The organism is Rhodococcus globerulus NBRC 14531 (assembly GCF_001894805.1).
GTDB classification, from domain to species: domain Bacteria; phylum Actinomycetota; class Actinomycetes; order Mycobacteriales; family Mycobacteriaceae; genus Rhodococcus_F; species Rhodococcus_F globerula.
Genome location: NZ_BCWX01000003.1, coordinates 288,358 through 749,730, shown reverse-complemented (window position 1 = coordinate 749,730; position 461,373 = coordinate 288,358). Strand labels below are relative to the sequence as shown.

General features: G+C 61.9%; 450 protein-coding genes, 6 tRNA genes, 6 pseudogenes and 3 riboswitches (1 of these 465 only partly in view). Of the genes and pseudogenes, 217 read left to right on the top strand and 245 right to left on the bottom strand.

The genetic code is table 11. The features are described 5' to 3' along the window. Window positions 1-24 precede the first annotated feature (24 nt). Window positions 25-993: a helix-turn-helix transcriptional regulator gene (locus RG2_RS18815; protein WP_033234265.1), complete on the top strand. Its 969-nt coding sequence runs from the start codon at window positions 25-27 to the stop codon at window positions 991-993. Between the two features lie 98 nt (window positions 994-1,091). Here the strand turns inward: RG2_RS18815 and RG2_RS18810 are convergent, their stop codons facing one another. Beyond that, complete coding sequence (locus RG2_RS18810; RefSeq protein WP_033234264.1) at window positions 1,092-1,295, bottom strand: cold-shock protein; 204 nt, start codon at window positions 1,293-1,295, stop codon at window positions 1,092-1,094. Window positions 1,296-1,608: 313 nt separating this feature from the next. On the opposite strand from RG2_RS18810, the gene RG2_RS18805 reads away from it, so the two are divergent. The 3 genes from RG2_RS18805 to RG2_RS18800 are packed head-to-tail and all read left to right on the top strand — an operon-like array spanning window position 1,609 to window position 4,225. Further along, the gene (locus RG2_RS18805; protein ID WP_033234263.1) at window positions 1,609-1,818 is read left to right on the top strand and encodes a heavy-metal-associated domain-containing protein; all 210 of its coding nucleotides are present in this window, start codon (window positions 1,609-1,611) and stop codon (window positions 1,816-1,818) included. A 5-nt stretch (window positions 1,819-1,823) separates the two neighbouring features. Further along, on the top strand, window positions 1,824-1,991 hold the full coding sequence (locus RG2_RS31870; RefSeq protein WP_155276682.1) for a hypothetical protein: 168 nt from the start codon (window positions 1,824-1,826) through the stop codon (window positions 1,989-1,991). Then, window positions 1,988-4,225 carry a heavy metal translocating P-type ATPase gene (locus tag RG2_RS18800; protein WP_033234262.1) on the top strand — a complete coding sequence of 746 codons (2,238 nt, stop codon included), beginning with the start codon at window positions 1,988-1,990 and terminating at the stop codon, window positions 4,223-4,225. Before RG2_RS31870 ends, RG2_RS18800 begins: the two co-directional genes overlap by 4 nt. 60 nt (window positions 4,226-4,285) lie before the next feature. On the opposite strand, the gene rsmA is transcribed toward RG2_RS18800, so the two are convergent. From rsmA to RG2_RS18785, 3 genes are read right to left on the bottom strand one after another with little or no spacing between them, the layout of a single operon-like run. Next, window positions 4,286-5,182 (bottom strand): 16S rRNA (adenine(1518)-N(6)/adenine(1519)-N(6))-dimethyltransferase RsmA, encoded by an 897-nt coding sequence (gene rsmA, locus RG2_RS18795; protein WP_033234261.1) that lies wholly within the window; start codon window positions 5,180-5,182, stop codon window positions 4,286-4,288. A gap of 10 nt (window positions 5,183-5,192) precedes the next feature. Continuing rightward, complete coding sequence (locus tag RG2_RS18790; RefSeq protein ID WP_033234260.1) at window positions 5,193-6,320, bottom strand: resuscitation-promoting factor; 1,128 nt, start codon at window positions 6,318-6,320, stop codon at window positions 5,193-5,195. A 35-nt stretch (window positions 6,321-6,355) separates the two neighbouring features. Next, the gene (locus RG2_RS18785) at window positions 6,356-7,480 is read right to left on the bottom strand and encodes a resuscitation-promoting factor (protein ID WP_033234259.1); all 1,125 of its coding nucleotides are present in this window, start codon (window positions 7,478-7,480) and stop codon (window positions 6,356-6,358) included. A gap of 236 nt (window positions 7,481-7,716) precedes the next feature. Between RG2_RS18785 and RG2_RS18780 the strand changes: the two genes are divergently transcribed. Both RG2_RS18780 and RG2_RS18775 read left to right on the top strand, forming a co-directional pair. After that, complete coding sequence (locus RG2_RS18780) at window positions 7,717-9,165, top strand: amino acid ABC transporter substrate-binding protein/permease (RefSeq protein WP_051730475.1); 1,449 nt, start codon at window positions 7,717-7,719, stop codon at window positions 9,163-9,165. Further along, on the top strand, window positions 9,162-9,929 hold the full coding sequence (locus RG2_RS18775; RefSeq protein WP_080711718.1) for an amino acid ABC transporter ATP-binding protein: 768 nt from the start codon (window positions 9,162-9,164) through the stop codon (window positions 9,927-9,929). The genes RG2_RS18780 and RG2_RS18775 overlap by 4 nt, the downstream gene beginning before the upstream one ends. 36 nt (window positions 9,930-9,965) lie before the next feature. On the opposite strand, the gene RG2_RS18770 is transcribed toward RG2_RS18775, so the two are convergent. The 3 genes from RG2_RS18770 to RG2_RS18760 all read right to left on the bottom strand — a co-directional run bounded on the left by RG2_RS18770 (window position 9,966) and on the right by RG2_RS18760 (window position 11,577). After that, a complete protein-coding gene (locus RG2_RS18770) occupies window positions 9,966-10,391 on the bottom strand; it encodes a DUF6578 domain-containing protein (RefSeq protein WP_033234258.1) in 426 nt (141 codons plus the stop codon). Then, on the bottom strand, window positions 10,388-10,672 hold the full coding sequence (locus tag RG2_RS18765; protein ID WP_033234257.1) for a hypothetical protein: 285 nt from the start codon (window positions 10,670-10,672) through the stop codon (window positions 10,388-10,390). The genes RG2_RS18770 and RG2_RS18765 overlap by 4 nt, the downstream gene beginning before the upstream one ends. Before the next feature lie 77 nt (window positions 10,673-10,749). Then, window positions 10,750-11,577: a TatD family hydrolase gene (locus tag RG2_RS18760; protein ID WP_033234256.1), complete on the bottom strand. Its 828-nt coding sequence runs from the start codon at window positions 11,575-11,577 to the stop codon at window positions 10,750-10,752. A gap of 21 nt (window positions 11,578-11,598) precedes the next feature. On the opposite strand from RG2_RS18760, the gene metG reads away from it, so the two are divergent. Together metG and RG2_RS18750 are read left to right on the top strand one after the other, a co-directional pair. Beyond that, entirely contained in the window at window positions 11,599-13,197 is a 1,599-nt protein-coding gene (gene metG, locus RG2_RS18755; RefSeq protein ID WP_033234255.1) for a methionine--tRNA ligase, read from the top strand. A gap of 151 nt (window positions 13,198-13,348) precedes the next feature. Then, a complete protein-coding gene (locus RG2_RS18750; protein WP_106939841.1) occupies window positions 13,349-14,518 on the top strand; it encodes a DUF2786 domain-containing protein in 1,170 nt (389 codons plus the stop codon). Window positions 14,519-14,525: 7 nt separating this feature from the next. Here RG2_RS18750 and rsmI read toward each other — a convergent pair whose 3' ends face one another. After that, on the bottom strand, window positions 14,526-15,356 hold the full coding sequence (gene rsmI, locus RG2_RS18745) for a 16S rRNA (cytidine(1402)-2'-O)-methyltransferase (RefSeq protein WP_033234253.1): 831 nt from the start codon (window positions 15,354-15,356) through the stop codon (window positions 14,526-14,528). Window positions 15,357-15,379: 23 nt separating this feature from the next. On the opposite strand from rsmI, the gene RG2_RS18740 reads away from it, so the two are divergent. Continuing rightward, the gene (locus RG2_RS18740) at window positions 15,380-16,939 is read left to right on the top strand and encodes a dolichyl-phosphate-mannose--protein mannosyltransferase (protein ID WP_033234252.1); all 1,560 of its coding nucleotides are present in this window, start codon (window positions 15,380-15,382) and stop codon (window positions 16,937-16,939) included. A gap of 1 nt (window position 16,940) precedes the next feature. Here RG2_RS18740 and RG2_RS18735 read toward each other — a convergent pair whose 3' ends face one another. The 4 genes from RG2_RS18735 to RG2_RS18720 all read right to left on the bottom strand — a co-directional run bounded on the left by RG2_RS18735 (window position 16,941) and on the right by RG2_RS18720 (window position 20,190). Continuing rightward, the gene (locus RG2_RS18735; RefSeq protein WP_033234251.1) at window positions 16,941-18,581 is read right to left on the bottom strand and encodes a BCCT family transporter; all 1,641 of its coding nucleotides are present in this window, start codon (window positions 18,579-18,581) and stop codon (window positions 16,941-16,943) included. A gap of 84 nt (window positions 18,582-18,665) precedes the next feature. After that, window positions 18,666-19,097, bottom strand: a complete 432-nt coding sequence (locus RG2_RS18730) for a DoxX family protein (RefSeq protein ID WP_033234250.1) — start codon at window positions 19,095-19,097, stop codon at window positions 18,666-18,668. A gap of 47 nt (window positions 19,098-19,144) precedes the next feature. Further along, window positions 19,145-19,507, bottom strand: coding sequence for a GntR family transcriptional regulator (locus RG2_RS18725; RefSeq protein ID WP_033234249.1), 363 nt, complete (start codon window positions 19,505-19,507; stop codon window positions 19,145-19,147). Then, complete coding sequence (locus RG2_RS18720) at window positions 19,507-20,190, bottom strand: SDR family oxidoreductase (RefSeq protein WP_033234400.1); 684 nt, start codon at window positions 20,188-20,190, stop codon at window positions 19,507-19,509. Before RG2_RS18720 ends, RG2_RS18725 begins: the two co-directional genes overlap by 1 nt. Window positions 20,191-20,285: 95 nt before the next feature. Here RG2_RS18720 and arsC point away from each other — a divergent pair, with 95 nt between their 5' ends. Continuing rightward, window positions 20,286-20,639 (top strand): arsenate reductase (glutaredoxin), encoded by a 354-nt coding sequence (gene arsC, locus RG2_RS18715; protein WP_033234248.1) that lies wholly within the window; start codon window positions 20,286-20,288, stop codon window positions 20,637-20,639. A 3-nt stretch (window positions 20,640-20,642) separates the two neighbouring features. Here arsC and arcA read toward each other — a convergent pair whose 3' ends face one another. After that, window positions 20,643-21,860 (bottom strand): arginine deiminase, encoded by a 1,218-nt coding sequence (gene arcA, locus RG2_RS18710; protein WP_033234247.1) that lies wholly within the window; start codon window positions 21,858-21,860, stop codon window positions 20,643-20,645. Between the two features lie 61 nt (window positions 21,861-21,921). Here arcA and RG2_RS18705 point away from each other — a divergent pair, with 61 nt between their 5' ends. Continuing rightward, complete coding sequence (locus tag RG2_RS18705; protein WP_045069243.1) at window positions 21,922-22,407, top strand: heme-binding beta-barrel domain-containing protein; 486 nt, start codon at window positions 21,922-21,924, stop codon at window positions 22,405-22,407. A 7-nt stretch (window positions 22,408-22,414) separates the two neighbouring features. Here the strand turns inward: RG2_RS18705 and RG2_RS18700 are convergent, their stop codons facing one another. The 3 genes from RG2_RS18700 to RG2_RS31865 form a co-directional block, all read right to left on the bottom strand. After that, on the bottom strand, window positions 22,415-22,906 hold the full coding sequence (locus tag RG2_RS18700; RefSeq protein WP_033234246.1) for a DUF2505 domain-containing protein: 492 nt from the start codon (window positions 22,904-22,906) through the stop codon (window positions 22,415-22,417). Window positions 22,907-22,958: 52 nt separating this feature from the next. After that, window positions 22,959-23,807 carry an SDR family oxidoreductase gene (locus RG2_RS18695; RefSeq protein WP_033234245.1) on the bottom strand — a complete coding sequence of 283 codons (849 nt, stop codon included), beginning with the start codon at window positions 23,805-23,807 and terminating at the stop codon, window positions 22,959-22,961. Between the two features lie 117 nt (window positions 23,808-23,924). Continuing rightward, window positions 23,925-24,080 carry a hypothetical protein gene (locus RG2_RS31865; protein WP_165826315.1) on the bottom strand — a complete coding sequence of 52 codons (156 nt, stop codon included), beginning with the start codon at window positions 24,078-24,080 and terminating at the stop codon, window positions 23,925-23,927. Between the two features lie 501 nt (window positions 24,081-24,581). Between RG2_RS31865 and RG2_RS18690 the strand changes: the two genes are divergently transcribed. Further along, a complete protein-coding gene (locus tag RG2_RS18690; protein WP_033234244.1) occupies window positions 24,582-24,998 on the top strand; it encodes a helix-turn-helix domain-containing protein in 417 nt (138 codons plus the stop codon). Window positions 24,999-25,047: 49 nt separating this feature from the next. On the opposite strand, the gene RG2_RS18685 is transcribed toward RG2_RS18690, so the two are convergent. The 3 genes from RG2_RS18685 to RG2_RS18675 are packed head-to-tail and all read right to left on the bottom strand — an operon-like array spanning window position 25,048 to window position 27,324. Then, a complete protein-coding gene (locus RG2_RS18685) occupies window positions 25,048-26,061 on the bottom strand; it encodes a hypothetical protein (protein WP_033234243.1) in 1,014 nt (337 codons plus the stop codon). Further along, window positions 26,058-26,519: an ImmA/IrrE family metallo-endopeptidase gene (locus RG2_RS18680; RefSeq protein ID WP_045069236.1), complete on the bottom strand. Its 462-nt coding sequence runs from the start codon at window positions 26,517-26,519 to the stop codon at window positions 26,058-26,060. The genes RG2_RS18685 and RG2_RS18680 overlap by 4 nt, the downstream gene beginning before the upstream one ends. A gap of 46 nt (window positions 26,520-26,565) precedes the next feature. Beyond that, window positions 26,566-27,324, bottom strand: a complete 759-nt coding sequence (locus tag RG2_RS18675; RefSeq protein ID WP_133637973.1) for a hypothetical protein — start codon at window positions 27,322-27,324, stop codon at window positions 26,566-26,568. A 51-nt stretch (window positions 27,325-27,375) separates the two neighbouring features. Between RG2_RS18675 and RG2_RS31555 the strand changes: the two genes are divergently transcribed. Beyond that, window positions 27,376-27,693: a hypothetical protein gene (locus tag RG2_RS31555; RefSeq protein WP_155276681.1), complete on the top strand. Its 318-nt coding sequence runs from the start codon at window positions 27,376-27,378 to the stop codon at window positions 27,691-27,693. A 318-nt stretch (window positions 27,694-28,011) separates the two neighbouring features. On the opposite strand, the gene RG2_RS18670 is transcribed toward RG2_RS31555, so the two are convergent. From RG2_RS18670 to RG2_RS18650, 5 genes are all read right to left on the bottom strand, one after another. Then, window positions 28,012-28,087 (bottom strand) — tRNA-Ala (locus tag RG2_RS18670). Window positions 28,088-28,176: 89 nt separating this feature from the next. Then, complete coding sequence (gene sepX, locus RG2_RS18665; RefSeq protein WP_033234241.1) at window positions 28,177-28,914, bottom strand: divisome protein SepX/GlpR; 738 nt, start codon at window positions 28,912-28,914, stop codon at window positions 28,177-28,179. Between the two features lie 243 nt (window positions 28,915-29,157). Beyond that, entirely contained in the window at window positions 29,158-29,793 is a 636-nt protein-coding gene (locus RG2_RS18660; RefSeq protein ID WP_033234240.1) for a GNAT family N-acetyltransferase, read from the bottom strand. A gap of 57 nt (window positions 29,794-29,850) precedes the next feature. Then, window positions 29,851-31,110, bottom strand: a complete 1,260-nt coding sequence (gene glp, locus RG2_RS18655) for a molybdotransferase-like divisome protein Glp (RefSeq protein ID WP_033234239.1) — start codon at window positions 31,108-31,110, stop codon at window positions 29,851-29,853. A 125-nt stretch (window positions 31,111-31,235) separates the two neighbouring features. Further along, window positions 31,236-32,147: a UTP--glucose-1-phosphate uridylyltransferase gene (locus tag RG2_RS18650; protein ID WP_033234238.1), complete on the bottom strand. Its 912-nt coding sequence runs from the start codon at window positions 32,145-32,147 to the stop codon at window positions 31,236-31,238. Between the two features lie 59 nt (window positions 32,148-32,206). Here RG2_RS18650 and RG2_RS18645 point away from each other — a divergent pair, with 59 nt between their 5' ends. From RG2_RS18645 to mscL, 4 genes are all read left to right on the top strand, one after another. Beyond that, entirely contained in the window at window positions 32,207-32,782 is a 576-nt protein-coding gene (locus tag RG2_RS18645; protein ID WP_033234237.1) for a 5-formyltetrahydrofolate cyclo-ligase, read from the top strand. 158 nt (window positions 32,783-32,940) lie between these two features. Continuing rightward, window positions 32,941-33,249 carry an FmdB family zinc ribbon protein gene (locus RG2_RS18640; protein ID WP_033234236.1) on the top strand — a complete coding sequence of 103 codons (309 nt, stop codon included), beginning with the start codon at window positions 32,941-32,943 and terminating at the stop codon, window positions 33,247-33,249. A gap of 91 nt (window positions 33,250-33,340) precedes the next feature. Then, complete coding sequence (locus RG2_RS18635) at window positions 33,341-34,084, top strand: SAF domain-containing protein (protein ID WP_033234235.1); 744 nt, start codon at window positions 33,341-33,343, stop codon at window positions 34,082-34,084. A 97-nt stretch (window positions 34,085-34,181) separates the two neighbouring features. After that, window positions 34,182-34,604 (top strand): large conductance mechanosensitive channel protein MscL, encoded by a 423-nt coding sequence (mscL, locus tag RG2_RS18630; RefSeq protein ID WP_033234234.1) that lies wholly within the window; start codon window positions 34,182-34,184, stop codon window positions 34,602-34,604. Between the two features lie 63 nt (window positions 34,605-34,667). Here mscL and RG2_RS31860 read toward each other — a convergent pair whose 3' ends face one another. The 9 genes from RG2_RS31860 to mrf form a co-directional block, all read right to left on the bottom strand. Then, window positions 34,668-34,841, bottom strand: a complete 174-nt coding sequence (locus tag RG2_RS31860; RefSeq protein WP_165826316.1) for a hypothetical protein — start codon at window positions 34,839-34,841, stop codon at window positions 34,668-34,670. A gap of 7 nt (window positions 34,842-34,848) precedes the next feature. Then, a complete protein-coding gene (locus RG2_RS18625) occupies window positions 34,849-35,346 on the bottom strand; it encodes a MogA/MoaB family molybdenum cofactor biosynthesis protein (RefSeq protein ID WP_179300869.1) in 498 nt (165 codons plus the stop codon). Between the two features lie 80 nt (window positions 35,347-35,426). After that, window positions 35,427-36,905 (bottom strand): S1C family serine protease, encoded by a 1,479-nt coding sequence (locus RG2_RS18620; RefSeq protein WP_072782610.1) that lies wholly within the window; start codon window positions 36,903-36,905, stop codon window positions 35,427-35,429. 191 nt (window positions 36,906-37,096) lie between these two features. Beyond that, complete coding sequence (locus RG2_RS18615; RefSeq protein ID WP_202025801.1) at window positions 37,097-38,476, bottom strand: HAMP domain-containing sensor histidine kinase; 1,380 nt, start codon at window positions 38,474-38,476, stop codon at window positions 37,097-37,099. A 68-nt stretch (window positions 38,477-38,544) separates the two neighbouring features. Beyond that, a complete protein-coding gene (locus RG2_RS18610; RefSeq protein ID WP_033234232.1) occupies window positions 38,545-39,231 on the bottom strand; it encodes a response regulator transcription factor in 687 nt (228 codons plus the stop codon). A gap of 71 nt (window positions 39,232-39,302) precedes the next feature. Beyond that, a complete protein-coding gene (locus tag RG2_RS18605) occupies window positions 39,303-39,914 on the bottom strand; it encodes a trimeric intracellular cation channel family protein (protein WP_033234231.1) in 612 nt (203 codons plus the stop codon). Window positions 39,915-39,932: 18 nt separating this feature from the next. After that, a complete protein-coding gene (gene rpmF / locus RG2_RS18600; RefSeq protein WP_033234230.1) occupies window positions 39,933-40,106 on the bottom strand; it encodes a 50S ribosomal protein L32 in 174 nt (57 codons plus the stop codon). Then, window positions 40,106-40,360 carry a type B 50S ribosomal protein L31 gene (locus RG2_RS18595; protein ID WP_033234229.1) on the bottom strand — a complete coding sequence of 85 codons (255 nt, stop codon included), beginning with the start codon at window positions 40,358-40,360 and terminating at the stop codon, window positions 40,106-40,108. The genes rpmF and RG2_RS18595 overlap by 1 nt, the downstream gene beginning before the upstream one ends. Next, window positions 40,357-41,625: a ribosome hibernation factor-recruiting GTPase MRF gene (gene mrf, locus RG2_RS18590; protein WP_230590132.1), complete on the bottom strand. Its 1,269-nt coding sequence runs from the start codon at window positions 41,623-41,625 to the stop codon at window positions 40,357-40,359. The genes RG2_RS18595 and mrf overlap by 4 nt, the downstream gene beginning before the upstream one ends. Before the next feature lie 105 nt (window positions 41,626-41,730). On the opposite strand from mrf, the gene rpmB reads away from it, so the two are divergent. The 7 genes from rpmB (at window position 41,731) to RG2_RS18555 (ending at window position 45,762) form a co-directional block, all read left to right on the top strand. Then, window positions 41,731-41,967, top strand: coding sequence for a 50S ribosomal protein L28 (gene rpmB, locus RG2_RS18585; protein ID WP_033234228.1), 237 nt, complete (start codon window positions 41,731-41,733; stop codon window positions 41,965-41,967). 4 nt (window positions 41,968-41,971) lie between these two features. Then, window positions 41,972-42,136 carry a 50S ribosomal protein L33 gene (rpmG, locus tag RG2_RS18580; protein WP_003946358.1) on the top strand — a complete coding sequence of 55 codons (165 nt, stop codon included), beginning with the start codon at window positions 41,972-41,974 and terminating at the stop codon, window positions 42,134-42,136. 2 nt (window positions 42,137-42,138) lie between these two features. Beyond that, window positions 42,139-42,444 (top strand): 30S ribosomal protein S14, encoded by a 306-nt coding sequence (rpsN, locus tag RG2_RS18575; RefSeq protein ID WP_033234227.1) that lies wholly within the window; start codon window positions 42,139-42,141, stop codon window positions 42,442-42,444. Between the two features lie 9 nt (window positions 42,445-42,453). Then, the gene (rpsR, locus tag RG2_RS18570; RefSeq protein WP_003946414.1) at window positions 42,454-42,711 is read left to right on the top strand and encodes a 30S ribosomal protein S18; all 258 of its coding nucleotides are present in this window, start codon (window positions 42,454-42,456) and stop codon (window positions 42,709-42,711) included. Between the two features lie 110 nt (window positions 42,712-42,821). Continuing rightward, window positions 42,822-43,757: an AEC family transporter gene (locus tag RG2_RS18565; protein WP_033234226.1), complete on the top strand. Its 936-nt coding sequence runs from the start codon at window positions 42,822-42,824 to the stop codon at window positions 43,755-43,757. A 19-nt stretch (window positions 43,758-43,776) separates the two neighbouring features. Beyond that, on the top strand, window positions 43,777-44,241 hold the full coding sequence (locus RG2_RS18560; RefSeq protein ID WP_033234225.1) for a hypothetical protein: 465 nt from the start codon (window positions 43,777-43,779) through the stop codon (window positions 44,239-44,241). A 159-nt stretch (window positions 44,242-44,400) separates the two neighbouring features. Then, entirely contained in the window at window positions 44,401-45,762 is a 1,362-nt protein-coding gene (locus RG2_RS18555; protein ID WP_033234224.1) for a flavin monoamine oxidase family protein, read from the top strand. Between the two features lie 33 nt (window positions 45,763-45,795). Here RG2_RS18555 and RG2_RS18550 read toward each other — a convergent pair whose 3' ends face one another. After that, window positions 45,796-47,313 carry a PucR family transcriptional regulator gene (locus RG2_RS18550; RefSeq protein ID WP_033234223.1) on the bottom strand — a complete coding sequence of 506 codons (1,518 nt, stop codon included), beginning with the start codon at window positions 47,311-47,313 and terminating at the stop codon, window positions 45,796-45,798. A 169-nt stretch (window positions 47,314-47,482) separates the two neighbouring features. Between RG2_RS18550 and RG2_RS18545 the strand changes: the two genes are divergently transcribed. The 3 genes from RG2_RS18545 (at window position 47,483) to RG2_RS18535 (ending at window position 51,454) form a co-directional block, all read left to right on the top strand. Beyond that, window positions 47,483-48,913 (top strand): gamma-aminobutyraldehyde dehydrogenase, encoded by a 1,431-nt coding sequence (locus RG2_RS18545; protein WP_033234394.1) that lies wholly within the window; start codon window positions 47,483-47,485, stop codon window positions 48,911-48,913. 91 nt (window positions 48,914-49,004) lie between these two features. Beyond that, a complete protein-coding gene (locus RG2_RS18540) occupies window positions 49,005-49,904 on the top strand; it encodes a universal stress protein (protein WP_033234222.1) in 900 nt (299 codons plus the stop codon). Continuing rightward, a complete protein-coding gene (locus RG2_RS18535) occupies window positions 49,901-51,454 on the top strand; it encodes an APC family permease (protein WP_033234221.1) in 1,554 nt (517 codons plus the stop codon). The genes RG2_RS18540 and RG2_RS18535 overlap by 4 nt, the downstream gene beginning before the upstream one ends. Here the strand turns inward: RG2_RS18535 and RG2_RS18530 are convergent. Next, window positions 51,441-52,052 (bottom strand): TetR/AcrR family transcriptional regulator C-terminal domain-containing protein, encoded by a 612-nt coding sequence (locus RG2_RS18530; protein WP_033234220.1) that lies wholly within the window; start codon window positions 52,050-52,052, stop codon window positions 51,441-51,443. The genes RG2_RS18535 and RG2_RS18530 overlap by 14 nt on opposite strands. Before the next feature lie 151 nt (window positions 52,053-52,203). Between RG2_RS18530 and RG2_RS18525 the strand changes: the two genes are divergently transcribed. Further along, window positions 52,204-53,151, top strand: a complete 948-nt coding sequence (locus RG2_RS18525) for a nitrilase-related carbon-nitrogen hydrolase (RefSeq protein ID WP_033234219.1) — start codon at window positions 52,204-52,206, stop codon at window positions 53,149-53,151. Then, complete coding sequence (locus RG2_RS18520; protein WP_033234218.1) at window positions 53,148-54,173, top strand: agmatine deiminase family protein; 1,026 nt, start codon at window positions 53,148-53,150, stop codon at window positions 54,171-54,173. Before RG2_RS18525 ends, RG2_RS18520 begins: the two co-directional genes overlap by 4 nt. Here RG2_RS18520 and RG2_RS18515 read toward each other — a convergent pair. Genes RG2_RS18515 through RG2_RS18505 form a run of 3 tightly spaced genes read right to left on the bottom strand, consistent with a single transcriptional unit; the run spans window position 54,170 to window position 57,952 of the window. Then, window positions 54,170-56,107, bottom strand: coding sequence for a vWA domain-containing protein (locus RG2_RS18515; RefSeq protein WP_033234217.1), 1,938 nt, complete (start codon window positions 56,105-56,107; stop codon window positions 54,170-54,172). The two genes, RG2_RS18520 and RG2_RS18515, sit on opposite strands and share 4 nt — an antisense overlap. A 10-nt stretch (window positions 56,108-56,117) precedes the next feature. Further along, window positions 56,118-57,494 carry an ATP-binding protein gene (locus RG2_RS18510; RefSeq protein ID WP_092806774.1) on the bottom strand — a complete coding sequence of 459 codons (1,377 nt, stop codon included), beginning with the start codon at window positions 57,492-57,494 and terminating at the stop codon, window positions 56,118-56,120. A gap of 53 nt (window positions 57,495-57,547) precedes the next feature. Beyond that, window positions 57,548-57,952, bottom strand: a complete 405-nt coding sequence (locus RG2_RS18505) for a VOC family protein (RefSeq protein WP_033234216.1) — start codon at window positions 57,950-57,952, stop codon at window positions 57,548-57,550. Between the two features lie 74 nt (window positions 57,953-58,026). Here RG2_RS18505 and RG2_RS18500 point away from each other — a divergent pair, with 74 nt between their 5' ends. The 3 genes from RG2_RS18500 to RG2_RS18490 all read left to right on the top strand — a co-directional run bounded on the left by RG2_RS18500 (window position 58,027) and on the right by RG2_RS18490 (window position 60,313). Continuing rightward, window positions 58,027-58,599 (top strand): DUF4126 domain-containing protein, encoded by a 573-nt coding sequence (locus RG2_RS18500; protein ID WP_033234215.1) that lies wholly within the window; start codon window positions 58,027-58,029, stop codon window positions 58,597-58,599. 27 nt (window positions 58,600-58,626) lie between these two features. Continuing rightward, window positions 58,627-59,595, top strand: coding sequence for an alpha/beta hydrolase (locus tag RG2_RS18495; protein WP_033234214.1), 969 nt, complete (start codon window positions 58,627-58,629; stop codon window positions 59,593-59,595). A 496-nt stretch (window positions 59,596-60,091) separates the two neighbouring features. Then, window positions 60,092-60,313: a hypothetical protein gene (locus RG2_RS18490; RefSeq protein WP_033234213.1), complete on the top strand. Its 222-nt coding sequence runs from the start codon at window positions 60,092-60,094 to the stop codon at window positions 60,311-60,313. Between the two features lie 85 nt (window positions 60,314-60,398). Here the strand turns inward: RG2_RS18490 and purH are convergent, their stop codons facing one another. The 4 genes from purH to RG2_RS18470 all read right to left on the bottom strand — a co-directional run bounded on the left by purH (window position 60,399) and on the right by RG2_RS18470 (window position 65,222). Next, window positions 60,399-61,958: a bifunctional phosphoribosylaminoimidazolecarboxamide formyltransferase/IMP cyclohydrolase gene (purH, locus tag RG2_RS18485; RefSeq protein ID WP_033234212.1), complete on the bottom strand. Its 1,560-nt coding sequence runs from the start codon at window positions 61,956-61,958 to the stop codon at window positions 60,399-60,401. Beyond that, on the bottom strand, window positions 61,951-62,592 hold the full coding sequence (purN, locus tag RG2_RS18480) for a phosphoribosylglycinamide formyltransferase (RefSeq protein WP_051730473.1): 642 nt from the start codon (window positions 62,590-62,592) through the stop codon (window positions 61,951-61,953). The genes purH and purN overlap by 8 nt, the downstream gene beginning before the upstream one ends. A gap of 57 nt (window positions 62,593-62,649) precedes the next feature. Continuing rightward, window positions 62,650-64,173 (bottom strand): cell division protein PerM, encoded by a 1,524-nt coding sequence (locus RG2_RS18475; RefSeq protein WP_033234392.1) that lies wholly within the window; start codon window positions 64,171-64,173, stop codon window positions 62,650-62,652. Window positions 64,174-64,244: 71 nt separating this feature from the next. Beyond that, window positions 64,245-65,222, bottom strand: coding sequence for a DUF5336 domain-containing protein (locus RG2_RS18470; protein WP_033234210.1), 978 nt, complete (start codon window positions 65,220-65,222; stop codon window positions 64,245-64,247). Between the two features lie 86 nt (window positions 65,223-65,308). Here RG2_RS18470 and RG2_RS18465 point away from each other — a divergent pair, with 86 nt between their 5' ends. Beyond that, the gene (locus tag RG2_RS18465; protein ID WP_033234209.1) at window positions 65,309-65,932 is read left to right on the top strand and encodes an IMPACT family protein; all 624 of its coding nucleotides are present in this window, start codon (window positions 65,309-65,311) and stop codon (window positions 65,930-65,932) included. Between the two features lie 140 nt (window positions 65,933-66,072). Here RG2_RS18465 and sucD read toward each other — a convergent pair whose 3' ends face one another. The 3 genes from sucD to RG2_RS31550 form a co-directional block, all read right to left on the bottom strand. Beyond that, window positions 66,073-66,975: a succinate--CoA ligase subunit alpha gene (gene sucD, locus RG2_RS18460; protein ID WP_033234208.1), complete on the bottom strand. Its 903-nt coding sequence runs from the start codon at window positions 66,973-66,975 to the stop codon at window positions 66,073-66,075. A 15-nt stretch (window positions 66,976-66,990) separates the two neighbouring features. Then, window positions 66,991-68,160: an ADP-forming succinate--CoA ligase subunit beta gene (gene sucC / locus RG2_RS18455; protein WP_033234207.1), complete on the bottom strand. Its 1,170-nt coding sequence runs from the start codon at window positions 68,158-68,160 to the stop codon at window positions 66,991-66,993. Between the two features lie 191 nt (window positions 68,161-68,351). After that, window positions 68,352-70,238, bottom strand: a complete 1,887-nt coding sequence (locus RG2_RS31550) for a hypothetical protein (protein ID WP_230590131.1) — start codon at window positions 70,236-70,238, stop codon at window positions 68,352-68,354. A 233-nt stretch (window positions 70,239-70,471) separates the two neighbouring features. On the opposite strand from RG2_RS31550, the gene RG2_RS18445 reads away from it, so the two are divergent. Further along, the gene (locus tag RG2_RS18445; protein ID WP_033234205.1) at window positions 70,472-71,509 is read left to right on the top strand and encodes a M23 family metallopeptidase; all 1,038 of its coding nucleotides are present in this window, start codon (window positions 70,472-70,474) and stop codon (window positions 71,507-71,509) included. 76 nt (window positions 71,510-71,585) lie between these two features. Here the strand turns inward: RG2_RS18445 and pcrA are convergent, their stop codons facing one another. Beyond that, window positions 71,586-74,180 carry a DNA helicase PcrA gene (gene pcrA / locus RG2_RS18440; protein WP_230590130.1) on the bottom strand — a complete coding sequence of 865 codons (2,595 nt, stop codon included), beginning with the start codon at window positions 74,178-74,180 and terminating at the stop codon, window positions 71,586-71,588. Between the two features lie 315 nt (window positions 74,181-74,495). Between pcrA and RG2_RS18435 the strand changes: the two genes are divergently transcribed. Next, entirely contained in the window at window positions 74,496-74,804 is a 309-nt protein-coding gene (locus tag RG2_RS18435; protein WP_033234204.1) for a chorismate mutase, read from the top strand. Between the two features lie 109 nt (window positions 74,805-74,913). After that, window positions 74,914-76,569 carry a glucose-6-phosphate isomerase gene (pgi, locus tag RG2_RS18430; protein WP_172935700.1) on the top strand — a complete coding sequence of 552 codons (1,656 nt, stop codon included), beginning with the start codon at window positions 74,914-74,916 and terminating at the stop codon, window positions 76,567-76,569. 17 nt (window positions 76,570-76,586) lie between these two features. Here pgi and RG2_RS18425 read toward each other — a convergent pair whose 3' ends face one another. Beyond that, window positions 76,587-77,399, bottom strand: coding sequence for an FAD:protein FMN transferase (locus tag RG2_RS18425; RefSeq protein WP_033234202.1), 813 nt, complete (start codon window positions 77,397-77,399; stop codon window positions 76,587-76,589). Window positions 77,400-77,506: 107 nt separating this feature from the next. On the opposite strand from RG2_RS18425, the gene RG2_RS18420 reads away from it, so the two are divergent. The 3 genes from RG2_RS18420 to RG2_RS18410 all read left to right on the top strand — a co-directional run bounded on the left by RG2_RS18420 (window position 77,507) and on the right by RG2_RS18410 (window position 80,294). Next, window positions 77,507-78,775 carry a hypothetical protein gene (locus RG2_RS18420; protein WP_230590129.1) on the top strand — a complete coding sequence of 423 codons (1,269 nt, stop codon included), beginning with the start codon at window positions 77,507-77,509 and terminating at the stop codon, window positions 78,773-78,775. 381 nt (window positions 78,776-79,156) lie between these two features. Then, window positions 79,157-79,600 carry a helix-turn-helix domain-containing protein gene (locus tag RG2_RS18415; RefSeq protein WP_033234389.1) on the top strand — a complete coding sequence of 148 codons (444 nt, stop codon included), beginning with the start codon at window positions 79,157-79,159 and terminating at the stop codon, window positions 79,598-79,600. 190 nt (window positions 79,601-79,790) lie between these two features. After that, window positions 79,791-80,294: a COG4315 family predicted lipoprotein gene (locus tag RG2_RS18410; protein WP_033234201.1), complete on the top strand. Its 504-nt coding sequence runs from the start codon at window positions 79,791-79,793 to the stop codon at window positions 80,292-80,294. Window positions 80,295-80,315: 21 nt separating this feature from the next. On the opposite strand, the gene RG2_RS18405 is transcribed toward RG2_RS18410, so the two are convergent. Beyond that, window positions 80,316-81,638: an NAD(P)/FAD-dependent oxidoreductase gene (locus RG2_RS18405; protein WP_033234200.1), complete on the bottom strand. Its 1,323-nt coding sequence runs from the start codon at window positions 81,636-81,638 to the stop codon at window positions 80,316-80,318. After that, on the bottom strand, window positions 81,638-82,390 hold the full coding sequence (locus RG2_RS18400; protein WP_033234388.1) for an SDR family oxidoreductase: 753 nt from the start codon (window positions 82,388-82,390) through the stop codon (window positions 81,638-81,640). Before RG2_RS18400 ends, RG2_RS18405 begins: the two co-directional genes overlap by 1 nt. Before the next feature lie 97 nt (window positions 82,391-82,487). On the opposite strand from RG2_RS18400, the gene RG2_RS18395 reads away from it, so the two are divergent. The 6 genes from RG2_RS18395 (at window position 82,488) to RG2_RS18370 (ending at window position 90,035) form a co-directional block, all read left to right on the top strand. After that, window positions 82,488-83,897 (top strand): dihydrolipoyl dehydrogenase family protein, encoded by a 1,410-nt coding sequence (locus RG2_RS18395; protein ID WP_033234199.1) that lies wholly within the window; start codon window positions 82,488-82,490, stop codon window positions 83,895-83,897. Between the two features lie 31 nt (window positions 83,898-83,928). Continuing rightward, window positions 83,929-85,473, top strand: coding sequence for a carboxylesterase/lipase family protein (locus RG2_RS18390; RefSeq protein ID WP_033234198.1), 1,545 nt, complete (start codon window positions 83,929-83,931; stop codon window positions 85,471-85,473). Beyond that, entirely contained in the window at window positions 85,470-86,954 is a 1,485-nt protein-coding gene (locus tag RG2_RS18385; protein WP_033234197.1) for a carboxylesterase/lipase family protein, read from the top strand. The genes RG2_RS18390 and RG2_RS18385 overlap by 4 nt, the downstream gene beginning before the upstream one ends. A gap of 43 nt (window positions 86,955-86,997) precedes the next feature. After that, the gene (locus RG2_RS18380) at window positions 86,998-87,888 is read left to right on the top strand and encodes an SDR family oxidoreductase (protein ID WP_051730472.1); all 891 of its coding nucleotides are present in this window, start codon (window positions 86,998-87,000) and stop codon (window positions 87,886-87,888) included. Beyond that, on the top strand, window positions 87,888-89,633 hold the full coding sequence (locus RG2_RS18375) for a DEAD/DEAH box helicase family protein (RefSeq protein WP_033234196.1): 1,746 nt from the start codon (window positions 87,888-87,890) through the stop codon (window positions 89,631-89,633). Before RG2_RS18380 ends, RG2_RS18375 begins: the two co-directional genes overlap by 1 nt. A 63-nt stretch (window positions 89,634-89,696) precedes the next feature. Further along, the gene (locus RG2_RS18370) at window positions 89,697-90,035 is read left to right on the top strand and encodes a YciI family protein (protein ID WP_033234195.1); all 339 of its coding nucleotides are present in this window, start codon (window positions 89,697-89,699) and stop codon (window positions 90,033-90,035) included. Here RG2_RS18370 and RG2_RS18365 read toward each other — a convergent pair. Next, a complete protein-coding gene (locus RG2_RS18365; RefSeq protein ID WP_051730471.1) occupies window positions 90,032-91,270 on the bottom strand; it encodes an MFS transporter in 1,239 nt (412 codons plus the stop codon). The two genes, RG2_RS18370 and RG2_RS18365, sit on opposite strands and share 4 nt — an antisense overlap. 82 nt (window positions 91,271-91,352) lie before the next feature. On the opposite strand from RG2_RS18365, the pseudogene RG2_RS32725 reads away from it, so the two are divergent. Next, window positions 91,353-92,227 (top strand): annotated as a pseudogene (locus RG2_RS32725) (LysR family transcriptional regulator). Here RG2_RS32725 and RG2_RS18355 read toward each other — a convergent pair. The 4 genes from RG2_RS18355 to cobF form a co-directional block, all read right to left on the bottom strand. Continuing rightward, on the bottom strand, window positions 92,220-93,086 hold the full coding sequence (locus RG2_RS18355; protein ID WP_033234194.1) for an Fpg/Nei family DNA glycosylase: 867 nt from the start codon (window positions 93,084-93,086) through the stop codon (window positions 92,220-92,222). The pseudogene RG2_RS32725 and the gene RG2_RS18355 overlap by 8 nt on opposite strands. 31 nt (window positions 93,087-93,117) lie before the next feature. Further along, window positions 93,118-94,293: a GGDEF domain-containing protein gene (locus RG2_RS18350; protein WP_033234193.1), complete on the bottom strand. Its 1,176-nt coding sequence runs from the start codon at window positions 94,291-94,293 to the stop codon at window positions 93,118-93,120. A 44-nt stretch (window positions 94,294-94,337) separates the two neighbouring features. After that, complete coding sequence (locus RG2_RS18345; RefSeq protein ID WP_051730470.1) at window positions 94,338-95,504, bottom strand: GGDEF domain-containing protein; 1,167 nt, start codon at window positions 95,502-95,504, stop codon at window positions 94,338-94,340. Window positions 95,505-95,581: 77 nt separating this feature from the next. After that, window positions 95,582-96,322 (bottom strand): precorrin-6A synthase (deacetylating), encoded by a 741-nt coding sequence (gene cobF / locus RG2_RS18340; protein ID WP_033234191.1) that lies wholly within the window; start codon window positions 96,320-96,322, stop codon window positions 95,582-95,584. Between the two features lie 37 nt (window positions 96,323-96,359). Between cobF and RG2_RS18335 the strand changes: the two genes are divergently transcribed. The 5 genes and pseudogenes from RG2_RS18335 (at window position 96,360) to RG2_RS18315 (ending at window position 100,493) form a co-directional block, all read left to right on the top strand. Then, window positions 96,360-97,160: a thymidylate synthase gene (locus tag RG2_RS18335; protein ID WP_033234190.1), complete on the top strand. Its 801-nt coding sequence runs from the start codon at window positions 96,360-96,362 to the stop codon at window positions 97,158-97,160. A 2-nt stretch (window positions 97,161-97,162) separates the two neighbouring features. Beyond that, window positions 97,163-97,654: a dihydrofolate reductase gene (locus RG2_RS18330; RefSeq protein ID WP_033234189.1), complete on the top strand. Its 492-nt coding sequence runs from the start codon at window positions 97,163-97,165 to the stop codon at window positions 97,652-97,654. Between the two features lie 86 nt (window positions 97,655-97,740). Further along, the gene (locus tag RG2_RS18325; RefSeq protein WP_033234188.1) at window positions 97,741-98,073 is read left to right on the top strand and encodes a cupin domain-containing protein; all 333 of its coding nucleotides are present in this window, start codon (window positions 97,741-97,743) and stop codon (window positions 98,071-98,073) included. Window positions 98,074-98,103: 30 nt separating this feature from the next. Then, the gene (locus RG2_RS18320) at window positions 98,104-98,799 is read left to right on the top strand and encodes an SRPBCC family protein (RefSeq protein WP_033234385.1); all 696 of its coding nucleotides are present in this window, start codon (window positions 98,104-98,106) and stop codon (window positions 98,797-98,799) included. A 27-nt stretch (window positions 98,800-98,826) separates the two neighbouring features. Then, window positions 98,827-100,493: pseudogene (locus RG2_RS18315) on the top strand (sensor histidine kinase). A 1-nt stretch (window position 100,494) separates the two neighbouring features. Here RG2_RS18315 and RG2_RS18310 read toward each other — a convergent pair. From RG2_RS18310 to cycA, 7 genes are all read right to left on the bottom strand, one after another. After that, window positions 100,495-101,127 (bottom strand): response regulator, encoded by a 633-nt coding sequence (locus RG2_RS18310; protein WP_033234187.1) that lies wholly within the window; start codon window positions 101,125-101,127, stop codon window positions 100,495-100,497. A 75-nt stretch (window positions 101,128-101,202) separates the two neighbouring features. Continuing rightward, a complete protein-coding gene (locus tag RG2_RS18305; RefSeq protein WP_033234186.1) occupies window positions 101,203-102,096 on the bottom strand; it encodes a universal stress protein in 894 nt (297 codons plus the stop codon). A gap of 168 nt (window positions 102,097-102,264) precedes the next feature. Then, window positions 102,265-103,305 (bottom strand): LLM class F420-dependent oxidoreductase, encoded by a 1,041-nt coding sequence (locus tag RG2_RS18300; protein ID WP_033234185.1) that lies wholly within the window; start codon window positions 103,303-103,305, stop codon window positions 102,265-102,267. Window positions 103,306-103,456: 151 nt separating this feature from the next. After that, window positions 103,457-104,350 (bottom strand): universal stress protein, encoded by an 894-nt coding sequence (locus RG2_RS18295; RefSeq protein ID WP_033234184.1) that lies wholly within the window; start codon window positions 104,348-104,350, stop codon window positions 103,457-103,459. A 144-nt stretch (window positions 104,351-104,494) separates the two neighbouring features. Then, the gene (locus tag RG2_RS18290) at window positions 104,495-106,000 is read right to left on the bottom strand and encodes a glutamate-cysteine ligase family protein (protein WP_033234183.1); all 1,506 of its coding nucleotides are present in this window, start codon (window positions 105,998-106,000) and stop codon (window positions 104,495-104,497) included. Window positions 106,001-106,151: 151 nt separating this feature from the next. Then, window positions 106,152-106,940 carry a M23 family metallopeptidase gene (locus RG2_RS18285; protein ID WP_033234182.1) on the bottom strand — a complete coding sequence of 263 codons (789 nt, stop codon included), beginning with the start codon at window positions 106,938-106,940 and terminating at the stop codon, window positions 106,152-106,154. Between the two features lie 122 nt (window positions 106,941-107,062). After that, window positions 107,063-108,526, bottom strand: coding sequence for a D-serine/D-alanine/glycine transporter (gene cycA, locus RG2_RS18280; RefSeq protein ID WP_033234181.1), 1,464 nt, complete (start codon window positions 108,524-108,526; stop codon window positions 107,063-107,065). A 144-nt stretch (window positions 108,527-108,670) separates the two neighbouring features. On the opposite strand from cycA, the gene RG2_RS18275 reads away from it, so the two are divergent. After that, window positions 108,671-109,387 (top strand): HAD family hydrolase, encoded by a 717-nt coding sequence (locus RG2_RS18275; RefSeq protein WP_033234180.1) that lies wholly within the window; start codon window positions 108,671-108,673, stop codon window positions 109,385-109,387. 6 nt (window positions 109,388-109,393) lie between these two features. On the opposite strand, the gene RG2_RS18270 is transcribed toward RG2_RS18275, so the two are convergent. From RG2_RS18270 to RG2_RS18255, 4 genes are all read right to left on the bottom strand, one after another. Further along, window positions 109,394-110,872 (bottom strand): FGGY-family carbohydrate kinase, encoded by a 1,479-nt coding sequence (locus RG2_RS18270; protein ID WP_033234179.1) that lies wholly within the window; start codon window positions 110,870-110,872, stop codon window positions 109,394-109,396. Window positions 110,873-110,897: 25 nt separating this feature from the next. Further along, the gene (gene xylB, locus RG2_RS18265; RefSeq protein WP_033234178.1) at window positions 110,898-112,295 is read right to left on the bottom strand and encodes a xylulokinase; all 1,398 of its coding nucleotides are present in this window, start codon (window positions 112,293-112,295) and stop codon (window positions 110,898-110,900) included. A 23-nt stretch (window positions 112,296-112,318) separates the two neighbouring features. Then, complete coding sequence (locus RG2_RS18260; protein WP_033234177.1) at window positions 112,319-112,636, bottom strand: WhiB family transcriptional regulator; 318 nt, start codon at window positions 112,634-112,636, stop codon at window positions 112,319-112,321. Between the two features lie 63 nt (window positions 112,637-112,699). After that, window positions 112,700-112,942: a DUF3263 domain-containing protein gene (locus tag RG2_RS18255; protein ID WP_033234176.1), complete on the bottom strand. Its 243-nt coding sequence runs from the start codon at window positions 112,940-112,942 to the stop codon at window positions 112,700-112,702. 194 nt (window positions 112,943-113,136) lie between these two features. On the opposite strand from RG2_RS18255, the gene RG2_RS18250 reads away from it, so the two are divergent. The 4 genes from RG2_RS18250 to RG2_RS18235 all read left to right on the top strand — a co-directional run bounded on the left by RG2_RS18250 (window position 113,137) and on the right by RG2_RS18235 (window position 116,921). Continuing rightward, window positions 113,137-114,321 carry an ROK family protein gene (locus tag RG2_RS18250; RefSeq protein ID WP_033234175.1) on the top strand — a complete coding sequence of 395 codons (1,185 nt, stop codon included), beginning with the start codon at window positions 113,137-113,139 and terminating at the stop codon, window positions 114,319-114,321. A 197-nt stretch (window positions 114,322-114,518) separates the two neighbouring features. Further along, window positions 114,519-114,591, top strand: a tRNA-Arg gene (locus tag RG2_RS18245). 354 nt (window positions 114,592-114,945) lie between these two features. Next, window positions 114,946-115,761 (top strand): CPBP family intramembrane glutamic endopeptidase, encoded by an 816-nt coding sequence (locus RG2_RS18240; protein WP_230590125.1) that lies wholly within the window; start codon window positions 114,946-114,948, stop codon window positions 115,759-115,761. A gap of 197 nt (window positions 115,762-115,958) precedes the next feature. Continuing rightward, on the top strand, window positions 115,959-116,921 hold the full coding sequence (locus RG2_RS18235) for a formylglycine-generating enzyme family protein (protein WP_033234174.1): 963 nt from the start codon (window positions 115,959-115,961) through the stop codon (window positions 116,919-116,921). 1 nt (window position 116,922) lies between these two features. Here the strand turns inward: RG2_RS18235 and RG2_RS18230 are convergent, their stop codons facing one another. Both RG2_RS18230 and RG2_RS18225 read right to left on the bottom strand, forming a co-directional pair. Then, window positions 116,923-117,840 carry a TauD/TfdA dioxygenase family protein gene (locus RG2_RS18230; RefSeq protein WP_033234173.1) on the bottom strand — a complete coding sequence of 306 codons (918 nt, stop codon included), beginning with the start codon at window positions 117,838-117,840 and terminating at the stop codon, window positions 116,923-116,925. Between the two features lie 20 nt (window positions 117,841-117,860). Next, window positions 117,861-118,538 (bottom strand): TetR family transcriptional regulator, encoded by a 678-nt coding sequence (locus tag RG2_RS18225; protein ID WP_033234383.1) that lies wholly within the window; start codon window positions 118,536-118,538, stop codon window positions 117,861-117,863. Between the two features lie 204 nt (window positions 118,539-118,742). Here RG2_RS18225 and RG2_RS18220 point away from each other — a divergent pair, with 204 nt between their 5' ends. Further along, window positions 118,743-121,079: an arylsulfatase gene (locus RG2_RS18220; protein ID WP_033234172.1), complete on the top strand. Its 2,337-nt coding sequence runs from the start codon at window positions 118,743-118,745 to the stop codon at window positions 121,077-121,079. A 63-nt stretch (window positions 121,080-121,142) separates the two neighbouring features. On the opposite strand, the gene RG2_RS18215 is transcribed toward RG2_RS18220, so the two are convergent. From RG2_RS18215 to RG2_RS18200, 4 genes are all read right to left on the bottom strand, one after another. Next, complete coding sequence (locus RG2_RS18215) at window positions 121,143-122,600, bottom strand: DUF4153 domain-containing protein (protein ID WP_033234171.1); 1,458 nt, start codon at window positions 122,598-122,600, stop codon at window positions 121,143-121,145. A 74-nt stretch (window positions 122,601-122,674) separates the two neighbouring features. Beyond that, on the bottom strand, window positions 122,675-123,670 hold the full coding sequence (locus RG2_RS18210; protein WP_033234382.1) for a HAMP domain-containing sensor histidine kinase: 996 nt from the start codon (window positions 123,668-123,670) through the stop codon (window positions 122,675-122,677). Further along, window positions 123,667-124,344 carry a response regulator transcription factor gene (locus RG2_RS18205; RefSeq protein WP_033234170.1) on the bottom strand — a complete coding sequence of 226 codons (678 nt, stop codon included), beginning with the start codon at window positions 124,342-124,344 and terminating at the stop codon, window positions 123,667-123,669. Before RG2_RS18205 ends, RG2_RS18210 begins: the two co-directional genes overlap by 4 nt. Before the next feature lie 63 nt (window positions 124,345-124,407). Continuing rightward, on the bottom strand, window positions 124,408-124,932 hold the full coding sequence (locus RG2_RS18200) for an NlpC/P60 family protein (protein ID WP_033234169.1): 525 nt from the start codon (window positions 124,930-124,932) through the stop codon (window positions 124,408-124,410). A gap of 265 nt (window positions 124,933-125,197) precedes the next feature. Between RG2_RS18200 and RG2_RS18195 the strand changes: the two genes are divergently transcribed. Further along, window positions 125,198-126,277, top strand: coding sequence for a serine hydrolase domain-containing protein (locus RG2_RS18195; protein ID WP_033234168.1), 1,080 nt, complete (start codon window positions 125,198-125,200; stop codon window positions 126,275-126,277). A 173-nt stretch (window positions 126,278-126,450) separates the two neighbouring features. Continuing rightward, on the top strand, window positions 126,451-126,870 hold the full coding sequence (locus RG2_RS18190; protein WP_230590124.1) for a hypothetical protein: 420 nt from the start codon (window positions 126,451-126,453) through the stop codon (window positions 126,868-126,870). Here the strand turns inward: RG2_RS18190 and RG2_RS18185 are convergent. Further along, complete coding sequence (locus tag RG2_RS18185) at window positions 126,861-127,172, bottom strand: MerR family transcriptional regulator (protein WP_033234167.1); 312 nt, start codon at window positions 127,170-127,172, stop codon at window positions 126,861-126,863. The two genes, RG2_RS18190 and RG2_RS18185, sit on opposite strands and share 10 nt — an antisense overlap. A 367-nt stretch (window positions 127,173-127,539) precedes the next feature. Between RG2_RS18185 and RG2_RS31855 the strand changes: the two genes are divergently transcribed. The 5 genes from RG2_RS31855 to RG2_RS31850 all read left to right on the top strand — a co-directional run bounded on the left by RG2_RS31855 (window position 127,540) and on the right by RG2_RS31850 (window position 129,286). Then, window positions 127,540-127,683: a hypothetical protein gene (locus RG2_RS31855; RefSeq protein WP_165826319.1), complete on the top strand. Its 144-nt coding sequence runs from the start codon at window positions 127,540-127,542 to the stop codon at window positions 127,681-127,683. A gap of 85 nt (window positions 127,684-127,768) precedes the next feature. Continuing rightward, on the top strand, window positions 127,769-128,314 hold the full coding sequence (locus RG2_RS18180) for a Dps family protein (protein WP_033234166.1): 546 nt from the start codon (window positions 127,769-127,771) through the stop codon (window positions 128,312-128,314). 208 nt (window positions 128,315-128,522) lie between these two features. Next, on the top strand, window positions 128,523-128,786 hold the full coding sequence (locus RG2_RS18175; RefSeq protein ID WP_045069132.1) for a GlsB/YeaQ/YmgE family stress response membrane protein: 264 nt from the start codon (window positions 128,523-128,525) through the stop codon (window positions 128,784-128,786). Between the two features lie 57 nt (window positions 128,787-128,843). Next, window positions 128,844-129,041 (top strand): CsbD family protein, encoded by a 198-nt coding sequence (locus tag RG2_RS18170; RefSeq protein WP_033234164.1) that lies wholly within the window; start codon window positions 128,844-128,846, stop codon window positions 129,039-129,041. An 89-nt stretch (window positions 129,042-129,130) separates the two neighbouring features. Further along, complete coding sequence (locus RG2_RS31850; protein ID WP_092806704.1) at window positions 129,131-129,286, top strand: DUF6131 family protein; 156 nt, start codon at window positions 129,131-129,133, stop codon at window positions 129,284-129,286. A gap of 95 nt (window positions 129,287-129,381) precedes the next feature. Here the strand turns inward: RG2_RS31850 and RG2_RS18165 are convergent, their stop codons facing one another. Next, the gene (locus RG2_RS18165; protein ID WP_033234163.1) at window positions 129,382-129,603 is read right to left on the bottom strand and encodes a CDGSH iron-sulfur domain-containing protein; all 222 of its coding nucleotides are present in this window, start codon (window positions 129,601-129,603) and stop codon (window positions 129,382-129,384) included. Between RG2_RS18165 and RG2_RS18160 the strand changes: the two genes are divergently transcribed. From RG2_RS18160 to RG2_RS18145, 4 genes are all read left to right on the top strand, one after another. After that, window positions 129,604-130,686 (top strand): iron-containing redox enzyme family protein, encoded by a 1,083-nt coding sequence (locus tag RG2_RS18160; RefSeq protein WP_033234162.1) that lies wholly within the window; start codon window positions 129,604-129,606, stop codon window positions 130,684-130,686. It abuts the gene before it with no gap. Between the two features lie 131 nt (window positions 130,687-130,817). Further along, entirely contained in the window at window positions 130,818-131,000 is a 183-nt protein-coding gene (locus RG2_RS18155) for a hypothetical protein (protein WP_033234380.1), read from the top strand. 63 nt (window positions 131,001-131,063) lie between these two features. Next, window positions 131,064-131,357 (top strand): hypothetical protein, encoded by a 294-nt coding sequence (locus RG2_RS18150; protein WP_033234161.1) that lies wholly within the window; start codon window positions 131,064-131,066, stop codon window positions 131,355-131,357. Window positions 131,358-131,431: 74 nt separating this feature from the next. Next, window positions 131,432-131,893 (top strand): flavin reductase, encoded by a 462-nt coding sequence (locus tag RG2_RS18145; RefSeq protein ID WP_033234379.1) that lies wholly within the window; start codon window positions 131,432-131,434, stop codon window positions 131,891-131,893. Between the two features lie 9 nt (window positions 131,894-131,902). On the opposite strand, the gene RG2_RS18140 is transcribed toward RG2_RS18145, so the two are convergent. Beyond that, window positions 131,903-134,173: an ATP-dependent DNA ligase gene (locus RG2_RS18140; RefSeq protein WP_033234160.1), complete on the bottom strand. Its 2,271-nt coding sequence runs from the start codon at window positions 134,171-134,173 to the stop codon at window positions 131,903-131,905. Window positions 134,174-134,289: 116 nt separating this feature from the next. Between RG2_RS18140 and RG2_RS18135 the strand changes: the two genes are divergently transcribed. Beyond that, entirely contained in the window at window positions 134,290-134,562 is a 273-nt protein-coding gene (locus RG2_RS18135) for a WhiB family transcriptional regulator (protein ID WP_051730469.1), read from the top strand. Between the two features lie 67 nt (window positions 134,563-134,629). Next, the gene (locus tag RG2_RS18130; RefSeq protein ID WP_033234159.1) at window positions 134,630-135,538 is read left to right on the top strand and encodes an ABC transporter substrate-binding protein; all 909 of its coding nucleotides are present in this window, start codon (window positions 134,630-134,632) and stop codon (window positions 135,536-135,538) included. 6 nt (window positions 135,539-135,544) lie between these two features. Here RG2_RS18130 and RG2_RS18125 read toward each other — a convergent pair whose 3' ends face one another. From RG2_RS18125 to RG2_RS18060, 14 genes are all read right to left on the bottom strand, one after another. After that, window positions 135,545-137,140, bottom strand: a complete 1,596-nt coding sequence (locus tag RG2_RS18125; RefSeq protein ID WP_230590123.1) for a substrate-binding domain-containing protein — start codon at window positions 137,138-137,140, stop codon at window positions 135,545-135,547. A gap of 166 nt (window positions 137,141-137,306) precedes the next feature. Then, the gene (locus RG2_RS18120) at window positions 137,307-137,738 is read right to left on the bottom strand and encodes a type II toxin-antitoxin system Rv0910 family toxin (protein ID WP_033234157.1); all 432 of its coding nucleotides are present in this window, start codon (window positions 137,736-137,738) and stop codon (window positions 137,307-137,309) included. A 70-nt stretch (window positions 137,739-137,808) separates the two neighbouring features. Further along, complete coding sequence (locus RG2_RS18115) at window positions 137,809-139,446, bottom strand: monocarboxylic acid transporter (protein WP_033234156.1); 1,638 nt, start codon at window positions 139,444-139,446, stop codon at window positions 137,809-137,811. Beyond that, a complete protein-coding gene (locus tag RG2_RS18110; RefSeq protein WP_033234155.1) occupies window positions 139,443-139,805 on the bottom strand; it encodes a DUF485 domain-containing protein in 363 nt (120 codons plus the stop codon). The genes RG2_RS18115 and RG2_RS18110 overlap by 4 nt, the downstream gene beginning before the upstream one ends. Before the next feature lie 150 nt (window positions 139,806-139,955). Continuing rightward, window positions 139,956-141,707, bottom strand: coding sequence for a sodium/solute symporter (locus RG2_RS18105; RefSeq protein ID WP_033234154.1), 1,752 nt, complete (start codon window positions 141,705-141,707; stop codon window positions 139,956-139,958). Window positions 141,708-141,718: 11 nt separating this feature from the next. Then, entirely contained in the window at window positions 141,719-142,090 is a 372-nt protein-coding gene (locus tag RG2_RS18100) for a hypothetical protein (RefSeq protein WP_033234377.1), read from the bottom strand. Further along, complete coding sequence (locus tag RG2_RS18095; RefSeq protein ID WP_033234153.1) at window positions 142,087-142,878, bottom strand: LytR/AlgR family response regulator transcription factor; 792 nt, start codon at window positions 142,876-142,878, stop codon at window positions 142,087-142,089. Before RG2_RS18095 ends, RG2_RS18100 begins: the two co-directional genes overlap by 4 nt. Window positions 142,879-142,929: 51 nt before the next feature. Then, entirely contained in the window at window positions 142,930-144,147 is a 1,218-nt protein-coding gene (locus RG2_RS18090) for a sensor histidine kinase (RefSeq protein WP_033234152.1), read from the bottom strand. Further along, window positions 144,148-145,362: a lipase family protein gene (locus RG2_RS18085; protein ID WP_033234151.1), complete on the bottom strand. Its 1,215-nt coding sequence runs from the start codon at window positions 145,360-145,362 to the stop codon at window positions 144,148-144,150. Next, window positions 145,359-147,020, bottom strand: a complete 1,662-nt coding sequence (locus RG2_RS18080) for a Na+/H+ antiporter (protein ID WP_033234150.1) — start codon at window positions 147,018-147,020, stop codon at window positions 145,359-145,361. Before RG2_RS18080 ends, RG2_RS18085 begins: the two co-directional genes overlap by 4 nt. Window positions 147,021-147,114: 94 nt before the next feature. Next, entirely contained in the window at window positions 147,115-147,306 is a 192-nt protein-coding gene (locus tag RG2_RS18075) for an antitoxin (RefSeq protein WP_033234149.1), read from the bottom strand. 115 nt (window positions 147,307-147,421) lie between these two features. Further along, on the bottom strand, window positions 147,422-149,920 hold the full coding sequence (locus RG2_RS18070) for an HAD-IC family P-type ATPase (RefSeq protein WP_033234148.1): 2,499 nt from the start codon (window positions 149,918-149,920) through the stop codon (window positions 147,422-147,424). Window positions 149,921-149,988: 68 nt separating this feature from the next. Then, on the bottom strand, window positions 149,989-151,104 hold the full coding sequence (locus RG2_RS18065) for an MBL fold metallo-hydrolase (protein WP_033234147.1): 1,116 nt from the start codon (window positions 151,102-151,104) through the stop codon (window positions 149,989-149,991). A 17-nt stretch (window positions 151,105-151,121) separates the two neighbouring features. Beyond that, window positions 151,122-151,853, bottom strand: a complete 732-nt coding sequence (locus tag RG2_RS18060) for an enoyl-CoA hydratase (protein WP_033234146.1) — start codon at window positions 151,851-151,853, stop codon at window positions 151,122-151,124. A gap of 115 nt (window positions 151,854-151,968) precedes the next feature. Here RG2_RS18060 and RG2_RS18055 point away from each other — a divergent pair, with 115 nt between their 5' ends. The 6 genes from RG2_RS18055 (at window position 151,969) to RG2_RS18030 (ending at window position 158,321) form a co-directional block, all read left to right on the top strand. Continuing rightward, window positions 151,969-153,075, top strand: a complete 1,107-nt coding sequence (locus RG2_RS18055; protein WP_033234376.1) for an NAD(P)-binding domain-containing protein — start codon at window positions 151,969-151,971, stop codon at window positions 153,073-153,075. A 222-nt stretch (window positions 153,076-153,297) separates the two neighbouring features. Continuing rightward, window positions 153,298-156,135, top strand: a complete 2,838-nt coding sequence (locus RG2_RS18050; RefSeq protein WP_033234145.1) for an ATP-binding protein — start codon at window positions 153,298-153,300, stop codon at window positions 156,133-156,135. After that, entirely contained in the window at window positions 156,132-156,548 is a 417-nt protein-coding gene (locus RG2_RS18045; protein ID WP_033234144.1) for a roadblock/LC7 domain-containing protein, read from the top strand. The genes RG2_RS18050 and RG2_RS18045 overlap by 4 nt, the downstream gene beginning before the upstream one ends. Window positions 156,549-156,553: 5 nt before the next feature. Further along, window positions 156,554-156,925 carry a DUF742 domain-containing protein gene (locus RG2_RS18040; RefSeq protein WP_033234143.1) on the top strand — a complete coding sequence of 124 codons (372 nt, stop codon included), beginning with the start codon at window positions 156,554-156,556 and terminating at the stop codon, window positions 156,923-156,925. Continuing rightward, window positions 156,906-157,493 carry a GTP-binding protein gene (locus tag RG2_RS18035; RefSeq protein WP_033234142.1) on the top strand — a complete coding sequence of 196 codons (588 nt, stop codon included), beginning with the start codon at window positions 156,906-156,908 and terminating at the stop codon, window positions 157,491-157,493. Before RG2_RS18040 ends, RG2_RS18035 begins: the two co-directional genes overlap by 20 nt. Window positions 157,494-157,526: 33 nt before the next feature. After that, entirely contained in the window at window positions 157,527-158,321 is a 795-nt protein-coding gene (locus RG2_RS18030) for an MHYT domain-containing protein (RefSeq protein WP_033234141.1), read from the top strand. A 17-nt stretch (window positions 158,322-158,338) separates the two neighbouring features. Here RG2_RS18030 and RG2_RS18025 read toward each other — a convergent pair whose 3' ends face one another. Both RG2_RS18025 and RG2_RS18020 read right to left on the bottom strand, forming a co-directional pair. Further along, window positions 158,339-158,728, bottom strand: a complete 390-nt coding sequence (locus tag RG2_RS18025; RefSeq protein WP_371851324.1) for a DUF5313 family protein — start codon at window positions 158,726-158,728, stop codon at window positions 158,339-158,341. A 20-nt stretch (window positions 158,729-158,748) separates the two neighbouring features. Beyond that, window positions 158,749-159,213 (bottom strand): MarR family winged helix-turn-helix transcriptional regulator, encoded by a 465-nt coding sequence (locus tag RG2_RS18020; protein WP_033234140.1) that lies wholly within the window; start codon window positions 159,211-159,213, stop codon window positions 158,749-158,751. Window positions 159,214-159,319: 106 nt separating this feature from the next. Between RG2_RS18020 and RG2_RS18015 the strand changes: the two genes are divergently transcribed. After that, window positions 159,320-160,471 (top strand): NADH:flavin oxidoreductase, encoded by a 1,152-nt coding sequence (locus RG2_RS18015; protein WP_051730468.1) that lies wholly within the window; start codon window positions 159,320-159,322, stop codon window positions 160,469-160,471. A 69-nt stretch (window positions 160,472-160,540) separates the two neighbouring features. Here RG2_RS18015 and RG2_RS18010 read toward each other — a convergent pair whose 3' ends face one another. Beyond that, window positions 160,541-161,389, bottom strand: a complete 849-nt coding sequence (locus tag RG2_RS18010; protein WP_033234139.1) for an aldo/keto reductase — start codon at window positions 161,387-161,389, stop codon at window positions 160,541-160,543. 118 nt (window positions 161,390-161,507) lie between these two features. Here RG2_RS18010 and RG2_RS18005 point away from each other — a divergent pair, with 118 nt between their 5' ends. From RG2_RS18005 to RG2_RS17995, 3 genes are all read left to right on the top strand, one after another. Next, a complete protein-coding gene (locus tag RG2_RS18005; RefSeq protein WP_033234138.1) occupies window positions 161,508-162,104 on the top strand; it encodes a class I SAM-dependent methyltransferase in 597 nt (198 codons plus the stop codon). Window positions 162,105-162,135: 31 nt separating this feature from the next. Continuing rightward, the gene (locus tag RG2_RS18000) at window positions 162,136-163,767 is read left to right on the top strand and encodes an ABC-F family ATP-binding cassette domain-containing protein (protein ID WP_033234137.1); all 1,632 of its coding nucleotides are present in this window, start codon (window positions 162,136-162,138) and stop codon (window positions 163,765-163,767) included. Window positions 163,768-163,899: 132 nt separating this feature from the next. Further along, the gene (locus RG2_RS17995; RefSeq protein ID WP_033234136.1) at window positions 163,900-164,739 is read left to right on the top strand and encodes an aldo/keto reductase; all 840 of its coding nucleotides are present in this window, start codon (window positions 163,900-163,902) and stop codon (window positions 164,737-164,739) included. Window positions 164,740-164,752: 13 nt separating this feature from the next. On the opposite strand, the gene RG2_RS17990 is transcribed toward RG2_RS17995, so the two are convergent. Genes RG2_RS17990 through RG2_RS17980 form a run of 3 tightly spaced genes read right to left on the bottom strand, consistent with a single transcriptional unit; the run spans window position 164,753 to window position 166,194 of the window. Then, entirely contained in the window at window positions 164,753-165,328 is a 576-nt protein-coding gene (locus tag RG2_RS17990; RefSeq protein WP_033234135.1) for a TetR/AcrR family transcriptional regulator, read from the bottom strand. After that, complete coding sequence (locus tag RG2_RS17985; protein WP_033234134.1) at window positions 165,329-165,742, bottom strand: VOC family protein; 414 nt, start codon at window positions 165,740-165,742, stop codon at window positions 165,329-165,331. 32 nt (window positions 165,743-165,774) lie between these two features. Further along, window positions 165,775-166,194, bottom strand: coding sequence for a hypothetical protein (locus RG2_RS17980; RefSeq protein ID WP_033234133.1), 420 nt, complete (start codon window positions 166,192-166,194; stop codon window positions 165,775-165,777). Window positions 166,195-166,286: 92 nt separating this feature from the next. Here RG2_RS17980 and RG2_RS17975 point away from each other — a divergent pair, with 92 nt between their 5' ends. From RG2_RS17975 to RG2_RS17940, 8 genes are all read left to right on the top strand, one after another. Next, window positions 166,287-166,598: a helix-turn-helix transcriptional regulator gene (locus tag RG2_RS17975; protein WP_033234132.1), complete on the top strand. Its 312-nt coding sequence runs from the start codon at window positions 166,287-166,289 to the stop codon at window positions 166,596-166,598. Continuing rightward, the gene (locus RG2_RS17970) at window positions 166,591-167,127 is read left to right on the top strand and encodes a hypothetical protein (RefSeq protein ID WP_033234373.1); all 537 of its coding nucleotides are present in this window, start codon (window positions 166,591-166,593) and stop codon (window positions 167,125-167,127) included. Before RG2_RS17975 ends, RG2_RS17970 begins: the two co-directional genes overlap by 8 nt. Before the next feature lie 35 nt (window positions 167,128-167,162). Continuing rightward, entirely contained in the window at window positions 167,163-168,059 is an 897-nt protein-coding gene (locus tag RG2_RS17965) for an ABC transporter ATP-binding protein (RefSeq protein ID WP_033234131.1), read from the top strand. Next, complete coding sequence (locus tag RG2_RS17960; RefSeq protein WP_033234130.1) at window positions 168,056-169,249, top strand: ABC transporter permease; 1,194 nt, start codon at window positions 168,056-168,058, stop codon at window positions 169,247-169,249. Before RG2_RS17965 ends, RG2_RS17960 begins: the two co-directional genes overlap by 4 nt. Before the next feature lie 75 nt (window positions 169,250-169,324). After that, window positions 169,325-170,812: an acetyl-coenzyme A carboxylase carboxyl transferase subunits beta/alpha gene (locus tag RG2_RS17955; RefSeq protein ID WP_033234129.1), complete on the top strand. Its 1,488-nt coding sequence runs from the start codon at window positions 169,325-169,327 to the stop codon at window positions 170,810-170,812. Further along, complete coding sequence (locus RG2_RS17950) at window positions 170,809-171,873, top strand: hypothetical protein (RefSeq protein WP_045069085.1); 1,065 nt, start codon at window positions 170,809-170,811, stop codon at window positions 171,871-171,873. The genes RG2_RS17955 and RG2_RS17950 overlap by 4 nt, the downstream gene beginning before the upstream one ends. A 127-nt stretch (window positions 171,874-172,000) precedes the next feature. Then, on the top strand, window positions 172,001-173,917 hold the full coding sequence (locus RG2_RS17945) for a propionyl-CoA synthetase (RefSeq protein ID WP_033234128.1): 1,917 nt from the start codon (window positions 172,001-172,003) through the stop codon (window positions 173,915-173,917). Between the two features lie 92 nt (window positions 173,918-174,009). Continuing rightward, window positions 174,010-174,855, top strand: a complete 846-nt coding sequence (locus RG2_RS17940) for a mycofactocin-coupled SDR family oxidoreductase (protein WP_033234127.1) — start codon at window positions 174,010-174,012, stop codon at window positions 174,853-174,855. A 323-nt stretch (window positions 174,856-175,178) separates the two neighbouring features. Here the strand turns inward: RG2_RS17940 and RG2_RS17935 are convergent, their stop codons facing one another. Further along, window positions 175,179-175,565, bottom strand: a complete 387-nt coding sequence (locus RG2_RS17935; protein WP_033234126.1) for a DUF1304 domain-containing protein — start codon at window positions 175,563-175,565, stop codon at window positions 175,179-175,181. Window positions 175,566-175,650: 85 nt separating this feature from the next. Here RG2_RS17935 and RG2_RS17930 point away from each other — a divergent pair, with 85 nt between their 5' ends. Continuing rightward, window positions 175,651-176,232: a TetR/AcrR family transcriptional regulator gene (locus RG2_RS17930; RefSeq protein WP_033234125.1), complete on the top strand. Its 582-nt coding sequence runs from the start codon at window positions 175,651-175,653 to the stop codon at window positions 176,230-176,232. A 29-nt stretch (window positions 176,233-176,261) separates the two neighbouring features. On the opposite strand, the gene RG2_RS17925 is transcribed toward RG2_RS17930, so the two are convergent. Continuing rightward, entirely contained in the window at window positions 176,262-176,849 is a 588-nt protein-coding gene (locus RG2_RS17925; RefSeq protein WP_033234124.1) for a TetR/AcrR family transcriptional regulator, read from the bottom strand. Between the two features lie 105 nt (window positions 176,850-176,954). On the opposite strand from RG2_RS17925, the gene RG2_RS17920 reads away from it, so the two are divergent. After that, complete coding sequence (locus tag RG2_RS17920; RefSeq protein WP_033234123.1) at window positions 176,955-178,193, top strand: MFS transporter; 1,239 nt, start codon at window positions 176,955-176,957, stop codon at window positions 178,191-178,193. A 44-nt stretch (window positions 178,194-178,237) separates the two neighbouring features. On the opposite strand, the gene RG2_RS17915 is transcribed toward RG2_RS17920, so the two are convergent. Together RG2_RS17915 and RG2_RS17910 are read right to left on the bottom strand one after the other, a co-directional pair. Further along, a complete protein-coding gene (locus RG2_RS17915; RefSeq protein ID WP_033234371.1) occupies window positions 178,238-179,587 on the bottom strand; it encodes a cryptochrome/photolyase family protein in 1,350 nt (449 codons plus the stop codon). 10 nt (window positions 179,588-179,597) lie between these two features. After that, window positions 179,598-180,185, bottom strand: a complete 588-nt coding sequence (locus RG2_RS17910) for a TetR/AcrR family transcriptional regulator (protein WP_033234370.1) — start codon at window positions 180,183-180,185, stop codon at window positions 179,598-179,600. Window positions 180,186-180,261: 76 nt separating this feature from the next. On the opposite strand from RG2_RS17910, the gene RG2_RS17905 reads away from it, so the two are divergent. Beyond that, the gene (locus RG2_RS17905; RefSeq protein ID WP_033234122.1) at window positions 180,262-180,639 is read left to right on the top strand and encodes a DUF952 domain-containing protein; all 378 of its coding nucleotides are present in this window, start codon (window positions 180,262-180,264) and stop codon (window positions 180,637-180,639) included. On the opposite strand, the gene RG2_RS17900 is transcribed toward RG2_RS17905, so the two are convergent. Next, a complete protein-coding gene (locus RG2_RS17900; protein ID WP_033234369.1) occupies window positions 180,636-181,631 on the bottom strand; it encodes a hypothetical protein in 996 nt (331 codons plus the stop codon). The two genes, RG2_RS17905 and RG2_RS17900, sit on opposite strands and share 4 nt — an antisense overlap. Window positions 181,632-181,720: 89 nt before the next feature. On the opposite strand from RG2_RS17900, the gene RG2_RS17895 reads away from it, so the two are divergent. From RG2_RS17895 to mgrA, 4 genes and pseudogenes are all read left to right on the top strand, one after another. Then, window positions 181,721-182,296 (top strand): TetR/AcrR family transcriptional regulator, encoded by a 576-nt coding sequence (locus tag RG2_RS17895; RefSeq protein WP_033234121.1) that lies wholly within the window; start codon window positions 181,721-181,723, stop codon window positions 182,294-182,296. Between the two features lie 37 nt (window positions 182,297-182,333). Continuing rightward, entirely contained in the window at window positions 182,334-183,038 is a 705-nt protein-coding gene (locus RG2_RS17890) for a response regulator transcription factor (protein ID WP_033234120.1), read from the top strand. Next, the gene (locus RG2_RS17885) at window positions 183,035-184,378 is read left to right on the top strand and encodes a sensor histidine kinase (RefSeq protein ID WP_033234119.1); all 1,344 of its coding nucleotides are present in this window, start codon (window positions 183,035-183,037) and stop codon (window positions 184,376-184,378) included. Before RG2_RS17890 ends, RG2_RS17885 begins: the two co-directional genes overlap by 4 nt. A gap of 16 nt (window positions 184,379-184,394) precedes the next feature. After that, window positions 184,395-185,425 (top strand): annotated as a pseudogene (gene mgrA, locus RG2_RS17880) (L-glyceraldehyde 3-phosphate reductase). A gap of 10 nt (window positions 185,426-185,435) precedes the next feature. Here mgrA and ppk2 read toward each other — a convergent pair. Further along, entirely contained in the window at window positions 185,436-186,404 is a 969-nt protein-coding gene (ppk2, locus tag RG2_RS17875) for a polyphosphate kinase 2 (RefSeq protein WP_162487757.1), read from the bottom strand. A 225-nt stretch (window positions 186,405-186,629) separates the two neighbouring features. On the opposite strand from ppk2, the gene RG2_RS17870 reads away from it, so the two are divergent. Then, window positions 186,630-189,062 carry a lysylphosphatidylglycerol synthase transmembrane domain-containing protein gene (locus RG2_RS17870; protein ID WP_033234118.1) on the top strand — a complete coding sequence of 811 codons (2,433 nt, stop codon included), beginning with the start codon at window positions 186,630-186,632 and terminating at the stop codon, window positions 189,060-189,062. 9 nt (window positions 189,063-189,071) lie between these two features. On the opposite strand, the gene RG2_RS17865 is transcribed toward RG2_RS17870, so the two are convergent. From RG2_RS17865 to RG2_RS17855, 3 genes are all read right to left on the bottom strand, one after another. After that, window positions 189,072-189,350, bottom strand: coding sequence for a Rossmann-fold NAD(P)-binding domain-containing protein (locus RG2_RS17865; protein WP_033234117.1), 279 nt, complete (start codon window positions 189,348-189,350; stop codon window positions 189,072-189,074). Between the two features lies 1 nt (window position 189,351). Continuing rightward, window positions 189,352-190,518: an LLM class flavin-dependent oxidoreductase gene (locus RG2_RS17860; protein WP_033234116.1), complete on the bottom strand. Its 1,167-nt coding sequence runs from the start codon at window positions 190,516-190,518 to the stop codon at window positions 189,352-189,354. 94 nt (window positions 190,519-190,612) lie between these two features. Then, window positions 190,613-191,383 carry a response regulator transcription factor gene (locus RG2_RS17855; protein WP_230590122.1) on the bottom strand — a complete coding sequence of 257 codons (771 nt, stop codon included), beginning with the start codon at window positions 191,381-191,383 and terminating at the stop codon, window positions 190,613-190,615. Between the two features lie 124 nt (window positions 191,384-191,507). Here RG2_RS17855 and RG2_RS17850 point away from each other — a divergent pair, with 124 nt between their 5' ends. After that, complete coding sequence (locus RG2_RS17850) at window positions 191,508-192,719, top strand: low temperature requirement protein A (RefSeq protein ID WP_033234114.1); 1,212 nt, start codon at window positions 191,508-191,510, stop codon at window positions 192,717-192,719. Between the two features lie 34 nt (window positions 192,720-192,753). Here the strand turns inward: RG2_RS17850 and RG2_RS17845 are convergent, their stop codons facing one another. The 3 genes from RG2_RS17845 to RG2_RS17835 form a co-directional block, all read right to left on the bottom strand. Continuing rightward, on the bottom strand, window positions 192,754-194,463 hold the full coding sequence (locus tag RG2_RS17845; protein WP_033234113.1) for a glycerol-3-phosphate dehydrogenase/oxidase: 1,710 nt from the start codon (window positions 194,461-194,463) through the stop codon (window positions 192,754-192,756). 48 nt (window positions 194,464-194,511) lie between these two features. Continuing rightward, the gene (gene glpK, locus RG2_RS17840) at window positions 194,512-196,020 is read right to left on the bottom strand and encodes a glycerol kinase GlpK (RefSeq protein WP_033234112.1); all 1,509 of its coding nucleotides are present in this window, start codon (window positions 196,018-196,020) and stop codon (window positions 194,512-194,514) included. Between the two features lie 63 nt (window positions 196,021-196,083). Further along, complete coding sequence (locus RG2_RS17835) at window positions 196,084-196,914, bottom strand: MIP/aquaporin family protein (protein ID WP_033234111.1); 831 nt, start codon at window positions 196,912-196,914, stop codon at window positions 196,084-196,086. Between the two features lie 238 nt (window positions 196,915-197,152). On the opposite strand from RG2_RS17835, the pseudogene RG2_RS32720 reads away from it, so the two are divergent. Beyond that, window positions 197,153-197,599, top strand: a pseudogene (locus RG2_RS32720) (sugar-binding domain-containing protein); the annotation flags it as partial. 4 nt (window positions 197,600-197,603) lie between these two features. Next, complete coding sequence (locus tag RG2_RS32340; RefSeq protein ID WP_230590121.1) at window positions 197,604-198,140, top strand: sugar-binding domain-containing protein; 537 nt, start codon at window positions 197,604-197,606, stop codon at window positions 198,138-198,140. Here RG2_RS32340 and RG2_RS17825 read toward each other — a convergent pair. Next, window positions 198,075-198,878, bottom strand: a complete 804-nt coding sequence (locus tag RG2_RS17825) for a TetR/AcrR family transcriptional regulator (RefSeq protein ID WP_033234110.1) — start codon at window positions 198,876-198,878, stop codon at window positions 198,075-198,077. The genes RG2_RS32340 and RG2_RS17825 overlap by 66 nt on opposite strands. 94 nt (window positions 198,879-198,972) lie before the next feature. Here RG2_RS17825 and RG2_RS17820 point away from each other — a divergent pair, with 94 nt between their 5' ends. Both RG2_RS17820 and RG2_RS17815 read left to right on the top strand, forming a co-directional pair. Beyond that, window positions 198,973-199,926, top strand: a complete 954-nt coding sequence (locus RG2_RS17820; RefSeq protein WP_033234109.1) for an ATP-binding cassette domain-containing protein — start codon at window positions 198,973-198,975, stop codon at window positions 199,924-199,926. Continuing rightward, window positions 199,923-200,684: an ABC transporter permease gene (locus RG2_RS17815; protein ID WP_033234108.1), complete on the top strand. Its 762-nt coding sequence runs from the start codon at window positions 199,923-199,925 to the stop codon at window positions 200,682-200,684. Before RG2_RS17820 ends, RG2_RS17815 begins: the two co-directional genes overlap by 4 nt. Window positions 200,685-200,739: 55 nt before the next feature. Here RG2_RS17815 and RG2_RS17810 read toward each other — a convergent pair whose 3' ends face one another. From RG2_RS17810 to pdxH, 5 genes are all read right to left on the bottom strand, one after another. Beyond that, complete coding sequence (locus tag RG2_RS17810) at window positions 200,740-201,102, bottom strand: FKBP-type peptidyl-prolyl cis-trans isomerase (protein WP_003940440.1); 363 nt, start codon at window positions 201,100-201,102, stop codon at window positions 200,740-200,742. A gap of 37 nt (window positions 201,103-201,139) precedes the next feature. Then, window positions 201,140-202,438, bottom strand: coding sequence for a citrate synthase (locus RG2_RS17805; protein ID WP_033234107.1), 1,299 nt, complete (start codon window positions 202,436-202,438; stop codon window positions 201,140-201,142). A 427-nt stretch (window positions 202,439-202,865) separates the two neighbouring features. Continuing rightward, the gene (locus tag RG2_RS17800) at window positions 202,866-203,813 is read right to left on the bottom strand and encodes an aldose 1-epimerase family protein (RefSeq protein ID WP_033234106.1); all 948 of its coding nucleotides are present in this window, start codon (window positions 203,811-203,813) and stop codon (window positions 202,866-202,868) included. A 40-nt stretch (window positions 203,814-203,853) separates the two neighbouring features. Then, on the bottom strand, window positions 203,854-205,119 hold the full coding sequence (locus RG2_RS17795; RefSeq protein WP_033234105.1) for an MFS transporter: 1,266 nt from the start codon (window positions 205,117-205,119) through the stop codon (window positions 203,854-203,856). Continuing rightward, window positions 205,116-205,829, bottom strand: coding sequence for a pyridoxamine 5'-phosphate oxidase (pdxH, locus tag RG2_RS17790; protein ID WP_033234367.1), 714 nt, complete (start codon window positions 205,827-205,829; stop codon window positions 205,116-205,118). Before pdxH ends, RG2_RS17795 begins: the two co-directional genes overlap by 4 nt. A 245-nt stretch (window positions 205,830-206,074) precedes the next feature. Between pdxH and RG2_RS17785 the strand changes: the two genes are divergently transcribed. Further along, window positions 206,075-207,202 (top strand): citrate synthase 2, encoded by a 1,128-nt coding sequence (locus RG2_RS17785; RefSeq protein WP_033234104.1) that lies wholly within the window; start codon window positions 206,075-206,077, stop codon window positions 207,200-207,202. 77 nt (window positions 207,203-207,279) lie between these two features. Here the strand turns inward: RG2_RS17785 and RG2_RS17780 are convergent, their stop codons facing one another. Continuing rightward, window positions 207,280-208,257, bottom strand: coding sequence for an iron-siderophore ABC transporter substrate-binding protein (locus RG2_RS17780; protein WP_033234103.1), 978 nt, complete (start codon window positions 208,255-208,257; stop codon window positions 207,280-207,282). A gap of 192 nt (window positions 208,258-208,449) precedes the next feature. Here RG2_RS17780 and serC point away from each other — a divergent pair, with 192 nt between their 5' ends. The 3 genes from serC (at window position 208,450) to RG2_RS17765 (ending at window position 211,825) form a co-directional block, all read left to right on the top strand. After that, window positions 208,450-209,577 (top strand): phosphoserine transaminase, encoded by a 1,128-nt coding sequence (gene serC / locus RG2_RS17775; RefSeq protein ID WP_033234102.1) that lies wholly within the window; start codon window positions 208,450-208,452, stop codon window positions 209,575-209,577. Between the two features lie 190 nt (window positions 209,578-209,767). Continuing rightward, on the top strand, window positions 209,768-210,742 hold the full coding sequence (gene sepH / locus RG2_RS17770) for a septation protein SepH (protein WP_033234101.1): 975 nt from the start codon (window positions 209,768-209,770) through the stop codon (window positions 210,740-210,742). A gap of 90 nt (window positions 210,743-210,832) precedes the next feature. After that, the gene (locus tag RG2_RS17765) at window positions 210,833-211,825 is read left to right on the top strand and encodes a DUF6928 family protein (RefSeq protein WP_072782607.1); all 993 of its coding nucleotides are present in this window, start codon (window positions 210,833-210,835) and stop codon (window positions 211,823-211,825) included. A gap of 3 nt (window positions 211,826-211,828) precedes the next feature. On the opposite strand, the gene RG2_RS17760 is transcribed toward RG2_RS17765, so the two are convergent. Genes RG2_RS17760 through RG2_RS17750 form a run of 3 tightly spaced genes read right to left on the bottom strand, consistent with a single transcriptional unit; the run spans window position 211,829 to window position 213,529 of the window. Continuing rightward, on the bottom strand, window positions 211,829-212,083 hold the full coding sequence (locus RG2_RS17760; RefSeq protein WP_033234100.1) for a DUF2537 domain-containing protein: 255 nt from the start codon (window positions 212,081-212,083) through the stop codon (window positions 211,829-211,831). Next, window positions 212,083-212,889 carry a TrmH family RNA methyltransferase gene (locus RG2_RS17755; RefSeq protein WP_033234365.1) on the bottom strand — a complete coding sequence of 269 codons (807 nt, stop codon included), beginning with the start codon at window positions 212,887-212,889 and terminating at the stop codon, window positions 212,083-212,085. The genes RG2_RS17760 and RG2_RS17755 overlap by 1 nt, the downstream gene beginning before the upstream one ends. Before the next feature lie 31 nt (window positions 212,890-212,920). Then, window positions 212,921-213,529 (bottom strand): TetR/AcrR family transcriptional regulator, encoded by a 609-nt coding sequence (locus RG2_RS17750; protein WP_033234099.1) that lies wholly within the window; start codon window positions 213,527-213,529, stop codon window positions 212,921-212,923. A 67-nt stretch (window positions 213,530-213,596) separates the two neighbouring features. Between RG2_RS17750 and RG2_RS17745 the strand changes: the two genes are divergently transcribed. Then, a complete protein-coding gene (locus tag RG2_RS17745; protein ID WP_033234098.1) occupies window positions 213,597-214,145 on the top strand; it encodes a hypothetical protein in 549 nt (182 codons plus the stop codon). Here RG2_RS17745 and RG2_RS17740 read toward each other — a convergent pair. The 3 genes from RG2_RS17740 to RG2_RS17730 form a co-directional block, all read right to left on the bottom strand. After that, window positions 214,129-215,436, bottom strand: coding sequence for an MFS transporter (locus RG2_RS17740; protein ID WP_033234364.1), 1,308 nt, complete (start codon window positions 215,434-215,436; stop codon window positions 214,129-214,131). The two genes, RG2_RS17745 and RG2_RS17740, sit on opposite strands and share 17 nt — an antisense overlap. Before the next feature lie 90 nt (window positions 215,437-215,526). After that, window positions 215,527-215,958, bottom strand: coding sequence for an Rv0880 family HTH-type transcriptional regulator (locus tag RG2_RS17735; RefSeq protein WP_033234097.1), 432 nt, complete (start codon window positions 215,956-215,958; stop codon window positions 215,527-215,529). Window positions 215,959-216,021: 63 nt separating this feature from the next. Beyond that, window positions 216,022-217,476 (bottom strand): NCS2 family permease, encoded by a 1,455-nt coding sequence (locus RG2_RS17730; RefSeq protein ID WP_033234096.1) that lies wholly within the window; start codon window positions 217,474-217,476, stop codon window positions 216,022-216,024. Between the two features lie 115 nt (window positions 217,477-217,591). Here RG2_RS17730 and RG2_RS17725 point away from each other — a divergent pair, with 115 nt between their 5' ends. Next, window positions 217,592-217,846, top strand: coding sequence for a DUF2530 domain-containing protein (locus tag RG2_RS17725; protein ID WP_033234095.1), 255 nt, complete (start codon window positions 217,592-217,594; stop codon window positions 217,844-217,846). A 7-nt stretch (window positions 217,847-217,853) separates the two neighbouring features. On the opposite strand, the gene RG2_RS17720 is transcribed toward RG2_RS17725, so the two are convergent. The 3 genes from RG2_RS17720 to RG2_RS17710 all read right to left on the bottom strand — a co-directional run bounded on the left by RG2_RS17720 (window position 217,854) and on the right by RG2_RS17710 (window position 221,972). Further along, entirely contained in the window at window positions 217,854-218,408 is a 555-nt protein-coding gene (locus RG2_RS17720; RefSeq protein WP_033234094.1) for a phosphatase PAP2 family protein, read from the bottom strand. Between the two features lie 10 nt (window positions 218,409-218,418). After that, the gene (locus RG2_RS17715) at window positions 218,419-221,091 is read right to left on the bottom strand and encodes a sacsin N-terminal ATP-binding-like domain-containing protein (RefSeq protein WP_033234093.1); all 2,673 of its coding nucleotides are present in this window, start codon (window positions 221,089-221,091) and stop codon (window positions 218,419-218,421) included. Window positions 221,092-221,159: 68 nt separating this feature from the next. Then, a complete protein-coding gene (locus RG2_RS17710; protein ID WP_033234092.1) occupies window positions 221,160-221,972 on the bottom strand; it encodes a DUF3027 domain-containing protein in 813 nt (270 codons plus the stop codon). Between the two features lie 38 nt (window positions 221,973-222,010). On the opposite strand from RG2_RS17710, the gene RG2_RS17705 reads away from it, so the two are divergent. From RG2_RS17705 to RG2_RS17695, 3 genes are all read left to right on the top strand, one after another. Then, entirely contained in the window at window positions 222,011-222,847 is an 837-nt protein-coding gene (locus tag RG2_RS17705) for a glutaminyl-peptide cyclotransferase (RefSeq protein ID WP_051730467.1), read from the top strand. A 71-nt stretch (window positions 222,848-222,918) separates the two neighbouring features. After that, window positions 222,919-224,595 (top strand): MFS transporter, encoded by a 1,677-nt coding sequence (locus tag RG2_RS17700; protein ID WP_174557370.1) that lies wholly within the window; start codon window positions 222,919-222,921, stop codon window positions 224,593-224,595. A 2-nt stretch (window positions 224,596-224,597) separates the two neighbouring features. Then, window positions 224,598-225,083 (top strand): DUF2771 domain-containing protein, encoded by a 486-nt coding sequence (locus RG2_RS17695; protein ID WP_033234362.1) that lies wholly within the window; start codon window positions 224,598-224,600, stop codon window positions 225,081-225,083. A gap of 67 nt (window positions 225,084-225,150) precedes the next feature. On the opposite strand, the gene RG2_RS17690 is transcribed toward RG2_RS17695, so the two are convergent. Next, window positions 225,151-225,564, bottom strand: coding sequence for a cold-shock protein (locus tag RG2_RS17690; protein WP_165826321.1), 414 nt, complete (start codon window positions 225,562-225,564; stop codon window positions 225,151-225,153). 234 nt (window positions 225,565-225,798) lie between these two features. Between RG2_RS17690 and RG2_RS17685 the strand changes: the two genes are divergently transcribed. From RG2_RS17685 to RG2_RS17675, 3 genes are all read left to right on the top strand, one after another. Next, entirely contained in the window at window positions 225,799-226,026 is a 228-nt protein-coding gene (locus tag RG2_RS17685; RefSeq protein WP_033234089.1) for a membrane protein, read from the top strand. 33 nt (window positions 226,027-226,059) lie between these two features. Then, the gene (locus RG2_RS17680; protein WP_033234088.1) at window positions 226,060-226,449 is read left to right on the top strand and encodes a YccF domain-containing protein; all 390 of its coding nucleotides are present in this window, start codon (window positions 226,060-226,062) and stop codon (window positions 226,447-226,449) included. Between the two features lie 254 nt (window positions 226,450-226,703). After that, a riboswitch (cyclic di-AMP (ydaO/yuaA leader) is annotated at window positions 226,704-226,923 on the top strand. An 8-nt stretch (window positions 226,924-226,931) separates the two neighbouring features. Beyond that, a complete protein-coding gene (locus RG2_RS17675; RefSeq protein ID WP_033234087.1) occupies window positions 226,932-227,492 on the top strand; it encodes a transglycosylase family protein in 561 nt (186 codons plus the stop codon). An 88-nt stretch (window positions 227,493-227,580) separates the two neighbouring features. On the opposite strand, the gene RG2_RS17670 is transcribed toward RG2_RS17675, so the two are convergent. After that, entirely contained in the window at window positions 227,581-227,769 is a 189-nt protein-coding gene (locus tag RG2_RS17670) for a hypothetical protein (protein ID WP_033234086.1), read from the bottom strand. 60 nt (window positions 227,770-227,829) lie between these two features. Between RG2_RS17670 and RG2_RS17665 the strand changes: the two genes are divergently transcribed. The 6 genes from RG2_RS17665 to RG2_RS17645 all read left to right on the top strand — a co-directional run bounded on the left by RG2_RS17665 (window position 227,830) and on the right by RG2_RS17645 (window position 235,574). Further along, window positions 227,830-230,154, top strand: a complete 2,325-nt coding sequence (locus RG2_RS17665) for a helicase-associated domain-containing protein (RefSeq protein ID WP_033234085.1) — start codon at window positions 227,830-227,832, stop codon at window positions 230,152-230,154. An 87-nt stretch (window positions 230,155-230,241) separates the two neighbouring features. Next, window positions 230,242-230,367 (top strand): hypothetical protein, encoded by a 126-nt coding sequence (locus RG2_RS32335; protein WP_254922770.1) that lies wholly within the window; start codon window positions 230,242-230,244, stop codon window positions 230,365-230,367. A 234-nt stretch (window positions 230,368-230,601) separates the two neighbouring features. Beyond that, window positions 230,602-230,766, top strand: coding sequence for a hypothetical protein (locus RG2_RS31845; protein ID WP_165826323.1), 165 nt, complete (start codon window positions 230,602-230,604; stop codon window positions 230,764-230,766). Between the two features lie 216 nt (window positions 230,767-230,982). Then, window positions 230,983-232,641: a DNA repair helicase XPB gene (locus RG2_RS17655; protein ID WP_033234083.1), complete on the top strand. Its 1,659-nt coding sequence runs from the start codon at window positions 230,983-230,985 to the stop codon at window positions 232,639-232,641. A 100-nt stretch (window positions 232,642-232,741) separates the two neighbouring features. Further along, on the top strand, window positions 232,742-234,829 hold the full coding sequence (locus tag RG2_RS17650) for a peptidase (RefSeq protein WP_033234361.1): 2,088 nt from the start codon (window positions 232,742-232,744) through the stop codon (window positions 234,827-234,829). Between the two features lie 82 nt (window positions 234,830-234,911). Further along, the gene (locus RG2_RS17645; protein WP_033234082.1) at window positions 234,912-235,574 is read left to right on the top strand and encodes a DUF3239 domain-containing protein; all 663 of its coding nucleotides are present in this window, start codon (window positions 234,912-234,914) and stop codon (window positions 235,572-235,574) included. Between the two features lie 23 nt (window positions 235,575-235,597). On the opposite strand, the gene RG2_RS17640 is transcribed toward RG2_RS17645, so the two are convergent. The 7 genes from RG2_RS17640 to RG2_RS17610 form a co-directional block, all read right to left on the bottom strand. Then, on the bottom strand, window positions 235,598-236,584 hold the full coding sequence (locus RG2_RS17640; RefSeq protein ID WP_033234360.1) for an LLM class F420-dependent oxidoreductase: 987 nt from the start codon (window positions 236,582-236,584) through the stop codon (window positions 235,598-235,600). A gap of 9 nt (window positions 236,585-236,593) precedes the next feature. After that, a complete protein-coding gene (locus RG2_RS17635) occupies window positions 236,594-237,829 on the bottom strand; it encodes an MFS transporter (RefSeq protein ID WP_033234081.1) in 1,236 nt (411 codons plus the stop codon). After that, window positions 237,826-239,172 (bottom strand): LLM class flavin-dependent oxidoreductase, encoded by a 1,347-nt coding sequence (locus tag RG2_RS17630; RefSeq protein WP_033234080.1) that lies wholly within the window; start codon window positions 239,170-239,172, stop codon window positions 237,826-237,828. The genes RG2_RS17635 and RG2_RS17630 overlap by 4 nt, the downstream gene beginning before the upstream one ends. 32 nt (window positions 239,173-239,204) lie before the next feature. Next, the gene (locus tag RG2_RS17625) at window positions 239,205-240,083 is read right to left on the bottom strand and encodes an ABC transporter permease (protein ID WP_033234079.1); all 879 of its coding nucleotides are present in this window, start codon (window positions 240,081-240,083) and stop codon (window positions 239,205-239,207) included. After that, window positions 240,076-240,897: an ABC transporter ATP-binding protein gene (locus RG2_RS17620; RefSeq protein WP_033234078.1), complete on the bottom strand. Its 822-nt coding sequence runs from the start codon at window positions 240,895-240,897 to the stop codon at window positions 240,076-240,078. Before RG2_RS17620 ends, RG2_RS17625 begins: the two co-directional genes overlap by 8 nt. Continuing rightward, complete coding sequence (locus RG2_RS17615) at window positions 240,894-241,973, bottom strand: ABC transporter substrate-binding protein (RefSeq protein ID WP_033234077.1); 1,080 nt, start codon at window positions 241,971-241,973, stop codon at window positions 240,894-240,896. The genes RG2_RS17620 and RG2_RS17615 overlap by 4 nt, the downstream gene beginning before the upstream one ends. Window positions 241,974-242,380: 407 nt before the next feature. Continuing rightward, on the bottom strand, window positions 242,381-242,590 hold the full coding sequence (locus RG2_RS17610; protein WP_133637975.1) for a hypothetical protein: 210 nt from the start codon (window positions 242,588-242,590) through the stop codon (window positions 242,381-242,383). A 308-nt stretch (window positions 242,591-242,898) separates the two neighbouring features. Between RG2_RS17610 and RG2_RS17605 the strand changes: the two genes are divergently transcribed. Next, the gene (locus RG2_RS17605; RefSeq protein WP_080711725.1) at window positions 242,899-244,086 is read left to right on the top strand and encodes an AI-2E family transporter; all 1,188 of its coding nucleotides are present in this window, start codon (window positions 242,899-242,901) and stop codon (window positions 244,084-244,086) included. A 145-nt stretch (window positions 244,087-244,231) separates the two neighbouring features. Continuing rightward, a complete protein-coding gene (locus RG2_RS17600; protein ID WP_033234075.1) occupies window positions 244,232-244,720 on the top strand; it encodes a DUF1269 domain-containing protein in 489 nt (162 codons plus the stop codon). A 19-nt stretch (window positions 244,721-244,739) separates the two neighbouring features. Here RG2_RS17600 and RG2_RS17595 read toward each other — a convergent pair whose 3' ends face one another. The 6 genes from RG2_RS17595 to RG2_RS17570 all read right to left on the bottom strand — a co-directional run bounded on the left by RG2_RS17595 (window position 244,740) and on the right by RG2_RS17570 (window position 250,217). After that, on the bottom strand, window positions 244,740-246,419 hold the full coding sequence (locus tag RG2_RS17595; protein ID WP_033234074.1) for an FUSC family protein: 1,680 nt from the start codon (window positions 246,417-246,419) through the stop codon (window positions 244,740-244,742). A 34-nt stretch (window positions 246,420-246,453) separates the two neighbouring features. Further along, window positions 246,454-247,527 (bottom strand): sulfate/molybdate ABC transporter ATP-binding protein, encoded by a 1,074-nt coding sequence (locus tag RG2_RS17590; RefSeq protein ID WP_072782596.1) that lies wholly within the window; start codon window positions 247,525-247,527, stop codon window positions 246,454-246,456. Continuing rightward, window positions 247,524-248,330, bottom strand: coding sequence for an ABC transporter permease (locus RG2_RS17585; RefSeq protein WP_033234073.1), 807 nt, complete (start codon window positions 248,328-248,330; stop codon window positions 247,524-247,526). The genes RG2_RS17590 and RG2_RS17585 overlap by 4 nt, the downstream gene beginning before the upstream one ends. Then, window positions 248,330-249,136 carry a molybdate ABC transporter substrate-binding protein gene (modA, locus tag RG2_RS17580; RefSeq protein ID WP_033234072.1) on the bottom strand — a complete coding sequence of 269 codons (807 nt, stop codon included), beginning with the start codon at window positions 249,134-249,136 and terminating at the stop codon, window positions 248,330-248,332. The genes RG2_RS17585 and modA overlap by 1 nt, the downstream gene beginning before the upstream one ends. Continuing rightward, on the bottom strand, window positions 249,133-249,546 hold the full coding sequence (locus RG2_RS17575) for a TOBE domain-containing protein (protein WP_033234071.1): 414 nt from the start codon (window positions 249,544-249,546) through the stop codon (window positions 249,133-249,135). Before RG2_RS17575 ends, modA begins: the two co-directional genes overlap by 4 nt. 92 nt (window positions 249,547-249,638) lie before the next feature. After that, window positions 249,639-250,217, bottom strand: coding sequence for a carboxymuconolactone decarboxylase family protein (locus RG2_RS17570; protein WP_033234070.1), 579 nt, complete (start codon window positions 250,215-250,217; stop codon window positions 249,639-249,641). Between the two features lie 133 nt (window positions 250,218-250,350). Between RG2_RS17570 and RG2_RS17565 the strand changes: the two genes are divergently transcribed. Then, window positions 250,351-251,541, top strand: coding sequence for a pyridoxal phosphate-dependent aminotransferase (locus tag RG2_RS17565; RefSeq protein WP_033234069.1), 1,191 nt, complete (start codon window positions 250,351-250,353; stop codon window positions 251,539-251,541). Further along, entirely contained in the window at window positions 251,538-252,548 is a 1,011-nt protein-coding gene (locus RG2_RS17560) for an AraC family transcriptional regulator (protein WP_033234068.1), read from the top strand. Before RG2_RS17565 ends, RG2_RS17560 begins: the two co-directional genes overlap by 4 nt. Here the strand turns inward: RG2_RS17560 and RG2_RS17555 are convergent. Both RG2_RS17555 and RG2_RS17550 read right to left on the bottom strand, forming a co-directional pair. Next, a complete protein-coding gene (locus tag RG2_RS17555) occupies window positions 252,545-252,970 on the bottom strand; it encodes a VOC family protein (protein WP_033234067.1) in 426 nt (141 codons plus the stop codon). The two genes, RG2_RS17560 and RG2_RS17555, sit on opposite strands and share 4 nt — an antisense overlap. A gap of 34 nt (window positions 252,971-253,004) precedes the next feature. After that, window positions 253,005-253,445 (bottom strand): Lrp/AsnC family transcriptional regulator, encoded by a 441-nt coding sequence (locus tag RG2_RS17550; RefSeq protein ID WP_033234066.1) that lies wholly within the window; start codon window positions 253,443-253,445, stop codon window positions 253,005-253,007. A 76-nt stretch (window positions 253,446-253,521) separates the two neighbouring features. On the opposite strand from RG2_RS17550, the gene RG2_RS17545 reads away from it, so the two are divergent. The 4 genes from RG2_RS17545 (at window position 253,522) to RG2_RS17530 (ending at window position 256,688) form a co-directional block, all read left to right on the top strand. After that, window positions 253,522-254,262 carry an AzlC family ABC transporter permease gene (locus RG2_RS17545; RefSeq protein ID WP_033234358.1) on the top strand — a complete coding sequence of 247 codons (741 nt, stop codon included), beginning with the start codon at window positions 253,522-253,524 and terminating at the stop codon, window positions 254,260-254,262. Beyond that, entirely contained in the window at window positions 254,255-254,584 is a 330-nt protein-coding gene (locus RG2_RS17540; RefSeq protein ID WP_033234065.1) for a branched-chain amino acid transporter permease, read from the top strand. Before RG2_RS17545 ends, RG2_RS17540 begins: the two co-directional genes overlap by 8 nt. A gap of 153 nt (window positions 254,585-254,737) precedes the next feature. Further along, entirely contained in the window at window positions 254,738-255,868 is a 1,131-nt protein-coding gene (gene nicT / locus RG2_RS17535; protein ID WP_033234064.1) for a Nickel transporter NicT, read from the top strand. Window positions 255,869-256,055: 187 nt separating this feature from the next. Beyond that, the gene (locus RG2_RS17530) at window positions 256,056-256,688 is read left to right on the top strand and encodes an alpha-ketoglutarate-dependent dioxygenase AlkB (protein WP_033234063.1); all 633 of its coding nucleotides are present in this window, start codon (window positions 256,056-256,058) and stop codon (window positions 256,686-256,688) included. A 4-nt stretch (window positions 256,689-256,692) separates the two neighbouring features. Here RG2_RS17530 and RG2_RS17525 read toward each other — a convergent pair whose 3' ends face one another. Together RG2_RS17525 and RG2_RS17520 are read right to left on the bottom strand one after the other, a co-directional pair. Next, window positions 256,693-257,355, bottom strand: a complete 663-nt coding sequence (locus tag RG2_RS17525) for a CoA transferase subunit B (RefSeq protein ID WP_033234062.1) — start codon at window positions 257,353-257,355, stop codon at window positions 256,693-256,695. Then, window positions 257,352-258,098 carry a CoA transferase subunit A gene (locus tag RG2_RS17520; protein WP_033234061.1) on the bottom strand — a complete coding sequence of 249 codons (747 nt, stop codon included), beginning with the start codon at window positions 258,096-258,098 and terminating at the stop codon, window positions 257,352-257,354. Before RG2_RS17520 ends, RG2_RS17525 begins: the two co-directional genes overlap by 4 nt. Before the next feature lie 165 nt (window positions 258,099-258,263). Here RG2_RS17520 and pcaH point away from each other — a divergent pair, with 165 nt between their 5' ends. From pcaH to RG2_RS17490, 6 genes are read left to right on the top strand one after another with little or no spacing between them, the layout of a single operon-like run. After that, window positions 258,264-258,983, top strand: a complete 720-nt coding sequence (gene pcaH / locus RG2_RS17515; protein ID WP_033234060.1) for a protocatechuate 3,4-dioxygenase subunit beta — start codon at window positions 258,264-258,266, stop codon at window positions 258,981-258,983. Then, complete coding sequence (gene pcaG, locus RG2_RS17510) at window positions 258,976-259,647, top strand: protocatechuate 3,4-dioxygenase subunit alpha (protein ID WP_033234059.1); 672 nt, start codon at window positions 258,976-258,978, stop codon at window positions 259,645-259,647. The genes pcaH and pcaG overlap by 8 nt, the downstream gene beginning before the upstream one ends. A gap of 12 nt (window positions 259,648-259,659) precedes the next feature. Further along, a complete protein-coding gene (gene pcaB, locus RG2_RS17505; RefSeq protein ID WP_033234058.1) occupies window positions 259,660-260,988 on the top strand; it encodes a 3-carboxy-cis,cis-muconate cycloisomerase in 1,329 nt (442 codons plus the stop codon). Next, a complete protein-coding gene (gene pcaDC / locus RG2_RS17500) occupies window positions 260,985-262,166 on the top strand; it encodes a bifunctional 3-oxoadipate enol-lactonase/4-carboxymuconolactone decarboxylase PcaDC (protein WP_033234057.1) in 1,182 nt (393 codons plus the stop codon). The genes pcaB and pcaDC overlap by 4 nt, the downstream gene beginning before the upstream one ends. Continuing rightward, on the top strand, window positions 262,163-262,987 hold the full coding sequence (locus RG2_RS17495) for an IclR family transcriptional regulator domain-containing protein (protein ID WP_033234056.1): 825 nt from the start codon (window positions 262,163-262,165) through the stop codon (window positions 262,985-262,987). Before pcaDC ends, RG2_RS17495 begins: the two co-directional genes overlap by 4 nt. Window positions 262,988-263,012: 25 nt before the next feature. Further along, a complete protein-coding gene (locus RG2_RS17490; RefSeq protein ID WP_033234055.1) occupies window positions 263,013-264,224 on the top strand; it encodes an acetyl-CoA C-acetyltransferase in 1,212 nt (403 codons plus the stop codon). Window positions 264,225-264,238: 14 nt separating this feature from the next. On the opposite strand, the gene RG2_RS17485 is transcribed toward RG2_RS17490, so the two are convergent. The 4 genes from RG2_RS17485 to RG2_RS17470 all read right to left on the bottom strand — a co-directional run bounded on the left by RG2_RS17485 (window position 264,239) and on the right by RG2_RS17470 (window position 268,375). Then, a complete protein-coding gene (locus RG2_RS17485; protein ID WP_033234054.1) occupies window positions 264,239-265,063 on the bottom strand; it encodes a crotonase/enoyl-CoA hydratase family protein in 825 nt (274 codons plus the stop codon). Window positions 265,064-265,277: 214 nt separating this feature from the next. Next, window positions 265,278-266,648: an HNH endonuclease signature motif containing protein gene (locus RG2_RS17480; protein ID WP_033234053.1), complete on the bottom strand. Its 1,371-nt coding sequence runs from the start codon at window positions 266,646-266,648 to the stop codon at window positions 265,278-265,280. A 138-nt stretch (window positions 266,649-266,786) separates the two neighbouring features. Beyond that, window positions 266,787-267,638, bottom strand: coding sequence for a hypothetical protein (locus tag RG2_RS17475; RefSeq protein ID WP_033234052.1), 852 nt, complete (start codon window positions 267,636-267,638; stop codon window positions 266,787-266,789). A 44-nt stretch (window positions 267,639-267,682) separates the two neighbouring features. Next, window positions 267,683-268,375 carry an SDR family NAD(P)-dependent oxidoreductase gene (locus RG2_RS17470; RefSeq protein WP_033234051.1) on the bottom strand — a complete coding sequence of 231 codons (693 nt, stop codon included), beginning with the start codon at window positions 268,373-268,375 and terminating at the stop codon, window positions 267,683-267,685. A 150-nt stretch (window positions 268,376-268,525) separates the two neighbouring features. On the opposite strand from RG2_RS17470, the gene RG2_RS17465 reads away from it, so the two are divergent. The 8 genes from RG2_RS17465 to RG2_RS17430 all read left to right on the top strand — a co-directional run bounded on the left by RG2_RS17465 (window position 268,526) and on the right by RG2_RS17430 (window position 278,344). Continuing rightward, window positions 268,526-269,428 carry a LysR family transcriptional regulator gene (locus tag RG2_RS17465; RefSeq protein ID WP_033234050.1) on the top strand — a complete coding sequence of 301 codons (903 nt, stop codon included), beginning with the start codon at window positions 268,526-268,528 and terminating at the stop codon, window positions 269,426-269,428. A 154-nt stretch (window positions 269,429-269,582) separates the two neighbouring features. Beyond that, entirely contained in the window at window positions 269,583-270,959 is a 1,377-nt protein-coding gene (locus RG2_RS17460; RefSeq protein ID WP_033234049.1) for an MFS transporter, read from the top strand. Window positions 270,960-271,026: 67 nt separating this feature from the next. Beyond that, window positions 271,027-271,908 carry a shikimate dehydrogenase gene (locus RG2_RS17455; protein WP_033234048.1) on the top strand — a complete coding sequence of 294 codons (882 nt, stop codon included), beginning with the start codon at window positions 271,027-271,029 and terminating at the stop codon, window positions 271,906-271,908. Window positions 271,909-271,952: 44 nt separating this feature from the next. Further along, window positions 271,953-273,905 carry an oxidoreductase gene (locus tag RG2_RS17450; protein ID WP_033234357.1) on the top strand — a complete coding sequence of 651 codons (1,953 nt, stop codon included), beginning with the start codon at window positions 271,953-271,955 and terminating at the stop codon, window positions 273,903-273,905. Next, window positions 273,902-274,726 carry an aldo/keto reductase gene (locus tag RG2_RS17445; RefSeq protein ID WP_033234047.1) on the top strand — a complete coding sequence of 275 codons (825 nt, stop codon included), beginning with the start codon at window positions 273,902-273,904 and terminating at the stop codon, window positions 274,724-274,726. Before RG2_RS17450 ends, RG2_RS17445 begins: the two co-directional genes overlap by 4 nt. Then, window positions 274,726-275,820 (top strand): Gfo/Idh/MocA family protein, encoded by a 1,095-nt coding sequence (locus RG2_RS17440; RefSeq protein WP_033234046.1) that lies wholly within the window; start codon window positions 274,726-274,728, stop codon window positions 275,818-275,820. The genes RG2_RS17445 and RG2_RS17440 overlap by 1 nt, the downstream gene beginning before the upstream one ends. Continuing rightward, window positions 275,817-277,544 carry an FAD-dependent oxidoreductase gene (locus RG2_RS17435; RefSeq protein WP_033234045.1) on the top strand — a complete coding sequence of 576 codons (1,728 nt, stop codon included), beginning with the start codon at window positions 275,817-275,819 and terminating at the stop codon, window positions 277,542-277,544. Before RG2_RS17440 ends, RG2_RS17435 begins: the two co-directional genes overlap by 4 nt. Beyond that, the gene (locus RG2_RS17430; RefSeq protein WP_033234044.1) at window positions 277,541-278,344 is read left to right on the top strand and encodes a sugar phosphate isomerase/epimerase family protein; all 804 of its coding nucleotides are present in this window, start codon (window positions 277,541-277,543) and stop codon (window positions 278,342-278,344) included. Before RG2_RS17435 ends, RG2_RS17430 begins: the two co-directional genes overlap by 4 nt. Before the next feature lie 54 nt (window positions 278,345-278,398). Here RG2_RS17430 and RG2_RS17425 read toward each other — a convergent pair whose 3' ends face one another. Continuing rightward, a complete protein-coding gene (locus RG2_RS17425; protein ID WP_033234043.1) occupies window positions 278,399-279,487 on the bottom strand; it encodes a 3-deoxy-7-phosphoheptulonate synthase in 1,089 nt (362 codons plus the stop codon). Window positions 279,488-279,721: 234 nt separating this feature from the next. Then, window positions 279,722-279,854: riboswitch (cobalamin riboswitch) on the top strand. A 42-nt stretch (window positions 279,855-279,896) separates the two neighbouring features. On the opposite strand from RG2_RS17425, the gene RG2_RS17420 reads away from it, so the two are divergent. Genes RG2_RS17420 through RG2_RS17410 form a run of 3 tightly spaced genes read left to right on the top strand, consistent with a single transcriptional unit; the run spans window position 279,897 to window position 282,774 of the window. After that, the gene (locus tag RG2_RS17420; RefSeq protein ID WP_033234042.1) at window positions 279,897-280,943 is read left to right on the top strand and encodes an ABC transporter substrate-binding protein; all 1,047 of its coding nucleotides are present in this window, start codon (window positions 279,897-279,899) and stop codon (window positions 280,941-280,943) included. Then, entirely contained in the window at window positions 280,940-281,980 is a 1,041-nt protein-coding gene (locus RG2_RS17415; protein ID WP_033234041.1) for a FecCD family ABC transporter permease, read from the top strand. The genes RG2_RS17420 and RG2_RS17415 overlap by 4 nt, the downstream gene beginning before the upstream one ends. Further along, entirely contained in the window at window positions 281,977-282,774 is a 798-nt protein-coding gene (locus RG2_RS17410) for an ABC transporter ATP-binding protein (protein WP_033234040.1), read from the top strand. Before RG2_RS17415 ends, RG2_RS17410 begins: the two co-directional genes overlap by 4 nt. On the opposite strand, the gene RG2_RS17405 is transcribed toward RG2_RS17410, so the two are convergent. From RG2_RS17405 to RG2_RS17385, 5 genes are all read right to left on the bottom strand, one after another. Continuing rightward, window positions 282,722-283,837: a DNA alkylation repair protein gene (locus RG2_RS17405; RefSeq protein ID WP_033234039.1), complete on the bottom strand. Its 1,116-nt coding sequence runs from the start codon at window positions 283,835-283,837 to the stop codon at window positions 282,722-282,724. The genes RG2_RS17410 and RG2_RS17405 overlap by 53 nt on opposite strands. Before the next feature lie 104 nt (window positions 283,838-283,941). Continuing rightward, on the bottom strand, window positions 283,942-284,925 hold the full coding sequence (locus RG2_RS17400; RefSeq protein ID WP_033234038.1) for an adenosine deaminase family protein: 984 nt from the start codon (window positions 284,923-284,925) through the stop codon (window positions 283,942-283,944). Next, a complete protein-coding gene (locus RG2_RS17395) occupies window positions 284,922-285,974 on the bottom strand; it encodes an isopenicillin N synthase family dioxygenase (protein ID WP_033234037.1) in 1,053 nt (350 codons plus the stop codon). The genes RG2_RS17400 and RG2_RS17395 overlap by 4 nt, the downstream gene beginning before the upstream one ends. Window positions 285,975-286,015: 41 nt before the next feature. Beyond that, the gene (locus RG2_RS17390; RefSeq protein ID WP_033234036.1) at window positions 286,016-286,978 is read right to left on the bottom strand and encodes an isopenicillin N synthase family dioxygenase; all 963 of its coding nucleotides are present in this window, start codon (window positions 286,976-286,978) and stop codon (window positions 286,016-286,018) included. Beyond that, window positions 286,975-288,417 carry a purine-cytosine permease family protein gene (locus RG2_RS17385; RefSeq protein ID WP_033234035.1) on the bottom strand — a complete coding sequence of 481 codons (1,443 nt, stop codon included), beginning with the start codon at window positions 288,415-288,417 and terminating at the stop codon, window positions 286,975-286,977. The genes RG2_RS17390 and RG2_RS17385 overlap by 4 nt, the downstream gene beginning before the upstream one ends. A 105-nt stretch (window positions 288,418-288,522) precedes the next feature. Between RG2_RS17385 and RG2_RS17380 the strand changes: the two genes are divergently transcribed. Beyond that, on the top strand, window positions 288,523-289,140 hold the full coding sequence (locus RG2_RS17380) for a helix-turn-helix domain-containing protein (RefSeq protein WP_033234034.1): 618 nt from the start codon (window positions 288,523-288,525) through the stop codon (window positions 289,138-289,140). Window positions 289,141-289,330: 190 nt separating this feature from the next. Here the strand turns inward: RG2_RS17380 and RG2_RS17375 are convergent, their stop codons facing one another. Next, window positions 289,331-290,419 carry an FAD-dependent monooxygenase gene (locus RG2_RS17375; RefSeq protein WP_033234033.1) on the bottom strand — a complete coding sequence of 363 codons (1,089 nt, stop codon included), beginning with the start codon at window positions 290,417-290,419 and terminating at the stop codon, window positions 289,331-289,333. Between the two features lie 47 nt (window positions 290,420-290,466). Next, a complete protein-coding gene (locus tag RG2_RS17370) occupies window positions 290,467-291,012 on the bottom strand; it encodes a CGNR zinc finger domain-containing protein (RefSeq protein ID WP_033234032.1) in 546 nt (181 codons plus the stop codon). 68 nt (window positions 291,013-291,080) lie between these two features. Between RG2_RS17370 and RG2_RS17365 the strand changes: the two genes are divergently transcribed. The 13 genes from RG2_RS17365 to RG2_RS17305 all read left to right on the top strand — a co-directional run bounded on the left by RG2_RS17365 (window position 291,081) and on the right by RG2_RS17305 (window position 304,965). Next, window positions 291,081-292,028, top strand: a complete 948-nt coding sequence (locus RG2_RS17365; protein WP_033234031.1) for an EamA family transporter — start codon at window positions 291,081-291,083, stop codon at window positions 292,026-292,028. A gap of 45 nt (window positions 292,029-292,073) precedes the next feature. Beyond that, the gene (locus RG2_RS17360; RefSeq protein ID WP_033234030.1) at window positions 292,074-293,012 is read left to right on the top strand and encodes an ABC transporter ATP-binding protein; all 939 of its coding nucleotides are present in this window, start codon (window positions 292,074-292,076) and stop codon (window positions 293,010-293,012) included. Next, window positions 293,012-293,785: an ABC transporter permease gene (locus tag RG2_RS17355; RefSeq protein WP_033234029.1), complete on the top strand. Its 774-nt coding sequence runs from the start codon at window positions 293,012-293,014 to the stop codon at window positions 293,783-293,785. Before RG2_RS17360 ends, RG2_RS17355 begins: the two co-directional genes overlap by 1 nt. 36 nt (window positions 293,786-293,821) lie before the next feature. Next, a complete protein-coding gene (locus RG2_RS17350; RefSeq protein ID WP_072782648.1) occupies window positions 293,822-294,910 on the top strand; it encodes a sensor histidine kinase in 1,089 nt (362 codons plus the stop codon). Next, on the top strand, window positions 294,907-295,515 hold the full coding sequence (locus RG2_RS17345; protein WP_033234027.1) for a response regulator transcription factor: 609 nt from the start codon (window positions 294,907-294,909) through the stop codon (window positions 295,513-295,515). Before RG2_RS17350 ends, RG2_RS17345 begins: the two co-directional genes overlap by 4 nt. Before the next feature lie 216 nt (window positions 295,516-295,731). Then, complete coding sequence (locus RG2_RS17340) at window positions 295,732-296,166, top strand: helix-turn-helix domain-containing protein (RefSeq protein ID WP_033234026.1); 435 nt, start codon at window positions 295,732-295,734, stop codon at window positions 296,164-296,166. 108 nt (window positions 296,167-296,274) lie between these two features. Further along, a riboswitch (cobalamin riboswitch) is annotated at window positions 296,275-296,483 on the top strand. A 136-nt stretch (window positions 296,484-296,619) separates the two neighbouring features. Continuing rightward, window positions 296,620-298,884, top strand: coding sequence for a 5-methyltetrahydropteroyltriglutamate--homocysteine S-methyltransferase (gene metE, locus RG2_RS17335; RefSeq protein ID WP_033234356.1), 2,265 nt, complete (start codon window positions 296,620-296,622; stop codon window positions 298,882-298,884). Between the two features lie 125 nt (window positions 298,885-299,009). Continuing rightward, the gene (locus RG2_RS17330) at window positions 299,010-299,561 is read left to right on the top strand and encodes a MarR family winged helix-turn-helix transcriptional regulator (RefSeq protein ID WP_033234025.1); all 552 of its coding nucleotides are present in this window, start codon (window positions 299,010-299,012) and stop codon (window positions 299,559-299,561) included. Window positions 299,562-299,672: 111 nt separating this feature from the next. Continuing rightward, window positions 299,673-300,872 (top strand): homogentisate 1,2-dioxygenase, encoded by a 1,200-nt coding sequence (locus tag RG2_RS17325; protein WP_033234024.1) that lies wholly within the window; start codon window positions 299,673-299,675, stop codon window positions 300,870-300,872. Beyond that, window positions 300,869-301,729 carry a hypothetical protein gene (locus RG2_RS17320; RefSeq protein WP_033234023.1) on the top strand — a complete coding sequence of 287 codons (861 nt, stop codon included), beginning with the start codon at window positions 300,869-300,871 and terminating at the stop codon, window positions 301,727-301,729. The genes RG2_RS17325 and RG2_RS17320 overlap by 4 nt, the downstream gene beginning before the upstream one ends. A 2-nt stretch (window positions 301,730-301,731) precedes the next feature. Further along, complete coding sequence (gene fahA, locus RG2_RS17315) at window positions 301,732-302,916, top strand: fumarylacetoacetase (RefSeq protein WP_033234022.1); 1,185 nt, start codon at window positions 301,732-301,734, stop codon at window positions 302,914-302,916. 221 nt (window positions 302,917-303,137) lie between these two features. Continuing rightward, the gene (locus RG2_RS17310; RefSeq protein ID WP_230590120.1) at window positions 303,138-303,941 is read left to right on the top strand and encodes a methyltransferase domain-containing protein; all 804 of its coding nucleotides are present in this window, start codon (window positions 303,138-303,140) and stop codon (window positions 303,939-303,941) included. Then, window positions 303,928-304,965: a polysaccharide deacetylase family protein gene (locus RG2_RS17305; protein ID WP_230590119.1), complete on the top strand. Its 1,038-nt coding sequence runs from the start codon at window positions 303,928-303,930 to the stop codon at window positions 304,963-304,965. Before RG2_RS17310 ends, RG2_RS17305 begins: the two co-directional genes overlap by 14 nt. Window positions 304,966-304,990: 25 nt before the next feature. Here the strand turns inward: RG2_RS17305 and RG2_RS17300 are convergent, their stop codons facing one another. The 4 genes from RG2_RS17300 to prpD form a co-directional block, all read right to left on the bottom strand. Continuing rightward, the gene (locus RG2_RS17300; protein WP_033234354.1) at window positions 304,991-308,377 is read right to left on the bottom strand and encodes a pyruvate carboxylase; all 3,387 of its coding nucleotides are present in this window, start codon (window positions 308,375-308,377) and stop codon (window positions 304,991-304,993) included. Window positions 308,378-308,527: 150 nt separating this feature from the next. Next, window positions 308,528-309,649 carry a bifunctional 2-methylcitrate synthase/citrate synthase gene (locus tag RG2_RS17295; RefSeq protein ID WP_033234020.1) on the bottom strand — a complete coding sequence of 374 codons (1,122 nt, stop codon included), beginning with the start codon at window positions 309,647-309,649 and terminating at the stop codon, window positions 308,528-308,530. Next, on the bottom strand, window positions 309,646-310,563 hold the full coding sequence (gene prpB / locus RG2_RS17290) for a methylisocitrate lyase (protein ID WP_033234019.1): 918 nt from the start codon (window positions 310,561-310,563) through the stop codon (window positions 309,646-309,648). The genes RG2_RS17295 and prpB overlap by 4 nt, the downstream gene beginning before the upstream one ends. After that, window positions 310,563-312,065: a 2-methylcitrate dehydratase PrpD gene (gene prpD / locus RG2_RS17285; protein WP_033234018.1), complete on the bottom strand. Its 1,503-nt coding sequence runs from the start codon at window positions 312,063-312,065 to the stop codon at window positions 310,563-310,565. The genes prpB and prpD overlap by 1 nt, the downstream gene beginning before the upstream one ends. A 167-nt stretch (window positions 312,066-312,232) precedes the next feature. On the opposite strand from prpD, the gene RG2_RS17280 reads away from it, so the two are divergent. The 3 genes from RG2_RS17280 to RG2_RS32330 all read left to right on the top strand — a co-directional run bounded on the left by RG2_RS17280 (window position 312,233) and on the right by RG2_RS32330 (window position 315,613). Then, the gene (locus tag RG2_RS17280; protein ID WP_033234353.1) at window positions 312,233-313,654 is read left to right on the top strand and encodes a short-chain fatty acyl-CoA regulator family protein; all 1,422 of its coding nucleotides are present in this window, start codon (window positions 312,233-312,235) and stop codon (window positions 313,652-313,654) included. A gap of 178 nt (window positions 313,655-313,832) precedes the next feature. Beyond that, window positions 313,833-315,137 carry an FAD/NAD(P)-binding protein gene (locus tag RG2_RS17275; RefSeq protein WP_230590118.1) on the top strand — a complete coding sequence of 435 codons (1,305 nt, stop codon included), beginning with the start codon at window positions 313,833-313,835 and terminating at the stop codon, window positions 315,135-315,137. Next, the gene (locus RG2_RS32330) at window positions 315,137-315,613 is read left to right on the top strand and encodes a hypothetical protein (RefSeq protein WP_230590117.1); all 477 of its coding nucleotides are present in this window, start codon (window positions 315,137-315,139) and stop codon (window positions 315,611-315,613) included. The genes RG2_RS17275 and RG2_RS32330 overlap by 1 nt, the downstream gene beginning before the upstream one ends. Here RG2_RS32330 and RG2_RS17270 read toward each other — a convergent pair. The 3 genes from RG2_RS17270 to RG2_RS17260 form a co-directional block, all read right to left on the bottom strand. Beyond that, the gene (locus RG2_RS17270) at window positions 315,610-318,036 is read right to left on the bottom strand and encodes an ATP-dependent Clp protease ATP-binding subunit (RefSeq protein ID WP_033234017.1); all 2,427 of its coding nucleotides are present in this window, start codon (window positions 318,034-318,036) and stop codon (window positions 315,610-315,612) included. The two genes, RG2_RS32330 and RG2_RS17270, sit on opposite strands and share 4 nt — an antisense overlap. Before the next feature lie 212 nt (window positions 318,037-318,248). Beyond that, window positions 318,249-319,073, bottom strand: coding sequence for a transglutaminase domain-containing protein (locus RG2_RS17265; protein WP_106939826.1), 825 nt, complete (start codon window positions 319,071-319,073; stop codon window positions 318,249-318,251). Between the two features lie 10 nt (window positions 319,074-319,083). Continuing rightward, on the bottom strand, window positions 319,084-319,695 hold the full coding sequence (locus tag RG2_RS17260; RefSeq protein ID WP_033234016.1) for a TMEM175 family protein: 612 nt from the start codon (window positions 319,693-319,695) through the stop codon (window positions 319,084-319,086). 258 nt (window positions 319,696-319,953) lie between these two features. Here RG2_RS17260 and RG2_RS17255 point away from each other — a divergent pair, with 258 nt between their 5' ends. After that, window positions 319,954-321,591 (top strand): amidohydrolase, encoded by a 1,638-nt coding sequence (locus RG2_RS17255; protein ID WP_033234015.1) that lies wholly within the window; start codon window positions 319,954-319,956, stop codon window positions 321,589-321,591. A 14-nt stretch (window positions 321,592-321,605) separates the two neighbouring features. Here the strand turns inward: RG2_RS17255 and RG2_RS17250 are convergent, their stop codons facing one another. The 3 genes and pseudogenes from RG2_RS17250 to RG2_RS17240 all read right to left on the bottom strand — a co-directional run bounded on the left by RG2_RS17250 (window position 321,606) and on the right by RG2_RS17240 (window position 326,550). After that, on the bottom strand, window positions 321,606-322,178 hold the full coding sequence (locus RG2_RS17250; RefSeq protein ID WP_051730465.1) for a hypothetical protein: 573 nt from the start codon (window positions 322,176-322,178) through the stop codon (window positions 321,606-321,608). Then, window positions 322,175-322,978: pseudogene (locus tag RG2_RS17245) on the bottom strand (MerR family transcriptional regulator). Before RG2_RS17245 ends, RG2_RS17250 begins: the two are co-directional and overlap by 4 nt. Window positions 322,979-323,094: 116 nt before the next feature. After that, on the bottom strand, window positions 323,095-326,550 hold the full coding sequence (locus RG2_RS17240; RefSeq protein WP_033234350.1) for an indolepyruvate ferredoxin oxidoreductase family protein: 3,456 nt from the start codon (window positions 326,548-326,550) through the stop codon (window positions 323,095-323,097). A gap of 267 nt (window positions 326,551-326,817) precedes the next feature. Here RG2_RS17240 and RG2_RS17235 point away from each other — a divergent pair, with 267 nt between their 5' ends. After that, window positions 326,818-327,573, top strand: coding sequence for a MerR family transcriptional regulator (locus RG2_RS17235; protein WP_033234014.1), 756 nt, complete (start codon window positions 326,818-326,820; stop codon window positions 327,571-327,573). Here the strand turns inward: RG2_RS17235 and RG2_RS17230 are convergent. Next, window positions 327,565-330,210 (bottom strand): helix-turn-helix transcriptional regulator, encoded by a 2,646-nt coding sequence (locus RG2_RS17230; protein ID WP_051730464.1) that lies wholly within the window; start codon window positions 330,208-330,210, stop codon window positions 327,565-327,567. The two genes, RG2_RS17235 and RG2_RS17230, sit on opposite strands and share 9 nt — an antisense overlap. A 242-nt stretch (window positions 330,211-330,452) precedes the next feature. Between RG2_RS17230 and RG2_RS17225 the strand changes: the two genes are divergently transcribed. After that, window positions 330,453-331,472 carry a helix-turn-helix domain-containing protein gene (locus RG2_RS17225; protein WP_033234013.1) on the top strand — a complete coding sequence of 340 codons (1,020 nt, stop codon included), beginning with the start codon at window positions 330,453-330,455 and terminating at the stop codon, window positions 331,470-331,472. Here the strand turns inward: RG2_RS17225 and sthA are convergent. After that, window positions 331,456-332,868, bottom strand: coding sequence for a Si-specific NAD(P)(+) transhydrogenase (sthA, locus tag RG2_RS17220; protein ID WP_033234012.1), 1,413 nt, complete (start codon window positions 332,866-332,868; stop codon window positions 331,456-331,458). The two genes, RG2_RS17225 and sthA, sit on opposite strands and share 17 nt — an antisense overlap. Window positions 332,869-333,002: 134 nt before the next feature. Between sthA and RG2_RS17215 the strand changes: the two genes are divergently transcribed. Genes RG2_RS17215 through RG2_RS17205 form a run of 3 tightly spaced genes read left to right on the top strand, consistent with a single transcriptional unit; the run spans window position 333,003 to window position 334,893 of the window. Then, complete coding sequence (locus RG2_RS17215) at window positions 333,003-333,461, top strand: MarR family winged helix-turn-helix transcriptional regulator (protein ID WP_033234011.1); 459 nt, start codon at window positions 333,003-333,005, stop codon at window positions 333,459-333,461. After that, window positions 333,458-333,883, top strand: coding sequence for an organic hydroperoxide resistance protein (locus RG2_RS17210; protein ID WP_033234010.1), 426 nt, complete (start codon window positions 333,458-333,460; stop codon window positions 333,881-333,883). The genes RG2_RS17215 and RG2_RS17210 overlap by 4 nt, the downstream gene beginning before the upstream one ends. Then, complete coding sequence (locus tag RG2_RS17205) at window positions 333,883-334,893, top strand: NADP-dependent oxidoreductase (protein WP_033234009.1); 1,011 nt, start codon at window positions 333,883-333,885, stop codon at window positions 334,891-334,893. Before RG2_RS17210 ends, RG2_RS17205 begins: the two co-directional genes overlap by 1 nt. Window positions 334,894-334,981: 88 nt before the next feature. Here RG2_RS17205 and RG2_RS17200 read toward each other — a convergent pair whose 3' ends face one another. The 5 genes from RG2_RS17200 to RG2_RS17180 form a co-directional block, all read right to left on the bottom strand. Next, entirely contained in the window at window positions 334,982-335,857 is an 876-nt protein-coding gene (locus RG2_RS17200) for an oxidoreductase (RefSeq protein ID WP_033234008.1), read from the bottom strand. 49 nt (window positions 335,858-335,906) lie between these two features. Beyond that, the gene (gene yidC / locus RG2_RS17195; protein ID WP_033234007.1) at window positions 335,907-336,839 is read right to left on the bottom strand and encodes a membrane protein insertase YidC; all 933 of its coding nucleotides are present in this window, start codon (window positions 336,837-336,839) and stop codon (window positions 335,907-335,909) included. A 115-nt stretch (window positions 336,840-336,954) separates the two neighbouring features. Continuing rightward, a complete protein-coding gene (locus RG2_RS17190) occupies window positions 336,955-337,254 on the bottom strand; it encodes a DUF6412 domain-containing protein (protein WP_033234006.1) in 300 nt (99 codons plus the stop codon). Window positions 337,255-337,282: 28 nt separating this feature from the next. Then, on the bottom strand, window positions 337,283-338,131 hold the full coding sequence (locus RG2_RS17185) for an alpha/beta fold hydrolase (protein WP_033234348.1): 849 nt from the start codon (window positions 338,129-338,131) through the stop codon (window positions 337,283-337,285). Between the two features lie 168 nt (window positions 338,132-338,299). Beyond that, on the bottom strand, window positions 338,300-340,654 hold the full coding sequence (locus RG2_RS17180; protein WP_033234347.1) for an ATP-binding protein: 2,355 nt from the start codon (window positions 340,652-340,654) through the stop codon (window positions 338,300-338,302). Window positions 340,655-340,834: 180 nt separating this feature from the next. Between RG2_RS17180 and RG2_RS17175 the strand changes: the two genes are divergently transcribed. From RG2_RS17175 to RG2_RS17165, 3 genes are all read left to right on the top strand, one after another. Beyond that, window positions 340,835-341,560, top strand: coding sequence for a GntR family transcriptional regulator (locus RG2_RS17175; RefSeq protein ID WP_033234005.1), 726 nt, complete (start codon window positions 340,835-340,837; stop codon window positions 341,558-341,560). Window positions 341,561-341,665: 105 nt separating this feature from the next. Beyond that, window positions 341,666-343,237: an NCS1 family nucleobase:cation symporter-1 gene (locus RG2_RS17170; RefSeq protein ID WP_033234004.1), complete on the top strand. Its 1,572-nt coding sequence runs from the start codon at window positions 341,666-341,668 to the stop codon at window positions 343,235-343,237. 5 nt (window positions 343,238-343,242) lie between these two features. Beyond that, window positions 343,243-343,971, top strand: coding sequence for an aspartate/glutamate racemase family protein (locus RG2_RS17165; protein WP_033234003.1), 729 nt, complete (start codon window positions 343,243-343,245; stop codon window positions 343,969-343,971). 18 nt (window positions 343,972-343,989) lie between these two features. On the opposite strand, the gene puuE is transcribed toward RG2_RS17165, so the two are convergent. The 3 genes from puuE to RG2_RS17150 are packed head-to-tail and all read right to left on the bottom strand — an operon-like array spanning window position 343,990 to window position 347,156. Then, window positions 343,990-344,904 carry an allantoinase PuuE gene (puuE, locus tag RG2_RS17160; RefSeq protein WP_033234002.1) on the bottom strand — a complete coding sequence of 305 codons (915 nt, stop codon included), beginning with the start codon at window positions 344,902-344,904 and terminating at the stop codon, window positions 343,990-343,992. A 16-nt stretch (window positions 344,905-344,920) separates the two neighbouring features. Continuing rightward, window positions 344,921-345,907, bottom strand: coding sequence for an allantoicase (gene alc, locus RG2_RS17155; RefSeq protein WP_033234001.1), 987 nt, complete (start codon window positions 345,905-345,907; stop codon window positions 344,921-344,923). Between the two features lie 4 nt (window positions 345,908-345,911). Continuing rightward, entirely contained in the window at window positions 345,912-347,156 is a 1,245-nt protein-coding gene (locus RG2_RS17150) for a DUF6986 family protein (RefSeq protein ID WP_033234000.1), read from the bottom strand. A gap of 197 nt (window positions 347,157-347,353) precedes the next feature. Between RG2_RS17150 and RG2_RS17145 the strand changes: the two genes are divergently transcribed. The 3 genes from RG2_RS17145 (at window position 347,354) to RG2_RS17135 (ending at window position 350,805) form a co-directional block, all read left to right on the top strand. Continuing rightward, a complete protein-coding gene (locus RG2_RS17145; RefSeq protein ID WP_033234346.1) occupies window positions 347,354-348,253 on the top strand; it encodes a pseudouridine synthase in 900 nt (299 codons plus the stop codon). Window positions 348,254-348,329: 76 nt separating this feature from the next. Then, entirely contained in the window at window positions 348,330-349,865 is a 1,536-nt protein-coding gene (locus RG2_RS17140; RefSeq protein ID WP_033233999.1) for a CYTH and CHAD domain-containing protein, read from the top strand. Between the two features lie 49 nt (window positions 349,866-349,914). Beyond that, a complete protein-coding gene (locus RG2_RS17135; protein WP_033233998.1) occupies window positions 349,915-350,805 on the top strand; it encodes a universal stress protein in 891 nt (296 codons plus the stop codon). A gap of 48 nt (window positions 350,806-350,853) precedes the next feature. Here RG2_RS17135 and RG2_RS17130 read toward each other — a convergent pair whose 3' ends face one another. Beyond that, window positions 350,854-351,591, bottom strand: coding sequence for a VIT1/CCC1 transporter family protein (locus RG2_RS17130; protein ID WP_051730461.1), 738 nt, complete (start codon window positions 351,589-351,591; stop codon window positions 350,854-350,856). Window positions 351,592-351,714: 123 nt separating this feature from the next. Here RG2_RS17130 and RG2_RS17125 point away from each other — a divergent pair, with 123 nt between their 5' ends. Further along, window positions 351,715-352,473: an SDR family NAD(P)-dependent oxidoreductase gene (locus tag RG2_RS17125; RefSeq protein WP_033233997.1), complete on the top strand. Its 759-nt coding sequence runs from the start codon at window positions 351,715-351,717 to the stop codon at window positions 352,471-352,473. Window positions 352,474-352,477: 4 nt separating this feature from the next. On the opposite strand, the gene RG2_RS17120 is transcribed toward RG2_RS17125, so the two are convergent. The 9 genes from RG2_RS17120 to RG2_RS17080 all read right to left on the bottom strand — a co-directional run bounded on the left by RG2_RS17120 (window position 352,478) and on the right by RG2_RS17080 (window position 360,966). Continuing rightward, a complete protein-coding gene (locus tag RG2_RS17120) occupies window positions 352,478-353,110 on the bottom strand; it encodes a TetR family transcriptional regulator (protein ID WP_033233996.1) in 633 nt (210 codons plus the stop codon). A 75-nt stretch (window positions 353,111-353,185) separates the two neighbouring features. Then, window positions 353,186-354,604, bottom strand: a complete 1,419-nt coding sequence (gene ftsW / locus RG2_RS17115; RefSeq protein ID WP_033233995.1) for a putative lipid II flippase FtsW — start codon at window positions 354,602-354,604, stop codon at window positions 353,186-353,188. A gap of 158 nt (window positions 354,605-354,762) precedes the next feature. After that, complete coding sequence (locus RG2_RS17110) at window positions 354,763-356,133, bottom strand: uracil-xanthine permease family protein (RefSeq protein WP_080711707.1); 1,371 nt, start codon at window positions 356,131-356,133, stop codon at window positions 354,763-354,765. Between the two features lie 64 nt (window positions 356,134-356,197). Then, complete coding sequence (locus RG2_RS17105) at window positions 356,198-357,562, bottom strand: 8-oxoguanine deaminase (RefSeq protein WP_033233994.1); 1,365 nt, start codon at window positions 357,560-357,562, stop codon at window positions 356,198-356,200. Between the two features lie 320 nt (window positions 357,563-357,882). Continuing rightward, a complete protein-coding gene (locus RG2_RS17100; protein WP_230590113.1) occupies window positions 357,883-359,637 on the bottom strand; it encodes an ABC transporter substrate-binding protein in 1,755 nt (584 codons plus the stop codon). A 133-nt stretch (window positions 359,638-359,770) separates the two neighbouring features. Then, a tRNA-Phe gene (locus RG2_RS17095) sits at window positions 359,771-359,847 on the bottom strand. A 70-nt stretch (window positions 359,848-359,917) separates the two neighbouring features. Further along, a tRNA-Asp gene (locus RG2_RS17090) sits at window positions 359,918-359,991 on the bottom strand. A gap of 135 nt (window positions 359,992-360,126) precedes the next feature. After that, window positions 360,127-360,199 (bottom strand) — tRNA-Glu (locus tag RG2_RS17085). Between the two features lie 113 nt (window positions 360,200-360,312). Continuing rightward, on the bottom strand, window positions 360,313-360,966 hold the full coding sequence (locus RG2_RS17080) for a TetR family transcriptional regulator (RefSeq protein WP_033233992.1): 654 nt from the start codon (window positions 360,964-360,966) through the stop codon (window positions 360,313-360,315). A gap of 432 nt (window positions 360,967-361,398) precedes the next feature. Here RG2_RS17080 and RG2_RS17075 point away from each other — a divergent pair, with 432 nt between their 5' ends. The 4 genes from RG2_RS17075 (at window position 361,399) to RG2_RS17060 (ending at window position 364,158) form a co-directional block, all read left to right on the top strand. After that, window positions 361,399-361,845, top strand: a complete 447-nt coding sequence (locus tag RG2_RS17075) for a MarR family winged helix-turn-helix transcriptional regulator (RefSeq protein ID WP_033233991.1) — start codon at window positions 361,399-361,401, stop codon at window positions 361,843-361,845. Between the two features lie 137 nt (window positions 361,846-361,982). Next, a tRNA-Lys gene (locus RG2_RS17070) sits at window positions 361,983-362,058 on the top strand. Window positions 362,059-362,293: 235 nt separating this feature from the next. Then, complete coding sequence (locus RG2_RS17065) at window positions 362,294-362,965, top strand: hypothetical protein (protein ID WP_033233990.1); 672 nt, start codon at window positions 362,294-362,296, stop codon at window positions 362,963-362,965. Further along, window positions 362,962-364,158, top strand: a complete 1,197-nt coding sequence (locus RG2_RS17060; RefSeq protein WP_371851323.1) for a PrsW family intramembrane metalloprotease — start codon at window positions 362,962-362,964, stop codon at window positions 364,156-364,158. Before RG2_RS17065 ends, RG2_RS17060 begins: the two co-directional genes overlap by 4 nt. Before the next feature lie 11 nt (window positions 364,159-364,169). On the opposite strand, the gene RG2_RS17055 is transcribed toward RG2_RS17060, so the two are convergent. Further along, a complete protein-coding gene (locus RG2_RS17055) occupies window positions 364,170-364,742 on the bottom strand; it encodes a TetR/AcrR family transcriptional regulator (protein WP_033233988.1) in 573 nt (190 codons plus the stop codon). Between the two features lie 116 nt (window positions 364,743-364,858). Here RG2_RS17055 and RG2_RS17050 point away from each other — a divergent pair, with 116 nt between their 5' ends. Both RG2_RS17050 and RG2_RS17045 read left to right on the top strand, forming a co-directional pair. Beyond that, complete coding sequence (locus RG2_RS17050) at window positions 364,859-365,332, top strand: DUF4334 domain-containing protein (protein WP_033233987.1); 474 nt, start codon at window positions 364,859-364,861, stop codon at window positions 365,330-365,332. A gap of 20 nt (window positions 365,333-365,352) precedes the next feature. Continuing rightward, window positions 365,353-366,450 carry an NAD(P)-dependent alcohol dehydrogenase gene (locus RG2_RS17045; protein WP_033234343.1) on the top strand — a complete coding sequence of 366 codons (1,098 nt, stop codon included), beginning with the start codon at window positions 365,353-365,355 and terminating at the stop codon, window positions 366,448-366,450. A 1-nt stretch (window position 366,451) separates the two neighbouring features. Here the strand turns inward: RG2_RS17045 and RG2_RS17040 are convergent, their stop codons facing one another. Both RG2_RS17040 and RG2_RS17035 read right to left on the bottom strand, forming a co-directional pair. Next, window positions 366,452-367,036: a hypothetical protein gene (locus RG2_RS17040; RefSeq protein ID WP_033233986.1), complete on the bottom strand. Its 585-nt coding sequence runs from the start codon at window positions 367,034-367,036 to the stop codon at window positions 366,452-366,454. 32 nt (window positions 367,037-367,068) lie between these two features. Beyond that, entirely contained in the window at window positions 367,069-367,461 is a 393-nt protein-coding gene (locus tag RG2_RS17035; protein ID WP_033234342.1) for an MmcQ/YjbR family DNA-binding protein, read from the bottom strand. 120 nt (window positions 367,462-367,581) lie between these two features. Between RG2_RS17035 and RG2_RS17030 the strand changes: the two genes are divergently transcribed. Next, the gene (locus tag RG2_RS17030) at window positions 367,582-368,028 is read left to right on the top strand and encodes a hypothetical protein (protein ID WP_033233985.1); all 447 of its coding nucleotides are present in this window, start codon (window positions 367,582-367,584) and stop codon (window positions 368,026-368,028) included. 100 nt (window positions 368,029-368,128) lie between these two features. Then, window positions 368,129-368,710 carry a DUF937 domain-containing protein gene (locus RG2_RS17025; RefSeq protein WP_033233984.1) on the top strand — a complete coding sequence of 194 codons (582 nt, stop codon included), beginning with the start codon at window positions 368,129-368,131 and terminating at the stop codon, window positions 368,708-368,710. A gap of 45 nt (window positions 368,711-368,755) precedes the next feature. On the opposite strand, the gene RG2_RS17020 is transcribed toward RG2_RS17025, so the two are convergent. After that, the gene (locus RG2_RS17020) at window positions 368,756-369,991 is read right to left on the bottom strand and encodes an MFS transporter (RefSeq protein WP_165826325.1); all 1,236 of its coding nucleotides are present in this window, start codon (window positions 369,989-369,991) and stop codon (window positions 368,756-368,758) included. 103 nt (window positions 369,992-370,094) lie between these two features. On the opposite strand from RG2_RS17020, the gene RG2_RS17015 reads away from it, so the two are divergent. The 5 genes from RG2_RS17015 (at window position 370,095) to phoU (ending at window position 376,393) form a co-directional block, all read left to right on the top strand. Beyond that, window positions 370,095-370,970: a LysR family transcriptional regulator gene (locus tag RG2_RS17015; protein WP_033233983.1), complete on the top strand. Its 876-nt coding sequence runs from the start codon at window positions 370,095-370,097 to the stop codon at window positions 370,968-370,970. Window positions 370,971-371,185: 215 nt separating this feature from the next. Beyond that, window positions 371,186-372,145: an acyl-ACP desaturase gene (locus tag RG2_RS17005; protein ID WP_033233981.1), complete on the top strand. Its 960-nt coding sequence runs from the start codon at window positions 371,186-371,188 to the stop codon at window positions 372,143-372,145. An 81-nt stretch (window positions 372,146-372,226) separates the two neighbouring features. After that, window positions 372,227-373,369, top strand: a complete 1,143-nt coding sequence (dusB, locus tag RG2_RS17000; protein WP_033233980.1) for a tRNA dihydrouridine synthase DusB — start codon at window positions 372,227-372,229, stop codon at window positions 373,367-373,369. A gap of 157 nt (window positions 373,370-373,526) precedes the next feature. Beyond that, on the top strand, window positions 373,527-375,548 hold the full coding sequence (locus RG2_RS16995; protein WP_033233979.1) for an LCP family protein: 2,022 nt from the start codon (window positions 373,527-373,529) through the stop codon (window positions 375,546-375,548). Window positions 375,549-375,697: 149 nt separating this feature from the next. Further along, window positions 375,698-376,393 (top strand): phosphate signaling complex protein PhoU, encoded by a 696-nt coding sequence (gene phoU, locus RG2_RS16990; protein ID WP_033233978.1) that lies wholly within the window; start codon window positions 375,698-375,700, stop codon window positions 376,391-376,393. Window positions 376,394-376,457: 64 nt separating this feature from the next. Here the strand turns inward: phoU and RG2_RS16985 are convergent, their stop codons facing one another. From RG2_RS16985 to RG2_RS16970, 4 genes are all read right to left on the bottom strand, one after another. Then, window positions 376,458-377,204 carry an SDR family oxidoreductase gene (locus RG2_RS16985; protein WP_033233977.1) on the bottom strand — a complete coding sequence of 249 codons (747 nt, stop codon included), beginning with the start codon at window positions 377,202-377,204 and terminating at the stop codon, window positions 376,458-376,460. Window positions 377,205-377,284: 80 nt separating this feature from the next. Then, on the bottom strand, window positions 377,285-378,286 hold the full coding sequence (gene add, locus RG2_RS16980) for an adenosine deaminase (protein WP_033233976.1): 1,002 nt from the start codon (window positions 378,284-378,286) through the stop codon (window positions 377,285-377,287). Between the two features lie 3 nt (window positions 378,287-378,289). Then, complete coding sequence (locus RG2_RS16975) at window positions 378,290-379,351, bottom strand: isopenicillin N synthase family dioxygenase (RefSeq protein ID WP_033233975.1); 1,062 nt, start codon at window positions 379,349-379,351, stop codon at window positions 378,290-378,292. A gap of 109 nt (window positions 379,352-379,460) precedes the next feature. After that, window positions 379,461-380,045, bottom strand: coding sequence for a helix-turn-helix domain-containing protein (locus RG2_RS16970; protein ID WP_033233974.1), 585 nt, complete (start codon window positions 380,043-380,045; stop codon window positions 379,461-379,463). 126 nt (window positions 380,046-380,171) lie between these two features. Between RG2_RS16970 and RG2_RS16965 the strand changes: the two genes are divergently transcribed. The 3 genes from RG2_RS16965 to RG2_RS16955 are packed head-to-tail and all read left to right on the top strand — an operon-like array spanning window position 380,172 to window position 383,975. Continuing rightward, window positions 380,172-381,632, top strand: coding sequence for a purine-cytosine permease family protein (locus tag RG2_RS16965; RefSeq protein ID WP_230590111.1), 1,461 nt, complete (start codon window positions 380,172-380,174; stop codon window positions 381,630-381,632). After that, a complete protein-coding gene (locus RG2_RS16960; protein WP_033233973.1) occupies window positions 381,629-382,573 on the top strand; it encodes an isopenicillin N synthase family dioxygenase in 945 nt (314 codons plus the stop codon). The genes RG2_RS16965 and RG2_RS16960 overlap by 4 nt, the downstream gene beginning before the upstream one ends. A gap of 19 nt (window positions 382,574-382,592) precedes the next feature. Continuing rightward, a complete protein-coding gene (locus RG2_RS16955) occupies window positions 382,593-383,975 on the top strand; it encodes a guanine deaminase (protein ID WP_033234339.1) in 1,383 nt (460 codons plus the stop codon). Here RG2_RS16955 and RG2_RS16950 read toward each other — a convergent pair. The 12 genes from RG2_RS16950 to RG2_RS16895 all read right to left on the bottom strand — a co-directional run bounded on the left by RG2_RS16950 (window position 383,972) and on the right by RG2_RS16895 (window position 394,858). Beyond that, entirely contained in the window at window positions 383,972-384,712 is a 741-nt protein-coding gene (locus RG2_RS16950) for an urease accessory protein UreD (RefSeq protein ID WP_045068830.1), read from the bottom strand. The two genes, RG2_RS16955 and RG2_RS16950, sit on opposite strands and share 4 nt — an antisense overlap. Beyond that, entirely contained in the window at window positions 384,712-385,476 is a 765-nt protein-coding gene (gene ureG / locus RG2_RS16945; RefSeq protein WP_033233972.1) for an urease accessory protein UreG, read from the bottom strand. Before ureG ends, RG2_RS16950 begins: the two co-directional genes overlap by 1 nt. Then, the gene (locus RG2_RS16940) at window positions 385,469-386,146 is read right to left on the bottom strand and encodes an urease accessory protein UreF (protein ID WP_230590110.1); all 678 of its coding nucleotides are present in this window, start codon (window positions 386,144-386,146) and stop codon (window positions 385,469-385,471) included. Before RG2_RS16940 ends, ureG begins: the two co-directional genes overlap by 8 nt. Before the next feature lie 18 nt (window positions 386,147-386,164). Then, window positions 386,165-387,874 (bottom strand): urease subunit alpha, encoded by a 1,710-nt coding sequence (locus tag RG2_RS16935; RefSeq protein ID WP_033233971.1) that lies wholly within the window; start codon window positions 387,872-387,874, stop codon window positions 386,165-386,167. Beyond that, window positions 387,874-388,356 carry an urease subunit beta gene (gene ureB, locus RG2_RS32625; RefSeq protein WP_045068827.1) on the bottom strand — a complete coding sequence of 161 codons (483 nt, stop codon included), beginning with the start codon at window positions 388,354-388,356 and terminating at the stop codon, window positions 387,874-387,876. The genes RG2_RS16935 and ureB overlap by 1 nt, the downstream gene beginning before the upstream one ends. Beyond that, window positions 388,353-388,655 (bottom strand): urease subunit gamma, encoded by a 303-nt coding sequence (locus tag RG2_RS16925; RefSeq protein WP_033233970.1) that lies wholly within the window; start codon window positions 388,653-388,655, stop codon window positions 388,353-388,355. Before RG2_RS16925 ends, ureB begins: the two co-directional genes overlap by 4 nt. Before the next feature lie 338 nt (window positions 388,656-388,993). Continuing rightward, on the bottom strand, window positions 388,994-389,770 hold the full coding sequence (pstB, locus tag RG2_RS16920) for a phosphate ABC transporter ATP-binding protein PstB (protein WP_033233969.1): 777 nt from the start codon (window positions 389,768-389,770) through the stop codon (window positions 388,994-388,996). A gap of 58 nt (window positions 389,771-389,828) precedes the next feature. Continuing rightward, a complete protein-coding gene (pstA, locus tag RG2_RS16915; RefSeq protein ID WP_033233968.1) occupies window positions 389,829-390,737 on the bottom strand; it encodes a phosphate ABC transporter permease PstA in 909 nt (302 codons plus the stop codon). Window positions 390,738-390,740: 3 nt separating this feature from the next. Then, window positions 390,741-391,832, bottom strand: coding sequence for a phosphate ABC transporter permease subunit PstC (gene pstC / locus RG2_RS16910; protein ID WP_033233967.1), 1,092 nt, complete (start codon window positions 391,830-391,832; stop codon window positions 390,741-390,743). A 67-nt stretch (window positions 391,833-391,899) separates the two neighbouring features. Further along, complete coding sequence (gene pstS, locus RG2_RS16905) at window positions 391,900-393,018, bottom strand: phosphate ABC transporter substrate-binding protein PstS (protein ID WP_033233966.1); 1,119 nt, start codon at window positions 393,016-393,018, stop codon at window positions 391,900-391,902. A 189-nt stretch (window positions 393,019-393,207) separates the two neighbouring features. Then, complete coding sequence (gene mshD, locus RG2_RS16900; RefSeq protein ID WP_033233965.1) at window positions 393,208-394,107, bottom strand: mycothiol synthase; 900 nt, start codon at window positions 394,105-394,107, stop codon at window positions 393,208-393,210. 1 nt (window position 394,108) lies between these two features. Beyond that, window positions 394,109-394,858, bottom strand: coding sequence for a winged helix-turn-helix transcriptional regulator (locus tag RG2_RS16895; protein ID WP_033233964.1), 750 nt, complete (start codon window positions 394,856-394,858; stop codon window positions 394,109-394,111). Window positions 394,859-395,000: 142 nt separating this feature from the next. Here RG2_RS16895 and RG2_RS16890 point away from each other — a divergent pair, with 142 nt between their 5' ends. From RG2_RS16890 to RG2_RS16865, 7 genes are all read left to right on the top strand, one after another. Further along, a complete protein-coding gene (locus tag RG2_RS16890) occupies window positions 395,001-395,780 on the top strand; it encodes an LmeA family phospholipid-binding protein (RefSeq protein ID WP_033233963.1) in 780 nt (259 codons plus the stop codon). Next, on the top strand, window positions 395,777-396,250 hold the full coding sequence (locus RG2_RS16885; protein WP_033233962.1) for a thioredoxin family protein: 474 nt from the start codon (window positions 395,777-395,779) through the stop codon (window positions 396,248-396,250). Before RG2_RS16890 ends, RG2_RS16885 begins: the two co-directional genes overlap by 4 nt. Window positions 396,251-396,260: 10 nt before the next feature. Continuing rightward, window positions 396,261-396,347, top strand: coding sequence for a putative leader peptide (locus RG2_RS32715; RefSeq protein ID WP_353805918.1), 87 nt, complete (start codon window positions 396,261-396,263; stop codon window positions 396,345-396,347). Window positions 396,348-396,501: 154 nt separating this feature from the next. Beyond that, window positions 396,502-396,972 (top strand): DUF4395 domain-containing protein, encoded by a 471-nt coding sequence (locus RG2_RS16880; RefSeq protein ID WP_033233961.1) that lies wholly within the window; start codon window positions 396,502-396,504, stop codon window positions 396,970-396,972. Between the two features lie 78 nt (window positions 396,973-397,050). After that, window positions 397,051-397,884, top strand: coding sequence for a sulfurtransferase (locus tag RG2_RS16875; RefSeq protein WP_033233960.1), 834 nt, complete (start codon window positions 397,051-397,053; stop codon window positions 397,882-397,884). A 3-nt stretch (window positions 397,885-397,887) separates the two neighbouring features. Then, complete coding sequence (locus RG2_RS16870; protein ID WP_033233959.1) at window positions 397,888-398,193, top strand: DUF1416 domain-containing protein; 306 nt, start codon at window positions 397,888-397,890, stop codon at window positions 398,191-398,193. Between the two features lie 277 nt (window positions 398,194-398,470). Then, window positions 398,471-399,112: a heme-binding beta-barrel domain-containing protein gene (locus tag RG2_RS16865; protein ID WP_172935982.1), complete on the top strand. Its 642-nt coding sequence runs from the start codon at window positions 398,471-398,473 to the stop codon at window positions 399,110-399,112. A gap of 233 nt (window positions 399,113-399,345) precedes the next feature. Here RG2_RS16865 and cydC read toward each other — a convergent pair whose 3' ends face one another. The 5 genes from cydC to RG2_RS16840 all read right to left on the bottom strand — a co-directional run bounded on the left by cydC (window position 399,346) and on the right by RG2_RS16840 (window position 406,325). After that, complete coding sequence (cydC, locus tag RG2_RS16860; RefSeq protein WP_033233957.1) at window positions 399,346-401,034, bottom strand: thiol reductant ABC exporter subunit CydC; 1,689 nt, start codon at window positions 401,032-401,034, stop codon at window positions 399,346-399,348. Next, window positions 401,024-402,712, bottom strand: a complete 1,689-nt coding sequence (gene cydD, locus RG2_RS16855; RefSeq protein WP_051730459.1) for a thiol reductant ABC exporter subunit CydD — start codon at window positions 402,710-402,712, stop codon at window positions 401,024-401,026. The genes cydC and cydD overlap by 11 nt, the downstream gene beginning before the upstream one ends. Before the next feature lie 42 nt (window positions 402,713-402,754). Further along, entirely contained in the window at window positions 402,755-403,798 is a 1,044-nt protein-coding gene (cydB, locus tag RG2_RS16850) for a cytochrome d ubiquinol oxidase subunit II (protein ID WP_033233956.1), read from the bottom strand. A gap of 9 nt (window positions 403,799-403,807) precedes the next feature. Continuing rightward, entirely contained in the window at window positions 403,808-405,307 is a 1,500-nt protein-coding gene (locus RG2_RS16845; protein WP_033233955.1) for a cytochrome ubiquinol oxidase subunit I, read from the bottom strand. Between the two features lie 172 nt (window positions 405,308-405,479). After that, window positions 405,480-406,325, bottom strand: coding sequence for an aminodeoxychorismate lyase (locus RG2_RS16840; protein WP_033233954.1), 846 nt, complete (start codon window positions 406,323-406,325; stop codon window positions 405,480-405,482). 116 nt (window positions 406,326-406,441) lie between these two features. Between RG2_RS16840 and ygfZ the strand changes: the two genes are divergently transcribed. The 4 genes from ygfZ (at window position 406,442) to RG2_RS16820 (ending at window position 409,570) form a co-directional block, all read left to right on the top strand. After that, window positions 406,442-407,527 (top strand): CAF17-like 4Fe-4S cluster assembly/insertion protein YgfZ, encoded by a 1,086-nt coding sequence (gene ygfZ / locus RG2_RS16835; RefSeq protein ID WP_116538810.1) that lies wholly within the window; start codon window positions 406,442-406,444, stop codon window positions 407,525-407,527. Beyond that, window positions 407,524-408,192 carry an MOSC domain-containing protein gene (locus RG2_RS16830; protein WP_033233952.1) on the top strand — a complete coding sequence of 223 codons (669 nt, stop codon included), beginning with the start codon at window positions 407,524-407,526 and terminating at the stop codon, window positions 408,190-408,192. Before ygfZ ends, RG2_RS16830 begins: the two co-directional genes overlap by 4 nt. Further along, window positions 408,189-409,142, top strand: a complete 954-nt coding sequence (locus tag RG2_RS16825) for an asparaginase (protein WP_033233951.1) — start codon at window positions 408,189-408,191, stop codon at window positions 409,140-409,142. Before RG2_RS16830 ends, RG2_RS16825 begins: the two co-directional genes overlap by 4 nt. Before the next feature lie 224 nt (window positions 409,143-409,366). Continuing rightward, window positions 409,367-409,570, top strand: coding sequence for a DUF3073 domain-containing protein (locus RG2_RS16820; protein ID WP_033233950.1), 204 nt, complete (start codon window positions 409,367-409,369; stop codon window positions 409,568-409,570). 148 nt (window positions 409,571-409,718) lie between these two features. On the opposite strand, the gene purM is transcribed toward RG2_RS16820, so the two are convergent. From purM to purL, 9 genes are all read right to left on the bottom strand, one after another. Then, window positions 409,719-410,798, bottom strand: coding sequence for a phosphoribosylformylglycinamidine cyclo-ligase (gene purM, locus RG2_RS16815; RefSeq protein WP_033233949.1), 1,080 nt, complete (start codon window positions 410,796-410,798; stop codon window positions 409,719-409,721). Window positions 410,799-410,991: 193 nt separating this feature from the next. Next, the gene (locus RG2_RS16810) at window positions 410,992-411,738 is read right to left on the bottom strand and encodes an AIM24 family protein (protein ID WP_033233948.1); all 747 of its coding nucleotides are present in this window, start codon (window positions 411,736-411,738) and stop codon (window positions 410,992-410,994) included. 12 nt (window positions 411,739-411,750) lie between these two features. Then, entirely contained in the window at window positions 411,751-412,428 is a 678-nt protein-coding gene (locus RG2_RS16805; protein ID WP_033233947.1) for an AIM24 family protein, read from the bottom strand. Between the two features lie 3 nt (window positions 412,429-412,431). Continuing rightward, window positions 412,432-413,040 carry an AIM24 family protein gene (locus RG2_RS16800; protein ID WP_033234334.1) on the bottom strand — a complete coding sequence of 203 codons (609 nt, stop codon included), beginning with the start codon at window positions 413,038-413,040 and terminating at the stop codon, window positions 412,432-412,434. Between the two features lie 116 nt (window positions 413,041-413,156). After that, window positions 413,157-414,734 carry an amidophosphoribosyltransferase gene (gene purF / locus RG2_RS16795; RefSeq protein WP_033233946.1) on the bottom strand — a complete coding sequence of 526 codons (1,578 nt, stop codon included), beginning with the start codon at window positions 414,732-414,734 and terminating at the stop codon, window positions 413,157-413,159. A gap of 386 nt (window positions 414,735-415,120) precedes the next feature. Then, on the bottom strand, window positions 415,121-415,507 hold the full coding sequence (locus tag RG2_RS16790; protein WP_033233945.1) for a sterol carrier family protein: 387 nt from the start codon (window positions 415,505-415,507) through the stop codon (window positions 415,121-415,123). Beyond that, complete coding sequence (locus RG2_RS16785; RefSeq protein WP_033233944.1) at window positions 415,507-416,163, bottom strand: CPBP family intramembrane glutamic endopeptidase; 657 nt, start codon at window positions 416,161-416,163, stop codon at window positions 415,507-415,509. Before RG2_RS16785 ends, RG2_RS16790 begins: the two co-directional genes overlap by 1 nt. Further along, the gene (locus tag RG2_RS16780) at window positions 416,160-417,944 is read right to left on the bottom strand and encodes an alpha/beta hydrolase (protein ID WP_033233943.1); all 1,785 of its coding nucleotides are present in this window, start codon (window positions 417,942-417,944) and stop codon (window positions 416,160-416,162) included. Before RG2_RS16780 ends, RG2_RS16785 begins: the two co-directional genes overlap by 4 nt. 3 nt (window positions 417,945-417,947) lie before the next feature. Next, on the bottom strand, window positions 417,948-420,227 hold the full coding sequence (gene purL / locus RG2_RS16775; RefSeq protein WP_033233942.1) for a phosphoribosylformylglycinamidine synthase subunit PurL: 2,280 nt from the start codon (window positions 420,225-420,227) through the stop codon (window positions 417,948-417,950). A gap of 252 nt (window positions 420,228-420,479) precedes the next feature. On the opposite strand from purL, the gene RG2_RS16770 reads away from it, so the two are divergent. Then, window positions 420,480-421,469, top strand: coding sequence for a Dyp-type peroxidase (locus tag RG2_RS16770; RefSeq protein WP_045069719.1), 990 nt, complete (start codon window positions 420,480-420,482; stop codon window positions 421,467-421,469). On the opposite strand, the gene RG2_RS16765 is transcribed toward RG2_RS16770, so the two are convergent. From RG2_RS16765 to RG2_RS16750, 4 genes are read right to left on the bottom strand one after another with little or no spacing between them, the layout of a single operon-like run. Next, window positions 421,453-422,745 (bottom strand): M18 family aminopeptidase, encoded by a 1,293-nt coding sequence (locus RG2_RS16765; protein ID WP_033234332.1) that lies wholly within the window; start codon window positions 422,743-422,745, stop codon window positions 421,453-421,455. The two genes, RG2_RS16770 and RG2_RS16765, sit on opposite strands and share 17 nt — an antisense overlap. Window positions 422,746-422,774: 29 nt before the next feature. Then, window positions 422,775-423,128 (bottom strand): VOC family protein, encoded by a 354-nt coding sequence (locus tag RG2_RS16760; protein WP_033233941.1) that lies wholly within the window; start codon window positions 423,126-423,128, stop codon window positions 422,775-422,777. 44 nt (window positions 423,129-423,172) lie between these two features. Then, window positions 423,173-424,384 carry an MFS transporter gene (locus RG2_RS16755; RefSeq protein ID WP_051730458.1) on the bottom strand — a complete coding sequence of 404 codons (1,212 nt, stop codon included), beginning with the start codon at window positions 424,382-424,384 and terminating at the stop codon, window positions 423,173-423,175. A 10-nt stretch (window positions 424,385-424,394) separates the two neighbouring features. Continuing rightward, window positions 424,395-425,741 (bottom strand): NAD(P)-binding domain-containing protein, encoded by a 1,347-nt coding sequence (locus RG2_RS16750; protein WP_033234330.1) that lies wholly within the window; start codon window positions 425,739-425,741, stop codon window positions 424,395-424,397. A 99-nt stretch (window positions 425,742-425,840) separates the two neighbouring features. Here RG2_RS16750 and RG2_RS16745 point away from each other — a divergent pair, with 99 nt between their 5' ends. The 4 genes from RG2_RS16745 to RG2_RS16730 all read left to right on the top strand — a co-directional run bounded on the left by RG2_RS16745 (window position 425,841) and on the right by RG2_RS16730 (window position 428,716). Beyond that, window positions 425,841-426,725 carry a helix-turn-helix domain-containing GNAT family N-acetyltransferase gene (locus RG2_RS16745; protein ID WP_033234329.1) on the top strand — a complete coding sequence of 295 codons (885 nt, stop codon included), beginning with the start codon at window positions 425,841-425,843 and terminating at the stop codon, window positions 426,723-426,725. 67 nt (window positions 426,726-426,792) lie between these two features. Then, complete coding sequence (locus tag RG2_RS16740) at window positions 426,793-427,170, top strand: ArsR/SmtB family transcription factor (protein ID WP_033233940.1); 378 nt, start codon at window positions 426,793-426,795, stop codon at window positions 427,168-427,170. After that, the gene (gene arsB / locus RG2_RS16735; protein ID WP_033233939.1) at window positions 427,167-428,276 is read left to right on the top strand and encodes an ACR3 family arsenite efflux transporter; all 1,110 of its coding nucleotides are present in this window, start codon (window positions 427,167-427,169) and stop codon (window positions 428,274-428,276) included. Before RG2_RS16740 ends, arsB begins: the two co-directional genes overlap by 4 nt. A gap of 29 nt (window positions 428,277-428,305) precedes the next feature. Further along, window positions 428,306-428,716, top strand: coding sequence for an arsenate reductase ArsC (locus RG2_RS16730; RefSeq protein ID WP_033233938.1), 411 nt, complete (start codon window positions 428,306-428,308; stop codon window positions 428,714-428,716). 10 nt (window positions 428,717-428,726) lie between these two features. Here RG2_RS16730 and RG2_RS16725 read toward each other — a convergent pair whose 3' ends face one another. Further along, entirely contained in the window at window positions 428,727-429,164 is a 438-nt protein-coding gene (locus RG2_RS16725) for a hypothetical protein (protein ID WP_033233937.1), read from the bottom strand. A 305-nt stretch (window positions 429,165-429,469) separates the two neighbouring features. Between RG2_RS16725 and RG2_RS16720 the strand changes: the two genes are divergently transcribed. Continuing rightward, window positions 429,470-429,760 carry a YiaA/YiaB family inner membrane protein gene (locus tag RG2_RS16720; protein ID WP_033233936.1) on the top strand — a complete coding sequence of 97 codons (291 nt, stop codon included), beginning with the start codon at window positions 429,470-429,472 and terminating at the stop codon, window positions 429,758-429,760. On the opposite strand, the pseudogene RG2_RS16715 reads toward RG2_RS16720, so the two are convergent. From RG2_RS16715 to RG2_RS16705, 3 genes and pseudogenes are all read right to left on the bottom strand, one after another. After that, window positions 429,744-430,112, bottom strand: a pseudogene (locus tag RG2_RS16715) (heavy metal translocating P-type ATPase); the annotation flags it as partial. The gene RG2_RS16720 and the pseudogene RG2_RS16715 sit on opposite strands and share 17 nt — an antisense overlap. A 203-nt stretch (window positions 430,113-430,315) precedes the next feature. Next, window positions 430,316-430,417, bottom strand: coding sequence for a hypothetical protein (locus RG2_RS32840; RefSeq protein ID WP_503826452.1), 102 nt, complete (start codon window positions 430,415-430,417; stop codon window positions 430,316-430,318). Between the two features lie 59 nt (window positions 430,418-430,476). Next, the gene (locus tag RG2_RS16705; protein WP_116102232.1) at window positions 430,477-431,118 is read right to left on the bottom strand and encodes a DUF305 domain-containing protein; all 642 of its coding nucleotides are present in this window, start codon (window positions 431,116-431,118) and stop codon (window positions 430,477-430,479) included. A gap of 210 nt (window positions 431,119-431,328) precedes the next feature. Between RG2_RS16705 and RG2_RS16700 the strand changes: the two genes are divergently transcribed. Continuing rightward, window positions 431,329-432,048 carry a response regulator transcription factor gene (locus tag RG2_RS16700; protein WP_033233934.1) on the top strand — a complete coding sequence of 240 codons (720 nt, stop codon included), beginning with the start codon at window positions 431,329-431,331 and terminating at the stop codon, window positions 432,046-432,048. Then, window positions 432,045-433,133: a sensor histidine kinase gene (locus tag RG2_RS16695; RefSeq protein ID WP_033233933.1), complete on the top strand. Its 1,089-nt coding sequence runs from the start codon at window positions 432,045-432,047 to the stop codon at window positions 433,131-433,133. Before RG2_RS16700 ends, RG2_RS16695 begins: the two co-directional genes overlap by 4 nt. 56 nt (window positions 433,134-433,189) lie before the next feature. Here the strand turns inward: RG2_RS16695 and purQ are convergent, their stop codons facing one another. After that, complete coding sequence (gene purQ / locus RG2_RS16690; RefSeq protein WP_033233932.1) at window positions 433,190-433,867, bottom strand: phosphoribosylformylglycinamidine synthase subunit PurQ; 678 nt, start codon at window positions 433,865-433,867, stop codon at window positions 433,190-433,192. Continuing rightward, window positions 433,864-434,103 (bottom strand): phosphoribosylformylglycinamidine synthase subunit PurS, encoded by a 240-nt coding sequence (gene purS / locus RG2_RS16685; protein ID WP_003945817.1) that lies wholly within the window; start codon window positions 434,101-434,103, stop codon window positions 433,864-433,866. The genes purQ and purS overlap by 4 nt, the downstream gene beginning before the upstream one ends. Window positions 434,104-434,242: 139 nt before the next feature. Here purS and RG2_RS16680 point away from each other — a divergent pair, with 139 nt between their 5' ends. After that, on the top strand, window positions 434,243-434,890 hold the full coding sequence (locus RG2_RS16680) for an MBL fold metallo-hydrolase (RefSeq protein ID WP_033233931.1): 648 nt from the start codon (window positions 434,243-434,245) through the stop codon (window positions 434,888-434,890). A 26-nt stretch (window positions 434,891-434,916) separates the two neighbouring features. Here RG2_RS16680 and RG2_RS16675 read toward each other — a convergent pair whose 3' ends face one another. The 4 genes from RG2_RS16675 to RG2_RS32315 form a co-directional block, all read right to left on the bottom strand. Beyond that, a complete protein-coding gene (locus RG2_RS16675; RefSeq protein WP_033233930.1) occupies window positions 434,917-436,284 on the bottom strand; it encodes an Ig-like domain-containing protein in 1,368 nt (455 codons plus the stop codon). 229 nt (window positions 436,285-436,513) lie between these two features. Then, window positions 436,514-437,218, bottom strand: coding sequence for a DUF2334 domain-containing protein (locus tag RG2_RS16670; RefSeq protein WP_033233929.1), 705 nt, complete (start codon window positions 437,216-437,218; stop codon window positions 436,514-436,516). A gap of 70 nt (window positions 437,219-437,288) precedes the next feature. Beyond that, window positions 437,289-437,786 (bottom strand): glutathione peroxidase, encoded by a 498-nt coding sequence (locus RG2_RS16665; protein ID WP_033234327.1) that lies wholly within the window; start codon window positions 437,784-437,786, stop codon window positions 437,289-437,291. 10 nt (window positions 437,787-437,796) lie between these two features. After that, window positions 437,797-437,928 carry a hypothetical protein gene (locus RG2_RS32315; RefSeq protein WP_255285226.1) on the bottom strand — a complete coding sequence of 44 codons (132 nt, stop codon included), beginning with the start codon at window positions 437,926-437,928 and terminating at the stop codon, window positions 437,797-437,799. Between the two features lie 141 nt (window positions 437,929-438,069). Between RG2_RS32315 and RG2_RS16660 the strand changes: the two genes are divergently transcribed. After that, window positions 438,070-438,942, top strand: coding sequence for a pentapeptide repeat-containing protein (locus RG2_RS16660; protein ID WP_051730457.1), 873 nt, complete (start codon window positions 438,070-438,072; stop codon window positions 438,940-438,942). Between the two features lie 191 nt (window positions 438,943-439,133). On the opposite strand, the gene RG2_RS16655 is transcribed toward RG2_RS16660, so the two are convergent. Beyond that, on the bottom strand, window positions 439,134-439,673 hold the full coding sequence (locus tag RG2_RS16655; RefSeq protein WP_230590109.1) for a hypothetical protein: 540 nt from the start codon (window positions 439,671-439,673) through the stop codon (window positions 439,134-439,136). A gap of 273 nt (window positions 439,674-439,946) precedes the next feature. Next, the gene (locus tag RG2_RS16650) at window positions 439,947-441,359 is read right to left on the bottom strand and encodes a cation:dicarboxylate symporter family transporter (protein WP_033233928.1); all 1,413 of its coding nucleotides are present in this window, start codon (window positions 441,357-441,359) and stop codon (window positions 439,947-439,949) included. 117 nt (window positions 441,360-441,476) lie between these two features. On the opposite strand from RG2_RS16650, the gene RG2_RS16645 reads away from it, so the two are divergent. Next, window positions 441,477-443,057: an ATP-binding protein gene (locus RG2_RS16645; protein ID WP_072782594.1), complete on the top strand. Its 1,581-nt coding sequence runs from the start codon at window positions 441,477-441,479 to the stop codon at window positions 443,055-443,057. Continuing rightward, the gene (locus tag RG2_RS16640; RefSeq protein WP_033233926.1) at window positions 443,054-443,743 is read left to right on the top strand and encodes a response regulator; all 690 of its coding nucleotides are present in this window, start codon (window positions 443,054-443,056) and stop codon (window positions 443,741-443,743) included. Before RG2_RS16645 ends, RG2_RS16640 begins: the two co-directional genes overlap by 4 nt. Here the strand turns inward: RG2_RS16640 and RG2_RS16635 are convergent. Together RG2_RS16635 and RG2_RS16630 are read right to left on the bottom strand one after the other, a co-directional pair. Next, window positions 443,740-445,857, bottom strand: coding sequence for a S9 family peptidase (locus RG2_RS16635; protein WP_033233925.1), 2,118 nt, complete (start codon window positions 445,855-445,857; stop codon window positions 443,740-443,742). The genes RG2_RS16640 and RG2_RS16635 overlap by 4 nt on opposite strands. Then, window positions 445,854-446,747 carry a phosphoribosylaminoimidazolesuccinocarboxamide synthase gene (locus RG2_RS16630; protein WP_033233924.1) on the bottom strand — a complete coding sequence of 298 codons (894 nt, stop codon included), beginning with the start codon at window positions 446,745-446,747 and terminating at the stop codon, window positions 445,854-445,856. The genes RG2_RS16635 and RG2_RS16630 overlap by 4 nt, the downstream gene beginning before the upstream one ends. 294 nt (window positions 446,748-447,041) lie before the next feature. On the opposite strand from RG2_RS16630, the gene RG2_RS16625 reads away from it, so the two are divergent. Next, window positions 447,042-447,959 carry a tyrosine-protein phosphatase gene (locus RG2_RS16625; RefSeq protein ID WP_033233923.1) on the top strand — a complete coding sequence of 306 codons (918 nt, stop codon included), beginning with the start codon at window positions 447,042-447,044 and terminating at the stop codon, window positions 447,957-447,959. Between the two features lie 55 nt (window positions 447,960-448,014). Here the strand turns inward: RG2_RS16625 and RG2_RS16620 are convergent, their stop codons facing one another. From RG2_RS16620 to RG2_RS16600, 5 genes are all read right to left on the bottom strand, one after another. Further along, on the bottom strand, window positions 448,015-448,674 hold the full coding sequence (locus RG2_RS16620; protein ID WP_033233922.1) for a response regulator transcription factor: 660 nt from the start codon (window positions 448,672-448,674) through the stop codon (window positions 448,015-448,017). Between the two features lie 296 nt (window positions 448,675-448,970). Then, window positions 448,971-449,387 (bottom strand): HIT family protein, encoded by a 417-nt coding sequence (locus RG2_RS16615; RefSeq protein ID WP_033233921.1) that lies wholly within the window; start codon window positions 449,385-449,387, stop codon window positions 448,971-448,973. Between the two features lie 65 nt (window positions 449,388-449,452). After that, window positions 449,453-450,874 (bottom strand): adenylosuccinate lyase, encoded by a 1,422-nt coding sequence (gene purB / locus RG2_RS16610; protein WP_033233920.1) that lies wholly within the window; start codon window positions 450,872-450,874, stop codon window positions 449,453-449,455. 40 nt (window positions 450,875-450,914) lie between these two features. Further along, entirely contained in the window at window positions 450,915-451,520 is a 606-nt protein-coding gene (locus tag RG2_RS16605; RefSeq protein ID WP_033233919.1) for a TetR/AcrR family transcriptional regulator, read from the bottom strand. A gap of 64 nt (window positions 451,521-451,584) precedes the next feature. Further along, window positions 451,585-452,745, bottom strand: coding sequence for a pyridoxal phosphate-dependent aminotransferase (locus RG2_RS16600; RefSeq protein WP_033233918.1), 1,161 nt, complete (start codon window positions 452,743-452,745; stop codon window positions 451,585-451,587). Window positions 452,746-452,838: 93 nt separating this feature from the next. On the opposite strand from RG2_RS16600, the gene RG2_RS16595 reads away from it, so the two are divergent. Further along, window positions 452,839-453,381 carry a putative immunity protein gene (locus RG2_RS16595; RefSeq protein ID WP_033233917.1) on the top strand — a complete coding sequence of 181 codons (543 nt, stop codon included), beginning with the start codon at window positions 452,839-452,841 and terminating at the stop codon, window positions 453,379-453,381. A gap of 55 nt (window positions 453,382-453,436) precedes the next feature. On the opposite strand, the gene RG2_RS16590 is transcribed toward RG2_RS16595, so the two are convergent. Then, window positions 453,437-453,961, bottom strand: coding sequence for a hypothetical protein (locus RG2_RS16590; RefSeq protein ID WP_033233916.1), 525 nt, complete (start codon window positions 453,959-453,961; stop codon window positions 453,437-453,439). Window positions 453,962-454,073: 112 nt separating this feature from the next. Here RG2_RS16590 and RG2_RS16585 point away from each other — a divergent pair, with 112 nt between their 5' ends. After that, entirely contained in the window at window positions 454,074-455,459 is a 1,386-nt protein-coding gene (locus tag RG2_RS16585) for a sensor histidine kinase (protein WP_033233915.1), read from the top strand. A 3-nt stretch (window positions 455,460-455,462) separates the two neighbouring features. On the opposite strand, the gene RG2_RS16580 is transcribed toward RG2_RS16585, so the two are convergent. Next, a complete protein-coding gene (locus tag RG2_RS16580) occupies window positions 455,463-456,140 on the bottom strand; it encodes a response regulator transcription factor (RefSeq protein ID WP_033234324.1) in 678 nt (225 codons plus the stop codon). A gap of 106 nt (window positions 456,141-456,246) precedes the next feature. On the opposite strand from RG2_RS16580, the gene RG2_RS16575 reads away from it, so the two are divergent. After that, complete coding sequence (locus RG2_RS16575) at window positions 456,247-457,080, top strand: phosphatase PAP2 family protein (protein WP_072782646.1); 834 nt, start codon at window positions 456,247-456,249, stop codon at window positions 457,078-457,080. Between the two features lie 223 nt (window positions 457,081-457,303). On the opposite strand, the gene RG2_RS16570 is transcribed toward RG2_RS16575, so the two are convergent. The 3 genes from RG2_RS16570 to RG2_RS16560 form a co-directional block, all read right to left on the bottom strand. Further along, window positions 457,304-458,914, bottom strand: a complete 1,611-nt coding sequence (locus tag RG2_RS16570; protein WP_033233914.1) for an ABC transporter substrate-binding protein — start codon at window positions 458,912-458,914, stop codon at window positions 457,304-457,306. Window positions 458,915-458,991: 77 nt separating this feature from the next. After that, window positions 458,992-460,038: a zinc-binding dehydrogenase gene (locus tag RG2_RS16565; RefSeq protein ID WP_033233913.1), complete on the bottom strand. Its 1,047-nt coding sequence runs from the start codon at window positions 460,036-460,038 to the stop codon at window positions 458,992-458,994. Window positions 460,039-460,073: 35 nt separating this feature from the next. Beyond that, on the bottom strand, window positions 460,074-461,373 hold the 3' portion of the coding sequence (locus tag RG2_RS16560) for an aldehyde dehydrogenase family protein (RefSeq protein WP_051730454.1). The gene runs 161 nt beyond the window's last position; only the last 1,300 of its 1,461 coding nucleotides appear in the window; the start codon falls outside the window, past its right edge; its stop codon occupies window positions 460,074-460,076.

The following is a 461,373-nucleotide window of genomic DNA, read 5'->3' as shown; positions in this document are numbered from 1 at the left end:
TCAATCTCTGCGACACTGAATTTCATGAAGGAGACATCAGCTCGTCTACTGCGGTTGCTGTCGCTACTCCAGACCCGTCGAGACTGGTCCGGCGCCGAACTCGCAGACAAGCTTGCAATCACACCGCGCACCGTTCGCCGCGACGTCGACCGCCTACGCGACCTCGGATATCCGGTGGACGCGACGGTGGGTGTCGGTGGTGGATACCGTCTCGGCGCCGGGGCCGAGATGCCTCCCCTTCAACTCGACGACGAAGAAGTACTTGCGGTGGCGTTGTCATTACAGTCCGGCGCCACCGGCTCGGTGGTCGGCATCGGCGAGGCCTCGATGCGTGCTCTTGCCAAGCTCCGCCAGATCATGCCGCCCCGGCTGCGCTACCGCTTGGAATCGCTGCAGATCGATGTGGTGCCGCGTGAACCGGCCACAAGCGCAGTGGACGCGTCCGTCCTGTCCGCCATCGCATCGGTGTGCCACAACCACGAGCGACTTCGGTTCGACTACGCCACCCATGACGGCACGCAGAGCCGCCGCGAAGTGGAGCCGTACCGCCTCGTGCGGTCGGGCGTGCGGTGGTACCTGGTGGCGTGGGATCTCTCACGGGAAGACTGGCGGTCATTTCGCGTCGACCGAATGGAACCCAAAATTCCTACCGGACCACGTTTTTCGCCTCGAGAGCTACCTCAGGGCGGGGCAGCGGAGTTCGTGTCCCGAGGAGTCGCCCGCGCCTTTTCGTCCACGCGCGCAACAGTTCTGCTCCATGCGCCCATCGAACAGATCGCGCCGATGGTCAGCGATCAGTGGGGATCAGTGGAATCCGACGGCGAAAATCGCTGCGTCATAGCACTTTCCGGAAATTCACTGCGCTCCGTCGCACAATGGCTGCGGGCCTTCGAGGTGGACTTCACAGTGCTGAATCCACCCGAACTACGCGCGGAATGTCGAATAATCGCCGAGGAGCAGGCTGTGATCACCGCCCGCTATCGTAATGCCTGACAACACTTTTCATTCGGATACAACAAAACCCCAACCCAAAAAGAGTTGAGGTTTTGTCGAGTACGTCATGCGCCGGTTGCCCGGCTCACATGGACGTCTTAGACGACGGTAACGCCGGTGGCCTGCGGGCCCTTGTTGCCCTGACCGATCTCGAACGCAACACGCTGGTTCTCCTCGAGCGTGCGGAAGCCGCCGCTCTGGATCTCGGAGTAGTGAACGAAGACGTCAGCGCTGCCGTCTTCGGGAGCAATGAAGCCGAACCCCTTCTCGGAGTTGAACCACTTCACGATGCCCTCTGCCATGTAAATCTCCTCTAACACAGTGTCTACAGGCTGTCACTGCGACCGCCCGGGTCACTTACTACGACCGTTCTGAGACAAATCCGTGGAGGATGTCCAAACGCTCGCAACTTAACCATTTGCGAGCGTGGAAACACAAACACAAACACTTACGACCAACACAAGTAGATCATAGATCCTCGACTTTGTCTCGCTCGAGTGTCAGATCACAGTCCAGCCCATTGACAGGCATACCCCCTGGGGGTACCTTGAATCTCGAAGCGATACCTACACGGGGTATCCGTACAATAGAGCCAGTCAACCGAAGGGATCTCCCATGACCACCGCCGAATACACCGTTTCCGGAATGACCTGCGGACACTGCGTCGGATCCGTCAAGGAAGAGATCGGCAACATCGCCGGAGTGACCGCCGTCGACGTCGATCTGGCCAGCGGCCGCGTCAGCGTCACGAGTGACGCCCCCGTATCCGCAACCGACATCGCCGCGGCAGTCGACGAAGCCGGCTACGCCGTCGTAGACAGCTGACGGCCATGCGCACATCGGCAACACTTGCCGCCTACGCCGGAGGCCTGGTCGTCGTATTCGGCGCCGCCTTCGGTGTGGGGGCGGCAGTCGGAAACCCTGTCGAGAGCCCGAGCCACGCGCCGGCGTCCAGCACATCGAACACGCCTGCACCCCATGAGGAAGGTCACCGATGAGTACACCCACCACCGTCGGTAGCGTCGAACTCGCCATCACGGGAATGACCTGCGCGTCGTGCGCCGCTCGAATCGAGAAGAAACTCAACAAGATCGACGGCGTCAGTGCCACGGTCAACTACGCCACGGAGAAGGCCAAGGTCTCGTACCCCGACACCGTCGGGGTAGATGAACTGCTCGCCACCGTAGAAAATGCGGGCTACTCGGCAGCGCTACCCACGCCGCCTGCCACCACCGCCGACGCAGACGTGGAGACCCCACAGGATCGTGACCTCCGCGAACTGCGCACCCGGCTGATCGTCTCGACCCTACTCTCGGTTCCCGTCATCGCGATGGCGATGATCCCCGCACTTCAGTTCACGAACTGGCAGTGGCTCTCTCTCACACTGGCGGCCCCTGTCATCGTCTGGGCGGCTCTGCCTTTCCATCGCGCCGCCTGGATCAACCTCCGGCACGGCGCAGCCACGATGGACACCCTCATCTCCATCGGCACCATTGCCGCGTTCCTGTGGTCGCTGTACGCGCTGTTCTTCGGCACAGCCGGCGAAGCCGGGATGAAACACGCGTTTTCGCTCACCGTCGACCGAATGGACGGCACCGCCAACATTTATCTCGAGGTCGCCGCAGGTGTGATCACCTTCGTGTTGGCCGGACGCTACTTCGAGCACAAGTCCAAGCGCACCTCGGGTGCGGCGCTGCGTGCACTCATGGAACTCGGCGCAAAAGACGTTGCAGTCCTGCGAGACGGTGCCGAGGTCAGAATCCCGGCCGAAGATCTTGTCACCGGCGACGTCTTCATCGTCCGCCCAGGTGAGAAGATCGCCACCGACGGAGTCATCACCGAAGGCCGCTCCGCCGTAGACCTGAGCATGCTGACCGGCGAATCGGTGCCCGAGGAGGTAGGCGTCGGCGACAGCGTTGTCGGAGCCACCGTTAACGTAGGCGGCACCCTGTCCGTCCGGGCCACCCGAGTCGGCAGCGACACGCAACTCGCCCAAATGGCAGCACTTGTCGAAGACGCACAGAACGGTAAGGCTGACGTTCAGCGTCTCGCCGATCGCATTGCGGGCATCTTTGTTCCGATTGTCATCGCGATTGCCGTTGCCACACTGGGTTACTGGCTCGGTAGCGGAAACGGAATCGAGATGGCGTTCACCGCGGCCGTCGCCGTCCTGATCATCGCCTGCCCCTGTGCACTCGGATTGGCAACACCCACCGCACTGTTGGTCGGCACCGGTCGAGGCGCCCAGATGGGAATCCTGATCAAGGGCCCCGAAGTGCTGGAATCGACTCGCGCAGTGGACACCATCGTCCTCGACAAGACCGGCACCGTCACCACCGGCCAGATGACTCTGCTCGACACCATCGCAGCCGACGGAACGAGTATCGATGACGTCTTGCGTTTGGCGGGCGCTCTCGAACATCGCTCCGAGCACCCGATTGCTGCGGCAATTGCCAAGGGTGCCAAGGAAACAGTGGGCGAACTTCCCGCGGTCTCCGACTTCGTGAACGCCGCCGGACGAGGCGTTCAGGGAATGGTCGACGGCCACGCTGTAGTAGCCGGCCGTGAGGCATTGCTCGAAGACTGGGCTATGACGTTGCCCGAGAACCTGCGGGCTGCAAAGATCGAAGCAGAAAAGGCGGGCCGCACCGCCATCGCAGTCGGCTGGGACGGAGCGGCACGCGGCGTCCTCGTGATAGCCGACGCCGTCAAGGACACCAGCGCCGAGGCGATAGCGCAGTTGAAGGCACTCGGCCTCGAACCGATCCTACTGACAGGCGACAACAAGACCGTCGCCCGGACCGTCGCAGACCAGGTGGGCATCAGCACCGTATTTGCCGAGGTCATGCCAGCCGACAAGGTCGACGCCGTCAAGAAACTGCAGGCGGAGGGACGCGTCGTGGCCATGGTCGGCGACGGCGTCAACGACGCGGCGGCTTTGGCTCAGGCCGATCTCGGTCTGGCGATGGGTACCGGCACCGATGTCGCAATCGAAGCCAGCGACATCACACTGGTTCGCGGTGACCTTCGCTCGGCAGCGGATGCAATCAGATTGTCTCGCAAGACACTGAAAACAATCAAGGGCAACCTGTTCTGGGCCTTTGCCTACAACACGGCAGCTATCCCCCTCGCGGCGGCGGGACTGCTGAACCCGATGCTGGCCGGTGCCGCGATGGCATTCAGCAGCGTGTTCGTGGTGAGCAACAGCCTGAGGCTGCGCCGGTTCAAGTAAGGGGCCTTCGGCCCCTGTGCGCCTTTTTGGTAGCGATGGCTATCAGAAAGGCGCACAGGGTTATTCGACTCCTGCCAAACGCACAAACGCCGCTGCGTCGAGCATCTCGCCACGCGTCTGCGGCTCGATTCCGGCAGCAAGGAGCCTGCGCTCCGCTTCAGCCGGCGAACCCGCCCAACCACTGAGTGCTGCTCGCAAGGTCTTGCGACGCTGAGCAAAAGCTGCGTCGATCGCGGCAAAAACACGCTTGCGGTGCTGCTCGTCCATCGGCCACGGCGGCTCGGCGTAACGGTCGATCCGTACCAGACCGGACTCCACCTTGGGCGCCGGCCAGAACACATTGCGACCCACGGCGCCGGCACGGCGGACCTCACCGAAGAAATTGGCCTTGACGCTCGGGACGCCGTAGATCTTGCTTCCCGGATCAGCAGCCAAACGATCAGCGACCTCGGCTTGCACCATCACCAGCGCGGTACGCAGGCTCGGCAGCGACGCGAACAGGTGCAACAGCACCGGCACCGCCACGTTGTACGGAAGGTTCGCGACCAGAGCCGTCGGCTCCCCCGGGATCTGCGACGGCAACACGCGCATGGCGTCGGCCTCCACCACCGTCAGACGATCTGCCAGTTCAGGAGCGCGCTCGGACACCGTCTTGGGCAGACGAGCCGCCAGATTCGGATCGATCTCCACCGCGATGACACGGTCCACGACGTCCATCAAGGCCATGGTCAGTGAGCCGAGACCTGGTCCGACCTCGAGAACCACGTCGTCACGGGTGACGCCGGCGGTAGTGACGATGCGTCGCACGGTGTTGGCGTCGTGAACGAAGTTCTGCCCCAACTGCTTTGTGGGGCGCACACCGAATTCCTCGGCAAGAGCGCGCACCTCGGCCGGGCCGAGCAGCGCTGCCTGCCCGCGAGGGGTGGCGATGGGTTGGTTCGATTCGGCGTCTGACACAGGTAAGAACTTAACCCAGTCCGAGACGACCCGAGCACGACGGCCATGCGCCCCAGCCCTGGGTACGCTGGGTCTGCGTGGCAATGGCGATCTGCTCCTCGCGGGTCGCGAGGTCGGCGCGGGCAGCGTACTTGAGCCCGCCCTGTCGTTCCCAGGTGTTCTGGTCGAACTGCACGCCGCCGTAGAAACCGTTGCCGGTGTTGATAGCCCAGTTGCCGGTGGCCTCACACTGAGCGAGCGCATCCCACGTGCTGCCGTTCTCGACCGGCGGCACCTCGGTGCCCGGCTTGGTACCGACGCGGACAACCTTGGGTTGCGCGGGTGTGGTGATCGTCTCGGCAACAGGCGTGCGACCGGTTTCGACACCGTTGACCAGATTGACCGCAAATGTGACGTCACGAACGCCGGGCACTCCCGGGTTCTCGACGATCGTTCGGCTCTGATTCATGGTCGGATCCTCGATGCGCTGATCCGGCGGATCGAGCGGCAAGGTCTCCACTCGGCTTTCGGTGATATTGCGCGTCACCGTGATCTCGAGGCCTTCGGTGAGCGGCGCATCTGCTGCGGGAACAACGGTGTCCGCAGCTGCGAGCGGAGTTCCGTTGGCGGTCAAGAACTCACCGACAGTGGGAGCTGCGAGCCGGACATCCGTCGTCGCATGTGCTCCGTCAGTCAGCTTTGCGACAACAGGCGTGAGGACATCGAGCGCTGCGCCGTCCAACGGAAGACGCTGCGAACGTGAAGCCGAAACATGAACATCTGCAGCAACATCGAGTTGCTTCAAGGCATCTTCGACTGTGAGAGCTGTTGTCCACACGGACTTCTGCTGACCGTCGACCGTCAAGGTGATCTCGCGCGCCCGACGCAGCACGACGGTGTCACCGTCGGACACGGACGCGTCCGATGCCGGTGCAACAGCGTCCTTGTCACCGATCGAATAGCCCGCATCTTCGAGAATGCCGTCGACGTTGCTCGCCATGGTGCTCAGGCGAATCTGCTCACCGTCGACATCGAGAGTGATGGTCTTGTGGTTGACCACAGCCAGAATTCCACCGGCCACCAGCGTGAGAAGCAACGCGGCGATCATCGAATACAACAGCGGTGATCGCGTCGAGTTGAGCTTCGCAAGCGGTGACATAGGTTCCTGACTTCTGGTCCGGGGTCAGTGCGCGGCTAGCGCAGACCCAATTTGCTTGTGCACGAAGGCCATGCGCCCCAGCCCTGACCGGCGCGAACCTTCTCGCCGATCGCGATCTGCTGCTCACGGGTTGCGAGGTCGGCACGCGATGCGTACTCGCCACCGCCGAATGCCTGCCAGGTGCTCTGGGTGAATTGCAATCCGCCGTAGAAACCATTGCCGGTGTTGATCGCCCAGTTGCCGGTGGCCTCACACTGCGCAATCGCATCCCAGGTCGCCGCATTGGAAATTGCCGGTACCGCAGGCTCTTTGATGCCGACCTTCACTACCGCGGCAACAGGTTCCTTGACCACGGTCGCAGAAAGCTCAGTACGCGCTGCCTCGACACCATTGACGGTCTTGACCTCGATGGTCGCCGTGCGCTCACCGGGAACTCCCGGGTTTTCGACGACGGTCGAGTCCTTCTCGAGCGACGGATCGTCGATCTTGTTCTCCGGCGCGGGAATCGGCTGGTTCTCGACACGGGTGTCGGTGCGCGACCGGGTAATTTCGACGGTGAGCCCGTCAGTGACAGGAGTCTCGGCGGGCGGAACAACGGTATCGGCCTGCTCGAGCGGAGCATTGCGTGCGGCCAGAAGATCACCGACAGTAGCGGCGGCAAGCTTGATTTCCGTAGCGGGCGCACCGCCGTCCGCAACGTTGACAACCTTGGGGCTGATCACGTCGAGTTCCGTGCGTTCGAGCGGCAAACGATGCGAGCGTGACGCCGATACGGCAAAGTCGTCGGCCACGTCGAACTGCTTCAACGCTTCGTCCACGGTCAGCGCGGTGGTCCACACCGTCTGCTGCTTGCCGTCGACGGTCAAGTCCAGCTCACGTGCGCGTCGCAGAACGACAGTGTCACCGTCGGCCAGGGAGGCGTCGGAACTGGGCGCAAGTGCGTCCTTCGGATCCACCTCGTATCCGGCCTTGTCCAAAGCGCCACCGACGCTGCTCGACATGGTGGACAGCGAGATCATCTCGCCGTCGACGTCGAGCGTGATCGTCTTGTGCTGAACCACCACGAGCAGCCCACCGACAACAAGCGTCAGGAGCAGCGCCGCCACCATCGAATAGAGAAGTGGTGACTTCGTGGAGTTGATCTTGGCAAAAGGCGACACAGGAAATCCCAAGGCAGACGACGTTCGATCACAATACGGTAACGGCCACACACCGCTTCGGCAACCAAACGGTCACGAATTGCGACTTTTGTCACGGAATAAACACGGCGTGTCGCAGGTCGGTAACTTTTTACCTCAGTTAACGGTGTACCGATTCAGCGCGGCGCGCAGTATGTTCTCGTCTGGTCATAAGCAGTCCGGCGATCCCGGGCGTGACATACGAAAGCTGGGCGAGAGTGCGAAGAAAAGTCGACAAACCCCGTAACCCGAGGTGGCCGATCCTGGCCATCCTTCTGGCGCTCATCGCAGCGCTGTTCGCTCCAGGCATCGCGTCGGCGCAGCCGGGCCGGACGTACATCATCGCCACCGACGTCACGTTCGCCCCGTTCGAATTCGAGGACGAAAACGGCAATCTCACCGGCATCGACATGGAACTGATCCGGGCCATCGCCGAGGATCAGGGATTCAACGTCGAGATCAAGCAATTGGGATTCGACGCAGCTCTGCAAGCAGTCCAGGCCGGCCAGGCAGACGGCGTCATCGCCGGCATGTCGATCACCGACGCCCGCAAGCAGGTCTTCGACTTCTCCGACCCGTACTTCGAGTCGGGCGTGCAGATGGCAGTGCTCGAATCGAACAACGACGTCAAGTCCTACGAGGACCTGAAGGGCAAACGCGTCGCCGTCAAGAACGGCACCGAAGGCGCCACGTTCGCCGAATCCATCAAGGATCAATACGGATTCACGACTGTCTACTTCGCCGACTCCGCCAGCATGTACGACGAGGTCCGCACGGGTAACTCCGTCGCCGTGTTCGACGACTACCCCGTGCTGGCCTACGGCATCACCCAGGGCAACGGACTCAAAACCGTGACCGAGAAGGAAGCCGGCGCAAGCTACGGCTTTGCCGTCAACAAGGGCCAGAACGCCGAACTGCTCGAGATGTTCAACGCCGGACTTGCGAACCTGCAGGACAGCGGCGAGTACGACGAGATCCTCTCGCAGTTCCTCGGCCAGGACGCCACCTCGTCCGACAACTCCATCATCGGGCTGATCAAGAGCACATACCCACAACTGCTCAAAGGTCTGTGGCTGACCATCGTTCTGTCGGTCGTCTCGATCGCGATCGCTCTTGTCCTGGGTGCGATCTTCGGACTCTGCCGCGTATCGACAAACATCGTCGTCCGCGGAATCGGTACCGCCTACGTCGATATCTTCCGTGGCACGCCGCTTCTGGTGCAAGCGTTCTTCATCTACTTCGGCATCCCGGCCGCTCTGCACTTCCAGATGTCGGCATTCACCGCCGGTGTCATCACGCTCTCGCTCAACGCCGGCGCCTACATGGCCGAGATCGTGCGCGGCGGAATCCTGGCCGTCGACAAGGGCCAGATGGAGGCATCACGCAGCCTCGGCATCAGCTACATGAAGACAATGCGGAAAGTCATCATGCCGCAGGCAATTCGCACGATGATCCCGTCGTACATCAACCAGTTCGTCATCACCCTCAAGGACACGTCGATCCTGTCGGTCATCGGACTGGCTGAGCTCACTCAGACCGGGCGCATCATCATCGCGCGCAACTTCCAGTCCTTCAACATGTGGCTGATCATCGGCGCCATGTACTTCATCATCATCATGGCGCTCACCAAGTTCTCGAACCGCCTCGAAAAGAGGATCAACAAGTGACCGAAACAGCCGTCAACATGAGCAAGCCAGACACCGAAATCAAGATCGAAGTCAAGGGACTGAAAAAGTCGTTCGGCGACAACGAGGTCCTCAAAGGCCTCGACGTCGACATCAAGAACGGCGAAGTGGTGTGCGTCATCGGGCCGTCCGGATCGGGCAAGTCCACCTTCCTACGCTGCCTCAACCGCCTCGAGGACATCACCGCAGGCACCGTGCGCGTCGACCAGTTCGACCTGACGGACAAGAACGTCGATATCGACAAAGTGCGCCAACACATCGGCATGGTGTTCCAGCACTTCAATCTCTTCCCCCACATGACCGTCATCGAAAACGTGATGCTCGCTCCGATCCAGACGGGCCGTTCCACAAAGGAACAGGCACGTGAGATCGCGGCGAAACTGCTAGGTCAGGTCGGTCTCGCCGAGAAGGCCGACGCCAAGCCCGCGAGTCTGTCCGGCGGTCAGAAGCAGCGTGTTGCCATCGCCCGCGCACTCGCCATGAGCCCGGACATCATGCTCTTCGACGAGGCCACCAGCGCCCTCGACCCCGAAATGGTGGGCGAGGTTCTGCAGGTGTTGCGCGACCTCGCGAAGCAGGGCATGACCATGGTCGTCGTGACCCACGAAATGGGATTCGCGCGCGAGGTATCCGATCGCGTCATCTTCATGGCCGACGGCTACATCGTCGAGGAAGGGAAGCCGGAAAACCTGTTCGGCAATCCGCAGCAGAAGCGCACCCAGGATTTCCTGGGGAAGGTGCTTTAGGGGCTCCGCCCCTGTGCGCCTTTCTGGTAGCGCCGACTACCGGAAAGGCGCACAGGGGGCGGCCAACTCGACGACCACACCGGTCTCGATCCGGTTCTGCGGACCGACGTCGAAATCACCGAACCTCCGGAACCACCGAGGACTCGCATCGACCCGTCGATAGGTCTCACTGCCTGCGACGGGCAACCACACGCGTGGACTTCCGACTTCCTCGTACGTCGTCGTGACCACAAGGATCCCGAGGACTACACCTGCGGTCCTAACTCCTGACGCCGGCATCCCGCCGTGAACCCAACCGTCGAACCTGCCGGTGTCGGCGCGCGGAGTCAGCGTCCACGAACACTCGTCTCCGACAACCGGATATGGCCCGCAACATTCGATTTCACCCATGTCGATGTGAACGGTGAGGATCTCGACCGAGGATTCCACCGGCGTCGGCTCGGTGTAGCTGTGCGCCCTCACGCCCTCGCAGGAACAGCCAACTCAACGACGACGGCCGTCTCCATCCATCCGCGACTACCACTAACCAGCGACGGCATTCCCCGAAAGTGGCTCGGGACTTTCTCGACGCGAACGTGATCGATGCTCCCCGGCATTACCCCGTCGAACCACAACGAGTCACGCATCGGGCGCAAAGCCCACGGAGATCCTTCGCCGACAACCGGCAGCGGCGCACAACACTCGAATTCCCACGCTTCGATGCGGACTGTGACGGTGTCGCCGGGATAGATGTAGTCATTCATCTGAATACTCCGCGCAGTGGACGGGCCGGGACACGACGGTCCCGGGCGCGGAGTTACCTGTCAGCTCAGAATAGCGCTCAGAGCTTGTAGACCCGCTCCGCTGTCGCAGTCGACGCCGCTGCCAGAGCCTCCGGATCCTCGCCGCGGATATCGGCCAATGCGCGCACGGTGTACGGGAGGCAGTACGACTCGTTAGGAGCGCCACGGAACGGATGGGGCGTCAGGAACGGCGCATCCGTTTCGACGATCAGCTGATCCGACGGCACCAATAGCGCAGCCTCACGGAGAGCCTTCGCATTCTTGAAACTCACGGTTCCCGAAAAACTGAGCACGTACCCGGCGTCGATGCATGCCCGCGCCATCTCCGAATCCGAGGAGAAGCAGTGGAACACCACTGTCTCCGGCGCGCCTTCCTCGTTCAGCACGCGCAGCAAGTCCTGGTCGGCTTCGCGGTTGTGAATCATCAGCGTCTTGCCCAACCGCTTCGCCAGATCGATGTGCCACCGGAAACCGTCGACCTGCTCCTCGATGGTGGCGCACCCATCGAGCTTGCCGGGCCAGTAAAGGTCGAGGCCCGTCTCCCCCACGGCGACGACCCGCGGATCCGACGCCAACCGCTCGATCTCGGCGCGAGTATCGGCGTCGAGAACGTTCGCCCTGGTCGGGTGGATTGCGACGGCGGCGTACACGCGGGAATCCCAGTTCGCAGCGTCGACGGCAAAGCGGGCGGCGTCGAGGTCGTCGGCCACCGTGACGACCCGCCCGACGCCGACGGCCTCGGCTCGGTCGACTATTTCGGCCACACTCGCAGCGTCATGCGCGCCACACGCGTCGAGGTGCGTATGGGCGTCGATCAGAGGCGACAAGGGCTCAGGGGCATCGGGGGCGGGACGGTCTTTGCTCACGCCCGATAGAGTAAGCGCACCATGACTGTGCCTGCCTCACCCTCCCAGACCCCGCGCCCGGACTCCGCCGCCCCGGAAGGCGCGGAACGATCGCCGTTCTACATCACGACAGCGATCGCGTATCCCAACGGTGCTCCGCACATCGGCCACGCGTACGAGTACATCTCTTCGGACGCGCTCGCCCGCTTCAAGCGGTTGGACGGACATGAAGTGTTCTTCATGACCGGTACCGACGAGCACGGTCTGAAGATGCAGCAGACTGCGATCAAAGAGGGCATCGACGTTCGGGAACTCGCGGCTCGGAACTCCGACGTGTTCCAGAACCTCGACAAGGTCCTGAACATCTCGTACGACCGGTTCATCCGCACCACGGACGCTGATCACCAGGTCGCCAGCAAGGCGATCTGGGAGAAGATGGCCGCATCCGGCGACATCTACCTCGACACGTACTCGGGTTGGTACTCGGTTCGGGACGAGGCCTTCTACACCGAAGCCGAGACCACGCTTCTGGAGGACGGCACCCGCCAGTCCACCGAGACCGGCACCCCGGTGGAGTGGACCGAGGAGTCCAACTACACGTTCCGCCTCTCGGCGTACGAGGAGCGTTTGCTCGCGCTGTACGAAGAGCACCCCGAGTTCATCGCCCCCACGACACGCCGTAACGAGATCGTCAGCTTCGTCAAGAGCGGCCTCAAGGACATCTCGATCTCGCGCACCACGTTCGACTGGGGCGTCAAGGTTCCGGGCGACCCGGACCACGTCATGTACGTCTGGGTAGACGCCCTCACCAACTACCTGACGGGCGTCGGATACCCGAACGCCGACTCGGAGGAGTTCAAGAAGTTCTGGCCCGCAAGCCTGCACATCATCGGCAAGGACATCACGCGGTTCCACACCGTCTACTGGCCGGCGTTCCTCATGTCCGCGGGCATCGAGCTGCCGGAGCGGGTCTTCGTTCACGGCTTCTTGTACAACAAGGGCGAGAAGATGTCGAAGTCGGTCGGCAACGTCGTCGACCCCATCGCCATGGTCGATCAGTACGGCCTCGACGCAGTCCGCTTCTTCCTGCTCCGTGAGATCTCGTACGGCCAGGACGGCAGCTACAGCCACGAAGCGATCGTGACTCGCATGAATGCTGATCTCTCGAACGAACTCGGCAATCTCGCGCAACGTTCGCTGACGATGGTCGCGAAGAACTGCGACGCCCAGGTACCCACCCCCGGTGAGTTCACCGAGGACGACCTGGCGATGCTGGCGTCGGCGGACGCCTTGCTCACCAAGTGCCGCAGCGAGTTCGACGTGCAGGCTCTACACCTCGCGCTGGAAGCCATCTGGGGCGTGCTCGGCGAGACCAACCGGTACTTCTCCAAGCAAGAACCGTGGGTCCTGCGCAAGACCGATCCGGCACGTATGGCAACCGTCCTCTACGTGACGATCGAAGTGGTCCGTATCGTCGGCATTCTCGTTCAGCCGGTCATGCCCGACGCGGCGTCGCGGATCCTCGATCTGCTTGGGCAGAGCGAAGAGAGCCGTCAATTCACCGACATCGCGGTACGCATCGACGCGAACCGTAAACTGCCTGCTCCGGCACCCGTTTTCCCTCGTTTCGTCGACGAGTGACGTAGCCGTGTGACGCCTTTCGTGGGGTCCGCCGCATCTGGCCTGAGCCAGTTGTGTCGGACCCCACGTGCACACTGCGTCCATGACACCCGATAGAACATACTTTCGAGCCGCTGCCTCCTCGCAGACGCTGCCATGGAACGGAACCCGCGTGTCCTCTCACGAAGTCAGTCCTCAATCTGTCGCAGCTGCCGAGGCCTTGATCACCGAACTTGCCGGCGTCTACGAACGAGGGTGGCAACCTGCCGATCTTGTTCACCTTGCCCGTCGCAGCAAAGATCCCTCGAACGCCGATCTTGTTGCCACCGCCGTCCTACTCGACGCCGCCCGAACCAGGGCCGCCGACCGCGCACCCCTCGAATGGGTTGGGCAACTTGCGTCTATTCGGGAGCAGTTCCCCAATGCCGATCGCATCGCGTCACGAATCACTCTGGACGAGGACGTTTTTCGATCCCTCGCGGCCGGACTCCTGTTCGAAGATCCCTATTTCCTCGTCTCCCAAATTGCCGAGGTAGCGCTGCACTGGACGCGACTCGCGCCGTGGAATCTGTTGCTCGCGCCGCCGTCTACCTGGCCGCCGCAGCGCACCGACACGAGTTACGCGGGCACTGGCGCTGAAGTTGACGCCAAGGTACTCAAGCGAATTCGTGGATTACTCGCCAAAGCCGAGGCCACCAACTTCGCCGAAGAAGCCGAATCATTCACCGAGAAGGCGCAGGAGTTGATGACGCGGTACGCCATCGATGCGGCACTTCTGCACAATCGCACCGGCATCACCGATACCGCCGTCAACGGGCGTCGCATCCACCTCGACAACCCCTACGTGAAAGAGAAAGTCCATCTCCTCACTGCAATCGGTGATTCCAACCGCGTGCGCGCCGTGTGGTTCAGCGAGGTGTCCATCGCGACCGTCATCGGCACGCCCGTCGATCTCCAACAGGTCGACATGCTCTTCACGTCGCTACTCGTGCAGGCAACCCGCGCAATGCAATTCGCCGACACCAGCAATCGCGGCGGCTCCAGAACCACGTCGTTCCGCAAGGGCTTCCTCACCGGGTTTGCCAATCGAATCGGTCAACGTCTCCGCGACGCCGGCACCAAAGCCACCGCAGAAGCCGCCGACGCCGCGTCGATGGATGTGGCCGATCTCCTGCCGATTCTCGCTACCACGTCGGCTGCCGTCGACACCGAATTCGATCGGTTGTTCCCGCGAACCCGCAAAGCTCGCGGACGGTCCGTCGACGCCGAAGGGTGGCACGCCGGCCAAGCGGCTGCCGACGACGCCAACCTCCGGCCGGGAGCACCGGCAGTGCGCCGTTAGCCCAGCGCTAGTCCTTACGAGCAGCCAGCACCGTTTCGTACAGTTCGCGCTTCGACACACCGGGGGTGGCGACGAGGGCGCACGCGTCTTTCAGACGTGCTCCGCCCTCGACCAGGCGTTCCACTTCCTCGACCAGATCGGCCGGATCGGAGGCCACCAGAACAGCACCTTCGAGCACTACTGTGATTTCGCCGCGCACACCTTCGGCAGCCCACGCGGCGAGTTCGCCGAGAGTTCCGCGCTTCACCTCTTCGTAGGTCTTGGTCAACTCGCGGCAAACGGCAGCGCGCCGGTCCGGGCCGAGCACCTCGACGGCGTCGGCCAGGCAATCGGCCAGGCGATGCGGCGCCTCGAAGAACACACACGCGCGCTGCTCGGTGAGCAGTCCCGCGAACCAGGTCTTGCGTTGTCCACCCTTGCGCGGCGGGAAACCGTCGAAGCAGAAGCGCTCGACGGGCAGCCCTGACAGCGCGAGGGCAGTAGTCACTGCGGACGGGCCAGGCAGGCAGGTGACCTTCAAGTTCTCAGCCACACATGCAGCAACAAGGCGGTATCCGGGATCACTGACCGACGGCATACCGGCGTCGGTCACCAGGAGGACGGTTTTGCCGCCGGCAACGTCGGCGACCAGCGCGGGAAGTCGCGCAATCTCCACCTGATCGTAGAAACTGACCACCTTTCCGGTGATCGTGACATCAAGTGCCGAGGCCAGCGACTTGGTGCGTCGGGTGTCCTCGGCCGCCACGACGTCGGCGGTTGCGAGAGCGTCGCGCAGACGCGGAGACGCGTCACCGACGTCTCCCATGGGTGTTGCGGCGAGTACCAAGCGACCAGTCATACCTGACAGCCTACGATTGCCGAGTGACTGTGCAGACGGACGAGCGGCCAACGCCCGCCAGTGGCGATCGGGTAGTGCGTAGTCCAGCGCCGCTCGTACCCGCCCCGGACTTCGGCCCCACGGACCGGTTGCGTGGCTGGATCGTCACCGCCGTGATCACCACGATCGCCGCAATCACCCGGTTCACGATGCTCGCCTATCCCACGGACGCCGGCACTCCCGTATTCGACGAGAAGCACTATGCGCCGCAAGGCTGGCAGGTGCTGACAGGCGGCGGGATCGAAGACAACCCCGGTTACGGATTGGTGGTGCACCCGCCGATCGGCAAGCAGATGATCGCAATCGGTGAAGCGATCTTCGGTTACAACGGCTGGGGTTGGCGGTTCTCGTCGGCATTGGTCGGAACCTTGATGGTGCTGCTGATCATTCGGATCGTTCGACGGATGACACGTTCGACGCTCATCGGCGCGATTGCCGGCATTCTGCTGATCGTCGACGGAGTCACGTTCGTCTCGTCCCGCCTGGGCATGCTCGACATTTTTCTCGCATTCTTTGTTCTCGCCGCGCTTGGCTGCCTGATCGTCGACCGTGACCAGGTTCGGCAACGGATGGCCACCGCTTACGCCGAGGGTCGGATCGGCGATTCCGAATGGGGTCCACGGCTCGGGTTCCGGTGGTGGCGATTCGGCGCCGGCATCCTGCTCGGATTGGCCTGCGGCACCAAATGGTCCGGGATGTACTTCATCTTGTTCTTCGGACTCCTCAGCGTCGCGTTCGACCTGTCCGCACGCCGCGCCTACCGTGTGCAGCGGCCATGGTTCGGCACCGCGATCCGCGACATCGGCCCCGCTCTGTACGCGTTGGTCGTCATCCCGATCGGCGTCTACCTGGCCAGCTACTGGGCCTGGTTTGCGAGCGAGACGGGCGTCGATCGCCATGCCGTCGGCAACGAGATCGGCGAGGGCGGAACGTGGAGTTTCATACCGTCGGCGCTGCGTTCCCTCTGGTATTACAGCGGCAACGTGCTCACCTTCCACTCGAGCCTGACGAACTCCGCGGGCAACCACCACCCGTGGGAATCGAAACCCTGGACGTGGCCCATGGGTCTTCGTCCGATGCTCTACTACTACGCCGACGGCGAGCAGGTGACGGGCTGTGGGGCGGCCACCTGCGTCAAGGCGATCATGCTGATCGGCACGCCGGCGATGTGGTGGCTGGCGCTGCCCATGTTGGCGTGGGCGATCTGGAAGACGTTCGTTCGGCGTGACTGGCGCTATGCCGTTGTTCTCACCGGATACGCCGCCGCCTACCTCCCCTGGTTCGCCACGATGGACCGTCAGATGTACTTCTTCTACGGCGTTGCGCTCGCACCGTTCATGGTCATGGGATTTGCGCTGACACTCGGTGACGTACTTGGCAAGGCAACGGATTCCGTCGAGCGACGCACCACAGGATTGCTCGCGGTCAGCCTGTACATCGGGCTGGTTGTCGCGAACTTCGTCTACCTGTGGCCCATCTTGACCGCGATGCCGATCACTCCGGAATCGTGGCAGAACCATCTGTGGTTGCCGAGCTGGAAATAGCTCAGGTATCGCGCCGAACGCGAGTGCCTCGTCGGACTCGTCGGGTTTGGAGAAGCGCTCGTTTCTGTTCTCGGGCAGCGACGATGATCGGGTCGTGTGACAGATCTCGGTAGAGCGAGAAGCACAGGCCGATCATCACGACGACAAATGGCGCGGCCGCGATGATCGTCATCGTCTGCAAGCCCTCGAGCGCTTCGGAACCGCCGGTCCACAGCAATAGCGCCGCGGCGCCACCGGTCAACACACCCCAGAACACCACGACCCACCGACTCGGCTCGAGAGTTCCCCGCTGCGAGAGAGTGCCCATCACCATCGACGCGGCGTCTGCGCCCGAGACGAAGAACACCGCTACGAGCAGCATGACCAGGACGGTCGTAACGCCAGCGAGCGGGAGATTGTCGAGCATCCCGAACAACTGCGCTTCCTCGGAACCCCGGCTCGCGAGATCGATTCCGTCTCGCTCCTCACCGATCCCGGCACCGCCGAAGATCGAGAACCACAACAGGCTCACCGTCGTCGGCACGACAATGACACCAACGATGAACTGACGGATAGTGCGCCCACGACTGATGCGCGCCAAGAACATTCCCACGAACGGTGTCCAGGACACCCACCAGGCCCAGTAGAAGATGGTCCAGGACGACAGCCACTCTCCTGTCTCGGGATTCGACGACGCTCCGGTCCTTGCCGACATCTGGGCGAGGTCCGACGCGTAGGCGCCGATGGTGGTGGGCAGAAGGTTGAGGATCAGAACTGTCGGTCCGAGTACGAACACGAAGAGCGCCAAGATCAACGCGAGCACCATGTTGATGTTCGACAACCACTGAATTCCCTTGGAAACGCCCGAGACTGCCGATGCGACAAAGGCCAAGGTCAACACCGCGACAATGGAAACGAGGAGGAAGACACTCACTTCTTGCATCCACCCGACCACCTGGAATCCCGAGCCGATTTGCAGGGCGCCGAGTCCCAGTGATGCGGCCGTGCCGAAGAGAGTCGCGAAGATGGCAAGAATATCGATGATCTTGCCGATCGGACCTTCAGCCCGACGCCCGAGCAGTGGGATGAAAGCCGAGCTGAAAAGCTGCTTGCGTCCACGCCGATACGATCCGTACGCAATGGCAAGGCCCACAACGGCATACATCGCCCAGGGATGAAGCCCCCAGTGGAACATGGTGGTTGCCATAGCGGTTCCGATACCGCCGTCGGTGCCAGGTGGTGGATTGACGTAGTGCGCCAATGGTTCGGCGACACCGAAGAACATCAGGCCGATTCCCATTCCGGCGCTGAACATCATCGCAATCCAACTGACGGTCCGGAACTCCGGTTTCTCACCGTCCTTGCCGAGTGGAATGTCTCCGAACCGACTGACGGCGAGGTAGATGGAGAACAGCACAAAAGCCGACGCCGCGAGAACGAAGAGCCAGCCGATGTTGACGACGAGCCAGTCGAGAATGCTCCCCGTCACCGAGTTCAGATTGTCGGGGGCAACGAGGCCCCACACGAGAATTGCCAAGACCGCCACTGCCGTTACGGAAAAAACCACGTAATCGGTTCGCACACCTACTCGTGTGAACCCATTCGTCGGTCGGTCCTCGTTGGCACCGGAATTCTGCTCTGAAGGATCAGATTTCGTCACCATAGGACAATACGTTGGTCACTCGCGCGAACAAAAGCAATAGCGAAGGCGGGCCCGACACCTGCCGGACCCGCCCCGAAATACGCCTTACGCTGCGGTTTTCAACCAACCGTTGCCTTTGCCAATCAATCCGTCCACGCTAATACGACCGGCTCCGATCGTGGCGATCAGCAGCGAGCCGACACCGAGCGCAAGTACCAGTTCGTAGCCACCAGCGTCGACAAAAATGCCGTTGCCCGAGTGGACGATGAAGAAGGCGCCCACCATGTCGAGGAACAGCAGCACACCGACAAGCGGAGTCAGGACGCCGGCAATGAGCAGGATTCCGCCGCCGAGTTCGATCGTGGCTGCAAGAATCGCCGACACCTTGGGCAGGGGCGCGCCCATCATTTCGAATGACGCCTGCGTTCCGGCGATCTTGTACGTGAAGAACTTCTGCCAACCGTGGGCGATGAAGATGATGCCAAGGCCGATGCGAGCGATGAGGAGTCCGAGGTCACGGACGATCGACGAATTCATGGTGCAAGCCTGACAGCTTTAAGTTGAAGCGTCAACTTAAGGCTGCGTCACGCGCCTCTCAATGCGGCCTCGACCATAGTCAGTATCTCGTCATCCGAATATCCGAGCGCACGCACATCTTTCACGAAAGCCGTCGCCGCCTGCTCCGCCTGCGCTCGTACCGGATCACTTCCCGACGCAATGAAGGTGCCCTGCTTCCCGCGGGTCTCGATCACCCCCTGCTCGCCGAGCACCCGATACGCTTTTGCGACGGTATTCGCCGCCAAACCCAGGTCCGTTGCCAGCGCCCGAACCGTGGGAATCTTGGCCCCCGCTATCAGCCCCCCGGTCTGCACCTGTTCGATAATCTGTTGGCGTAGTTGGTCGTACGGCGCCACGGAAGAACCGTGGTCGATCACGATACCGGTCATCACAAGGCATCAACCGCGTCGCGAACAAGATCGGAGCCGGACGTCAGAACCAACGTCTTGCCGACACTCGCGGGCGCATCGATCAACGCCTCGATCACCGCCGCTACATCAGCCCTACTGACCGATCCACGCGCAACCGGAGGCTCGGCCAGAGTTACCTCACCGATCGGATCGTCATCGGTGAGAAGCCCCGGACGAATGATCGTCCACTCCAAGCCCGTGCGAGAACGCAGATCGTCCTCGGCGGCCGTCTTGGCTTCGAGGTACGCGGCAAAAACCTCGTCGGTCCCCTCCGCAACCGGTTCGCCGGCGCCCATCGCACTGATCTGGATGAAACGACGAACACCCGCTTTTTCCGCCGCGTCGGCAAGCCGTACCGCTGCCGCCCGATCGACTGTGTCCTTACGCGCAATTCCACTCCCCGGACCGGCTCCCGCCGCAAAAACTGCAACATCGCACCCGGCCAGCACCTTCGCGAGTTCGTCGACGGTGGCCGTTTCCAGGTCGATCACTACGGGAAATGCGCCCAACGTCCGGACCGCACCCTCGTGATCCGGATTGCGGATCAGCGCAACCGGCCGATCACCATGTCCGGCCAGCAAAAATATGAGGTGCTGCGCGATCTTGCCGTGACCTCCGGCAATCGCCACTCGCCGTTCGTCGACACTTCGATGTTCCGTCATCATCCACTCCTCGTACGTCGGTACTTCAGTCCAGCGCACCGGAAGGGGCCGTTTGTTCCCACTTCCCGACCGGGCAGCTGATCACGCCAGGCACAATGACGACCATGGCCTCTGCAACGATCTTCCACAATCAACGGTGCAACACCTCACGAACTGTTCTCGCCCGGCTCCGTGAACACGACATCGAACCGACCGTCGTCATGTACCTCGATACACCGCCTACCCGTTCGGAACTGGAAAAACTCCTCTCCGACGCCGGCCTCACTCCCAGCCAGGCAGTTCGTAAGCGTGAATCGCAGTACAAGGAACTCGGGCTCGCCGACGCATCCGAGTCCAAGATCCTCGACGCCATGATCGAACACCCGATTCTCATCGAACGCCCCTTTGTCGTCACTGACAAGGGCACTGTCCTCGCCCGCCCGGCAGACAAGGTCGAAGAAATCCTCTAGGCATCACAACGGATCGCGGGCGATCGGACAGGACATGCACCGGGGACCACCCCGGCCGGATCCCAGTTCCGACCCCGCGATCCGGAGCACCTCGATCCCCGACGCCTCCAGCCGCGCATTGGTCTCGACATTGCGCTCGTATGCGACCACCACACCGGGTTCAATTGCCAGAGTGTTGTTTCCGTCGTCCCACTGCTCACGTTCGGCAGTCACCGTGTCCAATCCGGTGTCGATGACCCGCAGCTTCCCGATCCCCATCGCGTCGGCGGCAGCCTCGAGGAACGGGTCAGCACCTCGTATGCTCACGCCGTCATCCTCACGCCGAATAGTGAAGGCCGACAATGTGTTCTGAATCGCCGGATACATGACTACGGCATCGGCCTCCACCATCGTGCACACCGTATCGAGATGCATCGACGCGCGGCGCTGCTCGATCGGCACCACCAACACCGTATGCGCCAAATCGTCGTCGAACACACTGCGCGCCAATGCTTCCGCCCCCGCCGGCGACGTCCGCTCACCCACACCGACGGCAATCACGCCCGGAGCGAGTAGCAGCACATCACCACCTTCGACCGGAGCGGTATGCGATTCGTACGCCCGCCGCACCCCCCGAAACCGAGGATGATGCGCATACACCAGATCGGTGATCGACGACTCCCGCGCCCGCGCAGACAACGCCAAGGACGTAATCACCACCCGCGGCCCGATCCAGAACGACGAATCACGCGTGAACAGCAGATTGGGCAGCGGATCGATCACAAAATCCCCGCCGTGGTGCATCCGCCGCACCAGCGACGTCGACGACGCGTCGATCGGGAGTTCGTCGAAAGTCATACCGGCGGTGAGGATGGACGACAACTCCGCCGGCGGCACACTGCGTAGGTACGACGACAGATGCTGCCCCAGCGAGTGCCCGATCTTCCGTGTGTCCACCGCAGCCGAGATTCCTTGAATCCGGGCCGCACCACTGACCGTCAAGGCTTCGGCGAGCAGGTCCGCAAGCAACAGAACCTCGACACCGTGCTCACGCAGCACCGACGCGAACTGATCGTGCTCGTCCTGCGCCCGATCAACCCACGGCAAACCGTCGAAAAGCAGTTGATCGTTGTTTCGCGGGGTGAGCCGCTTCAATTCGTCGCCGGGACGATGCAAGATGACCGAACGCAACCTACCTACCTCGGAGTCGACACCGAGCGAGACGGATCCAGAACCGTTCATGGATAAACAGTATTCCCGTCGGTGCGTAATCTGATGGCCGACACCAGTGAGAGGAACCACCATGACGGCACCACAGCGACCCGAGAACGAACACCGAGGGGTCGAGTTGTTGCGTGGACGCTGGGCCGGCACCGGTAGCGGACACTTTCCGACGATCGACGATTTCGAGTACTCCGAGGAAATCGTCTTCGCTCCGACCCCCAAACCGTTCCTGACGTACAGCTCACGCACACGTGGCTTGCCCGACGGCCGCCCACTTCACATGGAATCTGGATACCTGCGCCCGGTCCCCGGCAACAAGCTCGAGTTGCTGATCACCCAGCCGACCGGTTTTGTGGAGATCCACCGCGGCAGCATCGACGCCGAGGGCACTCTTGCCTTCACACTGTTGACACTTGCGGCGTCACCGGATTCCAAGCCCGTCACCGATGTGCGACGCGTAGTGCGGGTTCACGAAGACACACTGACGTACGACATCTGGATGGCACACGATCAGACACCGCTCACTCATCATCTGCATGCCGAGCTCCAGCGCGTCGACGATTAACGCTCTTTCACGGATTGAGTAGGAACGCTTCGACGGCGTCGTGATCGCGGCGCAACAGATCCTGAGCCATATTCTTCAACAGCCTTTCGATCTGGCCGCCTAGAACCGGAATCTTCACCTCTGCCCAGCCGTCGACGTTCAGCACGGAGCGAGCGTCGCCTGCTTCGGCCAATTCCAGGTCGACCTCGATACGAATAGGCAATCCGTGCGCTCTCCCGGTCACCGATCCGACCGCCCGGCCGTCGGATAGCGGACCCCACCGATCGGCTCGCTCGACACCGAGGCGGTCCGGAACCAGCTTTGCAACCAACCCCGGCAGTGCCGACGATTCGAGCTCGTCGGTTAGCGACACCGCTATCGCTCCGCCTCCGTCTTCGATAACTGCCTTGGAATACAGGTCGCCAAGTCTGATCATCCAATACCGAGTATCTGTCAATGCCGCATGAACCTTCTCGGGCGGAAAGTTGAATTCGATACCAAATCGAAAACTCTTTGACATTTGGTGACCTTGGTCCCTATGCGAGTTGGCACTGGTTCTGAAAGGCAGCTAATTACGAGCGCGGTAACAGCTTGGCGAACTGGTCATTCGCTTTCTGCATAACAAATTCATAGGGCGGAGAGAACTTACGAGCCCACCAATAACCGAACCTGATGTCATTGGATGTATAGACCAGATATCGATTCTTCTCGATACCGGAGACAATGCACTCCGCCACTTTCTCCGGCGAAACCGCACGCTTCTCGAAGCGATGCACCAATGACTTGACTCGCGGGTCGTCCCGATCGATGCCCGCGATGTCGACGGTGCCCACCAATGGAGTCTTCACCCCACCCGGAACAACGAGGCTCACACCGATGCCGTGACGCTTCAGATCGAACCGAAGTACCTCCGAAACGCCTCGTAGCCCGAACTTGCTGGCGCTGTATGCCGCATGCCAGGGCAGAGCCAGCAGGCCGGCGGCCGACGAGACATTGACCAGATGACCGCCCTTTCCGGCGCGGATCATCGGCGGAATGAACGTCTCCATGACATGAATGGGACCCATGAGATTGACGTCCACCATTGATCGCCAGTGACGATGCTCGAGGTTCTCGATTGTTCCCCAGGCCGATATGCCTGCAATGTTCATCACGACATCCATCGATCCGAACTGCTCGGCCACTTCTGCGCCGAATTTGGAAACGGCGTCGTAATCGGAAACATCGAATGCCTCCGCCACACTGACGGTACCGCCGGCCGAGGACACCATTTCGACGGTCTCATCAAGACCGGAACCGTTGATATCCGTGAGAAACAACTCTGCCCCGCCAGCGCCCGCCGCAATCGCTGTAGCTCGACCGATACCGCTACCCGCACCCGTGATCAGGCACTTCTTTCCATCGAGCGACCTTATCGACATGGCTTTACACTCCCCCGCGGTAGCACTGTGGACATGCAGGGAAGTGTACGCACGCAGCATCTACCGGCAGGGGTTATGTCCGCTTCATTCCAAGCCGAAGTTCTCGGCCCAGCTGCGCTACAGGCGTTGCGCCATCTGATCCTGGTAGTCACGCATGGTGCGCTCGATTTCGTCTGCCGCGTCGCGGTCTCCACGCTTGCGCGCATCGAGGGCACGATCCTGGAGCGCGCGAATCGCCCGGCGTAACTCTTCGTCACTCATGATGTGTTTCATGTCACAATCTTGCGCCAACTATCAGGCCATGGCTAGTGGCGAACGTCGTTACGACGAGCCACAGACACCCCGTATCCGACAAACTTCGTGCCACATTTGAGCAAATCGGGGCAAAGGTCCCGACAATACGCACTCCAGAGGTGAACTGGAGTCGACCGAGGCCTGAACTGCGATTATTCACACAGTAAGAACCACCAAAACCGGGTTAACGTATAGCTACTGCAGGCAAAACGGGTAAACGGTTCGTTATGGTGACAATATGCAGCACTGCGGTAGGTCTCTACTGCCCACATAATTGGTCCTATTGCGATATCGAGCGGCCCGAAATTACCCGCGAACTCGACGGAAGCATCCCCCGAGTTCCCATAAATACCGAACTCAACCCTGCACCCAAAGCCCACCGAATGGACTACAGCGAGCTACCAATCGGTTATCCGCGTGATATCGTGGGATTCGCTGAACGAACAATCGCTGATAGAGAGGATTACGGGGCGGTTCACAATGGCTGACTTTGCAGAACGACTGAACAAACTGTTCGACAGTGTCCATCCTCCCGGGCGCAAGCCCCACACCAACGCCGAGGTCGCCTCCGCGTTGATCGAGGACGGCCACCAGATCTCCAAGCCGTACATCTCACAGCTCCGCTCGGGACAACGCACCAACCCGTCGGACGAGACTGTCGCTGCTTTTGCGCGCTTCTTCAAGGTGAAGCCCGACTACTTCTTCAACGACATCTACGCCGCGAAGATCGATCACGACCTCGAACTGCTCGCACAGCTCCAGGGTTACGGTCTGCGTCGACTCTCGAGCCGAGCGTTCGATCTGTCGGAAGAGTCGCAGAACCTTCTCACGACTATGGCCGAAAAGCTCCGTGCAAGCGAAGGACTACCCGAAGTCCCACCAGACGCGTCACGTTGACGCGAGGCTAGGGCTGTCCCTAGACGACACTGAGCAGGTCGATCGACACCTATCGGCCTGCTTTTGTCGTATTCGGCTGGGCTTCGAACTTTTCGTAGTCCCTAGCCAGAACCAAGACCCATCTCCTGGCGGACATACCGTCAGGAGGCGCAATCCAACGGGTATCGAGAACATCTGATTCCAGTGGATTCACAATCCACTCCGTCAATATCTCGGAATGCGTGGCGAGCGACCTCGGCGGCTCCCTTCCACCGACGTCGAACAACCCGGCACCTGCCTGGATGTACATGGCGTCCATGATCTGCGCGATCATGTCCGACGCCTTGAGCACCGTTGTGGTTGCCGCACTGTCGACATCCACAACCTCCGGGAATCGCTTCACCAGCAGACCGTGTATGCCCCCTAAACGCTTCAGGTCCAAGCGCGCTCGAACCCATGTCTCGGTCAACATCCACGTGATGCCCAGCGCGATCAGCAACCCCGCCACCGATACGAATTGCACGCCGGCGCCGGACCAGATCCCCGACTCGAGTGCGTTCGCCCCACGCACCGACTCGACCAGCATGACCACGACAACAATCAGCAGAATCATCGAACCCACGACGATGAGTCCGATTCCGCGGCCCAACGGCGCCCACGCAACGTGCCGCAGTCCGGTCGAGATAACCAACGCCAGCGCGACAACCACAAAGAGCAAAGCCGGCATCGGATAACCGACGCCCACGGAAATCGACACAAGCAAGCCGACCGTATACAACACGATTGCCACGACGCGCATCGCAGAACGCGTCATCACAGGCCACGCAGACACCGCGCCAACCGCGCTTGCTGCCGACAAGAACACCCACAACACGACAACAACCATCGCTGAAAAGTGCTGATCAGGCGCAATTCTGTCCACGATGTCCCACACCCCGGGGACAAGCACCGTAGCCATCAACGCAACACCGAATCCGGCGATAACCATGGCCGTACGCAGCGGCGTGGCAACTCGCGCCACCACGCGCCCAAGCCTTGCACCTGCTGCAATCCACACCACCAAGGCAATTGCCCAAGCGATCATCCGATCGCCTCGTCGTACCGCAGCACCGACAACGGCGTCCCACGACCGCTCATCGTCTTCAACCTCATCAACAGCATCGACGCAAAGGTCTCCGCTTCCCACTCTGCAAGGTCATCCATCGGCACCGGCTCGTTGCGGCGCAGCGATCGCTGGCTGAGCATGTACGCGATCAGATCATCGCTGGCTTCCAACGTCGCCTCCGCGATCTCCGCCCCTTCATGCCGAAACACGATGTGCCCCAACTCATGTGCAAGAGTTCGCTCGACATTGGGTAAGCCCGGTGCCAGAACGATAACGTCATGATCGTCGAACGCGCGCCGTTGACCGCACACACCCGTCGCCAACGGAGTCTGCAGATCGATCTCGATCGGCCGCTCACGCTCGAGCGCCACAGCCTCCACCACCGTCAACAAATTCACCGCCTCCGACGACGCAGCAGCATCACACACCGCGTCCACCGCAGCAAGAACTCGACGATGCGAACGCCTGTTTGTCGGCACTGTCCTACACACCTCTTCCTGATCGGGGTGCCAGGAACTCAGCCCGCGCCGCTGCCAATCGAGCCTTCTGCATCGAAGCGCCCCTGAACGTCAATGCGCCTGCACCCGCCGCAACCAACGTCATTCCCGCGAGGCCACCTACCACCGCAGCAGCATTCTGAATTGGTGGCAATCCTGAGGTGAAGACCACCGGGAAAGCTTGCGGGTCGTCACTTTGTGCCGAAGCCGAGGAATTCGGGCCATCCGTTTGCACCGCAGCAGCGATCGGTGCCGGTGCAGCCAAGATTTGAGGTGCTGCCGGTGTGGCGGCGCCGCCTACGCCGCCGGACGGCCCGGACACCGGCGACCCACTTTCGGCGGACGGGCCCTGAGGATTTTCCGGTCCGGCCGGAGCCGCCGCCACCGAAGTTTCGCTGGACTGTTCTGAACTTGTAGTTGCCTCAGCACTTGTCGACACCTCAGTCGAATTGCTCGGCTCCCCGGGTTCCGTCGAGTCTGTCGTCGTTACGACCGGATCGGTAGTCGTGGTCGTCACTTCCGGATCCGTCGTCGTGGTCGTCACTTCCGGATCCGTGGTCGTCACTTCCGGATCCGTGGTCGTCACTTCCGGATCCGTCGTCGTGGTCGTCACTTCCGGATCCGTGGTCGTGGTCGTCACTTCCGGATCAGTGGTCGTCGTTACGACCGGATCAGTAGTCGTGGTCGGGACCTCTGGTTCAGTCGGGTCCGTCGTCGTCACTTCCGGATCAGTAGTCGTCGTCACAACGGGATCGGTCGTCGTGGTTACGACTGGACTCGTCGTCGTGCAGTGGTGGTGGCAACCACCGCATCCGTTGCCCCAACCATTGCCGTTGCCGTTGTTGCCGCACCCGTTGCCGCACCCGTTGCCCCAACCATTGCCGTTATTGCCGCAGCCGTTATTGCCGTTGCCGTTATTGCCGTTGCCGTTATTGCCGTGTTTATCCAAGGCATCAGCACTGGGAATGTCGGTGGCGTCGGTGACGGTGGTGTCAGCGCTGTCATCGCTGTTTTCACCTGCACCGGGTTGAGCCGAAACGACAGTCGGAAATACAGAAATAGCGAGGAACCCCGCACCCGTCAGGCACAAGACAGCTACAAGCGCCATGACTAGCCGTCGTGGCTGGCTCATCAAATTCCTCCCGACAAAAACGTTCTAGCTGCATGCACAGGCGCAGCGACACAGTGAGATTATCGTCGCGACGTCATGGTCGTTACATGTCCAGAAAATAACTGGCCCCCCAAGGATCATGCCTCAACCGGTTCGAAACCGGGTTCGGTGGGCCCCAACGGCTGTATGAAACTGCACACACCCGCACATTCTTCGCGAGTCGAGGCGATTTGTCGACCGACCGGTCTGTAACAAAACAGGTCCCTCAGCGCTAGCTGAAGGACCTGATCGGTAACTGATTACTGGATGGAGCTGATTACGTGGTGGAGCTGAGGGGAATCGAACCCCTGACCTCTTCGATGCGAACGAAGCGCGCTACCAACTGCGCCACAGCCCCTTGCCACCGCCCGAAAGCGTGTGCTCGGCAACTCTAGCAGGACCGAAGTCCGAGCCTCGAGTTACCCGCCTCCGAAAACGATGGACGTTTTACTGACCCGATGCGCGTCGCATTTCCGACTGCATCGGCACTTCCTCGTAGTGATCGAGGTGGTCGAACGCCGGGTCTCCGTCGTCAACTTCCAGGACTACTGCGCCCGGTCGGCGCAGACGAGAAGGAATCAGGCGCAATTCCTCGTCTGTGTGTGATTCGACGCCCAGACGTGAACGGTTGAGCCGTTCAGTGCGACGGCGGCGAATTTCCTGCTCGATGCGCACTTGCCGGCGCAGATATGCCAAGTAGCCGACGAGACCGGCAAACGACAAGGCACAGAGCCACCACACCAGGGGCGAGACGATCAGCGCGAGTGCACCGGCCATGATCGAGACGAAGGCAAGTCCGAGAAGGGTGCGCTGGCGAAACGTGTAGCGCGCTTCTCGGGCGACGGCATCGGCTTCGGGATCGAATCCACCGCGGCCGCGTCGGACGGGCACGAACTCCCTGACCGGGGCACGGCCACCGCTGTAGTCGCTGTCTTCTGCGTGAGTGTCCATCTGGTCCTCCGCGTCGTAGCTGCTGCGCACTGGTTCTGGTTGCCAGTTCGGATCGCTTCGATGTCCGGCTGCCGGTCCGCGTCGCACAGGATTGCTGTCGCCGCGGTGAAGTACGCGAGTCGCAAGAGCCGCTTCGCTGGTCTGACGGATCCGGGGGCGCTTGTTCACGAGCATGGGCACGAGCACGAACAACCAGACGGCCACGAGCCCGATCCACACGAATGAACTAGGCATGCCGCGACCTCCTCCCGATCACCTACCAGCACCTATGCCAGCCGTTGATGAATCAAGGTTAACGGCCGACCGGCTCGCATCGTTGCCGACGCGCCGAACCCCACCTTACTCATGTGTCACACGCGTACCGAACCGAACTGACCGATCCGCCGGAATTTGTCGGAGGAAAAGTTGAACTCGCAATGACCCGGCCTAGCAATTTTGATGACAATTCGGGCGGTAACTACCTTTTAACTAGGGACTTCATACCCAAGACGCACGACCGGAGCGCACAAGCCGATCCACAACTGTGGTGGGAATCTCTTCAATCGTCATCCCCACAAGCACATGATCGCGCCACTGCCCGTCGACGTCGAGGTACCGGCGTAGGAGTCCCTCTTCACGGAAGCCGACGTTGTGGAGCACGGCGCGCGAGGACGAATTCTCCGGACGAACAGTTGCCTCGACACGATGCAATCCCACCTGCGAGAAGGCATGGTCCAACGTGAGCGCCACCGCAGCTGTCGCCACACCACCACCCGTGACATCCGACGCAACCCAATAACCCACCCAAGCGGAACGCAACGCGCCGCGAACGATGTTGCCGATGGTGATCTGCCCGCAGTAATTGCCGTCCAGCTCGATCACCCACGGAAGTATCCGGCCTTTGCGCGCCTCGGATCGAAGACTTCCGCACAACGACGGCCACACGGTGATGTGATGCCGGGCATCCCACGGCGATTCACCGGTAGGTTCCCACGGCTCGAGATGCTCTCTATCCCGAATGCGCAATCTGCTCCACGCGGACGCGTCGCGCAACCGAATCGGCCGGACGGTGACCACACCGGCAGCCACACGAATCGGGCCCAGCTTCTCGGGCCATCCGGGATGGACTGACATCACACCTCATTCGGTTGGAAAGTCGAAGCGGCGCACCGGAAGTGAGCCAGCCGTGACTCAGCCACGTTGGGCGAGAAATGCGACGTCGACTTCTTCACCGATCTGCACTTCGGTGACATCCCGGTCGACGAGTACCAGGCAATTTGCTTCGGCCAACGTCGCCAACAGGTGGGACGACGCGCCCGCGGCGCCACCGAGAGCCTGGACCAGGTACTCCCCCGTTGCCTCGTCGCGCATCAACTGCCCACGAAGGAATCCTTTACGGTCCGCGATCGACGTAATCGTTCCCACCGTTCGGGCCTTCACGATGCGACGCATCGGCTGGCGACGACCGAGCGCGATCCGGATGAGCGGCCTGACCATGACCTCGAACACCACGAGCGCACTGACCGGATTCGACGGGAGCAGGAAGGTCGGTACCTCGTCACGCCCGAGCTGACCGAACCCTTGAACTGATCCCGGATGCATCGCGACCCGCTCGACCTCGAGCGTTCCCAGTTCGGACAGCGCATCGCGGACCTCGTCGGACGCTCCACCGCCGACAGCTCCCGCGATGACCACGATCTCGGATCGGATCAATTGCCCCTCGACAACCTCTCGCAACCGGCGAGCATCCGATCCGGAAATGCCAACCCGGTTGACGTCGGCTCCGGCGTCACGAGCAGCCGCAGCCAGGGCATACGAATTCACGTCGTAAACCTGGCCGGGTCCCGGAGTTCGGTCGATGTCGACCAGCTCGCCCCCGACGCTGATGACCGATAGCCGCGGACGCGGATGCACCAGAACTTTGTCACGGCCCACTGCCGCGAGAAGTCCGACCTGGGCAGCGCCGATGATGGTTCCCGCCCGAACAGCGACATCGCCCGGTTGCACGTCGTCACCCGCGCGTCGTACGTAATCTCCTGAGCGCACCGGCGCAAAGACTCGCACGCGGGCGCGGCCACCGTCGGTCTGCTCCAGCGGGAGAACCGCATCGGCCAACGTGGGCAGCGGCGCGCCGGTGTCGACGCGCACAGCTTGCCGTGGCTGTAGCCGGATCGGCTGACGCGAACCGGCCGTGACCTCACCGACGACAGGCAGGCTCAAGTCGATCGGCTCGCCGTCCTCGCCACGCAGATCCGTGCCGGCACCCGCAACATCGACGCTACGGACTGCGTATCCGTCGATGGCAGCCTGATCGAACCCTGGCAGGGGCCGCTCGGTGACCACTTCCTCGGCACAGAGCAACCCCTGTGCCTCCGAAATGGCGACACGAACCGGCCGGGGCGCAACTGCAGCGGCTGTGACCCTGGTCTGCTGCTCCTCAACCGACCGCATATGGACTGCGTCCTCCTACTTTGTCGCGAAACTCGTGTTACCCGCAGCCCATGATGCCTTGCCACACGATTGGCCGGTCATCTCGATCCTGCGTCAACTGCTGTGCGGAGATGTCCGAACTATCCCTATCGTTCGAGACGAGCAACCAACCACTCTCGCAACGACGGGCCGTAGTCATCCATGTCCAGTGCGAAGTCAACCGCAGCGCGGAGGTAACCGCCGGGATTTCCGAGGTCGTGTCGAGTACCGCGATGAACGACGACATGCACGGGGTGGCCTTCGGAGATGAGAAGCGCGATGGCGTCGGTCAGCTGCAATTCACCACCGGTTCCGGGCTTGATGCGTCGCAGTGCGTCGAAAATGGCGCGATCGAGCAGGTATCGACCAGCGGCAGCAAACGTGGACGGCGCATCCTCCATAGCCGGCTTCTCGACCATCCCGATGACCTTGAGCACGTCGGGGTTGGTAGCGTCCGGCACGATTTCGACGTCGAAGACGCCGTATGCGCTGACTTTGTCCTTGGGAACTTCGATGGCGCACAAAACCGAACCGCCGCGCTTGGCGCGTACCTTGGCCATGGTTTCGAGCACACCTCTAGGCAACACGAGATCGTCGGGCAGAAGAACCGCGATCGCATCCTCGTCGTCGTCGAGAACAGCCTCGGCGCAACCGACCGCGTGCCCCAAACCGAGTGGCTGATCCTGGATCACGGAGTCGACTTCGAGGAGTCCGGGTGCCTTACGCACCTTGGCCAGTAGAGCGAGCTTTCCACTCGCTTCCAGCTTGCTTTCGAGGACAAGATCCTCGACAAAATGCGCGACAACCCCGTCTTTGCCGGGCGAGGTCACGATGACCAGGCGCTCAGCGCCGGAATCGGCGGCCTCCCCGGCAACCAGTTCGATACCCGGTGTGTCGACGACCGGCAGCAATTCCTTGGGAACGGTCTTGGTGGCCGGCAGGAAGCGGGTACCCAATCCGGCAGCAGGAACCACGGCCGTACGAAAGGCCTTCTTGTTGCTAGCGACCACGTCTGTCATGCCAACACCCTAACGGCAGCTTGTTACCCGATGGTCAGCACGATGCATATCGTGAAGTGGTGGAACCTCGAGAAAAAGAGCAATGGCGACAAACAGTGCTGGCCGGGCGGCGTGCGATATCGGAGCAAACTCGGAGCACCGAATCGTCGGCACTCACGGCACACTCGCTTGATCTGACAATCCCGGGGACGACTGTCTGCGCCTACGTTCCGACCAGGACCGAACCTGGAACCACTGACCTGCTGGACGCGCTGGCAGCCGTCGCAGATCGCGTTCTCCTGCCGATCACCGGCGCACCCGGCCCGCTGTCCTGGGTCGAGTACACAGGTGTCGACGCACTTCGCCCCGCTGCGTACGGGCTACGGGAACCCGTCGGACCGGTACTACCACCGGAAACGATCGCGCTCGCCCACACTGTCTTCGTCCCGGCCCTCGCCGTGGATCGCCGAGGCACTCGGCTGGGACGCGGCGCCGGGTACTACGACCGCACGCTGGGATTGGCGTCGCCGACTGCCAGGCTCGTCGCGGTAGTTCGCGACTCGGAGCTCGTCGAACAGCTCCCCGCAGATCCGCACGACATTCCGATGGGCTGGGCGCTGACCCCGACTGCGGGTTGGACCCGACTGGACCGATGAGGCGGCCGCCACCATTTCTCGCGCAGTGGGAATAGACACGTAATTAGCGCTGTTGGCACTGTCACTTGTAGAGTGCTAAGGGCTGCGGTGTCAGAACTGGCTCGACAGCACTCGCCAGCCCTGATGAAGCACTTAGATCACAATGCGGAGGAAGCCCGGTGCCTACCTACTCATACGCATGTACGGAATGTGACAACCGTTTCGACATCGTCCAGTCGTTCAGCGAAGATTCGCTGACGGTCTGCCCAGCCTGCTCCGGCAAGCTCCGCAAGCTGTTCAACTCGGTGGGCATCGTGTTCAAGGGCAGCGGTTTCTACCGCACCGACAGCCGAGGTGGCTCCAGCACGGCCAGCGAACCCGCCAAGAGCGATTCCGCTCCGGCCGCAAAGTCCGAGTCGTCGACCAAGTCCGAGTCGTCCTCTTCGTCGACCAGCACTCCGGCTCCGGCAAAGGCTGCAGCCAGCTAGTTCGAGCACGACTTTCTCCACAACCGCGAGGTTGTCCACAGGCAGATAACGGTAGGGCCGAAAAGCACGCTTTCGGCCCTACCGTTCGTCTATGCCACCACCATCACCGTCCGGGCTGTTCCGCGCACGATCTCGGAGTCACGGCCGATCCAGACCGCAGAATTTCGGTGAAGTCGACCTCACGCCCAGCGTCGTCGACCGCTTGGTTGCGATTGCAAAGCCCAACCGCGCACGAGGCTCGGCAGTTCGAAAAATCGCCGCACTCACTCTTGCCGTGCTCGGAATAGCGCTGCTGTTTCGCGGCGATCCTGACTCCGATACCGTCCGGGTTGTCACCGCGGCCCGCGATGTCGCTCCCGGACAACTTGTCACCGACGACGACCTCGGAATCAGCGAGTTCTCTGCCGATCACCTTCCCGACGGGACGCTTACCGAGTTCGCCGACGTTGTGGGCAGCACCGTCGCCGGGCCTGTTCGCCGCGGAGAAATCGTCACAGACGTCCGAGTTCTCGGGTCGCGTCTGGCCCGTGAGTCCACGGGAACCGACGACGCGCGAATTGTCCCGGTCCGGCTAGCGGATGCCGCAGTTTCGGACATTGTCCGTAGCGGCGACATTGTCGATGTGCTCACAGTTGAGCCCGACACTCCGAACGAGCAGACAAACGACAACAAACCCACGATTCTTGCGTCGGGCGCCGTTGTTGTCATGGTCACCGCTGCGGAAAGTACACGTAACCAGCAAGAACAGGTGATCATGCTGGCATTGCCCACCGAGGCGGCTACTCGCGTCGCGGCCGCATCACTGGTCAACGCCATCACCGTGACGTTCAAGTAAGCAAACACATTGATGCTTGCTCCTTTAGGATTTTTGCATTCGGCTCTCTCCAGAGAGCCGACACGTTCATCTCACACACAATTCGGGGGACACCGAAATGCTCAAGGGATTCAAAGACTTCCTGCTCCGCGGAAACGTGCTCGACCTGGCCGTTGCAGTGGTCGTGGGCGCAGCGTTCACCGCGATCGTCACGGCCTTCACGTCGAACATCATCAACCCACTCATCGCCGCCATTGGTGGATCCGACGAATTGGGCTGGGGAAAGGAGATCATTGCCGGCAATCCCGAAACTTTCGTCAACATCGGTGCCGTGGTCACCGCGATCATCAACTTCGTCATCATCGCGGCAGTTGTCTACTTCGTGCTGATCGTTCCCGCGAACGCGGCCAAGAAGAAGTTCGTCACCGAACCCGAGGACAAGGAAGCCAGCGAAACCGATCTGCTCATCCAGATCCGCGACATCCTCGCTTCCGGTGTAACCGACCCCGACTCCGGCGCCCACGCCAAGAGCTTCGACTAGCGTCCACCTGACAGATCAGGCCCGCCCCGGACATTCCGGGACGGGCCTGATCTGTCTGATGCGTCAACCGCCGTGATGCGGCGGAACCTGCCTGCGTAACCACTCGTCATCCGACGAACGGGAGGATCCTTGCGGATCACGCTCGTCGGACGTCGTCTCCGGGAACACATCCCCGAAAATGCGCGCCAAAGCCTCTTTGTCGACAGGCTTCTTTTCTGCGCTCTGTTCGTCGGACAACTTCTACTCAGCCCTCGAGGCTGGACAGTTCGGCGATCACATGGCCCGCCAAAGCCGTCAACGTTGCCATGCCGTCACGGATCGCGGGGCGCGTCGACGCCAAATTGGCGACGACGGTGCTGCCCGAGACACCGACCAAGCCGCGGGACAAGCCCGCTTCGAGCGATCCTGCGGACAACCCGGACGCCCGCAGCGCCTCGGCAATTCCCGGGATCTCCCGATCGAGCACCTCAGCCGTCACGTCCGGTGTCACGTCGCGCGGTGACACTCCGGTACCGCCGACCGAGATCACCAAGTCGACACCACCGATCACCGCGGTATTGAGAGCGTTCCGGATTTCCACCTCGTCGGCGGCAACTGCAACCGTCGCGTCGACGTGAAAACCTGCTTCGTTCAGCAGTTCCGTAACCAACGGACCGATGGAGTCGGTGGTATCACCGTGAGCGGTGCGATCGTCGACGATGACAACCAGGGCGCGGCCGGCCGATGTGGCTTCGAGTTCCATGACTCCTACCGTAGTGCCGCGCCCCGAATCAGTTGCGGTCCGGCCGAAGATCGGGGTGATCGTCGGCCGGTCGCCAACTGTCACCGCCCACCTTGCGCCGGGGCGGTTCCCAGCGTGACGTCGACGGTCTTCTGCTGGCCACCGTCGGTGTACGTGATCGACACGGTGTCGCCGGGAGCGTGCGACCGCACTGCCGCGATGAGCGAATCACCGTCTGCGACAACACGATCGTCGACCTTCGTGATGACGGCACCCTTCGGGATTCCGGCCTTGGCTGCCGGACCGTCAGCGGTGACGTCCATAACCGTCGCACCATCCGCGTTGTCCTGCGAGGGCACCGTCACGCCGATCATGGCCTGAGTGGCCTTGCCGGTTTCGATCAACTCGTTGGCAACACGCCTGGCCTGATCGATCGGGATGGCAAAGCCGAGTCCGATCGACCCACCCTGCGTGCCCGACGAGGCTCCCAGTGACGCGATGGCCGTGTTGATACCGATCAACTGTCCGTCCATGTTGACCAGTGCGCCACCCGAGTTACCCGGGTTGATGGCCGCGTCGGTCTGCAGGGCATCGATAACCGTGTTCTGGTTGCCCGACTCGCCGCTGGTGGACACCGGTCGATTGAGCGCCGAGATGATGCCCTCGGTGACCGTTCCGGCCAGCCCCAACGGTGAACCGACTGCAACAACCTGCTGACCGACCACTACCTCGGCCGAATTGCCCAGGTCGATCGGCGTCAGATCATTGCGACCCTCGACCTTGATGACGGCGATATCGGAAACCGGATCGGCACCGACCAGGGTTGCCGATGCCTTGCTTCCGTCGGAGAACGACACACTCAACTGCGCACCGGAGGCGCCGGCAACGTGATTGTTGGTCAGGATGAGACCGTCGGAGGACAGAATCACGCCGGACCCTTCACCGCCGGAGCCCTGAGCTGTGGCCACCTCGATCTGGACCACACTGGGCACGACCTTCTGAGCCACGGCCTGCACCGAACCGGCCGGTGCGTTGGACGTGTTGGTTGCTGTCGGCTTGGCAGCGTTGAGCGAATTGGTGACGGTTCCGCTGCCACCGTTGTTGTCTGCCACAATCGCGCCGACCGCACCGCCGACGCCGCCGCTGACGAGCACCAGTGCAAGCGCGCCGGCTACCAGTGCCATGCGCTTCGACTTCGGCTTGGCCGGTTCGGGATCAGCGTTGGGTCCGCGCAGCGCAGCGGGGATCGGTCCGCCGGGTCCGCCGGGTCCGGCAGCGCCACCTGGTCCGGCGGGGCCGGCCGGGCTCGCTGCACTCTGATAGGGCGACTGCTGCTGGTGAGCAGCCTCATGTGCGCCGTAGTGCTGCCCGAACGACTGCGTGGGCTGCTGCCCGTAGCCCGGCGCCTGATGCTGCTGGGTCGGGTAAGGCTGCTGCTGCGTCGGGTAAGCCTGCGTGGGGTTCTGCTGGGCAGGATTAGGCTGGGCAGGATTCTGCTGGGTCGGGTAAGCCTGCGTCGGCTGGGGCTCGTTGCCTGGCTGCTCGGGCCGGTCAGGCCCAGTGTTACGGTCCTCGGTCATCGGCTCGCTTTCGTCTCGGTGACCACCGTATTGGTTGGTCACAACTCTGTTGACTACAAGACTGCCTTGCGCTGCTGAGAAGCCGCTGAGACTCACCTGTCACTTTGCCCAGAGTTTGCACCGATAATTCTGTGCACCCTGCTCACTTTTCGAAAAGCACTCTCGCTGAACACATTACCCACGGTGTCCAGTTATTCGGCGATCGGACCCGGCTCCCCGGGAAGCACGATCCGAACCAGTGCCCCACCACGATCGGATTCCTCGATCGCAATGGTGCCACCGTGCTTGATCACCACCTGGCGCACTATCGCAAGTCCCAGACCGGATCCCGGCATGGAACGCGCAGCGGTGGACCGGTAGAAACGATCGAACACCAACTCCCGATCTTCCTCCGGAATGCCCGGTCCCGCATCACTGACGGTCAATTCCAACAGTCCTTGACCGACTGGGCGCATCTCGACGCGCACCTGCTCGCCCTTGGGACTCCATTTCGCAGCGTTGTCGAGGACGTTGAGTACGGCACGCGAGAGTCCCGCTTGATCGCCGTAGACGAACCACGGCGTTGTCACGGCCTCGAATTCAATTTCGTTGCGGCGTCGACGCGCACGTTCGAGTGATCGTTCGACGACGTCACTGACATCAACGCGCTCGTACACCGTTTCGGGTGCGTCTTCTCGCGCGAGGTCGACGAGGTCACCGACAAGAGTCGACAGCTCTTCGATCTGTGCAACCACGTCGGCTCGCAGTTCCGCCATGTCCTCGTCCGGAATTTGTGGTGCCCCTGGCCGGCTCGACGCGATCAGCAGCTCCATATTGGTGCGGAGCGACGTCAGCGGTGTGCGCAGTTCGTGACCGGCGTCGGCGACGAGGCGACTCTGTCGTTCCCGGGATTCGGCAAGTGCCCGGAGCATGGTGTTGAAGCTCTCGGTGAGGCGCGCCAGTTCGTCGCTGCCGGATACGGGGATCTGCGTCAGATCGTCGGTTCGGGCAACGCGTTCGGTGGCATCCGTCAACCGGGCGATAGGTCGTAAACCTGTGCGCCCCACCGTCGTACCGGCTACCGCGGCAAGTATGACGCCGCAGCCGCCGACGACAAACAGCACCCAGGCAAGTCGATCGAGTACTGCGACGGTCGGCTCCAACCGCTGCGCGATCACCAACGTGCTTCCGTCGTGGGTTCGTTGCGCCAGCACGCGCTGGCCTTCGACGGTCCGCAGTGACGACTCGGCGGTGCCCCGCGCGACGGCGAGTTCGGGTTCGCCGATCGGCACGTCGGAACCGGGCGGCTGATACGTATCGAGGTTCGAAAAGACGAGGGCCACACTGATATCGGTGGTGTACAGGGTGGCACCGGTGATGTACCGCGGATCGAAACGCACGATGTTGCTGTCGATGAGAACCGATGCGCGAGTGCGTAACTGGTGATCAACGTCGGCGTACAGCGCACGTGAGACCACCGCATAGGCAGCGATGGCCATGACGGCGACGGCTACCGCAACGACGGACGCGGCCAGTAACGTAACTCGCCATCGCAGCGACACCGATCGGGTCAACGGCATGGGCGGGCGCATCCCGGCCGCCGAGCCGTTCGATGTGGGAGAGGTCTTCGGCTCCGCGTTCTTGCCGAAGGGTGCAGCGATCACGGTGGTGTCTCCCGCAGGACGTAGCCGACACCGCGCACGGTGTGAATCAGCCTCGGTTCGCCGTCGGCCTCGGTTTTACGACGAAGGTAGCCGACGTAAACCTCGAGAGCGTTGCCGGAGGTCGGGAAATCGTATCCCCACACCTCCTCGAGAATGCGCCCACGGGTGAGGACGCGACGTGGGTTGGCCATCAGCATTTCGAGAAGCGAGAACTCGGTTCGGGTGAGACTGATGGATCGCTCGCCTCGCCGAACCTCACGGGTCACCGGGTCGAGGGTGAGATCCTCGAAGGTCATCATCTCGGAGTCTGCGTCAGGATCCGGTGCGGTTCGCCGGAGCAGCGCGCGCAATCGGGCCAGCAGTTCTTCGAGTGCAAAAGGCTTGGGAAGGTAGTCGTCGGCACCGGCGTCGAGACCGGCGACGCGTTCGCTGACGGAATCGCGGGCAGTGAGCACCAGGATCGGGAGATCGTCGCCGGCGCTGCGCAGCCGGCGGCACACTTCGAGTCCGTCGAGGCGCGGCATCATGACGTCGAGAACCACGGCGTCCGGCCGGTTCGCGAGGATCTTCTCGAGCGCGTCGAGTCCGTCCACCGCCAGTTCGACCGTGTAGCCGTTGAAGCTGAGCGAGCGCCGGAGCGACTCGCGAACCGCCCGGTCGTCGTCGACCACCAAAATACGCATACCGACAGTTTGGACTGAAGTGCTGAGATAGGGCTGAGAGGGTCCCGTTCGGGAGGTTCGGCGTGTCGCGGTCAGTCTTCAGTGCGGCGTGGTCCCGGCAGGCTCCAATGACGCCACAGCGCAAGCAATCTGAAGACGGCGGCAAACGCGGTGCCGACCACAAGCGCACCGTTCGTGGACAACCCCCACGCCGAGACTGTGACCACCAACGCAGCGCCGAGGAGCGCCGGGACGGCATAGAGGTCCTTGTGGAGCAGCAAGGGCACCTCGTTGACGAGGACGTCTCGGATCACGCCGCCACCGATCGCCGCGGTGGCACCGATCAGCGTGGCAGCCAGTCCGCTGGCGTTGTTCTCGAGGGCGATGACGGTTCCGGTGCTGGCAAACAGGCCCATGCCCAGTGCGTCGAGCGCCAGAATTTCTCGGCGCAGGCGGTTGAGCGGCTCGTGCAGGTAGAACACCGCAAGGGACGTGAGGGCGGCCGTTCCGAAGTACGGCCAGCTACTCAGCGAACTGGGTGGGTGGACGCCGAGTAGGACGTCGCGGACGATACCGCCGCCGATGCCGGTGAATACGCCCACCGAGCACACCCCGAAGATGTCGAGACGCTTGGTGACGCCCACCAGAGCACCGGAAGCGGCAAACGCCACGATGCCCACCAGTTCGAGGATCGACAGCAGCACCGGCCAAGGATCGCACGGTCAGAGCCGCTGAGGGTCGATCACCCCGAGTCGAACTGCTTTGACCAACCGTCGGGGAACCTTGTGGGTGTGACCGAAGGCGGTGACCTCGACCAGATCGGGCGGCGTCGCTTTCCACTGGGACCGTCGACTACGTGTGTTGGAGCGGGACATCTTCCGCTTGGGAACAGCCATCAGCGCGCCGTGCGCTTTCCGTAGCGACGCTCGAACTTCTCGACGCGGCCAGCGGTATCCATGACGCGTTGCGCTCCCGTCCAGAACGGGTGCGAGTCGCTCGTGACGTCGACAACCAGCAGCGGGTAGGTGTTGCCGTCTTCCCATTGGGTGGTTCGGTCACTCGTCACGGTGGAACGGGTGAGGAAGCTCTTGCCGGTGCCGGCGTCCTGGAACACCACGGGGTGGTAGTCGGGGTGCAGTTGCTTTTTCATTCGTTTGCCTCTCGGATCGATTCGGTTTCTGCGTAGGGTGATTGGGATTCGTCGCATGGGTCCTCGTGGAACTCGCCGAACGGGTCGTCCCAGTCGGACCACGATTTTTCGTCGGCCAGTTCCTCGTCGGTGACCAGCGCATGTTGCAGCGTTCGGTCGATCTCGAGGGGGTTGGCGTCGCACACCAGCACCACCATCGAGGTGTCGCGGTCGCCGAAACGGTCGTCCCATTTCAATGCGGCCAGTGCGCGTCGCTCGACCGGCACGCCCTCCAGTTCCTCGGGAGTCATGGCCGCCAGCCACGTGTCTGCGCTCGCAACCCGTAGGCCGCCGCCTGCGGATTCCAGCCAGAGCGCTTCCCCGGGTTGCGTCGCCACCCACACTCGCCCGCGCGAGCACACGACGCCGTCGAGCAGGACGTCGATCGCGTCATGTAGACGTCCGGGGTGGAACGGGCGGTTGGCGGTGAACTCCACGAGCATCACGCTGCTGTCTTCCTCGAGCGGTGGCTGGAAACGCAGCAGCGGTGAGTGAGCGTCGGCAAGTTCGCCGCGTCTGGAATCCTCGGGCACTGCGAGGAGCACCTTCTCGATGTCGCCGCCCGCATCGACGACGGGCGCCCGGGGCGCAAGCCGAGCCAGGACAGCCCGCAGACGCGTGTGTTGCCAACTGTCGATATCCGCCATCCCCTGCACGACAAGTGCGTCGGCGAACTCGACCTGGCCGACAACCACCTGAGCCAGTGTTCGATCGTCGTCGAGGGCTTCGTCACTGAGGGCGTCCGAAAGCCAGCTTTCGGCGTCGATGCACGTCACAACGGCGTCGACGCGAACATCTCGCTCGGCCGGACCGTCCAGTTGGCCGACGACTCCGGCCACCACGACGTGCTCGATCGCCCAGCACAGCGCTTCGGGTTCGAGTTGCGGGTCCAGCAGCACGACGATGCGCGCAACCGAACTGCGAGCGTGTAACCGACGCAGCAGCGGTAGCAAATCCTGGCTGAGCGTGCAGGACACGCAACCGTGCGCGAGTTCGAGGATGGTCTCCCGTTCCGAGACCGTGTTGCCGGCCACTGTCGTTCCGGTCACTGTCGTCCCGGCCACTGTCGTGATTGTCCGTCGCACTACTCCTTCGCGGACGTGACTCAGGTCGTGATGCACCAGCACTGTTCCGGCCCGCAGTAGTGCGCGCGCGGTCGGTGTGGTGGTTTCGCTCATGCCGGCAACCAGGACCAGCGGAGTCCTGCCGTCCAGGATCGTGTTCACAGCGCGCCCTTTCTGGGAATGATTGTCATTACCGAGACTGGACGCTACATTGATCTCACTCCATTGTCGAAAACGATTGTCATCTGCAATTAGAAAGGAACACCCATGTCGTCTCGCTGCCAAGTGACCGGACGTGTGCCGGGATTCGGAAAATCCGTCTCGCACTCCCACAAGCGTTCGAATCGCCGCTGGAATCCGAACATCCAGCGCAAGACGTATGTATTGCCGAGCGAAGGGCGTCGCGTCACCCTCACTCTGTCCACGAAGGGCATCAAGACGATCGACCGCGACGGCATCGAATCCGTCGTCGCCCGAATCCGCGCACGCGGCGAGAAGATCTGAGCTGATGGCCCGCAACGAGATCCGGCCGATCGTGAAACTGAAGTCCACCGCAGGCACCGGCTACACCTACGTGACCCGCAAGAACCGTCGCAACGACCCCGATCGACTCGTGCTGAAGAAGTACGACCCGGTGCTCCGAAAGCATGTCGATTTCCGAGAAGAGAAATAGCCGTGGCCAAGAAGTCGAAGATCGCCAAGAACAACCAACGACGGGTCATCGTCGAGCGATACCGCGAGCAGCGGTCCGCCCTGAAGGAGACGATTCGCTCCCCGAAAAGCTCCCTTGAGGAACGCGCACGGGCCCAAGCGACCCTGCAACGTCTACCACGCGACGCGAGTCCGGTACGATTGCGCAATCGAGACGCTGCGGATGGACGTCCGCGCGGCCACCTGCGGAAGTTCGGGCTATCCCGGATTCGCGTGCGAGAAATGGCGCACCGTGGGGAACTGCCTGGCGTACACAAGTCGAGCTGGTAAGGAAGTCGGATGGCAGTCAAGCGTTCACCGTCGAAGAAGCCACGCCCCGTAGAGGGACGTAAGCCCAAGAAGAACCCGTTGTTCGCAGCGAAGATCACGCATGTCGATTACAAGGACATCAACTTGCTTCGCACGTTCATCTCGGACCGCGGCAAGATCCGTAGCCGCCGCGTCACGGGCCTGACCCCGCAGCAGCAGCGTCAGGTCGCCGTTGCAGTGAAGAACGCACGCGAAATGGCGTTGCTTCCCTTCACCGCCGCACGGTAGTCACACGTAGAAGACCGGAAAGGCCGCGCAGTCACTCGACTGCGCGGCCTTTTTGTTGCCCGGACTAAGATTCCTGAAGTTATTCGGTCCAGCTGAGAGGTGCCCGCAGCGTGTCGGGAGTTATTGCGGGTTTCACCGTTATTTTTGTTGTCATCGCGGTCGGCTTTCTCCTCGGTCGCCTCGGCACGTTGGGCAGCCAAGGCCAATGTGTTCTCGGCCGCCTCGTCTTCTTCGTCGCAACCCCCGCGCTGCTGTTCACGACCCTCGCGTCGTCCGATCTGTCGGTGATCTTCTCGCCTACGTTGGCGGTCGCGTCGGCCACTGCCTTTGCCGTCGGCGCCTTGTACGTAGTGATCGCAAAACTCTGGCTTGGTCGACCGCTTCCCGAACTGACCATCGGCGCGCTGTCCGCGTCGTACGTGAACTCGGCGAACCTCGGTATCCCGATCGCAGTGTTCGTCCTCGGTGACGCAACGTTCGTGGCGCCACTTCTGCTGTTCCAGATTGTCGTGTACTCCCCCATCGCGTTGACGATCCTCGATCTCACGGCATTGCGGGGCGAAGCCGAAAAACTGTCACTGATCGACACTGTCACCGCTCCGTTCAAGAACCCGATCGTGCTCGCAGGTGCGGCGGGCTTGATCGTCGCGTTGATCGGCTGGGTGCCACCGAGACCGCTGATGCAGCCGTTCGAATTGATCGGGGCAACCTCGGTACCCGGCGCCTTGCTTGCCTTCGGCCTGTCCTTGTACGGCGTGCGCGTGCTCGAGAAAGGCTCGAGTCCCCGCCGGGACGTGGCGCTGGCGTCGACGCTCAAGATCGTCGTCCAACCGGTGCTCGCCTATCTGATGGCGCATTACCTGCTCGGCATCGACGGTCATCAATTGTTTGCGATCGTCGTCGTGTCCACCTTGCCGACGGCCCAGAACGTTTTCATCTACGCGAGCCGTTACCGTCGCGGAATGGTGTTGGCCCGAGACAGCGCATTTGTCACCACTTTGGCATCAATTCCGGCAATCGCGCTGGTCACGGCGCTACTCGCATGACCAGGGTTACGGTGGATGCATGCGCGTAATCACCCTCGCCGTTCTGGCCGCCCTGGCATTGGCGGGATGTGCCATCGGCACGAGTACCAATGCCGGCGTCGGGACCCCGAAAGTGCTTGCAGCGCAGGGTGCTGTTCCCGCCGATTGGGCACGAGAATCGCCTGTCCCCACGGAGGTCGACGACACAGATATCGGCACGATGTTCGAGGATCGGCCGGACATCGTCGGCGCCGGGGAGACCATGTTCGAGTCGTGGTCGGAAGTGGACGAGAACACCGTTGCCGTTCATTTCGTGACCGGAACGCCGGAATGTTACGGCGCGTATACAACTCTCGACGAGACGGACGACGCGGTGGTCATCACGCTCCACACCGGTTCTCTGCCCGAAGCTGCGGACAGGATGTGCGTTCTTGTGGCCGTGTTCGGTTCCCTCGATGTGCATTTGAGTAGACCGCTCGGCGATCGCGTCGTGGTCAACGGATAGTCGCACGCCTTTTCGTCACAACTTCTACGGGTTGACACTCCGTTTTGTCAGGTGTGGCGTGGATCTCTTCGCGGCAGACTGTGAGCAGTCACCCGTTCACTGTTCACGCGTCGGCTTCTATTCGACTCGAGCGGTACTCAACCACGAAGGAGCTCGCAAGTGCCTACTCTTCAGAGAGATGTCGCAATCGTCGGCGCCGGCCCCTCCGGCCTGGCAGCCGCAACCGCGCTGCGCAAAGCCGGCTTGTCCGTCGCTGTTCTCGAGGCACGCGACCGCGTCGGCGGCCGCACCTGGACCGACACCGTCGACGGCGCGGTCCTGGAAATCGGCGGCCAGTGGGTCTCCCCCGACCAGACCGCGCTGATCGGGCTTCTCGACGAACTCGGCCTCACGACGTTCGACCGATACCGCGAGGGCGAATCCGTCTACATCTCCACCGCAGGCGAACGCACCCGCTACACCGGCGACTCCTTCCCCACGAACGACACCACCAAAAAAGAGATGGACCGCCTCATCGACGAGATGGACGATCTCGCAGCACAGATCGGCGCGGAGGAGCCGTGGGCTCATCCACTTGCCCGTGACCTCGACACCGTCTCGTTCAAGCAGTGGCTGATCAATCAGTCCGACGACGCCGAAGCTCGCGACAACATCGGGCTTTTCATCGCCGGTGGCATGCTCACCAAGCCTGCCCACGCGTTCTCCGCGCTGCAGGCCGTTCTCATGGCCGCCTCCGCCGGTTCGTTCTCGAACCTGGTGGACGAGGACTTCATTCTCGACAAGCGTGTGGTCGGCGGAATGCAGCAGGTATCCATCCGCATGGCCGCCGCCCTGGGCGACGATGTCTTCCTCAACGCTCCCGTGCGTACCGTGCAGTGGACCGAAGACGGTGCAGTTGTGTTGGCGGACGGTGACGTTCGCGTCGAGGCAAAAAAGGTCATCCTGGCTGTCCCGCCCAATCTCTACTCTCGGATCTCCTACGATCCCCCGCTGCCGCGCCGCCAACACCAGATGCACCAGCACCAGTCCCTTGGTCTGGTCATCAAGGTGCACGCCGTGTACGAGACGCCCTTCTGGCGTGAAGACGGCTTGTCCGGCACCGGTTTCGGCGCGTCCGAGGTCGTTCAGGAGGTGTACGACAACACCAACCACGAGGACACTCGTGGCACCCTGGTCGCCTTCGTCTCCGACGAGAAGGCGGACGCGATGTTCGAGCTTTCCGCCGAAGAGCGTAAGGCCACGATTCTCGGGTCGATCGCCCGCTTCCTCGGCCCGAAGGCAGAAGAGCCGATCGTGTACTACGAATCCGACTGGGGTTCGGAGGAATGGACCCGAGGCGCGTACGCCGCGAGCTTCGATCTCGGTGGTCTGCACCGGTACGGCGCCGATTCACGGACACCGGTCGGCCCGATTCACTTCTCCTGCTCCGACATTGCGGCCGAAGGCTACCAGCACGTGGACGGCGCTGTGCGGATGGGACAACGGACGGCGGCCGACATCGTCTCCCGAGTCAAGGGATAACCCGATCGCAGTCGTGACCGCTCGTTTCAGCGGTCACGACTGCCGGGCAATGATCGCGAGTAGCAACTCCGCTCGCACCCGTGCCACGTCCAGACTGCAGTCGATCAGCGTCTCCACCTTGGCAATTCGGCTGCGCAACGTATGCCGATGAACGCCCATGGCGATAGCCGCTGCTTCCCAATGCCCGTTGGCTTCGAGGAAAGCGCGCAACGACGCCAGCAGTTCGGTGCCGTTGTCGCGGTCGTAGCGATCGAGCGGGGCGATCATCGTTTCCGCCAACGTGTTCAGCACTTCTCGGGTTGAACTGAACGCGAGTAGCACGCTCCCTGTGAGAGCTGCGAATTCCAAAGGCTCCCCACCGGTTTCCGCCGCCGACGCGCAGAGCTGTGATTGCTCGACCGTGTCCGCTAGTGCCAGAACCTCACGTTTGCCACTCAGTCCCACCCGCAACGAACGGCGGTCACCGGTCGACACATCTCGCAGCAGCGCTCGAACGAAGTCGACGTCGTCGGTTCCACGCAGAACAACCGTGACCCGGGCATCGTGGATACGTGAGAAGAGTTGCCGGCCGGCCTTGTTCAGGAACGACGCAATTTCTCCCGCGACGCGCGTCGCAATGTCGGGCGTGTCGGCCAGCACCGTGAGACCACGGATCATGCCGTCCCCGTCTGCCGCTGCCCGAATCTGCTGCCACGCCGGCGCGGGATCGCGATCCTCGGTCAACAGCAGGCCAAGCGCGTGCGAGTTCAGTTGATTCTGCGTTGCCTGCAACCTAGCCGGCTTCTCGAAGTCCAACGCCAGCAACGAGTTTGCGTGACCAAGTAGGATCTGGTCGACGTAGCTCAGTGACGACGCGCTGATCACCGCCAGGTATCCGTGAAGTGTTCGGCCGACGGATATCCGTTGCGCCGCGATGGACGCCCCCGAACTCGCGAGGGTGACGCTGCTGGACGCGCCGCCGCCCAGAGTCCCCCGCAGTTCCTCGATCACGTCGTCGGCCGGCAGTTCGGGGTAACTCTCGAGCACCCGACCGGCCACGTCGAGCAACAGGACGGTCGCCGACGTCGCGATGGCGAGTTCACGCACCGTCGAGGCGGTTCCACCGGCGATAACGGCGCGCGTCATCTTCGGCTGTGCCCGCGATGCCCGCAGAACCGCTTCGTATTCCTGTTCGGCCAACCGGCTCATCACTCGTTTCACCACAGCGGCAAAGGGAGTCGGCAACGGCACCTCGATCAACGGCAGGCCGATTTCGTCAGCGACGGTAACCAGGTCGACCGGCACCTCGGGGTACGAGAGCCCGGTGCCGAATCCGACAGCAGCCACGCCGGCCGCGTCGAGCATGCGGAGATACCGCCCACGTTTCTGCGCAGTCGACGGCAATCTGATGCCGGTCGTGAGGATGAATTCACCTCCGGTCAGCCAACGGAACGGGTCAAGCAGTTCCGTGGCGTGCGCAAACGTGATTTCTCGACCGACGCCTTCTGCCCCGCCTTTGAGTTCCAAAGCAAGGTCTTCCTGCGCCAACATCCACCGCACGGGGATCGTCATGCGCTGGACTGTACAACTCGGCGCGTCGATCCCAAAAGATTTCGACTTTTTGGCAGCTGTCGAAATCTGTGAGTCAGCGCACACTTGCTGACACAGCCCCACACAGTGCGGGTTCGTGGCGCTTCGTCTGGACTGCGAACTCGTTCGACCGCGAGAGGAACCGGTACCGATGTCGATCGTCGTACTCGAGAACTACATCAACGGTGAATTTGTCGCCTCGTCCGCGACGGAAACGCTCGACCTGATCAGCCCGGTGGATGAAAGCATCGTCGGGCGTGCTCCGATCTCGACCAAAGCCGATGTGGACGCCGCCGTTGAAGCCGCACAACGCGCATTCGAGACGTGGGGCAAGACAACGCCGAGTGTCCGTCAGGCCGCGCTTCTCAAGCTCGCCGACGCGATCGAAGCGCACAGCGACGAAATCGTCGCCGCCGAGAGCGCAAATACCGGCCAGGCTCACCAGATGATCGCCGACGAGGAAGTCAAGGTCGGGGCCGATCAGATGCGTTTCTTCGCCGGCGCTGCCCGCCTCCTCGAAGGTAAGGCCGCCGGGGAATACATGGAGGGTTTCACCTCCTACGTCCGTCGTGAGCCCATCGGCGTCGTCGGTCAGGTCACGCCGTGGAACTACCCGTTCATGATGGCGCTGTGGAAGATCGGGCCCGCACTCGCTGCCGGCAACACGATCGTCCTCAAGCCGAGCGACACCACACCGGGCAGCACGCTGGTACTGGCCAAGCTGTCCAAGGGAATCCTGCCGGACGGCGTGTTCAACGTCGTGCTCGGCAACGGCAGTACCGGCGCGACGTTGGTGGAGAATCCGGCCCTCGGTCTTGTCTCCATCACCGGTTCGGTACGTGCAGGCATCGCGGTCGCCGTATCCGCAGCGCAGCAACTCAAGCGCGCCCACCTCGAACTGGGCGGCAAGGCACCGGCCATCGTGTTCGACGACGTCGACATCGAAAAGACCGCAACCGGCATCGCCGAGGCCGCGTTCTTCAACGGCGGCCAGGACTGCACCGCAGCCACCCGCGTGATCGTCCACGAATCCATTCACGATCAGCTTGTCGACGCACTGGTGCGTAACGCCGAAAAGCTGCGCCCCGGCGCGCCTTCCGACCCTGATGCGTTCTACGGTCCGCTCAACAACATCAACCACTTCAACACCGTGAGCGACAAGATCGCGAACCTGCCGGCGTCGGCCACGATCGTGACCGGTGGAAAGCGTTCAGGCGAAACCGGATTCTTCTTCGAGCCGACGATCATCACCGGTGTCGCGCAGTCCGACGACATCGTGCAGGAAGAAACCTTCGGTCCCATCCTCACGGTCCAGAGCTTCTCCGACGAAAAGGAGGCGATCGCCCTCGCCAACGACGTTCGGTTCGGCCTTGCCTCGAGCATCTGGACCAAGGATCACGGTGTCACCCAACGGCTCTCCGCGGCCCTCGACTTCGGAGCGGTGTGGATCAACTGCCACATCCCGCTCGTCGCCGAGATGCCGCACGGCGGCTTCAAGTACTCCGGCTACGGCAAGGATCTCTCCGCCTACGGAGTCGAGGATTACACCCGCCTCAAGCACGTCATGAGTTCGCACGACTGAGTCGCCGCCCCTTCCTGCTGTGCGCCTTTGTTAACCGCCCGCGGTTAACAAAGGCGCACAGCAGATTCCTCCAATCCGGAAAAGAGCCACCATGCGCCTTATCGTCGGATACCTCGCCACACCCAGCGGTAAAGACGGGCTGGTCCTCGGGACGCAGCTCGCGCGCAGTCTCGGCGCGCAACTCGACATCTGCATGGTGCTCCCTCCGGACCGAACCCTCCCGGCCAAGATTCCCTCGGAACCCGGCTACGACGACATCCTCGCCGCCCGCGCGCACGAGTGGCTTGCCGAGGCTCGAGCGTCGGTGCCCGAGGACATCCCGGTCGAAGTACATCTGAGCTTCCACGAGTCGTTTGCTCAGGGACTACTCGACGAAGTGGACCGACTGGGCGCGCTGGCGATTGTGGTGGGTGCGTCCGGCGACGGTCTGCTCGGCCGCCACTCGATAGGTTCGGTGTCCACCGAACTGTTGCACTCGGCCCACGTCCCGGTTGCACTGGCACCGCGCGGAACCCGACACTCGTCGGCGTCGGCGATCCGCGAGATCACGTGTGCACTCGGTACCCGTGTCGGCGCCGATATCGTCTTGAACACGGCTGTGCGCACCAGCGAACAAATGCACGTTCCGCTGCGCCTGGTCTCACTGGTGGCGTTGGACCCGCAGAACGATCTCCGCGATCACCGCGACACTGCCGAGTCGGCGAGAGAGCGCGCGCGAAGTCACGCTCAGGACACACTCGACGTCGCAAGGGCTGCGCTCCCCGAGGATGTTCCGATCGAGGTCATCATCGCCGACGGTTCCACTGTGGAATCGGCAGTGCGTCAACTGGACTGGCAGGACGGCGATCTCGTGATGGTCGGTTCCAGTCGCCTCGCGCAGCCGCGCAAACTTTTTCTGGGCTCCACCGCCGCCAAGATGCTGCGCGTGTTGCCCGTTCCCATGGTCGTAGTGCCCAAGCACGAATTCACCCAGCCGGAGGCACTGTCATGACGAGCAACGAAACTTCGCAGCCACCTGCAGGCAACGAACTGAGTTCCAAAGGTCTCGCCACCGGCAAGATCGGGATGATCTCCGGCGCAGTTCTCGGAATCTCTTCCGTGGCACCGGGTTACACCCTGACCGCCAGTATCGGATTGATCGTCGCCGCCGTCGGCCTCAAGATGCCCGCCATCTTCATCGCCGGCTTCATTCCGATGTTCCTCACCGCGTACGCATATCGCGAACTGAACTCCGATACTCCAGACTGCGGGGCGTCATTCACGTGGTCCACCAAGGCATTCGGCCCGTACGTCGGCTGGATGTGCGGTTGGGGCATGGTGATCGCCACCATCATCGTGCTCTCGAATCTCGCCGCCATTGCCGTCGACTTCTTCTATCTGTTCATCGCACGGGTGGTCGACAATCCGTCGATCGCGGATCTACCGGGTAACAAACTTGTCAATGTCGGCACGACGCTGGTGTTCATCGCCCTGGCCACCTGGATAGCGAGTCGAGGAATCACCACGAGCGAGCGCGTGCAGTTCGCACTCGTCGGCTTCCAGATGGTGCTGCTCGTCGTCTTTGCCGTCGTCGCACTCGTTCACGTCGGTGCCGGAGACGCCCCGGCCGGATTGTCGTTCGACCTCAGCTGGTTCAACCCGTTCAGCGGACTCGCCATCGGCGCTTTTGTCATCGGACTGACCGGATCGATCTTCGCCTTCTGGGGCTGGGACACGTGCCTGACGTTGGGTGAGGAGTCGAAGAACCCCAAGAAGACCCCGGGCCGCGCCGGACTACTGTGTGTTGCAACCATTCTCCTGACCTATCTGCTGGTTGCCGTTGCCGCGATGATGTACGCCGGCGTCGGAGAGGAAGGCCTCGGCCTCGGAAATCCCGAGAATTCGGAGAACGTCTTCGGCGCATTGGCAGACCCCGTACTGGGCGACTGGGGCGGCATGCTCCTCTTCCTTGCCGTCTTCGTATCCTCGGTCGCCAGCCTCCAGACCACGTTCCTCCCGGCCGCACGAACCATGCTCGCGATGGGAGCCTACGGAGCCTTCCCCAAGAAGCTTGCCGAGGTATCCCCGCGGTTCCTGGTGCCGTCTTACGCGACCGTGGTTGCCGGCGTTGTGACGGCGGTGTTCTACACCGTTGTCACGTTCCTCTCCGAAAGCGCTCTCCTCGACACGATCGCTGCGCTGGGCATCATGATCTGCTGGTACTACGGCATCACGGCATTTGCGTGTGTCTGGTACTTCCGCCGGACGGTGTTCGACAGCATGCGCAACTTCGTCTTCCGACTGGCGTTCCCGCTACTGGGTGGCCTGATGCTGCTCGCGGTGTTCGTCATCTCGATCCAAGAGAGCATGGATCCCGAGAATGCGAGTGGCGCTTCGATCGGCGGAATCGGCCTGGTGTTCTTCCTGGGCTTCGGAATCCTGATCCTCGGCGCCGTACTGATGATGGTGATGCGCGTGCGCAACCCGGAGTTCTTCGAGGGCAAGACCCTCAACCGCGACACGGTCGCGTTGCGCGACGAAAGCGATCTCAGCTCGACTTAGGAGACTGGGCAACCAACCCAGCCATCAGCACGCGCAAACCGAATTCGAAGGCGGCATCGGCACGTTCGGGATTTTTCCCGGACGTTGCCAATGCCGCCTTCATCGCGTCGTTCACTTCCGGCCCGGCGGCCCATTGGACCTCGGGCGCTGCCAGATCGAGCGCGGAACCGAGAACAAAACTGTCTACCGTCGTGATCGCGTGGAGCGTCGCCGACGGATCGAACCCACCGTCCGAAAATGCCTGCGCCAGTGCGTTGTACAGACCGAAGGCAACACCGGCTTGCACCGTCTGGGCAGTGAAGAGCGGGATCAAGCGAGGATGCTCGGCATAGCTGCGCCGGTATTCGGACGCCAACGCCGCTACGGTGTCGGTCCACGAACCGTCAACCGATCGGAGGTCGATGCCCGCCATCAATTGAGCTCTCATCAGTTCGACAATTTCGGCCCGCCCGGACACATGGTTGTACAGCGAGGACGGTCGCACCTTCAGTCTTCCCGCGAGTCCCGGCATGGTGAAGTCGCCGGTTTCGTCCACCGATTCGATTGCCGCCTCGGTGATGATTTCGGGCGAGAGCAGTCGTTGCGATGGCCGCGGCATATGTCCTCCTGTAGTGATCCACACCGTTCGGTGCGCCGCAAAAAAAACAATTCCTCGAAAGTCCTTGATCAATCAGCGCTCACCCACCATACTTAACGAATCACATTCGTTTTACGTTGAACGTCGAACATCCGAGTACTGAGGAAACCCCATGCTGACGATCACCGCCCTCACTCCGCCCGAGTCGCCGGCCGCGACAGCGCAGTCCACGTCTGCCCCACTGCGCGTCGGCCTCGTCCAACATCGCTGGCACGAGGACCGCAGCGACCTCCACACCGAACTGAGCGAGGGCATCGCGGCCGCAGCCAAGCTGGGCGCTTCAGTGGTCTTCCTTCCGGAGCTGACGCTCAGCCGCTACCCGGCCTCCACCCCCGCCGGCGACAATCCCGGACGCGAAGCGGAAGACCTACTCACCGGACCCACGCTCGCCTTCGCAGCCAAGGCTGCCGCCGAGAACCAGGTCCTCGTTCATGCGTCGCTGTACGAGCGCAGCGAGGCCGAGGACGGACTGGGCTTCAACACCGCCATCCTCGTCTCGCCCGCCGGTGAACTTCTCGGGAGAACCCGCAAGCTCCACATTCCGGTGACCGCCGGGTACTACGAGGACACGTACTTCCGAGGAGGCCCGGCGCAGGACGCGTACCCCGTTCACGAGGCACTCGGCGCCAAGTTCGGACTCCCGACGTGCTGGGACGAGTGGTTCCCCGAGGTCGCGCGCGCTTACTCACTCGCCGGTGCACAGGTCCTGGTGTACCCCACGGCGATCGGCTCGGAGCCCGATCACCCGAACTTCGACACCCAACCGCTGTGGCAGCAGGTAATCGTCGGAAACGGTATCGCGAACGGCACCTTCATGGTCGTCCCCAACCGGCACGGCAGCGAAGGCCTCATCACCTTCTACGGTTCGTCCTTCATCTCCGACCCATACGGACGCATCCTCGTTCAGGCGCCCCGTGACGAATCAGCTGTGCTGGTAGCCGATCTCGATCTTCAGCAGCGCGAGGACTGGCTTGCACTGTTCCCGTTCCTGGCCACTCGCCGACCCGACACCTACTCGGCCCTGACCGCACCGGTGACCACCGCGGGAGCCAACCGATGACCTGGCGCATGCCCGCGGAAAGTGAACCGCACGAACGTACCTGGATGGCCTACCCCAGCGCCGGATACTCCCTCGGGGACACTGCGGAGCAGCAGCACGAAGCGCGGTCGACGTGGGCTGCAGTTGCCCACGCCGTCGCCGAATTCGAGCCGGTCACCGTCGTCGTCGATCCCACCGAAGTCGAAGAAGCACGAAAGTACCTGTCCGAGAAGATCGATATCGTCGTAGCGCCGCTCAACGACGCCTGGATGCGCGACATCGGGCCGACGTTCGTCTTGTCCGACGAGGGCCGCCTCGGCGGAGTCGACTGGGTGTTCAACGGCTGGGGCGCACAGGATTGGGCGCAGTGGGACAAGGACTCGAAGATCGGCGCGTTTGTCGTCGAACAATCCGGTGCCCAGTTGATCGACTCACCACTCGTCAACGAGGGCGGCGGCATTGCGGTCGACGGCCTCGGCACCGTGTTGGTCACCGAAACCGTCCAACTCGATCCGGGGCGCAATCCCGATCTGACAAAGGCGGACATCGAGGCCGAACTCGCCCGCACCATCGGCGCCAAGCACGTGATCTGGCTGCCGCGCGGCTTGACTCGCGATCAGGAGACCTACGGAACGCGCGGACACGTCGACATCGTCGCTGCCATCTCGTCCCCCGGAGTGGTACTGGTCCACGACCAGCGCAACCCCATGCACCCCGACTACGCCGTCAGCAAGACCATCATCGAGTTGTTCGAACGCTCGACCGATGTCGGCGGACGGCCGTGGAAGGTCATCCGTGTTCCCGCTCCCGAGATCCTGCGCGACGACGAGGGATTCGTCGACTACAGCTACATCAACCACCTCGTGGTCAACCGCGGAGTGATCGCCTGCAGCTTCGACGATCCCGCCGACGCGGAAGCGGTCGAGATTCTTGCAGCCGCCTATCCAGGACGCACCGTCGTCACCGTCGACGCGAGGCCTCTGTTCGAACGCGGCGGCGGCATCCATTGCATCACCCAGCATCAGCCGGCCGAGCAAAACTAGTGACGGCCCCGCATGTAGTCGCTGACCACGGCTGCGCCGAGGCCGTCGACATCAGGAGCTATGACGCGTCCGCCCACCCGGTGCGCCATTCGGTCGACCACCCTGGCCAGACCGGGATCCTCACCGAGCCGGAAGAACGTGACCTTGGCGCCCAGTCTGGCCACCGCGTCGAGTGCGCGAACCGTAAGTCCCAGGGTTCGCGCACTCGGCGGGTAGTCGAACCGTGCTTCTCCGTCCGCTTCGAGATGAGCCGTCGGCTCACCGTCGGTGACGATCAGCACCACCGGCTGCGCGTTGGAATGGCGTCGAAGGTGCCTGGCCGCCAACAAGAGTGCATGGTGGAGGTTGGTTCCCTGATCCCACGCGCCGTCCAGTCCCGCCAACTCCGACGGGTTCAACACATGCGCGTGGCGTCCGAAGGCGATGAGTTGCAGTTCGTCACTGCGGAAGCGGGTACTCACCAGATGATTGAGCGCCAGCGCGGTGCGTTTCATCGGTACCCAGCGATCCTCCATCACCATGGAGAACGACGTGTCCACCAACAACGCGACGGCAGCCTGACTACGCTGCTCCGTTTCGGCAACTTCGACGTCGACGACACTCAGCCGCACCGGCATTCGGCCCGGGTCACGCAGCACAGCGTTGGTGATCGTTCTCGTGACGTCCCAGGGTTCTGTGTCCCCGAATTCCCATTCTCGGGAAGCTCCGGTCGGTTCGCCCATCGAGCCGGCCCGACGCGTATCTCGTTGTCCGTTTCTGGATGACAACTGACCGGCAACGTCGCGCAGTGCCGTCTGTCCGAGTTGGCGCATTGCCTTGGGCGACAAGCGCCATTGACCGTCTGGTGCCCGATCGAAGAAACCCTGTTCCTGCAAGGCTTTTTCGAGGTCGGCCAGGGTGCGAGCGTCAGCTGCGGCTTCGTCACCGAGTTGCCTCGCGAGCAGTTCGGGGTCGATGTCGTCGAGCCCTGCCCCCGCATACTGTTGCGAGAGTTGATCGGCCAACGATTCCAGCTCGGCGATATCGGACAGTGCGCCAGTCCCCTCACCCAAGCCCATTCCGTTGTCCCCGCGGAACTGCTGCGAACCTTCCCAGTCCTCCCCCGGCCGGGCGGCCTGCAGATACTGATCCAGCTTGCCGAGTTCGTCGATCAGGCTCGGATCACCGAAAGCCTGCTGCGCCAAAGCATCCAACTCGTCACGTTGCTCTTGAGACAGCGAGTTTCGTAGGCGCTGCGCGGCAGCGGCGCGTTGCGCGAGGGAGTCGAGAAGTTCCTCGACATTGCGGGGGTTGTCGGGAAAATACTCTCCGTATTTGTCCATGAACTCCGTGAACTGCTCCGGAGTGTCAACCCCACGTGCATGAGCGTCGAGCAGTTGATTCAGATCGGCCAGCATCTGGCGAATCTGCTCACGATCCTCGTCGGTAGCGCCCTCGAGTGCCTGCTTCATTCCCGAAAAACGCTGATCGAGAACCTCGCGTCCGAGAAGATCACGAATCTTCTCGTAGTCGGCTCTCGCCTGCTCGCTGCGCCAGTTGTAATCGGCCAGTTCCTGAACCGCCTGAGCCGTCGACGGCGGCAACTCCTCGATGCGCATTTCGTTGAACCTGGCATCGTCGTCGAGAGCGCGCGCCAACTCCTTGCGCTCTTCGAGCACCGCCTTGTCCAGCAATTTCCGGGCCTCGTCGAGAGTTCCGCCGAGGTTGTTGCGGCGCAGCAGTTCGCGTCGACGCCGATTGGCCTGGGCGGCAAGGTCGTCGAGCCCGCGCATGTCCCGGTTGCCGCGCCGCAAGAGTTCGCGCAGCGCATGGCGAGGCGACGTCCCGGACAGCACGTCGTCACCGATCGCCGCCAACGCATCGCGCAGGTCCACCGGCGGTGCCAGCGGATCGGGGCCGCCGTCGTATGGTCCATAGCGCGGATTGTGAATCATCGCCCGCTCCTTACGAGTACACCGAGCGGCCGCCCGGGCCTTGATCTTTGGAGATCCGGCGCGCGAGGTAGAGCCCTTCGAGCGCCAACTCGGCACCAGCGGCACGCTCACCGTCGGATTGGGCACCAAGACGTTCGGCGATCTCGTCCAGGACCTCGATCTCGGGCAGTTCTTCGAGAAGTGCCTTGGCCGTGACGGATTCACCCGTGACGACGGTATTGCCCATCTCCACGGCGGCAACCAACATTCCCAGGTCGATTCCACCGAGGCGCACCCGAACGGTGTCTGCCGTCGCTCGACGCAACAGGTGCTCGAGCACTTCCAGTTCGCGGCCCTCTTCGCCGGATTCGAACTCCACCTTGCCGCGCAGAACTTCCACGACCGATTCCAGATCTACCGGTCTCGCAACAGCATCCGCCTCACCGAGGACCGCGGCACGTCGTACCGCTGCGGCACTGACGGTCTCGGCGCCGGCCACGGCAAACCGTGCCGACACACCCGAACGCTGGTCGACGGACGTGGATTCACGGAGCAGTCGAGTGAAGCGGGCAAGGATCTCGAGCAGGTAGTCGGGAACCTCCGCTGCGAGATGCGCTTCCTGCTCGATCACAGCGATTTCGTCCATCAACTCGACCGGATAGTGGGTACGAATCTCAGCACCGAAACGGTCTTTGAGCGGGGTGATGATGCGCCCGCGGTTGGTGTAGTCCTCGGGGTTGGCGCTCGCCACCAACAGTACGTCGAGCGGGAGCCGCAACGTGTATCCACGAACCTGGATGTCGCGCTCTTCCATCACGTTGAGAAGCGACACCTGGATACGCTCGGCGAGGTCCGGAAGTTCGTTGATCGCCACAATTCCGCGGTGCGCTCGGGGAACGAGGCCGAAGTGAATGGTCTCGGGGTCACCGAGGCTGCGCCCCTCCGCGACCTTGACCGGATCGACGTCACCGATCAGGTCCGCGACCGAGGTATCAGGGGTCGCAAGTTTCTCGGAGTACCGCTCGCTGCGGTGACGCCACACCACCGGCAGATCGTCGCCCAGTTCCTCGGCTCGACGAATCGAAGCCGGCGTGATCGGCTCGTAGGGATGCTCCCCCAGCTCCGACCCTTCGATGACGGGCGTCCATTCGTCGAGCAGCAAGCTGAGCGTTCGAAGCACTCTTGTCTTGCCCTGCCCACGTTCGCCGAGTAGGACGACGTCGTGGCCGGCGATCAGGGCCCGCTCGAGTTGCGGAGCGACAGTGTCCTCGAACCCGACTATGCCGGGCCAAGGATCGCGGCCGTCCCGCAACGCGGCGAGAAGGTTCTCCCGAATTTCTTCTTTGACACTTCGTTGCACGTGTCCGGCGGCGCGTAGCTCACCGAGGGTCTTGGCGACAGTCACCACACCAAGTTACGAGCATTTGCGCGATTGCGCCGCGCGCCGAGAAAGATTCGAGGTCAGCCCTGCACCTGAGACTGGTCCATCCAGATGATTTCCCAGATGTGGCCGTCGGGATCCTGGAAGCTGCGGGAGTACATGAATCCGTGGTCCTGAGTGGCATTTCCAGCGCTGCCACCTGTTGCCAGAGCCTTGTCGACGATGGTGTCCACTGCCTCGCGAGTCTCCGCCGACAGACCCAACAGCGCTTCCGTCGACGTCGACGTATCGGCAATTTCCTTCGACGTGAAGGTCTTGAAAAATGGCTCTGCCAGCAACATCACGACAATTTCGTCGCTGATGACGATAGACGACGCGTTGTCGTCGGAGAACTGTGGGTTCTTGGCGTACCCGAGCCCCTCGTAGAAGGCTGTGGCCTTGCCCAGGTCTTTGACGGGCAGGTTGAGGAAGAACATGGTCGGCATGAAAGTTCCTTTCCGATGGTCTGGTGTGTGCCTTTATACCCGTACGCGATGAAATCCAGACCTAAACTCCACGCATGGATACCTGGGTCTTACCCGCCATGCTCGGCCTCGGCCTTGCCGCAGCTTCGGGGATGCGAACGTTCCTTCCGCTGCTGATGCTGAGCGCTGCCGTCCATTTCGAGCTGTTCGGGATCACTGTCGGCGAGTCGATGCAGTGGATCGGATCGACCGGCGCTCTGGTGGCGCTGGCGATCGCCGCGGTCGTCGAATTGGGTGCCGACCTCATTCCCTTTGTCGACAACGCGCTATCCGTGGTCGGCAATGTCACCGGTCCCATCGCCGGGGTGATCGCGGCCTGGGCCGCGTTCAGTCACCTTGATCCTGCGGTGGCGGGGATAGCCGCCATCATCGTCGGGGCACCAACGGCACTGACCTTCAGCTCCGCGCAGACCGGCGCGCGAGCGGTCAGTACGGCAACCACCGGTGGGCTCGCCAACCCTGTGCTCTCGGTGGTCGAGGACGTGCTGACGTTCTTCACGTCGTTGATTGCGATGATCCTTCCGCTCCTGATCATTCCGCTGCTCGCCGCGCTCTTGTGGTTCAGTTGGCGGGGCCTGCGCCGCCTCCGCGGTGCGCGTACCGCCTGAACATCCACACCTGGTAGACAGGTCGTCATGTCCGACACCGAGATCACGTTTCAATCCGGCGACGTCACCCTCTTCGGGAGCCTGCGCCTCGCCACGACTCCAGACGTACAAGCACCTGCCGCGCTCATCCTGGCGGGTAGCGGTCCCACCGATCGCAACGGCGACAGCGCACTCCTCGAAGGCGATATCGGTACGCTTCGGTTCATCGCGGATCTCCTTGAAGAACAGGGTATTTCGAGTCTGCGTTACGACAAGATCGGCAGCGGCGAAACCGGCTTGGGACCGTACGAGGTCGACGACATCGCAGATCTCGGTTTCAACACGTACGTCGACGCGGCCTCTTCCGGTCTCGACTTCCTGGCAGCGCAACCCGGCGTCGACGCCGAGCGACTGATCATCATCGGTCACAGCGACGGCGCGGTGGTGGCTCTTGCCGTGGCCACCGGTCACGGCGGTTCCCGCGTCCATGCACTCGCTCTGGTCGAACCGCTGAGCATCAGGCTCCTCGACCTTCTGACCAACCAGATTCACGGGCAACTCGACGCGGTTGTCGGGGCCGGGCAGTTGCCGGTCGAATTGGCTGACGAGCTTCGAGTGGCGCTCGCCGGCGCAGTCGAATCGTTGCGCAGTGACGGCACGGTTCCCGACGATCTTCCCGAACCTCTCCGCAATGCCGGACTGGTGTACGCAAATGCCAAGGCTCTCGCCGAGGAAGATGCACTGGACCCGGTTGCACTGGTGGCGTCGCTTCCAGCCGGCATGCCGGTCCTCACCAGTTGCTCGGCCAAGGACATCCAGATCGTTCCGGCCGAGGTCGCGGCACTCGACGAGGCTCTCGCTCATACCGCGCTCACCTCGGTACGGATGAAGAACGCGAGTTTCGTACTCAAGGATCTCGGTGACGAGCACTCGACGGGCCCCGATTACGTCGCACCCCTGCCGTACTCGAGCGAGTTTGCCGAGCCGTTTGCTGCCTGGGTTCGCTCACTCCGCTGAGCCGCCACCCCGGGCTGCATACAGACCGAACGGCCTTGTTTTTCGATATGAAAGTCCCCTTGCGAATCATCGCGAGGGGACTTTCATTTTTGGTACTGGACCTGCACAAAGAGCAGCTGCGCGACGCAGAACGCCGGGACAAAAGTCACACGGAGTTTACGTTTGTGTTGGTTTTTATTGGTGCAATCCCTGGCAGCGTCCTGTACGGTCATCCATTAACCAGCTACGCCGAACGAGAAAGGCACGGATCAGATGACGCTTCACCCGGACTTTGCATCCGCGCTTTCGTGGCGCAGCTGCACCGCCCCCGTACACATTTTTTCCGCCGGCACATCGGCAGATCGTATGGCCGGTAAGGCGATGAATCACAAGCACATCAGCCACAAGCGCGGTGTCCCCCGAGAATGATCCACCGATTGATCGGATCCGTTTTCGGGCACCCAGGGCAAACGCCTCGGGTGCCTTTTCTTTTACCTTTCACATGCAGGAGAACAACATGAAACTTCGAGTCAACCAACTGTCCACCGCGCCCCCGTATGCCGATCTGCCCTCCGACTTGAGCGGTTACGCCGTCACACTGGACCTGTCGCACTCCGACGCGGCCCACGAAGCGACTCTTGGCGGTTTGATCAGCGAAATTCGCGCCCGCGGCGCTTCCCGCGTCGTGATCACCGGAACTCCGCGTGAACTCCAGGGAACACACACCCACGCTGCCTGACCCGATGCGCAAACCTTGAACGCACGAGAGACAAAAGAAAACGGGCCCCGACATTCACGTCGAGGCCCCCTTCACACGAAGTTGATCAGTGCGCGAAGTGGCGCGCACCTGTCAGGTAGAGAGTGACGCCGGCTTCCTTGGCAGCCTCGATCACCTCGTTGTCACGAACGGAACCGCCGGGCTGAACAACAGCCTTGACGCCTGCGGTCAAGAGAACCTGGAGTCCGTCGGGGAACGGGAAGAACGCGTCGGACGCGGCCACCGAACCGACAACACGATCGCCGGCGCGCTGGACCGCAAGATGCGCAGCATCCACACGGTTGACCTGGCCCATGCCGACGCCAACCGAGGCGCCGCCCTTAGCCAGCAGGATTGCGTTGGACTTCACGGAGCGGCTTGCACGCCAAGCGAATTCCAGATCCTTGAGCGTTTCCGCATCTGCCGCTTCGCCGTTGGCAAGAGTCCAGTTGGCCGGGTTGTCACCATCGGCGTCGAGGACGTCACGCTGCTGCAGCAAGGTGCCACCGGAGATGGGGCGAAGCTCGATGCCGGTAGCGGTCGGTGCGGCAGCTTTGAGAACACGAATGTTCTTCTTACGCTGCAGAACCTCGACTGCTCCGTCTGCATAGGACGGCGCGATGACAACCTCGGTGAAGATGTCGGCGATCTGCTCGGCCAGTTCGACGGTGACCTCACGGTTGGCTGCGATGACGCCACCAAAAGCACTGACCGGGTCGCACGCATGCGCCTTGCGGTGGGCCTCGGCGATATCGGCGCCGACCGCAATGCCACAAGGGTTGGCGTGCTTGATGATTGCGACTGCCGGATCGGCGAAGTCGTAGGCTGCGCGCCAGGCTGCGTCGGAGTCCGTGTAGTTGTTGTACGACATTTCCTTGCCGTGCACCTGCTCGGCCTGAGCCAAACCTGCCGGAGCAGCCGGGTTTTCGTACAGCGCGGCATCCTGATGCGGGTTCTCGCCGTAACGCAGAACGGCGCTGCGGTTCCAGGTGGCACCGACCCAGGCCGGGAACTGCGAGCCGTCTTCGTCTGCAGCAATGGTGCTGGTCATCCAGCTCGCGACAGCCACGTCGTACGACGCGGTGTGCTGAAACGCCTGCGCGGCAAGGACAGTGCGCTCACGCAGCGTGAATCCGCCACCGGCAACAGCCGTCAGAACGTCGGCGTAACGGGCCGGATCAACCACAACAGCAACCGACGGGTGGTTCTTCGCAGCCGCGCGCACCATCGACGGACCGCCGATGTCGATCTGCTCGACGCACTCGTCCGGCGTCGCGCCGGAAGCAACTGTCGCCGTGAACGGGTACAGGTTGACCACAACGAGTTCGAAAGTCGCGATGCCGAGTTCCTCGAGCTGAGCGAGGTGATCCGGCTTGCGGGTGTCGGCCAGAACGCCGGCGTGGACGCGCGGATGCAGCGTCTTCACTCGACCTTCGAGGCATTCGGGGAATCCGGTCAGAGCCTCCACCGGGGTCACGGGGATGCCGGCGTCGGCGATCTTCGACGCGGTCGAGCCGGTCGACACCAACTCGACACCGGCCTCGTGCAGACCCGTTGCCAGCTCGATCAGACCGCTCTTGTCGTAAACACTGACAAGAGCGCGGCGCACAGCCTTGCGTTCACTCACTGGGGATCACGGCCTTTCGTCCATCGGAAACTACTCCGTGTGTAGCGACAGCGGCGATAACGTCCGCCAACAACCGCCGCTCTACAACTTTGATGCGCTCGTGCAAAGACGACTCGGTGTCGCCCGGAAGCACTGCCACAGGTTCTTGGGCCAGAATCGGCCCGGTGTCAACGCCGTCGTCGACCAGATGCACCGTCGATCCGGTGACCTTGACGCCGTACGCCATCGCGTCGGGAACCGCGTGCGCGCCGGGGAAGGCGGGCAGCAACGCGGGGTGGGTGTTGATGATCCGTCCACCGAATTTCGCCAGGAAACTGGGTCCGAGGATCTTCATGAAGCCGGCGCTCACCACCAGATCCGGCTGGTGCTGCGCAACAGCGGAGGTCAGTGCCATGTCCCAGGCGGCGCGGTCGGCAAAATCCTTGATCGATACCTTGAACGCGGGAATCTCCGCGGCTCCGGCATGTTCGGTGGCAGCGCAGTCACGATCGACACCGACGGCAACGATCTGCGCGGGGTAGTTTTCGGTGTACGACGCTTCGATGAGCGACTTCAGGAGGGTTCCCGCTCCGGACGCGAGAACCACGACGCGAGTAGGCGTCGTCTGCTGCAGGTCGTGGGCCGAGGCAGTCAGCGCTCTACTCCTGAGATCTAGAAGATGGTGTGGCCGGATAATCGGCCAGACGACAGCTTAGTCGCTGGGGTCTTTCACCGGTGAGGGCAGGTCGGTCGCAGACTCTTCGGCAGAATCCTCGACGACGGTTACAGCGTCGACCTCGACCTCTGCAGCCTGGCTTTCTTCAGCCGCGAGTTCCGGCGCCTCGATCTCCGCAGACACCGCAGACTCGGCAGGCTCCTCGGTCTCCTCGGTCTCCTCGGTCTCCGACTCTTGCACCGAACCAGTTTCGTCCACCGATTCATCCGTAGAATCCGAGTCCGTGTCCGAGTTCGTGTCATCGCCTTCGGACTCAGCTGTTTCAGCCTGCTGGGCCGGCGGTGCCGTCACCGTGGGCTCCGGTGCAGGAACCGCCCGATGCTGCAACCACGTCGTGATCAGTGCACTGATCGATCCGAACAGCGCCAACCAGCCGAAGGTCAAGAACCCGACGGCCCACCAGGTCACCTCGACGGCACCGAAGTACCCCAGCTCCCCTCCGCTGGCGAGGGCGAGGAGCGCGATCACTGTTCCGCTCATGAACGCGGCGGCAACGGCTGTGAGGATTCCGTCCTGCCCGCCGACGCGGCGTGCGCAGTCTCGTCCCAGATAAATCCCGATCGCGACCGGAACAACGAGGAGTACGGGCCAGAACCCTCCGCCCGTGCCGGCCGGGACGGCTCCGAGAACCGGAAGCGGTGGAAGGTCGCCGCCTATGTTGCCGAACACACTGGTGGACACCTCACCGATATCGGCGCTTGCGCCCGTCATGACGGCGACCGCACCGACAACAAGGTTGGGCAGGTACAGCAGCGACAGCACGGTCAGACCCAGCACGCCGACAAAACCGCCGCCGCGGGCAAGAAGATCCCCGACGGTGGACCAGGAGATGAGCAGCGCACACAGAACGGCAATAGATCCCGCTGCCAGCAGCGCTGTAGTCGTCCAGGCACCGGGGCGAACGGCGGCGGATGCCCACCGCGGAAGCTCAGGTTCGATGATCTGCCAGTGCGCGACAACAACGCCGACCGTCGCGGCTACCAGGTGAATTCCGGCGACCCAACCGAACGCGCTCAACGCATTGGGACTCGACAGCGGGATTGCAGCGGACGCGTCGGCAACAACGACCAGGCAGATCGCGGTCACCGTGAGAGGCCCCGCCACGGCTGCGCCCACCAGTCGCGCTACTGCTATCCGCGTCTCGGCGAGTGTTGCCGCCGACGCACATCGCCGCGCCACCACCCACATCATGAGTGCGGTCGGGAGCAACGGCAGCACACCGAGTTGAACGTCGTCGATGACAACGGGAACTTGATGAATAGCCAGCCACGTCGTTGCGATGGCGCCGAATGTTCCGGTCAGATCGCTACTCGCCGATACCAGCGTCACGACTACGACAGCCGAGATCAGCAGGATCGCCATTCCCGATGACCGGAAGGCCACGGTGAGCAGTGTTCTGGTCTGGTCTGCTTCCGGCGTGGGTGTGCGCAGCGACGTGCGGCCTCGTGTTTGCTGACCGGAGGAAGGGCGTGGTCGTGTTCGATCAGTCAAAGAATTCATCCCCTCGAGGATTTCACCCGACATCGCGGCGCGCACTCAGGCGCGCCGCCCGGGACGAATCCGTAAACCCCTTACTGCTGACGCTCGTCGGGGTTCCGAGAATCGAAAGCTCGAGTCTCGGCCGCGGGGTCTGTGTTCTCGCCGGTTTCGGGGGCTGCGGGAGCTTCGAAGCCGGTGGGCTGGGCTGGGGTGGGCTGGTACGGCCCCGCTTGGTGCTGGGCAGGGGCGGGCTGGGTAGACGGGTACCCGGCCGGAGGCTGCTGCCCGGAGGGGTACTGGGGCGTCGGCTGCGCGTACCCGCCGTACTGCTGGGATTGTTGGCCCGACGTGTCGGTAGTTTCTGCGGGTGTCGCGCCGTAGCCGCTCGCGTATCCCTGCTGCTGCGAACCGGGCTGCGGCGTTTGACCGTACTGCTGTCCGTAGGGCTGGTTCTGGGCCCCGTACTGCTGCGCCTGGCCCTGCTGCGGCTGCCCCGGCTGGCCTTGCTGGTACATCTGCTGCTGCGGCTGGCCGTACTGCTGGTAGCCCTGACCGAAGGCCTGGGGAGCTACCGGCCTGGGCGCGGGGGCCTTGAGGATTCCGATGTCGAAGAGGAACGCGGCCACTGCGACGACGGTCTGCACAAAGCCGAGGACGAGGACGACGATCAATCCCCACCCGAAGCCGATGTCGAGGTAATCCGTCGAACCGAGGCTGAACGCGGTGAACACCAACGAGACATATCCGACCAGGGACAACGCGGCAAATATCCCTGCGTAGCGTTGCTGCGGCAGCAGTGACACCGCAGCCAGAACACCGCCGGCAAAAAGGAATCCGAGTCCGTAGACACTGGTTTCGAAGAAGCTGGACGTGGTGCTCACGTCGGAACCGACACCGGAACTCGTGATCGAGGTGAAGGGAGCGAACCCGAGCAGAAAGTTGACGATTCCCAACGCGGCTACCGCGATGGTCAAGAAGAAACCGATCTTGGCCCCACCGCCTGCGTTCGGGGGCGTCGGCGATCCGTACGAGGATCCTCCGAAATTTGACCCTTGCGGTGTGAACGTCATGGCTTCCCCTCGTGGACGGACGGTTGTCGATTCCAGCCTATGTGCCTTGTCTTCTCACGCCAACACCGACAGGAGACAATGGGCAGATGCCCTTCACTCTTGCTCCCGGCGCGGATCACACTGTCGAGACGGAAGTGAAGCACTCGCGGTTCATCGCCTCCCTCCGCAGAATCGACGACACCGAGGGCGCAAAACAGTTCCTGGCCGAACAGAAATCACTGTATCCGGATGCGCGCCATCATTGTTCGGCATTCGTGGTGGGCTACGACGCATCGTCGCGGTCCGAACGCGCCGACGACGACGGTGAGCCCGGCGGCACAGCCGGGATTCCGATGTTGCAGGTACTCAAGGCGCGTGACCTCGTGGACGTAATCGTGGTCGTGACACGATATTTCGGAGGCATCAAACTGGGCGCAGGCGGTTTGGTACGCGCATATTCCGGTGCGGTGTCGGTTGCGGTGGATTCTGCCACGCTGGTCGGCCGCGAGCGACGAACGTTGCACACCTTGGCAATTCGACATGGGGAGGCCGGACGCGTCGAGGCCGAACTGCGCGCCCGCGGAGTTGTGGTCCTTGGGACCGACTACGGATCGAAAGCTGTTCTGACACTTGCCACTCACGACCCCGAACACCTTGCGTCGACGGTGGCATCGATCACCTCAGGCGCCGGCCAACTCGAAACCGCAGGCAATACGTGGGTCGACGTCTGAGCCGCCCGGCGACAGACATGTCACAGTGACGAACAACGCCCGCAACCAGGAAAACCTGATTGCGGGCGCTGTAGTTCAGACAAACTGTAGTTCAGACAAGCTGCAGTTCAACACGAAGCACTACGCTCCGCGAAACGAACTTAGAGGCTCTGAAGGATCTCGCGTGCGAGAGCAGCGGTGGCGGACGGCGTCTTGCCGACCTTCACGCCGGCAGCTTCGAGAGCTTCCTGCTTGGCCTGAGCCGTTCCCGAGGAACCGGAGACGATGGCGCCTGCGTGGCCCATGGTCTTGCCTTCGGGAGCGGTGAAGCCTGCCACGTAGCCGACAACCGGCTTGGTGACGTGGGCCTTGATGTAATCGGCTGCGCGCTCTTCTGCGTCGCCACCGATTTCACCGATCATCACGATGACCTTGGTGTCGGGATCGTTCTCGAATGCCTCGATGGCATCGATGTGCGTCGTACCGATGACCGGGTCGCCGCCGATGCCGATGGCGGTGGAGAAGCCGAAGTCACGGAGTTCGTACATCATCTGGTAGGTCAGGGTGCCCGACTTGGAGACCAGGCCGATGGGGCCGGTGCCCGCGATGTTGGCGGGCGTGATGCCGACGAGAGCCTCACCCGGGGTGATGATGCCGGGGCAGTTCGGTCCGATGATGCGCGTCTTCTTGCCCTTGGACTCGTTGTACGCCCAAGCGTAAGCGGAGTCCTGGACCGGGATGCCCTCGGTGATGACCACGAGGAGCGGGATCTCCGCGTCGATGGCCTCGACGATGGCGTCCTTCGAGAAGGCCGGGGGAACAAACGCGATGGAAACGTCTGCGCCGGTCTCCTTGATTGCTTCTTCGACCGTCGCGAAGACGGGGAGCTCGACAGCGGAACCGTCAGCAGCAACGTGCGAGACCGTGGTGCCGGCCTTGCGAGCGTTGACGCCGCCGACGACCTGGGTGCCGGCCTTGAGCATCAGAGCGGTGTGCTTGGTGCCCTCGCCGCCGGTGATGCCCTGGACGATGACCTTTGAATCCTTGGTGAGGAAGATTGCCATTGTTCTGTGAGTCCCTTACTTCGCTGCGTGAGCGAGTTCGGCGGCCTTGTCGGCGGCCTCGTCCATGGTTGCGACGACCGTGACCAGCGGGTGGTTGGCCTCGGCGAGGATACGACGACCCTCTTCGACGTTGTTTCCGTCCAGGCGAACGACGAGCGGCTTGTTGGCCTCGTCGCCCAGGGTCTTCAGTGCGCCGACGATGCCGTTGGCAACTGCGTCACAAGCGGTGATGCCGCCGAAGACGTTGACGAACACGCTCTTGACCTGTGCGTCGTTCAGGATGACATCCAGGCCGGCAGCCATGACTGCAGCGGAAGCTCCGCCGCCGATGTCGAGGAAGTTGGCGGGCTTGACGCCACCGTGGTTCTCGCCTGCGTATGCGACGACGTCCAGGGTGGACATGACAAGGCCTGCGCCGTTGCCGATGATTCCGACCTCACCGTCGAGTTTGACGTAGTTGAGGTCGTTTTCCTTGGCCTTGAGCTCGAGGGGATCGGTTGCGTCGCGATCCTCGAATGCCTCGTGGCCGGGCTGACGGAACGCTGCGTTCTCGTCGAGGGTGACCTTGCCGTCGAGGGCGAGGATCTGATCGTCAGGCGTGCGAACGAGGGGGTTGACCTCGACGAGGAGTGCGTCCTCGTTGATGAAGACCTCCCACAGCTTCTGGATCGTGACGGCCGCTGCGTCGAGCACCTCAGCGGGCAGCTTTCCTGCCTCGGCGATGCTGCGCGCGAACGCGAGGTCGACGCCCTTGACTGCGTCGACGGGGATCTTCGCGAGAGCGTCGGGGTTCTCCTCGGCGGTGACCTCGATCTCGACGCCACCCTCTACCGAGCACATGGCCAGGTAGGTGCGGTTGGTGCGGTCGAGCAGGAAGGAGATGCAGTACTCCTCGGCAATGTCACTTGCCTCTGCGACCAGCAGCTTCTTGACAACATGGCCCTTGATGTCCAGGCCGAGGATTGCTTCTGCGTTTGCCACTGCGGCATCCACGTCGGGCGAGTACTTCACGCCACCGGCCTTGCCGCGGCCACCGACCTTGACCTGCGCCTTGATCATTACGGGCTTGCCGATTTCTTCGGCAATCTCGCGTGCTCCTGCGACCGTGTCCGTAACACGCCCAGCCGAAGTCGGCACTCCGTGCTTGGCGAAGAGTTCCTTCGCCTGGTATTCGAAGAGATCCATCTGCTCACCGTCTCGTCTGCGTTGACACCCGCTCGAGGGGTAGGAGCGGGTCTGTTCTGGACTTTAACCAGTTGCTGCGTTCGGTTTGCGCCCGCATACATGCTATGTGGCCCATGTCACGCGACATCGCCAGGTGCGGCAGGCGTCACCGATCGGCGACGCAACTTCGCACCATTTGTCAAGCGCGGGTCTCACCGCCGCTCGGCATGCATCGACAGCGTTGTTCGCGCACTGAAGAAAGCAGCAACGACTAGCAAGAGTAGGCCCGTCGCCGCTGCGATCGCACCCGCCCCCACTGTTGCGTCCGGTATGCGTGAAGTCGTCAGTGGTCCCGCGGCGAGATATATCGACACCGAGACCGCCGATCCGACGAGGAGCGCAACAGCACGCGGTGGCCGGGAACGGGTGGCGACGACGGATGCGAGCAGGACAGACACTCCGACGAGGAGTTGACCCCAGGTGTCGATCCCCCACGCGTCACTGCCCCATGGCCATTGCGTGATCGACGCCGCGGTGTGATTTGCGCCGCGATAGAGCGGCAGAGCGGTGCCGACGAGTGCAAGTACGCCGCCGAGTCCGGCGAGGATACGGACCACGGAGTTCGCCTCGATCTCCACGGATGTGTCGATTTCCTCGCGTTCCGCTGTTCCGGCGAACCACAACGCCAGGCCGGCAGCGGCCGCGAGCGCGGAGGCGACGCCCATCACGTACACACCGGCCCCAAGGTCGACACCCGAAACATCTGTTGCGATGACAGCTGGTTGCACGACAGCCGCAATGCCCATGACGACGGTGGTCCACAGCGTTCCCACGGCCGGCCGAATGGCAACGGCGCGGCCAGGAATCCACAGCCCGAGCGATGCAACGAAGAGAACGATCGCCGCGACGAAGACGATGCGGGTCGCGAGTATCGACGGTTCGGCGAGTCCACCGGGCAAGGACAGAATGGGCAACGACGCGCCAAGTGCGGCCGACACAGCGGCGCCAATTCCGAGCGCCCCGGCGATGCGGTGCATCTTCGTGACGTGAGCCTGCGCTTCGCGGGCCTGCTCGATCATCGCGGCTCGGCGCGCTTTCTTGGAGCCGCCGGACGGCGCCTGATTTTCGGATTTCACCGGCCGCGCTTCTTCTGCCGCTGCAGCCTCGCGCCGCGCCGACAGAATCGGTATCACCGCGCCCACTCCCACGATGACCACCGCCGCGATGGCACCCACGATCGATCCAGCGCCGACACCGATCCGGTCACCGGACGCCAGACCGGCAACAACCCGAGTGCCGCTGACACCCAGCGCGCCGACGCCGGCGCCGACAACACCGCCTGCGCCCACCCACGGCGAAATCGACGTCAGAGCCGATGCCGTGACGATCAAGACGGCCACGGCAACCAACGCGGTTCCGACAGCACTGGCAGCGGGACTGTCCACGAGGGAGCGGGCGAGAAAGATCGGATCCTGCGAATCGAAGGCGGGCGCGAACAGCGACAGCAGGTACGCGCCTGCAGCAAGAATCAATACGGACGTCGGCCAGGCACCGATGCGTCCGCCTACGGATCTGCCGTCGTACTCGGCAGCATGTGCGCTGCCGTATCCGTCACGCTCGGACTCACGATGAATCACCACGAGCCCCAGAATTCCGGCAACAACCAACAGTGCGTGCCCGAGAAGTGCAACGTACGACCCGACACCCGCGGTGATCACTCCGGCGGAAATCGGACGGAAAAGTTCCAAGCGGTTTGCGTCGATCGCGTCGACGAACAACTGCAGATCGAGGATCGCGACCCCGAAGGACAGCGCGCCTGCACCGGCCAAGAGCGCGCCTGAGAGGGCGGGGTGACGACGGGCCACCACAATCGCAGCGGCCGGGATCACGAGCGCGCACAGCGCGGCAAATATCGAGGCGGTCACGATCGAACCGGACGCGCCGGGTCCACTCCCCACGTCGACAATCGGCGCAGCCGACACCGCGACCGCGCCGAGCAGCCCCAGAACTAGGGCCAGGGCGAGCGGCGGCGGGAATGGACGAGCGGTGCGAACATCGCCGGGCGCGTGGACCGACGAGCTTCGGAGTGTTGACGACACCTGCTCGACGGTAGCGCCTGCGCAGGTCGGTGATCTGGTTGTGACACACCCCGATATCAATCGAGATACTTGGTCCGATTTGTCCGAAGCGACATATTGCCTGGTCAGGATGTGAGCCACGTCACAAACTACGACTCGTTTGCTGTATAGGTTGCACGTGTCGCAACCATTTCGTTACCGTTACTCCAGCTAAGTCACAGGCTGATCACGAACCCCAAGGAGCGAACAGGCATATGCGACACAGCCAGTTCACGCCCAGCAGGTTCACAGAATCAGAACCGGACGAGGTCACGCCCTCTTATCCAACGCACTCGGCCCGGCGTTACACCGAGACCAAAAGTTCTGAGATTTCTTCCCTTATGTTCACTCGCTCCGCATCCTCCACGTCGTCAGATTCCGACTCGGTAGACGCCTACCCGGCAGACTTCGAGACCGTCGAGTCCGACGTGAACAGCATCTCGACCTTCACGCCACCGGCATCTGCAGATGTCTCCTCCCCGGCTCGTCGCACCGGCGCTCACCGCATCCCCACCCCGCCCTCCGCACTCAAAGGCCGCGCCGCAGTTCTTGCAGTCGCAGCCGGCGCGGTAGTCGCAGCGGGACAGGCAGTAGTCGACAACGGCTCGGGCAATGCAGTCGGGCACTCGGACGTCGCACTTGCCGACCAGTCCTCCACCATCGGAACCACCGCACAGCCACAGGCAGCCCAGTTCGCGCCCACCGCCGCAGCGTCCTCCACCACGGCAGCCGACGCACCCCAGGTGCTCAACGTCGCCGCCCCGACCGACCTGTCGCAGTTCAGTAACCTCCTCGCCAAGGGCCAGCGTTTCAGCGAAGAGCGCGCAGCCCGCGAAGCCGCTGCCCGACGCCCCCTGTTCGTCCTCCCCGCTGTCGGAACTTTCACCTCGAACTTCGGTAGCCGCTGGGGCACCCTGCATGCCGGTGTCGATATCGCAGCACCCATCGGAACGCCCATCGTCGCAGTCGCCGACGGCACCGTCATCGACTCCGGCCCGGCTTCCGGGTTCGGTATGTGGGTTCGCCTGCAGCACGCCGACGGCACCATCACCGTGTACGGACACATCGACACCTCGGTAGTGACCGTCGGCCAGCAGGTCATGGCCGGCGATCAGATCGCCACCGTCGGCAACCGCGGCTTCTCCACCGGCCCGCACCTGCACTTCGAGGTTCATCTCGCCGGCGAGAACAAGATCGATCCCCTCCCCTGGCTCGCCTCGCGCGGTATCAGCCTGGGTATCGAGCAGGACTGAGCTCACCACAACCGAAACTTTCGGCCCGCACCTTTTCTCTGGTGCGGGCCGAAAGTCTTTCCAGAGCTTCTTGCCCCTACAGCTTCACCATCGGAACACCGCCGATGAGCATCAGACGCACCTTGCCTGCGCTGCCGAAGTCGATGGTGACTGTTGCGGTCGGGCCAGTGCCCTTGGTCTCGAGGACTGTGCCCAGTCCGTACTTGTCGTGACTGACCCGATCGCCGACGGCAAGAACCAGGTTGTTGTTCCGTCCTCGCGCAGCACCGAAACTTGGTGCGGGAGAGTCGTTTCGAGAGGTGTTGCCGTACCCGCGGCCACCTTGATTGCCGTAGCCACCGCCATAACCCTGACCGCCGGCATAGCCCTGACCGCCCCCGTAACCGGGTCGACCGCTTCCGAACCCGCCGCCGGTGCCCGGGTCTTCGCGGCGCCAGTTGATCAGATCCTCGGGAATTTCGCTGATGAACCGTGATGCGGGGTTCTGAATCGGCTGACCCCACGCGGAGCGCATGATCGCACGTGTCAAATACAACCGTTGCCGCGCGCGGGTGATCCCGACGTAGGCGAGGCGTCGTTCCTCGGAGAGTTCTGCCGGATCGCCGAGGGCCCGCATGTGCGGGAATTGACCGTCTTCCCAACCGGTTACGAAGACGACGGGGAATTCGAGGCCCTTGGCGGTGTGCAGTGTCATCATGGTGACAACACCTTCGTCGGAGTCGGGCAGCTGATCTGCGTCGGCCACCAACGACACTCGTTCGAGGAACGCTGCCAGCGAACCTGGATCGGGTTCACCTTCGCGCATCGCTGCGGTTTCTTCGTCGTCCGGGTCGATCAGTCCGGCAGCATTTCGCGCATCAGAACTGAATTCTCTTGCCACACTGACAAGTTCGTTGAGGTTGTCAAGCCTGGCGCCGTCCTGAGGATCACTGCTGGCAGCCAGTTCGCCGCGGTAGCCGCTACGTTCGAGCACGGCCTCGGCCACTTCACCGATATCGCCGAGCTCGGAAGACTCACTGCCGTCGGAAGATTCGGCCGGCAATAAAGTGCGCAGCCCGTCCATCATGTCGAGGAAGGCAACGATCGCCTTCTGCGAACGCGTATTGAGCAGTGCAACCTTGCCTTCCGCCGCATCCCGCAACGCGGCAGCAAAGCTGATGTTGCGATGCTCCGAATGCACTGCGACACAGGCCTCTGCGCGGTCGCCGATTCCGCGGCGCGGTGTGTTGAGGATTCGACGCAAGCTCACCGTGTCGTCCTCGTTGGCGAGTACCCGCAGGTAAGCGACGATGTCGCGAACCTCTTTGCGCTCGTAGAACCTGACGCCGCCCACGATCTTGTACGGCACACCGAGGCGGATGAAGATTTCCTCGAGCGCACGCGACGAGTTGTTGGTGCGGTAGAACACTGCGACGTCCGAGAATTTTGCGTCACCGTTCTCGACCAGTCGGTCGATCTCGGAGGCGACAAAGGATGCTTCGTCGTGCTCGTTGTCCGCAACGTATCCGACGATCAATTCGCCTTCACCGGAATCGGTCCACAACCGCTTCTCGCGTCGCCCCGTGTTCTTGGAGATGACGGCGTTGGCAGCCGAGAGGATGTTCTGCGTCGAACGGTAGTTCTGCTCGAGCAGAATCGTGCGGGCGTCGGGGTAATCGCGTTCGAACTCCACGATGTTGCGGATGGTGGCACCGCGGAACGCGTAGATGGACTGATCGGCGTCGCCCACAACACACAGTTCAGCCGGCGCCACCGCATGGTCGGATTCGCCTGCGCCGCCGACCAATTCACGAACCAGCATGTACTGCGCATGGTTGGTGTCCTGGTATTCGTCGACGAGGACGTGACGGAAGCGCCGACGGTAGTACTCCGTGATCTGCGGGAAGTTCTGAAGCAGAGCCACAGTCTCGCCGATGAGATCGTCGAAATCGAGCGCGTTGGCCGAGCGCAGGCGCTGCTGATAAATCCCGTACACCTTCGCAACCAGGCGGGGCAGTTCCGCGGGATCCTTGTCCGCGGCCGCGACTGCTTCCTCTGGGTCGATCAACTCGTTCTTGAGGTTCGAGATGTGCGTCGCAAGCAATCTGGCCGTGAAACGCTTGGTGTCGAGCTCGAGATCCTTGGAGATCATCGTCAGGAGCCGGCGCGAATCATCCGAGTCGTAGATGGAGAAGTTGGAGTTGAGCCCAGGAAGCAACGCCGCCTGAGCGCGCAGAATGCGAACACAACTCGAGTGGAACGTCGACACCCACATACTGTTGGCCCGCGGCCCGACCAATGCCGCGACGCGCTCACGCATCTCGGCTGCAGCCTTGTTAGTGAACGTGATGGCAAGGATCTGCCCCGGAGTGGCACCACGCTCGGCCAACAGATATGCGATGCGGCGCGTCAGCACTGCGGTTTTGCCCGAGCCTGCGCCGGCAACGATCAGCAGCGGTGAACCGGCATGGACCACGGCTTCGCGCTGCTGCGGGTTGAGACCCTCGAGAAGCTCGTCGGAACCTCGGCCACCCGGCTGGGCAGAATGACCGTGCTGGGCAGAATGACCGTGCTGGGGCCCATCGTGATCGTGCTCGAAGAGACCGCCCTGCGCGTAAAGACTGCCCTGCCCGTCAAGACCGTCTCGCCCGTCAAGACTGCCCTGCTCACCGACTGCTGGATACATGTTCATCGTCTGTCCACGCTACCGGCGTCCACCGACAAGAGTGTGAGTGCGGTGGCGGCACTTGGAACTGAGATGCCGAACATGGCAAACTGGACGCTATGTTGAGCCTGTGCAACACCGCAACCACCTGCGATTGCCGCAGTGTCGGTGCGCGGTGGCACTACTTTACGAGCGCCGGACCGCGGTGCTCGTGAAGTCTTCGAACAGCTCACCTGCCTCTGGTCCGACTCGGATCCGGGGCATTTTTCGTCAGGGCGCTGGATCGGTAACGACCCGAGCTGAGAACACGATCCACGCAGTAGAAAGAGGAGACGAATACATATGAGCACGCAGGCAACGGCACCCGAGGGAAACTCCACTCCGACCGACGTCGACGTTCCGCGCAGCGAAGCTGAGATCAACGAACTTCGTAAGGAGATCGATCGTCTCGACGCCGAGATCCTGGCAGCAATCAAGCGCCGCTCCGAGGTCTCACAGATCATCGGTCGTACCCGGATGGCATCAGGGGGGCCGCGCCTGGTTCACAGTCGTGAGATGAAGGTGCTCGAGCGTTTCAACGAGCTGGGCCAGGAAGGTCACACGCTCGCAATGCTGCTCCTGCGTCTCGGCCGCGGACGCCTGGGACACTAAGCCCCGCAGCTCGCACCGCCCTGCTCGCAGACCGGCTGATCGGAGCAGGCCAGGGTGCCGCCGAGACTCATCCAGAAGTTTCCAGACCGGGCCGTTAAAGTCGATGACTGTGAGCATTGACATCACCGGAACATCAGCCTGGCAGAAACTGCGCGCTCATCACGCCGATTTCCACGCCGTTCACCTTCGGGAACTCTTCGACGAGGATCCGGCTCGCGGAACCGAGTTGACGGTGGACGCCGGTGATCTCCACATCGACTACAGCAAGCACCGTGTCAGTCGTGAGACTCTCGACCTGCTGATCGCGCTGGCTCGAGAGGCCGGCGTCGAGGAGCGTCGCGACGCAATGTTCGCGGGTGATCACATCAACACCTCCGAGGATCGGGCGGTGCTACACACCGCACTGCGCCTCCCTGCTGATGCATCCCTCACTGTCGACGGCCAGGACGTCGTCGCCGATGTTCACGAGGTTCTGACGTCGATGGGCGCCTTTGCCGATCGTGTTCGCAGCGGCGAGTGGACCGGATTCACGGGAAAGCGCATCCGCACCATCGTCAACATCGGTATCGGCGGATCGGATCTCGGGCCGGTCATGGTGTACCGAGCACTGCGGCATTACGCCGACGCGGGCATCAGCCTCCGATTTGTCTCCAACATCGATCCCGTGGATCTGGTGGGGCAGCTGGCCGATCTGGATGCCGAGACCACCTTGTTCATCGTGGCATCAAAGACGTTCTCCACACTCGAGACCCTGACCAACGCAACGGCGGCAAAGCGCTGGCTGTTCGCCGGTCTGGGTAGCGAAGACGTCGCCGCCGTCGCCAAGCATTTTGTCGCGGTGTCCACCGACGCCGAGCGAGTCTCCGCGTTCGGGATCGACACGGTAAACATGTTCGGATTCTGGGATTGGGTGGGTGGCCGCTACTCGGTCGACTCCGCCATCGGCCTCTCCGTCATGTGTGCGGTCGGCCCCGTTCGCTTTGCCGAGTTCCTCGACGGCTTCCACCAGATCGACACGCATTTCCGCACCCGACCGCTGGAGGAGAATGCGCCGGCGATTCTCGGCTTGATCGGCCTCTGGTACTCCAACTTCTTCGGTGCACAGTCCCGCGCCGTGTTGCCGTATTCCAATGACCTGTTGCGCTTTCCGGCCTACCTGCAGCAGCTGACCATGGAGTCGAACGGCAAATCCGTCCGCTCCGACGGCACCCCGGTGACAACCTCGACAGGCGAGATCTTCTGGGGCGAACCAGGAACCAACGGCCAGCACGCCTTCTACCAACTACTCCATCAGGGCACCTGGTTGGTGCCTGCCGATTTCATCGGTTTTGCCGAGTCCACCGACGATCTGCCCACGGCTGACGGCACAGGTTCGATGCACGACCTCCTGATGAGTAACTTCTTTGCGCAGACCAAGGTGTTGGCGTTCGGCAAGAGCGCTGAGGAGATTGCGGCAGAGGGAACACCCCCGGAGTTGGTGCCGCACAAGGTGATGCCGGGTAACCGACCCACCAGCACCATCCTGGCCAAGGAGCTCACACCGTCGGTGGTCGGGCAGTTGATCGCACTCTACGAGCATCAGGTTTTTGTCGAAGGTGCTGTGTGGGGGCTCAATCCGTTCGATCAGTGGGGGGTCGAACTCGGCAAGACCCAAGCTTTGGAACTGGGGCCTGCACTCTCGTCGGCCGAGGCTCCGAGCGATCTCGGCGATTCCTCGACCGACGCCCTGGTGAACTGGTACCGGAAGCAGCGCGGCCGGGCCTGAGCAACTGGCTCGAACGCTCAGGCGGCGTCCGGACCGAACCAATTCTCGGTGGTGTACACACGCCCGGACTGATCCACCAATCGAGCTCGAAGTTCTTGCTGCTCAACCCATTTGATGGCGCCTATCCCCCGCACGAGCGCCGCACGGCTGGCGGCGTACGCCCACACTGCGTCGTCGGCAATCACCGACACCTGCGCCCATTCTGTTGACGGACGATCCTGGTGCGGTTGCCATGAAGGCGGTTCGGCGGCGTGCGCAGTGGCAATCGCCGTCCCGTTGGCCAGTTCGACGTCCTCGCCGCCCGGAACGGGAATCTGCCAACCACCGGCCGGAGCGTGCCCCGCAGTGGCAAGTACGTCGCCGATCCGCACCGCAACACCACATTGCAGCTCTGCCGCAACAGTTTGCGCGGCTCGATCGACGGTGTCCGCCTTTGCCACTCCCGTGATGTCGAACGAAGCTCCCCACGGCGCGTACACGACGTCGCCGTCGAGTTGCACGTCCTCGAATGTAGGGGTCGGGTGGACCGGCGGAATCGAGTCGTCCTCCGAGAAGTTGTCGGCAAGCGGGTTCACCTCACCGGCCGTCATACGGGCCGCCCACAGCGCCGAACGCAACAGTGACGACATTCGCCGGGTCACTTTCACCGGCGTCCCCTGAGCCAGATTGACGGCATGAATTTCGGCGTCGCCGCGCCCGAGATCGCACAGCGCTTCGGTGTCCTCGATGGCGGCAGCGATCAGCGCGTGTGCTGTGGGCAGTGCAGCACCCTCCGTGACATCCACTTCGATAGCGGAATCCCACATAGCCCACTTCTCGACACTGACCATGTCAGCCTGCCCTTCGTACCACGCGGCGTAACAACCAGTATGCGCCGAATCGCGGGTACGCCGCCAGAAACCGCAGGTCCTCTACGTGCCACGCCTACACTGCTGGGGTGGGAGTTCGCTTGAGTGTCGTCGACGAGATGTTTCTGTGGACCCACCGAGGTCTCGGCTTGCCGATCTTGATGCAGGGCGTATGGCGCACCGACAGCATCGTCGATCCGAGTGAGCTCGAGCAGTTGTGTGTACGGGTGGCGTCCGGGCCGCTCGGCCGACGCGTGCGCAGGCCGCGAATTCCGGGCGCCCGGCCCGAATTCATCGCCGACCCGCGTCATTACCCTCTCAGTTTTCGTTCGGTGCCCATCGCCGCCGACTCGGTGATCGAGTGGGCCGACGCTGCGGCCCTCCTCTCGGTTGACCCGGAACGAGGTCCGGGGTGGCGCATCGCCGCGACCTACGATTCAGACGGCGGAACCGTCGTCTCCGTGACGTGTTCCCATGTCCTTGCCGACGCCCGCGGATTGATCGGCGCCCTCAGCGACGCGATGCAGCGGAAACCGTCACCGCCGATCGATCGCACCGGCCACTCGGATATCACCGACGCGCGCTCGACCGTTGGCCGCGTTCTGCGCGGAACCACCCGTGCGGTGGGAGGATTGATCGTCAGTCCGGCGCGCAGAGCCGAACTCCGCGGCTTCACCGCACCGGCCGCCGCCACTCGGCGCTTCCAGCGACACTCGGTAACGTCCGCGGTTCTGGAAATCGACCGGGACCAATGGGATGACGTCGCAACGTCTTCCGGAGGTACCGCCAACAGCTTGTTCCTGGCATGTGTCGGCGAGCTAGCGCGAGCCGAGAACAAAACCGCCGCAGTCACGCTCAGCGTTCCGATGAACGTGCGTACCACTGACCAGGGAGACAATTCCGTCGACAATTCGGTCGCGATGGTCGCGATCCCGTTGACCCCCTCCACCACTCTCGCGCAGATTCGCACATTGTGCCGTGACGCGTTCGAGGCTCCTCCGATGTCGAGTCCGGCAGGCTTCCCGGCCGAACTCCTGCAGGTCGTCCCGGACCGAGTCGCTCATCGACTTGCCGACGGACCTGGTCAGCGAGATGCCTTGTGCTCCAATATCGGTACGGTCGACATCGACCAGTTCGAGGGGCACCGGACTACGGGGCTTGCCCTCCGCGCGGTGCATCCTGGAGCGAGCGCCGCTCAACTGGACAACACATCAACTCGAGTCTCCGGATACCTCAGTCGCAACCACGCCACGTACACCTTGTCGCTGGTGAGCTTCGTATCGGCCGACAATCAGGCGCTGCGCACGCTGGCCTGCAACACGCTCGAAAAATTCGGCATCTTCGCTCGCCCCTGGTAGCGCTCATTTCCCTCCAAGCGAACTCGCCAGTCGAGGCCTTGGCAGAGCCGAAAGGTATGCTCGCACAAGAGACTGGCCGGTAACTTAGCCAAATCAGCTGCATAAGAGCGTAAATCAGTACAAACCGCCCGGAAGGTACTGATTTAATATTCTGATAACGAACGGTCAGTTCGCGTCGCAAATCACACTGTCCACAAACGCTTTCAGAGCCGGAAAACCCAAATATCCCCAGGTAAAAGCACTCTCATTTCTAAACATCCAATTTTGAGTCGTCTACTATGTGACATCTGCTTCGCATAACTATGCAATCGCAGAAATATGCAGCACATTGTGGCGCACACGTCACAAGCGAAGGGAGGAACCGTGGAAATGGGAGGAACCGTGGCAGATTCGTTCCGAGAACGATTGAACGCCCTGTACCCCGTAACACCTCCCCGATTGACCAATGCGCAAGTTGTAGACGCACTTTCCCAACGTGGCTGCCGAATTTCCACACCGTATCTCTCGCAGCTGCGCAGTGGCGTTCGAACCAACCCGTCTGAGCAGGTGGTGCTGGCACTCGCCGACTTCTTCGGAGTCGACGCCGAGTACTTCTTTGCACCTACCCCTCGCCATGATCCGGAACTGATCCCCGATGAGGACCGTTCGGTTGCGGAAGAATTCTATGACAACGAATTACGTTCCCTCACACGTAAAGCCGTAGATCTGTCCCCCGAGTCACAGAGCCTGCTTTCCTCGATTGCCGAGAAGCTCAGGTCCTCCGAAGGCCTGCCATCCGTCCCGCCGGACTGCATTACCTACACTGCGCCACAGCCACGCGCCTGATCACCATTCGACGCGGCAGCGCTGCATCTATACCGAAAGTTGTTGCAGTACAACTGCAACTGGCATCCCCGTGAATGCCGCGACCAACGTCGAACATCCGGTGACAGTATGCGGGAAGATCTACGTTTCCCGTGGCCCCTTCGCGGGTATCCCCCACTGCCAGTAGCGCCCACCTTCGAATGGAGCGATCATGCGCAGACAGTGGTTGTTCGCGATTGTGGCCAGTGCCGCACTTGCCGCGTCCGGCTGTTCGTACGACGCCACCGACTCCGGCACCGATGCGGACAACGTCACCGTGATGCCGACATCGTTGTCGCCGCCGGCCGCAGCCGACGCGGTGCTACTGAAGACTGCCGACTCTCCACTGGGAACAATTGCCGTCGACGGCGAAGGTATGACCGTCTACATCTACGACCCGGACGAGGAGCACCCGACCGGGGATTCGTGCGACGAGAGCTGCCTCCGGCATTGGCCTGCCGTCACGTCTGTCACCGATTCTCCGGTGACCGAGGGGATCAACGCGGCGCTCGGTACCGTACCGGGACCTGACGGTTCGTTCCAGGTGACGGTCAACGGCAAGCCGGTCTACCGATACTTGGACGATGAAGTGCCCGGCGACATGTTGGGGCAGGCCGTCGGTAGTCTGTGGTTCATGATCGACGAATTCGGGAATCCCGTCTTCACCACGGAGTAGTCGGATCCCGCGACAGTTCGCTCAGTTGTACGGTTGCCGTGCGGTTTCCGGGTCGCCGAATGTGATTGCGCGTTCCCGGCGCGTTTTCGACGCAAGGGTGACGCCCCAGTTCAGTGCCGTGCTGACGCGGTTGCGGAAACCCGCGAGGAACGCGATGTGAATGACTCCCCAGGACACCCAGCCGATGAAGCCCGACATCCGGATCGGTCCGGCCTGCAGGAGTGCGTGGCGACGCGAAATGTAGGCGGCAGTACCGAGATCGCGGTACTTGAAGGGCTTTCCGTTCGGTCGACCGTTTTCGACGCGGGCAGCGATCTGCGCCCCCGCGTAGCGTCCACCCTGCATAGCCACTTCGGCGACACCGGGCAACTTGTCCCGGGACATGATGTCGCCGACGACCCAGATGTTCGGGTGGCCTGGCACGGTCAGGTCGGCCTCGACGTCGATGCGGCCGCCGCCGACCTGCTTGACGCCGAGCGCCGTGGCGAGCGCTTCGACAAACGGCACTGCTTCGACACCGGCGGTCCACAAAATGGTGCGGGTCTCGTAGCGCTGCTTCGCTTTTGTCTTCTTGTCGGTGGTCTCGATCTCGGTTTCACCGACGTCGGTGACATGCACGCCGAGATGCGTTTCGACGCCGATCTTCGCGAGCGTGCGCGCGGCAGCCGCGGACAGCGATCTGTTGAACGACGGCAACACTCGATCGTCACCGTGGAAGAGGAGCACTCGCGCCTCGTCCGGGTCGATGGACCTGAATTCGTTGGTGAGCGCGTGCATCGCCAATTCGCGTATCTGCCCCGCGATCTCGACCCCGGTCGGTCCGCCGCCGGCAACGGCGAACGTCAACCACGGACGCCGTTCCTCGGCAGTGGGGAGAGATTCGGCCATTTCGAACGCGGCAATGAGACTGCGGCGGATGGCCAGCGCGTCGTCCAGCGTTTTCATTCCGGGCGCCCATTTGATGAAGTCGTCCTGGCCGTGGTACGACTGCCGCATGCCGGCCGCCACGATCAGATAGTCGTACGGTAGGTCGAATGTCGAACCGTCGAATCTGCTTGCGGTCAGCAGCCGAGCTTCGGCATCGAGGGATTTTGCTTCGCCCAGCACTACATTCGTATTCTTCTGGTCTTCCAGAAGGTGCCGAAGTGGGCTCGCGATCTGGCCTTCGGAGAGGAGTCCGGTTGCACACTGGTAAAGCAACGGCTGAAACACGTGACTGGTTCCGCGATCGATCAGAACTACTTCGACGTCGGCTTTCTTCAACTTCTTGGCTGCGTAGAGGCCGCCGAATCCGCCGCCGACAATGACAACGCGCGGCTTGCCGTTCGACTTGTGGATACTCATCAGACGAACCTCGCCGTCACCGAGTTGGGCAGAAACCGCAGTGCAGCATCGATTCCCTGCCATTTCAGTCCGGGAAGCGCCGCTCGTGTCACTTCTTTTTCGATGGCCGTAACCATCGCATCGACGCCCTCGTCGAGCTCAGCCATCAAGGAAGAATCGTCGCCGGCACTCGCCGACATGTCCGTCTTGATGAAACCTGGCAGCAGGGTGGTCACTCGAATCGGCGTGCGCGCCAGTTCGATACTGAGAGCCTCACCGAGCGCGGCCACCCCGGCTTTGCTCGCTGAATATGCGGCTTTGGTGCCGGGAAGTCCGCGATCTGCACTGATCGAGGACACCAGTACAAGGTGCCCGGCGTTCTGCGTGCGGAATATCTCGAGTGCGGCCTCGCACTGTGACAGTGCGCCTACGAAGTTCGTCTGCGCTGTCGCAAGATTCGCATGCGCCTTACCGGTACCGATCTTGGCGCCCTTACCCAGACCGGCATTGACGATCACCCGATCGAGCCCACCGAGTAGGTCGCGAAGTTCGCCGAACACTCGGACAACGGAATCATGTTCTGTGACATCGAGCCCTGCCACCGCAACTGTGATCCTCGGATGCTCGGCGAGCAGTTGCTTCCGGAGGGCGTCGAGCCGATCGGTTCTCCTGGCGCACAGAGCCAGATCGCGTCCCCGCGCTGCGAACCTTCGTGCCATTTCTTCGCCGAGACCCGAACTTGCGCCGGTGATCAGAATCTTCTGCCGCGTCATGGCTGCCACTGTAACCACCGCAGGGTCACTGCACGGCCCGTCAGTCGACAAACCGGTTACCCTGCACATCACCACCTGATCGGCATACCGTAGAGCGATGACCGAAGAATTCGATGTCATAGTCATCGGCGGCGGACCGGCGGGCGAGAACGCCGCGGCCTACGCAATAGCCGGAAGCACCCGTACCGCTGCCATCGTGGAGCACCAACTAGTCGGTGGTGAATGCTCGTACTGGGCGTGTATGCCGAGTAAGGCGCTACTGAGGCCAGGGCAGGTGCTCGACGACGCGGGCGCGTTGCCAGGTGTATCCGCCGCGCCGCCGGACATCGACGCGATCTTGGCCAGACGTGACTCCTTTACCCACAACCACGACGATTCCTCGCAGGTCGAGTGGGCCGAGTCCGCCGGTATCGACGTGATCAAAGGCCACGGCGTTCTGGACGGCGAGCGGACCGTTGTTGTCGACGGCACGCGCACACTCTTCGCCCGCCAGGCCGTCGTACTTGCCACCGGAACAACCGCGTCGGTCCCGGACACACCCGGACTGCGGGCTGCGCTCCCTTGGACGTCACGCGACGCCACCAATCTCCACGAAGTTCCGCGGCGTGTTGCCGTCATCGGCGGCGGCGTCGTCGCATCGGAGTGCGCAACGTGGTTGTTGTCATTCGGCGCCGAGGTGACGTTGCTGGTACGCGGCAACGCAGTGCTGAAATCTGCCGAACCGTTTGCCGGAGACATGGTTGCGCGTCATCTCACCGCACGGGGAGCCGACGTGCGGTTCGGGACTACCGTCCATTCCGTATCGCGACCCGATGCCCGGGATACTGGTGAAGGGAACATTCACGGTGGGCCGGTCACCATCGACACCTCTTCCGGTGTGATCGAGGTCGACGAACTGATTGTTGCCGCAGGCCGTGCGCCGACGTCGGCGCAGTTGGGGTTGTCGTCCGTCGGTTTGACCGATGGTGCGTACGTTCCGACGGACGATCACCTGTGTGCACAGGGCGAATGGCTTTATGCCGTCGGAGATATCAACGGCCGGTCACCGCTGACCCATATGGGTAAGTACCAGGCCCGAGTGTGCGGCGATGTGATCGCCGCACGAGCAGCGGGACGCGCGCTGGTCGACCCACGGTTCATCGCCTCCGCTGACAGCGGCCGTGTTCCACAGGTGGTATTCACCTCGCCCGAAGCAGCGTGGGTGGGGCGCACCGAAAAGCAGGCCAGGGCAGACGGTATCGACGTCGAGGTCGTGGAGATCGACATTGCCGTCGCAGGATCCTCGCTGCTCCGTGACAATTACGAAGGCCGCGCGAAACTGGTGATCGACCGTGGTGCCGACGTAATCGTCGGGGCAACTTTCGTCGGTCCGGATGTCTCGGAATTGCTCCACGCAGCAACAATTGCCGTCGTCGGTGCGGTCCCGCTCGACACGTTATGGCATGCGGTGCCGTCGTATCCGACGGTCAGCGAAGTATGGCTCAGGTTGTTGGAGGCACGGCGGTAATCGGGGGCAGAAGTTACGTATAGTCGCGACTATGGCGGCAGACGCACCGACGAATCCAGGTCTACTCGTACGCACAGCTGACGGAACATTGCGCGGCACGCGGGTGGGCAAACTCCGTGCGTGGCGAGGCATTCCTTACGCGTGTCCCCCGGTCGGAGCTTTGCGGCTGCAAGCGCCACGACCAGTGCGGCCTTGGCGAGGTGAGCGGAACGCGTCGGCATTCGGCGATGCGTCGGTCCAGAACAAGAAGGGCTTGGCGCTGGCTCCCGGGAAGTATCAACCCAGCAGCGAAGACTGCCTCACACTCAATGTTCTTGCCCCCGAATACCCCAGCCGCGAGCCCCTTCCGGTGATGGTGTTCATCCACGGGGGCGCCAATACCATTGGCACCTCGGCGACGGGCATCTATTCCGGGCGCTCGCTCGTCACCCGCGGCAACATCGTGTACGTATCGATCAATTACCGACTGGGCGCTCTGGGTTTCTTGGATTTCACCGAATTCTCCACTCCTCGGCATCATTTCGACGCCAACCTCGGGCTTCGTGATCAAGTGGCCGCATTGCAATGGGTGCAGCGGAACATTGCAGCATTCGGCGGCGACCCCGATCGAGTGACGGTCTTCGGCGAATCGGCCGGCGGCACTGCCGTCACCACTCTGCTGGCGACGCCGGCGGCCAAAGGATTGTTCGCGGCCGCCATAGCGGAGAGCCCGGCACCGGATCTTGTTGCCAACCAGTCACTCTCACGCGAATGGGGTCGACGGTTCATCGACATTCTGGGCTCCGACGCCACCCCGGACCAGGCTCTGCGTCTTACGTCGGCTCGTGAATTGGGCCGCGCCGGAGCCCGCCTGGGAGCCGAAGCTCTTGCTGCTACACCAGGGCTCCATCCGTTCGGGCCCAGTGTCGACGGAGATTTTCTTCCCCATCCGCCGGCGGAGGCGTGCAGTCGTGGCCTGGCACATCGGGTTCCGCTGATCATCGGCACCAACAAGCGTGAGGGCACGCTCTTCCCGAAGTTCCTCGACGGGCTCCCGACAACTCCCGCGCGAATCGAGAGGATGTTCGCCCTCACCGATCCCGCAGCCGGAAATCGAATCCTTGCAACATATCCGGGATACCCGAGCACTGACACTGCAATCGACATCGGCGGCGACGTGACTTTCTGGCATCCGTCGGTGGAGTTGGCGCAGGCACACGCGCAGTACGCACCCACGTACGCCTACCGCTTCGACTTTGCGCCACCACTGATGCGATGGGTCGGTCTCGACGCCACTCACGGTTTCGAAATGTTTGCGGTATTCGGTATCGGTGACAGCGCCGTCGGCCGTGGCCTCACAGTTCCTGGTGGCAGGCGAGGCCTCAGCGCCGTCACCGAGGCGATGCAGGGACATTGGCTGCACTTCGCACAGCATGCGGCACCTCGAAGTGACTGGCCGAGTTACGCCGCGCAGCGTCACACGATGATCTTCGACGCGATCTCTCGCGTGGACACCGATCCGCGCGCCGAGCAACGACGCGCCTGGTCCGGCTATGCGGGCTACCGCAACTACGCACCGAATCAGGTTTCTTCGTGACCGACAACCTTGACGTAGTACTCGATTCGGGAAAGATCCGGGGCCGCTACCTCGCGACCCGCACCGGTCGACTCCGCACCTGGCGCGGCATTCCCTACGCTGCTTCGCCGATCGGGCCGGCGCGGTTTCTCGCACCGCAACCAGTTGCCGCGTGGGCGGGAACCCGCTCGGCCACCGAGTTCGATTCACCGGCACCACAGCGTAAGAGCACCGAAAACGAGTCGTGTCTGTTCGTGAATGTTCTTGCGCCCGAGTCGGCCCGTGTTACCCCACGTCCCGTGATGGTGTTCATTCACGGCGGCGCGTACAACGGCGGAAATCCGTCAACGCCGATGTACTGGGGAACGTCGTTGGTGGAACGTGGCGATGTCATCTACGTCTCCGTCCAGTACCGCCTCGGCGCGCTCGGCTACCTCGATTTCAGTGAATTCTCCACTGCGGAGCACTCATTCGACTCGAATATCGGGCTACGTGACCAGATTGCGGCACTCGAATGGGTCCAGCGAAACGCCGCGGCGTTCGGCGGTGACCCTGACAACGTCACAATCTTCGGTGAATCCTCCGGCGCAAATGCCGTCACCACTGTGATGACAACACCGTCTACGCGAGGGTTGTTTGCCCGCGCCATCGCTCAAAGCCCGCCGGCAGCTTCGGCATACGGAAAAGAACGCGCGCACGGGTGGGCACGCGAATTCCTCGACATTGCCGGAGCCCCGACCAAGACACCCGCGGCCTGGCTACGAAATGTACCGGTTCGTCGACTCGTCGAGGTCGGCGACGAACTTGTGCGTCGCGGCGCTGACGAGGAACCTGGTACCCGTGCTTTCGCGCCTGTTGTGGGCGACGACGTCCTCCCCGAACATCCGCTGGACGTCTTTGCCGCCGGAAAATCTCATCCCGTGCCACTGATAGTCGGGTCAAATCTCCACGAGGGCAGAATCTTTCCACGTTTCCTCAACATTCTTCCCACCGATCCTGCCCGCATCGAGAAAATGTTCTCGCACGTTTCGGCCGACGTGAAGGCCCGCGCACTCGCCGCCTATCCGACGTATCCGCACCGCTACGCCGCCGCAGACATCGGCGGCGACATCACATTCTGGGAACCGATGGTCCTGTGCGCACAAGGACATTGCGACGTGGCCCCCACGTACAGCTACCGCTACGATTTTGCGCCGCGCATCCTCACCCTGGTCGGACTTGGCGCCACCCACGCCACAGAACTGTTTGCCGTGTTCGGGCGATCGGACGCCCTCACCGGTGCGCTGACCGCGATCGGTGGGCGTCGGTCCCTGGCGACGGTCACCGAAGCGATGCAAGAACATTGGATCAACTTCGCGAGAACCGGTAGCCCGGGTACCGAGTGGCCCGTGTACACGAGCGCCCAGCGGAGAACCATGATTTTCGACCGCATCAGCCGAGTGGAGAGCGATCCACTCGGCGACCGTCGACGAGCCTGGATCGGATACGAGCACCGACGCTGACAACAGGGCAAGATGTACACACACCAAGAACGAAGGGGTTCCCATGTCCGAGCGTTCACGCACCATCGCCGTCACCGGCGCCACTGGCCACATCGGCGGGGAGGTCGCTCGCATCCTCACCGAGTCCGGTATTCCGCTGAGGCTGATCGCGCGTTCGATCAGCCGACTCCCCCAGTTACCCGGTACGGAGAGCGCTGAGGCCACCTTCTCCGATCACGATCGCGCCGCCGCGGCCCTGCACGGCATCGACATCTTGTTCATGGTCTCGGCAGCAGAGAGTGCCGACCGTCTCGATCAGCACCGCACCTTCATCGACGCTGCCGTCTCCGCAGGCGTGCGCCACATCGTCTACACCTCGTACCTCGGCGCAGCACCGGACGCCACCTTCACGTTGGCCCGCGATCACTGGGCCACTGAGCAACATATCCGTTCCACCGCAATGTCTTTCACCTTTCTTCGCGACAGCGCTTACCTCGACTTCCTTCCCGCCATGGCCGGCGCTGACGGTGTCATCCGGGGCCCGGCCGGCAATGGCGCGGTCGGCGCGGTTGCTCGATCGGACATCGCCCGCGTCGCCGCGTCGGTACTGACCGATCCCGACGCGCATGTCGGCCGAACCTACGACCTCACCGGTCGGGAAGCGCTCACCCTCGCCGAGGTGGCAGCGATCATCACCGACGTCACCGGGCGTGAGACGGTTTACCACGAAGAAACCGTCGAGGAGGCCTATGCATCCCGCGCGTCGTACAACGCACCGGACTGGGAAGTTGACGCCTGGGTGTCCACCTACACCGCCATCGCAAACGGAGAACTCGCTGTCATCAGCACTGCGGTGGAAGACATCACCGGACGCCCCCCGTTGACGCTGCGCGAACTCCTCACCAGTGATCTCGGCAATGATCTCAACACTGACGAAACCGGTACCGACGCCTGATGCCACCCCGCAAGCGAACTGCAACAACACGTAAGCCAGCCACCCGAAAGACAGCTACACGAAAGGCGCCCACCCGAAAGACAGCTACAACTCCGGACGTTCCCACCGCAGGCCCGGGTGAACGTGTCTGGCTCCTCGACGTCCCGTTCCGGACTGCGGCGCCGGGCGCACAGTTCGTGAAGAAATGGAAGAGCTATGCCTGGGTGGGCAGCGAACTTCCTACAGAACTACTGTCGTTCAAAGCGCTCCCCTTCTCCTACCAGCAGTGGGTAGAGGACGACATCAATGGCGGCGCCGGAGAACGTCCGACGTCGGCGCCTAAAATACCGAGACCTGTTCAGGTTTCGGGGGCCGCTGCGGTAGTCGACGCCGCCCGCGCCGGCCGACGCGGTTTCTTGTTGGCCGACAACGCAGGTCTGGGCAAGACACTCATTGCGATCATGGCGGCCAAGACAATTGCCGAAGAACGTGGCGAGTCCAGCATCCTGGTCCTCGTCGACCGACCCGCTCAGATCACCATCCCGCATTGGCGGTACTCCATCGCTTCCGTCGGCGACGGCGGATTCCGTTGGCTGATCATGTCTCCCGATCAACTGAAGAAGCTCATTGCCCGCAACGGCCGCCCCAAGTACACATTCGGGGTTGTCATTGCCGACGAAGCCCAGCTGTACAGCAACGACACTCAGCGCACAGCGGCGTTCGAGAAGGTTGCCCGCTTCCCCAACAGTCACGATCAGTCGCCATTTGTCCTGTCGGTGACCGCAACGCCTGGTCACACTCCTGCCGATCAGCGTTATCTCGCACCAGTTTTCGCGCAGCTACACAACGAGCCGTCGGAGTACTGGTCGGACTTAGGCGCCAGGCTACTCGAATCCGGCCTCCCACTGGATAAGTCGTACGGCAAGTGGACGTGGAGCGCCGAAGCCAAGGAATCACCGACTCTACAGGCGAGCGCTCTGGAAACCGTCCGAGGATGGTTGTCGAACAGTAAGCCTCCGTTGATGATTCATCGCCGAACTCCGTGGGGTCCGGTCCCACTCGACGGTATGCCTATCGACCTCACGCCCTCTCAACGCGCGCAGTACGAGACGGAGTGGGCCGAGTACGCGTACGAAATGGGATTGGCACGTAAAAGCTGCAACATTGCTCGCGGCCGCGCGCTGGTTCTGCGATACCGGCAGAAGGCCGGCATGATCCGCGCCGAATCCACCGCTCAGTGGGCGCAGGCTCAGGTCAAGGCAGGAAAGCAGGTGCTGGTGGCCGTCGAATTCGTGTCAACAGCGGGCGATCCGCTGGTCGAGATGATCGAAGACTCGGGGATTTCCGTTGCCAAGATTTTTGGCGCGGTCACCGACAAGGAGCACCAACGCCTTCGCTTCCAACGCGGCGAGGCGCCCGTTGTCGTTTTCAACGTCACGACGTCCATCTCACTGCATGCCAACGAGGCATTGCCGGACGGCACTCACGCGTCACCGCTGCCTCGCACCGGGATCTTCCATCAACCCCGGTACTCCGGTATTGCCGCCGAGCAGACTTTTGGTCGATCACACCGCGACTACCAAACGTGCCCGTGGCTCATCCCTTTTGGCGTCGGCACCAAGGAAGAGGATGTTGCAACAACGATGTTGCGTAATCTTCAGTCGGTAACCGGTTTGAAGGGTGGAGACCAGTCGGGCCTTCGCAGTCTCGCCGAACTCCTCGGCGTTGAATGGCTCGAGCCTGATGTCCTTACTGCCGAGCGCTAGACGCACTCGGTGCCGTTGATGCAACCCTTGATGTCCGCCCCGTCCGCGGGGCACCATCGAGACATGACCAAATACCTCATCTCCTTCCCGAGCGAAGCGCTGGTGCTCACCGACGAGGAGTTCCCGATCGTCTCCGCCGAATCCCACGCTGTGATCGAGGAGGCGAAGGCTGCCGGCGTCTACGTATTCGGCGGCGGAATCGACGGGGAAGTCGATCCCGTGCTGGTATCCGCCGACGGGTCGGTGAGCACCGAGATCTATCCGGGCAGCGAACTCACGGGCGGGTTCACCGTGCTGGAGCTGCCGACGCGCGAGGACGCGGTCGAGTGGGCGAGGAAAATCGCAGTGGCCTGCCGTTGCTCGCAGGAGCTCCGCGAGTTCGGGTACGACCCGGCCAGCTAGAGCCTTCGGCCCTGTGCGCCTTTCTGGTAGTGGGCGCTACCGGAAAGGCGCACAGGGTCATCCAACCGCCGGTCGACCATCCACACCGCTACCGTGGCGACGGAGAATGCCAGGCCGGCGACGCACACGCCGGACCATCCGTACCCCTTCCAGACAACAGATCCCACGGCCGACCCAACGGCAGCGCCGACGAAGTAAGTCGTCATGTAGACGGAATTGACGCGCGACCGCGCCTCCGGGACGAGTGCGTAGATGATGTTCTGGTTGCTGACATGCACTCCTTGCAGCGCAAGATCGGCGAGCAGGAAGGCGATCAGGAACCACACGAGGTGGGTGCCACCCACGGCAAAAGGCAACCAGCACAACAGAAGGACGGCCAGGGCGCCACCGGTGGCAAGTTGGGCCTTGCCACGATCAGCCAACCGCCCGGCGACAGTGGCCATCGACGCTCCCGCCACGCCGAGTAATCCCACCAGGCCGATCTGCGTGTCGTTGTATCCGAATTCGCCGGCCAGGAGAAATGCCATGGTGGTGAAGACCGTGCTGACCGCAGCAAAGGCGAGCCCGCCCATGGCGGCACGAGTACGCAACCGCGGCAGGGTTTTTGCCAGGCTCCCGAGCGAACGCAGGGTCGCGAGGTAGCTCACCTTCGGCCGTGGGCCGGCGTCCGTGGGCAGGGATCGCCACAGCGCAACAGCCATGATCACCATCAACACCGCTGCCACCTTGTACACCGTCGACCATCCGCCCAGCCCGGAGAGCAGTCCGGCAACGCTGCGTGCCAACAGAATTCCGATCAGCAGGCCACTCATGATCGTGCCGACCACCTGGCCGGACCGCTGCGGTTCGGCGAGCGATGCGGCAAACGGAATGAGAACCTGCGCGGCAACCGAAAAGACACCGGCAACAGCGATTCCCACGGCCAGGGTGGCGAAGTTCGGAGCAAATCCACTGACCGCTTGACCGAGTGCTGCCAGAAGCATCAGACCAACCGTCAGCTTGCGTCGGTCGACCATGTCACCTACCGGCACCAGGAGTACCAAACCGAGCGCGTACGACACCTGGGCGATAGTCACCGTGGCAGCCGCCGTTGACGGCGACACATTCAAATGTTCCGCGATGGAATCGAGAAGCGGCTGGTTGAAGTAGTTGCCACCCGCGCACAGACCCGTTGCTGCCGCCATGAGCAGCACTATCGGTAGTCCAAGCCGTGGACGCGTGTCGTGAGAAATCATTGCTCAAGCATGAACCGCCATCCGATTGCAGTCCAATAGATAGATCTGCAGAATCAATCCTCAAAACAGATAGATTGGTGTCATGGAACTTCGGCACATCCGCTACGCACTCGCTGTTGCGGAGGACAGGCACTTCAGTCGAGCGGCGCTTCGACTCCATGTGTCACAGTCGGCGTTGAGCACTCAGATACGGGATCTCGAACGCGAGCTCGGTGTCGAACTCTTCCAAAGAAACAGCCGCAATGTCGGGCTGACCGAATCGGGCGAAGTGTTCGTCTCCCGAGCCCGAGACGTACTCGGTGCCGTGTCGCGACTGGTCAGCGACGTTTCGGGAAGCAACGTCGAGCAGGTTCGACTCACTGTCGGCGTCATTTCCTCAGCGGGCCGCGTCGACGTCGGACAGGCACTGGCAGCTCTGACGCAGCGCCACCCCGGCATCGATGTGACGGTGCGCCCCTACGGCAGCGAGGTAGTGATCGACGGCGTTCGATCGGGGGCTATCGACGTAGGAATTGTCGGCTTGGCGCCTGGGCGACTACCCAAGACGTTCTCGGCCACCCGTTGTGGAGCGAGTCGACTGCCGCGTTTGTGCCGGACGGTCACCCTTTCAGCACACTGCCGTCCATCCGACTCGACGATCTGCGAGACGTCCCGCTCGTGGACTTCGCGTCGGGCAGCGAGGCCCGGGTCCAAACCGATCAGGCATTTGCGGAATCGCGGGTTCCGCGGGGACGCACGTACGAAGCGAATTCCGTCGACCTCATCTGTTCCCTGACAGTCAACGGCCTGGGCGTCGGCTTGCTGCCGGAGTCGATGAGCGCCGAGCATCCCGAATTGGTCTGTGTGCCGATCGCCGATGCGCCGCACCGGGTCGTCCATGCCATTACCGACCCGGCCCACTCATCGTCACTGGCCCGGGAGTTCGTCACACTCCTCTCCGATCAGTTCACTACTTGAGCAGCCGCGACATTCGCCTGTCTGCCAATGGTTTTCCGCCGGTCTGGCAGGTTGCGCAGTACTGGAAGGATCGCTCGGCAAAAGACACTTCGCGCACCACATCACCACACACGGGGCAGGGCAAACCGGTGCGGGCGTGTACCCGCATTCCCGATCGCTTCTCACCCTTCAGCCGTGCCGCGTCCTGTCCAACCGATCGCTCGACGGCATCGGCCAGCACGGTTCGCATGGCGTCGTACAGCGTTGTTATCTGTTCTGCGGTAAGACGAGAAGACGTCGCGAACGGGGAAAGCCGTGCCGTGTGCAGGATTTCGTCGGAGTAGGCATTCCCGACGCCGGCGAGGAGAGACTGGTCGACTATCGCATTCTTGATCCGGGCGGAGGTACCACCAAGTATCTCGGCAAATTCCGCTTCGGTGACGGCCATGGCGTCGGGTCCAAGACGAGCGATCCCCGGCACCTCCTGCGGGTCCGCCACTATCCACACTGCCAGGCGTTTTTTCGTGCCGGCTTCGGTGAGATCGCAAGCAGGAGTGAGCCCCTCCGGCGTGAAGAAATGAACTCGAAGCGCCAACGGACCTTTGCCAGGTTTTTGTGGCGTCGACGACGGATTGTCCTGCCACCGCATCCATCCCGCACGCGACAGATGAGTGATGAGCCAGAGCCCATCGCAGTCCAGCCCAAGATGTTTACCGAATCTGGCTGCGCCCGTCACGTCTCGGCCCTGCAATGCAGCAATCGGCGGATCGAAGGTCTTGAGCACGCTCAATGCGGCAATGTCGATGCGGCCGACTACAGCGCCCACTGCGTGTTCGCGAAGAAATCCCGCCAGCGCTTCTACCTCGGGCAGTTCAGGCATGGCATCACCCTAGCGCCGAACACCGACAAACTCACTGCAGATTTCGCAGTACGACGACGGCGTGTTCCTGTCGTGCTTTTGCTGTGTACATGGCTTGATCCGCGCTTCGGAGGAGTGTTCCGTAGACGGCAATCGCACGATCCGGGGATCCGAACGGACCGGCCGCTGCGACAATTCCGACGCTCAACTCGACAACAGGATGCTCGGGACCGGTGACGGTTATGTTTCGCAGGGACTCTGCGAGACTGTCGATTTCCTGATCGTCGCACCGATCCACGAGAACGAACTCGTCACCGCCAATGCGCGCGATCAACGCAGACGGACCGGCGGACTGTGTCAGTCTCGCGGCAACCTTCTCGATCACAACATCACCGACGTCGTGCCCGTACTCGTCGTTGATCGTCTTGAATCGATTGATATCCACCGCTGCGACAACCAAATTGGTGGAACTCTCGAATGGCCGATGCAACATCAATCCGACCTCGTCGGCCAACCCTCGTCTGTTCAAGAGTCCGCTCAGCGGGTCATGTTGCGCTTTCAAGGCATCGGTTCCGAGAATCGAGAACACGAACTGACACGCAAACGGGATCGCGTAGATGGCCGCGCCGACCAACAGGACCATGGCGATCAACGACGGAACATCGGTGTACTTTTCGATATAGGCGATGCGCGCGACAACTCCGATAACCACGACGGACGCCCACAACAGATGCAGAGTCTGCATGCGCGCGTTGTGGAAGAAGGCGATGTATCCGCCGATCACGGAGAACATCACACTGTGCGCCAATGCTGCTAGCGGATTCGAGTACAGCACCAGCGCTGCGGCAATCCCAATTTCCGAATAAATCACGAACACGTAGGACCAGGATCGCTCCAACCTGCCTCTGGTCGCGAGAATCGCGGCCATCAGCGCCGTCAGGACGATGATCACGAGGTTGGCGGTGCGCTCCCCGTGAGTAGTGGGACCCGCAGGACTGAATCTGGTCAAGAACATCACGACGATTACCAGAAGCAACGAGCTGACAACCAATGTTCTCGATGCGCCGGTCAGCCCTTTGTCTGCGAGATAACGTGTGAAGGACTCGAATTGGTCAGGGCGTCGATACCAGTCGACGAGCAGAGGCGCGACTCGGTGCAACGCGGCAGACGAAAACGGCCGTTCGGTAGCTTTGCTACCCGAATGTCCGTCATCGACCGCTGCACCCACCCGAACAGGATAAGCCTGCACGACCTTCCGCTATCCGACAATCATCACAATTGCGTGTGGGTGACGATGACCCGGTCACCCCCGGACGCCTTTGCCTGATACATCGCAGCGTCAGCGAGTCGGAACAATCCCGCGAGTTCCACTTCCGAGACATAGCTGGACGTCGAAGTCGACGGAATTGCGATTCCGATGCTGGTCGTGACCACCGGAACGTTGTCGGGCAACCGCATGTGCCGACGCAGATTCTCCTCGAGTTCGAGTTCGGCGCGCTTGCCGATCATGTCGACCAACACGAACTCGTCACCGCCGAATCTCGAGAACAGAGCGTGATTACTTCCACATCGACGTAGCCTCACCGCGAACTCGCGAAGGACAATATCGCCCTGTTCGTGTCCGTACGAATCGTTGACAGTCTTGAAATTGTCGACATCGACGATCACCACGACACAAGACAATCCGCGGGAGTTCGCTTCGGTGACCCCCCATTCTTCGACCGACCGCTGTAGTCCGCGCCGGTTCAGCAGGCCGGTCAGCGGATCCACATCCGAACTCTCGGCGTCCGAACCCAGGATCGACAGCACGAACTGGCAGGCAAATGGAATGACCACGATGCTCGTGGCGACAACCAACGACAACGCGATCGCCAACGCCGGATCCTCGTAAACGGCCACCTGACGAGCGACAAGCACCAGAACCACGCCGGACAGAACCATGTGCGCAGCCTGTAGTCGCGCATTGTGAAAATACGCGATATAGCCGCCCACCAAAACGAAGACGATGCATTGGATCAAACCGATAAACGGATCGCGGTTCAGAAATACACCGATCACTACGCCGAGCTCCGCGTACGCGACAAACAGGTACGACCATTTTCGGGTCAGTGCCGGCAGAAGACTGAACAGCACAATCATCGCGACGGTCCCGGCGATGATCGCCGCGTTGATGACACTCGTGACTTGGTTGTGGACGCCCGCTTCGCTGAAACGCAGCAACAACATGGCAACCGCCACCGACACACACGACGCGATCACGATCAGGCGCACCGCCACCTCCAGCCCCTTGGACGCGAGGTATCGGGTGAAACTGTCGAACTGATCCGGCCGTCGAAACCACTGCACCAGAAGAGCGATTGCCGACCGCAGTGCTGACTGATCGCGTTCGCGCGGGGCAGGCAGGATCTCATGCGACCGATCCGCCCCGAACGATGTCATGGGCAAATCATAGGGTGCCGGTCCGCCGACAGTTGCACTTCACCTGGGTAAATACTTACCGCCTGCAGCGCGGCGGTCTAGCGACGAACGAGATACGTATCCATGATCCAGCCGTGCTTCTCACGCAATTCCGCCCGCACACGCACGATGTCGTCTTCTACCTCACGCAGGTTCCCGGCAATCAACACTTCGTCCGGTGTGCCCAGGTACGCGCCCCACCAGATTTCCACGTCATCCCCGGCAACCTCGGTAAACGTGCAGTGCGCGTCAAGCATCACGACGGCGTTGTCGATGCCGTCCGGCAATCCTTCGGCGAGCTTGCGCCCAGTGGTGATGTGTATCGATTCGCCGATGCGGTTGAGCACGATGCGGTGCTGCGCCGCCAAAGACTGCACACTCGTGACACCGGGAATTACCGTGTAGTCGAATGTGACGTTGCCGCGCGCAAGCACTCGTTCGACGATGCGCAAGGTGCTGTCGTAGAGCGACGGGTCACCCCATACCAATATCGCGCCGACTCCGGCTTCGGCCGAAAACTCTTCCTCGAAGATCGACGCTCGACGGTCATGCCAGTCGTCGACAACACCTTCGTAGTCCGAAGGTGTCCGATCTCTCGGGGGATCGGTTATCTCGACGACGCGGTATTCACCGGTCACATGTTCTTCGAGAATCCCGGTTCTCAAGTCGACGAGATCCTGCTTCTCACTCCCCTTACCGATCACAAAGAACGTATCGGCCCTGTTCATGGCCTTGACAGCTTGGATCGTCACTTGGTCGGGGTCACCGGCGCCGACGCCGATCACGAGGAGTTCACGCATTGAACGAGGCTATCGTGCGTGCCCTAGACTGTGTCCCGTGACTGTCTCCACCGCATATGAAGACCTGTTGAAACTCGTGATGGAGACCGGCACCCCCAAAGCCGATCGCACCGGCACCGGCACTCGCAGCATCTTCGGTCACCAGATGCGATTCGATCTTGCCGACGGTTTCCCCCTGGTCACCACCAAGAAGGTGCACCTCAAGTCGATTGTCAACGAACTGTTGTGGTTCTTGCGCGGCGACTCCAACGTGGCGTGGCTACATGAACACGGCGTCTCCATCTGGGACGAGTGGGCCGACGAGAACGGTGAACTGGGCCCGGTCTACGGCGTCCAGTGGCGCAGTTGGCCCACCCCGTCGGGTGAGCACATCGACCAGATCACGCAAACTCTCGAAACCTTGCGATCCAACCCTGATTCGCGTCGGATCATCGTCTCCGCGTGGAACGTCGCCGACATTCCGCAGATGGCGCTCGCACCGTGCCACGCGTTTTTCCAGTTCTACGTCGCCGACGGCAAACTCTCGTGCCAGTTGTATCAGCGCAGTGCCGACATGTTCCTGGGTGTTCCCTTCAACATCGCCAGTTACGCCCTGCTCACACACATGATGGCGCAGCAGGCCGGTCTCGACGTCGGCGAATTCATCTGGACCGGCGGCGACTGCCATATCTACGACAACCACGTCGATCAGGTCACCGAACAACTCAGCCGGACCCCGCTCGACCTTCCGATTCTGAAACTGAACAAGCGCGATTCCATCTTCGATTACACCTTCGAGGATGTCGAATTAGTCGGTTACCAGCACCATCCTGCTATCAAGGCTCCGGTCGCGGTCTGATCATGAATGATCGCGCAGTCACCCTCATCTGGGCTCAGGCGAACAATGGTGTCATCGGTGCAGGCAACACGATTCCGTGGCGACTGCCGGAGGACATGGCCTACTTCAAGCGAGTCACCATGGGGCATCCGGTGATCATGGGCCGGTTGACCTGGGATTCCATTCCACCCAAGTTCCGGCCGTTCAGTGGGCGCCGCAATATCGTTGTCACCCGCGATTCGGAGTGGGCAGCGGACGGAGCCGAAGCCGCACACAGCCTCGACGAGGCGTTGGCATTGCCTGACGGCGACCTCTTTGTTGTCGGCGGAGGGCAAATATATTCGGCTGCACTGCCATTCGCGACGCGTCTCTTGGTGACCGAGATCGATCTCGATATCACCGGCGAGGCCTTTGCTCCCGAGATCGGCCCCGATTGGAACCTCACGTCCGACGAGCCCTGGCACACGTCGGAGAAGACCGGGTTGCGCTTCCGCTGGCTCGAATACACTCGCTGACCACTTCCGCCAATAACGAGGCACCTCACCAGCCTGTCGGTCATACTCGAGAAACCGAGATGATCGCGCTACCCGAGAGGTCTTCGATGGACAAGAAGTCACTGACAGCCCTCGCCCGTCAACAATTGAAACTGGCTGCGTCGGCAACCAGCGGTCGTAGTTCACAAACCGTCTATGGTGGCCACCAACGCAGCCTGCGACAGACCGTGATCGCGCTGAGCGCCGGCAAGAGCCTCGCTGAACACGACAGTCCCGGCGAAGCAACGCTGTTGGTCCTGAGTGGGAAACTCAATCTCGTGTGCGGTAGCGACGAATGGAAAGGGTCGACTGGCGATTTCCTCACCATTCCGGCCCACCGGCACAGTGTCGAAGCGCTCGAGGACGTTGCTTTTCTGCTGACAGTCGCTATGAAGGGCTGACCGACGGTTGATCCCGGTAGCGTGTTCTCCGTGAACGAAACGGTGATCGAAGTGTCCATCGCAGCAGCGCCGTCCGTGCTGTGGCCGGCGCTGCGCGATCCTTCGCTGATTCGGCGCTGGTTCGGGTGGGACTACGACGGACTCGACGACGAAATCACCCAGATCTACGGCACCGCGGTCGCAGACCCTGACGCACACACCCTCGAACTGGGTAACGGTGATCGCTTCGCCTTGATCGACCAGGGCGGCAGAACCATTGTCCGGATGACGCGTCCGCCGCAGGTGCCCGACGACGAATGGTACGAGGACATCACGGAGGGCTGGACCACATTTCTGCACTTCTTGAAGTTCGGCGTCGAACATCACGGATTGGCCGAGCGCAGAACGATTTACCTCGACGGCCCACTGATTCCGGGTGAATCCGCAGCCTCGATCCTCGGAGCCTCGTCCCTTCCTGTGGAAGCCGGCGGGCGTTACACCGCCACGCTTGCTCCCGGCGACTACGCCGACGGCATTGTCGACTTCGTCAGCTCGCTGCAAACAGGAGTGACAATCGAAGACCTTGGTCCCGGACTATTGGTCGTCGCGGCAAAGCCGACGGTTCCGTACCGCGCCCAGCAGGAACTCCAGATCATTCTGGCCACTTACGATCTCAGCGCGGACGAGTTCGACGAGATCGAACATCACTGGAAGCAGTGGTGGGACGGCCGATCTCGCCAAGAGTGACCACACTGGGAGCGATATGCTTCGAGCATGATCGACTCTTCGGGCAACCCGACACGCAATTTCGCCGAAGTACTCGAGCGTCTGGCCGACTCCAAGGCTGACATCCCGACGCTCCACCGACTTCTCGAAGCAGTGCTTGTTGTCGGTTCCGGGCTTGATCTCGATCTCACGCTGCAGCGCATCATTATTGCGGCAACCACTGTATTGGATTGCAACTACGGGGCATTGGGTGTGCGGGCACCGGGCGGTGGGCTGGCCGAATTCGTGTACGAGGGCATCGACGAACCGCTGCGGCAGACGATGGGACACTTCCCAGAAGGCCACGGCGTACTCGGCGTCCTCATGAACGATCCCAAGACTCTGCGTGTTCCACATCTGGGCGCCACCCCGCGTCTGTCGGGTTTCCCGCCAATCATCCGCCGATGGACAGCTTCCTGGGTGCGCCGATCATGATGCGCGGTGAGGTTTTCGGCAGCATCTATCTCACCGAGAAACGTGGTGCGGCAGAGTTCACCGAGGAGGACGAGGTCATCCTCGAAGCACTTGCCATCGCCGCAGGTATCGCAGCCGAGAACGTCAGGCTGTTCGAGCAGTCTCGGACCCGCGAAAGATGGCTCACCGCAATGTCTGCCATCCGGTCACGATTGCTGGCGGGCGATTCGCTCGACGACAGTCTGCAACTGCTCGCCACCCGTGTGCGCGAGTTGACCGGCATCGACGATGTCATCGTGCTGATCTGCGAGAACGGCTACGCGCAGGTACACACCGCGGTCAGCGCCCGGCCGACATCGCGGGGAGTCCGAGTCCCGGCGAGCCTCTATCCATTCGACGTCATTCGGCAGACTCGACGGTTGCACGTATTCACCGAATTGGGCTCGCTGCTCGACTTGGTCCCGACAGCGGGTAGCGCGGTGCTGGCCCCGATGACGGTTGCATCCGGCGTGGTGGGCGCATTACTGCTCACGTCGGATTCCGCCAACACTCACTGGGATTCGGACGAACTCACCCGGATCGAGTCGATGGCCGAATTAGGCTCTGTAGCTATCGAATTCGACGAGAAACAACGTGGACAGCGTCTCCTGTCGGTTCTGGCAGATCGCGACCGCATTGCGCGCGACCTGCATGACAACGTCATTCAGCGTCTGTTTGCCAGCGGCATGAGCCTGCAGAGCACCTTGCCCGATTCCGATCTTCCCGACTCCGCGCGTGCCATCGTCACCCGGTCGCTGGAGCAGTTGGACCAAACCGTCCGCGAAATCCGCACCACCATCTTCGATCTCCAGACACCCGCGACCGCGGACTCGACCAGCCTGCGCCGACGCCTCCTCGACGTAATCGGTGACGCCACAGCACAATCAGCAGTCACCCCGAGCGTTCAGTTCTCGGGAGCGATCGACACACTCGTGAAAGCCGGAATCCACCCCCATGCCGAAGCCGTGCTCCGTGAAGGTTTGAGCAACGTTCTGCGACATGCCCAGGCAGACACGATCACCATCTCCGTGACCGCCGACCTCGAATTTGCCATCACCATCGACGACGACGGCAAAGGTATCCCCGTCGGCGTCCACAAGAGCGGCTTGCACAATCTCGAGCGCCGCGCTGAACATTGTGGTGGCACATGCACAATCGGCAACCGCAGCCCGAACGGCACCCGCCTGGTGTGGCGGGTACCGCTGAGGCGGCGGAAGCCCTGAACTACTTGTTGCGCAGCTCGGTTGCCAGCACGGCAGCCTGAGTCCTGCGCTGCATACCCAGCTTCGAGAGCAAACGGGTCACGTAGTTCTTGACCGTCTTCTCGGCGAGGAACAGCCTCGCGCCGATCTCTCGATTGGTCAGGCCCTCACCGATGAGGTCGAATACCGCGCGTTCCTGATCGGAGAGTTCCGCCAGCGGATCTGCGGTGCGTTCGCTGCGGATTCGCGCCATCAACGCTTCGGTGGCGCGGCTGTCGAGCAGCGATCCACCCAAGCCGACGGTGCGTACCGCCGCAACAAGATCCGTGCCCAGAATCTGCTTCAGCACAAAGCCGGACGCGCCCGCCATGATGGCGTCGAGCAGCGCTTCGTCGTCCGCATACGAGGTCAACATCAGGCACCGCAGGTTCGGCAGCATCGAGCGAAGGTCGCGACACAATTCAACGCCGTTGCCGTCGGCCAGTCGCACGTCCAGAACCGCGACATCGACATTGCTCTTGGGGATAACGGCCATCGCCTCCCCTACCGACGACGCTTCCCCGACCACCTCGAAATCCTCGACGCCGCCGAGCAGATCGAACAGTCCGCGTCGGACGATCTCGTGATCGTCGACCAGGAACACGCGCGTAGTCATCTAAGCCTCTTTCAAGAATCTATTGCCGATCGAAACAACTGTGGTGTCAGTTGACGAGTGTCAGTTCCAGCCGTGTCAGTTCTTGCTGTGGCGCACGATCAACACGGGGCAATCTGCGGTGTGCAGAAGTGCGCGACTCGTCGAGCCCAGAAGCATTCCGGTGAAGCCACCACGTCCGCGGCTACCGACCACCACCAACTGCGCAGTCTCGGCATACTCGCTCAAAACCCGCACCGGGCGATCGCGCGCTACTACACGCTCGACCACAACGTCTGGGTATCGCTCGGTGAATCCGGCCAACTGCTCTGCCAGAACTACTTCTTCGCCGGTCTGGATGCTGCTCCACAACGGGTCGTCCGGAGTGGCGCCCAGTGAAGGCTGCACACTCACGTCGCTCCACACGTTGACGGCGATCAGCGTGGCGCCGCGCGCCGACGCCTGCTCGAATGCATGCTCGATGGCCTCGATGCTGTTTTCGGAGCCGTCGACACCGACAACAACCGGTCCCTGAGTGGGCGGCTGACCGTCCAGTGTCCGCCCGCGCACGACTGCCACGGGCGATTCACCGTGCGAGACAATCGATACCGTCACCGAACCGACGACAAGTCCGGTGAATTCGCCGTGCCCACGCGGACCTACGGCAACCATGTATGCGCGTTTGGACAATTCGATCAATGAATCGGAGACACTGCCGTCGAGTTGTTCGGTGACTACTTCGAGATCACCGTCGACACTCTGGTGGGCCAGGATCTTGGCGCTGTCGAGTCTGGCACGAGCAGTGCGTCGCAGTTCGTCCTTGAAACTCTCGGCCAGATACGGCTCGGAATAATAGAAGGCCGGAATGTGCACCACCGTTGCAATATGCAGCGGACGCCCCAACACAGCGGCGGTGCGTGCGGCCCACACAACGGCCGACGACGCCGCCTCGGAACCGTCCACAGCTACGACAACCGGTTGGATTGCACTCATTTTCGTCCCTTCAGGATCGACTACAGAACTCTATCTGCCTCCACACTATTGCTCCCACACTATTGCCCAAGTGCGATAAATACGTTTTATCCGCTACGGCGGGTCCCGAATCGGACATCTGCTGTGCGCCTTTATTAACCGCGGGGGGTTAATAAAGGCGCACAGCGGTTAATCACAAATGTTCCGGAACTTCTCGATCAGGCCGACACGTCCGGCACGATCAGCCGCCAGCGGGGTGACGTTGAGGGTGGTGACGCCGGATTCTGCAAATGCGGCGACGCGTTCACGGACGTAGCTTTCGGGACCGATCAGCGAGACTGCACGGACGAGGTCATCCGGCACTGCTGCCGCGGCTTCTTCTTTTTTGCCTGCAAGGTAGAGATCTTGGATCTTCTCGGCGGCTTCGGCGTAGCCGTAGCGGACGGCAAGATCGTTGTAGAAATTCTTTCCCTTGGCTCCCATGCCGCCGATGTAGAGGGCGATGCTGGGACGGACCCAGTCGAGCATGTGGTCGACGTCGTCGCCGATGGCCAGCGCCGGGGACGCGTACACCTGCAGTTCGCCGAGGCTGGGGTCGCGCTTCGCCTTGCCCTTGGCGAGGGGCTCTCCCCAGACGCTTGCTGCTTTCTCGGGGTGGTAGAAAATCGGCTCCCACCCTTCCGCGATCTCGGCGGTGAGTTCGACGTTCTTCGGGCCGAGGGAAGCGATGAGGATCGGGATGCGCTCACGAACGGGATGGTTGATGAGCTTGAGCGGCTTGCCCAGTCCGGTTCCCTTCTCGGCGGGTAGCGGCACCTGGTAGTACTTGCCCTGGTACTCAACCTTTTCCCGACGCCATACCTGGCGGCAGATTTCGACGACCTCGCGAGTACGGCCGAGAGGGGCGTCGTACTTGACGCCGTGGAAACCTTCGATCACCTGTGGGCCGGACGCGCCAAGGCCCATGACAAATCGTCCGTTGGAGACGAAGTCGAGGCCGGCGGCAGTCATCGCGGTAAGCGACGGCGTGCGGGTGTAGATCTGGAAGATGCCGGAGGCAAGTTCGATGGTTGTCGTCTTCGCGGCCAGGTATCCGAGTTGGCTGACCGCGTCGAACGAGTAGGCCTCCGGGACAAACGCAATGTCCAGACCGGCCTTTTCGAGGTCACCGACTTCTTCGACAGTCTCGGCGAATCCGCCGCTGTAGTTCAAACCCATTCCGATGCGCACGTTCTAACCCCAATCCTCACGATTGCCATGTGTGCGCCAGGCACACCTCCCCCTGAACACTACGGAACATGAGGCCGTATTCATGTGACTGCCCCGTTCATATTCGGTGACCGAAATGAACGGGGCAGGTTCTCACAGGCGCATCGAGAAATCAGGAATCTTCGGGACGAACCACCATCACCGGGCACTGCGCGGAAGCGATCAGTGTGTTGCTTGTGGATCCAAGGAGCATTCCGCGGAATCCGCCGCGGCCTCGGCTACCGACGACGACAAGCTGCGCCCGAGCCGACCATTCGAGTAGGCGTCCACGCGGATTGTCGAGGTAGATCTCACGGCGAACCACGACGTCAGGGTACTTCTCGGACCATCCGGCAAGATTCTCGCTCAATACCGCATGCTCTTCTTCCTCGAGCGATGCCGGAGCCAGCGCGGCAGCGCGGGGATCTTCGAACGCTGCTGTTCCGAGGTCACTCCAGACGTGGACGGCTACCAGTTCTGCGCCGCGGAACGCCGCTTCCTCGAATGCCGCACCCACAGCCTGCGCGCTCAGCGCACTGCCGTCTACGCCCACGACGACGGGACCATCGGACGGTACGACGCCGTCACGTTCGCGCACAACGATGACGGGACACTTGCCGTGGCTCGCGACACCGACGGCGGTGTTGCCGAGTACCGCGGTGGCGGCTTTTCCGGACGACGATGCTCCCACGACGACCAGACGGGCTTTCGCGGAACTCTCGAGAAGCCACTGCGTCGGGCTACCGATGGCCATCTCGGTGTGAACGGTGACCGTCGGGGCGACCTCGGCGGCAAACTTCTCGGCGTCGCCGAGTACGGCTTTTCCGGCCTCTTCCACCCACTCGTACACGCCACCCGCGTCGATGTACGGGCCGCCGAATCCGTACGGCGCAAAGTCGAGCGCGTGAATGATATCGAGACGCAATTCTCGCTGCGCGGCAATTTTCGCAGCTTCTCGGAGCGCGGTCGACGCGGTGTCCGATCCGTCGATTCCGACGACGACATTGTTGTGTTCGCGTGAACTCATGTGCCCACCTTCCGTAAGAAGTTATCGAGCCACTTCCACTCTAACCATCGCAATTACGACATGGTTTCCGGGTCGAATCCGTCCCTGTTTCGATGACCAAGGTCCCCGAAACTGTTGATGGGGAGTTGAATTAGCGAGCCCGAATCAGTCCCACAAGTGAACTGGATTACCGCTGCGCATGTTTTCGATATATGCCCGCATCATCTCGGCGAGAGCGGCAGTTCGATCGAGTCCTGCGGCCTCACCGGCGACGACGCGTCCCCGCTGCCACGCCGCACCGGTTTGCCGGTTGAGACACCGGCCTTCGATGACGCCGAGGTACTTCTCACGCGCTGCACTCGACAACCCGAAGTCGGCCAAGCCTTCGTCCGCGAGGGGAAGTAGCCGTCGCAGGATCAATTCGTCCGCACCGACCCAGCCCATGCCCGGCCAGTACAGCATTGCGTCCAGCCCGTGCTTGGCGCCGATGTGCAGGTTCTCTTCTGCGGCATGGAAAGACATCTGCGACCACAGTGGGCGATCCGCGTTGACGAGCGCCCGCACTGTTCCGTAGTAGAACGCGGCGTTTGCCATGATGTCGAGTACGGTGGGCCCGGCCGGCAGCACTCGATTCTCGATCCGCAAGTGCGGCTTGCCATCCGAGCAGTCGTACACCGGACGATTCCAGCGGTAGACGGTTCCGTTGTGCATCTGGAGTTCTTTCAACTCCGGAATTCCGCCTGCCGCAAGAACCTCCAGGGGATCCGCATCGGAGACGTCTGGTAGCAGCGCCGGGAAGTATCGCGAATTCTCCTCGAAGAGATCGAGAACCGAATGTATCCAGCGTTCCCCGAACCAGACGCGTGGTCGCACTCCCTGATTCTTGAGTTCGAGTGTTCTGGTGTCCGTGGCCTGTTCGAAGATCGGTATCCGAGATTCATGCCACAGCGCCTTGCCTGCCAGGAATGGCGAGTTGGCGGCCAGCGCCACCTGCGGCCCGGCCAGGCACTGTGCCGCGTTCCAGTGCGGCGCAAACTCTTCGGGAGAAACCCGAAGGTGCAACTGCATCGACGTGCAGGCCGCCTCGGGAACCACCGAATTGGTATCGGCGCGTAGCACTTCCACTGGCCCACCGGAAAGTGCGACACCCTCTACGTCGAGTTCGATGTCTTCACCACGCGCTGCGAAGATCTGCTCGTTGAGTAATTCGTAGCGCGGATTCGCGGTAATCCACTCGCGGTCGAGGTGCTCGAGCTGGAGCGTCGGCAGCATCCCGATCATCACCATCTCGGCGTCGTGCTCATGGATGCGAGCGTCCGCGATCGCGAGTGAACTGCGCAGTTTTTCTTCGAGCTCGAATGTGTTGTCGCCGGTCAGTGGGCCAGGTTCGACATTCATCTCGACGTTGAACTGCCCGAGCTCCGTTTGAAACACCGCATCGTCGTCGATGGCGTCGAGCACTGCAAGGTTGGACATCGCCGGCAGCATGTCGCCGGCTACGAGGTTGAACTCGATCTCCATTCCCAGCAACGGGTCGGGTTTCTCGACTGCGTCCCGGAAGTCGCCGCGATCGAGCATCTGCTTCATGGCGTCGACGCACAATCGCACCTTCTTGCGGAACACCCGCCGGTCGGCCCTCGTGAACATTCGTGCTTGAACTTCTGCGCCCATATCCGATCCCCCTCCTTCGCGATCAACCACCGAAGGTCGTCTTCCGCAAGGCTAACCGGCCGACTCCCGACCACAACCCGAACCGAGCATGAAAAGACTGCAGGGCACCGGAATTAACTCCGATGCCCTGCAGGTCCGCAAAAGATTTTCCCTACGAGTTGTCCACCCAGGTCACTGCCACGCCGCGCGCCTTCAGCCAGATGGCCGGATCAACCTTGGCGCCGTTTTCCGCAACCTCGAAGTGCAGGTGCGGGCCGGTGGACTGGCCGCGGTTACCGACGGTAGCGATCTGCTGGCCGGCGGCTACGCGCTGGCCCACTGCAACCTGGTAGTCGTTGACGTGTCCGTATGTGGTGACTGCGCCGTCGTCGTGCTGGATGCGCACCCAGAGACCGAAGCCCGAGGCCGGACCGGCGTCGATGACCTGACCGGACGCTGCCGCGAGAACCGGAGTTCCGATCGGGGCCGCGATGTCCAGACCGCCGTGGTGCGCGCCCCAACGGTTACCGAACGTGGAGGTGAGCGTTCCGGAAACAGGCTGAACGGTGCCGCTGTTCGACGAAACCGGGTTGAACGAGCCGGTGAACTGCTGCACCTGTGCGTTCACCTGTGCCACGAGGTCGGGAAGTTCGGGAACCTCGATGCCCGCCGCCGGCGGGAGACCAAGATTCGACAGCTCGGCTGGGATCTCGATGCCCTCGGGAAGCAATCCCTGCGGAATCTCGAATCCGGCGATGTTCTGGGTGGCCGGGGCTGCCGCTGCGGTGCCTGCACCCATCTGACCTGCGCCAACGAGCAGTGCGCCCGTGGCTGCAGCTACAACACCAGCCTTGACGCCTGCGCCCGGGCCAGCCGACGGAACGCGGTGACGTCCACTCGCTGCGTCTGGATCGATCTCGAATGCAGCAATGGAATTGTCCGTGCGGTGGTGGTCTCCCACAGTTTTTACCCTGTCAGTCGTCGGCGTGCAGCAGTCCTCGAACGAAGCCCGCTCCTCTGTCTTGCCGACGAATGTAACAGTTTGATCAAGGAAACCGCCACCGTTACACGTTCTTGACCAAACTATTTTTCGTCCGTCTGTCGACTCGCATCCAGTTCTGCCCGGAATGCCTCGTACCGCGCGCGGTGCGCGGGCCGGCGACGAATAATCGCCCACGCGATTCCGAGTGCGACAAACCAGATCGGAGTGACGAGCAGCGCCTGCAGGGTGTCGTCCTTGGTGGTCAGCGCCCACAAGATGAACACGAAGAAAGCCAGCACAACCCAGCACATCACGATGCCGCCTGGCATCTTGAACTTCGACGCCTCGTGCAGATGCGGGCGACGCTTCCGGTACACCAGGTAGCTCGCCAGGATGATCGTCCACACGAACATGAAGAGCAGTGCGGAGATTGTGGTCACAACGGTGAATGCCTCGATCACCGAGTCACCGGAGAACAGCAGGATCAACGACGCGAGCAGGAAGATGCACGAGAACATCAGGGCATTCGCGGGGACCTTGCGCGAGTTCAGCTTGCCGAGGGCCTTCGGTGCGTCGCCCTCCTGAGCCAGGCCGAACACCATGCGTGAGGTCGAGTAGATGCCCGAGTTCGCCGACGATGCCGCCGACGTCAGCACCACGAAGTTGATGACCGACGCCGCGATACCCAAGCCGGCGAGCGTGAACATCGCGACGAACGGACTCTTGTCCGCTTGGATCTCACGCCACGGCGTCACACAGATGATGACGGTCAGTGCGACCACGTAGAACAGCAGCACACGAATCGGGATGGAGTTGATGGCCTTCGGGAGGTTCTTCTCCGGATCCTTGGCCTCGGCCGCCGTCGTACCCACCAGTTCGATACCCACAAACGCAAACACTGCGATCTGGAAGCCCGCGACAAACCCCATGAAGCCGGTCGGGAACATGCCGCCGTCGTTCCAGAGATTGTCGACGCCGGAGGTGGCGCCGTTGGGCGCGGTGAACCCGGAGACGACCATCACGATGCCGACGATGATCAAGCTGACGATGGCGATGATCTTGATCAGCGCGAACCAGAACTCGGTTTCACCGAACGCCTTCACCGTCGGCAGATTGAGAAGGAGCAATGCAGCGATGGTCAGCAGCGCCGGAATCCATGCGGCCAACCCAGGCCACCAGTACTTGAAGTAGCCCGAGATCGCGATCACGTCCGCGATGCCGGTGACTATCCAGCAGAACCAATACGTCCAGCCGGTGAAGAATCCCGCCCACGGCCCCAGGAGATCAGCAGCGAAGTCGGAGAACGACTTGTAGGACATGTTGGAGAGCAGCAACTCCCCCATCGCCCGCATGACGAAGAAGAGCATGAAGCCGATAATCATGTACACGAAGATCACCGACGGCCCGGCCAGCGAGATCGTCTTGCCCGAACCCATGAACAGGCCGGTGCCGATGGCGCCGCCGATCGCGATCAGCTGGATGTGACGATTGGACAGCTGACGCGACAAGTGGGGGTCGTCACCCGCCGATTTGCTTCGGTCAACGTGGTTCACGTGGTCGGACACGGAGAATCCCCCTGGTCATTCGGCGCGGGCCGAGAGCGACGAACACTGCCCTTCGACACGAACTTCGGAAAATGTGCCCTCCCAAAGTACGCGCGCCCCGCCGCATAATGCGCATCGGAAACCCTGCGCCGATAACCTTGGTCGGTGAACACTGACAGCACCGACTCCCGAAACGGGCATATCGCCGCAACATTGTTCGACTTCTCGGGGACGCTCTTCCGGCTCGAGGAAGATTCCGACTGGGCCGAACATTTTGTCGATCACGCCGGCGAGCCGATGGACGTGCACGCTCAAACCGAGCTGATGCGCCGGATGACCGCTCCGGTCGGGCGAACCGTCGAGATGGACGAAGCGGGACTGTACGCGTGGGAGAACCGTGACCGGGATCCGAAGCTGCACCGTCAGGCTTACCTCGACGTGCTGAGCAAGTCCGGCATGCCAGATCTCGGTCGCGCCGAGGCGCTGTACGGGTTGCTCGTGGACCCGGATCGGTGGACTCCGTACCCGGATACCGGTGAGGTACTGAAGTCACTGTCGGAGAAGGGCATTCGCACCGCAGTCTTGAGCAACATCGCCTTCGACATCCGCCCGGCGTTTGTCGACCGCGGCTGGGACGTGTGGGTCGACGAGTTCGTGTTGTCCTTCGAGGTGGGTGCGGTCAAGCCCGAACCTGCCATATTCGAGCACGCACTTGCGCAACTCGACGTGGACGCGGCCCAGACCTTGATGATCGGAGACAGTGATGTCGCCGATGGCGCCGCACGCGATATCGGGTGCCAGTTCGCTCTCGTCGATCCACTGCCGACGTCCGAACGTCCGCATGCGCTACTCGACGCGGTGCGGAAGTTCGGGCTGATCTGAAAGAACTCAGCCGAACTGGGCGAGCGTGTGGATCTGTTCCCGCGTCGATGGATACAGCGTCAACCACGTTTGATACAAATCCTCGTACATCGCCCGGTTGGCTGCGTTCGGCACTACTTCGTGCGACAGAGTCGTCCAATCGGTATCCGGCGCAACAAGTCCGGTCCCGATCGCAGCCAACAGAGCGTCGCCGTAGCTGGCGCCGATGGTCTGAGTCGGAACCAACTGCGTGTGTCCGGTGATGTCGCTGATCGCCTGTGTCCAGACGCGACTCTTGACGCCACCTCCCACCGCGATCGTGCGCCGGACGGGTTCATCTGTGTCACCGAACATTTCGAGTATCTGGCGGATTCCGAAGGCAATACCTTCATAGGTGGCCCGAAACAGATGCCCCCGGCCGTGTCGCAATGACAGTCCGGCAACGACGCCTCTGGCTTTGGGGTCGAACACGGGAGTACGTTCGCCGGCGAAGTACGGCAGGATCAACAGCCCTTCGGCGCCGGCGGGCACGGCCGCGGCCTCGGCGAGCAACTGCTCGAATGGTGCATCGCCGGTGAGCTTGTGAAGCCACTCGATCAGACTTCCGGCAGTGGATGTTCCGGCAGCAAGTGCCAAGGTGTCCTTCTGAACGCCCGCGGTTGTCCACAGTGCCGGATTGCTCTGAAACTTCTCGAGTATCTGAACCAGGAACATCGTTGATCCGTACATCAACATGAGATCACCGGGATGACGGGCGCCCACACTGAATCCCTCGGAGAATGCGTCGACCGTTCCCGCGACAACGGGCGTCCCGACGGGCAGTCCGGTCTGCTCGGACGCATCAGCATGTACCAGTCCGACAACATCACTCGGCCATACCAATCGAGGGCATTCGAGATGGCCGAGAACACGATCCAGCCAATCGGATTTCCAGGTAAAGTCCCGAACCGAATAGAGCGGATCACACTGACTGGCCGTGTGATGATCCTGGATATACTCACCGGTCAGCTTTGCGGCGATGTACGAATTCGACCCGTACCACCGAGTCGCCGCGGCAAAAATCTCCGGTTCATGGATGCGCACCCACTCGATCTTCGGCCCGACGGCCTGACTCGAGAGAAGTTTGCCACCACAATCGAGTATTGCCTTTTCGCCGAATAATTCGGTCAGCGAGGCCACTTCTGCGGATGCTCGACTGTCGATTCCGTACAGAATGGCCGGACGAAGGGGTCGAAGTTCACTGTCGCACAACACAAGTGCCGGGCCAACACCGCTGACACAGACACCTGCAACGTTGGCAGATCTGGGAACTTGTGCCACAAGACGTTTGGAGATCGAACACACCTCGGACCACCACATCTTCTCGGCGTCCACCTCGGCCCACCCGGGCCTGGGCATCGAGATCTGATGGTCGATCTGCTCGGTTGCCAGGACCACGCCGTCCGGGGTGACCAAAACCCCTTTGCTGCTGGCCGTTCCCATGTCCATGCCTACCAACAAGTCCACGAAAGAACCCTAGCTGAGTTGGCCTCTACACACCCTCGGTGAGCTCGCGCAGCGATGCGTAACGTTCCCGAACCTGCGGCGCCGGTGCAGCCTCGAAGCGCCTCTCCTCCGGTTTTGTCCATACCGGTGGACGCTCGCCGCCGAGCAGCGTCCAGGCAGCTTGCCTGCATGCGCCTTCCGCAACATATTCACCAGGATCGGGTATCACAACCGGGACTCCGAGAATTGCCGGCGCAATCTCACAGAGAGCGCGAGACTTCGCTCCGCCTCCTACGAGGAGAACGCGCTTCACCTCGACGCCTTGACGAACCAAATCGTCGACGCCGTCGGCCAAGCCGCACAGGAGCCCTTCGACTGCGGCGCGCGCGAAATGCGCCGGCGTCGAATTTTGGAGCCGAAACCCGTGCATAGCCCCGGTCGCGTCGGGACGGTTGGGGGTTCGTTCACCCTCGAAGTACGGAATCATCACCAGGCCGTCACTCCCGAGCGGGGCGGACAATGCCAAACGAGACAGTTCGTCGTGATCGACGCCGAGAATGGACGCGGTCGCGTCGAGAATCCGGGCGCCGTTGAGTGTGCACACAAGCGGCAGGTGCAGTCCGGTGGCGTCGGCAAAACCGGCAACATTGCCACTCGAATCGTGCGTCGGCGTGGCCGAAACTGCAGACACGACACCGGACGTTCCGATCGAAATGACCACGTCACCGGGAATCGCCCCCAAACCCAGTGCGGCTGCGGCATTGTCACCAGTTCCGGGGCCGATGACCGCGCCGGATCGAGTGATACCGATCTTCTCGTTCGGCGCCGCAACCCGGGGAACCTGTGGTGTTCGATCTCGGAAAGCCAGCGACAGCAGGTCCATCCGGTACTCACGCGTCGCGGCCGCGAAGTACCCCGTTCCACTCGCGTCACCAGCGTCGGTGGCCAGCGCGTCGAGCGAGACGGCGCCGCCCAATTTCCAGGACAGCCAATCGTGTGGAAGACACACTGCTGCAGTACGATCCGCATTGCCGGGTTCGTGATCCGCCAGCCAGCGCAGCTTGCTCGCGGTGATTGCGGCTACCGGCACAACGCCCACGGCGTCGGCCCACGCCTGTGGACCGCCCAGCTCGTCGACAAGTTCGCTCGCAGCCTGCGCGGAACGAGTGTCGTTCCACAGCAACGCCGGTCGCACTACATCGCCGTCGCCGTCCAGACACACCATGCCGTGTTGCTGCGCGCCCACAGACACCGCGGCGACGTCGTTCAGTCCACCCGCAGCAGCAATCGCACTGTCCATGGCCTCCAACCACCGCGCCGGGTCGATCTCGGTGCCTGCAGGATGCGTCGCGCGTCCCTCCCGGACCAATTCACCCGAATCGGCATCACGGACAATGACCTTGCACGACTGAGTCGAGGAATCGATACCGGCTACGAGCGTCACAGCGCGTCCTCTCTGAAGGACCTTCAGCTCGCGACTGCGACCGCGGGCATTCGGTTGCTGCGCTTACGCAGCGATCGCACATATTCTGCGCGTTCGGTCTCCGTCATTCCACCCCAGATGCCGTAAGGCTCGTGAACAGCCAGCGCATGTTCGCGGCACTGCTGAAGAACCGGGCAGCTGGAGCAGATCTTCTTTGCGTTGAGTTCGCGGTTCTCGCGGGCATGCCCACGCTCACCGTCGGGGTGGAAGTACACGGCCGAGTCGTGCCCGCGGCACGCTCCTTGCATCTGCCAGTCCCACACTTCAGTTGTCGGATTCGGCATCGGAAGGTGCTTGTGCATGATGGCGACCTCAATTCTTGATTCTGTGGACTTGATTCAGCAATGAAGAAGGATGTGGGTGGCCTACTGGCCGATCAACTCGACGTCTCGCTGACGCAACCGGTGCGCACACACCGTTGCGAGTTCGCTCGCCACAGGGGGATCCAGTGCGGCGTTGCCGTTGTCGAGGATGTTCTTCAATCTCCGGAAGTACTCGTGGGGCTCCAGACCGAAGGTGACAAAGATGTCCTCGTCCGGTCCGCCGTCGAACTTCTGCCATTTACGCGCGAAGTCGACAATCTCGTTCTGCGTGTCGGTGCGACTCATCGGGTTCTCCCCTAGGTTCGTGCGCCCTCTGACCTCGTACTGCGACCCACCCGAGAACGCGGTGCCCAGTGAGTCAAGACACAGCCTATGCCCACTTCTGCTTTTTCACAATACCTACTTACGTCTCCAAAAGACTAAAGTAATAAATCTTTTGCATCCTGAAGTAACGCTGAGAGAATGCTTGAATAGAAGGTATGACCCGACCGCCCATCACTCCCGCCACAGCCGGCGAGGTGTTCTCGCTGATCCGCGCAGGTTCCGCGACCACACGAAGCGAAATCGGGAAACTCACGGGACTTTCCCGGACCGCGGTGTCTGCCCGGGTAAGCGCGCTGCAGTCGATCGGCCTGATCGCGGACGACGACGAAGGCCCATCGACAGGTGGCCGTCCGCCTGCCACCTTGACGTTCGACAAGTCCGCTGGATTGGTGCTGGTTGTCGCGATCGGCCGCTCGCGTGCGCAATTGGCCGTCACAGACCTGTCCGGCGCCATCCTCACCGCGGAAGACATCGACAAATCGGTGGGCGTCGGGCCCGACGAACTGATGCCTGAGATCGCCGATCACCTGACGTCATTGCTGGCCCGAATCGGCCGCCCGCCTTCCGAAGTCATCGGAGTCGGGCTCAGCATCCCCGGGACGGTCGACGTCGCAGCCGGAGCCAGTCTCGATTCACCGATGATGTCGGGCTGGGACGGTGTTGCCCTTGCTCCCTACCTTGCATCGGTCACAGACGCGCCGTTGTTCGCCGACAACGACGCCAACGTCATGGCACTCGCGGAACTCAGCGAAAGGCGTGAAAGCGCACCGAATCTACTCATGATCAAAGCCTCAACCGGCCTTGGCGCGGGCATCGTTCTCGGCGGTGTACTGCAACGGGGTTCACTCGGCGCCGCCGGCGAGATCGGGCACACCAAAACCGCTGCCGCCAAGGACATCCAATGCCGCTGCGGTGACGTGGGTTGCGTCGAAACCGTCGCCAGCGGTTGGGCTCTCGTGCATGCACTCGAAGCCCAGGGCCGGGACGTCGGCCACGTCCGCGACGTCGTTCGGCTGGCCCTCGACGGCGACGGCGAAGCACGCCGGCTGATCCGTACCAGCGGCCGCCTCATCGGCGACGTGATCTCCGGCGCCGTCAATCTCCTCAACCCGGAAGTGCTTGTCATCGGCGGCGACATGGCCGAAGCCGACGAACTCTTCCTAGCCGGACTTCGAGAATCGGTCTACGGCAACGCAACTGCACTCGCCACACGCTCACTGCACATCGTGTCCGTCAGCCACGGAGCACAATCGGGAATCCTCGGCTGCGCAGTCCTGGTACTCGACAATCTCCTCAGTCCGCGGGAAATCGACCTGAAGATTGCCGACGCCGCCCGCTGAGGTTCAGCGCCGCCCGAGCAGGTCCAATACTTCAGGCACCTGTCGGCTTCGCGCGGTATGGGTTGTGCCGCTACACTGACTACCGCAGCTACGACGCCCAAGGCCCCGCGCCAACCGGTCAAGTAGCGGCACCAGCCCAACCGGCAAGCGAAAACCGCAGTACAACAGGGTTTTCATGCTTTACGGATGAGCTCCCCGCCCTCGTAGCTCAGGGGATAGAGCATTCCTCTCCTAAAGGAAGGGTCGCAGGTTCGAATCCTGCCGAGGGCACATTTATGCCCTTTCATCCAGGTCATAACATGTGCGCGACCTGCAACTCCGCCTAACCCGAGATCTCAACGAGTTGAAACGACGCGAACTGATCATTCGCGATGGATCGAAATTCCGGGCAAACTACGGGATCATTCGAGCGTTCCTCCCTGCGGTCGCCAGAGTGGACGAGTAGTTCGGACTGCACGACAAAAAGCCCCATCCCGCGCCAGAGAGATGGGGCTTTTCGGTCGTGGCAGCCTTACCGGCGCGGCATAACGAGCAATTCTGGGCGGATCAACAAGGGGCGAATCTGGCGTGACCTGCCGAGCGGGTCAGCCCGCGTCAAATCAATCTGCGCTCTAACATTGGGCAGTGGACATACACAAGTACGAGGGTCAGCCTCGCATCTCCGGGCGTCAACTCTCGTACGTCGCCTTCGCAGTGATCGTCATCGCGTACCTGGCAATTATTCAGTTCGGCGGCCGCCTCATCGCGGGTTGGAGCAACGAGGACGACACACTAACCACCCGTGGAGTCATCTTCACGATGGTGATCCCCTTGGGACTCGCCCTCATCTTTACCTACGGCGTCATCGCAGCTCTGGGTTGGTGGCGTCCAGTGCTCAAGGATGACCGACCGGTGAACCGCTGGGTGTGGGTCGTTCCTGCCATCCTGCTCGTCGCGATCCTCGTGGGCATCGACTACAGCGCACTCGCAGAGAAAGGCTGGCTGTTTGTCCTTGTCCTACTAATTGCCACGCAATTCGTCGGCTGGGGCGAAGAAGGAATGTTCCGCGGCATCGGAGTGACCATGCTGCGCAACCACGGACTCCGCGAAGGCCAGGTAGCCCTGTGGTCCAGTCTCATCTTCGGCGCCGTCCACCTCTCCAACGTCTTCGGACACGGCGCTTCCGCTGTCCCACAAGCAATCATTGTCAGCCTCGCTGGATACTTCTTCTACCTCACACGCCGAGTTTCGGGCAGTAACGCCCTGAACTCCGTACTCCACGGACTTTTCGACTTTGCTCTCATCAGCGGCAGCATCATCCTGTTGGACCAAACGTCGTACGTGGGCGCCTTCGCGCCAATCCTGGCCTACCCCATCATCGCCATTGTCCTACTCGTCAAACGGCACAAGATCGAACCTTCACAACCCACCGACAATCAGACGATCGCATCCAGCACCTAGACAGATCCTTCCCTGACGCGGCGCACCGGATCCATACCGATTCGCTCCAGCGCGAGTTGTCCGTCTCCCTCGCCGCCTAAACTGCCTGCATTCAATTTTGAACCCGCGACAGGAAGGGTCGCAGGTTCAAATCCTGACGAGGGCACCAGATGGGATTCTCGTTTCACCCATTCCGGGCCGCATGTCATGCTGAAACCATGACGCCCTCAGCCGCCATGAGTACTCCCCCGAAGAACATGTCTTTGATCCCGGGCGGAACCTTCTGGATGGGTTCCGAGGACTTCTACCCGGAAGAACGCCCCGTTCACCAGGTGAGCGTCGACAGTTTCTGGATGGATACGACGGCCGTCACCGTGGCCGAGTTCCGACGATTCGTCAAAGCAACAGGACATGTCACGACGGCGGAGGTCGCGCCCGATCCGGCCGACTACCCCGATGCCGACCCGGCACTGCTGGTGCCTGGTTCTCTGGTCTTCCACTCACCGCCAGGACCGGTCTCCTTGGACGACTACACCCAGTGGTGGACCTTCACACCCGGCGCGGATTGGCGGCACCCGGAAGGCCCGAGCAGCAATGTCGGTGGTCGCGAGAAACATCCCGTGACACACGTGTCGTACTTCGACGCGCAGGCATATGCCCAGTGGGCCGGCAAGGAACTTCCCACCGAAGCGGAGTGGGAGTACGCGGCGCGCGGTGGCCTCGATCGCAAGGCTTACGTGTGGGGCGACGAGGACTCTCCTGGCGGAAAGCCCGGTGGCAACGTGTGGCAAGGCCAGTTCCCGTGGGAGAACCTGCTCGAAGACGGCTACGAACGCACCGCTCCCGTTGGAAAATTCCGCCCAAACGGCTACGGCCTCCTCGATATGGCCGGCAACGTCTGGGAATGGACAGCGGATCACTACACGTCCGACCACGCCCACAGCACCAAGAATCTGGCACCGGCCACCTCGTGCTGCATCCCTCGCAATCCGCGCGCCGAGCTTGCAACGGAAACCGTTGCGGGAGAATCCTATCCGCTGCGAGTTATCAAAGGTGGGTCACATCTGTGTGCACCCAACTACTGCCTGCGCTACCGGCCGGCCGCGCGGCAGAGCGAGTCCGAAGAGTCCTCGACCTGCCACGTCGGCTTCCGGTGCGTCGTGCGAATTCCGCAGGAGTAGATCAGAAGGGTGCGTCGCCGAGAATCGCGACGCGCTCCATGATCCGTCGATGCGGGAAATAGTCACTGGCCGCGTAGTGCTGCGTTGCCCGGTTATCCCAGAACGCAATGGAATTAGCTGCCCACTTGAAACGGCACTGGAAATCCGGAACCTTGACCTGCGCGAACAGCAGGTTGAGCAGGTCGTTGCCTTCCTGCGGATCCATGTCCGGAATATGCGTGGTGAAGAGGCTGTTCACAAACAGCGTTTTGCGGCCCGTCTCGGGGTGCTTGCGCACCATCGGATGCAGGACCGGCGGGTACTGCTCCTTCATCTTCTCGAGCTTTTCGGGCGACATGCTGCGGCCGAAGGACGGAACGAAGTCGTGGACCGCCTCGCGTCCGTCGATCAGCTCCTTGACCTCGTCAGGAAGGCAATCGAACGCGTTGCCCATGTCGGCCCACAGGGTGTCGCCACCGGCCGGCGGAACATCGATCGCACGCAGGACAGAGCCTAGCGGCGGTGTCTTCGTCCAGGTCACGTCGACGTGCCAGATGTTTTCGGTGCCTGGGCTGTCCTCGCCGCGTTCGAATCGAACCACGGCCGGAACTTCACCCTGTGGGAGCAGTGGGTGAACTTCGAGTTCGCCCCAATTGCTGGCAAAGTCACGGTGATTGAGACTCGAGATGTTCTGGTCGCGGAAGAACACAACCTTCCATTCGAGCAATGCACGACGAACGTCGTCGATCTGCTCGGCCGACGGATCACGCAGATCGATGTTGCTGATCTCAGCGCCGATGAACGGTGTGACCGGGGTGAGAGTGAAACGCTCGTACGGCATCGACTCGACACCTTCGGGATTACGACGCATCCCGCGAGGTCCGAATTCGATTGTGTGATTGCCGATTTGAACTGTACGAGACGACGTGAGTGCAGCCATGAAAATAGCTCCGTTTCGATTTACGTGTTGACTCGCGCGTCAGTGGACTGCGCGATCTTGCTTCGGGTTCGTGTGTGCTCACTCTGCGGAGCCAGCAGTGCCGCCACCATGAGGTCGACCAGATGGTCGACAGTTGTGTCGAAATCCGCCTTCACCACGGGATTTCCCTCTTCACGCCGCTGCTCGAAAACAGCAAGCGCGGCGACGGTCATGTTGGACATCAGGTCGATCCGCTCGACAGCGACACGACGCGAGAGGTGGTTCAGTGCCCGTGTCAGCCGCGAGACAACTTCGTTGTTCGCCTCGCTGACCTCACGGAACTCGACACTTTGTGTATCGACCGAGGGCGAGACCCTGGCGATGAACCGCGCATAGTTCGATCCGTCGGCAGTGGCAAGGAAATCTGCAAGAGGGTAAATGAACGCCTCGACCAAAGCTCGAACCGTATCCGTACGCCCACTCGAGTCGATGTCGTCGAGGTACGTCAGACGCGCAATGTTGATCTGACCCATCCGATACCGGAACACGGCCAGCACCAAGCCGTCCCGACCACCGAAGTGATACTGAACCGCAGAGTTGTTGCGTTGCCCCGCTGCTGCCGCGACATCGCGCATCGACACCTCGTGAATGCCACGTTCGGCAAACATGCGTTCTGCGACGGCGATCATTGCACTCTTGGCATCTGACGAGCTGGGCATGAGATGGAGCATATAAGTCAGTGCCTTAAAACTGCAACCCTAATTGCCGTCCGCCTTTATTAACCGCCGGGGGTTAACAAAGGCGCACAGCGGGGATCGAATCCCACTCAACGAGAACTTGCCATTGAATGCGACATCGGGAGTTACGCTGCAGATTAAGTCATCTACTTAATTCTCGGCCTCGATACAGCCAGGAGCCCGCTTGTGAATCGTCATTCCATCCCGATCATCCCCGAGACGCCGAACGTCGCCGCATCCGTCGACTACCGAGACCAGAAAGTGCCATTCACCCGGCCAGAGCCGATTCGCCCGCCGGCCGGGGCACCCAACGTTCTGCTCGTCATGATCGACGATGTCGGATTCGGCGCCCCCTCCGCTTTTGGTGGCCCGTGCCGTACCCCGACGGCTGAACGCCTGGCAGACACCGGCGTCAAGTACAGCCGATTCCACACGGCCGCACTGTGTTCACCAACCCGAGCTGCCACTCTGACAGGCCGCAATCATCACAGCGTCGGCATGGGTGTCATCTCCGAGATGGCAAACGCCGCACCCGGATACAACGGAACCCGGCCGGCCTCGGCGGCCACCGTTGCTCGCATTTTGCAGGGAAATGGTTACGCTACGGGCGCTTTCGGCAAGATGCACCAGACTCCGACCTGGGAGACCACAGCGGCGGGGCCGTTCGATCGTTGGCCGGTACGCGAAGGGTTCGACAAATTCTACGGCTTTCTGGGCGCCGAGTCCGACCAGTTCACACCGGTTCTCTACGAGGACTTCACGATGGTGGACCTGCCCAAGACACCGCAGGAGGGCTATCACCTCTCCGAGGATCTGGTCGATCACGCAATCGAGTGGGTCGAGGGCGTCAACACCATGGACCCGGACAAGCCGTGGTTCTGCTACCTCCCCTTCGGCGCGTGCCATGCGCCCCTTCAGGTTCCGGACAGTTACCTGAACAAGTACGTCGGCGAATTCGATCACGGGTGGGATCGCCAGCGAGAGATCACTCTCGAAAAGCAGAAGGAACTGGGCGTCGTTGGGCCAGATACCGTCCTGGCTCCGTGGGCACCGGGCGTTCCACACTGGGATGAGCTCGACGATGACCAGAAGAAGGTCTCGGCCCGGCTCATGGAGTTGTACGCCGCGTTCCTCGAGCACACCGACGACGAGGTCGGGCGACTGGTGGATCGCCTGCAGGACATGGACGTTCTGGACAACACCCTCGTCCTCTACATGATGGGTGACAACGGAGCCTCGGCCGAAGGCGGCATGGAGGGTTCGTTCAACTACCTAGCCGGGCTCAACGGCTACAAGACCGCGACCGCAGACGTGCTCGCCCGGTACGACGAACTGGGTACCGAAACCAGCTATCCGCACTACCCGGCTGCCTGGGCACTAGCGCTCGACACCCCGTACCAGTGGGCCAAGCAGGTTGCCTCTCACTACGGCGGAACCCGCAACGGGCTGATCGCGCACTGGCCCAAGGGAATCGAGAATCCCGGCATCCGTGAACAGTGGCACCATTGCGTCGACATCACCCCGACGATCCTCGAAGCTGCCGGCATCCCGGCTCCGACAAGCGTCGACGGTGTAACGCAGAAACCGATGGAGGGTGTAGCGATGAACTACACCTTCGATGATCCAGCGGCCGACGAGCGGCACACCACACAGTATTTCGAGATCTTCGGAAACCGCGGCATCTACGATCACGGTTGGACCGCAGTCACCGCGCACCGTGCCCCGTGGCTGATGGCAACGCACGGACTGGAACTGACGTCGCTGAGCGACGACAAGTGGGAGTTGTACGACACGACGGTCGATTGGTCGCAGGCCCGTGACCTCGCGGACGAACATCCTGAGATCCTCGCGCGACTCAAGGAAAAGTTCCTGGTCGAGGCCGCCAAGTACCAGGTGCTGCCGCTCGACGACCGTACCGTCGGACGGCATTCGACACCGGAATCACGTCCGCCGCATCCCATGATGGGCCGCAAGTCGCTGACGCTGTACCCGCATATGAACGGGCTGGTCGAGAAGGCAGCACCCAACTTCTTCAACCGCTCGTACGCGTTGACCGCCAACCTGGGCAGCGTCGCCGACGGCATGCTGGTCAGCCTCGGTGGCCGGTTCGGCGGATTCGCTCTGTACATCATCGATTCCGTCCCCGTGTACTGCTACAACTTCAGCGGTGGTGGCCGTACCTTCGTGCGCGCCGAGAAGCCCCTGTCCCCCGACGCCAAGGAAGTTTCGGTCAATTTCGACTACGACGGCGGTGGTATCGGCAAAGGCGGTCTCGCGACGGTGCGCGTCGACGGCGAGGTTGTCGCGGAGGGCAGGGTCGACAAGACCACCCGGGCGATCTTCAGCATGAACGAGCAGCTGGATATCGGAATCAACCGTGGCAGCCCGGTTTCCGAGGAATTCGCGGAGAAGGGCACGTTCCGCTACGGCGGCAAACTCAACAGCGTGACCATCGACTTGCTTCCGACGCGTGATGTTGTGTCCGCGCAGGAGCGCGAGAAGATTTCGCTGGCCGTGCACTAGGCCGCAGGGCAATTGTGCAGCCGCAGGGGTAACTACCTCTGCGGCTGCACAATCGGCGCGCGGCTATCCGAACAGGATCTCCCTGGCCTGCTTGCGCGCACTGTTGAACTCCCACCACGAATCTTCGGATCCGCGCAGTTCCTGTTTCAGGTACCACAGCGAATCACTGCGCTGCGGCTCCGGCAGTCGATCAAGTGCAGGAACGGCATCGACCGAAAGCGTGCTCAGATAGTTCACGTCGATGCTCTTCCCCTGCTCGAAGCGCTCGACGTTCTTCTCCGCGATGTACGCATCAGGGTTGAAGAACGCAAAGCCCAGCAAGCCCACAGTGGCCATGGCGAGTACAGCCGTCGGCAGCCACGCGCCCGACATCCGCACTCCCGCGATGATCAGCAAGACAAAGACCAGCCCGAGCAGCAGTTCGACGGCAAAGACACTCACTCGCAGCCTCGTGAATCCGTACTGGTTCTCGTACAACCACATTCGATGAACGGCCGACGCCACAATGACAAGGCTGAACGTGCACAGCGCGCCAAGCAGCCCCCGGGCCAGTGCCCTCGATCGGCGATCATCGCGATCTACACGCCGAACCGCAACCGCGATCACCAACAACGTCAGCACCGTCACCATCATCAGCTGCCAGAATCCTTGACGCGCATAGTCAGCATACGTCAGACCGTCCGTGACCTGGACGTGTTTGTCGCCGCCGAACAGCGTCTTGAGTTGCACCGCAACAAATCCCAAGAACAGCACGTTCAGCATCGCGAGCGGCACCACCCACTCCCACAATGGCAGCGGCGACGCCGGCATGGGAGCAAGCGCGTCGACGTCAGGCGTTCGGCGCCGTAGATACACAGCCGTGAGCGTCCCGAAAGCCACCAATACCCCGATCAACAGGTGAGCAATTGTTTCATCGACTCGAATCGAGGGAGCTGCGCCGTCGAAGAACTTCGCGAATTCCGGATCCGCACTGGCAAAAAGAGATCCGAAGATCAGGAGCATTGCGACGCTGACGGCACCTACGGCCACCACACGAACGGCCGGCACTCGCAGCGCTGCGCCGGGTCTCGCGTTTCTCCGCCGGGCAAAGCGCATCACTCGTAGTGGAGCGCGCCACGGCATGATCGTTCCCAGCGCGATGCCTGTCCACGTCCGGCCACCGATCAACGCCCAGGTGAACACAACCCACGCTGCCACCAGGCACACAAAGACAAGCCATCCCGCACCGCGGACCGCAGCCACACCGAACAGCGCAAGTGCGCCGGCGCAGGCTCCCCATTGAATCGGAGTCAACCGTGGCGGCGTGAGGAGCCCGACAACTACCGTGACACCGACAAACACGATCGCGTAGGCAACCCCGATGGTGTCGACATCGAGGATCAGGGCGGCAAGAACACCCACCACTGCCGATCCGATCAGCATCGGACGCGTCGGAATGGACGTCCGATCTCGACGCCATACGCGTGGCACCAGTAGGGCAGGCGCACTGGGTTTTGGTGCAACAGCAACCGGAGCAGTCATTATCAGACCTACTTTCAGGATCGGCAAATCAGGCGCGGACCCCGTTTGGGGCGCGCCGTCGATAATCGGTTAATTCAGTTCTGCGGCAGTACCACTCGAATACAGCACCCAGCGTGCGCATCAACAACGGCAATGGTGCCGCCATGTAATTCGACGGCCCACTTCGCGATGGCAAGCCCAAGGCCGGTGCCACCGTCCGTGGAACCCCCTCGGATGAATCGGTCGAAGACCTCGGAGCGTGCAGCCGGCTCGATCCCCGGGCCGTCGTCATGGACATCGATCACGACGGCGTGCGCAGTATCTCTGCGCACGCGAATCACGGCATGTACGTCGTTGCCGCCGTGTCGAACTGCGTTGTCCAGCAGGTTGGTCACGACCTGATGCAGGCGATCCGGATCGGCCGAGATACTCAGCGAAGCAGGGCTCACATCGATGACGACACCTCCCCTACGCTGCGACATCAATTCGTCCAGGAACGGCTTCATCTCGAACATCTTGGGATTCAACGGCATTGCACCACCCTCGAGTTTCGAGAGATCAAGCAGATCGTCCACCAAAGCACCGAGACGTTCTGTTTGAGCGAGAGCCGAACGCATCGTCTCCGGATTCGGATCCTGCACACCGTCGACAATGTTCTCGAGCATCGCCTGCAAAGCGGTGATCGGCGTGCGTAACTCATGCGACACGTTGCCGATCAGCTCGCGGCGATACCTGTCGTCGGCACCCAAATCCTCGGCCATTCGATTGAATGCCGTTGCAAGTTCGCCCACTTCGTCGCGCGATGTCGCCCGCACTCGACGGGAATAGTCGCCACGCGCCATAGCCTTGGCCGCTGCCGTCATCTCGCGAAGTGGTGACGTCATTCCGTGTGCGAGCACCTGCGTAACACCCAGGGCAACAAACAATGCCGTCAACAGCGCGAATCGAAACGGTTGTTGCGATGTCAGCCAGAAACCACCGGAAGCGAACAACAATGCGGCGACAACCAACAACCCGACCTTCACCTTGAAGGACCGCATCGGGTCGAGCGGTCGTGGCCACCGCGCAAATAGCCGGTCGACGACGCTCATCGCGGCACGTCCCACGCGTAGCCGACGCCATGAACGGTTCGGATCACCGAGGACCCCAGTTTGCGTCGTAGCGCCTTGACGTGAGAGTCGACGGTGCGACTCCCCGCCCCCTCGCCCCATCCCCAGATCTCCTCGAGCAGCGACTCGCGGGGAATCGCGGCTCTTGGTCGCTCTGCCAGATACACGATCAGATCGAATTCGGTCCGCGTCAGGTGTATTTCTTGCGCGTCGCGGCGCACCCGACGCTCGGTCAGGTCGATCACGACGTCACCGAACTCCAAGAGATCGGATAGCGGCTGCGAGGGACGACCAGCACGCCGGAGCAGCGCCTGTACCCGCGCAACCAGCACCCGCATGCTGAACGGCTTGCTGAGGTAGTCGTCAGCACCGACACCCAAACCGATCACCATGTCGGTTTCGTCGGCGCGCGCCGTGAGCATCAGCACGGGCACAGCTCGTACGGCCTGGATTCGGCGACACACTTCGAGGCCGTCGAATCCAGGCATCATCACGTCGAGAACCACCAGGTCCGGATTGATCTCGGCGCACCGCGCGACAGCACTGGGTCCGTCGAATGCCATCTCCACGTCGAATCCCTCGGCGCGCAGACGCGCGGCAATCGATTCGCAGATGCTGACTTCGTCGTCGACCACGAGCACTTTTCGCTGACTCATGGAACTGACTGTATTAGCCCGACGTGGATGAACCTGGGAGGACTTGTGAAGGTTCTGTGCAGATTAGAACCGTCGAATGTTGTTGATCGGGAGATCAGCCAAGGGGGTCAGACCCGTGGGAACTCCGACGCCGTACGCGTTGAAGACCATTCCGAAGCCCGCGTAGATTCCGACGTGCGTTGCGCCGGGATAGAACGTGATGACGTCGCCGGGAACTAGTGCCCACCGCGGAACCGCTTGTCCCACACGGGCTTGCTCTTGGCTGGTCCGCGGTAGATTCACGCCGGCCTGCCGGAACGCCCATTGCACCAGCCCGGAGCAATCCCACGAGTTCGGTCCGACGCCACCCCATTGGTACGGCTTTCCGGTTTGGGTGGTGGCCGCCGCCAAAGCGATCAAACCTGCGGGACTGGGGATCGGAAGGGCCGCAGATCCGCTGCTGATACTGCCCATACTGCCCAGTGACCCGGTACTGCCGGTACTACCGGCGCTTCCCGGTTCCGCGAAAGCGGGCGCTGCAGTCAGGACCAGAACGCTTCCGGTCAGCAGGGCTGCAACCGTTCCCCTGCGCAGTGTCGACTTCCTCATGCAACCGTCCTTCGTTGAGGTACTGCGGTGCGGCCATCGCACCGAAATAGCGTTGAACTGGTCGGATCTGAAATGAGCATGTGGCCTTCGGATGCTAACGATCATCTCGGGCAATTCGGACAAGAATCGGCAACCCTATGCAGAATGAGGCCCTTTGTCCCCGCCCAGTCCCAGACAGCCCAGTCCTTGGCGCCCGAGAAAGATCAGGGGAAAGATCCGGGATTTCCTGGATTCCCGCGAGCCGAAAGATCCTTAGATTCGACTCATGCGCTCACACGTCTTGGCCACCATTGCCGTAGTTGCGACCTCGATGGCACTTGTCGGATGCGCGACGCTCCAACGGACCGTCGAGGTTCAATCGGATCTGGATTCGCTCACGAAATCGGGCGCAGTCGGCTCGATTGCCACGCTCGACGACAACTCGACCACTACGGTTCTGACCAGCGGTGTCCCTCACCAGACGAATGGCGATTCGATCGGCCCTCGCTACCGAGTCCGGATCGCCGGCGTGACAAAAACATTCACCGCAGCACTCGTGCTGCAACTGGTTGCGCAGGACAAGGTCGGCCTCGATGCACCGGTCCAGCGCTACCTCCCAGGACTTGTGCCGGGCGACACCATCACCGTCCGGCACCTACTGCAACATCGCAGCGGGTTAGCCGAGTTCGCCGGCGAACCCAACGCCGACGAATGGGTGGCTGCGAACGAAAATCGCACGCTCACGCCAGCCGACGCTGTGGCCATCGCTTTGAGCAAGCCCGCGCAGTTCGAGCCCGGATCAGCTTTTCGCTACACCAACACCAACTACATAGTTCTCGGGATGCTCGTAGAAGCTGTGACCGGCCGAAGCTACGCGGACGAGCTGCGCACTCGGATTCTGGAACCACTGGAACTCGAGGACACCTATCTCCCACCACCAGGTGAACGAGACATCCGAGGTGAGCACATGACCGGATATACCGATCTACCCGGCGGGCGCACCGATGTCTCCCGGATCGAACCGTCCATCCCCTGGTCAGCAGGTGCCCTGGTGTCTACCGGCAAGGATCTCAACACCTTCTGGCGGGCCTTGTTGAGCGGCAGAATCGTGCCGGAGAACGAACTCACCGAGATGACCACCCCACACGCCGGTGCCACCGAAGCCGAAGGCCTGGGCTACGGCTTGGGAGTCGGATCCACCGAACTGCCCTGCGGGGTTACCTACATCGGACACAGCGGTGGAATCTACGGCTACTACACACTGTCCGGTGCAACGGAAGATCGCGCATACACCGTGACGCTGACCTCGACGCCGAAGGAACAACCGGACATAGTGGCCATGCTCTCTCACGCACTGTGCCCCTGAACAGCTGCCGGCCGGTCGTTGGGCGCGCCCGATACCGCCGGAATCTGCCGACAGGCGTCTGGGATAGGATGAATTTCAGTTCCGTGCCTGGTATGGGCGTTGAACCGTCTTTATCCTTGCCATGCTGTGCTGCATGGCTACGTCGAACAGATAGGCCGACCATTCCACTCACTGTGAAGTACGCGGAAATTTACAACGATGCGCTGATCGCGCTGGCAGCAGCCACGCAGCGACCGGCGAACATCGTGCATCTGGACGACGCGTACGCCATTCGGGTAGATCTCGAGTACAACCGCTACGTCGTTGCCACAAACACTCCTCACGGTTTGTCGAACGAACCCGGTATCAGTGGAACCTGGTTGGTTCGCTTCTTCCAGGCCGATATCGACGGCGCGCCGGATGAATTGCTCACCGAAGCAACAAACCAGTGGCTCATCGACGCCTTCGATTCCGCCCTCGCGTCCCTCGAAGCCGGCGGAAACAAGATCGTCGCCGATGCAGACTTCGGGGATATCAGCCGCACTGAAGCGACTGACGTCGATAACAACCGCACTGAAGCGACCGACGCCGACTCACGCGGCGATCAGGCCTGACCGTCAGCAGATTCACTCAACTGAGCGATCCTCGCCGCAAGAGTTGAATTTTCGGCCTCGAGCGAGAGAATCAATCTCACTCCGACCAAATTGACGCCGTCGTCGATCAACGCGGTGATGCGACGCAATGTCTCCAGATCTGATTCGCTGTACCGGCGAGTTCCACCACCCGTGCGTGTGGGGGTCAGGAGTCCTCGTCGCTCGTACAGTCTCAACGTCTGCGGCCCGACTCCGGATAACTCCGACATCACCGAGATGCCGTAAACGCCACGCCGTGAGCGCGTGTGTGGCTCTAATGTCACTGCAAGCCTCCTCGACCCAATCGGCGATTCCACGACTTTAGCACTTCCAGGCAACGAATCTGTTCGCGGGAGCATAGATTTCATATCGGCGATCGGGGCCGAAGATTTTTTCAAATTCAGGACTTTCGGCATTTCGCCTGTACAGGGCGGCCATTTCATCACCTGACTGATTCAGACTGGAGTCGATCCGCTCGTTCTGGGGTTGCTAATTATCTGCGTCGGCTGGTATAGATTTTAGTACGTCCTGACGAGAACATGCGTATCAAATTGCAGACAGATTTGGGTGTTGGGAGGCGCAGAACACGGCGCTGACGAGAAGCGGATCGCCCGATTCTCACTACTTACACCCCTAGACCGCAGGAGCAAGATGACGACGATCGACATCCCGTCCGCACCGAGCGGCGAGATCAACTCCGGTAGCTCGACCTTGGCCACGCCGGAACTCAAACTTCGAATCGCCATGATGTTCGGGGATCCGATAACCGAGGACCTGGCCGGAAGCATCAACTGAATCGACAGACACGATCCGAAAGTATTTGTGCCGCAGCAGCACACACCAGTGCACTCAGCTCGGCACACTGACGAGAGGAAGATACATGTCTACATTCACGATCCCGGGACTGAGCACCGACGACGGCGCGCGCGTAGCCGCAGTTCTGCAGGAACGCCTGAGCGCGTACAACGATCTACACCTGACCCTCAAGCACATTCACTGGAATGTCGTAGGCCCTAATTTCATCGGCGTACACGAAATGATCGATCCCCAAGTCGATTTGGTCCGTGGTTACGCGGACGACGTTGCCGAACGCATCGCCGCACTCGGGAACTCCCCGAAGGGAACCGCCGGCGCTATCGAAGCCGACCGCTCGTGGGACGACTATTCAGTCGGACGTGACGACGCTCGCGCACACCTCGCCGCGTTGGACCTCGTGTACACCGGCGTCATCACCGATTCCCGGGCCGCGATCGACTCGGTCGGAAAGATCGATCCCATCACCGAAGACATGTTGATCGGTCAGACAGCGCAGCTGGAAAAGTTCCAATGGTTCGTCCGGGCTCATCTGGAGAACTCAGGCGGAAACCTTGTGCACGAGGGAAGTTCGACGGAACTCGACGCCGCCGACAAGGCCCGTAAAGCCTGAACCGTGACCAAACGCGAACTTCGGATATTCCAACTGCAGCAACGACTGTTGGCCGGATCGATAGTAGTGGGAACACTGCTCGGGGCTGTAGCTATCACTTCCCTCTGACCTCAGTTTTTTTAAAGGTCCAAGATGACCTCAATCGTGGAATCCCCAATCTCGGAATCCCACTGTCACTTGGAATCCAATTGTCACAAGGAGACTCACTGTGCTCGGACTCGGCATCATCGGTTGGATCATCATCGGCGGACTCGCTGGCTGGATCGGCAGCAAGATCATGAAAACCGATGCCTCCATGGGAATCGTGCTGAACATCGTCGTCGGCATTATCGGCGGTCTGATCGGCGGATTCCTTCTCAAATTGTTCGGTGTCGACGTCAACGGTGGTGGCCTGATATTCAGCTTCTTCACGTGTGTACTCGGCGCGGTGATCTTGCTCTTCCTGGTCAAGGCCGTCACCGGCCGACGGTGAATTTCCCAGATCCAGAACGACTCGAATCAATCTCTACCCGAAAGGATCACGATAACCATGGCTGATTTCATCGACAAGGCAAAGCACAAGGCCGAGGAACTCATCGGCGAGGCAAAAGAGAAGGTCGGACACAAGACCGACAACGACGATCTTGCCGCCGAGGGCGCCAAGGATCAGGTCTCAGGCAAGACCAAACAGGTCGGTGACGATATCTCGGATGCTGCAAGCGATATCAAGAACAAGTTCACCAACTGAGCGGATGCACTGGTGCCGCCGCCAGTGAACAGATAGCGGAAGTCCGTAAATCACGGCAACTTCCTACGCATCGGAGATGAGGATTCACCATGATTGTTCTCGGCATTATCTTGGCACTGGTCGGCTACTTCACGTCAATCAGCATTCTGACTACGGTCGGCATCATTTTGGTGGTCGTCGGCGCAGTCTTGTCGCTCCTCGGCGCTACGGGTCGCGCGGTGGGTGGCCGGAAAGTCTGGTATTGATCCACCCCGCTAACCTGCCCGGTGGCGCGTTCGCCGATCACTCCCGATCGGTAAACGCCCCGCCGGGCGTTTGCCGTAAAACCGGGTTCAGCCACTCAGGAACGTCGAACTTTTCTCTTTTTGTGGGTACCGTCGCAGAAGGGAGGTATCGCTGTGCCACCGCAACGACACAGCGCCACCGTTGCACGTTCACGGCTGATCGGGTTGCCGTCGGCGTCGACCAGCGTCGCCGGACCTCGAACCAGTAGTGGCCCGTCTGGGCATACAGTGATCGTGACAGCGGAATCGTCGCCCCCAGGATCGGAATCGGAGTTCATATGTCCTCCACACGGATTGATCTAACACCATCGCAAGCACTGGCAACCGGCACTCGCATGCCGATCCCCTCCGCGCGAGGACAGGTCAGCGAACTGCTGATTGCACTGTTGTCTGGATCCGACGCTAACCCTGCTGCCTTCACCGCCGCCGCTCGGAGTGCGGCCGGAGAGCACGATGGTACATCGATCGTGTTCGACGACGACGCACAACTGTCGCTGACGCTGCTGTACGAACTACACCTTCAGGGACTCGCCGGAGTGTCTGACGAATGGGAATGGAACCTCGATCTTCTCGCAGGACGGGCCGCGCTGGAGTCGTCGTTCGAGGCAGCAGTCCGTTCGATCGTCGCATCCCGAAATCTTGAAGCCCAACCTCTCGACGCCGGGGACGTCGTCTCACAATTATGGGCGATGACCGCGCCGTCGACCGGGCCGAGCATGTCCAAGTTCATGGCGACAGACGCCAGTGCCGAACAGTTCGAAGAGGTACTCATCCACCGTTCGCTCAACCAGCTACGAGAATCCGATGTTCACACGTTGGGAATTCCGCGTCTGGCCGGAGCCCCGAAAGCCGCGCTGGTGGAAGTCCAAGCCGACGAGTACGGCGGCGGGCGATTGGAGAGGATGCACTCCACCCTCTTTGCCAACACCATGCGCGAACTCGGACTGTCGGATCAGTACGCACACTATCTCGACGTCGTTCCGGCAGTGACCCTTGCGAGCCTCAATGTGCTCTCGCTCTTCGGATTTCATCGTCGGCTGCTCGGGGCGTTGATCGGCCATCTGTGCGCAGTGGAAACCACGTCGTCGCTTCCCAGCAAGAACTACAGCGCCGGGCTGCGTCGCCTAGGTTTCAGCTCGCGGGCAACACTGTTCTACGACGAGCATGTAGAAGCCGACTCCGTTCACGAACAGATCGCAGTCCGCGATCTCGCCGGCAAGCTAGCGGAGCAAGACCCCACCATGGGGAGCGACATTCTGTTCGGCGCCGCTTCATGTTTGGCGTTCGACGACCTGCTGGCCGAACACATCACCGGTTGCTGGGACCGGGGTGAGACTTCACTGCGCAGTTCACCCCGGTAAGCGGCCCGGCAACCTCAGAATTTGAACGCTTACATGATATTATCTGTTTCCACGGATGCAGATTAGCTTTTTCTGGTGCGATCGGTAGGTCGCTCCCTCGATTTCCCGTCGAGATGAACCCAGGAGGCATGATGACCGGCAAACAAGAAAACTCAGGCGACGTTTCACCTGATGATGTCGAAACCGTCACAACCGATTCAGGTTCCGAAAATGCGGACAGCGACGTCCAATCCGATCCGTCAGGCGACCAACCCTGGTCCGGCGAAGGCGGCGCAACAACACACGGACCAGCGACCGATCCGCACAACGGGTAGAGCGCAACACAGATATACACACCGAAATGCCTTCGGGGTTGACTTCCGAGAACGGAGAACACAGTGGCTGAAACAAACGGCGACCTACCCGTCGACGACGCACATACCAATCGATCTCACGTAGGCGAAGGGATCGCCGACGGACGGAACTACCCCGGGTACCTTCTCATCGGGCTTGCGCTCGCCACGCTCGGATTAACCTTGGTGGCACTAGGTTACGGGTTTCAGGGATGGGCATTGATCGCCGGCGCAGTGTGCGCTGTGTCCCTCGTTCTCGGCGTAGCCGCCGTCCTTCTCGAGCGACGACGCGTCAAGCGCCTCGAAGGCCATAACCTCACGGATCAGGAAGGTCATTGATCGGCAAACGCCCCAACGGGACTCGAGGAGCACCCGGCAACTCTGACGACAACGGCACAAGCGCATTCGACACACTGGTCGGCGAACTCGACTACCCGATGTTTGTCGTCACCACCGGCGAGGGCAACCAGCGGTCCGGATGTCTGGTCGGCTTTGCATCTCAGGTCAGTATCGCTCCTCCGCGTTTTCTCGTTGGACTGTCGAACAAGAACCACACGTTCCACACAGCATTGACGACGGAATTTCTTGCTGTCCACGTCATCCCGAGGGATCACATCGAATTGGCAACGTTGTTCGGGGGATCCACCGGCGACGATATCGACAAGTTCGCTCGTTGCGCCTGGCATCCTGGCCCCCATGAACTCCCGATACTCGATGAGTCCTCCGCCTGGTTCAGCGGACGCATTGTCGACCGCATCCCTCTCGGAGACCACGTAGGTTTCCTACTGGATCCCGAATCAGGCTCTGCACCTGGCGATCTCGGTACGGTTGTCACCTACACCGACGTCCGCGACCTCGAGCCCGGACACGAATAGCGTTTCCCCCTACGTGTCCCGCCGCACGTCCGTCGGCGACTTGTCCTCCCGCATCCCCCGCCAACTGGGGTGCCGCAGGCGACCACTCGCGGTCCAGTCCATGAATCGCACTTCACCGACCAGTTCAGGGCGGATCCATACCGCTCCCTTACGATCCTCCGTCGGAACATCATCTTCGAACGGGCTTTCCTTCTGCTGCAAGGGTTCCAGTACCGCCAGCAATGTTTCCAGGTCGCGGTCGGTGAAGCCGGTCCCCACCCGGCCGACGTAACTCAACCCGTCTTCACCCGGAATTCCCATGAGAAGTGCGCCTATCCCCCGGGCCCGATTGCCTTGACCCGTGCGCCACCCGCCGATCACTACCTCTTGTGTGCGCCAGTTCTTGACCTTGATCCAACTCGAACCCCTCCGCCCCGGCAGGTACACCGAGGCGCGACGCTTTGCGACGATCCCCTCCCAGCCGGATTCGCGGCTCCCCTCCAGTGCGTCCGCCGGGGTTCCGTCGATCTGGGGTGGCACGGTGAGATCGCCGACCTTCGCGGCCAACGCATTCAGCACAGTCCGACGATCGGTGTACGACTTGCGCAGCAGGGACACTCCGTCGAGATACAGGAGATCGAAAGCCAGAAACTCGGGTTCGCCGCCGCGCTGCAAAGCCCCGAAATCGGTGACACCTTCCGCGTTGTACGACACCACTTCACCGTCGAGAACCACCTCGTGGCCGTCGAGAACCGAAGCAAGTCCAGCCAGCGCGGGATAGTCGCCGGTCTTGTCGTTACCGGCTCGGCTGCGGAGCGACAGTGTGCCCGAATGAAATTCGAGAATCACCCGTATCCCATCCCATTTACCCTCGAATGCCCACTCGTCCTCATCCAGACCCTCGAGCGATCCGGGCGTCGCGAGCATCGGTTCGATCCCTTTCGGAAACTCGATTCCGAAGCTGGATTTCTGATCCTTCATCAGATGCATCAGCCACTGGTCACCTTTGGTCCGAATCAGCGCGAATCTGCCCTGCACTCGGTTCCCGTCCAAGCGCACGATCACCTCGTCGTCACGCCACTTCTCGGTCTCGTACGTGCCGGAATCCCAGATCGTCATCGATCCGCCGCCGTACTCGCCCTTGGGGATCGTGCCGGAGAAGGTGGCGTACTCGAGCGGATGGTCCTCGGTGTGGACAGCCAACCGGTTCTCCCCCGCGGTGGTGGGTACCCCTTTCGGAACTGCCCACGACACCAGCACACCGTCACGTTCGAGCCGAACGTCGTAGTGCAGGCGTCGCGCGTGATGTTCCTGAATCACAAAGGAATTGCCGAGCGCGCCGGGGGAAATCGAATCCGGTACCGGCTCCGGCGTCCGGTCTGCCGCACGCTTGTTTCGATATCGTGTCAACGAATCCTGCTGCACCACGGGAGGATCGAGAGCAGCCAACAAGTCACCGCCGGAATCAACGCGTTCGAGCACCTCGTCGAACAGCAAGTGACGCAACTTCGGGTCGTCGAGTTCGTCCCAACTGCGCGGCGCGGCAACATAAGGCTGGGCACGCCCACGCATCGAGTACGGAGCGATAGTGGTTTTGGCCGCGTTGTTCTGGCTCCAGTCGACAAAAATCTTGCCGGCTCGAACATTTCGCGCCATCGTCGCTGTCACCAGATCCGGATGGATCTTCTCGAGTCCCACCGCGATCTGCTTGGCGACGGTCGACGCACCACTGCCGTCCAGCGGCCGATCAAGCGGCACATAGAGATGAATACCCTTGCTTCCGCTGGTAACGGGATACGCTGTCCAGCCCAGCGTCCCCACAAGATCCCGGATGGAACGGGCCACCTCGGCGCATTCGGCCAACCCGACGCCATCACCCGGGTCGAGATCGAACACCAATCGGGTTGCGGGCCCGCGCTCGGAACCGTCGAATCGCCATTGCGGAACATGTAATTCGAGGGCTGCTTGTTGACCGAGCCAGGCAAGCGAAGCAACTGAATCGAAAATGGGATACGTGACCACTCGGTCGGAATGCTGTAATGACGCGCGGGTCAGCCAATCCGGCGCCGACGATGCAAGGTTCTTCTCGAAAAATGATTGACCGTCCACCCCGTTCGGCCAACGTTTCCGCGTTCCCGGCCTACCGACGACATGGGGAATCATGACTGCGGAAATTCGAGTGTAGTAGTCGATGACTTCGGCTTTGGTGGTTCCACTCTCGGGATAGAGCACCTTCCCGAGATTGGTCACGGGCACGGTTATGCCATCGAGTGTGATCTGGCCCCGATCAGTCGTCGCCATCTCTTCATTGTGCTGCAGCGCCCGTGATCCGGCAGTAGAAATCGCTGCGATCGGAACCCTGTCCTCGCGCAACCCTCACCGGCCACACTGAGGCTCGAGCCGAAAGGACAACCACGATGACAACGCAGCACATGTCGGAACTGTGTGTGGACAACAACTGGCGCATGCTCGCAACCTGCAAGTCCGTTGATCCAGCGGTTTTCTATTCACCCGGCGAGGAACGCGGGCGCAATCGGCTTGCGCGCGAACAAACGGCCAAGCAGGTGTGCTTCCGCTGCCCGGTGATCAACGACTGCCTGAACTTTGCACTGGAGACCGGTGAACCACACGGCGTCTGGGGAGGAACGACACCAACGGAACGCCTCGTTCTCCGTCGCTCAGCAGCCTGAAAATTGGCCGGGTACAAGACCCCGATCACATCGATACCGGACATACAGGCAAGATGGCAACGTGCCTATGCCACGACGTTGCGTTGCCGTAACTGCAATCTTCGCCTCCGCGATCCTCTTGGGTTCATGCTCCACTCAGCCTGAGAGCGCTGCTGCAGTCCCGGAAACCACCACCAGCATTCCCGAGGCCTTCACCAAGCTTCCGTCCACTGCAGCCGTGACGGAATGCGGTCCGGGCAGTGGCACGACCACCAACGACGGCACACTCACCATCGCCACCGGTTCGCCGTCGTACGAGCCCTGGTTTCACGACGGCGATCCGTCGAACGGGCAAGGATTCGAGGGTGCAGTGGCCCGCGCTGTGACCGAGAAACTTGGTTACAACCCCGATCAGGTCACGTTCACGAGCGTCGCATTCAACGACGCGCTGAAGCCTGGCAGCAAAGACTTCGACTTCGCGCTCGACCAGTTCACGATTTCCGGAGATCGCCGCGAGTCCGTCGATTTCAGCTCGCCGTACTACGCGGTGGCGCAGTCGGTCATTGCCTTGCAGAACAACGGCGCTGCACAGGCCACGGATCTGAATTCACTGACGCAGTACCGACTTGGCGCACAGGCCGGGTCGACCAGCCTGCTTGCCATCACCGAGACCATCAGTCCGTCAACCCCGCCGCGCAGTTACGCCAACACCGACGAAGCCAAGGCCGCATTGGCGGCCGGCGAGATCGACGCCCTGGTTGTCGACATTCCCACCGGATTCCACATCACGGAGACCGAACTGCCACAGTCCGTGATCGTCGGACAGTTTCCGCGGCCGAACGCCGTCACCGAGTTCTTCGGTGCCGTCCTCGAGAAGAACAGTCCACTTACCGCGTGTGTGTCGGCCGCAGTCGACTCACTGTATGCCGACGGAACCCTCGAAGCTCTTGCCACCGAATGGATCACCGATACTGCGGACGCAAAGATCCTCGACTAGATCCGATCAGTTGCCACGGCCGCTGATCGCGCCGACAAACACCTTGGGGATATCGGCGGGTGTGGGTGCGAAGTGACTGTTTCCGCCGGTGACTGCTGAAATCTGTTTCAATACTTCGGTATCCGCATCGCCGGTGACGCCGATGGTGATGATCGGTACCGGACGGGCGGCATCGCGCTCGCGTGCAAGAGTGTCGAGCAACTCCTCCCGCGAAATACCGGACGGATCGTCGTTGGCCCCGTCGGTCAGGAGAATGACCGAGTTGATCGACGACGGGTCATACGTGCTCTGGATCTGACGAAATGCCGCCAGAACACTGTCGTACAACCCAGTTCCGCCACCGACAAGTGACGGTAGCTCGTCGACGTGAGACAGAAGTTTGGTCCGATGATCGGTGTCGCCCTCGGGCGCATCCATGCGCCCAACAGGCTCGAGTTCGCGGTAATCGGTGCCGTCGCCGAGGTCGATCGAGAAGGCCCACAGACCCAATTGTGCATTGGCGGGGAACATTCGGATCGCGATGTCGCCGGCCTGCGCCGTAGCGGCCATTCGGGTAACGCCGCCCTCCATGTAGTCCATCGAGCCGGAGACGTCGACAACCGCCAATGCGCGGGAGGGCCGGGACAGAATCTCGTAGCGCGCCAGCGCTGTGGCCACCACAGACGGATCGCTCGGAACCAACGGCGTGATAATCCCGACGCCGCCGCTCGGCAACGGTTCGTTGCCCGCTGCACGAAAACCCAGACCGGACAAGGCTGTGCGGCCGCTAGCAGACGTGAGTGCGTCGGCGAGAACCTGCGCGGCCGGCAGTGCAGTCGACTCTCCGGTCAGCGCCATCGGGTAATTCATGAACACCGTGCCGGACGTCGGCACTGCGGCGGTCAACCGAGCGTCGGGATGAGCGGCCATGTACGCGATGAACGTCTGTTCGGTGGTGACCGCGGTTCCGCTGTCCGCGGCAACCTTTTCTATGCGGATGGTCGAACCGGCTTCCTTCACATTCCCGAGTTGAGCTTGTGCCACGGGAACCAATGCGGCCGAGATGGACGCGGTATCGCCGCCGCGCGCCTGAGTTTCGGCAAACGCGGCAACGATGGGTGCGCTGGACACAGCGCTGGAAAGCGGATCACCGATATGCAGTCCTGGAACTGCCAGGACGTCGAGCCAGCTTGCCGGACTGGTAGTTTCACCGGATTTCGACACCGTGACCACCGGTGTGGACGCTACCGACTCACTGACCTTCGAGACGGAACGACCAGCCGCCCCGGCCTTGTCGAGCCATTCTGACGAATCGGGTATCCAGATCGCCGGACCGGAACCGCCGAGCGCAAGATCCCCGTAGGTTCGAGCCGAGTCCTGGGACACCACGGTGAACGATGCGCAACCGAGCTTTTCCGGATCAATCGTCGCCACTACCGCCTCGACGCCGGTGGCAATGGACGGATCAACTGCTACCACCAGATTGTCGGTCTGTGTGCACTCCGATGTCGCGGCGGTAGGCGTGACCGTCGGAGCATCCTCCCCCAGATTGCTGAAGGTGACGGCAAACGCCGCGGAACCTGCGACGGCAACCACCGACAGCACTCCAACCAGTACTTTCACCGATCGCGGCATAGACGCTGTTGGTACCCCGGACGAGCCGTGACGACCAGACATGTGCGGAATCCTCTCCGGCGGAGCACCAGGTTCATAACAAACCTATGCCCGGTTTATCCCGCCGAAAAGAATCCTAACTCATGTTTGCCGCAAAGTAACTACTTGCGAAAATTCAAGCGTAGATTCGAACGAACTGCGCCAACGACTGCTCGATATCCCCTTTGAGAGCCCGAGCAACGCCGGAACCGATGGGTCCGAAAAGCGGAGCGCCACCGAGTTCGACGGTCAACGCCAACTCCGAACCCGTGCCCTTGGCCTTGACGTCGAGTTCGAGCCCCAGCTTGACCCCACCCTTGCCGTCACCCTTGAGCGACAACGCCGAGGGCACGTCGTACTTCTTGATGGTCCAGCGCACACGATTACGCAGGCCTTTCACCGTGACAACTGAGCTGATCTCGGTTCCCACCCCCAACTGTTCGGGAAGTTCCCCTCGCCAACCGTCATGGACGACAAGCCAATTCTCGTAGCCACTGAGATCTGATGCCTTGTCCCACACTTCCTGCGGCGGAAGGGGGACGTCGATCTTCACTGTGAGTTTTGCCATGGTGGGACAATAGCGCTGTGCGCCTTTCTGGTTACCGGAGGTACCAGAAAGGCGCACGGGGGCTGCGCCCCTAGTGATCGACAGCCTTCTCGACGCCGACGCCGGTGAGGGAACGAACTTCCATCTCGGCCTGCTTGGCCGGATCCTCGGGCTTGTTGCGCCCGATGTAGGTACCGATGATGCCGAGGGCAAATGCCAGCGGGATCGAGACGATGCCGGGGTTGGAGAGCGGGAACCACGCGAAGTCCGAGTTCGGGAGCATCGACGACGGCTTGCCCGAGATGGCCGGGGAGAACACGATCAGCGTCAAGCAGCTGATCAGACCGCCGTAGATGCTGAACAGCGCACCCGTGGTGTTGAACTTCTTCCAGAAGAGCGAGTACAGCAGGGTCGGCAGGTTCGCCGAGGCCGCAACAGCAAAGGCGAGAGCCACCAGGAAGGCGATGTTCTGGCCCATGGCGCCGATACCGAGAACGATGGAGATGACACCGATCACGACAACGGTGATGCGTGAAACCCGAACCTGCTGTTCTTCGGTTGCGTTGCCGCGCTTGATGACACTGGCGTAGATGTCGTGAGCAAACGACGCAGATGCCGTGATCGCGAGACCGGCGACCACCGCGAGGATGGTGGCAAAAGCCACGGCCGAGATGATGCCGAGGAAGATCGTGCCGCCGAGCTCGAAGGCCAGCAGCGGTGCCGCAGAGTTCTCCTTGCCGGGAGCAGCCAGGATCACGTCGGGTCCGACCATCTTGGCTGCGCCGTAGCCGAGCACCAGCGTGAACAGGTAGAAGGCGCCGATCAGTGCGATCGCCCAAGTGACGGAACGGCGAGCTTCCTTGGCGGTGGGGACGGTGTAGAAGCGCATCAGCACGTGCGGCAGGCCTGCAGTGCCGAGCACCAAAGCGATTCCGAGAGAAATGAAGTCGAGCTGCGTCATCCCGGTCAGCCCGTACTTTGCGCCCGGCGCAAGAATGTCGCGACCGGCAACAGCTTCGTTGGAGGAGTTACTGACCACGTTCTGCGCATCCGCGAGGAGCTGGGAGAAGTTACCCCGGACCGCGAAGAGCACGAGCACGAACATGATTCCGGCGCCGGCCACCAGTAGAACGGCCTTGACCATCTGCACGTAGGTGGTGCCCTTCATACCGCCGACCAAGACGTAGACGATCATCAGCACGCCGACGATCGCGACCACGACTGCCTGACCGGTCTTACCTTCGATGTTGAGCAACAGCGCGACAAGTCCACCGGCACCGGCCATCTGGGCCAACAGGTAGAAGAGCGAGACAGCAAGTGTGGAGATCGCCGCGGCCATACGCACCGGGCGCTGTTTGAGGCGGAAGCTCAATACGTCGGCCATCGTGAATCTGCCGGTGTTGCGCAGCAATTCGGCGACCAGAAGCAAGGCCACGAGCCACGCGACGAGGAAGCCGATGGAGTAGAGGAAGCCGTCGTAACCGTAAACGGCGATGGCCCCGGCGATCCCGAGGAAGGAGGCAGCCGAAAGGTAGTCACCGGCGATGGCAAAACCGTTCTGCGGACCGGTGAACTGCCCGCCACCGGTGTAGAAGTCGGATGCCTTCTTCGTGGTGCGGCTGGCGCGAATGACGAGTGTCATCGTGCCGACGACAAACGCGAGGAAGATCGCGATGTTGAAGACGGGGTTTCCCACATCCGTCCCGGACGCGGCGAGTGTGGTGATCACGATACGGGGCCTTCCAGCTCGTCACGGATAGCAGCAGAACGCGGATCGAGTTCGCGGCCGGCGAACTTCACGTACCAGGCAGTGATCGCGAACGTCGTCACGAACTGTCCGAGGCCGAGAATGATGCCGAGGTTGATGTTGCCGATGACCTTGGTCGCCATGAAGTCGTGGGCGTAGGTCGCCAGAAGGACGTACACCGCATACCAGAGCAGAAAGAATGCAGTGATGGGGAAAACGAACTTGCGCAGGCGCGTCCGGAGTTCCTGGAACTCGGGACTTGCTTGCATGTCTATGAATGCCTGGGCATCCGGGGTCCGCCGCTCTTGCGGCGACCCCTCACTGACTTCTGCTGTGGACACTGCCGGCTCCTCGCCTCGCGTGTGAAGTGAACTACGTCCAGACGTTAGTGAGATCGGAGTCACATGAGATGGCTGTGGTGGCGCTCACACGGTGAGCTGTCGAGTCGTGCGCTGAACGGTCGTCCAAGCGCGACCAGCGGCACGCCGAAATCAGGGCTGACGCAGCTCGTCCTCGCGGTCGGAACCCATGTCCAGACGCTCGGGAGCATGCATACGAGTGAAGATCCGCGCTATATCCGCAGGTATCTGCTTGCTCGATGCCTTACTGACAACAACCATCGTGGCGAACGCGAGCGGCACGCTGACGGCGGCCGGAAACGCGAAGATCGCAGCGGGCCACCCGCTCAACACCGTTTCCGACAATCCGCCGAGGATCGCGACCGTTGCTGCCGTCCCGGCTACAAAGCCGCCCACCACCATGCCTGCGCCGGCGCCGACCGCGGTCAATCCGCGCCACCAGACGCCGAGCAGGAGCAACGGGCAGAGCGTCGACGCGGCAACGGCAAATACCAACCCGACGGTGATCGAGAGATCGACCGACACCACGGCAAGTGACATGGCCAGCGGAATCGCACCGGCCAGAAGGGCGGCGATCCGGAAATCGCGTATCCGCCCTCGTAGGACGTCGGTGCTGATCACACCGGCGATGCTCACGAGCAGACCAGACGACGTGGAGAGGAACGCGGCAATCGCGCCCGACGCCACCAGTGCTGCCAGCAACTGCCCGCCCCACCCCGAGAACACCGAACCTGGCAACAGCAGCACTGCAGCGTCGGAGGTTCCGGTGATCAGCAACTGCGGAACGTACAACCGAGCGAACACTCCGAGCAGGACCGGAAAAAAGTAGAAGACGCCAACAAGACCAACGACGGCCAGCGATGTCAGTCGCGCCGTCCGCCCGTCCGGATTGGTGTAGAACCGCACCAGTACGTGCGGCAATCCGAGCGTCCCGAGAAAGGTCGCGAGCATCAGCGAATACACCTGATACGTCGGGTGCGGACCGCCGAATCCCCAACCGGGCGTGATCCAATCCGAATTGTGCGCCGGCGCCCCGGCTACCACCGGAACGGCTGCACCGGCTTCCAGAACCATCGACATTCCCTCGCCGAGGGTGTGCTCACCCGGCTCGAGGACAACACTGCCCGTGGCCGAGCGACCATCCACCGTTCCTCCCTGCACTGTCACCGGTTCGGCCACCTGCACCACAACATCGGTGGTGATGTCCACGGTGGTCTGCTCGCTGACCGTCGGCGGCGCCGGAGCACCTACGTCATGTTCGTCAGCAAAGAAGTAGAAGGCCAGTGCCACAGCCGGAATCGCCACCGCAGACAGTTTGAGCCAGTATTGGAATGCCTGAACGAACGTGATCGATCGCATGCCGCCACCGACGACGTTGGCGATGACGATCACCCCGACCACAACCCCACCGATCCAACTCGGCACGCCGAGAAGGATATTGAGGGTCAGACCGGCCCCTTGGAACTGCGGAATCAGATAGAGAATGCACACCATCGCAACCACGAGCATTGCCAGTTTACGTAAACGCGGTGAACCCAAACGGAATTCAGCGAAGTCCGGAACGGTGTACGCACCCGATCTACGGAGTGGTGCTGCTACGAAAAGCAGTAGCGCCAGATAGCCCGCAGTGAACCCGATCGGGTACCACAACGCGTCCGCCCCGTACTTGGCCACCAGACCGGCAACACCGAGAAAGGACGCAGCAGAAAGGTATTCACCTGAGATCGCCGTGGCATTCCACTGCGGCCCCACCGTGCGGGAGGCAACCAGAAAGTCGGACGTGGTGCGAGAAAGCCGCACTCCGTAGATTCCGATCGCAACCGTCGCCACTGCTGCCGCCACGATGCCCAACACCGTCAACACCGGAATCGATTGCCCACCCACAGCGCCCGCGCTCAGTCGTCCACGAGATTGGTGAAGTCCTGCTCGTTGCGTTCAGCCCGACGCACGAACACCCACCCGGTGATCAGCAGCAAGGGCAACACGGCGCCGCCCATCACCAACCACGGAAGCCTGATCCCCCACACCGAGTAATCCGACAGCGCCGGAAAAAGCATGGTCGACAGCGGTATCGCGCACAATGATCCGGCTACGACCACAGCCAGCCGGATCGCCAGGCCCAACTGAGCACGAACCAGACCCCGGATCATGGCGTCGCCGACCTCGGTCTGTTCCTGCACCTCTACCCGGGTACGCACGATGCGGGCGCCGTGACGCTGCGCCAGCACCACCCGCTGACGCGCAGGCGGATCGGTGTGCCCACTCACCGCGACAACCAACTCTGCTTGGGGGTGCGCACCAACCGATCCTTCAACTCGCGGGTATGCCGACGGCTCACCGGCAACTCCACCGGCGGCTTACCGCTGTGTGGGCGAAGAGTCACCACCAAACCACTCCCGACGGTGCGAATTCCGGTCACCAAGGCAAGGGACACGAGGTACGAACGGTGAACCCTCAGGAAACCCGCATCGGCCCAACGGGATTCGAGGGTAGAAATCGGGATACGCACCAGGTGCGACTTACCTGCCGTATGCAACCGCGCGTAGTCTCCGTCGGCTTCGACCCATTCCACCGCCGAGCGCTGCACCAGTGTCGTGACGCCGCCGAGTTCCACCGGAATCACCTCGTCGCTGGGTGCGGCATCGGCTTGTGCGCCCGCCTGATTACGCCCCGCGCGACTCACGATTCGGCTCACCGCCTGCGCCAGCCGCTCTTCGCGCAGCGGCTTGAGAAGGTAGTCGACCGCACCGAGATCGAAGGCGGCCACTGCCCGATCGTCGTGTGCGGTCACAAAGACAACCGGCGGCGGTGTCGCAAAATTGGAAAGAATCCCGGCCAGTTCCAAACCGTCCAGTCCTGGCATGTTGATGTCGAGAAAAACGCCGTCGATGCCACCGTCACGAAGGATCCGCAGCGCCGTCGTTGCATCCGACGCGGTGTGGACGTGCGCCACCGATTCTTGCGCGCGCAGCAGGAAAGCCAGCTCGTCGAGCGCCGGTTTCTCGTCGTCGACGGCAAGCACGGTCAGTTGGGCACCTATGTCAGTCTCATTCACAGCACACCCATATTCCCACGGTTACCCGCACTGAACCCACAAAGCCGCCGATCACACCCGAATGCCCTGCTTGAACTTGGGCACGCGCATGCTGACCTTGGTTCCGGCTCCCGGCGCGGTCTCCACCACCAGGCCGTAATCGTTGCCGAACGCCGCACGCAGGCGATCGTCGACGTTGGCCAGACCCACGTGCGCGGCCTCCCGGGCGCTGGGGCGGCCGGCCCCGGATTCGATGGCGTCGAGGGAACCGAACCGCAGCATGTCCGGGTCCATACCGACGCCGTCGTCCTCGACGCTGATGACGCAGTCCGGGCCTTCGTCTGCCGCCACGATGCTGATGGTGCCGCCCTCCGGTTTGCCGGAGATACCGTGCCGGACAGCATTCTCCACCAGTGGTTGCAGCGCCAGGAACGGCAGGACCACGTTGAGCACTTCGGGCGCCACCTGCAGTCGCACGTCGAGCGCATCACCGAACCTGGCCCGCTCGAGAGTCAGGTAGCGATCGATATTGCGCAGTTCGTCGGCAAGCAGGGTGAACTCGCCTGCCGAGCGGAACGAGTAGCGCGTGAAATCGGCGAACTCGAGGATCAGCTCACGCGCCCGCGCCGGATCGGTACGAACGAACGACGCCACGGTATTGAGTGCGTTGTAGATGAAATGGGGGCTGATCTGCGCGCGCAGTGCCCGCACTTCCGCTCGGTCGAGACGCGCCCGCGACGCATCGAGATCCGCAAGTTCGATTTGGCTGCACGCGTAGCGCGCGACCTCCGTGATCGCGCCGAGCATGCCGGGCCATGGGTCCTCCGTCGTCACGATCCCCAATACCCCGACAACGCCGCTGTCCTCGATGAGAAGCGGCTGGGCGATCAAGGCCCGCACCGCGTGATCGTCACTGCCCCTCACCAGGTCCGAATGGGTCACGAGTACTCGGCGCTCACCTTCTATCGCCCGCAGTGCCGCATCGTGGAATTGTTCGGCCATCGATTCGTGCGGCCCGTTCCACGCCAGCACAACTCCCGCCGCGTCGGTGATGCCCAAACCTCGAGCGCCGGTCAATTCACGCAAGTGAGGTGCCGCTTCGGCAGCCGATTCACTGTCGAGTCCGCGCCGAAGTGGCCGCGCAGCAAGGGAGGCCGTATGCAGCGCCGTGTGCACCGCTCGTTCGGTGGGTGAGGTGACCTCGCGTCTGGTCCGCATCCAGACCGCCGCCAGAGCCGCGCTGAGAAGGGCAACCACGCAGGCAAACAGGACCGCGACCGTCGGACTCATCTAGGCCCCGCAGGTAGTGGGCGCAGGTACGCCGCTGAAACGATCCTGAATCCATTGAACGGCCCCGGGAACGGCCCGGCCGTCAGCATGCCCCTCCCCCGGCCGCGACACGAACTCGATCACGTCGCCGTCCGAACAAGCCCGGGCCACCGCTGCCTCGGTCCACTCGGGGAGAATCAGGTTGTCGTTTGCCCCGACCACCACATACATCGGGCCGCTCGCTTGCCCACGCGGCAGCGCGATGTCGCTCAGCCAGCCGTGAATTCGATCGGCATCGGCGTCAGTAGCCGGGCGCGTATCGGCCGGCGTCACCTTCCCCACCAACGACAACTTCTCGGGCGCCCTGGCCGTGAGGCACGACGACAGCAGTTCGTAATTCTCCGCAAACGCTCCGTGTACGTAGTCGTCACGCTCGAGATCCGGATGGGACAGCGACAGACCCTCGAGAACGTACGGCAGCAACAATTGTTGGGGCAGTGACAGATTCACATCCGCCCCACTGGTGATGATCGGCGAGATGTCGGCCGCGGGCGAAAGATTTGCCGCACCGACAAATTCGAGCCCGTCCCCGTATTCGCCTGCCTTCTCCGCAGCTGCCCACGACGCCTGACCACCTTGCGAGAGTCCCAACGTGGCCCACCTGTCCGACGTGTCCGGGACTATGTTGCGTGCCGCGCGCACCGCGTCGATCACGTTGTAGGCGGCGGTATCCGGTTGCAGGTACGGGTGCGGATCAGGAGTCCCGAGCCCCTCGAAATCCGAGACGGCAACAACGTAACCCGCGTTCAGCAGCGGCTCCACCAGCCCCATCGCTCCGAGGAGCGTCGGCGACGTTGACGGTGCACAATCGTCCGAGATTCCCGTGGTGCCGTGGCCGACGGAGACGATGGGCCAGCCACCTTCGGGAGGAGTTCCGGGTGGGGTGAATACCGTTCCCGACACCTGTGTTTCGCGACCGTCGACGCCGGATGTGGAGCCGTACAGAATCTTCCGGGCGCTCGCTCCGGCGGCAGCGGTTGCCGCAAACGGTTGGTCCTCGAAGACAACGCCGCGTGCTGCGCTCACCGGGGCGGGCAGAGCCTGCGCGACAGATGTGGTGGACTGCGTCTGCGTTCCCGCTGTCTCCTCGGTTCCTGCAGATCCACAGGCCGAACTCACCACAAGGGCACTCGCCGCGAGCGTCCCCCAGATCACGTGCCGCAGTCGTGCACTCATGCTGTGCCATCCCCTCCGGCCGCCGCGCGAGCGCGGCGGCGCCGTACCCGTTCCTCAGCTGCAGCCTCTTCGAGATCAAGACTCTCCAACACGGTACGCAATACCTCGTCGTCGAGATCGCCGTCGTCCCTCGCGGCAATCAACGCCATGCGCTGTGTACGCAACGACTGATGCCGAAACTTGTCGAACAATGCGCCCGCATTCCACATCGCCGTGTCGCGATCGTTGTTCTCGTCCGTCTCCTGCACTTGGAGTCTGGCCTGCATCGAGCGTCGCACGCGTTCGATGATTGCCTGAAGTTCGGCGCCGGCGACGCCTGGCGGTGGACTGGCCACCACGTCGGCCAGCGCTTTCTCACCGGCTTGACGAGAGATGGTGCGCGCCAACTCCATTTGCTCCTGCGTGCGCAACTGTTCGTAGGGATCGGCAACGTCCAGTCTGCGGATCAGGAACGGCAGTGTGGAACCTTGCAGGAGCAGCGTTCCCACCGCAACGATGAAGGCGATCGCCTGGATGACACCGCGGCCGGGAAACGGTTCACCGGAGGAGAGTGCAAACGGAATACCGCCGGCCGCGGCAAGAGTGACCACGCCGCGCATCCCGGCCCAGGACACGACTACGTTCTGTTTCCACGTCAACTGTTTCTGACGCTGCCCACGGCGCAACGTTATTCCGAATCGCACCCGGGAGTAGCTCAGGAACAACCACAGCGGCCGGATCACGATGACCACCGCCAACACCGCGAGCCCGTACAGGATTACGTTGACCGCCGGAAGACCGTCGTTGACGACATCGTCGATCACGAAGCTCAACTGCAGGCCCATATAGGCGAAGACGAACATCTCGAGTAGCGTGTCGAGGCTCGACCAGACGGACCGTTCCTGCAGCCTCGTCATGATCGAGGCATCCGTCGAATAGTGCCCGATCACCAAGCCCGCGACCACAACCGCGAGAACACCCGACGCATGGAGTTCTTCCGCGGCTAGATACGCGGCAAACGGAAGTACCAGGCCCAAACCCGTTTCGAGCGGCGAATCGTACATCCGAGCGCGCACGAATTTCACGATGAATGCAAGAACCAGGCCGATTGCTACTCCGCCGACCACTTCGTAGGCGAAGAACAGCAACGGCGAATCCGTGGCGATCCGAGTACCTGTCACCGCGGCGACGGCGACGGTGAACAACGTCAACGCAGTAGCGTCGTTGACCAGACCCTCACCGGTGAGAATTGCGATGACGCGCTTGGGCAATCCGAGTTTCTGTCCCACTGCCACGGCGCTGACCGCGTCGGTGGGTGCGATCACCGCGCCGAGCACCAGTGCCGCACCGATCGTGAATTCCGGAACCAGCCATTCGGCGAAGAAGGCGACCACGAAGGCCGTCACGAGGACCATCCCGACACCCAGACGCAAGATCGCCGCGAGGTTGCGTTTGAACGTCGCCACCGAGAATTTCAGCGCAGCCGAATAGAGCAACGGCGGAAGTACTACACCCAGAATGACGTGTGGATCGAGTTCGGGCCGAGGCATTCCCGGGATGAACGACGCGACCGAACCCACAGCTACCAGAACCAGAGGCGCCTGAAGATTTCGGCGGTTCGCCAGCCCTGTCACTGCGATGGCGGCGATGACGACCAGCAGAATCCAGGTGAAGTTCACCCGTTCATTGTGCCCGCCCAGACTGACAAGTCACCCAGCGGACGCACAGGAGCCCACAACCTCGTCGAGGTGTGGGCTCCTGATTGCTGGCGGGCTACTCCTTTTCGGGAACAGCCTTCTTGGCAGCCTCGGCTGCCTTGTCGATCTGATCGCCGTACTTTCCGCCGGTCTTGTTATCGGCGATGTCGGCGACCTTGTCGATTGCGTCGTGAACCTTGTCGGAGTTCTCCGAGGCAAGTTCCTGGCCTTTCTCGACCAGACCCTTGACGTTGTCCAAGAAACCCATTTTGTGTCCTCTCCCGGTGCTCATGCACATCCTGCTGCGGAAAGTAGAACCTCCGCACACACATAGATTCTCACAGGTCGAACGATGTGGCGCCATCAAGGTGGGGGGCTGGAAACTACCTCTGCGCCTCCGCGTGATGGTGTTCCCCGGGCAGATCGTCCGGCGTGGTGAACAGCTTTCGCTTCTCACCGTGCAACCGGGCACTGACCCACCAGGACACCTCCACCAATACGACGCCTACCGCACCGAGAGTGATCGCGAGTGTAGTTGCTGCCACATTGCTCGGATCCAACTTGAAGAACTCACGGGTGAACGGCAACGCGAACAAGATCAGGTAGCCGGCGACTGAACCACCGATCAGCACCAACTTCCACCACACGTACGGTCGCGCAACGACGGCCAGTACCCACAGCGCGATCATGATCAACGTGATCAGAGCAGTGGTGCCTTCCTGCTCAGGTGTCAGATCGTGATTACGGTGCGCGAGCACGTACGCGATGAAGGTGGTGACGCCGATGATGATTCCCGACGGCAAAGCCAGTCGCATCACACGTGGCACGAAGCCGGAACGGGCCCGTTCGTTGTTCGGTGCCAGCGAAAGAATGAACGCGGGGATACCGATCGTGAACCAGGCCGCGATGGTGACGTGGCGCGGCAGGAACGGGTACGACAGCGGTTCGAAGTCGAGCATCTTCGACAGCACACCGGTGATTCCGATCAGGAACGCGAGAACCACCGAGTACACGGTCTTGGTCAGGAACAGGTTGGAGACACGTTCGATATTGCCGATCACTCGACGGCCTTCGGCCACCACGTACGGTAACGTCGCGAACTTGTTGTCCAACAGCACGATCTGAGCGACAGCGCGCGTCGCGGGACTGCCGGATCCCATCGAGACTCCGATGTCGGCGTCCTTGAGGGCCAGGACGTCGTTGACCCCGTCGCCGGTCATCGCGACGGTGTGGCCGCGAGACTGCAAGGCCGCAACCATCTCTCGCTTCTGATCCGGGCGAACGCGTCCGAAGGTGGTTGCGCCGTCAAGTACATCGGCCAGTTTCTCCTGATCGCTCGGAAGCTCACGCGCATCGATCGGTCGATCGCCGCCTTCGAGTCCGAGCGAACCTGCCACTGCACCGACGGACACGGCATTGTCACCGGAGATGACCTTGACGGCTACCCGTTGACTTGCGAAGTACTCCAACGTTTCCTGCGCGTCCGGGCGAACTTTCTGCTCCAGGACAACCAAGGCTTCCGGTGTCACGACGCCCGGAGCGTCGCCGTCGTCGACCGGCAGGTTGCTGCTGCCCAACATGAGAACACGAAGTCCGCTTGAACCGACTTCTTCTGCCAGACGGGCCATCTCCGACGACGGATCGAGCAGCACGTCCGGAGCACCGAGCACCCAGTTGCCGTGGACGCCGTACGACTGCCCGCTCCACTTCTTCGCAGATGAGAACGGTGCCACCGATGTAGCTTCACCCCAGCCTGCGTCGTCGGTCAGGGACTCACGGATCGCCAGAACACTGGCGTTCGGCCGAGGGTCGGACGCAGCCATCGCGGCGAGCGCGGCCTTGATCACCGACTCGTCGGCAGACCCGTCGGCGAGTTTCAACTCCGATAGCCGCATACCGTTCTCGGTCAGGGTTCCCGTCTTGTCTGCACACACGACGTCGACGCGAGCGAGCCCCTCGATCGCGGGCAATTCCTGAACGAGGCACTGCCGCTTGCCCAATCGAATGACGCCGACGGCAAAAGCGATGGACGTCATGAGCACCAGGCCCTCGGGGACCATCGGAACGAGGGCCGCGACCATGCCGTTCAGAGCCGGACCGAGGGACTCACCGCTCGAGAACAGCTGGTTGTAGATGATCAGCGCACCAGCCGGAATCATCAGGTACGTGATGAATTTCAGAATGCGGTCGATGCCGCTCCGCAGTTCCGAATGAACGAGCGTGAACTTACTGGCCTCTTCTGCGAGCTTCGCGGCATATGCGTCGCCGCCGACCTTGGTGGCGCGATACGCGCCGCTGCCTGCGGCGACAAAACCGCCCGAGAGTATCGACTCACCGACGCTCTTGTGTACCGGATCGGCTTCGCCGGTGAGCAACGACTCGTCCACTTCGAGCGCCGACGACGACACCACTTCGCCGTCGACGACAATCTGATCGCCCGAACCCAGTTCGATAATGTCATCGAGCACAACATCTTTGGGGGCCAACGCAACAGCAATACCGTCACGCCGGACCATGGGCTTCGCTTGACTGACGATCGCCAAGGCGTCCAGCGTTTTCTTGGCGCGGATCTCCTGAATGATGCCGATACCGCTGTTCGCGATGATCAACAGTCCGAACATTCCGTCGATCACGGAGCCGGTTGCCAGAACAATCACCAGCAGCACCAGCAGGATCGCGTTGATCCTCGTGAACACATTGCCGCGAACGATGTCCTTGACCGAACGAGACGCCCGATCGGGTACGTCGTTGGTCTGCCCCGACGCGATCCGCGACGCAACTTGATCTGCGGTCAGGCCCCGGACAACGTCGACGGCATCCCCGTCACCGTCCGTCGCGATCGAGGTCGCCGTGCCTTCTGAACCGATGTGCTCGTGAGCCATGGTCAAAGATTACGCACTCGCCGAGACAAAACCGGGTCCGACTCCGATCGCCGCCTCGAGTCGATCGGTTACCCCAGGGGAATCCACCATTTTGTCGGCGGTTGCGCGGACAGCGCATCGATCCGTCCACCCGGCATCGGCACCGCCACCGTCGTGCCGACATCGGCGGCAGCTTCGGTCAACCGGATGATCGGCTCGGACCACGAGTGGAACGCCAGATTGAACGTAGCCCAGTGAATCGGAACAAACACCCCGCGCGTGGGGTCGCCGCAGTTGAGATCCGCGTGGGTCTGAACCGCTTCTTCCGGGTTCATGTGGATATCCGGCCACCGCACGTCGTACGCGCCGACAGGAAGGAGGGTCAGGTCGAAAGGCCCGTACGTGGTGCCGAGTTCCACGAACCGCGGTGTGTATCCGCTGTCCCCTCCGAAGAACACCCGATGCTTCGGCCCGGCAAACACCCACGATGCCCACTGGGTCGCGTTGCGGACCAGACCTCGCCCGGAAAAGTGTCGAGCTTCGGTGCAGGTAAGCACCAGGTCACCGATAGTCGTCGACTCGTCCCAGTCCAATTCGACGATGCGGTTCTCCGGCACCTTCCAATGCCGCAGATGCGCGCCGATCCCGATCGGCACCACAAAGGGCGCCGCCTGGGTGCGGGTCAGAGTCTTGACCGTCTCCATGTCGAGGTGGTCGTAATGATCGTGGGAGATGACAATCGCATCCACGCTCGGGACGTCCGCCAACGCCACCGGAGCGGCATGCATACGCGCGGGACCGACTGTGGCAGAAGGTGATACACGCTCACTCCACACGGGGTCGGCTAGCACCCGGTAGCCATCGACCTCGACGAGGACACTCGAATGCCCGTACCACGTGACAGCTGCTCCCCCGGCCTGAGCCGGTGCGAGCGGCGTCGCCAACGGGATGGGCGCGCGAGGCCGACCCGTCGAACCGCGGGTGAGCAACGACTTTGCCATCCCGGCATCGGTGCCCGGCACGAGCACGCTGCTGGGGTCCGAATTGTGGAACTGACGATTCCGATATCGCGGTGACATCGCCGCATAGGGTTGCACCGCATTGCGCGACGCCCCGATCTGCGTCGGGATTCCCCATGCGGCGCGGGCTATCCATCCTGCTGCCGCGGTGATCGCGGCAGCACCGAGAAGCGTCGTCGTCTTCATTGGGCCCAGACTAGCGACTATTTGCCCTTAAAGACCGGTGCGCGGTTTTCGATGCGGGCGGCGCGGGCTTCCTGCACGTCGTCACTGAGCCACGCGGCGTGCAGTGCGTCGAGTTGCTCGGGCGACTGTTCTTCCATCGTTCCGTCGTCGTTGAGGACCATCTTCATATGACGCAAGGACAGTGGTGCGAGGTTGGCGATGCGGTGCGCCCATTCCTGGGCGTCGTCGAGGGTGCCGATCTTGTTGGCAAGTCCGCGGTTGAATGCTTCTTCGGCGCCGATCTGCTCGATGCCGAGGAGAACGGTGCGAGCGGGGCCACCGCCGACGAGTGACGCCAACCGTCGCATCGTCCATTTGTCGACAGACACACCCAGCGTCGCCGCTGGAATGCCGAACCGCGCAGCCGGGGCGACAACGCGCAGGTCGGAGGCAATGGCCAGCTGCGTGCCTGCACCGATGGCCGGACCGTTGACCGCGGCGATCACCGGGATCGGCGCCGTGTCGATCGAGCGGAGCATCTCGAAAAGTCGGTCGGTGAAGCCTTCCATGTACACGTCACCGGACAGGTCGGCACCGGCGCAGAATGCGGACCCCTGGCCGGTGATCACGATGACGTGAGCGCGATCGGCGACGGCGGCAGTCACTGCGTCCTTGATCGCGATGCAGAGTTCCGCACTGAGCGCGTTGCGACGCTCGTGACGCTGCAATTCGATGGTCACGACATTGCCGTCACGGGAAGTCCCGATCATGTCCGCTCACTTTCTTTTCTGGAAGGCTCGTGCGCAAGGGTTGATCCGAATGCAGTTTGCCGACCACGTAGTTCTCTCACCGCAGAGTTCTGCGCATCAGGAGGTTAGATTACCGATGAGTACGAACGATAGTGACGAGGGACGCAGCGAGAGCGTCGATGTCGACATCGTGGTGATCGGCGCCGGCCAGGCCGGATTGTCCGCGGCGTACTACCTCCGCAAGTTCTCTGTTCTACCCGAATCGGGATTTGTCGTGCTCGATCACGCAGCCGGTCCCGGCGGTGCCTGGCAGTTTCGGTGGCCGAGCCTGACCTTGAGCACCGTCAACGGAGTTCACGATCTCCCGGGTATGTCGTTCGCGGAAACAACGGGAACCGACGCCGAGCAGGTACCGGCGTCGGTTGCGGTACCCCATTACTTCGAGTTGTACGAGAAGCAATTCGAACTGCCCGTCCACCGACCCGTCCATACGCGAGTGGTGTGTCCGAGGCAGGAACGTCTACGGATCGAGACCGACCACGGCGTCTACGCGGCCCGCGGGCTGATCAATGCGACCGGAACCTGGGAGCGCCCGTTCATTCCTTACTACCGTGGTGCCGCGTCGTTCCGTGGGCGCCAATTACACACCAAGGACTACTACTCGGCCAACGAGTTCGCGGGCAAACATGTTGTTGTTGTCGGTGGTGGCATCTCCGCGGTGCAATTGCTCGACGAGATTTCACAGGTAACGACCACCACGTGGGTGACGCGTCGCGAACCGGAGTTCCGCGGCGAACCGTTTTCCCCGGAGATCGGTCGGGATGCCGTCGCCATGGTCGAGGACCGAGTACGACGCGGTTTGCCGCCAGGGTCGGTCGTGTCGGTCACCGGCCTTCCGGTGACGCCTGCCATTCGTGCGGCACGCGAACGTGGTGTGATGACGCGACGACCGATGTTCTCGGAGATCCTTCCGGACGGGGTGCGATGGGCCGACGGCACAACCGTGTATGCCGATGTCATCTTGTGGTGCACTGGGTTTCGGAGTTCGCTCGACCACCTGGCGCCGCTTCGACTGCGTGGGACCGGCGGCGGAATCGAGATGAGCGGTCGCCTCGCAACTCAGGTGGCTTCCGATCCTCGTGTGCATCTGGTTGGCTACGGGCCCTCCTCGTCGACGATCGGCGCGAACCGCGCCGGCCAGGCAGCTGCAGCCGAGTTGACGTCCTTTCTCGAACTTCGCTGATCCAGCTTCCATTTGGCTACGTTTGCCCGATTCGTCCTTTAGCTGATCAGACAGGACATTTTCGGCCCAAGGTCCGGAATCCGGCATACGCCTAGCCTGTCACAGATCGGTCTGTTACCGTTCAGCTAACCTTTCTTCGATTGCGTGCGCTCGAAGGAGTGCGCGCAGTGACCCATCCGGGGGACTGGGCGAGGGGGCAAATATGAAGGGGAAGCGGTCCGCATGAAACACGATGCACACACAGCAACCTCCTGGTGGTCGATCGGCGAGTGGCGCCTCGGTTGGAAGGTCGTCGCGGTCCTTGCCGTTCCGATGCTCATCGCCGTCGTACTCGGCGCCTTCCGGATCCAGGCCGAACTGGCCGAGGCCTCCAGGCTCAGTTCCTCATCCGAACGAGTGCTCGCAGTACCCGCAGCCCTCCACCTCGAGGAAGCTCTGTACGACCTCGCAGTCGCATCCTCTTCCGGCACTGAAACAACGACTGCCACAACGGCAGTGAACGATTCGATGCAGGAACTTGTCACCGCCGGCCGCTCGTTCCAGGCCGACGACGTGCTCAACGACAAAGTCACCCGAGCTTTGGAGGACAGCACATCCATCGTCGACGAAGTGGCAGCGGGCGCAGTTGCACCGGCACGGCTCGTCACACTCGTCAATGAAGTGTCCAGCAACATCTCGAGCGCATTCACCGACGTCATCAATACATCCCAGCGCCCCATTCTGCGTCAGCGCGGCGGCGAGTTCTCGTCCCTGTGGGAAGCACGTCGGGCATTGTCCGATCAGCGCGTTCTGTTCGGCTCCGGCCGCCTCGATCAACAAACACGCACCGCGCTTGCCACCACCACCGGCGTGGAGCTAGCGGCACTCGACAAGGTGCTACCACCAGACGAATCGGACAGCTCACCGACCGCAGTGGCCGTCAACGCGCTGCGTTCGTCCGCACAGAGCCGCATCGCCGAAATCGGCGCCACCTCGTCGTCGTCCCCGCTCAGCAGTCAGGTCGATATCGGACTGCAAACCAGTAGCGACCAGTACGACGAGGTCACCGACGCAGCCGTCGAACAGTTCGGCACCAGCGTGACCGCCGAATCCAACACTGCCCGAACTGCAGCGCTGCGCGACACTGCCCTGGTTCTCGCCGCTGTCCTCGCCGCACTCGTGGTCGCGTTGATCATCAGTCGCTCGTTGGTCGATCCCATCCGACGTCTCCGGTTCGCGGCACTGCAAGCATCACGACGCGGACTGCCCGAGGCCATCGAACGAATCCGCTCCGGCGAAAAGATCAGCGACCTCGAAATCCCCCGTGTACCCGTCCACACTCACGAGGAAATCGGACAGCTTGCCCGCGCAGTCGACGACATGCACGGGCAGGCCATCAGCCTGGCAGGCGAACAGGCAACCCTGCGACGCCAGGTCAACGACATGTTCGAAACGCTGTCACGGCGCAACAAGTCCCTCGTCGAACAGCAACTCGGCCTGATCGAGCAACTCGAGCAGGACGAAGACGACCCGAAGCGCCTCGAAAACCTATTCCGCCTCGACCACATCGCGGCCCGAATGCGACGCAACGGCGAGAACCTTCTCATCCTGTCCGGCACCGAAAGTCGACGCGGTCGAACCGCGCCGATCCAGCTTGCCGACGCTCTGCGCGGCTCCGTCTCCGGAGTCGAGGACTACCTTCGCGTCGGGCTCGGTCAGATTCCGTCCGCCGTCATCAGCGGGCAAGCCAGCGCAGACGTCGTACACATTGTCGCCGAACTCCTCGACAACGCGCTGCGATACTCACCGCCCGAGTCGACCGTGACCATCAACGCGGCCCGCACCAACGACGGTTCCATGCTCGTGGAGGTCGCCGACCTGGGACTGGGAATGTCCACCGCGGATCTTGTCGACGCCAACGGGCGCCTGGCGTCGGGCGGCGAGATGACGCCGGACACTGCCCGGCACATGGGACTGTTCGTCATCAGCCGGATCAGTATGCGACACAACATTTCCGTTCGACTGCGGCCCACCGGCAATGCACCCGACCGCGCCGGCATCACCGCCTCGATCCTCCTGCCAGCGGCACTGCTCGAAGCGCATCCGTCTGACACAGTGACTGCACCGTTCACTAGTCCGGCCCACCAGGGTGCTCCGGCCAGGAATGCTGCCCCCGTCCAGACTCCGCCGCTATCGGCTCAGCCCGTGCGCGCTCCCGAACCCACAGTGGCCGAGACATATTCGATGGGCGCGCAAGCACCCACCACGTCCGCTGCGGGACTTCCGCAGCGTCAGCCTGGTAACACCGTAAGGGCCGTCCTGCCGACGCCCGTCGGCGGCGCTCCCACAACTGTGACCGCGCAACTCGGCGCCAGCGCCCCTGTCGAGTCGATCGGGCTGCCGCGTCGCACACCAGGTGCCAGCGGGGCAGCCGGAATCGGCGATCCCGTCACGGCGGCGCCGACGCCCGAACCGAGTGCATCACCTGCCGAGCATTTCGTCGCTCCGGCGGAAACTGTTGCCCCGGAGCCAATCACCGAACCGGCACCGAGGCACCGACTCAACTCCACCGCCCCGACCAACACCGCGGCGTTCTTCTCCTCTCGAGCGCGCGACGGTTTCCCACCACGTACGGGCGCACGCGCAACGGAACCTTCCGATGCGCCCGTCTCCGCTCCCCCGGCAGCATCACCGATCTACGCCCGCATGGTGTCCGAGTGGCTGGTCGACCCGACAGCGGGGACAGCTTCTGCCACAGGTGAAGTCGCCTGGACAACAGAAGCCGACCAGGGGTGGCTTGCGGCCCGGGCGTCGTTCGAATTGCCTGTCACCAGAATCGCCGACTCCGGTCTACCCATCCGTGATCGTGGTGCGAGGTTGGTTCCCGGCACTGTCGGCGGCACCAATGCACCATTGCGCTCGGGCACTCACCGCCAGAGCACGGATCCGGAGAACGTCAGACGCGGGTGGAGCGACTACCAGTCCGGCGTCAGTCGCGGACGGCGTCGTAGCACCGAGAATACTGTCGGGTCGACCACGCCCAGTGGTGCGAATGTGCGCAACGATGAAGGAGAACAGTGAATTCAGCCGGAGCCCAAGAGACTCCTCGCTCACTCGACTGGTTGGTTTCGGGTTTCGCCCGCGACGTACCGGGAGTGAGCCACGCGATCATCGTCTCGGCCGACGGACTGTTGAGTGCTGCGAGCACCCACCTTCCGCTCGATCGAGCTGACCAATTGGCCGCTGTGACTTCGGGACTCGCCAGCCTCTCCGCCGGTGCGTCACGGTTGTTCGACGGCGGAGCGGTACTGCAATCAGTTGTCGAGATGGAGAACGGTTATCTACTGCTGATGGGCGTCGGCAGCGGCGCCTACCTGGCCGCGCTGGCCGTTGCGGGATGCGATATCGGTCAGATCGGGTACGAAATGGCAACTCTGGTCGACCGAGTCGGCCCGACGATGGACATTGCCGCTCGTTCGGGTCGGGATTCTTGATACTCATGTCCAATCACCCCGAACGCGTTGACCCCGAACCGAGTCTGGTTCGTCCATACGCGCTCACCGAAGGTCGGACTCAGCCGTCCATCGACCTCCCCATCGAAGCGATTGTCGCGACGATGGAGGATGCCGTCGCTGGGCGCCTTGCACCTGAAGACATTCGCACCTCGATCGTCTCCCTCTGCGAGCAGCGGATCTCCATCGCGGAAATCGGTGCACACCTTGGTGTTCCGATCGGGGTGGCCCGAGTCCTGGTGGCGGATCTGATCGTCGCCGGGGCATTGGAAGTACAAGCCACTCTGCGAAGCGATGCGACTGCGGTCGAGCGCCGCGAATTGATCGAAAGGACCCTCAGTGGACTTCGGGCACTCTGACGCATCATCTCGCGTCACCTCGACGAAAATCGTGATCGCCGGCGGCTTCGGTGTCGGAAAGACCACCCTTGTCGGGACGGTCTCCGAGATCGTGCCGCTGCGCACCGAAGCATTGGTGACAGACGCCAGTGACGGCATCGACCATCTCGGCGCGACACCGAACAAAGACACCACAACAGTTGCAATGGATTTCGGCCGCATTACGCTGGCCGACGATTTGGTCCTGTACCTGTTCGGCACACCGGGTCAACGACGGTTCTGGTTCATGTGGGACGACCTCATCACCGGCGCCATCGGAGCGGTCATCCTCGTCGACACACGTCGCCTCGAAGACAGCTTTGCCGCTGTCGACTTCTTCGAAGCACGCGGATTGCCGTTCATCGTGGCAGTCAACCGTTTTGACGGAGCTCCGATCCACGCCGCGAGTGATCTTCGTCAGGCTCTCGCGCTGCCCAACCGCGTCCCGATGATCGAAATCGACGCGCGTAACCGGGAATCTGCGAAGCAGGCCTTGATCACGATCACCGAGTACGCGCTCGAACGTATCGCGGCCGCAGCACTGTACTGACACCTCTGACAACAACAAACCTAAGGAACTGGCATGTCGGATGAAATGCACCATTTCTCGATGGGAATCTGGCTGCTCGGACTGGCGTTCGCCGTTGCAGTCTCGGGATCGGTCATCGGATTGGCATGCACCCGACACGGCGCGGCGGCCACCCACCCGGCAGCTCGCTTGCGCTGGTTGTTCATGGGCGCACTGTCCATCGGCGGTGTCGGTATCTGGTTGATGCACTTCATCGCAATGCTCGGGTTTGCCGTGCCCGGCAGTCCCATTCGCTACAGTCTGACCTGGACGATCATTTCGGCGCTGATGTCCGTGACCGCAGTATTTGTCGGCTTGTTGATCGTCGGCACAGAATTCCGCTGGTCTCGGCTCCTGGCCGCCGGCTTCCTCGTCGGCATCGCGGTCAACATCATGCACTACACGGGTATGCGGGCCTTGCGATTTCAGGGTGAGATCAACTACAACATGTACTTCGTCGCACTGTCACTGGTGATCGCCGTTGTGGCCGGCACCGCCGCGTTGTGGTTCACGATGGTGATGGAATCCACCGTCATGCGATTGATCGCCGGTGTGATCATGGGTGTCGCCGTGGTCGGCATGCACTACACCGGTATGGCAGCGGTGCAGGTTGTCCACGACACGTCCGCCCCCGCACCCGTCGGGCTCGAGGTGTTCGCGTTCCTCTTCCCCGTCTTTGTCATCGGACTTCTTGCGATGGCAGTGCCGATCGTCGCCGTCCTGACGGTGCCTGATCGCGAGATCGCCCGCATGGATTCCGCTGCAGACGATCTGGCATTCGAGGCACGCGAATTCGCAACTAGGGACTGAAGTTCGTACGGCCCCGACTAACTGTGGCCGTACAGCTTGTCGTATGCGGCCTTCTCGGCGTCGTGACGAGTGACCTTTTTCGGGTTTTCCAGATCCGCGGGCAGGCCGTGGCGTTCGAGTCGACGAGACCTGTTCTGCGCCATGTAGGAAACGGAATAGAACAACGCCAGCAATACTCCGAGAAGCACCATGGACGCTCGCAGCGCCCACGGACCCGGGAACAGCATGAAAACCGCAAAAACCGGCAGGAACGGCACCATGCTGCGGACGAGGTGACGTGGCACCGCCCAATCGCCGATCAGATCGTTGCGCACCCATTCCTGCATGGAATCCGGCAACTTGCGACCGAACGAATAGCCAAGCCACTGAAGAGGATTCGGTGACGTGCGCTGTTTTCCTGCGGGCACGGTAGACATATCCTTGCCTTTCATTGGTCTAGTGCTCCAGCACGCAACGCGGCTTCATTGACACGCGTGAGCACCGTGTGAAGTTCTTCGAGTTCAGCTAGTCCCACACCAAGCTTCTCCACCACTGCCGGCGGAATCTTCTCCGCCTCGCTCCGCAAAGCTGCACCAGCTTCGGTGAGATCGACGTCGAGTTGGCGCTCGTCAGCCCGGCTCCGCGTTCGCGTGATCAGCCCGGACGCCTCGAGACGCTTGAGCAGCGGTGACAGCGTCGGCGAATCGAGTTGCAATGCTTGCCCGATTTCCTTGACCGCCATCGGGGCCTTCCCCCACAACGCCAGCATCACGAGATACTGGGGATGCGTGAGGCCCATCGGCTCGAGCAATGGACGGTATACGGACAGCACGGCCCGGTTCGCAACGGCGAGCGCAAAACACACCTGGCGGTCGAGTGCCAGCGGATCGGTGAGCGACTCCTGCGTGGTCATGAGTACACCGTAACAGATTAGTTAGTGCGATAACTAATACTGCACTAACTAATATCGACTGCCATAACCCGGAATAGTCGTCGAGGCCGCCACGTTGAACAGACCTGTGACTCTTTCCCCCACTTCGAACGCCCCCGAGGCCTCCGCGTTGCGCGGCCTCTTCCAGCCCTTCGAGGTGAAATCACTCTCGTTGCGTAACCGCTTTGCCATGGCCCCGATGACCCGCGCGTTCTCGCCCGACGGAATTCCCGGAGCCGACGTAGCCGAGTATTACCGTCGTCGGGCAGCCGGTGGTGTCGGCCTGATCATCACCGAAGGCACGTACATCCCAGACCCCGCCGCCGGCCCGCATACCCGAGTTCCGCGCATCTACGGCGACTCGAGCCTGGACGGCTGGCGCTCGGTTGTCGACGCCGTCCACGCCGAGGGCGGATCCATCATTCCGCAACTCTGGCATCTGGGTGTCGAGCGCGGCGAGAACTCCCGCCTCAATCCCGAGGCCGAGACCGTCAGCCCGTCCGGTTTGGCGCTCGACGGCACGCGCTTGGGACGAGAATTCACCACGTCTGATCTCGAAACACTGAAGCAGGCCTGGGTAGATGCCGCCCTCAACGCACAGAGCACCGGATTCGACGGCCTGGAACTACACGGCGCGCACGGCTACCTACTGGACGAATTCCTTTGGGCTGGAACAAATGTCCGCACAGATACATATGGCGGATCGCTCGAAGCCAGAACTCGCTTCCCGGCTGAGGTTGTCGCTGCCATCCGAGAGGCTGTCGGAAACGAGTTCGCGATCGTCTACCGTTTCTCGCAGTGGAAGTCCGGTCAGTACGACGCTCGGATCGCCCAGAGTCCGGCGGAACTGGGGCGCATCCTCGCTCCGCTGGTCGATGCGGGAGTCGATGTGTTGCACCCGTCGACGAGGCGACACTGGGAGCCGGCGTTCGCCGAACTGGGCGGTGACGACAGCAAACTCGGACTCGCCGGCTGGACGAAGAAGCTGACCGGCCTGCCCACCATCACAGTCGGATCCATCGGGCTCGATTCTGTGTTCACCACGGCCTTCACCGCCGACGCGGCATCCGATGTCACCGGACTGGAGCGTCTCGAAGCTCAGTACGAGGACGGCGAATTCGACATGGTCGCCATCGGGCGCGCACTTCTCGCCGACCCCGAGTGGGTGGAGAAACTCCGCACCGGACGCACCGATGAACACATCGCTTTCACCGCAGAGCACCGCACACATCTGAACTGATCCGACACGGCAACGGCACTCCCACTCGATAGTGGGAGTGCCGTTGCCTTATTGCAGGTATTCGTTGATCTAGCTCCCGAACACCGCCGGGTTCGGACCGATTCGACCGGCCGGATCATCAAGTGATCCAATGGCATTGATCTCGTCCGGCGTCAATGCAAATCCGAAGACGTCGAAGTTCTCCTTGATACGCGACGGTGTCACCGACTTGGGGATCACGACGTTGCCGATCTGCAGATGCCAACGAATGACAACCTGAGCGGCGGTCACGCCATGGGCGTCGGCGATCGCGGTGATGACGGGATCCGTGAGCAGAGTGCCTTGGCCGAGCGGACTCCACGCCTCGGTGGCAATTCCCTTGCCGGTATGGAAGGCGCGAAGTTCGGACTGGTTGAACTTGGGGTGTAATTCGATCTGGTTGAGGACCGGCACCTCACCCGTCTCCCCGATCACCCGTTCGAGGTTGTCGACGGTGAAGTTCGAAACACCGATCGACCGCACCCGACCATCGGCCTTGAGCTTCTGGAATGCCTTGAACGTGTCGACGTAAAGGTCCTGCGACGGCACCGGCCAGTGGATCAGGTAGAGGTCGAGGTAATCGAGGCCGAGTCGCTCGAGGCTCGCGTCGAATGCCGCCAGCGTCGACTCGTATCCCTGATCGTCATTCCACAGTTTGGTAGTGATGTAGAGGTCTTCGCGGTTGATACCGGACTCGGCAATCGCCTGCCCGACACCGGCCTCATTTCCGTAGATCTTGGCGGTGTCGATACTTCGATAACCAGCCTGCAAGGCGGTTGATACGGCGTCTCGAGTTTGGTCGTCCGGCACTTGGAAGACACCGAATCCCAAAGCGGGCATGGCCTTGCCGTCGGCCAACACAATGCTCGGAACAGTGGTCACGTCTTGTGGTTCGGTCATACCCAGTCAACGCGGCAAACCGGTGGAGTGTTCCCGCGCGTGCCCCCTTGTCCTGCCCGAAAACCCCGTCTACCTTGGAAGACACGCCTTGAAATCTCCTCGAGGGAAAGGGACGGCGATGAATCTTCCCTACCATCTCGCCTACAAAGTGGGAGTGACTCCGTGGGAGCACACCCGGCGAGGTTTTGACACCCAACTGTCCGCTCTACTCGACTTTATCCCCGTCCCCGACAACGGGCGCGCCCTCGACATCGGATGCGGAACCGGAAAGCACTCCATCGACATGGCAAAGCGTGGCTGGCAGGTCACCGGAGTCGACAACGAGCAGGAAGCTCTGGACAAAGCACGGATCCGGGCCCGCGAGGCCCACTCGAACATTCGGTTCCTGCATGAGGACGCAACCGATCTGCACATCGCAGTCGACCCGGGTCACATGCTGGTCCTGGACATCGGATGCTTCCACGGCCTGAACGATCACGAGCGCGGTGAATACGCGGAGTCCGTCAATGCCGTCACGGCACCGGAAGCGTCGTTGATCATGTTCGCCTTCAGTCCAGGCCATCGATGGCCGATGCCGCATGGCGTGTCGAAGGACGACGTCGCCCGAGCTTTCGACGGCTGGACCATGGTGTCGAGTGATCCGGCCGATATGGCCGATGCGCCGTTGCCTGCCCGTGCGGCCCATCCGTGCTGGTATCACCTGGTGCGACGCTGACGCTGTGCGCAGCACAGGGGATACTTCACCTGTGACTGCAACACTGCGCATCAGCGGACTCTCAGCTTCCCGGGGAGAACGCACCCTGTTCTCCGATCTCGATCTCACCGTCGCCCCCGGCGACGTCATCGGCCTTGTCGGCGCCAACGGCGCGGGCAAGTCGACGCTCCTGACAGCGCTGGCCGGAACCGGAACCGCTGATGTGGAGGGGTCGATCACCCTCAGCCCACCCGACGCCGCTGTTGGCTACCTGGCGCAGGAACCCGACCGCATCGCAGGTGAGACCGTTCTCGAATTCTTGGGCCGACGCACCGGAGTCACGCACGCCGAAGACGTCATGAATGCCGCTGCGGAAACCCTCGCGGATTCCGCGGAAGACCTGTACTCGCCGGCGCTCGAGCGCTGGCTCACACTCGGCGGCGCAGACCTGGTGGAACGCGCGGAGAAAGTTGTCGACGAACTGGGCCTCGGAGTTCCCCTCGATGCACACATGACGGCACTGTCCGGTGGTCAGGCGGCTCGCGCCGGCCTCGCGTCGCTGCTGCTTTCTCGCTACGACATCCTGCTGCTCGACGAGCCCACCAACGATCTCGATCTGCGTGGCCTCGAGCAACTCGAACGCTTTGTCGCAGAAACGCGAGCGGCCCTGGTTGTGGTGAGCCACGACCGCGAGTTCCTTTCGCGCACCGTCACCGGAATCGTGGAACTTGATCTGGCACAACAGAATATCGCCGTCTACGACGGCGGGTACGAGTCGTACCTTGCTGAGCGTGAGATTGCTCGCCAGCACGCCCGCGAGGCGTTCGAAGAATATGCGGGCACCAGGTCCGAACTCGAAGATCGCGCCCAGATGCAGCGCAACTGGATGGAACACGGCGTACGCAATGCGCGCCGTAAGGCCAAGGACAACGACAAGATCGGCCGCGGATTGCGTACCGAGTCGACGGAAAAGCAAGCGGCCAAAGCCCGTCAGACTCAGCGCCGCATCGAGCGCCTCGACGTGGTGGAGGAGCCTCGCAAGGAATGGGAGTTGCGCATGGAAATCGCGGCCGCTCCCCGATCCGGATCTGTGGTCGCAACCACCAACGGCGCCAAGGTAACCCGCGGCCAGTTCACCTTCGGACCCGTCACGACGCAAATCGATTGGGGTGACCGCATTCTCATCACCGGCGCCAATGGCGCCGGTAAGACCACCCTATTGAATGTCCTGCTCGGCAAACTCACTCCGGACGAGGGAATCGCTTCCCTCGGATCCGGTGTCGCTATCGGCGAAATCGATCAGGCCAGAGGGCTGTTCGAGGGTGATCAGCCGGTGGTCGAGGCTTTCGGTGCCCAGGTTCCGGAGTGGCCCGACGCCGACGTCCGTACTCTCCTCGCCAAATTCGGTCTACGCGGGCATCACGTGCTGCGGTCGGCAGCGTCCCTCTCCCCCGGCGAAAGAACCAGGGCGGCACTGGCTTTGCTCCAGGCCCGCGGGGTCAACCTGCTCGTGCTCGACGAGCCCACCAACCACCTCGACCTGCCGGCGATCGAGCAGCTCGAGCAGGCAATGGAATCCTTCGAGGGCACGTTGCTTCTTGTCACTCACGATCGCCGGATGCTCAGTTCCACTCGCAGCACCCGGAAGTGGCGTATGGACGACGGGCAACTTTTCGAGGAGTAGCAGTCCCGCGCTTGCGCAGACAACACGCGTGTGCAACTATTTATCCGGCGCACGCAATAGTTGCATGCGCGGCATAGGTCGCTGCGGCCCAGAAGGCCGTCACTGCACCTCGAGTCTCGAAAGGCACCCACGATGTTGTCGATACCCGACCGCACACTGACCCACGGAACCACCGGCGAACCGATCACCATTCCGCAACTCGGATACGGCGTGTTCCAAGTTCCGGACGAGCAGACCGAGGATGTCACCGCTACCGCCCTCGACCTGGGATATCGCCACATCGACACCGCGTCGATCTACGGAAACGAAGCCGGCGTCGGCCGCGCAATTGCAGGCTCCGACATCCCCCGACAAGAACTGTTTGTCACCACCAAGTTGTGGAACGACGATCAGGGCCGCGACCGCACGCTGGCAGCGTTCGACACCAGTTTGAGCAAGCTCGGCCTGGACTACGTCGACCTGTACCTGATCCACTGGCCGGCGCCGGGCAAGGGCCTGATCGCGCAGACCTGGGCGGCGTTCGAGGAAATCCTCGCGTCCGGACGTACCCGAGCAATCGGCGTCTCCAACTTCCTCCCCGAGCACCTCGATCTACTGGCAGAGCGCAGTTCGATCACACCCGCCGTCAACCAGATCGAGCTGCACCCCAGGCTGGCACAGCACACATCGCGGAAAGATGCACAAGACCGCGGTATCGAGATCGAGGCGTGGAGCCCGCTCGGCCAGGGCACCATCCTCGATGATCCGACGATCGTCGACATCGCTGCGGCACTGGGCAAATCGCCGGCGCAGGTCATTTTGCGCTGGCACATCGAACAGGGCCACACCGTACTGTCGAAGACAGTGACACCGCAGCGCATGCGCGACAACGCCGATATCTTCGACTTTGCTCTGAGCGCCGATCAGTCGGCAGCAATCGACGCGCTGAACACGGACACTCGAGTCGGTCCAGATCCGCTCGAATTGAACTGAGCCGAAAAAGAAATCACGATTCTTCGCGCGGTGCCAATGTGAGCAGGACCGTATCGACCGCCTGCTCCGCAAGGTGCACGTCCAGGGGTAGATGCCGGAACAGCGCCCGGTAATAGACTGGTGCTGCGAGTGCGTCGAGCACAAAACCCAGGTCGAAGTCCTCACGAATCTCGCCCCGAGCGCGCGCCGATTCCAGCACTGCCGCAGTGGAATTGCGTCGCGGCTCGAAGAAGGACTCACGGAAAGTGCTGGCCAGTTCCGGGTCTGCCGCCAGGTCCGCAACCAGCGCTGGAAGCACGGAGCCGACAACGGTGTCCCGCAGTCCCACAACCACAGTCGTGATGCCGGCGATCAGATCGGCGCGAAGATCGCCGGTATCCGGCGTCGGATGGATACCGATCTGTCCGACAACAACATCGACAACCAGATGCCGCTTGGACGGCCATCGCCGGTAAATCGCGGGCCTGTGAATACCGGCTCTCGATGCGACGGATCCGATCGACAGCTCGGCATAACCCTTCTCTGCCAACAACTCCAAAGCTGCGGTAATGACGGCGTCGTCGATACGGTCGTCACGCGTGCGCACCATTTAGAGCACCGGCCGCGGCATGAGGACCAGGCGCCATCCGTCGGGATCCTCGAAGGTCATGCCGCCGTTCTCGATCCAGTACGGGTTCTCGGACTCGACCGGTTCATGCCCGGCCTCACCCAACCGCTGCACCACCTCGTACATCGCAGACTCTCCGGTGAAGTACAGAACCAGCAGATTGTCGCGGGTGGGCGCCGGACATGGACTGCCATCCTCGTGAGTAGTGAATTCGAGGTGATAACTCGCATCCGGCAGCCCGAGCATGATGCCGTCGTATCCCGCATGCCCGGCAAATCGATACAACTCGGCAAAGCCCACACAATCGCGATAGAAGGCAATTACCTCGGCAAGCCGATCGGTGGGGCGCGCAATGCGCAGTTGAACAACGGGAAGTTCTGCGGGCCAGGACGTCATATTCTAAACGGTACAGTACGTACCGTAACAATCTACAAGCGATCGTTCTCCGGGAACGGCGCGTTGGGCATGAACCGCGGACGAGCAAAGAGCACCGACAAGTTGGTCGGCTGAGACTCCACCGGACGATCCGATCGATAGAGCAACGCCCGCTGCGGCACACTCACCCATTCACAAACGAAGATGTCGCCGATACGCAGTACCGGAACGTGGGAACCGTCCTCGAGGCGAACCGTCACGTCGGCCTGCGGATCGGATTGCCCGTACACCACCCACCACGATTCACCCTCGACGTCGCCGGGCGTGTGCTGCCCGATGCCGACGACGGCACCTTTTTCCATCGGCGCGTGCCAGACCTCGTCCCGGCCTTGCGACCCCACGCTGTAGCTGCCGTCCTCGAGCACCTGAATCACAACGTGGGACTTCTCCAGCACCAATTCATCCGTAGCCATATCGCAAACCCTAATCCGATCGGCACATGCCGGCATGACTTCTGGATGCAGAATCCTTGACAAAACGTTGGGTTTTTACAACACTTTGATGCATGAGCCCAGTCCGGCGGGGAGCCTCGCTCCCCATCTTCAATCGCATCGGTGTACTTCGTGCCGAGCGAAAGATGACTCGGGCGCAGCTGGCACACCTTGTCGATGTAAATCCCCAGACCGTCGGCGCGCTCGAGCGCGGCGACCACTACCCCAGCCTGGATCTCGCGTTCCGCATCTGCGACGTGTTCGACCTCCCGGTGGAAGCGGTGTTCTCCCGCGCGGAGTTCGGCCCCCTGTCCACCGAGGTCTACCGACCGGGCCGGATCACCGAAGGGAGCGAAAAGACCAGTGTCCCAAACGAATCTGATTGAACTAAATCTGATCGACCGCTACCAGGCGCGCCGCACCAGACAGTTCCTGCAGCAAGAGGAAACTTTCCGGCATTGGTTGCCGAAGTGGCGAACCCGTCGGCGCCGACGGGTGCTCGTGACCGCGCTCGGCGTCGTATTCACCGCGATGATCGTCTTGGCAGTCGCTTTTCTTTTCAACACCACGGTGGCTCCCCTGCTCTGGGTGCCGCTTACATTCATATTTCTGCCCCTGTGGACATCTGTGCAAGTGGTCTCAGGGCGTCAGGGCGACGCGCCACGTGATGCGCTGGACGAATGGGAGATCCAGCAGCGCAACAGTGCCCGCTCGATCGCGCTGACCGTAACCCAAACGTTGGTCTTCATTGTCGCGATATTCCTGATTTTCACCTCGACAGTGGGGTGGAATGTAGAGAGACTGGCGTACTCGGGAGGTGGGATGGCAATCACCGCGATGCTGATCGGTGCATGTACACCGGCGATGATCATTGCCTGGACGCAACCCGATCCGGAACCTGGCGACACAGACTGACCGCAGTAGAACATTTCGACCGATGGGAAGGAACCATGCCAGCCACCCTCACGATCGACGGCATTTCGAAACGCTACGGCGACGTCGTTGCGCTCGACAACCTCAGCTTCGAGGTGCATCCAGGGGAGATCTTCGGGTTTGTCGGCAGTAACGGCGCCGGAAAGACGACGACCATGCGCATCGCCCTCGGTGTGCTTGCGGCCGACTCCGGGGAGGTCCGGCTCGGCGGCAAACCTGTCGACCTCGATGTGCGCCGCACCATCGGGTACATGCCGGAAGAACGTGGGCTGTATCCGAAAATGAAGGTGGGCACCCAATTGTCCTACCTCGCAGAATTACACGGCCTGTCCAAGGCTGACGCACGGGCGGCGACAGAGCGCTGGACGGAACGCTTGGACATCGCCGGTCGAGTCAAAGACACCGTCGACTCGTTGTCGCTGGGCAATCAGCAACGTGTGCAACTCGCCGCCGCACTGGTTCACGATCCCGCGGTACTGGTGCTGGACGAACCCTTTTCGGGTTTGGACCCGGTAGCTGTCGACGTCATGAGTGAAGTCCTGGTCGAAAAGGCGCGCACGGGCGTGCCCGTCATATTCTCCAGCCACCAACTCGAACTGGTGGAGCGCCTGTGTGATCGTGTGGGCATCATCAGCCGGGGCAGTATGCGCGAGATCGGAACAGTGAACGAGTTGCGCGGTAAGGGAAATGCCCAGCTCGAAGTGCATGCGCCCGACGCTCCCGCCGGCTGGGCCGATCACCTCATCGGCGTCTCGGCAATCAGCCACGGCGGTGGACGGACGCTCCTGAGCGTCGACGCCACCGCTGACGATCAGCAGATCCTGCACGCTGCTCTGAAAACGGGCCCGGTTCACGAATTCACCCGCCGACGCCCGTCCTTGACCGATCTGTTCCGCGAGGTGGTTGCAGCGTGAGCACACAGTTGAGTGGGGCCCGCGCTGTGGGGTTGGTCGCGCGGCGCGAATTCACCACCCAGATAGCCAAAAAGAGTTTCCTGATCAGCAACATCATCATTCTGATCGCGATTGTCGGTGGCATCATCGGCATCTCGCTGTTCTCCGGCGGTGACGACAGCAAGTCCACGATCGGTGTGGTGGGCGATCAGTCGCTCTCACAGACTCTTGTCACCACCGGCGACGCGATCGGAACTCCGGTCGAGGTGAAGGAATACAGCGACGAGCAAGCCGCCCGCACCGACGTGAAGGACGGAAACCTCGACCTCGCAGTCTTACCGGGCGACGGCGGTAGCGTCACCGTCGTCACGAACAAGGAAATCGACACCAACCTGCGGGTGGTTGTCGAGAGTTCCGTTGCCCAGCAAGCGCAATCGACCGCGCTGACCGAGGCGGGAGTCGATCCGGCGCAGCTTGCCAACGCCACGGCAGCCGCCACGGTCACCGTCGATACTCTCGATCCGCCAGACCCCGAGCAGGGTCAGCGCATCGCGCTGTCCGTTGCAGCGGTGGCCCTGCTGTACATGCAGATCATGTTGTTCGGCACCTACGTGGCAATGGGTGTCGTGGAGGAAAAGTCGAGTCGTGTTGTCGAACTGCTACTTTCGACGCTTCGGCCGTTGCAGTTGCTGTGGGGCAAGGTACTCGGAATCGGTGCGGTCGGACTACTCCAGCTGGCCGCGTACGCGATAGCCGGAGTTGGCACGGGCCTGGCAACCGGGCTTCTGACTGTGACCGGAACCGCGATCGGCGTGCTGATCGGCACCATCGGCTGGTTCATTCTCGGGTTCGCATTCTTTGCCGTTCTCTATGCCGCCGCGGGTTCCATGGTGTCACGGCAGGAAGACGTCAACGCCACAGCCGCACCACTGGTGATACTCATCGTGGCGATGTTCGGTATCGCGTTCTCCACCGTCGGAAATCCGGACGGAACTCTGAGCAACGTTCTCAGTTGGATTCCGCCGTTCTCCGCCATCCTCATGCCGCTACGGATCGCTGCGGGTGTGGCAACGCCATTCCAGATCGTGGGCACCATCGTGCTGATGGTGACTGTGACCGTCATCTTCTCGATGATCGCGGCAAAGATCTACCAGCGCTCCATCCTTCGCATCGGCAAGGTCGTCTCGTGGAAGGAAGCCTTCGGCCGCTGATCCGGTTTCACACTCACGCACTTCGCCCCGTAGGTTCGTCCGCAGCGAAGGTGCTTACCTGATACGGAGGGTGTTGTGCGAATCTCGGCCGAGGAATTACTGGCGCAGGTACTCGATCCAGGGAGCTTCGCCTCCTGGGACGTGGCGCCGCTCGACGTCCATCCCGGCCCGGAGTACGCCGCAGACCTTGCCAAAGCTCGGGAAAAGAGCGGTGCCGACGAGTCGGTAACTACCGGCGTCGGCACCGTTCGTGGGCGTCGGGTCGCGGTAATCGCCTGCGATTTCAGCTTTCTCGCGGGCTCGATCGGCGTCGCCGCAGCGGAACGAATCACGGCGGCCGTCGAACGTGCCACGGCAGAACAACTTCCGCTCCTGGCCTCCCCCACGTCCGGCGGAACCAGGATGCAGGAGGGCACCGTTGCCTTCGTGCAGATGGTCAAGATCGCCGCGGCTGTTGCACTCCACAAGGGGGCACATCTGCCGTATCTGGTTTACCTGCGCAACCCCACCACCGGTGGCGTATTTGCCTCTTGGGGATCGCTTGGTCACATCACCATTGCCGAACCAGGCGCACTGGTGGGCTTTCTCGGACCACGTGTCTACGAGTCGCTGTACGGCGAAAAGTTCCCCGAGGGCATTCAAACGTCGGAGAACTTGTACCGCAACGGCGTCATCGACGGTGTTGTGCCCGTCGAACGTCTACGCCTGCTGGTCAATCGAGCACTGTGTGTTCTCAGCGATCCCCCGGCGCCGTCAGCACCCGAATCCGCAGATGTTCCCGAAATCCCCGACGTTCCGGCCTGGCAGTCGGTGATGCTGTCCCGCCGCGCAGACCGTCCGGGTATCCGGCAACTACTGCGCCATGCTGCCACCGAACAGGTACCGCTCAGTGGCACGGGCCAAGGTGAGACCGACAAGACGATCCTGCTCTCGCTCGCCAGGTTCCGAGGTTACCCCTGCATCCTGCTCGGGCAGGATCGCAGTGGGCAGTCAACCCAGAACACCATGGGGCCTGCGGCCCTGCGTGAGGCGAGACGCGGCATGAAACTGGCGGAAGAACTACAACTTCCCTTGGTTCTCGTGATCGACACGCTCGGAGCATCGCTGTCCAAGGAAGCTGAAGAACGCGGACTGGCTCCCGAAATCGCCCGCTGCATAGCAGATCTCGTGATGCTGAAGACGCCCACGGTTTCGGTGCTTCTCGGTCAGGGCACTGGCGGCGGCGCATTGGCGCTTCTGCCGGCCGATCGGGTGCTGGCCGCACAGAACGGTTGGCTCGCCCCACTGCCACCCGAAGGCGCCAGTGCGATCGTGCATCGCGACATCACCCATGCTCCGCAGATGGCCGCGGCCCAGGGAATCCGATCGTCGGACCTTCTACGTGACGGCATCGTCGACGCCATCATCCCCGAACGCCCCGATGCGGCAGACGAACCCGTCGAGTTCTCCAAACGCGTCGGGGCGGCAATCTCGCACGAACTCGCCCTGCTGGCAACTGAATCCACCGTCGACAGAACCTCTGCGCGGATCTCTCGCTATCGTAATTTGGGGGTACCCCGGTGAATCCGAAGGCGACCGATCCGAGCGTACTGACGCACAGCTACGACCGCGCCGCGCTGGCGCGCTTCGAAGTGTTCCTCTTCGCCTCGATTGCCACGGTGCTCATCACCCGTGCCTACCTCGCTGCCATGGGATATCCCCAGATCGGCGGCGGTGCACTGCATATCGCGCATGTTCTGTGGGGCGGACTACTGATGGCGGTCGCGATCGTCATGACAGCCATCACGGAAGGCAGTCGAATCCGCGACCGCGCATCGCTGATCGGCGGCATCGGATTCGGGTTGTTCATCGACGAGATCGGCAAGTTCGTCACGTCCGACGTCAACTACTTCTACCAACCCGCCATTGCCATCATGTACGTCGTCTTTGTTCTGTTCTACCTGGTAGCGCGTGAAGTGGTGATCCGGCGCGGCATGAACGACCGCCATCGACTGTCCATCGGCGCGCGAGCACTGTCGGATCTTGCTCTCGGACAACTGGATACCGTTCACTACAACCACGCACTGCGCGTTCTCGACGGAGTCCGCGACCCCACGCTTGCCGACTTGGCCGGGTCGATCAGGGCCGGTCTGCACTCACACACCCCCACCGGCGACGGTATCGAATCGCGGATCACGCAGTGGCGCAACTCGGTCTCGGCCCGCCTCGACGCCTTTGTCGGTCATCGAATAGTCCGCCGTGTCGTGCTGGCAATCTTTGTCCTGGACGCACTCAGCGCAGTGATCAGCGTCGTCGTCGCGTTTGTGACCGACGAGGAGATCATCGCGCAGGACATCTCCGATCTTGTGGTTCTGCTGTCGAGTATTACCGCCGGAATCCTGGTCATTCTCGGGGTGTGGTTCCTGTTCCGCGGACGCTACCTACGCGCGTTGCGACTGCTGCGGGCTTCCATCGTCGTCAACCTTCTCGTGACGCAGGTGTTCCTGTTTGCCCAAGATCAGTTCGGCGCCCTCACCGGATTTGTTCTCTCACTGTTCCTGCTCGCCGTACTCCGCGTCACGATTCGACGCGAGGAGGCAGAACTCGCGCCGGCTCCTGACCCCGCGCTCGAAACCCGCCACTGACCGACAAATCGAGCCCGTCCAGCGCAAAGGAACCTTCCCGGCCATCCTCAGCCCCAATCTGTCCCCTACCTGGCCTAAGGTGTTTCCCGTCACAGATGTTCCGAAGTTGAGGAAAGGACCCACATCGATGAGCGAGAGCCAGCCGGCGTCCCACACCACCTATGCCGACGCGTACCGCGAGAGCATGGACCAGCCGGAAAAGTTCTGGCTCGACGCTGCGCAGGCAGTCGACTGGGATGTGGCTCCCACTTCAGCTCTCGACGATTCCGCGGCGCCCGTCTACCGCTGGTTTCCGGGTGCGTCGCTGAACACGAGCTTCAATGCTCTCGATCGCCACGTCCGTGACGGCCGCGGCGATCAGACCGCACTGATCTTCGACTCCGCGATGGTCCCCACCAAGGCCACGTACACGTACTCGGAACTGCTCGAGCAGGTGTCACTGTTTGCCGGTGTGCTTCGCGACCAAGGTGTTGTGGCGGGCGATCGCGTCATCATCTACATGCCGATGATCCCCGAAGCAGCAATTGCGATGCTGGCCTGTGCGCGCATCGGCGCAGTGCACTCGGTGGTGTTCGGCGGTTTTGCCGCGAAGGAACTCGCAACTCGTATCGACGACGCCGGCCCGGTTGTCCTGGTGACCGCGTCTGGTGGCCTCGAGCCGGGCCGCACCATCGAATATCTGCCGATGGTGGAGAAGGCTCTGCAGCTTTCCGCGACACCGGCGCACACCGTCATCGTGAAAAATCGTGAGCAGATTCCGGGTTCGGCGGCCGATTACAAGTCCAGTGGCGCAGCGTGGTTCGACTGGGACGAGCTGATCTCCGACACGACGCCGGCTGCTCCGGTCTCTGTCGCCGCTACCGATCCGCTCTACATCCTCTACACCTCGGGCACCACGGGTAAGCCCAAGGGCGTTGTGCGCGACAACGGCGGACACGCTGTTGCCTTGACCTGGACGATGAAGAATCTCTACAACATCTCCCCTGGCCAGGTGTGGTGGACCGCGTCCGACGTCGGCTGGGTGGTCGGCCACTCGTACATCGTCTACGGCCCGCTTCTCGCGGGAGCCACGACGGTCATGTACGAGGGCAAGCCCGTCGGAACGCCGGATGCCGGCGCGTTCTGGCGCATCATTTCCGAGTACAAGGTCTCGGCGCTGTTCACCGCTCCAACAGCAATCCGCGCTGTCCGCAAAGCCGATCCCGACGCGAAAGAGATTGCCAAGTACGACATCTCGTCGCTCGATACCCTGTTTGCCGCCGGTGAGCGCCTCGACCCCGACACGTACGAATGGGCGACCCGCGTTCTCGACCGGCCGGTCATCGATCACTGGTGGCAGACCGAAACCGGGTGGGCGATCTGCGCAAACCTTCGTGGCCTCGAACCCATGGCGATCAAGGCCGGTTCCCCCACCGTCGCGTGCCCCGGCTATCGCGTCGAAATCGTCGACGGCAAGGGCGAACTCGTCGAGGCGGGCACCGAGGGCAACATCGTGATCGGGCTCCCCCTGCCTCCCGGCACACTCGCCGGACTGTGGCGCGACGACGATCGCTACGTCAAGTCCTATCTCTCCACCTTCGACGGTTACTACCTCACCGGCGATTCCGGCTACATCGACGAGGACAACTACGTATTCGTCCTCGGCCGCAGTGACGACGTGATCAACGTTGCGGGCCATCGCCTCTCGACCGGCAGCATGGAAGCTGTTGTCGCAGGCCATCCCGCAGTCGCGGAATGCGCCGTCATCGGCATCCACGACGAACTCAAGGGACAGCGTCCCAGCGGCTACGTCGTACTCAAGTCCGGCGTCGACATCGATCCAGAGACGCTGCGCAAAGAACTGGTCGCCCGGGTCCGCGATCAGATCGGTGCCGTCGCCACGTTCCGCGACGTAACAGTGGTGGGCGCCCTACCGAAGACTCGTTCCGGCAAGATTCTGCGCAAGACCATGCGCCAGATCGCCGACAACGAGGAGTACACAGTGCCATCCACCATCGAGGACGCGACCGTCCTCGAAGATCTGACGAAACTCCTTCGCGGATAACAAATTTTCCGGTTCCCCTGCCCGGCACCGCCAGAACCCGCAAGATGAACATGTTCTAGGTTTCAGGTAGTCACACGGGCAGGGGAATCAACATGGGCACATTGGACGGACAGGTCGCATTCATCACCGGAGCGGCCCGCGGTCAGGGCCGCGCACACGCCGTGCGCCTCGCGTCCGAGGGCGCAGACATCATCGCGGTGGATCTGTGCTCACCGGTCGCGACAGCCGGATACGACATGGCTACCGAGGCGGACCTGGCTCAGACCGTCAAATTGGTAGAGGCGCAGGGCCGACGCATCTCCGCCTCCGTCGCCGATACCCGTGATCATGACGCGCTCAAAGCAGCGGTCGATGCCGGTGTCGAGAAGTTCGGCCGACTCGACATCGTCATCGCCAATGCCGGTATTGCCGCATCAGCGAAGTTGTCGTGGGATCTGAGCCCGGAAGAATTCCGTGAATTGATGGACATCAACGTCACCGGCGTCTGGTTGACCACAAAGGTCGCAATCCCCCACATCATGAGTGGCAACCGAGGCGGATCAATTGTGCTGATCAGTTCCATGGCGGGCCTGCGGGGCGTGCCGGGCATCGCCCACTACTCGGCGTCCAAACATGCCGTCCGCGGATTGGCGAAGTCATTGGCCAACGAGCTCGGCTGGGCCGACATCCGGGTCAATTCAGTGCACCCGGGCAACGTGCGCACCACGATGATCGACAACGAACCCATGGTTCGAGCATTCCGGCCGGATCTGGAAAACCCGGTTCTCGAGGACACCGCGCCCATCATGTCGAAGCTGAATCTCCTGCCGCATCCGTGGGTGGATCCCGAGGTGATCGCCGACGCGGTGTTCTATCTGGTGGGACCTGCCGGACGCGGAATCACCGGTATCGCGTTGCCCATCGACCTGGGCACGTCGGAAAAGTTCGCCGGCGGGTAGGCGGCTAGGCGGCTAGGCGGCTAGGCACACAAAATTGCCCCTGCCGGATGGGTCTCGAGCACCATCCGGCAGGGGCAATTCTCGGCTTGATCAAGCCTTCGTAGCAACAGAACAAGTAGTCGGCAACCTCATAGGCGCTCCTCGTCTGAAGTAGGAAACTCTTGTGTGGGATGCGCAACAAACCCAAGACCAGGATAGAAGCATTCTCGGAAAAGTGCGCGCCAATCGGCGGTATTTTTTCAGATTCGGACAAACGCGGCAAGCCTCTCACCACCTATTATCGAACCGGATCGGATCTTTTACCCATCCCGACCGTCCCATCCTTACAGCAGGTGGATCACCAACAAGATCACTGCGATAGCCGGGAACAGCATCTGAACGACCGCGGCGCGCGCTTTGTCCGGCGAAGACAGGATCAGGACAAGACCCGCCGCAACCATCGACCCGGTTCCCGCGAGAACAAGCGCGATTCCCACTGACGCCGAACCTGTTGCTGCGACGACGATGCCGATCACCGAGACGATCGCCAGGAAAAGGTTGTAGAAGCCCTGGTTGAACGCCAGCGGCTTTGTTGTCAGCGCTTCTTCCTCCGACTTCACACCGAATGTGGCGCGGGTCTTCGGCGCCGTCCAGAGGATCGATTCGAGGACAAAAATGTAGACGTGCACAACTGCGGCCAGTGCCGCGAAGATGTAGCCGGCGACGTTCATCGGTGGACTCCTGAGTTTCGGCGAATTCTGTATCGTTCGGTCCAATATATACTGGACCGAACGATACAGAAAGGGGTGGCTTTTGATGGCCCGGTCACAGGAGTTCAATTCCACCAGCGCGATTACCGCAGCGTTGGATGTGTTCTGGGCTCGCGGATACGAAGGAACGTCGCTCACCGACCTCGAAACGGCAACCGGCTTGAGTCGGTCGAGCCTCTACAACTCGTTCGGCAACAAGCGCGGCGTATTCGACGCGGCGGTGCAGATGTACCTCGAACACGTCATCCGCCCGCGCCTGCGCGGCCTGACCGACAATCCGACGCCCGACGCGGTTGAGCGCTACCTCACCTCCCTGCGCGGCGCCATCGCAACCATGACACCTGATTCACCCAGACGCGGGTGCCTGCTACTCAACGCAGCAGCGGGCATCGGCGCGCACGACGACGCCGTCGCGGCTGTGATTCGCAGCTACCGGCAAGAACTCTCCGACGCGATCGCCAGTGGGTTACAAGCCTCATTCCCGAGCGCTACGGCCGCCACGCTCGCGGATCGAACCCGAATTCTTCTCTCCTGCACCGTAAGCGCGCTCGTACTGGCGCGGGTTGATACAGCCCAGGCAAGCGCAACCCTGGAATCTGCACGCCGCTTGCTTGTCGAATGGAGTTAGCAGATTCTTCGAAGATCACTCAAACCAGCTCACTCCGTAGCGACCCGCACCTCGAGGGCAAGCGCCTGGTCTACCAATTCCGCGACTCGTTGCGGCGAGACCGGTTCAAGGTCGAACAGAATTCGGTAGATGATCGGCGCCACTACATGATCCACCACCGAATCACCATCCACTGCAACAGCTTCCGGCCAACGCGCGAGTATCACATCGATCTGCGTACGGCAGAAGAAGGCGCACTTGAATTTCTTGGTGCCATCTGGTGCGTGCGTTTGATCGTCGCTCATGAGCACATCTCGCAGCGACGCACGACCGACCGGCGCGGACATCTCCTCGAGGTACTCCTGCGCCCAGACTGTCAGATCTCCTCGGAGTGAACCCGTTTCACGCGGGTCGGCATCCGGGCGCAGTCTCTCGATCGAGACGTCCGCAAAGACTTCGTTGATGTCGCCCCACCGCCGATAGATGGTAGACGGGGTCACACCCGCGTCGGTCGCGATCATCGGCACCGTGATCTCTGCTCGATCGCGCTGTTCCAACAACTTGCGCGCCGACGCGTGCACAGCCTGTTGGATGCGCGCGCTGCGGCCACCGGGGCGCGGACCTGTGGACGGACTCATGAATCAATCCTAACGCAAAGATATTGCATTAGGACATTGCCAGGCGTAGCGTCCCAAACGCAAAGTATTTGCGTTTGAGGTCTTCACCACCCGCACGGGAGCGCTATGACAACGACCGTTTCACCACCGACCGAGAGCACCGCACGCCCGCGCCTGGGTCGGGGAGCAGCTTTCACACTGATCGCCGTCATCATCGCCACGTTCCTGGGCGCGTCCGCGACCCCGACGCCCCTGTACGAGCACTACCAACAGATGTGGGGATTCTCCTCGCTCGCGTCGACGCTCGTCTTCGGCATCTACGCCCTCGCACTGCTCGCCACCCTTCTGACCGCCGGGTCCTTGTCCGATCACATCGGCCGACGTCCGGTCCTGCTCGGAGCGCTTGCACTCGAGGCAGTCTCGCTCGTGTTATTCGCCTCGGCCGACGGCTTGGCGATCCTGCTGATCGCCCGCGTCGTGCAGGGAGTCGCCACCGGCGCAGCAATCAGCGCTTTGGGTTCTGCGTTGATCGACCTCGAACGCACTCCGGGCCGCGGGTCCATCATCAACAGTGTCGCTCCGACAGTCGGCCTTGCCGTCGGCGCGGTGGGTTCGAGCCTCATCAGTGAGCACCTCCCCCGACCAACGAGCACTGTCTACCTGGTTCTCCTCGTACTGGTCGCTCTCGAAATCCTCGGGGTATGGGCCGCGCCGGAAACCTCGGGCGGACGGCCAGGAGCCTGGCAGTCGCTACGCCCCACCCTTGCCGTTCCCCGCCAAGCACGCACGATGATCGCGTTGACCGCACCGTGCCTGATCGCGGTTTGGGCGTTGGGCGGGTTCTACCTCTCACTCGGACCGGCGTTGGCGCGCAACGCACTCGAGGTTCACAGCTCTCTCATCGGAGCCGTCATGGTCGCAACGCTGACGGGATTCGGAGCGGCCGCAGTGCTCACCTTCCGCACACTCGGTGGCCGGACCGTGATGCTGATCGGAACCACAGCACTGGTGCTCGGGGTGGCCGTCACACTCGTCGGCGCTGAAACATCCTCTGCGGTACTGATTCTGGCCGGTACAGCCGTTGCGGGCATCGGCTTCGGAGCGGGGTTCCAGGGAACCATCCTCACTGTCATGCCGCTCGCCGAGAACCACGAACGCGCGGGTCTGTTGTCCACCGTGTACGTCATCGCATACCTGGCCAACAGCCTTCCGGCATTGCTGGCCGGCTATCTGGTCGGCAAGGTGGGCTTGGTCGATACGACGCGGGGTTACGGGGCACTTGTCGTGATTCTCGCGGCCGCCGCGCTGGTCGGACTGTTGATGACCGGAGAACGCAAAGTCTCGAAGCCATCCATTCGCGAGTAGATTTTCTCCCTGCTGATTCTTTCGGCAGCGATCGATCGACGGTTTCACTCCACCTTGATCTCGCCGTAACGCCGCAGGGCTTCTTCACGTTCGAGCGCATGGTCGACGATCGGGTCCGGATAGTCGACCGGGCGCATCGCTTTCAGTGAGTGGACAGCTTTACCAGGAACATCGCGGAGTTCGGGGACCCACCGACGGACGTATGTGCCGTCGGGATCGAACTTCTCGCCCTGGGTAATCGGGTTGAATACCCGGAAGAACGGTGACGCGTCGGTTCCCGACCCCGCTGTCCATTGCCAGCCGTGCTGATTGGACGCCAGATCACCGTCGACGAGGTGTTGCATGAAGAACCGCGCGCCGCGCCACCACGGAATGTGCAAGTCCTTCACCAGAAATGACGCCACGATCATCCGAACCCGATTGTGCATCCAGTTCTCGGCCGCGAGTTGCCGCATGCCCGCATCGACGATCGGAAAACCTGTCTTGCCCTCACACCAGGCAGTGAAGACGGCGTCTGCGTCGGCTCCACCGTCGTGACGTAAGCGGTCGAACTTGTTGTCGTAGTTCTTCCGTGCACTGTCGGGGCGTTGAAACAGGATGTCTGCGTAGAAGTCTCGCCAGGCCAGCTGGCGACGATAAGCCTGAGCGCCGTCGCCGAGTCGCTTGGAAAGATCTGCCAACATGGTTCGCGGATGGATCGTGCCGTACTTGAGCGGAATCGACATCCGGCTGGTGGTGTCGAGATCGGGCCGATTGCGTTCGTCGTCGTACCGGCCAAGATCGTTCTCGCAGTATTCTTTCCACTGCTCGAGCGCACCGGCCTCACCGACGAAATCACTGACGGAGCCGGATGGCACGGGAATCTTCACCCGGCGCGGGCCACCGTCCTTGCCGCTCGGATCGAACCAACGAACGGTCTGCGTATCGGTCGACGCGGGGCCCCGCCAACCGTGTTCCATCCACTGACGGAAGTACGGCGTGAACACCTTGTACGGATCACCGTCGGCCTTGGTGACGCGTCCGGGCGCTACGGCGTACGGAGAACCGGTCGCGATCAACTCCACCTGCTCCGCCACTGCAGCGTCGCGCCGCCGGCCGTACGGTCCGTAGTCGGCACTGATGTGAACTTCTTCGGCGCCAACGGATTCCGCTACACGGGGCACCACGTCCGCCGGATCACCTCGAACAACCATCAATCGTCCGTCGAGTTGCTGATCGAGCGCCGTCAAGTTGGCGAACAGTTGATCCTGGCGGGGTGACCCTGCCGGTCCGAGCAGTTTCTCGTCGAGAACGAACAGCCCCAACACCTCACCGCCGGCATCCGACGCCGCACTCAGGGTAGGAAGGTCACCTACCCGCAGATCGCGTCGAAACCAGACCACAGAGTTGCTCACCCCGTCGAGCCTACCGATCAGATCCCAGAACGCACCGCATCGCCCGAGCAGCAAGTTGCCCAGCTTTCTCGGGTGTCGGTTCGGAGGCGACCCCGAGCAATCGCCGACGGTGTTCCTCACCGAGCAGCAAGGTGTACAGCTGATCCGCGCACAGCGCAGCCTCCTCACCGTGCTGATCCAGCAATATCTTTTCCAGGAAGGCAATCGACTTGGCTGGGCCGGATTCGTAGAAAGCTGCCGCCAGGTCAGGGAACTGCAATGCCTCACCGATCATCATGCGGTGCAGTGCAATCGAATTTTCGCTGTGCAAGGCGACGACGATATCCACTGCTGCTGAGAGAAGGTCGGACTGGCCACTGCCTGCATTCTCGACGTACGAGTGCTGACGTGCGACGGCAGCTGCAAACACCGCAGACTTGTCGCCGAAGTAGCTGTACACGGTGCGCTTGGCGACGCCGGCCGCCGTGGCAATCGCATCGATGGTCGTTCGCGCAAAGCCGACTTCCCGAAACGAGTCGACCGCGACGTCGAGGATTTCGTTACGCCGGTCAGCGCGCTCGGCGTCACTGGTTCTCCCTCGTCGGCGAGGTTGCTCCATCAAGTCCCCCATTACGGTGCCACGCAATTAATGCTACGTTGACGTTTCATTAACTAGAACCTTACAGGAGCACCCCATGACCGGACAACGACTCGTCCACGTCGCAATCGCAGACGATTGGGAAGCGTGCAAGCGCTTCGGTGAATATGAGGTCTCCACTCGCGGAATCAGTTACGACGAGGCGGGATTCATCCGCGCAACCACCCCGGACGCACTCGCTTCGGTGCTCGATCTGGTGTTCGGCGACCTGACCCTGCCGCTGATCGTCGCCGTCATCGACGAGGACGCTCTGACCTCCGCGGGCATCGACGTCGAACGGGAGGCCGGAAAGCCTCGAATTCTCCGACCTCTACCGATGGACGAGGACACCGTGGTCGCCGAACTCGCCGTGGAACGCGTTGACGGGGCCTGGCCGATTCCCGACCTGACCCCGTACGCAACCCACGCCCGCTAGACCAGCACAGCCTCTGGTTCGGCTACCGGCATCGACGACTTCTTCCGGCCGGCGGCAACGCACAGCGCACTCCCCGCAGCAATCCAGCACAACAGCACCAGTAGTGGTGTGCCTGCTCCATTGCCGTCGAAGAAGGCCATCGAGCGGACTGATGCCCCTGCGGCGCCCGGCGGGAGCAGTTGCCCCAACGCACCCCAACCCGCAGGCAACCACGCCGCCGTTGTCGCCATCCCCGAGAGCGGATTGCCGACGAACATCATCGTGACGGCGCCTAACGCGAACCCCTTCATCCCGAGCAGCGATTCGAGCCCCAGAATGGGGAGCGAAATAGCCGAAATACCCACGGTGAGCGTTAGGGCGGTGAGCAGGTAGTTTCCGTCAAGGCTATTGGTGCCGAACTGCAGAATGGCAGTCAGTGCAAAACCAGCGACAACCGCGACGCCGACGGCGCCCAGCACTCGCTTGACGATACTGCGCGGAAACAGTTGCACGAGAACAACAGCAGGCATGATTCCTCCGAACACCAGCGGCAGGGCCAATGCCGTGAGCCCAGCACCAATCGGATCGTCCGCCGTCAGCGGCACAACGTCTTCGACGGGCACCTGTGCCCCCGAAGCCTCCGAGAGGCCGTTGGCCACCCCGGTCAGGGTTTGAGCGATCGGCGTACCGCCGGCGGTCGCGATCAGCACGTGAGGGCCGGTCGCGTCGACGGCGATTCCGCCGACCACGTCTCGATTGCGAATCGCGTCGCGAAGGGAGTCGACATCGGCGAAGTTCTGGGTGTCGAAGGCACCCGGCTTGGTCGCCTCGAGCGAGGCGCTGATCTGCGTGGTTGCCTGGACTGGACCGGTGATGCCCAACTTCAGTTCGTGCGGGCCACTGTTTACCGAGGGCAGCACGAAAGCGAGCAGCATCAGCCCGATCACGGCGGACAAGCCCAACACCACGGCCACCAGCTTCTTGCGATCCCGTGCTTCAGCTTCGACGTTCATGATCACCTTCCCTAAGTGGAAGTTTTTCCTCCACTATTTGTGGAAGATATTCCTCCGGTTATGATGAACTGTCAATACCGGAGGTGAATGTGCGAGCCGATGCACGCGAACGCAGGAACGCAATAGTCGACGCCGCACGAGCGGTGTTCACCGAGCGTGGGCACGACGCCCCCCTCGACGCGGTCGCAGAACTAGCGAAAGTGGGGATAGCCACGCTCTATCGCAATTTTCCGACGCGCGAGGACCTGGTGACCGCGGTCGCCGTCGCGACGCTGACCGACGTCCGAGAGGCTGCGGACATCGCCCTCACAGCGATGCCAACCGATCCGACAAACGCGTGGCACACGTTGGTGGATCGGCTCGTGGAACTGCGCCTGGGTGCGCTCATTCCTGCCCTGGTGGAACATAGTTTCACCGAGTTGGCCCCCGAAGTTCTGGCAGTGCGCGAGGTGACGAAAGCGAAGATGACCGCGACAATCGGCGCCGCTCAGAGCGCCGGACTGGTCCGCGCCGATCTTCAACCCCTCGAATTTGTCATGGCCCTGGCCAAACTGACCCGCCCACAAATCGAACTGTCCGACGAGGCCATGCCGAACCTGGTCCCGAGGTTGGTCGCGGTGTTCATGGCCGGTCTACGACCGGACGGCACCGATTTACCGGTCTGATCCCCAAATCTGACAATCCCGCGGGCACAATAGGGCGGTGACCGACACTCCGCTCATCCTCGTGGTCGACGACGACGCCGACGTCCGCTCTTCCCTCGAACGCGGATTGAGGCTTACGGGATTCACCGTCCTGACGGCGGTCGACGGCGCCGACGCCCTCCGTGTGATCGCGAACAAGCATCCTGACGCGGTGGTTCTCGACATCAACATGCCGGTACTCGACGGCACCGGAGTCGTCACCGCGCTACGCGCTGCAGGCAACGAAATCCCCATCTGTGTGCTGAGTGCCCGAAATTCTGTCGACGACAGGATTGCCGGACTCGAATCCGGAGCCGACGACTACATGGTCAAACCCTTTGTCCTCGCCGAACTGATCGCTCGGATCCGGGCAATGCTGAGGCGGAGCAATGCCCCGGCCAGTGACCGCGGCGAAGGCGCCAACACCTTGCGCGTCGGCAATCTCGACATCGACCTATCCGGACGACGCGTTCGCGTCGACGGCAGTGAGGTCCCGTTGACCAAACGCGAATTCGAGTTGCTCGAAGTGCTCGCACACAATTCCGGCATCGTTCTCACCCGCGAACGCCTCCTCGAACTTGTGTGGGGGTACGACTTCGTCGCGGACACCAACGTCGTTGACGTGTTCATCGGATATCTTCGCCGCAAGTTCGAGTCGGGCGGCTCGCCGCGACTGCTGCACACCGTGCGCGGTGTCGGTTTTGTCCTGCGGGAAAATCCGTGAAGCCTCGGCAATACTCACTCCGAATCCGAGTAGCTGCCGCTGCCGCGTTGGGGGCCACGTTCATCGTCCTCGCACTCGGGGCTGTCGTGGCGTTGGCCATCGCACGAAACAACCTGGCACAGTTGGACCGTCGCCTCGAAACCGCGTCGACGGTACTCGTGGCCAACGCTGCGACGGCCGGCCCGTTCCTCGGAGCGTTCGGGGACGCCGGCGCGTTCTCGGTGACGATCCGCACCGCCACCGACGGAACGGTCATGTCGAGCACACCCACCCGGTTGCCGGAACTGCCGCCGGGTTCGGAAACCGTCGAAGTCGACGGAACCAAGTACCGCGCATACACCTCGAAAGCCGAAGGCATCAACGCTCTTGTCTCACTGGCAGTTCCGTATGCAGAAGCTCGCGACATCACGGTCGAACAGCAACGTCAGGTTGCCTTCTTCGGACTGGGCGCCGTGGCCGCTGCCGCCGCCCTTGGGTGGTTGTTCGGCGGCCCCGCTGTGCGTCCGCTGGTGGAATTGACCCGCCGGATCGCCCGACGCGACCCGGACCTCGCGACGCAGGTTTCCGGCATCCGAGAGGCGGACGAGCTTGCGGCAGCAGCAGAGTCGATGCTCAAGGACGTCGCCAGCGCACAAGCTGCCACGACGTCGGCGTTGGCAACTGCCCGCGACTTTGCCTCCGCTGCCGCACACGAGCTACGCACTCCGCTGACAGCAATGCGCACAGATATCGAAGTGCTGTCCACCCTTGATCTGAACCAGTCTCAGAGACAAGAGATTCTGGTTGATCTCGCCCGCGCTCAAGGCCGGGTGGAATCGACCCTGCGAGACCTCGAGCGACTTGCGAAGGGCGAACTGTCCACGTCCGAGGACTTCAAGGACACCGATCTGATCGAAGTGTGCGATATCGCCGCCGAGGAGGCGATGCGCCTGTATCCGGATCTGCGCGTGAGCGTCGACGCCGCCGATTCGCCTGTGCCGTATCGCATTCACGCACTACCGGGTGGAATTCGTCTGATTCTCGACAATGCCATCACCAATGCCGTGCGGCACGGCCGTGCCACCGAAGTGCGTATCACGCTGAGTTATCGGGCCGCCGCACCCGCCGAGTTCACCATCACCGTCGACGACAACGGGGCAGGTATCCCGGTAGACGAGCGAGAGGCAGTGTTCGGGCGATTCACCCGCGGGTCCACTGCGAGTCAGACCGGTTCCGGGTTGGGGCTTGCACTGGTAGCGCAGCAAGCCTCCATACACGGCGGCAGCACATCGTTCCACGACAGCCCGTTGGGCGGTGCACGACTGCTGATCGAACTCAAGGATCTGTCAACGCACCACTGAATCGAAGGCAGGAACAATGTCCGAACCGTATGTCGCGCAGCCCGATCGCTACAACACCATGCCCTACCGTCGTACCGGCAAGAGCGGGTTGAAGCTTCCCGCCATTTCACTGGGCCTGTGGCACAACTTCGGCGACGACGTCCCCATCGACCGCCAACGGGCCGTGCTACGACGCGCATTCGACCTCGGCATCACCCACTTCGATCTGGCCAACAACTACGGCCCGCCGTACGGCAGTGCCGAAACCAATTTCGGACGGATCTTGCGGGAGGACTTTGCATCCCATCGCGACGAGTTGATTATCTCGTCGAAAGCCGGGTGGGACATGTGGCCGGGCCCTTACGGTTTCGCGGTTCACGCAAGTACCTGCTGGCTTCACTCGACCAGTCGCTGAGCCGCCTCGGTGTCGACTACGTCGACATCTTCTACAGTCACCGCCCCGACGCGGAGACCCCGATCGAGGAGACTGCCGGAGCTCTCGTCAGCGCCGTCCAGCAGGGCAAGGCGTTGTATGCGGGGATCAGTTCGTACTCCCCCGAGCGCACCGGCGTGATCGCCGCACTACTCGAAGCAGCCGGTGTTCCGCTGTTGATCCACCAGCCGAGTTACTCGATGCTGAACCGCTGGATCGAACAGGATCTACTCGCCACTGTCGACGAACTCGGCGTCGGCGTGATTGCGTTCTCCCCCTTGGCCCAGGGAATGCTCACCGACCGCTACCTCGACGGCGTCCCCGAGAATTCACGTGCGGCACAAGGCAAATCACTCGACCCGTCGTGGCTCACCGACGATGCTCTGACCCACATCCGGGCCCTCGACGCCATCGCCCGTGGTCGTGGCCAGTCATTGGCGCAACTCGCGCTCAGCTGGGCGCTCCGCGATTCGCGCGTCACCTCGGTGCTGATCGGAGCATCCAGTGTGCCGCAGCTCGAAGCCAACGTCGGAGCACTCGACAATCTCGAGTTCAGCGCCGACGAACTCGCCTCCATCGATCGACACGCGCGTGAGAGCGGCATCAATCTGTGGGCGGAGGCCAGTTCGATCTGAACAGGCGGACCTAGGCCAGGGTCGGCAACTCGACGTTGACGTGCTCGCCCTCTTCGAAGACGGCTGACGCCGGTCCGACGATCAGGGGATCCGGGATTCCCACAACCCGGTGATCCTTGTTGGGGTATTCGAAGGAGGCGAGCACGTGACGCATCGCCTCGAGCCGAGCGCGTTTCTTGTCGTTGCTCTTGATCACCGTCCACGGAGCGTCGCCGGTGTCCGTGTAGAAGAACATCGCCTCCTTGGCCTGGGTGTAGTCGTCCCACTTGTCCAGGGAGGCAAGGTCAGTGGGTGAAAGCTTCCACTGACGCACCGGGTCGGTTCGACGGGCGGCGAACCGCGCCAACTGCTCCTCACGGCTCACCGAGAACCACAGCTTGTGCAGGTGAATCCCGGAGTTGACGAGCATCCGCTCGAAGTCCGGTGCTTCCCGCATGAATTCGAGATACTGCGTCGGCGTGCAGTACCCCATCACACGTTCGACGCCGGCGCGGTTGTACCACGACCTGTCCATCATCACGATTTCGCCGCCACTCGGAAGATGCGCGACGTACCGCTGGAAATACCACTGTGTGCGCTCGATATCGGTCGGCTTCTCCAGCGCAACGACGCGCGCGCCACGCGGATTGAGATGTTCGGTGAACCGTTTGATGGAACCACCCTTGCCCGCCGCGTCTCGCCCTTCGAAGATGATCAGAATCTTCTGACCGGTCTCCTTGGCCCACAGCTGCAACTTGAGCAATTCGATCTGGAGGCGGCGCTTCTTACGCTCGTACTCCCGCCGCGACATCTTCTTCTCGTACGGGTACCCCTGTTTCCAGGCATCCGCGTATTCGGCAGGCTCCAGCCCCCCGAGTTTGTCCGTCAGGTTCGCAATCTCGTCGATCTCGTGCGCGTAGTCCTCGGTCACGGAGATTCTGGCGCCTTTGACGGACAAGTCTGGAACCCGACCGTCGACACCGTTCGACTCAGGACTCATAAGTGGTGCGCTCCTTACCGTCGAGCATCCGGAATGTGAATTTTACGCTCTGATGTCCGGCCACGTACGATCTCTGCTGCATTTACCGCGAACGCGCGGCAACACGTGCTTGCTCGCGGATGGACAACACGTCGCTGCCTTGCGGCGCACTGACGCCGGCACGGTACTTTGAGTCGAGGTAACCACAACGGCTGCCGATACCTGCATGAGAAGAGTTCTGAGGATATGCGTGTTGACGGACGGGACATCCCGGTAACGGGAAGTCTGCTGCCGCCGCTGCAACGCAGAACCAGCGACATCATGCGCGTCGTATTTGCTGCGGTAGTCCTTGGCGGTGTGATCGCCGGTTCGCTGATCACCCGTAGTCAGTGGGACGCCCTCGAGACCTCCGTGTCCAACATCGTCGGTGTTCTCTCGCCCAGCCTGTCCGACACGGTGTACCTGCTGTACGGCCTCTCTATCCTGGCTCTGCCGTTCGCGATTCTCATCGAACTGATCGTCGGCAGACGCTGGAAACTGTTTGCCGGGTATGCCGCGGCGGCGATGTGCGCGCTGGTGGCGCTGTCATTCACCGGAACCGGGCTCTCCGCCCCGAAATGGCACCTCGACGTGCCCGACCGCCTCGACGCCACCTTCCTGTCCCAGTTCCTCGACGATCCCCGCTGGATCGCGATGCTGGCCGCCGTTCTGACCGTGTCCGGACCGTGGCTGGCAAAGAAGTGGCGACGTGTCTGGTGGACCTTGCTTCTGCTGTTCGCGCCGATCCACCTCGTCGTCAGTGCGATCGTGCCCGCCCGGTCGATGCTCGGATTGGCCGTCGGTTATCTCATCGGTGCCGTCATCGTCCTGCTGGTCGGCACACCCGCTCTCGAAGTTCCGCTCGATTCCGCAGTGCGTGTGCTGTCGAAACGCGGCTACCGGGTCACGGCGTTCCGAGTGGTCAGCCCCTCAGGTCTCGGTCCACTCGTACTGTCCGCAGCCGTCGACGAAGTCCCCGACGACGAACTCTGCGAGGATCTGACCGTCGAACTGTACGGACAGAATCAGCGCAGCAGCGGCGTGATCCGGCAGACTTTCCGCTGGATTTCCCTGCGCAATCGCGAGACTCCGCCGCGTCATGCGTCGCTCCGCCGAGCCGTCGAACATCGTGCGTTGATGGGAATCGCGTTTGCCGACATCGGACTCGCAAGTTCCAAGGCAGTGGCAACCGCACCACTCGATCGTGGCTGGGAAATGTACGCTCGCCCCACTCCCCGTGGGATCCCGCTCACCGTCGCTGCCCGGGATCAGAAAACCGAGGATCTCGACGCGGACGGTCCGTCCACCAAGCTTGTCGACACACTGTGGCAGACACTGCACACGACACACGTCCACCAGATGGCACACGGCGACCTCCGCGCATCCGAGATCCACATCGACGGCGGCGGAGTCCTGTTCGGCGGTTACGCCTACTCCGAATTCGGCGCTACCGACGTGCAGATGCAATCGGACAACGCACAGCTGCTCCTCACCACGGCAGCACTGTTCGGCGTCGAGTCGGCTGTGGACGCGGCTATCCGCACCCAGGGCGCGGAAACAATTCTTGCCGCTTCCGGACGATTGACCGCCTCAGCTATGCCGAACCGAATCCGCAAGGGAATCCCCGATTCCACCCCGCTGATGACCGAGATCCGCGACGAAGTCGGCGCCAAGAACGGCATCGAGAAAGTCGCCCCGGCACAGGTCACACGATTCAGTCGCAATCAGATCATCCAGCTGGTGCTCCTCATCGGCTTGGTCTACGTCGCTTACCCGTTCGTGGTTCAGGTGCCGACATTCCTGTCCGAACTCGAGACCGCCAACTGGTGGTGGGCACTGCTGGGACTCGGAGTCTCAGCACTGACGTATGTCGGTGCCGCCGCAGCGCTGTGGGCCTGCGCGTCGTCGATGGTCAGCTATCGACATCTACTGATCATGCAGGTGGCCAACACGTTTGCGGCCACCACCACGCCGGCCGGTGTCGGCGGCCTGGCACTGAGTGTGCGCTTCCTCCAGAAGGGTGGACTCGGAACCGTCCGAGCCACAGCTGCAGTTGCGTTGCAACAGACGGTTCAAGTAGTGACCCACGTGGGTCTGCTGATCTTCTTCTCCGTCGTGGCCGGCCGAGATGCCAACCTGTCGCACTTCATCCCCGGAACGACAGTGCTGTCCCTCATCGGCGGCATCGCCCTGGGAATTCTGGGCGCATTCATGTTCATCCCCAAACTGCGGCGCTGGCTCAACGAGGATCTCAAGCCACAGATCACCGAGGTTCTCGGCGAACTGAGTCAGCTGGCACGTAACCCCACACGCTTCCTCATCATCGTCGGCGGAAGTGCGGCAACAACTCTCGGCGCAGCATTGGCACTGTGGGCCAGCGTCGAAGCGTTCGGCGGCGGAACAACGTTCATCACCGTCACGATCGTGACCATGATCGGCGGAACGCTTGCATCAGCCGCCCCGACACCCGGCGGCGTCGGCGCCGTCGAGGCCGCCCTCATCGGCGGCCTGACGGCATTCGGACTCCCCGCGAGCATTGCGGTCCCGTCGGTCCTCCTCTACCGCGTGCTGACCTGCTGGCTGCCCGTCTTCTGCGGTTGGCCCATCTTGCGATGGCTACAGAAGAAAGACATGGTCTGAAAGAAGCCGCTACGTGCGAACAACGTGGGCTTGCAAGGCTTTTCCGTCCTCGTCTATCCAGCCCTTACTCTTGGCGTAGTCGATCATCTCCGCCACGCCTGCCGCAGCGTTCTCGATTCGCTTCGTGAGAATGAAAGCGCTTGCACCGCGCGCATAACCGAAATCCCGAGCGCGCAGCACCTCGTCGAGTTCACGCTCGGTCATGTCCGACGGCACCTCGACATGGAAGTCCCGTAGGTTCCCGGCATCCTCGACGCTGACCCGGCCTTCCTCGACCCTGATGTACACGTCAGGCCTTGTCTGCGACCTCTTGGGCGTACTTCTTCGTCATGTGATCCACCGCGTCGAGTTGTGCCTTGGCATGTCCCTCCCGGACGGCCCGTGCATGCTGCGCTGCATCCAACGTGGCCTGCGCCTGCCCCTGGAAATGGGGAAAGACCTCCTGCGCGAACAACTCTGCCGAACGACGCGTGTCCTGCGGATTCGCCCAGTTATGTCCCATCTGCAGCATGCATCCGAATCCACCGGACTGATCCCACAGTCGTTGCACTTGACGCCGAGCCTGCTCCGGCGTGCCGATAACGCCGATTCCCGCCTCGTTGACGAAGTCGATCATCTCGTTCAAACGAGACCCCGAGACCGCCATCTGAGGGAAGGCCGCGACGTGCTGGAAGTAGTCGAACCACTCCTCGATTCCGTACTCCACCTGCTTGCGCGCTTCCGCCTCGGTTTCCGCGATGTGGAACGGCCCCGCCAGAGACCACCTGCGACGGTCCACCGTGGTGCCGTTGGCTTCTGCGCGCTCCTCCATCACGTTCCAATGATGTGCCAGCGCATCGAAACCGTCGGCGGACAGGGTCGCACCGATGGACAGCAAACCCAGACCATGTGTGCCGGCCAGGCGTGGCCCGGTCGGGGAAGCGACTGCGGCAACGGTTATTTCGATACCGTTCTCCGAATACGGGGCAAGTTGCAGCTTCGCGTCGAACAACTCGTGAGTGCGCGTCTTTGCCGATACCGTCTCGCCACGGAGCAGCCGAACGACGATGTCGAGATTCTCCTGCAACAACTCTCGCGTGTCTGTCGGATTGAGTCCGATCATCGCCGAGTCGGTGGGCAACGATCCGGGCCCGACGCCGAAGATCGTGCGACCGTGAGTCAGATGGTCCAACTGCATGATTCGATCAGCTGCCCACAGAGGATTGTGATACGACAGCGACGTCACGCCGGTTCCGAACCGGATTCGCGGTGCCCGCTGCGATGCCGCGGCAATCATGATTTCCGGTGATGCAATGATTTCGCTTCCGGCGGAGTGATGTTCACCGAACCACGCCTCGTCGTAGCCCAACCGGTCGAGATGTTCGACCAGTTCGAGATCGCGCTGCAACGCTGCCGTCGGATTACGTCCGGGGACGTGGAACGGTGCCATGAAATACCCGAAGCGAAGCCTGCTCATGAGTTTCTCCTTGTGCCGTGGTCCAATTCTTGGCCGTGCACACAAAGGCTATCCATCGAGTGACGCCAGTCACAGTGCACGAAAGTGGATAATTTCAGGCCTGCTGGTCGGCCAATTTGTGCTGGTAGACCAACTTCACGAACTCCGCCCGATTGCGCACGTGCAGCACAGCGAGGATCCGGCTGACGTATTTCTTCACCGTGTCGGGACTCAACGACAAGATCACCGCGATCTCGTCGTTGGTATGGCCGTCGGCCAACAGTTCGGCAAGATCACGCTGCCGCCGCGTCAACTTTTCCTGCCAACTCGGACTCGACTGACCGGGCAAGGTCTGACACAACAGTGATAGTTGCCGACCCACTATCCCCAAGCCCGCCACGTCGGTCGCGGACAGATCCTTGCCCTCCGAATCGAAAATCCCGACCAATCCGTGAACGCCATGAGCCAGTTGGAGGTGCATGACCGCTGCGCTGTGCAAACGCTTGCGATAAAGAAAATCGCTGAGGTACGTCGCCGATTCCGATGGCACATCCAATAATTGAGTGTGGGTGATGGCCGGGGATGACATCAATGTCGCCCGAGATTGCGCTGTCGCGAACACGTCATCGGGATACCACCGCGCTTGATACTCGTCGAGAATCGGAGTAATCCGACCCGTGGTCACCGGATTCGGGTCAGCGAATGCCGACGTGAATGTGGGACCGACGAGGAAGGTGGTGTTGGGGCAGCGGTAGTGATCGTGCAACGCGACCATGAGGAGGTTCTTGAGCTGATCGAGCGTTCTCGCGGCCGAACAGTAGTCGAGGATCGCAAAGACACGGTCGTAGTCCGCCGCGGACAGCGCGAGGTTACCGCTACCGTGCACGTCGACCACCTCACCCGAACTATGATCCAGATCACTCAACGGACAGCATAAGCACAACTTCGAGAAAACGGACAAGTTCGCTGCCTACCAGCACGGTTGATGCCGATAACCGATACTGAGCTTTATGTCGGAACTCGGAAATGAACCGGACTCGAAGCAGAAGGCGGTGCTCGAGCGACACGCGTCATGGATCGAATTGTTCTTCGACCTGGTCGTGGTTGCCGGTATCGGTCAGTTGGCTCACCTGCTCCACGGTTCGCCGTCGTGGTCGGATGTCGCGCTCTACGCATTGCTCTATCTCGCGTTCTGGACCGCGTGGGCGACGTTCACGATGTACGGCAACATTGCCGGCGACCGCGTCCGAATCCCGAGCATGCTGATCGCCATGTTCGGACTGGCCGTCATGATGGCGGCCGTGGCCGGCATCCACGACAACCATGCGCTGGCCTTCGCTGTCGCCTACGTGGCCGTACGTCTGCTCGCGAGTCGGGTGTGGCACAACGGCCAGATAGTCGTGGACTGGCCGATCGCCCAGATGTCTCTCGGCGTGATTCCGTGGATCGTCTCGTTCTGGTTCGAGGGCGAAACTCGGTTCTGGCTCTGGACCGCCGGTGTGACCATCGATCTGCTGATCATGTTCATCGTCTCCGGCACCGCGATCATGGCAGACGCGCAGGAAAAGCTCGACCGCATCATCAAGATCCGTGGGTTCAAGGACGATCGGATGCCCGAACTCGAAGCCCTGCACTCCGAACGGGCTCACCTTGCAGAGCGGCTAGGCCTGTACGTCATCATCGTGCTGGGCGAGGGTGTGATCCTCGTGATCTCCGCGGCCTCGAAGCTCACCTGGGACTCAACGGTGGTCAGCCTCGCCGTCGGGTCGTTTGTCCTGCTCTCGGGTATGTGGGCGCTCTCGCTTCTCTACGGTCACGCCGGCGTTCCGCACCTGCAGCCCGAGAAGTTTCCCGCTCGCATCGACATGGCCATGCACTGTTTCACCACCGGCGCAATCGCGGTTCTGGTCGCAGGACTCGGAGCGGCAACCGAACACGGTGCGGAGCATACGCCCGCGAATCTGCGGTGGCTGTTGTGCGGAAGCATCGCAGTCTATTTCGGAATCAGCACGGTGGCGGGGCTGTTTGCGCGGTCGGACCGACGGTGGCTGCTCGGCTGGGCGATCCCCTGCACCGCGATCCCCATCGTCATGGGCGTCGTCGGCACACATATGAGCGCAACGTGGATCATCTGGGTGCTGGTGGCCACCGTCGCCTGGCAGAACGCCTACGAGTACGCGCAGGTACGGCGTTCGCGCCGCTCTGCTGTGCGCCTTTATTAACCCCCGCGCGGTTAATAAAGGCGCACAGCGGAAGTCACCCTACGGTGACGCCCGTGCGAACGTCCGGTGCACCCAGGCGCGCCGCATCAGCCGTCAGATCGTCGGGCTGCTCCTGAGATTCCCGCTCGGCTGCAACGCGCAACCGGTAGTGCTCGATCTCCTCGGCAATGTGCTCGGGGGTCCAACCCAACACCGGCGCAACCAGTTCGGCTACTTCCGCGGCTGCCGCGTCGCCGCGGTCCGTGACCTCGATCGATATACGAGTACGGCGGGTCAGGATGTCGTCGAGATGCTGCGCACCCTCGTGACTCGCGGCGTAGTGAATCTCCGCCTCGAGGTACTCGGGGGCAGAGTCCAAAGGCCGTCCCAGTTCCGGCCTCGCTTCGATGAGTTCGAACAACTCGTCAGCCAAAGTGCCGTAGCGACCCAGCAGGTGTTCGATAGTCGAAACGTGCAGTCCGGTGCGCTCAGCGGTGAGGTGCCGGTTGTTGTACGCGGCAAAGTAACCGTCGGCGCCCACCAACTGAATACGCTCGGTGCACGACTTCGGCACCTTCTGCTCGAGTCCGTGCACCGCGGAATCGACTGCGTCCTTGGCCATCACGCGATAGGTGGTGTACTTGCCACCGGCCACCACCGTCAAACCCCGAACCGGACTCGACACCGCGTGCTCACGGGAGAGAGTGCTGGTCGAATCCGATTCGCCGAACAGCAACGGACGCAGTCCCGCGTACACACCGACGACATCCTCGTGCGTCAGCTCGTCCTGGAGGAGCTTGTTGACATGACCGAGGATGTAGTCGATGTCGCTTCGGCTCGCTGCCGGATGCGCGAGGTCGAGGTTCCAGTCCGTGTCCGTCGTACCGATGATCCAGTGGCTTCCCCACGGGATCACGAACAGCAGGCTCTTCTCGGTCCGCGTGATGATTCCGGTTGACGAGTTGATGCGGTTGCGCGGGACGACCAGGTGAACGCCCTTGGACGCGCGGACCTGGAATTGTCCTCGCCCACCGACCATTTCCTGAATCTCGTCAGTCCACACGCCTGCTGCGTTGATGACCTGGCGAGCCCGGATCTCGAACGCGCGACCGGTTTCCAGGTCCACTGCCTTCACACCGACAACCCGGTCCTCCTCGCGGAGGAAACCGACGACGCGCGTGCTGTTGACGCACAGCGCGCCGTACTCGGCTGCCGTGCGCGCCAGCATCATCGTGTGCCGGGCATCATCTACCTGTCCCTCGTAGAACTTGACCGAACCGCGGATGGCAGAACGCTTTCCGGAAGGGAACGATTCGAGGGTCTTCTTCTTTCCCACATGCTTGTGGTGTGAGGGAACCCCACGGCCTGCGCCCATCACGTCGTAAACGCCGATGCCCAGACCGACGTATGGCCGGTCGATCATCTTCTCGAGCGGGTAGATGAACGGCACCGGCTTCGCAAGGTGCGGACACAGCGAGTTCAGTACCAGGGACCGCTCACGCAGTGCCTCGAACACGAGCGCAAAATTGAACTGCTCGAGGTAGCGCAGTCCGCCGTGGAACAACTTACTGGACCGGCTCGAGGTTCCGGACGCGAAGTCACGTGCCTCCACCAAGCCCACCTTCAGACCTCGAGTTGCGGCGTCGAGTGCACTGCCCGCGCCGACCACGCCACCGCCGATGACCAGGACATCGAGTTCGGTTTCTTCCAACTTCTTCAGCGACTCCGCCCGCGAGGACGGACTCAATGCTTGTGCTGTGCTCATGAAAATGGTTCCTTCACTTGAAAATAGGTAGAAATTGGGGACGCAGGATCAGTCCGCGTCGACCCAGTCCAGGGTCCGTGTGACGGCCTTCTGCCAACCTGCGTACAACCGGTCACGCTCGGCCGAATCCATCGAAGGCGTCCAACTCTTGTCCTTCGCCCAGTTGCTGCGGATATCGTCCTCGCTGTCCCAGTACCCGACTGCGAGACCGGCTGCATACGCTGCGCCCAATGCCGTGGTCTCTGCAACCACCGGACGGATCACCTCGACATCGAGCAGATCGGCCTGGAACTGCATGAGCAGTTCGTTCGCGACCATTCCGCCGTCTACCTTGAGAACCTTCAGATCGACGCCCGAGTCGAGGTTCATCGCATCGATGACCTCACGGCTCTGATACGCGGTCGCTTCGAGCACCGCACGGGCAAGGTGGCCCTTGTTCACGAACCGAGTCAGGCCGACGATGGCGCCGCGGGCATCCGCACGCCAGTGGGGAGCAAAAAGACCCGAGAACGCGGGCACGAAGTACGCTCCGCCGTTGTCGTCCACCGAACGCGCATCCACCTCGATATCTGCTGCACTGCTGATCATTCCGAGGTTGTCCCGCAACCACTGAACCAGCGAACCGGTCACGGCGATCGATCCTTCCAACGCGTAGATCGTCGGTTGGTCACCGATCTTGTAGCAGACCGTCGTCAGCAATCCGTTCTTGCTCATCACCTTTTCGGTGCCGGTGTTGAGGAGCACGAAGTTGCCGGTTCCGTAGGTGTTCTTCGCTTCGCCCGGTGAGAGGCAGGCCTGACCGAAAGTCGCTGCTTGCTGATCGCCGAGAATTCCTGCAATCGGCACTCCGGACAGCGTGCCACGCTCACGAACGAATCCGAAGATCTCGGACGAGCTACGGATCTCGGGAAGCATGGATTCGGGAATACCCATGTCGGCGCAGATCGCCGAATCCCATGCGAGAGTGTCGAGATCCATCAACAGAGTGCGCGACGCGTTGGTGGGGTCGGTGGCGTGCACTCCGCCTTCGACACCACCGGTCATGTTCCACAGCACCCAGGTGTCCATCGTGCCGAAGCACAACTCGCCTGCTTCGGCCTTCTCGCGAGCACCCTCGACATTGTCGAGTATCCATTTGACCTTCGGACCCGAGAAGTACGTTGCGAGCGGCAATCCAGTGACCGTCGTGTACTTTTTGGGTCCGTCATCGCCGGCAAGAGCCGTGCAGATCCGATCGGTACGCGTGTCCTGCCAGACGATTGCGTTGTAGACGGGTTTTCCGGTCGCGCGTTCCCACACCACCGCCGTCTCTCGCTGATTGGTGATTCCGACGGATGCGATATCGGCCGCGGTCAGGTCCGCATTGGCCAACGCGCCCGCGGTGACGTTGCGGACGTTGTCCCAGATCTCGATCGGATCGTGCTCGACCCACCCTGCCTGCGGAAAGATCTGTGTGTGCTCGTGCTGTTCGACGGCAACCACGTGCCCACTGTGATCGAAGATCATGCAACGTGTGGAGGTGGTCCCCTGGTCTATCGCGGCTACGAACTGCGCCATCGTGCTACCCCTTTGGTATCGAGAGAAAGTGCGAGAGATTTACTCAGAGATGTTGATTCGCGATCACGCCGGTATCGACGCCGGCTCCTCGGTCGCTTCCTCCGCCGAGTCGTCGTCAGGGAGGAATCGTCCAACCAGCTTGTCGTAGAGGAACACTCCGATCGGAGCGCCGATCAGAGGTCCCACGATGGGCACCCAGAAATACAAGCTCCCGTACTGATCCCGCCACGCACTTCCGTAGCCGGTGAGATACGACGCCAGTCGCGGGCCGAAGTCGCGCGCCGGGTTGATGGCGTACCCCGCGTTGGTCGCCCAGGCGAATCCGATTCCCACAACGATCAATCCGACGACAAACGGCGCGAGATTCGCAAGCGGCGGAGTTCCCCGAGAATCGGTGACTGCAACGATGAGGAACAACAGGATGGCGGTGCCGATGATCTGATCGATCAGCGCCGAGCCGAGACTGACCGGGAGCGTTCCGTTTCCAGGCATGGTCGAGAAGATCGTCTGAGTGGCGGTCGTGTGTCCGGGATCGATGGCATTGAGCATGTCGTTGTAATTCCACCGGACGATCAACGCGGCGACGAAGGCTCCAGCGGTCTGCGCCAGGGTGTACGGCAGCACCTTGCGCCAGGAGAATCCCCGGAAGATCGCGAAGGCGAACGTGACGGCAGGGTTCAGATGAGCACCCGTCACCCGGCCGGCGACATAGATTCCGAACATGACACCCAGGCCCCAGGCCCACGCGATGCTGTCATGCCCACCGAGCCCTCCGCCGCTCCCGCCGGACACCACCTGCGCCACAACTCCGACGCCGAACAAGATCAAGATCATCGTTCCTGCGAACTCGGCTGCCAACTCGCCGGGGAGCCCTAATCGCTTGGCTTTCTCCATCCCACCCTCACTCAATTGTGATGCATGTCATAGTTTGGATTGCTGCATCCGTAGCCTAAGGCCATTTGCACATTCATGCATAGCCAGTGCACATACGTGCAAACCGGGCATTTCCGCACCGTAATGCGGGTAACAGATACGTTTCAGGGAATTGTCGCGCTGGAGTGCGGCGGCCAGGTGCTACTCCGATAAGATTCGGTTCAGCGCTCGTGCACGAACGTGCAGACAGGACAATGCCATGGAATCCCCGACCTCCGACTTCCCGACCTCCGACCCCGCGGACCCTCGCATCTCCGACGCCGTCCAGGCCGCGCGCCTCTACTACTTCCAAGATCAGACGATGGCCGCCATCGGCCGCGACATGGGTGTATCCAGATCCACGGTCTCGCGACTGATCACCTATGCGCGCACGTCCGGACTCGTCGAGATCAAGATCAGCACCCCACACGGCCAAGCACCCCGCATCGAGCGTGAGTTCTCGGAGCGATACGGGGTACGTGCCCACGTGGTGACAGTCCCGGAACTGGTGGGAGATCTCGAGCGCCTCGAGAAGGTCGCGACTTTTGCCGGCAGGCTACTGGCGTCGTTCTTCGACAGCGACATGGTGATGGGGATCGCCTGGGGAACCACCCTCAGCGAGGTCAGCAAGCACCTCGCCCCCCCAAACGCACCTACACAACTCGTACGTAGTGCAACTCAACGGCGCCGCAAACACTCGCACCACGGGAATCTCGTATGCCAGCGACATCATCAGAACTATCGCCGACGCCTATGGCGCTCTCCCCCAAGGATTTCCGGTCCCCGCTTTTTTCGACTACCCGGAAACCCGGGAGCAGTTGTGGCGCGAACGCAGCATCAAGCGAGTACTGGACATGCAAAAGCGCATGGACCTGGCGGTCTTCAGCATCGGAGTTCCCGGCGGCAACGTGCCGAGTCACGTCTACACCGCCGGATACCTCGAACCCGATGAAGCAGAAGCGCTTCGACGCGACGGCGTGGTCGGCGACATTGCAACCGTCTTCTTCCGGTCCGACGGGAGCTACCGCGGAATCGAACTCAACGAGCGCGCGAGTGGTCCGCGTCTCGACCTTTTCGAGAAAGTCGCCAGACGCGTGTGCATTGTCGCCGGAACGGCAAAGTTGCCCGCGCTGGAAGGCGCACTACGAGGTGGGCTGATCACCGACCTGATCATCGACGACGTCAGTGCCATCGCGCTGGTGTCCTGACCGCTGCACCAGCTTCTCGATTCCGTCGAGCAGAAGGCCAAGCGAGAAACTGAAATCGAAAGCATCGTTACCGGCTGCGTCGCCCTCCGGACTGCCGTCCTCGAAGCCGCCCTCCTCGATTGCAGCGCTGAGGTAGGGAAAGTCCTCACGATTGATGACCCGAGCGATGAGGGCGCCATAAGCGACGTCGTCGTCGGCAGACTGCGCCGAGCGCGAAGCCAGGTCAGCCGAGAAACGAGCGCGGCCGATGACGAACAACGACACATTGGTCACCACCTGGAACTTCGACGCGGCACTCAGGGCGACACCGTCGAGAGCGCCAAGACCCGCGTCGAGCCACGCCATGTTGTTGGGCCCGGTCGGCGGGGCGGTGATGGGCAACTTGAGCCACCACGGCCGACTCAGCATCGTCGCATACTCGTGGGTCGCCCACACTTCAAGCTTGGCGCGCCAGGACACTCCGTCGGGAATTACCGGCGGTGGGCCGATCACTCGATCCGAAATCAGTTCGATCAGTTCGTCTTTGCTCGCTACGTAGCGATAGAGCGACATGGTCGTGAATCCGAGAGACTTGGCCACCCGGCCCATCGACAGCGCAGTGACACCTTCAGCGTCGGCAAGCTCTATCGCGGTGTCGAGAATCTGCTCGAGACTGAGCCCCTTCTTGGGACCTCGCGTTCCGGGCCGATCCAGTCCCCAGGCCAATTCGACCGCCCTCGGTAGCGCGCCGCCATCCATACCGCTCCCACTCTTTGCTCTTGCCCTCATCCTAGAACTGTGTACGCTATAAACGCGAGTTTATGTCATACACAGTTCTCACTTGGAGGTCTCGATGTCAGGAAGAATCCCCGCAATCTCGGTCCGCGGACTTCGCAAGCGCTACGGAGATCAACAGGTTCTGGGCGGACTCGACCTGTCGGTCCCGGCCGGATCGGTGTACGCGCTCCTCGGTGCGAACGGCGCCGGAAAGACAACGGCCGTAAGAATTCTCACCACCCTCATTCCATTCGACGCCGGCGAGGTCACTGTGGCCGGTCATTCGCTTCCCGGCGATCCACAGAACGTTCGCCGACGCATCAGCGTCACCGGGCAGTACGCGGCCGTCGACACACTGTTGACCGGCTCCGAGAACCTGACCCTCCTGGGCGAGCTGAATCACCTGGGCCGGAAGAACTCCCGTCGCCGTGCCGAGGAATTGCTCGACCAGTTCGATTTGACGGACTTCGGCGACAAACGCGCCGGCGACTACTCGGGCGGCATGCTCAGACGACTCGACATCGCAATGAGCCTCGTCGCCCAACCGGACGTCGTCTTTCTCGACGAACCCACCACCGGCCTGGACCCGCGAAGCCGCCACGAAATGTGGTCGATAGTTCGTGGTCTCACGGCTTCAGGTGTCACGATCTTCCTCACCACCCAATACCTCGACGAGGCAGACGAATTGGCCCATACAGTCGGTGTGCTGAGCGGCGGTCGCCTCGTCGCCGAGGGAACACCGGACGAACTCAAACGTCTGGTTCCGGGCGGCCATGTCGCACTGCAATTCGAGAACCTCGCTCAACTCGATCTCGCCGCGGCGTCACTTCCGCAAGCACATTCGAATGCCGAGATTCTGACCCTGCACATCCCTTCCGACGGGACGGTGCCGTCGATCAAAGCCATCCTCGACTCGATTGACGACCCGTCGATCACCGTCGAGAAGTTCTCCGTTCACACTCCGGATCTGGACGACGTGTTCTTCGCACTCACCGGATCGGGCCAACCCGAGATTGCGAGCGTTCGATGACCTCCACTATTGCAATCGATTCCTCGGTGATGCTTCGCCGAAATCTCAAACACGTTCTCCGCAGCCCTGATTCGATGATCACCGCGATAGCCCTGCCGGTCATGCTCATGCTGCTGTTCGTCTACGTCTTCGGCGGCGCTATCAATACCGGCACCGAGTACATCGACTATGTCGTGCCAGGCATCATTCTGCTGTGTGCCGGTTTCGGTGCCTCCACCACCGCCGTCAGCGTCTCGAGCGACATGAAGGACGGGATCATCGACCGTTTCCGGACGCTGGCAATCTCTCCGTCGTCCGTCCTGACCGGGCACGTACTGGCCAGCGTCGTCCGCAACGTCCTGACGACGGCGATCGTGATCGTCGTCGCTCTGATCATGGGATTTCGGCCCACCGGCGATCCGTTGCGCTGGCTCGGCGTCGCCGCCGTGATCGTCGCCTTCGTATTCGCCATGTCGTACCTCTCGACGGCATTGGGACTCTTGGCTCAGAACCCGGAGGCAGCAAGCGGATTCACCTTCGCCATCATGTTCCTGCCTTACGTCAGCACCGCCTTCGTGCCGGCCGAGACCATGCCGTCGTGGCTGCAGGGGTTCGCCCGTCACCAGCCGGTCACCCCGATCATCGAGACGGTGCGCGGACTCCTGATGGGCACGCCGATCGGGAACAGTGCCGTGATCGCGCTCGCGTGGTGTCTGGGCATCGCCGCCGTGGGATTTGTGTGGTCGAACTGGCTTTACCGACGAAAGACGGCGCACTGACCACACAAGAAAGCCCCACACCTGACGGTGCGGGGCTCTCCTGCTGCACAGTGAATTACTTGGCGTCCAGCAGATCGATCACGAAGACCAAGGTCTTGCCGGAAAGCTGGTGTCCTGCACCGGCGGGGCCGTATGCCAGCTCCGGCGGAATGGTGAGCTGGCGACGTCCGCCGACCTTCATGCCCGGGATGCCGTCCTGCCAACCCTTGATCAGGCCACGAAGCGGGAACTGAATGGACTCACCACGGCTCCAGGAAGAGTCGAACTCTTCACCGGACTCGAACTCGACACCGACGTAGTGAACGTCGACGGTGCCACCGGGAACGGCTTCGGCGCCTTCTCCGACAACCAGGTCCTTGATGACCAGATCGGTCGGCGCGGGGCCTTCCTGGAACTCGATTACGGGCTTGCTACTCATAGGTCCTCCTCGTTGAGGCGAAAATTGTGGGCAGGGGCTAGCGGGTGGTTATATCCCGATAGTCACGCTCGGTGTAGCCGGTGTAGATCTGGCGCGGGCGGCCGATCTTCGTAGCCGGATCCTCGTGCATTTCACGCCAGTGCGCAATCCAGCCGGGCAGACGGCCCATGGCGAAGAGCACGGTGAACATGCGGGGCGGGAAGCCCATCGCGCGGTAGATCAGACCCGTGTAGAAGTCGACGTTCGGGTACAGCTTGCGCTCGATGAAGTAGTCGTCCGTGAGGGCGGCCTCTTCGAGCTGCATGGCGATATTGAGCAGTTCGTCGTCGCCGCCGAGCTTGCCGAGGATGTTGTGCGCGGTCTCGCGGACCAGCGCGGCGCGCGGGTCGTAGTTGCGGTAGACGCGGTGCCCGAAGCCCATGAGCTTCACGCCGTCTTCCTTATTCTTGACCTTGCGGACGAACTCGGCTGCGGTGCTGCCGTTTGCCTTGATGTCGTCGAGCATCTCGAGCACGGCCTGGTTGGCGCCGCCGTGCAGCGGGCCCCACAGTGCGTTGATGCCGGCGGACACCGAGGTGAAGAGGTTCGCGTCGGAAGAGCCGACCATGCGCACGGTGGACGTGGAGCAGTTCTGCTCGTGGTCTGCGTGCAGGATGAGCAGCATGTCGAGTGCCTTGGCGATCTCGGGATCACCCTGGTACGGCTCGGCCGGGAAACCGAACGTCATGCGCATGAAGTTCTCGACCAGGTTCAGCGAGTTGTCCGGGTACAGGAACGGCTGTCCGACGGACTTCTTGTATGCGTAGGCCGCGATGGTCGGCAGCTTCGCGAGAAGGCGAATGGTGGAGAGTTCCACCTGTTCCGGATCCTCGGGATCCAGGGAATCCTGGTAGTACGCAGAGAGCGCGTTGACTGCGGAGGAAAGAACCGGCATCGGGTGTGCGTTGCGCGGGAATCCGTCGAAGAACCGCTTGAGGTCTTCGTGCAGAAGAGTGTGGCGACGGATGCGGTCCGTGAAGGACTCGAGCTGTGCATCGGTCGGGAGCTCACCGTAGATCAGCAGGTAGCTGACTTCGATGAAGGTGGACTTACCTGCCAACTGCTCGATGGGGTATCCGCGGTAGCGCAGGATTCCCTTCTCGCCGTCGATGTAGGTAATTGCGGAACTGGTGGATGCGGTGTTCACAAAGCCGGGGTCGAGGGTGGTGTACCCCGTATCGGCCAGCAGCTTTCCCAGTTCGATGCCGTCATTGCCCTCGGTTGCCCTGGCAATGGACATCGTGTGCTCACCACCGGGGTAAGTAAGCGTGGGCTTTGTGTCATTGTCAGCGGGCACGAAGGATCCCTCTCAAGCTCAAACCAACGAGTAACTACATACGATCAACTAGAAACTAGTCGCACCGAACACAACGCGCCCAGGGAGGGTCGCTCCACGGGGGTTTTGCACGTCGATCAGTGTCAGACATATACCCCGAAACTGCAACAGGTTTCAGAGTACCGAAGTACTGTGCTCCAGCTCGCATTTCAGGATTCGCACATGGCGTTGATCTGGACTTTCCTTCTCGCGCAACGCCTCACAGATCCAGCCCCACCGCGCAAAATGTGCCGCCGAATCGAACGGTGTTCGGCAAATCGCGACTATCGAGACTTCGCAGCCGTTTGTTACAGCCTCCCACTATCTGGGATGCGGATCACAGTGCCCAGCGCTCGATCCCAAGATCACAGAACCCGATCCTCCGGATCGAATTGCACGATCCTCCGGATCAAATTGCACGAATCCCCCACAGGCCGGACCACGTTTCGCCCGGGCCGAGAATCAACATGTCGATTCCCGAGTTGAACGCGTCCGGTGGGCATGTCATCGGTTCGAGCGCCAGAGCACGACCGCGGTCGGGATAGCCCTTACCGTTTGCGGGATCCGCGATGAAGGCCTGAATCCACGGAAACTCGCGCGTCGTCCACAGAGCGGTCCCGGTCCCGTCCGGCGCAAGCAATTCGTGCTGTGTGCGACCACTACCGTCCACCACGTCCAATGCACTGAACGGCGTGTCCAGCTGCACACCTTCGAGTGGGCGCGGGGTTCGGAAATCGAAATCCGTGCCCTCGACGGCCTGCGAATACGCGTTCGGCAGCATCCGCTCCGGATCGATCGGCAATCGTGTTCCCGCTGCCAGGTGCAGTGAGCACTCGTCGAGTGGGACATCACCGACGCGGATGAACGGGTGCGTGCCAAGTCCGAAGGGCGACGGAGTGGCGCCCTTGTTGGTCGCGGTGTGGGTGACCGTCAATCCTGTTTCGTCCACTGCGTAGACGATCGACAGCGCAAGCGGATACGGCCAGCCCTTGTGCAGGCCGACGTCCACCGACAGTTCGACGCGATCGAAGGTGTGATCGACGAGGCTCCAATTGCGACGACGCACAAACCCGTGACTGGCGTTGTTCAGGGCCGGTTCGGTGATCTCGAGTTGATGCTCGATACCGTCGAACATGAAGTGCCCGTCCCGAATCCGATTGGGCCATGGCGCCAGGACCAAACCGGCCGACAGCGGCGGCTTCGATCCGAGTTCCCAGGTTTCGGTGAGCGCACGTTTGCCGGACGGCCCCTCGTGATCAAGCAATCGCAAACCTGCTCCGGCTGCCGCGATTTCGGCGCGATAACCCCCACCACGGATCTCGAAGCCGCCCTTGCCCGTGCTGTGCGGTTGCGTCATGGAATCAGTTTCCCCCACAAACCGCCCACATACTAGGACGTCAGACGGCGCGTCCCACCCGGTAAGCGACGAATGTCGGGAACATGATCGCCGACACGACAACGCCGATTACCACCAAAACGCCACCGCCGGCCGCCGCCACCCCCGTTCCGAACAGGAAGGCAGCAGCGCCGTGCACCACGTCGCCGATACGCGGACCGCCCGCGACAACCACGATGAAGACGCCCTGGAGTCGACCACGCATGTCGTCCGTCGCGACCTGCTGGAGCATCGTGCTGCGGAACGCCGCTGAAATCATGTCGACGGCGCCACCGACCGCGAGGAACGCGACCGCCACCCAGAGCAGAAGCACGCTGGATCCGGGACTGGCGTAGTACACGGCCACACCGAAACCGACCATCGACAGTCCCCACAACGCGATGCAGATCAAGACAGCACGCCCCTGGTACTCCACCCGCGGTAGCCAGCCCGAGAACACGCCGCCCAGAACGGCTCCCGCCGACATCGCGGCGAACAACAGTCCGAGGGCAAAGCCACCGGTGACGGGATCACCGAACGATTCGTGCGCGATTTCCGGGAACAGTGCCCGCGACATCCCGAACACCATCGCGATGATGTCGACCACAAACGACGCGAGCAGCACCTTCTGCGTGGCCAGATAGGCAAAGCCGCCAAGGACCTCGCTCAGACCGGCCCGTCGCGACGTGCCTGTCGGCGGAATCGCCGGCAACTTCCACACCGCCCACAGTGTGGCGAGCAGGAAGATCGAGTCGAGCAGGTACAGCAATTGCAGCCCAGCAGTCGGAATGAGCACTCCGGCAAGCATCGGACCAGCGATCGCGCCGAACTGCACAACCGTCATGTTCAGTGAGTTCGCAGCAGGCAGCTGCCTACCCGGTATCAACCTCGGAATGATCGCCGCGCGTGTCGGCTGATTGACCGCAAAAAACGCTTGCTGCACGGAGAACAGCACCAGCACCAGCCACACGTTGTTCACACCGAGCGCCGCCTGGATCCACAGCAGAACCGACGTGACGCCGAGTCCGATCGACGTGATCATCAGCAGCCGTCGCCGATCCATCACGTCGGCGAGGGCACCGCCCCACAACCCGAAAACGATCAACGGGACGAGACCGAAGATTCCGGTCAGACCGACATAGGCCGAACTGCGCGTGATCTCGTACACCTGTTGCGGAACAGCCACAACACTGAGCTGGGCGCCGATAACGGTGACGATGCCGGCGGTCCACAGGCGGCGGTAGTCGAGATTTTCGAGCGGAGTCGTGTCCGCGAGAACGCGCCTCACGGTTGGAGACGAACTGCGGACCACTGACCGTCGACGACGGTGGTGCGGACCCGATTGTGCATACGGTTGGCGCGGCCCTGCCAGAACTCGACGGACTCCGGCCGGATCAGAATCCCGCCCCAGTGCGGCGGCACGGGAATCTCGCCGTCGATGCCGAAGCGTGCGGCCACCTCACGCAGTTGTTCGTCCAAGACGGCGCGTGATTCGACGGGCTGCGACTGATGGGACGCCCACGCTCCGAGCTGCGATCCTCGCGGACGGGTTCGCCAATACTCCTGTGTCACTTGCGGACTCACATGCTCGACTGCACCTCGAACAGTGACCTGGCGGGCCAGGGTCAGCCAGGTGAAATTGGCCGACGCATACGGATGGGCGTCGAGTTGCCTGGCCTTGTCCGAACCGTAATTGGTGAAGAAGAGGACCCCCTCATCGGAGAGCCCCTTGCACAACACGGTCCGCGACGCGGGGTGACCGTCCTCGCCGAGAGTCGAGAGCGTCATCGCATTCGGTTCCGGCGCATCCGCCTCGACGGCATCCAACAGCCACTGACGCATCAGTGGCAACCAACCGTCGGCAACCTGACTTACGTCCAACTCGACGCGCATCCGATCGTGCACGGCCTCCGATTCACTGCCTGGTTGCGGGTACCCCACACGCATCGCAGCGAGTTCACTGTTCACCACCACCGGGTCCTGACGTTCCTTCGACACAGCCCAGAACGCTACTCCCGGGTACCAACCGGCCACCGACTACTCGGGACGCGCTAAAGTTTGCCGTGGCTAGACCCGATCCGAACCGCGAGCCGCACCAGCGACAGCAGCCGAATCGGGACCAGACGATTGCGCAGTACGAAACACGGTGCGTGCTCATCCCTGCGAGCACCGAGGCGCAGTCACGGAAGCTGAGGCAGTGCGACTGAAGACCTGGCGCACTCGAACGAGGAGAGTCCACGAGAATGGCAGCGAGCGCAGCAATACCGGACGATTTTGTGAGCGGACTCGAAGGCGTCGTAGCCTTCACCAGCGACATCGCCGAACCTGACAAGGACGGCGGCGCACTGCGTTACCGCGGCGTCGACATCGAAGACCTGGTCGGCCAGAAGGTGACCTTCGGCAACGTCTGGGCACTGCTCGTCGACGGCCGTTTCGGCCCCGGCCTGCCGCCGGCCGAGCCGTTCCCCCTCCCCATCCACACCGGCGACGTCCGCGTCGACGTCCAGGCCGGACTTGCGATGCTGGCCCCCATCTGGGGTTACGAGCCGCTCCTCGACATCGACGACGACACCGCTCGCGATCAGCTCGCCCGCGCGTCCGTCATGGCCCTGTCTTACGTCGCGCAGTCCGCTCGCGGCATCTACCAGCCGGCAGTTCCGCAGAAGCGCATCGACGAGGCCAAGACCGTCACCGAACGCTTCATGGTCCGCTGGAAGGGTGAGCCCGATCCGGCACACGTCGAGGCAATCGACGCGTACTGGGTTTCGGCAGCCGAGCACGGCATGAATGCGTCCACCTTTACGGCCCGCGTCATCGCCTCCACCGGCGCCGACGTCGCTGCATCGCTCTCCGGCGCCATCGGCGCGATGTCCGGCCCGCTGCACGGCGGCGCACCGGCTCGCGTGCTCCCGATGATCGAAGAGACCGAGAAGACCGGCGACGCCCGCGCACTGGTCAAGGGAATCCTCGACCGCAAGGAAAAGCTGATGGGCTTCGGGCACCGCGTCTACCGTGCCGAAGATCCCCGCGCCCGCGTGCTCCGTGCAACCGCGAAGCGCCTCAACGCTCCCCGCTACGAAGCTGCCGCAGCTCTCGAGCAGGCAGCGCTGGCAGAACTGCGTGAGCGTCGTCCCGATCGCGCGATCGAGACCAACGTCGAGTTCTGGGCCGCCGTCATCCTCGACTTCGCCGAGGTTCCCGCGCACATGATGCCTGCCATGTTCACGTGTGGCCGCACCGCTGGTTGGTGTGCGCACATCCTCGAGCAGAAGCGCCTCGGCAAACTGGTTCGCCCGGCAGCCATCTACACCGGCCCGGCACCACGTACTCCCGAGTCCGTCGAGGGCTGGGATCAGATCAGCCACTCGTAAATTTCTCCGCAGCACAATCAACCGGCCGGGTACCTCTCACGAGGTACCCGGCCGGTTGATTCATGTCGTCAGCGACGTCAGGAAACGCGTTCGGCGATAAGTGGAACCAATTGCTCGAGCGCAAACGGTATGGACAGCACCGAATTCGTCGAAAATGCATCGGAGATATCCGAGTCACTGTCCAGGACTATGAAACGTCCGTCCTTCACGGCCGGAATCTGCTGAAACAGAGCGTTGTTCGTCACGTCCGTGGTCGGCATGTAGATCGGCAACGCAACAACGAAGTCGGCGTCGAGCATGTCCAAGTTCTCCTCCGACACCGGGATGAAGAAGTTCTCGGTTGGCACGGCTTGAACTCGAGGATTGTTCACGAACCCGAGCTCGGTCATGAAATCGACTCGCGAGTCGCCGGTCACGTAGGCGCCCCAACCTTCGGATGTGTAGGCGATGACCGTGACTGTCTTTCCTGCGAACTCCGGATGTGCCGCCTTCGCTTCTGCGTATTGCGCGTCGATCTGGGCGAGCAGATCTTCACCTTTCTCGGGCACACCGAGCGCGGTCGCGACCGATGTGACCTGGTCGTCGAGTGATGTGAGGTAGGCGTCACTTCCGGCCGGCATACCGACTGTCGGCGCGATCTTCGCCAGTGGGTCGTTCCGGCTCTTGTCCCCGGAGCTCTTCGTGTCGAGGATCAGGTCAGGAGCCAGAGCCGCGAGCGCCTCGAAAGACGGTTCCATGGTTCCGATCAGCTCTGGTGAGTCCTTGTACAGCCCCTGTGCCCAGGGTCCGACGCCGTCGCCGCCGAATGCGAGCCAATCGCTGGCACCCACCGGCTGAGCGCCGAGCGCTAGTGCCGTCTCGGCGTCGCCCCAACCGAGCGCCACCACGCGTTCAGGCTGGGATTCGATGGTTACCGCACCGAATTCGGTGTCGATCGTCACCGGGAACGCACCGCCGTCTGCGCCGGATTCGCCAGTGGAATCGGTCGTGTTCGAGGCACACGAAGTCAGAACAATCGCGGTGACGAACAGCAAGGCTATGGAGCGAATTTTCATGAGCGTCCTCGAGTTGTCGAATCGACTGTGGTGGCGATAGTAACCGAGCCGCAACACTGGTGGTGGGGTCTCATTTTGCGGACCCACGACGCGTTTCGACACTCGTCGCAGCACCTCGACCGTCCACTACGACACCGCAGCCGTCTAAACTAACCCGGCAAAGGTTCCTCGACGTTTAGGACGCACTGACCAATGGCTGACGCTACCGCCCCGATCATCCCCGCCGATCTCAAGCCCGCTGACGGACGCTTCGGCTGCGGTCCTTCCAAGGTTCGCCCCGAGCAGCTGCAGTCCCTGGTCGACGTGGGCGCTTCGGTCTTCGGCACCAGCCACCGGCAGAAGCCGGTCAAGAACGTTGTCGCCAGCGTTCGTTCCGGTCTCGCCGACCTGTTCTCCCTCCCCGAGGGATACGAGGTTGTCCTCGGCAACGGCGGAACCACCGCGTTCTGGGATGCCGCTGCATTCGGCCTCATCCGCGAGAAGTCGCTGCACCTGACCAACGGCGAATTCAGCTCCAAGTTCGCTTCGGTCGCCAAGGCCAACCCGTTCATCGGTGACCCGATCGTCGTCTCCGCTGATCCGGGCAGCGCACCGGCACCGGTCTCCGACCCGTCTGTCGACCTCATCGGCTGGGCACACAACGAGACCTCGACCGGTGTTGCGATCCCCGTCTCCCGCCCCGCCGGTTCGGAGAACGCCCTGATCGCCATCGACGCCACCTCGGGCGCCGGCGGACTGCCCGTCAACGTCGCCGATTCGGACATCTACTACTTCGCTCCGCAGAAGTGCTTTGCATCGGACGGTGGGCTGTGGATCGCACTGATGAGCCCGGCCGCCCTCGAGCGTGTCGCAGAGATCAAGGATTCGGGACGCTGGACCCCCGACTTCCTGTCGCTGCCCATCGCCGTGGACAACAGCTCCAAGGATCAGACGTACAACACTCCGGCACTGGCAACCCTGTTGCTCTTCGCCAACCAGATCGAGTGGATGAACAGCAACGGAGGCCTCGACTGGGCCACCGCACGCACCGCCGACTCGTCCTCGCGCCTGTACAACTGGGCCGAGGCCAGCGAGTTCGCAACGCCGTTCGTCGCTGATCCGGCACACCGCTCGCAGGTTGTCGGCACCATCGACTTCAACGACGACGTCGACGCAGCCGAGGTTGCAAAGATCCTGCGCGCCAACGGAATTGTCGACACCGAGCCGTACCGCAAGCTCGGCCGCAACCAGTTGCGCGTCGGCATGTTCCCGGCCATCGACCCCGAAGATGTCACCGCTCTCACCAAGAGCATCGACTGGGTCGTCTCGCAGCTCGGCTGAGCCACGCCTGTAGTTCTCGTATCACGCCGCCGGCCTCGACTCCATCCGCGAGTCGAGGCCGGCGGCGTGATTGCGTTGATATCCGTACGCGAGGGGTCTGCCGGGAGTGTCCTGCCGGGCTGGTCATCACAAATGAATTACAGTTGACTGCGGCGCAAAGTCGCGAGCCGGCGCGATAAGGGAGGTCAATGTGCGAGAGCTTCGAGTGATCGGACTTGAACCCGATGGATCGCACGTGGTGTGCGCCGACGCCGAAACCGGCCAAAAATTTCGACTCCCTGCCGACGACAAACTGCGCGCAGCGTGCCGGGGTGATGTAGCTCGACTCGGCCAGATCGAGATCGAAAACGAAAGCCAGCTCCGCCCCCGCGAAATCCAGGCCCGTATCCGATCCGGCGCTTCCGTCCAACAGGTCGCCAAGGAAGCCGGCATCCCGGTCAGCAAGGTCGAGCGCTACGCATACCCCGTCCTTCTCGAACGCTCCCGAGCAGCAGAAATGGCGCAGGGTGGGCACCCGATCCGTGACAACGGACCCACCGTGCCGACGCTCGCAGAAATCGTGACTCACGCATTCCGTGCCCGCGGCCACACCATCGACGACGCCACGTGGGATGCCTGGCGCGACGAGGACAATCACTGGGTTGCACAGCTGCAATGGCAGGCCGGGCGCAGCACCAACGCCGCACATTGGCGCTATCAGCCGGACGCGCACGGTGGAACCATCGTCGCGCTCGACGACACTGCATTCGACTTGATCGATCCGGATTTCGGCCGCCCATTGCGCGGTCTGGCACCGGTGGTCTACGAGCGACCCGAACTGTCACGGATCGATAACAACTTCGAACCAGACGAAGAAGTCAACCCTGAAGCCGAGACTCACGACGCCGTCACGGTTGTCACCGAAATACCCCCCGTCGCGGAAATCCCGGCTCGGGTAGACACTCCGGCTCGCGTCGAGATTCCGGCTCGCGTGGAGGCTCCGACGGTCGAGGCAGAGGTCGAAGCCGAGCCCGAGCCTCAGATAGAAGAAGAAACCCCGGAACCTGCCGAAGACGTCACGCCCAAGGCAGCGCCGCAACAATCGTCGACCAAGGACAAGCGCGGAAAGCCCGCGCTTCCGTCATGGGACGACGTTCTCCTCGGTGTGCGTAGCAGCGGCCGCTGACGCTCCCGCCCGGAGCGGACCGGAGGCAAGATTACCGGCCGATTCGTCGTATTCTTCTAAGCAGCGAGGGTTCAGGAGAGAGGGCGATCGGTGGCTGCACGTGTATCAACAATTTGGTTTGTCGACAACAATGACGTTCGCGCTGAACTGAGTTTGTACCCGCAGCCCGACCAGGCCGCGGCACTCGCGATCGCGCAGCGACTACACCCCGGCAAAGAGTTCGAGTCTCTCGGCCCACACCCGCTGTCGATCGCTGCGACCGTACAACCCGGCTATCTCTTCATCGGCACCTACGAGAACATCAGCGTCGTCGCCAGCGCAGAGTTGAGCGCGTGCCTTCCGTCGGAACTTCCTGAGTCCTGGCTACTTTCGCCGCACGCGCCGCTCACCTTCCTGGTCAGCTCGTCACCCGACCGCGCGCAAGGGTCCTTTGCCATCTGGGAAAACGGCCAGCTGCGACGCTCGTTCAGCGCACTCCCGATCGACATCGTCGAGAACATCGGCATCCCACAGACTTGGGAGTTGCCCTACTGGTCGGGCAAGCACCCCTTGCGTTATCCCCCAGGCATTTTGCCCGATCCGCAAGCACTGCCGTTCCACCCCCAGCAGTTCGCCGAGGCCGCCAACGCGGAGTGGCTGGGATTCCGATACACGGGTGCGCCGCACGAGGGCGATCTCGACAAGACTCAAATCCTGTTGTGGGGATTCAAGATTCACCAGAAGTCGGAAGCCCCGAAGGCGACGGTGCCGACAACCGAGCAGCCTGAGCAGGCTGAGCAGGCGCAGCAGGCAAAGCCCAAGCCTCCAGCACCAGAGCCAGTTGAGATCCCACAATCAGCTCCGACACCCGTTCCGCCGGCAAAACCGGTTGCTGTTGCGCCCGAACCAGATCCACCGATAACAGAACCGAAGGCAAGGGAACCGAAGCCCCCGACACCCGTCGCAGCTGAGCCCCCTCAACCTGATTTCACCGACGCGCCGGAAGTCCCCCGGGCTCAAATTCCTGAGGCTCCAACTGCTGAGGCTCCAACTCCCGAGCCGAAGAAGCGAAGCCGACTGGCCCGATACTTCGGCTTCCACTGAGATTCAGGCGATCGCGGCTATCCACCCCAACGGAATACCCGCTACCGCACCGTAAACCACCCATCGCCAGATGGGGACGGCCCGCCACCGCCACACGGTGGGAGCCAGGCCCGCCACTGCGATGACGTTGACCGCAACGGCAAGAAACACGTTGACGTGTGCCAGGCCCTGGCTGAACGCGCCTACCGCGGCAGTGGACAGCATTGCGGCAAAAATCGATACCGCGACACCGGTAAACCAGGGAGTTCCGGTCGGCATTACTGCCGGGTCCTGACTCGTTCATAGAAGGCCATTGCGGCGGCGGTGGCGACGTTGAGTGAATCCGTACCCGGCGCCATGGGGATTTTGGCGCGAATATCCGTCGCACGCATGGCATGTTCGGTCAGGCCAGGACCTTCGGCGCCGAGCAACAGGGCTACCTTGTCTCCGGTCATCGCTTCGGCCAGCGTCACGGCCTCCGGATTGGGCGTGAGCGAGATGAGCTGAAAACCGTTGCTGCGCAGCTCTTCCAGGTCGTACGGCCACTTCTCGACATGGGCAAACGGAACTCGCAGTACGTGCCCCATGGACACTCGGACCGAGCGGCGGTACAGCGGATCGGCACAGCCCTTTCCGAAAAGTACGGCGTCGACTCCGAGCCCCGCGGCGTTGCGAAACATCGAGCCGAGGTTTTCGTGATCGTTGACGCCTTCGAGAATGGCAATTGTTCGGGCGTCCTGCAGGATTTCCGAGACAGCCAGCGGCGTCGGCCTGGCAGCCGCGGCAAGCACTCCACGATTGAGATGGAATCCGACCACTTCTGCCATCACCTCCGCACTGGTTCGATAGAAGGGAACATCAACACCGTCGAGGTCCTCGGCAAGTTCCTGCAGTCGGCGATCGACTCCGAGGAGACTGATCGGCTCGAAACGCGAGGTCAGCAGTCGCTGGGTGACAAATACCCCCTCCGCGATGACCAAACCCTTTCCTTCGGGGAGGTCGGGTCGGCGATCGGAGGAGTTGAGATCGCGAAAGTCATCCAACCGGGAATCGGCTGGATCTGAGATATCGATGACGTGAACCACGGCTTCTATGGTGCCGTATCGGATGCCGTCCTCAGTCACTGCTCCCGGCTGCGGTGATCAGCGAATCGAAATGGGCGTCGAGCACTTCGGTGATTGCGGCCGGGTTCACCCTCTCCGGATTGTTGACACCGTGCGCGGCAAGCCCGTCGACCAGCGCGTGCAGGCGCATTGCTTCGCTGTCGATGGAACTGCCGGACCGAAGAAAACCTGAATCACTCAACGCCTCGACGAACTGACGGAAGTGCCCGAACAGGGTTCGATCCGTCCGCTCCCGGACCACCGCCAAGTCCGGTTCTGTTCGCGATGCCGCGGCGAATGCCTCCCAGACCTGCATCTCTTCGCGGCGGTCGGCGTCGAGGGGAACAAATTGTTCGGCAAATTGCCGTATCGCCCGCCTGATGTCGGGATCGAACTCGATGCCTGCGATTCGATTCTCGACGCGGACGGAAACCAATTCCATGGCAAAGAGCAAGAGCTCGGATTGAGTCGCGAAGAAGTGGCGCAGGGAGCCCGTGGACATGCCCGCCTCGTCGGCGACGGTACGGACACTGGCGGCGGCCATTCCGTCGCGTCTGATCACACGCCAGACAGCTTCCGCGATCTGTTCACGGCGCTCTTCGGAACTGGGTCGTTTCACCACTTCACAAAATTAACACAGCTGTGCTAGTTTCCAATTACTAACACAGTCGTACTAGAAACGAGTTCCCATGATCGTCACACTCATCGTTGCCTGCGAGATCATGTTCTGGGTTTTCATCGCCGCAGGATTGACTGCTCGCTACCTGTTCCGGAAACCCGGCGTCGGCGCTGGCCTCTTGATCTGCGCTCCCCTGGTCGACGTCGTACTTCTGGTCGCCACAGCCCTCGATCTGCGCGGCGGCGGGCAGGCAAACGCCAGCCACGGACTGGCGGCCGCCTACATCGGTGTATCCATTGCGTTCGGGCACAGCCTCATCTCGTGGGCCGACGCGCGATTCGCCTACCGATTTGCCGGTGGACCGAAGCCCGTCGCGCCTCCGAAATACGGGACGCCGCGAGCGATCCGAGAGTGGCGTGAATTCGGGAAAGCAGCATTGGCCTGGGCCATCTCGTGCGCCCTGCTCACCGCCGCGATCGTCCTTGTCGGCGACGCCTCTCGCACCGACGCACTGAGCAGTTGGGTCCGCACACTCACCGTGGTTCTCGCAGTGTGGGGCGCAATCGCCCTCAGCTACACCGTTTTTCCGAAGAGAGAAAAGCTCACGGTGCGCGGTTAGCTTCCACCGCTTGCTCGGTCGCATCACAGACGACGGCAGGACGCAGGTCGAACACCGGCAGGCGTCCGCCGTCGTCGGGCATTTTCAATCGCAGTTTGAGGCCTTCGCTGCGCAGGAGATATATCCCGGCCAGGGAGGCGGACACCAGCGAGATCGCGCCACCGATGATCAACGGTGCCCGCGGATCCACGGCGTCGGCCAACCAACCCAGCATCGGACTGCCAAGTGGGGTGCCACCGAGGAAGCTGAGCATGTAGATACCCATCACCCGCCCCCGCATCTCCGACGGCACCGACATCTGCAGGATGTTCATCGCCGACGTCGTGAAGGTCAGCGTCAGTGCGCCGGTGGGAATCAGCATCAACGCCACCAGGGGGTACGTGGGCATCAACCCGACAGCGATTTCGAAGAGACCGAACGCCGCTGCCGCGCTGAGGAACGTTCGCAGGCGCGGAGCGTCCTTGCGTCTGGCTGCATACGCGGCGCCGGCCAAGGTACCCACAGCGAGTGTGGTGGAGAGCAATCCGTAGGCGTCGGCGCCGCGATCGAACGTAGTGCGCGCCATCACCGCGAGGCTGATCGGAAAGTTCAGGCCGAACGTCGAGACCATGAAAACCGACACCATGATGACCCGCAGGTCCTTACGGCCCCACACATATCGGAATCCGTCACGCACCTGTCCCTTGGCGCGCGGCGTCGGTTCCGACGGGATCAATTCCTTCGCATTCATCAGTGCTAATGCGACAAGCACACCACCGAAGGTGGCGACGTTGAGCAGGAAGACCCAACCCGTACCGATCAGATTGATCAGCACCCCGGAAATGGCCGGACCGATAATGCGTGCGGTGTTGAAAGTCATGGAGTTCAACGCAATTGCGTTGGACAGATGCTCTTTACCCACCATTTCGATGGTGAACGACTGGCGTACAGGCGCATCCACCGCCGATACACAGCCAAGGGCAAACGCGATCAGATACACGTGCCACAGAGCAACAAACCCGCCGACGTCCAGGACACCCATCACCAGGGCGCACAACGCGCTCGCCCACTGCGTGAAGATGAGAATGCGCCGCTTGTCGTACCGGTCGGCGAGGACACCGCCCCACACCGAGAGGAACAGCGTCGGTCCGAACTGCAATGCCATGACGATGCCGACTGCCAGTGCATTACCGTCGGACAGCGTCAGAACCAGCCAGTCCTGAGCGATGCGTTGCATCCACGTTCCGACCAGGGACACGATCTGCCCGGACGCCCAGAGACGGTAGTTTCGGTTGCGGAGTGCGGCAAACATGCCGGATTCGGGGTCACGGGGCACTACCCCATCTTGCTCCTGCGATCATTCGCGTGAGCAACTACCTCACCGCGACACCATGGAAAGCGGTTATTCGGAGGCGCTGACGATCTTTGTGATGATCTCGACAGCACCGCGAAGTGTTGCCAGATCTTCGGCGCTCAAGTCGGAAAGTCGCTCGTTCATCCAAGCCTCACGCGCGTGGGTCTCGTCAGCGAGTAGCGCATTACCTGCGTCGGACAAGCTCACGATGATCTGACGACCGTCCGTGGGATGGGGTGAACGCTGCACCAACCCCAGTTCTGCGAGGGACGCCACCACCCTGGTCATCGACGGCGGCTGCACCTTCTCACGCGCCGCGAGTGCACCTGGGGTCATTGGTCCCTCTTGCGAGAGTGTCGCCACAGCCGAGAGCTGTGTCAGGGATACCTGCGCGTCGGCCCGTCGTCCTCGCAGATGCCTGCTCAGACGCACAACCGCCAATGACAGATCACTGGCGAGCGCTCGAGTTTCGGTGGTCACGCGAGAACAATACGTCAACAACTGGCCGGTAGCCGGGTTATCGGTTACCAGCCAGTTGCAGGTTTACGTCAGTGCGTCGGTAATCGGCCCGACAGTGAAGTACGCGACGAACAGTGCCGCGACGATCCACAGCAACGGGTGGATCTTCTTGGCACCGCCGGTAGCAGCGTGCAGAACCACCCAGGAGATGAATCCGACGCCGATGCCGTTGGCGATCGAGTAGGTGAACGGCATCACGATCATCGTCAGGAACGCGGGAAGCGCAACCGAGAACTGCGTGAAGTCGATGTCACGGACCTGACCGATCATCAGTGCGCCGACGATGACGAGGGCCGGCGCTGCGGCCTCGATCGGCACCACCGAATACAGCGGTGTCAGGAACATCGCGACCAGGAACAGTAGACCCGTCACAACGTTTGCCAGGCCGGTCCGAGCGCCTTCCGCGATACCGGACGCCGACTCCACGAACACCGTGTTCGACGACGCAGACGCGCCACCACCGACGATGGCACCGGCGCCTTCCACGACGAGAGCCTTACCCACATTGGGGAGGTTGCCGTCCTTGTCCGTCAATCCGGCTTCCTTGCCGAGTCCCGTCATCGTGCCCATGGCGTCGAAGAAGTTCGCGAGAACGAGTGTGAACACGAGCAGGCTGGCTGCCAGAACACCGATTCGGGTGAACGCGCCGAAGAGACTGAAGTCCCCGACCAGGCTCAGGTCGGGCATGCCACCGAACATGTCGGGGATCGCGGGAACGCTGAGGTTCCAGCCCTTGGGGTTGGTTCCGAGCGACGGTCCGACCTCTGCAACCGCTTCGATGATCGCAGCCAGGATGGTCGTGGCGATGATGCCGATGAGCAGGCCACCACGAACCTTGCGCACCACGAGCACACCCATGATGAGAACACCGAAGATGAAGACCGCAGTCGGCCACGACGCGATGGAACCGTTGATACCGAGCCCGACGGGGACCGTCGTACCTGCGGCGTCGGGGATCCGACGGACGAATCCGGCGTCGACCAGACCGATGAACGCGATGAACATGCCGATACCGGCGGCAATGGCCGATTTGAGTGCATTGGGAATCGCGTTGAACACGGCGGTCCGGAAACCGGTGAGCGCCAACACGACGATGATGATGCCGTCGATGACCACCAGGCCCATGGCTTCCGGCCACGTGACCTGCGGGGCGATCGTGACGGCTAGCAGGCTGTTGATACCGAGGCCGGCCGCGATCGCAAACGGATAGTTCGCGATGATGCCGAACGCGATGCTCATCAGACCGGCAACCAGGGCGGTGACCGCAGCCACCTGGTTGACCGGCAGAATGTTTCCGAGGACGTCGGTCTTTGCGACGGCGTCATCCGCCGAGAAGCTACCGAGGATCAGCGGGTTGAGAACCACGATGTACGCCATCGCGACAAACGAGACAACACCGCCGCGAACCTCCGTGGAGATCGTTGATCCGCGTTCACTGATCTTGAAATACGTATCGAGAATTTTCCCGGGTGCCGCCATCTTTTTCCCATCGCTGTCATAGGTCGCCGGTGTTCTTGCGCCGCCGTGTGCCGGCGTACGAAGGCCGGTCGCATAAGGGAGAGTAGGGCACAGGGGTACGGGTAGCGTTAATTTTGTGAACGAGACGCCCAACACAACAACCGTTATCGACCGTTTGTCCGCACCGGCGCCGGCTCTCGTCGTCGGCACGCTGGCGTGGGTGGTCGTGACAGCCGTGGTCCTCCTCAGCGGTGATCGCTGGTCGGGAGCACTGCCCATCTGTTACGCCGGGATCGGCGTCGGATTCCTCGGCTACAGCCTCTTCTGGCTCCAACGCCGCGCTGCCCGCCGAGGCCGTCGAGGTGCCCAACAGGGCGCCGGACTGCTCTGAGAAGCGATCAGACCGGCTGTGGTTCGCGGCGGCGCTGTCGCGAGCGAGAGGTTCCCAGGATCCACACACCCGCCCAGATGACACCGAACGCCCACCCTGCCAGGACATCCGTCATCCAGTGCGCCGCGAGGTAGACGCGGGAAAACCCGACAGCGACGGTGTACAGCGCGAGCGAAACAAGCATCGTGACTCGAACGAGCGACGGCAACGTCAGCCGAACGATCACAGCAGCCACCACCGTCGCAAGAATTGCCGTCATCATGGCGTGCCCGGACGGGAAAGAGTACGAGTCGATCTCGATCAGGCGCTCCGGAACCGGTGGACGGGTTCGCGTGAAAATACGCTTCAACCCACTCATCACCAGCAGTCCGGTCAGCATGGAGCCCGCCACGAGGAGAGCGTCGATGCGCCGACCGCGCATCAACAAGGTGATCGTCAGGACCGTCGAGATGATCCAGGCGGCCAAGGTTCCACCGCTGTCGGTGATGACATCCACCACATCCACAAGCCACGGCGTCCGTTGGTCGACTGCAGAATCAAGTACCCACTGATCGAACGACACTGTTCCCCCCTCATATCCCCCGCGCAGCTGCCCACACACGCATCACGTGATGGATACCGTCACCGTCCACCCACCACGGCACACTCACCGTGGCCTCCACAGCGCCGGTCAACCGGACGGAGAGTTCGTGATGAATCACTACCTCGCCGCCGGGTACTTCCCGTCCGAGCGCCGCAAACATCAGGACCGCGTGCGGCTGCGCCGCCCATGAGCTTCGCACGCCCGTGCTCACGACCTGACCGCCTACGACAGACGATGCCGTCGCGACATCGAGCAAATCCGCCAGTGCTTCCGCCGTCTCGAAGCTACCCAGAACAATTCGTTGTGTCGGCAATGCCGGACCGAGCCACGGCCGATCGAGAACCAATGCATCACCGGGGTCGACAAGTTCACCGGACAGCCCACGAACGAAGCTCGGCAAGCTCAACTCGTCCAGATCGAGGACGCGCCGCCGCGAAGCGTCGGCCAGCAAGTGGTGGGTTCGGGCGATGACGGCCGGTGCGGGCATGCGCAGTGGATCCGCGAGCCGATCGAGCAACAGCTGAGCCAGTTCCGGATCGTCGACGGTATCGGACGCCAAGACGGAGCTCAGATACTCGCTGCCAGGATGGTCGGCGACATCGAGGAGATCCTCGAACGTGCGATCGTGTGGTGCGCGCAGCAAACCCAGTATCTCGCCGCCCAATTCGGCGTGCGAGCGCAGCCACCACGCCGTGTATCCCCGACGGTCCTCGAGCAGGGTTCTCGTTGCCGGTGACTCCAGCAGCAGGGTCAGCGCATCTGCCCATCGGTTCTCGTCGACCAGGTCGAGGTCACGGACCGCCTCGATGTACTCGGGGTCCTCCCCCAACGTGTCCCACCACTGACCCTCGGAATCGAGATCGTGATCGGGTCCGGACGGCAACTCCTCACGAAAGACGGTGAAACCCCAGCCGACGCCGACGACGCGCAGGGCCTGCTCCCCCACCTGTTCGACAAAGCTCGGCTGCACTGTGCCAAAAGGTGAGTCGTCGACCAGGACAGTCGCCAGTGGTGCGCCGGGCAGGAGCAACTGGTCCGCGGAGCACAGCTCTCCGTCCGAATCCGGTAGCAGCACTTCGCCGATCCATGACGGCGCGGCGCCAGGCGCGACATGCGCGGCGAGCGAAAGAACCGTCGACGCCAATTCCGTTGCTACGGAATCATCTTGGTCGGCAGCATCCTCGATCAGCGCGCGCAACGCCGGGTCGGACAACAGATCCGTCGCCGTCGCGCTCGTTGCGCCCAAACGCGAGAGCAGGGGGTGCGATGCCTGCGGGTGTACAAGCCGGGTCCAGGGCACCGGCGGCACCGAATCGCCGAGTTCGGTACCAAGAACCACCGTTCGCGGACCGGTGACAATTCGTCCGTCCGACAGCGGAACCGGTAGCGTACCAAGCTCTTCCACCGCCAGAGCATCGACGACCAACGGCTCGAGCGCCGCGTACAGCCGGTACCACCACGACGGCTCCTGATCGAGTCCGCTGAGCAGTTCCGCGATGCGTGCCAACCCGATCCGATGTGTCGACACCGCCGCCAAAGCCCGCTCATGGCGAGGTCCGGAAAGTTCGGGAACAACCAATCCGCCGATGACGTCGGTGAGCAATTCCGCCAAATCGTCGGTGAGACCAGGAACAACCGATGCCCGCTGCGGCGCCCGGTCAGGTTCCCCCACAACCGGAAGCCAGGCCTTTTCCTGAAGTACCTTCAGAAGCGCTTCCCGCAGAAGGGAATCCACTTCACTTCGCGCAAAAGCCGGAACGGGCACAAGCGCTGTGCGCTGATCGGCAGGCAACGCACCGACAAAATCCGCATAGCCCTCTGCCAGCGCGGCAATCGACGCGCCTGGCAGTATCCGTCGCCGATCCGGTTGCATTGCAATATCCGCGACGACAAGCGCCGGGACGGACAACTCCTCGTCGGATCGCGTCGGCGCCCGCAGTACGTCTTCAGCGACCGGTGCGACTACTCCGTTTTTCACCGGAACTATCCAGCGGGCCTTGGCGCTCTGGTACTGCCACCACACCTGCGTGCCGATCGAGATTTCGGTCAGTCCGGAGTCCAGTAGACGCTCGGTACGCTCAAAGATTTTGTTGCCCAGCCGAATAGACGTCAAACCCGGTAGCTCGAGGAGCAGATCCACGGCTTCACGTGCCATCCGAGACAACAGGGCGCCGCCGTCGACGTCGTCGCGGAGCGTGAGCACTACCTCGGAATCGGCACCGGCGCGTGGCGACGCCTCCGACGGCCACACCAGACGCAGGGCCGGCACTCCCGACTCCGGAACCTTCAGACCGGCCTTCTCGATCTCGCTTCGAGTTTCCTTGGCGGAGAATCGAATCGAACCCGAAGTCGACCGCAGCTCGAGCTCGTCACTGACCGAACGAACGGCGGAAAATCCGACGCCGTAGCGCCCGACAACACCATCGGTGGAATCGATCTTGCCCGAAGCACGAAGAGCAGTCAGTGCATGAACACCGTCCTCGTCGAGCGGTCGACCGGTATTGGCAACAGTCAGCACCGAACCGTCGAGATCAACCCACAAGGAACCAGGCGCCCCGGCCCGCAGCGCCGCGTCGGCAGCGTTCTGTGCCAGTTCTGTGAGCAACCTGTCGCGGTAACCCGCTGCAGCCAAATCCGATTCAGTGGCCGCGTCCTCGCGCAGACGCGTCGGCGATTCCGCCCACGCGCGCAGCGTGGCGTCGCGGAGCGCGCCGGTCCCGAACGGATCCCCTACTCGGTGGATACCGAACCCGAATCTTCGGTGCCCGCGGCAGACGTGCTCGACATCTCGACGGCTCCGTCGTCGTAGGCGTCGAAAGCCGGAGAGCCGGCGCCGAGCGGAAGGCTGGTGTCGGAATGCGCGCCGCAGCCGTAACTCGCGTGGACGACGCGGCCGTCAGCGGACAGTTCGTTGCCACACACGCCGAACGCGGCGTGCAACGAACCTGCCAGCGGAAGATAGAAGCCGCACAGCCCACAGGTCGACGGCGCTGCCTTCGCCATGTCGGAGTCTGGTCCGAACTCTCCCTCGGACCATCGCGTAGCCGCGTCGAGCCGGCCCTCGAGGCTCATGACCTTCTTGCGTCCTAAACCCAGTTCCAAGGCGACGTCGTCGACCTCCGGGTCGCCGTTGGCGACGTAGCCGGGAACCAGTCGCGGATCCTGCGCCGGCGGAGCCAGCAGGTCGCCTGGCGACAGGTCTCCGGGACGAATCCGCTGATCCCATGGAAGCCACTCGGGCGCAACCAGTGCGTCCGGTCCGGGTAGCAACGCCAGCTCGCTGATGGTGGCGCGAGTATCGTCTGGACCTGCGGCAACAACAACAGCCCACTGCCACCCGCGGTAGCCGGGAAGGTCTGCTGCAAAACGATGGGTAGCGGCGAATTCATCCTCCGACGTGACGCCGAGGTATGCACCGACTCCGCCTTCGCGCAGCTCTACTACAGCTGCTCGGGCAAGATCGACGGCATCGGCCAGTACGGGGCGCGGCACTGCACGCTCAGGAGAAGTAGCAACACTCACTCCTCCAGTTTGCCGCACCACCACAAGTACGCAACGCACAGGGCTGCGATGCTGGACGGATGAGTAGGTCACGCGCCGGTTTCATCAGCATCGCCTCAGCGCTCGCAGTGATCACATCGGGTGTTGCGGGGTGCTCGACAACGGATGAGGGAACGCCCGATTCCGGGGCCGACAACTCACCTCGACAGCTCTCCGCCGAGGTGATCGAGGTCTACGACCACGACGGCGGAGCCTTCACCCAGGGGCTCGAGATCGACGGAGACAGACTGTACGAAAGCACCGGGCGCGTCGGGGAATCGTGGGTGCGCTCGACGCAGTTCGACGGCACCCCGGTCTCCGGTCCCGATATTGCCCGTGCCGAGTTGCCGCCTCCACTGTTCGGTGAGGGCATCACCGTGATCGGTGACGACCTGTGGCAATTGACGTGGAAGAACGGCGTCGCGATTGTCCGCGACAAGGACACTCTCACCGAGCGCGGCCGATTTCCGCTCACCACCGAGGGCTGGGGGATCTGTGCATTCGAGAATCAGTTGGTCACCAGCGACGGCACGTCGACGCTGATGTTCCGCGATCCGGACACATTTGCGGTCACCGATTCGGTGGAGGTCACTCGCGGCGGTCAGCCGGTCGCAGATCTGAACGAACTGGAATGCGCCGACGACGGAACCATCTACGCAAACGTCTGGCAGACCGACACAATCGTTGCGATCGATCCAGCTGACGGGCACGTGAGCGGCGTGATCGATGCATCACCGCTGCGCAGCCGCCTTGATACCAACGGATCCGCCAACCCGGTCGACGTCCTCAACGGAATCGCCCAGATACCCGGAAACGACCGTTTTCTCCTGACCGGAAAGTATTGGCCACAGATCTTCGAAGTTCGATTTGTCGAGTGATTTCCAACTTTCCCCTCGACTCGTCAGGGGTGTGCGTGGTCGCAGATCACGGACTAGGACAGAATTGAGTGGTGACCGGACCGCGCGAACCCTACGACCCCGATACCCGGCGAGTTCCCGACGAATCCGCAGGGCAGACTTTGCATCCCGGTTACGACAATTACCCACCGGCGACGCGGCCGTCGGCGCGTCGTGCGCCGTTACCTCCGCTTCACCCGATCCCCGGCTCCCGTGACGACGCAGGCGATGGCGACGAGGCCAGAAATTCGGGCTCGAAGAGCAGTTCCGACGCGCCCAAAGCCCCGCCGATGCCCCGCAAGCTCACGGTCACGCGAGTGGCCGCGATGCGCAGCCGGGAACTGACGAACAAGGGCATCGCTACGTTCCAGCGCGCCGCAAAAGCCGACGGCGCGGACAAGTCCGGCCTTACCGCGTTGACGTACGCGGTGATGACCAACAACGCGACCGACGCGGCACTCGCGGTGGCCTTGGCAAATACCCTGTTCTTTTCCGCTGCCACGGGCGAGGACAAAACGAAGGTCGCGCTCTATCTCCTGATCACCATCGCTCCGTTTGCGGTTATCGCTCCCCTCATCGGACCGATGCTCGACCGATTGCAGCGGGGCCGCCGAATTGCACTGGCGGCGTCGTTCGGACTTCGTACCGTGCTGGCGCTGATCCTGGTGTTCAACTTCGACAGTTGGATTCTGTATCCGGCTGCCCTCGGCATGATGGTGCTCAGTAAATCGTTCTCGGTACTCAAGAGTGCGGTGACTCCACGTGTACTGCCACCGGAAATAGACCTGGTCAGGGTCAATTCTCGGCTCACCGTGTTCGGGTTGATCGGTGGAACCATCGGTGCGGGCGCTGTGGCCGGCGCACTCGCACTCGCCTTCAAATCGCCGGGTGCCCTCTGGTTCGCCGTGGTCGTGACGGTGTTCGGCGCCTACCTGAGCATGCGCATTCCGTCGTGGGTCGAGGTGACCGAAGGCGAAGTTCCCGCCACCATCACCTATCACCCGGACGAACAACACACAGCAGGCGGTGGACGCGCTTCGGGCATCAAGAGCGCAAAAGTGCGTCAGCCGCTCGGACGCGCGGTCATCATCGGGCTGTGGGGCAACGGCACCATTCGCGTTCTCACCGGCTTCCTCACGTTGTACATAGCGTTTGTCGCCAAATCCAAAACGGACCACGAGCCGTTGCAGCAAGCAATGATGCTCGGCCTGGTCGGCGCTGCCGCAGGGCTGGGCAACTTCGGTGGCAATGCTGCCGGTGCGCGACTCAAACTGGGGCGACCGGCCCTCGTCGTCCTTCGGTGCACCGCGTCGGTGTGGATCATCGCCGTCATCGCGGCTTTGACCGACAACTTGCTGACGGCCGCGCTCGCGACACTCATCGCGTCCGCGGCGAGCGCCTTGGCCAAGGTCTCCCTGGACGCGTCGCTGCAGCACGATCTGCCCGAGGAATCGATCGCTTCCGGTTTCGGTAGATCCGAAACCGTCCTCCAGCTCAGTTGGGTGCTGGGCGGGGCGTTGGGCGTTCTGCTGCCTACTGAATACTGGATCGGGTTCACTGTTGTCTCGGTGTTCTTGACGATCGGTCTGCTGCAGACGTTCCTGAGTTACCGAGGCAGCTCACTTCTGCCCGGGCTCGGTGGCAAGCGGCCTGATCTGGCCGAGCAAGAAGTGACCGAAGTGATCTACACCGGCAAATCCGATCGAGGACAAGGAAGTAATCCGCAGTGATCATGCGCGCAAGAACAAAGAAGATCGTGGCAGCGGTCAGTGTCCTGATGGTGGTGGCGCTGGTTGCCTACGTCTCGGTTCTGGTCGTGATCATCAAGAACATCAACGACGAGCCCGATGGGCTCCCGCAGATCACCGCGTACGCGCACGGTCGCACCATCGAGACTCAGCCTGCCGGGTTCTGCACGATCGACCTGTCACAGTGCGCGCAGATCGGCGATGTGTACGAACTCGACGTGCCCGAGGGATACCCGTTGCAGTTGTCGTTGTCGAAGGAAGTCTCGGACGCCGAGTGGGCGATGCTGGCAGTCTACGAAGACGCCGACGGCAATCAGACCGGTGAGCCTCGCTTCTTCGGGGCCGGTGAATCGTTGGCAGTCACCGTCGAAGCCGAACCCGAGAAGCAACTGGTGGGAGTGGAGATCCACCTTGCTGTCGGCGAAGGTAGCGAGCAGGGGCTACTGATCTGGTCGATCAAGACAGCCTGACCGCTGACATACAAAATGCCCTGCACATCCCGAGAGGAGTGCAGGGCATTTTCTTGTCTCGTACTGATCAGCTGTCGAGCTCACGCGCCACGGCGCGGACAACCTCGGAGATCCGCTGCGCGGTCTTGCGGTCGGGGTACTTGCCGTTGCGCAGGTCAGGCTGAACCTTGGCCTCGAGCAGCGTGATCATGTCTTCGACCATGCCGTGCAGTTCGTCCGGGGTGTGCTTGCGGACAACCGGCTCACGTCGCTGCGCCGATGCGCCGCGCAACGACGGGGCAGGCTCGAGCACCTTCAGGCTCAGCGCCTGCGGACCGCGTCGACCGGCAGCCATCCCGAATTCGACTTTCTGACCTGCTTTCAGACCCTCCACACCTTCGGGAAGGGCAGACGCACGTACATAGACATCCTCCCCCTCCTCCTGCGACAGAAAGCCGAAACCCTTTTCGACGTCGTACCACTTCACCTTGCCGGTTGGCACCGCGTTCACCCGCTCATCACTCGTCTGGGACTGGCGTCCCACTACTTTCGGAAGGCTCGCGTACGAGCCTCGATGGTCCTGCTCGCATCACCCCGGACGAAGTAAACGACTCCGGTCGAAGAATGCAAAAGAACGCGCCCCGAACTTGCTTGACGGGACGCGCAGTCGCCTCACAGTCTACCTGTGACGAACCGGTCTCGGCACCCACGTTTGCTGGGCACTACCCTTGTAGATGTGGACACTCAACCGAACCCGAGCACTTCCGGCACCGGAAACGGCTTGTTTCGAGTCGCGATGGGGTTGTTTTTCATCGGACTCCTCGCACTCGTCGCCATCTTCGCGATCAACATCTTCAGCGACACACCGCCGGGGTTGGCGCTGTACTTGATCTCCTTGGCGTGTCCGGTCGGTTTTCTGCTGGCCATCGTCTACACCTTGAGGGCGGGTCGTCGCGCCCGCTGATCTCCCGTCACCCCAACCGAAAGGTCACCGACCATGAGACTTCTCCTGAACGTAATCTGGCTGGTCTTCGGTGGATTCTGGTTGGCCTTGGGTTACTTCGCGGCAGGCATCATCTGCTGCATTCTGATCATCACGATCCCCTTCGGTATCGCCGCGTTCCGGATCGGCATCTATGCCCTCTGGCCGTTCGGTAAGACCGTCGTCGACAAGCCGACTGCTGGTGTCGGTTCAATGATCGGCAACGTCATCTGGGTGATCATCGCCGGTATCTGGCTGGCGATCGGCCACATTGTCACGGCGGTGGCAATGGCAATCACGATCATCGGCATCCCCTTGGCCGTCGCGAACCTGAAGATGATTCCGATCTCACTGATGCCTTTGGGCAAGGAGATCGTCGACGCCAATCGTGTGAACTACGCATAGCTTCCAATCCCCCACCGATAACGATGTGACCTTCATCACATTACGGGTGGATAACGGAATAGCCACAAGAGAACCTTCGCTGCGGAATCCTTCACTACCTGGGAAGAGTCCCCTGCGCTTTCGCGGCGGGTTTGTATCCCATTCGGCGCGCCGCGTTATCAAATGGTGACATGAGCGGTGAGAGCCGTTACCGTGAATTCCGGCCGGGAAACTCCGGCCACCTCCGGCCCGCCGCGCCAAACCTTGTCCCGCGGGTACCGGAACTTCCCACTTTCGAGCATTCCAGGGACAAGGACGGGGGACCCAAAGTCCTCTGTGAGAGCAGAAATGTTCTCCACCTGACACCGGTTCGACAAGCAACACATTCGAACCTTGGGGTGAAGCCAGACCCTTTCCAGCCAGGAAAGGCGAGGCCGGGCAACCTCTCAGCCCGAACCCGACAGCTGACCTCGCAGGCGCGTGTGGAGAGGAAATTCACGATCATGAGCGGACGCCATCGCAAGCCCACCACCGCAGGCCGCACTGTCGCCAAGGTCGCCGTCACCGGCGCCATCATGGGTGTAGCAGGAATCGCAGCCACAGGTACCGCCAGCGCTGCCCCCGATTCCGACTGGGATCGCCTCGCACAGTGCGAAGCGGGCGGCAACTGGGCCATCAACACCGGCAACGGCTACCAGGGCGGATTGCAGTTCTCCCCCAGCACGTGGAACGCACACGGCGGCGGCGAGTACGCAGCCACCGCAAACAACGCCACTCGCGAGCAGCAGATCGTTGTTGCCGAGCGCGTCCTGGCCAACCAGGGATGGGGCGCTTGGCCGTCCTGCTCCTCGAGCCTCGGCCTGAGCAGCGGCGCAACGCAGCGTTCCGCTCCGGCCACGACGCCGGCCGCACCCGCCGCACCGGCACAGCAGGTCGCTCAGACCGTCGCACATCCGGTCTCCGACGCAATCGATCAGGCCATTGCATTCGCCGAGGCCAACGGCATCGTCGTCGATCCCCAGATCCTTGCAGCAGCAGACACCGCGAAGTCTTTCCTGAAGTAGGACTGCGAACTGCGCGTTCCGCTCGAACGCACCCAGCTACGAAGAAGGCCCGCACCGATTCGGTGCGGGCCTTCTTCGCGTAGTGGATCTAGCGATTGATGACGGTGTACGGATGGATGTAAGGAAGTGACTCCACCGGTAACGGGAAGGTGGTGTCCTCGCCGAACGGTGAAAGTCCACCGGAGCGGGTCGATGACAATTCGGTCACTGCGTGATCTCCGTCTGCAGTTTCCGGCCATCCTGGATCTACATAGTGCTGCTTCGAATTGTTGGCCACGAAGCCATTTTGACAGGACTCCGTTACGCCGTACATACCAGGTCTCTAATCTGATACCTGATGACCGAAATACGTGGCACCCAGGCGGGCACTTCCGGAGCCGACAGTTTGACCGAATGGCTGTCGGCGCGCACTGACGCCGAGCTGACGGAACTACTGCGTTTGCGGCCGGATCTCGCTGTGCCGCCGCCGAGCACGATGGTGGTGCTCAGTGGACGCGCACAGCAACGCGCGTCGGTCGGTAGAGCAGCCGACGAGCTGGACACACTGGACTTCGGACTTCTCGAACTGCTGGCGCTCGCCGGCGCCGAGGAAACCCCCATGACGCGCGCGGAATTGAACGACGCGCTCGCTGCCCGCGCCCTCACCGGCAAGGGCAAGGTCACCAAGAAGGCAGTCGATGCCTCGCTTGCGAAGATGCGGGCCTATGCGCTCATCTGGGGCACGGATCCGATCAGCATCGTCCCCGCTGCCATCGACACCATCCCTTGGCGACTGGGCCGCGCCCTCGAGCCCGCCGAGTCCATGTCGGAAGCCGAGATCACCGCGGCGCTCAATTCGCTCGGCGAACGTGAACGCGGTCTGCTCGAGACGCTGGCCAACTCGAGCCCCATCGGCCGAACCCGCGACGCGGCTCCGGAAACGCCAGCAGATCGTCCTGTGCAGAAACTCTTGGCGGCCGGCCTGCTCCGGTGGTTGGACGAGCAGACGGTGGAGTTGCCGGCGACGGTACGTCAGGTTATCCGCGGCGAACCGGTCTTCGATCCGACAACGCTCACCGCGCCGGTGATCACCGGCGACAAACTCAAACCTGCCGACGTCAATGCGGCGGCCGCGGGCGAAGCCCTCGAGTTGGTTCGCCAGAGCGAAAACGTGATCGCCGTTCTCGGGGCCGCACCTGCCCCGGCGTTGCGCGCCGGTGGACTCGGAGTGCGTGAACTACGACGTATCGCGAAGGCCGCGGACCTCGACGAGAGTCGGCTCAATCTTGTGGTCGAACTCCTCGCCGCCGCCGGATTGATTGCCAGCGGCACCCCCGACCCCGCCCCGGCGTCCGACACCGCGGACGACTACTGGACCCCGACGATAACGGTCGACGGTTGGCTCAACGCGACCACGGCCCGCAAATGGGAGGTCTTGGCGTCGGCGTGGATCGATGTCCCCCGAGTCCCCTGGATGATCGGAATGCGCGATCCGTCCGACAAGCCGATCGCCGCGCTGGCGGAGGAGGGCCGCGCACCGTCTGCACCGAGAGACCGGGCGTCGATTCTCGGACTCTTGGCCGAACTCGACAGTGGGCAGAGCGCCTCGCCCGCCGAGGTGAGCCGTTCACTTGCGTGGCGTCATCCCCGACGGAGCGGCCGGCTTCGGACATTTGCAGTCGAAAACACACTTGCGGAGGCGTCGGCTCTCGGATTGGTGGCGCGGGGCGCACTGAGTTCACCTGGGCGGGCGATGCTGCACGGCGGCGACGCCGAAGCCGAAATGGCGGCGGCGCTGCCGAAGCCGATCGACTACATCCTGGTTCAGGCCGACCTGACGTTGGTCGCACCCGGCCCGCTGGTACCTGACCTGCTCGAGCAGGTGACCTTGGTAGCCGATATCGAATCGGCCGGTGCGGCGTCGATGTACCGCATAAGCGAGAGCAGTATCCGCCGAGCACTTGATGCCGGATTGACGGCGACGGAACTGCAGACGATGTTCAGCACGAAGTCCAAAACTCCGGTACCACAATCGCTTTCGTACCTCATCGACGACGTTGCACGCCGGCACGGCCGGTTGCGGGCGGGCGTGGCCGCGTCGTTCATCCGATGCGAGGACGCATCCCTCTTGGCCGAGGTTCTCGCTTCCCCCGTCGCGGAGCCCTTGGCCTTGCGCGCCCTCGCCCCCACGGTGGCGGTGTCCCAGGCACCGCTGCGGGAAGTTCTGGCCGAACTTCGCGCTGCCGGCTTTGCGCCCGCAGGCGAGGATTCGTCGGGTGCCCTCGTCGATCTGCGCCCGCGCGGGGCTCGAATCCCGAACCGTCGCTTGCGGCACGCCACCCGAACGCCGTCGAGTCCGTCGCCGGAACAGCTCGACGCACTGGTGCGAACAATGCGAGCCGGCGACCGCGCTGCCACACCCGGCCGGGGCGGGGTTCGCGCCGACGGATCGCGGGAAAGCAATGCCGCCGCCATCGCGCTGCTCTCGTCCGCAGCCCGCGAGGGAAAGAGCGTCAACATCGGCTACGTCGACGCTCAGGGGGTGGCCACGCATCGCATCGTCGATCCGGTCAGCGTGGGCGGCGGGCAGTTGGACGCATTCGATCCGGCGAGTGGCGCAGTGCGCCGATTCACCTTGCACCGCATCACCTCCGTCAGCCCTGTCGAGTCCGGAAAAAAGTGATCGGAAAAATGCAACTGGCTTTTTTCTGTAAATGAAGTATGGTCGAGGTCAGTTTGTGATTGCCACTTCGAAAAATGAGGAGCGACAATGGCTGACAAGGCGCCGGGTAAGAACATGAAAAAGCCCGCCCAGTCGATCAAGGAACGCCGCGCAGAAAAGCGTGAAAAAGCAGCGGATTCTTCGGAATTGATTCGCAAGAGAAAGCGGAGCTGACGGAAAATACTTTCGTTCTTCTCTCGAGAAGTTTTCATCATGCAAGCCGAGACCGATGCACTCGACTACCTTCACGAGACGTTCGACCAGTTCAGGTCCAGTAGCAGAGGCACAGATCCACGGTCCCGCGGATATGTTGCCGGGATGACACTGGCCGCGGTCTGCGTCCTCGACGAACACGCTCGTCGACCCGGAATTTTGTTATCGGGTCGTTCGTAAAACAAAGGACCCACCGTGAAAAGAACAATCCATGCGCTTGATCGCATTCAAACCAGACTCGAATCAGAACTTGATTCAACTCCCGGTGACAGCGAAAAGAATATCGGTTATCGCTCCGGAATTTCCGAAGCGATAACTCACGTCATGGAAATGCGAAAGTCTGCGGTGGCGCAGAAATAAAAAGTTTCCGCGTCTCCGAAATACGGGGTCAGGAATAGCCGTCAACTGTGCCACGTTGACGTAGGGGTGCCCAAGTGTGGGCACCCCTGTTTGCGTTGTGTATTGCCCGTCACTTGGCGTATTCACCGCGATGGCAGGACAATGGCAGGGTTGCCGCGACACTGCTGCATTCGCTACACGGCTGCACCATCGCATTCGCTACACCAGGAGGACTTCGTGACCGACGGACCGTTGATCGTCCAATCCGACAAGACGCTGCTGTTGGAGGTCGATCACGAGCGCGCCGGCGATGCCAGACAGGCAATCGCACCCTTTGCCGAGCTCGAACGGGCCCCCGAACACGTCCACACGTATCGCATCACGCCCCTGGCCTTGTGGAATGCCCGTGCCGCCGGACACGACGCCGAGCAGGTAGTCGACGCACTGGTCTCGTTCTCGCGGTTCGCCGTCCCGCAGCCCCTGCTGGTCGACATCGTCGACACCATGGCCAGGTACGGACGCTTGCAGTTGGTCAAGAGTCCGGTTCACGGCCTCATCCTGGTCAGCCTCGACCGCGCAGTGCTCACCGAAGTGATGCGGCACAAGAAGATCTCACCGATGCTCGGCGAGAAGGTCGACGACGACACCGTGATCGTGCACCCGAGTGAGCGCGGTCGCCTCAAGCAGATGCTGCTCAAGATCGGCTGGCCGGCCGAGGATCTCGCCGGTTACGTAGACGGCGAAGCGCACCCGATCGATCTCGCTTTCGAAGAGGGCCATTGGGAACTGCGTGACTACCAGCAGATGGCGGCGGATTCGTTCTGGGCCGGCGGCTCGGGCGTCGTCGTGCTGCCGTGTGGCGCCGGTAAGACGATGGTGGGCGCGGCAGCCATGGCAAAGGCCAAGGCCACCACACTCATCCTCGTCACCAATACCGTTGCCGGTCGTCAGTGGAAGCGTGAGCTCATCGCCCGCACGTCGTTGACCGAGGAAGAAATCGGCGAATATTCCGGTGAGCGCAAGGAAATTCGACCCGTCACGATCGCGACGTATCAGGTGATCACGCGTCGTACCAAGGGTGAGTACAAGCACCTCGAACTATTCGACTCTCGCGACTGGGGCTTGGTGATCTACGACGAGGTTCATCTGCTGCCCGCGCCGGTGTTCCGCATGACTGCCGATCTTCAGTCGCGTCGTCGCCTCGGCCTCACAGCAACATTGGTCCGCGAGGACGGCCGCGAGGGCGACGTATTCTCGCTCATCGGCCCCAAGCGTTACGACGCTCCGTGGAAGGACATCGAGGCGCAGGGTTGGATCGCGCCGGCCGATTGCGTCGAGGTGCGAGTGACGATGACGGACGCCGAACGCATGTCCTACGCGGTGGCGGAACCGGAGGAGCGCTACAAACTGTGCTCGACGGCGCACACCAAAATTGCTGTCGTGAAGTCGATTCTGGCCAAGCATCCGAATTCGCCGACCTTGGTGATCGGTGCGTATCTCGATCAGCTCGACGAACTCGGTGAAGCCCTGAACGCACCGGTGATCAAGGGATCGACCAAGAACAAGGAACGCGAGATCCTGTTCGATCAGTTCCGTAACGGCGAGATCCAGACGCTGGTGGTGAGCAAGGTCGCGAACTTCTCGATCGACCTTCCGGAGGCGTCTGTCGCCGTTCAGGTTTCGGGAACCTTCGGATCGAGGCAGGAAGAAGCTCAGCGACTCGGGCGCCTCCTGCGACCCAAGCACGACGGCGGTCAGGCGCACTTCTATTCGGTGGTTTCCCGCGACACGCTCGATGCCGAGTACGCGGCACACCGTCAGCGGTTCCTCGCAGAACAGGGGTACGCGTATCGAATCACCGACGCGGACGACCTGTTGGGCCCAGCCATCGGTTGAACACATTTCTATAACAAGTTTCACTAATTAGCTGGACGGACGTCCATATCGCGATAGCGTGCTCCCTGTCACACTTGTGCCTATCGGGGAGTCGCGCATGTTGCGCTCGGTTACACGTTCACGCGGTCGTCTCGGCGCCGTCGCTGCGCTTCTGACAGCTTCGCTGCTGTCGGCAATCGGAGTAGTTGCCACCACCGGCGTCAGTTCCGCGACTCCGGTCGCGCCAGGTACAACGGTGTATCAGCTTGCGAACGGCTGCTACGCACTACAGGGTGCCGGCGGTGCGTTCGTGAACCGGGACGGCAGCGGCTACCGCAGCGGCGGAACAACCGTCGACGACGCCGAATCATTCAGGCTCCATGCGGCGCAACTCGGCCGGTTCATGTTCTACGGCACCGACGGATCGATGCTTGCCCATGACGGCGCCGGCGGCGTCGTGGCAACGCCAATCGCGACCCCGTCGACGGACTGGACAGTGATGTCGAGCGGCGAGAAGTTCGTTCTCACCGCCACCACAAACGGTCGAACACTGGTCAGCCACGATTCCACCCTGTCGCTGGCCGAACCCGGCGGCGCACCGGATGCCGCCTCGTTTGCCCTGATCCCCCGCACCGGATGCGCCGATTTCCCGGAAGCCGAAGTGAACGCTACTGGTACGCCGTCGGAGATAGGCCCGGGCGGCGAGGTCACCGGATTCATCGACACGCATGTCCATATGAATGCGTCCGAGTTCATGGGCGGAAATCTGCACTGCGGTAAGCCTTTTGATCCCCAAGGCGTCACTGCCGCGCTGGTCGACTGCCCGGACCATCAACCCAACGGCATGCCGGCGCTACTCGAAAACGTACTCTCCTTCGGCGATCCATTCGCAACCCACGACACCACCGGGTGGCCCACTTTCCCCGATTGGCCGGCTCACGATTCCCTGACTCACGAGCAGACCTACTACACGTGGGTGGAACGCGCGTGGCGCGGCGGTTTGCGCATCTTCACCAACCTTCTTGTTGCCAATCGTGTTCTGTGCGAGCTATATCCGACCAAACGCAATCCGTGCGACGAAATGAAGACGATCCGGATCCAGGCCAAGCAGACACGTGAGATCCAGGATTACGTCGACGCACAGTACGGCGGCCCCGGCCGTGGCTGGTTCCGGATCGTAAGCTCACCGGCCGAAGCCCGGCAGGTGGCGGCCGACGGAAAACTGGCCGTCACGCTGGGTATCGAGGTGTCGGAACCCTTCGGGTGCACACTGCGAAACGATGTGCCGCAGTGCACGACCGAAGACATCGATCGCGGTCTGGACGAACTCTACGATCTGGGTGTCCGGCAGATGATCGTCACGCACAAGTTCGACAATGCCTTAGGTGGCACGCGTTTCGACGGTGGCATCACCGGGGTGGCCGTCAACATCGGTAACTACCTGGGTACCGGTGAGTTCTGGCAGTCCGAACCGTGCACCGGCGTCGCCGAGGACAACGAGCTGCCCACCAAGGTCGACGGCGCCCAGAATCTCCTCGCCGTACTCCCACCCGGCGTGACGCTTCCGGTGTATCCGGCCGGTGCGCAATGTAATTCACGTGGATTGAGTGCTCTCGGTGAGCACACCATCCGCGGGTTGATGGAGCGAGGCATGATCATCGACATCGACCACATGAGCGTCAAGGCAGCGGACGCGACACTCGGTATCCTCGAAACCGCCCAGTACTCCGGCGTTGTGTCGAGCCACAGTTGGAGCGACGAAAGCTTCTACCGGCGGATCTATGCACTCGGTGGTTTTGTTGCGCTGTACGCGGGCACACTCGATGCTTCCGACGGTAAGCACGGCGAGACCGGATTCATCGACCAGTGGCGCGAAGCCCGGGAGATGCGAAGCGAAAACTACTACTTCGGATTCGGCTACGGCGCCGACACCAACGGATTCGGTCCCCAGGCCGCGCCGCGCAGTGATGCCGACGCCAATCCTTTGCAGTACCCGTACACCGCCTTCGACGGCACAGTCATGGACAAGCAGCGTGCCGGTGACCGCGTCTTCGACGTCAACGTCGACGGTGTGGCTCAGTACGGAATGATCCCCGATTGGATTGCGGACATGCGTATTGCCGCGGGGCCGGATGGAGATCAGATTATCGACGACATGAGCCGCGGCGCGGAGGCCTACCTGCAGATGTGGGAGCGCGCGCGGAAGTAGCTACCCTGGTGGAGTGGCTCCTGGAGTTTTCAGGAGCCCTCGACCGAGTACACCCGCCCGCCACCTGCGAAGGAACACACCAGTGGCTGATTTCCAGTTCACCGTCGACAAGGCTCACGCGAAGTCCGTCAACGACACGTTGGCCGATGTCCGTCGTCTGCAGGTTTCTGCCGTGATCTTCGCCCTCATCCTCGCTGCGCTTGCCGCCTGGCTCATCAGCATGGGTGCGGTGTGGTCCACCATCGCCGGCGCTGTTCTCGCTGTCGGTGCGATCAGCTCGCTGGGTGTGGCCGTATGGGCGCCGCGCAAGGTGGGAAGCATCGAAAAGTTGTACAGCGAAAACCCGTTGGTCCCCACGATCGTCTCCGAGATTCACCCTCGCGCCGCGACACTGACCGCGCTGATCGACGTCGCGAAGCCGTCGACGCAAGGACCGCGATACGCGTTGGTCAGCCGAAACGTCCGACTCAACCCTCATTGGAAGGTCGGCGATCGTGTTCCGTCGGTCGCCCTGCGGTCGGACCGCTCCACGCGCAGCAAGGACGACGTCTGGCAGATGGTCAACCCGATGCCCATCGAATGGGGCACCAAGGACGCCCGAGTCCTGGCTCGCGCCACCGCAGCGATCAGTGCAAGTGAGTGGAACTTCCTTCAGAGTCGACTCGCTGACTCGAAGGAAGTTCGCACCCACCCGGAACGCCGCGTCATGATCGAGCCGGCTGACCTGCCCGACAACCTGCGCTAGCGACTGCCGCTGAAGAAACTTCTCTAGCGCAGTGCCGGCAATACCTCACGTTCGAACAACTCGATGCCCGAGGTGTCGTACGCAGCTTCGGGGAAGTAGAAGATCCCGTATTCAAGCCCCTGTGCCTTGAGCGCTGACAGGTTTTCGATGATCTGTTCCGGAGTTCCGACTGCGGGCATACCGCGGAACGCGTCCAGCGACGCTTCGGCAGCAGCTTCGCCCACCAGAGGCGTCAGCCGGTCTTTGACTACCCGAAGCCGCTCGGCCACTTCGGCTTCCGTCGATCCGATGGCAACGTTGTAGTTTGCGGAGCGGACGATGGCGTCGAAGTCGGTGCCCACCGTATCGCAGTGCTTCTTCAATATCTCGGACTTGCGCCCGAATCCTTCGGGTGTTCCGTCGAAGTTGGTGTACTGCGCGTATTTTGCCGCAATCTTCAGGGTGACCTTCTCGCCGCCGCCCGCGATCCACAACGGGATTCCCTTGTCCTGAAGTGGAAGTGGTCGACAGATAGCGCCGTCGACTTGGTAGTACTTGCCATCCAGCGTCGCGCTGCCGGTCGACCACGACTGTCGCATGATCTGGATTCCCTCGTCGAGACGGCCGAGTCGCTCACCGGCAGAAGGGAAACCGTAGCCGTAGGCGCGCCATTCCTGCTCGTACCAGCCGGCGCCGATACCCATTTCGACACGACCGCCACTGATCAGGTCGGTGGTGGCCGCAATTTTTGCGAGATAGGCCGGGTTGCGGTAGCTGATGGCGGTACACATCTGGCCCAACCGGATACTCGACGTCGACGCGGCAAGGGCCGACATGAGGGTCCATGCCTCGTGCGTTGCTTCCTCCGTCGGCGCAGGAACCGTATGAAAGTGGTCGTACACCCACGCCGACTCCCACGGTCCCGCTTCCGCCCGCAACGTGAAGTCACGCATCACCTCCCACTGCTGTGCAGGGTCGATGCCAACCAGGTCCAGGCGCCAGCCTTGAGGAACAAAGAGTCCGAATCGCATCATGCGAGCCTACCCAGACCGTCCGCGATCCGCCTGCGCCGCCACGGACGGCGAATAGCGCGGAATATATCGGTGCATCACTGCTGCGCCGGCAAAGGACGTCGCTCCCAGAACCGCAAAGGCCCAACCGAGTGGAACTGCAGCAGCAAGCACACCAATCGCAAGAGGTCCACCGAACATCCCCGTGTCATGGGTCAGGCGCCAGGCTGCGAGAAACTCGGCCCGCTCGTCGGGTGGAGCGATATCCGCACCCAACGTCATGATGACTCCGTTGCCCAACCCGTTGCCGATGCCCATGACAACGGCAACCGCGGTCAATCCCAATGCTCCTGTCGACAGCGGCAGCAGAAGATACGACACTCCGATCACAGTGAGCGACGGGACCGCCACCAATCTTCTGCCGTAGCGGTCCATGATGTGCCCGGCCGGATACGAGCACAGGAGATCCACTGCCGCGCCCACACCGAAGATCACACTGACCTGGGCAGCGTCCAACCCGAGATGCAATGCCCACAGTGGAAGTACCGCTTCCCTCGACGCCCGAGCGGCGCCCATCAGAAGAGATCCGATGCCCAGTGTCGACAGCGGTGCGCGATGCCGACCGAGAATGTCGGTCAACGTGACGAGTCGGTGTTCGCCGCCGCTCGCATCGACCGTGCGCGGTGGATCGGAAACGCGTGCCATCAGAGCCCCGGCGAGTACAACACCGACCAACTGAACCAGGAATCCGCCGCGGGTGCCCATCATCAGAATCACCCCGGCGCCGATCAGTGGTCCGAGAAAGAATCCCAGACGCCACATCGCCGCGAACGACGACATCGCCCGGGCTCGCAAGCTCAGCGGAACCGTCTCGGCGAGGTAACTCTGCCGAGCCAGGCCCCACACCGCATTTGCCAGTCCGGTCAGCAGGGCTCCGATTCCCAGTACCCAGGGAGTCGCGGCGAACAGGCAGATCACCACTCCTGTTGCACCGAGAGCACTTCCGCCGATGATGGACCGACGCTCGCCGAAACGCGAGACTATCCGGCCGGCCGGTAGATCACCGAGAACAGCGCCCAATCCGCCGAGCGCAACGATCAGTCCCGCAACGGTGATCGACGCCCCGAGGTCCCGGGCGGTCACAGCCATGATCGGCGCCGCCGCGCCCTGGCCGATTCCGAAAATCGCAGCCGGGACAAAAACCGTTGTCACCAACGGCTTCAGCGCGCCTACTCCTGGCTGCGCTCGGGGAACTGTTTCCGTCACGCGCTCACTTCTACGGCCACCGTAGCCCGCGAGCGCTTACCGACCGACTCTGCAAGCCCGTAGTGGCCACGCAACGTGGATTCGGTGTACTCCGTACGGAAAAGCCCCCGGGACTGCAGAATCGGCACAACCCGATCGACAAATATCTCGAGCCCACCCGGCAGGTACGGCGGCATGATATTGAAACCGTCGGCTGCACCTTTGTCGAACCATTCGGTCAGCTCGTCGGCAACCTGCTCCGCCGTCCCGGCAAAGGTGCGGTGTCCCCGCCCACCACCAAGTTTGCCGATCAGCTCACGGACCGTGAGCTTTTCGGTCTCCGCCAAGTCCTTGACCAATTGGTATCGGCTCTTGTTGCCCTGGATGTGATCAAGATCGGGCAACGGCGGAAGAGGTGCGTCGAGCGAGTGTTCCGTGAGGTCGACGCCCACCATGTTCGAGAGTTGACGCAACGAGTACTCCGGCGAGATCAGATCGGTGAACGACTGCTCGAGCGCTTTTGCTTCGTCTTCCGTGTCGGCGATGAAGGGAACGATTCCCGGCAGCACTTTGAGGTCGTCCGGATTGCGGCCGTACCTGATCAATCGGGATTTGAGGTCGGAGTAGAAGTCTTGGCCCTGTTCGAGTGTTCGCTGCGCAGTGAAGACGGCTTCGGCATATCGCGCCGCGAAGTCTTTACCGCTTTCGGGAGATCCAGCTTGTACCAGTAGTGGCCGGCCCTGCGGCGATCGCGGCGAATTGAGCGGCCCGGCCACCAAGAATCGTGGGCCTTCGTGGTCGATGCGGTGCACTCGGTCCGGGTCGGCAAACACGCCGGTCTCCTCGTCCAGGAGGATTGCGCCCTCCTCCCAGCTGTCCCAGAGATCAAGCGTCACATCGACAAACTCTTCGGCCCGCTCGTAACGGTCACTGTGCGCCGGCACTGCACCCAGTCCGAAGTTTGCGGCTTCATCGGCGCCGGCCGACGTCACGATGTTCCACCCGCCGCGGCCACCGCTGATGTGATCGAGCGAAGCGAACTTCCGCGCGAGAGTGTACGGATCGCCGTAACTGGTCGAAGCCGTGGCGATCAGGCCGACCTTGTCTGTCGCTGCCGCTATCGCCGACAGCAAGGTGACCGGCTCGAAAATCGCCTGGGTATTGTGCTTGACGCGCGGACCGACGGCCAAACCGTCGGCAAAGAACACCGAGTCGAGCTTCCCGCGTTCCGCGATGCGGCCCAGATTCTGGAAATGCTTGACATCCAACAAGTTAGCCGCATCAGTATTCGGATGACGCCACGCTGCTTCGTGGTGGCCGACGCCCATGAGAAATGCGTTCAGGTGAAACTGTCGTTCGGACATGATAAAAGAACGTTCCTTCCGATGAGTGAGTATCAGGTGGCGGGACGCCAGCGTGAGAGCCGGCGTTCGATCAGCACCAGGACACCGTTGAGACTAAGACCGAGCAAGGAGATTGCGATGATGCCCGCATACATGTTGGGAATCTGGAAATTCAACTGGGAAGCGGTGATCAGATATCCGAGACCAGCTTTGGCTCCGACCATCTCGGCTGCAATCAGCACGAGGATCGACGACGCGGCAGACATCCGAATCCCGGTGAAGATCGTAGGAACCGCGGCCGGGAGGACAACCTTCTGGAACAGCCTGATCGGGGAAAACCCGAGTGATACAGCGGATTTGACGAGCAAAGGATCAACGCTGCGCACTCCGGAGATCGTATTGAGCAGGATCGGGAAGGTGCAGGCATAGATCACCAGCGCGATCTTCGACTCTTCACCGATTCCGAGTATCAGCACGAATACGGGCAGTAGCGCCAAAGCCGCTGTGTTGCGGAACAGTTCGAGGATCGGATTGAGGAAGTCCGAAACGGGGCGGTACCACGCAATCGCGATACCCAACGGAACCGCGACCACTACTGCCACAAAAAATCCGGTCAAGGCACGAGACAAGCTTGCGGTGACGTGTTCTTGCAGTTGGCCGTTACCGACCAGAGTGAAGAACGCCGACACCACTTCACTGAACGGTGGGAGAAAAACCCTGTCCACCAACCCGAAGCGTGGTGCTAATTCCCAGATTCCGAGTAGCACAGCGATGGCAATCGAAGGCTTTGTGATGCGCCATGCCGTCGATCGCACGTAACGTGCTGCGGCGCCGACCTGATCGGCCGACTTTCGGGTCACAGAGCCGACCCGCCGCTCTGATGTCGGTTCCGGCGCGGTAACCAATTCCGGGATTGCCAGTGCGCTAGACATTCGCGGTCTCCTTCGTCGGATCGAGCTCGTCGGTCCGCGCACGTTCCACTTCACCGTGCAGAAGGGTCCAGATCTGGTGCCGATAATCGCGGAATTGCTCACCGGAGCGCACATCCGCGGCGGACCGGTCGATGTCGATATCGACGATCGTCTTCACCCGGCCAGGCCGGGACGTCAAGACGGCCACGCGTTGCCCGAGGTAGATGGCCTCGTCGATCCCGTGAGTGATGAACAGAATCGTCTTGCCTGTCGCTTTCCAGATCCGGAGCAACTCGCCCTGCAACGATTCCCTCGTCTGTGCGTCCAATGCCGCAAACGGCTCGTCCATCAGCAACACTTCCGGGTCGAAGGCAAGGCTGCGAGCGATGGCGACCCGCTGCTTCATACCGCCGGACAGCTCGTGGGGGTACCGATCGGCGAATCCCTCCAAGCCGACCAACTCGAGGTAATGATCGGCAAGTTCGCGTCGTGTGCTCTTCTTGACACCCTTGGCTTCCAATCCGAACTCGATGTTGTGACGAGCAGTGCGCCACGGCAGCAGAGCATATTGCTGGAAGACAATTCCGCGATCCAGCCCCGGACCGGTGATCTGCTTGCCGTCCAGAAGGATTCGACCTGATGTAGGAGAACTGAGCCCGCCGAGTAGATCGAGCAGAGTGGACTTGCCGCAGCCGCTGGGGCCGACGAGGACAAGAAACTCGCCCGGTGCCACGTCGATGTTGATGCCCTCGACCGCCGTGAATTTTTCACTCGTCCCGCGAATGTCGAATTCCTTGGTGACGTCCTCTAGCCGAAGTTTCGGTTGAGTGCTCATTTTCCGACCTCCAATGCCTGTCCGTCAGCGCCACTTTCGGGTGTGTACGTCCCGTTGGCGTACGGGTTGAATGTGTTGGTATAGATGTCCGCCGGAGTCAGTTTCCCTTCCTCCAATTCACCGTTGCGGGTCAACCAGTCGATCCAGGTACTGATCTCGACGTCCTCAATCACTCCACCGGGTCCGGCGACTCCCGGGCTCTTCCAGTAGCTGATCAGCTTCGTGTCTTCGTTGCGTCCCCGAGAGTTGATGATCGAGGTAAATTTGGCGACTACTTCATCGCGCGAGTGCGTCTGCGTCCAACGAATGGCGCGTGCTGTTCCCTGCACGAAGTCAGCGACTGCATCTTTGTTCTGCGCGATGTAGTCGTCGCGGAATACCAACGTGCCGTAGGTGAACGATCCGAACAGCGATTCGTCCGTGAAAAGCTCACGCAGACCTCCACGTTCGAGAGCCGAATCTCGGAAGACCGATCCGAGGGTTGCGACGTCGATCTGACCCTGGCGTAGTGCCTGTTCCGTGTTGACCGGCGGAACAACGATCAGTTCCACCTGGTTGATCTCGTCCGGCGTAAGACTTTCCCGCGCAAGCCATTCACGGACGACAAACTCGTGGTGCGCCCCGAGGGTGTTCATTCCGACCTTCTTGCCGATCAGGTCCTTTGCCGATGTGATCGGACTACCGTCAAGTACGTAGTACCCATTGAAACTCTGCTTGTCCGAGCCGTAGTAACCGATGACCGAAGTGATCGGAGATCCGGCAGCAGCCAACTTCACGATGGCTCCGTTGAAGGCTCCGCCGAAGTCGGTCTGACCGGTGGCTGCATTCTGGATACTCTGCGGACCACTGGTGGTGTCGCCGATCCAGTCGAGTTGCACGTCGTTGAAATACCCGAGGTCGGCGGCAAGTTCCGGGAACAATACCTGACCTGCACTCCCCTCGTAGCGAAGGACGGTCTTACCGTCGGCGGTCTTGACCACTTCGTCGGAGGAACCTGAGCATGCGACGGCGAGGCCGGCTAGAGAGACAAGTGCGAGGGCCGCGGCGACAGAGCGCGCGAAACGGGGGCGAATCATGAAGGTGCTTCCTGTAGAAGATGATTTGTGCCGTGATCGGCTACATCGGCCCTCGGCTATACCGAAACGTCATGTCCTGCAGAGAGCGCTCGACGGGTGAAGTTCACGCAGCGTCGTACGATGTGCTCTGCGGAGGCAGATGCGGGTGGTTGTCGGTTCAGCGACAACAGCGACAGGACGAGAACACGTGGGACTCCAAACGTGGAGGGCAGTACCTTGGCTGGTAATTCCGTCGAAGGCACTACCTTTGTAGGCAGTGCCGACACCATATGTCGGCGCCCCCTACGTGGGTCAACGATTTATTCACGCCGGATTTAATGTGTGAAGACCACCGAAAAACGGGACATTTAGTCCGCTGTTCGGTCAGCTCGATCGGCACTGCAAGTAGCTATCGGGCTGCATCATTCTCAAACACTGAATCCACCGAGCATTCCGACAGCCGCAAGTGTTGCCAGGGCGGCAACAAAGATCACCGAGTAAAACACGCGGCCGTCGAGGATAAGTGCTGGTTCGCCTAGTTCGTCCCTACGTTCCGTTGAATCATCGTCAAAGTCTGAATAATCGTCAAAGTCTGAATCATCATCAAAGTCTTCGGTGTTCGAGGATTCTTCGCCCACGGTCTCCACCCGAAAATATCGAGATCGTTCTAGATCGCATCACCGATGTCCGCCACGAACGAAAGTGACGTGGCCGCCGCAGATCCGATCGCAAAGCCTTGCCGGACAGCGTGGTTGGCTGGAGATGTCTCTGCACTTGTCATGATGTCTCCTTCTGCGCAACATCGTCGTGCGATCAGTATCGGAAGTATCCGGTCTTCTGGCATCACCCCGAAAGGATGAGCGCTCATCTATTCCGGGTGATGACAGCAAACAACCTCCGGTGCAATTCTTTTCCGGACACCATCGCGATTCGTTCGGAGGAGACCATGACGCAAGAACTCGAATCGGCCGAAGGTGCGCCAGTCCCATCACAGTGGTTGTTGCTGCGCGGCCTCATCGTGTTGCTCGGGCTGACCGGACTGGTTGTCACTGTCGCAGGTACAAAAGCATTCTCCAGTATCCTCGGGCCGGTCTTTCTGGCCCTGATGCTGACCGTCGCCGTTCATCCCGTACCTGATTGGCTGCAGCGGAAGGGATTACCCCGATGGCTTGCGACCCTTACTGCTCTGGTTGCGGTGTACACCATTCTCAACACTCTGGTCTTCTTTCTCATCTATTCCGTCGCGAGATTGGGGACACTGCTCCCTGCATACGAGGAGCAGTTCGATCAACTTCTCACGGACGCCAAAAGCCGGCTCGGCAATCTGGGGATCGGGTCGGATCAGATTCACAACATGCTGTCCTCGGTAGATTCGGGAACTATCACCCGTGTGCTGACAGGGCTTTTGGAAGATACGCTCGGACTGCTGTCGAATCTTGTGTTCCTTGTCGTGTTGCTACTGTTCATGGCGATCGACGGCAGCGGTTACTCGCAGCGGATGCAGGTGCTCGTGAGATCGCGCCCGGACATCGCCGGAGCGTTCATGTCGTTCTCGTCGGGAACACAAAAATATCTTGTCGTATCAACAGTTTTCGGCGCTATTGTCGCCGTACTCGATACTGGGCTTCTGTGGGCGCTCGGGATACCACTCCCCATCCTGTGGGGCGTGCTCTCCTTCATCACGAACTACATCCCGAACATCGGATTTGTCCTCGGCCTCGTCCCACCCGCGCTACTTGCCCTCCTCGACGGCGGTGTCGGTCCGATGCTGACGGTCATCGTTCTCTACAGTGTGGTGAACGTGATCATCCAATCGGTGATCCAACCCAAATTCGTCGGCGACGCAGTCGGACTCTCGGTCACGTTGACATTCCTGTCGCTGGTCTTCTGGTCATGGGTCCTCGGCCCACTGGGCGCAATTCTCGCAATCCCGTTGACATTGATGGCCAAAGCGTTCCTGGTCGATATCGACCCCTCGACCCGATGGGCAGACGTTCTGCTGAATGATTCCGGCCCTACCAGTACCACGACACCACCGGAAACTGCGCAGGCGAAGATAGAAGAGGAGTCGGAATCCATGACGATAAAGACCCCTGTACCCCTACCCATTCCGCTGTCCGAACCTCCCCGCTAGGTCACCGGATCATCCGTGGCGGGTGATGTGTTCGCACGGCGTCCAGATCGAGGATGAACCGGTATCGAGATGCAGAACCCCGCTCACCGGAACCGCATCTCTAACGTCAACTTCGGGGAAAATCTCGGCAGTAAAGGAGAAATGAATGGGTGCCACCTTGACAGTGTGGAAGTTCCCGACACCCTCGGGCGCGGATACTGCAATCACGACGCTCGAGGACCTTCAACGACAGGAACTGATCACGGTTCGCGATGCAGCGCTTGTGTCGTGGCCCGAAGGGGCGAATAAGCCCAAGACTCGCCAGCTCAACAACGTCACCGGTGCCGGCGCACTCGGAGGCGCATTCTGGGGACTGCTATTCGGTTTACTCTTCTTCATCCCGCTACTCGGAGCTGCGCTCGGGGCCGGGATCGGCGCGCTCGCCGGTTCTTTGACGGATGTGGGAATCGACGACGAATTCATAGCCGGCGTCCGCAAGAATGTCACCCCCGGAACATCGGCACTGTTCGTACTGACCTCGGACGCCATCATCGACCGAGTACATGAGGCATTCGACGGTCAGTCCGGTGAACTGGTGTCGACCAACCTCAGCCATGAGCAGGAACAGCAACTACGGAACGTGTTCGCCGAGTAGAGCTGACAGTGAAAGCCGGTCAACTCGATCGGCACGCCGCGTAGCGTCGTTCCCAGTTCTCGAGGTGCGAGCGCGACACCGTGGTGCCGAACGACAACCGGTGCAGCACATCGGATCCAAGGTGATGCAACTCGGTGTGCGCTGCCCACTTCAGTGTCGCCCAGTCCGGTTCGTTGTGCGCTGCATCGATTCCTGCCATGGCGGCGCCGCGAAGTTCGAACTCCAGATCGCGACACAATTCTGCACTCGGCGCACGCTGTGCCACCCGAATGTCGGTGAGCAGCACGCCGAGCAGTCGCGCCACGCGCCCGTCGACCCACTCCAAAGTTCGGCGATGAGCACGGCGGCCCACAGTCCACAGCACGATCAGTGCGACCACAACGCCGACTGCTGTTTCGATCATTCGACTCAGGACCAGATGCTGCACGGTGCCGTGTGCGCCACCGGCGGCACCCAGAAGGATCGCCATCGGCGTGATGAAGATGACGGCGACTCCGTAATTGCGCACCAGGAACAGCTCGATTCCCAACTGCAGCACAGCAAGTACCGCCACCATGGCAAGGCCGGTCGGGCTCCACAGATACACCCCGCCGAGCACCAGTAACCCGAGAACGGTCCCGCCGATCCGGTGAATCCCCCGATAGGTTCCCAGAATTCGATCCGGCCCCTGGTGGAGAACCATCGCGGCTGCGATCACTGCCCAATCCGGTCGGTCGATTCCGAGAAGAACCGTCAGGCTTCCCGCTGCGATGCAGGCCAGAAGTAGCCGGATTGCAGTGATCGTCGCTCGACTGGACGGATTGCAGGCCCGCAGAAATCTGTACCGGATCGTCGGGTCGGGCAAAGGCGGATACACACCTACCTCGTCGATGTCGAAAGCTGCGTCCGCCATCAACTCCGGGTCGTGATCGTCGGCCAGTGCTCGCGCCATCCGCATCTGCGCGCGCTCCAGCTCACGAGTGAGCGGATGATCGGTACCGACAATCTTTCCGCGGTACAGGCATTGCCATGCATCCTGAAGTCGCAGCGCGGCAGCGTGACGGTTCGCTTGATCTGTCGCCGCCACGTATTCGTCGACGGCCGACACGGCCGCGTCGACGGCAGCGTGTTCCACCGCTCTCGGCGCCCACAGTATCCCCGTCATGGATACGAGTAGTGCGCTCGCTCCGCCTACGGCCGTCCACAGAGCAACCTCTGTCGGCGGTTGTCCCGGAGTGGCGATCACCGAACTGATCTCTGTCGTCAACAAGAGGAAGAACGCTCCTGGTGGCCCCAATCGCAACGCGTCAACGGTGAACGCACAGGTCGACACCACGACTGCCATGACCAGAATGACGAGTATCAGGAGAGCCTCGGGGGCGCCTTCGGAAATAGCCCGGTGGATCGGTTCGCCCACCGATGCGCCGATGAAGGAGAGAACCGTCAAGACCAACGCGGCAATGCCGACGACTTTCCACCGGCTCCGGTATGGCCGGCCTTCACCGTAAATCGAGGCGAAGGCTCCCAGCCCGACGAGAAGTGACGCAGAGCCGTATCCGAGAAGCGTCGCGATTGTCGCCGGAATCGCGAGGGCGAGCGCCACCCGAACGGCTCCTGGAAATCGGTTTCCCACCGGCGGCAATCCGAACAACACACTCCGCGCAGGCCGTGGTGCGGGAACAACGGCAGGCTCCCCTGGTGGTGCGTCTTCGGGGTTCACTACCCATCCTTCGAGCCGAATAACGTGTGAGACGTTACTGAGCGTAGATCAGCGTCTCTGTCGCTTTGACAACGAAGGTCACCGTCGCGCCCGGAACGAGATCGAGCTCGGCCGCCGCTGCTGTCGTGATGTCGGCCGAAAGTCCCGGCTGTCCCTCGTCGTCCTCGGCGCGTACCCGAACCGTCGAGCCTCGATTCTCGATCTCGGCAACAGTGACGTCGAACGCGTTGCGAGGGCTTCCGTGCGGCGGATGGAGATACACCGACACAGCACTGGGTTCGAACATCGAAACTGCTGGGCTACCCACTGGCACAGCCACTTCGGCAAGGCCGGCGATGGCGGTACCACCAGGAGTTCGGATCGCGCAGTCCTCGATCATGACGCCACTACGCAGATTGATTCCGGCAATCCTGGCGGCAAACGTACTACGAGGACGCGTCAGCACCGTCCGCACATCTCCACGTTCGACGACGCGTCCACCATCCATAACCACGACGCTATCCGCGAGCGCCAAGGCATCAAGCGCGTCGTGAGTCACCAGAACGGCTGTGCGGTTACCGGTTCGCAGCACTCGTCGCAGCAAGGAACGCAGCGCCGGGGCCGACGATACGTCGAGTGCTGACATCGGTTCGTCGAGGAGCAGTAGTTCAGGCTCAGCCGCCAGTGCCCGCGCCACTGCAACACGTTGTGCCTGGCCCCCGGACAGCTGCGACGGTTTCCGATCCGCCAACTCGCCGGCGTCGACGGCGCCGAGCCAGTGGCGGGCCGCCTGCGCGGATTCACGACGAGACCGCCCGGCACTGCGCGGTGCAAACGCGACGTTGTCCACGGCACTGAGATGAGGAAAGAGCAGTGCGTCCTGAGCGAGCAGGACAGTCCCACGTTTGTGCGGAGACACGCAGACTCCGGCAGCGGTATCGGTCAGCACCCGTCCATTGAGTTCGATTCGCCCACGATTCGGATGATGCAGTCCCGCAACAGCAGCCAGCACCGTCGATTTTCCGGCGCCGTTCGGGCCGAGTATCGCTGTCACCTCACCGGCGGCAACGTCGAACGAGGCGATCACGTCGCGTTCGGGGATTTCGACATCCACGTGCAAGCCGCTCACAGTGATCCTGCCGATCCGCGGCCACGGACGGCGACGACGATGACCACGGCAACAACGACCAGAACCAGCGAAAGTGCCACGGCAGCATCGGGATCACTCTCACGTTGCAGGTAGATCTCCAGCGGCAAGGTGCGTGTGACTCCTTGCAGGCTCCCGGCAAAGGTCAGCGTCGCACCGAACTCCCCCAACGCTCGCGCAAAGGCGAGTACGGCTCCCGAGATCAGACCGGGAATCACCAGCGGCAGGGTGACGCGTCGTAGCACCGTGGTCGGCCTGGCTCCGAGCGTTGATGCCACGGCCTCGTAACGAGTGCCTGCCGTCCGCAGTGCCCCTTCGAGACTGACCACCAGAAACGGCAGCGCGACAAACGTTTGTGCCAGAACAACGGCGGTCGTGGAGAATGCGATCTGAATTCCGAGCACCTCCAACTGCTCCCCGATCAGCCCTTTACGGCCGAACGTGTAGAGCAGCGCGATTCCGCCCACTACCGGAGGCAGGACGAGCGGCAGCAAGATCAGTGACCGCAGTACCGACAGTCCACGGAAACTGCTGCGCGCCAGCACCACAGCCATCGGTACCCCGAAGAGAATGCAGAGCACTGTGCTCATCGCCGCGGTCTTCAGGCTCAGCTTCAGAGCCGCTATCGACGACTCCGAGGTCACGAGTTGCCAGAACTGCGACCATTGCACCGTCTGCAGCATCGCGAGCAACGGAACTATCACGAAGGCCCCGCCGATCACGGCAGGGAGATAAATCCATACCGGCAGCCCGAGCGGAGCACGGACTGCCGGTCTGATTCGCATCACGGAGCGGCAAATCCTGCATTCGTCAGCACAACCAGACCCTTCGGGCCACTCACGAGATCAACGAACTTGGTCGCGGTGGTGAGGTTCTTCGAATCCTTCAGTGCTGCAACCTGGTACAGGTTGACAACGGAAGCGGCCTCGGGGAAGGCGATGGTCTCGACCTTCTCGCCCGCCGACTTCGCGTCTGTTACGTACACGATGCCGGCATCTGCCTGACCTGAGGTGACTTTGTTCAGCACGTCGGTTACCGAGGACTCCTCACTGACCGGCTTCAGGCTTTCACCGCTCGCTTCTTCGACCTTCTTTGTGGCAGCCCCGCAGGGAACCTGGGGAGCACAGATCACCAATTGTGTTCCCTCCTTGGCCAAATCGGCGAACGAGGTGATTCCCTTCGGGTTACCAGGCGGCACCACGATCGTGAGAGTATTGCTCGCAAAGTCGGAGGGCGTACCTGCAACAACTCCAGCGTCGGTGGCCTTCTTCATGTTTGCCGCATCAGCCGACGCAAACACATCCGCGGGAGCGCCCTGGATGATCTGCGCAACCAGATCCGACGAACCAGCGAAACTGAAAGTAACTGTAGTTCCGGGGTTTTCGGCCTCGAATTCCTTGCCGAGTTCGGTAAATGTGTTCTTTAGCGATGCCGCCGCAAAAACGGTGATGTCGCCGGTCACTGTTGCCGAAGTACTGGCAGCCGACGTCGAAGGTGACGAGCTGTCCGAGCTACTGCAACCGCTCACCAGAGCAAGCGAGAGAACACCTGAGGCAACTATTCCGAGCCCTTTTTTCACTGATTTCCTCACTGCGTTTTCAACGTTGACGGGGTTTCCACGATCACGGTTGTGGCTTTGACTACGGCAACCGCGATGCTGCCGACTTCCAATCCCAATTCACGAACGGCGTCGGTGCTCATCAGCGAGACCACGGTGAACGGACCGCACTGCATTTCGACCTGCGCCATCACCGTGTCGGTGACAACCTTGGTCACGAGGCCGGCAAACCGGTTGCGGGCCGACGTCCCGGTACTCAGCGGATCCACGGGAGCGGGAGCCGCGTTGGATCGCGCAAACGCAGCCAGTTCGGCGCCGTCGATCACCTTGCGACCCGAATCGTCGGTTGCCGCGCTCAGCTGCCCGCTGTCGATCCACCGACGCACGGTGTCGTCACTGACACCCAGTAGCCCGGCCGCTTCGCGTATTCGTATGTTGGGCACCTCATGATCGTAGGGCTCGCAGCAGCCCCGAACAAGCCAAAATGTCCGCAAGTGCGTTAAAAATAGATCAATTCATCCGCTCTTGCGGAGTTCTACTCTTGAGACCACGGAACTCGGCAGGAGTCGGTACCGAATCCCTGTTCCGTGATTCCCAACGCGGAATACATTCGCGAGCGCATGTTCTCCAGCCCGATCTGATAGGTCAGCTCCACCACGCCTGCCCTACCGAACCGACTCTCGAGGTCCGCAACCTGCTCGTCGGTAACTCCGTGCTCACCGTGTGGGTCGCCTGTCATCGCGTCCGCGTACGCGATGGCTGCTCGCTCGTCCTCGCTGTAGAGCGGCGAGTCTCGATAATGCTCAATCGCTTTCAAACGCTCGACGTCAAGGCCGTCCAGACGCGCGAGCATCGTGCCGAAGTCGACGCACCACGAACAACCCACGGTAGAGGCGACTCGGTAGACCGCCAACTCCCGGACACTCACCGGCAGAACTTTGGACGCTTTCTGCACTGCCATTTCATGCCCGGCGGCCGCCAGAAACAGCTTCTTGTGGTTCGCGAGCACGGCAAACGGTTCAGGGACCTCGTCGAACTGCCGGGCGGCGAACTTGTACGCCACTTTGATCAGTGGTCCGCCGTCACCGGGCGCCACTGCGGGTATGCGGGGCATGACAACCTCCGTAAGTCTGCGGCACCACAATCGGTGCCACTTACAGAGTGGAACGAACGCGGGGTTCTAAACGTGCTGAACCGAGCCTTGACAGCAATGTGAAGATGCATCTGCCGCCGACTAAGCTGCAAAGATGCCTTCGACGCCCCGCAATCGCACCGTTTCGCGCCTGCAGCCTTTTGCGTCCACGATCTTCGCGGAGATGACGGCACTGGCAACTCTTCACAACGCCGTCAATCTCGGCCAAGGATTTCCCGACACCGACGGACCCGCCGCGATGCTCGACGTCGCGCGCCAAGCCATCGCCGACGGAGTCAACCAGTATCCGCCGGGCCCGGGTATGCCAGTTCTACGCCAGGCCGTTGCCGCCGACCGGATAGTACGGTACGGCTTGGAATTCGATCCTGATTCCGAAGTACTGGTGACCGTCGGAGCCACAGAAGCGATCAGCGCTGCAATTCTGGGTTTGGTCGAACCCGGTGAGGAAGTAGTACTTATCGAGCCGTACTACGACTCGTACGCGGCTTCCGTCGCTCTGGCCGGCGCGATCCGTCGTACCGTTCCGTTGGTCGCGTCGGGTGACAAATTTGTTGTCGACATCGATGCAGTCAAGGCAGCGATTACCCCCAAGACAAAGATGCTGGTGGTCAACAGTCCACACAACCCCACCGGGACGGTGTTCACCGATGACGAATTGCGCGCACTTGCAGAAATTGCGTGCGAACGCGACCTGATCGTGCTGAGCGACGAAGTCTACGAGCACTTGGTGTTCGACGGCCTCACGCATACGCCGATGGCGTCGCTGCCCGGAATGCGTGAACGCACCGTCACAGTGTCCAGCGCCGCAAAAACTTTCAATGTCACCGGCTGGAAGACCGGCTGGGCGATCGGCCCGCGCGAGCTCATCGACGGCGTGCGCGCGGCCAAACAGTTCATGTCCTTTGTTGCCGGCGCGCCGTTCCAGCCGGCTGTCGCCTATGCATTGACCAACGAGCAAGCGTGGGTCGCGGATCTGCGATCGAGTCTGCAGTCCAAGCGAGATGTGCTTGCCGACGCGTTGACCGACGCGGGACTCCACGTGCATTCGGGAGGTGGCACCTACTTTCTGCTCGCGGACATCCGGCCACTGGGCGAATCCGACGCGGGAGATTTCTGCCGCGCGTTACCGGAACGCATCGGAGTCGCAGCCGTCCCCGTCGACGTATTCGCCGACAACCGTGACAGCTGGAAGCACTTGGTGCGGTTTGCATTCTGCAAACAGGACCACGTACTTGCCGAAGCAGCGAGACGCCTCCATCTGCTCCGGGGAGCCGCTCACCCATGAATGCTCGCACCATCCCCACTGCATTTATTCAGCGTTATCTCATGTTCTCGCCGGACAACAATGTGGACTTGTCGGGCGCCTTGCGGGCAGCGGGAATCGATCTCACCACGCTCGCGGACCCACGTGCCCGGCTCACCCCCACTCAAGTAACTACGTTCATCCAAACCACCTGGCAGATCACGAACGACGAATTGTTCGGTCTCGGGCGCGCCCCTGTCCCCCGCGGCACCTTTCGGCTGATCTGCCTGACATTGATTCACTGCCCCGACCTCGGTAGCGCTTTCGCTCGGATGGCAGATGTGATCCGAGCACTGCCGAGTTTGGCCCCATTGACGATAGAAGCGGGTGAGGAGAGCACACGCATCAGTTTCTCCGGTCACCCGCGGGAAGGAATCTCCGAACCCGATATCGCGGCACGCGTGACAACGGACTTCATGCTGATCCTCCTACACCGATTTGCCGCGTGGTTGATCGGCAAGCGGGTCCGGCTTCGGGCCGTCGAGTTCCCGTACTCGGCGCCGGATGCGCGGTTGGCCCAAGACTACGACTACATCTTCGGCGTCCCGGTTACGTTCGATGCGCCCTGCGCCGCTTTGGATTTCGACGATTCTGCGATGCGAGCGCCGATCATCCAGACCGAGGAATCCCTCGAGGAGTACTTGCGCGCGTCGCCTATCCAGCTGATGTCCGAGCGCGATTACGACAGCACCGCGTCAGCCCAGGTACGCCGAGTTGTGGAGTTAGGCGTGAAGGGGCGCACCTCGACAGCGGAAGAGATTGCCGAAATGCTCTCGATCAGCGTGCCGCACTTGCGACGGTTGCTTCGCCGCGAGGGCACGTCACTGAATCAGCTACGCGAAGAGGTGCTCCGCGACGTCGCGATCGCCGGCCTTGGCCGGGGCGAGTCGGTAGACGTCCTGTCGGCTCGCCTCGGGTTCTCCGAGCCCAGCGCGTTCCGCCGCGCGTTCAAACGCTGGACCGGAGATACTCCCAGCTCGTACCGCTAACTGACACAGAATTCGTTGCCCTCCGGGTCGGACATCGTGATCCACACGCTCGGGCCTTGCTGGCCTCGGTGAAGTATCGTCGCGCCGACCGCCTCGAGATGAGCGGCTACGTCCTCACGGTTGTCTCCCACTCTGATATCCAGGTGAAGTCGGTTTTTCACCGTTTTCTTCTCGGGCACCAGCTGAAACAGAACTCGCGGACGCTCCGGATGTTCCGGGTCGCTGATGGCTGCACCTTCCCTCCAGACGAGCACGCCTTCAAAAGTGGTTGTGTCGGATTCTTGCGCGTGCCCAGCTGCGACGAGACCTCTGATGAAATCCTCATCGCTCGGCTCGACAGCCCAGCCGAGTGCGGCCGCCCACCATTTTGCCTGTTCATGTGGTTGCGCGGAGTCCACGGTGACTTGAAATTCGTATCCCATGTTCCGACGTTAACGCCACCTACCGACAAAAATCTCAGTCCACACTCTTGATGGTTTTCATCGTGATGAGCGAGGTCACCCGTGACACAGCGGGGAGGCCACTGAGTTTGGTGGCCATGAATTGTTCGTATGTCGCGAGATCCTTCACCGCGACGCGAATGAAGTAATCGGGGATCCCGAAGAGCCGTCGACATTCGATCACTTCGTCGAAAGCCGCGACGCGTGATTCGAAGTCCTCGATGGTCGCCTGGTCGTTGACGCCGATCTCGGCTGTCACGATCACCTGAAATCCGCGGTCGAGCGCCTCGGGGCTGACGATTGCCCGGTAACCGGTGATGACTCCGTCGGCCTCGAGTTTCTTGACCCGGCGCAGGCACGGCGACGGCGTCAGCCCCACCAGATCCGCCAATTCGGTGTTGGTCAGACTGGAGTCCTGACGGAGGTGGAATAAAATTGCGTCATCCATGGCATCCATGCGGATATTATTGCGCAAAGTCTCAATTCCGCGCATTCTGGGCAATCGTCAACCGCGGACTTTGTACTACATTTCTGTGGTGATCGAATCTTCAACATCAGCGGATGCAACTGCCGTCGATGCCGCGCGCCAGAACCCGGCGTGGCGACGCGCCTTTGCATTGTCATTGCCGGTCGGCATCGGACTCCTGCCACTCGGCATCGCCCTCGGGGTGCTTGTTGTGCAGCAAGGCCTGAACCCTTGGTGGGCACTGGTTTTCACTTCGTTGATCTATGCCGGATCGCTCGAGTTCATTGCCGTCGGCATGGTCGCCGCGATGACTCCCCTGCCTTACGTCGCACTCACCGCGTTGCTGGTCAACTTTCGGCACGTCTTTTATGCGCTGAGCTTCCCACTGAACAAGGTGCAGAATCCGTTTGCACGCTTCTACAGCATGTTCGCTCTCACCGACGAGGCGTATGCCATGTCGGTGACAACCGATCCCAAAGCCCTCTCCGGCCGGGTCATCGTCTTCTCGCAACTGTTCCTGCACGGCTACTGGGTTGGCGGAGCAATTCTCGGAGCTACTGCGGGACAATGGATTCCCGATTCGATCGTCGGAATGGACTTTGCGCTCACAGCCCTGTTCGTCGTCCTGTCGATCGAAGCGATGCGAGCTCAAAGCGGCTACACCGTCCCAGCGGCAGCGGTCACCTGCGCACTGGTGGCCCGCCTCATCGCACCCGAACATGTCCTACCGATCGCCATGGGCGGGTTTGTCACCTTCCTGATCATCCGATACTTCGCCACCTCCCGAAAAGCAGCAGTAGATGCCTGACACCACGTACATCTTCACCGCCGTTGCCATCATGGCCGTCGTCACTTTTGCTTTGCGCGCCATACCCTTTGCCGTCCTGAAGCCACTGCGCTCATCGGCGCTCGTCGCGTACCTCGGCATCTACATGCCGGCGGGAGTGATGCTGATCCTGGTGATGTACTCACTGAAGAACGTCTCCGTCACCGGGCCCTCACACGGATTACCCGAACTGATCGCCGTCTCGGCCACCGCCGCAATCCATCTGTGGCGAAAGAACGCAGTGCTGAGCATCGTCGTCGGGACCGCGATGTACGTCGCATTGATGAACACGATCTTCGCCTGACTTTCCCATCAGGCAGCAAAGCACCTTTACTCCCTGATGGGCAATCTGTAACAAGAACGCCCTTATCTGAACAGTTGAACACTTATACGATTTATCTATGACATTTTTCCGTGTCAGGCCCGCCGACCCTCCACACGAAATCGGTGACGTTCGATGACGACGGATACACACTCGACCGGAAACAAACTCGTCGCAGCGTGGACGAGCCTGGACCGCTCCCAGCGACGCAGCATCATCGGAATGACGGCCACGGTCGTCACGCTCAACGTCGTCGGCTGGGCAGTGCTGCTCGGCCTGGTCGTTCCCGGGCACTACACCGTCGAGGGCAGCGCGTTCGGCGTCGGACTGGGCGTCACCGCCTACACGCTCGGAATGCGACATGCCTTCGACGCCGACCACATCGCCGCCATCGACAACACAACACGCAAGCTTGTTGCCGATGGCAAAAAGCCCATGTCCGTGGGGTTTTGGTTCTCACTCGGCCATTCGACCATCGTATTTGTCATGGTTGCACTGCTCGCGCTGGGCGTACGACGGCTGGCGTCCACCCTCTCTGACGAGAATTCCGACCTGGGGAAATGGGCCGGATTGTTCGGAACCACTGTCTCGGGCACATTCCTGATCCTGATCGGCCTCCTGAACCTTGTGTCCCTCATCGGAATTCACCGGGTCTATACAAAATACAAGGCCGGAACGTTCGACGAAGAACAACTCGAGAAGGAACTCGACAGCCGCGGCGCGTTGAACAAGATTCTGGGGCCGGTCATGAAAACGGTCCGCAAGCCATGGCACATGTATCCAGTCGGATTACTGTTCGGCCTGGGGTTCGACACCGTAACCGAGGTCGGCTTGCTCGTCATCGCCGGCGGCGCAGCTGTGACGGGATTACCGTGGTATTCGATTCTCGTTCTGCCGATTCTGTTCTGCGCCGGGATGTGCCTCTTCGACTCCATCGACGGTTCGTTCATGAATTTTGCCTACGGTTGGGCGTTTGCGCAGCCGGTCCGAAAGATCTACTACAACATGGTGATTACCGGCTTGTCTGTTGCCGTCGCCCTCATCATCGGAGTGCAGGAGATCATCTCGATCTTCACCGAGAAGCTCGAGATTCACACCGGAATCCTGGGCACGATCGGCAGCCTGGACTGGGGCGCGATGGGCTTCATCATCGTGGGGCTGTTTGCGATCACCTGGCTTGTTGCGATTGCCGTATGGAAGCTGGGACGCGTCGAAGAGCGGTGGCAGGCGCAATCTGCCGCGGCGGCGGGGCAAGAAGCGACGTAGGCGTGTTTCGCGAGCAGCCTTCCGGGGTATTGACCGATTGCGGCGGAGATTTCGGAGCGAGGGGTCAGCCGCAACAGGCCTGCCGCCCGGCTGTCACTCGCCGGGAGGTGGGCCGCCTAACTTGATGCGCCGCGAATCCTTCGAAAATTCGAACATATGTTCTAGCTTTGGGTGTAGTCTGATCTTCATGTCCAGCGCCATGCAACAGTCACTGTTCGACAATGTCGACCTAGGTGTTTCCTTGGCTGACCTCGACAAAACCCTGCAACGCCGGAAACTCACCGCGGGCGCATGGGTCGATCACAGGCCGGCCTGGCTCACTAGGTCCGAGGCCGTGTTCGACACCCTCGAACGATCGGTGCCCTGGCGTGCCGAACGGCGGCAGATGTACGACCGCGTGGTCGACGTTCCGCGACTGGTGTGTTTCTACAACGAGAACGAGCCACTACCGGATCCCCTGCTCACCGAGGCGAAGGACGCTCTGAGCAGCCACTATCGCAGCGAACTGGGCGAACCGTTCACCACGTCAGGCCTGTGCTTTTACCGCGACGGCAGCGACAGCGTCGCGTGGCACGGCGACGACACCGGGCGAAGCCGCACCGAGGACACGATGGTAGCCATCCTGTCGCTCGGTGCTGCCCGCCCGCTACTTCTTCGTCCCCGCGGCGGCGGTGAGTCCATCCGCTTCAACCTCGGGCACGGCGACCTGCTGGTCATGGGAGGTTCGTGCCAGCGGACGTGGGAGCACGCTGTACCCAAGAGCGCTCGCGCCCTCGGCCCGCGGATCAGCGTGCAGTTCCGCACTCGCGGAGTCCGCTGAACCGTCAGACGAGCAGTTTTGCTCCGGTGGCGGCAACAACGTCGTCGACGCTCACTCCCGGCGCCGTTTCGACCAGGCGAAGACCGTCGGCGGTCACGTCGATGACCGCCATGTCGGTGATGATCCGCTGCACACAACCCTTGCCGGTGAGCGGAAGGGAGCATTCTTCGACAATCTTGTGCTCACCCTTCTTCGACACGTGCTCCATCATCACGATGACGCGCTTGGCGCCGTGGACCAGGTCCATCGCGCCGCCCATTCCCTTGACCATGTGACCGGGAATCATCCAGTTCGCGAGATCACCGGTGGCGCTGACCTGCATGGCCCCGAGGACAGCAACGTCCACCTGTCCACCGCGAATCATGCCGAACGACGCGGACGAGTCGAAGAACGACGCGCCTGGCAGCACCGTGATGGTTTCCTTACCGGCATTGATCAGTTCGGGATCGAGTTCATCCTCGGTCGGATACGGCCCGACACCCAAAACGCCGTTCTCCGAATGCAATACAACGGTGATGTCGGTGGGCAGATAGTTCGGAACCAGCGTCGGCATGCCGATGCCGAGGTTCACGTACTGGCCGTCTTCGAGTTCGCGAGCGACCCGCGCAGCCATCTCTTCACGGGTGAGTTTGGTGGGAGCTTGGCCCGCCTCGTTTGTCAGTGTCATGCTCGTACCGTCCGATTCTCGATGCCGACCGTCACGGGGCCGACGTGGACAACTCGCTGGACATGGATGCCTGGTGTGTGGATCTCGGCAGGGTCGAGTTCGCCGGGTTCCACGAGGTGTTCCACCTGAGCGATGGTGATCCGACCGGATGTTGCCGCGGCCGGGTTGAAGTTCTGAGTGCTTGCTCGGTAGACGAGATTGCCGTGCCGGTCGCCTTTCCAGGCGTGGACCAGGGCGTAGTCGGCGACGATGCCTCGTTCCATCACGTAGGTGACGCCGTCGAAGTCACGAGTTTCCTTGGGCGGGCTGGCAACTGCGATGCCGCCGCTTCCGTCGTAGCGGAGCGGCAAGCCGCCGTCGGCGACCTGGGTGCCGACACCAGCGGGCGTGAAGAACGCGGGGATACCTGCGCCACCGGCGCGCATGCGCTCAGCGAGGGTGCCCTGCGGAGTGAGCTCCACTTCCAGTTCACCGGCGAGATACTGGCGAGCGAACTCCTTGTTGGAGCCCACGTACGAGCTGACGGTCCGGCGAATCCGCCCCTTCTCGAGGAGCACCCCGAGGCCGAATCCATCAGTGCCGCAGTTGTTACTCACGGTCTCGAGTGACGTTGCGCCTTGCTCGAGCAGAGCGTTGATGAGGATCTCGGGCACTCCGACGAGCCCGAATCCTCCGACAGCGATCGTGACGCCGTCCGGCACGTCCGCGACGGCCTCGGCTGCAGTGGGAATGACTTTGTCCATCATGTCGATCACAGTAGCGCGCGCCGTACGTATTGTGAACCCCTGTGCGGATCACGAACATTTCTCGCCCCCGGCATTGCCTGGGTCACAACAACGAACTAGTCTGTTCGCAGAGCGCATCACCTGTACACATTGCGAACACGTAATCGAACGACGAGGTTCCCTATGCTGCATTTACCGCCGAGGTACCAGCGGCCGACCGGCGTCAACGCCCCGGCTGATTTCGCGGACTACAAGACCACCTCCCTCCGCCACCCCAAGCAACCGCTGAAGCTGCTCCCACAGCGCCTCACGGAATTGACCGGGCCGGTTTTCGGTGAGGACCGCGTCGGCGCTGGTGAAAACGATCTGACCATCGCCAACGGAGGCGAAGCACAAGGACAGCGCATCGTGGTTCACGGCCGTGTCCTCGACGGTGACGGCAAGCCAGTCCCCCACACCCTTCTGGAGGTGTGGCAGGCCAACGCCGGCGGACGCTACCGCCACACGGGTGACAACTGGCCGGCTCCACTCGATCCGTTCTTCAACGGTCTCGGCCGTTGTGTGACGGACGCCGACGGCCACTATTCGTTCACCACCATCAAGCCAGGCGCCTACCCGTGGATGAACCACGACAACGCGTGGCGCCCGGCCCACATTCACTTCTCGCTCTTCGGTACGGCATTCACGCAGCGCCTGGTGACGCAGATGTACTTCCCCGACGACCCGATGTTCTTCCAGGACCCGATCTACAACGCCGTACCTGAAGAAGCGCGTCATCGCATGGTCAGCGTCTTCGACTACACCGCCACAGCACCCAACTGGGCTCTCGGGTTCCGCTTCGACATCGTCCTGCGCGGGCGCAACGCATCCGTATTCGAGAACGAGGAAGACCACGATGACTGACAAAACTGCGAAGCCTGCACCAGCCACATCCCCCGTCGCTTCGCTCGCCCCGACATACCCCGTCGTCCCCGGCGATTTCACCACGGCACCTTTCGGAGTCACGCCGTCGCAGACTGTCGGCCCGTACTGGCATATCGGCCTCCCCTGGGCTGACGGACCCGACGCGGCCCCTTCCGACGCTCCTGACCGAATCACACTCGCCATCACGGTGATCGACGGCAACCGCACACCGGTGGCCGACGCGATGATCGAGACGTGGCAGGCAGATACGCTCGGGCGCTTCAACCATCCCGACGATCCCCGCGGCGCAGTCGAGCTCACCCCGGCAGGCTTCCGTGGGTTCGCCCGCAGCGCAGCAGATCCCACCGGAACTGCCCTGGTCCACACCGTCAAGCCCGGCGCACTGCCCACCGAAACCGAGGTTGACGAAGCTCCCCACGTCAACGTCTCGATTTTTGCCCGCGGCATGCTCGATCGCCTGGTCACTCGGTTGTACTTCCCGGAAGACGCAGACGCGCACGCGACCGATCCGGTGCTGAGTTCGCTGACCGAAACCGAACGCGCCAAGTTGGTTGCAACAAAGGTCGACGGTGGGTACTCCTGGACGGTCTATGTTCAGGACGACAACGCCGACGGCGTCGAGACGCCCTTCTTCGAGCTGTAAAGAGGAGTACACATGTCCACTCGCGGCGCACTGTTCGATCCGGTGTTCGGTGCCACCCTGGTATCCGAGCATCTGTCAGACCAGGCGTGGGTGACCGCGTTGCTCGACGTGGAAGCCGCACTGAGCTGTGCGGCGGCCACGATCGGGTTGGCCGACGGTAACCAGTGCGCCGCTGTGGCGGCTGCTGCCGCAGAGCTGTCCAAACCCGGTGGGCTCGACATCGTCGCACTGGGTCGCGCCTCTGCCTCGGGTGGTAATCCGGTGATCCCGCTCGTGAAGATTCTGCGTGAACGTGTTGCTCAGGACGGTATACCTGGCAATGTTGTTCACCCGGGCGCCACCAGCCAGGACATCATGGATTCCGCACTCATGCTGCTGACGCGCCGCGCAGGCTCTGTTGTACTCGCAGATCTGACCTGGGCTGCCGACTCTGCAGCTCGCCTCGCCCGACTCCATCGCTCGACGCCGATGGTGGCGAGAACCCTGGGGCAACAAGCACTTCCGACCACCTTCGGGCTACTGGCAACAAGCTGGTTCACCGCACTCGACGCCGCTGCCAATCGACTCGAGACCGTGCTGTCGACATTGCCCGTTCAATTCGGCGGTGCCGCAGGCACACTCGCCGCGTCGTATCCGAACGGTCTCGCACTCGCCGACGCTTTTGCCGACGAACTCGGCTTGGCTCGGCAGCTTGTTCCGTGGCATACCGATCGCGTGACCATCGCCGAACTGGCAACCACCCTCGGCATCGTCGCCGGGGCCGTATCCAAACCGGCTACAGACATCACCGTCATGGCATCGACGGAGCTTTCCGAAGTTACCGAGAAAACTCCAGGCGGCTCATCCGCCATGCCGCACAAGCAGAATCCGGTTGCCGCCGTTACCGCCCGTGCGGCGGCGCGGCGTGTTCCCGCACTCGTCGCCACAGCGCTGTCCAACATGGATCACGAGTTCGCGCGGGCGGCCGGTCCGTGGCATGCGGAGTGGGAAACCGTCACAGATCTCCTGCGTCTGGCCGGCGGAGCGGCACATCAATTGTGCGTCAGTCTTGCCGGCTTGCAGGTGCATACCGATTCGATGGCACGCAACCTCGACATCACCGGTGGTTTGATTCTTGCCGAACGGGTCACGAAGGCACTCTCGGCGCACACCGATCGTGCTCGTGACATCGTCACCGCCGCAGCCGCTTCCGGCACGCGCTTGGACCGCGACCCGGCAATCACGGAACACCTGACCGCAGCCGAACTTACCGAACTTCTTGATCCAGCACAGTATCTGGGCCACGCCACCGACCTGGTCGACCGAGCCCTCGCCGCACGCCCCACAGGAGGACCCCGATGAGCGTCGCGCTCAACTTTCACCAGACCGGCAATCCCGATGCTCCCGCAGTTGTGTTCCTCGGCTCGCTCGGATCCGATCTCTCCATGTGGGCGCCGCAGATCCATGCGCTGTCGAACCGCTACCGCGTCATCGCCGTCGATCATCGTGGTCACGGTAAGTCCCCGGTACCCGCCGGCCCGTACACCGTCGCGGACCTTGCCGGAGATGTCATCGCTCTGATCGATTCGCTCGAACTCGAGTCGGTTCACCTGGTCGGACTCTCCCTCGGCGGTGCAGTCAGCCAGTGGATCGCCGCGCACCATCCCACTCGCGTCGACACCCTGACATTGCTGTGCACGTCCTCGCAGTTTGCCCCGGCCCAGCCGTGGATCGATCGAGCGCAGACCGTCCGCACCGACGGCATCGCGTCCATTGCCGCAGCTGTTGTCGGCCGCTGGTTCACACCCGGACTTGCCGAAAGCGATCCGGAACTTGTCGCGCGGCATGTGGCGATGGTCGAGGCAACACCCGACGAGGGATACGCTGCCTGCTGCGAAGCACTCTCCGTCTGGGACGGCCGCGGCGACCTCGCCCGAATCGTGGCGCCGACCCTCCTCATCGCGGGTGAGCAGGACCCGTCGACTCCCCCGGCCACCCTGGCAGCGATTGCCGACGGTATTGCCGACTCCGTGATGCACGTCGTCGATCCCGGAGCGCACCTCGCCAATGTCGAGCAGGCCGGACGCGTCACCAAACTCCTTGCGGCGCATATTTCCTCGCACACACCGGCGGTTGCTCAGCGCAGCGCCGCGGTCGCGGCCGGGATGACCGTCCGGCGCCAGGTTCTCGGTGACGCCCACGTCGATCGGTCCATCGCCGGCGCCACCGAGTTCACCGCGCCGTTCCAGGATTTCATCACTCGCACCGCCTGGGGCGACATTTGGTCGCGTCCCGGACTCGATCACCACACACGCAGGCTGCTGACTCTCGCGATACTCACCGCAGTCGGCAACGAGCACGAACTCGACATGCATATCCGCGCCGCACTGCGCAGCGGAATGGATCCGGATCAACTCGTGGAAGTATTTCTCCATACCGCGGTCTATGCGGGTGTGCCGAACAGCAATCAGGCTTTTGCGCTGGGTAAGCAGGCACTCGCGGACCTCACGCCGAAGCCCGAGGAGAACACGACACCATGAGCGAAACCAACAGCGACCAGTCGCCGGGGCCGTCACCCGACTACGTGCAGTCGCTGGCCCGCGGACTGTCCGTCATCAAGGCGTTTGATGGCGAGCACCCCCGGCGCACGCTCAGTGAAGTCGCCCGGACCACCGATCTCACGCGTGCCACAGCGCGTCGGTTTCTGCTCACTCTGGTGGAGCTCCAATACGTACGTACGGATGGTTCGGTGTTCTGGCTGACTCCACGCGTTCTCGAACTCGGGTACAGCTACCTGTCCAGCCTGTCGCTGCCCGAGCTCGCGGGACCGCATCTGGAGGCGCTGTCTGCCAAGGTCCGGGAATCCACCTCGGTCTCCATCCTCGACGGCGACGACGTCGTGTACGTCGCCCGCGTACCGGTCAGCCGCATCATGACGGTTTCCATCACCATCGGCACTCGCTTTCCGGCGTACGCAACGTCCATGGGGCGAGTGCTGCTCGCCGGTCTGCAAGACGACGCACTCGAGCAGTACCTGTCCCGAGTCTCGTTCACACGTCTCACGGGCAAGACCATCTCGACTCCCGAAGAACTACGGGCCGAACTCGACAAGATTCGCGCCGACGGTTACTCAGTGGTCGATCAGGAGCTCGAAGAGGGGTTGCGATCGCTCGCAGCACCGATTCGCGATGCCAACGGCGCCGTGGTTGCCGCGGTGAATATTTCCACCCAGGCTGCCCGCTACAGCACCGAAGCGGTTCTCGCTGAACTTGTTCCGGCTGCGATAGCCACCGCCGACGCGATTTCCGCCGATCTCGGCCGTACTCAATCCTCGAACAATCACTCGGCTGCTACGCGCTGATCGAGCCCACTCCAAGGAAGAACTTATGCCTGACGTCGTCATCTGCGAACCGCTCCGCACACCGGTAGGCCGCTTCGGCGGTGTCTTCCGCGACATCGCACCGGAAGACCTCGCTTCCACCCTCATCACCGAACTCGTCTCGCGCACCGGAATTTCCGGTTCCGATGTGGACGACGTGATCTTGGGGCAGGCATCCCCGAGCGGTGAGGCCCCGGCCATCGGCCGCATTGCCGCGCTCAATGCCGGACTCGGCATCGATGTCCCCGGCATGCAGGTGGATCGGCGCTGCGGATCCGGTTTGCAGGCGATCATCGCGGCAGTCATGCAGGTTCAGTCCGGCGGCAGCGATCTGGTTCTCGCCGGCGGCGCCGAGTCCATGAGTGCGGCCGAGTTCTACGCCACCGGAATGCGTTGGGGCGTCAAAGGTGAAGCCGTGGCGCTCAGTGATCGTCTGGCCCGCGCCCGTGTCACTGCCGGCGGCCGCGATTTCCCGGTTCCCGGAGGCATGATCGAAACCGCAGAGAACTTGCGGGCAGAGTTCTCCATCAGCCGCGAGGATCAGGACGCATTAGCCGTGCAGTCTCATCAGCGCGCAGTCGCCGCCCAGAAGAATGGCATCTTCGCCCAGGAAATCGTTCCGGTCTCCGTACCCCAGCGCAAGGGCGACGCACTCCTCGTCGACACCGACGAGCATCCGCGCGCCGACACCTCGATGGAATCCCTTGCCCGCCTTCGCCCCATGCGCGGCAAGATCGATCCCGACTCCACAGTCACCGCCGGCAACGCCAGCGGCCAGAACGACGGCGCGGCACTCGCCATCGTCACGACCGCCGAGAAGGCCCAGGCGCTCGGCCTGCGTCCCCTTGCCCGCCTTGCCAGTTGGAGTGTTGCCGGTGTTCCACCCCGCACCATGGGCATCGGCCCCGTTCCGGCGTCCGAGAAGGCACTTGGCCGCCTCGGCCTCACCTTGGCAGACATGGACGTCATCGAACTCAACGAAGCCTTTGCCGCACAGGCACTTGCAGTTCTGCGCACCTGGAAACTCGAAGCCGACGACCCCCGCATCAACCCCAACGGCTCCGGCATCTCGCTCGGTCACCCCGTAGGTGCGACCGGCGGACGAATCCTCGCCACCCTGCTGCGCGAAATGGATCGACGGGAAGCCCGCTACGGCCTCGAAACCATGTGCATAGGCGGCGGCCAGGGACTGGCTGCCGTGTTCGAACGCCTCAGCTGAGAATCGCGCGGCACTTATTGCTGAGTGTCGTTTTGCTGAGTGTCGTTCTCGAACCGTCCGTGCCGTCCCGCCCCGGCAGCAAAGGCCGCCGCTCCGCGCGCACCTTCGGCAGCGACAATCGGACTACCAGCAGCACCTTCCGCTCGCAGCGCTTCCGCGAGCGGAAGGTCGAATGACCGGTACGCCGACACCCGGTCCGCCAGCATGCACAGCTGCGGAAACGCAGTGAGCTGCTGCGCCAGTTCTTGCGCTGCTGCCAAGGAGTCACCCACCGGAACAACACGATTCACCAGCCCGAACGAAAGCGCTTCCTGGGCGTCGACGGGCCGCCCCGTCAGGATCATGTCGAGTGCGCGGCCTTGTCCCACTATGCGTGGCAATCGCACGGTTCCGCCGTCGATCAAGGGCACTCCCCAGCGCCGACAGAAAACACCGAAGACCGAGTTTTCCTCACAGACTCGCAGATCGGCCAGCAAGGACAATTCCAGGCCACCGGCTACCGCATATCCACTGACAGCAGCGATCAGCGGTTTCGAAAGCGCCAGCCGACTCGGACCCATCGGCCCCGTTCCGCCGCCTTCCGGGTCGAGTTCATGCAAGCGCGACGGATCATTCACTGCCGTCAGATCTGCTCCGGCGCAGAATGTTCCACCGGCGCCCCAGAGTATTGCGACGTGCGCAGTATCATCGGCTTCGAAGTCCAGAAATGCGTCACGCAGCTGCGCGGCCATCGGCCCGTCGACGGCATTCTTTCGGTCGGGACGATTCATGACGATGGTAGTGACGCCACCCTCGCGCGCTACATAAACATCGCCGTGTGGGCGATCCGAGTCGGTCACTGTGCTTTCCTCACTATCGGCGGACAGTATCCCTCTGTCCACACTGCCACTGTCCACACTGCCACGCAGGAAAATGAATCGTCAGCCGTTCGCGCGATCAAGAACCCGAGAACCAAGAAACAGATACCCGAACCCGCGCATGCGTGTTGGCTTCGCACCGGCTAGCTGGTGATGCGAAGCTCTCACACGGTATTCACTTCCGGTGGAACCGTTTTCAGTCTCGGTGGACTGGTCCTTGGCGGGTGGTGGAGCGGCGGCGTCGTTGTTTCGGGTCGATCGCGGCTGGTGGGATGAACCAGGGTTTGTGATCGGTGCCCATTTTGATTTCCCAGATTCCGCGGAATCCGCTGGTGCTGTGAATCAACCGGTGGTGGCTACGGCAGAGGAGGGTGAGGTTGTCCATCACCGTCAGTCCGCCGGTTGACCAGGGTTGTATATGGTGCGCGTCGCACCACGCCGGTACGGCATCGCAGTTGGGGAAGGCGCAGCCTTTGTCCCGGGCAATCAGTGCGGTGCGTTGTTCCGGTGTGACGAGGCGTTTGTGCGGCGTTGCATCGAGCGGTGCACCGTTGCCGTCCATCAGGACGGTGGAGAGCATGCAGTCGCACGCAAGCATCCGGGTCAGGCTCACACTGAGCGGTCCCATCCACGGCATGTACCCGACATCAAGATCCTCGACATCAGGCTCGTCGTCATCGAAGGCACTGCCGTAGAACTCGCCATCATCCGATGCGGTTTCGCTGCGCATGGTCGCGCATTCGCGATGCTCGGCAAGATCTTTCGCGGTGATATGCACATTCACATGCGGACGCTGACCACCATCAACACCGGTCATGGCATTGTCGAGGTACCGGCGAATCAGTTCTGTGAAGGCGTCGGCGGTTCGTTTGGCAGCTGATCGCTGATCCGGGGTTCCGTCGGCAGCCGGTTTCGGCATCGACAACCCCGAAAGGGCCGATAACATCATTTCGCCGGTCAACGCGTCGAAATCACCCTTGATCGCGACCCGACCGTTCAACGTCGGCGAAATCCGCAAGACGTTGAGATCGTCGTCCTCACCGGGCGGGGTGTCGTCGGATTCGAAGATCCGCTCCAGAACTGCAATCGCATAGCGGAGTTTGATGGTGGTCGCCTCCACACCGGATGCCGCAGCGAGAAGAGTCTTCATACAGGACGGTAACGCCCTGTCCGGCATTCCTTTTGGTGGAGATTCACAGAACGCGACGATTATTGCCGCATGATCGAGCGAGAGATCGCCGGCCTCGAATTGGACAGTTATATCCGGGAATACCCGCAGTGCGGCACCGAGAGCAGCGATTTTGTTACCGGCTGCGTTCTGCAGCATCGTGTTCGCCGCCAACCAGCGACCAACACCGCGGTAGCACAGCACCTGCTCATCAGGATTGAGCGCCAACTCGTCTACTGCGGCAACCCGAATCGCTTCCAGCCGAAGAATTTCCGCCGATGCACAGACGGCAACGTCCCGAACCTCGGCCGGACGCAACCGCCACAACATGCCACGCACACCCGTCGCGGAACCAGCGACAACATCCCCCACCGAAACAAAATCGTTCACCGTAGTCATCAGAGCATCCCCACCCTTGACTCAAGTATACTCGAACACCTTTTCGATTCAAGGAATATTTCGGGCACATTCGGCCGAATATTGCTTGTAGCCAGGAGTATTGATCAAACGAGAGATGGCACCCTACTCCCCCACCGCCTATCGAGGATCCATCCGATAATGCAACGCCATGGCCCGGGCGCGCCACAGACGCAATTCGTGATCGGTTCGCAGAACACCTTCCGAGTCTTCGAACACGTGGAATCGCTCATGGATCGGAATCCTTGCCGCATAGACCTTTCCATTCTCCACGACAGTGACGTATGCCCCTATGTCCCCGAATTCTCCTTGCCCCGAGGTGAGTAGCAGGGAACCGTCGTCGCAGACTTCGGGGTGCAGGAACACCTGAACATTCCCAGACTCCAGCGGGAACGAGACATGGACACAGGGTTGAGAACTGTTCGGCAGCAACGTGATTCGGTAGTACCCACTGAAGAGATAGTCACCTGACTTTCGCAGTGTCCGCAGCCAGGCCGAACCCGCATGCCTGCCGTCGGCATCCGCTACGCGTGTAATCGAACTGTCGACGCCATACGCAACTGACATCGGGTTTACGGGCAGCGCAAGTTGCTGCACGCGCCGACCGTAGAACCGCTCGACCAGCGACCCCCACGGCGCAAATCCCGGCGCCCATTGTGTCCACGCCTGCATTCGCCACGTCGAGGTTCGCTCGTAGAAATCACGGATGGACGGCGTCAACCGCGACGGATCAAAATCCGGCCCCGCCAATGCATCCATGCGTGGTAGGAGACCCTCGACCGCTGCCCCCACACCAACCGTGCCACCGATACGCAACGCTTCGGTGTGAATCCAACTGTCTTCCACCGGACCGCGCACCGCTGTCGGCGCTTGCAACCACGTATCTTCGGACAGGTCGATTTTGCGGCCGACTACACGCCAGAACACACGCGTCGCGCGATCTGCAACAGGCCACAGACGTTCACCCGCCATCGACGTCCCCCTCGCCTTGGTGCCCGGTCATCTCCACCTGGACACTAGTACGTTGCACGACCTCCGCTGGCGTCGTACACCGCACCGGTCGAGTAACTCACCGCCGTCGAGGACAACCAGCCGATCAGCTCGGCAATTTCGTCCGACTTCCCCATCCGCGACATCGGCGTCAGACTCTGCGACCGAGCGAGAATTGCGGGGTCGGTGCCCGCGTTCATCGGACTTTCGACGGCGGCCGGAGCCACGGCGTTGACCAGGACTCCGGTTGTCGCGATCTCCTTGCCCAGCGACTTTGTCAGAGCAATGACGGCAGCTTTCGACGCGGAGTACGCACTCTGGTTGGGATTACCGTCTTTTGCGGCAATGCTCGCCAGATTCACAATGCGCCCCCAACCTGATGCGGCCATGCCGGGTACAAAGGCGCGGCACATGAGGAAGGTTCCTTCCACGTTGATTCGGAATGTGCGCTGCCAGTCGGCGAGCGAGACATCGACCAGCGGCGCCGACGGACCCACGATGCCGGCACTGTTGATCAAGATGTCGACCTTGCCGATGCGCGCACGCAACTCGCCAACTGCAGCCGGATCGGTCACGTCGAGACGTTCGTCGGCTCCCTCCGCGATGTCAGCGGTAATTGTTCGAACACCGTTGTCGGACAATAGTTTCGAACATGCGGCACCAATTCCGCTGGCACCGCCGGTAATCAGCGCAACTGCACCTTCTGGATAGCTCTGCATCAGTCTCGTCTCCCGGAGATCATGTGCGCTCAGCGCTCAATTTAAGCTACAAATAGATATAATCTGCGTCACACTGTGTACGATTTTCGAATATATGACGTCGGGCAGAGTCGTCAAAATCAACAGTCGACATCAACGAAGGACACATCGATGGAAATTCGCTGGTTGCACGCGTTTGTCGCGGTCGCGGAAGAGCTACATTTCGGCCGCGCGGCGTCACGGCTGCAAATGGCTCAGTCGCCCCTGAGCCAGATGATTCGCAAGCTCGAGAAGAACATCGGCGTGCAACTGTTCGAGCGCAGTACTCGCACCGTCGCGCTCACCTCCGGTGGGCACGCTTTCCTGCCACACGCCTATCGCGTTCTCGAAAACATGGAAACCGCCCGTCAAGCCACCCGCGCGTCCACCGGCGGCGTGTACGGCCGTGTCGCGATCGGATTCACCGGCGTGCTCAACCACCAGGCGTTGCCGCCGTTGACGCGCGCATTGCGCCAGCGGTACCCCGAGGTCGAATTGACCCTCCTGGGCCGCATCATGACCCGAGACGCCGTGACACAACTCGAGAGCGGCGCATTGGACCTGGCGTTTGTCGGGTTGCCGGTGGCGGCGGCGCCGTTGTCCACCCGCCTGATTCGCCGCGAAGCCTTTGGCGTCGTACTGCCGATCGATCACCGGTTGGCCGCCGAGAGCGAAATCGACCTACGCGAATTGGCCGACGACGGATTTGTCACCACACCCATGTCGGCCGGTTCTGCCCTGCAGGAGACGGCAATGCGGGCCTGCATGAATGCGAACTTCCGCCCGCGCGTGGTCCAGGAAATCACCGACCCCTACATGATCCTGATGCTCGTTGCGGCGGGAGTCGGCGTCGCCTTGATGCCGTCTGGCATGGCCGGCATTACCCCTCCCGGCAGCGTCTTCGTTCCCCTCACCGGCGAACCGACGTACATGAACCACGGAATCGCCTGGTCACCGCGTCACATGACTGACGCGCTCGCAGTTGCCCTCGCAACCTCGGAGGAAATCCTCCCCACTCCCGAGATTGAGACGTAATTCGACATTATCTGAGACTCATTTAGTGTTGGACGCGCCATAGTCCTTCATGGCAAGGTCGTCTCAGCCGCCGAAAGGTGAGGGACGTCACCGCAGCGTGACGCATCACGACACGTGCCACCACCGTCGGCCAATCGGGACGAAAGGACTACCCATGGCGCCTCCGCCTACCCCCGCAGTTTCCACGACCGGGACCGACGAAAAGCCGAACTCCAACGCTCGGCGTGCCGCAGTGTCGGGCTTCCTCGGAAGCACCCTCGAGTACTACGACTTCTTCATCTACGGCTCCGCCGCCGCACTGGTGTTTCCCACGATCTTCTTTCCCGGCGGAGGCTCCACCGCCACGCTGCTCTCCATCAGCACCCTGGGCGTGGCCTACGTCGCCCGCCCGCTCGGCGCAGTGCTGTGGGGACACCTCGGTGACCGCTACGGTCGCAAGAACGCACTCCTCGCGTGCCTTCTGCTCATGGGAGTCGCGACCGTCGTCGTCGGCTGCCTGCCGACGTACGAGCAGATCGGCATTGCAGCGCCGATCATCCTCGTCTTACTTCGCCTCCTCCAAGGCCTGTCTGCGGGTGGAGAATCACCCGGCTCCTCAGCACTGACACTCGAACACTCACCGGATCACCGCCGTTCGTTCTTCACGTCGTTCACCATGAGCGGCATCATGTTCGGCATCGTCATCTCGAGCCTGGTATTCATCCCGGTAGCAAGCCTGCCCGACGAAGACCTTTACTCCTGGGGCTGGCGAGTTCCCTTCTGGCTCAGCATCATCGTGACCGTCGTTGCACTCTGGCTGCGACGCGCACTCGACGAGCCTGAGGTATTCGAAGAGCTCAAGGAACAGGACAACACGGCAGGAATTCCCGTCGTCGAGATGTTCCGCTCGCACTGGCGCACCGTGATTCGCATCAGCATGAGTTCGACCTTCGCGATGATCAACACCATCGTCAACGTCTTTGCCCTGGCCTACGCCGTCGAATCCGGCTTCGAACGCTCGACGATGCTCTGGGCAATTGCCACGGCCAACTTCGTTGCGGTACTTACCCAGCCGCTGTTCGGCATTCTGTCCGATCGCTACGGCCGCAAGCCCATCTTCGTCATCGGCGCAATCGGCGCCGGCCTGATGGTCTTCGTTTTCTTCCACTCGATCGGAACCCAAAGCGTTCCCATGGTTTTCGCTTCGGGAATCGTCATGATCGGCATCTTCTACGCGATGCCCAATGGCACCTACCCGGCGTACTTCCCGGAGCAGTTCCCCGCCAAGGTTCGCTACACCGGTATGGCCGTGAGCCTCATGCTCGGACTTCTCGTCGCCGGCTTCACACCGGCAATCGCCCAGGCGATTTCCGCAGGCGACAAGAGCAACTGGACACCGGTCGCGTGGATGTGCCTCGGCTTTGCGGTCGTCTCCGCCATCGCCGCGATGTGCGGTCCGGAAACCTATCGGACGCCGACCGCAGAACTCGGCGAACCGAAATCAGTCACGCTCACGAAGCAAGACCCAGAGCTCACCAGCAACAACGCTTGACCGGACCGGCCCCTCGCGCTGACTTCGCGCCGCGAGGGGCCGTCCCCACTTATGCAGGAGAAATGTCATGCCTACCGAATCCACCCGTCACCGGATCGGCCTTGTCGGCGCGGGAATCACCACCTCACTCTCGCCGGCGCTGCACTCCCACGAAGCGGCAGCACTCGGTCTCGCCGCCTACAGCTACGAACTGATCGACCTCGAGGCAAGGAACGTCTCGGTCGAGAAGACCGGCGAGTTGGTTCGCGCCGCCGTCACCGGTGGTTTCACCGGGCTGAACATCACGCACCCGTGCAAGCAAGTTGTCGTGGACGCCCTCGACGAACTGTCCGACAACGCCCGACTGCTCGGCGCCGTCAACACGGTTGTGGTCGACAACGGCCGTCTGATCGGCCACAACACCGATCACAGTGGATTCCTCACCGCACTTCAACGCGGGCTACCTGACGCCACCTTGGATCGAGTGGTCCTCGCCGGCGCCGGCGGGGCAGGTTCGGCAGTTGCCTACGCGCTGGCGGCAGCCGGTACGACGGATCTCCGCATCGCCGACGTCGACTCAGAACGCGCTGCCGATGTATGTTCACGCGTTGCCTCGGCTTTCCCTGACACGCGCACAACGGCTTTGGCGATTGGTGAGATCGCCGATAACCTGGCGACAAGCGACGGCGTCGTCAATGCGTCTCCGATCGGTATGGTCGGCCATCCCGGAACTCCGTTCGACCCCGCTGCGCTCCACTCCGGCTTGTGGGTCGCGGACATCGTCTATCGGCCGATGCGCACCGAATTACTCGACGCTGCAATCGCTCTCGGGTGCCAGGTGCTCGACGGCGGCCAGATGCTGGTGGCTCAAGCCTCTGACACCTTCACACTTCTGACGGGCATCGAAGCTGACACGGATCGGATGCGCACCCACCTGAGCGACATGCTCTCCGAGATGGCCAGCGCATGAGCACAGTCGAACACTCACTCTCGCAAACTGCTCCAGGAGCACTGATGAACGCAACCCAACCGTTCGCCGAACCCCTCGACATGGGCAGCGTCCGCCTTCGGAACCGATTCGTATCTGCTCCGATGGAACGCAATTACTGCGAAGTCGACGGCACCATGACGGACGAGTACATCGCATATCTCGCTCGCCGCGCCGAAGGTGGTGCGGCACTGATCTTCACCGAGGCGAGCTACGTGCGCGCCGACGGCAAAGGCCGCATCCGGCAGATGGGCGTCGACGTCGACGAGCGCATTCCCGGTATCAAGAAGATGGCCGACGCGATCCACGCTCACGGCGCCCTCGTCGGAGTCGAACTCAACCACGGTGGACGTACGGCGCAAGGTTCTGTCAGCGGGTTTGTTCCTGTTGCCCCGACACCGATTCCGTGTTTGGTTGTCGGCGGCGAGATGCCAGAACAACTCGACGCCGACGACATCGAGCACATCATCGAATGTTTCGGTGAAGCCGCAGCGCGCTGCCAACAGGCGGGCGTCGACGTCATCTCCCTGCACGGTGGCCACGGGTATCTGATCCACCAGTTCCTCTCCCCTGCTTACAATCACCGCGACGACGAGTGGGCCGACCCCACCTTGTTCGTCAACAAGGTCATCGCCTCCGTCCACGAGCATGCTCCGGGAATCACTCTGGGACTTCGATTCTCAGCCTTCGAAGGCATTGACGGCGGACTCGACGCCGAGATGACCCGCTCTCGCATCGACGCCATCGACACCGACCGACTCGATTTCCTCGACGTCTCGGCCGGCAACTACGAAGCGGGACAGTGGATCATCCAGCCCGGTGAATGGTCCCGTGGACTCCTCGCGCCGTACTCCGAGCAGTACCAGCGCGACTTCGACATCCCGGTGGGCGTGGCCGGACGCATCACGTCGCCGGAGATCGCCGCGCAGATCATCGAATCCGGGCAGGCCAACTTCGTCAGCATGGCCCGTACGTTGCACGCCGATCCGGACTTCCCGAATCGCGCTATCGACGGTGGCCGCTACCGCCCGTGCATCGCCTGCAACTACTGCATCGACAGCCTGGCTGCCGGTCCCATTCCCTGCTCCGTCAACCCGTGGGTCGGCCGTGAACTGGATCAGCCTACAAAGCCGGCTGATGCCACCGTGCGGGTCGCCGTCATCGGTGCCGGTCCGTCCGGAATGGCCGCTGCCCGCGACCTGGCACTTGCCGGTCACCGCGTCGACCTGTACGACGAACGACCCAGCCTCGGTGGCGACTTCGCTCTGGCATCGAAGCTGCACGAGTATCCCGAATACGGGCGGATCGTGGACTGGTACCTCGCGGAACTGGTCGAACTCGGGGTGCAGTGCCACACCTCGACCAGAGCTGACGCAGCATTGCTCGCAAACAGTGACTTCGACGCGATCGTCCTTGCTGCCGGTGGGCACGGTCCCGTGACTGACCTCCCCGGCGCGCAGACCCGAACCGTCCGTGACGTTCGCGAGTTCCTGGTTTCCGGAGATCCGGCCCCCGAGGCAATCACCATTTTCGGCGCCGACCGCGAGGCTGCTGCCGTCGCAGACGATCTGCTTCAGAAGGGCACCCAGGTCGTCATGATCGGGCCGCAGGAAACCATCGCACACGACGTCGGCCGACGCGGCAAGATCGTACTGCTGCCGCGACTCGCCGCAAGTGAGAACCTCACGACCTACCTGCGCTCGATCGTCACGAAGGTCGACGCCGATCGGGTCACGATCTCGACAGACGGTGTACTGAGCGAAGTCGACGCCCCCGGCGAGCTGCTGATCTCACAGGGCGTCGAGCCGCGCTCGGAGCTTCTGGCCGAACTACGTTCACTGGCACCACGACTCGGGGTCCATACCGTCGGCGACGCGAGCGGTGACGGCGGATCCATCCATGCCGCACTCGTGACCGCAGCCGACGTTGCCGTCGCCATCACCGCCGCCGCTGCGGCCCGTCAGGAGGTTCACGCATGAGCGCACACACAGCCGCACCGGTGGCAACTGCGTTGCCACCCATCGGACTCGGAACCTGGCCACTGGTCGGTGCCGACGCCACGAAGTCGGTACTCTCCGGAATCGAGGCCGGGTACCGCCTCATCGACACCGCCGCGATCTACGGCAACGAGGACGCCGTCGGCGTAGCGTTGGCGGAGTCTGCTCTACCGCGAGAAGAACTGTTCGTCACCACCAAACTTCGTGGAAACGACCAGGTTTCCGGTGACATCCGCGGAGCGCTCGAGCAGAGCCTGGAACGACTGGGACTGGATCAACTCGATCTGTTCCTGATCCACTGGCCGCTCCCGCGAATCGATCGCTACGTTGCGTCGTTCGAGGCGATGCTGGCCTGCCGCGACGCCGGACTGGTTCGGTACGTGGGTGTGTCGAACTTCCTGGAGCACCACCTGCGCCGCGTCGTCGCCGAAACCGGTGAGGCACCGGCAGTCAACCAGATTCAGATGGACCCGTCGCTCGCGCGAATTCCGGTGCGCCGCGCCAACGACGAACTCGGAATCTTCACGCAGTCGTGGAGCCCGCTCGGCCGCGGCGATGTGCTCGACAACGCCGTGGTCGGGGAGATCGCCGGTCGAATCGGTTGCACCCCAGCTCAAGTGGTCCTCGCTTGGCACGTCGCGCAGGGTGTGGTTCCGGTCGCGCGATCAGCGAACCCGACGCGCCAAGCCGAGAACCTGGCAGCACTCGACGTGACCCTATCCGGCGAGGACATCGAAGCACTGAACAGTCTCGACCGCGGCGAGTCTGCGGCACGGGACGTCGAAGCAGAGGAACACTTCTGATGACATTGAAAGTCGGAATCGTCGGTTGCGGCAAGATCGCCGGCAACCATGCCCGCGCCCTGCAACAAGTACCCGGTGTCGAGGTAATCGGCTGCTGCGATCCCGATCTCGGACGCGCCCGGGAGTTCGCGGCAACGCATGACATTCCCGCAGCCGTGAGTTCAGTGGAGCAACTTCTCGCCCTCGGACTCGACGTCTGCACCGTCTGCACGCCGCACCCGGTACATGAAGAGGTAGTCGTGGCCGCTGCCGAAGCGGGTGTACATGTGTTGTGCGAGAAGCCCATCGCGGTCGATGTTGCTGCCGCCGACCGCATGATCGAGGCCGCCGACCGCGCCGGTATCACCTTCGGCGTCCTCTTCCAACGCCGCTTCTGGCCGGCCGCGCGTCGTATCCGGGACGCCATCGACGACGGCCGGATCGGACTGCCCACGCTCGGCGAGGCGTCGGTGATCCTGCACCGCCCATCGAGTTACTACTCGGCCGACGCGTGGCGCGGACGCTGGGACACCGACGGCGGTGGCGTGCTCATGACGCAGGCCGTGCACCAGATCGACATGCTGGCCTGGTTCATGGGCGAGGCTGTCTCGGTCAGCGGCTTCATCCGCACCCACACCCACGGTGAGCACATCGAGACCGAGGACAGTGCGTCAGCTGTGATCTCCTTTGCCTCGGGCGGCACCGCCACCGTCACCGCGACTACCGGTGCCAATCACAACCTGGGCAACCGCGTCTCGGTGATCGGGCGCACCGGTGCCATCGCCAGCGTCCTCGAGTTCCCTGAAGGGCACGAGGGTGTCAACGAAATCTGGACCGTGCCGGGCGAAGTGGAGTTCCAGTCGCCGTATTCCGCCGACATAGACGCCAATCTCGATGTGGGAGCGGTTAATGCGGCACTCACCGACTTCCACACCTTGCAGGTACAGGACTTCGCCGACGCCGTCCTGACCGGGCGCGAACCCGCCGTCACCGGCCGGGACGCCCGCGCATCACTTGCCATCATCGCCGCAATCTACGAATCGTCTCGAACGGGCAAGGTTGTCGAGCTGACATCGACACCGACCCTCGCAACAACTGCCAAGGAGCAGAAATGAGTAGCAGTACCCCCCTCACCTACGACGTGGTTGTCGTGGGCTCCGGCGCAGGCGGGCTTTCCACCGCAATTGCCGCAGCACATGGCGGCGCGTCGGTACTCGTTGTCGAGAAGGCCGACACCTGCGGCGGCGCAACGGCCTGGTCAGGCGGGTGGATGTGGACCCCGCGCAACATGTTTGCCATCGCCGATGGGGTTGTCGAGGATCGGTCGGCGCCGCGGACATATCTGGAGAACCGACTCGGCGACAACTTCGACGCTGCCAAGGTGGATGCACTCCTCGACGGCGCACCGGAGATGGTCGAGTTCTTCGAACGCAAGACCGCGCTGAAGTTCGTTCCCGGAGCCAAGATCGCCGACATTCACGGCGACACACCGGGAGCCGGCACGGGTCATCGTTCCGTCGGACCGAAACCGGTGAGCTTGCGAAAGCTCGGACCCGACGTCGCGGCGCTGCTACGTCGACAGTTGTACGAGACGTCGTTCCTCGGCATGGGCATCATGGCTGGTCCTGATCTGCAGGCTTTCCTGCACTCGACCCGCTCACCAAAAGCTTTTGTGCACTGTGGTGTTCGCGTGACAAAGCACATGTTCGATCTCGCCACCAAGCGCCGTGGCCAGCAACTCGTCAACGGCAGTGCGCTTGTCGGCATGATGCTTCGCTCAGCGCTCGATCTCGGCGTCGAGATTCGGGTGAAAACGTCGGCAACATCGCTGCAGACTGACGATGACGGTCGCGTTGTCGGTGTCCGCCTCGAAGGCCCCGATGGCGCCTACTCGGTGAGTGCCCGACGTGGTGTCGTCCTTGCCACCGGCGGCTTCGCCCAGGACATCGACCGCCGACGTGAACTGTTCCCCCGTACCCCCACCGGAAACGAGCACTGGTCACTCACTCCGAAGACAACCACCGGCGACGGCATCACCCTCGGCGAATCCGTGGGTGGTCGCCTCGACCGCACTCTTGCCTCCCCCGTCGCGTACTGCCCCGTCTCCATCGTTCGCTACCGCAACGGCAAGGAAGGTGTGTTCCCGCACATCCTCGACCGCGGAAAGCCCGGTGTCATCGGAGTTCTCGCGAACGGTAAGCGTTTTGTCAACGAAGCACTCGGCTACCACGACTACACCCTCGCGATGGTCGAGCAGGTTCCCGAGGGAGACGAGGTGTGCTCGTGGTTGATCGCGGATCAGCAGTATGTGCGCTACCTCCCGCTGGGCATGGCCAAACCCCTGCCGATCCCGATCCAGCCGTACCTGCGCTCGGGATACCTGACACGGGCTCGCACTGTTCGCGAACTGGCGGAGAAGATCGGCGTTGATCCGACGCAGTTGGAAAAGACAATCGAGGCATTCAATGTCGGGGCGGTGGCCGGTGAAGACCCCGAGTTCGGTCGCGGCACAACGCCGTTCAACCGGGGATCCGGCGATACCGCCAACCCCTGGCCGAACCCGTCGCTTGCACCCTTACAGAAGGGTCCGTACTACGCGGTGAAAGTGGTGCCAGGGAGTTTCGGGACCTTCGCCGGACTTGTCACCGACTCGTCGTCGCAGGTTCTCGACGACAACGACCGCCCCATCGAGGGATTGCTCGCCGTCGGCGTCGATCAGGCCAGCGTGATGGGCGGGCACTACCCGTCCGGCGGCATCAACCTCGGCCCGGCTATGACGTTCGGTTATCTGGCAGGTCGGGAACTGGCCGGAGCCAAGACAGTTGGAGCGCACGCATGACACTCTCACTCGGACTGGCAGCCCTCACGGTGCTCGATACCGCACCGATGCAGCACGTCGACTTGGCCGAAAAGCACGGCTTCGACACCATCGGCATCCGCCTGATGCCCGCGGCACCAGGTACGACGGCCTACCCTCTGCACGAGGACAAGCAGTCGTTGGACGAACTGGTGCGTCGACTGGATGATGCACCCGTAGAGGTATTCGACCTCGAAATCATCCGCCTTGCAGCCGACTTCGACCCCGCCGACTATGTTCCGCTTCTCGAAGCGGGTGCACAGCTCGGAGCCAAGGCCGTTCTGGTGGGCGGCGACGATCGCGACCGCGCTCGGCTCACGGACTCCTATGCCCGCCTCGCGGAACTGTGCGCGAACTACGGCATCGTCGCCTCGCTCGAATTCATGCCGTGGACTGCGGTGCCCGATGCGCGCGCTGCCATCGAGATCGTCTCGGCGGCAGACGGTCCGGCTCGTAGTGTCCTGGTCGACGCACTCCACACCGACCGCTCGGCGACCACACTGGAGGATCTTGCGTCCATCCCGCGCGAGTGGCTTCACTACGCCCAGATGTGCGACGGTTCGACCCCCGCTCCCACCGATGACGCAGAACTGATCCGTCACGCCCGCGAAGAGCGTCTGGTGCCCGGCACCGGCGGCATCGCCCTGGCCGACATCTGGTCGACCCTGCCTGCCGGACTGCCGGTCAGCATCGAATTGCCCAACGAACCGCTACGTCAGGCCGTCGGCACCGACGCCTGGCTCGAACGCCTGGTCACGGCCACGCGAGAAGTACTGGCCTAGCGGCCCTGTGCGCCTTTTTGGTAGTCGGCGCTACCAGAAAGGCGCACGGGGGCATCAGCCCCTACGGCTGGCAACGGCCTGCGCCAGACGGTCCAACTGCGCTGCCGTGGTGGACCAGTCGATGCACGCGTCGGTGATGGACTGACCGTAGGTGAGTTCGTCCGCCTTGCCCAAGGTCAGGTCCTGACGACCGGCCTCGATGAAGCTCTCCAACATGACACCCGCGATTCCCTGCTCACCGCCGGCGAGACGAGCTGCGATGTCGTCGAGGACGATGACCTGACGCTCGTGATCCTTGCTGCTGTTGCCGTGGCTCGCGTCGATGACCACACGCTCGGGCAGGTTCGACTTGCGCAGGCGGGCAAGGGTATCCGCGACGGTCTCAGCGTCGTAGTTCGGTCCATCGCTGCCACCGCGCAGGATGACGTGGCAGTCGGGGTTACCAGCCGTACGGATCAAGGCAGCCTGACCGTCGAGGTCGGTGCCGGGGAACACATGGCTCGCTGCCGCAGCGCGGGTACCGTCGACGGCTACCTGCACGTCGCCTTCGGTGGAGTTCTTGATTCCGACGGGCATGGACAGTGCGCTGCACAGCTGGCGATGCACCTGGCTCGCAGCGGTCCGGGCACCGATCGCGCCGTAGCTGACCAGGTCCGCGATGTACTGCGGCATGATCGGGTCGAGGAACTCACAGCCGACGGGCAGACCGAGGCTCGACACGTCGAGCAGCAACTTGCGGCCGATACCAAGACCGGTGTTCACGTCGTAGGTGCCGTCGAGGTGGGGATCGTTGAGCAGGCCCTTCCAACCCAGCGTGGTGCGCGGCTTTTCGAAGTAGACCCGCATGACGATGTGCAGGTCGTCCCGCAGTTCTTCGGCCTTGGCAGCCAACCGGCGGGCGTAGTCCATCGCAGCTTCCGGATCGTGTACCGAGCACGGTCCGACAACAACGATCAAACGGTCGTCGTCACCGTTGAGGATGTTGATCGTGTCGGCACGGCCGGTCCGCACGGTTGCGGCCGCGACCTCGTCGGGTGCGTGCTGAGCTCGGACGGTCGCCGGCGAAACCAGCGGACTGATACTGACAGTGCGCTGATCGTCGAGGCTGTCCGATGTGGCTGTGGTGTCGATGGTGACAGTCATGGGGTTTCGGTTTCCTGTTCTCAGGCCGACCCCAGAGATGAAGTGAACTCCAGCGAGCCGGTCTGTAATCCGGCTCTTGGGTGGAGGTTGTCAGCGCGTGGTTACGCCGGCAGGCCCACCCGGGGCCGGCCTGCTAAACCAGAAATAGACGCGCTGCATGTCGGCCACGATACCTCGAGTGCTGACGAGGTCAATTCCGCCCCTGTGTTTGCGAGGAGAAACCAGCACCTCGTTATGGTTGACGTGGCCGTTCGTGCGGCCACGATCGGCGAGGGAACCTGGTGCAAGTCCAGGGCTGACGCGCAACGGTGACGAACCTTCTCGAGGGATCGAAGTCCGGATACTCGCTGATCGAGCACGGCGAATTCTCGGCTCCGCGATCGAGCCCTGAGCAAGGAGTTCCCTCTTCATGCGTTTTATGCGCTTCACATCAGCAGTTGTTGCCACCTCGGCTCTCGCGTTTGGTCTGGCCGGCTGCGGCGCCTCCGACGACTCCGTCACCGCGAGTGACGCCAGCTCGTCCAACTACCCCCTGACCATCGACAATTGTGGTCGACAAGTCACGATCGACGCACCACCGACACGTGCGGTCTCCCTCAACCAAGGCTCCACCGAGATTCTGCTGTCCCTCGGTCTCGCAGACCGGATGGTCGGCACCGCGACGTGGACCGATCCCGTTCGTGAGAACCTCGCAGCCGACAACAATCGAGTCCCGCGCCTTGCCGACAACAAACCGTCGTTCGAGGTTGTCCTCGACACGGAACCCGATTTCGTATCGGCCTCGTTTGCCTCCACGATTGCCGAGGGCGGCGTCGCGAGCCGAGATCAGTTCGCCGCGCTCGGCGTACCGACGTACCTCTCGCCCACCGACAACGGCTGCGACGGCAAGGTGTCCTCGGCGTCGAATGCGGACGGCGCTCGCACCGAACCGTTGAAGATCGAGACTGTCTACCAGGAAATCCGGGACTTGGCAGCAATTTTCGACGTGCGTGATCGAGGTGAGCAGTTTGTCACCGAACTACAGGATCGATTCGCGAAAGCGTCCGATTCCGTCGATGCGTCCGGGGTCTCACTCGCATTCTGGTTTGCCGACACCATGACTCCGTACATGGCTGGTTGCTGTGGCTCGTCCGGAATTATCACGGAATCTGTTGGCGCGGAGAACATCTTCGCCGATACGACGGACGAATGGCCCCAGGTCAGTTGGGAAACCATCCTCGATCGCAACCCAACGGCCTTGGTGCTCGCGGACCTGAGTCGGCGCAGTATCGACGGTGACGCTCTGGCCAGCAAGATCGCCTTCCTCGAATCCAACCCTGTCACCTCGCGTCTGCAAGCTGTGCAGGACAAGAAGTACATCGTTGTGAACGGCGCCGATCTCAACCCCTCGATCCGCACGATCGACGGTGTCGAGAAGACCGCTACCGCGCTGCGTGACTGGGGCTTGGCCAATTGAGCACGCGCACTGCGCGTCTCGAATCCCGGTCAACTCTGGGAGTGCTGTTCCTGATCGGTTTGGTGGTTCTCGGATTCTCGATCGCGCTGGCGATCACGATCGGCCCGGCTAATCTGTCGGTTCGCGACGTCTACGCCGTAGTGCTCGAGCATTGGGGTGTCGGATCGTCCGGCGTCAGCCGCATCAAGGACGGCATAGTCTGGGAATTGCGGCTTCCCCGAACACTCTTGGCTGCAGTGTGCGGTGCTGGGCTCGCATTGTGCGGCGTCATCATGCAGTCGCTGCTCCGTAATCCACTGGCCGATCCTTTTGTTCTCGGAATTTCGTCCGGGGCTTCGACCGGTGCGGTGATGATCGCGGTGCTCGGCATCGGCGGCGGCGTTATCTCGCTGTCCGCCGGTGCATTTGCCGGGGCCGTCGTCTCGTTCGGCCTGGTGATGCTGCTTGCTGCGGGCGCAGGCGGTGGCACGTCCCGCGTGGTCTTGGCAGGTGTTGCAGGCACACAATTGTTCTCGGCACTCACGTCGTTCATCGTCATTTCCTCCGCCGACGCCGAGCAGACCCGAGGCGTCTTGTTCTGGCTTCTCGGTTCGTTGGCCGGTGCCGGCTGGACGGACGTAGTTCTGTGTGGCGCAGTGGTAGCCGTCGGAATCCTTGTGTGTCTCGCCCAGGCACCGGCGTTGGACGCCTTCACTTTCGGCAACAACGCCGCCGCGACGCTCGGAATCCCGGTGCAGCGCGTTCGGCTGCTCCTTCTCACCATCACCGCGCTGATCACGGCCGCATTGGTCAGCGCTGCCGGGGCGATAGGTTTTGTGGGACTGGTGCTTCCGCATGCGGCCCGGTTTCTGGTCGGTTCGAGACACAGCCGTTTACTCCCTGCCACGGCGCTGATCGGTGCGATTTTCATGGTGTGGGTGGATGCCATCGCGCGTACTGCGTTTGCGCCCCAGGAGATTCCGGTCGGTGTTGTGACGGCCTTGATCGGCGTCCCCGCATTTGCGGTCATCCTGTTCCGCATGAGGAGAAGCGCATGAGCCTCGCAGCACACGACATCGTGTGGCACCGCGGAAAGAACCTGATCCTCGATCGGGTGAGCGTCGCCGCGCAACCGGGTGACACCATCGGGATCCTCGGCCCCAACGGGTCCGGGAAGTCCTCACTCATCAGCATCCTGGCTGGAGTCACGTCTCCTGACTCGGGCGATGTCACGCTGGGCGGCACCAGCATCAGCAACGTTCGCCGACGCACCGTTGCCCGGAAGATCGCGGTGGTCGATCAGCACGCCCACACCGAGGTCGACATCAGCGTGCTCGACGTCGTGAGGCTCGGCCGCATTCCACACCGCACACTGTTCGGTTCCGGCGAGGAAGCCGACGACGACGCAATAGACCAGGCACTCGCCGATACCGGCATGACGTCGATGCGACGACGCTTGTGGCACACGCTGTCCGGCGGGGAACGCCAACGCGCGCAGATCGCCCGCGCACTGGCTCAGCAACCGGACGTGCTGCTGCTCGACGAGCCGACCAACCACCTCGACATCTCACACCAACTCGACATCCTGTCACTGGTGTCGACGCTTCCGGTGACCAGTTACATTGCGCTGCATGACCTCAACGTGGCGGCGATGTTCTGCGACCGTCTTGTGGTGCTCGAACGCGGACGGGTGGTTGCGTCTGGTACACCGACCGAAGTGCTGACCGAGGAACTGGTCGAACAGGTCTACCGAGTCCGGGCAAAAGTCACGATCGACCCCGACGACGGCTATCCCTCGGTCAGTTATCGTCCGCAGCGACTTGGAGCTGAAAAGATCTCAGACCCTGTGTAACTCCGTTGATCTGTAACTCGACGGAATGAGTACCGGCGTAATACCGCCGCGTGCTGATCGGCTTGAAGGAATGCCGCTTGGCTACCTTCGCGCTGGCACCGGGCTCGAGAGAGCGCGTGGTCAGCTTGAACACCTTCGGACTGGTGAGTCCGTTGGCCTTGACGTGATGGACTATGTAGTCGATTGCCACAGTCACGGACTCACCGCCGTTGTTACTCACCGCAAAACCGAATGCGATGTCTCCGCCCAGATCGACAGCGTCGCGATCGATCACAAAGTCCGAAATCACGATATCCGTGGGTGCCGCAAAGCCCAGCAGAGCCAACGCATCGACGTCGCCGGCTTTCACCAGGCTGCGCAGTGCATGGCGAACCACTTTGGGCGTAGCCGCGTCGGGATCACCGAGCCAACGCTTGGCGATCGATACCGCTAATGCAGCGTCCGCGCGACTGAGGTCGTTGAGATGATTGGCGACAGATCTCCGCACGTATTCCGAGTCGTCGCGGTACAGCGCGTCGAGAATCGAGACCGTGGACTCCGGGTGCTCCGTCAATGCCTTCACCCGCCTACCCCAGGGCAGACGCATCCGGGTGCCCTCACTGGCGAGGCGCCGAACATGCTCGTCCTGGTGATCGGTCCATCCGAGAGCGATCTCCAGCGCTCGCGCGGGATTCGCGTCGAGAAAGGTCCGGATCGCAAATTCGCTCGTCAGACGCGAGGTCAGTTCGGCGAGTAGCGCCATACCGTCGTCGAAATCTGCATTTCGGCCACTGCGCGTGGCGATCACTGCAACAGCTTCCGTGACCGGCCAGATCATCCAGCCCGCAAAGGCCTCGTCGCGCAACGCCAGCCGGATTACCTCGGCAAAGCGCGGAAACTCCTCGGGTAGGTCGGACATCATCGCGTCTCGCACCACACGAGTGCGCTCACCGAGACTGAGGCCGTCAAAGCCGGATGAGCTCTCGCGAACAGCGGCCAATCGCGTGCGTCCCGACGCTTGTTCAAGGCACAGGGCAAGATCGGCGACTACGGAGGCTCCGAGCAGTTCATCAGCGGTGGGCATGCGCGAAGGGTACAACCGGGGTCCGACACGACCGTAGCGTCGGCGCCGGTTAGTGCTGTGCGCATCGATCCAGTTACAGACGGTCCCGTGTCGACGTACTCGGATCAGGTCCTGAGTTCGGCAGTCAGGGTACGGCGGTCGGTCTCGTCAAGGAAGGTACCGGCGACCGATGCCAACTGGATGTCGTGAAGGTCGGCGACCGTCAATCCGGCGGCCTCGAGCATGGAGTGCTCGGAGGTGAGTGTTGTTCCGAAGTGTGCGGGCGCGTCGGTGGCCGGTGAGATGCGGAGTCCACGGCGCCACATGTCTGCTGGAGCGCCCGCGACCTCGAGACCCCAGGTCTTCAAGAGTTCGGCCGCGCGAGTGCTGACGGTGAAAGTGACACCGGCATCGAGGCATCGCTGTAGGTCGTCGTCGTTGCTCAGTATTGCGTATCCGTGGTCGATGCGGCTGCAGCCAAGCAGGTCGATGCTGTCCAGGATGCTGTCGGACCCGGCGGTTTCGCCGGCATGACTTGTGGCGCGTAGTCCTGCGCGTCGTATGCGAGCGAATGGCTCGATGAAAGCATCTGCGGGGCCCAGGGTTTCATCGTAGTCCAGGCCGACTCCGACCACGAGGTCGTTGTTGCACTCAATGATGTAATCGACCACTTGGGCGGCTTCGGCGGGTGAGCGGGAGCGGTCGATGGCCGGGATCAGGCGACAGTTGACGCCGGAGGTGGAGTGTTCGATGCCGTCGATGATGCCGGCGAGTTGGGTGCGGTAGGGCACCGCGTCGTCGAGATGGACCATGGGGCTCCAGAAGATTTCGACGTATCGGACGGCCTGCTGAGCCACCGAATGCAAGTACGTGTCGACGGCTTCGGCAAAGTCGCCTGCTGTGCGCAGGAGATGGGCGGTGGCGTCGTAGCCCTTCAGGTAGTCGTCGATGTCGGCGACACTCTGGTAGGCACCCAGCGCCGGCGCAAGCAAGTGGTTCAGTGAGTTCCGCTGCGCAAGAAGGTAAACGAGGCTGATCGGCAGGGCGGCTTCGAGGTGACAGTGCAATTCGATCTTCGGAAGGGTGGCAACGGTGAATGTGCTACTCATGATGTACTGCCAGTGAGGCGAGCGGCCTCCCGGATCGCATGGGGATTCGGTTCCCGCCCCCGGGACCCGCGGAGCTTGGCGGTTATGTGCTCTTTGACCGTCACCGGCTCATATCGCGGTGGATTGCCGGGACCGGTGCAACCCGGCAGGCACGCGATGACCGTCTCGGGGTTGCCGTCGTGGAAGAAGGCCGCCGAGCGTCGCGGCACGAGCCGGCCGTCGACGCGTGGCGGCGCTACCCGGTGCATGGTGGAGATCCAGCGATCGTTGGTCCAGCGGGCCAGCGCATCGCCCAGGTTGACCAACAGTGCCCCGTCGGCGGGCTGTACGGGGTGCCAAACCCGCTGACTGTCAAGTATTTCCAGTCCGGGCACCTGATCTGCCCACAAGACCGTCACGATACCGTAGTCGGTGTGCGCTCCCATGCCCATCTGCTCGGATTCCAAGGTGACGTCGGGGTGGGGCAGTTGATAGTTGTTGATACGCAGTACATCCAGAGAGTGCGTGGTGAACTGCCGAAAGTAGTCGATCGGTAGATGCAGAGCCAGGGCGAAGATGTCGGCCATGGTGTGCGCCACGCGTCGGGCCTCGCCGAACCAAGCGGTAACGGCAGATTCGAAGTCGGTTGTCTCGCTGGGGAAGATGGTGGGCGCGTAGTCGACGGGATCGAGGTCCGGAGAGGCGTGGTCGGCAGGGTCGACGCCGATGTTGAACGCCTCGAAAAGATCTGCGGCGGTGATGATCCCGAGAGAGTTTGCCAACGCCTCGGCTCTCGGTGGGGTGTACCCGCGGTTGATGTGCGGCGGTGTGGAGTATTTGCGTTTGGTGGACTCCGGCAACGCGAAGAATTCGTCGGTGGCCGCGGTGAACCGATCGAGCACTTTCGGTTGGATGCCATGCCCGACCACCTGCATGAATCCGACGGTGGATGCAGCCAGATCGACCTGGCGGGCGATTGATTGCCGATCGATATCGGCCCCGCCTGTGAACGTCGAGATATCGATGATCGGGACCTGGAAGTCGGTTCCGGCGTTGCGGGCAAATGCCATGATGGATGTCGTCCTCGCGTGTTGGGTGGTCTGGGCGTTCGTCAGATGGTGATCGCGGAATACCGGGCGCGAAGGTAGTCCGCAGTCGTGACGGGCTGGTAGGCGTGCGCTCGTCCGATCGGCGGACCGAAAGACTCGATCACCGCATCGTGATTGGCTTCGAAGAAGAAGATCAACGAGATCAACTCCTCGTTGGGGTCGTGCGCGGACGGAGGCAATACCCGGTGCCTGGTCGAGCGCCACCGATCGCCCGTCCAACGAGCCATCAGATCACCGATGTTGATGGTGAAGGCATCATCGACGAACGGTGCATTCACCCAGCTGCCGTCACCGGTATCGACCTGGAGCCCGCCGTAGCCTGCTTGACGGTCGAGTATGGTGATGACCCCGAAATCGGTATGCGGCGCGATCCGGTATTGGCCGTCGATTGCAATCCCGGTCTCGGCCATCGCCGGGTATCGATTGAGGTTGAACGAATGTGGTGCGCGGTCGGTCCGAGAGGTGAACCAGTCGGGATCGAGATTCAGTGCCGAAGCGAAGACGGTCAGCAATTCTGCTGCCAGGGAACGCATCTGCTCGGTGTACGTCGCACACAGCCGCTCGAACTCCGGCACTTCGGTCGGCCAGACATTGGGCGCGAACCATTCGTTATCGACCACGGGATCACCGGTGGAGTAGTCGTCCCAGCCGTTCGTGTAGGTCTCCTTGAGGTCGGCTGGACCCGGAGTCTCTTCGACGAAAGCGTTGGCTTCGGCACCCGAGGGGATCCACCCCCGCCCACCGACGTGGGTCCGGTATCGATGTTTGGTCGCCGGGCCGCTGGTGAAGAACGCCGATCCGGCGGCCCGAATCTGCGCGCGGAGTTCAGGATCGATTCCATGGCCCGAGATCAACAGGAATCCGGACCCTTGCAGGGCCTGGTCGACACGTTCGCTCAGCTTCGCACGCTGCAAGGAGGATCCGGTGCGCCACTGTTCGAGATCGACGAGGGGAATGGTGTTCATGCGCTGAGCCTTTCGGTGACTGTGCTCTCGTTACGGGTTGATGTGCGTGCCAGCGCCCAGTAGGTCAGCGCCCCGACCACCAGGCCGGCTGGCACACTGAGGTCGGCGCCGTCGAATGCCTTGGAGATGGGGCCGGTGAAGACCGTGGTGTTGATGCAGAGCAATGCCGCGATCATGCCGGCGACCTGGGCAGTGACGCCGGCCGGATTGAAGCCGAGAACCCGGCGATACCGGCCGCCGTCATCGGATAGTGACGCTATGTCGTACCGGCCCGAGCGCAGGAAATAGTCGACGACCATGATCGCCGCCCACGGTGCGAACCAGACGATCATGAAGAGCAGGAAGTTCCCAAGCAATGTGTTGAAGTCGCCGGAGAACGTCACGACGATCGCGACGATCGCGCAGACAACGGCATCGACGACGACGGCTTGCCAACGACTGATTCGAATACCCATCGCCTGCAGTGTCATTCCCGAGGAATAGAGGTTGATCGCATTGAGCGCGGTGAGCTGTAGCAGGACCACAAGAAGATAGGGAGTCAGGAACCACGACGGCAGAGCCGACGGTAGTCCGCTGATGGGATCGACGGCGTCTGGGACTGCAGTGGCGACGGCCGCACCCAGCAGCATCAGCAGGGTTTGCGGCAGAGCGCCTCCGATCGCGGTGCCCACCACCAGGCGAACGCGACTGGTTGACTCGGGCAGATATCGGGCATAGTCGGCGGCGTTCGGTGTCCATCCCAGACCGCTTCCTGACGCCGCCACCGCGACACCGGCGAAGAACAAGGCGGTGCCACCGGAGGCCGTGCCCGTCTGGACATCCACGGAGTCGAACACGAGCACAACCAGCACCGCGAACAGCACAGTGAACGGGATCAACAGGATTCGAATCGCCTTCATGATCACCGACAGGCCGAAGATAGGCAGAATGCTCTGCGTAACCGCCAAGCCCAAGATGACGACGACCTCGAGCGGAGTGCCCAAATCGATCCCGGCCTGACCGAGGAGAACCGACGTAGCCAGAAACATCAACACCAGATCGAGTGACTCGTAACCGATCTGCATTATCCAGTTGCAGAATGCAATCGGTCGATTTCCGTTGCGCCCGAAGGGAGCGCGGCTCGCGGCGAACGTGGTGGTGCCGGCAGCCGGCCCGGGCAGCGAACACAAACCGGTGATGATCCATGTCGCGTTACCGATCAGAATCGCTGCGACTGCTTGCCAGAGGTTCAGACCGAGTAATACGAGGAGGGCGCCGAAGACGATGCCGGTGACGTTCATCATCGCGCCGCTCCACATCAGCGCCACCGATCGCACCGAGCCATGGCGTTCACTCGCCGGCACATGGTCGATGCCTCGTTGCTCGATCGTGAATCGCGAAGATCCGGCTTCCGATGGAGACTCACTACTAACGGGTTGATCGGTGGAGTGAACGGACATCTTTAGACTCCATACTGAAGTGGAAGTGACGAAGCGATAGCTGACAACTATCAAAATGGGCCATGAGTATTTCCTGCAGCTATACTGGGTGTTACGGAGTTGTTAATGACGCAGACCACCGACGATGAGACCGAGTTGGCTGTGGCGATCGGTGCCGCGGTGCGGACTCGGCGAGAGGCCGCAGGGCTCTCGATGAGGGCACTGGCCTCTAGCGCCGGCATCAGCCAACCGTTCCTGAGCCATGTGGAGCGCGGGTTGAGCATGCCCTCGATGGTCACGATCTACCGTCTTGCCACAGTCCTTAACGTCGCCCCCGGAGAGCTCATGCCCAGCCCCTTGGGCTCACCGAGCCGAGTAGCGATCGTCCGCGCCGGAAGCGGTAGCCCCGTGCCGGTGTCGAGCAGGCCCGATGCGGCCATCGGCCACGCGTTGTTGTTCGACCGCAACACGAGTTTGGAAGTTACCGAGTACAGACTCGAACCCGAGGTTCACATCTCTGAATGGTTCCAGTCGAGCGGGCTCGCGGCGGTCTACCTGATCAGCGGAAGCCTTGAAGTGGAGGTCGAAGGCGAAGGTTCGTGGCAGCTCGAGGCGGGCGACTTCATACGGCATGATGCCGACCTTCGGCATCGCTGGTTACTCGTCGACAAAAAGCCCGCACATGCACTTCTCATCCTCAACCACGCCGTTGCGCCGGGCACTCAACAACGCTTTGGTGGTTAATTGCCGGTCCGGACACGAGAATTCGCCAAGCCACTGACCATCCAGAAGGCGAACGGCCAAACCAACACGGAGTACACCTACGGGGACGATCCGTCACCGCACAAAGCCCCGTCTGCGACCACGCAGGATCCGGGCAGTTCATCAGCTGCGGCATGAGCAAAGGGCACAACCGGGGTCCGACAATGGTCTTTCACATCATGTGCCGAGTGCTGAAGTTCGATCCCAGACCGCGAAGAAACACCTCGGTGGGAAGAGCTCGCAGTACCAGGTCGCGAGCGAGCGTAGCACCGACGCCGCGAGTGAGGATTGTTCGGGCGGATTGACGCGAACGCTTTTGAAGGCGATGTGTTCTCTTGGTGCGCAGATAGTCGTAGGTCGCCAAGTCATGAGCATGAGCGCTGAGCGCGACAGCATCCTCGAGAGCCTGGCATGCACCTTGACCGAGATGCGGCCCCATCGCGTGCGCGGCATCACCCACGAGCACAACGCTGTCTCGAACAAAAGATGGCAGCGCTGGAAGATCTCTGATGTCGTGGCGAAGAATCCGCTCCGGCACAACTGCAGAGATGAGCTCGGGGACAGGTGACGGCCAGTGAAGAAAATCATCCAACGACGGGTCCGGGGCGCCCTTGGACAGCCGTGCAGCAGCAAAAACGTACAACCGCCCGTTCCCCAGCGGAACGATGCCGAATTCTCCTCCTGCGCCGAGGATCCCACCCACGTCAACACTGCCGAAGTCATCAACGATCCACCTCCACGCGCGAACCCCCAGCGACTGCGGCACCGGATACTCAGGGAACATCGTTCGCCGCGTGAGGCTGTCGATTCCGTCGGCGCCGACGATCAGATCGAACTCTTCGAGGCGATCACCACAACGAATCGCGCCACCCACATCGATCCCTGTGACTGCACCGCCGAATCGTAAGGTCACCGATTCGGGAAGCGCTGTGTGGAGAACATCGACCAGATCGCCGCGGTGCATGGCGACAAAATTGCCGTGCAGCGCACGGAATCTCTCCTCACTCGTCCGCATCAACCACCGACCCTGGCGATTGCGTATTCCGCCCACCCAACCTGGGGCGGCTCTGCTCCGGATCTCATCGCCCACTCCAAGGTGATCGAGTGCGGCAAGTGCGTTCGGCCACAACGTGATTCCGGCGCCCACCTCGGCAAGAACCGGCGCTTGCTCGAACACCGTGACCGACCAGCCCGCATTCGCAAGCGCCAGCGTCGTTGCCAGGCCCCCGATACCGCCTCCGATAATTCCCGCTGTATGCATCGTCGATCCCCTCAGATTCGATTAGCACAGTTGTCCGGATGCACCTGTCAGCCAACGGATTTTCGCGCACGATATGCCGCGACATTAGCCCGGTTCCCACAGTTTCCGGTGTCGCAGTATCGCTTTGATCGGTTGCGCGACAGATCCACGAATACTGCGTCACAATCAGGAGCGGTACACCACTGCAGACGCGAGAACTCCCCAGTGCGGATCAGATCGAGCACACCCATCGCCGCTTCGGCGGCCATCCGATCGACGAGGGGCGCATCGTCCGCCGTGACGTGCAGATGCCACCCGAGATCGTCGTGCCGGGCGAGTCTCGGCTGCGCTCCCGATTCGGCCAGCAGCGTGTTCACCACCGCGACGGCGTCGTCCACTTCGGTCACTTCCCAGAACTGTCGCAGACGTGGACGTAGCGTCCGCACCGCATCGAGTTCGCTCTGCGTGCCGTCGCGTCGCCCGGTCCACTTGTCCGCATCGAGAAATCGAGTCAGTTCTTCCTGATCAGGCAGAAGTTCGCCGCCTCCTCGAGCAGTGTTCACCAACGACGCAGCGAAGACGAGCGCCGATTCCGTGTCATCAGCAAAATTCACTTTGACTCCTGAGCATTGTCAACCTAGTGTCATCATCGTAATCGCTTTTACTCCTGACGGGTGACGACGTGAACTCTCGCAACGGCTTGATCTTCGCTCTACTGTCCGCTGCGACCTTCGGCGTCTCCGGCCCCTTCGCCAAATCTCTCATCGAATCCGGTTGGTCGCCGGGAGGCGCGGTGTTCGCGCGCGTTGCCGGCGGCGCACTCGTGATGATGGTGATTGCACTGGGAACCCAGTGGCGTCGTATGCGGCAAGTGACGGCCCACACGCGAACGGTACTACTGTACGGAGTGTTCGCAATATCCGGAGTGCAGTTGTGTTTCTTCAATGCGGTGCAACATCTTTCGGTCGGCGTGGCGCTCCTTCTCGAGTACCTGGCCCCCATCATCGTCATTGGATGGGTGTGGATCACCAAGGGCGCACGACCGAGCGTGCAGACGCTTCTGGGAGCAGCGATCGCCCTGGTAGGCGCGGCCGTGGTCATCGATGTCTTCGGCTCGGCAGAGATCAGTGCCGTCGGCGTCGCTTGGGGACTGGCAGCAGCTGCCTGTCTCGCAGTGTATTTCGTAATTTCCGAACGGGCCGACGGCGATCTGCACCCTGTTGTGCTCGCAGCGTCCGGGCTGACTGTCAGCGCAGTGCTCATCGGACTACTCGGAGTGATCGGCGCACTCCCCCTTGCATTCTCGTCGTCGAACACCGTCGTGGCAGGCCATTCTGTGGGAGTGTGGCTGCCGATAGTGATTCTGGTCGTCGTCAGTACCGTCATCGCCTACCTCACCGGCATCGCCGCGATCACGTTGCTGGGACCCACAATCGGGTCGCTCGTAGCCCTCACCGAGGTCCTGTGCGCAGTGATCGCAGCCTGGATACTTGTCGGCGAATCCATCACCGTCATCCAAGGCATCGGCGGCGCAGCGATTATCGTCGGCCTGGTACTCGCCCGCCTCGGCCAGCAGCCACCGAAACCCGCGACTGCCAAACCAATGACAAATGTCATGGCCGAAGAATGACGGATCGACGAGGGCTCCCCTGCCGAAAACCGGCAGATTCGAGGTATGACCTCAGCACAGGTACTGCATCCACCCGTTGACGGACGAGCACACGACGCCATTCGATTGACCGGACTTCACAAGCGCTTCGGCGATGTGGGCGCAGTCAACGGCATCGACCTGAGTATTCGCCCCGGTGAAATAGTGGCGTTTCTCGGCCCGAACGGCGCCGGAAAAACCACCACCATCGACTTGATTCTCGGCCTGTCGAAGCCGACATCCGGTGACGTGAGCGTCTTCGGGATGGCGCCGCGCGCAGCGATAGCCCGCGGACTGGTCTCCGCGGTCATGCAGAGCGGCGGACTACTCAAAGAACTGACAGTTGCCGAGACGGTGCAACTGACGGCGAGTCTGTACGCACACCCTCGCCCCGTCGACGAAGTCCTGCGCCGCGCCGGAATCCTCGACATCGCCGGCCGACTCGTCAGCAAGTGCTCCGGCGGGCAACAGCAGCGCCTGAGATTTGCGATGGCCCTCCTGTCGGACCCGAGACTTCTCATCCTCGACGAACCGACCACCGGCATGGATGTCGAAGGGCGCCGGGACTTCTGGTCGGCCATCCGAGCCGACGCGGATCAAGGACGCACCGTTCTGTTTGCGACGCACTACCTCGAAGAAGCCGACGTCTACGCCGACCGCATCATTCTGGTCCGGCAAGGAACAATCGTGGCCGACGGAACCACCGCCGAGGTCAAAGCCATGGCGTCCGGACGAACCCTGCACGCGCGGGTTCCTGGCCTGACCGACGAACTTCTACGCGCGATCCCGCACTCGGATGCCGTCGAACTGCGCGGCGAGGCACTGACGGTGCACTCGGGCAACACCGATGCCGTCGCGCGGTTCCTCCTGAACAACACAGCGGCCCGCGATCTCGAAATCGTCTCGCGCGGACTCGAAGACGCCTTCATCGCACTCACGTCGAACAACTCCGAAGGACAGAAGTGATGACCACTGCAACAGAACGTACCGTCGTACCACTGGGCGGGTTCAACACGACCTTGCTGCGTTTGGAACTGCGTCGCCTGACCCGTAATCGGCGCACGATGCTCTTCACACTTGTCATGCCGGTGGTCTTCTACCTGGTCTTCGGATTGGGGCAAAGCGACGACGCTCATGACATCGGGCATGGCAACGTCGCGGCGTACATCATGATCAGCATGGCGTTGTACGGCGCGATGCTCGCAACCACCAGCGGCGGCGCGATGGTGTCGATCGAGCGAGCATCCGGGTGGAGCAGACAACTTCGGCTGACACCGTTGACTCCGGTCGCCTACATCGCCGTCAAATTGATCATGGCCATGCTGCTCGGTCTCGCGTCGATCCTCGTTGTCTATGTTGTCGGCTCGTTCACCTCTGCCCAGATGGACGGATCATTGTGGTTCACAACGGCATTGATCGCTTGGCTCGGATCGTCGATCTTCGCGGCCTTCGGCCTGTTCATGGGATACCTGCTGCCAAGTGAGAACGTCATGCAACTGCTCGGTCCCGGGCTCGCACTGCTGGCATTCGGCGGCGGCCTGTTTGTTCCGCTCCAGGATGGTTCGGTGTGGGCGACCATCGCTCAATTCACTCCGATGTTCGGCATCAACGCGCTGGCGCACGCGCCGCTGACCGGCAATAGCGTCCACTGGACGTGGATCGTCAATATTCTGGTGTGGTTCGCCGTCTTCACTGCCGGAGCGATCTGGCGGTTCCAACAAGATACGGAGCGTGTGTAGTTGTCGGAGACCACTCGCCCAATCGATTCCGCCGCGATGCCGCGACGGAATCGTTTCGGCATTCTGTTTGCCGCCGTGTGGATGATTTTTCTCGGTGGTCCCCTCATCGAGGGATGGAACCTTCGCGACGAATTACGCGGCTGGGCAGGGATTCTTGCGACGCTTACCTTCGGCGCTCTCTACCTCTACACCTTTGCCCGGGTACAGCAGCGCCGTCTCACCCTCAGCGGGGAACCGACAGTTCGCCGCGCGGTACTCACGTTGGCCGGTCTGACTGCACTCGCTGCTGTGATCATCGTCAGTGTCGGGCCGACCGGTCTCGCAACTGCGCCCTACCTCGCGGTCACGGCCGTCACAATGCTTCCGACCGTGGCCGGCGGCATTCTCACCTTGGCCATTGCCGCTTCGGTGGAAATCGTCAGCGTCAGCGCCGGATGGGGAAACTATTCGGGCCTGTCACTCGGAGTGTGCGCCGCCGCGTTTGCCACGTGGGGCGTCATGTCCCTCATCAGACGCAATATTGCGATGGTCCACGAACGAGAAGAACAGGAACTGCGTGCCGTCATGGAAGAACGCGCTCGAATGGCGCGCGATCTCCATGACATCCTCGGACATTCGCTCACCGTCATCACCGTCAAAGCCGAACTGGCCAACCGATTGTTGGACGTCGACGTCGAGCGAGCTCGCAGTGAACTCGACGATCTCGAACGGCTTTCCCGAGACGCTTTGGCTGATGTGCGCTCGGCCGTGAACGGCTTTCGAACCATCTCACTTCCCGTCGAGATCGCCCGTGCCCGGGAGGCTCTCCGTGCCGCCGGCATCGAAGACCATTCCCCGAACAGTACCGAAATGGTCCCACGCCACTTGCGGGAGTTGTTTGCCTGGACCGTTCGGGAAGGCGTCACCAACGTCGTACGTCACAGCGCCGCAACACAATGCACCATAACCATCGACGAGAAGAGCGTCGAAATTGTCGACGACGGGATCTCCGGTGAGAATACGACGATCGGCAACGGGTTGACCGGACTGCGTGAACGCGCCGCAGCGGCGGGAGCCCGTCTGACCATCAACAGCGCCGCGCACCAGGGCTTTTCACTGCAGGTCCATGAACAGGAGAACACGTGAGCATTCGGCTACTACTTGCCGACGACCAGGCATTGGTTCGCGGCGCCCTGGCGGCGCTCCTCGATCTCGAAACCGATCTGACCGTGGTCGCGGAAGTTGGTCGAGGCGACGAGGTTGTTGCGGCAGCTATGGAACACCGCCCCGACGTTGCGCTACTGGACGTGGAGATGCCGGGGATGGACGGGATCGCTGCGACGTCGGCGTTGCTGGAAGCGCTCCCACAGACACGCGTGCTGATCGTGACAACCTTCGGGCGGCCAGGATTTCTTCGCAAGGCGATGCACGCCGGGGCCACCGGTTTTGTCGTCAAGGACACCCCGGCGCGGCAACTCGCCGACGCGGTGCGACGCGTTCATGCGGGGTTGCGCGTCGTAGATCCCACGCTGGCGGCAGACAGCCTTGTCAGCGGCGAATCTCCGCTGACCGACCGCGAAACCGAAGTACTGCGCGCCGCGAAGGCCGGCGCACCCGTTGCAGCTATCGCCGCCGAGCTATTCCTGTCAGCCGGCACCGTTCGCAATCACCTGTCGTCCGCGATGGGGAAGACCGGTGGTGCAACGCGCGGAGAATCTGCCCGAATCGCCGAATCCAACGGTTGGTTATAAGAAGAGCAGGGTCCCCACATAGAGTCCCGTATCCGGCAATTCCGTCGCAATTAATGCCAATCCCTCTCCCGCCTGCAGTTCTGACCCAAATCTTCACGTATCCTGTTACCTGGTTCCACAGCAACACGTTGCGGAACCAAGTAGCGGAGTACCGACCCACCTATGGTTACCTACCAGTTATCAGATGGTTGAGCGGACAACACAGGGGGAAGGCTCATGGCGCAGAGATTCAGCCAACGATTGAATGCGCTGTTCGAGTCCGCCCCCAATCACGTCACCAACGCCATGGTTGTGCGCAGCATGACCGAAGACGGTTGTCGCATCTCGACTCCCTACTTGTCGCAACTCCGCACGGGCGTCCGAACCAATCCCTCACCCGAAGTTGTCTCCGCCCTCGCCCGATTCTTCGAAGTGACTCCGGACTATTTTTTCAACCCCGACCAGGAAGTGCCATTTCTTGCAAGCGGCGATTCCGACCACATTCTGCTCGCACAGCTTCACAATGATCGCCTACGTAATCTCACGTCCCGGGTCGTCGACCTTTCTCCGGCATCACAGGCCCTGCTTGTCGAAATGGCAGAAAATCTCCGATCATCGGAAAATCTTCCCCGCGTCCCTCCCGACTCCAACTCGTACTCGTGGCGCGCCTAGCCCGTCGACAGAAGGCATACAGGCACTCCTTTTCCTGCTCCGACGCTCGTGGCCCTATGCTGGGCAACGCAGCTGGTTCGCCCGGCGCGGTCATGAGGAGCCCCGAAGACCGTTCCTGGCGTCGAAGCTCCGTCAGCCCAGGCTGACGGAGTGAGAGGGAACCCGGTGAAAATCCGGGACTGTCCCGCAGCGGTAAGCAGGAACGACCGCCGTCTACATGCACTGGGCATCTTGCCTGGGAAGCGACGGCCAGTAGGTTCGATCACCACGATCGAGAGCCCGCGAGTCCGAAGACCTGCCGACTGTGTCGGGCACGCCGTGCCCGACGGTCCACCGCCTCGTGGAATGGGCGCGTAGATCTCGAGAAGTGGTCGCATGTTTGATCGCGGCCTCATGAGGTGTACCCGTCTGCCGGCAGTGGCCATCAGTGCAATGGCAATCTGGAGAAACTCCGTGACAACAACATTCACCGCGACCGTGCTGGGCTCTCCGCGCATCGGTCCTCATCGCGAACTCAAGCGGGCCATCGAAAGCTACTGGGCGGGGCGTATCGACGCCGACGCCTTGGCGCGAGTAGCTCGTGACCTCCGTCGGCAGGGCTTGGCCGACCTTCGTGACCAGGGTCTCGACTCCATCCCGGTCAACACTTTTTCCTTCTACGACCAGATGCTCGACACGGCAGTGCTTCTCGGGGCGTTGCCCGAGCGGGTCGCCTCCGTCGCCGATCCGTTGGACCGCTATTTTGCGGCCGCACGCGGCACCGACACCATCGCCCCGCTCGAGATGACGAAGTGGTTCGATACCAATTACCACTATCTGGTCCCCGAGATTTCACCGTCGACGACTTTCGCGCTCGACGCCTCCAAGGTGCTCGGCGAACTGGCGGAAGCACTCGCCGACGGAATTCCCGCTCGCCCGGTTGTTATCGGACCCGTCACGTTCCTTCTCCTCTCGAAGGCTGTCGGAACCGAAGAACCTCTTCTGACGCGGACCGATGAACTGGTTCCGCTGTACGCGGACCTTCTCGGCAAGCTCGCCGAAGCCGGGGCCACGTGGGTACAGATCGACGAACCGGCGCTCGTCGGCGACCGCACCGACGAGGAGATCGAGGCCGCGCGGTCGCTCTACGAACAGCTTTCGTTGTTGTCGAACCGACCGGCAATTTTGCTGGCGTCGTACTTCGGCTCGTTGGGCGATGCACTGCCCGCCCTGGCGTCCACCGCAGTCGACGGTTTTGCGATCGACCTTGTCGCAGGACATGATTCGATAGGTTCCGTCTCAGACCTCGCCCGAAAATTGGTAGTCGCCGGAGTTGTCGACGGTCGTAACATCTGGCGAACGGACCTGGATTCGGCGCTGTCCACGCTTGGCGGGTTGCTCGGCAGCGTCGAGAGGCTTGCCGTCTCCACGTCGTGCTCACTCCTGCACGTTCCGTACTCACTCTCGCAGGAACCTGATCTCGACAAAGCCCTTCGCTCCTGGCTTGCATTCGGCGCCGAAAAGGTGCGGGAAGTGGCAACACTTGCCACCGCACTGACCCAGGGTCGCGAATCCGTCGAGGACGAATTCGGCCTCGCTCGCGCCGCCGCGTCGACTCGCAGGGACGACAAGCGACTCAACGACGCACGCGTGCGTGGGCGTCTTGACGCCGTGCTGAATTCGGCGACCAACCGCGCACCGGCAGCAGAGCGCCGTAAAGCTCAGGCCGAATTGCTGTCGCTTCCTCCCCTTCCGACCACCACTATCGGTTCGTACCCGCAGACATCCAAGATTCGGGTGGCTCGTGCGGCATTGCGCAAGGGAGAGATCGACGGAGGCGAATACATCTCGCGCATGCGCGCCGAGATCGCGGATGTGGTTGCGCTCCAAGAGAAGTTGAACCTGGACGTGCTCGTGCACGGAGAACCCGAACGCAACGACATGGTCCAGTACTTCGCCGAACAGCTCGAGGGATTCTTCGCGACCGCGAACGGTTGGGTGCAGTCGTACGGAACGCGCTGTGTACGTCCGCCGATCCTTTACGGCGATGTCTCCCGGCCGAAGCCGATGACAGTCGACTGGATCACCTACGCGCAGTCACTGACCGACAAGCCGGTCAAGGGGATGCTCACAGGACCGGTCACGATTCTGGCGTGGTCGTTCGTGCGTGACGATCAGCCACTTGCCGACTCCGCCAATCAGGTTGCACTGGCGATTCGGGACGAAACCGTCGACCTACAGGCTGCCGGCATCGGCATCATCCAGGTAGACGAGCCCGCACTTCGTGAACTGCTCCCGTTGCGAGCCGCCGATCAGTCGGCATACCTGGACTGGTCGGTCGGGTCGTTCCGGCTGGCAACGTCGGGCGTCGCGGATTCCACGGCGATCCACACCCATCTCTGCTACTCGGAGTTCGGTGCCGTGATCGGCGCGATCGCGGGACTGGATGCCGATGTGACCTCGATCGAGGCGGCCCGCTCACACATGGAGGTTTTGGACGACCTCAGCGCCGTCGGGTTCGACCTTGGCGTCGGCCCCGGCGTGTACGACATTCACTCTCCGCGGGTGCCGAGCGTCGACGAGATTGCCGGCTCGCTGCGTGAAGCACTCGAGGCTGTCCCGGTGGAACGGTTGTGGGTCAATCCTGACTGCGGCTTGAAGACACGAGGTCCGGTCGAGGTAGAAGCGTCGCTGCGTAACCTCGTCGAGGCGGCAAAGCTGGTGCGAGCGGAGTTGTAGGGGGCTCCGCCCCCCCTGTGCGCCTTTTTGGTAGTGGGCACTACTGGAAAGGCGCACAGGGGCCGTAGGCCCCTTTTAGTACATTCATATACAAACGTGCCTCTTGATCGCGCTAGAGTGACGCCATGGAAGCCGCAGCAGAAGAAACTCAGGGAACGGCCGGAGAGCTCAATTTTTGGTCGTTCATCGAGTTGGCGAACAAAAGACTGTCCGACGAGCACGGCTTTCGCCACCACCTCGCCACCGAGGTTCTCCTGACACTCAACCGCGCATCCAACGTGGTCACGTATGACCTCGAGTCGTCGATACACCGACCACGCGGCTGGTCGTGGTCATCCTTCCGCCTGATGTTCGTGACCTGGCTGGCCGGGCCGATCGAGCCGAAAGCCGCTGCCGAGCTCACTGGAATGAGTCGGGCGGCCGTGTCGAACCTGTCCAAATCACTGCTGGCCGACGGCCTGATCGATCGTCGCCCTACCGAGAACGACGGCCGTTCGGTGCAGCTCTACCTGACCGAGATGGGCAGAGACGCGATGGTCGAGGCGTTTCGCGAGCAGAACGAGCGCGAACACGCGTGGGTCAGCGTCCTCAGCGAAGCTGAGCAGCGGATTCTTGTGATGCTCCTGGACAAACTGATCAGCAATCGCAGCCAGTTCGACGTGCGCGGACGGAACTAACAACACAACCCGCACCCCCTAAAGGGTTGCACCTGTCACATCATTTTAGTTAATGTGTTTACTATCTGGTCAACGTGAGTCAGACGGAAACAGCACAGAAGGAGGCCGGACATGGCGTTCTACCGACAACTCGGCAATGTCCCCCCGAAGCGTCACACTCAGCACCGTGACGAAGCAGGAAACCTCTACTACGAGGAGTTGATGGGCGAAGAAGGATTCTCCTCCGACTCGTCGCTCCTGTACCACCGTGAGATTCCGTCGGCGATCGTCGACGCCACGCTCTGGGAACTGCGTGACCAGAGCACCACGCCCAATCACCCACTCAAACCGCGGCATCTGAAGCTGCACGACCTGTTCCCGGAAAGTATCTGGGCCGAAACGGATGTGGTGACCGGACGGCGCCTGATCCTCGGCAATGCCGACGTCCGCCTGTCCTACGTCATTGCCGGCGCGGCATCGCCCCTGTACCGCAACGCAATCGGCGACGAGATGGTCTACATCGAATCCGGTGAAGCCACTGTCGAAACGGTATTCGGCGCACTCGAAGCACGCGAAGGCGACTACGTCCTCATCCCGATGTCCACGACGCATCGCTGGATCCCCAAGGGCGACAAGCCACTACGCGCCTACGCGATCGAAGCGAACAGCCACATCGTTCCGCCCAAGCGTTACCTCTCACGATTCGGCCAGTTGCTCGAGAACGCACCGTTCTGCGAGCGCGACCTACACGGACCCACGGCTCCCCTGATCGCCGAAGGTACCGATGTGGAGGTCTTGGTCAAGCACCGGACGTCGGCCGGCATCGTGGGAACCCGCATGGTCTACCCGACGCATCCCTTCGACGTGGTCGGCTGGGACGGTTGCCTGTACCCGTACACGTTCAACATCTCCGACTACGAACCCATCACCGGCCGCGTTCACCAGCCGCCGCCGGCGCATCAGGCATTCGAGGGCAACAACTTCGTGATCTGTAACTTCGTGCCACGCAAGGTCGACTACCATCCACTGTCGATTCCTGTGCCGTACTACCACTCCAATGTCGACTCCGACGAGATCATGTTCTATTGCGGCGGCGACTACGAAGCACGCAAGGGTTCCGGCATCGGCCAGGGTTCCATCTCGGTTCATCCCGGCGGACACGCACACGGCCCGCAGCCAGGAGCGTACGAGCGCAGCATCGGTGCAGAGTTCTTCGACGAGCTGGCCGTCATGGTCGACACGTTCCGGCCGCTCGAACTCGGCGAAGGCGCGTTAGCATGCGAAGACGACAACTACGCCTGGAGTTGGGCCGGACGGGGGCCTGCACAATGACCGTCATCTCCCCACTCCTGCGCGGTCTGTGCGACGACGCCGCCCTCTTCCCACCCGGCAATGCGCCTCTCGCCGAAGCAGTTCCGTCGCATCAGTCGTACCTCGAAGCCGGCTACTCCGCATTGGTCGGCCCCTTCGTCTTTCCCGCACCGCGATTGGACGAACTCTCCGCTCACATCTCTGCCGATCATCCTGTGGCACTGAGCCTCACAGTTCCTGCCGGTCCGGACGCCACTGCGGCAGCGGTGGCGAAGGCCTTGGCCATCCCCGGCGTCGATGTCGTAGCGGTGGAGGTTGGAACACCTTCCGGCGTAGCGGCCGATCATGCTTTCGACGAGCTGGCGCGCATTCACGCCGCGTATCCCTACATCGACATCTTTGTCGAGGTTCCCCGCGACGACCGACGCGACAGCTACATTGCCGCGCTGGAAAAAGCCGGTTACAGCGCGAAGTTCCGCACCGGCGGCGTTCAGGCCGAGGCGTATCCCGACGAGAACGAACTCGCTGACGCCATCATTTCCGTTGTCCGCGCTGGTATTCCGTTCAAGGCCACCGCAGGGCTGCATCATGCCGTACGGAACACAGATCCCGACACGGGTTTCGAGCAGCACGGCTTCCTCAACATCCTGTCGGCAGTCGGCGCTGCGGCGACCGGCGCAGATCGGTCCGATGTAGTTGCAGCACTGGCAGAACGGGACGGAACCGCTATCGCACACAGCGTGTCCGAACTCGATGACCAGGACGTGCGTCGACGCTTCCTCTCGTTCGGCACCTGCAGCATCTCGGACCCACTGACCGAACTCGAAGACCTGGGACTGATCAACCGGTCCGAGAAGACAGAAGGAACACTCGCATGACCATGACGACCATCAACATTCCCGCCGACTCGCTCTTCGGGCTCGACAATCTGCCATACGGTGTGTTCTCCCCCGCAGGCGGCGCTCCGCGTGTCGGCGTTCGAGTGGGTGACTCTGTCATCGACCTTGCAGTGGCACTGGGCGATTCCGTCTTCTCGGAACCGACGTTGAACGCGTTCATGGCACAAGGCCGCGATCGCTGGGTATCCGTGCGCAACCAGATCACCGAACTTGCAACCGGGGAAATCCCCTCCGACGCAGTCTTTTCCATCGACTCCGTCGAGATGCATCTGCCGATCACAGTGGCCGACTACGTCGACTTCTATGCGTCGGAGAATCACGCCACCAACCTCGGCCGTCTCTTCCGCCCGGATTCCGCTCCCCTGATGCCCAACTGGAAGCACCTTCCTGTGGGCTACCACGGGCGTTCGAGCACCGTCGTCGTATCCGGCACAGACATCATTCGTCCCTGTGGCCAGCGCAAGAGCCCTGACCAGGCGAACCCGGATTTCGGACCGTCGCGCCGCCTCGACATCGAGGCCGAGATGGGATTCATCGTCGGAACCCCTTCGAAGATGGGCGATTCCATCACGCCTGACGAATTTGCCGACCACGTCTTCGGCGCCGTTGTCGTGAACGACTGGTCTGCCCGCGACATTCAGGCGTGGGAATACGTCCCGCTCGGCCCCAACCTGGGCAAGAGCTTTGCCACGTCCATCTCCCCGTGGGTCGTCCCGCTTCTCGCTCTCGAAGCTGCCCGCATCGACACTCCCGTCCAGGATCCCGAACCCCTCCCCTACCTGCGCGGCGAGGAAAAGTGGGGACTCGACATCGACCTCGCTGTCGAATGGAACGGTCACGTCGTCTCCCGTCCGCCGTACGCGCAGATGTACTGGTCACCCGCGCAGATGTTGGCCCACACCACCATCAACGGAGCGGTCGCGAGTACCGGCGATCTCTTTGCGTCCGGAACGATCTCGGGCCCCGAGAAGAACCAGCGCGGCGCCTTCATCGAACTGACCTGGGGCGGAAAAGAACCCGTCGCTGTCGGCGACGAGACTCGCACCTTCCTCGAAGACGGAGATGTCATCTCCATCTCGGCCACCGCACCAGCAGCCGGCGATTCACGCATCGGGTTCGGTGAGGTCAGCGCACGTATCCTCCCGGCCACGCAGGCAGATCGATAAGCACAACCACATAGCTCGACTCGACGCCGCACAGGTCCCCGCTATTTCGGTGGGACTCCTGTGCGGCGTCGTCGTCGTTCCGGTCGCACCGAGCTCTTCGTTCGCCCCTGGGAGATTCCAGCGGGACCCCCTGACAGCTGCCGCATCCACCTTAGGTAAGGTTCGCCTAACTCACAGGGAGTACACAGCTGGTTCCCAGGTCTCGGAGGACTGCGCCTGCTGTGCCGACTCCGTTGGCCGACACCGAGAACGGATTGACGATGACGCTTCTCCAGCGCAGTAGGACTTCACTTGCCCGCACGGTTCTGGGCGAGGACAACTACCGCCGTGTGCTCCGAGTAATCAATGATCGGCGACAGAAGCCGCGCGTCGGCAAGGTTCGTTTCGGCGACCTCCGAAGGATCGAGCCGATCTGCCGTGAATACGGTTTCGAGCGTGGACGTCCGATCGATCGCTTCTACATCGAGGGCTTTCTCGACACGAACAGCCACCTGATCACCGGATCCGTGCTGGAGATCGGCGAGCGGACCTACACCGAGGCTTTCGGTGAGGGTGTCACCCGTTCGGACATGCTGCACGTCGCAGACGTGGAAGACGCGACCTACGTCGCCGATCTCACCGACGCACCGAACGTGCCGAGCAACACCTACGACTGCATCATCCTGACCCAGACGCTCCAGATGATCTTCGACACGAACGCCGCAGTGGCGACGCTCCATCGCATTCTCAAGCCCGGCGGCGTGGTGCTGTGCACCGTGCCCGGCATCAGTCAGATCGCCGACCCGGTGTGGAACTCGACCTGGTACTGGTCGTTCACGGAATTGGCCGTGAATCGACTGTTCGACGGCCCCTTCCCCCGCGAGAGCGTCGACGTGCGGGCGTTCGGCAATGTGCTGTCGGCTACAGCGTTCCTGCACGGCATGGCCGACCGCGAACTGAAGAGGCAGGAACTGAACGTCTTCGACCCCGAGTACCCCGTCATCGTGACGGTCGCGGCACGCAAGGGCGACGATGTCGAGGCGTGACGCCCTCGCCCGGATGCTCCGGCTACGCACCCGGAAACAACGGCGCCGCGGCGGCATCCTGATGTACCACTGCATCAGCGAGGAGATCTACGACCCCTGGGCAATCTGCGTCTCCCCGAACGCATTCGACGACCAGATGGCAGTACTCGCCCAGGCGCGTGCCGCCGTCGACCTCGCGAACTTTGCGGGCAGCGATGCCTATACGCGCACCGGTTCCCAGTTGGCCGTGACATTCGACGACGGTTACGTCGACAATCTTGTCGCCGCATTGCCGGTACTCGAACGTTACGAGATTCCGGCGACCATCTTTGTCATCGGAAACTCCGTCGGTCGCACCCGCGAATTCTGGTGGGACGGTTTGCAACGCGCCGTGCCGAGCGGTGAACCACTACCGGATCGGCTGGATTTTCCGTTCGGAAAAGGCCGGCGGACCTTCACGCTGAACGAGGGCCCCGGCGACAGCGCGACGAATGCGCGCTGGCGTGCCGACAGCGGCGAGATCACAACCTCCCGTCAAGCGTTGTTTCGCGCGCTCTGGGACGCAATCGTCGTGCTGGAGCCGACCGAGCAGGACGACGCGATCGATCATGTGCTGGCCTGGGGAGGTCGAATGGCGACGACGCCAACGTCGCGAGTGGCCCTCGACGCGGAACAGTTCGCGCAACTCGCCGATCACCCGCTGATCACCCTCGGCAGTCACACACTCGACCACGTCTCGTTGACAGACCTTCCGGCTGAGCGGCAGCGCACGCAGATCAGCGCCGGACACCGCAAGATCGAGGAGCTGTCCGGCCGTCCGATCACTCGATTCTCGTACCCGTACGGGCGTTTCGACGACACTGCCCGGGCTGCGGTCCGCGAACTCGGCATCGACGTCGCGTGCACCAGCGTGCCCATGCCTGCGATCGGCAGTGACGACCCCTGCGCCTTACCGCGGGTACAGGCCACCGAGATGGACGGCGACCAGTTCACCCGATGGCTGCGCGAAGACTACGGACTTATCCGAGGGCAACTGCTCCAGTAACACGATCGGCCGCAGCCGGAAGTACTTACGGCTCGATCACCACCAGCAAGTCACCACCCTCCACCTGTGCCAACGGGGCAATGGCGAGCCTGCCCACGAAACCGGCGCATGGCACGGTGATCGAGGCCTCCATCTTCATCGCCTCGATCGTGGCAACCGTGTCACCAGCCGAGACCTTCTGCCCCGGTTCGACAGTCAATGTCACCACTCCGGCAAATGGTGCGGGAACGTGCCCAGGAATGCTCCGGTCAGCCTTCTCTGCAGCCGGAACGGTGTCGGCGATGCTCCGGTCTCGCACCGAAACCGGCCTCAGTTGACCGTTGAGGATGCACATCACCGTCCGGAACCCGCGCTCGTCCGGCTCGGAGATCGCTTCGAGTCCGATGATCAATTCCACGCCAGGTTCGAGTTTCACGCGATGTTCCTCGCCGCGGCGCAAACCGTAGAAGAACTGATTTGCGGAAAGCCTCGAGGTGTCACCGTAATGCTCGAGGTGTTCCAGGTAGTCCCGTGTCGGACCGGGGAACAACAACCGATTCAACGTCGACCGGACTTCCCCGGATTCTCCGTCAAGCGCTTTCGTATCCTCGACGGACAGCTTCACCTCGGGCTTTGCCGGACCACGGCCTTCCAATGCCCTGGTACGGAACGGCTCCGGCCAACCGGCCGGCGGAGTACCCAATTCGCCACGCAGAAAGCCGATCACCGATTCGGGGATATCGAACTTCGCAGGATCTGCAGCAAACTCATCGGCGCTCACTCCCGCACCCACCAGGTGAAGAGCCAAGTCGCCGACCACCTTCGATGACGGCGTCACCTTGACGAGACGCCCCAGCATCCGGTCTGCCGCCGCATACTTCGACTCGACATCCTCGAAACGTTCACCTAGACCCAATGCCGTTGCCTGGGTGCGTAGATTGGACAGCTGGCCACCGGGAATCTCGTGTGTGTAGACCCGGCCGGTCGGCGCCGGAACACCGGACTCGAACGGTGAGTACACCTTTCGCAATGACTCCCAGTAGGGTTCCAGGTTGCACACGGCCGCAAGATCAATTCCAGTGTCGTACTCGGAGTGAGCCGCGGCGGCCACGATCGCCGACAACGCCGGCTGACTGGTGGTTCCGGCCATCGGAGCAGAGGCGCCGTCCACCGCGTCGGCGCCGGCCTGCCACGCCGCCAGGTAAGTCGCGAGCTGTCCGCCCGGAGTGTCGTGGGTGTGGACGTGCACCGGAAGGTCGAAGTTGCTCCGCAGTGCGGAAACGAGAGTCGCGGCGGCAGGTGCCCGAAGCAATCCTGCCATGTCCTTGATCGCGAGAACGTGAGCTCCCGCTTCCACGATCTCCTCCGCGAGGCGGAGGTAGTAGTCGAGCGTGTAGAGCTTCTCCGCAGGATTCGACAGGTCACCGGTGTAACTGAGCGCCACCTCCGCGACTGTCGTGCCGGTCTCGCGAACTGCGTCGATGGCCGGTCGCATCTGATCTATGTTGTTGAGAGCGTCGAAGATTCGGAAGATATCGACGCCGGTACGGGCAGCTTCCTCCACGAACGCGGTGGTCACCTTTTCCGGATACGGCGTGTACCCGACGGTGTTACGGCCACGCAGCAACATCTGTAAGCAGATATTCGGAACTGCTTCACGCAACGCCGCGAGCCTCTCCCATGGATCTTCCTTCAAGAAGCGAAGCGCCACATCATAAGTTGCACCACCCCAAGCCTCGATGGACAACAGTTCCGGAGTCATCCGAGACACATGGCCGGCCACCGCGAGGAGACCGCTGGTACGAACCCTGGTCGCGAGAAGTGACTGATGCGCGTCACGGAATGTGGTATCCGTGACGGCCACGGCATTCTGCTGACGCAAGGCAGCAGCAAAACCGGCCGGACCCAACTCCACAAGTCGCTGCTTGGAACCGTCTTTCGGTGTCGTGGTCAGGTCGATTTTCGGGAGTTTGTCGTGCGGATAGCCCTGCGACGGCCGCTTTCCGTTCGGCTGGTTCACCGTCACGTCGGCGAGATAGGTGAGGATCTTCGTTCCCCGGTCTGCCGATACCCGCGACGTGAGAAGCCGGGGACGTTCCTCGATGAACGATGTTGTCACCTCGCCCGCACGGAAGTCCGCGTCGTCTAGAACTGCTTGCAGGAAGGGGATATTGGTGGAAACTCCACGAATGCGGAATTCGGTGACTGCGCGCCTGGCCCGCGAGATGGCTGTGGGGAGATCGCGTCCGCGGCAGGTCAGCTTCACCAACATGGAATCGAAATGGGCGCCGACTTCCGCACCGAGCGTCGTGCCGCCGTCAAGGCGGACCCCGGCACCACCCGGTGTGCGGTAAGCGGTGATGCGCCCGGTGTCCGGCCGAAAGCCGTTTGCCGGGTCCTCGGTAGTGATGCGCAATTGAAGTGCCGCGCCGCGCAGAACGATCGACTCCTGCCGAAGTCCCAGATCGGCGAGGGTCTCACCCGAAGCGATTCGGAGTTGCGCCTGGACCAGATCGACGTCCGTCACTTCTTCGGTGACAGTGTGCTCCACCTGGATTCGCGGGTTCATCTCGATGAACACGTGGTTGCCACGAGTGTCGAGCAGGAACTCGACGGTGCCGGCACACGAGTAGTTGATGGCTTTCGCAAAGGCCACGGCATCGGCACAGATCTTCTCGCGCAGTCCGGCCGGAAGGTTCGGAGCAGGCGCAATTTCTACGACCTTCTGATGGCGTCGTTGCACACTGCAGTCGCGCTCGAACAGGTGGATAAAGTTGCCCTCGCCGTCAGCGAGGATCTGCACTTCGATATGGCGAGGGTCGACCACTGCCTGCTCGAGGAACACGGTGGCGTCGCCGAACGCCGACTCAGCCTCTCGGGCAGCAGCTTCGATCGATTCCCGCAACTGTGAGCGTTCGGCAACGCGGCGCATCCCCCGCCCGCCGCCACCAGCGACTGCTTTCACGAAAATCGGGAACTCCATCGACTCCGCAGCTTTCATCAGCGCGTCGACGTCGGTGGACGGTTCGGAAGACTCGAGAACCGGCAGTCCCGCTGCTCGCGCTGCTGCGATTGCGCGGGCCTTGTTTCCCGTCAACTCCAACACCTCGGCCGACGGCCCCACGAACGTAATACCCGCCTCGGCACATGCTGCCGCAAGTTCGGGGTTCTCCGAAAGAAATCCATAACCTGGATAGACGGCGTCGGCACCCGCCTTCTTCGCTGCGGCAACTACTTCCGGCACTGAGAGATACGCACGAACAGGATGCCCCTTCTCCCCGATCTGATAGCTCTCATCGGCTTTGGACCGGTGGATCGAGTTCCGATCCTCGTGCGGGAACACAGCCACCGTTCCGGCGCCTAGTTCGTAGGCAGCGCGGAACGCGCGAATGGCAATTTCGCCTCGGTTGGCGACAAGCACTTTGGAGAACATGGAGAAGAAAACCTCGCTGTCGAGTGTGGTTCGGTACCGCGAAATGCGCATAGCCCGCACGAAAATGTGCGGGCCATGCGTGGAGAAGCGTCGACGAGGCCAGGAGACGGTGATGCCAGAACCGAACCTCACCGACGCAGTCTGAAGGTGTCAGGCCACGACCGTTCGCTGCGGCACGCCGGAGTACTGGCTCAGCGGCCTGATCAGGGCGTTGGACTGCCCCTGCTCGATAATGTGCGCCGTCCACCCGGTGATTCGACTCATCACGAAGATGGGAGTGAACATCTCGACGTCGAAGCCCATGAGGTAATAAGCGGGACCCGTGGGGAAGTCGAGATTCGGCTTGATTCCGGTGGCGCTGACCATCGTCTTCTCGAGGATGTCGTACATCTGCACCCACTTCTCGCCATCGGTGACCGCAGCGACCTCGATGAGGGCGTCCTTCATGGTCGGAACCCGCGAGTCACCGTTCTTGTAGACACGGTGTCCGAAGCCCATCACCTTGTCCTTGGCGGCCAACTTGGCCGACATCCATGCCTCCGCACGATCAGGATCGTCGATCTCGAGCATGTCGTGCATGACGGCTTCGTTTGCACCGCCATGCAACGAGCCCTTGAGAGCACCGATGGCCGCCGTGACAGCGCTGTAGATATCGGACAGCGTCGAGGTCACGACACGAGCCGCAAACGTCGAGGCGTTAAAGCTGTGCTCTGCGTACAGAATCAGGGATACTTCGAAAGCCTTGACGATTGCCTCGTCCGGTACCGCGCCGAAGCACATGTTGAGGAAGTTCTCGGCAAAACCCAGTTCGGACTGCGGCGGGGTGGGATCCTGGCCACGACGACGACGGAAGTCGGCTGCGACAATCGTCGGCAGAACTGCCGTCATTCGAAGCGCCTTCGCAAGATTCTCTGGCGCCGAATTGTCGTCCTCCGCTGGATCTTCGGCCCCGAGATAGCTGATGGCAGTGCGGACCACGTCCATCGGATGACAGTTGTCCGGCATCTTCGTCAGCAACGAGAGCAATGACCGATCAGCGCGACGGGCCGCACGCTCACGTAGACAAAGCAATTCGAGTTGCTCCGGAGTTGGCAGTTCGCCATACCAGAGCAGGTACGCAACTTCTTCGAAGCTGCAGTTGGCGGCAAGATCCTGCACCGCATAACCGCGATACGTCAACGAATTCGTCTCGGGCACCACCTTGGAGATCGCCGTCGTGTCAACGACAACTCCCGCCAAACCCTTGTAGATCGTCGGAATCTGTTCGGTCATGTCCTACTCCCCTCCAAGCTGAAATTGAAAATGCCACTGTCGAATTCGTTGTAACGTTCGTACTCGAGAAGCTCGTAGAGACGGCTGCGGTGCTGCATCTCACCGAGCAGGCCTTCCTGAGTGCCTTCTGCATGAATCTCGTGAAGTCCCTTTTCGATGGCGAACATCGCCAGCCGGAGGGTGGTCACGGGGTAGATGACGGCGTTGAAGCCGATCTCTTCCAACGTCTTTGCCGAGATGAGATTCGACTTTCCGAACTCGGTCATGTTGGCGAGCAGCGGAACGTCGACTGCCGCGCGAAACTTCTCGAAGTCGGCCTCGGTGGCGAGAGCCTCCGTGAAGATCAGATCGGCGCCGGCATCGGCGTAGGCCTTGGCACGCTCGATCGCGGCATCGATACCGTCGATTCCCGCGGCGTCGGTTCGGGCGCAGATCACGAAGTTCGGATCACGGCGCGCAGACACGGCCGCCCGAATACGCCGCACCATGTCCTCGGTAGGCACGATTGCCTTGCCGTCGAGGTGCCCGCAACGCTTGGGGTTGATCTGATCTTCGAGATGCAGACCGGCAATGCCGTCGTCCTCGAAGATCGTGACCGTGCGGGCCGCACTCATTGGCTCACCGAATCCGGTGTCCGCGTCGATGAGCGTCGGAAGATCGGTGACGCGGGCAATTTGCTTGCTGTGGCCGGCCACCTCGGTGAGCGTGGTCAACCCGATGTCGGGAAGCGCCAGCCCGGCAGAATATGCACCGCCGGAAACGTAGACACCTTCGAACCCGATTTCCTGAATGAGCTTGGCCGTCAACGGATTGATGGCACCAGGTAGTCGCTGAATCTTACCCGACGTCAAGCCTGCCTGGAAAGCGATGCGCTTGTCCGCGGCGGACGTCGAGGCTGCGATGAGGCCCGTCATCAGAAGATCCCCTTGGTGACCTTGGGTGCCCGAGCGAGTACGTCGTCGGAGATCGTGAAGGTGAGCTGGTTCAGCTCACCCGCCTTCAGCTCTGCAGTGCGCTGCGCAGCGTCGAGGAAGCGGTCCTGCTCGCCCGGTTCGATGACGCCCTCGGCGAGGGTGCGGAACTTTGCGATGTACTGATCGCGAGCGAAGGGACGCGCGCCCAACGGATGTGCGTCGGCCACGGCGAGTTCGTCGATGATGACCTCACCGCTCTCGAGAGTGATCTCGGCGCGGGCACCAAATCCCTTCTCGTCCGGATCGATCGAGTGGTAGCGGCGGGTCCATTCGGGGTCTTCACACGTGGAGATCTTGTTCCACAACTCGATCGTGTCCGGGCGCTGTGCACGCTCGGGAGCATAGGAATGCTCGTGATGCCATGTACCGTCTTGCAAGGCCACAGCGAAGATGTACATCACCGAGTGGTCAAGTGTCTCACGCGAAGCAGTGGGATCGAACTTCTGCGGATCACCGGAACCCGTGCCGATCACGACGTGCGTGTGGTGACTGGTGTGCAGGACGATCGACGCGATCTGATCGAGATCGCCTACACGGGAACGCATCCGACGTGCGAGGTCGATCGGAGCCTGGCTCTGGTACTCCGCGGAATGTTCCTTGGTGTAGGAATCGAGGATCGCACGCTTCGACTCACCGGTACCGGGCAGCGGAACGTGGTATTCCTTCTCGGGTCCGCCGAGCATCCACGCAATGACGCCGTCTTCGCCTTCCCAGATCGGCGAGGGGGCACCTTCCCCGCGCATCGCACGGTCAACAGCTTCGACGGCAACCTTGCCGGCCAACGCCGGGGCGTATGCCTTCCAGCTGGAAATTTCGCCCTTGCGGGACTGACGGGTGGCCGTCGTCAGGTGCAGTGCCTGACCGATCGCCTGGTAGACCGTCTCGGTGTCGAGGCCGAGCAGGGTTCCGATACCGGCGGCGGCCGAGGGGCCGAGGTGAGCGACATGGTCGATCTTGTGCTCGTGCAGGCAGATTGCCTTAACCAGGTCGATCTGGATTTCGTATCCCGTTGCAAGTCCGCGGATCAGGTCCTTGCCGTCGCGCCCCGTGTGCTGGGCCACCGCGAGGGTCGGTGGAATGTTGTCACCGGGATGCGAGTACTCAGCGGCGAGGAAGGTGTCGTGGAAGTCGAGTTCACGAACTGCGACGCCATTGGCCCACGCTGCCCATTCCGGTGAGAAGGTGCCACTGACACCGAAGACCGTAGCGCCGGGGGTATAGGGATGAGCCTGTGCCTGCGCACGGGCATTGACGACCGGACGGCGCACCAGGGAGGCCGCGGCGACGGATGCATTGTCGATGATTCTGTTGACGATCATGTCGGCAGTCGCATCGGCAACCTCGACGGAATCTGTCGCAACTTCCGCGATCTTCCACGCCAGATGCTCATCCTTGGGGAACTCTTCGGCCGAGCGGCGAGTGCGTACGAGATGCGTCTTCATGATCCTCTTTCCACGTGTTTCGGTACCTATTTGCACGCTACGCAGCGCGGAGGACCCCACAAAAGGGCTTGCATATGCCGATTTGTGCAACAGCGACCTTGCAAAGTTGCGAACGTTGCGAACTTCGCCTCGGTAGTGTGATCTTTCATCAGTACCGAGGAGATTCGATGAAAAAGATGTATGCGGGTGCCCGTCTACGACGCCTCCGCGACGAACGCAACCTGTCACAGTCCGCACTCGCCAAGGTGCTCGAACTCTCCCCGAGTTACGTCAATCAACTCGAGAACGATCAACGCCCGCTGACCGTCCCGGTTCTGTTGAAACTCAATTCCGAATTCGACCTCGATGTCCAGTTCTTCGCGTCGGACTCCGATGCGCGTCTGGTTGCCGATGTCCACGAAGCTCTCGCCGAGACATCGGAATCCGGTGAGGTATCCCTGGCCGAAGTGGACGAGTTGGTAGCCCGGATGCCGGCCGTCGGACGTACGTTGGTGATGCTGCACAGACGATTGCATGCCGCTACGGAGCAACTCGATCAATTCTCGACACAATTGTCCGGTGATGCAGTACCCGAGACCGCCCTGATGCCCATGCCGTACGAAGAGGTTCGCGACTTCTTCTACGATCGCCGCAATCACATCGCAGCCCTCGACGACGCCGCGGAAAAGCTGTTTGTCGACAACAAATTGACCATCGGAGCACTCGATCTTCAGCTGGCTCGACTGTTGCGCGATCAGCATGGCGTCACAGTCCGCATCCGCACTGACGAGCCGGACAAGTTGGGGCCCAAACGGTTCTACGACGCCGACAAATCAATTCTCACCCTGGCCCGCCGCCTCTCCGCCGGGCAACGCGCATTCCAGATCGCGATGCAGTTGGCCTTCTTCACACAGGAAGAACTCATTGATTCCATTGCGGCAGAAGATGAGTCGCTAACCGCGGAGTCCGCTGCTCTCGCGCGCGTCGGGCTGGCCCACTACTTTGCCGGTGCGCTATTACTCCCCTACAGCGTATTCCTGAACTCCGCCGAGACCTTGCGATACGATATCGAACTTCTGAGCCTGAAGTTCGAAGTCGGGTTCGAGACGATCTGCCATCGCCTGTCCACTCTGCAGCGACACGGCCAGCGAGGTATCCCGTTTTTCTTCGTCCGCACCGACCGCGCCGGAAATATATCGAAGCGTCAGTCCGCCACAGCATTCCACTTCTCACGGGTAGGCGGTAGCTGCCCACTGTGGGTGGTACACGAAGCATTTGCCAGCCCGGGCCGCATCCTGACTCAGGTCGCAACGATGCCGGACGGGCGAACGTATCTGTGGATTGCGCGCACGACTCACAGCGGCGGGTTGGGATATCTTGCCCCCGAGCGTAATTTTGCCATCGGACTTGGTTGCGACATCACCTACGCCGACCGCATGGTCTATTCACGCGGCATCCAGACGGACGACCCGGCCACGATCGTTCCGATCGGAGCAGGATGCAAGGTGTGCGACCGACCGTCGTGCGCTCAACGCGCGTTCCCTCAGTTGGGCCGACCGGTATCGGTGAGCCAGAACAGCAGCAGCCATCTACCCTATCCGCAGGAATGATCGTCACAACAGTTTGATTCACGCTGATCCGATGTCCGAAATTCCTTGCCACATCATCCTTAACGGATAAAAATAGGGCTCACCATCTTCGAGCGATCGAGAGTCCTGGCTCCCTGACGTCGCAGCAACCCCCTCTACCGAGGTGTGGGTGCTTTCTGCCAGGTCCGATGGAGGATTTGTGGACGCCGACCGACCCCGTACGTCTGTGGGCGATGCTGCAGTCATCGTGATCGTCGGCGGCGGCCCGCGCGGTACCGGCGTTCTCGAACGCATCCTCGCGCAAGAAGCGGTAAACGCAGACCCGACGCCACTCGAGATTCACGTGGTCGACCCGTATCCACCTGGCGCCGGACGTATCTGGCGTGGCAGCCAGGCCCCTCTGCTGTGGATGAACTCCACCACCGCCGACGTCACGATGTTCACCGACAGCACCACAATCGTCGACGGTCCGATCGTGCCGGGTCCAACTCTGGCCGAATGGGTCGCCGAGAACACTGAAGAACTTGGTTCATTTCCCGAAATTGCCGACGAGATTCCGACCGTCGCACCAACCTCGTTTGCGTCGAGATCCTTGCAAAGCCGATATTTGCACTGGGTGTTCCAGTCGGCTGTCGACTCTGCACCGCCGCACGTCGTCGTTCGGATTCGTCGCCGATCGGTGATCGAAATCGACGACGTACACGGTTCGCAATTCGTCCGTCTCGACAACGGTGACGTGATAGAAGCAACGATTGTCTTACTGGCCCAGGGGCATCCGGACGCGTTGGCCGCCCCACGGGAGATTCAACTGAGCGACTTCTCCGCCGAGCACGGGTTGACCTACGTCGGTCCCGGATACACCGCAGACCTCGACGCCGATGTCATTGCCGAAGGTGACCCGGTGCTGATCGCGGGCCTCGGGCTGGCGTTCATCGACTGGATGGTGCTCCTGGCAGAGAGTCGCGGTGGTGTCTTCGAACGAGCCGACAACGGCAACCTCGTGTACTCGCCGTCAGGGAGGGAACCACTTCTGTACGCGGGATCACGTCGAGGAGTTCCCTACCACTCCAAGATTTCGTACTCGATTGAAGACGCTCGGCCGCCGCTACCGAGGTTCTTCACCGCAGATCTGGTGCCTGGCGATGGCCCACTGAACTTCCACGAAGATATCTGGCCGTTGGCCTCGAAGGAACTGGCGGGCGCGCACTATTACGAACTGTTTTCTGCACATCCGGAACGGACCGTGGGCACGTGGGAAGAGTTCGACTCCGAATTTGCCTCACTGAGTTGGGGATCGCCGCGCCTGGACGAATTGATCGAGAACGCCGTGCCGAAAGCGGAAGACCGAATCGACCTGGAGAGTTGTTGCGCCGTGGCCGAATTCCGGCGGAATCTGTCGCCAAGGACGTCGAGGGCTGGCTGCATTCCTTCTTCAGCTTCATCGCCAGTGGTCCGCCGCCGGAGCGACTCGAACAACTGCTGGCACTCAATGAAGCAGGCATAGTGCAGTTCCTGGGCCCCGACACCGTTTTCTCCACCGAGATAGATCCGTCGACCGGAGACGGATTGTTTGTCGCGCGCAGCGCGTCCCATACCGACATCGTGGCTACGCGCACCCTCATCGAAGCGCGCTTGCCCGTTGCCTCCATCAGTGCAAGCGGCGACGCACTGCTGCGTTCCCTGCACCGGCGCGGCGAGGCGGTTGAACTACGGGCCACCGTTGACAGCGCAGCAAAGCTGGCCGTGGACGGGACGTCGCGAATCTGCCGCGCCGACAACACAGTCCATCCCCGTCGATTCGCTGTCGGACCTTGGGTTGCCGGCCACAACTGGTCTGCGGCCTTCCCCCGTCCGCGCACCAATGCGGGGTTCTTCCGGCACAACGACGCGCTGGCAGCGGAGATTCTTGGCGCTACACGACTGTGCGCCTTTCCGGTAGCGTCCACTACCGGAAAGGCGCACGGGGGGCGAAGGCCCTAGCTGAACACCAACTCACCCTCGTCAACCGCGACGGTGATGCTGCCGCCCTCTACGAGGAGATCGTCGAGCAGCATGTCGGCGATCTTGTCGTCGACAACCCGCTGGATGGAGCGGCGAAGCGGCCGGGCCCCGAACTCGGGCTGGTGACCGTGCTCGGCAATCCAATCCACGGCGTCAGCTGTGAACTCGATCTCGATACCCTTGGACTGCAACCGCTTACGACTGTCCTCGAGCAGCAGGTCCGTGATCCGGTGCAATTGCTCGGTGTCGAGCTTACGGAAGATCACGATCTCGTCGATACGGTTGAGGAACTCAGGTCGCATCGACTCGCGCAGCCGGGCCATCACACGATCACGCAGCGGCTTCTCAGCCGACTCTGCGTCACCGGTGATGAAGCCGAGTCCACCGGACTTGCTCGAAATGATGTCCGAGCCGAGGTTGCTGGTCATGATCACGACGGTGTTCTTGAAGTCCACCGTGCGACCCTGGCCGTCGGTCAGACGTCCGTCGTCGAGCACTTGGAGCAAGGTGTTGAACACGTCCGGGTGTGCCTTCTCGATCTCGTCGAGCAGGATCACCGAGTACGGGTTACGACGCACCTGTTCCGTGAGCTGTCCGGCCTCGCCGTAGCCGACGTATCCGGGAGGTGCACCGACCAACCTGCTGACCGTGTGCCTCTCGCCGAACTCACTCATGTCGAAGCGCAGCATCTTGTTCTCGTCACCGAAGAGTGTGGCAGCCAAAGCTTTTGCGAGCTCTGTCTTACCGACACCGGTGGGTCCGAGGAACAGGAAGCTACCGACGGGGCGATTCGGGTCGCTCATACCGGTACGGCTGCGACGTACTGCGCGTGCAATTGCGCGCACAGCATCGTCCTGACCGACCACCCGACTGTGCAGTTCCTCTTCCAGCCGACGCAGGCGATCCTTCTCTGCCTGAGTCATCTGGCTGGCCGGGATACCCGTTGCGCGAGCGACGACTTCGGCAATCTGCTCCGCAGTCACGTCCGGTGTTTCCTCCGCAACGGGAGCCTGGGTCCCCGCCTTTTCGAGACGCTGTGTGACATTGTTGATCTCGTCACGCAGCTGCGACGCCTTCTCGTACAACTCGTCGGCGACGGCTTTCTCCTTGTCGCTCTCGAGCTGCTCGAGACGTTGCTGCAGAGCGGCGGTGTCCACGGTGGCCGTCTTCAAACGAAGCCGGGCGCCGGCCTGGTCGATCAAGTCGATTGCCTTGTCCGGCAAGAACCTGTCGCCGATGTAGCGAGCCGACAGTTCCACCGCAGCCGTGATCGCCTCGTCGGTGTAGTGCACCTTGTGGTGATCCTCGTAGCGACTACGCAAGCCACTCAAGATCGCGATAGCGTCCTCGATCGACGGCTCCCCCACCTGAACAGGCTGGAAGCGACGCTCGAGAGCCGGATCCTTCTCGATGTGCTTGCGGTATTCGTCGAGCGTGGTGGCACCGACGATGTGCAATTCACCGCGAGCGAGCTTGGGCTTGAGGATGTTTCCGGCATCCATCGCACCTTCGGCGCCGCCGCCGGCACCTGCAATGGTGTGCATCTCGTCGATGAACACGATCAGCTCGTCCTTGTTGGCGGTGATCTCGTCGATGACCTTGGTGAGGCGTTCCTCGAAGTCACCGCGGTACCGAGTGCCCGAGACCATGCTGGACAGTTCGAGCTGGACAATTCTCTTGCCCACCAACGAGTCCGGTACTTCACCGTCGACGATGCGCTGAGCCAGACCCTCCACGATGGCGGTCTTACCGACACCGGCTTCGCCCACCAGAACAGGGTTGTTCTTGGTGCGACGCGAGAGAATCTCGATGGTCTGTTCGATCTCGTCGGCGCGGCCGATCACCGGATCGACGCCGCCGTTTCGGGCGCGATCGGTGAGGTCCACCCCGAACTTGTCGAGCATCGGAGTGTCGGAGTCACTTTCCTCGGCAGGCGCATTGGGATTCCGAACGGCGTTCTGCAACTTCTCCGGCGTCACACCGGCGGAAGCGAGCAGACGACCGGGAACGTGATCCATGTCGCCGGCCAACGCGATGAAGAGGTGTTCGGGGTCGATGTAGGTCGATCCCAGTGCCCGAGCCAACTGATGTGCCTCGAGTAATGCTGTTTTTACGGCGCTACTGAGCACGGGCGCAGTGAAGCCACCCTGCTCACGACCTTGTGGGAGCCGCTGGTCGATTGCCTCGACCACGGCTTTCGGGTCGGCCCCGGCGCGCTGCATGAGCGTGCGGACCGGGTCCTGCTCCGCCATGACGCGGAGAACGTGCAGTGCATCGAGATCCGAATCACCGCGAGCAGACGCTGCGCGAGCAGCCTCAGCCATGAGTTGCTGGGTGGCCCTGCTCATGAGCCGGGAAAGGTCGATGCGACCGGGACCCTCGGGCCCGAAGAATGCTGGCATTCCGAAGCCTCCTAATAGTAAGTTGAGCGTTCTTGACTCAAGTAACGTGCTCGGAGGCCGATCAATTCCCGCGGGCTTGGATTTCTTTCAACAGCGGAAGCAAACTTGAGATTCCCGCTGGACCGACGACGCCGCAGGGCGATTGTGCGGACGCGCGCTCGATCATCCGCGCGGGCGCACATTCGGCGCGCGGGACCGCTCGCGCGAGATGATTAACAAATCAGACTGTCCGGTACCCGCAAATCCTTGTGGTCGTAAAGTGCCCGCATGGCGATGGGATCGTCGGAAGCGCAGACTCCGGCGATCTCGTCGAGCAGCAGGTCGTACTCCGCACCGGTCTTTCCGTCGTAGGCGTCGGTCATGCGGCCCCACTCGTCCCAAGGCAGGGTTTCGACCTTGTTCACTGCGGCCAGATCCTTCACAGCGTTGCCACGGATCTCGGCCGGCCCCCAGTTCTCGGTTCCGTACACCCCGAATTGGGATGCGTCGATCTCGCCGCGCCGATACGCAACCCATGCCTCGCCGCCGCTGAGGAACTCTGCTGGCTGCAGGTCATGTGCGTGAGGAAGTATGTTCTGCCCCAGGATCTCCGAGTCGATGCGGATCCAACGTCCGCGGTCATCGTCCCGATACTCGGTGATCCAATGGTCGACGCCCTGCCCGGGCTGGAAGTAAGTGGCAAAGCCACAGCGGACACGAGCGGCAATACCGCGGTGACGCAGCAGCGCACAACTCATCACAGCAAAGTGCCGACAGGTTCCGACGACCCGTTTGCCTGGTTCCCGGGCAGTGGTCAACGGAGCTGCATCCAGTGCGAGTAGCCGTTGAAACAGAACGTTTGCCGGTCGGATCTGGTTTTCGTCGAATCTGTCCGCGGACAGATTCAGCGACTGCGCATCGGTGGGTTGGACGACCAGGTAGGGAACTACTCGGCAAATGTCCACGGGATCGACGGCGAGCAGCTCGAGCGACGGCACATCCACCCCGTCGAGTCCGGTTAACGGTCCGGGCATCGTGTAGTCAAGGTCTGGTTCCACGAGGGCGAGCCTAAGCGGGGTTTCTCGTTTGTACTCGATCCCACAGCTTCTCGATCGGCGACGAGAGCAGGAGAAGGAACAACGGGAAATACGACGTCGCCGGAACGAGCACACTGACGAGCAGTGCCACCACCAGTATCAGGAAAGTGACAATCTCGGCCGTGAAATTCGGTTTGGCACCCTCCTCACTCAACGACGGCTTGCGGACCAGACCCCACGCGACCACTGCCAGGAACGCAGCGCTGGCGGCCATCGTCCCGATGTAGAGAGCCCTGGTTCCCAGATCCTGCGACGGCGCCGCCACCAACGCCGTCGGGAAGGGCAAGAACACGATGGTCAGCACCCACAGCCCCAATCCGCGCACAACCACCTTGTCTGCGTCGATCACAAAACGAAGCAGCCGATGCTGCGACCACCACAGCCGGAAGATCACCAGAAAGCTCAGCGCGAAGGAGTAGAACTGTGCAGCGTTCTCGTGCAGTAATTCGGACGTGGTGCCATGGTGGTCGGTGGTTAGTTCGACCAACGGTAGAACGAGCAGCGTGATCGCGATGGCAACGATCGCGTCGATAAAAGTGACGTAGCGCTCGAAGTAGCGGGTTCGTTCGGCAAGCTCAGCCATTGCGGAAGCATATGCCTCACAACAAGAAACAGACCGGCGACGCCAAATTCACGCAAAACACACATTTAACGAATCAAATTCGCTAGACTTAGTGGTCGACGCGCCGCTCCCCATACTCGACGAATCGCCTCCATCAACTTCCTTCTGCTGGTCCCGCTCGCCTTGGTATCTCGCCTGTCCGCGCGCACCGAGGGTGCGTATCGTCACCACAGCGCCGCTGTCACCACCGCCGTCATCGCGTAAGGATCACGAAAAGTCATGAATGAGCGCATCACTCACTACCGCAACGGGAAGATTTTCACTGCCGCCGAGGGCGGCTGGGCCGAATCGCTGGTCGTCAAGGATCAGCAGCTCATTTTCTCGGGAGAGTCCGAGTTCGCGGAAATCCTTGCCCCTGACGCCGAAGTGGTCGATCTCCAAGGCGCCGTTGTACTTCCCGGTTTTGTCGACGCGCATACCCATTTGATCATGATGGGATTCTCACTGCAGAAGCTCGATTTGCTCGACGCCACCAGTATTGCCGATATCCAGACCAGCATCCGCACCTTCTCGGAATCGAACCCCGATGCACCTCGTCTGCTTGGACGCAGTTGGCTGTTCTCGGCACTCGGTGGGCAACACCCGACGCGGGAAATGATCGACGCCGTCGTGCCCGACCGTCCGGTGTACCTCGATGCCAACGATCTACATTCTGTCTGGGTGAACAGCGCGGCGCTACGAGAACTTGGCATCGATGCCGACACGCCCGACCCGATCGGTGGTCGCATCGATCGAGACCCGAGCACCGGAGAAGCAACCGGAATGCTGTACGAGACCGCGGTGATGCTCTACGTGTGGCCGAAGCTGGCTGAACTCGCAACCGACGAGGACCGGGACATTGCCCTGGCGCTCGCGTTCCGCCGTTATCTCGAAGACGGCGTAACCGGCGCAGTGGACATGGCGCTCGGCCCGGACGAATTATCTTGTCTGGAAAGAGCATTGGACGCGGGGAACGGAACGCTGCCGTTGCGGGTCGCTGCACATTGGCTGATGACGCGTGAGGACAACGACGCCGATAACGTCAGGCAAGTTCACGACGTCATCGAGTTGCACGATCGCATCCAAGGTCCGTGGCTCGCCGTCGCGGGCATCAAGATCATCATCGACGGTGTGATCGACAGCTGCACTGCTGCAATGAAAGAGCCGTACTCGGACGGTACCAACGCCGAGCCCATCTGGGACCTGGAGTCATTGATCCCCGTCGTAACCGCCGCTGACGCTGCAGGCCTGCAAATCGCCATGCATGCTATCGGCGACGAGGCGTCCGAGATCGGTTTGACTGCACTCGAATACGCGATAGCCACCAACGGGGATATTCCCCGGCGGCATCGGATGGAACACCTGGAGTCGATCACCCGAGACAACGTCGAGCGCCTTGCCCGACTCGGTGTGGTCGCCTCCATGCAACCAGTTCATGCGGATCCTGCTATTCAAGAAAACTGGCGTGCAATGCTCGGCGACTACCGTGTGAATCGTGCCTACCCGTGGCCCGAATTCACCGAGGCCGGTGCGGTTCTCGCCTTGGGATCGGACGCGCCGACTGCGCCTCACCCACCGCTGCCTAACATGTTCATCGCCACCACTCGCATGTCTGCCATCGACCCGTCACTGCCACCCAACCTCCCGCAGTACGCACTTCCTCTCGCGGAAGCTCTCGCACACGCCACTCGGGACGCGGCCTACTCGTGTCGGTGGGAAAACGTGACCGGCCAACTGGTTCGGGGCAAAGCTGCCGATTTTGTCGTATTGAAACAAGATCCGTTCACAGAAGGTGCCGACTCACTCCTCACCACTGAGATCGCCATGACTGTTGTTGCCGGGTCGGTTCGCTACGCCAATTCCGCGCAAAACCCTTAGTAGCCCAACTGCATTCACAGCACCTTCGACAAAATTCCCACCAGATCGGCGGGTTCGTCGACGTACAGGCTGATCCTGTCGACAAATCCGCTCCGGCGGTATCGCGGGATCAACGCCGGAAGTTCGACGTGGATCGGTTGTCGCAGAACCACATCGACGTTGGTTCCGTCGAGATTCGGCAACGTCAACCGACTGCCTTCTAACTCCGGTGTTGTTGTGTCGAATCGACGCACACATGCCGCCGACGCCATAGACTCTCGGTCGATCGAAACGACAACTGTTCCGGATTGTCGCACCACGAACCGTGTGTCCGTCACGAAATGTGGATGAACCCGATGCAGAGCCAGGTAGCCGAACAGCACCACCAACGACCACACGGATGCCGCTGCAAGAATCACACTGAGCCACATCCATGGCACAAGAATGTGCAGCACCGCCATTTCGATGACGGTGGCAACGCCGAAAGCGACAGGAAGAACCAATGATCCACCGCTGGATCGAACAACGACGGCGCCTTGCTCCACAACTGCGTCACGGCCACGAATCCAGAGCCACAACGCCCCAAGTTTTGTGTTCGAGAATGTCATCGCCCCTCACCTTCGTCGGCTATTCGCGCCACGAGCGCGCGCTGAACCCGCAGTACTACCTCACGTTGCGCCGGGTCCGGAACAACATCGTCGAGCGAGACGGGCATGCCTAGCCCGACGTTGGACTGGGCCCTCAGGTCCGCAATTGTCTGCTCGTCGAATTGGGCCAGGATGCTGCAGGCGAGCTGCTCAATCGCGCTCTCGACCGAAACCGGCTCCTTCCCTTCGATACTCGACCAGTCCGACAGCGACGCGAGGTAACGGGAACGCTTCTCGTCATCCGCGATCACCGACGCATAGGAGTGTAAAAACTGCTCGGGAGCACTTCCCGTCATTGGCAGCACCTCGAGAAGATCTCGTTCACGCTCGAGCGCGCGCTGCACTCCCGGCGAAAACGCGGTATCGACGGCCTCGGTCAGAGCTGACGCAACGTCCGTAGGCAAGGCAGACACAGTGCGGCCGCTCTCGGCGTCCGCGAGCATCGACGTCAGTCCGACATGCCGACGCGCCAGTTTTGCCTGTTCGACTTCCACTGCCCCGATCAACGCTCGGAGATCGGCAACGGTATCGCTCACCCCTTCTCCCGAGGTGTCTGCGGCGAACAACGCCGCTATCGAACCCAACGGAACACCCCGCTCGGCCAACCAGCGAATGCGGACCAACCGTACGACGTCATCCATCGTGTACTCGCGGTACCCGTTTGCCCGCCGGACGGGTTACGCGAGCAATCCGAGCCGATGGTAGTGCCGCACAGTCCTCGGTGTGGTCTGAGCAGCCTCCGCTAGGCGTCCTATTCGCATGAACACAGTGTCAACCATGACGTAGCGTCAAGGTCAAGATTCATTGGCAATATCGCTGGAACACAACTGTGCCCCAGCGACAATGTCGCTGGGGCACAGTCATCCCTCGTACCGAGTTAGCCGTTGACACCCAACTCACGCAGGCGCGCCTTGTACAGTTCGACGTTGCCGAGCTTGACGTCCTCGTAACCACGAACCATGTCCGGGAGAGCCGCGATGTCGACGGCGCGGTCGTAACCTTCGGCGCCCAAGGCGCGGGACAGATCCGCGACGATGGTCTCGTACTGGTCGAGCAGTTCACGCTCGACCTTGCGGACGTGCATGTAGCCGAACGGATCGAGCTTGGTGCCGCGGAGTTTCTTGCCCTTCGCCAGAACCTTCAGCGCGACATGCGACTTCGGCCCGAACCCGATCTTCTTCTTACGACCCATCACCTTGAGGATCGGCGGGTGCAGCTTGTATGTCAGGTTCTCACCCGCAGGCACCTGGGACTTGACCTCGTCGATGAAGGCGGGATCGACCAGCATGCGAGCAACTTCGTACTCGTCCTTGTACGCGGTGAACTTGAACAGGCCACGGGCGACCGCTTCACTGAAGTCGGTGCGTTCGGTGGCGGCCCGCTCTGCGGTCCACACTGCCTGAACCTGATCGATGTACCGCGCAGCGACCTTGACGGACTGGAACTCGATCAACTGCGCAGCACGCAGTTCCACCAGTCGCAGGGTTTCACCAGCCAAGGTTGTCCCGGCGAACATGTGTGCCGGTGCGACGACCGGTGTGCGGACGGACTTGGCAGGCGTCGTGACGGCCTCGAACGCAATCGTGTCGGCAATTGCCGCGCGGCCCCAGCGGAATGCGGCGATATTTGCTTCCACCGCAACACCGTTGATGCCGATCGCCTCTTCGATGGCCTCAGCCGGAAGACGAAGTCCCCCGCTTTGGTAAGCCGCACCGATGAGCAGGAAGTTGGCTGCTGCCGTGTTACCGAACAACTCCTGGGCCGCGGCAAGTGCATCGAACGAACGCAGCGTCCGCGAGACCTTGTCAAGGCGAGCCAAGAGGGAGGACTCCTCCGGGTAGCGAACATCCTTGTCGTAGACCATGTCTCCGGTCGGCGTCTGCGACGTCGAGGCGATGGAGATGGTCGACTCGTGGTTGCCGTAATCGAGGTTCTTGTTGTCGGTCGCGGTCAGCAGGTCGAAGGCAACGATGCAATCCGCACTACCCGGGGTGAGCCGGTTGGACGGCTCGAGCGCTCCGGAACTGAAACGCAAGTGGGAGACAACGGGTCCGGCTTTCTGACTGAGACCGATCTGGTCAAGGCTCTCGACCTCGAGGCCGGCGCGCAGCGCTGCTGTTGCCAGCACCTGGTTGACGGTGACGATGCCGGTACCGCCGATACCCGCGAGGAAAACATTCTGGGTTGTGGTGAGCGGGCCCAGATCAGGATCTGCGACCACTGGCGGGACCGGACGAGCGGCCTTGGGAGCCTTCTTTCCGGGAACCAGTTCGACGGTCACGAACGAAGGGCAATCGCCGTCCATGCAGGTGTAGTCGGTGTTGCACGACGTCTGGTCGATCTTCGTCTTGCGACCGTACTCGGTGTCCACCGGCTGAACAGACAGGCAATTCGACTTCACTCCGCAGTCGCCACAGCCTTCGCACACCGCTTCGTTGATGACGACGCGAGTGTTGCGGGTGGGCAACGTGCCACGCTTGCGCTGACGCCGCGCGTCGGCCGCACAGTGCTGGTCGTAGATCAGGACCGTGACGCCCTTGATCTCGCGAAGTTCCTTCTGAGCTTCGTCGAGACGATCGCGGTGCCAGAGTTTGGTGCCCTTGGCCAGGGCACGCTTGCTGTGCCGGCCCGGATCGTCCGCACAGATGATGATCTGCTTGACGCCCTCGGTGGTCAGCTTGTGGCTGAGTTGAGCAACGGAGAGGGCACCTTCTGCGTCCTGCGCACCGGTCATCGCCACTACCTCGTTGTAGAGCAACTTGTAGGTGATGTTCACGCCTGCAGCGATGCACGCCTGAACAGCCAATTGACCGGAATGGAAGAAGGTGCCGTCGCCGATGTTCTGGAACAGGTGAGGCACGTCGGTGAACGGTGCCTGCCCGATCCACTGGCTGCCCTCGCCGCCCATCTGCGTCAAACCGGTGACAGCGCTGTCCTCACGGCCGGACATGGTGACGAGTGTGTGGCAACCGATTCCGCCGCCGCCGATGGAACCCTCGGGGATTGCGGTGGAACGGTTGTGGGGGCACCCACTGCAGAAGTACGCGGTGCGCTTGGCGGAGAGCACGTTCAGCGACAGCGGAGCCGGGAGGGTGCGCTTGAGCTCGACGTGCGGCTTGAGTACGCGGCGCAACGGGGCGAGCAACCGGCCTGCGGTGAGCTCACCACTCGCGGGCATGAGCAGACGGCCCTGGCCGTCGCGCTTACCGATGATGCGAGGCGCATCATCGATTCCGTAGAGGATCTCTCGAATCTGAGCCTCGATGAATGCCGTCTTGTCCTCGACCACGATGATCTGCTCGAGTCCGGTTGCGAACTCTCGCACCGACTCCCCCACCACCGGGTACGGCATACCGATACGGAGCAGCCGAATTCCCGCACGATGCAGGGCTGCGTCGTCGACACCCAGGTCTGTCAGAGCCTGACGTACGGAGTCGAATGTGGTTCCGGTAGCGGCAATTCCGATCTTGGCACCTGACGGATCAACCTCGATCACATCAAGATTGTTCGCGGCACCGTAGGCCTGCACCAGATCCCACCGGGGTCCGTACAGGTCGGCTTCTGCGATGACGCTGTCCGGCGGCGCCGCCATCTGACGCTGCTTGTAGACAAATGGCTTGCCCTCGAACTGCACCTCGGGCACCACGATGTCGAAGTCGGCGATGCTGCCGTCAACCGTCCACGCGCCGTCCGCTACGTCGGCAACGATCTTCAGGGCCACAACACAACCGGATGCGCGGGACAGCGCCACCGCGTGCATGCCCATCGTGATGATTTCTTCGGCGTTGCGGGGGAACAGAACCGGCACGCCCATTGCTGCGAGGGAGCGCTCACTCACTGCGGGTACGGTCGACGATTTGGATGCAGGATCGTCGCCCACCAGAAGCACGACGCCGCCCCTGGGGTTGACGCCGTACATGTTCGCGTGGCGGATGGTATCGGTAGCGCGGTCGACACCGGGCCCCTTGCCGTACCAGATGCCGGTCACGCCGTCGTGGGTCGCGGTTCCTGCAGGAAGGTCTGTTTGGCTACCCCACACCGCGGTGGCCGCAAGTTCCTCGTTGAAGCCCGGTATGAAGGTGATGTCGTGCTCGGCGAGCACCTTGGGCATCCCGTGGAGCATCTTGTCCACTCCGCCGAGGGGACTGCCCTGGTACCCGGAGACAAAGGTGGCGATCCGCTTGCCTGCGCGGATGTCGCGGACATGCTGTTCGACGAATCCGCGAGCGATTGCCTGAACACCGGTCAGCAACACCGGACCCGATCCCGACCGGTACCGATCGTCGAGGTCATAGGGCTTGGTCTGGGCTACGCCCGACACCAGTTCAGTCATCGTGACCACCGTTCCTGTCTTCAGCACATTTCGTTCTGTTCAGGTGATCGTTATCGAGGTATGAGAAAGCGTCAACAGAGGGCGCTTGAACTATTCAATACGATCATCAAGTGAGCTGGATCACCCTGGTTAGTTCATCGAATCGGTCAGCTGGAGACGCGTTCGTGACGACCGCGGAAATCAGGTGCAAAATTCCCCTTGACCTTGACGTTACGTCAACTTACACAATGGATACAGCGCACCGATAGAGGAAGGGAGTGGAAAACAGTGACCGAATGGTCCATCCAAGAGCTTGCCAAAGCTGCGGGAACCACCAGCAGAACCCTGCGCCACTACGGCGACCTGGGACTACTGAAACCCCATCGAACGGGAGCAGGTGGATACCGCTTCTACGACGACACAGCACTGGTTCGGCTTCAGCGAATCCTGCTGCTGCGTGAACTCGGCCTAGGACTGCCGGTCATAGCGGAGATTCTGGGCGGCGAACGAGACACAACAACCGCCCTGCACACTCACCTCGAACTGCTCGAACAAGAACGCGCCCGGATTTGTCGCCAGATCGATTCGGTGACAACAACATTGAGAAAAACCGAGAAAGGACTACCACTCATGCCTGAAGAAGTATTCGACGGCTTCGACCACGCTCAATACAAAGACGAGGTGATCGAACGGTGGGGTAGCGACGTATACACCAGCAGCGACAAGTGGTGGCGCTCGATGTCCGAGCAGGAGAAGACGTCTCACCTGAACGCGCACAAAGACATCGCCGCGGCGTTCGGCAAAGCCGCAGCAGACGGGCTCGGACCCGAATCCGACACCGTCCAGGCCATCACCCACCGCCAGTTCACCTGGGTCAAAACCGGTTGGCAGGGAAAGACTCCCAGCGCCGACGCATTTATCGGACTGGGACAGATGTACGTCGACGATCCACGATTCCGCGCCAACTACGACGTCCACGGTCCGGGTACGGCAGAGCTGATCCGCGACGCGATGACCGTGTACGCGGAGACCAATCTACGGTGAGAACCGTTGGCGCACCGGTTCTGCGCCGAGCAAGGATAGCCGGTGTGCCGCGGCAACAGCCTCGTCACGCGAATGGACACCGAGCTTTCGGTACAACCGCCGAATGTGACTTTTCATCGTGTTCTGGGTGACAAAGAGCTTCCGGGCGATATCGGCGATGGGCAGTCCGTCCGACAATCCGCGGAGCACTTCTGCCTCACGCCTGCTGAGGACCAGGCGTTCGATTGTCGGGGGATACATCTCTACCGCTTCGGATTCGAGAAAAGCGACAACAGAGCTGCTACGTGATGGTGCGCGCGTTTCGAGATCCTCGATCACTCGTCGCGGAATTGTCGAGAACGCGGAAAGAGCACCGGTGCGCTCGACCAATTCACAAGCCCTGGACCAGGAATCGCCGGCATCCGACCACTCGCCCAAACTGTGATATGCCGCGGTTTCTACCAGTTTCGCCTCGGTATGCACCCTGGGATAGAAATCTGCGCTCCAGTCGATTGCCCGGCATAGTTGCAGGGCTCGCTCAGGGTTCCCCGTCAGAAAGTAGGCACGTGCCGCCGAGACCTGCACTATCGGCAAGTGGTCCCCGAGAACCGCAGCCTCGCCAATTGCCTTGGCGCCTTCACCGGCGGCGAGGAGCAAATCGATGCGCGCGGCGCTCAGCATTGCGGCACCGCTCGAGACGCCACAGTTGACGGGCGGTTCGTTTGCGGCGCCGGCGCGTTGAAGAGTGACCAGCCCCGCGAAAGGATCGCGCCGAGCCAATGCCCACCGCGTCCGGGCATACGCTTCGAAGGCCCACACGTCGCCAGCCGGCGAGATACCGTCGAGAATCTCGATCGCCGCAGCAGCCGCGGAAAGATCCAACGTATCCAACGCAATCAAGAGCCGGGCGATTGCGCCGCCGATATGGGACGGCGGTCCCAGCCACCCGGGAACGTCGGGTTCTACCCCTTCCGCGAGAAGCCATTGCGACGCCTCCGAAAGTCTGCCGCGCAGAACCTCATTGAGCGCCGCATTGCCGGCTGAATGTCGCGCAACAAAACGTGGACCGCTGTGAAGCGCATCCTGGTATGCGATCGCCAATTGTGTGGCTGCGTCGTCGACATTGCCGACAAGTTGAAATGCGACACCCCAGATCAGACGCAGAGCTGGTAGCTGACTTCTGAACTCGTCGATCCGGCCGACATCCAGATAGTCCGCGATATCGACGAGAGTGCGTGCGACGTCGGCTGATCGCCCGTGCTCTCCCGATGCGCGCAACACGATAACTTGAACCGTTCCGCTGTTCAGTTGGGCGAGCACGTCGGTCATCGCAGCGACGTCCGCAAGTTCCGAGGACTCCGTGTTGTAGGTGTCGAGATCCACGGAGGGTGTACGCAACCGGAACTCCAGCATGTCGCGCCCGACCTGCATGGAACGACTTGCCGACATGATCTCTTCCGGCATGGACCACATAGCTTTTCGGAGCAACCCGGAATGCGCTACCAGGAGATCCGCCCAGTGCCGGCTGAGAATGGCAGCGACCTCCGACCAGTCCTGCGCGTCGATTGCGTAGTGGACCGCATCGGCGATATCACCGTGGTCGAGGCAATACCGCGACAGTAGGAGCAACCGCTCCCTGGAAGCACCGCCGGTTTCGTCGTCGATCCTCATCAGCGCTTCACGAACGGCAGGAGGAAAATACCAATTCTCCCGATGCCGGTCGCGGAACAACAAGGCGGACGATTCGAGCCGATTCATCAGCGGGGCAACGTCGACCCCCGGGACCAACAACTGCGCTGTTGCCACGGTAACAGTCCGCGCCGCAGCGATTCGAAGCGTGAAATTCGACAACTCGGTACGCGCAGCCTTCGGAGGCACCTGGCGCTTTGTGTAGCCGTAGAGCGCCAGATCGATGCGCTGCATAATTATCTCGCGGCTACGGGAGCGCTCCGGAAGCCCGCTCACGACATCCACAGCCACCTTCATCAGCGCGGGTACACCCGCCAACCGCCCGCAGATCGAGTGGACAACATCGGCAGGCACGGCAATACCGGCTCCGGAAAACAGTGCCACTGCTTCGTCCGGTGTGTATCGCAAATCGTCTACGGTCAGGCTCTCCTCGATGCGGACGTTGTCCAGGACCTCCACGGATGCTCGATCTTGCAGTGTGACAATTATTTTCAATCCCGGCACGTCGTCGATCAGGGCAGTGAGCCGCTCACCGAGGCCATGCCCCTCGATCAGATCCACCCGGTTGAACACCACCACGAACGGCACCGTCGATGCCGCAAGATACTCGCGCATCTTGCGTTCGGGGTACGCGTGATTATCCGCGAGCCTCGGAACTGCCTCGCAGGAATCCTGAATGACGGTCAGTGCCTTGTCCCAGTAGTCGATGTGATTTGTGGGCGCATCAGGCGCAGGCACCCACACCACCGGCCGATTCGGCAATGGAGCCGGGGCCGACAACCACAACCCGGCGAGTGCGGTTTTACCAAACCCACGGGGAGCGTCGAGAACAGTCAATCCCGACGGCGATTGCATCAGCTTGACGAGTCGAGCACGGGGCGTCGACGACGCGGCCCCCAGCAGCCTGCGGCGCACGGAGACACGACTTCTGGGCTTGCGGTCGATCGGGTCCGACTTCGATCCGGGCACTACGCGAGCCCTACTGCGGGCACGCCCCGAAACCGGGAGGCAAACCCCCGGCCCGAGCAGAAATTCCACACAGATCCGCGCATAGTCTCGACCATAGGCCCATGTCCACCGCAGTGTGAATGCGAAGCGTCTCCATTTCATGCCCGTTTTGTCTCGCATTGTGGCGCCGATCACTTATCTCTGCTATTTTCCGGAAAGCGCCCCTGACCTGGCCTATTTCACATAACATCCCCCGCGTGCCCATGATTGAGCCCCGGATTGACATATCCACGGGATTTGTGGACGCGGCGGACCGTGACGACTACTGGCGAGCAGCGACTCGGCCCTTCTACGTCACCGAACGCGCCGGCCGAGATGTCCCACTTCACGGGACGATCTCGGGTACTGCCACCGGGACGTCACTGATCGGCGAGACCACCGTCAACAGTCAGAACTACGTACGAAACCGTCGACTGATCACGGAAAGCGAACTGGACGATCACTACGTGGTCCAGGCGTGGACCGCCGGCGCGATGGGCGGCGACGCCGACGGTGTCGACTTTCTCGTCCGGACGAACGAGGTCTCGTTTGTCGATTTAGGCAAACCGCTTCGCGCGAGCGTCCGGACACACTCACAGCGCACTGCCCGCACGATCAGTCTGGTTGTGCCGCGTGCACTCGTCGAGGCCTCGTCGCACGGTCGCTCCTTGCACGGCACCGTCCTGACGGGCATGCCCGCGGTAGTTTTCTCGCAGTGCCTGCAGTCGATCTCGGACGCACTCCCACACCTCGACTTCGCTGGCGCGGCGCAGTACGAAAACGTTGTCGAATCGCTGCTGAAAGCCAGTGTGGGGCACGTTGCACCCGAGCAACAACTTCGAGCACCTCCGGAGGATCTTCGAGCGCGCGCCCTGGTGTACATTCTCGATCATCTCGGCGAGAGTTGGCTCAGCCCTACGACAATCTGCGTTGCACTGGCAGTCTCCCGGGCGCAGCTCTACCGTGCGTTCAACGACGACGGTGGGATTGCGCAGGTGATCCGCCGTAAGCGACTAGAACATGCGTACCGCGAACTGACGACACCGGATTCCGCCGACGCGTCCGTCGAAGATATCTCTCGCCGTTGGGGATTCACGTCAAAACCGCACTTCGTACGAGCCTTCGAGGCTTACTACGGCACTACTCCGAGCAGAGTGCGGCTCGAAGGCCGGCGCACGATCGGGAATCCGTCGATCAACCGCCTTCACCGCCACCTGACATCATTGTCTACTGGAACTGCTTGAGGGCCCTGATCTTGTTCATCACGTCGAGGGCAGCAACCTTGTACGCCTCAGACAGCGTCGGGTAGTTGAAGACCGCATCCACAAGGTATTCCACGGTACCGCCGCACCCCATGACCGCCTGTCCGATGTGGACGAGATCTGTTGCTCCCGAACCGAAGATGTGAACCCCGAGCAACTTGAGGTCGTCCGTGGATACCAGAATTTTCAGCATTCCGTATGAGTCGCCGGCGATCTGACCGCGGGCAAGTTCGCGGTAGCGCGACACCCCGACCTCGTACGGCACCGATTCCTCGGTCAAGTCGACCTCGGTTGCGCCGACATATGACACCTCGGGAATCGAGTAGATGCCGATAGGCTGCAAATCCATCAACTTCGCGCCAGGTTCTTCGAACGCGTGATACGCCGCCAGTCGACCCTGATCCATGGAAGTGGCTGCAAGAGCAGGGAATCCGATGACATCGCCGACGGCGTAAATGTGCTCGACCTTGGTGCGGAAATTCTCGTCCACGTAAATTCGGCCGCGGTCGTCGGCCTCGAGTCCGGCATTCTCCAATGCCAGAGGCGCGGTAAGACCTTGACGCCCAGCCGAATACATGACGGTTTCGGCTGGAATCTGCTTGCCGCTACCCAACGTGGTGAGAGTTCCGTTGGCGCCGACGTCGACGGCAGTCACCTCCTCACCGAATCGAAACGTCACCGCCAGATCCCGCAAGTGATACCGAAGCGATTCGATGATCTCAGGGTCGCAGAAGTCCAGCATCGAGGTTCGTTTCTCCACGACGGTGACCTTGGTGCCGAGCGCGGCGAACATCGACGCGTATTCGATTCCGATCACACCAGCGCCGACCACGACCACGGTGCCGGGAATGGACGTCAGATTCAGGATTCCGTCGGAATCGAGAACTCGGTGGCTGTCGAACGAGACGCCCGCCGGACGCGCAGGCAGTGTGCCCGTGGCGATCACGACGAACTTCGCGGTAATCGTCATCTTGTCGCCGCGCGAAGCATCCTCGACGAGGATGGTGTGCGCGTCGACAAATGACCCGACCCCGACCAGCAGTTCGACGCGGTTACGCAAGAGTTGTGATCTCACCACCTCGATCTCCTTGGTGATGACATGCTGCGTTCGAGCCAACAGATCCGCCGGTGTGATGTTTCCCTTCACCCGGTAGCTCGCGCCGTACAGTTCGCGCTGATTCATGCCGGTCAGATAGAGAACCGCCTCCCGCAACGTCTTCGACGGAATGGTGCCGGTATTGACACACACTCCCCCGAGCATGTTCCCCTTCTCGACCATGGCCACTCGTTTACCCAGCTTGGCGGCCGCGATTGCCGCCTTCTGCCCGCCCGGGCCGGAGCCGATGACAACCAGGTCATATTCCGTCGAATCGCTCATCGTTCAGAAGTACCGTCCACACGCGTCGGACAGGTGGCAGGCGTGTCAATACTCCGTGAACGACCGCAGGCGTCCAAGATAGATTTTGCACAGCTAGGTTGCGCACAACTAAACTGTGCGCTACAGTATTTCTTGTGACCAACCCGCTCGCTCTCGAACACCAACTCTGCTTCGCCCTCTACTCGGCGTCGCGAGCAACCACGGCCGCCTACCGAACCATGCTGGAGGACCTGGGAATTACGTATCCCCAGTACCTGGTCCTGCTGACACTGTGGGAACGCGACGGCCGCGGCGTTCGGGATATCTGCGACGCCCTTGATCTCGACACCGGCACTCTCTCGCCGCTCCTCAAGCGACTGGAAAGCCAAGGGCTCATCGAGCGCCGACGCCTGACCAGTGACGAGCGCCGCGTCGAGATTCACCTGACCGAGAGCGGTTTGGCACTGCGCAGCAAGGCAGAAGACATACCCCGCACGCTCGCCGAGGCAACGGGACTTGATCTCGACGAACTGGTGAAACTCCGGGAAGTCCTGGTCCGGCTAGGTAAGCACCTTCAAACATCCAACGCTGTCGACGGAAAGAAGAAGCCATGAACATCGTGTACACCGCAGAAGCACTGGCCACCGGCGAAGGTCGCAACGGCCACGCCCGCACCTCCGACGGACGCCTCGATCTCGGCCTGGCCATCCCGAAGGAAATGGGCGGCAGCGGCGACGGCACCAATCCCGAGCAGCTCTTTGCCGCCGGATATGCGGCGTGCTTCCACTCTGCACTGCAGATGGTCGCCCGAGCGGAGAAAGCCAATGTTGCGGACTCTGCGGTGGGCGCTCGCGTCGGCATCGGCCCGAACGACGCCGGCGGTTTCGGACTTGCTGTGACGCTTGAAGTTTCACTTCCCCATTTGCCCCATGAACAGGCCGTCGAGCTGACGGAGAAGGCGCACCAGGTGTGCCCGTACTCCAACGCAACTCGCGGCAACATCGAGGTCACCCTCGAAGTAAGTAAGGACGATTAATGAGTTCCACCCCCACAATCAGCCGCGAGATCCACCTTGCATCCCGGCCGAACGGTTGGCCGACCCCCGAGAACTTCTCCACAGTCGAGGTCGAGCTTCCCGAACTCGAAGACGGCCAGATCCTGGTGCGCAACATCGCGATCTCGGTCGATCCGTACATGCGTGGACGCATGAACGACGTGAAGTCGTACCTGCCGCCCTTCCAGATCGGCGCGGCTCTCGACGGTGGCGCAGTCGGAGAAGTTATCGCCTCGAAGTCCGCCGATCGCACTGTCGGAGACGTTGTTGTCCACGGCCTCGGGTGGCGCGAGTACGCGATTCTCGACGGGACAGCCGTCACTCCCGCTGATACGTCCATTGCCCCAGCCACGGCCTACCTCGGTGCGCTCGGCATGACGGGCCTCACCGCGTACGCGGGACTGACAGCTGTTGCCGAGTTCAAAGAAGGTGACACCGTATTCGTCTCCGGCGCAGCAGGAGCCGTCGGATCACTGGTCGGCCAGATCGCAAAGCTCCTGGGTGCCAAGCGTGTGATCGGCAGCGCGGGCTCTCCGGCGAAGGTCGCTCGTCTCCTCGAACTCGGCTTCGATGCCGCGTTCGACTACCACGACGGACCGGTCACCGAACTTCTCGCCGCTGCCGCACCCGACGGAATCGACGTCTACTTCGACAACGTCGGCGGTGAACATCTCGAGGCGGCTATCGACGCCATGAATTCTGGCGGCCGAATCGCGATGTGCGGAGCCATCGCTCAGTACAACACCACCGAAAAGCCCACTGCCCCCAGCAACTTGGCGGCAGCGATCGGCAAGCAGCTCACATTGCGCGGATTCCTGGTTGGCGGATACCGCCATCTCGGCCCCGAGTTCCGCACCCACATGGCGGGGTGGCTCGCCGACAACAAGATTGCGTGGGACGAGACCAAAGTCGAAGGTCTCGACAATGCCCCGCAGGCGTTCATCGATCTGATGCGCGGCGCGAACACCGGCAAGATGGTTGTCACGCTGTAACAGTGCAACTGCTGTAACAGTGCAACTGCTGTAACAGTGCAACTGCTGCGATGGCCGCGAATCCCACTGGGGTTCGCGGCCATCGGCGTCACATTCCGAACGACACTCCGGTCAACTTCTCGGAAAGCGTCCACAGGCCCGCTGCGGTCTCGGTATCGTGCGATTTCTTGTTCGAGCCAACCACTTTCGGGTATCCACGCTGCTCGAACGGACCGTCCGGGCCGATATAGCTGCCGCCGAATGCATCAGGAACGGTTGCCGCATACAGCTCCGGCAATGCGCCCATCTCCGCAGACTGCGCGATGATCCGGTTGCCGATGCCCATGAGCTTGTCGAAGACGGACTCGGTGTGGCCCTGCAGGTTTGTCGACGCATACCCCGGATGCGACGCCAATGCCTTGAGCGGCGAACCCGACGCAGCCAGTTTGCGTTGAAGTTCGTACGTGAACAGCAGATTGGCGAGTTTGGACTGCCCGTACGCCAGCCACCGGTTGTATTTGCGATGCTCGAAGTTGAGATCATCGAGATCGACGGTTCCCAGTTGGTGCAGTGCGCTCGACATCGTCACGACACGATCCGTCAGCTTGTCCTTCAGCAAGCCGGTGAGCGCAAAATGCCCCAGATGGTTTGTGCCGATCTGCATTTCGAAACCGTCGACCGTCCGGCGAAACGGTATCGCCATGACACCGGCGTTGTTTACCAGAACGTCGACGGCGTCGGTGGCGTCGGCAAATGCCCGCACCGACGCGAGATCCGCAAGATCGAGTTGCCGTACCACCGCGTTGGAACCGATCTCCGCCGCAATGGGTTCAGCCTTCGATGTGTCGCGGCACGCAAGTACTACGGTTGCGCCCGCTTTGCCCAATGCCCGTGCAACTACCTCCCCCAACCCACTGTTGGCCCCGGTCACCACAAACGTGCGGCCGGTCTGATCGACAACGTCTTCTGCAGTCCACTTGGTCATGAAATCCAGCGTACGTGTGTTACCAGCCGGTAGGGAGTGCTGATTTTCGTCACGATTTCCGTTTTGCCTTGGTCGGCTTGGCACCAGGAAGAGGCGCTGTGGACGCGGAGCCTGGCGGGATCTGAATATCTGCCTCGCGCTGCTCCGCCGCAATCCGGCCGTACACAAAATGCTGTTGCGCGAATGTCCAGCAGTTGTTGCTCACAAAATAGATCAGGATCGCGACCGGCACAAACGCACCGAAGGCAACCACTCCGACCGGAAACACCCACAACGCGAGTTTGTTCATGATCGCCGTTTGCGGGTTGACGGTCCCGGTGTCCACCTGCCTCGCGATAGATGCCCGCGACGTGAAGTGCGTCGCCACCGCGGCAAAGATCATCAGCGGAACTGCGACCAGAACTATGGACAGCCGGGTCACATCGCCAAACGCCTCCAATTGCGCGGCCGGACTCGAAATCATCGCCGACAGCGGCGCCCCGAACAGCTTCGCATCGAGAAACGACTGCACATCCGAGGCACTGAAAAAGTAGTTCGCAGTGTTCGCGTTGTCGGCGATGGACATGGGTTCGGTAGGGCTGAGGAACGGGACGTGGGTAGCCGCTCCCGTCCGATTGAACGACCGCAGAACGTGATACAGGCCGATGAAGACCGGAGCCTGAATAAGCATCGGCAAACATCCGAGCAGCGGGCTGTAGTCGTGTTCTTTCTGGAGCTTTGCCATCTCCGCGGCAAGCTTCTGATTGTCGCCGGCGTACTTCTTCTGCAATGCCTTGATCTGCGGTTGTAATTTCTGCATCACCAACTGCGTGCGGACCTGTTTGACAAACGGTTTGAAAAGAATCGCTCGGAGCGTGAAGACGAGAAACACCACGGACAGTGCCCAGACGACACCGCTGTCGGGTGCTCCCGAAACCAGGGAGAAAACCTTGTGCCAGAACCACAAGATTCCGGATACGGGGTAATAGATGAAATCAAGCATGATGAATGAACCTCACCAAGAGGCACGCTCGAGCAGAATGCGAGCGCGGGGAATGGTCGTGGGCTGAGCTTCGCTGACCGACCTACGACGGGTTTCTCACCCGCGCGGTGCCAGACTACAGACCAATTCCCGGAGCTCGGGGTTGTGGACGACCAGGGGCGTCCGGGCTGCTCTGCCTGCGGAAAGACCCACGCAGACAACGCTCGTCACGGGCCGGCCCACTCGACGAGCGCGCAAACAGTTGCAGAAGTTCGCTGCGGGGCGACGTCGCCAACGCGGCAACAACAAAAACCGCAATCGCGGTTCCCAGAACCGCGGCACTGCCCGATGAACCGAGCGGCGGAGTAGCGAGCATCGCGATGAACGGCAGCAGAAGCAGCAACAACGATCGCGTCGCCGTTCCCTGCCTGTTCATGGATTCGAAGATACACGGTAGTTGGCGGTCAACCGACGAGTTCTGTGGCCGAATCGGAAAGCACGTGCGTCAATAACTGCCCGAACAGTTCGGCGTCGTCGATCAGCCAGTTGTGGTTGCCACGAACTTCGTGAACTCGAGGATCTACGAGGGCGGCACGAATCGCGTCGAAGCTTGCGCGTGGGATCACCTGATCGCCGACGCTCCACAGCATCGACACCGGCATCGCACGTTCTGCCATCGTTTCGAACAGTGCGATGAGATCGGCGTTCCTGGCCAAGTTCGCCGTGCGCCACAACGAACCGGCATTGCGGACCGCATTGGGAACTACCTCGTCCAACAGCAACTGCATAGGTCCACGGGCCGGGAAGGTCGCAATGGCTTCAGCTATCGCCGAGCCGCACCAATTCAACAGCGGTCGCTTACGGATCGGGTACTCGCGCCCGGACGAATGTGACCACGCACCACCACCGACCGAGTTCACCAACACCAGCTGGGAAACCAGGGTCGGGCGATCATGTGCCACCGCTGCCGCCACTCCACCACCGAACGAATGTCCCACAACGGTTACCGGACTGTTCACCCCGATCGCGTCGAGAAATCGACCCACCCACTTCGCGTAGCCGTCAAAAGTGCGATCGCTCGGCTCGAGTTCTGCGCTGCCGCCGAGTCCGGGAAGTGTGGGCGCGATCACGCGAAAACCCCTATTGACCAGCGATGCAAGCGACGAACGATACGCACGCGGCGACAAGCCCCACCCATGCAGAAAAACAACCAACTCGCCGTCCCCGCCTGCCGCGAAGTCCACGCTTCGCGAGTCGACCACGGCTGTGTCCCATTCGATGGACGCATCGGGATCGGCGGTGTTGACGGGCATGATCGGATCCAGTTTCTCGGTCGGAAAGTGCGGTTGGCACTCGGTCGACCTCGACACTGCCGTGCATCCGACGTCTGAGCGACGGCCGAACTACCTGGATCGGTACCTGGATTTGTACCTGCATTTCGGGCACTGCGGTGACGACCTGGTGTTTTGCAGTAGAAGCCCTCACGGCCGATCTAGGGATCGCGCAGCGCCTTGCGATTCCTCTTCGTGTGCGTGAGAAACTGCCCACGCCGCGATCTGCGCCCGGGAATTGAATCCCAGTTTTGTCAGCACGTGCTCCACGTGCCCCTGAGCGGTGCGCACCGAGATGAAGAGGCGCTCTGCGATAGCGCGGTTCGTGAGGCCCTGAGCCACGAGTTCCGCAACTTGCTGCTCGCGGCGTGTGAGTCGAATTGCCTCGCTCGACGATGCAGCCTGGGCACTGCGACGCTCGTCGAGTGCGTATGCGACGGCTTCACCTTCGGTCATCACACTCCCTCTGTGAAACTCCTTGTCGAAAGCACTCTCACCCAGAGCCTTTCGAACACTCTTCATCGCCTTGTCGCGGAAACCCGACAACCTCGAGAGCCCGGTGAGCGGCCGCCCGATCTTCTGCCAGCACATCTCCGCGGCGCCGAGCAGAATCGCTGCATGCTTCCAATCACGTTGCGCTACAGCAGTCCACGCCAACGATTCAACACACCATGCGGCGTTCATCGAAGAATTGTCAGTTCGCAAACTACGTGTCGAATAGTCACTCGCACGCGCGAAGTCACCCCGAAGCCACGCCACGAGTCCGAGAAACCCCAATGCCTGGGCCTGATACGTCACTTCGTGCAGGGGCACGGTGACATCGAGACACTCGTCGTAACACTCCACCGCGCGCTCCAGAGAACCGGCAAGAATATATGCGAGACCGAGGACGCCCAAACCGATCACCACGTACTGCAGATTTTCGTCGAACCGAGACATCGCCAGAGCAGATTCCAACTTCGCTGTAGCAGTGTCGAATTCACCCGCAGACGCATTGACGTACCCGTCCGCCCACGCTGCCAAAGCTCGCGAACGCACGTCTCCCACGACCTCGGCAAGGCGCCAACCTTCGTCGACCAATTCGCGTGCACGCACGTAATCGCCCTGCATCGCGTGCGCCGCTGCGCCTCCGCACAAGACGTCCGCGCGATACATGTCCGTCTCGGCGGCTGTGGCGTCAAGGGTTCGATCAGCCCAGTACCGCAGCGGGCCGATCAGGCCGTCAGCCACCCACAGTTGGTACAAGGCGGCAACTATTCGAGTCGCAGACCGCACCTGTCCTGGCGTCGAAATCGAAAACTCCAGCGCGTCGTCTACATTGCGCTGTTCACGCCTCAACCATGCGATCCATTCGGCCTGCCTGCTGCTGATCCAGTCGGAATCCGCTCGGACAGCAAGATCTTCGAACCAATCGCGATGGCGGCGATGCACGTCGAACTGTTCCCCGGTGGCCTCCAACTTTTCACTCCCGTACTCCCGGAGAAGATCGAGAAGACGGTAGCGAACGACACCGTCGGATTCCTCACGAATGAGGATGGACTTCTCGACCAATCCGGTGACGATATCGAGCACTTCCGTCGAACTCATGTCCTGCCCGCACACACCTTCGGCAGCATCGAGGTCGAACCCACCCGAGAACACGCTCAGCCTTCCCCACAACCGTTGTTCCAGCGGCGAGCACAGGTCATAGCTCCAATCAATCGACAAACGAAGCGTCTGCTGACGACTCGGTGCGCCACGTCCACCCAAGGTGAGGAGACGGTAACGATCCGAGAGCCGATTCATGATCTGCTCCACAGACATACCCCGCAGACGGGCAGCCGCCAACTCGATCGGCAACGGCAATCCGTCCAGATCCTGGCAAATCCGAGCAACGGCATCCTTGTTCTCGTCGGTCAGCACAAAGCCCGGAACGACGGACGCCGCGCGCTCGGTGAACAGCGACACGGATTCGTACTGGGCAAGGCCCTCGAATTCGCGCGACTGTTGCTGTGGCGTCGTGAGCGAGGGAACTCGCATCGTCACCTCACCGCCCATTCCCAGCGATTCTCGACTCGTCGCCAGAATCTTCACCCCGGCGCACCGACGCAGAATCTCACCGGCAAACCGCGCAACAGAATCCACCAGGTGTTCACAGTTGTCGAGCACCAACAGCAGACTCCGGTCCGCGCAGTAGTCGATGATCGCGTGCAGCGGATCCGACGAGACCGGCCGCACACCGAGCCTCACCGCGACGTAGTCGTCGAGTAATTTCGGATCAGTCTGCTCGCCCAGTTCCACCAACCAGACCCCGTCGCGGAATGCTCGCTGCACCGTGCTCGCCAGACGGATGGCAAGTCGTGTCTTACCTACTCCGCCGATACCAGTCAAGGTCAGTAGACGCGATTCCTCGAACAACCTTCTGGCCTCGGATAACTCGCGTCGACGTCCGACAAAACTGCTCAGCTCATGGGGCAGATTCCCGATCACGCGCTGATCGGTCGCGCCCCGCGCCGCGGGTACCATCGACCGTCTCACTTCCTTCTCGAACCTTTTCAACGCTACCCCGTTCGTCCACGTCTGCGCCGTTCGCACAGGGAGAATCATCGGCTCGTTCGATTCGTGGCAGCTACGTAGTTGTCACGCACACGCAACATCGAGTTTCTACTCTGTTTCTACGCATAACAGACGAGAAGGGAGTTCGCCATGGCACCGCGCCGTAGATCAGTGCTGCTGACGCAATTGGTGATCGATACTCCCGGAAGTCCCCAGCAAGCAATCCTCGACGAACTGCGTCGAGTCATTCTTTCCGGATCGGCGCCTCCGGGCACACCCATTCCGCTGGCCGAAGTCGCCGAGCGCTTCGGGGTCAGCCGAATACCCGTCCGGGAGTCACTCAAGACGCTGGTCGGTGAATCGCTGGTCGATCACCGACACCAATTCGGATACACCGTCGCGCAACTGACACCCGCCGAACTGCGTGAAATGTACATAGTCCGCGAGACCTTGGAATCTGCTGCGCTCAGCGTTGCCGTCGAACAAGCAACCAAGGAGGACCACGCTCACGCCGTCGAGGTGAACTCGAGACTCGAAATCGCTCTGCGCTACGACGACTCACACTCGTATCACTGCGAAAGCCGTAACTTCCACTTGGCGCTGACACGGCCGTCGAACATGCATCGCCTTCTACACATGTTCGAGGCGGCCTGGAACATCACCGAACCGGTCCAGCCGATGGTTCACGTTGCCGGCGTCGATCGAACCGTCCTCCATTCCGATCACACCGCGATGCTCGATGCGTTCTTGAGACGCGATACGGAAGCACTGCTGGCCGCATCCGAGATTCACCACAACCGACTCAACTCTGTGATCGCAACACTGCCGACCGACACCGGACTGCTCGCCGAAAAAGATATACCGATCTCGCAATAGTTGTGCAACACAAGCTGGATATCTTTCTCTCAACACAATTTTCACCACTGGCGCTGAGAGCGTGTGCACCTTCCCCTGCCTTCTGCCCGATGCACAGGAGCTGTCATGACCGATATCCTTCCGACCACAACCGCAAGCGCCGCGCCGCCGACCGGACCCGGCCACGGGGACCTCGTCGAGGCCGCCGGGCATCCTGTCGGTAGCGGCTTGATCAAACCCGACTACGACCCGCGATTGACCAACGAGGATCTGGCACCGCTACGTAAGCAGACGTGGACGTCGTACAACATCTTCGCGTTCTGGATGTCCGACGTGCACAGCGTAGGCGGGTATGTCACGGCCGGAAGCCTTTTCGCGCTGGGGCTAGCCAGCTGGCAAGTACTGGTTGCACTACTGGTCGGCATCACCATCGTGTACTTCTTCTGCAACCTTGTCGCCAAACCCAGTCAGGCAACCGGCGTTCCGTATCCCGTGATCTGCCGTAGTGTGTTCGGCGTCCTCGGAGCGAATATCCCGGCGATCATCCGCGGCCTGATTGCTGTGGCCTGGTACGGAATTCAAACGTTTCTCGCCTCAGCGGCCCTCGATGTCGTGCTCATCAAGCTCTTTCCCTCCCTCGCGCCATACGCCGTGGTCGAGGACTACGGATTTGCCGGCCTATCGGCCCTTGGCTGGGGCAGTTTCATGCTCCTGTGGGTACTGCAGGCCTGCGTGTTCTGGCGAGGCATGGAGTCGATCCGCAAGTTCATCGACTTCTGCGGACCGGCCGTGTACGTCGTCATGTTCATGCTGTGCGGCTATCTCATCTACAAAGCCGGTTGGAGCGCAATAGATCTCACTCTCGGTGACGTCAAGTACGACGGCTTCGACGCGGTGCCGGTCATGCTCGGCGCTATCGCTCTCGTGGTCTCGTACTTCTCCGGGCCGATGCTCAACTTCGGTGACTTCTCCCGCTACGGTAAGTCCTTTGCGGCAGTCAAGAAGGGCAACTTTCTGGGCCTACCGGTTAACTTCCTCGTGTTCTCCGTGCTGGTTGTCGTCACCGCCTCGCTGACCCTCCCGGTTTACGGCGAACTGATCACCGATCCCGTTGCCACAGTCGCTCGTATCGACAGCACGTTTGCGATTGTTCTCGGCGCCCTGACCTTCACCATCGCCACCATCGGCATCAACATCGTCGCCAACTTCATTTCACCGGCATTCGACTTCTCCAACGTCAGCCCACAGAAGATCAGCTGGCGGGCCGGCGGAATGATCGCGGCAATCGGATCCATCCTCATCACCCCGTGGAACCTGTACAACAACCCCGACGTCATCCACTACACACTGGAAACCCTGGGAGCGTTTATCGGACCCCTATTCGGAATCCTGATCGCCGACTACTACCTCGTGCGCAAGCAGAAGGTGATCGTGGACGAACTGTTCAGCATGTCGCCCACCGGAACCTACTGGTACAGCAAGGGTTACAACCCGGCAGCCGTCATTGCCACCGTGGTGGGTGCCGTTGTCGCCATGGCCCCGGTGCTCGGCAAGGATCTCACCGGGATGTACACCGCAGCGCAGTACAGCTGGTTCATCGGCTGTGGGCTCGGATTTGCCGTCTACTACCTACTCGCCACCCGCACGTCACTCGCGGTCAAGAACGTCCCCGCTCCCGAACCTGCAGAGGTCAGCTGACCATCATGAAGATCAAGGTGATCAACCCCAACACCACGTGGGCGATGACCGCCAAGATCGAGGAATGTGCCCGGGCCGTCGCAGGCCCGGGCATGTTCGTCGACGCGGTCAGCCCCGCAACGGGTCCGGCGTCCGTCGAAAGTCACTACGACGAGGCACTCAGTGTTCCAGGAATTCTCACCGAAATCGCAACTGGCGAGATCGACGGCGTCGACGGCTACGTCATCGCGTGCTTCGGAGATCCGGGATTGGACGCCGCCCGAGAATTAGCCACCGGCCCAGTTGTTGCGATCGCCGAAGCCGCCATGCATTACGCCAGTTTCCTCGGCCGCGGATTCTCCGTCGTGACCACGTTGGGCCGAACCCGTGGCCGTGCAGCTGATCTGGTGGAACGCTACGGCATGGGTCGACATTGTCTCGGCATTCACTGTTGCGAAATCCCGGTCCTCGACTTGGACTACAATCCGGATTCCCGAAAGGTCATCCTGGAAGCATGTTTCGACGCTCTGGATCGTGATGGCTCGGACGCGATAGTTCTGGGCTGCGCGGGCATGGCAGATCTGTGCCGCTCCCTGTCCGACGAACTCGGGGTGCCCGTAGTCGACGGGGTCACAGCCGCGGTGACGATGGTCCAGTCTCTTGTCACCCTCGGCCTGTCCACAAGTGCGCGGAACGAATTTGCCCGCCCGATCCCGAAGCCGTACACCGGCATACTGGCGCCGTACGAACTCTAGCTGCGCAGGACGCCCTCCCTAAGCGGGGTGGACAGCCTTCCAATGCTCAGCAATATCGATCCGACGCGTGATCCACACCTTCTCATGTGACTGCACGTGGTCGAGGAATCGCTCGAGGGCCGCAGCGCGGGCGGGGCGGCCGACTATGCGGCAGTGCAATCCGACCGACAGCATTTTCGGTGCCCCGGCGGTCCCCTCGGAGTACAGCACGTCGAAGGCGTCACGCAGATGCGCAAAAAACTGATCGCCACTGGGAAAGCCTGCCGGAGAGGCGAACCGCATGTCATTGGTGTCGAGTGTGTACGGAACCACCAGATGCTTCACCGACTCCTCGCCTCGAGGCACGTCGACCCAATACGGCAGGTCGTCGGCGTACGAATCCGAGTCGTAGACAAATCCGCCATGCTCTACAACCAACTCACGGGTGTTCGGTGAATCACGTCCGGTGTACCACCCGAGCGGGGCGGACCCCGTCAGATCCCGAAGGATGTCGACGGCTTCGGCCATATCCGCGCGCTCACGCTCGACGTCCGCCGACTGATATGACAACCACCGCAGTCCGTGGCACGCTATCTCGTGACCGAGTTCACCAAAAGCGCTGACCGCCTCAGGGTTACGCTGCATGGCACGCGCCACCGCAAAAATTGTCAGCGGGAGATTGCGTCGCTCGAAGATCCCGAGAACTCGCCACAATCCGGCGCGAGATCCGTACTCGTACAGCGATTCCATGCTCATGTGGCGGTTCGGAAACGCCTCTGCCGGAGTCATTTCCGACAGAAACGTCTCCGAGACGTCATCACCGTCGAGGACGTTACGCTCGCCGCCCTCCTCGTAGTTGAGCACGAACTGGACCGCAATCCGCGCGTCGCCGGGCCAATGCGGGTGGGGAGGATTCTTGCCGTACCCCACCATGTCACGCGGATAGTTGTTCATGGCAACAACTTTACCGTCATTGCCCGTCGAGCACAGCTCGAGCTGCCGGTGTCAGAGTTCCGAAAACACGCAGCCGAGCGAGCCCGCCGTCCGGGAAGACATCCAACCGTACATCGGTTACCGGGACGTCGCTCTCGATCAGGAAGCGATGACGCGTATCCGGCCGGAACGTGGTGCGCGGCAACAATTCGATCCATTCGCCGCGCGGCGTGCGTCCGGTCAGCGCGCCGGCACCTGGAGCGTTGCCGAGGAAGTACGACGTGTCGATCTCGACAAAACTCAACGAACCTTCGCCGGCGAGTTGCACTTGCACCCAATCGTTTCCGTCGTCGCGGCGGCGCGCAGTCTCCCAGCCGTCACCCATCGATGCTGCTCGACCGGGGAACAGAATGTTCTGCGGTGAGCTGTAGAACATGTTGGAACAGTCGGTTACTCGTCCACCGTTCTCGAGTGCTGCAAGATCGAGCGGCCCGGCATCGAGGAACCGTGGATCCGGGCGTGCTTCACCGTGCACGCGGAAGCGGGCAACGCCGCCGTCCGGGTAGATGGTGAGCTTGACGTGGGTCCAGCGCTGATCCGAGCTCACGTCGAACGGATTCTCCGAGTCACCGGCGACCGCGGAGCGCTCGACAATCGTCTGCCAGTCGGCCGATTGCGCCAACTCTGCCGGATCCGGATACCCGTCGACACTGATCGCTTCCACCGAAATCTCGGGCGGGTAATTGCCCTTGAACCACGCTGTATCAACCACAACGCCGTGGACGACGCCCGGAACACCGAGTCGGACAATCGCTTCGTCGTGGCCGGCGACGCGACGTCGACGGGTTTCCCAACCGTCGTAGACCTGCCCTTTATGGCCGAATGTCGCGGGTTGGTATCCCGCCTTACCCGGTCGGATCAACGCTTCACGCTCGGCAAATGCTTCGTCATTCGCCCAGATCACAGCGCCGCCAAGCGTCCGCAACGCCAAGTCTGGATAAGCGGTGAAATCAGTGGTTGTCATAGATTCAGTTCACTCCTGTGTTGACAGTGGTTCGTCCCACCAAGCTTCGTAGCGAGGCTGTATCGGCAGAGGGCGCAAGAGCAAGAACGCCGGCCTCGGCAAAGGCACCCGCGTCCAGCCCGCGCAGGACAACGGCAGCCAATGCCTGCGCTGTTGCCGGCTCGTCCATCACACTCCCACCCTGACGATCGAGGTAGGCCTGAATTCGCGGCGCTGCGGCGGTCAAGGCTCCGCGGTAGAAGTTTGTCGTCGCGAGCCATCGCGTCACCAGATGCCCGGGATGCATGTCCCAGCCCTGGTAGTAGCCACGCTCGAGCGATCGCATGACAAGCCGATGATGCCGTGTAATGGCGTCGTGAATCATTTCGGGGGTTCCCACCGGGGCAATCTGCGTGGAACCGTCGCACACCCACACCCCGGTCTGAGCGGCTGCGGCGAGCATCACCGCCTTGGCATGATCTGCAACGGGATGCTCGAGCGATTGAAAGCGCGATGCGATTCCGCATGCGGCACTGTAATCGTAAGTACCGTAGTGCAATCCGGTCAGTCGACCCTCACTGCGATGAATAGCCGGCGCAACCGCAATGGTTCCGTCCGCAGCAATCACAGCCTGCGGACTTTCGATCTGCAGCTCGAATCGCAGGGATCCCGTCGCCAACCCGTGGGCCTTCTCCAACTCCTCGCACAACAGCACCGTCGCGGTAACCTGCTCTACCGCACGAAGTTTGGGAACGGTGAATACAAATCCAGCTGGCACTCCACCGGCGGCGTCCAGAACCAATTCGAGAGTGCGAATGGATCGCCGACGCTCACTCGCCGGCATTCCTTTGAACCTGATGCCGCACCAACTCGGACCGTACGGGTCCGCACTGATCGCTGCCAGGGTCCGACCTGCGTTCCGCGCGGCGGCATCCTCTTCCTGGTCCTCGCGTCGCCCGTATCCGTCTTCGAAATCGATCCGTAAGTCCTGGACGGGTGTGCGACCCAACAGAACACGGACATCGTCGAGTGCATTCTCGGTGTCGAGATCGGCAAAAACATCAACATGGGCATCAAGCAGTTCGATTGCCTGCTCACCCCACGACCGCGGAGTATCGACACCTGCGTCGGCAGCACTGACGTACACGGTGTGCACCGGTTGAATCTCGTCGCGGTTGCCGGGGTACTGGCTTGCGAGTCTCGAATCGACGGGGTCGAGCAACTGTGCCAATCTGTCGTGAACAGCTGTGGGAAGGCGAGGCTCGGTCATCGACCAATAGTCGCAGACTGTGGGTTAGCTCGCAGTTTCGTTCAGGTTACGTCGGCACGCTTATCCGTAACATCAACGCCCGAATACGCAGGTCAGCACTGTGCGGTGTTCGACGTCACAAGCTTGATTCTCGATTACCCACGCCCGATCTGTCGTGGATGGCTCGAATACCCGGCCAGAGCGCTACCGTCGAAGATGTGTCTCGATCTCCGCTCCCCGTCCGCGACGGCCTCAACCCCAGCCGCATCCGTCAACCCGACACGGGAACGTGGGAAACCACGCTCGACTATCTACTCGAGCGGTTCCCGCAGGACGCTGTGCGACTGCGGGAGAAAGTTGCCGCCCGCGAGGTTGTTGACGAGAAAGGCGTCGGAATCGACGAAAGAACCGCGTTTGCGCCTCGCCGCTTCGTCTATCTGTACCGCGACCCGCCCGTCGAAGCACGAGTTCCTTTCGAGATCGACATCCTGTACCGCGACGACAACATCCTCGTAGTCGACAAGCCTCATTTTCTGGCCAGCACTCCGCGCGGACGCTACATCGCGGAATCCGCGTTGGTTCGACTTCGCCGAGACCTCGACCTCCCCGAGCTCAGTCCGGCACACCGACTCGATCGCGTAACTGCCGGGCTGCTCCTCTTCACCGTGCACCAGCAGGCCAGGCGCGGCTACCAGACGATGTTCGCCGATCGCCTCGTCTCCAAGGAATACGAAGCAATCGCACGCTACGACGCCGACGTCGCGACGCCTACCGTCGTGCGAAGCCGCATCGTGAAGGAACGCGGAGTACTCAAAGCCCGCGAGATCGACGGCGATCCCAACAGCGAATCGCGTATCGAACTGATCGAAACTCACGGCGAGTTTGCGCGCTATCGACTGATTCCCCATACCGGCAAGACGCACCAACTCCGTCTGCACATGACATCGGTGGGACTACCCATCCACGGCGACAACTTCTACCCGGATTTTTACGATGTTGCTGCAGAAGACTATTCGAACCCACTCCGCCTGCTGTCCCGTGTGCTCGAGTTCGACGACCCCGTCAGCGGCGAAACCCGCCGATTCGAAAGCCGCCTGACGCTCGCATGGCCAACCTGAAAGCGCTCACCCTTCCCTGCGCCCTCGTTACCGACAAGGATGGACGCAGTTACATCGCACCGCACAAGGAGATCAGATGAGCAAGACCGATGCAGTACCTGGAGCTGTCCAGGAAGTCGAGCGCAAGTACGAAGCACCTGCAGAGCAGGAAGTTCCGGCACTGGACAACCTGCCCGGGGTAGCCGGCGCACCGGTCCACGACTCGATCCAACTCTCCGCAACGTACTTCGACACCGCCGACTATCGGTTGCTCGCCGAGAAGATCACGCTGCGCAAACGTGAGGGTGGCGACGACGCCGGCTGGCATATGAAACTTCCTGGCGCCGGTGATGCCCGAACCGAAATCCAACTGCCGCCCGACGACGGAACTGTCGTACCCGAAGCATTGTCAACGCTGGTCCGAGCGATCATTCGTGGCAACGACCTGGTCCCCGTCGCCCTGATCATCACCGACCGCGAGCGCACCAGACTCAACGACGCCGACGACACGCTTCTCGCCGAAGTTGTTTCGGACACCGTAATTGCCTGCAAAGCAGACGGATCCGGAGAGTCCACGTGGCAAGAAGTCGAGGTCGAGCAAGGAGCGGGCGGGCAACCACTGGCCGATGCCATCGAAACCCTGCTGTTCGGCGCCGGCCTCGAGCGCTCGGAAAGCCCGTCCAAGCTGAAACGTGCGCTTGGCACCTCCGTGACACCGCACTCCGCACCCGAAGCCACCACCACGAAGTCACCCACCCCTCGGATACTGCTGCGCAACTACCTGATCGAACAGATCCGCGCACTCACCGACGCGGATCTCGGAACCCGTAGGCGCAGCGAGGAAGCCGTTCACGACTTTCGCGTCGCCGCGCGTCGGATTCGCAGTGCACTGCAGTCGTACGCCGGACAGTCACCGCGGACCGATGCACTTGTCGACGACCTACGGTGGTTGGGCGGCAAGTTCGGTGATGCCCGCGACGTCGAGGTGCAGTGGCAGCGACTGGTCGACCGCCTCGGCGAAATCGACATGCCCGAGCAGGAAGCCGTACGGGCCCGGATCGACGAATACTTCTCTGCCCGAGCAGAAACCGCCCAGGGAATTGCACTCGACACACTGAATTCCGAACGTTATCTGACCTTGCTCGAGAACCTCGACGCGTACGTCGTCGATCTGGAATTCGACGCGATCGGTCGACGCACCGACAAGAAGATCTCCTCCAAGGAACTGGCGAACACCCTGCAGCATCTCTCGCACAAGGTCGGCAAACGAGTCGACAAAGTCGCCGAAGCGACGTCACGCGCGGACCGCGACGAGAAAATCCATCGAGCACGCAAGGGCGCCAAGCGAATGAAGTACGCGATCGAAGTGATGAAGCCGTCGAACAAGCATCGCGCCAAACGAGCGCTCAAGCATTTCAACCACTTCCAGGATGTTCTCGGCGAGCACCAGGATTCTGTTGTCGCCGGTCACCATCTGCTGGAAATGGCGTCGGAGCACGAGCACACCTCACTCACCAGTTTCAGCTTGGGAATGGTGTACCGACGCGAACTCGACATTGCCGACGAGCAAGCCGCACTACTCGAGAAGACATGGAAGGAAGCAGCAAAATCATCAGCAACGCTGTGGCGATGAGACATCATCGGAACAGTTGACGGATCTCGAACCACCTGAGGGAGTAAGCATGGACACACTTGCCGGACACCAGGACATCGTTGTCGGCGTCGACGGTTCCGAGGCATCGATCGGTGCCGCGAAATGGGCCGCAGCCGTTGCTCAGGTGGTCAATGCACGGCTGATCCTGGCACATGCACTGCCGCAGGAAGGCCCGATCTACAGCCCCGCCGCCGTGATGTTGCAGTCGCAGTTCCTCAATCAGATCCGCGAGGACGGCGAAGCAATCATCGCGGCGGCGTCCAGCGCGGTGGCAGAGAAATTCCCTTCGCTGGATATCGAGTCCAACATCGCTCCGGGTCCTCCGACAACACATATCCTCGAATCGGCCGACACAGCTCGGTTGATCGTCATGGGTTCCACCGGAGCCGGCGCTCTGCGCTCACGTCTACTCGGATCGACCGCCCTCAAGGTCGCCAATCATGCAACCTCCCCGGTCACTGTCTGGCGTGGAACCGTCGAGAACCCGGGGCCCGATCAGAGACCCGTCGTGGTCGGTATCGACGGAAGTCCGTTGAGCAAGAAGGCCGTCGAACATGCCTTCTGGTTTGCCGACGAGTTCGAAGCACCCCTCATCGCAGTACACACGTGGCAAGGTGCGTCGACCTTCCGTGAAGGTGGCGCCGGAATCCTCATCGACTGGGAAGCCGTCGAACAAGAGGAGTCCGCATTGTTGGCCGAAAACCTTGCCGGAATGGCCGAGCAGTACCCTGACGTTCCGGTCACTCGAATCAGCGAACCCGGCGCAGCCGCCCCGGTCATGCTGAAATACGCCGACGACGCCCAACTTCTGGTGGTCGGCAGCCACGGCCGAAGCGCAATGGCCGGCGCAGTAATGGGATCGACGAGCCAGAACCTGCTGCACCATGCGCCGTGCCCGGTGATGGTCGCTCGCGCCTGACTGCTGTGCGCCTTTGTCAACCGCCCGCGGTTAACGAAGGCGCACAGCTCAATCGAGCCCGGTACCCACCAACTGGCCGACGCCGTACGTCACGGCCATCGCCAGAGCGCCGCCGAGAACCACCCGCAAGATCGCTCGGGTCTTACGGGCGCCGCCGAGCGTCGCGCTGATCGTGCCGGTCAACGCCAGCGCGACAAGCACCGCGAAAAACGCTATGGGAACCCGGGTTCCCGTTGGCGGCAAGAGAATCGCGATCAACGGAATGGCTGCACCAATGGTGAAGGACACCGCCGACGAGATTGCTGCATGCCAGGGGTTCGTCAGGTCGTTCGGATCAATCTTCAACTCGACTTCGACGTGCGCCGCGAATGCGTCGTGTGCGGTGAGTTCCTCGGCTACCTTGGTGGCGGTCTCGGTGCTCAAACCCTTTGCCTCGTAGTTCGAGACAAGTTCCGCGAACTCCTGCTCGGGCATTTCCAGCAGTTCTCGTTTCTCTTTCTTCAGCAGCGCACGCTCGGTGTCGCGTTGCGCGCTGACAGAGACGTATTCACCGAGAGCCATCGACACCGCTCCGGCGACCAAGCCCGCAAAGCCTGCGGTGAAGATCGCGGAACGTTCGGTTGTCGCGGCTGCGACACCGATCACCAATCCCGCAGTGGACACGATGCCGTCGTTCGCTCCGAGAACCCCGGCGCGAAGCCAGTTCAAACGGTTGTTGAGGCTGGGGATCTGCGGTTCGGATCCGTCACTCGGCACTTCTCCGGCCACCTGCACGCTATCGGACATAACACTGAGATTAGGGTTCCGCTCCCGTCTGCGATAGCAATCTGAGCCTGTCCTACCCGCGCCAACCAAGCACTTGCTAGGTTGAATGCGAAGACCATCAACCGCGGAACCCGGGAGACAACCATGAATGCAGTGCGCACCGTTTTGATCAGCGGCGGAACCGGCGGTATCGGCTCTGCAATCGCCCGCACACTCGCCGCCCGCGGACACGACGTCGCCTTCACCTATCGCAGTAATGCGGATGCCGCCGAACAGCTGTGCACAGAAATCCGATCACTCGGAGTCCGCGCACTTTCCTACCCGATGGATCTCGATAGCGAATCGTCCATTGCCGCGGCGGCGCGGTCCGCGATCGACGACCTCGGATCATTGACAACTCTTGTGCACGCAGCGGGACCACACGTTCCGATGACCCACCTGTCGCGAGTCTCCCCCACCACGTTCGCCGAGCAGTTGAATCAAGAAGCCGCAGCATTCTTTACCCTTGTACACACGGCCTTACCGGCGCTGCGCGCATCGTCGGGATCCGTCGTGGCAGTCACCACAGCAGCAACCGACCGCTTCCCGGTCCGCGACGGGCTCTCGGCTGGCACCAAAGGCGCTGTAGAACAACTGGTCCGCGGCTTTGCCGCCGAAGAAGGGCGCTACGGCGTTCGCTTCAACGCCGTCGGCCCCGGCATGCTGACCGACGGCATGGCCGAAAGACTCATCGCGTCAGCCGATCTCGATCCAGCCGCTCTCGACATCACCATGAGTCGAATTCCGCTGAAGCGATTCGGGTCCGCGACCGACATCGCCGAAGCCGTACATTTCCTCGCGAGCGATGCCGCCGGTTTCATCAGCGGCCAGAAACTCAACGTCGACGGCGGATACTCCGTCTGACGGGCTACCCGCCCAACTTACGAAACACCAAGCGCACGGCAAGTTCCAAGTGCGCCATCACCTGATCGCTGGTCATCCGGCCGGCGACCCAAGACACGAGAGAAGACATCCAGACGTCGTTGATGACCTTCACCGCATCCATCTGCTGCTCGGAAATCTCCTCGACACCGATCGACTTCGCGAACATCTCCGTTACGACGTCACCCAGTGCGTTGAGTTCCGGGGTCGCCGACGCGTCCGCAAACATGTACGCGCGAACCAGCGCCTCGTAACGAGGATGATCGGTCTCGAGGATTTCCGTGTTCTTCCTCAATACGAACAGAATTCGATCCGACGGAGTTTCCCCTGGGATTTCGTAGTCGTGAAACCTGTCGCGCAGACCCTCGAACATCCATACCAACGCCACGACCAGCATGTGATTCTTCGACGGGAAGTACCGATACACCGTCCCGATCGCCACGCCGGCCCGCTCTGCAACCGACCTCATCTGGACCGCGTCATACCCACCCTCGGACGCGGATTCCATTGCAGCGTCGACAATCCGATGGAAACGTGCTCGCTGCGACGGCGTCGTACGACGCCCGATCACCGAGCTTCGTTCCACCACAGACTGATCCAGCTTATCGCCACCTGCCATGCCCACAACCTTCTCCGACGCCGATTTCAGATTCCAATGTAGTCGCCTACCGGGGATCCCGACGCCCGACGGTAATCAGGAAGCGCGCCGGGGACGGGTGCCGCCGCGATACTGACGATCGTCGTCACCGTCACGTCGGACGGAACGTCGTCGATCGGGTTGACTGCTCCGGCGTGGTTCCGGCTGCGCCGGCCGCCTGCGTTCTTGCTGTGGGGATCGGCGCGCTTGCTCTCCTCGACGTTGCTGCTGCGGGCGTTCGCGCACTCGACCCTGCGGCGCCTTCTTCGGCTTCTTGGCTTCACCGAATCGAGGTTTGCCGAACACGAAGGGCACCCAGCCACGGCTTGCGCTTTCGAGCGACGCGACCGCCTCCGGCTCACGGAACGCAGCGTGCGCGATCAGCCCGAACATCAGCAGTGTCGTGATCATCGACGTACCGCCGGCCGAAATGAGCGGCAGCTGCAACCCGGTGACGGGAATGAGCCCGACCACGTACGCGATGTTGATGAAGGCCTGCATCACGATCAACGTCGTCGCAGTTGCCGTCATGACCTTGAGGAAGGGATCTGTGGACCGCTTGGCGATCCTCAGCCCGACAACGAGGACAGCAGCAAAGAGCGCCACCACGATGAGCGCACCGATCAGGCCGAGTTCTTCCCCGATAACCGCGAAGATGAAGTCGTTGTGTGCCTGCGGAAGATAACTCCACTTCGCGTCGGACTGCCCGAGTCCACGACCGAAGATACCGCCGTTCGCCAACGCATATTTTGCCTGAGTGCTCTGAAAATTCAGTCCCTGCGGATCCAGGTCCGGATTGAGATAGGCCTTGATTCGATCCGAGCGGTAGCCGGCAGTAAGCGCTAGGACAAGGAACGCCACCCCGGACCCCACGGTCAACATGACAAACGTTCGCAACCGGAACAGCCCGAACCACAGCACCGACATGAAGATGATGCCGATAGTGATCGTGGTGCCGAGGTCCTTCTCCAACACGACAAGAATCAGGACGAGAAGCGTCGTGCCACCGATGACCGGCAGAGCCCGGTTGACGTCGATACGTGCGTTGAGGAACGACGCCACCGTCGCTGCCGACCAAATTGCAAGGGCCAGCTTCGCAAGTTCCGACGGCTGGAATGAAATTCCAGCGACAACAAACCAGCTACGCGCACCCATTTGTTCCGAACCGATTCCCGGAATAAGGACCAGCACAAGCAGTATCAGGCAGAAGATCAGAAGCCAGGGCGAATATTTGCGCATCAGCTCGGTCGGAACTCGCACGACGGCCACAAACAGGACCAGACCGATGGCGGCAAACATGCACTGCGGCCAGAACCGCGCGTACGACGTACCGGACAGGACATACGATTCGACGCTCGACGACGACAGCACCATCAGCAAACCGAAAGCCACGATCAGGACGACCAAGCCGACGATCATGTGGAAGTCGGACAACGGCCGACTGGTCCACGTCGTGGCGCGGGCGCGGAACTTCATCGACTCGCGGCCAGCTTTATCCGAGGAGCTGCGCGAGTTAGCTGATTCGCTGCTCCCACGACGCTTCCCTTTGCCATCGCTCCGATCGGTCACCACACCAGTATCGTCCCACGACTTCTAACTCGTGGGTAACACTGGTCTCACAGGCCACACCGTTATCACAGTGTGCTCTTACTTTTCCGGTTACCTCGTCGAGCTAGCGCATTCGGAATGACGACAAAGAGACACTCGAGCACGATTGCAACGACGGCGCCGACAACGATGCCCTGAGTCGCTAACTGCACTACGAGTTCCGGCCACACCCCGACAAGCGACCCGGTGAGCGCCGGCACTCCGAGTCCTGCCATCAGCGCGAGCGGGGCAATCAGATTGTGCGTCGAGTTACCACGATCACGAAACGCTGCCTGCGCCCCGGTAATGACGACCGTCGCGGCCGCGGGTAGGAAGAGTCCACCGATGACCGGCGCCGGCGTCGTGACCAGAACTGCCGCGACTTTGGGAAACATCGCGAGTGCGATCATCATCAACGCGGCAACACGGACCACAAATCTGCTTCCGATGCCGGTAATCCGAACGACACCAAGATTCTGGGCGTACGCGGTCGTACCGAACCCGCCGAACAGAGCCGACAACATCGAGCCTCCTGCCTCGCCCGCCACACCCGCGTTGATCTGTCGGGCCGTCAGAGGGAGTCGCGTCAGACGCGCTGTTGCTTCGTAGATCCCTATCGCCTCGACGACGGCCACGAAGAACACGATGCACATGGTCACGGTGATGCCGAGATCAAAGGTCAACGATCCGTACGGCAGTAGCGTCGGGAATCGAAGCCACGGTGCCGCCGACACACCGGAGAAGTCGAGACGCCCCAACGCGAACGCGAGGAGGTTTCCCACGACAAGTGCGATCAGAAAGCAGAATGAGCGAAATTTGCCGGTGAACATTCCGCCAAGAACGACAACAGCGGTGGTCACGGTAGCGATGAGAATCGTCGAGGGCGTAGCAAAGTTCTCGGTGCCTGGCATACCGAAGAATTCCTGGATAGTGAACCCGGCCAACGACAGCCCTACCAGCAGAATGATTGTCCCCGTGACAGCGGAACTCAATACTCTGCGAATCTTCCCGAGAACGCCTGTAGCAGCAGCCAACAGAACAATTGCGGCGCCGATCAACAAACCGGTACCCGCGGCGGCGAGGGAACCCGCCTTCGCATATGCGATCGCCAACGGAGAGAAAGCCGACGACGGCCCCTCCACCACAGGTAGTTTGACCAGCTTGGTGGTCTGCAGGAGCGTTGCAACTCCAGCCGCCAGGAGCGTCGCCGTCAGGAGATTGGTGGACAGAGCAGCTCCGAGACCTGCTGCACTACCGATGAACAGCGGATCGAGCCAGACGTTCGAGACGAGCAACTGCTGCGCGCCTAAAGCGACCTTCCTCGGCAAGGGAATCGATTGTTCGGTATCGATCGTGAGATTCTGATCGGCACCCTCGACTGACAGGTTGCCGTCCGTACTTTCATGTGACAAAGACATGGGTGATCTCGATTCGAGTCAGGTTTCGTGTGGAGGACTGAAAAGTGAAGGAAAAGCTGTCGTTTCAGAGAAGCGACTGCATCCGGCGTGCATGAGTGTCGTGCGTTCGTAAAACGCCGGCCACAGCCGAATCGCACAATTGCCCACCGTCGACCAGGACCTTGCCTGCGACGACCGTCGTACCTGCTCGCGCAGGTCCACACCGAAGCCAGGCTTCGACGGGATCTGTCAGCGCACCCGCCAAAGCCAACGGCTCTGCTTCCCACACAACAAGATCCGCGCAGGCGCCGACGCGCAAGTGGCCGATCTCGTCATCCCACCCCAGGCAGGTGGCACTACCTCGCGTTGCCATGTCCAGGACATCGCGCGCAGTCATCGATGCCGGCCCATTCCTGAACCGACCGAGCAACAACGCAGTTCGCGATTCGAGCCACATCGACCCGTGATCAGTGGACGCCGATCCATCACATCCGAGTCCGACCTGCATACCGATGCCGCGCAACAACGACGCATCGGCACTGCCACCACCGATCATCATGTTGGAACTGGGGCACTGGACCGCGCTGACTCCGGCTGCAGCCAGACGAAGCTGCTCGGATGAACTCGGATAGATGAAATGCGCTACCCACGTACGTGATCCGGCCCATCCTGTTCGTTCGAGATATTCGACCGGAGTACACCCGTATGTCTGAAGGCAATACGCATGCTCGTCCATGTCCTCGGCGAGATGACTGTGCAGGCGGACGTCGTACGCCTCGGCCAGTTCTGCGCTCTCACGCATCAGTTCTTCTGTCACCGAAAATGGTGAGCAGGGAGCTAGAGCTACGCGAGTCAGCGCACCTGGATTAGGATCGTGATACTTCTCGATCAGTCTCACGCTGTCGGCGAGAATCGTATCTTTGTCCTGAACAACAGATTTCGGAGGAAGTCCGCCGTCCACAGTAGAGCGGGTCATCGAACCTCGAGTTGCAAGGAACCTGAATCCGAGTTGGGTGGCCGCCTGAATTTGTGCGTCGATCAACTCTGGTCTCGGATGGACATACATGTGATCCATCGACGTCGTGCAGCCTCCCAGGAGAAGCTCCGCCATCGCCACATAAGTCGACGCGTGTACTGCTTCCGGTTCGAGTTTCGACCAGATGGGATACAGAGTTGTCAGCCACTCGAACAGAGTGCCGTTCACCGCAGGCGCGAAGGACCTCGTGAGGTTCTGATACATGTGGTGGTGTGCGTTGACCAAGCCTGGAGTGACCAAACATCCTGCGGCATTTATCTTCCGATCTGCGCTGGGCTCGGCTGATCCAGTAGGACCGAAGGAATGAACGCGTCCATCCACAACCGCCAACCAGCCGTCTGCCAGTTCGGTATTGCGGTCAATGTACAGATACGCGTGAGTGATCAGAAGATCTACATGAATGTGTGGCGACATCGATTCGCACCGCTCTTCTCTCGGGACGTAGACAGGGCGCAACGAACCGCGCAACAGTTGCGCGGGCCGTCACCCTGTTCCTGCGGCTGCGAACCACAGGATCGTCACCGCGTCAGAACCTGAGCGGGCGGGTCGGCCGCAGATCAGCGTCTGCGACTACACACAGTTTCCAGATCGAATTGGTCGGCGGCATTGCTCTCGTGTAAATCCGGCGTTACTCCTTCACCTACGCAGAAAACCCTGATGCGACACTTGGGGTGCGACACCAAAGAGCCCCGCCCGACTCGCGTCGGACGGGGCTCTCGGTGTGCGCTGGGACGCTACTTCGCGCCCATCCATGCCTGATCGAACAGCATGATGCCGGTTGCAGTCGGAACCACACCGTGCACGTTCTTCTGCCAAGCCCAGAAAGAAGCCAATCCACCGACCGGTGCCGACGGAACCGTCTCGTTCCACAGGGTCTGGATCTTGCTGATCACGGCAAGCGCCGACGCGTTGTCCTTCGCCTGCTGCAGATCAGCGATCAACTGATCCATAGCGGGGTTGGCGTAACCCGCAGTGTTGGACTTCGAGGTGCTGTTGGTGGTCGAGTACAGACCAAGGTCGGGAATCGACTCGTACAGACCGATACCGGCGTGAGCGAGGTCGAAATCGTTCTTGACGTAGACGTTCTGAACGATGTCGCCGGCATTGTTCGCAAGAATCAGGTTCACCTCGAACCCGACGGCCTGAAGCAGAGACTGCACAGCCAAACCGATCGCATGGTCCTTCGGCTCGCTGAGCACGATGTAGTTGAGCGTGCCGTTGTATCCGTCGGCCTTGGCTTGGCTCAGGAGTTCCTTGGCCTTGGCGGGGTCGTACGCGATACCCGGGGTGTCGACGTGCCACTGTGACGTCGTTCCGAACAGCTCCGAACCCGGAAGCCCTTCACCGTTCTCCGCGCGCTGATCGATCAGCTCTGGCTCCAGTGCGTAACCGATAGCCTGGCGGACGCGAACATCCGAACCCGGCCGGCCCTCGCGGTTGTTGATGATCTCAGCACTGCCGGCATTGAGGACATCGATGTAACCGGGGTAGCCGGCGGACTTGGCGGAGTTGATCGCCGACGTCAGACCGCGAATGTAAGCCACGTCCAGCTGACCACTGTTCAGCGATTCGAGATTGGCCTGCGGGCCGTTCAGCGCAACCATGCGAAGCTGCTCGAGCTTGGGAGCACCGCCGTAGTAGGCGGGGTTGGCCTTGAAGATTCGTTCGACGCTCGGGCTGAACACGCCTTCGGTGAACGGTCCGGCGCCAACGGCGGTGAACTTGTCACCCTGTTGTGAGCTGGGGGCGACGATCATTCCATGGCCGAGTGCCAGCATCGAGGGAAAACGCATCCACGGCGTGTTCAGGTTGAATACAACGGTAGCCGCGTCCGAGGCTTCCATCGAAGCGACCGATGCGACCCACAGCTCTGCGCCGTTGCCCTTACCCGCGTTGTACCGATTGATGCTCGCGATGACAGCGTTAGCGTCGAGTGCGGTTCCGTCACTGAACTTCACGCCGTCGCGCAGCTTCAAGGTCCAGGTCTTGCCGTCGTCGTTGGTTTCGAGTGACTTGGCCAACTTCGGTTCGAATTCACCGGTCGCCGTGTCGTAGCTCACCAGAACGTCGTACACCGCCGCCAGGGCTTCGCCGCCGGAACCGCCGCGTGCTGCAACCTTGGTCGGGTCCAGCGACGATGCGAGGACCTGGACACCGTACGTCAGGGTGCCGCCTGCAACCGGCGTGCCCGCATCGCCTTGTTCATTGATCATTCCGGTGACGATCGACGCCGATCCGGTGTCACCGTCGGTAGTGCCGCCGTCGTCGTTGTTGCTTGCACAGCCGGCGAGCAGAATGCCGGCTCCGAACAATGCAACCGCTGTGCGGCTGAATTTCCCGACGCGTCGGGACCTCGAGTGAGTCACGTCGACCATCACTTCCTTCTTGCGCAGAGAAGGAGGTCCGGACTTCGCGAAGAATGCCGGACCGCCCGCGGCCCTGGAATGGGCGCTGCGGCTAATAGTGATGCTCGACAAGTAGTGACGCACGGCACGTTCCCGCTGACCGGTACCGAATTCGACCTAATCCGACCGACCAGTTGAAGAATCGAATCGGGCAATAGAAAAAGCTCCAGCTTCGTCGTTTCGAGAACGAGAATCTGGAGCTTGATTTATCGAGTTGTGGTGGCCAGGGCCGGGATCGAACCGGCGACCTTCCGCTTTTCAGGCGGACGCTCGTACCAACTGAGCTACCTGGCCGGACGGCACCCGAACCGAATGCCTATCGCACTGCATTGCCCTCAGCCGATTGGCTGAGAACAATGCTTTGCGACCCTGACGGGACTCGAACCCGCGACCTCCGCCGTGACAGGGCGGCGCGCTAACCAACTGCGCCACAGGGCCTTGCTTTTTCCTTGCTGTGAAACCGTACTACATCTTCTCGCTGCTCCCAAACCACTGTCCTAGCTGGGTATTTCTGCAACTCAAAGCGTGTCGTGCGGGTCAAACCATACTGCATCGTTTCGCTTTCGCAAAACGTACCCCCTACGGGATTCGAACCCGCGCTACCGCCTTGAAAGGGCGGCGTCCTAGGCCGCTAGACGAAGGGGGCGCGCCGGATCACTCCGAGCAAGTACCCCCTCCGGCATTCCGTTGGGAGCTTGGATAGCTTAGGACACACCACGGGAAAAACTCAAATCGCCAGGTCAGCGAGTAAAAATGACCCTATTCCCGCAGGTAGGACTCGACCGTGGCCCAACCCTCGCGATGAAAATTCTCGATCCAATCCGAGCTGGCCATCCCTTCGAGCACTACTTCGAGCGCTTCCTCGAACCAGAGCGCAAGGTCACCACTCTGCGACGTCAGATCCGCCATGTAGCGCTGACCGGCAAGGCTTGCGGCCAGGACACGCGTGAACTTCTCAGGCTCGACGCCTTCACGCAACAAACCTTCGGCCTTCGCGCGCGTCGCGAACTCGAATGCCGAGCGTCCCCATACCTGACCGGCACCCGACTTCACGTCGGCATAGAACTCCGGCTCGATAATCAGCCTGAACTCCGCCTGCACGATCACGTTGGTTCGAAACAGCGTGGCAATGTCGAGCACGAGGCCATGAAGAAGCTGAAACGGATCAAGGTCCGTCCGTTTCAACCACTGATCGGTGACGTCCGTGAACATCTCCATCGCAGCGGTCAAGATCGCTCTTGCCAACTCTTCTTTCGATTGAAAATGGAAGTACATCGCGCCTTTGGTGGCACGGGAGCCTTCGAGGATCGTATTCACCGACGCTGCGGCGTAACCGCGCTTGGCGAACTCGATTGCAGCCGCTTCGACCAGGGCGGCGCGGGTACGCCGCGCACGCTCTTGTTGACGTGCCATATGCGGTGTTATGCCTCTCGCCGAGTCGATATCCCAAAGGTGCCGCCTGCGACACCCACAATCCCCCGGAAGCTCACAATATCCCCTCCGGATTCGCCACGTAAGCCTTACCGCGACACCCACCAAAAGTACTAGTGGTGTCATTCGATCAGATGACACCGAAAAAGCAAGCACACCCCCGGAACACACCGGGTGGTATCGTTCTGGCCGCTCGGGTGCGGCACAGGGGGTGCGCATCCGAGCTTCTCTGTTTCGAGCCCATGTTCGAACCGATGCCTAAGCACCCATAACACCGAGACTTCGCTGTCAAGCCTAAGAAGATTAAACAACCACAGTTACTATTTGTTCACAATATGTGGACGAAAATCGGACATTGACCGATCAACTACACAGTTAGGTTGCCTAATATTCATGGGCGACCGAGGAGCGGCAATGACCCAGCACGAGATCGACGCTCTAGCGGAGGACCTCGGAGTTTTCGCACGACGCCTGCATAGCGAACGGATTGGGCCCCACCTCAGTGCCACCCACGTCCACGCTCTCGGACATCTCGACCGCCACGGACCCATGACGGCCAAATCCCTCGCGCAACTCGAGCGCGTCACGCCTCAATCGGTCGCCAAAGCGATTGCAACGCTCCAAGCTCGGGGCCTGGTAACCCGGCGATCCGATCCATCCGACGGCCGCGCGCACCTCATCGATCTGACCGACGCCGGCGCGTCCGCACTCCGCGATGATCGACGTCTGAGGAATCGATGGCTTACCGAAGCGATCCACGCCGAGTGCACCGACGCCGAACGTGATCTCCTTTGGATCGCCGGCAGAATCCTGCGACGCGTCGGAAACTCACCTCTCGCACCGCCTGACACGCTTCCATAGCGCTCAGACAGGCTCGGCCACAGCAGCTCTCCGAGGCAATCGCACGTTTGTGAATCTGTCATCAGGATCCCGGAATCACCCATTTGACGGGGGCGGTGTTTTCACCTGCTTCGCGGTCTGGTTAGACTCTGCGCCGCGCCCCTATAGCTCAGTTGGTAGAGCTACGGACTTTTAATCCGCAGGTCGTAGGTTCGAGTCCTACTGGGGGCACCAAACAACAGTCCGGCACCTCTTCGGAGAATGTCGGGCTGTTTTTTGTTTGCCCGCACGACGGAGTGCTGTACTACATTCGCTCGAGATTTTCGGAAACATCCCGTTTGATACTTTTACCTCGTGAGGTCCAACCCCTCGGATTCGCTCTCGACAAGCACCGCAGCCCTGCCCCTCGCAGCGGAAACTGTTGTGCGCGAATGACTCGACGCAAACACCGCAGGGAGCCGGCGCACAGATGTCTGACACCGATACGAGAAATCGGGTAGATCCACAACCCCCGCACTACGAACCCGACGACCGATGGGTTCCAGTAGACCGGCGATGGTTGGGCCTCGACCGTGCCACTCTGATTCCCGCCGCAGTCGTGATCGCGTTTGCACTCGTCATGGCGTTTGTCCTACCCACAATCAACGATTCGGTGTCCTACGACGACGAAGTCGTGGCCGGAGATGTCATGGAACTCGACGGTGGAATAACCTTCGTTCCCGTCCCCGGCTGGGGCATCACCGCAGGAGTTCGCGACACCGATACCCCGATAACCGGCACCTACCCGGATGTCGCGAGGGTGACCAACGGGGCCGTCTCCTTCACCGTCAAAACAGCACCGTTCACCGGCGACGCGCGCGAACTGCTCGAGCAGATCAAGACGACCACCGATGCGCTTGCGTCTGGGGAGTCGTTCAGAGTCAACGGTGAACCCACCGTGATCATCACCGAAAGCGGCCATCGCGGGGTCATGGCTGGGTACTCGAATTCCACCGCTGACGGCGTCATCGCTGCCTTTGTGATCGACGGAGTGGGTGTCAGCGCGATTGCCGTCGGCCCGAGCAACATCGACCCCTCGACCACCGAAGCTATTGCTCGCATGATCGTCAGCATCAGCCAACGACCCGGAGAGGGCTCATGATGACCATGTCCACTGTGCAGTCGACAGGCGATTCGAACGCCACCCGTGTCTCGGCAATCGAAAACTCCGGATGGGGACGGTCGTTCACCTTCTACCAACCGCGCAATGCCGCGTTCTGGGTGTACCTGCTGTTGGTGACCACCGGAGTCTTCCAGTTCTTCTCGATGCTGGCCTCCAGTGCCGGCGCCTACGGCGAGGCCATCGGACTCTCCGTCGTGCTGTTCAGCGCGTACGGTGCGGCGTTCTGGTGGTTCACGCACCACATCGACCGGTATGCACGCCAACCGGCAAAACTGATCGTCGTGGCCTTTCTGTGGGGAAGCTTTGCTGCTACCTGGGGAATGGCCGCGCATGCAAACGACGCCATTCTCGCGTTGTACGCCAAGATGTTCGGGCAAGCCTGGGCGGCCGACTGGGGAGCAGGCCTGGCGGCGCCGTTTACCGAAGAGACCGCCAAGGGTCTGGGACTCGTCCTGTTGATAGCCTTGGCCTCCCGCTTCGTGCGCACCGCGTTTGACGGGTTCATTCTCGGTGCGTTCATCGGACTCGGTTTCCAGCTCTTCGAAGACGTTGTCTACGCCTTGAATTCGGCAGGTTCACAATTCGGTGCCAATCAGATCGACGCCGCGATGACGACCATTGTGATGCGGATGGTTGTCGGAGTTGCCGCACACACGTTGTACAGCGCAATCTTCTGCGCCGGGCTCGTCTACCTTCTCGGCCGACCTGCCGAGCCGCGGCGACTCGGCCGAGGCATCGCACTGATGGCAACGGCGATGCTTCTGCACGGCCTCTGGGACTCTGCCGCCGCTCTTGCACAGGGCAGCGCACTCATGTTCCCACTGCTCTTCGTACTCATCGTCGTCGCACTTGTCTTGGTGTTGCAGGTGTTTCGGTTGACCGTTCCGCGTGAACGTCATTTCTTGCACGACATTCTGGCACCGGAAGCCGAACATGGCGTGATCACCGATGACGAGCTCACAGCAGTATGCGGCAACCACAAGGCCCGCAGGGCCTTCCGCAGATCCGCAGGAACCCGCGCCGATCGCAAACGAAATGGATATGTGCTCGAAGCAACGGCAGATCTCGCCGATGCTCTGGCCTATTCCCGCGGAAACAACACTGACCGAGTCGAATTTGCACGATCCGAAGTAGCCCGGATCAGAAGCGGTCGGCCGTCGATCAAGGCCTGACCTACGCACCGTCAGGAACTGCGAATCAAGCGCCGGACTGCGTCAACGGCAGTCTGCCTTCGCAGCGCCGGCGCTCTCGACGACCCAGGTCTCACGTCACCGCCGCTATGCGGAAGGGCCAGGGTTCTGGCAATTTCGGTGATCACGATCAGCAATTCCGCCGGGTTCCAGCTGGGATCGATATGCCCGTCGGCTTGGCCCTGGCGAATCTCCGCAATTTTCGGGCGCAGCGTGTTGCGTCGAATGTCGTGGTAACTCACAGTTTCGGGCGCTTCGAGATCCGCCCATTCCTGCAACCGGGCATTCTCGGGGTGCGCGAGGTAGTTGTCGAACAGTCGACCGGTGTACGCAGGTAAGTCGTCTCCACGTAAGGCGGTCTCGGCCGTGGTCTCGACGGTCCACTGCGCCATGACCGCGGAGAAAAGATCTTCCTTGCTCGCGAAGTACGCGTACAGGCGGTCTTTGCTCGCTCGCGCGTCCTTGGCGATGCGGTTGATACGAGCGCCCGCAAACCCGTATCGGGCAAATTCTTCCTTGGCGGATGCAAGAATGCGGTCCCTGGTCGCTTCCCCGGCTGAACGCATGCGCACATCCTAGATCGATTCCACCGTTGCCGAACCACCCGGTTCGGCGTAGCGTCCAGAGTTCACGAACAAATTGGTTCGGGAAAAACTCTCAACGCCGTTCCACAAGGAGAACCATGAACCTCGACGACGCCCGTAGCGCTTTCGCAAAGCTCCGCGAGCAGGAAAACGATGTCTCCCCCACAGAACTCGATGAAGTGTGGGCTGCTTTGGAGACCGTCGACGCAGCGGACATCCTCGGCGAATGGAAAGGTGACGACTTCGCTACCGGCCACCGTCTCCACGACAAACTCGTGGCAAGCCGCTGGTTCGGAAAAACCTTCAACTCGGTCGAGGACGCAAAACCACTGATCTGCCGAGACGAGAACGGGAACCTCTACTCTGACATCAAGGGCGGCAACGGAGAAGCGAGCCTCTGGAACATCGAGTTCCGCGACGAAGTCACCGCAACGATGGTCTACGACGGCGCACCGATCTTCGACCATTTCAAGAAGGTCGACGACACAACGCTCATGGGAATCATGAACGGAAAATCGAATCTGGTCCTCGACAACGGCCAGCACTATTACTTCCTCCTCGAGCGAGTGTGATTCGCCCGGAGAAGAATTCGATGTCCACTCGGAAAATGAGCGCCGCGCTCTCGCACGGCCCCGACTCCCCTTTTGCCCTCGAGACCGTCGAGATCGAGGAACCCCGCGCCGACGAGATCCTCGTGCGGATAGTCGCAACAGGTCTGTGCCACACGGATCTGTTCACCAAGTCAGCACTACCGAAAAAACTCGGCCCCTGCGTGTTCGGCCACGAGGGCGCGGGGATCGTCGAGGCCGTCGGCTCGTCGATCACCCATATCTTCGAAGGCGATCACGTGCTGCTGAGCTATCGAAGCTGCGGAGCGTGCCGCCAATGCCGAAGTGGGCATCGGGCGTATTGCGAACGCTCACATCGACTCAACAGCTCAGGTGCGCGCACCGACGGTTCGGCACCTATCACCCAGAACGGCACTCCGATCAGGTCCGCGTTCTTCGGTCAGTCGAGTTTCGCGCAATACGCCATCACCACAGCCGACAACACCGTCGTCGTTGATCCTGCGGTTGATCTGACCGTCGTAGCTCCGCTCGGCTGCGGGTTTCAAACCGGCGGCGGCGCAGTTCTGAATACTCTTCGCCCCGAACCCGACTCGACGTTTGTGGTCTTCGGAGCTGGCAGCGTCGGATTCGCGGCTCTCCTCGCGGCGCGAGCAGTGGGGGTTTCCACGCTGGTTGCCGTCGACCCGGTACCCGAACGTAGGAAGCTGGCCGAAGAGTTCGGCGCAGTTGTTGTCGATCCCGGCTCCGACGACGTTGTGGCAGCGGTGCGCGACGCCACCGACGGCGGATCGACTCATTCCCTCGACACCACCGGAATCGGTGCGGTTGTCAATCAGGGCGTGACATCACTTCGCGGCCGCGGAACACTGGTCGTGGTTGGGCTCGGAGCCCACGACCTCATCGTGAACATGGCCGACATCATGTTGAACGGGAAGACTATTCGAGGATGCGTCGAGGGTGATTCCGACATAGCTACGTTCATTCCCCGGCTTGTCGATCTCTACACCGCCGGACAATTTCCGATCGACCGACTGGTGACGCCCTATGCGTTCGCAGACATCAACAGAGCCGTCACAGATCAGGCAGCTGGAAAAGTAATCAAGCCTGTTCTGTTCTGGTAGGTCACATTTCGGGAGCCGGAGCTTCGCCCTTGCTCTGCGGTTCGTGCTGCTTCAGGTCGCCGCGCATCTTGTCGATTTCTTTGCCACGCTTCTTGTACCTGTAGCCCAGGAACACGATGCCGACGAACAGCGCGACACCGATGATCGCGCCGAGTACCGAGGCGCCGCGGAATCCAGGACCGTCGACGTCGAGGACTCGCTCGCCGGCGTGCGCAGCATTGCTGTTTCCGAGAACGATGCTCAGCGTCAGCAAGTTGGGCAAAGCAAAAATCACACCGAGCACCAAAGCACCGATCTGCATCGGCCGCGCATGTTTCCGTTTCCGCACCTGCCAGATTGCGCGGAAGAAGAGCAGCGGGACCAACGTACACACGAGTCCGAACATCACGCCCCACGCAATGCCGCCACTGAAACTGCCGTCGGCGAGCGACGCAATCCGCTGAGACCACCAGCGTGGGAGGTACGCGGCGAGAATGAAGTAGGTGATGACCAGAACGACGGCCGCCACGCCGATCATGATGGCCTTTTTCGCCCATGGCGGCATGCCGGATGTCGTGGCAGCCGATGGTGCTTGCTGTGTCGTCATGACCAATCCTCGTCTAATCGGCGTACGTGTCGTCACGAATCTATCGGGTTACCGCCCGCAGCATCCCCGTCGAGCACTATTCGAGCCAGCTTTTTCGGCGCAACCAGGGTGTACGAGGTGTAGATCCATTCCTCGAGTTGATCCCAGTACTCTCCCTCGATCCTGCCACTGAGATCGAGAGCAACCCAACCGTGCCGACCCAACCCGTACCCTGCCGCAGTTGCTCGTGATTCGGTCGCGACCACCGCCTCGGCTTCCGGTTTGCTCAGCTTGATCGTGAGCGACGTGGCATCGGCGTTGCAGAACACGAAGTTCTTGCCACGCACTCGAAAGGTGGGATGCCCGTCCCACGCTTCGATGTCGACGCGCTGTGCTTCGGGAAGGCTCAGCGAGATCTCTTCGAGTCGACGCATATTGTCCGCCATGGTGACATTGTGCATGGTCAACTCAGGCCGTCCAGGAAAAGCCTGTCGAAAGCACGCGCGTCGTCGCTAGGCTCGTAACTCGACCGCGTTAGACGTTCACCGATCCTTCGGGAGAGTGATATGCGCACGTTTGTACATGTGGTTCTGCTGATCTGCGGTATCGCCGTGACGGTCGGCTCGTTCATGTCGATATTGGCCGGAGTGAAACCCGCAGATGTCCGTCTCGAAGACTTACGAGATGGCTTTCCAGCCGGCTGGGCTATCGAGCAGATCGCCGATCAGTCCGTACCGTTCTACCGATCCATGATGATTCTTCTTCTCGGGTCCGGCGTGGCGATCTTGATTGCGGCAGTGTTCGGTTCACGCCTCGCGGCGTGGATCGGAGTGATTGTCGGACTCGCCAGTCTTGGCACCTTCTATTACCGCGTCAATGAGCAATTCGACAACATCATCAGGGAAAACTACTCCACGATCCTGACGAATCAGACAGGATTCATTCTGACCGTCGGCGGCCTCGCACTTGCGCTTCTCGTATGTCTGGTCCCCCGAGAAAAAACCCAACGATGACACCTCCGCAACATCCGAGCTACCGACGGTCTCGAACATTCACTAGTGTCTGCATCAACCGGGTGCTGACAAGTAGGACCCCAGAAAAGTAGGGCATCGAATGGCTTCGCTTGACGACCTTCTCTCACAGATCCCGATCGACCAGATCGCGCAGCAACTCGGCGTAGATCAGGCAACCGCGGAAACTGCTGTGAAATCGGCACTTCCCACGCTGGTCAGCGGTCTCGGCGCCAATGCCGACAGCGAGGCCGGCGCGGCGTCGCTCGAAAGCGCGTTGCAGTCGCACGCCAACACCACGATCCTCGACGACGGCATCGACATCAGCAAGGTCGACACCGCTGACGGTCAGAAGATCGTGGCAAACATCTTCGGCAACAACACCGATCAGGTGGCCAGCACGCTGGGTAGCGTCGGCGGCGGAAACGATCTGGTGAAGCAGCTACTCCCGATTCTCGCGCCGATCGTGCTGGCGTACCTCGCCAAGCAGTTCACAGGCGGCGGATCGGCAGCTCAGACGCAGGCTGCCGGGGGCGGCGGCATCGGAGATCTTCTGGGCGGACTTCTCGGCGGCGGAAACTCCAGCGGCGGCATCGGCGGAGCACTCGGCGGTCTCCTCGGCGGCTCCGGTGGCGGCGGCATCGGCGATCTGCTGGGCGGACTCCTCGGCGGCGGCAAGAAGTAGGCGATAACCCCAGTTGCGGCGGCCGAAGTGCCGCCGCAACTGGAATCAGTCAACCCTGGTGGACCGAAACATCCTCAGCGACAATCCCATTGCCACCACAAGCAAACAGGCGACAAAGATGCTGACGCCATTCCAGCCGCCCACCGCAAAGGCTGAACCTGCCAGAACGCCGGCAACGGATGAACCGGCGTAGTAGGCAAACAGGTAGAGCGCCGACGCTTCCGCCCGATGGACTCGGGCAAGTCGGCCGACCCACCCACTGGCTACGGAATGCGCGGCAAAGAACCCTCCGGTGAAGAGCAACATCCCCACCAACGTCAGCGCGAGGTTGTCGGGGACGGTCAACGCGAGACCTAGCGCTGTCACCGATACGGAGCCAAGCAACACCCACCGCTGCCCAACTCTGTCCGCGGCAGCGCCGGCCGCAGTCGATGTCACGGTTCCCGCGAGATAGAACAGAAATACCAGCCCCACCACCGCCTCGGACAGGCCGAAAGGTGCTGCAGCGAGACGAAACCCGAGGAAGTTGTAGACGGAAACAAATGCGCCCATCACAATGAAACCCAGCGCGAAAAGCGTCCGCAGCGCCGAGTTCGCAAGGTGAACGCGCAGATTCGACATTAGCCGTCGCACAGATACCGGTTGTGGCTGGAAGAATTGCGACTCCGGCAGGGTCCTGGTCATGACGATCGCAAAGACCGTCGAGAGCAGTGCGACCGCAAAAAGCGCCCAGTGCCAAGAACTTACGTCGACCACTGCAGCCGGGATCAACCGTCCGATCAATCCGCCGACGGTGGTGCCCGCAACGTAGCGCCCCATCGCTGCGCCTAAATCCTTCGGGTCGATCTCCTCCGCGAGATACGCCATGGCAACCGCCGGAATTCCCGCCAGCGCAGCGCCTTGGAACGCTCGGCCCACCAGCAGAATCTCGATTGTCGGACTCATCGGCAGCAGGAGACCGATCACGCACGACGTGATTGCCGAGAAGATCATGACGCGGGTCCGGCCGAAGCGTTCGGACAATGCACTCGCCGGAATGATCGCCAATGCCACCATGCCCGTCGTCACCGAAACGGACAGGGCCGAAACCGCGGGCGAGACTCCGAAAGAGTGCGAAAACGCAGGCAGCAGTGCCTGAGCCGAGTACATCGACACAAACGTCGTCAATCCCGCTGCAAACAATGCAAGCGTCACCGCGCGGTATCCGGCGGATCCCCGGCGGTACGACGCGATTCCTGCGCCGACTTCTGTTCCTGCGCTGATTTCTACCGACATGCTCATCGACACGACCTCCGGCAAGAATCTTCCGCGCCCATGACAACAAAAGAAAATGCATTAATTTGCTGTTCTACATACCTCCGAGACATATAGGCTTCCACCTGTGATGTTGTCGGACGATCTCGAGTGGTTTGTCGTGCTGGCTGAAACCCAACAGGTCACGGCGACGGCGGATATCACTCACCTGTCGCAGCCCACGCTCTCTCGCAAACTCGCACGGCTCGAACGATCCGTTGGTGTGCCGCTCTTCGACCGACACGGCCGTCGGCTCACACTCAATCGGTACGGCCGCATCCTCTACGAACATGCAACCAGCGCCCTGAACACACTCCATTCCGCGTTGCGCCAGATCGACGCCCTGGCCGGGCCAGACACCGGAACGGTGCGACTCGACTTCCTCCATTCGTTCGGAACCTGGTTGATTCCGCGCATGATTCGGGCATATCGAACCGAACATCCGGGTGTTCGCTTCGAACTCCATCAGGATCGAGCGCAGTTCCTGAGTGATCGCGTTATCACCGGCGACGCCGATTTGGCGCTTGTGTCGCCGCAGCCGGACAACCCTCGACTCGCATGGACTCAGATAGCGCAGCAAAAACTTGCCCTCGCCGTTCCGCTCGGACATCGTTTCGCGGACCTGCCCGAGGTCGATCTGGCCGACGCTGCGGGCGAGCAATTCATCGGAATGCAGCTGGACTTCGGCATGCGGCGAATTCTCGACGAGATGTGTGCCGCGGCCGGATTCACCCCGGATTTCGTCTTCGAGAGCAGTGAGCTGGCAACTGTGGGCGGGTTGGTGTCCGCATCCCTGGGCGTGGCCGTCATGCCGATTCAGGATCCGCCCATCTGGGCCGAGGGAATCGTGTTCGTTCCCCTTGCCGGCGCAACACGCAAGATCGGGCTTATCTGGACCGAGAATCGGGAATTGTCGAGGCCAGCGCGCGATTTCCGTGATTTTGTCCGCGAAAATATGTGGTCCTGAAACTCACACATACAGCCAAACCGGCAGGTATGATCTCGGCAACAAGCGAATGGAACGCATCGGACAATTCAGACTGCGTCCATCTTCCGTCCACGTACGCTGGCTACGACTCGGTAACATTCGCGCAGGGGGATCAGTTCATGTCGATCAGGCCAAACCTACGGTACCGTAGGCTGGAGCGAAGTCGGGCATTCACTCAACACGGAGGCAAATAAATGACGAGGATTCTGACGCAGCTCGAACTGCTGACAGAACTGCAGCCGGTTGCCGAAGAGAACGTCAACCGGCACATCTCCATGGCAAAGGAATGGCACCCGCACGACTACGTCCCGTGGGACGAGGGTCGCAACTTCGCAGCCATGGGCGGCGAAGACTGGAGTCTCGAACAATCCCGGCTCGGCGAGGTCGCCCGAGCTGCGATGATCACCAATCTCCTCACCGAGGACAACCTGCCGTCGTACCACCGCGAGATCGCCGAGAACTTCTCGCAGGACGGAGCCTGGGGCACCTGGGTCGGCCGCTGGACCGCCGAGGAGAATCGCCACGGAATCGTGATGCGCGACTACCTGGTTGTCACGCGCGCCGTCGATCCCGTCGAGCTCGAGCGCTACCGCATGGAACACATGATCACCGGCTACAACCCGCCCATCCCGGACGACGGAGCCGGCGTTCTCCACTCTGTCGCGTACGTCACCTTCCAGGAACTCGCGACTCGCGTCAGCCACCGCAACACCGGCAAGGCCTGCAACGAGCCGATCGCCGACAAGATGCTTCAGCGCATCGCCGCCGACGAGAACCTGCACATGATCTTCTACCGCAACATCTGTGCCGCCGCTCTCGATCTTGCACCTGATCAGACACTGAAGTCCGTGTCGAACATCGTGCAGAATTTCCAGATGCCCGGTGCTGGGATGCCCAACTTCCGTCGCAACGGCGTTTTGATGGCCAAGCACGGAATCTACGATCTCCGTCAGCACCTCGACGAGGTCATCTGGCCCGTTCTGCGCAAGTGGAACATCTTCGAGCGCAACGACTTCAGCGCCGAAGGCGAGAACACTCGCGAAGAACTGGCTGCCTTCCTCGAGACACTTGCCGCCCAGGCGACAAAGTTCGAGGAGCAGCGCGATCGCATGCTCGCCCGCGAAGCCGCCAAGCGTGAACAGCAGGCCTCTTAGTTTCACCAGCTATTCTGTGCCCGGTACCGGATTCGGTACCGGGCACTTTCACTTGTCAGAAATATTTGTTCAGAGGTAGTCATGTCTTCCCTTCGTATCGGTTCACTCGAGCTGCACAGCCCCGTGGTCCTCGCGCCCATGGCCGGCGTCACCAATGTCGCTTTCCGCACGCTCTGTCGTGAACTCGAACTCGAACGTGCAGGCAGCACCTCCGGGCTCTACGTGTGTGAGATGGTCACTGCCCGCGCGCTCGTAGAGCGCCAGCCGGCCACCATGCACATGACCACCTTCGGCCCCACCGAGACTCCGCGGTCCCTGCAGCTCTACACAGTCGACCCGGACACGACCTACGCTGCGGCCAAAATGATCGTCGACGAGAACATGGCCGACCACATCGACATGAACTTCGGCTGCCCAGTGCCGAAAGTCACTCGAAAAGGTGGCGGCTCCGCGCTCCCCTACAAGCGTCGACTGTTCGGACAGATCGTCGCAGCTGCCGTTCGCGCCACCGAGGGCACCGACATTCCTGTCACGGTGAAGATGCGCGTCGGTATCGACGCGGACCATCACACGCACCTCGACGCGGGTCGCATCGCCGCTGCCGAGGGCGCCGCCGCAATTGCCTTGCACGCGCGCACCGCGTCGCAGCGCTACTCCGGGACGGCCGACTGGAACGAGATCGCCCGCCTGAAGGAACACGTTCCCGACGTTCCGATTCTCGGAAACGGCGACATCTTCGACGCGTCCGACGCCGCCCGCATGATGGACGAGACCGGCTGTGACGGCGTTGTCGTCGGACGCGGATGCCTGGGCCGTCCATGGCTGTTTGCAGAGCTCAGCGCGGCTCTCAACGGTCAGCCCATCGCAACGCCTCCGACGCTAGGCGAGGTCACCACGATCATCGCCCGCCACGCCCAGCTCCTCGCCGCACACCACGGCGAGATGAAGGGCTTGCGTGAACTCCGCAAGCACGTGTCCTGGTATCTGCGCGGATTCCCGGTCGGGTCGGACCTGCGCGTGTCGATGGCACTGGTCAGCACCCTGACCGAACTCGACGAACTGCTGGCCCAGCTGGACAGCTCCGTTCCATTCCCGAAGGACGCCGAAGGTCCCCGCGGCCGGCAGGGTTCCCCCGGTCAGGTTGCCCTGCCCGAGGGCTGGCTCGACGATCCCGAGGACGATCTGGTGCCGGTCGGAGCGGACATCATGCATTCGGGCGGATAACGCATTGCTGTGAATTCGGGCAATTCGCCAAGTTTCTGAGTGAATAACTCAGGATCCACCAGTAATATGGCTCCAGCTTCGTCAACAGCAGTTGGACGGCGCACGACAAGAGACGCACTGTCCGTATCGGCAGTCAACGACGAGACAGGTTGCATCGGTGGGTGATGATCACGACTCGGGCCCGCCTTCGCCCGAAAGCCGCGCCCCGTGGGAGCGCCCCCTCGCAGATCAGCGATACCGCAATCGTCGTTCGTCTAAACCCGAACCCACTGGCGCGACACAGTCCGACGCCCCGCCGTCAGAGCGTCGGAGCAGTGAACGCTTCGGCCGATTCGGTCGACGTGACGCACCACCGAGCGACAGCATCTCCGTCGCAGAACTCGTCCAACGAGTCGGCGATACAGCCGGCCAGCGTGTAGTCGAACCGCCGGCCCCGAAAAAGAGCAGCCCGGCAGCGCCACCTGTTGACTCGAGGCCTCCCATCAGGCCCCCCGACAAACCGCTGCCCCCCGAAAAGCCGCTGCCTCCCCCACCGATCGCACCGGCCGCGGCCGAATGGATCAGCAGCGACCCGCCATCCTCCGCTTCTCCGCGTGTCGTCAGCGAAACCGGTGGTAGTCGGCTTGCGCTGAACAAGATTCGACGCCGCCAGCGTATGAAGACGATCAGCCGATCCGCGGTCGCATTTCTTGCCGTGATGTCACTGACCATGACTGGCGTCGTCTGGGGCTACCTTCGCACCACCGAAGGAAAGTTCGAGCAGATCGCTGCGCTCGACACCAACTCCGACGACATCGTCGACGCGGGCGGCCAGCTCGGCGACGAAACCTATCTGATCGTCGGCACCGATACCAGGGCCGGCGCAAGTGGTGAGATCGGCGCCGGCACCGTCGAGGACGCCGAAGGCGCCCGGGCCGACACCGTGATGCTGGTCAACATCCCCGCCGACCGCAGCCGCGTCGTCGCCGTCTCGTTTCCCCGCGACCTCGACGTCGACCGGCCGGTCTGCCAGGGCTGGGACAACAGTTCCGGGACGTACACCAGCGAGTCCTTCCCCGCCGCCTCTGGCGACAAACTCAACGCGACCTACGCCCTGGGTGGCCCGAAGTGTCTGGTCAAGGTCATCCAGAAAATGTCTGGACTCAAGATCGGCCACTTCGTCGGCATGGACTTCGCCGGATTCGAGAGCATGGTCGACACAGTAGGCGGGGTCAACATCTGCACCCCGGTTCCCATCGAAGACGGCATTCTGGGCACTGTCCTCGCAAACAGCGGAAACCAGGTACTCGACGGCCGGACCGCGCTGAACTACGTCCGCGCCAGGCACGTCGAAGCCGAGGGCAACGGCGACTACGGGCGCATCACGCGGCAACAGAAGTTCCTGTCCGCGCTGCTGCGCTCGGCACTGTCCAACAATGTGCTGCTCAATCCCAGCAAGCTCAACGGGTTCATCAACGCATTCACGCAGGACACGTTTGTCGAGAACATCGATACAAAATCCCTGGTCACGCTGGGTCGATCATTGCAGAACGTCGATGCGGGCGCCGTCACCTTCCTGACCGTGCCCACCGACGGCACGAATGACTGGGGCAATGAAATCCCCCGGACCGACGAGATCAAAGCACTGTTCCAGGCAATCATCGACGACGAGCCGCTTCCGGGCGAAGAGCGTGACACAGATACCGACAAGACATCGACCAGCTCAGCGCCCTCCACCGCCACGACGCCGGTGCCCGAGGCAACACTCGTGTCGGCAATGAGTCCGTACAACATCTACATCGACGTTTCGAACGCGTCAGGTGTTTCGGGCCAGGCCGCGACCGCTGCCGACCAACTCGCAGCGTACGGATTCCAGATCTCCACGATCGGGAATTTCAGTGCAGCGACGGGACTGGCCAATGTCCAGGCCTCGGCGACTGTGGTGCGGTATGCGGCCGGTTACGAAGCCGAGGCCGCCACCGTCGCATCCGCAATTCCCGGAGCCGTACTCGTTCTCACCCCGAGCATGGGCGACATGGTCGAACTTGTCATCGGCAGCGATTTTTCCGGCACAGTCGTAGCGCCGGCAGATCCGGGAACGTCGTTGTCCGCAGAACCGTCATCGGTGGACACCAGCGTGTCGACGTCACTGCCCTCCGACATTGCCTCAGTCAACGCCGGAGACACAGCCTGCATCTGACGCTGCAGTGATCATCTCCACCTGACGCTGCGGTGTTCATTTCGCACGACGCTACGGTGATCATTTCGCACGACGCTGCGGTGATCATTCACCTTGCGTTCACCTGTCGCTTGTGACTTGGTCTTTCACTGCACGTAGGCTCTCACCTCATGCGCGTGGCTTACAACGAACAGATGACCGAGCTTGCAGACTTGCTCGGCGAGATGGCAGGACTGGCAGGCACCGCCATGGAGCGAGCCACCCAGTCACTGCTCCAAGCAGACCTGACCCTGGCCGAGCAGGTGATCGGCGAACACGACCGGATCACCGAACTCAGCACACTTTGCGAGGAGCGTGCCTTCGCGCTGCTCGCCTTGCAGGCTCCCGTTGCCGGCGATCTCCGCTCCGTCGTCAGCGGAATCCAGATCGTCGCCGACATCGACCGCATGGGCGCCCTTGCCCTGCATGTCGCCAAGATTGCGCGTCGTCGCCATCCCAACCACGTCCTCCCCGAGGTCGTCAACGGCTACTTCGCCGAGATGGGCCGCATCGCCGTCAGTATCGGTGCCGCGGCAAAGGAAGTCCTCGAGACCCGTGATCCCGAGCGTGCAGCCCGTCTGCGCGAAGAGGATGAGGCGATGGACGACCTGCACCGTCACCTGTTCACGGTCCTCATGGATCGCGACTGGAAGTACGGGGTTGCGGCCGCCGTCGACATCACCTTGCTCGGCCGCTTCTACGAGCGCTTTGCAGACCACGCTGTCGAGGTCGGACGCCGAGTGATCTTCCTCGTTACCGGCAAGCTGCCCGAAGAGCCCGAATCCACCGAAAAGGTCGACAAACTGACCGCCTACCCGGATCTGTAACCACTCCCCGTCACGAGCAGAAGGCGGCCGCGCATGTGCGTGGCCGCCTTTCTGTTATGTCCCTTCAGTGAGAACCCAGCCATTCGTCCAACGTCGGCCCGGCGCTGATCGAGTCCGCTCCCGGCAGGAGAGCACCGCTGCGCATTGCCTTGCCTGCTCCTGGCATGGATACCGGGATCAGCAACTTCCGCGTGCCTCGACGACGCAGTATTTTCCTCGTCATCTCCGGGATCTCGAGGACTTCCGGACCGGCGAGATCAGCAGTGCGACCCGACGGCCCCTTCTCCGCTGCCTGCACCAACGCCTTCGCAACGGTCTTGGCAGCGACGGGCTTCGATCTCATTCGCGGTACGAGGGCCAACGGGCCGAAACCCATGAGCGACACCGTCTTCTCGCCGAACTCGAACCACTGCGTGGATCGCAGAATCGTGAACGGGATGCCCGACGCGCTGACTGCGCGTTCCTGCGCAGCCTTACCCTGGTAGTACCCGAATGCCTTCAATCGCGGATCGTCACAGTTGACGATCGAGAGCACAACATGGTGCTTTACTCCTGCCGCATTCTCTGCTGCGGCAATGTTCTGCGCCGCGGCCTCGAAGAATGCGACGGCCTTCTTTGCACTGTTGGTGACGTGGTCACTGACATCGACAACCGCGTCGACACCCGCGAGAGCTCCGGCCAGCCCGGCACCAGTGCTGATATCGACGCCGGTCGAGCGGGCCGCGATCACCACGTCGTGGCCTGCCGCCTCGGCTTCCGCGACTACGAGCTTGCCCATCAAACCTGTCCCACCGAGCACTGCTATCCGCATGATGTCTCCTCGACGTTCGCCTCTCCTCATCTTGGACGACAACGGCCTCGAGGTGTGAGAGTGTCGCGGGGAGTCTTGCGTCACGCCGTGTGCATCACGTCCTCGATCTCGCGGCGCAGTGCGGCTTTGTCGGAGGCATCCATCCACGATCCGTCCACAGCCGCCACAGCTGCCTGTATCGCTTGTGCGCGGGTCCACCCGAGCGTCTTCCCGGCAAGCACATACTCGTTTCCGATTCCGGTACCGAACATCGGCGGATCGTCGGAATTGATCGAGACGGGAAGTCCAGCACGCAGCATCGCCGCGATCGGTAGCGAGTGCTGTGGCAATCCTGGATGGAACCAGGCACACGACGACCAGCATCCGGCAAAGTGAGTCCCAGCGTCCCGAACGAATTCCACGGCAACGGGATCCGACATGACCGCGTATCCGTGGTCGATCCTCTCGCACCCGAGTAATTCGATCGAGTCGATCACCTGATCTCTTTGATCGATCTCGCCCGCGTGTGCGGTTCGCCGAAGGCCGGCGTTAGCGGCAACCTGGAAGGCATCCACAAAAAGCTCCGGTGGGCCAAGCGCGTCATTGTGGTCGAGACCGATTCCGAGAACTTCATCGCGCCGGTACTCGATCACGGCCTCGACGAGCTCTCGGGCCATGGACGGCGACTGTTCACGGTTGATCGCCGGAATGACTCGGCCGACCACCCCGAAATCCTCTTCGGCGCAGCGCAATCCATCTATTATCCCCTCGAGCATCTCCGGATAGGGCACATGATGGTTGGTCGGGTTGACAAACAGTTCGCGATATCTCAGATTGCCGGTCCTCACTCCCTCTTCCTGTGCCGCATAGGCAATTTCGGCGAAATCCCGGGCAGTTACCATCGACGCGCAGACTGCGCGATAGACCGTCAGGAACTCCGGCAGGTCGGCAAAGGTGTAAAGAAGTTCGGGATCGTATGTAGGAAGTATGATCCCGTTTTTGCAGGCCAACGCAATTGCGGTGGTTGCCGGCACCGCACCTTCGAGGTGGCAATGCAGTTCGACCTTCGGGATCGAGCGCAGGAAGTCGGCGTCTGCACGCATGTCTCAGCCCACTGCTTGACGAAGCCTGGAGGCGTCCTCGGCCGCATCCTGATTCAACTGCAGCCCACGTGATCCCGCCAACTTCTGCGACAGGTGGTCGGCCACCGTGATCGGCTCGTAGCGCACCGGCGACAACACGTCAGCACATCCGGGGAGTACGGATATCACGGCGTCGAAGTTTCCGTCGTGGAAGTACGCCGCCGACCGCCTCCGGTACATCTGTCCATTCTCGTCGATCGGGGCGAGAACTCGATGCATAGTGGACGTCCATCGATTGTTGGTCCATCGAGCCAGAAGGTCACCGAGATTGATCAACAAAGCTCCGGGCGCAGGAATGACGTCGTGCCATTCACCTTGCTGATCGAGGATCTGCAGACCTCGCACCGCATCCGCCCACAGAATTGTCAGGATCCCGTAGTCGGTGTGGGCACCCATGCCCAGTTGCCCCGGTTCGACGGTCATGTCGCCTCGCGGGAGTTGGTAATTGTTCATCCGGAAGATGTCCATCGAATGCGATTGAGAGTCGGCGAAGTAATCCTCGTCCAACCCGAGCGCAACAGCGAACACTCGCGTCATGGTGACTGCAAGATCGCCGGCAGCTGCGAACCATTCACTCATGCCCCGCCGAATGCGCCCCGTCGCGTCGTCGGGCCAGATATTATCGGGGTAATGCTCCGACGGAAGTTGTACGGCGGGAAAGTCACTCACCTGGGTACCGATGTTGAACGCCTCGAAAAGATCATCTGGTGAACACACTCCCAGGCTGTAGCTGAGCCGCTCCGTTTCGCGCGCGGTGTAACCGCGGTTCACAGATCTGTCGGCGGACGTGCATGCAATTTTTCGAGATTCCGGCAACGCGAAGAAATCGTCCATCGCGTCGATCAATCGCTGCAGCGTGCTGTCAGGAATTCCGTGGCCGACGATCTGCATGAACCCGACGTCGCACGCAGCCCGGTCGACAGCTTCTGCGACCTGTCGCCTCGATTGTGGTGTGCCAGACGGGAATGCCGAGATGTCGATCAGCGGCACCTCGAGCGCTCCGTCAACGGATCGTGCTGTATTCACAGTGGGCTCCTCAGTTCGGAAGAATCAGGGAATCGCACACGCCGGAGTCGGCCTACGAATACCGAGACGATAACTCACACTTATGGGGTCTGCAATCTGGGGCTCGCGATCACTTCACCGGCCGCGAGACCATGAGAACCAATTCGACAGGGTGGTCGTCAGTCAACAGCCACCGATGGCGGACCGCCCCCTGATGGTGGATCAGATCCCGTGCACCGAGTCGCCAAACTCCGACTCCGTCGAGTTCCACGTCGAGAGTTCCCGCAACGAGGTAGAGCGCCATCTCCCCTTCCGATTCAAACCACTCCTCAAGGTATTGACCTGGTTCGATGCGATATTCGATCACCTCGAGCGCTCGATCGGACTGAGACATGACAATCCGGCCGACAGCGGCACCCTCCTGCTCGGCGACGGGCAGATACTGCCCTTCGTCGGCCCGGACAACCGTCACCGGTTCAACTGGCAATGTCGGGAGCAGATCACCGGGAACGACACCTAACGCCGCAGCAAGCCGATACACCGTCGACATCGACGGAGCACTGACTCCACGTTCGACCTGACTCAGAAAAGGTTGGCTCACACCGGTTTCGAGAGCCAGCTCGCGCATGGAGAGGCCGGCCTTGTCCCGAAGAGCACGAATTGTTTTGCCGACCAAGAGATTAAGTCGGCCGTCAGCATGTGGATCCGTTAACACTTTGCTTACACAACCTTCGCATTCGGAAACATAGACACTCTATCTTGATTGCTGTCACTTATAACTTGATCGCTCTTGGCACCACCCAGCCCTCACCACTACCCAGTCGCAGCGAGGAGCTTTCCCTTGAGTATCCACCCATCTGTTGCACCAAGCTCGCCGGATATCGGCGGCGGCGTCGGACCCCCTGACGCAGCACCAGCACGGCCCCTCATTGAACAACATGGCATCGACCACATTCCCGAGTCCGAGCGCCACGGTTCGATCCGAGATCTCGCTTTCACCTGGTCCGGTTGCATCCTCAACGTCACGACGTTGACCTATGGCTCACTGCTAGTCGCGTTCGGGTTGAATCTGTGGCAGGCGATCGCCGCAATTCTGATCGGAAACATCACGTGGCTGATCGCGGGATATCTCAGCTTGCCGGGGCCCGCAACCGGAATGACCGCCTTCATGGGAAGCCGAGCCGCCTTCGGGCGCACGGGAAACAGATTCCCCGCAGTATTCAACTGGATCATGCAAGTCGGCTACGAGACCGTGAATCTCAGTTTGATGGTCCTCGCTGCCACAGTTCTCCTCGACAAGATGGGCATCCACACCAGCACAACTACCAAGATCTCTCTCCTGGTCGGACTCTCGCTCCTGCAGAGTCTCCTCCCGATCTTCGGCTATCACGCCATTACCAAGGCCCTCCGGATGCTAGTCATCCCGTTTGTCATCCTGTTTGCGGTGATGGCAGTGCTCACTGTCGGCGGACTGGATGACGCCGCCCCGATCGAGCCTGGCAGCTGGCAGCTGTTCTTGGCCGGTGTTGCGCTGTCTGCGTCCACGGCCGGCCTCGGCTGGACAGGCAACGCCGCCGACTACTCGCGGTACCTTCCTACTGCGATACCCAAGAAGCGCCTCGTTGTCGGTGTTGCTCTCGGCGGTGGGATCCCACAAATCGCCTTGATGATTCTCGGCGCCGCAGTAGCAACGTTGATCCCGTCTGCAAGTGATCCGATCACCGGGCTCCCCGAAGCGTTTGCATCCTGGTTTCTCGTGCCCTACCTCATTGCCGTGCTGCTGCAGATGCTTGCCGTCAACGCTTTCGATCTATACTCGTCCGGAGTAACCTTGCAGGCCATCGGAATTCGGGTGGAACGCTGGCATGCGATCGCCATCGATGCTGTGATCTCGGCACTTCTTGCATCAGCAATTGTCTTCTCCGACTCCTTCAACACCCTCGTCACGGCCTTCCTCCTCTTCATGATCGTGTGGTTCGCGCCGTGGGCGGCGATCTACAGTGTCGATTTCTTCCTCCGCCGCGGACGCTACGACCTCGACTCGCTGTCCGGCAGCAGCGGCGGACTCTACGTTCGGCCCCACGGCATCCACCGACCTGCCGTGATCGCCCAACTCGCCGGCATGGTTGCAGCTGCGCTGTGCATCGACACGAGCATCTTCACCGGCCCGATCGCCTCGGCACTCGGTCATGCAGATCTCAGCGTCCCCGCCGGCCTTCTCGTCGGCGGAATCATCTACTACGTGCTCGCCCGTCACACAATTGCACTCGAAACCTCCCAACAGACAAGGATTTCAGCATGAGCACTCGACTCCCACTCCTCGACCTCACGCCCTGGTACGACGGCAACTCGGAACAGATCGACGCCCTTCTCGCGGAAGTCGACCGATGCCTGCGCGAATCCGGATTCCTGCTCATCACCGGACACCGCGTTCCACCCGAACTTCGATCAGCAACGCGGGAAGCCGCGCGGGAGTTCTTTCACTCCGGCGACACGGTGAAGGAATCCGTTGCGGCAGCATCATATCGAGGATGGGTTCGCAACGGCGACGAGGCCACTGGACTGGCCTCGGGAGAAGATGTCCATCCGGATGTCAAGGAGAGTTACAACATCGGCCGCCACCCCGCAGGCCCGCACGCCCATCTACCGAACAATCTGTGGCCATCGGATCCCTCGTTTCGCACAGCCATGGAAACCTACTATGCCGAGGTCCTCCGACTGGGCGACGATCTTCTGCAGCTGTTCTCACGAACACTCGGACTTCCCGAGAACTACCTCGGCGACATGGCGACCGAACCGCCGAGTCAACTGACCTTGAACTGGTACCCGGCAATCGATCGAATCGGAACACCGGACCCATCGCGTTTTCGGATCGGACCGCATACCGACTACGGCTGCGTGACGATTCTCGATCGCGAACCGGGACGAGCCGGTCTGCAGATCTGCACGCTCGAAGGCGAGTGGGTGGACGCGCCGGTGTACCCCGACGCCTACACGATCAACATCGGCGACCTTCTTGCCCGCTTGACCGGTGACCGGTGGCGCTCCACCCGACACCGCGTACTGCCGCCGGATCCGTCCTCTCCCAGTGAGGAGCTCATCTCCTTGGCGTTCTTCCACGAGTTCGACGATCACGCCGAGATCCAAACACTTGCCAAACCCTACGGAGGGGGAACCGATTATGAGCTTGTCAACGCCGGAGCGTACGTCCAGGAAAAGCTCGACTCCGTCATCCTCGCCTGACACAGCCCTCCAGGTATCGATACTCCATCGTGGACATCTCATACATATCAGCGGATCGCCGAACATCCGCGACGCGGCGGCGCATCTCATGTCCATCGAGGATGGTGTACTCGCAGTCAATGACGCGGGTGTGATCGTCTATTCCGGCTGCTATCAGGATCTTCCGCTGATTGCAGGTAGTCCGCAGGTCCTCGATCATCGTCCGGCGTTCCTGATCCCGGGCTTCGTCGACACTCATATCCATTTCCCACAGACATTTGCCGTCGACTCGTACGGTGGCGGTGAACTGCTGGAATGGCTCGATAATTGCATCTTTCCCGCCGAAACCCGTCTGCAGGACGAGCAATGTGCACACACTGTGGCAGCAGCCTTCTGCCGCAGACGAATTGCCGTCGGCACAACGACAGCCATGGTCTTCGGGTCCCCGTTTCCCGCGGCGCAGGATGCTCTGTTCGAGGAGTCCGTTCGGACCGGACTCCGGACTGTCAGCGGCAGAGGAATACAGACCGTGGGGCCGCCAAGTGCACGCGGCCTCATCACTACCGAGAAGGCAGCGCTGGAGTTGACCAGCGCCGAGATAGATCGGTGGCATGGCGACCAACTCACTCAGGTTGCCGTCGTCCCCCGGTTCGCGCTCTCGGTCACTCCTCGTACCCTCGCCGCACTCGGTGAATTGTACGAGGAGGTTCGCGGTCGTGGGGTCTACTTCCACAGCCACCTCAGCGAGAACAACCGACCGGGCACCGGCGAAGTCGCCATGACACTGGCCACTTTTGGTGTCGAACAGTATCTCGACACCTACGACGGCCGGTTCCTTCCGGGTTCTGCGGTCGGTGGCAGGAGTCTGTTGGGAAGACGCAGCATCCTCGCGCACGCGGTGCACTGCACCGATCGTGAGTTGGACCGACTTGCAGAAACTTCCACGTCGATTTCGCATTGCCCGACGTCTCAGCAGTTTCTTGGTTCAGGCACCATGCCGTGGCGCCGGACCGTCGAGCATGGCGTCACCATTTCGCTGGGTAGCGATATCGGAGCGGGCGACGAATGGCTGATGTCACGAGTTGCAAACGACTGCTTCAAGGTTCACCAGTCCGAACCCGGCACTGCGAGCGTCTCGATCCATCCTGCCGAACTGTTGTTCACGGCAACACTTGCCGGTGCCCGCGCCCTCGACATGGAGAAACTTATCGGCAATCTCGACGCAGGCAAGGACGCCGATTTCCTGGTGATCGACCCTCGTCGTCATCCACCGCTCGACGAGCGACTACGCCACGGACACAACGCAGACGAACCGGAGACAGCAACGGCCCAGATCCTGTTTGCCCTGATGATGGGGCTTCGGGAATCCGCGATCACTGAGGTTTACGTGAAGGGGCGAAATCTGAACGATCAATTGGGCTAGTTCTCCGTGAACCGACTCGCCACGCGTGCACGCCAATCCGAGCTGATGTGGTCCAAGGCCGCAGACACCTCATGCGCCTGGTCTGCAACAGCCCGGGCCAGCATGCCCGGACCGGCCAGGGGGCTCACATGCCCCTCGGCCGCGTCCGAGGTCTTCATCCCCAGCAACATGGTGGTGCCGATAACCCGATGTCCTCCCAGAACACCGGGACGGGAACGATCGGGAACACTTCGCAAGTCCAGAGTTTCCACCAGAAGCGGCGTCCCGTCGACGGTGATGCGCTGATCCGAACGCAGTGCGCCACCGATCTCACCGGTACGGCCGAACACCACCATCTCGTCGAGCAGGGCAACCGCGTCCGGCTGCAGCGAAATGTCAATTCGCCGAGCGACATCCGCGCCGCCGGCTACCACGAAGGGCGCCGCTCGCCATACCAAAGCGCCGCCGGCACCCACCGTCGCCGAAGCCGTCCACGATGCGTGACCGCCGCGGGCGTTGTACGCCACGGTGCCGGACGGCTCGAGCACCTCGAGGAACGCTCCCGGCGCCACGTCGAACTCGATGCGTAGGTTGTCACCGGCCAACAGTGTCGCGCTGTGTCCTACCAGGGCAACGCGCACGTGCAACCCGTGAGCACTCACCAGGCGTGGCGCCAGGAAATCCCCGGAGATCAACTCTTTGGCAACAGCGGTGCCGCCCACTCGCTCGACGACGACCCGCGTAGCTCCCGCAGTCATCAGTGAGCGTGAGAGTGACTGTGCCCGTGACCGTGTCCGTGGTCGTGGTCGTGGTCTTCTTCATCGGCGTGGAAGTGCGGTGCCATCGGTCCCGGGTCCTGGGGCACATGATTGCCCTCGCGGTGAGCCGCGATGACCTTGCGCAGCCACGCGCTGAGCTGATCGATCGTGGCGTGGTCCTTCTGGCTGAGCGCGAGGACGGGCAGTCCGTCGCGTGCTGCTGTTGCATCGGCAACCATTTGAACGGCATCGACGTCGACATACGGAGCCAGGTCGATCTTGTTGACCACCAACAGATCTGCGCGCTCGATTCCGGGTCCACCCTTACGCGCGACATCGCCGCCGCCGGCAACATCGATGCAGAAGATCTGCGCATCGACGAGTGCGGGACTGAACGTCGCAGTGAGGTTGTCGCCGCCGCTCTCCACGATCACCATGTCGAGGGGATGAAATTCGCGCTCGAGGTCTTCCACCGCAATCAGATTGGGTGTCACGTCGTCACGGATCGCCGTGTGCGGGCACGCCCCGGTCTCGACTGCGACGATGCGCTCGATCGGCAGGACGTTTGCGGCGCGCAACAGTCGCGCGTCCTCATCGGTGTAGATGTCGTTGGTGACAACTGCGATCTCGAACTCCGACGCGAGCTCGCGGCAGATTGTAGCGATCAGGGTGCTTTTGCCAGTGCCGACCGGGCCGGCAACACCGAGCCTCAAACCTCTTGCGGCAGTTGCGTTATCGGTGGTTGTGTTCAGATTGTCAAGCACGGAAAATCCTCCTGGATCGAGCGTGGTGTTCGAGTGACCATTGTTCGACCAACGGTCCTGTTGTTGCAGGTATAGCCGAGGCACTCTCGACCGCGACGGCTGCCGCGGCGACGGTCTCGATGGTCGGGGCTGCCCGCAGCAGCCATTCGACCGGTTCTGCCGGATCTACCGGCAGTAGTTTCAGTGCCGCCGACGCGACGGTTTGCGCGTCGTCGTACAGGCATGATCGCGCCGCCGCCAGATCGTCCATGCCGGAGACGGCGGTGAACACTCCCAATGCCAACGGCCGCATCGGATGTCCCGGTAGCGCCATGAGGAGTTGCACCGCGGGGTGCCCCGGCCACAACCGCGACGCCAACCTGGCCAGCCCACGTCCGAGCTGGATGGACGCCTCACGCAGCGGCGCGCTGGGCGTGCGAGCGAGCAGTTCGTTCGAGATGGCCTCGAGTTCGCCTGCACTACCCTCACTTACGGCCCAGCGCCGCGTAATCACCGTTGCAGCGGCTTCGACCAGTCCGACCGTCTCGAGTCGACCTCGAATGAAATCCGGAACCTGACTTTGGTGCAGGCCGGCCGCCAATGCCGGTTCCAGCCCGGACGAGTGCGCGTGCCCACCGGTAGGCAGACGCCCGTCTGCCAGGAGCATCGACGCTATCTCGGCGGACATCATCTCAACTCGCACCGGGCATCAGAACAGCATGTAGCGCTGAGCCATCGGCACTACATCGACGGGATTGGGTTGGATCAGATCACCGTCGACCTTGATGGCAAAGGTCTCCGGATCGACGTCGATGGACGGAAGTGCCGTGTTGTTCGGCATGTCGGCTTTGGTGAGATGACGCGTCGGGCGGATCGCGGTGAGCGTGCGAGTGAGCCCGAGTCGGCCTGCCAGCCCGTCCTCGATTGCCATCGGCGAGACGAAGGTCGTGGACAGGTGTGGAGCCGAACCCGGTGCGGACGCCATCGCGGGGCGCACGAACACCGGCTGAGGCGTCGGAATCGCGGCATTGGGATCTCCCAGCGGCGCAGCGACTATCGCGCCACCCTTGATGACCGCGGCCGGACGCACCCCGAAGAACGCGGGATCCCACAGGACCAGGTCGGCCATTTTTCCGGCCTCGACCGAGCCGATTTCGTGATCGATACCGTGCGCCACTGCGGGGCAGATCGTGTACTTCGCGACGTATCGACGGGCACGCTCGTTGTCGGCGGGCATCGACGAGCCCAGCTTGCCGTGCTGCGCCTTCATCACGTGCGCTACCTGCCAGGTTCGCAGGGTTACCTCACCGATCCGGCCCATGGCCTGAGCGTCGGACGACGTGATGGAGATTGCGCCGATATCGTGCAGGAAATCCTCTGCCGCAATGGTTGTCGGGCGGATACGAGACTCTGCGAACGCAAGATCCTCCGGCACCCGGGGGTTGAGCGCGTGGCACACGATGAGCATGTCGAGATGCTCGGCAACCGTGTTGACGGTGTGCGGCAACGTCGGATTGGTCGATGCCGGAAGAACATTCGCTTCACCGGCCGTCACGATAATGTCGGGAGCATGCCCACCGCCTGCGCCTTCAGCGTGGAATACGTGAATGCCTCGACCGGCGATAGCATCCAAAGTGTGCTGTACGTAGCCGGTTTCGTTGAGGCTGTCGGCATGGAGTGCCACCTGGAGACCGAATTCGTCGGCAGCGCGCAAGGCTGCGTCGATCGCGGCCGGGGTGGAACCCCAGTCCTCGTGCACCTTGAATCCGCCGGCCCCGGCGAGCGCTTCCTGACGAAGCGCCTCGTGGCTGACGGTGCTGCCCTTGCCCAGGAGCAGCACGTTGAGCGGAATGTGGTCGAGCGCGCGGTGCATCATCGTGAGCGACCAGGCGCCGGGCGTGACCGTGGTGGCCTTGGTGGCCTCGGTCGGTCCGGTGCCACCGCCGGCAATTGTTGTCGTGCCGGTGGCGAGCGCTTCCAGCATCTCGATCTCACTGAGAATATGAACGTGCGTATCGATCGCCCCAGCGGTGAGAATCCTTCCCTCCCCGGCGATCACGTCGGTGCTCGGTCCGATGAGCAGCTTGGGATGCACGCCGTTCATGATGTCGGGGTTACCCGACTTCCCGATCGCCACGATGCGGCCGTCACGAATTCCGACGTCTGCCCGGACAATTCCCCAGTGATCGAGAATCACCGCATTGGTGATGACCACGTCGAGTGCGCCCTGATCCCGGGTGGTTGTGCCCTGCCCCATGGATTCACGGATGCTCTTGCCACCGCCGAACACCATTTCGTCGCCGGTTGCGGTGTAGTCATGTTCGATCTCGATCCAGATGTCGGTATCTGCCAACCGGATCTGGTCGCCCGCTGTGGGGCCGAACAGCGACGCGTATCCACGCCGATCCATCGTGCTCACTACGCGGTCACCTCGTCTGTGTCGTCACTCTGCGCTGCTTCGTCTGTCGCCACTGCGCCATCCGTGGCCGCGATGTCACTGATGCGAACATTCACCGACGACGCCCGAAGCGGTTCCTCCACCTCGACGCCCGGTGTCCCGAACGGCAACACCGGTTTGGGTTCGCGCGCATGGGTGGGCAGTTGGTCGCCGGATCCGATCTGCAGGCCGGGAACTCGCTTGAGTCCACCGAGTTCGATCAGCGTCACCGTGCGAGAGACTCCGGGCTCGAAACGCACCGAGGTCCCGGACGGAATATCGAGCCGAAACCCGTCGGCCGCTTTGCGATCGAATGTCAGCGCCGGGTTGGCCGCCGGAAGGTGCAGATGCGATCCGATCTGGATAGGTCGATCGCCGTCGTTGACGACAACAAGCGTGATCCTGTGAGCATCTGCGCCGAACTCGAGCGGTTCGGAAGACACCCGCACTTCGCCGGGAATCATCGGATGGGCTCCGTCACGGTGACCAGCTTGCGACCATCCGGAAAAGTGGCCTCCACCTGGATATTTGCAATCATCTCGGGTACCCCTTCCATGACGTCGTCGCGCGTGAGCACCTGGCGACCGGCGTTCATCAGTTCCGCAACCGTCATACCGTCACGCGCCCGCTCGAGAATCCAACACGAGATCAGCGCCATCGCTTCGGGGTAATTCAGAAGTACCCCGCGCTCGCGTCGATCGCGAGCGACCATGCCCGCAACGCTCAACAGCAGCTTTTCGGTATCTGAAGGGGTGAGGTGCACTGACTAGCCCTTCCGGTTGTGGAACGAAAAATGATCTGGCACTGTGCTGACGACGCAGATTCGACAGCACACTGTTGGGCGAGATTAGCATTGCCCGAAGCGTCGCCAGTATCTACGAGATTCACACTGTCGGCCACTCCGCCGCCCGATGGACGCACTTGCGCTGCTCATCGAATTATTCGCGCGCCCAACGATGCTCAGCGCTGCGGGCCGAAGTGGGAACTATCACCACCACCAAAAAGTTTCACCCCCGTCTCCTGTTGGAAACGGGGGTGAAACATGGTCGTGCAGTGTTTATCCCGAAGCGGTTTATCCCGAAGCGGTTTATCCGAAGCGGTTTATCCGAAGCGGCCCGAGATGTAGTCCTCAGTGGCCTTCTGCGTCGGGTTGGAGAAGATCTTCTCGGTGTCGTCGATCTCGACGAGCTGCCCCGGCTTGCCGGTTGCCTCTAGGTTGAAGAACGCGGTCTGATCACTCACGCGAGCAGCTTGCTGCATGTTGTGCGTGACGATGACGATGGTGAAGTCCTTCTTGAGTTCGGTGATCAAGTCTTCGATCGCCAAAGTCGAGATGGGGTCGAGAGCCGAGCACGGCTCGTCCATGAGCAGGACGTCGGGCGAGACCGCGATGGCCCGCGCGATGCACAGACGCTGCTGCTGGCCGCCTGAGAGTCCTCCACCGGGCTTATCGAGGCGATCCTTGACCTCGTTCCACAGGTTGGCTCCGCGCAGGGACCGCTCGGCGACCTCGTCGAGGCGCTTCTTGTTGCGCTCACCCTGCAACTTCAACCCGGCGACGACGTTGTCCTTGATGGACATGGTCGGGAACGGGTTGGGTCGCTGGAACACCATGCCGATGGTCTTGCGAACGCCCACCGGATCGACGTTGGAGCCGTAGATGTCCTCACCGTCGAGCAACACGGAACCTTCGACGCGCGCACCGGGAATGACCTCGTGCATGCGATTGAGGGACCGGAGCACGGTCGACTTACCGCAACCGGACGGACCGATGAACGCGGTGACGCTCCGGGGTGGGACGGAGAGGCCGACATCGGCAACGGCGTGGAACTTGCCGTAGTAGATGTTGACGTCCTTGAGATCCAGACGCTTGGCCATTACCGGCTCCCTACTGAGTTGTTAACGCTGTCGAGTACAAACATGTTCTGTGGCCGCGTCACTTGCTGCGGACCTGTGAGAAGTGACCGATCAGCTTGGCGACGATGTTGAGAATCGCGATCAGCAGGATCAAAGTCAGGGCGGCACCCCAGATGCGGTTGGTGCCGGCGTCGGTCGGGTTGTTCATCTCGGCGACCATGAGCGAAGGCAGCGTGCCCATTTCGCCGTTGAACAGGTCGAAGTTGATGAACGGTGCATAGCCGACGAGGATCAGCAGCGGCGCGGTCTCACCGAGTACGCGGGCCAGGGCCAGCATGACGCCGGTGATGATGCCGGGAAGTGCCGTCGGCAGAACGATTTTCGAGATGGTCTTCCACTTGGGAACACCGAGTGCGTACGACGCCTCACGCAGGTCCATGGGGACGATGCGAAGCATTTCCTCCGTGGATCGGATGACGACCGGGACCATCAGCAGCACCAGCGCGAGCGAGACGGCAAATGCCGACTTGGGGAATCCGAACGTCGCGATCCACAGTGCGTAGATGAACAGCGCGGCCACGATGGACGGAACACCGCTGAGGATGTCGACCATGAAGGTCGTGAGCTTGCCGAGCTTGGACTTACGGTCCGCGTACTCCACCAGGTAGATGGCAACAAAGATTCCGAGCGGGATCGAGAAGACCGCGCACACAACGCCTTGCATCAAGGTGCCGACCAGTGCGTGATAGACACCGCCACCGGACGCCGACGCTGTCAGGCCGCTCATCGAGTTCGTGAACCAGGTCGCAGACGTCAACGCGGGCAGGCCCTTTGCGATCACCGTGTAGAGCACCCAGACCAACGGAATGAGGGCAACCAGAACGGCGAGGCTGACCAGGATCGTCGCAGTGACGTCCGTGGCCCGACGCTTTGCTCCGACGCCTTGGAAGGTGGGCGCCTTGACCGGGCGGTCCAGAGTGGTGCTCATGGGTCAGTCCTTCTTTCCGGCGATCACGGCGCGGGCAGCAGCGTTGACCACGAAGGTCAGGACGAACAGCACCAGACCGGCTGCGATGTACGCACCCGCTTGGATGTCGTTGTTGAACTCCGCGTAACCGAGGGCAATCTTGGAGGCGATGGTCGATCCGCCGTCGAACAGAGACCAGCCGAATGCCTGCGAGGTGGTGCGCAGGATCAGGTACAGGGCCATGGTCTCACCGAGTGCGCGGCCGAGACCGAGCATCGATCCGCTGATGTAGCCGGACTTACCGAACGGAATGACGGTGGTGCGCACAACTTCCCAGCGCGTCGCACCGAGCGCGAGTGCAGCTTCGATCTGCGAGCGCGGGGTCTGGATGAACACTTCGCGGGTCACCGCCGTGATGACGGGAAGGATCATGACGGCCAGCACGATGCCGGCGGTGAAGATGGTGCCGCCGCCGGTGATGGAACCGCTACCGTCGGCGAAGAGGGGGAACCAACCGAGAGTGTCGTTGAGCCACACGGCAACCGGAGTGATCGCCGGAGCGAACACGAGCAGGCCCCAGAGTCCGTAGACGATGGACGGGACTGCCGCGAGCAGGTCGATCGTGTAGGACAGCGGACGCGTGAGCCACTTAGGCGAGTACGACGTCAGGAAGATCGCGATACCGAGCGCGATCGGCATCGCCAGCACCAGAGCGAACAGCGACACCAGGACCGTGACCTGGAAGAGGTCGAGAACACCGAACGCCATCGCGTTGATGTCCTGCGTGACCCATTCACGGCTGGTCAGGAAGTTGACCTGGTTGCGGCTCAACGCAGGGACGGCGCGCCAGATCAGGAAGGCACCGATCGCCGCGATGACAACGGTGATGAAGATGGCCGAACCCGAAGCCAGCGAACTGAAGATGCGGTCACCCGGTCGGGTCACGGTCTTGCTGCTACCGCCGGCCGGACCGTCGTCCTTCGGTGGCTGCTCGACTTCTGAAGCCTTGATGGAAGTAATCGTGTCCTCCGTGATGCCGTTCGGACCGCCCACCCCGGCTCCGCTGGTTGCGGAGCCGGAGGAACGAGATGCTGATGTGATGGGCGCGTCGCTCATGTGCGCTCACATTCCTTCACGTTTGAATGTAGATCCATGGGCTTGTCCGTACGAGTCCGCGGTCGAATCAGCCGATGGCTGAGATCGACGCGTTCAGACGGTCCTGCACGTTTGCCGGCAGCGGGACGTAACCCTGCTCGGCAAGGTTGGCCTGTCCCTCGTTCGCGGCACTCGTCAGGAACGACTTCACAGCGGCAGACGTATCGGCGTCGTAGCCCTTGGAGCAGACGATGGAGTACGTCGCGAGAACCAGCGGGTAGGCGCCGGCTTCGTTGGTCTTGAAGATCGACGCGAGGTCGAGCGTCAGGTCGCCGGTTGCGTCCGACTTGAACTTCGCGCCGGAGATCGACGCGGCAGCAGTGTCATTGGTCAGTGCAACAGCTTCGGTGCCCGTGTTGATCTCGGCCATCGACAGCTTGTTCTGATCGGCAAACGACTTCTCGACGTAGGTGATGGAGCCCGGTGCCGTCGAAACTGCCTGAGCGACTCCGGCCGAACCCTTGGCGCCCTCACCGACGCCACCGGTGAAGTCAGAACCGGCACCCGAGGTCCAGGCACCGTTCGATGCTGCCTCGAGGTACTTCTGGAAGTTGTCCGTGGTTCCCGAGGAATCGGAGCGGATCACGGGCGTGACCTTCAGATCGGGAAGCTTCGCGTCCGGATTGAGGGCAGCGATGGCCGGATCGTTCCAGTTGGTGATGCCGCCGTTGAAGATCTTGGCAAGAACCTCGGCATTGAGCACGAGGTTGTCGACGCCGTCGAGGTTGAAGGCCACCGCGATCGGACCGAAAACGAGGGGAAGGTTCCAGGCTTCGCCGCCGACGCAACGCTCCTTGGCCTTGTCCGCCTGCTCGTCCTTGATCGCCGAGTCGGAGCCGGCGAAGTCGATCTGGCCGGCGATGAACTGGGTGCGGCCGTCACCCGAACCACTGGGGTTGTAAGCAACGTTGACTGTCTTGCCCTTTTCCTGGCAGACAGCGATGTACGTGGCGACGAACTGATCCATCGCGTTCTTCTGCGCCGATGAACCAGCCGCAGAGATCTTTTCCTTGCCTTCACATGTTGCAGTCGAAGCGGATGTGTCCACACCACTCGACGATGCGTTGTTGTCGCTGCCACATGCTGCCAAGGTCATAGCACCCACGGCCACTACGCCGAGCAGAGCACCACTGCGCTTGAAATTCACCTTCGGTCCTCCGGAAATAGCTACCGCCGGGCCCACGATCAGGCGGCGACATGAGATGCAGCGCATTACTGCATCAGGCAGCGCGGCGCTGCCCATAGAGAAAAGTAGGGGGGCGCGGTGTCCGGCTGGACCACACAAAGTGAACGGAGCATGAACAGACCGGAGATTTATTCGAGTCGCCTGAGAAAGTCAGGAATTTCGGGCATAGGCCATGTCGGTGTGGAACTTTTCGAAGCCCAGTTTCTCGTACGTGTTGAGGGCTGCCGTGTTGTCTCCCTCGACGTACAGGAGAACCGTATCGAGACCCCGCTCACGCAGGTAGTGCATGCCGGCGAGCGTCAGAACCCGACCGAGCCCGCGTCCCTGCGCCGCCGGATCGATACCGACGACGTACACCTCACCGAGCTCCGGTTCGTCGCCCTCGGGCGGATGAACCTTGGTCCAGTGAAACCCCAGAAGCGTGTTCGGATCGGTGTCCGCAAACGCCAGAAACAACCCGGCGGGATCGAACCACCCCTCGGCGGTTCGCTCATCGATCTCCGCTTGCGTCCAGCCACCTTGCTCGGGATGCCACGAGAATGCGGCGTTGTTGACCCGCAAGATCTCGGAATCGTCTTCGCGGCCGCGGTACGTCCTCAGCGAAACACCTTCCGGAACAACAATTTCCGGAAGCTGCGGAGCACCGAGTGGTCTGCGCAACTGGAGGAGTTCACGAACACTGACCAGATCCAGACTCTTGGCGAACTCCACTGCCGCGTCGATGTTTCCGTGCGCCCAGACTCGCGTTCCCGGTCGGCCTTCGTCGAAAACCGAAGCGGCAAGGCCAGTTCCGATACCTTGCCGCCTGTGAGCAGGATCCACGACGAGTTCCGCCATGTCCGGGTGCTCGTCCGAACCGGCTTGCAGTTGGGCGTATCCGACGACGACACCGTCGTCGAGGATCACGAGGTGCCGAGCCTGACCACGGCCGGCAATCGCGTGCCGACCCTGCTCGGAAACCGGCGCCTTGCCGTCGAATTCCGTTGCACGGTCGACAAGTCCCGACACCTGCCGAGCCTGATCCGGCGTCAGCACATCGCTCCAACTCATGTCACAACACCGATCCGTCTGCAGCCTCGTAATCGACATCGTCGTCCTCGAATCGAATCGGCGCCGCAGCCCCGTTCTTGGAACGCGTCGGGCGAACCGCCTTGTATCCGACATTTCGGACTGTACCGATCAAGGATTCGTATTCGGTGCCGAGCTTGGCCCGCAACCGACGCACGTGAACATCCACGGTCCGGGTGCCACCGAAGAAGTCGTAACCCCACACCTCTTGCAACAACTGCGCACGAGTGAACACCCGTCCCGCATGCTGCGCGAGGTACTTGAGCAGTTCGAATTCCTTGTAAGTCAAATCAAGGGGCCGTCCACGCAGTCGTGCCGTGTACGTCCCCTCGTCGATAACCAATTCGCCCAGCGTGATCTTTCCTGACGCTTCGGGACTGGCAACGCCGCCACTGCGGGCGAGCAACAACCGCAATCGGGCGTCCACCTCAGCGGGTCCCGTACCGGGCAGGAGAATGTCGTCCAACCCCCAGTCCGCGTTGACGGCAACAAGCCCGCCCTCGGTCAGGACAGCCACGACCGGCACGGCAGATCCCGTACTTCCCAGCAATCGACACAACCCTCGTGCGGCAGCCAGATCGGTGCGTGCGTCGACCAACGCGATGTCGGCCGAACTTGCCTCGAGCAGCGACGAAACCTCAGTGGGAGCAGGCCTAACCGAGTGCGCCAGCAGCGCCAACGCCGGAAGAACTGCATCCGGGTTGGGGTCGGAGGTGAGGAGAAGCAGCTCCACACGGCCTCCTATCTAGTAGCCCGCGCACCCCGGACAGGGCGACGCTCTGGTAGTTCGACCCTTTTGGTCGGTCCCTACATTAGCGTGCGCGCCGTTGGGACCGTCGCACCGAACCTACGACGGAGTCCGTCACAATGGTGCTGTGCGCAAACTGATCATCGGCATCGTCTTCCTCCTCGGCCTCGGACTGGTCGCCGATTTCGGTGCCGCCGCGTACGCGGAATACCGAGTTTCCCGCGAGCTACGAGCCGGCGCATCACTCGATGCCGACCCCGAAGTCACGTTCAACGGCTTCCCGTTCCTCACGCAAGCGCTGGGCGGCAAGTACGAAGACGTCTACATCCGGGCAACCGGAGTCCAGAGCAACATCGTCGGCGAAGTCACCGTCGAAGCCGATCTGCGAGGAGTCACCGTCCCGTTCTCGGACCTGGTCAACGGCAGGGTGACCGAACTTCCCGTCGACAAGCTCGACGGCAGAATGGGCATCATCGCCACGGACCTCGGCAAGCTCCTCGATATACCTGACCTGCAGGTTTCCTCTCCTCCTGCCGACAAGTCCGACGGTACGGGCGGCAGCGGCGGTACCGGGGCGAGCACCGCGGGCGCGATCGTTCTGAGCGGAACGGTCCCCGTCGGCCCCATCGACACCGCGGTCAGTGTTCAGGCCAACCTCGTGCTCGAGGGAGATCAGGTCAAGATCGTGGCAAGCAATCTCTACTTCGGCCCCGAAGGCGAAGCGAACTTCTCGATCCCGGCGGTTCTCGAGCCGATCGTCCTCGGCATGTTCAGCTACACCATCGATCCACAGTCACTTCCCTTCAATCTGAAGCCGAGCCTCGTCTACGCGGAAGGCGGTCGCATAGTGATCGAAGGCAGCACGGAAAACACAGTCATCAACCTCGCAGATCTGCAGAACCAATGACCGGTATCACAGTTCTACTCATCGCCCTCGTCGCCGTTGTCGCGGTCGGACTGCTCCTCAAATCACGCAGCGGAGCCGTTCGAGCCAGCGGCTCGGGTACCTCCGAAGCCGTCGGCAGCCGCATCGAACTCCTCGCCGCAGCAGGTATAGCGCCCGGCTCCGGACCAGTCGTCCTGCATTTCTCCGCAGACTGGTGTGGTCCGTGCAGCGCCGTCCGCCGCGTCGTCGATCAGGTGGTGACCACAATGGCAAACGCCCCTCATCCACCCGTCGACGTTGAACTCGACATCGACAAGAACCCGGCGCTTGCGCGTGAGATGAGCGTCCTGTCGTTGCCGACCACCTTTATCCTCGACCGAGACCTGGTGGAACGATTCCGAGTGTCCGGGGTGCCGTCCACCGCGGACCTCACAAGCGCGCTCGCGCCCTTCTCAACACCCGGTACCCCAAATTCGCCGTCTGCAGGGTAAACTCCCAACCGTGCAAACCCGCCACGAGCTCATGCTCACCCGACGCCGCGCAGTAGACCTGTGCCGCCTCGGTGGTTGTTGCTGTTCTTGTTGCTGATCACCCAGCGCTCAGCCTTCGCTGAGATTCGAGCCTTTCGCTCACGTGATCACTCTCGCCGATAACGGGCCTTCCAGCCCACATATCTCCGAGCCTGAAGTCTGAGATTCTCGGCCCAGGCAGGCACCATGCAACCAACGCAGGAGCACACCCGATGTCCACCACCACTTCGCAATCCGAGCAGGTCGACGTGCGCGGTCCGCGGTTCGCCGCGTGGATCACCACCGCGATACTTGTTCTGACACTGATCCTTTCAGCATTCTCTCTGCCCGCCGCCACCGCACTGTTGGCACTGCAGGCAATAGTCTTCGCGATCGGCGCCGTCACCGGACCCAAGCGCAGCCCGTACGGACTGATCTTCGGCAAACTCGTCGCCCCTCGCATCTCACCCGTGCGCGAACGTGAACCTGTTGCGCCGTTGCGCTTCGCACAGTTCGTCGGCTTTGTCTTCGCGCTCGCCGGGACCGTCGGATTCCTTGCCGGATCCACCGTCGTCGGCACAGTCGCCACAGGATTTGCCCTGTTCGCTGCTCTTCTGAACGCAGCCTTCGGCATCTGCCTCGGCTGCCAGATCTACCCACTAGTAACGCGATTCCGCACAATCGGAAGAGCAACCACCGCGTGAAAGCGCATCACCGGTAACCCCACCGGACACATACCCCCGCAAGACCATATCGAGCACGACCACATCGAAAGGAACACCATGGCTCGCTCCGACGTCCTAGTCTCCGCCGACTGGGCGCAGCAGAACCTCAACGCCCCCAAGACCGTTTTTGTCGAGGTGGACGAGGACACCAGTGCATACGACGGCGGCCACATCGAAGGTGCAGTCCGGCTCGACTGGCGCAAGGACCTCCAGGACAGCGTCCGCCGTGACTTCCTGAACCAGGAGCAGTTCTCAGACCTCCTCTCGGCCAAGGGAATCGCCAACGACGACGCCGTCGTCCTCTACGGTGGCAACAACAACTGGTTCGCCGCTTACGCCTACTGGTACTTCAAGCTGTACGGCCACAAGGACATCAAGCTCATCGACGGTGGCCGCAAGAAGTGGGAACTCGACGGGCGCGAGCTGTCCAAGGACGAAGTAACCCGTCCCGCAACGCAGTACAAGGCCGAGGCACCCGACTTCTCGATCCGCGCATTCCGCGACGAGGTCATCTCCTCCATCGGCTCCGTCAACCTCGTCGACGTCCGTAGCCCCGACGAGTTCTCCGGCAAGATCCTCGCACCCGCGCACCTTCCGCAGGAGCAGGCTCAGCAGCGTGGCCATGTCCCCACAGCGATCAACATCCCGTGGAGCACCACCGCCAACGAAGACGGCACCTTCAAGTCCGACGACGACCTTGCAAAGCTCTACGCGGACAAGGGCTTCGACGACACCAAGAACACCATTGCCTACTGCCGCATCGGTGAGCGTTCGAGCCACACCTGGTTCGTACTGCAGGAAATCCTCGGCAAGAGCAACGTCAAGAACTACGACGGCAGCTGGGTCGAATACGGCTCACTCGTCGGCGCACCGATCGAATTGGGAGCATAGAACATGTGCGGAGCACCTACTCAGGGTCAGACCCTGCCTGCCGGCGTCGACGTCGAGAAGGAAACCGTCATCACCGGCCGTGTCCTCGCGGCTGACGGCCAGCCCATCGGCGGCGCATTCGTGCGCTTGCTCGACGGCTCCGACGAATTCACCGCCGAGGTCGTCGCGTCCGCTACCGGCGACTTCCGTTTCTTCGCCGCCCCCGGATCCTGGACTGTGCGCGCACTCTCCAGCTCCGGCAACGGCACAAGCGCCGTGAACCCCGAAACATCGGGCGTCCACAACGTGGATGTCACGGTCAGCAAGTAAGTTCCGGACTCACCGGCAAAGGTCCCGCATCCCAGGAGGATGCGGGACCTTTTCTTGTCGTTTGATTTGTCACAGCCTCCCGATTTTTCCGGTAGGTCGAGGCCGTCTAAGATAGGCACGTGGTCATCTTCTTCGAGGTACTTCTCGCACTCGCATCCGTCATGATCGCTTGGTTCTCCGTGTACGTCGTTTACCGTTTGGTCACCGACGAATCGTGAGTCAAGCTCCGGGATCAGGGTCTGACGCGACAGCTGACGATTCCACCGCTTCAGGTGCCATCAGGCGCGGAAGCGGGGATGAGGCAGTCGCGATAGCTGTCGAACGTTCCAAGTCGACAGCTTCACTCAACATTCCCACTCTCCCGGATCTCCCGGTCCCCGAGGACACCGCAAATCTGCGACTCGGCCCGGACATCAATCCCGCCCTTCTCGCCCTGCTGCCGCTTGTCGGCGTCTGGCGCGGCGAAGGCGAAGGGCATGACCCGGAAACGGGCGACTACCCCTTCGGGCAACAAATCGTCATCTCCCACGACGGTGGCCCCTACCTGTGCTGGGAATCCCGATCCTGGGTTCTCGACGCCGAGGGCAACTACACCAAGCCAGACACGCGCGAAAGCGGCTACTGGCGCATGGGCGGCGACGGCATCCCCGGCAGCGTGAACGAGGAAGTAGTCGAACTACTCCTCACCCACAGCTCAGGCGTCGTCGAAATGTACTACGGAACCGCGCTCACCCAGTCCTCGTGGGAGCTCGCGACCGACGTCGTGATCCGCAGCCAGTCCGGTGCACTGTACGGCGGCGCAAAGCGTCTGTACGGCATCGTCGAAGGTGGCGACCTCGCATACGTCGAGGAGCGAATCCTCGCGGACGGCGCGCTCGAACCGCGCTACTCGGCGCGGCTCACCCGCTACATCGGCTAACTGCTGCCCACCGCACGAAGCGACCCCCGAGCCATACCCACGCTTTCGCGTGGGTCCCGGTCGGACTGATCGGGGGCTCGGGGGTCGGGTGGCTGCCCGGGATTCGCCGGCCGCTCCTGCGGTAAGTGAATTCCGTCAGCGATTGCGGCTAGCTGGCAGCCACCTCACGCGTCCGTCTGTACTTCAATTTCAGACCACCTCCTTCCTTGTGTACAGGAGAAAGTACGCCCACTTCACCGCGACGGCAATCTATTTTCCGCCGAAACTTTTCCGACGCATATCACCTGGTCAGCTCCAGTGTGTTCCGGAAGTTGATGGGTGACGACCACGACGGTCCGATGCCGACCCAGCAGAGTGCCGTCTCGTCCGAGCAGTTCACGCAGCACCTCCGCGCCGGCTTCGGCATCCATGTGTTCGGTTGGTTCGTCGAGCAGCAGGATTTGCGCGGGTGAGACGACCGCCCGGGCCAGCAGCAAACGCCGACGCTCGCCGCCTGAGACTGCTCTCATGCCGCCGACGAGAACGGTGTCGAGTCCGTCGGGCAGGTGAGCGAGCCACTCCCCCAGGCCGACGTCACCGAGTACTGTCGCCGCGGCGGTGGGCGTCAGATCGCCGCGCGCTACTCGCAGATTTTCGAGCACGGAGGTCTCGAAGAGATGTGCGTCTTCTGCGAAGAACCCGATGTGTCGGCGAAGATCTTTTGGTTCGATCTCTGAAATCGGAACGCCGCCAACTGAAATTGTCCCCGATACCGGTGGGAGGAGCCCCGCCATCGTCATCAGGGCCGTTGTCTTTCCTGATCCGCTTTGGCCGACCAACGCGATCCGCGCGCCGGGACGCACGTCGAACGTGAGTGGCGCGGTGACGTTGCCTCCAGGCCACCCGGCGCAGAGTCCGTCGACTGTCAGGACATCCGACTCGGGCCACGCGTTGTCGCCCTCTGCGATCTCCTCGTCTGCGCGGTCGAGTACCGCCATGATTCGCGCCGACGCCAACCGGGCTTTGGTCAATGCCACTGCAGCAGTGGGCAGAGCCGCAGTTCCCTCGAACGCCGAGAGCGGGAGCAATACCAGGATGCCCAGTGCCATCGGTGTCATGTCGGTATTCCCGTAGAGCACGATGCCGATGAGCAGCGACGCCAGGACGCTGACTCCCACTGCGAGAGGTGTTGCGGCAGCGGCAAATGCGCTCGGCACCGCAGCGCGGTCGGTAGCATCGACTACGTCGCCTTCGGCCGACACCGCGTCGGACACGGCAGCGTCCAAACGTCCCGCCACTCGAAGCTCGGCAGAATGATCGAGCGCGGTGACCGCTGACGCACTGAATCGCACAGCAGCAGAAGAGCTGTCGGATTCAGCAATTCGAGCAGCGCGGGCCGATAACCAGGGAGCCAGGATTCCGGAGACCGCGAGCGCGATCGCCAAGACCATTGCCGCCGGCACGGAGATGAACATCAAGATGCCCACGGCGGAAACGGCAAGAACAGCCGATACAGCTATGGGGACAAGTGCTTTCACCACCACATCACCAACTGCATCGACGTCGGCTCCGGTACGCGCAAGCAAGTCGCCACGGCGCAGGCCGGCGGCCGCAGCCGGGTTACCCGCTGCAAGACGCGCGTATATCCGGGCCCGCGCGGACGTTGTCCCGCGCAGCGCAACATCGTGCGTCGTGAGACGCTCCAAGTAGCGGAATACACCCCGGGAGATACCCAGAGCACGCACGGCGACAACAGCAACGCTGAGATCCAGTACCGGCGGCATTTCCCAGGCCCTGGTGATCAACCAGGCCGACAGCGCCGCCAACGCCAGAGCACTGCCGAGCGTCGCCACTCCGGCCGCGGCAGCGATGAGTACGCGTCGTGGTTGCAGTTCGAGGAGACCCAGTGCGCGCAGCAACGGATCGCGGTGGTCAGTTCTCATGTGCGTGCACCTCGATGATCTGATCTGCGACGGCAAGCACGCTGGGGCGATGTCCGATGACTATGACGGTGTCGCCGCCCTTCGCTCGCGCTCGCAATGCATCCAGGACCGTAGTTTCCGAATCCGCGTCCAGGTGGGCGGTGGGTTCGTCCAGCACAAGGACGGGCCGATCGGACGACAGCACACGTGTCAGTGCCAGCCGCTGCCGCTGCCCGAGCGAGAGACCGACACCCCCGGCCCCCACCACGGTATCGAGACCTGACGACAGTTCGGCAAGAACTCCGTCGAACCCTGTGGCCACAGAAGAATTGTGCAGCGCATCGGAGTCGATGGGTCCGGTGAGTTCGAGGTTTTCCCGAATGGTTCCCGGCACCATGACCGGATGTTGCGGCAGCCAAGCGATCTGCGCCCACCACGCATTCTCGTCGAGTTGTCGAACGTCCGTTCCGCCGACGCTCACAAAACCACCGCTGGGTTCGATCAACCCGAGCAGGGCCTGCGCCGCGCTCGACTTGCCGGAACCATTTGCTCCGGTGAGCACGGTGATCGCACCGGGTCGCACCACTCCCGAAAGCTCGTACGGCGCAACACCACCACGCGAATTCACGCTCAGCGTGTCGAAAACGATGTCCGTGCCGCGCGCATCAACCACGACTGCGCCGCCGACGGGTGCAGAGGTGTCCGCTTCGATGACACTGAAAGCTTTGTCCGCAGCCGCCATTCCGTCCTCGGCCGCGTGAAATTGCATTCCCACCATCCGCAACGGCAGATACACCTCCGGGGCAAGAATCAACGCAACGACGCCCGGCTCCAGCGACATGTCCCCGTACACGAGCCGCAAGCCGATACTGACTGCGACCAACGCAACACTCAGCGTTGCAAGGAATTCCAACACCATCGACGACAGGAAGGCGACCCGCAGCGCGGACATCGTGGTGCGGCGATGCGAATCGCCCAGTTCCCGAACCCGCTCGGCCGGACCGTCTTGTCGACCGAGCGCTCGCAACGTGGGTAAACCCGAGAGGAGATCGAGCAATTGCGACGACAACGTTGTCATCGCAGCCAGGGTCTTCTCGGACTTACCCTTTGTCAGCAATCCGATCAGGATCATGAAGATCGGAATCAAAGGCAACGTGATCAAGATGATCACTGCCGACGTCATATCTTGCAGGGCAATAACTATCAGCGTGATCGGGGTCAGAGTCACCGACAGGATCAACGACGGTAGATAACCCGTCAGATACGGAGCCAGACCGTCGACACCACGGGTGAGAACCGTAGCGATTTCATCTCGACGTGGGTCGAGATCGCGGGGACTCATCGCCGTCGCCGACGTGAGCACACCCTCCTTGATCTCGGCCACCACACGGGTCGACGCGCGGTGAGCAAACCGCGCTTGCAGCCAGGTTCCCAGTATCCGAATCCCGACAGCGCCTGCGAGGACGCCGAGTTCGGTTGTCCACGAAGAAATATCGACGGTTCGGGTGGTGATGACTCCGGCCAGCACCCGGCCGATCATGAGCGCCGAGACTATGACCATCACGACGTTGATCATCGACAGGGCGACTGTCAGAATCAGATATCCACGCGCAGAGGCGGAATGCCGCCACAGGCGCGGATCGATCGGTCCGCGGCGACGCTCCCGAGTGGTGGGAACGTCGCCTACCTCGATTGTCACTTGAATTCGACCGTCACTTCTTTCGAGGCACTGATGCCGGATTTACCACGTCTTGGCTTTGAACTTCAGCCCGATCGACGGTGGAATCTGCTTGGTGGAGATGCGTTGACGGAATACCCAGTACGTCCAGCCCTGGTAGATGATCACGATCGGCGTCATGAACGCCGCGGCCCATGTCATCACCTTGAGCGTGTACGGACTCGACGACGCGTTCTCGATGGTCAAGCTGTACGCCGGATCCAGCGTCGACGGCATGACATTCGGGAACAGGGAGCCGAACAGCAGCACGACGGTCGCGATGACGGCCACCGTGGTGAGCACGAACGCCCACCCTTCCATTTCAGCGCGGGTCAGGAAGATAACGCCGATCAATGCTGCTGCCGCAGCGGCAACCAGAATCCACGTCCATCCCTTGCCGTATGCAAGCTGGGTCCACAGTACAAATGCGCCGGCCACCGGAACCGCCGGAATCGCGAGTCGGGCAGCAATTTTCACCGCATCTTCGCGAACCTCGTCGGCGCTCTTGAGTGCCAGGAACACTGCGCCGTGCAGCGCGAACACCAGAGCAGTGGTCAGGCCGCCGAGCAATGCGTACGGGTTGAGCAGATCGAAGAATCCTGAAACGACCTGCTTGTCGGCATTGATCTCCACGCCCCGAACGATGTTCGCGAATGCCACGCCCCACAGAACTGCGGGAACCCAGGAGCCGAAAATGATGCCCCAGTCGCAACGCTGACGCCATTTGTCGTCGTCGATCTTGCTTCGCCACTCGATGGCAACGATGCGAACGATCAAGGCCACCAGGATGATCAGCAGCGGTAGGTAGAAGCCGGAGAACAACGTCGCGTACCACTCGGGGAACGCGGCGAACAGCGCACCACCGGCCGTGATGAGCCACACTTCGTTGCCGTCCCAGACCGGACCGATGGTGTTGAGCGCAACGCGTCGACGCGTATCTGCCGGTAGGCCACTGCCTCTGCCGACAATCGGCATGAGCATTCCGACACCGAAATCGAAGCCTTCGAGGACGAAGTAGCCGACGAACAGTACTGCGACGAGCACGAACCATACTTCTTGAAGTCCCATGATCGCCTCCTAGTACGCGAACGACAGTTGTTTGGGCTTGTCCGGATCTTCCGGCTCTTCGTGGTCGGTATCTCCCGGCGGATGCATGTCGTGTTCCAACGGGCCTTCCTTCGCGTATCGCACGATCAGCTTGAACCAGACGACACCCAAAGCGCCGTACAGGAGGGTGAAGGTGATCAACGAGACCCAGACCGTTGCCGACGCGTGGTCCGAAACACCTTGGTCGACAGTGAGTCTGATCATGTCCACGCCGGTCGGGTTGGGATGCACCACCCAGGGCTGGCGGCCCATCTCGGTGAAGATCCAGCCCGCACTGTTGGCGAGGAACGGCATGGGAATCGCGACAAGGCTCAGGATTCCGAACCACTTCTGGTCCGGTACCCGACCCCTGCGGGTTACCCACAGACCGGCAAGTGCCAAGGCTGCGGAACCGGCGGCGAGGCCGATCATCGCGCGGAATGACCAGTACGTGACAAAGAGATTCGGACGGTAGTTGCCGGGGCCGAAGTCCTGCTCGGCCTGCTCCTGCAGCTGGTTGACGCCTTGAAGCTCCACACCGGTGAACTTGCCCTCGGCCAGCCACGGAAGAACGAACGGCACCTTGATTACGTGAGTCACGCTGTCGCAGTTGTTGTGCGTTCCAATGGTCAGGAGTGAGAAATCCGGATCCATCTCGGTCTCACACAGCGACTCTGCCGACGCCATCTTCATGGGTTGTTGTTGGAACATGAGCTTGCCTTGGACGTCGCCGGTGTAGATGACGCCGATACCGGCAATGATGATCACCAGCAACGCGAATCGGGCACCGGGACGGTACATCGTCCTGGCATCGGTTTCGAGCTTTGTCGCCTCCGCTGGGCCGACGGTCTTGGTGCGGCGCATGTTTCGCACCATCCACCAACCACAGATGCCGGCGACAAAGGTTCCCGCAGTCAGGAAGGCACCTGCTACTGCGTGCGGGAATGCGGCAAGCGCGGTGTTGTTGGTCAACAACTCCCAGATGCTGGTCAGCTCAGCACGACCCGTCTCCGGGTTGTACACCGCTCCGACAGGGTGCTGCATGAACGAGTTGGCTGCGATGATGAAGAACGCCGACGCGTTGACGCCGATCGCCACGAGCCAAATACATGCCAGGTGAACAAGTTTGGGTAGCCTGCCCCAACCGAAAATCCACAGCCCGATGAATACGGACTCCATGAAGAAGGCCACAAGACCTTCGAGAGCCAGCGGTGCACCGAAGACGTCGCCGACAAATCGTGAGTACTCACTCCAGTTCATACCGAACTGGAATTCCTGCACGATGCCGGTGGCTACGCCGATGGCAAAGTTGATGAGGAACAGCTTGCCGAAGAACTTGGTGAGTCGGTACCAATGATCTTTTTTGGTCACGACCCACATGGTTTGCATGATCGCGATCATCGGAGCCAATCCGATGGTCAGCGGAACAAAGATGAAGTGGTAGACGGTAGTTATACCGAACTGCCACCTGGAGACGTCCAAAGTATCCATTGGCTACTCCGAGAGTAGGGCCCTGGGACAGGCTTCGGGGTTCGAGACGCGGGCGTTCGCTCGGCCCCTGCGGACACGGTACTGCTGTCCGGTTTGGACCGCAGGACTTTGCTACTACTCAAGGTAGTAGAGACCGTCGAGGATTCCTATTCGCCCAATTCGGCCCCGCTCTCTAGTCGACGGCGCGTTCGACCAACTTCGTGAATTCGGCAGAGACTTTAGGCTCTGGTAAAGCAAAGCCGTCCAGTGTATTGACGCGCGCTGCCAGCGTGACGCTCGAAACCATCCACACACCGTCCGCTGCGATCAAGTCCGCAGGTCGCAGGGTTTCGTAACGACTGTCGAAGCCAGCTCCCTTGGCGACGTCGAACAGAGCACGCTGTGTTGTGCCCATCAAAATGCCCTGAGCGGGCGGCGGTGTGATCAAAGTCCTGTCCCGCACGACCACCACCGTCGAACGCGGCCCTTCCAACACATTGCCCTCCGAACTGACGAAGATCACATCATCGGCCCCCAAAGTGCCGGCGTAGCGCAGTGCAGCCATGTTGGTTGCGTAGGACAACGTCTTCGCTCCCAGCAACTGCCACGGCGCGCGTGCCGACAAATCCACCGAGAATCCGCGTTCGAGCGTGATCACCGACAAACCCGCTTCTCGCACCTGCCGCACCCGATCCGCCACCGGTCCGACCATCACGAAAGCCGTCGGCTTGTCCCCACTCTCACGCCCGCGCGTCAGGACGAGACGCAACGCGCCTTCCTTCTCGCTGCCCCACTCCTCGACGGCCATCTCGATCGCCAGACGCCAGTCGTCGAGTACCGGGGCAGGCAAACCCAATGCCTCGGCGCTGAGAACCAGTCGGCTCAGGTGAGCTTCGACTACCCGCGCTCGGCCACCCCGAACCAATAACGTCTCGAATACCCCGTCGCCCCGCACGACAGCCAAGTCGTCAGCATGGAGAAAGGGTGCGTCAGCATCGAGCACCTCATGGTCGAGAGTTACCAATACGCGATCAGCCATACCCTCAACACTAGCGACGGAAAACACCGCTCACGCCCCGCACTCGACCAACGCGCGGACCACACTCCTAGACTGGTGACGTGGTCGACAACGCTCTTGTGCCCAACAGCCCACTCATGACTGCCCCCGGTGCGGTCGCAGCCCCGGACGGATCGGTCGACATCGGTGTCGCGTGGCATCACGGCGATCCACTCGGTGAGCAACGGACTGCGCAGCGCGACGCGATCGTCGTCGATCGCAGCCACCGATTTGTCATCGCCATTCCCGGCGACGAGCGACTCACCTGGCTGCACACTATTTCGAGCCAGCACGTTGCCGCGCTCCCCGACGGGAAGAGCGCCGAGAATCTCAGCCTCGACATCAACGGCCGCGTCGAGCACCACTTTGTCCAGACGGACCTCGGCGGCGTCACCTGGATCGACACCGAGGCCGATCGAGGCCCCGCACTCCTCGCCTTCCTGAAGAAGATGGTGTTCTGGTCCAAGGCCGAACCCCGCGACGGCAACGAACTTGCCGTTCTCAGCATTCTCGGGCCGAAAGCCGCCTCGGTCCTCGACGCCGTCGGCACGAGTGCGCCCGTCGGCGTGTACGACGCGCATGCCCTGCCAGGCGGCGGCTTCGTCCGTCGGATGCCGTGGCCGACCGAAGACTCCTTCGATCTCCTCGTACCCCGCGAGCACTTGGCAGCCTGGTGGACCAAGCTCACCGACGCCGGCGCCACACCCGCCGGAACCTGGGCCTTCGAGGCCCTTCGTGTGGAAGCCGTCCGCCCCCGAATCGGGCTCGACACCGACGAGAAGACCATCCCGCATGAGGTTCGGTGGATCGGCGGCCCCGACGAACACGGCGCGGTCCACCTCGAGAAGGGCTGCTACCGCGGTCAGGAAACCGTCGCGCGCGTGCACAACCTCGGCAAGCCGCCGCGTCACCTCGTTCTCCTGCACCTCGACGGAAGCGCCGAAGCCCTCCCCGAACCGGGCGACCCCGTCACAGCCGGTGGCCGCGCAGTGGGCCGCGTCGGAACCGTCGTCAATCATCACGAGCTCGGGCCTATCGCGCTCGCACTGGTAAAGCGCAACGTCCCCGCTGGGACCGAATTAGTTGCCGGTCCCAGCGCCGCGTCGATCGATCCGGACTCGATAGTCGACGACAACGCACCTCAGGCCGGACGTGAAGCCGTCAACCGATTGCGCGGGAAGTGACCGGCATCGTGGACGCCGTGTGCGTCGTACATGCCGAACGCGACAGCGGCGTCAAACGCGTGACTCGAACCGCAATCGACAAACGATCCGTCGACGGCCGGGTCCCCTTGGGCCGACTCGGCCTCGGCGGCGACTATGTCTGCGACACCGAATTCCACGGCGGCGCGTATCAAGCCGTCTACGCGTACGACCATGCCGAAGCGCAGCGTTGGTCGACGGAGTTGGGCCGACCTCTCCATCCCGGTTGGTTCGGTGAGAACCTTCGCCTCAGCGGTATCGCCGTGACCGACGCGGTCATCGGCGAACGTTGGCACATCACCGGAGCGGACTCGTCCGATGTGGTGGAACTCGAAGTCACCGGGCCCCGCGTGCCGTGTGGCACCTTCGGACTCTGGTCGGGCGAGAAGGGCTGGGTCAAGCGGTTCACCCAGCGAGCCGATGTCGGCGCGTATCTGCGAGTGAACCGAACGGGCACACTCGCAGCCGGCGATACGGTCACGCGAGTGCACGTCCCCGATCACGGCGTCACGGTTCGACAAGTATTCACAGGCGCAGATCCCGAACATCTGCGGCAACTGTTGAACGGTCACCACGATCTTGCGCCGAACGTCCTCGAGCGGATCAGCACATTCATGGAACGAGCGGAAACACAGGTGCATTCGTGAGCATTGAACTGGTCGAAGTTGTCCGCTCCGGATTCCGCGAGTGTGTACACCGCGGATCGGCCGTCATCCTCGACGCCAACGGCGACCTGGTTGTGGGGGTGGGCGAAATCCACACACCCATCTATCCCCGCTCGGCAAACAAGCCGCTGCAGGCCGTCGCAGCGCTCCGCAACGGCTTCGAACCAAGCAGCCCGGAGGAACTGGCCGTCGCGGCGTCGTCGCATGCCGGTGAAGCCGACCACATCGAACTCGTCGAGGGCCTACTCGAACGTTACGACCTCCGCGTAGATCAATTGCAGTGCCCTGCAGATCTGCCAGGCAACGAACTGGCCCGCGCCGAGCTGATTGCCGCAGGCCAGCTCCCCAGCCCGATCTACATGACCTGTTCGGGCAAGCACTCCGCGATGCTCGCCACGTGCGTGGTGAACGACTGGCCGCTCGAGACGTACATGGAACCGACACATCCCCTGCAACTCGCCATCGCGGAGACGATCTTCGATCTCAGCGGCGAGGAGGAGCAGGAGTTGGGAATCGACGGCTGCGGCCTGCCGATCGTGCCACTCTCGCTCTCGAATCTGGCTCGAGCTTTCGGTCGACTGCCGTCGGCGACGCCTGATTCCCCGGAACGCGCTGTCGCCGACGCCGTGCGAGCCAACCCATTCCTCGTCTCCGGAACCGGGCGCAACGATCAGCGTCTGATGTCCGCGGTGCGCGGCCTGTTCACCAAGACCGGATACGACGGTATCTACGCGGGAGCCCTCCCCGACGGTTCGGCGTTTGCTCTCAAGATCGACGACGGACACGAGCGGGCGCTGCTTCCGTTGGCCGCCGCACTACTCAAGCGGATGAATACCGAATGGACCGAAGAATTGGCCGCTCTGGCGTCGGCTCCGGTGTTCGGCGGGGATGCCCGCGTGGGCACGATTCGAGCGATTCCGGGGAACTTCTGAGTAGTTCCGGGAAAACTTTTGCGCAGTTCTAACAAAGTTCTGAGCAGTTCTGTCAGCATCCTGGCAGCTCGCGGCCATAGTGAGAGCAAACAGACACGGCGACGAGGGCCACGTGGAAGCGGAAGCGACTTTTCCAGGCTAGAGTGTGTGTCAGGAAACTTACACACTCAAACGGGGCCGCCAAATTCCCCAGGCCGCCCCGCGAAAGCGCGAGGGGGTCAGCCATGGGCCGCGGCCGGGCTAAGGCAAAGCAGACCAAGGTTGCACGCGAATTGAAGTACAGCGTACCGACCACGGATTTCGATAGCCTGCAACGAGAGCTCGCAGGTGGATCGACCAACTCGCATCGGAGCAGTGTCCGATCGGACCAGACTTCCGATAGGGAAGGGCATTCGCGAGAGGACGACTACGACGACTGGCGGCGTTGACCGCGCACTGCCATCTGCGCAGACTGTGAAATGAGGAAGAGCTGATCGCTCTTCCTCATTTTTGCGTGCTTCTTCCAGGTGCTCGATCCGCACAAAAAAGCTGCCCCACCGAACTGAATCGGTGGGGCAGCTTTGTGGTCTTACCGGCTTAGAAGCGCGGGTGATCTCCAGCCAGGAACGCACGCTCTGCTGCGGCGTCCGAGGCCTTCTTGATGCTTCCCAGCGTCCAGCAGTCGATGTGGCGTGCGGTGAGCACGGCCAGCGCACGATCGACGTCCTCAGGAGCGACGACGGCAACCATGCCGACACCCATGTTGAAGGTCTGCTCCATCTCGGCGCGCTCGACGCGTCCGCGCTGCGCGATCATCGCGAAGACTGCCGCGGGGCTCCACGTTCCACGATCGAGTTCGGCAACGAGTCCCTTGGGCATGACGCGTCCGAGGTTGTTCGCGAGGCCGCCACCGGTGACGTGGCAGAAGGTGCGGACGTCGGTCTCGGCAGCGAGGGCCAGGCAGTCCTTGGCGTAGATCTTGGTGGGCTCGAGGAGCTCCTCACCGAGGGTGCGGCCGAACTCGTCGACGTGTGCGTTCAGGTTCATGCGGTCGATCTCGAGAAGCACCTTGCGGGCCAGTGAGTAACCGTTGGAGTGCAGACCCGAGGATCCCATGGCGATGACAACGTCGCCGGGACGGACGCGGTCCGGTCCGAGCAGCTTCTCCGCTTCGACGACGCCTACGCCGGTGGCGGAGAGGTCGTAGTCACCATCGGCCATGATGCCGGGGTGCTCGGCGGTCTCGCCGCCCAGCAGCGCGCAGCCGGCCTGGATGCAGCCCTCGGCGATGCCGCCCACGATCTCGGCAACTCGCTCGGGGATCACGCGTCCGACGGCGATGTAGTCCTGAAGGAAGAGCGGCTCGGCGCCACAGACGACGAGGTCGTCGACAACCATCGCGACGAGGTCGAGGCCGACGGTGTCGTGCTTGTCCATCGCCTGAGCGACGGCCAGCTTGGTTCCGACGCCGTCGGTGGAAGCAGCGAGGACAGGCTCCTTGTAGTCACCCTTGAGCGAGAACAATCCGGCGAATCCGCCGAGGCCGCCCATGACCTCGGGGCGGCTGGCCTTCTTGGCCATGGGGGCGAAGAGTTCCACCGCCCGGTCGCCGGCGGCGATATCGACTCCTGCTGCTGCGTAGGAGGCGCCTGCTGTGCGGTGACTGTCCTCGGTCATCGGATTACTACTCCAGCCCTAGTATTTCTCGCGCACGTTTTCTCCGTGCACAGGTATGTGTTGTGTAATCCTCGCGACGTGCCGAGGCGGTCGACTCGAGCGAACAAGACCCTCAGCGCACACAAATACCGACGATTACGCCCTTACGCTACCGGACACAGGCAGCTGACGAGACCTCGCGTACCGTTCGCGCTCAGTTCTGGAGCTGCGAACCGATCGAGGTGTGCAGCGCCCGCAGACTGTTCTGCCCGAGTGCAACAGTCTCCGACTGGATGTGCCGCAGGAGGTGTCCGTCGTTGAGAACCTTCTCGCTCGACTGGATCAGCACCGTTCCGGCGCCGGTGAAATCGAACTGTTTCTCTTCACCCGTATTCGCACCGAACATGGTTCCCCGCACCGAACCGAGGAAGCTCTGCATCCAGTCGGCGTCGAAGTGGTGGGACGGCGACGGGCAGTCAGCCCAGCCGACGAGAGCCTGTGGATCGATCCGCAACGGAGGTTCGGCAAACATGACCGGACCGTTGGACGACGCCAGAAACTTCCCGGTACCGAGCAACGTCAAAAAGCCTGGCACGATTGACTGTTTGAGTTCGAGCCCGTTCTCGAAGGCAAGCAGGTTGGCAGCGCGGATCGTGAGGTTGCCGTCGTCGAGATCGTAGGAATTGATGTTGAATCCCCGGTCGCCCAGAATCAGCTTGCCTTGGCCCTGGGCGATTACCCAGTCGTCCGCGTACAGCGGCGACGAGAATCTGGCCGCCACCATCGCCGACATGCTCGTGCGTCCGAGCGGCTCGAAATTGACCATGCCGTAGTACGCGATCATTGCGCCTTTGGACGTGAACCAGGGCTGCCCGGTCAGCTCGATGCAGAAGGCGTAGTCATTCCCCGGGACGTTGTCGTTCGCAGGCAGAGATGCCGGAGTGTGAATTTCGATACTCATTCGATTTCTCCCTCAGAACTTCTGCTCGGACGCCTGAACCCAGACGGTGCCCATACCGGTCATCTTCAGCTGAATGGACTCCCCCGAGCCCTTGCCGACGGCTTCACGCCAGCCGACGTTGGCGGAGATGTCGACGGTGATCTGCCCGAGGTGGCACACGTACGCCTGTGGGTCCACCACAACTTGGGGATTGTTCGGACCGACCTGCAGAGGAATTGCCCCGCCGTGCGAGAGCACCGCGACGCTTCCCTGCCCGTGCAGTTGTGTCGTGAACAGTCCTTGCCCTGTCATCGCACCGCGGACGGCGCCGCGAACACCACCTTGCGACGTCAAGGCCACGATCGAACTTTGCAGGTAGGCGTCATGCGCTAGAAGACGATCTGCTTCCACGGTGAGCATGGACGAGCCGTCCAGATGGATCACGTCGACGTACAGTCCGGCGTGACCGTAGTGGACCTCGCCCTGTCCTTCTGCCGCCATCATGCGTGCATGTTCGCCCGACATCATCCGGCCGGCCATGCCCGCGATGCCACCCATATTCGGCATCGCACCAGGACCGCCGCCCATGCTGTGCGGGACGAATCTGACGTCGCCGGTGTAGTAGAGCATCGATCCGGTTCGGGCCAGCACGTTCTGCCCTGGAACGAGAGTCGACTTGACGACCTTGCTGTTCACCTTTTCCAACGGCATGGTTCAGCGCTCCTCGGGCTGGATGTAGACGACGCCGGATCCGTCGAAGCGCAGCGAGAACGCCTCACCGCTGCCACCGCCGATCGCGGACCGCCAGGTGACGTCGGTGACGAAGCTCTGATTCAGTTGTCCGCGGTGGGCGACAAAGGCGTCGGGGTCGGCAACAAGCGGGTACTGCGGGCTGACTTCGAGGGCGATGATCGGCCCGCCCTTCGACAGCACGGCCACCAGACCGGTGCCGCTGACAACTGTCGTGAACAATCCCTGGCCGGAGCCGGCGCCGCGGAGGCCGGCAAATTTCACGTCGGTGCGTAGCTGTCCCACGATTGCCAACAGCTGTGATGCTTCTACGTGGAGAGCGTCGTTGTTGAGTTCGATGATCGTGATGTCCTGGGCGTCCACGGCGAAGTAAACGGTGCCTTGACCACTGACTTCCATCAAGGACAGCGACTCTCCGGCTGCCTTCTGTTTGAGCGCAGCGCGGATTCCACCGCCTCCGCCCATTCCGGCGTTCTTGAAGGTGACCGCACCCTCGTACGCCACCATAGATCCGCTGATCGCTTTGATGGTGTCCCCCATCAAGTCCGCGACCAGGACTCGATGCCCATCCATTCTCAGTTGCGCCACGAGGGCACTATGCCAGATAGCCGCGACACTTGACGTGACCGGAAACATAAAAAAATTTGCCGCCCCGACAATCGGGGCGGCAAATTATCCGTTTCGGCGGATTACGGGCGGCTGAGTGCGCTCGCGTTGTCGTTGTCGCGCGTGGCAGCCGAACCGGCCGCACTCTCGAGCATGCCTTCGAGGACGTTCTTACCCATCGACGTCTCCTTCGGGAGCGCAATCGGGTAGGTGCCGTCGAAGCAGGCAGCACAGAGACGGCTTGCGGGCTGCTCGGTAGCCGCGATCATGCCTTCGGTGGAGATGTAGCCGAGGCTGTCCGCTCCGATGGAACGACGCACACCGTCGAGCATCTCCTCGAACGTGGCATCCTGTCCGCCTGCTCCGTTGGCGATCAATTCGGCCGGTGAGGCGAAGTCGATGCCGTAGAAGCATGGCCACTTGACCGGCGGCGAGGCGATGCGGACGTGAATTTCGAGGGCGCCGGCTTCGCGGAGCATCCGGATGAGCGCACGCTGCGTGTTGCCGCGGACGATCGAATCATCCACCACAACAAGCCGTTTGCCGCGGATAACTTCCTTGAGCGGGTTGAGCTTGAGCCTGATGCCGAGCTGACGAATGGTCTGCGACGGCTGGATGAAGGTACGGCCGACGTAGGCGTTCTTCATCAGTCCCTGGCCGTAGGGAATGCCTGAACCCTGTGCGTACCCGACTGCTGCGGGAGTGCCGGACTCGGGAACCGGAATGACCAAGTCACCCTCGGCAGGATGCTCGCTGGCGAGCAGGCGGCCGATTTCGACGCGGGTCGAGTGGACCGAACGGCCACCGATCACGCTGTCGGGACGGGCGAGGTAGACGTATTCGAAGACGCAACCCTTGGGCGTCGGGTTCGCGAAACGGGAGGAGCGGACGCCGTCGGCGTCGATCGCGAGCAGCTCACCGGGTTCGATGTCGCGGACGAACGACGCGCCCACGATGTCGAGGGCTGCGGTCTCGCTGGCAACCACCCAACCGCGATCCAGGCGACCGAGGCAGAGCGGACGAATTCCGTGCGGATCACGCGCTGCGTAGAGCGTGTGCTCGTCCATGAAGGTGAGGCAGAACGCGCCTTCCAGAGTGGGAAGCAGTTCCATGGCGGCCTGCTCGATGGTGCTGTCGCCGGCAGCGTGTGCCAGCAGACCACCGATGAGGTCGGAGTCGGAAGTCGCAGCGTTTGGGCGCTTGTCGTTGACCAGGCCGGCTGCGCGAGTGCGGCTCGCGAGTTCAGCGGTGTTCACCAGGTTGCCGTTGTGGCCGAGGGCGATGCCCGTGCCCGCCGTCGTGGTGCGGAAGATGGGCTGCGCGTTCTCCCACGTCGTGGACCCGGTCGTGGAGTAGCGGCAATGTCCGACGGCGACGTGACCTGGCATCGCTGCGAGGGTCTGCTCGTCGAACACCTGGCTGACCAGGCCGAGATCCTTGAACACCAGCACCTGGGAGCCGTCGGCCACCGCAATGCCGGCAGCTTCCTGACCACGGTGTTGTAGCGCATACAGTCCGTAATACGTGAGCTTCGCCACATCCTCTCCCGGCGCCCAGACGCCGAATACACCGCATTCTTCGCGGGGCTCGTTCTCGTCCTCGTCGGACGGGTTCGTAGCGAGGAGATTTGGACTGTTGACCGACAGATCGGCACGAGTCACGTGGCGCTCCCTTTGTGGGCAGGGGTTGGGGGGCATACACAGTCTACGGCCAATTCTCCTCGTGCCTTGCCCAGGGCAACCTTGCCTTGAATCGGACCGATCAGTCTCTGCAGTCGCCGCGGCGAATTTCAGCGATGGCTCACGGCGCGCCACTCAGTTCGGAGCCCCGCAACCGACTACTCCGTATTCGCCGAAAAAGATATCGCCTGGAAGGATCTCCACTGATGAGCCGACCGTTCTCATTCTCGAATTGAGCGTCGTGATCGCCCGGTCGATCCACCTGCACCATGTCAGGGCGGCATCAGTCGCTCGCGAGAGATTCGGACCCCACTACGACGTCAGCCCCCAACTGAGTGTTTCGTCAGCTAACCGTTCGTAGCTTGATGTCACAATCGCAGTAGCGGCAACCAGTGCGCAATTTCGGGAGCCCGACTGCCGGATGCGTCAACCCGGCCGTCAGCGGCAGCTTCACCGAACTCGAGCAGGCCCGTCACCATCAACAACCATGTACGAGTATCTGTTTCGACGACGTTGGGTGGGGTTCCGCGAGTGTGACGCGGACCTTCGATGCATTGCACCGCGACAAAGGGTGGGACCCGCACCTCGACGCTCGATCCAGGAGCAATCTGTTCGAGAGTGCGCGCACTCATCTTCACTGCCGCACCGAGTTCAGCACGAGAAGGCTTCGGAAGCTCCGGATCTCGAAGCCAAGCTCCGACAGCAAGGATCGCGGCACGAAATTCTGCGGGGTCGACCGCGCGGCGCGGTGGCATCAGTTCACTCCCTGTCCATTGGTGGCGATTCGAACGGCAAGTGCTCCACCGGCATTGGTCGCCAGGTGCAGTAACGCCGGCGCGAGGACGCTGCCACCTCGGCGGTGCAGCCACTCGAACAGCAACGCCGACGCGCCCGTAAAGGCCACTGCGGCAGGGACATTGTCGCCGGCGCCGCGCGCCGGCGCGACGTGCCACAACCCGAAGGTCAGAGCATGCACGGCCTGCGCTGTTGGGCGGTTCAGTTCACGATTCCAGACTGCGGACATAGCGCTGCGGAACAACAATTCTTCGGACAACACCGTACCGAACGGGATATGCAGGATGATCCATTCGAGGAAGTCTTCGCGACCGTCCGCCCGCTCGTCGGCAGCGAGGGTCGCGCGCAACGACGGAACGGCCAAGGCAACGCTGTAACCGGTAAGGACTGCCCCGGCCGCAGCTCCCCCGAACTGCGCACCGCCACGAATACCGGTGTGGGCCAAACCCAATTCCTCACGGCTGTACCCGCGCGCCCGAAGGACTCCGATGGCCGAGCACCCCACCACGGTGTTGACCACTGCCCGCGCGCGGGGTGAAAGTCCGAACGCCGGGAGCACCGCATTGCTCCACGTGATCGCAGCTACCGAGAGCGCAATCGACGCTACTCCCCTCATTTCTCCGGGCCTTGAGACTGCAACGCGGCAACCAGTGACGCCCGCACTCGCTCGGTGTCTGCCGCCGTCCAGCCTTCTGGTTGAGCGACGCTGACCCAGCCGTCGAGCACGGTGGTTCCGTAGTTGTGGCCGTGCCCGTCCGGAACACCCGCAGCATTACCGAGATCTGCAGAGACCTGCCAGAACGTGACGATCGGGAACCATTTCATCGACGGTGACCGGTCGAATCCAGGGATCTCCTTCAACCACGGTGGGCGGTTGAACATGAGGTCGGGCGACCACCACACCACCGGATCCGATGGGTGCTGGATGAACAACACATGGGGGTCCGGCCACACCATTGCTGCGGTCGGAATGTCTTCGGCTCGATCCGCAAACCGGACCCCGGCCAGACCGTCAGCGTAGACGGGAGCCACTTCGGTTGTGCCGGGGTCGCGTCGTTGCACAATCGAACGCCACAGCGACGTGGCGTTTGGCGGGCCCACCCACAAGATTCCGTCAGCGGTCTCGCGGGCGGCTTGAAGAGTGTCGAAAGCTCCAGCGCCGGCCATGACGCCGAGGCTTTCGCCGTAAACCATGAACTTGGGTCTGGTGGCTTCCGGTTCCTGGAGCCATCTTTCGTGAACCCGCTCGATCAAGAGGCGTCCGGCAGCTTGCGCCTTTTCCTGATCTGCGAGGAAAGAGATCCAGCTCGGCAGATACGAGTACTGGCTGGCGACCAGCGCCGTATCGCCGTTTCCGACCAACTCGATCGCTTGCGCAGCGGTGGGATTCACCCAACCGGTACCGGTCGTCGGAATGACAACGAGCACCTTGCGCTGGAAAGCGCCGGTCCGCTCGAGTTCCTTGATGACCAGATCCATGCGCTCATCCGGATCTTCGGCACTTTCCAAGCCCGCATACACGCGGATGGGGTCCGTCGCGGGCTTGCCGTTAGCCGCTTCGAGTTCCTGTGCGTTCAATCCGCGTGAGACGAAGTTCCGTCCCTCGAACCCCAATGTGTCCCAGGGCGCGGCAGATTCGGGGCTGCCCGATTTCATCGGATCCTGTGGTTCTACGACGCCGTCGCGCGTGGTGGAGTTCTGCAGACTGAAAATCGAGTTGGTCGCGGCGTAGATTCCGCGCACCAGTACGCCGTCGACCAACATGAAGAACAGAACCGTCACAACCACAACGCCGACGCCGTTGGCAACCGACCGCGACCAGCGGAAGCGTCGCATCAGCACGCGCGCAATGAGTTTCACCAGATCGTGAAGCAACCGCCACAACGCGATCAGTGAACCACCGATGAGCACGCTCAGGCCGAGAGTGCGAATGTATCCGCTGGTGGTGGTGCCTTCCGCGTCGGTCAGCGCGGCGATTTCGCGCTGCCACCCCGCGGCGTAGACGAGCATGATGATCGAGGCAACGATCGACGCGACCGGAACAAAGATCTTGATCGCGCTCGGCACCGGTTCGGGAAGAGGCCACCAGCGACGGCCACTGAGCAAATACCGCTCCACGGCCCACCCGATTGCCGTTCCGACGCCGTAACCGATGGCCGAGTTGATACCGCCGATCAAACCTTGGAACAGCCAATCACGCGGCAACAGCGAAGGAGTCAGCGACCAGCAGAAGAAGAACGCGGCAAACGCAATGCCGGTGAAGTCGAGTTTGAGGAGCCCCCACGCCCACTCGGTGAAGGGATTGTCGAGCTTCTCGAGAGATGCGGGAACAGCCAGCCGCAGGTGGTGTTCCTGCGGCTGGCTGTCAGAAGAAGTCAGTTCTCCGGAATCGACCATCTATCACCCGAACAGGGCAGGCAGCGTTCCCTCGAAGGCCTCACGGAGCTTGGCCATCGTGACGGAGAAGTGTCCCTGAATCTCCACGGAGTCGCTGCCCTCGTCGACGACGCCGATACGCGTCCACGGCAAGCCGCGAGCGGTGCACATTCCGGTGAAGCGCGTTTCCTCGGTGCGCGGAACCGCCACCAGGACGCGACCCGAGGACTCGGAGAAGAGTGCCACGAACGGGTCGGCATCTTCGGGAAGCAGGATGCGGCATCCGGTTTCGCCGGCCAGTGCTGCTTCGATTACTGCCTGCGCCAGTCCACCTTCGGACAGGTCGTGGGCTGCGGTGACGAGGCCGTCACGCGACGACGCGAGCAGGATGTCGGCGAGAAGCTGCTCACGGGCGAGGTCGACCTTCGGCGGCACGCCACCGAGATGGCCGTGCTCGACCTGCGACCAGATGGAACCGTCGAACTCGTCGTGGGTGTCGCCGAGCAGGATCAGCGTCTCGCCGGGCTCGAGTCCGAGGCCCGTCGGGATACGGCGGTGAACGTCGTCGATCACACCGAGGACGGCAACCACCGGTGTCGGCAGGATCGGCGTGGTGCCGGTCTGGTTGTAGAAGCTGACGTTGCCGCCGGTGACCGGGATTCCGAGTGTGGCGCAACCATCTGCGAGGCCGCGAACGGCCTGCTGGAACTGCCACATGACGCCCGGGTCTTCGGGGGAACCGAAGTTGAGGCAGTTGGAGACGGCCTTGGGCGTTGCGCCCGTGACTGCCACGTTGCGGAATGCCTCTGCGAGAGCGAGCTGCGCACCGGTGTACGGGTCGAGCGCGGTGTAGCGGCCCGAGGCGTCGGTGGACAGCGCGATTCCGCGGCCGGTCTTCTCGTCGATGCGGATGACGCCGCCGTCGGCGTTCTCGGCCAGAACGGTGTTTCCGCGGACGTAGCGGTCGTACTGCTCGGTGATCCACTTGCGGCTGCATAGCGCAGGCGAAGCAATCATCTTCAGCAGGGTGGCTTCGAGTTCTTCATCCGTCTCGGGACGCTTGAGGCCTGCGGTGGTGTTCGCGATCAACGCGTCCTGGGTGGCCGGACGCTCGACGGGACGGTGGTAGACCGGGCCCTCGTGAGCGACGGTGCGCGGGGGAACGTCGACGACGGTCTCGCCGTGCCAGGAGATGGTGAGGTGCTCACCGTCGGTGACCTCGCCGATGTCGGTGGCCAGGACGTCCCACTTCTTGCAGACCTCCATGAACGCGTCGACGTTCTCGGGCGTCACCACGGCGCACATGCGCTCCTGCGATTCGCTGGAGAGAACCTCGGCCGGGGTCATTCCGGTGGCACGCATCGGAACCTTTTCGAGGTTGATGTGCATTCCGCCGTCACCTGCTGCAGCCAGCTCGGAGGTGGCGCAGGACAGTCCGGCGCCGCCGAGGTCCTGGATACCGACAACGAGTCCGGCCTTGTAAAGGTCGAGGCAGCACTCGATGAGCACCTTCTCGGTGAAGGGGTCGCCCACCTGAACCGCAGGGAGCTTCTTACGACCGCCACCGTCACCGTCGAACGTTGCCGACGCGAGAACCGAGACGCCGCCGATGCCGTCGAGACCGGTTCGTGCGCCGAACAGGATGATCTTGTTGCCTGCACCCGAAGCAAAGGCAAGGTGCAGATCCTCGACGCGCATGACGCCGGCAGCGAGGGCGTTGACCAGTGGGTTACCGGCATAGGACTCGTCGAAGACGGTCTCGCCGCCGATGTTGGGGAGGCCGAGGGAGTTTCCGTAACCACCGACACCGCGCACGACACCGTCGACGACGCGACGGGTATCGGGGGCGTCAGCAGCGCCGAAACGCAGCTGATCCATGACGGCGATCGGCCGGGCACCCATTGCCATGATGTCGCGGACGATGCCGCCGACGCCGGTTGCCGCACCCTGGTATGGCTCGACGTAGGACGGGTGGTTGTGGCTCTCGACCTTGAACGTGACTGCCCAACCGTCGCCGATGTCGACGACGCCGGCGTTCTCACCGATACCGGCCAGCATGTTGGCGCGCATCTCGTCGGTGGTGGTCTTGCCGAAGTAGCCGAGGTGGACCTTGGAGGACTTGTACGAGCAGTGCTCGCTCCACATCACCGAGTACATCGCCAGTTCGGCGTCCGTGGGACGGCGACCCAGGATCTCCTTGATGCGGGCATATTCGTCGTCCTTGAGACCTAGCTCCTTGAACGGCTGAGCGGCATCGGGATCAGCCGATGCGTGCGTGACGGTATCGACCTGATGAGCAGACACTGGAGAGGGGTCCCTTCCCTACGGGAGTCAAGAGCGAGCCGGCGCGGAGCGGGACACCACAAATGTGCCCAACGAAAGAACGTGCCGGGAGACAGTCTATCGGGGTGGGCCGACGACTTCCGCAGACGGCGGCACCGACGCGAGCAGTGGGTCTTCGAAGTCGTCCCCGTCACACTCGTTTACGGTTTCGGTAACCGGTCGGTTTTTATTTTCGGTCCGGTGTCGCTTGGTACTCGAACGGAAGGTTTCCCCATGCCACAGGATGTGCGTCAGTCGGACGTCACGGCTCAATCCCAGTCGGTGACGACCCCGCTGACTCCCGCGGCGATTTTCCTGGTTGCGACGGTGAATCCTGGCGGCGAGGACACAACGCGCGCATTGCTCGCCGATGTGGCCGGCCTGCAGCGGTCGGTGGGTCTGCGCGTTCCCGGTTCCGGTTTGGACGTGGTGACCAGCATCGGTTCGGACGTCTGGGATCGTTTGTTCGCCGGTCCACGGCCCGCCTTGCTACGACCGTTCACGGCTCTGCAGGGAGACGTCCATCACGCGCCGTCGACGCCCGGAGATCTGCTCTTCCACATTCGTGCGATGAGCATGGACGCGTGCTTCGAGGTAGCTCGTCAGATCACGAAGCGCCTGCACGGCGCGGCAACTGTCGTCGACGAGATTCACGGTTTCCAGTATTTCGAGAACCGCGACCTCATCGGCTTCGTGGACGGAACCGAGAACCCGTCGGGCCGCGCCGCGATCGCTGCCGTGACCGTCGGCGACGAAGATCCCGATTTCTCGGGCGGCAGTTACGTCCATATCCAGCGATACATCCACAACATGCGTGAGTGGGAAGCGATCACAGTCGACGAACAGGAACGCGTCATCGGCCGCACCAAACTCGAGGACATCGAGATGTCCAAGGACGTCATGCCGGCCAACTCACACGTCGCGCTCAACGCGATCAAGGACGACGACGGCAACTCCCTCGAAATTCTGCGCGCCAACATGCCCTACGGACGCCTCGGTGATGACGAGATCGGCACATTCTTCATCGGGTACTGCGCCACTCCCGCCATCACCGAGCGCATGTTGGAGAACATGTTCCTCGGCTCACCGCGCGGTAACTACGACCGCCTTCTCGACTTCTCGACAGCCGTGACGGGTTCGATGTTCTTCACCCCGACCACGGAATTCTTCGAGAAACTCCCCGCTATGGCCTCTAACTCCTCGGCTTCTAACTCCTTGGTGTAAGAAACGCGCCGAGAGCGTCCGCATACATCGTGATGTCGGCGGCGCCCATCAGCTCGCGAGCCGAGTGCATCGCGAGCTGAGGCGCCCCGACGTCCACGGTGGACAGCCCGGTACGCGATGCGGTGATCGGTCCGATGGTAGAACCGCACGGCAGATCAGCCCGATGCACGTAGCGCTGCAACGGAACTCCCGCTTGGTCGCAGGCAAGTGCGAACTCACCGGCACCGGCAGCGTCCGTCGCGTATCGCAGATTCTGGTTGACCTTGAGCACCGGCCCACCGTTGATCTCGATGCGGTGCGCGGGTTCGTGACGTTCTGGGTAGTTGGGATGCGTCGCGTGCGCCATGTCGCCGGACGCGCACACCGAACCGGCCATTGCCTGAAGGAATTCACCGCGGCCACCGCCGCGGCCCAACACTATTCGTTCGAGGACCGTGTTGAGCAGATCCGAGAACGCACCGCGGTCGGACATGCTGCCTACCTCTTCGTGATCGAAGAGCGCAAGCACCGGGACATGGTTCCCCGGGGATTCGGCGGCGGCTAGAAGTGCTTGTGTCCCGGCATAACACGTGCCCTGGTTGTCGAGCCGCGGCGCACTGACGAGTTCTTTGCCCAGGCCAACGACAGCGCTCGGCGCCAGGTCGTGAGTCATCAACTCCCAACCCAGAACGGATGATTCGGCAACTCCGGCCCGACCGGCGACAAATCCGATGAAGGACTTGGGCTTGTTGCCCACACCCCAGATTCCGTTGACATGCCGCTGCGGATCCAGTGTGACGCCCTTGCGGTCCTCGGACAGATGGATCGCCAATTGCGGGACACGAAGAATCGGGTCGTCGATGCGAACCAGCTTCTGCTCCACCGTGTTTCCCACCCGGACACTCACACGGCCGGAAATACCGAGATCGCGGTCAAGCCACGAGTTCAGCAAAGCTCCGCCATACGGCTCGAGGCCTACCATCTGCCAGCCCGCCGACGTCAGATCCGGATGCTGCTTCACCCGCAAGTTCGGGCTGTCGGTATGACCGCCGACGATGCGGAACGGCGCGGAATCGCTGACTCCGTCGGTACTCCACGCGATCAGTGAACCGCCCCGCACCAGGAAATACCGTCCCGGCTCCGACGGCCACGGCTGGGTCTCCTGCAGTTCCACAAATCCGCTGGCTGTGAGCTGCGACGCCACTGTTGCACACACGTGGAACGGTGACGGCGACGAATCAACGAAACTGCACAGGCCAGTAGCGTCGGCCCCGGTCAGAGAAGGGTGGGAAGTCATGTCCTTCATCATGCCCGACTAGCCACCACTCAGCTGTGGGCGCCGGACACACAGAACTGATTGCCGTCTGGGTCTGTCAGTGTCACCCAGCGGAATCCGTCCATGTTCTCGCGGTGATGCTCAGAGGCGCCGGCCTCGATCAGCCGCGACACTTCAGCGTCGAGATCCTCGCTGGACAGATCGAGGTGGATTCGGTTCTTTCCGGCCGTGGGATCCGGGACTTTCTGGAAGGCAAAATTGGCGGAGGCGCCGGGAACCTCGACGACGTAGAACCATCCGTCGTTCTCCTTTGTGACGCTGCCGCCCAACTGCTCAGCCCACCATCGCGCGAGTGGACCTGGATCAAGGCTGTCGAATGTGATCATTCCCAGAGTCAGTGTCATGGGCCAACGGTAAAGGAAGGCACCGACAATTGAGGAAAATTCTCTCACTCGGGAGAGACCGCAGCGGGAATGCTTGCGGCACCGATCGCGGCGGCAACGACGGCGACCGCTCCGAGAATCAGGTAGGCGTGGGCATAACTCCCGGACCACATCGAGAGCACGCTGCCGGCCCACGGCCCGAGCGCCATGGCAATGACGATCGGCGCCGACATGATTCCGCTCAGACGGCCGTAGTGCTCTCTTCCCCATCGATCGGTAATCGCAGTGGCCTGGATGAGGGTGAAGATTCCGCGGACCAATCCCGCGCCGATTGCCAGACCGATCAATACGGTGGCCACGCCAGTGAGACCTAGCCCGGCGGTGCTCAGTCCGGCGACTGCAATAACGGATACGGTGCGCATACGAACGGTCGTTCGTGCCGCAAACGGCAGATAGAAGAGTCGGCCGACAACCTGGCCGGCGCCGCCCAACCCGAGCGTCAGAGCGGCAAGACCGGGACTGAAACCTCGCTCGATCAACAGCAGCACAAGATTGAACACTCCCGCCGACGCGGCGAACGCCCCGGCTGCGAGAGCAATGGCGAGTGCCAGAAAGGCAGGACTGCGGACGGCGTTTCGGAAATCGCCTGGGTGCGCCCCGGCAAGGCGGACCGGTTCGGGCCACGAACCTCGCAAACCCCAGATATGCCCGGGGATAGTAACTGCAGCCAAAATGAGCGCGAGAACCAAGTACGTTGTGCGCCAATCGAATCGATCGTCAAGAGCAGCGGAAATCGGCGCGAATACCGTGCTGGCCAAACCGGCGGCAAGTGTGAGAATCATCAGCGCTTTGACGTGGCCGTCACCGTACCAACGCGTCAACGCGGCGAATGCCGGTGGATACAGCACCGCCCCCATTGCGACTCCTGCGAGTACCCACCCGGCAAAAAAGACAGGGATCGTAGGTGCTGTCGCAATGGCGACAACCGCAGGGACCGCAAGCACCGAACCCGTGGTCATGACCCAGCGGGGCCCGTGTCGGTCAAGGACTCGCCCGACCGGAATCCCGACTGCGGCAGCAATCAGCTGACTGACGGAAAACGCAGCCACGATCACCGTGATCGACCATCCGGTGTCGCGTGAGATCGACACCGACAGAACAGGAAACGCGTAGTACAGGATTCCCCAACTGGTAATTTCTGTCAGGCACAACGCCGCCAGGACCCGCCGCAGACCCGAAGGAGCGAGGGCAACGGACGGATCCTCGACGGTGGTCATCGGTTGGGTTCTATCCGCAGGAGTTGGCACTACCGGCGCGGCCGGAGAGTGAAATCAGTTGCGGAGCCGGTGTAGCGCAGCAACCACCTTCACTTTCCGCTGTATCGGGTTCGTCGAAAACTCCTGCCCCACCGCAGACTCCGGTTTCCGGGAGAATCAACTCCACCCGGGCAGCAGCTTCGTGATCACCGGCAAGTTCGGCGGCGATGCTGCGAACCTGCTCGTATCCGGTCATGGCCAAGAACGTCGGCGCGCGGCCGTAGCTCTTCATCCCCGCCAGGTACACACCCGGTTCGGGGTGTCGAAGTTCCTTCGCGCCATGGGGATACACCGTGCCGCAGGAGTGGACGTTCGGGTCGATCAGCGGCGCGAGCTGTGTCGGTGCCTGCAATACGGGGTCGAGACCGAGGCGGATTTCCGAGAGCCAGGACAAATCAGGACGGAAGCCGGTCAATGCGACGACATTGTCGACGTTCTCGACCCGGTGACCGCCATCGGAGATCAGCGACACCTGGCCGTCCCCCGCGGATTCGACACTTGCGGTGCGGAATCCGGCGACCACAGTGAGGAGCCCGTCGTCGACGGCCTTCTTCGCGCGCAGTCCGAGCGCACCGCGAGCGGGCAGCTCGTCAGACTCGCCGCCGCCGAACGCGGAACCGACATTCCCCCGCCGGACCACCCAGGTGATTCGGGTGCCCTCCGCTTCAAGTGCTGCCAGGGCGACCATCGCCGTCAGCGCCGAATGACCGCTGCCCGCGATGACGGTGTGCTTTCCTGCGAAACGTGCGCGCACGACCTCGTCGTCGAGATCGGGGACACGGTACGTGATCACATCCCCGGCTGCATTCTCCCCGAGCGCCGGCAAACCTTCCCCGCCAAGAGGATTGGGTTCTCCCCAGGTCCCTGACGCATCGACAACACCTTGAGCGAAGACTCGATCCTCGGTCCCGTCGGTACGACGAATATGAATCGAGAGGGGTTCCGAGTCCCGGCCGTCGTCAACGACCAGGTCGCGGCCGCGCCGGGCAACGCCGACCACCTCGGTGCCAAACTGGACCACATCGCCGAGGGCTTTGGCGAGCGGCTCGAGGTAGAGCCGTCGCCATTGTTGCCCAGTCGGGTAAGTATCGGCGTCGGGCGAGTTCCATCCCTTCTGCTCGAGCAGGCGCCGAGCCGCCGGGTCGACAAGTTCGGACCAACGCGAAAACAGCCGCACGTGATTCCATTCGGATATCGCTGCGCCCGCCACCTCGCCGCGCTCGAACACCAGCGGTGCGAGGCCGCGCTCGCGCAACTGCGCAGCGGCAGCGAGACCGATCGGTCCGGCTCCGATCACCACAACAGGTAGTTCATCCATCACCAACACTCCTTCATCGACAGTCATCAATATTTAATCCGACTATATTGACGAACGTCGATGAATGCAACCATCGACCGTTATCGATATAGTGTGAATATGACATCGCTGCAGACTCCGGCCGTTCGCATCGGCGATTCGGCTCAGGGCCAGATCGGTTCGAACCTGATCGAACAGAGTGACGCCGACACGTATGCACAGTGGTTCGCTTGCCTGGCCGAGCCGATGCGGGTCCGACTCCTGCACCGGGTCGCGAGCGCTTCCGGCGGGATTACCGTCGGCGCACTCGCAGAAGCTCTGGGAATCGGACAACCAACCGTTTCCCACCATCTACGCAAGCTCGCCGACGTGGGATTCGTAGATCTGCGCAAGGATGGAACCAGCACCGTTGTTGCGATGAGTCCGACGTGCTGCGTTGCCTTGCCGCAGCCGGCCGACATCGTCATGGGAGTTCTCGCGCCGCGGCCCTGCTGCCCGACCGATCTGCCCGACGACGTCACCGTGCGGGCGATGGCCGACAAAGACTGGGACGCGGTCCTACGGATCTACGGCGAAGGGATCGACACCCGCAACGCCACCTTCGCCGTCGAGGTTCCTACCCGCGAGCAACTCGATGTGCAGTGGCTGCCAAAACACCGCTGGGTCGCGACCATCGACGATCTCGTCGTGGGATGGGCGACTCTGAGCCAAGCCTCCGGGAGAGACTGCTACCGCGGGGTTGCCGAGAATTCCGTCTATGTAGCCGACGGGATGCGTGGCCGAGGCGTCGGAAAAGCACTGCTACGCAAGCAGGTTATGTCCGCCGACGATGACGGCTTCTGGACCTTGCAGACCTCGATCTTCCCCGAAAACCGCGCTTCGATCTCACTGCATCACTCCGCCGGGTTCCGCACCGTCGGCATCCGCGAGAAGATCGCCCAACTCGACGGCATCTGGCGCGACACCGTTCTTCTCGAACGGAGATCAGCGGCCGAGTCCGCCTGAGGTCTTCGAGCGACGGTTCGGCCATCGCCGAATTGCGCCCTATTTCGACATCTGTCAATATTGACGAATGTCGAATCAAGACGTGCCGGAATCCGACGCGTGCTGCACCCCACTTGTCCGCGAACCGTTGACCGAGGACTGGGCCGGTGACTTGGCCCGGATGTTCAAGGCACTCGGCGACCCCGTGCGACTGCGCCTGTTGAGCCTGGTGGCCAGCCACAAGGGTGGAGAAGCCTGCGTCTGCGACATTTCCGACACGTTCGATCTGTCTCAGCCGACAATCTCGCATCACCTCAAGGTGCTGCGCCAGGCCGGACTGCTCGACTGCGAACGACGTGGCACCTGGGTGTACTACTGGGTTGTTCCTGCTGCACTACGACAGCTTTCAGCGGTTCTCCTGGTCGAAGGATCCGCCGCAGACGAATGCGCCGAGGTCACGGCATGAGCAACGCTGCCACAACCAAGAATCCAGCCGTTGTCGGCAAACTCTCCACTCTCGACCGATTTCTTCCGGCGTGGATCGGTGTCGCGATGGTTGCCGGACTGCTCCTGGGCCGTTGGGTTCCAGGCTTGAACACAGCAATCGAAAAGGTGCAGATCGACGGTATCTCGCTGCCGATCGCGCTGGGCTTGCTGATCATGATGTATCCCGTACTCGCGAAAGTCCGATACGACCGCCTCGACACCGTCACCGGCGACAAGAAACTCCTTGCCGGATCGCTGTTCCTGAACTGGATCCTCGGACCGGCACTGATGTTCGCCCTTGCCTGGCTTTTCCTGCCCGACCTCCCCGAATACCGGACGGGTCTGATCATCGTCGGTCTGGCCCGCTGTATCGCAATGGTCATCATCTGGAACGACCTGGCCTGCGGAGACCGCGAAGCCGCCGCGGTATTGGTAGCCATCAACTCGGTGTTCCAGGTAGTCATGTTCGCCGTGCTCGGCTGGTTCTACCTCTCGGTTCTGCCCGGGTGGCTCGGCCTCGAGCAGACAACGATCGATACGTCACCGTGGCAGATCGCCAAATCCGTGCTGATCTTTCTCGGCATCCCGTTGCTCGCCGGCTTCCTGTCCCGCTTTTTCGGTGAGCGGTCGAAAGGCCGAGACTGGTACGACAACACGTTCATTCCCAAGATCAGCCCGTGGGCGCTCTACGGTCTGCTGTTCACTATCGTTGTCCTGTTTTCGCTGCAAGGCGAGCAGATCACTTCGCAGCCGTGGGACGTCGTCCGCATAGCGCTTCCCCTGCTGGCTTACTTCGCTCTGATGTGGGGCGGAGGCTACATCCTCGGTGCCACAATGGGATTGGGATACAAACGCACCACAACACTCGCGTTCACCGCAGCCGGCAACAACTTCGAATTGGCAATCGCCGTTGCCATCGCCACGTACGGCGCCACGTCCGGCCAAGCACTCGCCGGTGTTGTCGGCCCACTGATCGAGGTACCGGTGCTGGTCGGCTTGGTCTACGTCTCACTCGCTCTACGTAAACGCTTTGCCACCCAGGATATTTCACTCGAATCTGCCGACTCTACAAACGCATCGTCCTAGAGTTGCTTCGTGAAAGGAACCCGAAACTCATGTCCGACAAGCCCAGCGTTCTGTTCGTGTGCGTCCACAATGCCGGCCGGTCACAGATGGCGGCCGGATTCCTGAATCATTTCGCCGCCGATGCCATCGAGGTTCGCTCAGCCGGATCCGCGCCGGCCGAGAGCGTCAATTCCGCTGCGGTCGAAGCGATGGCGGAGCTAGGTATCGATATCTCCGACCAAACTCCGAAGATTCTCACCGCCGATGCAGTGCAGAATTCGGACGTTGTCATCACGATGGGTTGCGGTGATACTTGCCCGGTCTTCCCGGGTACAAGCTACCGAGACTGGGTTCTCGATGATCCGGCTGGAGCGGGCATCGACGCCGTCCGACCTATCCGGGACAAGATCAAGGCCCATGTACAGGCACTTGTCGACGAACTCACGGCCCAACCGGTCTAGCTGCTACTACCTAAACTGCAGTGTGGTTCTCGCTGCGTTCCGACTGCGCCAAGTGAGCACACGCCTGCACCAACAGTGCAAGTGACTCACTGGACAACCCCTCCGCGACACGCATGAATCGCAGCGCCCAGACGTCCGATACCTCGACCTCGTTGCTGCCACCCATCTCGCCCAACCATTCCAGGACGATCTTCCGGGGGTCTTGCCCCAGGAGTTCGCGACCATCGGTCAGCACTCCACCAGCCATCTCCCACTGAGCATCCGAGCAGGACAACACTGCCGCAAGGTGCCCACGAGTGAGTACCGTCCCCGATTCGGCCGCCGATTGGAACAGGACACCAAGGCGATCTGCTAAACCCCCGCCGCCGTATTGCCGATTGTCATTGTCGGACAACCCATTCGAGCTGCCGAGACTGATTGCCTGACGAGACATGGGAACGCCTTCCATGATGCTACCTCCACCGATTTCGCAATAACGGTCTTGCCACAACGGTCATCCATACGCCATCGGATGCCGTAGACATTCAGCCTGTCCACCAGGCTTACCGTTACAGGTTACCCAGATCTGTAAAGAAACGGCAAGTGTTTTGTTACATTCGCCCGAAAACTTCTTTTGTAGTGAACTATCTACATACAACAAAGTGCCGGTTGGTATGTATACAACTATGCCCGGTACCTGCCGGGTAAGTACCGTGAGAACTCGAGTAGGACTACGCATCCAGCCAAGGCGCTCGGACCTGCAGACTTATTGTCATGAGCACACCGACAACACCCTCGAAGAGCACCGCCGCATTTTTTGCACAGGCCGGAATAGCGTTTGCCGTGAGCTTCGTAGGCACCCTCGTGGGCATCGCCTACCTACCGATCGACGCCTGGCAGCGCGGATTCCTCGGCATGTCTCTACTGTTTCTGGTGACCAGCACATTCACCTTGGCAAAGGTGATTCGCGATCAGCAGGAAGCCTCCACCGTCCGGGTTCGTATGGATGAAGCCAGGCTCGACAAACTGATCGCGGAACACGATCCATTCAAAGCTGCGGCGTGAGGACTTTCGACTCCCCCGCGGGGACGGGTGGTTGCCGCAGATCCAACCGTCGAAGCAATTGAGCGTTGACCGCAACCACCACGGTCGATACCGACATCAGGATTGCCCCCACTTCCATGGGCAGCACGAACCCGGCAGGCGCCAGCACACCCGCAGCCAAGGGAACCGAAATTGCGTTGTAACCCGCTGCCCACCACAAGTTCTGAACCATTTTCCGGTAGGTTGCGTGCGACAACTCGATAACCGAGGCTACCGCTCGCGGATCATCGCTCGCCAGAACAACTCCCCCCGACGCGATCGCCACGTCAGTGCCGGCGCCACTGGCGATACCGACATCGGCCTGGGCCAACGCCCCATCACGACGTTGTCCCTCAATACATGCAGCACCGTCGAGCCTTCACCCAACCAGTGATCGCTACCTGAAATCACCTCAGCCACGGATTCCGACCCGCACCATCACCGTGCTGGTGATTGCGTGTCCGCACGCGCTGGGGCTGGCAATCCCGTTGGTAGGGTCGATTGCCACGGAACATGCTGCGCGAGCGGGGATTCTGATTACCGACCGCATGGCGCTCGAGAACATGCGCAGGCCACAGTGCCCGCAACCACCTGATCACCGATTGTGCGCCGCACCGTTTTCGACTCACCGGTGATCATGGACTCGTCCATGTCCTGAACGTATGCCCGAATCAACACCTCGACAATCGCGGGCACCGCTACAAGGCGGCCAGCATCGCTTGCATCTGCACAATCTCGGCCTGCTGAGCAGCGATGATCTCTTCTGCCAGCTTCTCGGCAGTTGGATCCAACCCGGAGTCGAGTTCGGTCTGCGACATGGTGATCGCGCCGGTGTGATGTTCGATCATCATGGTCAGCCACATCTTGTCGAACTCGACACCCTGGGCATCCATCATCGCGGCCATGTCGTCATCCGACATCATGCCCGGCATGTCTGCCATCCCTACCCCGTGACCGGAATGGTCCATGCCGCCTGTGGGGTTGGACGCCGGGTCGGGGCGCCCCCACTGTGTCAGCATTTCCGACATCTGCTGCATTTCCGGGTCCTGAGCAGCTTCGATCTGCGCTGCCAGCGCGATCAATTCAGCGTTATCCGTCCGCCCCTCAACCATTTTTGCCATGTCGAGCGCCTGGGCGTGGTGCGGGTACATCCCCTCCAAGAACTCGATGTCCGCTGCGTTGACTCCCTGCGGGACCGCAGTCTGGGAGGCGGATATCGATGTCTCCGCCGCAGTTGTGGGCGCCGAATCACCGCCGTCCGAACAACCGGCGATCACCAACGCACCTGCTGCCAAGACGGGAACAAACTTCACATAACCACTCTTGAGAGAGAACACCACGACAACACTCCTGAAAATCCGACTTCACACGAAACTTATTACTGTGCAACGGCTTCGGAAATTGAAACCTTCGAAGCGTGCGTCCACCACCCTACCGACGAGAGTGCGCCGAAGCCCGTGATAACCGATCGAAACGGAGTACCTTCATCGAATCTTCACAGTCCACCTGAAGGCGCCGATATCGCCTCGCTGCTGGGCTAACCTGACAACATGAACTCCGAATCCGGACACTCACGCGCCGAGGGAGCCGACCGCGTCCTGGTGGTCGAGGACGAACCGGCACTCGCCAAGGTGGTAGCCAATTACCTTGCACGCGAAGGTTTTCACGTTCGCATCGCGCATGACGGTCCGACCGCCGTCGCGGCTGCCCATGATTTCGAACCTTCGCTTGTCGTTCTGGATCTGATGCTTCCCGGATTCGACGGCATGGAAGTCTGCCGACGAATCCGCAGTTTCTCCGATGCCTACATTCTGATGTTGTCGGCCCGCGGCGACGAGTCCGACAAGGTCGCGGGACTCGCAGCCGGTGCGGACGACTACGTGGTCAAACCCTTCGGACCGCGCGAACTTGTCGCGCGCGTCAAAGCGCTTCTGCGTAGACCCCGGGCGTCGAGCCTGATGTCCGAACCGTTGCCGACGCCGGACGGCCTCGATATCGACCTCATCGCGCGGACCGTGCGCGTCGACGGAGCGCCCGTAGAACTCACCCCCACCGAGTTCGAACTTCTCACTGCCCTGGCGACCAGACCCGACGCCGCCCTGAGCCGAAGCGACATCATCACGGCAGTCTGGGGTTCCTCGTGGTTCGGCGATCAGCACATCGTCGACGTCCACATCCGCGCGCTCCGACGCAAACTCGGCGACGACGCAGCAGATCCCCGTTTCATCCGGACCGTGCGCGGTATGGGTTATGCATTGAGGTCGTCATGAACCGCCTCGGCCTGCGCGGCAGGTTGCTGGTCGCTCAGATTGTCGTTCTACTGGTGTGTTGCGTGACGATCGCTGCGGTCGCTGTCGCAATCGCGGCGCCTCTGTTCCACAATCACCTCGCGATGGCCGGGATCGAAGACGACAACGTCCGCCTGCACACCGAAGAAGCCTTCAGCCAAACAATATTCGTGGCACTGTTGAGCGGCATAGCGGTTGCACTCGTCGGCGCGAGTATCGCTGCGGTGTACGTCGTTCGGCGGATTACCGCACCTATCAGTCGACTCGCGGTCGCGGCGCAGAGCGTCGCCGAAGGCAAGTACGACGTCCACATCGAGCATTCGGATGTCGACTCGGATTTCACGCGCCTGGAAGGCGCATTCTCCGACATGGCCGAGCGACTTGATCATTCCGATCGCGTCCGTAAGCGCCTGTTGGCGGATCTGGCCCACGAATTACGCACTCCGGTATCAACTTTGGCAGCCTACGTGGACGGCCTCGAGGATGGTGTGCTCGAGGCCGATGGCACGTCATGGGCAGTGATGCGCGATCAACTGGAACGACTGCGACGGCTCGCTCATGATCTCTCCGATGTTTCGGCGGCCGACGAGCACGCCCTGGATCTCATTCTCGCAGCCGACGACCTCAGCGATATCGTCTGCAGCACAACAACTGCGGTCGCACCACGGTTCGAGGAACGCGCCGTGACGCTGTCCACGGCAACACCTGCGCACCCGGTGAGAGTTCGCGTCGATCGCCAGCGGATCGAACAAATTCTGTCCAACCTTCTCGAGAATGCATTGCGGCACACGCCAGGCGGGGGAAGCGTCGCCGTAGCCGTCACAGAATCGCCCGACCACATTTCGGTAGCTGTCAGCGACACCGGTGAGGGCATCCCGGAGGATCAACTAGAGTCTGTGTTCGACAGGTTTCATCGCGGCGAGAGTTCCGACGGTTCCGGATTGGGACTCACCATTGCGCGGAGTCTCGCACGCGCCCACGGCGGCTCGTTGACGGCTCAGCCGAATCCGCTCGGCGGCACCATCCTCGAACTTGCACTACCCGGGCAACTCGCATCAGACACATGAAAAACAGCGCCCGCCAACCAGGTGAACTGGTGGGCGGGCGCTGCCGAAAAGATGTATCAGGCGTTGACGATGGAATCCAATGCCGAGTAGAACAAACCGAGTCCGTCGTCACTGGGGCCGGTGAGAGCCTCGGTGGCGTGCTCGGGGTGCGGCATGAGTCCGACGACGCGACCGTTGGCGGAGGAAATACCCGCAATACGACGCTGTGAGCCGTTGGGGTTCTCTTCCGAGTAACGGAATACGACGCGGCCTTCGCCTTCGAGTTCGTCGAGAACATTCTCGGATGCCTGGAAGCGACCTTCACCCGACTTGAGGGGGATGAGGATCTGCGCGCCGGCCTCGTAACGTGAAGACCAGGCCGTGTTGGTGGCTTCGACGGTCAGCCACTCGTCGCGGCAGATGAAGTGCAGACCCTGGTTGCGGGTGAGGGCTCCAGGGAGCAAACCAGCTTCGCAGAGGATCTGGAAGCCGTTGCAGATGCCGAGGACGGGCATGCCGCCCTTGGCTGCTTCGACAACCTTGCCCATGGCCGGAGCGAACCGTGCGATCGCACCACAGCGAAGGTAATCGCCGTAGGAGAATCCACCGGGGACGATGACTGCGTCGACGCCCTTGAGGTCGGCGTCGCCGTGCCACAGTGCCACAGCTTCACCGCCGGCCAAGTTCACCGCGCGAGCTGCGTCGACGTCGTCGAGTGTGCCCGGGAAGGTGATGACTCCGATTCGTGCGCTCATGCCTCGACTCGCCTGACGGTCCAATCCTCGATCACCGTGTTGGCCAGTAGGCCTTCGGCGATCTTCTCGAGCTCGGCATCTTCGACGCTGCCGTCGATTTCCAACTCGAACCGCTTGCCCTGACGGACATCGGATACTCCTGCAAAGCCCAGGCGAGACAGTGCCCCGACAATGGCCTGTCCCTGGGGGTCGAGAATCTCGGCCTTGGGCATGACTTCGACGACGACACGGGCCACGTGCTGCTCCTCGGTACTAGTGCGCGAACCCAGAGTGAAACACCGGGTATCGACGAGTTTACCGGGCGCAGTCTGGAACCTTCGCATCGAGTGAGAGCTGGGGTGACGCCCACCACCTGTAAAAGGCATACTCGAAATCATGCGACTGACACATTTTGGCCATTCCTGTGTACTTGTCGAATTGAACGGTTCGAAAATCCTCTTCGATCCGGGCAATTTCTCGCACGGTTTCGAGGGCGTGACCGGCCTCGACGCCATTCTCGTAACGCATCAGCACCCGGATCACGCGGATCCAGAGCGTCTGCCCGCTCTCGTCGACGCGAATCCCGACGCGGCTTTGTACAGCGATCCGCAAACTGCGGCCAAGCTCGGTGGCCGGTGGAATGCCGTTCGGGCGGGTGAGCACTTCAGCATCGGTGAGGTTCAGGTGACCGGCGCAGGCGGCGAGCACGCGATCATTCATCCCGATCTGCCGATGATCGACAACACTGCTTTCCTACTCGGCGATGCCGTCAATCCGGCACAGTTCATGCACCCGGGTGACTCGTTGGTCGTGCCCGAGCAGTCCGTTGATGTTCTTGCTTTGCCTGCCGCTGCGCCGTGGTTGAAGATCTGGGAAGCCGTCGACTATCTCCGAGCGGTAGCTCCTCGTGTCGCGGTGCCTATTCATCAGGGCATACTCCGCGAGGAGGCATCGGGCATCTTCTACGGTCGTTACTCCGACATGGCCCCCGCCGGCACCGAGTTCCGGGTGCTCGACGAGGAGTCCGACGTCGAGATTGCGTAGCTGGAGTTTTCCGAGGCGAGTTTCTTCTATGCCTTCACCTTGACGATGATCCAGCCGGTGCTTGTCCCACCATTCGCGTCGGTAAGGGTGTAGAGAATCTTGTCGGTGCCCGTCTTCGTTCCGGCTTTGAACACCACCTTGCCGTTTTCGAGCTTCACGGTGCCACCGAGCAGTGACGTTGCCTCGACACCGGTCACGGAGATCGAATCTCCGTTGCTGTCATGATCATTCGCGACTGCGTCGATCGTGGCCGTAGCACCGGATCGAACTTCTGCGGTGTCGAGTGCTGCGTAGGGCGGCAACGCGGTCGCGGTGTACCGGCCCAGGTCATCGAGTCGAGCCGACGCGACCTCGGCGGCATCGACGATGGCAGCAAATTCTGTTCCGTCGAAGCGGGCCAGATCATTGCCGTTCATGATCGTGCGGCCCTCCGCGCTACCTCCGTGGTAGTCATCGGCGTAAAAATTGTGTCCCAGTTCGTGACGGAGTACCCGGGAGAAGTTACCGTCGCCTTCCGCGCCGACGTGCGCGTAGCTGTGATCGGTGAGGAACTTGGAGTAGTAGGCGTTTCCGCCACCGGACTTGCACACTACTGTCGCCTGATCGACGGTGGTGCCGACTTTGTCGGACCACTCGCTCTCGAGAGCATCAAAGTTTTCGCAGGAGGTCTTGTACGGATCACTGGCTGCATCGGCCCGCAGCACGACTTGACCGACGACCGGCCGAATTCCCACGTCCCTCATCCAGATCACTGCAGTTCGCGCGATGGATTCCTCGACGCGATCCAATGCAACTGCAGGACTGCCGTTGCCGTGAGCGGAGTACCACTCCCCGCTCAGATCCAATCCGATGTCGAACTGCTTCATGGTTTTTCCCACTGATGCAGCCGACGCGGGCGCGATAGCAGCGGTTGGCCATGTGGGGGCCGCGTCGATCGGCGCGGAGGTACGGCCCACTACCGACGAGCCGACAAAATCGATAGAGGCGCCTCGATCGAAGATCACCTGTCCACGAAGGGTTCCGGTGGAGTCGACGATGGCGGCAACAACTGCGTCTGGATGACCGTCGATGCTTCCGAGATACGAACGTGGTGCAGGCAACTCCGAATCAACAAGGGCGCCACCGGATTTCTGCACGGCCATACGAAAATCCTTGCCGCGCAGATCTACCTTGTCCAACCGCAACGTCAAGGACGAGCCCTGATCATCGACGGTTGCAACGAGGGCGCCCTGGCCCGATTCGCTCGATCCGCCATCCAGGCTGCCAGTGGACAGCGAACCCAGGTCGACCGGTGCCGCAGTTGCCACAGTGGGTACCAGTGCCGCGCAGGCGAGTGCGCCCACTGCCGCGACAATACGTCGATTAGTCGACTTCGAGAACACTCGTGCGCGCATGGTTGTATCCCAGCCCGATCTACTAGCGGTAAATTAACTGGAAGCACCGTAGCACCGAACCGAGGCGTCGACCACACCCCCGAAGATGATTGTCCACTTTGCCCGCAAATTGTTGAGAGTCCGAAAATACCATCGCTGATCACATAAAAGGTATTGAACGTACATTCCGGCGCGCGGCCGAGAACTCAACTGACCAATCCAGCTACTCAATAGTTGCCATGAAGGCAATCTACGCTGCGCCCAGTTCCGACGCCGATGAGTTCCACCGGTACACATTCGATGTCGCTTCATGGAAGAGCGCAAGGTCGATCGCGTCGAGCATCGCCCGACGCGGCCCTTCGTTCCCCAACTGCTTGGCCGAAATCGACAGTCGGACAAGGCCGCCGCGCTTTGCGCTGCGGCCGGCCCCGAGGATCAGGGCCCGGCACCACCACGGTTCGACTTTGAAACCCTCACCGATTCCGAGCACACGACCTCGCTGCGATGTTCCTCGCGCAAGGTCGTGCACGGCGCCGAGTCCGGCCATCGAGCGAAATCCGGCCTCCGGCAACACCGACATCGCTCCGGTGGAGGCCACCCAGCGGGGCGGAGCGAACACTCTGGTGCGCAATCCTGCCTGCTCCAACACTCGATCTGCTGCCAGCAGACGGAGTTTTGCCTCATGCCTGGACAGCGTCGCGAACTCCGCGCGTCGACGCTTGGTCGCCGCCTGATCGTAGCCGTGCAATACGACGGCATCCCCGTGCTCGCGGCGTTCACGCAACCAGGCAGCGGTGACGGCGTCGTCGGCGAGTCGGTATTTGTCTTTGAGCCTGGGTGCCACGAGGAGGGAAAGCCGCACTCCCCTTGCATCCATCTCGTCTGCGAATCCCGCAGCGAGATAACATGTCTCGTCTCTGATTCCGGACACTGACACGATCAGTTCAGCAGACATACCTCTGATGGTGGCAGCTCCGGGTGAACAACACACTGCCGCCGGATGATCATCCGGCGGCAGGTGGTGGTCAGTTGTGCGGCAGAACCGCTTCGATGGCGGCAATGACCTCGGGAGCGTCCGGCTCGGTGCGCGGACGGAAACGGTTGACGACGGTTCCGTCCGGCGCGATGAGGAACTTTTCGAAGTTCCACTGAATGTCGCCGGCTTCGCCGTCTGCATCGGGAGTCTTGGTGAGTTCTGCGTACAGCGGGTGACGGTTCTCGCCGTTGACCTCGATCTTCTCCATCATCGGGAACGTGACGCCGTAAGTGGTGGAGCAGAAGGATTCGATCTCTTCGGCGGTGCCCGGTTCTTGGCCCATGAACTGGTTGCATGGGATACCGATCACGGTCAGGCCACGATCTGCGTACTCACTCGCCAGCTTCTCGAGCGTCGCGTACTGCGGGGTGAGGCCGCACTTGGACGCGACGTTGACAACGAGCACTGCCCGGCCGCCGTATTCGCCCAGCGAAGTGGGTACGCCGCCGAGGGTGTTGATCACGATGTTCTGTACTGGAGTTGTCATGATGTCCAACTTAGCGACTATCTCGCCCACCGCTACGTCGATGCTCCGAGAATGCGATCGAGGTCGTCCAGAACGGTGAGCCACCGAGCGGTCCGACGCCGGTGATCCAGTACGACATGTCGACCAGGGCACTTCCGGCCACATAAGTCCATTGCCGAAGAGTGACCTAAAGGGGCCACCGCTTCGGGGTGTTTGATGCCCAAATGTCCGTTATGTTCGCGAAGTGGTTGCTTTCTGGTGCCATGCCGCACGGTGCGGGGACCAAATTGTGAAGGCCAAATAGATGACGACTCTTGATTCTCGCTCTGGGTGGACTCGCCTTGGTAGCGCCCGCCTCGCCGCCCTGGTCGGCGGGATCACGCTTGCCGCTTCCATGACGTTCGGTACCGCGGTCGGACCTGCGTCAGCAGAAACCGCCGCCGAATTCCTTGCCAGTCGGTGCGCAAATTACATCGCCAACCCCCAACCCTACGAGGCCGCCAGAAGCCATTGTGATGGGGCGGACCTGTCCGGCGTAGACCTGTCCGGCGTGGACCTGTCCTGGGCGTTCCTGACCGAAGCGAACCTCGCCGACACTGACCTCACCGGCACTGACCTGCACGGCGCCTACATGGCTGACGCGAACCTGGCCAACGCAACCCTGACCGGCGCGAACATGGACTCCGCGTACCTGGGTCAAGCGAACCTGACCGGCGCGAACCTGGCCAACGCGAACCTCACCGACGCTGACCTGACCAGCGCGAACCTCACCGAAGCTGACCTCACCGGCGCGAACCTCACCGAAGCGAACCTGACCCGCGCGAACCTAACCGGCGCGAACCTTACCGGCGCGAACCTGACCGACCTGAACCTGACCGGCTCAGCTCTAGTGCCTGCCGACATCACTGTGGACGTTATGGATGCCGGATGGTCGTACGACGGGGCCTACGTAACATGGGCCACTCCCAGTATGCCCACCGGAGTGGAATTCGGCGCCTGTGACTATCCCTCCGGGACAAAGTTTCCCACCGAGCTCACGGTCGTGAAATGCGACGTCGCCACTTCCTCCAGCGGCAGTTATGGCTACTTCACCGTCTACGTCATCCCCGGACCGAACTGGGGCGAACCACCCGTCACCGGATCCCTTGGCTCTCTGAACTCGTTCTTCGGCAGCTGACCTTCCCGACAGTGCACGCGTCATCAGTGCAGGCTACCCCTCAAAAACATTGTCCTCCAAACCCTTCCGTAGGGGTGGAGGACTACCGTTCGGGTTTCTCTCACCGATCAGTGTCCGAGAAAAGATCGGTTGACGGACACAGCGGCTTCGATGGGAACACAGTCGAGCAATCAACTCAGCCTCCCTCAGAGCTACCGGTCACTGTCCGGCCGGGCAGTACCCACTGTTCCAAGCAGTGCATCGGCGAGGGGGTCTGCCGTGCTGATGCCTGCGGCTACACCCCGAAGCAGAGCGTCGAAATCAGCGGCGACGATGGTGACCTCCTCGAACTCCGGCTCTCCCCCACGGACAACCTGACCGTCCGGTGCGAGCGCCAGGTACTCGTACCCATTGCGTGTCGACAGCAGGACCGGGAGGTGAGTGGACCAGAAGGCGTTGATCGCCGCGCGCTCAGCCGGCCCGGAAGCACCCGCCAGACTCTCATGCCGAAACGCATCCCAGGGAAAGGCCTCATCGCTGATGCCAACTCCGCCTGCATAGTTCTCCGCCGAGAGAAACCACACCTGGTCGTCGGAACTGGCAAGTATGGAGAACGAACTCGCCCACACGATGAGTTGATCACAAGCACCGACCAGCGGTTGCGGAACGGGGGCAGAGGCCGATCGAGTAGGTTCTTCGCGAACCCAACCTGCGATCGACAGCGCGGCGGTTGCGTCGAGGTGAAGGCACATGGCCCCACGGTAGGTCAGGCCGTCTCGCACCATTAGCGCCGGTCGGAAACGTTCGATTCTGGACGGCGGTCTGTGGGAATGAGCCGTGCTCCGCTCCGGCATCGCGATTTAAGCACCCACCGATGTCAGGAAGGCGAATCGACATGACGGAAAGCCTGCCACGAACGAGGAACGAGACCGCCGCACGGTGAGTGCGACGGTCTCGTTCGTCATTCTCCGACCAGGATCACTGATCTGAAGTACGGGTTCCGCTCCAACGGAGGGGTCAAACCTCTAGTGGTGGCTCACGAAGGACTGCTGGGTGCCAGTTGGCGCGGTTTCGAGTTTGTGCTGTTCGGCTTCGTCCTCGTCGTCCAGCATGGTCGCCTCGTTGAACGGAATCTTGCCGTCCAGAACATCGACGACGCGTTCCTTGTCGATGGTCTTCGTCCAGGAGCCGACGAGCAGGGTGGCAACTGCGTTGCCCGAGAAGTTGGTGAGAGCGCGAGCCTCGGACATGAAGCGGTCGATACCGACAATCAGGCCGACGCCGTCGAGTAGTTCGGGACGGTGACTTTGCAGGCCGCCTGCAAGGGTCGCGAGTCCGGCGCCACTGACTCCGGCTGCACCCTTCGACGCGATGATCATGAACACCAGCAGCGAGAGCTGCTCACCGAACGCGAGTGGCTGACCCATCGCGTCGGCGATGAAGATGGAGGCCATGGTCAGGTAGATCGCGGTGCCGTCGAGGTTGAAGGAGTAGCCGGTCGGGACGACGATGCCGACGGTGGAGCGTTCGACGCCCACGTGCTCCATCTTGGCGATCAAACGCGGGAGTGCCGACTCGGAGGACGACGTCGCGAAGATGAGCAGGTATTCGCGGGCCAAGTACTTGACCAGCTTGAAGATGTTGAATCCGGTAACGGCGCGCAGCAGGGTGCCGAGGACACCGAAGATGAAGATCAAGCAGGTCAGGTAGAAGCCGATCATCAGTGTTCCGAGCTGGACCACTGCGTTCAGTCCGGTCTGGCCGACCACGCCGGCGATGGCACCGAAGGCACCGATCGGGGCGAGCCACAGGATCATGGTCAGGATCTTGAAGACCAGCTTCTGCAGGTGACCGATGCCCTTGAGGATCGGTTCACCGGACTTGCCGAGCGACTGGATCGCGAAGCCGACGAGCAGGGCGACAAACAGTGTCTGCAGCACGCTGCCCGCGGTCAGGGACGACAGCAACGACGTCGGGATGATCGACGCGACGAAGTCCCACGTTCCACCGGCACTGTGCGCTGCCGTGGTGAGCTTCTCGACGGACGCCGGGTTCGGCTCGATGTTCAGGCCGCTGCCCGGGTTGAGGAGATTACCGACACCCAGGCCGATCGCCAGGGCAACAGTGGACATACCGATGAAGTAGGCGAGCGCCAATCCGCCGACCTTGCCCACCTTGGCTGCTGCGCGCACCGAGCCGATGCCGAGCACAATGGTGCAGAAAATGACCGGGCTGATCATCATCTTGATCAAGCTGACGAACAACGTGCCCAACACGGCGACCGACTTGCCGAATTCGGGCGCGAGCCAACCGACGAGAATGCCTCCGATGACGGCGACGATGACGCTCATGTAGAGCCAATGCGTCTTGTCGCGCTTTGCCGGAGTGCCCTTCGGCTGGGGTGAATCGTTTACTGTCCCTGTTGCCGTGACGCTCATGGGGATGTCCTTTGATGGAAATCAGTGAAGTGATGGGGATCACTCGAGTTCGTGGAGAATTCTTGTTGGAAATGTGTAGGGCGTGAAGTTTGTGTTCATAACGTTCAGGAGTAACCGATGGTCCAACGACGCAGTCGCCGACGCATGAGCGTCGCCCGGCAGATCCTGCTGCTGCAGCTTGCACTGTTGTCGCTGGTCATCGGCGCGGGAGCGGCACTGGCTGTAGTGGACGAGCGAGGTGACAGCGACGACGCCATTAGTCGGCAGGTGAGCTCGATCGCCGAGACACTGGCCTTGACGGACTCCACCGCGCAGGCGCTCTCCAGCGACGACCCGACCGCGATTCTGCAACCGCAGACCGAGAAAATTCGCATGGCCACCGGCGTCGACTTCATCGTGGTGATGGCGCCCGATCGCACCCGGTACACCCATACCAGTCCCGAACTGATCGGCGAATTGTTCACCGGCAACATCGACCGGGCGCTGGCAGGTGAGACGTTCACCGAGACGTACGCAGGTTCGTTGGGTCCGTCGATTCGCGCGGTCACACCGGTGTACGACGCGAGTGGGACGCTTGTCGGTTTGGTGGCTGTCGGCGTCACCCGAGAGGAGATCAGCAAGCAATTCGCCCAGAGCATTCCGACCATCCTGACAATTGCTGCCGCGGGATTGATTGCAGCTGTTTTGAGTTCGTTGTTGGTAAGTAGGCGAATCAGACGTCAGACCCTGGGTCTGGCACCCGACGAACTGCTCACGATGTACGAGCATCACGACGCCGTTCTCCACAGCATCGGTGAGGGACTGGTGGTCATCGGTCGGGGACGGGGCGGGACGGCTCAGGTGGACATAGTCAACGACGAAGCGCGTCGCCTTCTCGATCTACCGGAAGGCCGAGTCGATCTGTCCTCGATTCCGGCCACGTTGCGGGATGTGGACGCAAGTTCGGCCACTGATCAGGTCCATCTCACCGATCAACGAATACTCGTGGTCAATCAGCACCCGGTTGAGTGGGAGGGCAAGCGAATTGGCACAGTTCTGACTATTCGCTATCACACCGAATTGCAGAATGTTCTCGGCGAACTCGATTCGGTTCGCGATTTTGCAGAATCGCTGCGCTCGCAGGCCCACGAGAGCGCCAACCGCCTGCACACCATCATCACGATGGTGGAGCTCGGAAAATACGACGAGGCGGTTTCCTTTGCCACCAACGAATTACGGCTGTCTCAGCAGTTGATCGATCGTCTCGTCAATGCCGTTCAGGAACCGGCTCTGGCCGCTCTGTTGCTCGGAAAACTCAGTGAGGCGACCGAACGCGGAGTGGAGTTGACCGTCACCGAGGACACCGCACTCGGTGCTCTCACGCCGCTCACGTCCCGTGAGTTGGTCACACTGGTCGGCAATCTGGTGGACAATGCCATTGACGCCTCGCGGACCAGCGAGCAGCCGTGGGTGGAAGTGACGGTCATGGAAGAGGATTCGACAATGGTGGTTGCGGTGGCCGACAGTGGGCCAGGCATGACGCCCGATGCGCTCGAAAGGGCCAAGGAGCGTGGATATTCCACCAAATCCGGATCCCGCGGCATCGGCCTCGCGTTGGTTTCGCAGATCGTGAAACGCCACGGCGGCACCTTCGTGAGCGAGCCTGGGCTGGGTTCCATGCTGGTCGTGCGCATCCCGCTACGGCAGGCACAGCAGTGATCCGGGTACTCGTGGTGGACGACGAACCACTGATCGCGCAGGCGCACCGATCCTATGTGGAGCGAGTGCCGGGGTTTGTCGTGCACGGTGTGGTTCACAGCGGTCAGGCCACTCTGCGAGCGGTCACGGAAGCGCACGCCGCCGGTGAGTCCATCGATCTGGTGCTCCTCGACATCGGCCTACCGGACGCAAGCGGACTCGATGTTGCATCGGCGCTCGGTGGGTTGCGTCCGAGCCCCGACATCATTGCGGTGACCTCCGCGCGCGACCTCGATGTGGTGCGAACCGCCGTTGCCCGCGGAATTGTTCTCTACCTGCTCAAACCGTTCACTTTTGCGGCATTCCGCGACAAGCTCGAACGGTATGTGGAGTACCGCGCAGCGCTGCCCGCCGGCGAATCCGCAGCGAGTCAATACGACATCGATCGCGCGATGGCCGCACTACGCACCTCCGACGATCGGGCCGCGTCGGCGAAGGGCTTTGCTTCCCAGACGCTCGGACTCGTATCGGCGTGCGTTCGGGATACCGACACTCCGCTCACCGCAGCAGAAGTTGCCGCTTCCGTCGGCGTATCCCGGGTGACAGCGTGGCGCTACCTCGAAAAACTGGCAGACGACGGTCTGCTCACCCGGGAAACCGAATACGGACGTGCTGGGCGCCCCCAGGTCCGTTACCGCAGAAGCTAGTTCGCCGCCCCGACGGTGTCGAGAACCCACGCGAACTCGAAGGCAACTTCCTTCCACTTCTCGTAACGACCGCTGACACCACCGTGTCCTGCGCTCATCTCGGTCTTGAGAAGTAGTGGAGCGTCGCCGGTCTTGGTGGCACGCAGTTTCGCGACCCACTTCGCCGGTTCGACGTACAGCACTCGGGTGTCGTTGATACTGGTGATGGCCAGAATCGCCGGGTAGTCCTTGGCTTCCACGTTCTCGTATGGACTGTACGAGTGCATGTACTCGTAGACAGCCTTGTTGTGCAAAGGATTTCCCCACTCGTCCCACTCGATGACCGTCAGCGGCAGCGACGGGTCGAGGATGGACGTCAGCGGATCCACAAACGGCACATTCGCAAGAATGCCGGCAAAGAGTTCCGGTGCGAGGTTGGCTACAGCACCCATGAGTAGGCCACCCGCGCTACCACCGTCGGCAACCATACGATCGGCGGCGGTGACGCCGGTATCGATCAAATGCCGTGCACAGGAGACGAAGTCGGTAAACGTGTTTTTCTTGGTAAGAGTCTTGCCGTTCTCGTACCAATGCCGGCCCATCTCACCGCCGCCGCGTACATGCGCGACAACAAACACAACACCGCGATCGAGTAGCGACAACCGCGCAACCGAGAACGACGGGTCGATGCTGGCCTCGTAGGAACCGTAGCCGTACAACAGCAACGGCGCCGGACCTTCGGGGGCGCCGGCCTTGCGAACGATCGAGAGCGGAATGCGGGTACCGTCCTCGGCCACTGCCCAATCACGTCGCTGCACGTAGTTCTTCGCGTCGAAATCGCCGAGCACGGGCTGCGACTTCCGCAGCGCCAGTTCACCGCTGGCGACGTAGTAGTCGTACACCTGACCGGGAGTGATGAAAGACGTGAAGCCCAACCGGATGGTGGGCTGCGCCCATTCCGGATTCGATCCCATTCCGATACTGAAGAGCTCTTCGTCGAAATCGATCTCGTGACGCTCGCCGTAGCCGTCAGCTGTCAACGGCCACACGGCAACTCGGGTCAACGCCTCGCGGCGGTAACTCAGCACGATGTGGCCGGCAAAAGCCTCGGCTTCTTCCAGCCGCACGTCGTCGCTGTGCGCGATCAACGTCGTCATGTTCGTCGGATCCGATACCGGAGCCTCCACCAGCACGAAGTTCTCGGCCTTCACACCGTCCACTACGTCGTTGTGGAGGATGAGGAAGCGGTCTTCTCCCCCGATCACGGCATGCTCCGCGCCGTATTCGACGCCTTCACGACGCGGAATGATCACACGGAAGTCACCTTCCGGGTTGGCCGATTCGAGGATCCAGCCCTCGCTGGTCACCTTGGAACCGACCCAGATCACCAGGTACTTCTCGCTGCGCGTCGAACCGACCGACACCCAGTACCGCTCATCCGGTTCGTGGAACACCGAAACATCTTGGCTCTGCGGCGTTCCCAGCTTGTGGCGCCACACGGTGTCCGGACGCCAGGATTCGTCGACAGTCATGTAGAAGACATGGCTGTGATCAAGTGCCCAGGTTGCGCCGGGAGCGGTGTCGGGAATCTCGTCACCGAGGATTTCCCCGGTCTCGAGGTTCTTGAACCGCAGCGTGTACCGCTCGTCACCGACGACGTCCACGGAGTACGCCAGCAGGGTGCCGTCCTCGCTGATGGAAAACGCGCCGAGAGAGAAGAAGTCGTGCCCTTCTGCCTCGAGGTTGCCGTCCATGAGGATCTGTTCGCCGTCCAGTTCAACCCCGGGGGTCAAGTTGGGCGGCGTCCAGTCACCGTCGTCGGCGATCGGGCAACGGCAGTGAACGTTGTACGACTTACCTTCGACGCTACGGGCGTAGTACCACCACTTACCCATCCGGGTGGGTACCGACATATCCGTTTCCTGGGTGCGCGATTTGATCTCCTGGAAGATCTTCTCGCGCAACGGCTCCAGATGCGCCGTCTGCTCCTCGGTATACGCATTCTCGGCTTCGAGATACGCCACTACCTCGGCGTTGTCCTTGTCCCGCAGCCACTCGTACTCGTCGACGAACGTGTGTCCGTGATGGGTGCGTTCGGTGGGAACCTTCTTCGCGACCGGCGGGACGAGGCTCATGCGCTGGGACCGACCCAATCTGCGAAGGACAATCCGGAAATACGTTCGTACGCTTCGATGTAGCGCGCACGGGTCGCGTCGACAATCTCCTGCGGCAAAGCCGGCGGCGGGGTATCGGACGCCCGATCCCATCCGGATTCGGGGCCGGTCAGCCAGTCGCGAACGAACTGCTTGTCGAAGCTCGGCTGAACCTTGCCAGGCTCGAAGCCTTCGAGTGGCCAGTACCGCGAGGAATCAGGTGTCAGCACCTCGTCGGCCAGCACGAGATTGCCGCCCCCGTCGAGACCGAACTCGAGCTTGGTGTCGGCGAGGATGATTCCGCGATCAGCGGCAAAATTGGATGCTCGCGCATACACGTCGAGGGTGTCCTCACGAAGCTGAATCGCGAGCGTCTGACCGACCTTCTCCACTACCTGATCAAAGCTGATGTTCTCGTCGTGATCTCCGAGAGCAGCCTTGGACGCCGGGGTGAAGATCGGATCGGGCAAGCGTGACGCTTCCACGAGGCCCTCCGGAAGGTTGACGCCGCACACCGCGCCGGTCTTCTGGTAATCGACCAGACCGGAACCCGTGAGGAATCCTCGGACCACACATTCGACGGGAATCATGTCGAGCGAGCGCACAACCAGCGCACGCCCGAGAACCTCTTCGGGGATGCGGTCGTCGTCCGGCTCACCTGCGAGGTGATTGTTGCCGCCGAGGACGTTGAAGAAGAACACGCTCATCGCGGTGAGGACGCGGCCTTTGTCCGGAATCGGCGTGCTGAGCACGTGATCGTAGGCCGAGATCCGATCACTCGCGACCAGCAGCAAGTGCTCGTCGTCGATCGTGTAAAGGTCACGGACCTTGCCACCGGCCAGATGAGTGTAGGAATCAAGTGTAGGACGCACGCTTATCACCCTATCGGGCGTTCGCAGTTCGTACAGAACCCTGGTAGCCAGGACGGGTACAGAGACTCCCCGTCCGGGGAGCCGTCTGCCCTGCTTAACCGGATAATGCAGCTAGCCAGGCCCGGTGCGCGAGAGGCCGCCGTCACAGTTGATGAACTGCCAGTTTGCAGACAACCCCGCCGAAGCAGATCTCCCATTGGGTGGGAGGCCCATCGAATTTGCGGGTTTCGCGGGTCCACACTCGATTCAGAGCCTCTCGCGAATTCAGATTCCCTCTCCACGAAGGACTTTCACATGTCACGAACTTCACGCAACACCGGCGTCCGTGCCGTCGCAGCACTGGCGATCTCGAGCAGTCTCCTGATCGGCGGCGCTGCACTTGCCCAGGCTGCTCCCCAGCCGCCCGTCGGCTCGCTCGACTTCGGCTCTTTGGATTTCGGCAGCTCACAGCAGGTTGCCGATGCTCCGCGCCTGGTGGGTATCGACAACTTCCGCGACGTCGCCGGGACCGGATCCGGGTACTCGGGCTCCTTCGGCCAACACGTCAACAAGGGTGTTCTCTACCGGGCCAATGCCATCACACCGAAGGGCGCCGACATGGCTGCCTTGGAGTCACTCGGATTGACCAAGGTCTACGACCTGCGCACCGCAGCCGAAATCGCCGACAAGCCGGATGTTCTGCCTGCCGGGGTCGCTTACGAGAACATCCCGGTCCTGGCCGGCGACATCTACCAGATGGCATTCCAGATCAAGTCGCCCGAAGAAGCCCGGTCGTTGATGCAGGATGCAAACCGCGCGTTCGTCACGGGCACCGCAGAACGGGCCGGATTCACTCAACTGCTCACGTCGCTCGCGGAAACCGATGGGCCACAGGTCTTTCACTGCACCGCCGGTAAGGACCGCACCGGCTGGGCCTCGATGTTGCTTCTGAGCATCGCCGGCGTCGACCGCGCCACGATCATGAGTGATTACATGCTGACCAACGAGTACTCGACCGAAAGCATCAAGGCGACACTCGCGTACATCTCCAGCGTGGCTGGTCCGGCAGTGGCAACCAATATGGAGCCTCTCCTCGGAGTCGAGGCCGGTTACATCGAAGCCGGACTCGATCAAGTGGAATCCTCTTACGGAACCATCGATCGCTACCTGACCGAGGGCCTCGGGCTCAGTCGGTCGACTATCGCAACGCTGAAGGCAAAGCTGCTCGGATAAGTGCACTCTCACGTGGTGTTCGTCGCCGCTTTGCGGAGGCGGGCACCACGTGCTCTTATCGAACCCGTGAATCTCTCACCATATTGTTCCGATACGCCCAGATGACAATCTGCACCCGCGTGCGGACATCGAGTTTCCGGCAGATATTGCCGATATGCGATTTCACCGTGCTCAGTTCGAGTTTCATCGCGTCGGCCACCTCACCGTTACCCAACCCACTCGAAAGTAGCTGGACCACTTCCATTTCCCGAACGCTCAATCCGTGGTCGGGAAATTCGACTGGGGCAGACGGTTTACGACGCGCGAATTCGGCGACCATTCTGCGGGTGAGCTTCGGCGACAATACCGAGCCACCGTCTGCAGCGGCAATGACCGCGTCCACCAAATCGTCCGGGTCGGTGTCTTTGAGCAGGAACCCGACCGCGCCTAGGTCGAGCGCACCAAAAACGTACTCGTCGAGGTCGAACGTCGTTACGACGATAATGCGAGTTTTCGGGAATTCCTTCAGAACCTCGAAAGTCGCAGTCAGCCCGTCACCGTGCGGCATGCGGATATCCATGAGAACCACGTCCGGTTGAAGCAATCGGACTTGCTGAAGTGCTTCGAATCCCGATGCCGCATGGCCGACGACCTCGATGCGAGGGTGATCGGTGAGGAAAAGCTCGAACCCTTGACGGACAACCTGCTGATCGTCGGCGATGAGAACTGTAATCACGCGATCATCCTCCAGCTCGGTGGTATTTAAACCACGTTATCGATCTCGATGATGACAGACGCACAGTTACACCGATTTGCCGGATTGCCCGTTTACGTTCGATAACCGCGGTATATTTCGGCCTCACCGGACCAGAGTGATATCTCCCAGTTTCCGACTTCGATCGAAATAGGGTTCCAGCGGACCGTAGAAGCGGAAATACGAGAACCATGATGTGCATCAACGGCGATACCACCAGCAGTCGGCCCCACGGTAGCTCGATAACCAAAGTCCCCGAAGCACCCACGTCGGGTGAACTACTGGATCAGGGCGTCTCGGATGACAGCAGCCGTACTGTCGAGAACTGACCTGGTGGGTGTGCGCGGAATTGCACGAAGCCCGAAACCGTCGCCCCGATTGCGCGGAATGACGTGCAGATGAACATGGAAAACTTCCTGCCCTGCAACGGCTCCGTCAGAGAGATGCAGGTTCACCCCGTCGACGGGCAGATGTCCGGTACGCATCGCTGTGGCGATCTTTTGCGCGACTGCAAATATCCTGGCACCTTCGTCGAAATCGAGGGTCGACAATCCGCTGGCATGACGCTTCGGCACCACCAGCAGATGCCCCGACGTGAACGGCCGAATATCCATGAAGGCAAGTACATTCGCGTCGTCGTAGACAACACTTGCCTCGGCTTCGCCGGCGATGATGGAGCAGAAGATGCAGTTCATGGTCTTCGACCCTGTGCGCCTTTTCGGCAGTGGCCACTACCAAAAAGGCGCACGGGGGGTAGCCCCTACAGAATCGGCGACGGCGCGTATGCCGCAGCTTCAGGATTGGCGTCGACAAGCTTCTGTACCTCGGCCACTACGGCGTCGACCTGAGCCGACGCGGCACCGATGAAGGCCGCCTTGTCCGCGAGTGCCTCGTCGAGGGCAGCGCGATCCAGGGGAAGTCGGTCGTCCGCAGCCAGGCGATCGAGCAGATCGGGTTCCTTGCCCTCTTCACGCATCGCGAGTGCCACGGCGACAGCATTTTCCTTGATGGCTTCGTGCGCGGTCTCACGTCCGACACCGGCGCGAACTGCTGCCATGAGTACACGCGTCGTTGCGAGGAACGGCAGGTAGCGGGTCAGTTCCTTCTCGATGACGGCCGGGTACGCGCCCATTTCGGCGAGCACGGTCAGGAACGTCTCGAACATGCCGTCGATGGCAAAGAATGCGTCGGGCAATGCGACTCGGCGAATGACGGAGCAGAAGACGTCGCCTTCGTTCCACTGAGCGCCCGCCATCTCGGCAGCCATGGACCCGTAGCCGCGCAGGATGACCTGTAGGCCGTTGACGCGCTCGCACGAGCGGGTGTTCATCTTGTGCGGCATCGCGGAGCTGCCGACCTGGCCCGGCTGGAAGCCTTCGGTCACCAGTTCGTGGCCGGCCATCAAACGGATGGTGTGAGCGAACGACGACGGCGCTGCGCCCACCTGAACGAGCGCGGAGATGACGTCGTGATCGAGCGAGCGCGGGTAGATCTGGCCGACGCTGGTGAGAACGTTGGTGAACCCGAGGTGCTCGGCAACCTTCGTCTCGAGCTGCTCGAGCTTCGCCGCATCACCGTCCAGAAGGTCGAGCATGTCCTGAGCCGTACCCATCGGGCCCTTGATTCCGCGCAGCGGGTAACGGTCGATCAGCTCACGCAGACGGGTCAAACCGACCAGCAGTTCGTCGGCTGCGGAAGCAAAACGCTTGCCCAATGTCGTCGCCTGAGCTGCGACGTTGTGCGAGCGTCCGGCCATCACGATGGACGAGTACTCGGCAGCGCGCTCACCCAGACGGGCGGCGACGGCGATGCCGTGGCTGTAGACATGCTCGAGTGAGCGGACGATCTGCAACTGCTCGACGTTCTCGGTGAGGTCGCGGCTGGTCATGCCCTTGTGAACCTGCTCGTGACCGGCAAGAGCGTTGAACTCCTCGATACGTGCCTTCACGTCGTGGCGGGTGACGCGCTCACGATCCGCGATGGACGCAAGATCGACGTTGTCGATGACTCGCTCGTAATCGGCAATAGCGTCGGCCGGAATGTCGATGCCCAGCTCAGCCTGTGCCCGCAACACCGCCACCCACAACTGTCGTTCGAGCACAATCTTGTGCTCGGGAGACCACAGAGCTGCAAGCTCCGGGCTGGCGTAACGGTTGGCAAGGACATTCGGGATGCGGCTCACGAGGCCTCAGTCTAACGGTGCGTGAACAGTGCTGTTACCCCTACGCAGGTGGGGCCATCACGTCGATGGATTCGAGGAGCATTCCGCGCGCCAATCCACGTGGATCGGGGTCGTACTCCCCCAGGGCCGAGATCATGGCGCCGTCGACCATCGCAACAAGGCGTCGCAACTGCCCTTCCGAGCTGGTGCGACCCGACCGTGCCAACGCCTCGGTGAGCGCCTCGTCCAGTTGCGCGCGCAATCGCAACTGGACTTCACGCAGTGCCGGGTGGCGGGCGCACGCCACAAATCTCTCGTACCGCGCGATCAATCGTTCTCGGCTCTCCGGCCGCTTCTCGTCTTCGCCGAGCAGAACCTCCACCAGCAGGTCGACGGTGGACTCCGGGCCCCGGCGACGCTGAGTCACCGCCGCAACACGGGCCCGAACCGCATCCATGTCGGCATTACCGTTCAACTCGACGGCACACGCAATGAGATCGTCGAGCGAGTCGAAGTAATAGGTTGTCGAGGCCAGCGGAAGACCGGCCCTGGTAGCGACCGCGCGATGACGAACCGCGTCGAATCCACCTTCCAGCAAAAGTTCAGCAGCAGACGCCACCAACGCTTGGCGGCGTTTTGCTCCCTTGGGTGTTGCGGCTCCCGACACGTTTCCATCGTGCCAGTTTCAGCAGTGTCGGCACCGGAAAACAGCCCGAACGTCCTGTTGATTGTTACGTGAGCCACGTTTCGAGGCGTCGCAGCGCCTCTTCGATATCCGCAGTGGCACCGGCAAACGAGAGGCGAACCATCCGATCTCCGTGCACCGTGTCGAAGTCGATTCCCGGCGCAAGCGCGACTCCGGTATCTGTCAGCAACCGCGAGCACCAGGCAGTTGCGCCCTCGTCGCCGCACAGATGTCCGATATCGGCGTACACGTAGAAAGCGCCGTCCGCAGGAGCAAGTTCGGTGATGCCGAGTTTCGGCAGGCCTGTCAGCAGAAGTTCACGGTTGAGCGCGTACCGCTCGACGTGGCCGTCCAGCTCGATCTTCGCTTCCGCCGAGAACGCTTCGATTGCGGCGTACTGCGAAATTGCGGGCGGGCACACGGTCATGTTCGACGCCAGTCTCTGTAGCGGGCGACGCAGGTAAGTGGGCACCAGCATCCAGCCGAGACGCCACCCGGTCATGGAGAAGTACTTGGACACCGAGCCGATGACCACGGATTCGCGGGACGTTTCCCAGGCACTCGACGTCTGCTGGTCTCCGTAGCCGATGCCGTGATAGATCTCGTCGGAAATCAGCAATGTTCCGTTCTTGTCGCACCACTTCGCCAGCGCGGCAAGCTCTTCGGGTGCGATGACGGTACCCGTCGGGTTGGCGGGGCTGGCAACGATCAGTCCGGCCGGCGGCGTCGGCAGCGCGTCGAGCATCTCAACGGTCGGCTGGTACCTGGTAGCTGGGCCACAATCGAGTTCCACGACGTTACATCCCAGCGCCGCAAGCGTATTGCGGTAGGCCGGGTAGCCTGGACGCGCCACGACGACGGTATCGCCCTCGTCGAACGCCGCCAGGAACAGCAAGGTGAATGCACCCGAAGATCCGGTGGTGACAACGACGTCATCGGCGTCGACGGTGATTCCCGAACTCTGCGCGTGGTACCGGGCGATGGCCTCACGAAGCGGAAGAATGCCGAACGTCTCGGTGTATCCCAACAGTTCTGTGCCGAGGATCTCGCGCGTTGCGGCCAGCACCGGGGTGGGCGCGGGCGTCGACGGCTGGCCGGCCGCCAGCGTCAGGACGTCACCATGAGTCCGCTGACGTTCGGTGGCGGCTTTCCACACGTCCATGACGTGGAAAGTCTGGATGTTCGATCGACGAGATTCTGAGCGCACACCTCGACGGTAGTCGGTACAGGCAATCGGGTGTCAGCGGGTTCTCGATCAGTAGCATTACGGTCCGGAAAGCCACCTGAGAGAATCGAAGCGATGACACAGGCACACAGCGACTTCCCATTGACGGCAGACGAGTTACGCACAGTCGCAAGCTTCGCCGCCGAAAGCGCTCAGCAGCTACTGCCCTATTTCGAGGCCGAAGCACCCGACGACCCACGCCCGCGAGCTGCACTCGACGCCGCACGGGCTTTCGCCGACGGAGCGCCGAGAACGATCTTGCAGCGCGTCGCCGCCCTCGATGCACACCGGGCTGCACAGGAGATCACGAGCGAGGCCGGGCAGCTCGCGGCACGGGCCTGCGGTGACGCCGCAGCTGCTGCCTACCTGCACCCCATCGCGAGAGCGACGCAAGTCGGCCACATCTTGCGAGCGGCGGCGTGTGCCGCCCGAGTAGCCGAACTCGAGGCGGGCGGCGATGAAGCCGCCGCAGCACAGTCCATAAAGTCGACCTGCGATCGCGCGACCTCTGTGCTGGTCGACGTCCTCGGGCGATACCCGACTGCCCCGATAGGGAAGAACAGGCTTGCCCAACTCATGAGCACGCTCGACAGCTCCCTACGCCGCCTCGAAACCTAGCGACGAATCACTCTCTCCTAAAACCTTTTTCGATTCAATCACGCTAATTTCCGAGTTATGCGGAAAACCACGCAATCGTGCCATCCCACTGATCTGTCGGTACAGCAAGAGGCTGCTCACCCACCCGCTCCAGCGAGACATGCAACGACTCCCCAGTTCGCCAAGCAAGGATCTCGTAAGTTCCACCCGGAACGTGTACCTGAGTGGTGCGCTCCGGATGCTCGACGACGGCGCTGTCCGCGAACTGGGCCGCCATCGTCAGATCCGTGAACGACGGAACAAAAAGCACTCCATCGGTAACATCGATCCGGGCAGATGCGCCGTCGTCGGGAACACGTTTCGGGTGACCGAGCCTGACATTCACCGCTGTGCCATCGGCCTCCGGGCCCACGAATACAACAAATGCCGACGCGAGCCGACGCGCGGCCGCAAAATGCTCCAACAGTTGCGGCAGGCTCCAGTCCTCGTCCACAAAACCCTCGTAGGTCGAAGCGTTCACCAACGCGAAGAAGCCGTCTTCGTCCACCTGAATCTCACCGACCACACGAAGGTCTTGCGAACCACTTGGCACGTTTCCCATTGCAATCCCCCGACTATCGGACACCAACGACACCACACGATAAGTGATCCTCAGTTGAAAGGATGCTGAGAAGGATCTTGCATACTTCCTTCCCTGGGCGAGACTGGACGGCATGAACTTCGCGTCGTCGATTCTCCATCCCTCACAGTGGAGTGTTCGTATCCGCTCGACTGTGGCGTCGACGCTGGTCATAGCGTTCTGCCTGGTAGCAGCGGGGTGCGCGCTCATACTTCTTCTCGCACACTCGCTTCAACTGTCGGCGCAGGACACCGCGGACACTCGCGCCACTCAACTCGTACAGGAACTCACAGCGGAAAGCGCAGCCGATCTCGATCCGTCCTTGCTCTCGACGGACAGCCAGGTCGGGATCGTTCAGATCGTCGGTCCGGATCATCGAGTTCTGGTGCAGTCCCCCGGTACCGGAAACCAACTACTTTCCCAAAAGACGCTCGAACCCGGAGACGCTGCGTCGCTCGGTCGCGTCGAAGTGGACGACAACGGCGACTACTGGCTTATCGGCCGCGGCGTCGCGACACCTACCGGGCCTGTCACCGTCTTTGTCGGGGCGGACCGAGAACCCGTCGAATCCGTAGTGACCGCTGTGGCAATACTTTTGGCGGTGGTGGGACCGTTTGTTCTCGGGTTGGCCGCTTTCGCGACGTACCGCCTCGTGGGTTCAGCACTTGCCCCCGTGGAACGTATTCGATCCAGGGTGGCGTCGATCTCGAGCGGAAGCCGCGGCGAACGAGTGCCAGTTCCGTCGGGAAACGACGAGATTGCCCGCCTCGCAAGGACAATGAACGACATGTTGGCCCGCCTCGACGAAGGCGCACAAGCACAGCAACGGTTTGTCAGCGACGCCTCCCACGAACTTCGAAGCCCGTTGTCCACCATCACAACTGCTCTCGAACTTGCACATCGACGCCCCGAACTACTCGACGATGCCTTGATCGAAGATGCATTGCTGCCCGAGGCCCGTCGAATGCGCCAACTCATCGACGACCTTCTGACACTTGCCCGTTCCGACGAGAGCAACGCCGAACACCCATGGGCCGTAGTCGATGTCGATTTGGATGACATCCTTCTCACCGAAAAGACCCGAATCGCCGGGATCTCGAGCCTCACAGTGACAGTGGAGATTGCGCCGGTTCGAGTCAGCGGTGACCCACGTTCGCTGACCCGGTTGGTGCGCAACCTCGTCGACAATGCCATCAGACATGCTGGGTCGCAGGTGTGGCTGCACTGCTTCCACAGCAAGGACGGCGCACACATCGTGATCGAGGACGACGGACCGGGCATACCCGAGGCCGAACGTCTGCGAATATTCGACCGGTTCGTCAGGCTCGATTCCCCGCGCTCGCGGCAGGGTGGCGGCACCGGCCTGGGATTGGCCATCGCGTCGGATATCACCGCCGCGCATGGTGGAACTATCACAATGAGTGAAAGGTTCGGTGGTGGAAGTAGATTCGAGATTGTGATCCCGAAGACCGAAGACTGACCTTCAGTCCGATTCGCTCACAAATCGGTACCCGACACCTCGCACCGTCTCGATACTGTGTTTCCCGAACGGTACGTCAACCTTCTTACGCAAGTATCCGATGTAGACCTCGACGATGTTTTCGTCGCCTTCGTAATTGATATCCCAGACGGATCTGACGATCTCGCGCTTCGTCACGACAACTCCGCTGTTCCGCATCAGGAATTCGAGAACGCTGTACTCGCGTGGTGTGAGCGTCAATTCGGTTGCACCCCGGCTCACTTGGTGGCGAGCTGGATCGAGCGCAAGGTCGCCAACGGTCAGTACCGTCGGGCGTTGTGGAGCACCGCGCCGTACCAGAGCGCGCAGGCGCGCGAGAAGCACGACAAAGGAAAAAGGTTTGACCAGGTAGTCGTCGGCACCGAGGTCGAATGCGTCGGCCAGGTCGTATTCCCCGTCTTTCGCCGACAACATGAGGATCGGAGTCCAGACCGCACGCGCGCGCAGGTCACGCACAATGTCGTAACCGTGTTTCCCGGGGAGCATGATGTCGAGAACTATCACGTCGAACTCGTTGCTACACGCAGTGACAAACCCGTCGTCACCATTGTGTTCGACAGTGGTCACAAAGCCTTCGGCCACTAGCCCCCGCCGAATCGTCTCAGCCAGGCGCACCTCGTCCTCGACCACCAGCACTCGCACCACAGGCTCCATTTCCGTCGATACCGAAACCAGTAGACCAGATCCCGCACTGTTACCGAATGTGCATTCAGCGTTTCTTCAGCATCGTCTCGGCAGACTTCGGGCTATGCCTGCAACTGTCTCGGCCGTGCGAACCGCGGTCACCGAAGTGCTGACCGAAAGCTCCAGCGCAGAAATTGCTGTGACTGCTGTCGTCTTGGCTTCCGCTCTGTTCGCTTTCGGTTCGATCTACCAGGCGTCGACGCTGCGATCGAGCGTCATTCGCGCAACCGGATTGATCGTCGCTCTGGTAACCCTCTCCGTTGCCGTGATGCACAACGGGTGGTTGTCCCGATTCGACGGCCCTGTGACGGAATGGATGATCGCGCATCGAAGCCACGGACTCAACCAGATTGCAGTGGCCGTGACCGATCTCGGAAGTCCAGTTGCGACAGCAATTCTCGGGATCGGAGCCGGCGCCGTTCTTTCGTGGCAGGCCCGCTCGGTGATTCCCGGGATCGTCGTAGTCGGCACCGTCGGTTCGGCCGCGGTGGCGAGCACCGTGATGAAGGCCGTAGTCGCTCGCGAGCGACCCCCGACAGCTTCTCAGGTTCTCCTCGAGACCGATCATTCCTTTCCCTCCGGACATGTAACGGGCACTGGGGCATTGATCGGCATCGTTGTTCTACTTGTTGCGATGCAGCACACACCTTCAGTCAAACGGCTGTTGATGCTCGTGGCTGTCGTTGTCACTCTTGTCGTGGCGCTCACTCGGTTGTACCTGGGCGTGCACTGGCTCACCGATGTTGTTGCCGGCGCAGCTCTCGCGACTTTCGCCGTCACGATCGGCGGCGCGGCGTTCCGGTATCTCGACAACCGATCACGCCCGAAACACGACGCCCTCACACCGTCGACTTCGGCGGACCCGAGAATTGCTGCTGCGGAATATCGCACGTTGTGAACACGGCATGAAGAATCATGTCGACGATGTGCCACCAGCAGGTTCAGGCACCGCCCCAGAGGCTTGGACCCGATGCAACACCGGGTCCAAGCTCTTGCCGCTCAGGTTCCTATTCGGATAATCCCAATCAGGAACCAGTTCATTTCTTGCGGTGTGTCTTTCAGGCGTTCCCTGTCCGGGGGCAACCGACGGACTGCGGGTAAAGGGTGAAGTGGCGGCATGCTCACGACCCGGAATCGGCAGCGAGCCAGGCGTTCCCGAAGAGCATGATTCCGTCCGCGCTCGGCGTGATCTCGTGCACGTTCTTTCTCCACGTGACGAGGACCTTACCGGCACCGATAGTGGCCAAGGGCGCCGTGTCGTTGACGAGGGTTTGGACCTTCTCGAGAACGGCGAGTCGGTCGGCGTCGTTGGGCGCAGTCTGCAGTTGGGCGAGCAGCTGGTCCATCTCCGCGTTCTTGTAGCCGAGTACGTTCGACGGGGACTCGCTGTGGAAATTGCCGTACATTCTCACGAACGGCGACTCCTCGAGAACACTGAATCCCCCGTGAGCGACATCGAAGTCGTGGTCGGCATACAGTCTCTTGACCAGGTCGGTAATGCTTGGGCTGTAAGAGATTTCGACGGTGAACCCGACGGCCTGCAACATGGACTGGTAGGCGAGGGCATTTCGCTGGGTCTCGGCACTGTTCGATCCGACGTAAGTGAGCTTGCCGTCGTAGCCGTCGGCTTTGGCCTCGGCGAGGTATTTCTTCGCGGCTTCGGGATCGTAGCCGGCAGCTGCAACCGTGCCGTGCCACTGGGACCACGACTGGAACATGTCGCTACCGGGCATGCCGTAGCCGTCCTCGGCCCGCTCGTTGTAGACGGCGGGGTTGATCGCGGCAACGATCGCCTTGCGCACTCGCTCGTCGGATGCTGCGCGGCCCTCTCGCTGGTTGATCAGACCGATGGTTCCCAGACTGACGGTGTGGATGTAGCCGATGTCGCCGGCAGCCAGTGCGTTGTGGACGGCCTCTGATCGTCGAACGTACGCTGCGTCGATGCCGCCACTGTGGAGCGCTTCGAGTTTGGCTTGTTCGCCCTGGATAACCGGGAAGCGCAACTTCGCCAGGCGAGGTTGTCCGTTCCAGTAAGTCGAACTCGCCGCGAGAACCAATTCTTCCTGGGATGCAAACTTTTCCACGGTGAACGGCCCTGCACCGACAGGGGTGAACGTCCCGGTCGCCATGGACGAGGGCGCGACGATCATGCCCGGTCCGGTGGTGAACATGATCGGGAACTCGTTCCAGGGCTGCTTCAGGGTGAAGACCACCGTCGCCGGGTCCGGTGATGTCATGTCTGCGACGGAAGCCTTCCATACCTGTGTCTGCAGACCGTTCTTCTCCAGGTAGCGATTGATGCTCCATTGCACCGCGTCCGCATCGAGAGGGGTACCGTCGCTGAATTTCGCATCGGGTCGCAGCTTCAATGTCCAGACGGTGTTGTCGCCATTCACTGCCAGAGACTGCGCCAACTGGGGCTTGTATTCCTTGGCGTCCGTGTCGTAGCGAATCAACAGGTCGTAGATGGCGGCCATCTCACTACCTCCGGTTGCCCCGCTGTCCTGGCGGTTGACCGGGTCCAGGCTGCTGATTCCGGAGAGCGTGGCATAGGACAGCGTGCCACCGGAGGTAGGTTCGCCGCCGTCTGGTTGTTCGCCGACCAGGCCGGACGTCACACCGGACGCATCGGTCGCCGAATCAGTGGTAGCGGCACATCCGGAAAGCAGCACCACGGTAGCTGCCAACGCAGTGAACATGGTGCCTGCACGTGCAAGAGACGGTCGTCTCATCTTTTTCTAACCTTCTTTTCGAAAGTCGCGGAGCGACAGGGAATTTGGCGGTGATGACACCTGGTTCTGAACGCCCGTCACATCGTGACTATTGCGCGGCCGAGAACTCTGCCGGCTGCGAGGTCACTGACAGCTCGGTCGATGTCCTCGAGGATGTAGCGGTTGGTGACGAGCGTGTTGAGATCGAGCAGTCCTTCAGTGTGCCAGTCGAGGAACGTCCCGATGTCGTCTTGGCCGCAGCCGCCTGCGGTGGTTCCGACAAGTTGCTTCTGACCGCCGATGAGACCGGCGAGGTTGAGTTCGGTGAGGCCCTTGGGGAGTCCGACGAGGACTACCGTGCCACCTCGCCGACCGCCGACTCGACCGGCGCGCACACTGTCGAGGGCTTGCACGGTGGTGGAGGTGAGCCCGACGCAGTCCACGGCGATGTCGACCCCTCCCGTCAGTTCGACGATAGCTGCGGCGGGGTTGTCCGTCACCGAAGCATCGATGGTGTCGGTGGCTCCGAATTGTTTGGCGAAGGCGAGCTTTTCGGCATCGAGATCGACTGCAACGATGCGTGACGCGCCACGGATCGATGCAGCGGCGACGGCGGACAGGCCGACTCCACCGGCGCCGAACACCGCGACCGTGTTGCCGGGTTCGACGGGGGCAGCATTGCAGAGGGCGCCCGCACCGGTGACAACCGCACAGCCGACAACCGAGACGACGTCCTCACGCGATTCGGGAGGTAACGGCATTACATACAGTTCGTCGACCAGTGCGTGTTCGGCCCAGGTGTAGACGTTGGGTGAGTAAGCTGTGCGTCCGTCGGGAAGATCGATCGAAGCGCGGGTGGGAATGCGGTCGTCGGTGCGGGGCACCCACGTGATCATCGCGGCCTCGCCGGCCGCGATGTGGGTGACGGCGGATCCGGTGGCGAGGACGGTGCCGTACCCCTCATGTCCGAACAACATCGGTTCGGCGTGATCGGCGTGCATCCAGAACAGCTGGCTTTGGCACACGCCGGTGGCATGGATCTGCACGAGAACGTCATGCGGGCCGGGGTCGGGCAGCGTCACCTCGCGTAGAGCGAGGGGGCCGTCGGTCGCGTCTTGGACGATGATGCGGGTGTTCATTGGCATGAGTGGTCTCCAAAGTTGGGGTGGGAGGGATGACGTCAGATTCCCGGCCACGGCCCGGGCAGGGGGGTATTGGCGGTACGAAGCGTGACGCGTTTTGTTCGGGTGCAGCCAGAGACCGCATCATCGCCATAGGCGCCACCGAGACCGCTCTGTTTGAAACCGCCGAACGGCAGCCCCGAGTCCAGCATGAGATTCGAATTACCGTGCACGACACCGGCTTCGATTCCCTCGCTCATCCGGATCATCCGACCCAGGTCGCGGGTCCACACATAGGACGAGAGCCCGAATTCTGTGGCGTTCGCGAGTTCGAGTGCCTGCGCCTCGGTCTCGAAGGTCAGCACGCTGAGCACCGGACCGAAGATCTCTTGGCTCGCGACTGTCATCGCAGGGTCGACTTGGTCGATCAGCGTCGGGGCGATGTAGAACCCACGTTGCTGTGTTGTCACCCGGTCGCCGCCGAGCACGATCCGCGCTCCTTCGCTGCGCGCGGTGTCAAGGAATCCGAGGATCTTTTCGTGCTGACCGCTGCTGACGACGGGGCCGACCTGTGTTTGCGGATCGAGTGGATCACCGACACGCACCTTGCTCATACGCGCGGCCACTTCTGCCACGAAATCCTTCGCGATAGAAGCATGGACGAGGAGCCGACTGCCGGCGGCGCACACCTGGCCTGCGTTGTTCAAGATGCCGAGGACCGTTGCGCGAGCAGCCGAGTCGAGGTCTGCGTCGTCGAATACGATGATCGGCGATTTTCCGCCCATCTCGAGGGTGAGCTTTTTGAATGTATCGGCGGCCGCGCGGGCGATGTGCTGTCCGGTCGGGACGGACCCTGTGAACGAAATCCCGGCCACGTCCGGGTGCGAGCACAGGGCGCCGCCGGTGGCGCCGCCTCCGACGACCACCTGGAGAACGCCGGTCGGTATGCCCGCCTGTACGGCAAGTTCGGCCAACCGGATCGCTGAGCGCGGGGAGAGCTCTGACGGCTTGACAATGACGGAGTTACCGCAGGCAAGAGGTGGACAGGCCCGCGCCATGAACGAATGAGCCGGCGCGTTCCACGGCAGCACCACCACATAGGTACCGAGGGCCTCGAGCCGCGTGTAGGAGAACTGGCCGGGCACATCGCCGAACTGCTGACCGACAAGCTTGTCTGCCTTGCCTGCCCAGTACCGGGCGTGGCGGGCGCCACGGCGGGCCTGAGCACGTGCATCGGAGAGCACTTTGCCGGTGTCCTCGGTATCGAGCCGTCCGAGCTCGGCGCAGTCGTCCTCGACCAGTTGGGCCCAGCGCCACAACAGCTCGCTGCGCTGTTCACCGGCCATCGCAGCCCACACC

Excerpts from the sequence above, each read along its gene's own strand:
- RG2_RS18470 (WP_033234210.1), bottom strand. The coding sequence starts at position 65,222 with ATGACGTTCACACCGCAAGGGTCAAATTTCGGAGGATCCTCGTACGGA.
- RG2_RS16755 (WP_051730458.1), bottom strand. The coding sequence starts at position 424,384 with ATGACCACCGTCGAGGATCCGTCCGTTGCCCTCGCTCCTTCGGGTCTG.
- RG2_RS17975 (WP_033234132.1), top strand. The coding sequence starts at position 166,287 with ATGAGCCCAGTCCGGCGGGGAGCCTCGCTCCCCATCTTCAATCGCATC.
- RG2_RS17470 (WP_033234051.1), bottom strand. The coding sequence starts at position 268,375 with ATGCAGAGCTATCCAGAAGGTGCAGTTGCGCTGATTACCGGCGGTGCC.
- RG2_RS17375 (WP_033234033.1), bottom strand. The coding sequence starts at position 290,419 with ATGCATACAGCGGGAATTATCGGAGGCGGTATCGGGGGCCTGGCAACG.
- RG2_RS17035 (WP_033234342.1), bottom strand. The coding sequence starts at position 367,461 with ATGGCGGACAATATGCGTCGACTCGAAGAGATCTCGCTGAGCCTTCCC.
- RG2_RS16820 (WP_033233950.1), top strand. The coding sequence starts at position 409,367 with ATGGGCCGCGGCCGGGCTAAGGCAAAGCAGACCAAGGTTGCACGCGAA.
- pstA (WP_033233968.1), bottom strand. The coding sequence starts at position 390,737 with ATGAGCACCACTCTGGACCGCCCGGTCAAGGCGCCCACCTTCCAAGGC.
- RG2_RS17260 (WP_033234016.1), bottom strand. The coding sequence starts at position 319,695 with ATGGCTGAGCTTGCCGAACGAACCCGCTACTTCGAGCGCTACGTCACT.
- prpB (WP_033234019.1), bottom strand. The coding sequence starts at position 310,563 with ATGACGGGCCTCATCGCAGCCTCGACGTCCGCCGCGGACAAGCGCATC.
- pcaDC (WP_033234057.1), top strand. The coding sequence starts at position 260,985 with ATGAGCGTCGCGCTCAACTTTCACCAGACCGGCAATCCCGATGCTCCC.
- fahA (WP_033234022.1), top strand. The coding sequence starts at position 301,732 with ATGACGACCATCAACATTCCCGCCGACTCGCTCTTCGGGCTCGACAAT.
- RG2_RS18155 (WP_033234380.1), top strand. The coding sequence starts at position 130,818 with ATGACCGGCAAACAAGAAAACTCAGGCGACGTTTCACCTGATGATGTC.
- RG2_RS16670 (WP_033233929.1), bottom strand. The coding sequence starts at position 437,218 with ATGTCTGCTGAACTGATCGTGTCAGTGTCCGGAATCAGAGACGAGACA.
- rpmB (WP_033234228.1), top strand. The coding sequence starts at position 41,731 with ATGTCGTCTCGCTGCCAAGTGACCGGACGTGTGCCGGGATTCGGAAAA.
- RG2_RS18525 (WP_033234219.1), top strand. The coding sequence starts at position 52,204 with ATGCTGACGATCACCGCCCTCACTCCGCCCGAGTCGCCGGCCGCGACA.
- sepX (WP_033234241.1), bottom strand. The coding sequence starts at position 28,914 with ATGCCTAGTTCATTCGTGTGGATCGGGCTCGTGGCCGTCTGGTTGTTC.
- RG2_RS18535 (WP_033234221.1), top strand. The coding sequence starts at position 49,901 with ATGACGAGCAACGAAACTTCGCAGCCACCTGCAGGCAACGAACTGAGT.
- RG2_RS17935 (WP_033234126.1), bottom strand. The coding sequence starts at position 175,565 with ATGAACGTCGCCGGCTACATCTTCGCGGCACTGGCCGCAGTTGTGCAC.
- RG2_RS17565 (WP_033234069.1), top strand. The coding sequence starts at position 250,351 with ATGCCTTCGACGCCCCGCAATCGCACCGTTTCGCGCCTGCAGCCTTTT.
- RG2_RS18250 (WP_033234175.1), top strand. The coding sequence starts at position 113,137 with ATGACCCGACCGCCCATCACTCCCGCCACAGCCGGCGAGGTGTTCTCG.
- RG2_RS18530 (WP_033234220.1), bottom strand. The coding sequence starts at position 52,052 with ATGCCGCGGCCATCGCAACGACTGCTCTCGCCCGAAATCATCACCGAG.
- RG2_RS17990 (WP_033234135.1), bottom strand. The coding sequence starts at position 165,328 with ATGGTGCGCACGCGTGACGACCGTATCGACGACGCCGTCATTACCGCA.
- RG2_RS18030 (WP_033234141.1), top strand. The coding sequence starts at position 157,527 with ATGTCGGATGAAATGCACCATTTCTCGATGGGAATCTGGCTGCTCGGA.
- RG2_RS17620 (WP_033234078.1), bottom strand. The coding sequence starts at position 240,897 with ATGAGCACTCAACCGAAACTTCGGCTAGAGGACGTCACCAAGGAATTC.
- RG2_RS17705 (WP_051730467.1), top strand. The coding sequence starts at position 222,011 with ATGAGTAGGTCACGCGCCGGTTTCATCAGCATCGCCTCAGCGCTCGCA.
- RG2_RS17150 (WP_033234000.1), bottom strand. The coding sequence starts at position 347,156 with ATGACCGAGCCTCGCCTTCCCACAGCTGTTCACGACAGATTGGCACAG.
- RG2_RS18070 (WP_033234148.1), bottom strand. The coding sequence starts at position 149,920 with ATGGCTCACGAGCACATCGGTTCAGAAGGCACGGCGACCTCGATCGCG.
- RG2_RS18445 (WP_033234205.1), top strand. The coding sequence starts at position 70,472 with ATGCGACACAGCCAGTTCACGCCCAGCAGGTTCACAGAATCAGAACCG.
- RG2_RS16725 (WP_033233937.1), bottom strand. The coding sequence starts at position 429,164 with ATGGAAGGCGTTCCCATGTCTCGTCAGGCAATCAGTCTCGGCAGCTCG.
- RG2_RS17760 (WP_033234100.1), bottom strand. The coding sequence starts at position 212,083 with ATGCCGACCGGAACTCCCTGGTTTACCGGTGTCGCGGTATCGATTTTT.
- RG2_RS16585 (WP_033233915.1), top strand. The coding sequence starts at position 454,074 with ATGAACTTCGCGTCGTCGATTCTCCATCCCTCACAGTGGAGTGTTCGT.
- RG2_RS16785 (WP_033233944.1), bottom strand. The coding sequence starts at position 416,163 with ATGAGGGGAGTAGCGTCGATTGCGCTCTCGGTAGCTGCGATCACGTGG.
- RG2_RS17045 (WP_033234343.1), top strand. The coding sequence starts at position 365,353 with ATGTCCACTCGGAAAATGAGCGCCGCGCTCTCGCACGGCCCCGACTCC.
- pstC (WP_033233967.1), bottom strand. The coding sequence starts at position 391,832 with ATGAGCGACGCGCCCATCACATCAGCATCTCGTTCCTCCGGCTCCGCA.
- RG2_RS18065 (WP_033234147.1), bottom strand. The coding sequence starts at position 151,104 with ATGAAGACGACGACGCTTCTCGGTGCTGCCGCGATCACCGCGGCAGCA.
- mscL (WP_033234234.1), top strand. The coding sequence starts at position 34,182 with ATGCTCAAGGGATTCAAAGACTTCCTGCTCCGCGGAAACGTGCTCGAC.
- RG2_RS17465 (WP_033234050.1), top strand. The coding sequence starts at position 268,526 with ATGGAAATTCGCTGGTTGCACGCGTTTGTCGCGGTCGCGGAAGAGCTA.
- RG2_RS16760 (WP_033233941.1), bottom strand. The coding sequence starts at position 423,128 with ATGACACTGACTCTGGGAATGATCACATTCGACAGCCTTGATCCAGGT.
- RG2_RS17385 (WP_033234035.1), bottom strand. The coding sequence starts at position 288,417 with ATGTCCGTTCACTCCACCGATCAACCCGTTAGTAGTGAGTCTCCATCG.
- RG2_RS17460 (WP_033234049.1), top strand. The coding sequence starts at position 269,583 with ATGGCGCCTCCGCCTACCCCCGCAGTTTCCACGACCGGGACCGACGAA.
- RG2_RS17630 (WP_033234080.1), bottom strand. The coding sequence starts at position 239,172 with ATGTCCGAACGACAGTTTCACCTGAACGCATTTCTCATGGGCGTCGGC.
- RG2_RS17835 (WP_033234111.1), bottom strand. The coding sequence starts at position 196,914 with ATGGAGAAAGCCAAGCGATTAGGGCTCCCCGGCGAGTTGGCAGCCGAG.
- sthA (WP_033234012.1), bottom strand. The coding sequence starts at position 332,868 with ATGAGCGATTCGACGGAATATGACCTGGTTGTCATCGGCTCCGGCCCG.
- RG2_RS17480 (WP_033234053.1), bottom strand. The coding sequence starts at position 266,648 with ATGACTACGGTGAACGATTTTGTTTCGGTGGGGGATGTTGTCGCTGGT.
- RG2_RS17430 (WP_033234044.1), top strand. The coding sequence starts at position 277,541 with ATGACACTCTCACTCGGACTGGCAGCCCTCACGGTGCTCGATACCGCA.
- RG2_RS17325 (WP_033234024.1), top strand. The coding sequence starts at position 299,673 with ATGGCGTTCTACCGACAACTCGGCAATGTCCCCCCGAAGCGTCACACT.
- dusB (WP_033233980.1), top strand. The coding sequence starts at position 372,227 with ATGTCTTCCCTTCGTATCGGTTCACTCGAGCTGCACAGCCCCGTGGTC.
- RG2_RS16800 (WP_033234334.1), bottom strand. The coding sequence starts at position 413,040 with ATGGATGGGCATCGAGTCCTGGTCGCGGACTTGATGGGGGACACCATC.
- RG2_RS16840 (WP_033233954.1), bottom strand. The coding sequence starts at position 406,325 with ATGGCTGATCGCGTATTGGTAACTCTCGACCATGAGGTGCTCGATGCT.
- ygfZ (WP_116538810.1), top strand. The coding sequence starts at position 406,442 with ATGACTGCCCCCGGTGCGGTCGCAGCCCCGGACGGATCGGTCGACATC.
- RG2_RS17295 (WP_033234020.1), bottom strand. The coding sequence starts at position 309,649 with ATGACCGAACAGATTCCGACGATCTACAAGGGTTTGGCGGGAGTTGTC.
- RG2_RS17945 (WP_033234128.1), top strand. The coding sequence starts at position 172,001 with ATGAGCGAGAGCCAGCCGGCGTCCCACACCACCTATGCCGACGCGTAC.
- RG2_RS17180 (WP_033234347.1), bottom strand. The coding sequence starts at position 340,654 with ATGGTACCCGCGGCGCGGGGCGCGACCGATCAGCGCGTGATCGGGAAT.
- RG2_RS16950 (WP_045068830.1), bottom strand. The coding sequence starts at position 384,712 with ATGACTGCGGGAGCTACGCGGGTCGTCGTCGAGCGAGTGGGCGGCACC.
- RG2_RS18695 (WP_033234245.1), bottom strand. The coding sequence starts at position 23,807 with ATGTCGATAAGGTCGCTCGATGGAAAGAAGTGCCTGATCACGGGTGCG.
- RG2_RS18495 (WP_033234214.1), top strand. The coding sequence starts at position 58,627 with ATGTCCGACACCGAGATCACGTTTCAATCCGGCGACGTCACCCTCTTC.
- RG2_RS18650 (WP_033234238.1), bottom strand. The coding sequence starts at position 32,147 with ATGACAGACGTGGTCGCTAGCAACAAGAAGGCCTTTCGTACGGCCGTG.
- RG2_RS17585 (WP_033234073.1), bottom strand. The coding sequence starts at position 248,330 with ATGCGAATCAGACCGGCAGTCCGTGCTCCGCTCGGGCTGCCGGTATGG.
- cydB (WP_033233956.1), bottom strand. The coding sequence starts at position 403,798 with ATGGGACTTCAAGAAGTATGGTTCGTGCTCGTCGCAGTACTGTTCGTC.
- RG2_RS16750 (WP_033234330.1), bottom strand. The coding sequence starts at position 425,741 with ATGGATGAACTACCTGTTGTGGTGATCGGAGCCGGACCGATCGGTCTC.
- RG2_RS16655 (WP_230590109.1), bottom strand. The coding sequence starts at position 439,673 with ATGTGCCTTCACCTCGACGCAACCGCCGCGCTGTCGATCGCAGGTTGG.
- RG2_RS18165 (WP_033234163.1), bottom strand. The coding sequence starts at position 129,603 with ATGAACTCCGATTCCGATCCTGGGGGCGACGATTCCGCTGTCACGATC.
- RG2_RS17930 (WP_033234125.1), top strand. The coding sequence starts at position 175,651 with ATGGCCCGGTCACAGGAGTTCAATTCCACCAGCGCGATTACCGCAGCG.
- RG2_RS17015 (WP_033233983.1), top strand. The coding sequence starts at position 370,095 with ATGTTGTCGGACGATCTCGAGTGGTTTGTCGTGCTGGCTGAAACCCAA.
- RG2_RS17050 (WP_033233987.1), top strand. The coding sequence starts at position 364,859 with ATGAACCTCGACGACGCCCGTAGCGCTTTCGCAAAGCTCCGCGAGCAG.
- RG2_RS17130 (WP_051730461.1), bottom strand. The coding sequence starts at position 351,591 with ATGTCCGATAGCGTGCAGGTGGCCGGAGAAGTGCCGAGTGACGGATCC.
- RG2_RS18625 (WP_179300869.1), bottom strand. The coding sequence starts at position 35,346 with ATGGAACTCGAAGCCACATCGGCCGGCCGCGCCCTGGTTGTCATCGTC.
- RG2_RS18055 (WP_033234376.1), top strand. The coding sequence starts at position 151,969 with ATGAGTACGAACGATAGTGACGAGGGACGCAGCGAGAGCGTCGATGTC.
- purM (WP_033233949.1), bottom strand. The coding sequence starts at position 410,798 with ATGACCGAGGACAGTCACCGCACAGCAGGCGCCTCCTACGCAGCAGCA.
- RG2_RS17200 (WP_033234008.1), bottom strand. The coding sequence starts at position 335,857 with ATGACCAAGTGGACTGCAGAAGACGTTGTCGATCAGACCGGCCGCACG.
- RG2_RS18235 (WP_033234174.1), top strand. The coding sequence starts at position 115,959 with ATGACGCCCTCAGCCGCCATGAGTACTCCCCCGAAGAACATGTCTTTG.
- RG2_RS17030 (WP_033233985.1), top strand. The coding sequence starts at position 367,582 with ATGCGCACGTTTGTACATGTGGTTCTGCTGATCTGCGGTATCGCCGTG.
- RG2_RS18345 (WP_051730470.1), bottom strand. The coding sequence starts at position 95,504 with ATGACATCGTTCGGGGCGGATCGGTCGCATGAGATCCTGCCTGCCCCG.
- RG2_RS17985 (WP_033234134.1), bottom strand. The coding sequence starts at position 165,742 with ATGACGTCCTGGCCCGCAGAACTTCCCGTTGTTCAACTGCGCATTGCG.
- RG2_RS16695 (WP_033233933.1), top strand. The coding sequence starts at position 432,045 with ATGAACCGCCTCGGCCTGCGCGGCAGGTTGCTGGTCGCTCAGATTGTC.
- RG2_RS18475 (WP_033234392.1), bottom strand. The coding sequence starts at position 64,173 with ATGAATTCTTTGACTGATCGAACACGACCACGCCCTTCCTCCGGTCAG.
- RG2_RS17110 (WP_080711707.1), bottom strand. The coding sequence starts at position 356,133 with ATGTCTTTGTCACATGAAAGTACGGACGGCAACCTGTCAGTCGAGGGT.
- ppk2 (WP_162487757.1), bottom strand. The coding sequence starts at position 186,404 with ATGAGTCCTGAGTCGAACGGTGTCGACGGTCGGGTTCCAGACTTGTCC.
- RG2_RS16885 (WP_033233962.1), top strand. The coding sequence starts at position 395,777 with ATGACCGGTATCACAGTTCTACTCATCGCCCTCGTCGCCGTTGTCGCG.
- RG2_RS17360 (WP_033234030.1), top strand. The coding sequence starts at position 292,074 with ATGACCTCAGCACAGGTACTGCATCCACCCGTTGACGGACGAGCACAC.
- RG2_RS17600 (WP_033234075.1), top strand. The coding sequence starts at position 244,232 with ATGGGTGCCACCTTGACAGTGTGGAAGTTCCCGACACCCTCGGGCGCG.
- RG2_RS18170 (WP_033234164.1), top strand. The coding sequence starts at position 128,844 with ATGGCTGATTTCATCGACAAGGCAAAGCACAAGGCCGAGGAACTCATC.
- RG2_RS17815 (WP_033234108.1), top strand. The coding sequence starts at position 199,923 with ATGACCTCCACTATTGCAATCGATTCCTCGGTGATGCTTCGCCGAAAT.
- RG2_RS18370 (WP_033234195.1), top strand. The coding sequence starts at position 89,697 with ATGACCAAATACCTCATCTCCTTCCCGAGCGAAGCGCTGGTGCTCACC.
- RG2_RS17250 (WP_051730465.1), bottom strand. The coding sequence starts at position 322,178 with ATGACATTCTCGAACACAAAACTTGGGGCGTTGTGGCTCTGGATTCGT.
- prpD (WP_033234018.1), bottom strand. The coding sequence starts at position 312,065 with ATGAAGACGCATCTCGTACGCACTCGCCGCTCGGCCGAAGAGTTCCCC.
- RG2_RS16740 (WP_033233940.1), top strand. The coding sequence starts at position 426,793 with ATGTCGAATCAAGACGTGCCGGAATCCGACGCGTGCTGCACCCCACTT.
- RG2_RS18635 (WP_033234235.1), top strand. The coding sequence starts at position 33,341 with ATGCCACCACCATCACCGTCCGGGCTGTTCCGCGCACGATCTCGGAGT.
- RG2_RS16665 (WP_033234327.1), bottom strand. The coding sequence starts at position 437,786 with ATGACAACTCCAGTACAGAACATCGTGATCAACACCCTCGGCGGCGTA.
- RG2_RS18305 (WP_033234186.1), bottom strand. The coding sequence starts at position 102,096 with ATGAGTGCAATCCAACCGGTTGTCGTAGCTGTGGACGGTTCCGAGGCG.
- RG2_RS16790 (WP_033233945.1), bottom strand. The coding sequence starts at position 415,507 with ATGCCACCGCGCCGCGCGGTCGACCCCGCAGAATTTCGTGCCGCGATC.
- RG2_RS16570 (WP_033233914.1), bottom strand. The coding sequence starts at position 458,914 with ATGAGACGACCGTCTCTTGCACGTGCAGGCACCATGTTCACTGCGTTG.
- RG2_RS18180 (WP_033234166.1), top strand. The coding sequence starts at position 127,769 with ATGTCTACATTCACGATCCCGGGACTGAGCACCGACGACGGCGCGCGC.
- RG2_RS17420 (WP_033234042.1), top strand. The coding sequence starts at position 279,897 with ATGCGTTTTATGCGCTTCACATCAGCAGTTGTTGCCACCTCGGCTCTC.
- RG2_RS17185 (WP_033234348.1), bottom strand. The coding sequence starts at position 338,131 with ATGCCCGTCAACACCGCCGATCCCGATGCGTCCATCGAATGGGACACA.
- ftsW (WP_033233995.1), bottom strand. The coding sequence starts at position 354,604 with ATGAAGTTCCGCGCCCGCGCCACGACGTGGACCAGTCGGCCGTTGTCC.
- RG2_RS17440 (WP_033234046.1), top strand. The coding sequence starts at position 274,726 with ATGACATTGAAAGTCGGAATCGTCGGTTGCGGCAAGATCGCCGGCAAC.
- RG2_RS17570 (WP_033234070.1), bottom strand. The coding sequence starts at position 250,217 with ATGCCCCGCATACCCGCAGTGGCGCCCGGTGACGGCGGACCACTGATC.
- RG2_RS18085 (WP_033234151.1), bottom strand. The coding sequence starts at position 145,362 with ATGAGTGCACGACTGCGGCACGTGATCTGGGGGACGCTCGCGGCGAGT.
- RG2_RS18700 (WP_033234246.1), bottom strand. The coding sequence starts at position 22,906 with ATGTCAAAGAGTTTTCGATTTGGTATCGAATTCAACTTTCCGCCCGAG.
- RG2_RS18310 (WP_033234187.1), bottom strand. The coding sequence starts at position 101,127 with ATGACTACGCGCGTGTTCCTGGTCGACGATCACGAGATCGTCCGACGC.
- RG2_RS17860 (WP_033234116.1), bottom strand. The coding sequence starts at position 190,518 with ATGAGCAGGCTTCGCTTCGGGTATTTCATGGCACCGTTCCACGTCCCC.
- RG2_RS17270 (WP_033234017.1), bottom strand. The coding sequence starts at position 318,036 with ATGCCAGCATTCTTCGGGCCCGAGGGTCCCGGTCGCATCGACCTTTCC.
- RG2_RS17445 (WP_033234047.1), top strand. The coding sequence starts at position 273,902 with ATGAGCGCACACACAGCCGCACCGGTGGCAACTGCGTTGCCACCCATC.
- RG2_RS17300 (WP_033234354.1), bottom strand. The coding sequence starts at position 308,377 with ATGTTCTCCAAAGTGCTTGTCGCCAACCGAGGCGAAATTGCCATTCGC.
- RG2_RS16590 (WP_033233916.1), bottom strand. The coding sequence starts at position 453,961 with ATGGGAAACGTGCCAAGTGGTTCGCAAGACCTTCGTGTGGTCGGTGAG.
- RG2_RS16880 (WP_033233961.1), top strand. The coding sequence starts at position 396,502 with ATGTCCACCACCACTTCGCAATCCGAGCAGGTCGACGTGCGCGGTCCG.
- RG2_RS17410 (WP_033234040.1), top strand. The coding sequence starts at position 281,977 with ATGAGCCTCGCAGCACACGACATCGTGTGGCACCGCGGAAAGAACCTG.
- puuE (WP_033234002.1), bottom strand. The coding sequence starts at position 344,904 with ATGAACAACTATCCGCGTGACATGGTGGGGTACGGCAAGAATCCTCCC.
- RG2_RS17210 (WP_033234010.1), top strand. The coding sequence starts at position 333,458 with ATGAACATCGTGTACACCGCAGAAGCACTGGCCACCGGCGAAGGTCGC.
- RG2_RS18225 (WP_033234383.1), bottom strand. The coding sequence starts at position 118,538 with ATGCCCAGCTCGTCAGATGCCAAGAGTGCAATGATCGCCGTCGCAGAA.
- cydC (WP_033233957.1), bottom strand. The coding sequence starts at position 401,034 with ATGAGAACTGACCACCGCGATCCGTTGCTGCGCGCACTGGGTCTCCTC.
- RG2_RS18620 (WP_072782610.1), bottom strand. The coding sequence starts at position 36,905 with ATGACCGAGGACCGTAACACTGGGCCTGACCGGCCCGAGCAGCCAGGC.
- RG2_RS16575 (WP_072782646.1), top strand. The coding sequence starts at position 456,247 with ATGCCTGCAACTGTCTCGGCCGTGCGAACCGCGGTCACCGAAGTGCTG.
- RG2_RS17255 (WP_033234015.1), top strand. The coding sequence starts at position 319,954 with ATGAATGAGCGCATCACTCACTACCGCAACGGGAAGATTTTCACTGCC.
- RG2_RS16675 (WP_033233930.1), bottom strand. The coding sequence starts at position 436,284 with ATGCGCGCACGAGTGTTCTCGAAGTCGACTAATCGACGTATTGTCGCG.
- RG2_RS18020 (WP_033234140.1), bottom strand. The coding sequence starts at position 159,213 with ATGACCACGCAGGAGTCGCTCACCGATCCGCTGGCACTCGACCGCCAG.
- RG2_RS17730 (WP_033234096.1), bottom strand. The coding sequence starts at position 217,476 with ATGGCGGCACCCGGGAAAATTCTCGATACGTATTTCAAGATCAGTGAA.
- RG2_RS18410 (WP_033234201.1), top strand. The coding sequence starts at position 79,791 with ATGCGCAGACAGTGGTTGTTCGCGATTGTGGCCAGTGCCGCACTTGCC.
- RG2_RS18090 (WP_033234152.1), bottom strand. The coding sequence starts at position 144,147 with ATGAGTCCGACGGTCGCGGTCCTGTTTGCCTGCGTGGTTGCCCTTCTC.
- RG2_RS18520 (WP_033234218.1), top strand. The coding sequence starts at position 53,148 with ATGACCTGGCGCATGCCCGCGGAAAGTGAACCGCACGAACGTACCTGG.
- RG2_RS17495 (WP_033234056.1), top strand. The coding sequence starts at position 262,163 with ATGAGCGAAACCAACAGCGACCAGTCGCCGGGGCCGTCACCCGACTAC.
- rsmI (WP_033234253.1), bottom strand. The coding sequence starts at position 15,356 with ATGACTGGTCGCTTGGTACTCGCCGCAACACCCATGGGAGACGTCGGT.
- RG2_RS16660 (WP_051730457.1), top strand. The coding sequence starts at position 438,070 with ATGACGACTCTTGATTCTCGCTCTGGGTGGACTCGCCTTGGTAGCGCC.
- RG2_RS18210 (WP_033234382.1), bottom strand. The coding sequence starts at position 123,670 with ATGAGCGTCGTCGACCGGCTATTTGCGCGGTGGCCACGACCGCTCGAC.
- RG2_RS31850 (WP_092806704.1), top strand. The coding sequence starts at position 129,131 with ATGATTGTTCTCGGCATTATCTTGGCACTGGTCGGCTACTTCACGTCA.
- RG2_RS17355 (WP_033234029.1), top strand. The coding sequence starts at position 293,012 with ATGACCACTGCAACAGAACGTACCGTCGTACCACTGGGCGGGTTCAAC.
- RG2_RS17870 (WP_033234118.1), top strand. The coding sequence starts at position 186,630 with ATGCGTGTTGACGGACGGGACATCCCGGTAACGGGAAGTCTGCTGCCG.
- RG2_RS18805 (WP_033234263.1), top strand. The coding sequence starts at position 1,609 with ATGACCACCGCCGAATACACCGTTTCCGGAATGACCTGCGGACACTGC.
- phoU (WP_033233978.1), top strand. The coding sequence starts at position 375,698 with ATGCGCGTGGCTTACAACGAACAGATGACCGAGCTTGCAGACTTGCTC.
- glpK (WP_033234112.1), bottom strand. The coding sequence starts at position 196,020 with ATGGCGCAGTTCGTAGCCGCGATAGACCAGGGGACCACCTCCACACGT.
- RG2_RS17920 (WP_033234123.1), top strand. The coding sequence starts at position 176,955 with ATGACAACGACCGTTTCACCACCGACCGAGAGCACCGCACGCCCGCGC.
- RG2_RS17135 (WP_033233998.1), top strand. The coding sequence starts at position 349,915 with ATGGACACACTTGCCGGACACCAGGACATCGTTGTCGGCGTCGACGGT.
- RG2_RS17390 (WP_033234036.1), bottom strand. The coding sequence starts at position 286,978 with ATGAACACCATTCCCCTCGTCGATCTCGAACAGTGGCGCACCGGATCC.
- RG2_RS17925 (WP_033234124.1), bottom strand. The coding sequence starts at position 176,849 with ATGAGTCCGTCCACAGGTCCGCGCCCCGGTGGCCGCAGCGCGCGCATC.
- RG2_RS18545 (WP_033234394.1), top strand. The coding sequence starts at position 47,483 with ATGTCGATCGTCGTACTCGAGAACTACATCAACGGTGAATTTGTCGCC.
- RG2_RS18690 (WP_033234244.1), top strand. The coding sequence starts at position 24,582 with ATGGCTGACTTTGCAGAACGACTGAACAAACTGTTCGACAGTGTCCAT.
- RG2_RS17020 (WP_165826325.1), bottom strand. The coding sequence starts at position 369,991 with ATGAGCATGTCGGTAGAAATCAGCGCAGGAACAGAAGTCGGCGCAGGA.
- RG2_RS17555 (WP_033234067.1), bottom strand. The coding sequence starts at position 252,970 with ATGGGATACGAATTTCAAGTCACCGTGGACTCCGCGCAACCACATGAA.
- sucD (WP_033234208.1), bottom strand. The coding sequence starts at position 66,975 with ATGGCAATCTTCCTCACCAAGGATTCAAAGGTCATCGTCCAGGGCATC.
- RG2_RS16625 (WP_033233923.1), top strand. The coding sequence starts at position 447,042 with ATGTCACGAACTTCACGCAACACCGGCGTCCGTGCCGTCGCAGCACTG.
- arsC (WP_033234248.1), top strand. The coding sequence starts at position 20,286 with ATGACGACCATGGCCTCTGCAACGATCTTCCACAATCAACGGTGCAAC.
- RG2_RS18260 (WP_033234177.1), bottom strand. The coding sequence starts at position 112,636 with ATGCACAAGCACCTTCCGATGCCGAATCCGACAACTGAAGTGTGGGAC.
- RG2_RS18120 (WP_033234157.1), bottom strand. The coding sequence starts at position 137,738 with ATGGCAAAACTCACAGTGAAGATCGACGTCCCCCTTCCGCCGCAGGAA.
- RG2_RS18050 (WP_033234145.1), top strand. The coding sequence starts at position 153,298 with ATGAAACACGATGCACACACAGCAACCTCCTGGTGGTCGATCGGCGAG.
- RG2_RS16720 (WP_033233936.1), top strand. The coding sequence starts at position 429,470 with ATGAGCACACCGACAACACCCTCGAAGAGCACCGCCGCATTTTTTGCA.
- RG2_RS18375 (WP_033234196.1), top strand. The coding sequence starts at position 87,888 with ATGCCACCCCGCAAGCGAACTGCAACAACACGTAAGCCAGCCACCCGA.
- RG2_RS18005 (WP_033234138.1), top strand. The coding sequence starts at position 161,508 with ATGAATCTTCCCTACCATCTCGCCTACAAAGTGGGAGTGACTCCGTGG.
- RG2_RS17105 (WP_033233994.1), bottom strand. The coding sequence starts at position 357,562 with ATGTCGCCACACATTCATGTAGATCTTCTGATCACTCACGCGTATCTG.
- RG2_RS17280 (WP_033234353.1), top strand. The coding sequence starts at position 312,233 with ATGAAAAAGATGTATGCGGGTGCCCGTCTACGACGCCTCCGCGACGAA.
- purQ (WP_033233932.1), bottom strand. The coding sequence starts at position 433,867 with ATGAGCGCACGAATCGGAGTCATCACCTTCCCGGGCACACTCGACGAC.
- RG2_RS17175 (WP_033234005.1), top strand. The coding sequence starts at position 340,835 with ATGGCACCGCGCCGTAGATCAGTGCTGCTGACGCAATTGGTGATCGAT.
- RG2_RS17165 (WP_033234003.1), top strand. The coding sequence starts at position 343,243 with ATGAAGATCAAGGTGATCAACCCCAACACCACGTGGGCGATGACCGCC.
- RG2_RS18135 (WP_051730469.1), top strand. The coding sequence starts at position 134,290 with ATGACAACGCAGCACATGTCGGAACTGTGTGTGGACAACAACTGGCGC.
- RG2_RS18290 (WP_033234183.1), bottom strand. The coding sequence starts at position 106,000 with ATGGGCGCAGAAGTTCAAGCACGAATGTTCACGAGGGCCGACCGGCGG.
- RG2_RS18205 (WP_033234170.1), bottom strand. The coding sequence starts at position 124,344 with ATGAGTCAGCGAAAAGTGCTCGTGGTCGACGACGAAGTCAGCATCTGC.
- RG2_RS18725 (WP_033234249.1), bottom strand. The coding sequence starts at position 19,507 with ATGACCGGTATCGTGATCGACCACGGTTCTTCCGTGGCGCCGTACGAC.
- RG2_RS16940 (WP_230590110.1), bottom strand. The coding sequence starts at position 386,146 with ATGATGTCCGCCGAGATAGCGTCGATGCTCCTGGCAGACGGGCGTCTG.
- rpsR (WP_003946414.1), top strand. The coding sequence starts at position 42,454 with ATGGCAGTCAAGCGTTCACCGTCGAAGAAGCCACGCCCCGTAGAGGGA.
- RG2_RS17550 (WP_033234066.1), bottom strand. The coding sequence starts at position 253,445 with ATGGATGCCATGGATGACGCAATTTTATTCCACCTCCGTCAGGACTCC.
- RG2_RS16780 (WP_033233943.1), bottom strand. The coding sequence starts at position 417,944 with ATGGTCGATTCCGGAGAACTGACTTCTTCTGACAGCCAGCCGCAGGAA.
- RG2_RS18230 (WP_033234173.1), bottom strand. The coding sequence starts at position 117,840 with ATGGCTGCACTCACGTCGTCTCGTACAGTTCAAATCGGCAATCACACA.
- RG2_RS17540 (WP_033234065.1), top strand. The coding sequence starts at position 254,255 with ATGCCTGACACCACGTACATCTTCACCGCCGTTGCCATCATGGCCGTC.
- RG2_RS18765 (WP_033234257.1), bottom strand. The coding sequence starts at position 10,672 with ATGAATGACTACATCTATCCCGGCGACACCGTCACAGTCCGCATCGAA.
- RG2_RS17395 (WP_033234037.1), bottom strand. The coding sequence starts at position 285,974 with ATGGCATTTGCCCGCAACGCCGGAACCGACTTCCAGGTCCCGATCATC.
- RG2_RS18255 (WP_033234176.1), bottom strand. The coding sequence starts at position 112,942 with ATGAGTCGCACCGACACGCAGAACGAGATTGTCGACTTCGCGCGTAAA.
- RG2_RS16645 (WP_072782594.1), top strand. The coding sequence starts at position 441,477 with ATGGTCCAACGACGCAGTCGCCGACGCATGAGCGTCGCCCGGCAGATC.
- RG2_RS18355 (WP_033234194.1), bottom strand. The coding sequence starts at position 93,086 with ATGCCTGAACTGCCCGAGGTAGAAGCGCTGGCGGGATTTCTTCGCGAA.
- RG2_RS17810 (WP_003940440.1), bottom strand. The coding sequence starts at position 201,102 with ATGAGTAGCAAGCCCGTAATCGAGTTCCAGGAAGGCCCCGCGCCGACC.
- RG2_RS18550 (WP_033234223.1), bottom strand. The coding sequence starts at position 47,313 with ATGACGATCCCCGTGCGGTGGATGTTGGCGCAGGAAGACCTTGCTTTG.
- RG2_RS16730 (WP_033233938.1), top strand. The coding sequence starts at position 428,306 with ATGTCCGACAAGCCCAGCGTTCTGTTCGTGTGCGTCCACAATGCCGGC.
- RG2_RS17025 (WP_033233984.1), top strand. The coding sequence starts at position 368,129 with ATGGCTTCGCTTGACGACCTTCTCTCACAGATCCCGATCGACCAGATC.
- pcaB (WP_033234058.1), top strand. The coding sequence starts at position 259,660 with ATGTCCACTCGCGGCGCACTGTTCGATCCGGTGTTCGGTGCCACCCTG.
- RG2_RS32840 (WP_503826452.1), bottom strand. The coding sequence starts at position 430,417 with ATGATCACCGGTGAGTCGAAAACGGTGCGGCGCACAATCGGTGATCAG.
- RG2_RS17435 (WP_033234045.1), top strand. The coding sequence starts at position 275,817 with ATGAGTAGCAGTACCCCCCTCACCTACGACGTGGTTGTCGTGGGCTCC.
- RG2_RS18790 (WP_033234260.1), bottom strand. The coding sequence starts at position 6,320 with ATGTCACCGCTTGCGAAGCTCAACTCGACGCGATCACCGCTGTTGTAT.
- RG2_RS17060 (WP_371851323.1), top strand. The coding sequence starts at position 362,962 with ATGATGACCATGTCCACTGTGCAGTCGACAGGCGATTCGAACGCCACC.
- RG2_RS18390 (WP_033234198.1), top strand. The coding sequence starts at position 83,929 with ATGGCGGCAGACGCACCGACGAATCCAGGTCTACTCGTACGCACAGCT.
- RG2_RS17820 (WP_033234109.1), top strand. The coding sequence starts at position 198,973 with ATGTCAGGAAGAATCCCCGCAATCTCGGTCCGCGGACTTCGCAAGCGC.
- RG2_RS17450 (WP_033234357.1), top strand. The coding sequence starts at position 271,953 with ATGAACGCAACCCAACCGTTCGCCGAACCCCTCGACATGGGCAGCGTC.
- rpmG (WP_003946358.1), top strand. The coding sequence starts at position 41,972 with ATGGCCCGCAACGAGATCCGGCCGATCGTGAAACTGAAGTCCACCGCA.
- serC (WP_033234102.1), top strand. The coding sequence starts at position 208,450 with ATGGCTGACGCTACCGCCCCGATCATCCCCGCCGATCTCAAGCCCGCT.
- RG2_RS17665 (WP_033234085.1), top strand. The coding sequence starts at position 227,830 with ATGACCGAAATACGTGGCACCCAGGCGGGCACTTCCGGAGCCGACAGT.
- RG2_RS18505 (WP_033234216.1), bottom strand. The coding sequence starts at position 57,952 with ATGCCGACCATGTTCTTCCTCAACCTGCCCGTCAAAGACCTGGGCAAG.
- RG2_RS18075 (WP_033234149.1), bottom strand. The coding sequence starts at position 147,306 with ATGGGTTTCTTGGACAACGTCAAGGGTCTGGTCGAGAAAGGCCAGGAA.
- pstB (WP_033233969.1), bottom strand. The coding sequence starts at position 389,770 with ATGGCCAAGCGTCTGGATCTCAAGGACGTCAACATCTACTACGGCAAG.
- RG2_RS18400 (WP_033234388.1), bottom strand. The coding sequence starts at position 82,390 with ATGACGCGGCAGAAGATTCTGATCACCGGCGCAAGTTCGGGTCTCGGC.
- RG2_RS18060 (WP_033234146.1), bottom strand. The coding sequence starts at position 151,853 with ATGATCGGGACTTCCCGTGACGGCAATGTCGTGACCATCGAATTGCAG.
- RG2_RS17005 (WP_033233981.1), top strand. The coding sequence starts at position 371,186 with ATGACGAGGATTCTGACGCAGCTCGAACTGCTGACAGAACTGCAGCCG.
- RG2_RS17305 (WP_230590119.1), top strand. The coding sequence starts at position 303,928 with ATGTCGAGGCGTGACGCCCTCGCCCGGATGCTCCGGCTACGCACCCGG.
- RG2_RS17965 (WP_033234131.1), top strand. The coding sequence starts at position 167,163 with ATGCCAGCCACCCTCACGATCGACGGCATTTCGAAACGCTACGGCGAC.
- RG2_RS17125 (WP_033233997.1), top strand. The coding sequence starts at position 351,715 with ATGAATGCAGTGCGCACCGTTTTGATCAGCGGCGGAACCGGCGGTATC.
- RG2_RS17490 (WP_033234055.1), top strand. The coding sequence starts at position 263,013 with ATGCCTGACGTCGTCATCTGCGAACCGCTCCGCACACCGGTAGGCCGC.
- rpmF (WP_033234230.1), bottom strand. The coding sequence starts at position 40,106 with ATGGCTGTTCCCAAGCGGAAGATGTCCCGCTCCAACACACGTAGTCGA.
- RG2_RS18610 (WP_033234232.1), bottom strand. The coding sequence starts at position 39,231 with ATGCGTATTTTGGTGGTCGACGACGACCGGGCGGTTCGCGAGTCGCTC.
- RG2_RS18705 (WP_045069243.1), top strand. The coding sequence starts at position 21,922 with ATGACGGCACCACAGCGACCCGAGAACGAACACCGAGGGGTCGAGTTG.
- RG2_RS17080 (WP_033233992.1), bottom strand. The coding sequence starts at position 360,966 with ATGGCACGTCAACAAGAGCGTGCGCGGCGTACCCGCGCCGCCCTGGTC.
- RG2_RS18425 (WP_033234202.1), bottom strand. The coding sequence starts at position 77,399 with ATGGTCAGTGTCGAGAAGTGGGCTATGTGGGATTCCGCTATCGAAGTG.
- RG2_RS18800 (WP_033234262.1), top strand. The coding sequence starts at position 1,988 with ATGAGTACACCCACCACCGTCGGTAGCGTCGAACTCGCCATCACGGGA.
- RG2_RS18040 (WP_033234143.1), top strand. The coding sequence starts at position 156,554 with ATGTCCAATCACCCCGAACGCGTTGACCCCGAACCGAGTCTGGTTCGT.
- RG2_RS17695 (WP_033234362.1), top strand. The coding sequence starts at position 224,598 with ATGCGCGCAAGAACAAAGAAGATCGTGGCAGCGGTCAGTGTCCTGATG.
- pcaH (WP_033234060.1), top strand. The coding sequence starts at position 258,264 with ATGCTGCATTTACCGCCGAGGTACCAGCGGCCGACCGGCGTCAACGCC.
- arsB (WP_033233939.1), top strand. The coding sequence starts at position 427,167 with ATGAGCAACGCTGCCACAACCAAGAATCCAGCCGTTGTCGGCAAACTC.
- RG2_RS17140 (WP_033233999.1), top strand. The coding sequence starts at position 348,330 with ATGAGCAAGACCGATGCAGTACCTGGAGCTGTCCAGGAAGTCGAGCGC.
- RG2_RS17615 (WP_033234077.1), bottom strand. The coding sequence starts at position 241,973 with ATGATTCGCCCCCGTTTCGCGCGCTCTGTCGCCGCGGCCCTCGCACTT.
- RG2_RS16565 (WP_033233913.1), bottom strand. The coding sequence starts at position 460,038 with ATGCCAATGAACACCCGCATCATCGTCCAAGACGCGACCGACGGCCCC.
- RG2_RS18685 (WP_033234243.1), bottom strand. The coding sequence starts at position 26,061 with ATGATCGCTTGGGCAATTGCCTTGGTGGTGTGGATTGCAGCAGGTGCA.
- RG2_RS18365 (WP_051730471.1), bottom strand. The coding sequence starts at position 91,270 with ATGATTTCTCACGACACGCGTCCACGGCTTGGACTACCGATAGTGCTG.
- metG (WP_033234255.1), top strand. The coding sequence starts at position 11,599 with ATGACTGTGCCTGCCTCACCCTCCCAGACCCCGCGCCCGGACTCCGCC.
- yidC (WP_033234007.1), bottom strand. The coding sequence starts at position 336,839 with ATGCTTGATTTCATCTATTACCCCGTATCCGGAATCTTGTGGTTCTGG.
- RG2_RS16810 (WP_033233948.1), bottom strand. The coding sequence starts at position 411,738 with ATGAGTATCGAAATTCACACTCCGGCATCTCTGCCTGCGAACGACAAC.
- RG2_RS18435 (WP_033234204.1), top strand. The coding sequence starts at position 74,496 with ATGAGCACGCAGGCAACGGCACCCGAGGGAAACTCCACTCCGACCGAC.
- RG2_RS17640 (WP_033234360.1), bottom strand. The coding sequence starts at position 236,584 with ATGCGATTCGGACTCTTTGTTCCTCAAGGCTGGCGCCTGGACCTGGTT.
- RG2_RS17400 (WP_033234038.1), bottom strand. The coding sequence starts at position 284,925 with ATGAGTAGCACATTCACCGTTGCCACCCTTCCGAAGATCGAATTGCAC.
- RG2_RS17680 (WP_033234088.1), top strand. The coding sequence starts at position 226,060 with ATGAGACTTCTCCTGAACGTAATCTGGCTGGTCTTCGGTGGATTCTGG.
- RG2_RS17850 (WP_033234114.1), top strand. The coding sequence starts at position 191,508 with ATGTCGGAACTCGGAAATGAACCGGACTCGAAGCAGAAGGCGGTGCTC.
- RG2_RS18395 (WP_033234199.1), top strand. The coding sequence starts at position 82,488 with ATGACCGAAGAATTCGATGTCATAGTCATCGGCGGCGGACCGGCGGGC.
- pcrA (WP_230590130.1), bottom strand. The coding sequence starts at position 74,180 with ATGAACATGTATCCAGCAGTCGGTGAGCAGGGCAGTCTTGACGGGCGA.
- RG2_RS17525 (WP_033234062.1), bottom strand. The coding sequence starts at position 257,355 with ATGACACTGACAAACGAGGCGGGCCAAGCTCCCACCAAACTCACCCGT.
- RG2_RS18500 (WP_033234215.1), top strand. The coding sequence starts at position 58,027 with ATGGATACCTGGGTCTTACCCGCCATGCTCGGCCTCGGCCTTGCCGCA.
- RG2_RS17190 (WP_033234006.1), bottom strand. The coding sequence starts at position 337,254 with ATGAACAGGCAGGGAACGGCGACGCGATCGTTGTTGCTGCTTCTGCTG.
- RG2_RS17225 (WP_033234013.1), top strand. The coding sequence starts at position 330,453 with ATGATTGAGCCCCGGATTGACATATCCACGGGATTTGTGGACGCGGCG.
- RG2_RS17205 (WP_033234009.1), top strand. The coding sequence starts at position 333,883 with ATGAGTTCCACCCCCACAATCAGCCGCGAGATCCACCTTGCATCCCGG.
- RG2_RS18325 (WP_033234188.1), top strand. The coding sequence starts at position 97,741 with ATGGACAAGAAGTCACTGACAGCCCTCGCCCGTCAACAATTGAAACTG.
- arcA (WP_033234247.1), bottom strand. The coding sequence starts at position 21,860 with ATGAACGGTTCTGGATCCGTCTCGCTCGGTGTCGACTCCGAGGTAGGT.
- RG2_RS18595 (WP_033234229.1), bottom strand. The coding sequence starts at position 40,360 with ATGAAAAAGCAACTGCACCCCGACTACCACCCCGTGGTGTTCCAGGAC.
- RG2_RS17350 (WP_072782648.1), top strand. The coding sequence starts at position 293,822 with ATGCCGCGACGGAATCGTTTCGGCATTCTGTTTGCCGCCGTGTGGATG.
- RG2_RS18515 (WP_033234217.1), bottom strand. The coding sequence starts at position 56,107 with ATGATTCACAATCCGCGCTATGGACCATACGACGGCGGCCCCGATCCG.
- RG2_RS17530 (WP_033234063.1), top strand. The coding sequence starts at position 256,056 with ATGTCCAGCGCCATGCAACAGTCACTGTTCGACAATGTCGACCTAGGT.
- RG2_RS16985 (WP_033233977.1), bottom strand. The coding sequence starts at position 377,204 with ATGCGGATAGCAGTGCTCGGTGGGACAGGTTTGATGGGCAAGCTCGTA.
- RG2_RS18615 (WP_202025801.1), bottom strand. The coding sequence starts at position 38,476 with ATGCGCCCGCCCATGCCGTTGACCCGATCGGTGTCGCTGCGATGGCGA.
- RG2_RS17240 (WP_033234350.1), bottom strand. The coding sequence starts at position 326,550 with ATGACTGAACTGGTGTCGGGCGTAGCCCAGACCAAGCCCTATGACCTC.
- RG2_RS17785 (WP_033234104.1), top strand. The coding sequence starts at position 206,075 with ATGGCAGCGAGCGCAGCAATACCGGACGATTTTGTGAGCGGACTCGAA.
- RG2_RS16595 (WP_033233917.1), top strand. The coding sequence starts at position 452,839 with ATGACACAGGCACACAGCGACTTCCCATTGACGGCAGACGAGTTACGC.
- RG2_RS17625 (WP_033234079.1), bottom strand. The coding sequence starts at position 240,083 with ATGTCTAGCGCACTGGCAATCCCGGAATTGGTTACCGCGCCGGAACCG.
- nicT (WP_033234064.1), top strand. The coding sequence starts at position 254,738 with ATGACGACGGATACACACTCGACCGGAAACAAACTCGTCGCAGCGTGG.
- RG2_RS17900 (WP_033234369.1), bottom strand. The coding sequence starts at position 181,631 with ATGAACGTCGAAGCTGAAGCACGGGATCGCAAGAAGCTGGTGGCCGTG.
- RG2_RS17065 (WP_033233990.1), top strand. The coding sequence starts at position 362,294 with ATGTCTGACACCGATACGAGAAATCGGGTAGATCCACAACCCCCGCAC.
- RG2_RS18140 (WP_033234160.1), bottom strand. The coding sequence starts at position 134,173 with ATGGCGACGACTGATCGGGGCCAGATCACACTCGATGGCATAACCGTG.
- RG2_RS18200 (WP_033234169.1), bottom strand. The coding sequence starts at position 124,932 with ATGAGGAAGTCGACACTGCGCAGGGGAACGGTTGCAGCCCTGCTGACC.
- RG2_RS17845 (WP_033234113.1), bottom strand. The coding sequence starts at position 194,463 with ATGAGCACAGCACAAGCATTGAGTCCGTCCTCGCGGGCGGAGTCGCTG.
- RG2_RS17475 (WP_033234052.1), bottom strand. The coding sequence starts at position 267,638 with ATGGCGGGTGAACGTCTGTGGCCTGTTGCAGATCGCGCGACGCGTGTG.
- RG2_RS31855 (WP_165826319.1), top strand. The coding sequence starts at position 127,540 with ATGACGACGATCGACATCCCGTCCGCACCGAGCGGCGAGATCAACTCC.
- RG2_RS16845 (WP_033233955.1), bottom strand. The coding sequence starts at position 405,307 with ATGGATACTTTGGACGTCTCCAGGTGGCAGTTCGGTATAACTACCGTC.
- RG2_RS17425 (WP_033234043.1), bottom strand. The coding sequence starts at position 279,487 with ATGACTGTCACCATCGACACCACAGCCACATCGGACAGCCTCGACGAT.
- RG2_RS16615 (WP_033233921.1), bottom strand. The coding sequence starts at position 449,387 with ATGAACTGCATCTTCTGCTCCATCATCGCCGGCGAAGCCGAGGCAAGT.
- RG2_RS17605 (WP_080711725.1), top strand. The coding sequence starts at position 242,899 with ATGACGCAAGAACTCGAATCGGCCGAAGGTGCGCCAGTCCCATCACAG.
- RG2_RS16650 (WP_033233928.1), bottom strand. The coding sequence starts at position 441,359 with ATGAGCGTCACGGCAACAGGGACAGTAAACGATTCACCCCAGCCGAAG.
- RG2_RS17170 (WP_033234004.1), top strand. The coding sequence starts at position 341,666 with ATGACCGATATCCTTCCGACCACAACCGCAAGCGCCGCGCCGCCGACC.
- RG2_RS16680 (WP_033233931.1), top strand. The coding sequence starts at position 434,243 with ATGCGACTGACACATTTTGGCCATTCCTGTGTACTTGTCGAATTGAAC.
- RG2_RS18490 (WP_033234213.1), top strand. The coding sequence starts at position 60,092 with ATGAAACTTCGAGTCAACCAACTGTCCACCGCGCCCCCGTATGCCGAT.
- RG2_RS17905 (WP_033234122.1), top strand. The coding sequence starts at position 180,262 with ATGACCGGACAACGACTCGTCCACGTCGCAATCGCAGACGATTGGGAA.
- RG2_RS18720 (WP_033234400.1), bottom strand. The coding sequence starts at position 20,190 with ATGACGGAACATCGAAGTGTCGACGAACGGCGAGTGGCGATTGCCGGA.
- RG2_RS16700 (WP_033233934.1), top strand. The coding sequence starts at position 431,329 with ATGAACTCCGAATCCGGACACTCACGCGCCGAGGGAGCCGACCGCGTC.
- RG2_RS17455 (WP_033234048.1), top strand. The coding sequence starts at position 271,027 with ATGCCTACCGAATCCACCCGTCACCGGATCGGCCTTGTCGGCGCGGGA.
- RG2_RS17940 (WP_033234127.1), top strand. The coding sequence starts at position 174,010 with ATGGGCACATTGGACGGACAGGTCGCATTCATCACCGGAGCGGCCCGC.
- RG2_RS17825 (WP_033234110.1), bottom strand. The coding sequence starts at position 198,878 with ATGGATGGCGGCGCGCTACCGAGGGCGGTCGAATTGGCCTGGGGACTG.
- RG2_RS18730 (WP_033234250.1), bottom strand. The coding sequence starts at position 19,097 with ATGAATTCGTCGATCGTCCGTGACCTCGGACTCCTCATCGCTCGCATC.
- RG2_RS31870 (WP_155276682.1), top strand. The coding sequence starts at position 1,824 with ATGCGCACATCGGCAACACTTGCCGCCTACGCCGGAGGCCTGGTCGTC.
- RG2_RS17740 (WP_033234364.1), bottom strand. The coding sequence starts at position 215,436 with ATGTTTGCCGCACTCCGCAACCGAAACTACCGTCTCTGGGCGTCCGGG.
- RG2_RS17055 (WP_033233988.1), bottom strand. The coding sequence starts at position 364,742 with ATGCGTTCAGCCGGGGAAGCGACCAGGGACCGCATTCTTGCATCCGCC.
- RG2_RS16875 (WP_033233960.1), top strand. The coding sequence starts at position 397,051 with ATGGCTCGCTCCGACGTCCTAGTCTCCGCCGACTGGGCGCAGCAGAAC.
- RG2_RS18215 (WP_033234171.1), bottom strand. The coding sequence starts at position 122,600 with ATGACTGCTCCGGTTGCTGTTGCACCAAAACCCAGTGCGCCTGCCCTA.
- RG2_RS18465 (WP_033234209.1), top strand. The coding sequence starts at position 65,309 with ATGCCCTTCACTCTTGCTCCCGGCGCGGATCACACTGTCGAGACGGAA.
- RG2_RS16960 (WP_033233973.1), top strand. The coding sequence starts at position 381,629 with ATGAGCACTCGACTCCCACTCCTCGACCTCACGCCCTGGTACGACGGC.
- RG2_RS17320 (WP_033234023.1), top strand. The coding sequence starts at position 300,869 with ATGACCGTCATCTCCCCACTCCTGCGCGGTCTGTGCGACGACGCCGCC.
- RG2_RS16805 (WP_033233947.1), bottom strand. The coding sequence starts at position 412,428 with ATGCCGTTGGAAAAGGTGAACAGCAAGGTCGTCAAGTCGACTCTCGTT.
- RG2_RS16635 (WP_033233925.1), bottom strand. The coding sequence starts at position 445,857 with ATGAGCCTCGTCCCGCCGGTCGCGAAGAAGGTTCCCACCGAACGCACC.
- alc (WP_033234001.1), bottom strand. The coding sequence starts at position 345,907 with ATGACAACCACTGATTTCACCGCTTATCCAGACTTGGCGTTGCGGACG.
- RG2_RS17075 (WP_033233991.1), top strand. The coding sequence starts at position 361,399 with ATGACCCAGCACGAGATCGACGCTCTAGCGGAGGACCTCGGAGTTTTC.
- RG2_RS17520 (WP_033234061.1), bottom strand. The coding sequence starts at position 258,098 with ATGGACAAAGTCATTCCCACTGCAGCCGAGGCCGTCGCGGACGTGCCG.
- pcaG (WP_033234059.1), top strand. The coding sequence starts at position 258,976 with ATGACTGACAAAACTGCGAAGCCTGCACCAGCCACATCCCCCGTCGCT.
- RG2_RS18130 (WP_033234159.1), top strand. The coding sequence starts at position 134,630 with ATGCCACGACGTTGCGTTGCCGTAACTGCAATCTTCGCCTCCGCGATC.
- cobF (WP_033234191.1), bottom strand. The coding sequence starts at position 96,322 with ATGCGTGAACTCCTCGTGATCGGCGTCGGCGCCGGTGACCCCGACCAA.
- RG2_RS18810 (WP_033234264.1), bottom strand. The coding sequence starts at position 1,295 with ATGGCAGAGGGCATCGTGAAGTGGTTCAACTCCGAGAAGGGGTTCGGC.
- sucC (WP_033234207.1), bottom strand. The coding sequence starts at position 68,160 with ATGGATCTCTTCGAATACCAGGCGAAGGAACTCTTCGCCAAGCACGGA.
- RG2_RS17980 (WP_033234133.1), bottom strand. The coding sequence starts at position 166,194 with ATGGCTACGGATGAATTGGTGCTGGAGAAGTCCCACGTTGTGATTCAG.
- RG2_RS18160 (WP_033234162.1), top strand. The coding sequence starts at position 129,604 with ATGTCCTCCACACGGATTGATCTAACACCATCGCAAGCACTGGCAACC.
- RG2_RS18405 (WP_033234200.1), bottom strand. The coding sequence starts at position 81,638 with ATGAGTATCCACAAGTCGAACGGCAAGCCGCGCGTTGTCATTGTCGGC.
- RG2_RS32335 (WP_254922770.1), top strand. The coding sequence starts at position 230,242 with ATGGCTGACAAGGCGCCGGGTAAGAACATGAAAAAGCCCGCCCAGTCG.
- RG2_RS17800 (WP_033234106.1), bottom strand. The coding sequence starts at position 203,813 with ATGACGCAACCGCACAGCACGGGCAAGGGCGGCTTCGAGATCCGTGGT.
- mshD (WP_033233965.1), bottom strand. The coding sequence starts at position 394,107 with ATGAGTTGGAGCGATGTGCTGACGCCGGATCAGGCTCGGCAGGTGTCG.
- glp (WP_033234239.1), bottom strand. The coding sequence starts at position 31,110 with ATGCGGTCGGTTGAGGAGCAGCAGACCAGGGTCACAGCCGCTGCAGTT.
- RG2_RS17120 (WP_033233996.1), bottom strand. The coding sequence starts at position 353,110 with ATGGCAGGTGGCGATAAGCTGGATCAGTCTGTGGTGGAACGAAGCTCG.
- RG2_RS17995 (WP_033234136.1), top strand. The coding sequence starts at position 163,900 with ATGTTGTCGATACCCGACCGCACACTGACCCACGGAACCACCGGCGAA.
- RG2_RS16870 (WP_033233959.1), top strand. The coding sequence starts at position 397,888 with ATGTGCGGAGCACCTACTCAGGGTCAGACCCTGCCTGCCGGCGTCGAC.
- RG2_RS18735 (WP_033234251.1), bottom strand. The coding sequence starts at position 18,581 with ATGGTGACGAAATCTGATCCTTCAGAGCAGAATTCCGGTGCCAACGAG.
- RG2_RS17560 (WP_033234068.1), top strand. The coding sequence starts at position 251,538 with ATGAATGCTCGCACCATCCCCACTGCATTTATTCAGCGTTATCTCATG.
- RG2_RS17040 (WP_033233986.1), bottom strand. The coding sequence starts at position 367,036 with ATGACGACACAGCAAGCACCATCGGCTGCCACGACATCCGGCATGCCG.
- RG2_RS16745 (WP_033234329.1), top strand. The coding sequence starts at position 425,841 with ATGACATCGCTGCAGACTCCGGCCGTTCGCATCGGCGATTCGGCTCAG.
- RG2_RS18660 (WP_033234240.1), bottom strand. The coding sequence starts at position 29,793 with ATGTCAGTCCATCCCGGATGGCCCGAGAAGCTGGGCCCGATTCGTGTG.
- RG2_RS18560 (WP_033234225.1), top strand. The coding sequence starts at position 43,777 with ATGCGCGTAATCACCCTCGCCGTTCTGGCCGCCCTGGCATTGGCGGGA.
- RG2_RS16770 (WP_045069719.1), top strand. The coding sequence starts at position 420,480 with ATGCCACAGGATGTGCGTCAGTCGGACGTCACGGCTCAATCCCAGTCG.
- RG2_RS17380 (WP_033234034.1), top strand. The coding sequence starts at position 288,523 with ATGACGCAGACCACCGACGATGAGACCGAGTTGGCTGTGGCGATCGGT.
- RG2_RS31865 (WP_165826315.1), bottom strand. The coding sequence starts at position 24,080 with ATGAAACACATCATGAGTGACGAAGAGTTACGCCGGGCGATTCGCGCG.
- RG2_RS17405 (WP_033234039.1), bottom strand. The coding sequence starts at position 283,837 with ATGCCCACCGCTGATGAACTGCTCGGAGCCTCCGTAGTCGCCGATCTT.
- RG2_RS18195 (WP_033234168.1), top strand. The coding sequence starts at position 125,198 with ATGCGCTCACACGTCTTGGCCACCATTGCCGTAGTTGCGACCTCGATG.
- RG2_RS18815 (WP_033234265.1), top strand. The coding sequence starts at position 25 with ATGAAGGAGACATCAGCTCGTCTACTGCGGTTGCTGTCGCTACTCCAG.
- RG2_RS17910 (WP_033234370.1), bottom strand. The coding sequence starts at position 180,185 with ATGGAGCAACCTCGCCGACGAGGGAGAACCAGTGACGCCGAGCGCGCT.
- RG2_RS17780 (WP_033234103.1), bottom strand. The coding sequence starts at position 208,257 with ATGAAAATTCGCTCCATAGCCTTGCTGTTCGTCACCGCGATTGTTCTG.
- add (WP_033233976.1), bottom strand. The coding sequence starts at position 378,286 with ATGCGTGCAGACGCCGACTTCCTGCGCTCGATCCCGAAGGTCGAACTG.
- RG2_RS17745 (WP_033234098.1), top strand. The coding sequence starts at position 213,597 with ATGATCGTCACACTCATCGTTGCCTGCGAGATCATGTTCTGGGTTTTC.
- ureB (WP_045068827.1), bottom strand. The coding sequence starts at position 388,356 with ATGATTCCCGGCGAAGTGCGGGTGTCTTCCGAACCGCTCGAGTTCGGC.
- RG2_RS18380 (WP_051730472.1), top strand. The coding sequence starts at position 86,998 with ATGTCCGAGCGTTCACGCACCATCGCCGTCACCGGCGCCACTGGCCAC.
- RG2_RS18010 (WP_033234139.1), bottom strand. The coding sequence starts at position 161,389 with ATGACCGAACCACAAGACGTGACCACTGTTCCGAGCATTGTGTTGGCC.
- RG2_RS17340 (WP_033234026.1), top strand. The coding sequence starts at position 295,732 with ATGGCGCAGAGATTCAGCCAACGATTGAATGCGCTGTTCGAGTCCGCC.
- RG2_RS16765 (WP_033234332.1), bottom strand. The coding sequence starts at position 422,745 with ATGACTTCCCACCCTTCTCTGACCGGGGCCGACGCTACTGGCCTGTGC.
- RG2_RS17330 (WP_033234025.1), top strand. The coding sequence starts at position 299,010 with ATGGAAGCCGCAGCAGAAGAAACTCAGGGAACGGCCGGAGAGCTCAAT.
- RG2_RS18330 (WP_033234189.1), top strand. The coding sequence starts at position 97,163 with ATGAATGATCGCGCAGTCACCCTCATCTGGGCTCAGGCGAACAATGGT.
- RG2_RS17675 (WP_033234087.1), top strand. The coding sequence starts at position 226,932 with ATGAGCGGACGCCATCGCAAGCCCACCACCGCAGGCCGCACTGTCGCC.
- RG2_RS18540 (WP_033234222.1), top strand. The coding sequence starts at position 49,005 with ATGCGCCTTATCGTCGGATACCTCGCCACACCCAGCGGTAAAGACGGG.
- RG2_RS18295 (WP_033234184.1), bottom strand. The coding sequence starts at position 104,350 with ATGAGTTCACGCGAACACAACAATGTCGTCGTCGGAATCGACGGATCG.